Genomic DNA, 326062 nt, shown 5'->3' with positions numbered 1-326062 from the left:
CTTTATGACCCTGGATGAAGCTTATGAGGCACTAGACCAATACATGGACTTTTACAACAACCGAAAAATTCACGGTAACTTAAGAAAAATGTCTCCAGCGAAGTTCTCAATATGGGTGAGGACACTGGAAGACACCTCTGCCTTTCATAGAGCGGTGTAATACGGCAGAATAAGGAGCAGTCCTGTGAATTCATAAACATTGTAGGGTAGGACTCCGAAATAAGGGGGCCTAGCCGAATCTGCAGGAGTTTTCGACGAAACCGGCTCGTTTCTCTAAAATCGCTGGAAATGCCTGCAGATTTGCATCTTTTTTCGCATCCCCTCGGGAATCAGCCTAAAATACCTGCAGATTTGCATCTTTTAAAGTTGGAAGGGTTGGAAAGTGTACCAGGCACCTTGATCGCCGTGGATCCCATACGATTTGGATGTCTGACGGGGCACCAGTCCGCTGTTCAGCGGATTCAGATGTTCCGCGGAACTACATCAGGGAGCCGACGGTGAACAAGAAGATCAACAGGAGCAAGGAACCGCCCGAGAAAGAGACGCCGAGAATGGCGAACAACTTTTTCCGGTTTTTGATCGCCAGGCCGATGACGCCCAAAATAAGCGCGGCGAGATGAAATACGGCCGAAACCATCATCAATAGAACGCCGAGCAAAGCCCCCATCTGATTCATCATGCTTTCGGCGATAACTTCAATCGGCTGATCCGCGATGCTGACGACGGCAACGGTAACGAGGGCCAGAGACACAATGTATCCGATGATGGCAAGCAGCACTAATATGAAGGAAGCGATCCCTGGGCCGGAGTGCTTGAGGGGAGACATAGCGTCAGGAGCATCCGGCAGGTCCGGGTAAGGTGTAAAACCATTGAATTGATGGGGTTCTTGATTTTCCATGAAATCGATCTCCTTTGAAAACAGGTTATCCTTCTCCCATTTAATGTTTCACAGTTTCCCGGAAAAATCAATATTCGCGTCCCGGTTCGGCCGATGATCGCTCAAGTTTAAAGCTGACCTTCGAGCTGGAAACCCGCCGTGGTCTGGAGTATGATAAGAGGAATGGCAGCTAATTAGCATTCAAATCGGATAGTAAGGAGGGGAAAGCATGCAGCGGAATTTTGCGGGGATCGGGGCAGTCCTGATGCTGCTGGCCGTAGCGCTGGGGGCGTTCGGAGCCCATGTTCTGGAACCGCATATCGGAGAAAAATCGATCGGAACCTATGAAACCGGTGTCCATTACCATATGATTCACGGCCTGGGGATCCTGCTGGCTTCGGTGGCGGCCGGTTTCGGCGGGGAGGCCCGGCGGCTCGTATGGGCGAACCGCCTGTTCCTGACCGGGATCGTGTTGTTCTCGGGAAGCCTGTACCTGATGGCGGTTACGGGCTGGCGCTGGCTCGGTCCGATCACGCCTTTGGGCGGCGTTTCCTTTATCGCCGGCTGGCTGATGTTCGCCCTGGCCGTGACGGGGAGAAGCCGCTCTTAGGCGGTGGAACCGAGGCGGCCAGGGATACAGAAAAACGGCTGGAATGTCTTCCTTAGGAAGCTTCCAGCCGTTGGTTTATGAGCCGAGGGGCTTGTTTATTTTTCACTGAACTCGATAATCTCGTTAAGATTGAAGGTATATACCTGTTTTTCGTCCACATGATAGACATTGATCGTTGACGTTTCCGCAAGAAAATTCAGAATTCGGCAGGGGATGCTGATGCGTTCCCCGTTCCGGTTGACGAGCAGGCGGACGAGGCGGTTATCGGCGATGTGCCGTTTAATCCACTGTTGAAACTCCTCGCTGCCGGCGAACTGCTCGAATGGACTGGTCGTTTTTTTGGGTTCCGGCGCCTTTTTTTCCGATTCCGCATTTGTAAGCCGTTTATAGGATTTGGAGATAATGGACTTTTTTTTCTCGGTCAGCAAGGATTCGATTATTTCACCCAGCTCGATCCCCGAATTGATTTTGTAATCGATAATGTCTTCCCCTTGGTTCAGCACCTGCAGCAATGACTGCAGCGCCTTGGCGTTGGTCTCGTTCCTTATCAGAATTTCCACGTTAAAAAGATAGCCTAAGTCCTCTTTACTCTTGGTTTCGCTGTGCTTGTCCATATAGCCCCCAAAACTTCATTAAATATTGCTAGCACTAAACATCATAGCATTCCAGGGGGGACAAGGGTAGTCCCTAACCAGCATATTTTCACATGGAAATATTTTATATTTTATTTATCCGCAAAGAGCCTGGCCAAACTCTCGCGGTATGGGGCCCGAACGATGCCTTTTTCGGTGATGATCGCCGTCACCAGTTCGTTCGGCGTCACGTCGAACGACGGGTTGAACACCTTGATTCCTTCCGGCGCCGTTCTTTTTCCGAAGGCTTCCGTCACTTCGGTGTCCGGCCGCTCCTCGATCGGAATATCCTTCCCGCTCTCGGTGTCGAGGTCGATGGTGGATAGCGGCGAAGCGACATAGAAGGGAATGCCGTGGGCCTTGGCGAGCACGGCCAGGGAATACGTCCCGATTTTGTTGGCGACGTCCCCGTTGGCGGCGACGCGATCGGTGCCGACGATAACGGCTTCGACCCAGCCCTTCTGCATGACCATGCCGGCCATGTTGTCGCACAGGAGCGTGACGTCCACGCCGGCCTGCTGCAGTTCAAAAGCGGTGAGCCGGGCGCCCTGCAGGACCGGGCGGGTCTCGTCGGCGTATACCCGAAGCGTCATTCCCTGCTCGTGAGCCAGGTAGATCGGCGCGAGCGCGGTTCCGTATCTCGCCGTGGCAAGGCCGCCAGCGTTGCAATGCGTCAGCACGCCCATCCCGTCTTTGAGCAGAGGAAGCGCCGACTCGCCGATGCGGCGGCACACTTCTTCATCCTCCAGGTGAATCGACTTCGCCTCTTCCAGGAGGCCTTGCGTCAACGCCGCGAGGTTGTCCGCGTCCGGTCCGGCGGAAAGCGCCTCGGCGCGTTCTTTCATCCTGCCCAGCGCCCAGAACAGATTGACGGCGGTCGGACGCGACGTCGCCAAATGCGCGGCCGCCTGGTTGACCGCCGGCAGCCAGCCTGCGGGGGCGCCCGCGTAGCGGAGGGCGCCAAGGACGACGCCATAGGCGGCGGCGATGCCGATGGCGGGGGCGCCCCGCACCTTCATCCCGTGAATGGCGTCCCATACCTCCTCGGGCGTCGTCAGCTCAAGGAAGACGATCTCCCCCGGCAGCAGCCGCTGATCGAGGAGGAGCAGCTTGTTCTCCGCCCAGCGGAGACTCAGCAGCGGCCCGTCGGCGCTGGGGCCGGAGCCGGAAGCGGCAGGGTTTGGTTTCGGCGATGAGGTCATACGATCGCTCCTTCCGCTGCGGCGGCATGCTTGGCGATCGTCAACACGTCCTCGATCGATGCGGCCTGCCGCCCGTTCTTGATCAGCGCTTTTCCGAGGGTCAGCGCGGTGACTTTGGCTTGATGGCGAAGGGCATCATCCGCAATCGTATCGATGTCGGCCACATGCGACAACCCGACGATGCGGCGAATGACCTTGCAGCCGGCAAACCCGATCGAGTCTTGCAGCACTTTGCGGAGGTAATGCTCCCGATAAGCGGGCAGCCGGAATATCGGGTCTTCCCCATGCTCCTCCCAAAGCCGTTCGAAATGCCGCTCGAAATGCGCCCATACGTCCCGGATCGTATCCAGCAGCCAGGCGCGATGCTTGTCTTGCAACGCACGGTCGTTGTTCCAGCCCGGCTGGGCGGCGAAGTTCAAGAGCAGGTTGGCGATCACCGCGCCCAGGTCGAATCCGATCGGGCCGTAGTAAGCGAATTCGGGATCGATCACCTTGGTGGACGTTTCGGTCACAAAGATGCTTCCGGTATGCAAATCCCCGTGGATCAACGCTTCCCCGTGCGTCAGGAACTTTTCCCTTAACAGCGCAACCTCCAGATGCAGCTGCTCGTCCGTCCACAGCTTCTCCGCTTCCGCTTGGATATCCGCGGAAATGTCGTTATTTTCGGAATCCCGGTAAGGGTCGGAAAAGATGAGGTCCTCGGTAATTTTGCACAAATCCGGATTGGTGAAGGAAGCGGCCATTTCCTTTTTGCGCTGTTGGTTCATCCCGAGATCCGATGTAAAGAACAGCGTTGTGGCGATGAACCGCCCGATATGCTCGGCAAATCGGGGATAAGTGCGGCCTTCGATCAGGCCCCTCCGCATAATGACGTGATCGGACAGATCCTCCATGATCGTAACTGCCAGGTCGGAATCCCCACCGTACACGGCCGGTACGAGATCCGGGCACAGTTTGTGCTGAATGATCAGCGCTTCGCGTTCAATGCGGGCCCGGTCAAGGCTAAGCGGCCAGGATTCGCCAACGACTTTGGCGTAGGGCAGCGCTTGTTTGATGATCAGGCTTTTATTTTGAGCGGAGCTGCGGATTCTGAACACCAGGTTCAGGTTGCCGTCTCCGATTTCCTCGCATTCCAGTTCGGTTTCCGGTAAGAAAAAGTCCGGTACTTTGCGGGCGAACTCAATTGCATCTTCTACAGTTAACGGGGTATACGCCGCCAATAGAGACACCTCCATAATTAAGGGTTGGTTTGTTGTTGGATTTTATGTTGCAGTCCAGGAAAAAAAGACGAATGCATTCAATTAAAATTTTATTTTTAGTTAGTATATCGGAAAAGTAATTGATTTTGTATCCCTTTTTTTAGATATTCTTTAGATATTCTAATGAAGAGTTTCCTTTTGGCTGAACGAGGCGATCCGGGCGGGGAAATGACAGTCGCCGCGGACGTTCCCTCACATTGAAAACCTTCGTATTTCTTTTTCCAGGAACGGGGCATAATGAAGCCGGTACGATTCGTTTGTTTCGACCTTTACCGGTACGGGTAAATCAACAATGATCGGCGTTTAATACCTTATCGAAAGCGAGGGTTTATGATGGCTAAAACGGACTCGAAGACTTCCGGAAAAACGAAAAAATCCGGTTTGGAGCAGGTTCTTAACGAACAGGTTGCCAACCTGAATGTCCTTTATGTGAAAATCCACAATTATCACTGGTATGTGAAGGGGGACAACTTCTTCACCCTCCATGTTAAATTTGAGGAGCTATATAATGAAATCAGTGAAAAAATGGATGCGATCGCGGAACGGCTGTTGACGATCAAAGGCAGTCCGGCCGCGACGATGAAGGAGTACTTGGAGCTTGCCACCATCCAGGAGGCTACCGGGAAGGAAGATCCGAATACGATGGTGCAAAACCTGATCGAGGATTTCGCCACCCTGTCGGAATCGTTCCAGGAAGGGATCGAGCTGGCCGACAAGGAAGGCGATGAAGCAACCAGCGATCTGCTGACCGGATTCAAAGGCGAACTCGAAAAACATATGTGGATGCTCCGTTCCTACCTGGGCTAAACTAGGTTAGGCAACGGACATGCTTTGAAAGGGCTTTGGCCGATGGGGCCGGGCCCTTTTCTTATGGGAAGGGCTTAGTTTAGGGACCGGCATATGGGATATACCCTTGTACGTTGATTCAGGCAAAAAAGTAGGTTAGAATGTAATGAGAATCAGTGAGAATCATTAGGACACGCTAGTCTAATAATTATTATTTAGAATGATTCTAAATTGATAGTTGTTATGATATAATGACTTCAGTTCAGAAAAAGGTTGGAAATTAACGACTAATGGAGGGAGCAAAAAAAATGGCTACACATTTCGTTGTGGAAGGACTTAAAGCGACAATCGAAGGCAAGGAGATTCTGAAAGGGATCAATATTGAGATAAAGGGCGGGGAAATCCACGCGATCATGGGTCCGAACGGGACGGGGAAAAGTACGCTGGCTTCCGCGTTGATGGGGCATCCGAAGTATGAAGTTACGGACGGGAAGGTTACGCTGGACGGCGAAGACGTCCTTGACATGGAAGTTGACGAACGCGCCCGCGCCGGCTTGTTCCTGGCGATGCAGTATCCGAGCGAAATTGCCGGCGTAACGAATTCCGACTTCCTTCGCAGCGCGATCAATGCTCGCCGCGGCGAGGGCAATGAGGTATCGCTGATCAAATTTATCCGCCAAATGGAAGGCAAAATGAAGGAACTTGAAATGAATCCCGAGTTTGCCCACCGTTATCTGAACGAAGGTTTCTCCGGCGGGGAGAAAAAGCGGAACGAAATTCTGCAGATGATGCTGCTCGATCCGAAAATCGTCGTCCTTGACGAAATCGACTCCGGTCTCGACATCGACGCCTTGCGGATCGTAGCGAACGGCGTAAACTCGATGCGCAGCGAAGAGCGCGGTTTCTTGATCATTACGCACTATCAGCGTTTGCTTAACTATATTACACCGGATTACGTCCATGTCATGATGCAAGGCCGCATCGTCAAATCCGGCGGTCCGGAACTGGCGGAACGTTTGGAACGCGACGGTTACGACTGGGTTAAGGAAGAACTCGGCATTGTGGACGAAACCGTAGGACAAGAAGCCTAAGCGGAAGGAGGAGAACCCAAAGATGACAACTCAAACCGTTCTTCCGGTAGAACCGAATACACTGCAGAGCATTTCCGCGGGCAACGGGGAACCGGCTTGGTTGACCGAAAGCCGCGTGGGGGGCCTCCGGCTCGCCGCGGAGCTTGAACTGCCGAAGCTGGAGAAGACGAAGCTGGAACGCTGGGACCTGAGCCATTTCGGAGCTTTCCGTTCGGGCCAGCCGGCCCGGTCGCAGGAACTGCCTGCCCAAGTCGCATCCCTGGTCGATTTGAAAGAGGACAGCAACCTGCTTGTCCAACACAACAGCTCGGTCGTTTACACCCGGTTGTCCGCCGATTTGGCGGCGAAAGGCGTTATTTTTACCGATCTGGAAACCGCTGTGCGCGAACATGGCGATCTGGTTAAAACGTACCTGCATACGGCGGTGAAGCCGGAGGAGAACCGGCTGACCGCCTTGCATGCCGCGCTTTGGAACGGCGGGGTCTTCCTGTATGTTCCGAAAAATGTCGAAGTGGAAATTCCGCTGCAAAGCATCTTTCTGATCGACGACCCGTCGGCCTCTTTTGCTCCGCACGTATTGATTGTGGCCGAGAGCAACAGCCGCGTCACTTACGTCGATAACTACATTTCCGGTTCCTATGAAAGCAAGATCGTTCATAACGGAGCGGCGGAAGTCTTCGTCAAGGCCGGAGCGAAGGTTCAATTCGCTACGGTGCACCATCTCAACGAGCAAACGACGGATCTGATCCATCGCCGCGCCGTGATCGACAATGACGGCAGCATCGAGTGGATCGTCGGCGAAATGAATGCCGGAGATTCCGTGAGCGAAACGCTGTCGATTCTTAAAGGCAACGGCTCTCTGTCCGACGCGAAAGTGATCGCGGTCGGTTCCGGCTCCCAAAAGCTGAACTACACGACCAAAGCGATTCACTTCGGCAAGAGCTCGGATAGCCAAATGATCACGCGGGCCGTCATGCGCGAGCAGGCGACTGCGATTATTAACGGGATTACGAAAATTGAAAAGGGCGCAACGAAAGCGAACGGCGAGCAGACCGAAAAAGTGTTGATGCTGAGCCCGAAAGCGCGCGGGGACGCCAATCCGATTCTGTTGATCGACGAGGATGATGTCACGGCGGGTCACGCCGCGTCCGTCGGTCAAGTGAACCAGGAGCAAATTTACTATCTGATGTCCCGCGGGATTACCCGCGAGCAGGCTGAGCGTTTGATCATCTATGGTTTCCTCGCTCCGGTCGTTTCCGACATTCCGCTGGAGCAGCTGCAGGAACAATTGCAGGGCCTGGTGGAAAGGAAGTTAGGCCAATGAACGCGGAGCTGATCAAGGAGCAATTTCCGATTCTGAATCAGGAAATCAACGGCCATCCGCTCGTTTACCTCGACAGCGCGGCGACTTCCCAGAAGCCGCGGGTCGTGCTTGAGGCGCTCCAGCGATATTACGAATACGATAACGCCAACGTGCACCGCGGCGTTCATACGTTGGGCAGCCGGGCGACGGATGCCTATGAGGGAGCCCGGGAGAAGGTGGCCCGGTTTATCGGGGCGGCGCGGACCGAGGAGATTATTTTTACCCGCGGTACGACGACCGCGCTGAACCTGGTCGCCTCCTCCTACGGCCCATCGGCCGTAGGCGCCGGGGACGAAATCGTCATTACGCAAATGGAACACCACAGCAACCTGATTCCGTGGCAGCAGCTCGCGCTGAAAACCGGGGCGACGCTGAAATTCATTCCGCTCCAACCGGACGGCCATATCGCCATTGAGGATGTGGAGAAGACGGTGACCGACAAAACGAAAATCGTCGCCACCAACTACGTGTCCAACGTGCTCGGCGTGGTTAATCCGGTGAAGGAGATGGCGGAAATCGCCCATCGACACGGCGCGGTCATGGTCGTCGACGGGGCGCAAAGCACCCCGCACATGAAGGTGAATGTCCGGGATTTAGATTGCGATTTTTACGCCTTCTCCGGACATAAGATGTGCGCTCCGACCGGGATTGGGGTACTATATGGTAAGAAGCATCTGCTGGAATCGATGGAACCGATCGAGTTCGGCGGTGAAATGATCGACGATGTCGGCCTGTACGAGTCCACCTGGAAGGAGCTTCCGTGGAAATTCGAAGGCGGTACGCCGATCATCGCCGGAGCGGTGGGTCTGGCGGCAGCGATCGATTTCCTGGAAAGCATCGGGATGGATGAGATCCACCGGCATGAAACCCGGCTCGCGGCTTATGCCATCGAGCGGTTGTCGGAGATCGAGGGCGTTACGCTCTACGGACCGCGCCAACGTGAGGTCGGGCTGCTGACGTTCAATCTGCTTGATGTGCATCCCCATGATGTGGCTACCGTGCTGGACTCGCAGGGTATCGCGATCCGGGCGGGCCATCATTGCTGTCAGCCGCTGATGCGCTGGCTTGAGGCCAGTGCGACGGCAAGAGCGAGTCTGTACTTGTATAATACGGAGCAGGACATCGATCGTTTGGCGGAAGCTTTAATCCAAACAAAGGAGTACTTCGCGTAATGCAATTGGACGATTTATACCGCCGCGTTATTATGGATCATTATAAAAACCCGCGCAACCGCGGAAAGTTCGAAGATGGCGGCCTGACGGTCGACCTGAACAACCCGACCTGCGGAGACCGCATTTCGCTGCAACTGAAAGTGGAAGACGGCATCGTCAAGGACGCCCGTTTTACGGGAGAAGGCTGCTCGATCAGTATGTCTTCCGCCTCGATGATGACGGAGGCGGTCAAGGGGCGGACCTTTGAAGAAGCGATGGAACTCGCGGAGCGTTTTTCTTCCTTGATGAAGGGGGAGCCCGCGGAATTCGACGATTACGAGGATATCGAAGCCTTGTCCGGCGTCAATAAATTTCCCGCCCGCATCAAGTGTGCGACGCTGGCGTGGAACGCCCTGAAAAAAGGGATCAACGAAGGATCATAACTTAAGGAGGTAATGCAGCATGGCTAAGAAGGCGCCTGAGTTGGAAGAGTACAAATATGGCTTCCGGGATGAGCACAAGGCGGTTTTCCAGACGGGGAAAGGCTTGACCCGCGAAATCGTCACGGAAATTTCCCGTATTAAGGAAGAACCGGAATGGATGCTGAACTTCCGGCTGAAATCCCTGGAACAGTTCGAAAAGATGCCGCTCCCGCGTTGGGGCGGAGATTTGGATGAGCTGGATTTTAACGATATTCAATACTATGTTAGACCGTCGGAGAAGCAGGGGAAAACATGGGAAGAGGTTCCTGCCGAAATTAAGGAAACCTTCGACAAGCTGGGGATTCCCGAAGCCGAGCAGAAGTTTTTGGCTGGCGTATCCGCGCAGTATGAATCCGAAGTCGTTTATCACAGCATGCAGAAGGACCTTGAAGACCAGGGCGTTATCTTCATGGATACCGATACGGCTTTGAAGGAACATCCGGAAATTTTCCGCGAATATTTCGGTACGGTGATTCCGCCGGCGGACAACAAGTTTGCCGCCCTGAACAGCGCCGTATGGTCCGGCGGCAGCTTCATTTATGTGCCGAAGGGCGTAAAATGCGAAGTGCCGCTGCAGGCCTACTTCCGGATTAACTCGGAGAACATGGGACAGTTCGAGCGTACGCTGATCATCGCCGACGAGGACAGCTTCGTACACTACGTGGAAGGCTGCACGGCGCCGATCTACAGCACGAACTCCCTGCATAGCGCCGTGGTGGAAATCATCTGTAAGAAGAACGCGCGCGTCCGCTATACGACGATCCAAAACTGGGCACCGAACATCTACAACCTCGTTACCAAGCGTGCGGTTGCGGAAGAAAACGCGACGATGGAATGGGTTGACGGAAATATCGGCTCCAAGCTGACGATGAAATATCCGGCGGTTGTGCTGAAAGGCCGCGGAGCGAAAGGCAGCGTGCTGTCGATCGCGGTTGCGGGCAAAGGCCAGCATCAAGACGCCGGGGCGAAGATGATTCATCTGGCACCGGATACGACGTCGACGATCGTCTCCAAGTCGATCAGTAAGCATGGAGGCAAAGTGACCTACCGCGGCCTGGCTTCCTTCGGACGCCAAGCGGAAGGCGCGAAATCCAACATCAAGTGCGACACCTTGATTCTGGATAATGAATCGACATCCGATACGATTCCTTACAACGAGATTATGAACGACAACATTGTACTGGAGCACGAGGCTACCGTATCGAAGGTTTCCGAGGAACAGCTCTTCTACCTGATGAGCCGCGGGTTGTCCGAAGCCGAAGCGACGCAAATGATCGTTATGGGCTTTATCGAACCGTTCACCAAGGAGCTGCCGATGGAATACGCGGTGGAAATGAACCGCTTGATCAAGTTCGAGATGGAAGGCAGCATCGGGTAAAGTAAGTTTCAACCGATGAGGCCATATACGGAATCCGCAGAATTTTTCTGCGGATTCTTTTTTTGTTATGCTTTGTCCAAACCACTATTATTTTTTATCATATTCTAGTAGAAGAAAGGAGCTAGAGTTTGAACATGAAAGGGTGAGTCCTAAAATGAATATACCTCTTTTTATAGTAACGGGCTGCAGCGGTTCCGGAAAAACTACCATATCCCAAGAGCTGGGAAAACGGATGCATGATTTCACAGTGTTCGATATGGATTTGATTGTGAATCACGACGACTATCAGACAGCTTGTAACAATTGGATAAGAATAGCCTATCAGCTCGCCAAGTATGGCAGGAAAACTATTTTGTTCGGAAATGTTCCTTCACCATACAATATACAAATTTGTGACCGCATCCGCTATTTTAGCAACATAAAATATCTTCATCTTCACTGTAGTCTTGAAGCCCGGATGCAACGGCTGTTGGCTAGGGGAGGACCTTGGAACAAGCAAAATATATACCATTATCATCAGTTTGCCGAACGATTGCTTGTGCAAGCTCGAGAATCAAAACCACCCACTCCCGTTATCGATACATCGAAATTTTCGGTTGTAGATTCGATGAAAATGATATCAAGCTGGGCAAAATCAAACGAATAGTATCATCGGATTTGTCAGAGAGAACATCGGTTATTTCGGCAAAATTAAAACACGCGTCCGTTTGCGAGGGCGGGTTCGCAGACGGACACGTGTTTGCGTGTCTGGAAAATTATGTACTTTATTACTGGAACGGAATAATTCTAGTGACATGCTTGATTTCATCCAGCATCAGCCATACCGCTCCTTCGATCGTGCGGACCTGTACTTTCTCGGGATGAGAGGACCATTTGGGCAATCCGACGACCGAATCTCCGTTTTCCAATGTCAGGACGACCTGGTGTTCCAATGTAACTGCCATTTTTAACTCATGCATGATGTTCATTTCAGCCACCTTCCTGATCTCACTTCTATCTATATCGGATGAACGGGCTGTTTTTTTAATCATTTTATTGGGTTTGTCTCACATATAGACTTCCGAAATCGAAGTTTCTTTCTCTTTGGACAGGTCGACAAATCGGGTGTCGGTTTGGACGAGGGGCCGGAAGAAATCGGTCTGGTTCGTCATCACGATCGATCCCATCTCGCCGGAACTCAGCAGCACCCGCTTGCCGATGAAATTCGGAAGCAGGTGGCGGATCAGCGCCTGGGTCGGCTCGGGGCTCAGTTTTCCGAAACTGAGGCTGTTAAGCTCCCGCAATACGGTCAGGAATTCCTGTTTGCTTTGATAGACCCGGTTCGAGGTCATTGCACTATACACGTCGGCGACAGCGGCTATTTTGGCGTACGGATGAATCTCCGAACTGTGCAAGCCTTTCGGATATCCGCTGCCGTCCTCCCGCTCATGATGCTGCAAAGCGACGAGGGCCGACAATTCGTCTCCGGTCGATTTCAAAATAATGTCGTGGCCGTATGTCGTGTGGCGCTTGACTTCCTCAAATTCCTCCGGGGTCAATTTGCCGGGTTTATGTAGTATTTCTTGGGGAACGAGGCTTTTACCGATATCGATCAAGTACCCCGCCTTTCCCGCCGCAAAAGCTTCCTCTTTAGGATAGCCCAGCCAGGAAGCGATATAATAAGAAAGCATTCCCACCTGCAAGGAATGGTTATATGTATAATTGTCGCTGTCATTTAACAGCAAGAGCAGGGAAACCACGTCTTTTTGGGCGATCAGTTCATTCATCATCGGCGTAAGCAGCTGATTGATCTTCTCCTCGTCAAAGGTGCCATTGGACAACGCTTCCAAGAAAATCGACTCAAACCCGTCCACCGCTTCATCAAAGTAAGGCTGAACTTTAAGTACATGCTCCGGAATCTGCTGCCTCGCAGCCGCGGTCTGAGCTTTGGCGGTTTGGGGAGAAACGTCGACATAATCAATTCCATGCTGCATCAGTTTGACAATTGCGTCGTTGGTCAGCTCTTTATCCTTCTGAAGAACAAGAACACCAAAGTTGTTGAATACGTCGGCCTCTAGCCGGTCGCCGGGACTGAGATCCATAATATGTACTTTCAAGGACATTGACACCTCGTTAATCTGCATTTTTTCTTAATCATAGCAGGGAATAATTGGGTTGACAATGCTCTTGATAAGACAAAAGGCCTTGGAATTAGGAAAATGTTCCCGGAGCCGAAGGATCCCAGGGTCCCAATCCGTGGCCTTTCCATTCGCTGCCGTCTTCCCAGGCTTCCTTCTTCCAGATCGGAACGATCTGCTTAAGCCGCTCGATAGCGTAACGGCTGGCTTCGTAGCAGGCTGCGCGGTGCGGCGAAGAGACGGCGATGACTACGCTGGCTTCGGCGATGTCGACCCTCCCGATCCGGTGACTGATGGCGCAGCGGGTTCCGGGCCATTTCTCGCCGATTTCAGCGCCAATTTGCCGCAATTTGGCCAGGGCCATGGGAACGTAAGCTTCGTACTCCAGATGAATCGTTCGGCGCCCCTCCGTCATTTCGCGTGTTGTGCCGATAAATGTTAAGGTGGCTCCATGATTGGCGGTAATCACTTTATGGGAGATGCGATCGATGGATAGCGGGCTTTCGGTGATGGCGAACATCCCGTCTTCGGACTCGCTGCCGGTTCGTTCCTTCGGGTCTTCTCCCCCCGAGACGGGCGGAATCAGCGCCACTTCGTCATGTTCGGCGATGGGGCTGTCTCCGGCGGCGTATTCCTGGTTAACGGCGACAAAGGAAACGTCGATCAGGGAGGCGGCGGCAGGGTACGCTTCGGCCAGCAGCTGTTTCAGCCTTCCGGCGGTAAGCGCGGCTTCCTCGCAGGCAAACCGGAGGCTTGACGTTCCGATCCGGTCGGCCAGGCCCGCAAATAATGAAATTTGAAGCTCCATGTTACTTCACCTCGGAATGGATATTAAGCTCTTTTAATATATCATATAAGGAAGACAATACGTAAACGTAAGGTATATAATATTCTTTATAATTAAGTGTCAGTATTGCGTCAATTTTATGACAACAAGGAGGCCCAACATGCTGCCGGAGACGGACCAGGAAACGCTAACCGTGATATATACCAATGATTTGCATAGCCACTTCGGGGCGATGGGACGGATCGCCGGTATGATTGACGAGCAGCGCGGCATTCCCGATACTTCCTTGCTGTTGCTGGACATCGGGGATCATATGGATCGGGCCGCCCCCGAAACGGAAGGAACCTTGGGGCAGGCGAATGTGGATATCTTGAACCTGACCGGCTACGATGCGATCACGGTCGGGAACAATGAAGGTTTGACGTTCACCCCGGACCTGCTGGCACAGGCTTATGCGGGGCTGCTGTGCCCCGTGGTGTGCGGCAATCTGCGCGATCTCGCCACGGGAGAACTTCCAAAATGGGCGAAGGAGCATCTTGTTCTCCGCCGTGGGGGGTTCACTATAGGACTTGTGGGAGCTACCGCTTCTTACCCGGATTTTTACAAGCTGCTGGGCGTGGAGGCTCTGGACCCCCGCATTACGATTGCGGCGTCGGTAAAACGGCTGCGGCCTCAGGTCGACCTCGTTATCGTAATGTCCCATCTTGGTCTACCGATGGATAAAGAACTGGCGGAATCGATTTCCGGCATCGATCTGATTATCGGCGGTCATACCCATCATTTATTGGAGGAGCCGCTATGGGTCGGGAACACCGCGATTACGGCGGCGGGAAAATTCGGACAGTACCTGGGCCGAATCGTGTTCCGCAAAAGTTCCGCACCCGCAGGCAGACCGATGATGGTGGAGGGTCATTGTCTTCCGGTCCGGGAGGGGGCGGCCAATGAGCGTATCGAGAAGGCGATCTCCATTCACAAGCTGGGAGCCAAGCGGCGCTTGGACCGAACCGTCGCGGTCAATGATCGGCCGCTGCCGATCGGCTATACCGAAGAATCGCCGTTCGGCAACTTGCTGGCACAGGCGGTGCGAAGATACACCGGAGCGGACCTGGCCATCGTGAACAGCGGCCAATTGCTGATGGATCTCCCCGCGGGGGAAATCAGTGAAGGCATGCTGCATGAGCGCTGCCCTTCTCCGATCAATCCTTGCCGGATACGTTTGAAAGGAAAGGATATTTTGTACAGCTTGGAGCAATCGTTGCTGGATGAAACGGCGAACAAGGCGGTTTACGGATACGGCTTCCGGGGAAAGGTGCTCGGCGGCATCTGCGTGGACGGAATGGAGATTAGGTATGAGGCGGAAGCCGAGCCTTTTCATAAGATCATCGAAGCCCGTGTCCAAGGAATTCCGGTTGAGCCCGATAAAGACTATCTGGTCGGAACCCTGGATATGTTTACGTTCGGGATCGGGTATGAACGATTGAAGAACGGGACCGGGACCGAGTATATGCTTCCGGATTTTTTACGGGATCTGTTGAGGATGGAACTGCAGACGACGGGAGCGGTGGAAACCTGTTTTCTGCCAAGGTGGAAAAAAAGTGCGAATTAGACGCTGTAAGCATTTCCTATTACGGTAATCTATTCTATAATAAATAGAAGTTTTTTCATCACCCCTTGACTACTTAGAGAAACAGCAAACAATGAGAGACGGAAGTGGTTTTTTGTGCGCCTTATCCCAGTGAGCTCCTTACAGCCCGGAATGAAGCTCGGAAAAAAGATATACAACGAAGATGGAATTATTCTGCTGTCGGAGAATGCTGAGTTAAGCGAAGCGATTATCCGCCGTTTGCGGGCCCACGGATTGGATTATGTTTATGTGGCCGATGCGCGGACGGAGGATGTGGTCATTCAGGACCTGATTGAAGACGAGACCCGCCGGAAGGCGCTGCAGGAAATCCGCACCAGCTTTCGGAAGCTGACGGAGCCGACGATGAAAGGACTTATTTACCCTTATATGGGCAAGACTTTTACGGGCCTCGTGGAATCCATTATGGACGATCTGAGTTCCCGCGAAGATGCCATGATCATGATGATGAACATCAACAGCATGGATCACTATTTATACCGGCATTCGCTCAACGTATGCGTTTATACGCTTTTGCTCGGACAAATTTACGGGTACAGCAAGGAAGAATTGACGCTGCTCGGTTTGGGCGCGATGCTTCACGATATCGGTAAGACGAAGCTCCCGCTGGACCTGCTGAACAAACCGTCGCGGTTGACGGATGAGGAGTTCGAACAGATCAAGCTGCATCCGGTGATCGGTTTTCAAATGCTCAAGGATGAGCCGGGAATTCCGTTAAAATCGGCACACTGTGCATATCAGCACCATGAGCGGATCAACGGCACGGGTTATCCCCGCGGTTTGAAAGGGGAGAATATTTCCGAATTTGCCCGCTGGATTGCGATTACGGATGCCTATGACGCGATGACGACCCATCGGGTCTACCGTCCGGCCATGCTCCCCGATCAAGCGCTGGAAGTGCTGTACACGGGCTGCGGAGAATGGTACGAGAAGTCCAAGCTGGAATTGTTCCGCGACCATGTGGCCATCTATCCGCTTGGCATGACCGTGAAGTTAAGCACGGGAGAGCAGGGCGTGGTGGTTAAGATTCATAAGGAGATTCCGCACCGACCGGTGATCCGGGTTATTACGGATCCCTACGGCGCGGAGCTGAAATCGCCATACGATCTGGATTTGTTGAGTCAGTTGTCCATCGTCATTACCAAGGTGGACGGAATGGAGAACAAAACGGAGAAGACGGTCTGACGGCCGATTCCTTAGCAAGCCTATCACAGGAAGATTCTGCACCGGTTCGGGTGCATTTTCTTCTTTTTTAGGTTAATAAAAGAAATAAGGTGAGTAAATGTTGAATTTAGAGAACCATAATAGAAGCAGGCACTTGGAGATTACGCCAAGCAATGACCCGTGGGACCCGATCGTCTCGCTGAGGGAATACGGACGGCATGTGCTGACGAGCGTGGAAATGACGGTGACGAATCTGTGCAATATGCGCTGTGAGCACTGTGCCGTAGGCGACAGCCTGGTGATGAAAGAGCCGGACATGATTCCGCTAAAGGTGATGCTGGATGCCCTGGACCGGGTGGAGCACTTGCGCACGATCAGCATTACGGGCGGGGAGCCGACCTTCCGTAAACAAACCGTAGACGAGGTGATCGTTCCGCTGCTTCAGTATGCCAAGGCGAGAGGGATCCGCTCGCAGATCAACTCCAATCTTACGCTCGACTATGAGCGCTATGAGAAGCTCCTGCCTTACTTGGACGTGATGCATATTTCGTTCAACTACACGAGCGAGCGGGATTTTCACGAAGTGGGCTTTGCGCGCAGCGGGCATGCGGTGAATCCGGACGTCGCTTACCGCATGTATCATAAAATGATCGAGAACGCGGCAAGATTAAGCGAGGCGGGCATGTTTATTTCCGCCGAATCGATGATCAATTACCGGACCCATGCGAAGCTTCCGGAAATCCACCGGCTGATTCTGGAGATGGGCTGCCGCCGTCACGAGGTGCATCCGATGTACGCGGCCGATTTCGCCGAAGGCTTGCCGGTGCTGCCGCTTGCGGATATGCGCCGGGCGATTCACTCCCTGCTGGACGCGCGGGACCCCGAGGTGTGGATGCTGTTCGGGACGCTCCCGTTCTTCGCCTGCAACGGCAACGCGGAGGATGCCGAGCTGCTGCGGCGCCTGCGCCGGGAGCCGAACGTCACGGTGCGAAACGATCCGGACGGCCGCAACCGGGTGAACGTCAATATGTTCACGGGAGATGTGTACGTGACGGATTTCGCGGCTATTCCCGCGTTTGGAAACGTGATGGACACGGGGCTCGATGCGATTTTTGACGACTGGCTGAACAACCATCCTTTGAATCAAAAAGTAAACTGCCACTGCGATGCAGCGGGTTGCTGCGGGCCGAATTTGCTTGTCGCCGACATGTATTACAAAGACATCGATTTCAAATCCCGCAAAGCGATCACATTATAGAAAAGAGGGCAATTTACATGCACTACGCCATCATTGACGGACATACCGAGTTTCATTGGGGCAAGCTCATTATGAATCTCTTGATCGTTTTTATCCTGGTCTTCTTGAACGGTTTCTTCGTGGCGGCGGAGTTCTCGCTCGTCAAGGTGCGTCAATCCAGGTTGACGCAGCTGGTGAGCGAAGGGAACCGCCGCGCGGTCTACGCGTTGCGAGTCAACAAGAAGCTCGACGCTTATTTATCGGCGACCCAGCTCGGAATTACCCTGGCCTCGCTGGGACTCGGCTGGGTCGGGGAGCCGGCGGTGTCGGAGCTGTTGATCGAGCCTCTGATGCATCAAATGGGCGTGTCCGATCCGACTTTGATCTCTACCGTTTCGGTTGCGGTCGGCTTTGCCATCATCACCTTTTTACATATCGTCATCGGTGAGCTTGCGCCGAAGTCGCTGGCGATTCAAAAATCCGAAGCGGCTTCCCTGTGGCTGTCGGCTCCGCTGCTGTTTTTTTATAAGGTGTTTCTGCCGGTCATTTGGCTGTTGAATTCGGCGGCCAACGCGATGCTCCGGGCCATCGGCATCGAACCGGCGGGTGAGGGGGAAGCGGCCCACTCCGAGGAGGAGATCCGCATCCTGATGAACCAGAGCGCCAAGAGCGGGGTCATCGACAAAGATGAGATGAAGCTGATGGACAACATCTTCGATTTCTCCGACATGCTGGCCCGCGAAGTGATGCTGCCCCGCACGGACATGGACTGTCTGTACACGAACCTGACGTGGGAGGAAAATATGCGGATTGTTGCGGAAACGAAGCATTCCCGCTATCCGGTCGCGGTGGAGGACAAGGACCAGATTATCGGGTTCGTGCATATTACGGACCTGCTGCTTCCCGAGTCGGACAGCCCCCTGAAGCTGGAGGAGATGGTGCGTCCGATTCTGAACGTGCCCGAGTCGATGGAGGTCAGCCATGTTCTCCGGTTGATGCAGAAAAAACACTCCCAACTCACCCTGGTGGTGGACGAGTATGGCGGAACGGCCGGGCTGTTGACCGTCGAAGTGATTTTGGAGGAAATCGTCGGCGACCTGCATGACGAATTTGAAGATGAGCTGCCTGAGGTCGAAGTGCTGGCCGATGGCGTATACTCGGTCGACGGGCGCATGCTGCTGGAGGACGTCAACGATCTGGTCGGCATCGACATCGAAGACGACGAGGTGGACTCCGTCGGCGGCTGGCTGTTCAAAGAGCTGGACGGCATGCCGGTTAAAGGGAAGAAGAAGGTCGTCCGAAACGTCACCCTTGAGGTGGCGGAAGCGGGACGCCTGCGGATCACCCGGGTGAAGATTACGAAGGAAAAACCCGCAGACAAGGGACAGCAGGAGTTCGAACCGGGGGAGTAGAGGGAAGAGGCGTCAGATCTTGAAATGGACAAGATCTGGCGCTTTTTTGTACTTTGTTGATGGGGGAGGGGGATGAACGCGATTGTAGCTGCGATGATGATATTTTTTAAAAACCGACAAAATATGCTATTAGTCATTGGATTTATTCTCCGAGATAAATAAGAGGGGGTTAAACCCACCCGAGTTGCATTAAACAAATTAAACTCGAGCAATTTGGTCAGCGGCCAACTCCGTTTTGAGGTAGGGGAGGTGAATAAGGGTCTTTTAAGGCGCTATTTTGTCGAAATTGGCTCATTGGAACTGAATAGCGGCTGTTTAGGCTCTTATTTTTGGAAAAAAGCGGCCCAAACCCTGATTTGGGGTCTGCACAAGGTAAATAAGGCCCTTTTTGACCGCTATTATGCCCGTGGAGCCGAATCGGGCCAAAATAACGGCCCAAAAGGCCGTTATTCGGCGGGCAGCTAGAGAAACTGCGGCTATCAGACCCAGTTCGCAACGCCGCTGCTAAAATCGGCGAATAAGTCTCATAAAGGCTGGCAGCTATGTCAGGTTTAACGTAACGTTAGGGAGTTATCCGCTGCTTCAACTATGATTTGGAGTAAGGTACTCGGGTACATACGCAGGCTCAAGCCCATAGACATCAAAATCCGTGTTAAGCCCACGGTAACTAAGGTGGCAAGCACCCTTCCATCCCGCAAAAGATGCAAATCTGCAGGAATTTAGGCCGATCCAAGAGGGGATGGCGAAATACATGCGGATATGCAGGCATTCTATGTTAATCAGTGGATGAAGCAATCCGAATGTGGCCAACGTTGGATCTTACGGACAAGATCTGACGTTTTTTTTATGTCTTCCCGGGAAATCGGGTTCAGAAACTGGGCGAACGTCATATGTTAATGATGAGGATGCCGGGGCTAAGTTGTCCCGTGCAGATATGGAACCCCTTAGAAGGAGGAGTCAAGATTGAGTTTTCCGAATGAGCAATCTTTTGCCCCATTTATCGGCCCATGCGATCCATGCCCTCCCATAACATGCAAAACTTACAGCACCCCGCCGCATTTGTTTATTTGCTTTCAGCCGCCTAATTGGCCCCAGTTCACTCCGCAGGAAGCTTTGAGACATGGCACGTTGTGGCCCGCATTGTACAGTCCCTATGAATCCAGATGGGGAAAAGGACGGTGATGAAATGAGTTCCACATCCAAACCGCATTGCGATCCGGAGTACTACGCGTTATTAGAGAAGCTTCAGGCACTGGATTTCGTGCTTGTCGAGCTGAACCTTTATCTCGATACCCATCCGGACGATTTGGCTGCAATCCAGCAGTTCAACCAGTTAACCCAGGAGCGGACGCATTTGGCAAATCATTTTCAGCAACTTTACGGGCCGCTGCAAAATTTTGGCCGCTCCTTTTCCAAGTATCCGTGGGAATGGTCGCAGGCCCCGTGGCCATGGCAGGTATAAAAACCTGCCGCCTGCACTTAAAGAGCTAAAGGAGGTAACTACGAAGCAATGTGGATCTATGAGAAAAAGCTTCAATATCCGGTTCGGGTCGGCAAATGCGATATCCATATGGCGAAGCTGTTAATGGAGCAGTACGGCGGCGCGGACGGTGAATTGGCGGCCGCTTTGCGTTATATGAATCAGCGGTACACGATCCCGGATAAAGTGATCGGGGTCCTTAACGACATCGCCACCGAAGAACTGGCGCATCTCGAAATGATCGCTACCATGGTCTATAAATTGACTAAAGACGCCACCGTGGAGGAACTCAAGGCCGCCGGCCTGGACAGCCATTATGTGGCCCATGACCGGGCGCTCTTCTACGAGAACGCTTCGGGAGTTCCTTTTACAGCCGCCTACATCCAGGCCAAAGGCGATCCGATCGCCGATCTGTACGAGGATATCGCGGCCGAGGAAAAAGCGCGGGCTACATACCAGTGGCTGATCGACATGACCGACGACGTCGACCTGCAGGACGGCCTGAAGTTCCTGCGCGAGCGGGAAATCGTGCACAGCTTGCGGTTCCGCGAATCCGTGGAGATTTTGAAGGATGACCGGGATAAGAAGAAGATTTTTTAGATAGAAGCTTGGTTCAGAGTAGAGGAAGGGCAGTAAAGGACGTTCAGAGATGAGCGTTCTTTTTTTGTGGTTTGTGTATTAATAAAAGTAAACCAGGCTAGAGTGATTTCAATATTTTCTCAATTACACATAGATAGGACTTGTATTCAAGATAATTAAGGAGTTGCCTAATATTTACATTCCAATATATAGTATTATTGATAACTAATATAAGGAAGGAAAATAACGATGAACCGAAGAGTGGGATTAATTGGCGTTTTTTCTATAATATTAATTCTATCAAATTTTTGGAATAGTATGGCAAGTGCTTCTACTAGTAATGAATACGATTCAAATGGAAGGTTAACGCGCGTGACTTTAGATTCAGGCAGGTCCTACGAATATTTCTATGATGCAAATGGTAGTATTGTATCTCACAAAAGAAAAGCCGCTACATTTATAAAAAGTTATTCATTCGGATCTAAACAAGGTAGGGGGAATTGGTACTACCAAACATGGGATGGGACTAGGTATAAAGATATGACATGGGATACAACCGAAAGCAGATGGGAAGGAGCAAATACCTGGAGCTTGGTGACGAAGGAATGGCTGCACCCTGATGGAGAAGATACCGTGTTAAAATGGGTGGCCCCTTATACAGGATCAGTTCGTATAACAGGAAATGTGTCCAAACATCCGGTTAATCAGGATGGGGATGGTGTCCGGGCGAAGATATTGAAAAATAACCAACAAATATGGCCTAGCTCAGGATGGCAATTGATTCAAGGTAAAGACTCAGCAGGTATTAGTCATGATGTATGGTTAAATGTCAGCGCAGGAGATGAAATCTACTTTATCTTAAATCAAAATTTAAACATTGTATCTGACGCTACGAGATGGGATCCGACTATTGATTACAACCTAAATACGTTATCCTATGCTTTTGGTTCCCATCAAGGAATAGGCAATTGGTATTACCAAACATGGGACGGAACCAAATATAAGAACATGATATGGGATGCAACAGCAAGTAGATGGAGAGGGAACAATTTCTGGAGCTTAGTGACGAAGGAATGGCTACACCCGGAAGGAGAAGATACCGCCCTAAAATGGGTGGCACCTTATTCCGGAACAATTCATATTTCGGGAAATGTATCCAAACACCCACTTAACCTCGATGGAGACGGTGTCAAAGTAAAAATAATGAAGAATAATCAACAAATCTGGCCTGCTTCAGGATGGCAACTCATTCAAGGGGGAGACCCAGTAGGGGTTAATCACGATATATGGCTAAACGTGAGTGCGGAGGACACTATATATTTCATCTTAAATCAAAATTTGAATAATGGGTTTGACGCAACGAGATGGGATCCGACAATTGATTATTATCTCAGTAATTTTGCAGCTGCATTTGGTCCAAATCAAGGAACGGGCAATTGGTATTACCAAACATGGGACGGAACCAAATATAAGGATATGATATGGGATGCAACCACAGGCAGATGGAAAGGAGCTAATCCCTGGAGTTTGATATCGGAGGAATGGCTACACCCTGATGGAGAGGATACTGTGTTAAAATGGGAAGCTCCTTTTAGCGGAACGATCCATGTAACAGGAAATGTGTCTAAGCATCCAGTTAACCAGGATGGTGATGGTGTTCGAGTAAAGATAATGAAAAATAATCAACAAATCTGGCCTAGTTCAGGGTGGCAATTGATTGAAGGGAAAGACTCCGTGGGAGTTAAACATGACCTGTGGCTAGATGTGAACATGGGAGACACCATTTGTTTTGTTCTAAATCAAAATCTAAATATAGAGTACGATGCTACAAGGTGGAATCCGGTCATTGATTATAAGATCAAATAAACTTCATACTCGTGACATTAAGAATCCATTATATTTAAGTCTTTGGTCTTGTTAGAAGTAACTAATCTTGGAGGAAAAGATATGATGAAAGTTAAAGTGAAAAAACTGTCTTCGTTTATGTTAGTACTTTTCCTATCTTTTCTTAGTTGTTCTTTATTTGCATATAACGTAAATGCTAATGTCAAGACTAGTGCAACTGATATTGTTAATCTTGCAGATAATTTAGAGGCCACCATAATATCCGATACCATACCTGAAACTATGAGAAAAGGAACCGAATATCCGGTTACGATAACCGTTCGAAACGATAGTAACCAAACTTGGTCTGAATCCAATTTTATTCGATTGGGAGCCGTAGGCAATCCCGATCCATTCGCAAATGGGAGGCACTTTATAAAAATCGGGGAGAGTGTGAAACCTGGAGATTATTATGTATTTGAATTCAATATGAAGGCCCCATTAACCACGGGCGAGTACATATCAGATTGGAGAATGCTCAAGGAAAACGTGACATGGTTTGGGGCTGTATTGGAGAAGAAAATTAAGGTTGTTGAAATTTTACCGGCTCGGGGAGCGACTGTTATAAAAGATACAATCCCTGACTCAATGATAACAGGAAAATCATATACAGTGACAATTACGGTGAGAAATGATGGAGAAAGTGCTTGGTCGGAAAAAGAAATGTATCGACTCGGCGGAGTGGGGGATAGTGATCCGTTCGTAAATGCCAGACAGTACTTACCGCAGGAGCAAAATATTCAAACAGGACAAACCTGTAATTTTACCTTTACCATGACTGCACCCAATGCTTCAGGAATCTATACAAGTGATTGGCAAATGCTTCAGGAGGGGGTTACTTGGTTTGGACAAAAGTTAGTTAAGCAGATTACTGTAACCAGCCCATATTCGAAAACTTCTAGTTCCATTTATGATGCTTCCGGACGGTTAATCGTTGAGAAGATGAGTACGGGGCATCGGGTTGACTTTACATATGATGTAAACGGGAATGTATTGGAAAAATATCTGTCTGTAAATTTATTAAATAATTCGCGATTTGAGCATGGTCAGGAACATTGGAACTTCGGACCGAATATGAGTGTGGTTGCTGGGGACGATAAGCACCATTCGATCATCCAATTTCAATCAGCCGGTGGACTAAAAGCGACGACTGTAGATAGCGAGGAAATACTTGTAGAGGCCAACACCGCATACTCACTATCGGGATTGGTAAATAACAATTTATCAGCCGGTTCTTTTTATATTGATTGGATGGAGTTCGATGCTAATGGGAAGTTATTAGTTGATGGAGCGAGTGTACCAATTAAAGGTAGTAGTGGGCAATGGAACCAGGGAGTTATTACTTTCACAACAACATCAGAGACAGCGAGATTAATAGTTAGAGTCGTTGCCGATGGAAATCCTGTAGGTATTGGTTATGTAGACGATATTGAATTGGTGCAAGGGGTTAAGAATCCTGATTTTTTAAATCAGGGAGAGTTCTGGACAATTAGCCCCAATATGAAAGTTGTTCAAACGAGTGATTCCAAAAATAACAGTATTTATTTTAAAAGTGATGTGCCTATTACTAGTGGAGAAGCGACCTTCACGGACTTTATAGCTGTCGTACCTAATCAATCCTATGTTTTAAGCGGTTGGTTAAGAAGCAATCTATCGGCAGGGTCATTTTATATTGATTGGATGGAGTACGATGAGATGAATAATTTACTGGTCGATGGGCCAGGAGTCTCAATTACGAGAGAATTAAATGGCGTATGGTTCCAAGGAGCGACTCGTTTTGTAACCCAACCCAAAACTAAAAAAATCAGATTAAGAGTGGTAGCTGATAGTACAACGACCGGGGAAGGATACGCAAAAAGATTATGTTTGGAGCCTGCTTGGAACTAAAAAAATCTTTAATTAGCGAGGGACATTAGATATGAGTAAACAAAGAATGATTGCTTTATGTTCCATTGTAGCACTTATTTCTCAGATTTTATTCTATGGATTATCTTATGCTGAAGGTAGCAATGAAGATAAGAAAGGCAAATATTTTGACGGAACAAGTCAAATCAGTTTAGATAACTTACCCATTAATGCAACTGCAGGCAGCAAGACGACGGTAGAATTCTGGATGTATTGGGACGGAGGGAACTACGAGATGCCATTTAGTTGGCAATCTCAGTATGATCTGTTTTTAGCGGACGGATATTTTGGCTTTAATACTTTTGAAAGTAATGTGTTAGGTATTCCGTGGGATGAGTTAAAGCAGAAATGGGTGCATGTAGCAGCGGTTTTTTATAACGGAATACCCGATCCGGTAAATAATGAGCTTTACATAAACGGAGTCAAGCAAAATATTAGCCAAGCAATTGGCCAAGCAACAGTTGCAAAAACCGCTTCCTCATCGGCATATATATCAGGCTTTGCAGAGGAGGGCTATAAGTTCGAGGGGAAGATAGCTAATTTGAGAATCTGGAACAGGGCTTTAACCACTAAAGAAATTAAGGAAAATATGCAAAAAACTCTCCTTATAGGTGAGCAGAATGGATTAGTAGGGGCATGGGAACTCATTGACGAACCGCAAATTTTCAAAAGTTTTAATGGGACAAGCCAAATTAGTCTAGATAGCTTACCCATTAATGCAACTGCAGGCAGCAAGACGACGGTAGAATTCTGGATGTATTGGGACGGAGGGAACTACGAGATGCCATTTAGTTGGCAAACTCAATATGATCTGTTTTTAGCGGACGGATATTTTGGCTTCAATACTTTTGAAAGTAATGTGTTAGGTATTCCGTGGGATGAGTTAAAACAGAAATGGGTACATGTAGCAGCGGTTTTTTATAACGGAATACCCGATCCGGTAAATAATGAGCTTTACATAAACGGAGTCAAGCAAAATATTAGCCAAGCAATTGGCCAAGCAACAGTGGCAAAAACCGCTTCCTCATCGGCATATATATCAGGCTTTGCAGAGGAGGGCTATAAGTTCGAGGGGAAGATAGCTAATTTGAGAATCTGGAACAGGGCTTTAACCACTAAAGAAATTAAGGAAAATATGCAAAAAACTCTCCTTATAGGTGAGCAGAATGGATTAGTAGGGGCATGGGAACTCATTGACGAACCGCAAATTTTCAAAAGTTTTAATGGGACAAGCCAAATTAGTCTAGATAGCTTACCCATTAATGCAACTGCAGGCAGCAAGACGACGGTAGAATTCTGGATGTATTGGGACGGAGGGAACTACGAGATGCCATTTAGTTGGCAAACTCAATATGATCTGTTTTTAGCGGACGGATATTTTGGCTTCAATACTTTTGAAAGTAATGTGTTAGGTATTCCGTGGGATGAGTTAAAACAGAAATGGGTACATGTAGCAGCGGTTTTTTATAACGGAGTACCCGATCCGGTAAATAATGAGCTTTACATAAACGGAGTCAAGCAAAATATTAGTCAAGCAATTGGCCAAGCAACAGTGGCAAAAACTGCTTCCTCATCGGCATATATATCGGGCTTTGCAGAGGAAGGCTATAATTTCAGTGGGAAGATTTCACATCTCCGGATTTGGAATAGAGCCCTTTCGGGGGATGAGGTCCGGAGCTATATGTATCAGCCAATGTCTTTAAATCATGCAAGAGATTTAATTGGCGTTTGGAATTTGAACGACGATCCTTTAGAAAATGACGATCCTTTAGAAAATATTGTATATATCTACGATGCTTCAGGACGTATCAAATCTATTAAACTACCGTCTGGCCAAGAGTATCAGTATAGATATGATGCCAATGGCAATTTAATTGATATTGTTGGCCGATGAACACAAGCCGGGGTCCAGTCCAACTAATGCAGTTTAGTCAACGGATTTGAACCAAATTGTAGGGTACTGTGCAGGAAACAAGGATCTGAATTTCATTTAAGGGTTATAGACATTCATGCTGTGTACTGCAGCGCCACCAGATGATGTTTAAGTGGGAATTTTCAGAACAGATGCAACAACCCCATCTTAAATTAAACTATTATACAAAGGAGCCTTTTTCATCATGAAAAAATGGATCTCATTATTATTATCAGTTGTTTTGCTAGTAGATCTTGTATTTATGAATGGGGGCTATGTGTCAGCAGAAGAATCTGCTGCTTTGCCGGATTCGGTAGACTCCGACGTTTCTACGGTCACCTCCAGCGTCTATGATGAACTATTGGACAAGCTTTCCGATTCGCTTGATCCCGACGAAATTATCACCATCGCCACCGTTGTGGACCGCTTTGGCGTAGATCGCAATTGGGTTGCGTCTGAATTGGTGAAAGGCTATAAGCTGAGCGATATTTTTCAAGCTTTATTGTTCCAAGCGAAAGGGGGAGAATATCAAGCCTACCTCGACCGGTTGTATCCCAACATGAAACCCGATCCGCTCACTGCCTTCAATGAACAAAGCACGACGGACGCGGTCTACCGGGATACAGTAACGGATAGTGTCTACCCCGAGACGGTGACGGAGGATACCTATGGTTTGTTTAAAACCTTAGCCGCAGCGTCCAAATACGATGAACTCGCTTTACAGCGGGCGCCGTTAAAACTCGACCAAGCCCCTTACAGTGTCGGTTCCGTCAACGATAGTATTTCCACTGTAGACGGTTCACTCAGCATTCGAAACACCGATTTGTTCATCAAGGGAGCCAACGGGCTTGATTTTGCGCTGACCCGGGTGTATGACAGCTCTATGAGTAAAGACCGAATTTACGTGAGCAGCAGTGACAAAAATACCACTGGAGTCTCGACGGAAGAAAAACGCTTTAAGCTGGGCAAGGGCTGGATCTGGGACATCCCATATATGAAAACCGAATCGGGAATACAGTATGTCTATATCCCGGGAGTCGGCACCTATGCCTTGGATGGAGCCAAACTTGAAGGCTATCCCTGGCGCAGCCCCGAGGTAGGAAGAGTTGGCGCTAGAACAGCGGAAAAACTGGATGAGCTGTTTGGGGTCTCGGATGCGGCTTATCAGCTAGTGGATTACACCGGCGGAACAACGTGTTATTTTGATTCGAACGGCTATCCACTCCTGATTACGAACCGATTTGGAAATTATATTGAATTTTCATGGAACAGTGATGGACTTAGAAGGATCATGACCTATCCCGGGAGCGGACAATTAGGCAATTTTATTAGTTTGAGGTATTCTGCCGACAAAATCACGGCCACGTCCTATGATTCCACGACCGGTGAACAGCAAACCGTGCAGTATATCAAAGGCACGGTGGAAGCGAATAACCGAAATCAAGAGGTGCTAAAACAGGTCACCGATCCGGCAGGAAGGGTCACAACTTATAATTATAATATTCTGTCAGGAACTTTGTTCAACCTGATTCGCGGTTATGAAAATTACCAGGGGAACAATCAGCGAATTTATTGGGGATGGAATGACTGGGTACTGCTTACGTCGATAGAACACCCCACGAAAGCGATCACCCAGTATTCGCTGGATAGTGTTGTTTTGCGCCGGATGGGACAATACGCTGCGGAGTATGAGCCACGTTACGGAAATCGAGTAATTTCTTACAGCACGCAGACCGAAACGATATCCAAGAATATGAAGATTAGTTATACGGGAGACGTTGGGGAAACGTACGGTAAAAATATTACATTTTCGGTAGCTGTCAATGACGGACTGACCGAAACGGCCTATAGCTATAAAAAGGTCTTTATTGGAAACCGCGTGCCGGACACTCTGTATTTGAATACAGTAGATTCGCGTTCCCTGGACGGTACCTTGCGGAATGTGACCAGCTATACGTACGACGAAGCGAATCGCCGGGCCGTTCCCATAGCTACGTCACAACAAAATTACACGGGCTCCAGCGGTTCGTCCATAATAACGACAAGGACGCAGTATAACGAATGGGGGCAGGTGACCGCGACGACGGATGCCTTTGGGGTCACGAGCACATTTACGTATGCTTTAAAACCGGCGAATACCGTTTCCCAGTGGGTTCCCGAATCGGCTAGTGTGCCGGTCAGTGCGAGCAATACCTTAACGACAAGCTATACCTACGATCCGAATTCGGCTACCTTGACCCAAGCTACTATGGTGGATTCAAGCGGCAAGCTGTGGGGGCAGACCCATTATGGGTACGACACTTTTGGTAATCCGACCTCCATCCGGTTAAAAGGAGATTCAGCGGATACTGTTCTTACGCAGGAGTTTGGTTATCGTTCGATCTTGCCATCGAGTCAAACCGTGACGGTATCGGACGCTTCCGGGAGATCCGTTCCGATTACAGTACGGGCCGACTATAACCAACGGGGAGATATTACCCGTTACGTGGACGGTAACGGAAATGCGACCACAAGTCAATACGATGGTGTAGGCCGGATTATTCAGGAAACGTACGCGGATGGAAACAGCATTAAAGCTGCGTATGATGACACCCACAATAAAATTACGGTTACCCAGCCGAATGGCAGCCAGATCACGTATGAATACGACCCGTTTGGCAGACTGATTAAAGAAACGAACGCTCGGGGAAGCAGCACTTATCAATATGATGAATTCGACCGATTGGTCGCCAAAACGGATGCGGAAGGTCAAATCACGCGTTTTACCTATGATGCGTACGGCCGCGTACTAACTCAAAATGACGGAATGAGTACGACTACGAACATATACAATGATGCGGCCCGGGTTAAAACGACAATCGACGGGGAAGGCAACCAAATCCGCGAAACATACGATATCGCGGGCCGGGTGATGAGAACGGAGGAAATAAGAGCATCCGGCAGCGTAGTTTTGTCGAGCAACGAGTATGACAATTATGGGCATCTATTATCCACAACGGATGCGAACGGGAATAAGACAACGTATACGTACGACGCTTTGTCCCAATTAATCGCGGTGAAGGATGCGGAAGGAAAGACAACCAGCTATAGCTACAACATGGCTGGGGATATGATCAAGCTGACGTATGCCGATGGGAAGTCTGTGGTTAAAAGTTACGATGAAATCGGCCGTTTGTTAAAGCAAACGGACCCATTAGGACAAATCGAAACCTTTGCTTACGACCACAATGGAAATCTCATTAACTATGTGGATCGTAAGGGGCAGACCCATTCCTACCAGTACAACAACCGTAACTTTCTTATTACGGATCAGACACATGACGAAACGATAATTTATACGTACGATAGCATGGGGAACCGATTAAGCATGGAGGATGGGACAGGGAAAACAAGCTATACCTATGCCCCCACCGGAGAACTTGCGGATATCACTTATCCGGATGGTGCCAAGTTGACCATGGAGTACGATAGCCGGGGAATCCGGACCAGTCAGACCTTCACCTTGGGCGGATATAAGCTGACCACAAAAACCGCATACCAAGGAGCGGCTGCATTGCCGCAGCAGTTGCAAGTACTTAACAGTGGCGGAACGGAGATCTCGCGTTTATCCTACACGTACCGCAAGAATAACAGCTTAGCCCAAACCGCCACAAATACGGGATTGGCAAAAACGTATACGTATACGGGGCTGGATCTGACCGGGTTGCAAACAGCCTTTGGGGGAGCGACATTAAAGCAATACGGATACGGTTACGACAACAACCGAAATATCATCAGTCAAAATGATAATGGAACCAGCTATAGTTATACCTATGATGTGCTGAACCGGATCAAAACGTCCACACAGTTTAATGAAACGTACAGCTATGATTTAAGGGATAACCGAAGCAGCTTGACAAGTGATCGCGCACCGGAAATCCCGACTTCCGCTTCGTACCAGTACGATGCCAGAAACCGGTTGAAGAATGCGACGGTTGACGGAGTGAGCATCTCATACAGCTACAATGGCGACGGTCTGATGGTGGGCCGGACAAAAGATAACGAGACAACGAGATACTATTATGATGACCGCGGCTTGTTGGTTGCTGAAGGAAAGGTAAACAACGGAACGGTTTCCATAACATACGGTTATGTATTTGATGCGACCGGAAAACTGGTAGGCCGTCAGGCTGCCAATGAAACGGGACTGCAATATTATGTAACCAATGGACATGGGGATGTGATAGAGCTCCGAGACGCGTCGGGTAACATATTAAATAGCTACAGCTACGACATCTGGGGCAACCCATTAACGGTTCAGGAAACTGTACCGAATGCGCTGCGATATGCAGGAGAATATTGGGATGCGGACACGAAATTGCAGTACTTGCGAGCCCGGTGGTATGATCCGGCAACGGCCAGGTTTATTGGGGAGGATACGTATGAAGGGGAACAGACAAATCCACTGACATTAAATCTCTACACGTATGTTCACAATAATCCATTGATATATAAGGATCCTACAGGGCAGTATATTATGCCTATGGCTCCGACCCCATCATTAACCTGTGCTGTAGATATGGCAAATTGTAAGACGAATATTGACGCCCAGATTAAGGCAAGCGAAAAAGCCCTGGATATAGTATATCTGGATGATGCCAAAACCTTAATGAGTCAAGAAGCGAGTAGTGTTGAAAAGGGTTTTGTGGTCTTAGAATTCCTGCCTATATTCAAAGCGATAAAAGCAGCTAAAAAGTCAGAAAAGGTTATTGATTCAAGCAAAGATGTTATTAAGACGACAAAGCGGATTGGGTGTAACTGTTTTACTGCAGGTACTCAGGTTCTTACAGAAGAAGGGGAGAAACCTGTCCAGGAAATCGAGGTAGGTGACAAAGTATTAGCCAAAGACGATGTGACAGGCGAGTTAGCTTATAAGGAAGTTGAATGGCTCTTCCAACGTGATGTTGAAGAAACGTATAATATTACTGTTGGCGGCGAAGTTATAACTACAACGGATGAACATCCGTTCTGGATTGTCGGCAAAGGTTGGGTGCAATCGAAGAACTTAGTAGTGGGCGACGTTCTAACAACTTCGGATAGAAAAGAGTTAGCTATTGAGAAGATTGAAGTTAAGAAGGAACATAAGACCGTCTACAACTTTAAAGTAAAGGACTTCCATACGTATTTTGTCTCGAATCTTGGAATTTGGACGCATAATAGATGCTGGGATGTTGACCCGTCAGAGTTAACAATGTCAAAGACTGCTGAAAAACATTTTTACGAATTAACCAAAGACGGTAAATCATCCCGTCCATATGTGAATTCCAACGGAACTACATTATTATTGAAGGAGATTATGGATTCTAGAGACCCTATCAAAGACCCAGGTGGTTTAAAAAATGGTTGGAGATGGGATGTTGAAGGTACTTTTGGAGGTAAGACTGGAACATGGGAACTTGTAATAGATGTAGATAAAAATACCGTAGTCCATTTCTTATTTAATTCCAGGAAGAAAAAATGATGGAGGTGGTAGTTATCTTTCAATATACAGATAGAGTTAGCATTAATAATGGTAAAGTAATTTATAGAAAAGATGAAAACTCCTTTGATTTTGAACCAACGCTAAGTGCCGATTTTACTTTAATGGTTGGCTATCTTAATATTACTTTTAATTCTGAATCTAAACTAGCTCGGCAAGTGTGGGGATTAAATCCTCTAAACACATGGAATGAAGAGTTACTCATCTTACCATCGTTTAAGCAGGGGGGATTGTTATTGGTAGATGAGGTTGAAATCGAATCTGGTGAATGTGAAAGAATTGTTGAAGTAAACGAATGGAAGACTTTTTATGACAAGAATTCTGGATGGGTTTGTATTGGAAATCCACTACACGAAATGAATGATTTTGCTGTGGAGTTTGCTACAAATACTATTGCGTTGCTTAGCAATAGTAAGTTAAAGTCATTATGGTTAAAGCCTGTTTTTATCTAAGCAAATGACCTTGGGGTGGCAATCCTCAAGGTCATCCTTTTTCATTCTCTTAATCGAGTGCCATATGAATCGGGTGGTAAGCCTAAAAAGAACCACCTTTTAATTTCCTCGTAAAGGTGAAGCAAAACCTATTGATGCCATGAAAAAAGGCTTTGTTAATAGCAACCAAAAGGACAACGGAATAAAAAGGTTATAATATAATGGTGAGAATGTCGGTAACAACTATTACCAATATGAAATCAAAATTTAAGTTTGGTAATTCAAGGTTTCTGGGAACTTTGGCGAAAAGACGAGGCATACTATCTTTACTAAAATTAGTAAAGTCACATTAAAAGGAGAAACTTGACTATATTTGAAATAGTTCAATTGAAGGAAGCAATTGATAAATGGGAAGTTGAAAAAAACTAAGGAGCATTTTCTTGGTAAGTTTTAAAATTTATGAGGTTGAGCAGGAGGATGAGTTTCGCTCATATTTTGGGGAGCGAATGACCGGGTGCTCGCGGAGAATAAAGGCACGAATCAGACCCAGTATATTTAATTTACAATGATAGAAACCGCACTATAACTACAGTAGATGGGGAGAACAACCAGATTCGGAACACCTACGATGTTATGGGACGGCTGCTGTAGGTCTGGTGATGCTAGAGTATATTATCGTATGAACAATGGAGCTATGGAGATTCTAGCGAAGTCAGGCAAGGATAACCAACAAGAAGTAATAGATGTATTAAAGAAAATGTATGATTAATGGGGTGAACGATGTGGGTTATGAAATAGTTAATATTATATTTCCAACGGGATTAGACAAAGTTGTTGACATTACAAACGATAATATTGATGTCGATGTATATTTAAATGACGGGCATAGGTATTCGGTGGTGGTATCAACTCCAAAAAGTTACCTTACCCAAATGTCCGAAAACAACATTGACTATATTGAAGCAGGTCCTCCCGATATTATTGTTAAATGTTTGACGGAAGATAACATTCAAAGGGCAATAGAATCTTATTTACCGTTTAATGCATATTGGTTGAAGGTTTATACTCTTGCTGGAGATAGTGTAGGTGCATTTGACATTAAAGTAATGAATGAAATGATGAAATTAAAGAAGAAAAAAAGGGAAGAAATTTTCGATAAGGATGTTTAAAGTTAATGACCTTGAGGGTGGCAATCCTCAAGGTCTTCCTTTTTCCCCACCCGGTGGCGAATGAATTGGGCGGCTGAAATTAATTGAGTTTCTGATCTATTCTTTTCAATAACAATTCCCACAATTGAAGTCTAGAATCATTGGCGTACCTACTGGTACATTGATTTGCTATCCGGAATAGATACATTTTAAAAAAATATTAACATAGGTAAGCAAATAAGGGGTTAGTAAAAACGTAGCAAGATAGAGATGGATCTCTTTCCTGCTACTAAGGGGTGATCGGGTGAGTATTGGTTCGCAGGACTTGGATTTTTTACCATACTCATGTTTGCATATGGCATATTTAATGGGACACCGTGGGGAAAAGAAAGTATGAGGAAAGAAGCAGCAACATACTTGCAAGATAGGTACGGTGATGAGATGACAATCGAGTCGGTAGAGTATGATTTTGACAACTCATCATATTTCAAGTATAGGTACTACGCAGTAGCCCATTTGAAGAGAAATTCTCAGGTTCAATTTCAAGTAATTAAGTACAATGGGGAGCTAGCAGACACTTATTATGTTTCTTATTGGGAATATGAAGTGAAAAATGAGATTAGAAAGCATTTTCCCCAAATATCAAATGTGTCGTTTCAATTGAGGTCCAATCCTTTAAAAGATTCATCGAAAATTAGCGGAATATATCCCCCTAGTTATCATGAAATAAAGAAAGAAATCAAAGAAAATGAAATGCCTGAATTAAGACTTTGGTTTAGTGTAGATGATGGCCAACAAGATCAAACGATGAATACAATGTTTGAAGTCGTTTCGTTTCTCAAAGGGAAAGAATACAGATTATCAGCAATTCGTTTCGTACTAGATAATCAAATGGATAAGAAATCATATTATCTGAATGGTATGGATTTGGAAGAAGTTACTGATCTTAATTCATTGTCTAACAGACTGCGATAGTTTTTTAATCACCACATGCGAGTGTAACAACTTTCATGTGGTTTTTTTTGAGTCCCGCCACCATCCGCGCACCACGCACCGCATATATGACGAACGCGGCTTGTTGGTCGCTGAAGGAAGAATAAACAGCGGAGCGGTTTCCATAACCTACGGTTGTGTGTTTGATGCGATCGAAAAACTGGTGGGTCGCCAAGGTGCAAATGAATCGGGACTGCAATATTATGTAACCAATGGTCATGGGGATGTGACCGAGCTCCGGGATTCCTCAGGGAACTTGCTGAATAGTTACAGTTACGACATCTGGGGCAATCCATTAACGGTCCAGGAATCTATACCGAACCCCCTTAGATATTCAGGCGAGTACTGGGATTCCGACACGAAGTTGCAATACTTGCGAGCCCGGTGGTATGATCCGGCTACGGCACGGTTAATTGGGGAGGACGCATATGAAGGGGAGTACACAAATCCGCTGACATTGAATTTGTATACGTATGTGCTGAATAATCCGTTGATTTATCATGATCCATCCGGGCATGATGCAGTTGTACTAACGAACCCGGATTTAGCATTCGGATTGGGCCATACCTCAGCTTTAATAGAAAACTCAAATAGTCAATGGTACTATTTTTATTGGGGAGATAGGAATGTTCAAACTGTTCTTGTGGACGATGTAAATGCATTAAAATCGATAGACAAACTTAATGAGTGGGGACAAAATAAAGGTTTGGCGGGCTTCGGTAAAGTTGGGGATACAGGATATGCTTCGTCCACTTATATTATGGGGGATTTTAATGCAAGTGTTGATAAAGCTCTAAGCATTGCTAAAGACCACCCCTTTAATGGAAAGAACAAGGATTATGCACTTATTGGTTCAAGTTGCTTGGATATCACAACGCAGGTATTATCACTTGGAACTTTGTACAATGGTACAAGCGCGGCTAATTTTTTTGATGGGATATGGAGTGATGAAACGACCGGTGATCAAATTCCCAATAATGCTGCAAAAGAGATTAGAAGCGTATTTTATAATAATGCTTATACAGTGGAGGATTACAGAAACCAATTGCTACAGAAATATTCCAAATATGAAAATATGGGTTGGTTTAAGAGTAAAATTAATTTTGCCAATTTTAACATGTACAGAATCGACATATTGTTAGGCAGAAACCCAAAGTGAGGTGAACAGATATTTTAAGAAAAAGTATATTGTTGATGTTTGTCATAATAATTGCTTTAATAATCATTTTTCTAATAATGGGAAATCCAATAGAAAGAGTCGAATTCAAAAAAGAAGTTAAGAATTACTTGTCAGAAACATATAGCAACATGAATATGCGAATTGATTCGATTGATTATTCATTTAAGGAGGGGGATTTTTCGGCAACGGTTCTTTCCGATAAAGGGATTGTCTTTTTAGTGTATGAAAACAACATTAGGAAGCTTGATGATAATTACGTCTCTTCTGTTTGGATCAACGAGATACAAACTGCTGCGACAAAAAAAACAGAGGAAATTGTTGGATCAAAAGTAGATGTTGTTGTAGATATTTTTATAAATGGAAAAGAGATTGTTAAAAATGTTAAAAACATTCCAAGTTATTCAAATGTCGAGGGGAAAGTATCGTCAAGCGCAACGTTATCCGTTACAGCTGCATTTTCAGATAATAAAGCATATAGTCAGATTATGGATATAATAAGATGGATAAAAGAGAATAAGTACTATGCAGAAACCTATTTTGATTCAAGAGATGGAAGTATATCCATTAGGATACCACCTGCCGAACTAGACAAAATTGATAGCGAAGATGACATCAAGAAATTTATCATTCATTAAAGTGTGTAGCCACTTGCAAGTGTAACAACTCCATGTGGTTTCTTTTTAAGAGTCCCGACACCGCCGCGTACCATGCTCCGCACATAAGGCGGGCGGGAGATAACGAAGTCAAGCAAATTCGACAATTCATGTTTCTCCTAAGACTGAACCCAATAGTGTGACGGGGTGCGACAATCTAATCGAATCCATTAGGGATTTACCGTCATTATCTAGGCTTTCTTATTATTGATGAAATAATCCGATGTGACAAATTCAAGAATCGTCCTATGCTTCTGTATGTCTGGTATTATTCCTGCCTGTAAAGTGTCTAACCTACAAGGGAAGACAACTTGAAAGGAGACATCATTCATGAATCATCCCGTTAAAGAATGCATTCAGAAGTTAGGACTAACACATCGGGCATTCGTTGTCCTGAATGACATCTCATGGGAAAGGTTTCGTAGTTGCTTATATGGCTATACGAACTCCATCCCCCGCGCCATTCTGAATGTCATGGTACAGTACGGCTACGATGAACAAGAAGTACAGCCTCAATATCACTTATGGCGGAAGTGGATAACTAAACAAGAGCTTAGCGCCCCCGCCGTTGTGCGGGGGTTCTTTTTGCTGTTTCATTAGGAGGATGAAAAAATGGCGGGGTTGGGGGAGTTAAAGACATCACGATCTGAATCATCGACAAATTTATTCATGGTTCATTAATTACTGAATCCAGTTAATTGATTGTCTCTGTCTATTCTGTTGTTGTTTGGATGTCATCCTCTAAGCTTCTTCTCTTGATAAGCTATCCTCTATTGCTATCTTACTCATGTCTTTATTCCTGTTATCTATTCGTATCAGTGTCAGCGTTCATTTCAGTCTCTTCCCCCGCCCGCTCCGCAGGCGGGGAGCTCACCTGTGTGAAGGGAGGACAACAGAGCGTTCCCCCTCTTACGAGGGAGAACGTCTAGGCTTTGTGAAGTTGAGATATCTCGAGCCTACGAGACATCTGGCGCACCCGGTGTAGGTTTACTGCGCGGATAGCCCCGAAGCTCTCACTCTGTCAAGGTTCCCTGTCCTTTCGGACACTACGACGGAATCGAAGTAAGTCATCACGTCTTACTTTACCAAAGGCGAATCTTCCGCTTCTAACGCGACTTCGTTCATGTAACGAAAGGATTTACATGACCACATTCGGCTGATGAGCGCCGAGGCATTTTTTTACGTGTTCTTCTGCGCCCACGAGGATGGTTTTTTGCTTCCCTGCTAAGAATCCCCGAAACGATTAAAAATATATATTCGTTTTGCTCTTTGGCCCCTTTACATGCATTCCGTGATATGGTTCTGTATTCCCCACAGCAATCTGATTTCGCCGCTTTTTCGTAGAACAGAACGGTTTATCACCTAGGACGCATATGAATGGGAACAGACGAATCCACTGACATTGAACCTCTATACGTATGTTCACAATAATCCATTGATATATAAGGATCCTACAGGCCAGTATATTTTGCCTATAGCTCCGACCCCTTCTTTAACCTGTGCTGTAGACATGAAAAATTGTAAGACGAATATAGACGCACAGGTCAAGGCGAGTGAAAAGGCCTTGGATATAGTATATCTGGATGATGCCAAAACAATAATGAGTCAAGAAGCTAGTAGTGTCGAAAAGGTCTTGTAATCTTAGAATTCCTGCCTATTTTCAAAGCGATAAAAGCAGCAAAAAAGGTTATTGATTCAAGTAAGGATGTTATTAAGACGACAAAGCGGCTTGGGTGTAATTGTTTTACTGCAGGCACCAAGGTTTTTACAGACGAAGGGGAGAAGAATATCGAAGGCATTGAAGTCGGAGATATGGTTCTTTCTAAGAATGAAGATACTGGAGAGCAGGCTTACAAAGAGGTTACGGCAACGTTCAACCACGAAACGGATGAGATTTACAATATTCATGTGGGCGGTCAGACGATAGAATCGACCTTTAACCATCCGTTTTATGTAAAGGATAAAGGATGGACGTTTGTCAAAGACCTTAAGGTTGGAGACTTGCTTGTTCAGAGTGATGGGAATACACTCGAGATTGAGAGCATTGAGTTGGAACATGCAATACTTGCGAGCCCGGTGGTATGATCCGGCTACAGCCAGGTTTATTGGTGAGGATACGTATGAAGGGGATATATCTAATCCACTGAGTCAGAATTTGTATACGTATGTGGAGAATAACCCGATTCGCTATCTTGATCCAACTGGGCATTATAAAGCTTCAGATAGCTCAGAATTAAGAAAAATACTCCAGCCGTATACGGATGCTTGGAACAAAGCGAAGGCAGCAGGAAACAAAAAAGCCATGGTGGAAGCGGAAAGAGCAGCAGACGCGATAAGAGTATCCTATTATGTGTGTGGTAGTGATGGATATTGTGGGAGTAGAGCCGGTCTTCCGAAGGATGTTAAGTATCGTGCAGACTCTTGGGATATGTACCGGGAGAGTAAATATGGTAGTGCAAGAGAGCTGCCAATTACAGAGGATCCTATTGCCATTTTTATTTTTAGTGTGTTAACAGGTGGAAAGAATTTAGGATCTAAAGGGTCAGTTAAGGGGACGGGAGAAACTGCGCAGAATTCTGGTTCACTTAAAATGGATTTGCAATTGTTTGCAAAGGGCAAGTTTCCTACTGGCTCTGTCAGCGGTAAAGATGTGGTGAAATTCCTGAAAAAAGATGGTTTTTCAGAAGTGAGTCAAAAGGGTAGTCATGTAAAACTAAATGGTCCGAATGGGGAAGTGGTAATAGTTCCTGTACACGGAGGTAAAGATTTACCAATTGGAACTCTTAATAGTATAAGGAAACAAGAAGGCTATAAATAAAGGAGTGATTAGGTGGTACAAAAGGAGTATGAGTATTGGGCAATTTTCCATTTTGCTGATGATGGGATATCTGTTAGCTTTCCGGATTTACCTGGATGTATTTCATGCGGCTACTCTACAGAGGAAGCTATTCAAATGGCGAAAGAAGCGCTCATGTTGTATCTTGAGGATATGACAGAAGAGACTATCCCCAAACCAACTCAGATAAGCACATCGACACTAACACCTTCGGAAAAAGTATATTTAATAAAAGTGAAGTTATAAATTGTTCAATTAACCTTGATTGGCTACACGCCTTTCAATGTTTCTTTTTAGTGGGGGCTACCCAGTGCCGAATGAATCGGGCGGCCAATTGTTGGAACTCACATAGCCACTTGAAAACATTCTTCTTATTGCTCGCCGCGCTACTTCAACAATAGCAGCATATGCGCGGCGGCGATTTCACGAGGAGCGAGATTTATTTGTGCTTGACTACATCCTGAGCGTCTTTCTGGATTTAATAATACATAGCCAGTTCTCTAGGCGGATGGGTGGATTGATTCGTGGAACCTCCCCTTAATCCGCCATCTGCCGACGAATTGGGCGTAGAACGTCAAGAAAGCGTCTTAGTTGGGTGCTACTGTTCTGCCGTGATCGTTCGCCTGTTCTGCGGATAAAAATGGGGATTTGCCCGGTTTCTATCGCCTGTAACCACTCGGGTACCGGATTTTCGACATGCGATATGAATGAGAGCTATGGATGGATTTTATGGAAAACGTGACATACGGTCCTATGTGGGAAATACAGGGACCTCCCATAGGAGCATGCGAGAATCGTTACTCTGTCGGGTACTTTACCGTACAAAAGCACCCAAGAGACCATTGTTTTCTTTATCACGTTAGTGCTTTAAATAAAAGGGGGTACGATATTCAGAAGTGAAGCTGAATTCACACCTGAACATCTAGCTCTCCTCTGAAGACCGAAGGAAAGGAAAGGGACGGAGCGAAGCGGAGTCTTCCGAGCGAAGCGAGGAGGTCACAAGCAGGAACGAGCAGCTTGAATATTCGTGGGCATCCTATGCCCATAGAAGCCTGGGCTGTTTTTAAAATATGGAGGTTAAATTCAAATAGTGCAACAATTAAAAAATGTGGAGTTAGTGGATATTACTTTAACCAGTAGGCCTAAAATGCATAATTTTGATTCTTGGCGAGAGAATATCAGTCATTTTTCATATGAATTCATGCCAGGAAAAATTTATGCAATTGTCAGTCAACCAGGGGGAGGAGGATGGGCACTCTCTTACTTGCTTTCTGCTAAAGTTAGTAATTATACAGGTAGAATATTTATTAACCAAGAGATGGCACATTCGAAAGATCTCCTATCTTACGGTTGGTATATCGGGGAAGGTGTGCGTGCAAAAAATAATTTTGGTTTAGTGCGAAAATTGACGGTTCGAGAGCAATTAATATCTTGTGAGTCAAGCGCCTTTACAATTGAAAAGCTAGTTGACTTATTTGAACTGTCTCTATCTCGTTTAGATAGGGAATTGAAATACATTAGCAATGAACGCTGGAATGCTTCCGCAGCAATTGGTTTAGCGCATGGCAAACAGATTTATTGTTTTCCTTGGATGGATGATATGTGGAAAGAGGCTATTAAAGTAAGGCTTAGGCACTGTTCTGAAGTTTTAAAACAAAACAACTGCCTTGTAATCATCCCCACGCCAAGTTTGCAAATTGTTAAAGATTTTGTTGATGAGGTAATTTATTTAAAGAGTTGAGGTTGATTTTATTGCTTTATTAATCCACATGCGAGTGTGAACCACTCCATGTGGTTTCCTTTTAATTTATGATCCCTCAAATCCTGAGCTAATTAAAGGGGTATTTTCAGTAAAAATAAAATCTCCCGCTACATTAGAAAAAGAGAATGGTGTAAAGAGAGTAGAACGTGTTATTTTGAATTCACTTGTGGAAGTCAAATGTACAGCTAACAAGTAATTCGTATTTTCTTCCAACCTTAATTCTGAAATGAGTGATTGTGAATGAATTAACTGGATACTAAGCAAAAAAACACCCTGATGCAAGGTAGCGGATTAGCAACTGAGATAATAGCTAGTTCTGAAGATTATCGTGCTTTTATTAAAATAAAAGCCATCAATTCGTCAGGTTTTATTAATTCATCAGATATTGAAGATATAAAATTTTGGTTGAGAAAGTATGAGATAAGGAAAGAATTTATAGACAATGATTGGGATGTATCAGATGATGAACTAATCAATTCTGTCTATATCAATGACATTATTGGAATCCAACAACTAGAGCAAGTTCTTTCCAAGTATCTTAATAATTTTGCTCTTTTAGATGTAGAATGGAAATGCGATAACCCATTATAATTTATCTAGATCCTGAGGGCGGCAATCCTCAAGGTCTTTTCTACCCCCACCTAGTTCCGAATGAATCGGTCGGCTGATTGTTGGAGTTAAAATAGCCATATGGGGGCAAGCTGTCTTTTAATCGCCGTGATACCCGAATAATAGCAGCATATGTGCAGCGGCGCTTTCATAAGGAGCGGGGTTTATCTGTGCTTGACTACACCCTGAGCGTCTTTCTGGATTTAATAATATATTGCCAGTTCTCTCGGCGTACGGGTGCCAATTCATCGGTAAAATCCGGATGGAACTGTTTCGTTGGTGGAACCTAAAGTTCTGACAGACGAAGGGGAGAAGAATATCAAAGATATTGAAGTCGGAGATAAGGTTCTCGCTAAAGATGAAGAAACTGGCGAATTGGCGTACAAAGAAGTTATTGGGCTTTATCAGAATGATAGAGATGATATTATTAAATTACATGTAGGTAATCAGATTATTGAAACGACCAGTAATCATCCATTCTGGGTTGAAGGTAAGGGATGGGTACTGGCGGGTGCGCTCCAAGTCGGAGATAAGTTACAACAAAGTAATGGGAGCAATCTGACGATAGCTAAGAGTAAACTTGTGAATTTGGTCGAGAAAGTTAAGGTTTATAACTTAACTGTTGCTGATTACAGTACTTATTACGTAACCGATCTTGGTATATGGGTTCATAATACTGATTGTCTTAAGGGGTGGATTAAGCACGATCTGTATAATGATGTCAGAGATAAGTTTGGAAAAAAAGGTGCAGATAGATTCATTGCGGCAACGGATAAAGGAGTTGTTGGGGGCGCTAGGGAAAATGGAGTCAAATATGTTAATAGTTCCAACTACTTGGTGGATTCTCCTGAAGATGTGACGCTGTATTTTGGAGAGTACTGCTCTGAAAAGTTAAAGCTAGAACTAAAAAAGGTTTGTGTAGTTATAGATTGGAGAGAGACTGAATATTCTCACATTGTTGCCTTAGTCCCAATCGTTTACGATGGCAAAGAGATTGGAAGGTATGAGTTGTTTTTCAGGATGTCGGGGGAGATTTACGACGATTTGCTTGTAATTGATGGGCAGGAACAGTTGGTTTATTAGTGATTTTTAGACCTTGAGAGTGAATCCTCAAGGTCTTTCATCTACATCAAGAAGGAAGAGGCGCGCCTAATCAAAACCTAACTAAATTTCTAACAGCATGCAGATATTAATAAAACCTATTAAAGACTTGATGTTCTTCCGTCGTTTTGAGCTTAGATTTAACTAGAAAATCGTTCATCAAGCCCGTAAATAAATTTTATTACAGAAAGTAGTGGAAATTGAATAATTATTAGAAAAATGTAAGTAATGAGTTGAACGATAACATCTTGGTGCGGAAGAATTCGCCCATCTCGAAATGATCGCCACCATGATCTACGAGCTCACGAAGGACGCGACGGTGGAGGAACTGGACGCGGCGGGTATGGGCAATTACTATGTCAATCACGACAAAGCGCTGTATTACCAGAACGCCAGCGGCGTGCCTTGGACGGCGGCCTACATTCAGGCCAAAGGCGATCCGATCGCGGATCTGTACGAGGATATCGCGGCCGAAGAGAAGGCGCGGGCTACATACCAGTGGCTGATCGACATGACCGACGACGTCGACCTGCAGGACGGCCTGAAATTCCTGCGCGAGCGGGAGATCGTGCACAGCTTGCGGTTCCGCGAATCCGTGGAGATTTTGAAGGACGATCGGGATAAGAAGAAGATTTTTTAGATAGAAGCTTGTTCAGAGTAGAAGAGAGGCAGTAAAGAACGTTCAGGGATGAGCGTTCTTTTTTTGTGTACAGGGCTTTAAGGATATTTAATTAGATTATTAATTCTCAATTCTCAATTCCTTCCGCTTTCCTTATACTGAAAATATCAGAAATTTCCTCAATATTTATATTATGAATAACCTCCTCTGATTTAATTCTTAAAATATTCTTTTGAAAAGCCCAAGCTTTTCCTCTAATAACTTCACCATTATGCAAGAAGACAACAACATGTTGGTTTCCTTGCACATTCCATTCTATAAATTCCAGCAATACAGTCACCTTCTTATCATGGAATTTGAATAGGCCCCCCTTCTGTGGGGTAGTGATTACTCTTCAATTTTCACTTTACCAAACGAAGCGGTGTTTTTCTATTTTTGTCAAGCCAACCATCCAATTGACTTCAAAACTAAGCTACATATACTGTTTTGAGCTAATTTTGGCTCTGCGAAAGTTGAGTTAATAACCCAAGTACGGTACTAAAGTGAGAGTACATGCAGTTGCTGGGGAAGGTACTTCTTATATTATTCTTGTCCCTTTTTACCTAAAGTGCTAGAATGCTGTCTGTCATATGATGGTAAAATTTTAGGGTTTTATAGGGATAGGAGAGAGGAAGAAATGAAGAGACAACTGCTTTTTCCTGCGCTGGCATTGGTATTCTGCCTCGGCTTAACCGTTCCGGCAATGGCCAGCACAGGTACGGTGAACAGCCCGACCGCTGTGAGCGCAGGCAGTGATCATAGCGGCTTAATTGATGCGAACGGTTCCCTCTGGATGTGGGGACTTAACGAAGAAGGACAATTAGGAAATGGCGGCCGTGGTAACGCTAAAACAAAAGGGGATTTCACCTATCAAACCGTTCCGATAAAAGTGTTGAATAATGTAGTTTCTGTCAGTTCTGGCGGAAAAAACACTGCTGCGATTAAGACTGACGGCTCCCTCTGGATGTGGGGGGAGAACTACTACGGGCAATTGGGCAACGGCACCACAAAGAATTCCTTAGTTCCTGTTAAGGTGATGGATAATGTCGCTGCTGTTAGTCTTGGAGGAAGTTCTGTCACTTCTGGCTATACTGCCGCTATCAAAACAGATGGTTCCCTTTGGATGTGGGGAGCTAACGACTATGGGCAGCTGGGCAACGGCACCACAAAGGATTCCTTAGTCCCTGTTAAGGTGATGGACAATGTGGCTTCCGTTAGTCTCAGCGAATTCCGCCACGCTGCCGACATCAAGACTGACGGCACTCTGTGGATGTGGGGACGTAACGGACAAGGACAGTTGGGCAACGGCACCACAAAGGATTCCCTTGTCCCTGTTAAGGTGATGGACAATGTGACCGCCATTAGCCTAGGCGCATTGCACACTGCCGCCGTCAAGAATGATGGTTCCCTGTGGACATGGGGATTTAACGAAGGAGGACGTCTGGGCAACGGTCTCAAAGGCACTAAAAACATTATCGTCCCGGAAAAAGTAATGGATGGCGCAATGTCTGTCAGCTGTGGCGGCAGCCACACCGCCGTAGTCAAGGCGGATGGCTCACTATGGATGTTCGGAAATAATGACATGGGACAGCTGGGCATTGGCGACACAGGAAACGAGGAAGTGAATATTGGGCATGGAGACTTCTACGTGCAGACCGTCCCTGTCAAATTGATGGATCATATAGCCTTTGTCAGCAGCGGCAGCAACCATACCATTGTTGTTAAAACGGATGGCTCTGTCTGGTTGTTTGGCCGCAGCAGCAATGGCAACTTGGGAACCGTGAAAGGTAACGGTGTGGATATATATAACAATGCCATGCAAACCACCCCAGTAAAGCTTTCCAGCCTGAGGGCAAGGAATTAAACTTCCTACTGCTTTTTTGGTTCTTCGCTCTATTGGGTGGGCAGCGAGCATAATGTTAGGCAATTTTGAAGGATGACCGGGTTAAGAAGAAGATTTTTTGAGGTGAAGTGCGACAAGATGGCCCCGCAAGTAAACTGCGGGGCCATTTTTCTGCTTGGGGTTTTCAGATTTTTGAGATTCAACCCGTAGTGCTGCGATAGAAACGATCCGTATTTAATATAGCTCATCTGCTGACGGGGCTCATGCATCACTGCTCCGTCTGCGGAGTGACCGCTTGATGCAGGGCGATGTCCAACTCTTGCGTATATGCTTCGCGCTGTTCCGGGGTCCAGCCGAAGGCGGAGGCCATAAATTCGATCACAGGCTGCTTCCATTCGCGTACCCACCGGATGTTGAAGAACAGCGCGCCCGTACGGCGAATGAAGAAGTCCACCGGTTTGACGGTCATTTCTTCATCGATGGCATAGAGGAGCGGGACGAGCACTTCCGGCGGCAGTCCGCTTTGTTCCGCGCCTTCCCGCCGGCGCTCCGCCAGTTCGAAGATCCGGTCGACGTTGGAGCCGTACAGACGCGCCCAGTGTTCGGCAAGCGCGGCATCCAAACCGCGGCGAACGCCTTCCTCGCTTTTTTGCCGGACAAACTGCGGAAAAGCGTCGGAGCCGCCTACATGGCCGCCGGAGATCGGCAGGTGTTTCGTCTTCGCAGCCACGAACGCCAATCCTTCCTCCCGGCTTAATAGCCGCATGACCAGATCGACGATCGTTTCGGCCATTTTGCGGTAGCCGGTAAGCTTGCCGCCGGCGATCGTAATCAATCCGGACGGAGATTGCCAGATTTCATCCCGGCGGGAGATTTCGGAGGCGCTTTTCCCCTCCTCGTAAATGAGCGGCCGCACGCCGGCCCAACTGGATTCGATGTCCGCCTCGGCAAGCTGAACCGCCGGAAACATGTAGCGAATCGCCGCCATAATATAATCGCGGTCTTCCTTCGTCATGACAGGATGAATCGGATCGGCTTTGTAAAACGTATCCGTCGTGCCTACGTACGTCTTGCCGCCGCGCGGGATGGCGAAGACCATCCGCCCGTCCGGTGTATCGAAGTAAATGGCCTGCTTCAAGGGGAACTTCGACTGATCGATAACCAGATGAACCCCTTTGGACAATTGAAGGTGCTTCCCGGTCTTGGACCCGTCTTTGTCGCGAAGCTCATCGACCCAAGGCCCCGACGCGTTGATGACTTTCTTCGCCCGGAATTCGTACGCCGAGCCGTCCAATTGATCCACCACGCGAACGCCGGCAACCTTGTTGTTTTCATATAAAAAAGATTCGACCTTCATATAATTTATAGCCCTAGCGCCATAGCGAACGGCTTCTTTCATAACTTCAATCGTCAAACGGGCGTCGTCCGTCCGGTATTCCACATAATAACCGCCGCCCACGAGCCCCTCCTGTTTCAGCAGCGGCTCGCGGGCCAGCGTCTCCTGCCGCGGCAGCATCCGGCGCCGTTCGCTCCGCTTGACTCCGGCCAGGAAGTCGTAGACGCGCAGGCCGATGCCCGTGCTGAATTTGCCGAACGTGCCGCCGCGATACAGGGGCAGCAGCATCCATTCCGGCGTTGTCACATGGGGGCCGTTCTCATAAACGATAGCGCGTTCTTTGCCGACCTCGGACACCGTTTTGACATCAAACTGCTTCAAGTAGCGAAGGCCGCCATGCACCAGCTTGGTCGAGCGGCTGGAGGTGCCGGCGGCAAAATCCTGCATCTCGAACAGCGCCGTGTTCAGCCCCCTCGTCGCCGCATCCAAGGCGATGCCGGCCCCGGTAATCCCTCCGCCGATCACAATAAGATCCAGCGGTTGCTGCTTCATAGCTTCCACTATCGCTTTGCGGTTTGTCGCGGAAAATGTCACTGTCATTCCAATAACCTCCCTCGTCATAAAGACGGCGTAATAGTGCGGTTTCAACAACCTCTGACCGTAATGAACAAAAAAACCGCAATGACACCTCAGCCCAGGGCTAAAGTGTAATTGCGGTTTCAAGCTTCTCCAACCGAATTTAAATATTAACTTATTAATAGTACGTGTTCAAAAAGTTCAGGTTTTCAGGACCGAGAAGGTTGGATGAAGCCAGGGACCGAGTAGCGGAGCGTAGACAGATCTACGTGAGCAACGGAGGGCCCGGCTGAATTCAAGATTCGACGTCGAATCCACTTCACGAGCTCTGCTTCGTCCTGGAAAGATGACTTTTTGAACAACCTCTAAAAATTGTAGCATATTTCCGGCCTTATTTGAATACCATGGTCGCCTTAATCGCTTTGGCCCAGCCGGCGTACAATTCACCGCGCCGCGCTTCCGACATCGTCGGCGTAAAGACGCGGTCGATGCTCCACTGCGCCGCAATCTCATCCCGGCTCTCCCAATATCCGACGGCCAGGCCGGCCAGATAAGCGGCGCCGAGCGCTGTCGTCTCATAGACTTGCGGACATTCCACCGGTACGCCGAGCATATCGCTCTGAAACTGCATCAGGAAATTGTTCTGCACCGCTCCACCGTCCACGCGCAGTTTGGTAAGCTCTATTGAAGAGTCGGCCTCCATGGCGCTGAGCACGTCTTTGGACTGGTAAGCAAGCGATTCCAGGGTGGCGCGGATAAAATGCTCTTTGGAAGTGCCGCGCGTCAAGCCGAAGATGGCTCCTTTCACTTCGCTGTCCCAATAGGGAGTCCCCAGTCCGACGAACGCGGGAACGACATACACGCCGTCGGTCGTATCCACTTTGCTTGCGTACTGCTCGCTGTCCTTCGACTCCTTGAGCATGCGCAGGCCGTCGCGGAGCCATTGGATGGCGGAGCCCGCCACGAATACGCTGCCCTCGAGCGCATATTCCACTTTGCCGTCGATGCCCCAGGCGATCGTCGTCAGCAGGCCATGCGAAGATTGAACGGGCTGTTCGCCGGTGTTCATCAGCATGAAGCACCCGGTGCCGTAGGTGTTCTTGGCCATGCCTTCTTTGAAGCAAGCCTGCCCGAACAGAGCGGCCTGCTGGTCCCCTGCAGCGCCGGCAATCGGGATTTCCTCGCCAAAGAAATGATAATTGACCGTCTTGCCGTAAATTTCGGAAGAGGAGCGCACTTCGGGGAGCATCTGCTTCGGGATCGTCAACAGCTCCAGCAGTTCATCGTCCCATTTCAACTCATGAATGTTGTACATGAGCGTGCGCGAAGCGTTGCTGTAGTCGGTAACGTGCACTTCGCCTCCGGTCAGCTTCCAGATCAGCCACGTATCGATCGTGCCGAACAGCAGCTCGCCGTTCTCCGCTTTTTCCCGGGCACCCGGGACATGATCGAGAATCCATTTGACCTTCGTACCCGAAAAATAAGAGTCGATCAGCAGCCCTGTTTTGGAGCGGAACAGTTCGCCGTGGCCGGCGGCTTGCAATTCGTCGCAGATCGCTTTCGTCTGTCTGGATTGCCATACGATCGCATTGTAGACCGGGCGGCCGGATTCCTTATCCCATACGACCGCCGTCTCGCGTTGGTTCGTAATGCCGATGCCGGCGATTTGGCTCGGCTTCACGCCGGACTCGATCAGGCAAGTCGCGATGACGGCGAGCACCGTTCCCCAGATTTCCAGAGCATTATGCTCTACCCAACCCGGTTCGGGAAAAATTTGCGTGAACTCTTTCTGCGCGACGTGGACGATTTGGCCCGCTTTGTTGAATAAAATGGCTCTCGAGCTCGTTGTGCCTTGATCCAGCGACAAAATGTATTTTTCCATGTCAATTTCCCCCATATTATAGAATTAAGTATGATCAATCATATGATGGCGCTTACAAGGATACGCTGTGTTTGACGCTTTTGCCGGAGAAAATAAGCGCGATACCGAAGATGATGACCGCTATACCCGCCACGACCCAAATGGCCGGGTCCGATTGGCCCAGGAATACATTCTTGTAAAATAGCGCCCCCAGCGACCCGCCCAGCAGCGGCCCTACGACCGGGATCCAGGCGTACCTCCAATTGGAGCCGCCTTTGCCCACGATCGGCAGCAGCGCATGCGCGATTCTCGGTCCCAAGTCGCGCGCCGGATTGATCGCATATCCGGTCGTTCCGCCTAGCGACAAGCCGATGCTGACGATCAGAAAGCCGACGATCAGCGGGTTTAGCCCATCCGTAAACTTGTTGGCGCCGATGGCCAAAATCCCGAGCACCAGAATGAACGTCCCGATCATTTCGCTCATCAAGTTGGAGAAAGGATGGAACACGGCCGGACCAGTGGCGAATACACCCAACTTGGTGGCCGGATCTTCCGTCGCCTTCCAATGCGGCAAATAATGCAGGTACACGATGACGGCCCCGAGAATGGCCCCGAGCATTTGCGCCGCGATGTACGAGGGGACGTCGGCCCAGGGGAAATTCCCAATCAGCGCCAGCCCCAGGGTCAGCGCCGGGTTGAGATGGGCGCCGCTGATCGAACCTACCGCATAGGCCCCCATCGCGACCGCCAGCCCCCAACCCAAAGTAATGACGATCCAGCCTGAATTCGCCGCAAAAGATTTTTTTAGCGATACGCCTGCACATACGCCTCCGCCCAGTGCAATCAGTATCATGGTTCCAATCAACTCTCCCCAAAACGCTGACATGAAAACCCCTCCCCATGATTATCCATGTTCGGAGAACACAAAAAGACCTACATCAAGTATGCGCCCAAACCACCCATGCTGGGGTGGGGCACCTTCCATGTAGATCTCCAAGTCTCCATAACATTATTAACTTGAATCAAATTTTATTTAAATTTGTAAACGTTGTCAATCACTTTTTTTCAAATTCTCGCCACAAATTCTTGTTCGAGGTGGTCACCGCTTCGGCGCCCGCTTGCAGAGCCAGTTCTACATCATTTCTTGAAGAGATGAATCCACCCGCCAAAATCGGCAGGTTCGTTCGGTCTTTCACCTTGCGGATCACGCTCGGCATGCCGCCGGGCAAAACTTCGATGACATCCGGCTGCGTGCTCTCCAGCAGTTTGCAGCTTTTCTCCAAGGCGCTGTTGTCAATCAAAAAGATGCGCTGCACGGCGACGACGCCTTTTTGCTTTGCCTTTTGAATGACGCTGGACTTGGTGGACAATATCCCGTACGGCCGATACTCCTGGCAAAGATACTCGGTCGCGTATCCGTCGCTCTGCAGGCCTTGAATCAGATCCATGTGCAAAAACAGCTTTTTGTTCGCTTGATGCACCATGCTGCAGGCGTGCTTGAGCTGGGCGATATGGACATCGAGCAGCACGAGATACTCATACGAGGAGGCCACGGCCTTCTCCAAATCTTTCATCTGCCGCGACGCAGGCAATATTCGCTGTTCATAGAAATTCATATCTCAGGCCCCTTTGGTCAGACGTGTACATTCCATGATAAGTGTGATTTTAATCCTAGGCAAGCACATGGAGCGATTTTAAAATCGCCCGTTCCGAATCCGAGTAAATCCGAATGCCGATATTGAACGCGCTTCCGAGAACTGCAACATTTCCGATCGAATCGCTTCGAGGCAAGCGATGGAAGGATAATAGCGGCCTTTTGGGCAGCTATTTCGGCCTAATCCGGCTCCGAAGGCAAAATAGCGGTCAAAAAAGGCCCTATTTCTCTGGCATGAGCTCAGAAATCTGGTTTTTGCCCGATTTTCTCTAAAATAAGGCCCCAAATGACCTCTATTTCGCACCGAAGAGCCAAATTCGACAAAATAGCGCCTAAAATGGCCCTTATTTACCCGTCTGGCTCAAAGGGAGGCTGTTACAGCCGCTAGTCCCCTCAGGTTAATGCAACGATCGTGGGTTTTGCCCGCTTTTCCCTAAAATAAGGGCTTCTATATCCGAACAAATCTGTCACAGAATTTTCCAAAAAACCGACTTTCATCTGTTTCACCTTCCAATATTTGTGTTATTGGAGAAGTATGTCTTGTGCGTGGGACATATTTTAGTTTCTTTAATTCCTGGAGGGTGAGTATATAATTTCCTCCAAGGTCAAACCTTTTCATATGTTGGAACAAGGAAGGAGGATTTGGAATGGAACACCCATCTATTCCGCAGCCGAAAACGAAAGGTATTCTTGGAAATCTCCCCGATATCGATTCAGAACGGCCGGTGCAGTCCTTCATGAAGCTCGCCAAGGAATACGGCCCCATCTTCCGCCTGGATCTTCCGGGAGGTCAGCAAACCATCATCTCGGGGCATCGTTATGTCGAGGAGGCCTGTGACCAGTCCAAGTTTGACAAAAACGTGTGGAGTCCGCTGCAGAGGGTAAGAGCGTTCGCGGGAGACGGATTGTTTACGAGCTGGACGTATGAACCGAACTGGAAAAAAGCGCACCATATTCTGCTGCCCAGCTTCAGTCAGAGAGCCATGCAGGGATACCATGGAATGATGGTGGACATTGCGCTTCAGCTTACGCAGAAATGGGCCCGGCTAAATCCGGGGGAGTCCGTCAATGTCCCGGATGATATGACCCGGCTAACGCTGGACACGATCGGTTTATGCGGTTTCAATTACCGCTTTAACAGCTTTTACCGGGAGCACCCGCACCCTTTCGTGCTTAGTATGACAAGAGCTTTGGATGAGGCGATGAACCAGGGGCAGCGGCTGGGTATTCAGAACAAACTCATGCTGGTGACCAAACGTCAGTTTAATCATGACATTCAGTCGATGTTCTCGACGGTGGACCAAATTATCGCCGAGCGGCGTGCCGGCAAAACCGAAGGCAAGGACGATTTGCTTGCGCACATGCTGACCAGCAAAGATCCCGAAACGGGCGAGGCGCTGGATGACGAGAATATTCGCTACCAGATCATCACCTTCCTCATAGCGGGTCACGAGACGACCAGCGGTTTGCTGTCCTTCGCTTTTTATTTCCTGCTTAAACATCCGGACAAGTTGAAAAAAGCCCAGGAGGAAGTGGATCGCATCCTGACGGATCCCGTGCCGAGCTATAAACAGGTCAGGGATTTGAAGTACATTCGCATGATTTTGAATGAAAGCCTGCGATTATGGCCGACCGCTCCGGCTTTCTCTTTATACGCGAAAGAAGACACCCTCCTCGGCGGCAAGTATCCGATCCGCCAAAACGAAGCGGTAACGGTTCTGATTCCGATCCTTCACCGGGACAAGGAAGTCTGGGGGGAGGAAGTCGAAGAATTCCGGCCCGAGCGCTTCGAAGACGAAGCCAAGATCCCGCATCACGCGTTCAAGCCTTTCGGGAACGGGCAGCGGGCCTGCATCGGCCAGCAGTTCGCCCTGCACGAAGCGACGTTGGTGCTTGGCATGCTGCTGAAGCATTTTGAACCGGTGGATCATACCCAATACAAGCTGAAGGTAAAAGAAACACTGACGCTCAAGCCGGATCAGTTTACGATGCAGGTCAAAATCAGACGACAGCCGATGATCGGGATCGCGAATCCCGAGGAAACCGCTGCGGAGAGCAGCCGGGAGTCGGCGTTTATTCAGCCCGATTCGGATCTGAAAGGACACGATACGCCGCTTCTGGTGCTGTACGGCTCCAACTTGGGCACCGCCGAGGGGATCGCGCGGGAGCTGGCGGATAACGGCAGACTGCTGGGATTCAGAAGCGAGGCCGCAAGTATGGATTCCTTCGTGGGCAAGCTTCCCGCGGACGGGGCCGTTCTCATCGTCAGCGCCTCTTACAACGGGAACCCGCCCGATAACGGCAGACAATTTGTGGAGTGGTTATCCGGAGAAGAGGCCGGCAAATTGAAGGGAGTCCGGTATGCCGTTTTCGGCTGCGGGGACCATAACTGGGCCAGCACGTACCAAAAAGTCCCCGTCTTTATCGACGAGCGTCTCCGGGAGCTGGGCGCCGAGCGCTTGCTAGAGCGGGGAGAAGGGGACGCCAGCGGTGACTTCGAGCTTCAATATGAAGCTTGGAGGGATAAGCTATGGGCCGGGATCATGGACGCTTTCGGGCTGAAGTACAAGGGAATCGAGAAACAGGAAAGCACGCTCTCGCTTCGTTTCGTCAGCGGTATGGTCGGTACGCCGCTAGCCGAGACCTATGACGCTTTTCATGCGGAAATTGTGGAAAACCGGGAGCTGCAGAGTCCGGAAAGCGACAGAAGCACCCGTCATATTGAGATAGCCCTCCCCGAAGGGGCGGAATATCGGGAAGGCGACCATCTCGGCGTGCTGCCGCGGAATCCCCGCTCTTTGATCGAACGGGTGATCCGGCGGTTTCAATTGCGACCGGACGACCACTTGCTTCTGGAAGGCGGCGGACGCAGCGCGGCTCATCTGCCGCTCGGCAAGCCGGTCGGTCTGATGGAACTGCTCGGAAACAGCGTCGAGCTGCAGGAGACGGCCAGCCGGGCCCAACTGCGGGAAATGGCGGCATTTACGACCTGTCCTCCTCACAAAAAAGAACTGGAAGCGATGCTTGAGGAAGGAACCTATCAGAACGAGATTATGAAAAAGCGGGTGACGATGCTGGAGCTGCTCGAACGCTACCCGGCTTGCGAAATGCCGTTCGATCGTTTCCTTGAACTGCTGCCGCCATTAAAGCCGAGGTATTACTCCATATCAAGCTCGCCCAAAAAGTCGCGGAACCGGGTCAGCATCACGGTCGCGGTCGTTGCCGGTCCGGCGCGAAGCGGACACGGGGAATACCGCGGGATCGCTTCGAACTATTTGCGGGAGCTTGGGAAAGGAGAGGCGGTGGCCGTATTTATCAGACGGCCAGGCTCGGGATTCGAGTTGCCGGAACATTCCGAAACGGCGATGATCATGATCGGTCCGGGCACCGGGTTGGCCCCGTTCCGCGGGTTTCTTCAGGCGCGCGCGGCGCAGCGTGAGGAAGGCAGAACGCTCGGGGAAGCTCATTTGTATTTTGGCTGCAGAAGGCCCAATGAGGATTTTCTCTACAAAGAGGAGCTGGAAGCCTTCGAGGCGGAGGGCATCGTCAAGCTGCATACCGCTTTCTCACGGGTGGACGAGTCATGCAAGGTGTATGTTCAAGATAGGCTGAAGGAGGACAAAGAGCGTTTAATCGGCCTGCTGGATCAAGGGGCTCGCCTATATGTATGCGGCGACGGTACGCGGATGGCGCCCGATGTGGAGGCTACCCTCCGGGACGCTTATCAAGAAGTCCATCAATGTGATGAAGCGACGGCGGTCCGTTGGCTAGACGGCTTGCTGAGTACCGGCCAATATGCCAAGGACGTGTGGACCGGCATTTAAAGTACGGCATGCCACCGCCTACGTGCTTTCAACAGTATTGGAAGTGGAATAAACGTGAGAAGGACGCAACCCAAGCGAAGGCACGGGGGCGTCCTTTTTATTTGAGGCTTTAGCCAGTTGAGCTCGCGAAGCGTGCGAAACAACAAACCACCTGATGGGGTCGTTATCATAGGAATGTTCAAGCTACGATGTATAACGAAAGGAAAAGGTTGCCTAATGGCTAATCGAAGTGATATGTCACATCCAAAGAGGCGCCTAGTGTGCTTCCGAGCTTCGAAGCATCAAACTCCAAAAAGATGCAAATCTGCAGGTATTTAAGCCGATTCCCGAGGGAATGCGAAAAAAGATGCAAATCTGCAGGCATTTCCAGCGATTTTAGAAAAACGAGCCGGCTTCGTCGAAAATTCCTGCAGATTTGCAGGTATTTAGAAATTTTGAGTTTAAACAGGAAAAAAGCATGCAGATATGCAGGAATTTTATGTTATCAAGGTTGTTTGACGGGGGACTAGTAGTGAAAGCTAGCGCCTTTAGATGCGAGCCGGTAATTAAGGCTTATAGCCTTTGAGCAAACCACCCGTTCACACGGGTGGTTTTGTTTGGAATCAACTGGAAGGATAATACAATTCGTTCGTTGAATAAGAATTACGATACCTAAATTAGAGGAGGGGAAATATGCAAACAGTGATTCCTGCATTTCGTATAACGGACTATGAAAAAAGTAAGGCCTTCTACGTGGAGGGAATGGGTTTTCAAATCGACTGGGAACATCGGTATGAACCACATTTTCCCGTTTTTGTTCAGATCTCCAGGGATGAAATGACCATTTATTTGACGGAACATACCGGAGACTGCCAAGTTGGTGGATTAATTCATTTTTTTGTTCCGGATGTGGATAGCTGGTACGAGGAATTAAAGAGCAAAAAGGATATCCGCATCACTGAGCCACCAAATGAGAATCTGGAAGGGCTTCGCATGATGAAAGTCGTGGATCCGGATGGCAATCAATTACGTATTTGCACCCTTGTTTAAAAGAAACGAGGCGTAAACTGATAAAGTACCAACCACCAACCTGTCGATAAGACAGGTTTTTTTGCATATTCGGATGATTTACGGAGATTATCCCAGATAGTACCCGATGGGGTACTATCATCTGTCCCCTGGCCTTGCTATGATTACGTTGTGCACGGGATCTTCAATTCAGCGGGAGGTGAAAAGGATTTTAAAAAGGTTGCAGCCGCTCTTGGCACAGCCGTTCGCATTACGGAAGGTCCCAGGTGCCGGGTGGATCAACGTATCTTTTTATCATGAAAAATAGGGGAGTTAAGATGGCTGAAATACATGGCTTGGAAATCGAATTCGATCAGAACGGAGAACAGCAAACCATTTGGCCGACGCTAATCAAGGGCAACGCGGAATTAATTCTTATCGATTGCGGTTATCCCGGGTTTTTGCCTCGCTTGGAAGCTGCTGCGGCAAGATCGGGGTTCAGCCTGGATGCGATAACCAAATTACTGTTGACACATCATGATATGGACCATATGGGTTCCGCCGCGGCGCTGAAACGGACATATCCGCGCGTGGAGATTATGGCGTACGGGCCGGAAATCCCTTATATAACCGGAGGCCGGAAAGCGTTACGGATCGAGCAGGCGGAAGCTTCTTTGTCTCAAATCCCCGCGGAGGAGAAACAAGCGGTCGAACAGTTTATCGGCTTCTTGAAAACGATCGAGCCGGTTGAAGTGACCCGGCCGTTGCTTGAAGGAGAGCTTCTGCCTTGGTGCGGAGGGATCGAGGTTGTTCCGACACCGGGGCATACCGCCGGGCATATCTCCTTCTACTTACCGGCCAGCCAAACGCTGATCGCCGGAGACGCGGTCGCCATAACCGAAGACGGGAAACTCGGCTTAGCCAACCCGCAGTATGCGGAGGATTTGGAGGAAGCGGTCAAGTCCATTCACAGATTGCTGAACTACCGTATTTCGCAACTGATTTGTTATCATGGCGGAATCTATCAAGGCGATGCGGAAGCCGCGCTTCGGCAGTTGTTGCGGGAGTATGATTAATCAAAAAGAGAGATGAAAGAAGCCCGGCGAAAAAGCCGGGCTAATCTCATTTATTGCGATGGGAGGTATCAAGTTGACTTTTTATTCTACATTTTGTAGAATTTAATTTATAAACTACAAGTTGTAGAAAATACGCGGTTGATCACAAAGGAGCGTTGTTATGAAATCCGTGCAAAAGATGTCGGAGGCGGAGTCAGAGGTCATGCGTGTGGTTTGGGCGGCGGGCGGACCGGTAACCTCCCAGGTTATCCTTGCCGAACTGAACAAACGGAAGGACTGGAAGCCGACCACGGTTTTGACTTTTTTGACCCGTTTGACCGAAAAAGGGCTGCTGCGGACGGAGAAGCGGAAGAAGGTCAACTACTATACTCCCGTGTTTTCCGAGGACGAGTACAAACATCTGGAAACGAGAGCCTTTCTGGAAACAGTTCACGAAGGTTCGGTCAAAAATTTACTCGCGGCCCTATATGACGCCGATGACATCAGCCCCGAGGAGATAGAAGAATTGAAAAAATGGTTTTCCGAAAGGTAGGGGGAGCGAGTGGGAACGATGTTGGCGATCACGGTGGTCGTCCTATCGATAACGGGAACGATCTTGTTTGGCGCGCTATGGCTTGCGAAGCCGCTCACATACAAATTATTCGACGCCCAGTGGCATTACCGTACACATAAGATCGTACTGCTGTTTTTGCTTCTGCCGATCGGAGTTATCGGCGGATTGATGTATATGCGCCCTCATGAATTAAACGGGCTGACCGAGGCTGACCCGATGCTGCAGCAAACAACCGTATACCTTGCGGATCAGGGAGCGGCAATCGGCCGGATCTGGACAAATTCACCGGGTTACACAAACATTTGGATGAATTGGGGAGTTTCGACGGAGTTGCAAGCTTTGCTGCCCCAAATCGGGTTTTGGCTGCCGTTCGTTTGGCTGGCGGGATTGGGGGTTACGGGCTTTCGATCATTGTCGGCCTATTTCCGGTTCCGCGCCAGACTTCGGCGTACCAATCTTCCCGTGGAAGGGGAAGCCCTGGAATTGTTCGCCTCCATTAAACGGGAAATGGGGATTCAAGGTAGCGTCTCGCTTCAATCGAATGATGCCGTGCGCACGCCCATGCTGATCGGACTGAGGCAGGCGACTCTGGTATTACCGGAAATCGAGCTGAAAGAACGGGAATTGCGGCTCATTTTTCGCCACGAACTAATCCATTACAAACGGAAGGATCTACACTTGAAGGTGCTGGCTCTGCTGGCTTGTTCGATCCATTGGTTTAACCCCGCGGTCTATCGTTGGCGTAAAGACCTCGACCGCTACATGGAAATGTCCTGCGACCAGCAGGTTGTTGCCGGAATTCCCGAGCAGGAAAGACGTTTCTACGGCGAAACCATTCTGAATGTGCTCGAACGCTCGACAACCCCCAGGGCGGCCGGGATATTTACCGGCTTTAGCGAAAACGCCGCTTGGATTAGAGACAGGCTGGTGCATATTTTGAAGGCAACGAAAAGAAGCAGACGTTCGGCTATTTTATCCGGAATATCCGCAGTTGTTGTTGCATTGGCCGGAGTCGGGGTCGCTACGGTGGTGGATGCCAAGGTAGAACCGGCGTCTGCCATGTTATCTCCCCAGAACATGAAGTCCACCTCGGTTGCATCGGTTTCTGCGGTGACTTTTTCCACGACCGACGTTGACATCAGTTACGAGGCTCAGACCGGCAGCGAATCCTCGCTAACGGAGGACGAACGGAAAGAGGAGCGGCATTTCGTTAAACTCGACCGTCAAATAAACGAGCTAACCGATGCCGACATCTATGACATTTATAAACAAGAGGCGATTCCATACTCGGATCCGATCGATTTTCAATTGGCGGATGGTACGATTACATTCCCTGGAGTGGACAAAATTCCGCTGAGCAGCCGTTGCGGGAGCGAGAAAAGTTCTTACGCAGCCAAAGTATATGCCTCCAGTAAGGTATTGGATTATGCGAACTACGCTCAACTGGAGACTCAACTATCGCGTATTGATGCTTGGGTGATCGAGTCTTTGAACAACCACGTCAGCGACCCGGAGGCCATTCGGGCCGAGATCGTTCAAACTTTGGCGGACCGCTTGAAATTGCCCGCTGATCTGATAACGGTGGAATTGAATGTACTTTAAGGGGGGACCGGGGATGCTTCGACGAAAAATGCGGTTGGGCATAGGTTTTATCGCCCTATGTTTGCTTATTGCAGGGTGTTACCCTACGTCCGGGCAAACAACACGGCATCGTTTCCTAAAAGTGATGTATTTTGGGGAGAGGAGCTTTTATGAAGATTACGGGGATTTGTTTTTAAGCAGGTACGGGGATGTCGATGTGGAAGTCGCTGTTTTGGATTCAAGCACGATAGACCCGGCGAAGGAGTATAGTGTGGCATTGCGTGAATTCATTCAACGCGAGAATCCGGATGTATTCTATTTATCCTCTAGTGAATACGAACGTTTTGTGCAGGAAGGTCTGCTGTCAAGCCTCGAACCGTTCATCAAGTCCGATCAATACGAGCTTTCCGGCATGCAGGGGCCGATTGTCGACTTTTTGAGGGAACTGGGAGTGGGACAACTCTACGGACTTAGTCCAACCTTTTACGTCCCGGCACTATACTATAATGCGGATTTGTTCAAACAGTATGGCGTTCGTCCTCCACAGGATAACATGACCTGGCGGGAAATCCTACAATTGGCTGCCAGGTTCCCTGCGGACGGACAAGGAGAGCGGCGCATCTACGGTCTGAGCGTTCCTTTCGTGCAATCGGCGGGTTCCCTGGCCGACAGAATTGCCGGAACGCAAGGATTGTCCGCGGTAAACCCGAAAACGATGCAGGTGACCTTGAATACGGATTCGTGGAGAGATGTTTGGGACATGGCGGTAAGCGCGGTTCAATCCGGTACCGTTTATTTGCCGGAAACCCCGTTTTACGGCGGCTCGCTGCAGGACTATCTGGACAATGATTTATTCTTGCAAGGGCGGGTAGCGATGAAGCTGGACGATGCGGGTTTGCTGGAAACTCTGGAGAGTCTGACTAAGACGATGCCGAAGTACAAAACCTTTTCATTCGATACCGTCACGGGGCCTGTCGATCCCGCAGATCGGTCCGCTTCACGCGACGTCGAGGTCGGTCAAATCTTCGCCATTCGCTCAGGCACCCCCAACCTGGAGGCTGCATGGGATTTTATCAAGTATGTAAACAGCGATGACTACGCCTCCATCAAAGCGCGAGTCATCCACAGCAGCTTGTTGACGCGGACGAGTCATTATAACGATAGCCGGTTGGAGGCTTTTAACAAATTGCGACCGTTATCGGTCGATTACGGCCGCGAGGCCAAACTTCCGGATTCGTTTGCAGACAAATTCAAGACGCTGACAAGCGATGAACTGGATAAGGTTGTGCGGAAAGAAAAGACTTTGAAAGAGGCGATGGAGTTTGTATCCACATCGGGCCAGTCGCTGTTGGAGCAAGCGATGAAGACAGAGATGTTAGAAACACCTTAATATGAACGTTCTTTCTTATCCGCCATTAGAATGATAAAATTTAGGATATAGGCATGCCGGTCGGAAAGTATAAAAGGGTAAGGGGCGGATCAGGGTGAGGAAAGGAATTGGGTCGCTGTTTAAATATATCGTTTTAGGTGGACTGGGTTTGTTAGCCTTATTTTATTTAGGGATGACGCTTTCGGCGATATTGCTGGCCATCTTTGAGTTTAAGCATAGTTGATTTTTTGTTGCCACTACCGGACGTTTCCTCCCTTTAATGTCATATTCCCCCATGCCGTTTTGCATTGGATCAAATAATTGGCGGTCTCGTCATGATTCGCAAACGGAGAGTTGAGGAAGCCACCTTTCATCCGAAAGGTGGCTTCCTCAATTTGGTTTTCGCTTATTTGTAAGCCGGCAGCCAGTCCCCGTGCGCTTCGATCAGGTCGTCGCACAAGGCGACGATGTCGTCGATCGACAGCTCGGCGGCCGTGTGCGGATCCAGCATGGCGGCGTGGTAGATGTGCTCCTTCTTGCCGGTCATCGCCGCTTCGATCGTCAGAAGCTGGGTGTTGATATTCGTCCGGTTCAACGCGGCGAGCTGCGGCGGCAGAGCGCCCACATAAGTCGGTGTCACCCCGGAGGCGTCGACCAGGCAGGGAACTTCGACGCAGGCCTCCGCCGGCAAATTGGTGATCAGGCCGGTATTCATGACATTGCCGCCGATTTTGTAAGGTTTATTGGTCTCCATCGCTTCCAGAATATATGACGCGTATTCCAGGCTCCGGGTATGTTCGATTCGCTCGCTGGCGAACAGCTTCTCCCGCATTTTTGCCCAGCCTTCAATCTGGTTGATGCAGCGGCGCGGGTATTCGTCCAGCGGGATGTTGAAGCGCTCGATCAGTTCGGGGTACGAACGCTTGATGAAATACGGATGATATTCCGCGGAATGCTCGGACGATTCGGTCACATAGTAGCCGAAGCGGAACATGAGCTCATAACGGACCATATCGTCGTGGATCTCTTTCTGCTTCTCGGCCGCCCGTCGTTTGATTTCCGGATACAGATTCTCCCCGTTCCGCTTGACCTCCAGCAGCCAGGCCATATGATTGATGCCGGCGATCTTCGTCTCCACCCCGTTCGGATCCATGCCGAGAGTTTCGAACAAACGCGGCATGCACACCTGAACGCTGTGGCATAGCCCGACCGTTTTTACGCCGCCGTGTGTGTTCATCACATTCGTCAGCACCGCCATCGGATTCGTATAATTGAGGAACCAGGCATCGGGGCATACCTCATGAATATCCCTGGCAAAGTCAAGCATGACCGGGATCGTACGCAGGTTGCGGAAGATCCCGCCGATGCCCAGTGTGTCGCCAATCGTTTGACGCAGTCCGTATTTTTTCGGCACTTCAAAATCGGTGATCGTACAAGGGTCATACCCGCCGACCTGAATGGCGTTAATGACGTATTTGGCGCCGCGCAGCGCCGCTTTGCGGTCGCTGTAGGCCTTGACGGTGCAGCGGCTCCCCAGCGATGCCGTCATGCTGTTAAGCAGACGTTCCGAGTCGCTCAAGCGCTCGGCGTCAATATCGAACAGCGCGAGCTCGAACCCTTGCAGCGCTTCCGTCAGCATCACATCCCCCAGCACATTTTTGACGAATACCGTACTTCCCGCTCCTAAAAAAGTAATCTTCGACATCCACTCATCCCCTCCATCAGGATCAAAATATTAAGATAGCGCTATCATGTACCTTCACTATACGCCCGCCGTCCGCGAACAGAACATGGAGCGACGCCTTGAAAACATGTCATTATCCAACTTGAATTAGGGGAGGGGGCCGCCGGATCGGCATAGAGCATGGTATAATATTGCTTATTTAAATGCAGTGCGTATGGAGGGAGGCTTACGGTTTGGCGCGCATCGATATAACCTATTACCACTCGGATGTCCAGGAGCAGATGGATTTGAAGCTGCTGTTTTTTGGGAAAGAAGAGTGCCTGCCCGGACATTTTTGGGGCCCGGGTGTTCGGGATGCCTATATCATCCATTTCGTCCATAGCGGACGGGGGCTGTTCAGCATCGCGGACAAAACATATGACGTCCGGGCGGGCGAGGGGTTTTTGATTCCTCCTGGCACGATCGTGCACTACCAAGCTTCCGACACCGATCCCTGGACGTACTCCTGGTTCGGTTTCCGGGGCCTGCAAGCGAAAACGTATTTGGAGCGAGCTTGTTTGACGCCGCTTACCCCCGTGTTTACACCGCTCGCCGGAAGAGGCTTCGAGAGCTTCTACGACGAGCTGTTGTCCGTACGGCCGGAGCGCGGCGGCGATGCGCTCAGCCTCGGTATCCTCTATCGTTTGATGGCCGGGCTGATTTCTTGTTCCCCCATTGAAGCGGAGGAGAGAACTGCCGACGCCAAGGAGGTCTATGTGAGCCATGCGATCGAAATCATCAAGAGCAGCTACAGCCAGAAGATCAGCATGCTGGAGATCGCCCGATCCGTCGGGCTTGACCGGACGTACTTGTCCAGTCTGTTTAAAGCCCGGTTCGGCGTCTCCCTGCAGGGGTTCCTGCTGGAGTACCGCATGCGGCGGGCGGCCGAACTCCTTCGGCGCCCGGAGCTATCCGTCAGCGACATTTCACGTTCCGTCGGTTATAATGATCCGTTCCTTTTTTCCAAAATGTTTAAAAAGGTGAACGGCTGCTCGCCCAAGCACTTTCGGGAAGGGACGGAACGTAGGGGGGGCCATAGCCAATAGACCGGGTCGCTAAGCGGCCCGGGTCCGTAGTCGCGATATAAATGACGTCGGCTGGCAGTAAAAAGTTACATCTGTCGGGTGTTGACGGTTAGGACAATCGAGGTTATTATAGATACATTAAGTCCATAATATATGAAACACTTGATTATTAACCAGAAGGAGAGGATGAATGATGAAAATATATGATGTCGGGATTATCGGCGGCGGACCGGCAGGGCTTAGTGCAGCCCTTGTACTAGGAAGGGCGAGAAGAAGCGTGCTCCTTCTCGATGAAGGGAAGCCGAGAAACCGGGTGACTCGCGAAGCGCACGGGTTTTTGACGAGAGACGGAATCGCCCCGGCGGAATTTCGCCGGATCGCCGCGGAGCAGCTGGGCAGATATCCGTCGATCGAGCTGGTGGAGGAGCGAGCCGAGGGCGTGTCGGGAGATGATGGGAGATTTGAAATTACATCGGCCCAAGGGAATGTGTATCGCGTCAGAAAGCTGCTGTTTGCAACCGGAAAAAGGGATCTCCCGCTCGAGATCAGCGGCCTAAGCGAGATTTACGGCAAATCCGCGTTCGTCTGCCCCTTTTGCGATGGCTGGGAGCTTCGCGATAAACCGCTGGTTCTGATCGCTGCGGGTGAAAGAGCGCTGCACATGGCGAAGCTTCTTACGGGGTGGACCGATCAAACGATCCTCTGCTCAAACGGCCCCAGCGGATTGAACGCCACGGAACGCGATGAACTTGGGCGGCACAGAATCCCGTTATGGGAAGCCCCGATTCGGCAAATTGAGTCCGCCGGCGGTCAAGTGGAACGGGTGCTGTTGGAAGACGGAACAAGCGTTTCATGCGAGGGGATCTTTTTCGCGCCGAAGCTGGAGCCGGGGTCGGAGCTGCCAAGATCGATCGGATGCGAGATGACGGAAGCGGGGACAGTGATCGTTTCGGACGACTTCGGAAGGACCCGCGTGCCGGGCGTATTCAGTGCCGGAGACGCGGCGACGGAAATGCACCAGGCCATCCGGGCGGCTTCCATGGGTTCCGCCGCGGCGGCGGGCATCCATATGGAGCTGGTTAACGAGGCGTGGAACCGGTTGGCTTGACACCCTTGGGCTTCACGGATATTATAGGCACCATGAGTCCATATTTCGGGGTGAAGCGATATGAAATTTTCCAAGGCGACGAATTACGCCTTACACACGATGCTTGCGCTCGTGGCCGAAGATCCGGTCAAGCCCGTCGGAGTTCAGCAGCTGGCCGATGCCCAGAACGTTTCTCCGACGTATTTGTCGAAGATTTTGACCAAACTGGTGAAGGCGGGCATGATCGAGTCCGTGTCGGGAGCGAACGGGGGCTATCGACTGACGAGAAAGAAAGAGGAAATGACGTTCCTGGATGTGATACAGGCCATCGAAGGAACCGCTTCTCTCTTTGACTGCAACTTTGATCACGGTTCGGAATGCCTGATTCAACAGGTCATGGTGGAGGCGGAGGAGAAGATGGAGCAGCATCTGAGAGCCACCAAGATGGTAGACCTGGCAAAAAGGATGAAAAATTAGGCCAATAGGCGGTTCCTCGCTTGACGGGAAATTCGGATGAACTAATCCGGGTTTCCTTTTTTGTTTCGCGGGAATTACTGGAGCCGGAGCTTTGGACCTAGATGTAAATCCTTAGCAGAACTTGATATAAGAGGTGAAAAAAGTTCATCCTCCACAGCGTTCGCTCGATATTTCATACTGGAACAGACGAGAAACGCAAAGGGGGGAGTTTGAATCATGTCGCTGACATTGGAAGAAGTTCAAGCGAAGTCCGCGGCGCGGTTGGCCGGCCTGCATGAAGTCGTTAAGCTCGCGGCCGAGAAGCTGATCGAGCGCTGCTATCACCGCGGAGTATATATCCGGATTACCCAGGGGCTCCGAACCATGGCGGAGCAGGAAGCGCTGTATGCCCAGGGGAGAACCAAGCCGGGCGCGATCGTGACGAATGCCAAGCCGGGATACAGCTTTCATAACTTCGGAGTGGCGATCGATTTCGCTCTGCTGCTTCCGGACGGTAAGTCGGTCTCCTGGGATATGTCGATCGATGGGGATCGCGACAAAACGGCGGATTGGCACGAAGTCGTCGCTGAGGCAAAGGCGCTGGGTTTTGAATGGGGAGGCGATTGGCGCTCCTTCAAAGATTATCCGCACCTGGAAATGACCTTTGGACTGACTACGGCGCAATACCGTGCAGGGGGCAAACCGTCACAGGCGGCCGTGGAAGCGATGTTGAAGAAAATCAATGCCAAGGAGGGAGAAGAACCGATGACCGCGGAGGAAAAGAAGGAGTTTGAAGCGTTAAAATCGACGGTCCGGGAGCAGGCGGCGCTGATCCAAACGCTGACAGGCAGCAAGGATACGTTGAAGGAATGGCTGACCCAGGTGGATGGCCGGGTCAAAACGCTGGAAGGAAGTAATTGCATGGACGTGCCGGAGTGGGCAAAAGAGGCGGTTCAAGCGGCTCAGTCGGCCGGTTTGATCGATTCGCCGTCCGGGGGCAGTCTCAGTTTTTACCGCTTGCTTACGGTATTGCACCGCAGTAAATTAATCCGTGTGGAGGTATGATTGGAATGAGTAAATGGAAAAACTACGGACTCTGGGTGTCGTTGGTATCCGCGATCTTATTGGCGGTGCAAGCTGTCGGAGCGATTTTTAATTTCCAGCTTGCCCCCGAAAAATACGATCAGATTATGGCGGCCGTCAATTCCCTGCTCGGGGTTCTGGTAGTGTTGGGCATCGTGAGCAATCCGGAAGCCGGCAAAGGTTTCCTGGACAAGAAAAAAGCAGCCGACAAATAGGTGAAGCAGCCCCGGCCGATTCGGTCGGAGCTTTGACTTTTGCCTCAAGGAATCGGGGAAGTTGACAAAAAAATCACAATGTAAAATCATTAACATAACTCCGCAAGTAGTGCTACAATGGATGGAAGTAATACAGAGATAGGACAAAGGGGTAATCGATATGACAACCATACTTAAAACATTGACCATAGCCGGGAGCGATTCCAGCGGAGGGGCGGGAATCCAAGCGGATTTGAAGACCTTTGAGGAATACGGAACCTATGGTTTAAGCGCGTTGACCACCATCGTGACGATGGATCCTGACCGCGGCTGGCATCACAGCGTTTATCCGGTGGAGGCGTCTCTGGTTGCCGAGCAGTTGAAAACCGTGTTTGCCGGCGGCCCGGTTGCCGCGATGAAAACGGGGATGCTGGGCAGTGTGGCGATCATCGAAGTGGTCGAGGACACCATTAAGCGGCATGGACAACAGAACGTCGTCATCGATCCGGTCATGGTCTGCAAGGGGGAGGACGAAGTGCTGAACCCCGAGAGCGCCGACGCGATTCGCGACCTGCTGTTGCCGCTGGCAACCGTAACTACGCCGAACCTGTTCGAAGCGGGCGTGTTGTCCGGGATGGGACGTCTGACCTCGGTGGAGGAGATGAAGGAAGCGGCCAAGCGGATTCGGGAACGGGGCGCCCGGAATGTCGTCATTAAAGGCGGAAAGGCGCTCGAAGGCGAAAAAGCGCTCGACCTGTTCTATGACGGTACCGAATTTGTGATTCTCGAGAGCGATAAAATTGAGCCGGCTTACAACCACGGGGCGGGTTGTACGTTTGCCGCCGCGGTAACGGGCGGGCTGGCCTGCGGGATGACCGTCAAAGAAGCGGTGGAGAAAGCGAAGAAATTCGTGACGGCCGCCATACGTTCCGGTTACGCGTTTAACGAATTTGTGGGTCCCGTCTTCCATGCGGGATATCGCTTGAACGGCGAGAAATAAACGAGGGTTATCCGATTCAAGGTCTTGTTCTCCTTTGGGGGAGAGCAGGACCTTTTTTTATTTTACAGGATGCTGAAAATTCATGTAAGGAAATGAAAAGAGATAAAGTAAGCGCTTTATTCGGGTTTTTTGCGGCGAAGTTTCGTAAAATCAGTCACATGCAGGGTTTTACTTGCATCCGGGAAAGGAGTATATTCACTCATGGATTTCATAACATGATTCGCTGAATTTCCAGAAGAGGAAAACGGGGGAACCGATTTGCCGTTAACGTTCGGCCGGAAAAGCATCGACCGGACTAAGCGGCAGGGGGTGAATTCGCGAACGGCTTCAGCCGGACGTGAAGGGGTGATTCTCGCCACCCTAATCCGACAGCTAACCTCGTAAGCGTAGTCCGGGAGAGGATGATACTGTGACCGTGTACCTTAAACATGGACCGCAGGGGTTCTGACCTCTGTGGTTTTTTGCCGTGCGTAAGTATGCTTTTTTTCCGGAGAAAAAGGGTATTCTATCTTAAATCAACTATGAGGTGTTGCAGTTATGTTTATGTTGCTGAAAAGAGTGCTCATCGGCCAGCCGCTGAAATCTACGGCGCTCGGAGAACAAAAGCTCACCAAGACGAAAGCGCTGGCGATCCTTTCTTCGGATGCCTTGTCTTCCATCGCCTATGGTCCCGAACAAATCCTCATCGTGCTGATGACGATCGGAGCGGCGGCCTTCTGGTATTCCGTTCCCATTGCCGTCGGAATTCTCGTGCTGTTGACGGCGCTCGTCCTTTCCTACAGACAAGTGATTTTCGCTTATCCGCACGGTGGAGGAGCCTACGTGGTATCGAAGGAAAACCTTGGGGTCAATGCGGGACTGCTGGCGGGCGGAGCGCTTTTGGTCGATTATATTTTGACGGTAGCGGTCAGTATTTCGGCGGGAACGGACGCCATTACCTCGGCCTTTCCGTCGCTGCATCCTTATAATGTGCCGATCGCCTGTCTGCTGGTGATCCTGATTACCGTGCTCAACCTGCGCGGCCTTACCGAGTCGGCCTCCATTCTCGCCTACCCGGTATACCTGTTTGTCCTGATCATGTTCATTACGATCGGAGCGGGCCTGTACCGCATTATGAGCGGCCAGGTCCCGGCGGATCTGCATGCCCCGATCGGAACCCCTGTCGCGGGATTGACCTTGTTTTTGCTGTTGAAAGCTTTTGCGTCCGGGAGCTCCGCCTTGACCGGGGTGGAGGCGATTTCCAACGCGATTCCGAATTTCAAGAACCCCGCGCCGAAGAATGCGTCCAAAACCTTGGCGGCGATGGGCATTCTGCTGGCCTTGCTGTTTTCCGGCATCGTCTGTCTCGCTTATTACTACGGCATCGCGCCGAAAGGCGAGGAAACGGTCGTATCGCAAATTGCGTCGGCAACTTTCGGCAGGGGCGGGATGTACTTCGCGATTCAGGGAATTACCGCCATGATCCTCGTCCTGGCCGCAAATACGGGATATTCGGCGTTCCCGCTGCTGGCGGTCAATTTGGCGAAGGATAAATATATCGCCCGGATGTTTACCGTCCGCGGCGACCGCCTCGGTTACTCGAACGGAATTGTGTTCCTGGCCGCGGCTTCCATACTGCTGATCATTGTATTCAAAGGGCAGACGGAGCATTTGATTCCGTTATATGCGGTCGGGGTCTTTATCCCGTTTACGCTGGCGCAGACCGGGATGCTGGTGAAGTGGATTCGGGAGAAACCCGAAGGATGGAGAGTAAAGCTGACCATTAATGCCGTAGGCGCGCTGATTAGCTTTACGGTCATGATGATGTTTTTTATTACGAAGTTTCCGCAGGTTTGGCCCGCGCTTATCTTTTTACCTGCCATCGTCCTTGTGTTTCATAAAATTCATAAGCATTACGAGGCCGTCGGCGATCAGCTCCGCATCACCACTTGCGAGCCGGCGGCCCGCGTCCAAGGCAACGTGTTCGTCATCCCGGTCGCCGGAATCACGCATGTGGTGGAGAATACGCTGAACTACGCCAAGTCTTTAAAGCCGGACCAAATTATCGCGGTATACGTGGCCTTTGATAAGGAAACGGAGAAGCAGTTTGAAGAAAAATGGAAGCAGTGGCAGCCCGATATCCGCCTGGTGACCATCTATTCGCAGTACCGGAGCATCATTCAGCCGCTGACCAAATTTATCGACACGGTCGAGCATAAGGCCAAGGAGCTGAATTACGGGGTGACCGTGCTGATTCCGCAGTTTATTCCGAAGAAACGGTGGCACAACGCGCTTCACAATCAGTCGAGCCTGTTGATTCGCGCCTTCCTGCTGTATCGCCGGGATTTAATCGTCACCACCGTTCCGTACCACTTGAAAAAATAGCCCGATGGTTGTGAAGCCCTCCGCATTAAGCGGAGCCGGCTTCAACCGAGCATGCTTCGCACCAGTTCGTTCATGCCTTTCCAGGAATCTTTCAGCACGAAGTCCTGCTGGATTCCCGCGTTCCACGGCCTCGGGATCAGAATCGTCTGCTTTCCGGTGTCCCTTGCGGCAAGGATATTATGCGGCCCGTCATCGATGAGCAGATCAAAACCAAGCAGATATTTGCGCTTGGCCACGAAGAAGTTCTCGAACGGGATAAACGGCAGGTGCCTTTGCAGCCAGCGCCATTTCTCGGCAACCGAGGACGGCCGGGCGGCGGTGACGATAATGACGTCGTAGTCCGCGGTCATCCTGCGGATTTCTTCCACCGTGTATTCGTCAAAAATGTCCAGTTCTTCATACAGACCGGGCCGGCCGAAGAACAAATCGTCCGTGCAGGCGGGGTGCCAAATCCCGCTTAAATCGAAGCTGACGATCTGTTCCAGCGTCAGCGGCAGGTCGGGATACATCATATTATGGTAATGGATAGCTTTCGGTATGAGATGGCAGATCGTGTCGTCCATGTCGATGGCTATTATTTTTTTGCTCATGATACATCTAGTTCTCCCCGGCATTCAATGCGTTGAATTTATTCGTAATTGTAATGGACCCGGCGGGAAAGCGCAAACTTTACAAGGAATGGAGCTATGGCATATTATGGGGCTATACCAATACAGACAGGAAGGAATGTGGAGATGGAGAGGACCCAGGCCAGACTTAAGAAACCCCAAGCGATGATTTTCGATATGGACGGTACGCTTTTCAAGACCGAGACTTTACTCATTCCCGCGTATCACCAGTTGTTCGACCGGCTAAGGGAAGAGAAGCTGTATGAGGGGGACACGCCTCCCGATGAACTGATGCTGAGCTGTTTGGGCATGCTGTTGGAGGATATATGGAAGAAAGTGATTCCGGACTGCAATGAGGCCGTGCACCGGAGGGCGGACGAATTGCTCCTGGAGCTGGAGCTTTCGGGGTTGAAGGAGAACACCTCCGAGCTGTACCCCGAGGTGAAGGAGACGCTTGAGGCGCTCAAAGCGCGCGGAATCCGGTTGTTTGTGGCCAGCAACGGGCTGGAGCATTATGTGAAGGGGGTAGCCGAAGCGCACGGCATTACCTCGCTGTTTGAAGGGATTTACAGCGCGGGCGAGTATATGACCCCGTCCAAGGTCGACCTCGTGCGGCTTCTTCTGGACAATCACGGTGTGACAAGCGCCTGGATGGTCGGGGACCGTTCCTCGGATGTCGAGGCGGGCAAGGAGAACGGACAGACCGTGGTCGGCTGCGCTTATGCCGATTTCGGAGACAATGCCGAGCTGGCCGGTTCCGACGTATTGATCCGCTCTTTCGGCGAGCTGATTTCCCTCGTGGATCAAGCGGAAGACGTTTAGATATCCTGCAGTGAATTATTTATGGAGGTGTTTTACATGCGACAAGTCTATTCCAATCCGATCGACCGACAAACCGGAATTAATCGAAAACAAATAAAAACGGTAGGTGGCCGCATCTGCGGTAGGGATTGTGATTAGCGCAATAGCGAATAGCGAATATTACCTTTTAGGGACCTGAAATAGTGCGCCGCCTACCCGAAAGGCGGAATCCGTTTTGCATAACGTTCAAGCGGCAAAAATATTTTATTTGATGAACTTCATGACTGCCCTGGCAAGCAGTACGATATTTACGACTTACAGCATTTATTACGTTACTGAGCTTGGCCTGAACCCGTTGGAGCTTGTTCTGATCGGCACGGTGCTGGAGCTGACGGTATTGATCTTCGAAGGGATTACCGGCGTGGTTGCCGATACTTACAGCCGCAAGCTTTCGGTCATCATCGGCATGTTCATTTTGGGCGCGGGGTTTGCCTTTGAAGGCAGCATCGTTTGGCTGCAGGACTTCGGGCAGATGATCCCAATCGTCGTCTGGGTGTTGCTGGCCCAATTGGTGTCCGGCATCGGCCACACCTTCATCAGCGGCGCGGACAGCGCCTGGATCGTTGATGAGGTGGGCGAGGCCTCGGCCGGTTCCATTTTTATGCGCGCCAAACGGGTGGCGTTGACGGCGACTCTGGTGGGCATCGGCGTTAGCGTAGGCCTTTCGGTGCTGGCGCCGAATCTGCCGTATTTGGCGGGAGGCCTGATGTATGTGGCTCTCGGACTGCTCCTGATCCGCCATATGAAGGAGACGCGCTTTGTCCGGCCGCCGCGGAGCGAAAAGTCTTCTCATTTCAAGGAGATGCGCCGGACCTGGACAAGCGGGGCAAGGGTGATCGCGGGCAGTCCGCTGCTGCTGATCCTTGTGTTTGTAACGCTGTTTAGCGGCGCGGCTTCGGAAGGCTATGACCGATTATGGGAAATTCATCTGATTCGGGAAATCGGCTTTCCGGACCGGTCGTTTTCCATGGCCGTATGGTTTGGTCTGATTAGCGCGGCTTCCACCGTTTTGGGGATGCTGGCGGTAGGCTATACCGAGAAAAAGCTGAACATGAGCAATGAGCGGGCCGTGTCCGCGGCTATCTTTTTGCTCACTTTTATACGTATTGCCGGGATAGTTTCGCTTTTCCTGGCAACGGACTTCGTCTGGGCGCTGGCGTCCGTGCTGGCCGTAAGCGTAGTCGTTACCGTGAGCGAGCCGATTTATGCGACGTGGCTGAACATGAATCTGCGCAGCGACACCCGGGCTACCGTCCTGTCGATGGTCAGCCAGTCGGACGCGCTTGGCCAAACCACGGGCGGCCCCGCCGTCGGATGGATCGGAAACCGCTTCTCCGTCCGGGCCTCCCTGTTGGCGGCGGCGGTATTGCTGCTCCCGATACTGGGCGTGTTCGGACGGCTGCTGCGCAAGCGGTAAAGTAATGGAATATAGAGTTAAAAGGGACCGCCCCTCAGGTTACTATGTGACTTGAGGGGCGGTTTTTATGGGGATTATCTTTAAGAAAAAGCGAGCCAGCCCTGATTTCGGGATTCTCAAGCCGTCCGAAATTAGCGGCGTTTTGGGCTGTTATTTCGGCCAGATTCGCTTTTACGGGTAAAATAGCGGCTAAAAAAGGCCTTGTTTTTGCTCTGGTGCGAATCCAAAAATCAGGTTACGGCCCGCTTTTCTCCACTGGCGTTGCATTAAACCTGACATGGTGCTGCCGATCCGCAATCTCTCTTGCGCCCGTTATAATAGCGGCGTTTCGGGCCGCTATTTCGCCCAGATTTGCTTTTTCGGGAAGAATAGCGGCTAAAAAGGGCCCTATTTCTCTGGTACGAGCCCAAAAATCCGGTTTTTGCCCGACTTTCTCTAAAATAAGGCCCCAAAAGACCGCTATTTCACACCAAAGAGCCAAATTCGACAAAATAGCGCCCCAAAAGGCCCTTATCCACCGGCCAGAGTTCAAAGGGACACGATTACGGCCCCTCTGTCCTGTTTCTTTAATTTGTCCAGTGTATCTTTAATTTCAACCCTGTTTGCAAAGGCTTTCATAGGATAAATTGAGTATTGAACCAGTTGCGCCTATTGGCGGGGAGGTGGTGCCGCAGCGGCTAGACTCATTCCCTAAAGCAAGGGATCATCATGACGAACGAAGAGGAGGGTATTGATGAAAGTACGATCCAAGAAAAGAACGCTGCCCAAAGTAACGTCGATGGTATTGACGGCCGCGCTGCTGCTCACGGCGGTTCCGTTATCCGCTCAGGCGGGGGATACCTGGCCGTTTCAAGGCGAAAGCGCGCACGGAAAAAATCAGCCGAGCGTCCACGGGTACACCAGCGGACATATTCTCGAATGGAGCCCGGAACGGGATCCCGATGCCGCGCTGCTGAGGTCCCACGTGCCGCTGCAAAAGAGAATCGCCCCGCTGGCGGCCACGCAGGCCAATCCCGCATTGAATCCGGAGGTCCGGATGATGAACATAGCGGGCGATTACGGCAACGCGTTTATCGAGAATGCGCCCTATACGAACAAATTCGCTCAATATCATTTTAACTTCTGGCAATATATCGATTACTACTCTTACTGGCACGGGACGGCGACCGCCTACACCCCGCCGGAATATTACGACGAACTGGCCCAAAAAGACTGGCAGCAGAAATGGTTCGAATTCGGCATGCTGAACATCCCGAACCCGACTTATACCGATGCCGCCCATAAAAACGGCGTGCTCTCCCTGGCCGGGATTTTCTTCTCGAACAATGACCGCGGACAGCAAACCTACAAACAGATGCTCGTCAAAGATGAGAACGGAGAATTTCCGGTGGCGAAAAAACTGGTCGAGATGGCGCGCTATTTCGGTTATGACGGTTATTTCGTCAATCAGGAGGAACAGCGTCCCAACGTGGCGGTCCAGGATATTCCCGACTATATCGCATTTATGAAAGCGCTTCAGAAGGGCGGGCTTTACGTCCAATGGTATGATTCCTTGGATACGAGAAACGGGGCCAATACATTTGCCCGAACGTTTAACGACAACAATATTTCGTTCCTCTACGATAAAAATACCGGCGAGCAGGTCTCCCAATCCTTCTTCTTCGACTACGGCATGGGAGACAGCCAGATCGCCGCCGCCGCAACCTACTTGAACCAGGTCAATCAAGCGCACGGGACGGATTTCGATATGTACGAAGTCGGCTTCGCCGGGCTGGAGGCGGGCCGCGACCGGTTCAAAGACATCAACGGCAAAGCTTTGAAGGATAAGCTGGAAGACGGCCTTCCGCGTCTCAGCATCTCCACGTTGGGCGCGGATTTTGTTCATGCCGGGCTGGATGAGGATATGAATCAATCCTGGCCCGTCCGCCATCGGGCGGAGAACGACTACCAATGGATGACTCACCTGCGCGAGCGGCTCTGGTGGTCCGGACCGAACGCGGATCCGAAGAATACCGCGGTTTCTCCGGTAAATACGGTCTCCGACGTGTATGCGGACAACCGGTATTGGCCGGGGATCGCCTCGGTCATCGCCGAGCGTTCGGTTATAGGGGACACCCATTTTTACACCCGGTTCAATACGGGACACGGCCTGTCGTATTATGTGGACGGCAAAGTGTCCAACCCGGACGAATGGTCGAACATGAGCCTTCAGGATATCCCCGTGACCTGGCAGTGGTGGCAGGATACCGAAGGGAACCGGCTCACCGTGGATTTCGATTATGGCCCGGAATATAACGCCGGCGGCATGGATCGCTTCGATTATGAGCGGGTCGGCGCATACCAGGGCGGCAGCTCCCTGGTCGTGAGCGGGGAGTTGAACGCCGAGAACTTCCTGCGCCTGTACAAAACCGATTTGGACGTAAACGCGAAATCCAAGCTGTCCCTTGCGTTTAACAAAAGCTCCAAGAACGACAAGTCCACCATGCATATCGGTCTGGTCTTCGCGGACGCCCCGGACAAAGTCGTCAAAGTGGAAGTGCCGAAGAGCGGAAAGCGAACGAAGGGATGGGAGACGGCCGAGCTGGATTTGGGCGCTTACGCCGGTAAATCGATCGCCGCGTTCGGCCTGGTATTCGATCCCGGTCACAAGCGGATACCGGATTACCAGATGAACATCGGGGAGATCCGCATTTATGACGGCTCCGCCGTCAAGCCGGCCGCACCGACCGGGCTGGCCATACAGGCGGCCTACACCGACAGCGGGGAACTGGAGCTGAAGTGGAACCGCGACCCGGATTATACCAAGGTCAAGCAGTACAATGTCTACGTGAACGACGTATATGTAGGCGGGAAATACGATGAAGTATTCTATATCAAAAAACTCCCGGCCCGCTCCGGCAAGATTAAAGTAGCCGCCGTCGGAGCGGACGGCCTGGAAGGAAAGGCCGCGGAGCTGAAATTCGATTTGACCGCGTCCCCGTCGAATCTGCGGGTCGACTCCCGGGCCGACGGCACCTTCGCGGTCGATTGGGACCTACCGAACAAGGCCGCCGGCGACGTTACGGTCAGCGTGAAGTCCCTGAGCTGGATCACGACGGAACAGCCGGTGTCCGAGCGCTTGACCGTACCGGCCGGTTCGAAGACCGCGGTGTTCAAAAATATGCCGGTGAACGGCGACGATTATCTCGTAACGGTCGCCCTGGGGGACAAAACCCCGGTTGCGGTCAGCGGCCGGTTCATCGATACGGTATCGGAGCCTTATGCCGAGGCATGGTCATGGGAAGGAAACACCTTGAATCTGCCGATGCCGAATACCCGGGACTGGCGCTACATGTACGTGTACGAAGACGGAGCGCTCCGCTCCTTCCCGACGACATACAATGTCGGGGACAAAGACCGGATCATCCGCGGCCGGACGACGAAGGCCAGCCTTCGCTTTACTTCCGCGGCAAGTAACGTGTACGTGATCATGGAAGACTACGCCGGGAACAAATCGGCGCCGGTCTACTTGCGAGGCGAAGAAGAATAGAACGTTGAAGCCGCTCCTCCTCATGATGAGGAAGGGGCGGCTTCGCGTTTGTACATCCAAAGCGCGTACTCCAAAGGTTTAACGATCGCACGGCGATAGGCCTCGGCATCCCCCGTTTGGATGAACACCTCGCGCGCCGGCTTGGGGTTGACCTCCAGCAGGTAGACCCGGCCGCTGCGATCGATCGCCAGATCCAAGGCCAGCTCGCAGAGGGCTCCGATGTTTGATTCGAGGTAGGCGGCGACATCCAGACTCAGCTTTTCGGCCGCTTTCCGGATTTCGGATCGCTTCTCCTCACTGTTCGAGATGTGCCGGAGCAGGACGTTCATCGGCGCGGCCTTCCCTCCTCCGTGCAGGTTGGAGGTTACGCTGCGGTGCGGCCCGATGCGGCCGGCGCACCCGGTCACCTCCCATTGGCCTTGCCCGTTCTTCTGCACGAGCATCCGGTAATCGTGTACGCGGCCGTCCGGCAGTTTAATCTGTATGCCCTGCTGGGCAAGAAACCTGCCGCGGCCTTTCCAGTTCAGCAAAAAAGCGCCGAGCCGGGATTTGTGCATCTTTTGCGCGGGGATGATCTTCCGGTTTTGACGGCGGCCCTGAATGAGAAAGTGGTCGCCGCCAAGCCGCTCCACCCGCACGATTCCGCGGCCCCCGGTACCGTTGATGGGCTTGACGTAAACGGACGGATAGCTTCGGAGCAGCCGGAACACATCGCCGCCGTTTTGAAACAGCACCGTTTCGGGCAAGTGTTTGCGAAAGGAGGATTTGTGCGACAGGATCTGGTATATCGTCCACTTGTTGCGCAGCGGCCGGTTTAAATACTTCAAGCTTCCGTATTTGGCCCTGAATTTCAGCAGCTGCTCAAACCGCTTGCTCCGCTGAATCCGGCAACGGTCGAAGATCAAATGCGGAAATCCCCGCCATTTTCGCGACCATTTTTTTGAACTCGGATCGTAGACCATCGCATGGATCAATTTCTTTTTGTCATATACATCCATGGGGGTGAATACAAAAATATCAAGACCGAGCTTTTGACCTTCCGTAATCATTCTTTGGTAAATATGCCGTTCCTCCAACTGCTTCTTGTCGTTCAAATATAGAGTCAAAATGCCGAGGACGGGTTGCGCCACGGAACATCACCTTCTTTCTTCCAGGATAAGTTCGGACCGCCCGCCTGGAGCTTTGACCATGCCGCCGGCGGTGAGTCCGGCCCGGAAACACATTTGCAGGCCGGAAACGCTGCTTAAAGGGACGCGGCAGCTGAGTTTCCCTAGCACGGAAATTTGCCGGCCCAGCAGTTTCGATCCGAGTCCTCTTCCGCGATAGAGCGGATGAACAACGACCAGACTCAATCCGCGCCCATAATCGGTGACGCAGGAAAAGCCGGCCAGTCTCGGGCCGTCCTCGGCTTTGATTTTGGCGAGCAGAAGAAGGGAGCCGGGGGAATGCAAATGGCGGGGAGTCAGCTTCATCAGTTCCCGGACCGTATTCGCGGGCAGGGCGGTTCTTCCGTATTTTTGCGTAAAGGCGATCAATTCGGCTTGCTGGATTTCCCAGGGACTTCCCTCTTTCGGCCGCCAAGTCTCAATCAACATCGCGGTCACCTCTTTAACGGCTCCAAATCCTTGCCTTGCCGGTATAAATAATGACTGAACTGGAAAATGCGCTCCAGCGACTTTTTGCGGATATGGGGCTCGTCAAACTTCATCGGTTTGGCGTTGGCCTCAAAAAACCAGATCTTCCCCTCGTGGTCGATACCCAGATCCATCGACATTTCCCCGAGCGTATGCCCCGCGCCTTTCTCGATTTGCTTGGCGATCAGAAGCGCGTTCGACTTCAGGCGGCTCATGAGGTAGTTGGTCATCTCCTGACCGAACACCGACAGGAGCATTTTTTCGGGGTCTTCTACGCTGCCGCCCTGGGGCACATGCGTCGTGATTCTCCGGAAGCCGGCCAGTCGTGCCCCGACGCCGGTAACGGTCCAGACGCCCTTCCCTGTCTTCTGCACAAGCACCCGCAAATCGAAATGCCTGCCTTTGTACGAGACCAGCTCGATTCCTTCCTGAACGATATACCGGGTCTTTCCGGTTTCCGCTTTAATGCGTTTCCACAGCAGTTGGGGCTTCCCGGTTTTATACACGACGTTTCTGCGCTTTACCCCCTGGATCGTGAGCCGGTAAGGTTTCAGATCCTCCCTGTCGTATTGAAGCAGCATGATGCCTTTTCCGGCCTTCCCGCTTTCCGGCTTCAAATACAGACTGCCGTACTCTTCCAGCATCGGCAGGAGGCTGCCCGGGGTGCGCAGCCGTTTGGTGTTGGGAACGAGCGCACGTGTGGCCCGGTTTTTTTTCAGCCAATCGAACAGCGTCCATTTGTTGAAAAAGAACGGGTTAAACAAATGGATGCTGCCGTGTCGGAGACAGTCGTCGATTTTCCGGCGGACCGAAGGCCTGCGCTCATCCTCCCGCCGCGGTATCCGGTTGTAGATGACTTGAGGCAGCGGAAGCCACTGCCTTTTCCACTGCTTTTCTTCCGTATGATACAAATAACCCTGGACTTTTTTGGCGGTCAGCTTCAAGTCCTTGGTTGTCACGACATAGACCGGGAAATCCAGCTCTTTGCCGATTTTGACGATATCCCGAAAATTCGCCCGGTTTCCGCGGAATTGCGTCAGGTCGTCCTCGACCGTGAGGATGGCCACGACGGGCTTGGCTTCGCCTGCAAGCTGACTCATCCGTTTTCCCTCCTCCGGAACTTGCTCAAATACAGACAGTGCTCCAGGATGTGATCCACCGAAGCGCGTCCTTCCGCCCGCAGCGACGGGTGCTTAAAGATGGAGCGTCCCGGTTTGGCGTTCGCTTCGAACATCCAGATTTTCTCGTCGCGGTCGATCCCGATATCGAAGCCGATTTCCCCGATCAGATGCTGGTGGTGGCTCTCGATCGCCTCAGCCAGTGTGATGGCGACGCTCTTGGCACTCCTCAGCACCTCATCCGACCGGGGACCGAAGGTGCGGGCCAACGCCTGCTCGGGGGTTAACAGGGAACCGCCGTTTTTGAGGTGGGTGGTTACGCTGCCTTTCCCGGCTTTCTTGGCGCCGATGCCGACGACCGCCCATTGATTTTTCCCGTTCTTATGCATGTGGAAGCGAAAGTCGATCGGGCAGCCGTCGATTTCGATCAGCCGTATGCCCTGTTGGGCGACGTAGCCGCGCAAACTGCGGCCGTGCCGGGCCTGGAGGGTGCGCATCATGCTGGCGAAGGAACCGAAGCGGAGCAGCGCGTTTCTGCCGTTTTTCCGATATCTCGCGTAATAGCCGCTCCTCTGGATTTTGGACAGCCGATAAATCCCGTTGCCGAGACTCCCGCTGTTCGGTTTGTAGTAAATCAGGGAATGGCGATCCAGCAGGTCCTTGATCTGCTCGGGGCTCGGGCTCATGATCGACTCCGGCACATACCGTCCCACCAGGGGATCTTTTTCAAGCATGCGGTAAATATCGGATTTGTTAAAAAAGCTCCAGTTAAAGAACGGAATTCTGCGCCGGATAAATCGGTCGCGGAGCTGGGTGATCGCCGGCGTGGTTTCGGCCCGCCTGCTCGGGAGACGGTTGTACACGACATCCGGCAGGGGAACCTTCTTTCGGATGAAATGGCCGGATTCACCCAGAAAATATCCGTTGATCGTCTCGCTGTCCCACTGAATATCCCGTGGCGTAAAGGCAAAGATATAAGACAATTTGCTTCCCTGTCTCAGCAGTTGCTTGATGAACCCGGTCCGGGAACCGAAAGGGTTGGTGGCGGATGAAGTCGGACCGTCCGAAAGCACGCCGATCAGAGGCCCGATCTGAACTTCCCCGTCTTGCAGACTGCGCAGGAATATGCCGCCGGCTTGGGGGATTTTAATGCCTTTGCGGATGCCGGAGGCGAGATAAAGATGCTTCCCCGGTTTTTTGATCGGTTTGACGGTCGCGGGGATCCGCTCGCCGCCGAATCTGAGGTGAACCGACTTCTTCCCCGACAGCTTCAAGTTTTTCATCAAAGAGCCGGACACGTAGACGACCCTTTGGGGCTGCTGCGTGAAATGGACGTTGCAAAAAGTCAAACTCATGAATTTTTCCTCCTAACAAAGTCTTCCGTGCCTCATTCAAGGTTTGCTCAGCAGCAAATAACGGGCGTACAGAATCGGATTCTCCACCGACTTTCTGGCGCTCCTGCGGTCCCCGATTCGGAAGAAGGAGGAGCGGCCGGGCTTGGAGTTCACCTCCAGGACCCATATGCGGCCAACCTTTCGGTCGATGCCGAAATCGATCCCGAGTTCCGCCAGGCGGCCGAAATGCGACTCAAGCGCCGGAGGAATCCGCAGCGCCAGATCCCGGATCGAGGCGAGGGCGGCCTTGGCTCCCGGCATCCCCAGCTCCCGGATCAGGACCGGTAACGCCCGGTGAGCGGTGCCTCCGCCGTGCAGGTTCGAGGTGAGCGCGTTCCTTGCGCCGACCCGCGCAGCCGTACCGGTAATTTCCCAGGCTCCGGTATCGTTTTTCTGCACCAGTACCCGAATATCGAAAGGCTCCTTTTTGGCGGTGCTTAGTTCCAAAAAGGGCTGGATCAGAAAGGACCGGCCCGAAGTGAAGCGGTGAATCCAGTCGAGACCTTCTTCACTGTCGGAAAATTGCTTGTGGAGTATTCCATTTCGCGGGTCCCTTCCGGTAATTTTGAGGCCGCCGTGAAGTTCGGATCTCTTTACATGCAGCGTTCGCTTGCCGTGGGTTCCGTGCTCGGGCTTCAAAAAGGCTTCGCCGCCATGCTGGCGGAGCCAGACGGCCAAATGTTCCGGGCCTTCATAGCGGGCGGTTTCCGGCAGATGAGGTTCGAACTCCGGGAATTTCCGGAGCGCTTGATACACCTGCCATTTCCCGGTTAACCCCCGCGTCAGGTAAACGAAGGGATGCTGCTCCGATAATCGGGACAGCGCCTGCCTTTTGCGCTGCTGCTGCCTCCGGTCGTGGGTGAAGCACCGGTCGTAAATGACGTCCGGAGGCGGGAAAAGCTTGTGGTGCCATCCTCCGTTCTCATAACTGTAGCCGGGGACGGACTCGCTTCCCGGTCGGAGGAACGACGGGCAAAACACATAAACGGTCATCCCCCGGCTGGAGCCGATTTGACACAGTTTACGGCAGTATCCCGGTTCCGCGAAAGGAACGGGGGCCCGGCCTTCGGCGACCAAAATGCCGATAACGCCTTTGGTTCGTTTGCTGAACATCACTCTTCTTCCTCCTCAGAAGCCGGACAAATAACTGGCGTATTCTACCACCTGCTTGACGGAGGGACGGATCTTGCCGCCTCCGATCGGGGTGTTGTCGTTTTTGGATGGCTTCGAATTCACTTCAATCAACCAGATCCGCCCTGAGGTATCGAGAGCGAGATCAATGCCGAGTTCCCCGAAATGGGCGGGAATATGATGGTCGACGCCCTCCGCGATATCCAAAGCGGCTTTGCGCAGCCGGACCGGGACTTTGCTCTTTATTCCGGCAGGCAGCGCACTCCGGGCGACGGCTTCTTTGACCGTGCTTAACGAACCGCCCCGGGCCAGGTTGGAAACGAAGTGCTGGCTTCCGGCGGTGCGGGCCACGATGGAGGTGACATTCCATTTTCCCGTCTGGTTTTTCTGCACCAAGGCGCGAAAATCGACCGGCCTGCGATCCGTCTCGATCAAAGTCAGTCCCTGCTGGATCTGGTAGCGTGTCGTTTTCATCTTGCCGGCAAGGGAAGAGAACAGCTTGGCGAGGCTGGGATACACCTGCCGACGCGTTCCTCCGACCTGGGCGGTGAGCGTTTGATAAGATCCGCCGTCCAGTTTGGAGATCCGGATGATGCCCTTGCCGAGACTTCCCCTGATCGGCTTGAGAAAGACGACGGGATGTTTGGCGCACATCGTTTTTAGTGTAAGAAAGTTACGAAAGAGATGGGATTCCGGCAAATACCTGGAGAGCGAGGCGTCACGCTGCAGCGCGTCGAACACTTCGGTTTTGTCTAAGAATTTCTCATTGAAAAAATGACTGCCGTAGCGGGATTTTACTTCTTTCAAGAAATGCTGTACGCTAGGTTTGTTCTCAAGCTTTCGTGAAGTAAGGCGATTGTAGAATACATCCGCCGCAGGAACCTGGGCCTTTTTCCATCCGTCGCCGTATACCCAGGCCGATAGTCGGCTGGAATTGGAACCGATATGATTCGGTGTGAAAAAATAAACATACACCCCTTGACGCTGACAGGCGTTAACGAGCTCTTTGCAGAACAGGGTGATCGGTCCGAACGGCCGTTCCGCTGAATCCGGATAGTCCTTGCTGATCAGCACGCCGACCAGCGGTCCCAGCTGCAGAGTCGTGGAGTGGGACCGGTAGGTCAGCCGCAATGAAGAGCGCGGCATCAGGCCCATTTTGTCGGCCAGCTCCTGACTGATGCGCATTCCGTCATATTTGGCCAGCGGGACGACCCGAACGGACTGCCGGAAGGAACCGAAGACGATTTGCATCTGATGATGAACAGGGATTTTCCATTGTCTGACCAGTTGTTCCCCAAGAACAAGGTAATCGTTCTCCAGCAAATTCGGACTCATGATCTGGATTTTCAGTTTTTTGGAGGGCATGAAGCGGATCTCCTTCCAAGCTTAGGCTTCATATCTAGGATGTAAAATGGTCATCTGCATAAGCGCATGTAATGCATCATATGAGGACATAGAATCCTTGGTGATTAACCCAGGCAAGCGGTTGAAGGAGGTTTTTTGAGGTGGACGATTGGCTTTATGTGGTCGTCAGCGTGGCTGTCGCCGCCTTCGTCGGCGGGGTCACGAATCATTTTGCGATTAAAATGTTGTTTCATCCCCGAAACCCGGTTTATATCGGAAAATATCACGTTCCGTTCACGCCGGGTCTGATTCCCAAGCGAAGGGAAGATATAGCGGAGTCGCTGGGCAACGTGGTTGCGGAATACCTTGTGACGACCGAGGGCTTGCAGGAATTGATGCTCCGGCCGGCGTTCAAAAACCAGGCGGAGCAGTACCTGCTGTCGGCGCTTCACCGTCTAGCGGCGAATCCGAACACGCTGAAGGAAGCGGCGCTGAGCGTCTGGGAACCCGAACAGTGGGAAGCGCTCAAGGGCCGCTTGGCTGAAGCGGGGGGCGCGCTGGCCGAGCGGGGAGGCCGGTATCTTTGGGACCGTCTCGGCCTCGACGGACGGAAGCTGAGCGAAATCGTACCGGGGTGGACGGAGGACAACCGGGAGCGATGGAGCGCGGCTGCGGCGGACGCGGTGCTTCGGGCGGTGGAGGAGGAACTTCTTTCGGCCGAGGGCCAGCGGATGCTGTCCAAGATGGCGGCGAACATGGTCGATCGGGCGGGCGGTTTTCTCGGCACGATGGCGGCGATTTTCGTGGACGAGGATAAGTTGGTCCGCAAGCTGACGCCGACACTGGTCCAGGCGCTCCGGGGAGAAGAGGCCGGACGCAGGGTCGCTCTGGCCATTCGGGGAAGAATGGAGCAGCTTGGCGAGAAAACCGCCGCGGAGCTGCTGGAAATGCTGGCCGGACAGGATGCGGAAGGATGGCTGGCCGATCAGATCCAAAATCTGCCCTTCGAGAAGTGGCTCGCTTCCGCCGAACAGGTAAAAGTCGCTTCCCTGGTGGCCCCTTGGCTTTCCCGGGCCGAGGCGGCGCTGCCGTCCGTGACGGAGCGGCTGATATCCTGGGTTGTTAAAGGCATCCCCGCCGCGATGCGGGCGATCCAACTGCCGAAGCTCGTTCAGGAGCAGGTGCAGAAGTTTCCGGTGGAACGGCTGGAGGAGGTCATCCTAAGCGTGTCGGGCAAGGAGTTCCGGGCCATCACCTGGCTCGGGGTGCTGCTCGGGGGCATCATCGGCTTGTTTCAGTCGCTTTTGATGCTGTGGATGGGGTAACGCAAAAAACATTATTTTATTGGAGGATGAAACTGTGAATATTTACGATAAGGCGAATGAACTGGCCAAAGCATTAAAGGAGAGCCCGGAGGTGGCGGAGATTACCTCCGCCATGAAGCTGGTGGACGCCGATCCCGAGAGCAAGCGGATGCTGGACGATTTCCGCAACCGCCAGAACGAGCTGCAGCAGCAAATGATGACCGGTGAAATGCCGTCTCCCGAAGAGATGGAGAAGATGGAGAAGCTGTTCGAGGTGCTCAGCATGAACCTGAATATCCGGCGCCTGTTTGATGCGGAGCGGCGGCTCAGCGTCATTATCCAGGACGTCAACAAAATCATTACGGACAGCCTTCAGCATTTATACGGACCGCAAATGTAAAACTTGTCTCATATTTCTCCTTGGTCTTCATAGAATAGAAATATAGATTTGAAGACGAAGGAGCTGCGGTCATAAATGAAGACGGTGAAGAAGAAGAGTAAAATCAAGCATGTCGTGTATTTGATCCTGGCTTTGGCGATGCTCGTCTACGCTCTGCCCATGATTTCCTTTGAGCCGGGCGCGGGCTGGGTATCGGTATTCGGCGCGGTGTGGGCCGCCTTCGCGTTTCTCGTCATCGGCGCGCATCTGCATTTTATCCTCGGCGTAAATGAGGAGAAGCAGCGGGCGCTTGACGCGGTCCGCCGGGCGAAGCTGCGGGAATGGCAGAGCAAGTGGACGGAGGAAGGCAAGCAAGGCCATGGCATGTAAAGGAACATAAAAAAACTGTCGGAAAAGCCGGGGTTACGGCTTCATCCGACAGTTTTTTTGTTTCAGGCGGAGACGATCCTGTCCCTTTATTCGAGAATCATGCGGTCGTGGCTCTCCCCCGGGGGGACGATCGGGTACACGTTCTGCTCTTCCACGACGCGGAATTCCATCAGGACGGGACCGGGCAAATCCAGTCCCTGGCGAATGATTGCCTCCGCTTCGGACAAGCTGGAAGCGCGCAGGCCGGTAACGCCATAAGCCGCCGCGAACGCTACATAATCCGGGGAGGTAATTTGGACGGAAGAATAGCGGCGCTGGTGGAACAACTGCTGCCACTGCCGCACCATGCCGAGATAGCCGTTGTTCAGAATGGCGATTTTGATCGGCAGCCCGTAGTCCACCGCGGTCATCAGCTCCTGCAGATTCATTTGGAAGCTTCCGTCCCCGGTGACGCAGAGGACGGGCTCATGGCGTCCGGCGGCCTCCGCGCCGATGGCGGCGCCGATCGCGGCAGGCAGCCCGAAGCCCATCGTGCCGAGCCCTCCGGAGGTCAGGAACGACCGGGCCCGCTTGAACTTGTAGTGATGGGCCGTCCAGATTTGATGCTGGCCGACATCGGTGGCCACGATCGCTTCACCGTCCGTCAGCTTATTGAGCAGCGAGATCACCTCCTGGGGATTCAATGTCCCCGGTTTGGCGGTGAAGTGGGGCACGCTCCTCTGCCAGCCGGCCGCTTCCGCCGCCCAGGACCGAACGCCGCCGGGGGAGGAAGCGGCCAAGGCCGTTAGGCCCTCCAGCAGTTCGGACAAGTTTCCGTGCACTCCCAGGTGAACGGGGATATTTTTGCCCAGCTCGGCGTCATCGATGTCGACCTGAACCTTCCAGGAGTTCGGCGAGAACGCCTGGATCTTTCCCGACAGCCGGTCGTTGAAGCGAACGCCGAGGGCCAGCAGCAGGTCCGCCTGGTGGACGGCCCGGTTGGCCGCATACGTGCCGTGCATCCCCACCATGCCGAGATAGAGCGGATGGCCGGACGGAAAGGCGCCGATGCCCATCAGCGTGCTGACGACCGGGATGTCGGCGTGTTCCGCCAGCTGGCGGAGCGCTTCGGAAGCTCCCGAGGAGACCACGCCGCCGCCGGCAAGGATGACGGGACGCTCGGCGGAGGCGAGGCGATCCGCGATCAGGCTGATCGTTTCCCGCGAAACGGGGGGCACGGGCTCGTACCCGCGCAGAGTAACGTGGCGTAAAGGGGCTTGCTCCGTTTTGGCGTTCATGATGTTCTTCGGCAGGTCCACGAGCACGGGACCGGGCCGGCCGGAAGTCGCGATATGAAACGCCTCTTTGAGAATTCGGGGAAGCTGTTCCACCTCCATGACGACATAGTTATGCTTGGTCACGTCCATCGTCATGCCGAAGATATTCACTTCCTGGAAGCTGTCCCGTCCGATCAGATCGGTCGAAACCTGACCGGTCAGCACGACGAGCGGGACGGAGTCCATGAACGCGTTGGCGATGCCGGTTACGGCGTTCGTCGCTCCCGGGCCGCTGGTGACCAGCGCCACGCCGGGCCGTCCGGTGATCCGCGCGTAACCGTCCGCCGCATGAACGGCCGCTTGCTCGTGCCGGGTGAGAATGTGACGGATATCCGGACAATCGTACAGGGCGTCGTAAATCGGGATCACCGCTCCGCCGGGATAACCGAAGAGGGTGTCGACCCCTTCCTCGCGCAGGCAGCGGATAAGCAATTCGGCTCCGGTGACCGTTTTTGAAGCCTGGACAGGGTGATTCGCAGTATGGTTTGGCATTTGGTTCCCTCCCGTATTTTTGACCCATTCTAGCGGAAAGGAAGATAAGCCGGAGTGACTCCGGTCATAAAGCGGGTATATTTTTCGGATATGTGATTGATAAAAAAAGCTTGCACGTATCGATGACTCCGAGCGCGACACCCGGAGTAACGTTCTCTGCCATGGAACGGGGGAAGCAGGCGGGTTATCCCGCTGGGTGTTTAATCGCGACAGTTGAACGCGGACATCCATGATAATCATTTTCGCGGCACCCCGAGGTCCTGCCGGATGACGATGCAAGGGATCGATTATTTGCGGGAGCTGGATATTCCGAATCAAATCAATACGACCGGGTCCCGTTAAAAATTTGAAGATGATAGGGTTTCGGATACACGTCGCCAACATCCACAATTGTAGTTATGAGGTACCATCGTCGGAATCTGGATTATTAACGGGAAAAGTTCCTGTTATTGTACCGCTCTTGGCTCTTCGGTCGGATTTAGCTGGAAAAACTCCATCTATTTTGCGGCCCTATTGCCGATATACACCATTCCAGGCGAATTAGCGGGAGGTTTTCCAGCTAATTCGCCTCTGCAACCGTATACGTTCCAAATTAACGGGAAGAATTCCCTTTAATTCGAACCAAGAACCCTTTACACCGATGTGAAAATTTTCAAATCAATAGTTCAAGCTAATGTCTAATAGAATCGGCAGGGGCTCACCGCCCGTAAACCGCACATCACATTTTATGAATAGAGCGGGCTAAGCCCCAGGGGAAAACCGCTTGACACTATAACAGACAAGTGTAGAATATTAAAAGTAGACAAATGTAGAAAATGGAGGTTCGGCGATGAACTTGATGAAGAAACTTCCGGATGCCGAATTTGAAATCATGAAGGTGGTGTGGGCCAATAAACCGCCGATTACAACCGGGACGGTAATGGAGCAGTTGGGAAAGGAAAAGGCATGGAAGGCACAAACAATTATAACTTTGATGAACAGACTGGTGGAGCGCGGCTTTTTGCGGAGTGAGAAAAAGGGAAAAGAACGGACGTATTTTTCGCTGATAAGTAAGGATGAGTATTTAAAATTTGAAACCGATGACTTTATCCAGCGATTTCACGGAAATTCCTTCTCCAGTTTAATCGCTGCGTTGAACGATAGCAGGAAATTCAAGAAAAACGATCTCGATGAGCTTGAGAAATGGCTAAAGGAAAAGAGGGAGTGATTTGACGGATTTTTTATCTCTATTTATCCAATGCTCGATTTCCATGTCCTTAGTAACATTGGCGTATATGGCGATGCTTCCTTATTTGGCTAAAAGATACGCCGCAAAATGGTTATACCTCATTTGGTGGGTAGTCTCAATCGGCTGGTTGATCCCTCTCCGTCCGCATATTGCGATCCCTTTTGTTCCTGTCCATAACGGCTCGACTACCGCCCCGTTCTTGAGTGAGCACGGAGATATAAGAGCGACAACCGGCATGGTAACACGTATAGTGGGCGAAAACGACTATACGGCCGCCACTTCATTTCTGGAATGGCGGATCTTTGCGGGGATTTGGTTGATCGGTGTCTTACTGGTGTTGTCCTTCCAACTTTATCGTCATTTTAGATTTTTGAAGCTGACCAACCGTTGGAGCGAGCCAGTGGCCGAAAACAAGATCCTGGAAATCTTTGAAACTTTGACTTCGGAGTTAAATATAAAAACCAAGGTACGGGTAAAATTCTGCCGCGTTATCTCATCACCGATGTTAACCGGTTTAATTCGGCCGGTGATTCTGCTTCCCCGGGATATCATGGAGGAAGAGGAGTATCGGTATATTATGAAGCATGAACTGATCCATTTTAAACGGTTCGACCTTTGGCTTAGGTTGATGATGCTGGGAGTGAAATCCCTTCACTGGTTCAATCCCCTGGTGTATTTGATGGACCGAACGATTTCATTGTATGGCGAAATCTCTTGTGATGAGCGGGTTCTCCAAGGAGAGGGTTTTCATAAGCGAAAAAAATACGGCGAACTCTTAATAAAAGTGATCCGAAACGGATCAATAACCGGCACTTCCATATCCACCAATCTGTTTGGAGGGAAACGTAACATGCGAAAACGCATAGATTCGATAATGGCTATTCGGCAAAAAAAGAACGGTGTCGTGATCCTCGCCCTGATATTGACCGGATTGTTTTTGATATCTGCCGTCTGGAACTCCCCGGAAGCCAAGGCGGGAAATCGGCAGATTCCTTCCGCCAAGGCCGAGGCGCTTGAGGTGGTTGTGGAGAACTGTAATGTTCGAGTGCAGCTCGCTTCGGATCAAAAGCTATCCTTTGTCTCCGATGCGGAATTCATAGAGGTGGTACAAAACACCAAAAAGACGACGACTCAAATCACCATCCGGCCGAAACGAGGTCAATCCGCGACGGATGCTGCAGACATGGTCACTTTGCTTGTACCCGAGCAAAAATACAAAACGGTTACGGTCAAGGGTGACAAAGCCGGCATTTCTTTGCCGGCCTTGAACGCCGATCTTGATCTTACGATCATCGACGGAAGTTTGTCGGCCGTCCTGCCGAAGGGATTTGCCAACACCCTTAAAATGGCTGTAGAAAACGGGGCCGGAAGTCTTCATATCGATCAGGGAGCCAGTAACTACAAGCTCTCCATGGGCATTAAAGAAAGCGCACTAACCATTCCGGAGCAATTCCCCGGATACAAACATGGAGCGTCAAGTTTTACATACAAAAGCGGCAAGGGAAAGGCGCAGGTTCAAGTCGATCTCAGCGGCTCCGCCTTCTCGATCAGCGATAATTAAAAAAATCGGCCGGACCCTACCCACCACGATAGGCGCATAGAGGCCCGGCCGATTCCGATTCAAGCCCGTTTACGACTCGGGAGCCAAAGCGCTGGACAAGCGCGCCATACCGCTGAGTCCTTTCATTCCTCCGTACAGCGTGTAGAAGAAGGAGTCCGGAGCCTCCAGCGAAAAGGAGAGATACTGCTTCGGATCGATGCCGAGCATTTTTTCGAACAACTCCGCCGTGTCGTAGGCGTAAAAACAGAAGTAAGTGTATGCGAATTCCGGCATCTTCTCGGCGATCGTCACGATTTCGGCCGCGTAACGCTCCAAATCGCTTTCGGCCTCGGCGATCATGGCGAGCGCGTCTTCCAAGCCCACTTGGATGTTCAGGGTCTTTTCATCGATAATCTCAATCGTGGCCAACGGGATCACCTCCTTGGCTTCTTATTCCGTCTTTCCGATTTTCACCCGGAAAACATCCGGGCCTTGCTCCAGATAGTCCCAAGTAAAGCGTCCGGGATGCATCGCTTCAAACTGAAAACGCAGCGGCACGGGATCGTGATCGTTGACGAGCAGCATCGCTTCACCCGGCTCCAGGCCGTTGAAGGCGGCGAAGATCGTTTTATGTTTTAATTGCGGCGGATACTCCGTGGCGTTGACGGTTGTTTTGATGGTTTGGCTCATGGTTGGCCCTCCTGTTTATTTAAAATTGAAGCTTTGCACTCAGTATATCAACCGGCTCATGTGCAGTTGTGATACAAATCACAAAATAAAATCACAGGTATAATTTCTCCACAAGGCTTCGGTATTCCGACAAAGTCCAAGTGAGGCGCCTCACGAACGCTCCGCAAAAGTGCACCCTTTCAGGGAACGGATAATCAATGTAAACGAAGGTTATCGGATCTTTCGGTGGAGCTTGCTCACGGAATGTCCGCTTTTTTTTGCGTCCGGATCGTGTATAATGGATACAGAATAGTACAGATTGGGATTGGGGGTATAACAGTTGCAGGGGCATGAGGAAAGCGTAACCAAGCATGAGCAGCTGCTACAGCATATCGAGAGTCTCAAAATCGGAACCAAAATATCGGTGCGCAAACTGGCGAAAGGGATGGGAGTCAGCGAAGGAACCGCCTATCGTGCGGTTAAGGAAGCGGAGAATCTCGGGATCGTCATCACGAAGGAACGGATCGGAACCGTTCGCGTAGAGAAGAAGCCGCGGAATATTACCGACCAACTGACGTTCGGGGACGTGGTCGAAATCGTCGAAGGGCATGTGCTGGGCGGAGCCGACGGCCTGGACAAAAACCTTCATAAATATGTGATCGGCGCAATGAAGATCGACGCCATGGCCCGCTATATCGATGCGGGAAGCCTTTTGATCGTAGGGAACCGGGAGGACGCCCATTCGCTCGCACTGGAACAGGGCGCGGGCGTGCTGATTACCGGCGGTTTCGGAACGAGCCGGGAAGTCAAAACTTTGGCCGACCGCTTGTCGCTGCCGATCATCTCTTCGCGGCACGATACGTTTACGGTAGCCTCGATGATCAACCGGGCGATCTTCGACCGTCTCATCAAGAAGAAAATTATGCTCGTGGAAGATATCGTCGTGCGTAAGCCGAAGGTCAACATGCTGAAGGTGACCAGCAATATTTCCGACTTCGATCAATTGTCGATCGAAACCGGGGCGCAGCATTTTCCGGTGGTGGACGAATGGAACCGCGTCATCGGCATCGTCAGCCGCAAAGATGTGGAGGAACTCAGCGGGGACCAGAGCATAGAAAAATGCCTGACGCGCCATCCGATTACGGTCGGGCTGCAAACGTCGCTCGCTTCGGCGGCCCAAATCATGGTTTGGGAAGGGATCGACTTCCTGCCTGTCGTCGACCGCAACCGGAAGCTGATTTCTTCGGTAACGCGGAGGGAAGTGCTGCAGGCCATGCGCGATGCCCGGAATCAGCCGCAGCTTGGCGAAACGTTCGAGCATCTCATGTGGAACGGATTCGCGGAGGAAAGGGACGAGAACGGCCGGCTGTTTTTTCACGGGATGATTACGCCGCAAATGGCTACGGACCTCGGAACGATTTCCCATGGCGTGCTTACATCGCTGATGACCCAGGCGGGCCTGAACGCTGCGAAGGATGCGAGCGGGGCGGACTATGTGGTGGACAACCTGACGACGTATTTCGTCCGTCCGGTGCAGATCGAGAATCCGGTCGTCATCACGCCGGTTGTCCTGGAGATGAGCCGCCGGGCGTGCAAGCTGGAAATCGTCATGACCTATCAGGATTTCCTGGTGTCCAAGGCCGTCATGACGCTGCAGTCCATCGACCACGCTTAAGCGTGGTCATAACGCTGTCGTTATTCCGGGTTCCGGCGGGAGAAGATTCCGTGGTTGCGGATGCCGGCGAATATATTGAAGGCGCCGAGCACCATAAACAAGGCGCCGACGACAACGCGAACCGTCGAGCCGCTAAAGATAAGCATTTGAATCAGTGCAAGCATGATCAGCATGGTGCCCATACTGATATTCGATTTGGCCTGGGCGATCCCGCGGATCCGCGCATCAAGCGAACGCCGGGATTTAATGCTGAAAAAGATGGAGCAGACGCTGGAAACAATCAGGCAGGCGTATAGAATATAGGTTAAAGCTTCAATCATGGGAAGAAGTCACGGCTCCTTTTTAAATGATGGAATTGTGATATTTATCATTGTAGCATGATTCCTTAGCTTCGCACATAGGGCCTGATATCGACCCAGATCTGGAGTACGCCTTCGCTCACCAGCATCGTTTTCACCTGAATCGCGTATTCCTTGTCCCGCACGGCATAAATTTTCCGGTCCAGCAGCGTCCGGGCCATTTTGGCGTCGGAGTCGATTTCGAACATGCTACGGCCGCGCAGCACTTCCAATTCCTCATGCAATTGCTGAACGACCTCTTTGACGGCCAGCGCGTCCAAGGGCGGGTCGCGATCTTCGACCCGGACTTTTATTTCCTTGATCACGGTAGAGCGTTTATGGTACTTTTTCAGCGTTTTGTTGTCTTCCTCCGCCTGATAGAGTTGAATTTGCAAATCTTTATTCTCCAGCCAAAGTTTATTGAAGCTGGCCTGATAGACGATGTTGAACCCGATGCTGCCGGCGACCATGCCGAGAATAAAGACGGCGGCCAATTGCATAAACCGCTTAAAACCTTTTAGGGTTTCCCGCGCTTCGACTCTGCGTTCGCTCATCCCCGGCTGCCTCCGCACATCCACCTCACGAGTTCCGAGCCCATATGGGCCCCGAGAAACGCAAACAGCAAATATAAAATTTGCTTGATCGCCGGGGACAAATTCCCGTCGAAGAAATTGCTTTCGATGACCCGCATCGGGTCGATCGTACCGCCAACCGCGGCGGCGAGCGCCCATATCTTAATCCTTCCCGCGATATCCAGCATCGTCTGCGTCGGTGGCTGCATGGACACGATGGCCCCCAGTCCCCCGACCATAGCCCCCCCGACGACGATGCCGAACGCTACAAAAAAATCCATGACCGCCTTAGTCAGAAACGTACTCATCCGATAGGCCTCCCTCTTCGCAAATCCATCCGTTATTTCGCTTGTCCATTCCGGTTCTATATCATTCTATGGGCGCAATCAGGCAATCTATGATAAAATATTTAAAAAGGGAACAAATGTTTTGATTTAAGTCCTAGTCCACAAAATTTTGGTTCCATTGGAAAGGAAGGAAACGCATGGACAGCTTCGTTCATCTCCACGTACATAGTGAATACAGCCTCCTCGACGGCGCGGCCCGTCTGGAAGATCTGGTTGCCAAAGCGGCCGCTTTTGGCATGAAGGCGTTGGCGCTGACCGATCACGGCGTGATGTACGGCGCGGTTCCTTTTTATAAATTGTGCCGGTCGCACGGCATCAAGCCGATTATCGGCTGCGAGATGTATTTTACAGCGGGCTCCCGAAAGGAGCGGGGGAGCCGGAAGGACCAGCCGATCCACCACCTGATTTTGCTGGCCAAGAACGAGGTCGGGTACCGGAATCTGATGCGGCTTTGCTCGATCGGCCATCTGGAAGGCTTTCATTACAAGCCGCGGATCGATTGGGAGGTGCTGGAGCGCCACAAGGAAGGCCTGGTTTGTCTCAGCGCCTGCCTCGGCGGCGAGGTACCGCATCATCTGCTGCACGGGCGGCCGGAAGAGGCGAAGCGGGCCGCGCTTCGTTACCGCGACGCGTTCGGGGAAGACTTCTACCTGGAGCTTCAGGATCACGGCATGCCCGAACAGAAGAAGGTTAACCCGCTGCTCGTCGAACTGGCGCGCGAAACGGGAATCGGTCTGGTGGCCACGAACGACGTGCATTGTCTCGGGGAAGAAGACGCCGAGGTCCAGGATGTGCTGATCTGCATCGGAACGGGCAAGACGGTGGAGGACGAGGATCGCTTCAAGATCGGGACCAGCCAGCTATATATGAAGAGCGGACCGCAGATGGCCGCCTTGTTTCCCCATATTTCCGAAGCGTTGGACAATACGGCGAAGATCGCGGACAAATGCGAGCTGGAGCTTACGTTCGGGCGGCATATTTTACCCGAATTTCGGCCTGTACCGGAAGGGATGACGTCGGCGACTTACCTGGCTTCGCTGTGCGAGCGGGGGCTCGAAGAGCGGTATGGAGACCAGGAGATTTGGCGGGATGAAGCGGAGCGGGCGAAGCTCCGGGAGCGGCTTCATTACGAGCTTGAGGTCATCGGCAGCATGGGCTTCTCCGATTATTTCCTCATCGTGTGGGATTTTATCGCCTATGCGCACCGCCACGGTATCGCCGTCGGACCCGGGCGGGGTTCGTCGGCCGGAAGTTTGGTTGCTTATGTGCTGCGTATCACCAACGTCGATCCGATCAAATACCGGCTCCTGTTCGAACGTTTTCTCAACCCCGAGCGCGTGACGATGCCGGATATCGATATCGATTTCAGCGACGAGCGGCGCGACGAAGTGATCGCCTATGTGGCTGACAAATACGGCGCCGAGCATGTCGCGCAGATCATTACGTTCGGAACGATGGCGGCGCGTGCGGCCGTCCGCGATGTGGGCCGGGCGCTGAACGTGCCCTTCGGGGAGGTCGATAAGGTCGCCAAATTGATTCCCGGAAACTTGGGGATGACGATTGAACGGGCCATGAAGGAAAGCCCGGATTTGAAGCAGTTGTACGACACGCAGCCCCGGGTTCGCAAATTGCTGGATACGGCCCGGAAAGTGGAGGGTATGCCCCGGCACGCCTCCACCCATGCCGCCGGCGTGGTCATATCCCGCGATCCGCTGACGGATGCGGTACCGCTGCAGGCCGGCGGTGAAGGAACGGCTTTGACCCAGTATTCCATGGAGAATCTGGAATCCGTCGGCTTGCTGAAGATGGACTTTCTCGGCCTGCGCACGCTGTCCATTATCGAGCGATGCATGCGCTGGATCGGGGAGCAAACGGGCGATACGCCGGATTTCCGGCTGGTTCCCGACGACGATCCGCTTACTTATGAGATGCTCGGTAACGGCGAAACGACCGGCGTATTCCAGCTTGAATCGGCGGGGATGCGCCGGGTGCTCCGCGAGCTGAAACCGACGGTCTTCGAAGATATCATCTCGGTTTTGGCCTTGTATCGGCCGGGTCCGATGGAGTTTATTCCGAAGTTTATTTCGGGCAAACACGGGCAGACGGCGGTGGATTACCCGCACGGGGATCTGGAGCCGATCCTCAAGGATACGTACGGCATTATCGTGTATCAGGAGCAGATTATGCAGATCGCTTCCCGGATGGCCGGATTTTCACTGGGGGAAGCGGATTTGCTGCGGCGAGCCGTATCGAAGAAGAAGCGCGAGGTGCTGGACGAGCAGCGCGGCCACTTCGTGGCCGGAAGCAAGGCGCAGGGATACCGCGAGGAGGAGGCGAACGCGGTATACGATATGATCGTGCGCTTTGCGGATTACGGCTTCCCCCGGGCCCATGCGGCCGCTTACGGCGTACTCGCTTTTCAAACGGCCTATTTGAAAGCTCACTATCCCGTGCATTTTATGGCGGCCATGCTGACCGCCGTCATGGGAAGCCACCGCAAAGTGGCGGAATATATTGTCGAATGCCGGCGGATGGGGATTACCGTGCTGCCGCCGGACGTGAACGAAAGCGGGATTCTTTTCACACCACAGGCGGGAGCGCCGGGCGAAAGTGCGGACCGTGACGCTCACGGCGGGGATGGGGGCGCCGCGTCTTCCCTCGGCATTATCCGCTTTGGGCTGGCGGCGATCAAAAACGTCGGCACCCAAGCGATGGAGAGTATTTTGCAGGAGCGGAAAGAGCGGCCGTTCGACAGCTTGCTCGATTTTTGCCGCCGCGTCGATCTTCGGGTATGCAACAAGCGGGTGATCGAGTCCCTGATCCAGGGCGGCGCCTTCGACGCGCTGCCGGGCCACCGGGCCCAACTGCTCGCCATGTTGGACGAGACGGTGGAAGCGGCGCTGAAATGGCGCAAAGAACGGGAGGATCTGCAGATCCAGCTATTCGACTTCGAATTGACGCCGAATTGGGACATCGAGTATCCGGAGATTCCGAAGTTTACGGCGACCCAGCAACTGGAGCTGGAACGCGAGCTGCTCGGCCTGTACCTCTCAGGCCATCCGCTGGACGACTATGAGGATGTCCTTGAGGATGAAGGGACGGAACGCCTGATGGAGCTGGCCGATGCCGTCGATGGCCGTAAAATTGTGGCCGCCGGGATGGTCGTTTCCGTGAAGTCGATCACGACGAAACAAGGGAAGGCCATGGCGTTCATGGAGCTGGAGGACCAGATCGAACGCTGCGAGGTCGTGCTGTTCCCCGAGGTGTGGCGGCGGTGCTCCGGGCACGTCGCCAAAGGGGCTCTGCTGGCGCTTCGCGCCACCGTCCAGCAGCAGGACGAAGGCTTCAAGCTGCTGGCCGACGAGGTGGCGCCGCTCAGCGCGCAGAGCCTCGCGCAGTTGAAGCGCGGCCTCGCCCGGGGCGGACGCGCCGCGGCTGCGCCGTCGGGCCCGGGCCCAGCCGCGCCCGGCGCCCGCGGGCCCGCTGCGCCTGCGGGTGCGCCAGGCGCAGCGCGAGATCGGAAGACGCCGGCGCAGCAGCGCGTCTTCATCAAGATCACGGCGGCGGCGGAGAACGCCGGCCTGCTGGAGCAGCTGAAGGCGCTGCTCGTGAAGCATGCCGGTCCCGTGGAAACCGTGCTGTTCTACGAGAGCACCGGCAAGCTGCTCGCCTTGAACGAACGTTACGGCGTCAAGCCGTCTCCGGAGCTGCTCCGGCAATTGGAGGAGCTGATGGGGCCCGACACCGTCAAAGTCAAATAAACTGTAAAGCCGGGGGTTCATGTCATGAGTCCCCCCGGCTTTTTTTCATGAACATTTCAAGTTTGCCCCGCATACACATAGGAACACCAGATAGAAGTGTCCAATGAATTCGGGAGGGATCGGATTTGTCCTATGAGGTAGCGGAGGCTTGGCTTAAGCGCAGGGGAGTGACGCTGGAGGAAATCGCCGGAATCGTATACACGCTCCAGGCGCCGTATCATGCGGACCTGAAGGCGGAGGAATGTTTGGACAGCGTCAGAGCGGTGCTGAACAAGCGAGAGGTGCAGTATACCTTGTTCACCGGGATCGCGCTGGACGAACTCGCGGAGCGCAAGCTGCTGCCGGAGCCGCTTCAGGCCATACTCGAAGCGGATGAGCCGCTGTACGGGGTGGACGAGACGATGGCCCTCGGCATTACGAGCGTCTTCGGCATGATCGGTCTGACGAGCTTCGGTTATTTGGACAAGATGAAACCGGAAATTATCGGCAGACTCAACAATGAGGGGGGACGCATCCACGTGTTTCTGGATGATTTGGTGGCGGGTCTCGCCGCGGCCGCGTCCGCCCGGATCGCCCATAAGAGCAGCGGGGCCGCGGTTTACCCGGCGGAATAGGGCGTGATAAGGCGGAATAAAGAGTGATAAAGTGAGATAAAGTGAGATAAAGTGAGATAAAGTGAGATAAAGAGCGGTAAAGTGCGGTAAGTGCGGTAAAGCGTGATAAGACGTGATAAGCCGTCAGGCTGTGGTGCAATGCTCCAGCCCCGGCGGTCACTCCCGCCGCCGCCCGGAATAGCGGTCGTTTGGGGCGCTATATCGGTCCGATTTGGCTATGGAGGGAAAATAGCGGTCAAAAAAGGCCTTATTTCCCTGTTGAGGCGCCCGGAATCGGGATTTTGCCCGATTTCCCCAGAAATAAGGCCTCAAAAGACCGCTATTTCCTGCCCATGAGCCAAATTCGACAAAATAGCGCCTCAAAAGACCGTTATTTCCCCCTCCCGCCTAAAGGTGGGGGGAAACGCCCTTACGGCGGGCAGCTCCAGCGCCAGCCCCGGCGATCACTCCCGCCGCCCTTCGGAATAGCGGCCAGATTTAACGCTGCAGCCGAAGCGGCTTAATCCCCCGTTTTTTCTCCGGCACCAGGTTCCGTCCCTTTGTTGCGGGATTTTTCAAAATTATGTTATCATTACTCTATTATATGGGCTCGAGAAAAGATTGGGGGCTTAGAAGAGGACATGTGGACTGTTATGTACATTGCGCCCACCGCCAAAATGGCGGACATGATCAAGACGAAACTCACCGAAGAAGGCTTTCTTGTCCAAACACGTCCTGTTAATCTATCCAAACAGCAGTTTGAAATTTTAGTTCCTTCCGGCGAACTGGAAGAGGTTCAAGAGGTTCTTAATTCGATATTGCATCCCTGAGGGCAAGGAAATAGGCATGGGCTACTTACCGGCATTGTTTCCTTGTCTTGCTGTGATGCGGCCAATAAATTTAACGGCTGAAGAGGTGTAGTTGTGTTTAAAGACTTGTTTCAGAAAAAAAGGAAATACGCGACCATTCCTTCAGAACGTTTGGGGACCAGCCAAAGTCCGCAGTCGGGAGACCGGCCGAAGCGTGAAATACCTGAGGGTCTGATGAATAAGTGCAGCCGTTGCGGCAGCATCCAATACAGCAAAGAGCTTGAGAAGAATCTTAAAGTCTGCTCCTCCTGCGGGCACCATATGCGTTTGAACGCCTTGGAACGGATTCAAATGACGTTGGATGAGGGAAGCTTCCTTGAATACGATGCGGATTTGGTATCCGTCGATCCGCTTGATTTTCCGGGGTATGTGAACAAGCTGGAGCAGCAGAAGCTGAAATCCGGGCTTCGCGAGGCTGTTGTCACCGGAGAGGGGACGATTGGCGGATTTCCGGCGGTGGTGGCCGTGATGAGCTTTGATTTCTTCACGGGCAGTATGGGCTCCGTTGTTGGCGAGAAGATCACGAGAGCCATTGAAACGGCGACGGAGAAGCGTCTGCCGCTGATCATCTTCTCCACTTCGGGCGGCGCGCGGATGCAGGAGAGCATTTTAAGTCTGATGCAGATGGCCAAGACCAGCGCGGCGCTAGCCCGTCTGGACGAGCAGGGCGGCCTGTACATTTCGGTCATTACGGACCCGACAACGGGGGGCGTTTCGGCCAGCTTCGCCATGCTCGGCGATATCATTATCGCCGAACCCGGCGCGGTATTCGGTTTTGCCGGCCGGATCGTGATCGAGCAGACGATTCGCCAGAAGCTGCCGGATGATTTTCAGACGGCGGAGTTCAATTTGCAGCACGGTCAACTGGACATGGTCGTCCATCGCAAAGAGCTGCGGGCAACTTTGGCCCAGGTGCTGGATCTGCACAGCGTGAAGGGAGGAGTTAATCATGGCGGGTGAGCTGCCTTTTGAAGCCCCTCTCGTGAAGCTTCGCGAGAAAATCCGGGAGCTGGAGCAGTTCGGTCAGGAGAAGGGGATCGATTTCAACGAGGAAATCGCCCGGTTGGAAGAGCGGTACAAACAGCTGGAGGAGGAGATCTACAGCAGCATCTCCCCTTCGCAAAAGATGCATTTGGCGCGGCATCATCAACGTCCCACTTCCCTGGATTTGATCGAGCTTATTTTTGAGGATTTCATGGAACTCCATGGCGACCGCGTGTTTGGAGACGATTTGGCCGTTGTCGGCGGACTGGCGAAGCTGAACGGGACGCCGGTCACCGTGCTCGGACAGCAGCGGGGTAAGGATACCAAGGACAATATCGCCCGCTTCTTCGGCAGCGCGCATCCCGAGGGCTTCCGCAAGGCGCTTCGCCTGATGCGGCAAGCGGATAAATTCGGCCGTCCGATCGTTACGTTTATCGATACGAAGGGAGCTTACCCGGGGATTACGGCGGAGGAAAGAGGACAGTCGGAAGCGATCGCCCGGAATTTGCTGGAGATGGCCAAGCTCCGGGTTCCCGTCGTCTGCGTTGTCATCGGCGAGGGTGGCAGCGGCGGCGCGCTTGCGCTGGGCGTCGGAAACCGGGTTTTGATGCTGGAGAACGCGATCTATTCCGTTATTTCGCCGAATGGAGCGGCTTCGATTCTTTGGAAGGACGCCTCCAAAGCCGACCAGGCGGCGGAAGCGATGAAGATTACCGCCCAGGATTTGCTGGAGATGGACGTGATCGAGGAGATCGTACCGGAGCCCCGAGGCGGCGCTCACCGGGACTACCAGACTACGGCCATGGCGATCAAGGAGAGCGTGGTTCGGCATTTGGAAGAATTGTCGCTGATGAATCCGGACGAGCTCGTGGAAGACAGATACCGGAAATTCCGTAAAATCGGGGAATTTGCCGAGGGCGGAGCGAGCCGGACGCCGGAAATCGAAGCAGAGCCCATTATAGATTCCTCCCTAGTGGGTAATGACTAGATAGACTGTTACAATATGATAAACTTCCTATACAAAATGGGGAAAATGTAGTAAATTTAATTGTTGGAAATGATGCATAGAGAGAACTAAATAAACGGAGGAAACCCAAAATGCGCAAAACAAAAATCGTATGTACTATCGGTCCTTCCAGCGAATCGTTAGACAACACCAAGAAATTGATCATGGCCGGGATGAACGTCGCTCGCCTGAACTTCTCCCACGGAGATTTCGAGGAGCATGGCAACCGGATCAAAACGATCCGCCAAGCGAGCGAAGAGTTGGGGAAATCAATCGCCATACTGCTGGACACGAAAGGTCCTGAAATCCGCACCGGCAAATTGAAGGAAGAACCGATCGAGCTTGTGCAAGACGAGTTCATTACTTTGACCACCGAAGAAATCCTCGGTGACAAAGACCGCATCTCCATCACCTACAAAGAACTTCCTGGCGATGTGGAAGTCGGTTCGACCATTCTGATCGATGACGGTTTGATCGGTTTGACCGTAGTGGATATTCAAGGAACGGAAATCAAGTGTCGGATCGTCAACGGCGGTACCATCAAGAGCAAGAAGGGCGTTAACGTCCCGGGCGTGAACATTTCCCTGCCAGGCATCACCGAGAAAGACGCTAACGATATCATCTTCGGGATCGAACAAGGCATCGATTTCATTGCGGCTTCCTTCGTTCGTAAAGCCAGCGACGTTCTTGAAATCCGTCAATTGCTGGAGCGTCACAATGCAACGCACATCCAAATCATTTCTAAGATCGAAAACCAGCAAGGTGTGGACAACCTGGATGAGATTTTGGAAGTTTCCGACGGCCTGATGGTTGCCCGCGGGGACTTGGGTGTGGAAATTCCGGCGGAAGATGTGCCGTTGGTGCAAAAGCGCATGATCGAGAAATGTAACCGTGTCGGCAAACCGGTTATCACGGCAACGCAAATGCTGGATTCGATGCAGCGCAACCCTAGACCTACGCGTGCGGAAGCCAGCGACGTGGCCAATGCCATTTTCGACGGTACCGACGCGATCATGCTGTCCGGCGAAACGGCTGCCGGGAAATATCCGGTGGAATCCGTGTTGACGATGTCGCGTATTGCCGAGAAGGCGGAATCCGCGCTGGAATATCGCGAAATCTTCATCAAGCAAAGCAATGCCCAACAAACGACGGTAACCGAGGCGATTTCCCAAGCGGTAGCCAACTCCGCCCTGGATCTGAACGCCAAAGCGATCATCACTTCGACGGAAACGGGCTATACCGCTCGTATGGTCTCCAAATACCGTCCGAAAGCGCCGATTATCGCCGTGACCACGGAAGACCAAACGCTGCGCCGTCTTGCGCTGAACTGGGGCGTAACTCCGGTCAAAGGCCAATTGGCTTCTTCCACGGACGAAATGTTCGACAACGCGATGAAGGGCGGATTGGATTCCGGTCTTGTGAAGGAAGGCGATCTGGTTGTGATCACCGCGGGGATTCCGCTGGGACGCTCCGGTTCGACAAACCTGGTCAAAATCGGACAAATCCGCAAGTAATAGCTTTAGATACAGCAAGCCGCATATCGGAAGCAATGGTTTGCCCGTGCCAACGGGCTTTCCATTGCTTTTTTGCTAGATTAAGCCGGGCTTATAGTAGATTTGAACGAAAAAGGAGGGACCCGGGATGCATGTTAGCGAACTGGCGATCAAACCCAAATATTTTGAATTCGACATGATGGGCATTGTCTATCATGCGCACTATCTGGGCTGGTTTGAGGCGGGACGGACCGCGCTGATCGAGGAACTGGGACTGAACTATATTCATATGGAGCAGGCGGGATATATTTCGCCGGTTCATGAGATGAAGGTCGAGTACCGAAAAGGCATCCGTTACGGGGACGACGTATTGCTTCGCACCTGGATCCGTTCGAACGGCGGGGTCAAAACGGAGTATGCCTATGAGGTCCTTAACGGGGAAGGCGAACTCTGCGTCGTCGGATCCTCTACGCATTACGTGGTCCGCAGGGAGGATTTCAAGCCCGTTCAGTTCAAAAAAGTATTTCCGGATTGGTACGACGTATTCGAGCGGGCCAGTAAATTTTGATTCCGGCAGACCAAAACGTTACAATACTCTTTAGAGCTTTGCTATAATTCATGGAGTTACGCCGCAGGAAAAAGGAGTTATTGTATGCGCAAATGGATAGCGGGATTTGTCGTGATCGTTCCCCTGGTAGAATTTTGGGGTTATGTTTGGGTCGGGGAGCGGCTTGGCGTTGGAAAGACGATCTTTCTGACCTTGGCCACTTCGGTTATCGGCCTCCTAATGATGCAGTTTGAGGGCCGAAAACTGATGGCGGATGCCAAATCTCAAATGATTGGCAATCAGATTCCCGGCAAGATGATGATTGAGGGTCTCTGCGTATTCGGCGGCGGAATCCTGCTGCTGATTCCGGGTTTTGTTACCGATGCGATCGGGTTTACGATGGTATTTCCTTTAACGCGTCCCCTTTATCGTCTGCTATTGATGAAATGGATCGGCAAAAAAATCAAAGACGGAACGATTACCTTTTTCCGGCGTTGACTTTTTGACCTTTTTTCGCTATAACTAGTTTTAACCTATTTGAAATTTCATATGAAATATCTAGGAACGGGACAGTACGCTGCTGGAAACCATAATAGCGAGCCGGGAAGGTGGAAGCCGGTATGGGGAAGCTTAGCGGAAGCGGGCCCGGGAGATGGTTTGCCCAAAGCGTCGGGTTCGCCGAGCCGTAAGCAAACCCGGGTGTAGGCCGTTATCCTTCAGAGGGGTCGGGACTTTTGTCCCGGCACGCAGAGTGGTACCGCGGGAACTGTAAAGTCTCTCGTCTCTTCATGAGATGAGGGGCTTTTTTTATTTGGAGAAAAGAGGGGATTGAAATGGAACGGTTTAAAAAGATCATCGCCGAACAGCTCGCCGGCCTGTTGCATGAAGTGACGGAAGAGGAGATCGGGGGGCTGCTGGAAATTCCGCGCGATGCCGCGATGGGGGACTTGTCTTTTCCCTGCTTTACGTTAGCCAAACAGCGCAAAGCTTCCCCCGCGGGGATCGCCCGGGAGCTTGAGGAGGGGCTTCATGCCCGGGGAATCGCCGGTTCCGGCCTTATCAAAGTGTCGTCGCAAGCGGGTTACGTCAACTTTTCTTTGGATCACGCCGCAGTAGCCGAGGCGATATTGCCCGGAATTTTAGAAAGCGGGGAACGGTATGGAGCGGGGGAGGACGGCGAAGGGAAAACGGTCGTGATCGATTTTTCCTCCCCGAATATCGCCAAGCCTTTTCACGTGGGACATCTGCGATCCACCGTCATCGGAAGCTCGCTGTACCGGATATTTTCGCATCTGGGTTACCGTTGTGTCGGGATTAATCACCTGGGTGATTGGGGGACGCAGTTCGGGAAGCTGATCACGGCCTATCTCCGTTGGGGAAACGCCGCCCGCCTGGAGGAAGCGGCTATCGACGAACTGCTGGGGCTGTACGTGCGTTTTCATGAGGAGGCCGACAAAGATCCCGCTTTGGAGGATGAGGCCAGAGAGTGGTTCGTCAAAATGGAGCGGGGAGACGCGGAGGCTAAGAAGCTGTGGAAACGGTTCGTCGATGTAAGTCTGGCGGAATTCCAGAAGATCTACGATCGGCTCGGCGTGCGGTTTGATTTTGTGACCGGGGAGAGCTTTTACAATGAGTATATGGATGAGGTTGTGCGGGAACTGAGGGAAAAACGCCTGCTTGAGGAGGATGAGGGCGCTTGGCTTGTCCGCCTCGAGGAGTACGGCATGCCCCCGGCCTTGATTCTGAAAAAAGACGGCAGCTCCCTCTACCCTACCCGCGACATAGCGGCGGCGCTGTACCGGAAGCGGACCTTCGGTTTCCATAAAGCCTTGTATGTGACGGACTATTCGCAAAGCCTGCATTTTAGCCAATGGTTTAAGGTGATCGAACGGATGGGCTACGGGTGGGCGTCCGAACTTGTCCACGTTCCGTTTGGTCGGGTCAGCCTCGAGGGCGAGGCCCTGTCCACCCGGAGGGGGAAGGTCGTCCGGCTGGAAGAGGTGCTCGATCAGGCGGTTTCCAAAATCCGCGGAATTATCGAGGAGAAGAATCCCGAGCTGGAGAACAAGGACGAGGTGGCCAAGCAAGTCGGCGTGGGGGCCGTCATCTTTAATGATCTTAGGGGAAACCGGATCAAAGACATCGATTTTTCCTGGAAAGAGGCGCTGAGCTTTGAAGGAGAAACAGGGCCATACGTGCAATATACGTATGCCCGGGCCTGCAGCGTACTGCGCATGGGTACGGAGGTCGCGGATGTGCAGGAGGTCAACCTGAAACCGGGAACCGATTGGGATCCTCGGCAGTTGGACGGCGAGGCGGAGTTCAGGATGATCAAACAGCTTGCCTTGTTCCCGGAAGTGGTCCGGCAGGCGGCCGTCAAGCTGGAGCCTTCGCTGATTACGCGCTATTTGGTGGATACCGCCCAGGCTTTTAACCGTTTTTACCACGATTGCCCGATCTTGAAAGAAGAAGCGACGCTGCGCCTCGCTCGTCTTGCCCTCGTTCAAGGGGTTCGGTTCACGCTAAAGACCGGGCTGGGGCTGATCGGTCTCCAAGCGCCGGAACGGATGTAAGGCCGGCGTGAGAAAGAAAGGCCGCGATGCGTCATCGCAGCCTTCCGTTCACGATATAGTTGCGGAGATCGCGAAGCACGCCCGCGCGAATCATGGCGCCGACGACGACGAAGGAGACGGGGCCGATGATCAGCCCCAATACGCCGAACAGCTTCAGGCCGACGAACATGGCGATCAGCGTGGGAAGGGGATCGAGGCCGACGCTGCTCGCCAGCACTTTGGGCTCGATCAGCTGGCGCGCGACCAGAATGACGCCGTACAGGATCGACAGGCCGATCCCCAATCTGAGGTCCCCCGTCATATAGGCATAGACCAACCAGGGGATCATGACGGTTCCGACCCCGAGATACGGGAGCAGATCCACAAGGCCGATTAGCAGCGCATAGGTGAATGCGGAATCGACGCGAAGAATCAGCAGGCCGATCAGGACGATCACAGCCGTAATCGAGATCATGATGAACTGGGCGCGCAAATACCCGAACAGCGCTTTTTGCAAATCCCTCCAGACCTCTCCGGCGGTCTTGCGAAAGGCGGGAGGGATAAAGCCGGCGAGAAACCGGATATGGCGCTCCCAGTTTTTGCTGATAAAAAAAGCGGCCAGCAAGATGACGACCAAAATCAGCCCGAGATTGGGCAGCGAGGTCAACAGTTGAACGATCCCGCTTAGCAGTCCGCTGAGCAGGCGGGATATAGCCGAGCTGATCGTGCTTGTCGTGTTGTCGATGTTCTGATTGATCGTGTTTTCGTAATTGGGATTGTCGGCCACAAAGCGGTTGATTTCATTAATGATGTTTTGGATTCCTTCGCTTTGGCTCCATTCGACAAACCAATTCCGCCAGTTTTCGATATGCTGGTCCAATGATTCGGCCAGGCTGATCAGTTCCTTGACGAGCCGCGTGATGGCGGCGGACAGGACGACTCCGGCTCCCCCGAAATAAACGAGCAGCGCGGCGGTTACCGCGAGCCAGCGCGGCAGTTTGACGGCGTTCTGCAACCAGCGCACGAAGGGATTCATCGCATAGGCGATCAGCCAGGCGATCAGGAACGGATACATTAACGGCAGCACCCAATAAAAACCGCCGATCAGCAAAATGAGGACTAGGAGCACCCAGGTCCCGCGCAGCAGGCGTTTTCTCAACACATTATCCAAACGGCATTCCCCTTTTCGGACAGGTCCTAACTCTACCCTATTACTTAGCCTCTTTTTCTATGCCGGAAACAATTTATTCAGGAAGTTCATGAAGTCATCGAAAGAGAAAAGGTATAAAGTGATATTTATCATTGCAAAACGAAAGCGATTTCAAAAAAACATTTATCGTAGTGATAAAACAATTTGATATCCAGGATGGGGCTGTTCGGGTTCCCTTGCTTTCAAAAATCCAGTATGATGAATTTACAGGCTGAACCGAGTTACCGATGAACACGGTACCCGGCGTCATAGCCAGATATCTACTTCGTCCGGGCCTTGTTTTTGCCATGCTCTGAAAATTTTAAACTTTTAAATTGAAAATGTTTTCATTGGCTTGTTCGGCTCATATTTCGTTTTCAAAGGAGAGATGCACTATGACGGCTACCAAAGGACTGGAAGGGATTGTAGCAGCGACTTCATCCATAAGCTCGATTCACGACGGGGTTCTTGCCTATCGCGGCATTAATATCGATGACCTGGCGGAGCGGGCAACGTATGAAGAGACTGCTTATTTGCTTTGGTACGGCAAGCTGCCCACCAAAAATCAGTTGGCCAACCTGCAGAATCAACTAAGCGAATATGCGCCGGTTCCGGAAGCGGTTCTTGAGCAAATGAAGCTCTATCCGGCCAACGCGAATACGATGGCTGTGCTCCGCACCTCCGTTTCGGCCCTGGCTTTGTATGACGAGCAGGCGAATGACAACACCCGCGATTGCAATCAGATCAAAGCGATCAAACTGCAAGCTCAATTGCCTACGCTGATCGCCGCCTTTGCCCGGATTCGCGAAGGGAAAGAGCCGGTTGCTCCGCTGAAAGGCGTATCGCTGGCCCACAACTTCCTCTACATGCTGTCCGGCGAGGAGCCCGATCCGGTCGCCGTCCGTGCCTTGGATCAAGCGCTTGTTCTCCATGCGGATCATGAGCTGAACGCCTCGACCTTCTCCGCCCGGGTCACAATCGCCACGCTTTCGGATATTTACTCCGGCATTACATCCGCCATCGGCACCCTGAAGGGCCCGCTGCATGGGGGGGCCAATGAGGCGGTGATGCAGATGCTGAGCGAAATCGGCACCTTGGATCAAGTCGAGCCTTATATTCAAAGCAAGCTCGCCAACAAGGAGAAGATCATGGGCTTCGGACACCGGGTATACAAGAACGGGGATCCCCGCGCCAAACATCTGCAAAAAATGTCCCGTCAGCTGGGATTGATGAAAGGCGACACGACCCTTTACGACATTTCGGTCAAAGTGGAGGAACTCGTAACGAACCAAAAGGGGCTGAAACCGAATGTCGATTTTTATTCGGCCTCGGTTTATACGATGCTGGGCATTCCGAGAGATCTGTTCACACCGATTTTTGCGATCAGCCGCTTGTCCGGATGGACCGCGCATATTTTGGAGCAGCTTGACGACAACCGCATCATTCGTCCTCGCGCCGAATATACGGGAGCGACGAATCAGCAGTACATTCCGATCGATTTGAGATAAACGCTGGCCAACCCGGGAAACCGGGTTGCCATTGTGTTAAAATGAATAACACACGATTATAAGGAGGAAACCAAAACATGCTGCAATTGGAAAAGTTCAGCCTTCCGACCGAAGGTGAGAAAATCGTTATCGATAACGGTAAACTTCAGGTGCCGAATAACCCGATCATTCCTTTCATTGAAGGGGACGGTACCGGCCGCGACATTTGGAAAGCCTCCAAGCGGGTTCTGGACGCCGCGGTGGAGAAAGCTTACGGCGGCGCGAAAAAAATAGCCTGGTACGAAGTGTTCGCGGGGGAGAAGGCCTACAATACATACGGGGAGTGGCTGCCGGCGGATACGCTGACCGCGATTCGCGAATATATTGTGGCGATTAAAGGTCCGTTGACCACGCCGATCGGCGGCGGCATCCGTTCGCTGAACGTGGCGCTCCGCCAGGAGCTGGATCTGTACGTTTGTCTTCGTCCGGTCCGCTATTTCAATGGCGTTCCGTCACCGGTGAAACGTCCGGATCTCGTGGACATGGTTATTTTCCGCGAGAACACGGAGGATATTTACGCGGGCATCGAGTACAAAGAAGGCTCCGAAGAAGTGAAGAAAGTGCTTCAATTCCTGCAAAACGAAATGGGCGTGAAGAAAATCCGCTTCCCTGAAACCTCCGGCATCGGGATCAAGCCGGTTTCGGAAGAAGGGTCGAAGCGCCTGGTTCGCGCTGCGGTGGAATATGCGATCAAGCACGGCCGCAAGAGCGTTACGCTCGTGCACAAAGGCAATATCATGAAATTCACGGAAGGCGCCTTCAAAAACTGGGGTTATGAAGTGGCTGAAGCCGAATTCGGAGACAAGGTGTTCACTTGGGCCCAGTACGACCGGATCAAAGAAGAATCCGGAACCGAAGCGGCCAACCAGGCTCAGAAGGAAGCTCAGGACGCCGGCAAGATCATCATCAAGGACGCGATCGCGGATATCGCGCTTCAGCAAGTGTTGACGCGCCCGACGGACTTCGACGTGATCGCTACGCTGAACTTGAACGGCGACTATTTGTCCGACGCCTTGGCGGCTCAAGTCGGCGGAATCGGCATCGCGCCGGGAGCGAACATCAACTACGTTACAGGGCATGCGATTTTTGAAGCCACGCACGGCACGGCTCCGAAATATGCGGACCTTGACGTGGTGAATCCGGGCTCCGTCATTTTGTCCGGCGTAATGCTCCTCGAGCATTTGGGCTGGCAGGAAGCGGCCGACCTGATTTACAAAGGCCTGGAAACCTCGATCAACAACAAGACGGTTACCTACGACTTTGCCCGCCTGATGGAGGGTGCTAAGGAAGTGAAGTGTTCCGAGTTCGCGGATCAAGTCATTAATAACATGTAGGAGGTCTTGATCAACGTGGCGATTCGTCGTAAAAAGATTACGGTCGTCGGCGCCGGTTTTACCGGCGCGACTACCGCGCTGATGCTTGCGCAAAAAGAACTCGGTGACGTCGTTCTCCTCGATATCCCGCAGCTTGAGAATCCGACGAAGGGCAAAGCGCTCGACATGCTCGAAGCCGGCCCGGTTCAGGGATTCGACAGTAAGATCGTCGGCACGTCTTCTTACGAAGACGCCGCGGATTCCGACATCGTCATCATCACGGCCGGGATTGCCCGCAAGCCGGGGATGAGCCGCGACGATCTCGTGAATACGAACGCCGGGATCGTGCGCTCCGTTTGTGAAAACGTGAAAAAGCATTGCCCGAATTCCACGGTGATCGTCCTGAGCAACCCGGTGGACGCGATGACACATACGGCATACCGGGCGCTCGGGTTTCCGAAAAACCGCGTGATAGGTCAATCCGGCGTGCTTGACACCGCGCGGTACTGCACGTTTATCGCGCAGGAGCTGAACGTTTCGGTGGAAGACGTTCGCGGCTTCGTGCTCGGCGGCCACGGCGACGACATGGTGCCCCTCGTTCGTTATTCCAGCGTTGGAGGCATTCCGATCGAGACGCTGCTTCCACGGGAGCGCATCGAAGCGATCGTCCAACGTACGCGCGTGGGCGGCGGCGAGATTGTCGATCTGCTCGTCAACGGCAGCGCCTATTATGCGCCGGCGGCATCGCTCGTGCAAATGACGGAAGCGATACTGAAGGACAAAAAGCGGATTTTGCCGGTTATCGCTCTACTGGAGGGCGAGTATGGCTATGACGGTCTGTTCATGGGCGTACCGGTCATTTTGGGCGGAGGCGGCATCGAAAAAGTGTTTGACCTGGAGCTGACTCCCGACGAAAAGGCGGCGTTGGATAAATCCGCGGCCTCCGTGCGCAGCGTCATTTCGATGGTGCGAGGGTAAACGTGTCAGAAATGTGAATATCTGAAAATAAGGAATCCTCTCGAAACGGGAGGATTCCTTTCTTTTAATGGCAACTCTCGCTATAATAGATTGTAATAAATCTAATTGACAAAGGTGGTTGTGATATGTACGGAATCATGATGTTTCTCCACATCGTGGGTGCCTTGGCGCTGGGCTTCTACCTGGTGCTGCCGATCGTGTTCAGCAAAGTGCCCAAGCTGACGCCGGCCGCTCAGGAAGGTACCGTGTCCGCCATAAAGACTTTGAACACGTATGCGCAAATCGGCTTGGTCATTCAACTGTTGACCGGCGGATATTTGATTACCGGCGGCGGTGGCGGGTACACGAGGACCTGGATCATTGTTGTTATTGTGTTGTTCCTGGCCATCGGCGCGTTCAGCGGGATGCTGGGCAAGCCGCTCCGTCAGGCGATCGAAGGAATCCGCAACAATAAAGGCATTCAGGATGCCGGCAAGCTTCGGACCTTCAGTACGCTGCTTTGCCTCTGCGTGCTGCTGATTTCCTTCTTTATGGTGTACAGAAACATTATTTAACCCTTCTTATAAGAGTTTCCCTACATAAGGGCATGAAGAAACCATTCCAGAGCCGGGCGAAGCGGATCGCCACCCGGTAAGGAATGGTTTTTTTAACTAGCTCACGCTCGCAATGTCCTTGAACTCCTCCCCGGGGGAAATCGGGCGCGACAGCTCGTGGCAGCGAACGATTTTGTCGCCTGACCATTGGAACAAAGCGATCAGTTCCACCTGTCCGCGGGCCCCGTTGTTCTTCGTCACGTCCACTTCATATCGAACCACCGCCGTCTGCTCCTCCTCGTCAAACAGGATATCATGAAAAGGGGACACCCGGATCTGACGGGTGATTCTTTTCAGTTCGGCGATATGATCTCCGAATGCGTGCAGATCGGACGATACGCCGTCCGTAGTCTGCATATAGTTGCCGGCAAAGTAATCCGGAATCTTGTCGGTATTTAAATTCCCCACGATGTCCCGGTACATTCCCTCCAAAAATAATATTGCTTCCGATTTGTTCATTCTACTAACCTCCAAATTCAGGGATCGATTAGATCAAGTTGGACCATGCGGTGAGGAATCGGATAATCACGTCAAGTTCCTCGTTCGAGAAAGCTTTAAACAGTTTGATGTACTCCTCTTTCATACGCTCATGGATCCGGTCATGGGCTTCAGCCAGCGCATCGCCTTGTTCGGACAAGCGATAGTAAATTTCCTTCTGATTAGCGGCATGCCGAGAAGGAAGCAACAGCTGTTGCTCCACAAGCGGACGGACCGCTTTGGTTACCGCGGGTTTGGAAAGATGGAGCCGTTCGGCAAGCAAGGTGTTGTTTAATGCTTCGGGCTGTTTTTGGACCATAGAGAGAATGTGGAGCTGGGTGAGCGTCCACTTGACACCCGTGGGCGTTAATTCGGAAGCCAGCTTCTCGACCGCCGTGCTTCGCCGCTGCATCCGCTTTTCTCTTCTCATGATAAACTGCTGAACAGCTTCAAGGGCTTGATTGTGCTTATCGGTTTCCATAGGGTCGACCTCTTTCTATTTTTGTTAACCGGTTAACTATATTTTAGTTTACCAGTTAACAAAAACTTGTCAAGCACGAAAAAACGCGAGATGAAGAAAAACCCTCATCCCGCGTTTTCTATGTCTACTTATGCATATCATCCAGGTGGGCAAACATCAGCTTCAGGATGTCGAGCGCCAGTTGCTTTTCTTTCGGCGAACGCTCCATCATGATCTGCCTGACTTGATTCATAAATTGGTCATCGTTAATTTCGATGGAATCATGCAGCAAATAGTCGACGGTAACACCCAGTTGATTGGCCAGTTTAACGAGCGTTTCCAACGACAAACTGCGTTCGCCCCGCTCGATTTGCCCTATGTATGCGTCGGAAACCTCGATTTTCTCCGCGAGTTTTTCCTGGGTCAGATTCATTTTGTGGCGTTCCTGCCGAAGCCGTTTGCCTAGTGCGTCATAGTCCATATTACCCCTCCTGTATTTACCATAGTGAGATTGAGAGGCAAAGATAATAAACTGATAGTTTTGTTTCTGTTTACTGAAAGCATGAATTGGAGTATTATGGTACTTGGAATCGGATAAATCAAGTAGGTTATCCTGATTTTGGGTTTATTTATTATGCTGCTAAGGAGAATTTTTTATGTCTTCCCAACCTATGGTTTCTATCATTATGACGGTAAAAAACAACGGGATCGACCTGTTCATGGCCATGGAGTCTTTAAAGGTTTCGCAAACTTCCATCCCATACGAGTTGATCCTGGTCAATGAGGGATCGGTCGACGGATGCTGCGATTTTTTGATGAATTATCATTTTCCCCGGCCGTTTCGCCTGTTAAAAGGTCAAACCGGAGTCCCTTCGCGGAACTTGGGAGCGGCCCACGCCTTCGGAACTTATCTGATCTTTTGTACGCCGCGGTTGTATTTTGAAGATCATTGGATGGAAGCTCTGCTGGCCCCTATTTTGGAGGGGGAGGCGGAAGCGGTGTCTCCGCGGATGGAGATTCACGAATCCTCCCGTTTCGCCCCCGAGCTCCGCTACGATGGGGAGCTGCTTCGCAGTATGGAGCAATACCCTTGGAGAACCGAAGACGAAGCGCTAGCCTGGCTTTCTCCGGAATGCTTTGCGATTTCGCGGGAGAAATTTAAGGAGATCGGCGGAGTGGAGGAAGGATTCATCGGTAAAGGGCTGGAAACCTCCGAGCTTTCGCTGCGAACCTGGCTTTTGGGAGGTCGCTGCCGACTGGTCTCGGAAACGGCGCTTATGATCGTTTACAGGCAGAATTTCCCCATCGATGACCGTGCTCTACAATGGGGGAGCGATTTGCTCAGGCTCGCCGAGCTGCATTTCCGGGAGGACCGGATTACGGCCTGCCGGGATTTGGTGGCCCGCGTGTTCGGTGCGGAAGCTATGAAGCAGTCGGAGGAGATCGCCCGCACGGCCGCTTTTTCCAGAGATAAATATGAGACCCGGCGCCTTCGGGACGACTCCTGGTTTTTCGGCCATTTCGGGATCCCGGTTTAAGCGATTTCCTGTTTGGTCCCGTCCCTTCGGTGGTAAGTTAGTTCTGGATGCAACAATACCTTCACGTCGAGTTGTCTCTCACCGATTAAGGAGTTCGGCATAAGCTTCGGCGTGTAGGCCTATCCTAGAAAGGGAAACCAGGACTACTATTGACGGAAGGAGAATGAACCATGTCAGGAAACGGGCAATCCAAGCAAACGATGCCTCCGCAGCACCAGGATCAACAGCCGGGTATCGAATCGGACATGCATCCCCGCCCCGAGTATGAGGGGACTTATTTGGCGGCTGGCAAGCTGCGCGGCAAGGTGGCTCTCATTACCGGAGGAGACAGCGGGATCGGTCGCGCGGTAGCGCTCGCGTATGCGAAAGAGGGCGCCGATCTGGCCATCGTATATTTGAACGAACATGACGACGCCAACCACACAAAGGCGGAAATCGAGCGGGAAGGCCGCAAATGCGTGCTGATTCCGGGGGATGTGGGCGATGAGAACTTCGCCAAGCAGGCGGTCAAACAAACGGTCGACGCCCTCGGCGGTCTGGATATTCTGGTCAATAACGCCGCGGAACAGCATCCTCAGCAGCAAATCGAGGATATTACGACCGAGCAGTTGGAGCGGACGTTCCGGACGAATATTTTCTCGATGTTCCATTTTGTGAAAGCGGCGATGCCGCACTTGAAGAAAGGCAGTGCGATTATCAATACGGCATCGGTCACCGCATATAAAGGAAATCCGACGCTGATCGATTACTCTTCCACAAAAGGGGCGATCGTCAGCTTCACGCGCGCCCTTTCGATGAACATCGTCGGGAAGAAAGGAATTCGCGTCAACGCGGTCGCGCCGGGACCGATCTGGACGCCGCTTATTCCGTCGACCTTCGACGCCAAGCAGGTGTCCGAGTTCGGCGGCAATGTCCCGATGCAGCGTCCGGGCCAGCCGGAAGAATTGGCCGGGGCTTATGTGTACCTCGCCTCCGACGATTCTTCCTATATGAGTGGTCAAGTCCTGCATATCAACGGCGGCGAAATCGTCAACGGATAAAAGGATAATTGAATAAAATCCTGAAAATAGAGGCGTCCCTTCGTTCGTGACAAAGAACGAAGGGACGCCTTTTTTGAACTGTTTCCTCTCTCAGCTACTCCACCGGACGGGTGGCCTCATCGGACAGTTCGTCCAGGGTCATTTCAAAGCTCGGCGCAAACTCTCTTAAGAAATAGTCGATTTCCGGCAGGCGCATGTGCTCCAGCTTGGTAAGGAGCTGTTGTTTGGCCACCGCAAATTCGCGGTTACCGGCCGCCATCTCCCAGGCGCATTTCAAATAAGCGTCAAGGGTGTCGGCCGCCTTCACCATTTTCATCAGCTCGGCGTCCCCATCGGGGCCTGCATGAGTCGATGGCGATACTAAAGGTGCATATACGGTTTGCAGTGGAGGAGGCACCATGGAGAGCAGCCGTTCGGCGGCGATTCCCTCCATTTCACGGAAGCTTGCCAGGAGCTTGGGATTATGGTGCTTGACGGGCGTCGGGATATCCCCGGTAAACACCTCGGTGGCATCGTGAAACAAAGCGAGCGTGGCGGCCCGTTCGGCGTTCAATCGGCGCCCTGTCAGGCTGTTGCCGATTTCGCATAACAAATGGGCGAGCAGCGCGACATGAAAGGAATGCTCCGCGACGTTTTCGGCAGCGGTGCTCCGCATCAGACTCCAACGCTGAATGGAGCGGAGACGATACATATAAGCAGAAAAATGGTGGCTCATCCGTGAGAAACCTCTCTTTTTGATATGATGAATTTGAAGATATTTTCAACCTCGGGGAAAGTACTATGTTATTATAAAGCTATCGAGAAATACAGGACAAGAGAGGGGAAGATCGGATCATGCACCAGTTTGAAGAGAGCGTATATCAATTGATTGTGGAAACGTCAACAAACTTGCCCGGCGATGTCCGCAGGGCGGTGAACCGGGGGCGGGCCATGGAGAACCAGGCGACGCGTGCGGGACTCGCGCTGTCGACGATCACACGGAACATTCAAATGGCCGAGGAGCAAATTTCCCCGATCTGCCAGGATACCGGAATGCCGACGTTTATCGTCCATACCCCGGTGGGGACGAACCAGATCGAAATGAAGAAAGCGATCCGGGCGGCGATTCAGCGGGCGACGAAAGACGGCAAGCTGCGGCCGAATTCGGTGGACTCTTTGACGGGCGAGAACAGCGGCGACAACCTCGGCCCGGGGACGCCGGTGATTCATTTTGAACAGTGGGAGCAGGATTACATCGATCTCCGTCTGATTCTAAAAGGGGGCGGCTGCGAGAACAAGAATATCCAGTACAGCCTGCCTGCGGAGCTGGAGGGGCTTGGACGCGCCGGCCGCGATTTGGACGGCATCCGCAAATGCATCCTGCACGCGATTTATCAGGCGCAGGGACAAGGCTGCAGCGCGGGGTTTATCGGCGTCGGCATCGGCGGAGACCGGACAACCGGCTACGAGTTGGCCAAACAACAGTTATTCCGCGAGGTGGACGACGTCAACCCCGTTCCCGAGCTCGACCAACTGGAGCGATACATTATGGAAGCCGGGAACCAGCTCGGCATCGGCACGATGGGGTTTGGCGGCGAAGTTACGTTACTCGGCTGCAAAATCGGAGCCGCCAACCGGCTGCCGGCGAGCTTCTTCGTGTCGGTCGCCTATAACTGCTGGGCGTTCCGGCGTCAAGGCGTCAAGCTGAACCCGTCCACGGGAGAGATCCAGGGTTGGATTTATCCGTCGGGCAGCGAGGTCCAAGTCGGCGATTCCCTCGAAGAACCGGCCCGGGAGGCCGCGGCCACGACGCCCACCGCCGGTCAAACGGATGGCTCGAACGGTGCCTCCCAGCCCGGACAAGGCCGCGAAGTCGTTCTGCGTACGCCGATCTCCGAGGAACAAATCCGCGACCTTCGTGTCGGCGATGTCGTCATCATCCAGGGCGAGATGCACACGGGACGGGATGCGCTGCATAAATACCTGATGGACCATGATGCACCGGTCGACTTGAACGGGGCGGTCATTTATCACTGTGGCCCAGTCATGCTGAAGGACGGGGACGAGTGGCATGTCAAGGCCGCGGGGCCGACGACCAGCATCCGCGAGGAACCTTATCAAGGCGATATCATCAAGAAATTCGGCATCCGTGCGGTCATCGGCAAGGGGGGCATGGGGCCGAAAACGTTGGCTGCCCTTCAGGATCATGGGGCCGTCTATTTGAATGCCATCGGCGGAGCGGCGCAGTACTATGCGGAATGTATCAAAAAGGTCAACGGCGTCGATTTCATGGAGTTCGGCATTCCCGAGGCGATGTGGCATCTGGAGGTGGACGGCTTTGCGGCGATCGTGACGATGGATTCCCATGGCGACAGCCTGCATGCCGGTGTGGAGAAGGCTTCTCTGGAAAAGCTGTCTACTTTTAAAGAAACGGTGTTTAAATAAAGATGAAAACCTTTCGCACGAGGCTTACCTTGATTTTAATGAGCCTGGTCGGCGTCTCGATGTTGGCCGCCGGCCTGACGATGGCTCAGGTTTTTAAAGATTCCCACATCCGTGCGCTAGAGGAAAATATGGCACGGGAAATCAATTTGCTGGAGAGCACGTTCGCTTTCATTCCTCCCGATCGCCCGGATGCCGTCGATTATTACACGGACCGGGCGCGGGAGCTTGACCGGTTGACGGATTCCCGGGTGACGTTCGTCACCCTTGACGGAAAGGTCATCGGGGATTCGGAAATGCTTCCCGGGGAGATGGACAACCACGCCGAACGCCAGGAAATCCGGTCTGCCGCCGGAGAGGCCGTCGGCAGCGCAATCCGGTACAGCGAAACGATCGGCCAGGATATGCTGTATGTCGCGCACCGGGTCAAATCCGACCGGGGGTTTGAAGGCTATATCCGGCTCTCGATGAGCCTCGAAGCCGTAGGGAAAGAAATGACTAAAGGCTGGTATTTGATGGCGGGCGGGCTGCTTCTGTTGTTTATCGCGGCCGCCCTCGTCAGCTACCGCGTCGCGTCCGGGCTTACGAAGCCTCTGGAGCATATCACCCGGGTGGCGAACCGGATTTCGCGGCTCGATTACGACGCCCGGGTAAATTTGGACCGCAAGGATGAAATCGGCCAGCTGGGCCATGCGATCAACGGAATGGCCGACAGCCTGCAGCAGCAGCTTAAAGTAATCCACGATAACGAGGATCTGATGCAGAGCGTCCTCGCCAACATGACCGGCGGCATTCTTATGGTGGATACGTCCGGGAATATCGCGCTCATCAACCGCGAGGCGGAGCGGATTCTTCATTTGCGGAGCGACCAGGTTTTAGGGAAGTCGTATCAGGAGCTGAAACGGAATTACGAGTTCATGAAGTTTGTGGAAGAGGGGATCACCCGCAAGGAGTTTTTGCGGGAGGAGCGGAATTTGTATTCGCCCGAAGAACGGATCGTGCAGTTTGACGGTGTCCCCATGTTTGAGGATGACGGGAGCTATCGGGGGATGCTGTTCCTTCTCCAGGATGTTACCGATATCCGCCGGCTGGAGGTCATGCGCAGCGAATTCGTGGCCAATGTGTCCCATGAACTGAAGACGCCGATTGCCGCGGTGAAGGGATTCGCGGAGACCTTGCTGGCCGGAGGCGTGAAGGACGAGGATACGAAGCGCTCCTTCCTGCAGATCATCCTGGATGAAGGCGAACGGTTGAACCGCCTGATCGGCGATATTTTGGAATTGTCGAAGATCGAATCGAAACGGGTACCGCTGGAATATGCTCCGGTACATCTGAAGGAGCTGTTTGACAGCATTTTTGAAATGCTTGATCCGGCGGCCCGCAAGAAATCGATCGTGCTGCTCCAAGGGGTTCCCGAGCATTTGTTTATTGAAGGGGACGAGGATCGGCTCCGGCAAATTTTTATGAACCTGTTGTCCAACGCGATCAGCTATACGCTGGAGGGCGGTCGGGTTAAAGTGGAGGCGGAGGTGCTCGGCGACGGGGACGAAGCGGAAAAAGTTCGAATTACGGTAACGGATACGGGGATCGGCATTCCGAAAAAAGATCTGCCCCGGATCTTCGAACGTTTCTACCGGGTGGATAAGGCGCGTTCCCGCAGTTCCGGCGGTACGGGGCTCGGGCTTTCCATCGTCAAGCACTTGACGGAGCTGCACCGGGGCACGATTCGGGTCGAGAGCAAAGTCGGTGAAGGGTCCTCCTTCATCGTCGAGCTGCCGTTTATGCAGTATCATGATGCAGAAAGTTAAACTTGCTTTTTCCGTATTTTTATATTTTTACACCCCGTTAACATATCCATGTTATGCTTGGCTTGTTTAAGGGCTTGAAATGGGATCGATCTGCAACTACTGGAGAAAATGGGGGTTACTATGACGCAGCGATTGTTGGTAATAGAAGATGAGCCGACGCTTTCGAGACTGCTGTCTTACAATTTGACCAGCGAGGGGTACGAAGTCGTGGTGGCCGAACATGGTCAAACCGGTTTCGATACGGCGATGCAGCAGGATTTTGACCTCATCTTGCTGGATCTGATGCTTCCCGGAATGAACGGGTTTGAGATCATGTCCAAGCTGCGTGGAGAGGGCATCAAGACGCCGATTATTATTTTAACGGCCAAAAATGCGGAGCAAGAGGTAGTTGAAGGACTGAAATCGGGGGCCGACGACTATATTACCAAACCGTTCGGCGTGGCCGAATTGTTAGCTCGGGTGGCTGCCGTGCTTCGCCGTTCCAACGGGCAGGAAGAACGCGAGCCGGCGGCGGCGGCGTCCGATGAGGCACAGATTTCTCTCGGGGCGCTGACGGTGTATCCGGAGAAATACGAGGTAACGCTGAATGGGGAACAGATCACGTTAAGGCCGAAGGAATTTGAGGTGCTCCTTTACCTCGCCCGGAAGCCCGGGGTTGTCATGACGCGCGACGACCTGATGAATGCGGTGTGGGGATTCGACTATATCGGCGGCCAGCGGACGGTGGATGTCCATGTCAGCTCGCTGCGCAAAAAGCTGGAACTCGACCCGGGTTCGGTTCATATCGATTCGATCCGCGGGGTTGGCTATAAACTTGTCGTGAACAAGAAGAAATCGGTCCATCATTGATTTTTCGATGATGGACTTTTGTTATGTTATAGCAAAAACACCTGATGGGCTCGTTATCATAGGAGTGTTCAAGCTGCTATGTATAACGAAAGGAAAGGTGGCTTAATGGCTAATCGAAGTCATATGTCACATCCAAAGAGGCGCCTAGTGTGCTTGCTTCCAAGCTTCCAACTCCAAAAAGATGCAGATCTGCAGGTATTTAGGGTCGATCCCCGAGGGGATGCGAAAAAAGATGCAAATCTGCAGGTATTTCCAGCGATTTTAGAGAAACGGGCCGGTTTCGTCGAAAATTCCTGCAGAATTGCAGGAATTTTGAAATTTTTGGCCCCGAACAAGAAAAAAACATGCAGATATGCAGGAATTCTATGTTATCAAGGTTGTCTGACGGGGGTCATGATTCTGAAATTCCGAACTTCTGAAATTTTTACAAAACAATGAATATTAGTCTATTTTACATAGGTCTATCGTCCTGTGAATATTCCCGTAACAATATTGCACTATCATTTCTGACATACCCCTGTTGGATATAGGGACAAGGAGTGGTAGGAGATGAGCAATCAGGCAGTTCTGGAACTACAGCGGGAAACCGGCACAGCGACGAGGGAATATTGCCGGCGCGTTCCGGTGATCGGACCGCGGGAATTATGCCGGGAGGTGCTGCAGATGTTTCAAAAGCAGGCCGAAATCCCGTGCATCGTCATTTCCGACGAACATCATTCCCCGGTCGGATTAATTATTCGGGATACGTTTTATCGCCATCTGGCCGGCCGCTTCGCCGCTGACCTGTTTTATGAACGGCCCGCCTTGGAATTTTCCGAGCGTTCCCCGCTGCGCTGCGAGCTGTCCGTCCCGGCGCACGAATTGCTGGATGCGGCGCTTGGCCGTAAGGGCCATCATTTTTACGATTGTCTGATCATAACGGAGCGGGGAAGGTTCTTCGGCATTATGACCGTCCAGGACCTTATGATGCTGTCGCGGAATTTGCAGCGGGAGGCGGAAGAAGCGAGGAGGATCGTCGTATCACAGAGCGCAAACCGCGTGCTGGAGATCGAAATGGCGGCGGGACAGGCGTCCGAAGCCGCCAAGCGCAGCCTCAAGGAGTCCGAGCGGATGACGGAGCTGGCGAACGCGGGAAAGCTGGAGCTGGAAGAGGTGAAGGCGATGTTTGCCCGCGTCGCCGAGTTGACGCGCTCGCAGGAAAGCCAGGTGACCGAGCTGGCCGCCCGTGCGGGGGAAATCTCGCAAATCGCGGCCCGGATTCGCGAGCTCGCGGACCAGAGCGGGATGCTGGCGATGAACGCGACGATCGAAGCCGCGCATGCGGGGGAGCATGGACGCGGATTCGCGGTCGTGGCGAACGAGGTCCGCAAGCTGGCCTTTCAAACCAAGAAGCTGTCGGGCGAAATCGGCGCGACGTTGGAGCTGGTGGGGAGCCTGGTGGGGCAAACCGCGGACACCGCCGTTTCGACGACCAGAGAGATGGAAGAAAGCCAGGGGCGGGTGAACAAGGCGGAGCTTACGTTTTCCCAACTCGTCGAGTCGGCCCGCCAGACCGAGAAGCGGGGAAAAGAAGTCGCCCATTCCGCCGAAACCGCGGTGCGGACGACCGGGCTAGTCAGAGAAGAATTAGCGAAGCTCGTCGAGGCTGATGAAGCGTGAATTTTAACACAGCGTTTACAAATGAGCTTATCCCCTTTTACATATATGAGGTAAAATCGACATGTACCCATTTACCTAAGCATCAGCACGGGCTCGCCAAGCGTGAGGTCCGTGCTTCGTATTGAGAATACATTTCTACAGAGTGGGAGAAATGACATGACCTCGATTATTCATATTGAAAAACTGAACCTTTACTATGATCAGTTCCACGCTTTAAAAGAAGTATCTCTCGACATTCCGGAGAAGGCGATCACCGCTTTTATCGGTCCTTCCGGTTGCGGAAAATCGACGCTGCTTCGGACGTTAAACCGGATGAATGATATGATTCCGGCCACGAGAATCGAAGGCTCCGTGAAAATCGCAGGGACGGAAATCTACGGAGAGGATGTCCAGGTGGAGACACTTCGGAAGCAGGTAGGGATGGTGTTTCAGCAGCCGAATCCTTTTCCGAAATCGATCTATGATAATGTGGCTTACGGGCCAAGACTACATGGGATGAAAAATAAAGCCCAGCTTGACGAGATCGTCGAGCAGAGTTTGCGCCAGGCGGTTTTGTGGGATGAAGTGAAGGACTTCCTGAAACGCTCCGCACTTAGTCTATCCGGCGGCCAGCAGCAGAGGCTTTGTATTGCCCGGGCAATAGCCGTCCAGCCGCAAATATTGCTGATGGACGAAGCGACATCGGCCTTGGATCCGATTTCGACGCTCAAGATCGAAGAACTGGTGCAGGAATTAAAATCCAGGTATACCATCGTAATGGTGACGCATAACATGCATCAGGCAGCGCGGATTTCCGACCGTACGGTCTTCTTCCTCAACGGGGAGATCGTGGAGGCCGACGATACGCGCACACTCTTTTCCACCCCGCGGGATTCCCGTACTGAAGACTATATTTCCGGCCGTTTCGGTTAACAGAAGGAGGCAACCCGAGATGATACAAAGAAAAGAATTCGACCAGAACCTGGAGGACCTGAGACAACTGCTCAGAAAGATGGGCGAGCACGTGGAACACGCCCTTAGCGAGGCCATCTCGGCGCTTAAGGCGCTGGATACAGATCTGTCCAAAAAAATCGTGGAGCGCGATGTGATTCTTAACGAAATGGAAGAACAGGTGATGGACCTCGGCTCCCGTCTTATCGTCACCCAGCAGCCGGTAGCGAAGGATTTGCGCCGGATTATCGTCGCTTTTAAAATTTCCAGCGACCTGGAACGGATGGGGGATCTGGCGATCGATATCGCCAAGGTTACGATCCGTCTGGAAGGCCAAACCCTGATCAAACCGCTGGTGGACATTCCGAAGATGGCCGAACTGGTTATCGCGATGGTGCGGGAATCGCTGCAATCCTATCTCGACGAAAACACCGACCTGGCTTACAAGATGGCGAAGGACGACGATGAAGTCGATCATTTATACAGCCAAATCATCCGGGACCTGTATTCCCATATGACGGAGCATCCCGACACGCTGCAGCAAGCGATGCTGTTGACATTGGTAGGCCGTTATATCGAGCGGATTGCCGACCATGCCACCAATATCGGGGAGAGTACCGTATATCTGGTTACGGGTCACCGGCCGGACTTAAATCAATAAATGATTTCAAGAGCAGTGCAAGTAAAGGGAGTTTCTCCGGCTATTGTCGGAGGCTCCTTTTTTTGCTTTTGCTTTTTTATATAAGGGGCGCATGTGTTAGAATAGGTAGAGGATTAAGCTGAAGGACGAGGTGTCATATGGAAAAATTGATGCTAATTGACGGCAACAGCATTATTTATCGCGCTTTTTTTGCGATGCCGCCGCTGACCAATTCCAGCGGATTGCACACGAACGCCGTTTATGGATTTACGAATATGCTGCTGCGTATCATCCAGGAGGAAAAGCCGACCCATATCCTGGTTGCTTTTGACGCGGGCAAAGAGACATTTCGTCATGAAGGCTATCAGGAATATAAAGGAGGCCGGGAAAAGACGCCTTCCGAGCTGTCGGAACAATTTCCGCTGATGCGGGAATTGCTGGAGAGCTTCGGGATTTCCTGGTTTGAGCTGCCCGGCTACGAGGCGGACGATATCATCGGCACGATCAGCAAGCAAGGGGAAGAATCGGGCCGTGAGGTGCTGGTTGTGACCGGGGATAAAGATATGCTGCAGGTCGTCAGCGATAAAGTTACGGTGGCGCTGACGCGGAAAGGGATCAGTGAGGTGGAACCTTACGGTCCGAAGGAGATCGAAGAGAAGTACGGGTTGACCCCGCAGCAGATCATCGACTTGAAAGGGTTGATGGGCGATGCTTCGGACAACATTCCGGGGGTTCCCGGCATCGGGGAGAAAACGGCGCTGAAGCTGCTGCATCAATTCGGCTCCGTAGAGGAAGTTTTGTCCCGTACGGATGAGCTGAAGGGGAAGATGAAGGAAAATTTGGTCAACCATGCCGAGGATGCAAGAATGAGCAAACGGTTGGCGACGATTTTCCGCGAGGTCCCGGTCGAACGGACTTGGGACGATATGGTATTTAACGGGCTCCGGGAGGAGACGGCGGTGCCGATGCTGCGCAAGCTGGAGTTCAAATCGCTGCTGGAACGGCTGGATTTGGGCGGTGACACCGCCGGGGCGGGAGCTTCTGCGGAACCGGAGCAAGAGGTCAACGTCACGATCGTGGATGCCGGAAACTTACCGGAACTGGTGGAGGCACTGCCCGGGATCGAAGCCATGCATGTGGAATCCGCCGGCGAGAATCCGCATCATTCCACTGTTATGGGCATGGTGCTATCGACGGCGGACCGTCAATTCTACATTTCCCCCGAGTTTTTGAAGAGCGGGGAGGCGGAGCCCGTTCTTGCCTGGTTGTCCGATCCAACCATTAAAAAACGCGGGTATGATCTTCATCGCACTGATCTGGCCCTTCACTGGCAGGATATCCCGTTCGCCGGGGCGGATTTCGATATCCAGCTCGCCGCGTACTTGCTGGATCCGACGGAAGGCGATCAGACGCTGAGCGCCTTGGCCGCCAAATACGGACTGTCCTTCCTCGCTTCGGATGAGGAGGTATACGGCAAGGGAGCCAAGTTCAAAGTCCCGGATGAGGAAACGCTCAGCCGCCATCTGGCCCGCAAATGCGGGGCGATTGCGAAGATCGTTCCGATCCAGCAGGCCGAGCTTGAGAAGAACGAGATGAACCGGCTTTTCTATGAGCTGGAGATGCCGTTATCCCGGATCTTGGCGGATATGGAGAAGCAGGGGGTTGCGGTCAACCGGGATGCCCTGATCGAGCTCGGCAAAGAGTTCGAGGCTCAGATCAACAAGCTTGTCTCCCAAATTTACGAGATCGCCGGTCAGGAATTCAACCTGAACTCCCCTAAACAATTGGGCGAAATCCTGTTCGATAAACTTGGTCTTCCCGTGATCAAGAAGACGAAAACGGGGTATTCCACCGATGCGGAAGTGCTGGAGAAGCTGGCTCCTTATCATGAGATCGTTCAGTATATTTTGGAGTACCGCCAGTTGGCCAAGCTGCAGTCGACCTACGTTGAAGGACTGCTGAAGGAAATTAACGTCAAGACCGGAAAAGTGCACACCTATTTCCGCCAGACGGTAGCGGCCACGGGCCGGCTGAGCAGCCAGTTCCCGAACCTGCAGAACATCCCGATCCGCCTTGAAGAAGGTCGAAAAATCCGCAAGGTTTTCGTACCGTCGGAAGAAGGCTGGCTGATTCTGGGGGCCGACTATTCGCAAATCGAGCTTCGCGTGCTTGCGCATATATCGGACGATCCGGGCCTGAAGGAAGCGTTTCTGCACGACATGGACATCCATACGAAGACCGCGATGGACGTCTTCGGCGTGCCCGCCGATCAGGTGGATGCCAATATGCGCCGTTCCGCCAAGGCGGTAAACTTCGGTATCGTCTACGGGATCAGCGATTACGGGCTTTCGCAGAACTTGAACATCACGCGGAAGGAAGCGGCTCGTTTTATCGACCAGTATTTCGACGCTTTCGAGGGCGTTCGGCGCTACATGGACAACATCGTCCGCGACGCGAAGCGGGACGGCTATGTTAAAACGCTGTTGGAACGCAGGCGTTATCTTCCGGAGATTAACGCGTCCAATTTCAACCTGCGTTCCTTCGCCGAGAGAACGGCGATGAATACGCCGATTCAAGGCACCGCCGCCGACATCATCAAGCTGGCCATGGTGCTGATGGACGAGGCGCTTCGAAGCCGCGGGCTGCGCAGCCGCATGCTGCTGCAGGTGCATGACGAACTTGTCTTTGAAGTTCCGCCGGAGGAACTCGACATCATGACCAAGCTGGTTCCGGAAACGATGGAGAAAGCGCTGGACCTGTCCGTGCCTTTGAAGGCCGAGGTCAGCAGCGGTACGAACTGGTACGAGGCCAAGTAATTTTGCTGGGACGGGAATTCGGCGCTACGGCCATTCCCGGGAAGCTGTACTATAACATCGAGGTGAAATGACAATGCCGGAATTACCGGAAGTGGAGACGGTCCGAAGAACGCTGACCGGACTCATTGTCGGCAAAACCATCCAATCCGTCCGTGTGCTGCTGCCGCGGATTATCCAGCGCCCGGACGATATCCGGCGCTTTGAGCTGGAGCTGGCGGGGCACCGCATCCTGGATGTGGGCCGCCGGGGGAAATTTTTACGGATCATTATGGACGGGCTGGTGCTGGTCTCCCATCTGAGGATGGAAGGCCGGTACGGCCTTTATGACGGCGGCGATCCGCTGGAAAAGCATACGCACGTCATATTTCATTTTACGGACGGCACGGAATTGCGTTATAAAGATGTACGCCAATTTGGGACGATGCATCTTTTTTTGCCGGGCGAGGAATTTAGCCACAAGCCGTTGGCCAAACTGGGTTTGGAACCGTTGGACGAAGCTTTTACCGAAGAGGCGTTCCGGAAGGCGATTTCGAGACGGACTACGAAGATTAAGCCGGCTCTGCTGAACCAGGAATACGTGGTCGGGCTGGGGAATATTTATGTGGATGAAGCCCTATTTCGCGCGGGCATTCACCCGGAGCGCCCGGCCAACCGGCTCGGCGACGCCGAACTGACCCGTTTGTACGAGGCGATATTGGACACGCTAACGGAAGCGGTAGAGGCCGGCGGTTCATCGATCAAATCTTATGTGAACGGGCAGGGCGAAATGGGCATGTTCCAGCATTCGCTGCGGATCTACGGCCGGCAGGGAGAGCCTTGCGTAAACTGCGGACAAGCCGTGGAGAAGACGGTTGTCGGAGGGCGCGGCACCCACTTTTGCCCGCACTGCCAGCCGCCGTACACGGAAGAATCGGTCGTCGGAAAGGGAAGCGTTCAAGCAAAGCCGAAGGGGAGAACTAAAGCGGCAGCGCAAGCGAAAGGTTCCGCTTCGGCTCGGGCTCATACCGGAAATGGAGTGAGAGGATGAATATCGGATTAACCGGAGGCATCGCAACCGGAAAAAGCACCGTATCGCAAATGTTGGTTGGGCGCGGTGCGGCATTGATTGATGCCGATGTCATCGCCAGAGAGATCATGGAACCCGGCCATCCCGTGTTGGCTGAGGTGGTGAAGAGATTCGGAAGAGAGATTCTGCTTCCGGACGGGCGCCTTGACCGCAAGAAGCTCGGTGCGATCGTTTTTTCCGATTCCAGGAAGCGCAAGACGCTGGAAGCGATCACGCACCCGGCTATTCGCGCCGAGATGAAGGAACGGATGGCGGCAATCGAAGCGGCGGAGCCGCGAAGGCTGGTTGTGGCGGATATTCCGCTTCTTTTTGAGTCGGGTCTGGAAGGGTTGTATGAAGAGATCATGGTCGTCTACGTGCCGCGGCCGATTCAATTGGAGCGTTTGGTGCTCCGGGATCGGCTGACTTTGGAGCAAGCGGAGGCCAGGCTTCAAGCCCAGATGGATATCGAGGTAAAAAGGGAGAGGGCGGATGTGTTGATCGATAACAGTCGTGGCATGGAAGAGACGAAACGTCAAGTTGACGCCTTTTGGCGGAATAAGGGACTGGCATGAGTTGGCTTCGTAAAAAAAGAGTGCTGCTTTTGTTGCTTTTGGGCTTTATCCTGATCTTATTCTTCAACTCGGCATGGCTGTCGTTTTTTTATCCTATCCCTTATAAAGAGGAAATTCGCCATCATGCTCGCAGCAACGGTCTGGACCCGCTGATGGTGGCCGCGATCATCAAAGTGGAAACGAATTATAAGCCGGGCTCGGAATCCAAAAAAGGGGCGCTCGGCATCATGCAAATCATGCCGGATACGGCGAAATGGGTCATCCAGAAGGCCAAGCTGGAGGATGTCCCGCTGGATCGGGTAAAAGAGGAAACGGAGACCAATATCCGTATCGGAACCTGGTATCTGAAATCGCTCTCCGACCAGTTTGACGGAAATATGATTGCGGTTATCGCGGCATACAATGCGGGGCCCACCAACGTGAAGAACTGGCTTCGCAGCGGACGGTGGGACGGGCGGCTGGAGAGCGCGAAGGATATTCCTTTCGGCGAAACGCGGCATTATGTACAGCGGGTTTCCCATTACTATAAACAGTATTCAAGTATATATGAGAATTTCTGATGCAAAAAGAAGCATGGGCAGCTAACAGGCTGCCCACCCTTCCTGTCGATCGGTTACTATTATCTGAATTGACCTGCCAGCGTTTGCTCGGCCAGGGTCACCAAACGTTTAGTGATGAAACCACCGATCGAACCGTTCTCATAAGAAGTCAGGTTACCAGCATATCCGTCTTGTGGGAAAGAGATGCCAAGCTCTTGAGCGACTTCATATTTCATTTGTTCCAGCGCTCCGGAAGCTTGTCTAACCACCAGGTCATTCGAAGAATTGTTGTTTTGGGCCATGATGTTCACCTCCTTGTGGTTGGTAACAGTATTATGCTCGGGAGTCGGCCGCTTCATTACCTATTTTTAAAGTTATTTATTGGAATTAAGAAAAAAAGCCGATTCATAGTTCAATTTAGACGGATATAGAGTTAGGTCGGGTAGGAAAGGAGGGAGATTCTTTGAAGTGTCCCTATTGTGATTATTTAGGCACGAAAGTGCTGGATTCCAGACCGGCGAACGAGAACCGTTCCATTCGCCGCAGACGTGAATGCGAAAAGTGCAGCCGCCGTTTCACGACCTTCGAAATGGTTGAAGAAATGCCGCTGATCGTGATTAAGAAGGACGGCAGTCGGGAAGAATTCAGCAGGGAGAAGCTGCTGCGCGGTTTGATTCGCGCTTGTGAGAAAAGACCGGTTTCCGTGGAGCAATTGGAGTCCATTGTATCCGAAGCGGAGCGGTCTCTTCGGCAATCGGCAAATGCGGAAGTGGAAAGTCGCCAGATCGGCGAACTGGTTATGGAACAACTGTATCCGGTCGATGAGGTCGCTTACGTTCGGTTCGCGTCGGTTTATCGACAATTCAAGGATATCAATATGTTTATGAAAGAACTTAAGGGTCTTTTATCGAAAACGACCGGAGAAGACCAATGACTATCGGGTATATTCTTTACAAGGAGTGAGGAATGGATGAAGGCGAATCGGCTTATCGGACCGGCTTGCGGCTTTCTGGGAGGCACGACTTTCGGCAGCGGCCTCGCTTTTTTGCTGGGATGGATGTCTTATCCCGTCATCGCCTCCGTTTCCTTTTTCGGTTTGTCCGGAGCGGTTCTGGGAGCCCTAGCTGTAAAGATTGTACGAAAACAGGCGGACTAAAACTTCAGTTCGCGCATATAACATGGATAAACGTTTGTCCGGAGATTTTTCTGGGCAGGCGTTTTTTTTATTGTTTATTTTTTACACTGCGTTAACAAAACGAATACATGGCTTTGATGTTTGCTACTTATAATCAAGTTGTACAAACAAATGAGGGGGAAACTTGAACAATGAAAAAGAGCTTGATCTTGGTAATGACTTTGGTTTTAAGTTTCGCCTTGGCTGCTTGCGGTCAAGGGAACAAGACGAATAATGCAGGCGGCGGAACTAACGCAGGAACAACGAATTCCGCAACCGGAGATACAGGCGCTGCTGGCGGCGGCGAAACGAGTACTTCCGAGCTTTCCGGTTCGATTCTGGCTGTTGGCTCCTCGGCGCTTCAACCGTTGGTGGACCAAGCCTCCAAGAAATTCATGGAGAAAAATCCGAAAGTTTCGATTCAAGTTCAAGGCGGTGGCAGCGGAACCGGTTTGACCCAAGTATCCGGCGGTCAAGCGGACATCGGCAACTCCGATGTATTCGCTGAAGAGAAACTGGACGCAGCGGCTGCAAAAGAACTGGTTGACCATCAAGTAGCTGTCGTGGGTATGGCGGCTGTGGTAAATCCGGAAGTGACTGTCGATAGTCTGACGAAAGATCAATTGGTCCAAATCTTTACCGGTAAAGTCACCAACTGGAAAGACGTAGGCGGTCCGGATCAAAAGATCCAAATCGTCAACAGACCGTCCAGCTCCGGTACGCGCGCTACGTTTGAAAAATATGCGCTCGGCACGAAAACCGAAGACCTTCCAGGCGCCATTCAAGAGGATTCCTCGGGTACGGTTCATAAGCTTGTAAGCGAAACGCCTGGCGCGATCGGTTACCTGGCTCTTTCTTACCTGGACGATAAAGTGAAAACTTTGAAATATGACGGCGTAGAAGCAACGGAAGAAAATGTAGCCAACGGCACTTATCCGGTATGGGCATACGAGCACATGTACACGAAAGGCGAGCCGAATGAAGTGGCAAAGGCGTTCCTTGACTACATGGTATCCGATGAAGTGCAAAACGCGGATGTCGTAGAGCTTGGTTACATTCCGGCCAGCAAAATGCAGGTGAAGCGCGATCTGGATGGTAACATCACGAAATAATAGATCGACATCATCATACGGCAAGACAAGAGGCGGAGTATTCTGCCTCTTTCTGTGCTTTCAAAAAGGAGAGGTCTCATGGCTCGGTCCAGAGAAAATCGCAAAATAAAACAGCACATTATGGAAGAGTGGACTGGTAAAGTTTTTACCTCCTTGTGTATTGTGCTTCTCGTTGTGACTATTTTTTCGCTAGTCTATTTTGTCGCCACCAAAGGCTTTAGCTCCTTCATCAAGGATGGCATCTCCATTGGAGAAATCTTTGGAGGGACCCAATGGAAGCCGGAGGGAGAACCGCCTTTTTACGGGGCGCTTCCGTTTATCATAGGTTCCTTCAGTACGTCGATTATGGCCGCGATTATCGCCGCCCCGCTTAGTATATGCGCGGCCTTGTTCATGGTGGAGATCATGCCGAAGATCGGGCGGAAATATTTGCAGCCGGCCATCGAGCTGCTGGCGGGGATTCCTTCCGTAGTTTACGGGTTTGTGGGTCTTAGCGTCATCGTTCCGTTTTACCGGGATATTTTCCCGGGGCAAGGTTTGGGGATCGCCGCGGGGGCGACCGTGTTATCCATCATGATTCTGCCTACGATGACATCGATCGCAACCGACGCGCTCGCGGCTCTGCCTCCGGGCCTGAAGGAAGGCTCTTATGCGCTTGGAGCGACCCGTTGGCAGACGCTGGCGCGGATCGTCATCCCGACGACCCTCCCGTCCTTGATGACCGGGGTCGTGCTGGGTATGGCCCGCGCCTTCGGCGAAGCGCTCGCCGTTCAGATGGTCATCGGGAATGCGCCGCATATTCCGCGGTCCTTGTTCGAGTCCGCTTCCACGCTGACCAGCGCCATTACGCTGAGCATGGGGAATACCGTCATGGGTTCGCCGCAAAACAACGTATTGTGGACGCTAGCGCTTATCCTGATGTTGATGACCTTCGTTTTCGTCTTTATTGTTCGCTGTCTTGAAAGGAGAGCAAACCGATGAACGCAAAAACCGCAGATAAAGTCGCAACAGCCGTCATTATATTTTTCGCCGGCGTCATTTTGCTGATTATGGCCGGTTTGCTCGGTTTTATTCTGGTCCGGGGAATCGGACATATCAGCTTCGACTTCCTGACGTCTCCACCGGAAACGATCAAGGAAGGCGGAGGGATCGGACCTCAGCTGTTTAACTCGCTCTTCCTGCTCGTTCTCACGATGATCATTACGATTCCGCTCGGACTCGGAGCGGGAATCTATATGAGCGAGTATGCGAAGCCCGGTAAGATTACCGATTTTATCCGTCTTATCGTGGAAGTGCTGTCTTCATTCCCGTCTATCGTAGTGGGCTTGTTCGGCCTGCTTGTGTTCGTTAACGTGTTCGGCTTCGGCTTTTCCTTGTTTTCGGGTGCCCTGGCTTTAACCGTATTTAACCTGCCTCTGATGGTCCGGATTACGGAACAGGGGATGGCCAGCGTTCCGCAGGCCCAAAAGGAAGCCAGCCTGGCTTTAGGCTTATCCAAATGGAAAACGATCAAATCGATTATGCTTCCCATCGCTATGCCGATCATTCTGACCGGTACGATCCTTGCCGCGGGCCGCGTTTTCGGTGAAGCCGCCGCCCTGCTGTTCACCGCGGGGATGAGCAGCCCGAGACTCGATTTTAGCGATTGGAATCCGCTGAGTCCGATGTCGCCGCTTAATCCGTTCCGTCCGGCCGAAACGCTGGCCGTCCACATCTGGAAGATCAATTCCGAGGGACTTGCGCCGGATGCGCCGGAAATCGCCGCAGGCGCTTCGGCCGTCCTGATTATTACGGTTTTGCTGTTCAACCTGCTGGCCCGGTGGATCGGACGCATGCTGCACAAGAAATTTACGGCAACGAAATAGGAGGACTCCCATGCAAAATATAGAACTGTCCACCAAAGATTTGAGCGTATTCTATGGGGAAAAGCAGGCGGTTAAGGAAATTTCCCTCGATTTCGCTTCCCGTCAAGTTACGGCGCTGATCGGTCCGTCCGGCTGCGGGAAGTCCACTTTTTTGCGCAGTCTGAACCGGATGAACGATTTAATCGACGGGGCTCAGATTACCGGGGAGATCTGGATCGGGAATGAGAACATCAATGATCCGAAGACCGATGTGGTATTGCTGCGCCAGAAAATCGGCATGGTCTGGCAAAGACCGAATCCGTTCCATAAGTCCATATACGAAAATATTGCCTTCGGGCCAAGGTATCATGGCATCCGGGATAAAAAGAAGCTGGATGAAATTGTGGAAGAGGCGTTGACCAAGGCGGCCCTTTGGAATGAGACGAAAGACCGGCTGCACCGTTCAGCCCTCTCGCTATCGGGGGGACAGCAGCAACGGCTGTGCATCGCCCGGTCGATCGCGGTAAATCCAAGCATCATATTGATGGATGAGCCGGCTTCGGCACTCGATCCGGTGTCCAGTGCAAAAATCGAGGAACTGATCGCCGAGCTAAAGCGTGAATATTGCATTATCATCGTCACGCACAACATGCATCAAGCCGCGCGCGTATCGGAAAAAACGGCCTTTTTCCTCATGGGCGAACTGGTCGAATTCGATGATACGAGCAAAATTTTCACCAATCCGTCGGATAAACGGACCGATGACTATATATCCGGCAGATTTGGATAAAATCATTCCGAATACCGAACCGAAGAATCCGGCTGGCCCAAGGGGCCGGTCGGATTTTCCTTTTTCTTGTCATTTAAACAAGTGATTGGCACGATCTGGAGGATCGAGTAAAATAAGAGGATATGGCGCCTTTACGGGTTATCACGGTTCGGAGGATCGGGAATGGATATCGACATACTGATTTTGGCTCAGCTGATGCAAGGGCCGAAGCATGGTTATGAAATCAAAAAAAATATCCTGGCTGTACTGAACAGCCAGAGAATGATCAACAACAACTCGCTGTATCCGAAGCTAAAGCGGTTTGAGGAACGGGAAATGGTGAGTAAAACGATGGAGGAACAGGAAAAGAGGCCGAATCGCCATGTCTATGCCATCACGGAGACGGGACGTCGGTTTTTTTTAGAAACCATTCATCATTTTTCGTCGGATTTGATCGAAGCGGATGAGGAGTGGAACCTTCGGTTGGCCTATTATCATTTTTTGGACAAGCCGACGCGTATGCGACTTCTCGTCTTCAGACGACAAGCGTTGGCCGCAAAGCGGCTGCGTCTGGAGAAGCTGGGGCGAGCGGACCGCGACGCGGATCAGCCCATGTTCTCCCGTGAATTGTCGCGTTACCTCCAGGAAATGATGGTGAAGGAAGAAGAGATCATCGTTCGGCTGCAAACCGAGTTGGACCCGCTGTAAAATACCGGACCCGGGACGGGGAAGCAACGCGACCGGAGGCTATTTTGGATTTGCCTTTTTACGATCATACTGATAATATACTTTTTCGGGCAGTGCAGTCTGGCTGAACCGGTTAACTGGAAAGAGGAGACAAGATATATATGCAATTGCTCGAGTGGATAGAGGGGATGTTCCGGGAGTTTGGCTACTTTGTGCTCTTGCTCGGTCTTCCCGTTGATTTCATCGCACTGCCGCTGCCCCCGGGGCAAACGACATTAACCTACACCGGCTACTTGTCGTATAAAGGAGTGCTTGGCTTTCTGCCGTCGATTCTCTCAGGTTTTGCGGGTTCGGCGATAGGAATTACGATTACCTACCTGATCGGGCATCATGTGGGTGCTCCGCTGGTGGAGCGATACGGCAAATGGATTATGCTGAAGCCGGCCTATTTGGAGAAAACGCGTAAAATTTATGATAAATACGGCAACAAAATGTTGCTGATCAGCTTTTTTGTTCCGGGCGTCCGGCAATTTTTCGGTTACTTTGTCGGTATCATCCGGGTGCCGTTTCGAACTTTTGCGCTATATGCTTACCCAGGCGCGCTCCTGTGGGTGTGCGTTTTTGTCGGGATCGGTTATATATTCGGCGAGCAGTGGCAGCAGGTCATCGTGCTGGTGGAGAAATATCTCGTTTATTTCTTCGGAGGCTTGGGCGTTTTATTGGCGGGAATCTTATATATGAAATGGCGGAAGTGGAGAAAATGGAAGCTCAAACAGGTCAAAACTCCATAACGCGAGTGCCGGATCATCGGCAGGATACATAAAAAACGCCGAGATTCGGCGTTTTTTGCTTAACTTTTCTCTTTTCCTTCATCCTTGGTTTCCTCACGAACTTTAACCAGTGACAAAAAGGCGAAAAGATCTCCCAGCACGGTAAGGCCCGCGCCAATGAGGGCCAAATCGTCCGCTGTCACCTCCGTGTTGGTGATTGTATTGTTGCCGCCGCTCGAGTTCTTTTTATTTTTGCTCCTGATCGCCATTTTTCCTCTGTTGGGCAAACGAACCACCTGCTTTAAATCGTCTTTACCTCAGCATATGCCGCGATGTCGTGAAGGGGGTAGGCGCTCTCGAAGGTTGGACTTTCGCCCTTGCCGGCAGTAAGGAGCAATTTGGGCTGGATTCTATGCGGATGCCGTGGCTTTGGGGCGCTTAGCTTAATATGATACCGTATACTGAGATAAGGGAGGGAAAGTCATGTCGGGATATTGCGAAAACGGAAATAACGGCGGATACGTCGGCGGAATTTGGACTTCTACAGGTGTTATTCTGGTACTGTTCATCCTGCTGGTTATCGTATCCAAAGCTTTCGTATAAGACCCCCTTTACGCCGAGAAAGGGCCTTGCTGTCGCAAGGTCCTTTCTCGTGATTTTACTTCTTCGCTGTCCTGGTCTATGATAAAAATAAGAAGAATTTTACAGGTATTATGTGGATTGTAAGGAGGATTTGCGTGCCAAGTTTAGTGTTGGAAGGTGGGACCCTTCGTCCGATTTTTAGCTCCGGCATCATGGATGCACTGCTGGACGAGGGGATCATGTTTCCTTATTGCATCGGCGTTTCGGCGGGGATCAGCAACGGAATTTCCTATATTTCCAAGCAAAAGCGGAGAAACCTGGAGATTATGGAGAATTACCGAAATGACCCCCGATACATAGGGTACCGGAATTTTTTCAAAAGCCGTAGTTTGTTCGGTTTGGATTTCATTTTTCAGGAGATTCCTTCCCGGCTGGTTCCCTTCGATACGGAAACTTACCGGTCTTATACGGGGAAGGTGCTTGTCGGCGTGACCAATGCGCATACGGGGCTGCCCGAATACATGGACGGCCTTGAAGCCGATGAACAGTGGACGCTGCTGCGCGCGACCTGCGCCATTCCCTTTGTTTTTCCGGCGATCGAGTTAAATGGCCAGAAATATTATGACGGAGGACTTGCGGATCCTATCCCGGTCCGTAAAGCGATCGCCGACGGGAATGAGAAGCATCTTATTGTTCTGACCCAGCCGAAGGGGTATGAGAAAAAGCTGAGCAAGCGTACCGTACGGGCGGCTCGGCTGCTCCGCCGCAGATTTCCCAAACTGGAGGAGGTTCTGCTCACCAGGCATAAGCATTATAATGAAACCGTCGCGTTGTGCGAGCAACTGGAACGGGAAGGTCAGGCGATTCTTCTCCGGCCGGAGGTTCCCCTCGACAGCTTCGAGAAGGATATTGGCAAACTGCGCGAAACCTGCCGGCAAGGGTACGAGCTGGCGATGAAGCGAATGGATGAAATCCGGCGTTTATTTTAGCATGAGGCGATCCGAACATGAAAGCTCCGAATCCGATTCGGAGTTTTTTTGCGGGATCAAACCACGGAATAGGCGGAGATTATAAAAAACTACAATTTCTGTCATTAATCACGGAAACTTGGGTTTTATTCACACAAATTTCAAAATTAAGGTTATAATGGGGCAAGTTAGACAAACCTGGCAAGTCACTTCTCAGATCGTTTTCGGTCTTTGCGTATATAGATCTCGAAAGAGATGTATATAAATCGGGTTCGGGAAGGAAGTGAGGCGGCCTTACGTACACTGGAGTAACAGGAAAGAACGGCAGGATGGAAACGGACAACTTCAAAATCAAAGGAGGCATAGGTGATGGCAGCTATTCGTCTATCGAGATTTTTTACGATGAAAGCGGTTACTTCTTTGGGGGTTATGTTGTTTGCTGTTTTTTGTACAGTCCTGTTATCGGAAAAAGCTTCCGCCCACGGTTACGTTGATTCTCCCGGAAGTCGGGCGATATTGTGCAAGAATGGCCAGAATACCGACTGCGGCGCGATTATTTATGAACCGCAAAGTCTGGAAGCGCCGAAGGGATTTCCGGCGGCCGGGCCGGCGGACGGGAAAATTGCCAGCGCCGGCGGCATATTTCCTAAGCTGGATGAACAGTCCGCCACCCGGTGGAGCAAAGTCAATATTTCCTCCGGTCCCAATACGTTCACTTGGAAATTGACAGTTCCGCATGCGACAAGCAGTTGGAAATATTATATTACGAAACCCGGATGGAATCCGAATGCCCCGTTGTCGCGGAATTCTTTCGATCTGACTCCGTTTTGTTCCGTGGATTACGGCGGCGCTCGTCCGCCTTATACCTATACCGATACTTGCAATGTACCGGAAAGAACCGGCTATCATGTGATTTTGGCGGTTTGGGAGATCGCGGATACAGCCAATGCTTTTTATAACGTCATCGACGTGAATTTCGGAGGGACAAACCCGGGAGACACCCAAGCCCCGAGTGCCCCGGGCTCCTTGACTGCCGGTGGAGTGACTTCCACCACGGTCACCCTGTCCTGGAACGCCTCCACGGACAACGTGGGCGTCACGGGATACCGGATTTACCGGGGAGGAAATTTGGTCGCGTCGGTCTCGGGCACGACTTTGAACCACACCGTCACCGGTTTGTCGGCGGATACGGCTTATACCTTCACTGTGAAGGCGGTGGACGCGGCCGGGAACGAATCGGCGGCGAGCAACGCGGTGAACGTGAGAACGGGTCAAGTTGTCAACGATACACAAGCACCCACGGCCCCGGGGAATCTTCATGTAATGGGAACGCCGACTTCTTCCAGCATCCCGCTGATGTGGAATCCTTCCACCGATAATGTCGGTGTAACCGGCTACCGCATTTATCGGGGGGGCACGCTGGTCGAAACCGTAAGCGGCACGACCACTTCGTATACCGTTACGGGACTAAGCGCGAATACGAGCTACAGTTTTACGGTTAAAGCGGTGGACGCGGCCGGGAACGAATCGGCGGCGAGCAACGCGGTAACCGCGAAAACATCCGAAGCGCCTTCCGTACCGGAATGGTCGCCGAACGTCGCCTATGCCGCCGGGACGTTGGTAACCTATAACGGTATCGTTTACGAATGCCGGCAGGCTCATACCTCGTTGCAAGGCTGGGAGCCACCGGCAACGCCGGCGCTGTGGCGGGTGCAGTAAGAGCTCATCGATGATGTGAGGTAAGAGAAATAATTTCATAAGTTGGATCAAAAAATCACTGACCGAAACTGTCAGTGATTTTTTTGTATACTCGTACCGTAAAGAAAATAAATACGCGATGGAGGAATACAAATGTTCTGGAGAATAGAAGCTTTTATCCAAGAATGGGATGAAGAAAGGAAAATAACGGAGAAAGTAATGGCGGCTCTTACGGACGATTCTTTGCACAAACAGGTGATTCCGGGCCGCAGGACATTGGGGGATATCGCCTGGCACCTCACGCTTTCACCGCATTACATGACCGGCTGCGGATTGAGCTTTGACGGGCCGGAGGGAGGAGCGGAAGTTCCCGAATCGGCGGATTTTATTGCGGAACAATACGGAAAAGTAAGCTTAGCTCTGCAGAACGCGGCTCAAACCCAATGGGATGACGACCGGCTACAAGAAGTACAGGAGATTATGGGACAACCTTACCGTAACGGGGAAATGCTGCGGTTTACTCTCATGCACCAAGCCCATCATAGAGGGCAGATGACGGTGCTGATGCGACAGGCCGGATTGAGAGTTCCTGAAGTCTATGGGCAAACCTACGAATCCTGGATCGAAGCCGGGATGGAACCGCTGAAATAAAAAAGGTACAATGGAGAAAATTCGGGGGACCTTCCCTCAAGGAATTGAGGTACCGCTGCATGTCCAAAGCCGATCAGATGTTATCGATTCTCTGGCTTCTCCGTTCGGGCCGGAAAATGACAGCTCAAGAAATCAGCGACAGGCTGGAGATCCATGTCCGTACTGTTTACCGCTGCATTGATTCGTTGTGCGCCAGCGGCGCGCCGATTATTGCCGAGCCGGGTCCGGGAGGCGGCTACAAATTGCTGGGTCGCTTTATGGATTCCCCGCTTATGTTTGACAGGGATGAACAAAAGGCCCTGATTCATGCCGCCACTTTCGCCAGGGAAGCGGGTTACCCTTATACGCAGGCTCTGGAACGGGCGGTGGGCAAACTGAAGCTGTATACCAATGAAGAGCAGCTTAGCGAAATGAAGCGGTCTGATCAAGGCTTGTCGGTCATTCAGACTCCACTGGATGAACGGGAAAGAAATCTTGTGGCGCAGCTGGAACGAGCCTCGGCGGAAGGCAGAACGCTTGAAATGACGTACGCCAAGGGCAGTGGAGCCTCTACTTTTCGAGCGTTCGATCCCTATGAAATCGTGCATTGGAAGGGCTGTTGGTATACGGTAGGGTACTGTCGCCTTCGCGGGAGTATCCGCAGCTTTCGGGTAGACCGAATTACCGACCTGACAACTACGGAGCAGTATTTTCAGCGTCCGGAGCATTTCTCGGCCAAATCGCATCTGTTTGCCGGTCTCCTTCCCGGCTCCCTCGAGAGCGAATCGTTGGTGATCCTCCGGGTTTCCGGGAAAGAGCAGGTCCTGAACGAACTGTGCCGGCATTGGTTATTCGGCCACGCGCTGGTCGAACGGGATCAAGAAGAGGCGGTATTTCGGCTGGGCAAAGAATCGTTGGTTTCCTACGTACCACACTTCCTTCTCCCATACGGAAGGGCCCTGCGCATTCTGGAGCCCGACTGGTTCATCGAAAGACTGATCGAGGTAAGCCTGAACATTGCGGAACACTACCGTGCCGCGAGCGGGCTGCCAAAAACATTACATCAGCCGTGAATTAGGCTGGCAGGAAGCGGGACGGCGTTCCTGCATACGTAACAGCGAGCTGATGCATAGCTCTGGTACAAGCGATATACAGTAAACTTTGATCCATCTCGTTCCGGTAATTGTTATGAGTGGCAAAGGGGACGAGAACGGAATCGAACTCCAAACCCTTTGCCAAATGTGCGGTAGTTACGACGATACCTTCGTGGTAGTGCTGGCTGTTGAAGTCTAGCCTATTGGCGGGAATATCGCGGTTTTGCAGATAACGGTAGACACGATCGACTTGAGCCGACGACTTACAGATGATCCCCAATGAGCGGTACTTTGAACGAAGAAAATTGTCGGTATGCTGATGAATCCGGTCCATTTCTTCGGAATCTCCATCGCATGGCTCTATATGAGGTTCCTCGCCGTGCCGTTTTACGGGAATGAGGTCCGGGTTGTTTTTGATCGTCCGGGCAAATTCGGTGATTTCCAAGGTGGAACGGTAGCTCTGATTCAATTGGACGGTATCGGCGGCCGGGAGCATGGACTTGATTTTTTCCAGCGAAGTCGAGGAGTACGGATTCACGGATTGCCCGGCATCGCCAAGAATCGTTTTCTTACAGGTAAATAAAATCGAGAGCACCGCGTACTGAACCGGCGTATAATCCTGCATTTCGTCCACGACCAAATGCTTCACGAATTCATAAGGCGTTAAGCCTTCATAATAATGTTTTAAATAAATCAGCGGAAATACGTCGCTGTATTCGATCGTTTTGGGGCGCAGGGGTTTGAAGAGTTCGGGCTTTCCCATGTAGGCGTAAAACGCCTTGTATAAGGTTAGAAGATTGGGATGCCGATACATTTTTTGAATGGCGGAGCGGATACTCCGGGCTGCCGACGCGGAAGGTTTTTCACCGTCCGGCCCCTTGAGTTCTGCGATAATCAGGTCGGCGACCTTCCCCAATCTTGCTTTCACCGGCATTCTGCGCAGATCATAGAAGCGCGTGCGGATCAGTTCCTTGGGAATAAAGAAGGATTGTATTTGCAGATCGGCAGCAACCAAGTCGTTAAGATCTGAAAACTCGATAAACTCGTCCAGTTCCGCGACGAATTCGACTCTGGATTTATAGGCGATGCGCTCTTTGACTTGCGGATCATCCCGCTGAATCAAGTCCACAACCTGCTCGTCGAAGGTTTGGAAGCGGCAATAGCGGTCCAACTCGGCGGAGGCGAGTTCCTGGACTCCGGTCTCGAGCATATTTTCCTCTCCGAGTTCAGGCAGAACATTGGAGATGTAATCGGAGAACACCTTGTTGGGAGACAGAATCAAAATGTTGCGGGAAGTCAGCACGCCTTTCTGTTTATATAGGAGGAAGGCGATCCGGTGGAGGGCCACCGAAGTTTTTCCGGAGCCGGCCACGCCTTGAATGATCAGCTCGTGTGAGGTTTCGTTCCGGATGACGGCATTCTGTTCCTTTTGAATCGTCGCGACGATATTTTTCATTTTTTCATCCGATGTGGCGCTAAGTTCTTTTTGCAGGACATCGTCATGGATATTCATCGAACTTTCGATCATATATTCCATACTTCCGTTCCGGATCTTGTACTGTCTTTTCAAGGCGATCAGACCTTCGACTTTACCGTCCGGCGCCTCGAAGTAAGCGGGGCCGCGCTCAAAATCATAAAAAAGCGTGGCTACCGGCGAACGCCAGTCGTAAATCAGATTGGTTTGATCCTCTTCTTCGGAAAACGCGTGAATTCCAATATAAAAGGGTTCGTCGTCTTCTTCGCCGTTCAATTTAAAATCCACCCTCCCGAAGTAAGGGGACTCCAGCAGCTTGCCCAGCTTTCTCAGCTTGTCCTTGGCCTTCTCTCCCGCATCGATCCGGAGGCCGATATCCATCCGGTTTGCCGCTCTTTCGGCCGGATCGAGTTGACCGATGTTGGACCATACATATTTTTTGGCATCAATGATCTCTTTGTAGGATACGGATACTTGTTGACTTATCTCCTCCACAGCCTGCCGGAGCTTGTTTGTTATTTCCTTCAGAAACATGCTTTCTTGCGTTTCGGTTCGGTTGATCATACCGTTGCCTCCTCTTGTCGGAATACCCCTAAGTATAGAAGCAACGCCAAAAAAGTATAGACTTATACTTTCCTTTGTAATATTATATTTTGTACGTGGCTCCAAAAATACCTATACAAAATAACGGTTGGTCCAAGGTTTTGCCTTGTTCCAACCGTTTTTGTTGTTTCCTTTATTTTACGTTGAGTACTTCGACAACAGGATCGGTCTCTTGCTCATAATCCACGCCGTCCACTTCAAAGCCGAACAATTGGAAAAATTCCCGGCGGAATCCCTCCAGATCGGAGAGCCGGTAAATATTTTCCGAATCCAGTTCATCCCACAGCTTCGCCACTTCGGCTTGCACATCGTCTCGCATTTCCCAGTCGTCGATCCGAATTCGACCTTCCGCGTCTACCGGGGTTTCACCGCTCACGTATAGTCGGTCGGCAAACAAACGGTACATCTGCTCGATGGTTCCCTCATGAATGCCTTTTTCCTTCATGGTCTTATAAAGCGCGGACATATAAAGCGGGACAACCGGAATCGCGGAGCTGGATTGGGTGACCAGCGCCTTGCTGACCGTAACGTAAGCCCGGCCTCCGCCTTTCGAGAGGCGGTCCGAAAGGTCTCTGGCCGTCTGTTCCAGATGATCCTTGGCCCGGCCGATCGTTCCTTCCCGGTAGATCGGCTGCGTGATGTTGGAGCCGATATAGGAGTAAGCGACCGTCACGGCATGTTCCGCCAACGCACCGGCTTGTTCCAGGGCATCGATCCACAGCTTCCAGTCATCACCGCCCATGACGGTTACCGTATCGGCGATTTCCTGTTCGCTGGCCGGCTCAAGCGTAACGGTGCTGACTTCGCCGGTATGAAAGTTCACGGTTTTGTTGGTATAAGAACGACCGATCGGTTTCAGCACGGAAGTATGTGTCTCACCGGTTTCGGGATGAGTCCGGCGGGCTGTCGCCACACTATAAACGACCAGGTCGACCTGCCCCAGTTCGCTGCGGATCAGGTCGGCCGTTTTCCGTTTGGTTTCCGCGGAAAAGGCGTCTCCGGTCACGCTGAAGGACTTCAGTCCGGCTTCGACGGCGGCTTTCTCAAAAGCGGCCGAATTGTACCAGCCGGCGGAAGCGGTTCTTGTGGCGCTGGCCGCGCTCGGACGGTAAACTCCAACGGTATTGGCTCCCGCTCCGAAGGCGGCGACGATGCGGGAAGCAAGCCCGTACCCGGTGGATGCGCCAATGACAAGCACATTTTTGGGACCGTGAATCGCCGGGTGTTTCTTTACATAGTCAATTTGCTGCTCTACCTGGCGAGCGCATCCTTCCGGATGGGCCGTAGTGCAAATAAAGCCGCGGGTTCTAGGTTTAATGATCATAGAATCGGTTCGTTCCTTTCTTCAAAAACTAAACTATAGCCTATTTTAAATTTGATTGATCTTCACTATTGTACCTGTAATTTTGAATTTGCAAAAGTTTGGTCACAAAGTACGACTAGATTGAACGAAATTGAATGATTATGAAATATTTTGGTTGTTTTTTAATGATTTTATGGTACTATAGGAGCAGATGGAGGTTTTGATTATGCTGACAGAAGAGAGATACGGAGTAATTTTACAGCGCTTACAAGAACGTGGCGTCGTGAGGCTCCAAGAGTTAACCGAGCTGTTGGGTGCCTCGGAATCTACCGTCAGGCGGGATCTTGTCGATCTTGAGGAACGAAAACTGTTAAAGCGCATTCACGGAGGAGCCGCCCTGCCGGGGCAAAAAAACCTCGAACCGGGAATGGAAGAGAAAACACTCAAAAACGTTCAAGAAAAGCAAGTCATTGCTCGCTTGGCCGCCAAGCAGCTTAATGACGGAGAATGCATTTATCTGGATGCAGGTACTACGACATTAACCATGATCCCCTACATTGAAGCGCGGGATATTACCGTTGTCACCAACGGACTGTCCCATGTCGAGGCGCTGGTAGCCAAAAATATACGGAGCTATCTGCTCGGCGGGATGATGAAGATGCATACCAAAGCCGTAATAGGCAGCATCGCGCTCCAGAACATGGACAATTTCAGGTTTGACAAATGTTTTTTGGGAGCGAATGGGGTGGACCCCAAGATGGGATATACTACTCCTGACCCGGAAGAAGCGCTGATCAAGAGGCGGGCCCACGAGTTATCCGGCAGCAGCTATGTCCTTGCCGATTCCAGTAAATTCGGTGAAATCACATTCGCCAAACTGTTCGATCTGGAGGAAGCCGTATTAATCACTGAAGCGGTGCCTCAGCCTTGGAAAGATCCGATCGGGCGAAAAACTAAAATAATCGAGGGATAACATATGATTTATACTGTGACATTAAACCCTTCTATTGATTATGTGGTAGAGGTTCAAGATTTAAAGCTGGGAACTTTGAACCGGATGGAAAGAGATCTGAAGCTTCCCGGCGGGAAAGGGATTAACGTATCCCGGATATTGAGCAGACTCGGCGCGGAGAATACCGCACTCGGGTTTCTTGGCGGCTTTACGGGCAGTTTTATCGAACAATTTTTGAATAAAGAGTCCGTACGTACCGATTTTGTGCAAATTTCGGGAGATACCCGAATTAACATCAAACTGAAGCATGGTGAGGAAACGGAAATCAACGGCCTGGGACCCAAGATCGGACCGGATGAATCCGCCGCGCTGCTGCACAAGCTTTCGACGCTGAACGGCGAAGATATCGTCGTCTTGTCGGGGAGCGTTCCCCCTTCGCTCGGTGCCGGTTTTTATGAACGGCTGATTGCGGTCTGCGAGCAAACCGGAGCCCGGTTTGTCATCGATACGACCGGGGAGGCTCTGCTTAGAGCGCTGGAACATCGTCCTTTGCTGATTAAGCCCAATCATCATGAATTGGCGGAATTGTTCGGAGTGACTTTGGAATCGAAGGAAGATATCATCACTTACGGTCGGAAACTGCTCGAGAAAGGAGCGCAGCACGTGCTGATCTCCATGGCTGGAGAAGGGGCCTTCCTGATCGCCGGAGACAAGGTCTATCACGCGAACGTTCCGTCCGGAACCGTCCGGAATTCGGTAGGTGCCGGGGATTCCATGATCGCCGGGTTTGTGGGGACGCTGGCCCAAGGCGGAGATCTGCTGGAAGCGTTTCGTACCGGAGTCGCTTCGGGGAGCGCCACGGCGTTCTCCGACGATTTGGCGACGGGAGAGAAGATCGAGCAACTGAAAGGCCAGGTCGCAATTTCGCAGTGGTCGTAAGCAGTGGTCGTAAGATCGTGATCTTATTGGGAAGACATTAAACAGGAGAGTGAGCAAAATGAGAATTACGGACCTGATGATCAAAGAAGCGATGATCATGGACCTGGCGGCGACCACGAAGGAAGCGGCCATCGATGAGCTGATCGCCAGCTTGGCCAAGAACGGACGGATCAACGATCCGGTGGAATTCAAACAAGCGATCCTGAAGCGTGAAGGCGAGTCCAGCACAGGGATCGGCGGCGGCATTGCCATGCCCCATGCCAAGACGAAAGCGGTCAACCAACCGACCGTCGTGTTTGCGAAAAGCGCTAAAGGTGTGGATTTCGAAGCCTTGGACGGCGAGCCGGCATACTTGTTCTTCATGATCGCCGCCCCGGAAGGAGCCGGAAGCACCCATCTGCGCACGCTGGCCGCGCTCTCGCGGCTGCTGATCGACAGCGATTTTATCGATAAGCTGAAAGAAACAAAAACGCCGGAAGAAGTCGCGGCTTTGTTCGATGCCAAGCAGGCGAACGAGGAGGAAGCGAAGAAGCCGGCGGAGGCGCAGGCAACAGCCCAGGCGCCTAAGAATGCCGCCGCTGACGCGCCAGCGGACGAGGAAGCGTTTGTGATCGCGGTAACCGCATGCCCGACGGGAATCGCCCATACGTTTATGGCCGAGGATGCCCTGAAGAAGAAAGCCAAGGAGATGGGCGTCAGCATCCGGGTCGAAACGAACGGCTCCGAGGGAGCGGGCAATGTGCTGACCCCGGATGAAATCCGCCGGGCGAAAGGCGTGATTATCGCCGCGGACAAGAACGTCGAGATGGCCCGTTTTGACGGGAAGCCGGTGCTGCAGCGTCCGGTCAGTGACGGAATCCGCAAGCCCGAGGAACTGATCCGGAAGGCGCTGAACGGCGACGCGCCGATTTATCGCAGCGCGGGCGGCGGAGCCGTAACGGAGAAAGGCGAGAAGACCGGAATCGGCAGCGGCATCTATAAGAACCTGATGAACGGGATATCCCACATGCTGCCGTTTGTCGTCGGCGGCGGGATCCTGCTCGCCATCTCCTTTCTGATCGAACAAGTGGCCGGCGAGAGCAGTCCGCTGTTTCAACTGCTGCAGACGATCGGCGGGGGGAACGGTGCGTTCCATTTCCTGATTCCGATTCTCGCCGGATTCATCGCTATGAGTATCGGTGACCGCCCCGCTCTGATGCCGGGGATGGTCGGCGGGTTGATGGCCGTCAACTCGAACGCGGGCTTCCTTGGCGGTCTTGCGGCCGGTTTCCTGGCGGGCTATGTCGTCATTTTGCTGCGCAAAGTGTTTGCGGGCTTGCCGAAAACTTTGGAAGGCTTGAAGCCGATTCTGCTTTATCCGATATTCGGCCTGTTGATCGCCGGGACGGTGATGTTCTATGTGGTTGATCCGATTTTCAGCTGGATGAATGAAGGCTTGATCAATGTATTGAACAATCTGGGCACGGGGAACATGGTGATCCTTGGTATCATCCTCGGCGGCATGATGTCGATCGACATGGGCGGTCCGTTCAATAAGGCGGCGTATGCCTTCGCCATCGGGGTGTTTACCTCCAGCGGCAATACGAATGGAGCAATGATGGCCGCCGTAATGGCGGGCGGGATGGTACCGCCGCTGGCGATCGCGTTGGCCACGACGTTCTTTAAACGTAAATTTACGGAGCAAGAACGCAAATCGGGCCTTACCAACTACATTCTGGGCCTATCCTTTATTACCGAGGGAGCCATTCCGTTCGCCGCTTCCGATCCGCTGCGTGTCCTGACATCCTGTATTCTGGGCTCCGCGGTGGCGGGCGGATTGACTCAACTATGGAAAATCAACGTGCCTGCGCCGCACGGCGGGATCTTTGTAGCCGCGCTGGCCAACCACGCCTTGCTGTTTATGCTCGCGGTAGTCATCGGAGCCGTTGTTTCGGGTTTTGTGCTCGGCGTTTGGAAGAAAAATGCGGAGCCACAAGGCTAAACGGATTCAATATTGTACGAAAAGGGATGTCCCCGGCGCCACATATTTGGCGGGGACATCCCTTTTTTAATCCGCCTTGGAATTCTTGAAAGACCAATGCTAACTAACTTTTTTTGTTTTTATAGTTGACAACTATTCTGCCCCATGGTATATTATATTTCGTTCGCTAATGATATGGGGCGTTAGTTCAGTGGGAGAACGCTTCGCTGGCAGCGAAGAGGTCAGGGGTTCGACCCCCCTACGCTCCACCATATATCGCGGACTCTTAGCTCAGTTGGTAGAGCAGTTGACTCTTAATCAATTGGTCCAGGGTTCGAGTCCCTGAGAGTCCATCCTTTATTGAGAAATACCCCCTCGTTTCCGAGGGGGTATTTCTTTTTTGCACAGAGTGAAACGTTCAATCGTCGAAAGTGACGGCCGTAATCCGGGATACGGGAACCGTGATCCTTTGTCCGGTTTCATCCTGCAATTCGAGCGAATGGTACTGGACGGACACCAAGGTCCCCCGAATCAAGGAGGAGTCGATTTGAAGGGTCAAGGTTTTACCCAACGCGGCCCTCAGCTTCTCGCGGGTATCCGGGTCCGGAAACCTGCTTTCTTCCAAGCGCTTTTCCATCCGGTCGAGCCGGTCGGACAACAACTCCAGCCTGGCTTGAAGGATGCGAATACGCCGGCGCATCGGAGAATACAGTAAAAATCGCAGCAGACTCATGGCATTTCACCTCACTTTCCGGTAGGGATGTCGGCTCCCCGGGAATCTATGATTTCCCCCGGGAGTTACTATAGAATATGTTTGATAGTTTGATAGGGTATGGACCGAAAGCGCGGTTGTACAGGATTGGGGTTTTGTGGTTCAATGAGGGAAAAGAGGTCTACGTATGATTTCCATGAGGGGGAACTCAGAAATGAACCGCTCCACAGTTGCACCGATCCAGCCGGATCATATCTCGCTGCCGGTACATTTTCCGCTGACGATCTCCAGCTCCACCGGGGTAACGCCTTCGTTTCAGCGGCTTCATTGGCACAGGGCACTTGAAATCAACTGGATCGCCGGCGGAAGCGGTATTTATTTGATCAACGGTCAAGAATTTCAATTCGAACGGGGCGATCTCTTTCTGATTGACTCCCACGATTTGCATCGGGCTTTTGAGGGCAAGAATCTGGAAATGGTGATCGTCATGTTCGATCCGACGCTCTTAGCCCCCGAACAGAGGTATGATCCGGATATTATGCAGCCGTTTCGGCAAACGGGAGTGTGCTTCTCCAATCATATATCGCATACCCATCCCGCGAGCCCGACGCTCCGCGGTTATATCGAAACCATGATGCTGGAGTATAGCAGCGCTTCCCCCTCCCATGCTTCGGTCATCCGCGGGCATTTGCTGCTGTTTCTGGCCGAGGTGAACCGGAAGTGTCGCTTGAATCCCGGAGATTCGCGGCGCACGAAGGCCAAGCACCTGGACCAGATCCGCCAGGTGATCCGGATGATGGACGCCGAGCTGGCCCGGCCCTGGACGCTGAAAGAGTTGGCGGAGCTCGTCCATTTAAGCCCTTCGCGATTCAGCGCCTTGTTCAGTCAAATGGCGGGAACGTCGCCGATGAACTATCTGGTTCAACTGCGGCTGGATTACGCCGTAAGCCTTTTGGAACAGGGAGACCTCAGCATCCTGGAGATTGCGGAAGCCAGCGGGTTCCGCAATCTGTCGAACTTTAACCGCTTGTTTCTGCATCATATCGGGATGCCGCCGAGCACCTTGAAAAAACGGCTGTTAGGTGAAGAAAAACAGTAAGATTGTATCAGAAAACAGGACTATTGCAGAGGAAATACGATAGTCCTGTTTTGTATGCTGGAGGAGAAGGAGAGATGCGTATGGGGTATTTTTTGGGCGTGGATGCCGGCGGGAGCAAAACGTTCTGCCTGATTGTGGACGATAAGGGAAATGTACTCGGGCGGGGAATAGCCGGCAACGGAAACCATCAGATTCATGCGTCGGAAGCGGAGCAAAATATCGCCTCAGCTTGTTTGCAAGCTTTAGCGGAGTCGAAACTCTCCCCCTCGGCGGTCGATCACGCTTTCTTTGGTCTTGCCGGAGCGGATCGTGAACCGGATTTTCGGGTGCTGCGGCCCATGATCGCAAGGCTCGGGTTCCCCCGCTGGTCGATCGCCTGCGATACGATGATCGCCATGCGGGCGGGAACGGACCGGCCCTTCGGAGCGGTGGTCATCTGCGGAACCGGATTTAACGCGGCCGCCCGGAACCGGGCGGGGGAAGAACTGCAATACGGCGGTTTTGGCTATTTGTTCGGCGACGGCCAAGCGTCCGGAAGGGACTTGGCCAATTTCGCTTTTCGCTCGGCGATCCGGGCTTGGGACGGACGGGGCAAACCGACGCTGCTTCAAGATCTCGTGCTACGGGCGACCGGGTTTCCCGGCGTACCGGAGATGAGGGACGCCGCTTTGGACAACGGCTACGTCCCGCCCTTACATTTGGCGCAACTAGTGTTTGAGGCGGCCGCTCAAGGGGATGAGGTTGCTTCGGCACACCTCACCGAACAAGGACATGAATTGGGCAACGCGGCGTCTGTATTGATCCGCAGGCTCGGAATGGAGAACGAAACGTTTGATGTCGTGCTCGGGGGCAGCGTTTTGGCCAAAAGCACCACCAGCCTCATGCAGGACGCCCTGGCGGAAACCGTGCGTCTGACCGCGCCTCGGACCCGGGTTACGCGGATTACGATGGAACCGGTCGCCGGCGCCGTACTGAGCGCCATGGATCGGGCGGGTTTCGTAGCCGGTCCCGAGATGCTAAAACAGCTTGAGAAAATAACTTTTGCCGATAAAAAGGGAGTGGTGAATCAATGAAGGAACAAAACCGGAAGCACGTGAAAATCGCGGTGATCGGAGGCGGATCGTCGTATACCCCCGAACTGGTGGAAGGACTGATCCAAGGGTACGATGAAATGCCGGTATCGGAGCTTTGGCTGGTGGATATCGAACAGGGGAAGCACAAGCTGGAAATCGTGGGGAATCTCGCTAAGCGGATGGTGAAAAAGTCGGGACTTCCCATCGAAGTCCATTTGACTTTGGACCGCAGAGCCGCGATTCAGGGAGCGGACTTCGTCACCACGCAAATGCGCGTGGGTCTGCTGGAAGCCCGAAAGCTGGATGAGCATATCCCCCTGCGGCACGGTGTAATCGGGCAGGAAACGACCGGTCCCGGAGGGATGTTCAAGGCGCTGCGGACGATTCCGGTCATTCTTGAGATTTGCCGGGATATCGAAGAGCTGGCTCCCCAAGCCTGGATGCTGAATTTCACCAATCCGGCGGGGATGGTGACGGAAGCGGTAACGAAATACTCCCGCGTAAAAACCGTCGGACTGTGCAACTCACCGATCAACTTCAAGAAGTTTCTTGCCGAGGCGTTCGGTACGCCGGAAAGCCGGGTATTGCCCGAATTTGTCGGAATAAACCATCTGCATTGGGTGACCTCCGCGCTGGTCGACGGGAAAGAGGTGCTGCCGGAGCTTCTTAGAGGGAAGAAGGAGTACTCGGCGAGAAACGTTCCCACCCTCGGATGGGACCCGCAGTTTCTGCAGTCGCTCTCCGCGATCCCGACCTACTATTTGAAGTATTATTACATGACGACTGAAATGCTGAACGAACAAATCGCCTCCTTGGAAAAAGACGGGACCCGGGCCGAGGTCGTCAGCCGGGTGGAGAAAGAGCTGTTTGAATTGTATGCCGACGAATCGCTGGAGGAGAAACCGAAGCAATTGGAACAGCGCGGCGGAGCTTATTACTCCGAAGCGGCCGTCCATTTAATGCAGTCGCTCTATACGGGACGGAACGACATTCAAACCTTGAATGTACCCAACGGCGGGATTTATGATTTCCTTCCGGAGGACGCCAGCATCGAAATCAATTGCGTCGTCACCGCCGGCGGCCCGATTCCGCTGGCTCCCCGGCATGTGCCGCAGCATATCAAGGGACTGCTTCACGCGGTAAAGACGTACGAAAGCCTGGCGATCGACGCCGCGGTCAGCGGGGATCGCGGACTCGCGCTGCAGGCGATGGTTCATCATCCGTTGGTCCCGTCGGTTTCGACGGCAAAGCTGCTGCTGGATGAAATGCTGGAAGCGCATCGCAGTTATTTGCCGAACTTTTATGTTTAAAAGGCAGCCCGGTACCCTTTGACGACCGAGTAGGTAAAATAAAGGCCATTTACGCCGCTATTTTGTCGAAATCGTCCCTTCGGTGAGAAATAGCGGTCTTTTGCGGCCTTATTTTAGGGAAAAGCGGGCCGAAACCTGATTTTTGGACCCGCACCAGAGAAATAAGGTCCTTTTTGGCCGTTATTTTTCTCGAAAACGAAAATTGGGTCGAAATAACGGCCTAAAACGCCGCTATTGCCGTGGGCGACCGGGGAAATGGCAGGCTCTTGGTCGCCGGATTCAGCCCGCTACGCCGAAGTAAGAATCTAACATAGACAGTACCAGAGCGGAGAATGCTCATTTTCTCCTACTGTGATGGCTGATGAAGCATTAATGCCCATAAACGCCCGGTGCCCGAGAGAAGGCGCCGGGCTGTTTTGGCGCTGCGCTTTATGTTATATTTTGTTTAGTGAGCAAGGACATGCACGGTTCTCAAGACAGCCGTGACGACGACCGAGGGAGAGTGGGCAAGTGATCAAGCATATCGTATTGTTTAAACTGAAAGATTCGTCTCCGGCAAGTATCGAAACGACCGCCGGGGTGCTTCGCGGACTCGAAGGCAAGGTGGAGCAGCTTCGCGACCTGGAGGTAGGGATCGATGTGGTGAAATCGCCCCGATCCTATGACATTGCTTTGGTAGCCACCTTCGATTCGCTGGAGGATTTGGAAGGTTATCAGGTTCATCCCGAGCATCAAAAAGTGATCGAACATATGACGCAGGTCCGGGAAAGCCAGGTTGCGGTGGATTTCGAATTTTAAAGCGGCGCGCCTGACGGCCCAAAAGGAGGAAGCCCCTTGTATTATGTGAACCGGGAACAAATCGAACGCAGGCTGAACGTGCTTCCCGAGCTGGAGCAAGTTTTTGCGGCGGCCAGCTCCGCCGAGGACAATCCGCTTCTTCTTCGGTATGCGGAGGAACGGGCGCTTCATTTGGCAATCGAGATCGTAACCGATGTAGGAAGCTATCTGATTGACGGATTTATTATGCGTGATGCCAGCAGCTATGAGGACATTATAGATATAATGCGCGATGAAAAAGTGATCGGTCAGCATCTGTTCGAGTTGTTAACCGAACTGGTGCGATTGCGCAAACCGCTCGTGCAGGAGTATTTCGAATGGGACCGGAGCGCCGGACAGGCGCTTGCCCGGAAACTCCCGCCAGCCATGGAGGAATTCGCGGGAAATGTCCGCTCCTATCTGGACAAGGAGAACATTCCGTCCTAGAGAGGCGAACCGATTTTTTCTCCCGCGCAGTGGCAGGACGAACCCCTCCCGCTTATAATGAACTATCGATATAGGCATTCGCCCGGTTAGGGTAAGGCCGGATAAGGAGAGATGTAACGTGAGTAAAAACGCGAAGGGTTGGATTTGGGGAGCCGCGATCGGCGCGGTCGTCGGCTCGGTAACGGCATTGTTGTTCGCTCCGAAGCCGGGACGGGAACTGCGCAAGGATATCGCCGACGGAGCGCGTCAGGTTGGGGAGAAGACGCAGCAGGTGGCCGAGAAAGTCGGCGAGCAAAGCGCCGAACTGGCCAGCCGTGTGAAGGAAACGGCCGGCGGCCTCGTAAGCGAATTCCAGGCTTGGCGCGCCGCCAAGGAGAAGGAAACCTTGGAAGAGAAGGAAGTACGCGTATTGTCCATCGAAGAAAACGAGGCGCCGGAGGAGACGGCGTTGATCGGTGTGGCCGAGGAAAAGGAACAGGCCGATAGTGAAGTCTCTCGCGATCAGAACGCTGCCGTAGGCGAGACGGAACAGAATTCATAATACCGGCCGGACCGCCGGTCAGGATGAAGACCCGAAAGGGTCTTTTTTCCGTCCTCCGGATAATAATGGAAGCCTCCTGCTCAGTTGTCCCTCCGCATAAATTGAGTTAAGATTTAGGTACGCTTTATGACCCGAATACATAAAGTAGAAAGAGAAACGAAATTAAAATAACTAGTCTAAAGGAAGCGGTATGTTCGTGCAGCAGCAAGCCATCGCAATACTGGACTCCGGTGTGGGAGGCCTTACCGTCGTTAAGGAAGTCATGAGACAGCTTCCCCGGGAGAAAATCATTTATTTCGGGGATACCGCGCGAGCTCCCTACGGCCCCCGATCCTCCGAAGAGGTTCGCCTCTTTACGGAACAAATCGTTCGATTCCTGGTTCAATTCGATCCGAAAATGATCGTTATCGCGTGCAATACCGCTACAGCCGCGGCTCTGGACTATATCCAATCCAAGGTCGCCGTCCCCGTGCTCGGCGTGATCCATCCGGGAGCCCGCGCGGCCATTAGCGCCACGAAGACCGGAAAGATCGGCGTGATCGGGACGATCGGCACGATCCGCAGCGGGGCCTATACCGCGGCGCTAAAGGAGCTGAATCCGGCGATAGAAATCGTCAGCGAAGCTTGTCCTACGCTCGTTCCCTTGGTGGAGCAGGGGCGTTATGAAATGCCGGAGGCCCTGCAGGTAGTGGAAGAGGCACTCCGTGAAATTCGGCAGTATCCAATCGATTGTTTAATCCTCGGTTGCACTCATTATCCTTTTCTGACTAAAACGATGACCCGGGTGATGGGCCCTGCGGTGAAACTGATCAGCTCCGCGGATGAAACCGCCCGGGAGATCAGCACGGTGCTTCATCAAAAGGGAAGGCTCGCGAGAGGCAGCGAAATCCCTGTGCACCAATTTTTTTGCAGCGGTGACCCGGAGCTGTTCCGGAGCATTGCGCTGCAGTGGCTCGGCAGACAGATTGAGCTCACTCCGATTGTCTGGCAGGTATCCAACCCGTCCTGATAACCGCAGAACCTTTGGACTTGGTGCCAAAGGTTTTTTGCTGTTCTCCCCTCGCAAAAATACGCCTGTGACGCAAAATCGTGGTTAATTATATGCATAGCAAGCATTTCCTGCCCGTATTTTGTGTAAAGTAAAATAGAGGTTAAGGGAAATCATATATTATGTGAAAAAGGAGCAACTTTATGCAACTCATTGCCATGATTACGATGCTGATCGACCACATCGGGCTGCTGTTTTTTCCTGGCGAGGTGATCTGGAGGGTGATCGGCCGAATCGCTTTTCCCCTTTACGCTTACGCGCTGGTCCAAGGATACGCGCACACCTCCAATTTCAAAAGATATGCCACCCGTTTGCTGCTGATTGCCGTGATTTCCCAAATTCCGTACCAGCTCGTGCTGAACGATGCGGGGCTGAATGTCGTGGTCACTCTGCTGGTGGCCATCCTGGTGCTGAAAATTCTGGATCACACCCGGCCCGGAGTCCTTTCGGTGCTGATCATTTCGGGTTTCGCCGTCTTTATGGAGGTTTTGCCGTTTGATTATGGGGCATATGGACTGCTTCTCGTGCTTATATTCAAATATGCGCAATCCACCGGGATGCTGCTGATGCATTTGTTGTTGAATTGCGTTTATTTATTCTCCTACGGGTGGACCATCCAGATGATCAGCATTCTGCCTACCTTGGTGATCGCCTATGGTCCGGGCTTATGGAAACATTTGGAGTCCATGCGGGTGCCCGCTTGGGTCTGGAGGTCGTTTTATCCGGCGCATCTGTTCGTTCTTACCCTTGTCGTTTACGTCGTAAGACTGGGCGCGGGGGAATGAATTTTAGGCGGGAAAGGATGGGGATGGAGTGAATTTCGATCGGAAGGCCGGGCATGTTCGACCGCTGGTAACGGTAAAGAATTTTAACGGGTATCGGAATGCCGATTATGTAAAACAAGTGCGGGAACTGACGCGGCGATATCCCGGCATCCGGGCCAGACCCATCGGGCAGAGCGTGCTTGGCGAACCGCTGCTTGCCCTGGTGTTGGGAGCGGGCCCGGAAGCCATCCATATGAACGCGGCCGTGCATGCCAACGAGTGGATCACGGCCCCGCTGCTGCTCCGGTTTGTGGAGCGGTTGGCGGAAGCCCGGGAGGCCGGGGAGGCGTGCGGCCTGGATGCCGTCACCCTCTGGACGGTCCCCATGGTCAACCCGGACGGCGCCGACCTGGCGCAGGACGGCATTCCGCCCGGCTGCGCGCGGGCGGAGGAGCTCGCCGCGTGGAACGGCGGCAGCGGCGATTTTCGCCGCTGGAAGGCCAATATCCGCGGCGTCGATTTGAACGACCAGTTCCCGGCCGGCTGGGAACTGGAGCGGGAGCGCCGGGGCGTGAGCGGCCCGGCGCCGCAGGATTACGGCGGTCCGCATCCGCTCAGCGAGCCGGAGGCGGCCGCCCTGGTCCGGCTGACCCGCGAAATGCGGTTCAGCCGGGTGCTCTCCTTGCACACGCAGGGCAAGGAGATTTACTGGAACTACCGCGAGCGGGAGCCGCGGGAGGCGGAGGCGTTCGCGGCCCGGCTTGCCGCGGCCGGCGGATACCGGGCCGTAAAGCTTACGGGAAGCGATGCGGGCTACAAGGACTGGTTCATCGACGAGTTCCGCCGCCCCGGGTTTACCGTGGAGGTAGGGGAAGGCGTGAACCCCCTGCCTTTGGAGGACTTCGAGGAGATGTATAAAGAACTGGAACCGATTCTGGCCGAGTTTATCCGCGGATAACGCGGCTTTTTTTTGAATATATAAATGTATATTTGAACGTATATAGAAAAAATGGGTATCTTATCTTATAACGGTATAGAGAGGGGGAGTTCCATGAAATGGTCAAAAATCTGGTCGCTCCGCCGTTGGGGGCATGTGTTCCGCCGGCTTCCCGGGCTAATGCGGTCTCCCCGCGTTCCATTGACGGACAAGCTGCTGATGGCGGTCCCGGCGGTATTGTATTGGGTTCTGCCTGACGTCCTGCCGTTTATACCGATCGACGATATCGCGGTGACGATGCTGCTGATGAATTGGTTTGTGGACCGGGCGGAGCGCAAGGATAGTCAGCCCCCGAGGGAAATCGACAAGGACAGGTTGATACGATGAGCGTGAAAAATACCCCGTGGACAAGAGAACCGCAGGAGCTTTTGTGCACCTGCGGTTTTTGGATTGTGTCGTCGTGTCAATGAAGAGGATATCAAGATGCCGTCAATGGGCTCGAACCATATCCTTTCGCCGATAAACACCGTATATAAGCCCGATGGCTCCCAGTTGCGCCATCAGCCCGCTTCCTCCATAGCTGATCAGAGGGAAGGACACGGCGGAAATCGGGAGAAGCCCCAACGACATGCCGATGCTCCATACGAATTGAACGGAGAAGAAAGCTCCGAGACCGGCGATGAGCATTTTCCCGTACGGATCCCGAACGGACTTGGCCGCATTGACCAGTTGGGTGACAAACAGCAGGACGATCATCAAAACAAGGATGCCGAAAACCCAGCCCAGGCTGTAAATCAGATAGGTGAACACGTTGTCGGAATGAATTTGGGGCAGCACTTCCATGGACGAGCCGAATCCATGCCCCCGCCATCCCGCCGAGCGAACAGCCTCTTCAATTTGGAGGTAAAGGTACCCCGAGCCCTCCGCATCCTCCCAGGGGCGCAAAAAAGCGCTCAGCCGCTCCTGACCGTAACCGCTGAGCAGTAACGGCAATACAAAAATCGACGCGACCATGGAAAGGTAAGTCAGGACCCAACGCCAGCCGTATCGGGAAAAGCACAGCATCAGAGCGAAGGCGACGGCATAGAGGATCAGGCTCGGGAAGGACGGAATCACCGCGAACAGCAGCAACGGGAGGATTCCAAGAACAACAAGCTGCCCTAAAGCGGTCCGGCGCTTTTCGTACTTCCGGGAGAGAGCACCCGCCGCCGCAATGAGAAACAAATAAGGACAGATCGCGGTGGGGTTAACCCCACCGAGGATAAAAACGCGCAAGCCGTTTACGTTCGGGCTCACATAGTTGGTGATCCATATAAGAACAACCGCCAGCCCGTATAACATCCATGAATAATTGTTCAGAATCCCGTAATGGACACGGCTAAGAATGAACAAAACGGCCAATCCGATCCCTATAAAGACCGCCTGCTTGCCGAAAAAATCGATGTCGTACCAAAGTCCTTCTCCGGCTTGATAACTGAGCCGCACGGCGTACATAGCCAGCAAAGCGATCGTCAGCAGCAGAGCCAGGGAGAGCAGCATCATCCACGGCACGCGCGGCCGGTGCACCCTGTTCAACCCTTCGGCGACCGAATCCGTATTCCCCATCTGAGCCATGGCCTGCCGCGCGGCGGCCTCGTCATCCAAACCCTCGGCCCGCTTGGCTTCCCATAGCTCGTCCAAATGGCCGGCGATCTCCTCTCTTATTTCTTGGCGCAGTTCGCGCGCTTTGACCTGCCTGGATACCCGGTTCACATATTCTTGTAATAGCGGATGCAAGTTTTTCATGCAGGTCCCTCCCCGAGTACCCGATCCACAGCCCCCCGGAACAGCTGCCATTCGCGCTTCTTCTCCTGAAGCTGGCGCCTGCCGCTGTCCGTGATCCGGTAGTACTTGCGCTTTCGACCTTCGGCTTCCTCCCAATAGGCTTCCAACCAGCGCTCCGTCTCCATGCCATGAAGAATCGGATAAAGCGTTCCTTCCTTCAAAGCAAAGGTCCCGTCCGACATCTGTTCAAGCTCTTTGATCAACTGGTAACCGTATAAATCCCGCTTGTCCAGCAGTGTCAAAATCAGCATGCCGGTGCTTCCCTTGAGCAGTTCCTTATTAACTTTCAAGCAGACACCACCTTTCCAAATTCATACAGCCATTATACATAGATTTAGTATGCATAGCAATCCTATGTATCGGAACATTAGGATCATCCCTATTAGTTCTTAACCCGGACGAAACGGAAATATCCGGAAGCCTGGCCTTGCTTGTTTCACGGCATTTCTTTACAATAGGTATGCTGGAATGTCACTTAGGATAGGAGAGATCATATGAACGTCAAAATTACCCGCAATGCGGCAAAGGTAATAAAGAAGGAACTGGAAAAGGAAGAGAACCAGGGGCTGGCCCTGAAAGTGTTCATCACTCATTCGCACGGCGATCACGCCCACTATGGCTTGGACCTGGTGAAGCCCGGCGACAAGGATCAAATCATCAAGACAGACAAGGAAATCGATGTGATCGTGGAAGGCACCGATCCGTTGCTGGACGGCGTCAAAGTCGATTACTTGTATTTTCCCCAGGAGGGCTTCGTTATCACCAACCCTTCCAAAGGCAACCACGGAGATCATTAATTATTCGGTTCAGTTCAGTTCGGTGAAACCGTTAAGCTCGGCACTTAAAAATTCCCAAAATGGGACGATTCTCGCGCTCGAGATTCCCATTTTGGGAATTTTTTTTGTCTACGGTGGATTGTGCACCGATCGGGTTCGTGAAATGCTTTAGGGGAATGGAAAATCGGCAAGGATCGTGCTATAATGAACAATCGTATATTAGTACAGTAGATAAAAAGAAGGGAAGCATCATGGCTAACGATATTCGGATTTGCGATAAATGTAATCATATTCGTATGAAGACGATGGTACCGAAATTGCAAAAGCTCGCACCGGACGCCGACATCAAAATCGGCTGCAAATCGTATTGCGGCCCTTGCGGCAAAAGAGCGTTCGTATATATTAACGGCCGTTACGTGAGCGCGCCGACGGAGGATGAAGTGCTGGCCAAGGCCGCCCCGTTTGTGAAAAAACCGAAACTTTAGAAGACGGCTGGTTGGGGCTGCCGGGAAATTGAACCGGAAAACGCGGCCAATGGATTGCCGCCGGGGTCTATGCCCCGGCGTTTTTTTTTGTATTTCGCTTGACATGTTCATGACTTCATTTTAAAATCTAACTAGTTAGTTTATTTTAGTGGAGAAGATGATGATGACCGAAAGAAAGAAGAGGACTTACGATGCCGCCCGCACTAAAGCGATCATTCTTGATGCGGCGGAAGAGCTGTTTGCGGAACATGGCTACTCCGCTACGCGAATCGATGCGATCGCTGATGCGGCGGGCTATAACAAAAGTCTTATCTATCAGTATTTTAAAGATAAGTTGGGACTTTATACGGAGGTGGTCAAGCGGGCGGACCTGTTCGGAAACAAAATGTCGGAAGAGCGGGTTGGGGACCTGCTTAAGGATGAGACAACCGCTTCGGACCCGGACAAGTTCCGACAGCTGCTTGAACAGGTGATTGACTTTTCCTATCAGCTATTGACGGATCATCCCCGTTATTTGAAAATATTCGCCTGGGAAGCCGCTGAGAACTGGAAGACGTGGAAGCAAATCGCCTACAATCCGGATGATGATTTTCCCCGGTTGTATGAATTGACCTTGGCGGCGAAGAAGAATGGAATAATCAGACGGGACATGGAACCGATGATGGTGCCGATGATTCTGATGAATACGGTAATCCCGTTCCTCCAATCTTTCCGGAGATTTAGCGAGATTTTTCCGGATGACCGTATGCCGCCGATGACGCAGGAACAGTTTAGAGAACAGATCGCAAAATTCGTTATTTACGGCGTAATGGAGCCAAGTATCCTGTAGCTTAGGGAGCTTGGCCATATTTTCGCTTTAAATATAAATAACTAGTTAGATTAAATTGGAGGACGGATGTTATGAGATTTCAGCAAAAGGTCGTTATTGTCACCGGAGGAGCCGGCGGGATCGGCGCCGCGGCAGCCCGATTGTTCGCGGGGGAAGGAGCCAAGGTGGCTATTGCCGATTTATCCGAGGAAGGACAGATGCTGGCGGATGAATTAACAAAAAGCGGACTTGTCGCAAGTTTTATAAAAACGGACGTGACCCAAGAGGGTGAGGTCGAGCGGATGGTGGAGAAAACCGTCGAACGTTACGGCAAGCTGGATATTCTGTTCGCCAACGCCGGTGTCGGGGCCGATGGCCCGACGGACCAGTTAAGCCTTGAGGATTGGAAGCTTGCCGTTGATATAAACCTGACCGGTGTGTTTCTTTGCAACAAATACGCGATCAAGCAAATGCTGAGCCAGGGGAACGGCGGCGCGATCGTCAATTGCGGCTCGGTCCACAGCCATGTCGGGAAAGCGAGAGTCAGTGCATATGCGGCCGCCAAAGGCGGGGTCAAAATGCTGACCCAATCTACGGCGGTAGCTTACGCGGCCAGAAATATCCGCGTAAACGCCGTATGTCCGGGATATGTCGATACGCCGATGATCAACCGCTTGGGCGAGGAGGTCAAGAACTACCTCATAGGTTTGCACCCCGCAGGCCGATTGGGTACGGCTGAGGAGATCGCTAAAGCGGTTCTGTTTCTGGCCAGTGACGACGCTTCATTCATCACAGGAACCAGCCTGATGGTGGATGGGGGATATACGGCGGTATGACGAGCATGCGGATTTTTTATTTTTCGGGAACGGGCAACTCGCTGTTTATCGCCCAGGAGCTGCACAAATCGTTTCCCGAGGCTACCGTTGTACCGATCATCCAAGTAACGGACTATTCCATTAAAGCCGATGTCGTGGGTTTCGTTTTTCCGGTTCACGCGTTTACGATGCCGGCGCCGGTTAAATATTTTTTGGAGAAAATAAATCTGGAGCAGCCCTCCTATCTTTTTGCCATAGCCACGCGGGGAGGCTCTCCCTGCCATGTGTTTCGGGATATGGATCGTCTGCTTCAAAAAAAAGAAAGGGCGCTGAACGCTCACTGGTTTATCGATATGCCCAACAATTTTTGCCATATCGCGGATACGCCCGATCAGGCGCTCATAGAAAGATTGTGCGCGGAAGCGCGGGTCAAGCTGGAACCGATAGCGGCAGCCATCGGAAACAGGGAAGAAGTGCACGCGACGAACTCGGAAAAGTCGTTTTGGAGAAAAAAGCTGCTTTTTCCGGCTTTGTCGGTGGTCTTGCGCAAAACGGATTATCTGCATACGGACAAAAAATTTTATGCCGACGACCGTTGTATCGGATGCGGCCTGTGTACGAAAGTGTGCTTGTCCGGGAAAATTGAGCAGCAGGAGGGCAGGCCGATTTGGAAAGAAGAGACGGAATGTTATTTTTGCTTCGCCTGCATCAATTATTGTCCGCGTCAAGCTATCCAAATCCGGAAAACCAAATCGATGACCAAAGGCAGGTACCGTCATCCGCTATACACGGCACATGATATAGCCCGGCAGAAGGGCGGAACGGAGAGAAGACGAAGCGGCTGCGCGGAAAGCGGAGAAGTTTAAGGTGAGCCAAGGCCGACCAGGTTTCAAGCGAAACCCGGCCGGCCTTTTGCCACGTTACAGATGGTTTTCCTGAGCTGCCGTATTCTACAACTGAGGAATCAAATCTTCCGTAATCAGTCTGTCCGAAATTTGCAGCTGTTTCTTGGCGCGCTCGTACGGAACCCGGCACGGTTCGATCCCGGTTTCGGTTCGGGCAGCGAGATCATAGCAGGCGCCGTTCTCGAACAGATTGTCCGGGGACGGAATATAATACAGTTTCCCGTCGGTAAAGGCACCGGACCGGAGAACGACAAAAGGGGTCCCGGACGCGAACAGGTTGTTGCCCATCATATAGTACCCGTCCGTGGGGACGCCCAGCAGATGCAAAAGCGAAGGTGCCATATCAAGCTGGCCCGACGGCCTGCTGTCCACGCCGGCTGCTTTGCCGCCGGGCAGATGCACGAGCAGGGGGACCTGATTCATGATTTGATGCATATCAAGCTCGGTCAGCGGCCTTCCCAAAAAGCGCTCGTAGTCTTTTTTATCCGGAATGGAATTATCATGATCGCCGTACACATACAGGATCGTATTGTCCCAAATCCCCTTCTCCTTCATCCCCTCGATCAACTGGCCCAGGGCTGCATCGGCGTAATGTATCGATTCGAGATAATTGCCGAAGATCGTATCTTTGAACTCCCCGGTATCCAGTTCTCTGACCGAGGCGGGAAGGGAGTACGGATGATGGCTGGAGAGCGTGATCAAAAAAGAATAAAAAGGCTGCGATTCCTTGCTCATCAGCTCCAGCGATTGGCGGAAAAACGATTTGTCCCCTAGCGACCAGCCTAGCGGCTCGTCCATGGTGAAGTCCTTTTTGCTGTAAAAATGGTCATACCCCATCGCTTTATACATGTTGTTACGGTTCCAGAAACTGCCCTCGTAAGCATGGAAAACGGCGGTTTCGTATCCGCGTTCTCCCAGAATTTGCGGCAGGACGTCATAGCGGTGATCGGGATACCGCACGAAGACCGAGCCGGTGGGAAGCGGGTGAAGGGAACTTTGGGAGGAGAAATCGGCATCCGAAGTCCGTCCCTGTCCTGTCTGATGATAATAATTGCTGAAATACAGGCTTTCCTTCATCAGTTTATTGAAATTTGGCGTGATCTCCCACCCGTCGATTTCGCGGCCGATCATGAAGTTCATGAAGGCTTCCACCTGCACGACGAGAACGTTACTGCCCCGGTAGGCGCCGAAACTCTCGTTGGTTTCATTGCGGGCCTCCGCTTGCTTCGCGAACCAGTCCCGCATCTCGTTCTTTTCCTGCTCCGTCATCCTTGTTTCACCGCCCATATGCTCCTTTGCATACCGGTAGATGTCGTAGCCGTGAAAACCGAGCAGCCCGGTCACATTGTACAGCGAAATATTCCACCAGCCGCCTTCAAAAAGCCCCGTGGCCCATGTTTTCGTATAATGGCGGATCGGACCGAACGTGAGCACGAAGCCCAAGGCAAAGACGGCGAGTCCCCCTACAAAACGGGAGATCGGCTGGGTGCGGTCTTTCGCGCGATTTTTGAAGCCGGCGGTGGTTCCCGATTTTTTTTCCAGGCGTCGATATCCCGGCATAACGCGCATAACCAAAACGAAGACCAGCCATAATAGCCAGTCGGCCGCAAGCCAGAGATCGGAGAGATGCAGGAGGGAGCGGATGCTCTCTCCCAATTCCCCCACTTGGCCCGCTTGAAACAGGACGGGCACGGTGATGAAGTCCGCAAAATAGCGGTAATAGACCAGGTCCGCGAAAATCAGCACGGTCAGCAGCACGTTCAAGACCGCCAGAGCGATCGTCCGGCCCCGGCGCGGGAGCCATAGCGTCCAGAAGGAAGCCAGCATCAGCGAACCGATCGCGATGAGATGGTCGAGCTTGTTCATATCTATATTCTGGGCGTGGAGGTTGGCGTGCAACAGTTTAAGTTTCAACAATAGGACGACGATGAACAGGACGTACCCCGAATGACGCTTCAGTTTTAAAAAGACGGCCATCAATTAGACGCCCCTTTCCGAAAAAATGGAGAAACCCTCCACCCGAAGCTTAATGCCGCGGGGGAAGGGGTCCGAGATACTGCAGGTATTGGCATTCAATCCGTCCGTTGAACAATTTGCGCCGTTTGTCGGCTTTGCGCTGAAAATCATGCTCGAACTGTTTGGTCGGCGTCAGTGCGAAGAAAGACCAGGTCGGCAGCTCGGCGTATACGCGGCCCAGCTGGCCGATCAACCGGCGTACTTCTTTCTCTTCCCCGATCCGTTCGCCGTACGGGGGATTGGTGATCATCACGCCGTACTCTCCCTCCGGCTGGATTTGGACAGCCGGCAGAGTCTTGAAGGCGATCTCCTTGGCCAGACCCGCGCTCTTGGCCGCGGCCTGGGCGATCTCGATCGCCTTCGGATCGATGTCGCTCCCCGCGATATTCAGCGGAATATCGTCCTTCACGGCATCGATCGCTTCCTCGCGCGCCTCCTGCCACAGCGGCTCCGGCAGAACCGGCCAGGCCTCGGAGTTAAAGGTGCGCCGCAGGCCCGGCGCGATATTCCAGCCGATCATCGCGGCTTCGATCGGCAGTGTGCCCGATCCGCAGCACGGATCGTAAAACGGCCGCGACGGGTTCTGATGCCAGCGGCTGAGCAGGATCATCGCGGCGGCCATCGTTTCCTTGAGCGGCGCTTCCGTAGCCACTTTGCGGTAACCGCGCTTGTGCAGCGCCGGGCCGGTCGTGTCGAGCGTCAGCAGGGCCTTGTCGTTCAGCAGATTGATCTCGATGACGTAACGCGGTCCATTTTCCTGGAACCAGTCGTTGCGGTAGGTCTCCTTCAACTTCTCGACGACGGCTTTTTTGACGATCCCCTGGCAGGCGGGCACGCTGCTGAGCTGGGATTTGTGCGATCGGCCTTCGACGGGAAACTCGCCGTGAACCGGAATCCAGTCCTGCCAGGGCAGCGCCTTTGTGCCTTCAAACAATTCGTCGAAGGTGAGCGCGGTGAATTCGCCCATCTTGATCAGAACCCGATCGGAGGTGCGGAGCCACAAGTTGCAGCGGCAAATATCGTACAGGTCCCCTTTAAACGTAACCCGGCCGTTTTCCACGACCATCTCCTCATAACCCAAATCTTTAAGCTCGCGCGCTACGACGGCTTCAAGCCCCATCGGCGCGGTGGCGATCAACTCCAATTGTCCTTGTCCCGGCATTTCTGTTTATCAACTCCATGTTCATTGGTTTGGCAACTCGATCGGCAAGTTTAGCAAGATGATTTCTCCATCTACCCAAGCTTAGCCGCTGATTAACGGGAAAATCTCCCGGTAATTTTCCTCTCGATGGCCCTTGGATCGGATTTTGCTGGAAAAGTTCCATCTATTTCACGTCCTGATCACCGTTCTTGACAAATTCAGGCGATTTAGCTGGAGCTTTTCCCGCTAATTGTCTCCGCAGCCGCATATATCCCAAAATAACGGGAACTATTCCCGCTATTTGCACCAGCGCTGGATTAACCTGAGGGGTCCATGGCTGTACCCGCCTCCCTTTGAAGCCGGGCGGGTGGATAAGAGTCGTTTGCGGCGGTATTTTGTCGAATTTGGCTCTTTGATGTGAAATAGCGGTCTTTGGGGCCTCACGTCGCCCGATTCTCTTGTGGTTCCCGTGTAAAAACCATACAATTCAGTATAGGACAATGTCTATGAAGATACAAACCGAAAATCGCGAACGGACAAGGAAAAAGGAGTGTGCGGGAATGATAACCCCTGAACAATACAGTGAGGATTTATATCGGGAGGACGAGGTTCTCAGGAAGGTGACCGAGTCGATTATAGAGAGCGGGATGAACGACGTGTCGATTGCGCCGGGGTACGGGCGGCTGTTAACCCTGCTTGCGACCGTCTCCAAAGCCCGCTCCATTCTGGAGATCGGCGCGCTCGGCGGGTACAGCGGAATCTGCCTGGCCCGCGGGCTCGCGGAGGGAGGCCGCCTTCTGTCCCTGGAGCTCAAGGAGGCCAACGCCGCTCTGGCCAGACGGAATCTGGAGGCCGCCGGTTTTGGCGGGCTTGCGGAGTATATGGTGGGTCCGGCTCTGGACAGCCTGGAGCGGTTGGCGGAGCGGGGAGAGCAGTTCGATCTGTTTCTGATCGATGCCGATAAGGAAAACTACCCCGTCTACCTGGAATATGCCATCCGGCTGGCGAAGCCCGGGGCGCTTATCGCCGGCGACAACACCCTGCTCCGCGGACGAACGCTGAACCCGGACAAAAACGGCCCATCGGTTCAGGCCATCCGCAAGTTCAACGAAATGATCGCCACCGACGAGCGTCTGCTCAGCACGATGCTGCCGGCTTACGACGGTCTGGCCCTTGCGATCGTGAAGTAGCCGCCTTCGCGAAGAGCGGAGCAGGCGCAAAAAGCCCGCCCGGTAATTTAAGTATATCGGGCGGGCTTTCCATGTCCGTCGCGTCTATTTGAACGCGGCGTGTTTCGGATGAGCGTAGAGCTTCCAGCGAACCCAGGCGGTATTGACCAGCAGCAGGATACCGGAGACGATAAAGAGGCCTTCGATGCCGATGAAGCCGGAGAGAAAGCCTCCGATCAGCGAGCCGAGCATGTTGCCGAGGGCCAGCGTACTGCTGTTGAAACCGAACGCGCGGCTCTCCATTCCGTCCGGCGTGTAGAAGCGGATGAGCGCGTTGACGCTGGGCAGCAGGCCGCCCATGAAGACACCCATCAGGAACCGCACGAGGATAAGCTGCCAGACGGATTGCACGAACGCCTGCGGAATCAAGGTGATGGAGGCTCCGATCAGGCAGAAGGTCAAAATCCGGTGCGCCCCGACCTTGTCGCTGACGCGGCCGAGGATCGGGGAGGTGATCATGTTGGAGATCCCCGTGACGGCGCTGACGAAACCGGCCCAGAACGCCACATCCGTGGGGACGCCGTGAAGCTTCTCCACGTAGATCGGCAGCAGGGACATCGGGCTCAGCATCGCGAACTGCAGCAGGAAGGTCACGGCGAAGAGCGCCGTGAGCTGCGGCGTTTTGTTCAATTCGACAAAGCCTTGCAGCACCGAGATTTGCGGGGTATGCGCCGCCTCTTCGCGGTCGAAGTTTTCCCGCACGAACAGCCAGGCCAGGACGGAGGCCAAGAACAGCAGGGTCCCGGTGATGTAAAAGATCGGGCGAAAGCCGACCCATTCCGCCAAAAGTCCCCCGATCAGCGGGCCGAGAATGGTTCCGGCCACGTTTCCGGACTGGATCGTCCCCATGGCGAAGCCCATCCGTTCTTTGGGCGCGGTGCCCGATACGAGCGAGACGGCGGCCGGGTTGAACCCGGAGATCGTCCCGTTCAACAAGCGAAGCGCCAGCAAATGCCAAGGCGCCGTGGCAAAGCCCATGAGGGATATAACGATCGCCATTCCGAAGCCCGAGCGCAGCAACATGATTTTTCGTCCATATTTATCGGCAAGCTTGCCCCACAACGGCTGAAAAATAAAAGATGTAGCAAAGTTGGCGGCAAAGATCATCCCGGCCCAAATGCCGATCTCGTGCTCGCCCTGAACGTTTAGGTTTCTGGCCAGATACAGCGATAAAAACGGGGTGATCATCGTCATTCCCGCGTTGACCAGAAATGAGCCGAACCAAAGCACAATGACATTGACTTTCCATGATTTCAAAGTGCTTTCACTTCCTTTCCGAATAACAGGCATTTTAAACAATTCTTATAAGTATATCACAATTCGACGGGCCGCCCGGGCCGCTCTGTCATACGATTGTCATGGGACAAACCGGTGTGACAGTTGTTACTTACTTTTAAAAAGGGCATAATATATATTAGAGATTTAAGATTGGAGGCTATACTCGTGGCTTATAACGATCGGTTTATCCGCGCCTGCCGGAAGCAGGAGGTAGACCGTCTTCCGGTTTGGTACATGCGTCAGGCGGGAAGATACGATCCGGAATACCGGAAGATTAAAGAGAAATACAGTCTGCTCGAAATTTGCCGGCAGCCCGAGCTTGCGGCGGAAATTACGATGATGCCGGTGCGCAAGCTGGGCGTGGATGCGGCTATTTTGTATTCCGATATCATGAATCCGGTTGCTTCAATCGGCATCGATTTTGATATCGTTAAGAATATCGGACCCGTCATCGACAATCCGATTCGAACGCGCGAAGATATCGAACGCCTGAAACCGATCGACGTGGAAGGGGACCTGTCCCACATTCTGGAGACGATCAAGCTGTTGGACAAGGAGCTGGAGGTGCCCCTAATCACGTTTGCCGGCGCGCCCTTCACGATTGCCAGCTATTTGATCGAAGGTCGTCCGTCAAAAAGTTACATACGCACGAAAAGCCTCATGTACGGGGAACCCGAGCTTTGGGATAAGCTGATGGCCAAGCTTGGCGATATGGTCATCACCTACTTGCGAGCGCATGTGAACAGCGGCGGCAAAGCGTTCCAGCTGTTCGACAGTTGGGTCGGAGCGCTGGCGCCGAAGGATTTTGAACGTTACGTCCTGCCTACGATTACCCGTATTTTTGCCGAACTTGACGATTTGGATGTACCGAAAATCTATTTTCCCGGCGTTAGCTCCGGTGAACTGCTGCCTACCTTGACGAAACTGCAGGCGGATGTGATCGGACTTGACTGGCGGGTATCGATTTCCGAAGGGCGCCGGCGTCTGGAAGGGAAGTTTGCCGTACAGGGCAATCTCGATCCGTACATCCTAACCGCCCCTATGGATACCATTAAACAGTACGCCAAGGAATTGATCGATCAGGGGACGGAAGCCCCCGGGTATATTTTTAACTTGGGGCACGGCTTGTTCCCCGAGGCCTCGCTCGAGAAGCTTCGCGAGTTAACCGATTATGTACACGAATATTCGGCGGAAGTGATCGCACGTCGGGCTCATGTCCATTGATTTGAAACGGTATCATCACATGAACTTATAGAGGTGAACAATCGTGACAACAACCAAAATCGGCGTACTCGTCATGTCTTACGGCACGCCGCAAAGCCTGGACCAGGTTGAATCGTACTACACGCATATCCGGCGGGGGCATCCGCCTACGGCCGAGCAGCTCAAAGAACTGAAAGACCGTTACGAAGCTATTGTCGGCGGGGTTTTTCCGCTGCGGGCCAATACGGACCATCAAGTGGCCTCGCTGCAGGAGACGTTGAACCGGCTCAATCCTCACAAGGATAAACAATTCGTTTGCTATCAAGGCTTAAAGCATGCGTCGCCGTTTATCGAGGACGGGGTTGAGGCGATGGCGAAGGACGGAATTACGGAAGCGATTGGGATTGTTCTGGCCCCGCATTACTCCGTCATGAGTGTCGGCGGTTATATCAAGCGGGCGGAAGCGAAGGCCGGGGAAGCCGGAATCGCCATGAAATTCGTACGCGACTATCACCTGCATCCAAAACTGATCGAAGCGTTGGCGAAGCGGGTATCGGCGAAGCTGGATCAGTTCGAGGAAGCCGGAGCGGTCCGGGATCAAGTGAGAGTGCTCTTTAGCGCGCACAGTCTGCCGGAACGCATTCTCGCAATGGGCGATCCTTATCAGGATCAGCTTTTGGCCACTTCCAAAGCCGTTGCCGATCAAGCGGGCGTGACCTCCTGGCAGTTTACCTGGCAGAGCGCCGGCCGAACGGCCGAACCGTGGCTGGGGCCGGATATTCTCGATACGCTGCGCACGCTGAGCCTGGAGCAAATCGAGGACGTTCTGGTCGCGCCGGTCGGTTTTGTCTCGGATCATCTGGAGGTGCTGTATGACCTCGATATCGAGGCGAAAGCGATCGCCAAAGAGCTGGATATGCGGCTGGAGCGCATCGACTCGCTGAACAGCGACCCGCTGTATATGGAGACGCTGAGCGATGTTATTTTCCAGGCATATGCCAATAACTAAGCGCTAGCGCCACCTGACACGGGGCCGTCTATATAAGTCTTTTCGCCTGGACGCAGCGGGTTGAATCCGGGCCCGCAATTACCGCTAGCCGTTTCGCGGAAATAGCGGTCTTATGGGCCGGTATTTCTGCCCGATTCGCTTTTGCGGGTAAAATAGCGGCGTAAATGGCCCTAATTCACCTCCCGGGCTGTCAAAGGGTAACGGGTGAGCTGCACCGAAAATGATAATCTGTTAGCTTGGAAATGCAGAAGTCATAATTTTGCTCCGAACAGGGCCCTTCGCTTATAAAATAGGCGAGGGGTTCTATTTATTTCCGGTTAGCTGATATAATAAAATCAATCATGCTCAATGATGTAAGGCTAGTATGGGGGAAAAGGAGTAGAACATGTATCCACCACGTTCCGAGAAACACAAAAAGAAGAAGTCGGAAAAACAGCGGAGGCAGATCCGCTTTTGGATGGGGGTCAATGTATCCCTGATTTTAATTATCGCCGTATTGGGGCTGTACTTCGTTCTCGGCGAACGAGAGATGAACGGCACTTCGGGGGAGGATTCGGGTCAGGCGGCGGGCGCGCCGGCGGGAGAACAAATCCCGGGGAATGACGAGGCAAGCCGGACCGATGACGAGCCTTCAAACGGGGAACCGGCTTCGCCCGAAGAAGACCGCAACCCGGAAACTGCCGCGAACGATGAGCCTTCAAAAGATCCGGCCAAGGTGGACGAACCGCAAACGGTAGGTGAAGATGAGGCAGGTTCCGAAGCGGATCGCGAACGGGAGGTCGACTCCGGAGAGCGTCTGCTGATTCATTTTGCGGGGGATACGATCTTTTCGAGCAAAGTCGCTGAGAAGCTGGAAAAGGAAGGCTACGATTACCCTTACCGGTATGTCAGGGACTTGTTTCAGAACGACGATCTCAGCGTCGTGAATCTGGAAACGCCCGTGACGGATGGGGGGACGGCGGCCGAGAACAAGACGTTTGTGTTTAAGTCATCGCCCAAGGCGCTTCCCGAGCTGGCAAAGGCCGGGGTGGAGGCGGTCAATCTGGCGAACAACCACACCCTGGATCAAGGGGTGGAAGGACTTTTGGATACGATAGCGCATTTGAAGGAGAGCAAACTGCACTTTGTCGGAGCGGGTAAGAACAGTACGGAAGCCTATGCCCCGGTATACATCGAGCGTAAAGGCATCGTGATCGCGCTGTGCGGCTTTACCCGCGTCATCCCCGAGAGCCACTGGGCGGCGGGCAAAGGACCGGGGGTCGCGGCGGCGTACGATGCTTCGCAGGCCGTTAAAGCGATCCAAAGCGCCCGGAAGAAGGCGGATTTGGTGCTTGTCTCCGTTCACTGGGGCAAAGAGCGCACCACCAAGCTGGAAGAGCACCAAACTTCGCTGGCCCATCAATTTATCGATGCCGGCGCCGATTTGGTGATCGGCGGTCATCCGCATGTGCTGCAGGGGCTGGAAAATTATAAAGGAAAATGGATCGCTTACAGTACGGGGAATTTTATTTTCACGAAATCCAAGGATCCGAAAACCTGGGAGACCGCTGTGTTTGCCGCGGAATGCAGCCGCAGCGGGAATTGCGACTTGAAGCTGATCCCTTACAAAACCGAGCTCGGCCAACCCGTGCCAATGACGGAGGAGGAGGGAGCCAAGCTGTTGAAAGAGGTGGAGAGCTTCTCGCCGGGGGTCTCGATCGGGGCTTCGGGCAAGGTAAGTTTGGCGAACGGCTCCGAATAAGCACACAGGAGGGAGCGTGAAAGGATGTCCAACCCATGCGTAGCTCACCGGGGATTTTCCAGCATTGCGCCGGAGAACACGCTGGCCGCGATTTCGCTGGCGATGGAGCAGCCTTTTGTACATTGGGTGGAAGTGGATGTTCAACTGTCCAAAGACGGCGTTCCCTTGCTGATACACGATTTCACATTGAACCGGACGACCAACGGCCGGGGACCGGTGAAGGACAAAACCTGGGCCGAGCTGCAGACGCTCGATGCGGGACGCTGGAAGTCCAAAGCATACGCGGGGGAAAAACTCGTCAGCCTGGATCAGTTTCTTGATAAAATACAGGGACGGTTACGGGCCAATATTGAAATAAAAACGCAAGGCAATCTGTACCCGGGGATCGAGGAGAAGGTTATCGGCGCGATCAAAAAGCGGCGGATGGAGCAGGAGGTCGTTCTCACCTCCTTTGAACCTCGAATTTTGGCCAAGGTCAAGGAAATCGGGCGGGGGATTCGGACGGGTCTGATCATCGACGGGTATCCCAAAGATTTATTGCTGCGTCTGCAGCTGCTGGAATGCTCCTTTCTTTCCATCGGTTATCGTCATCTGACCGCGGAGCTTGCCGGAAAAGCGGCAAAGCGGGGAATCGAGGTCATGGCCTGGACCCTGGATGACGCCCGCCGGATGCGCAAGGTGGCGGACATGCACAAGGATATCCTCCTCTGCACCAATCGCCCCGATATATGGCGGAAAGCGATCGGCGACCGGGAGGAACAGGAGAAGACCTGAGCACAGTAGGTCTAACTTATAAAGACAAATCGGGAGGCGTTAAGGGATGAACAAAATGATATCGAACGTGTACTGTGTCGGCCGAAACTACCGGCTTCATGCCGAAGAGCTCGGCAATGAGGTGCCGGCGGAGCCGATGATCTTTTTGAAGCCGTCGCACGCGGTCGTTTCGATGAACGGTACGGGGATTTCGCTACCGGAAAACCGCGGTGAAATTCACTACGAAACCGAACTCGTTCTACGGATCGGCCGTTCTTATGAGCCGGGCATGACCGTGGACGAGCTTGTCGATGTGATGGCCTTCGGCATCGACTTTACGCTGCGGGATGTACAGAGCGAATTAAAGAAGAAAGGTCATCCCTGGACGGCGGCCAAAGGCTTCAAAAACGCCGCTCCCCTAACGCCTTATCTCGCTTTTCCGGGGACGGTGCAGGTTGCCGAGAACGATTTTACCTTGCGCAAAAACGGGGAAGTCGTTCAGCGGGGAAACGTTCGGAATATGATCTTTTCTCTGCAGCAGATTGTGGATTATATCGCGGACCGGTACGGTCTGGATGAGGGGGATCTGATTTTCACGGGCACGCCGGAAGGGGTAGGGCCGGTGGTTCAGGGGGATCGCCTTGAAATCTCATACGGACCGGATTTGTTGGGCAGCTGTGAAATCGTATCCGGTCCGCAGGCCAAACAATGACGGACTGGATCGTAGGGGCGCTCTGCGCCCTTTTGGTTTCCGGGGCGGCCTATCGTAAACAATCGCTGTCCCTTTCGGGAATGATCGCGGCCGCGGTGATGGGCACCGTGTATTATGCGGCTGGGAATTTGTTCTGGTTCGGTTTGCTGCTGATCTTTTTTATAACTTCCACGGCATTCTCCAAATTTCGCGGCGACCGGAAACGGGAGTTGGAGAAATCCTATGCCAAAACCGGACGCAGGGATGCCGGTCAGGTGTTTGCCAACGGCGGGATCGGGATGCTGGCCTGCATCGGTAACGCGCTTTGGCCGAATCCGGTCTGGGCCTGGTTCTTCGTAGGCTCGATGGCCGCGGTAACCGCCGATACGTGGGCGACGGAGTGGGGCGGACTAAGCAAAACCCCGCCGCGGTCGGTGCTGACCTGGAAGCCGCTTCCCGCCGGGACCTCCGGCGGCGTATCGCGGCTGGGCAGCTTCGCCGCGCTGGTCGGGGCGCTGCTGATCGGCGCGGCCGCTCAGGTTTTGCTGGATTTGACGGCGGGCGGGAGCGGGTCGAACGGGACGGCCGCCTATTTTGCGTCTTTATGGCGCTGGACCGTGATCGGCGGCGTAGCCGGTTTTACCGGCGCCTTTGCCGACTCCCTGCTGGGGGCGACCCTGCAGCGGATGCAGCGCTGCCCGAAATGCGGCAAGAGCGTGGAAGTGGACACGCATTGCGGCACCGCTACTTTGCCGCTGCGGGGCTTGCGCTGGATGAACAACGATGCCGTGAACATACTCAGCGCCCTGGCTGCAGGTTTTATCGCCTGGGGGCTTGGCGTCATGCTGACTTAGAAAGTGGGAATAACGATGAATATTTTGACTGCGGAACAACTCGGAAAAAGCTATGGCGAGAAAATCCTGTTTCAGGACGTTTCCTTTGGCATGGATGAACATGATAAAATCGGCGTCATCGGCGTAAACGGAACCGGAAAATCCACGTTTCTGCGCGTCATCGCCGGCCTGGAACCGGCGGACGAAGGAAAGGTGTCGGTGAACCGGGATACCCGAATCACCTTCCTGGCCCAGAATCCGGAGTTCGATCCGGAGATCTCCGTCTTGCGCGCCGTCTTTCAACACGGCGGTCCGGAACTGCTGGCCGTCTCTTCCTACATGGAAGCGATCGAGGAATTGGAGCTGCATCCGGAAGATACCGCGCTGCAGTCCAAAGTCTCGAAGCTGAGCCAGGAGATGGACCGGCTGGGGGCTTGGAGCCTGGAGAGCGAGGCCAAGAGCGTGTTGTCCAGGCTCGGCATCACCGAGTTCGGGAGAAAGATCGGCGAGCTCTCGGGTGGTCAGCGGAAACGGGTGGCTTTGGCCTCCGCGCTGATTGTCCCTTCGGAACTGCTCATTATGGACGAGCCGACCAACCATATCGACAACGCCTCGGTGGCCTGGCTGGAAGCCTATTTGCAGAAACGCCGCGGCGCCCTGCTGCTGATTACGCACGACCGGTATTTTCTGGATCGCGTGTGCAATGTGATGCTGGAGCTGGACCAAGGGCGATTGTTCCGTTACGAGGCGAATTACAGCCGCTTTCTGGAGCTGAAAAGCGAGCGCGAAGAACGGGAAGCGGCGTCGGAGCAAAAGCGCCAAAACCTGCTGCGCAATGAGCTCGCGTGGATCCGGCGCGGCGCCAAGGCCCGTTCGACGAAGCAGAAGGCCAGAATCGAACGGTTTGAGAAGCTGCAGAACATGAAAGTGGAGCACAAAAGCGAGGCGCTGGATATCTCGGTGGCTTCGGCCCGTTTGGGCCGCAAAATCGTGGAAATCTCCGGGCTGCGCAAGTCGGCGGGGGAACGTCTGTTGATCGGCGAGCTTACCTACACAGCCGTCCCCGGTGACCGGGTCGGCATCATCGGACCGAACGGCAGCGGCAAATCGACGCTGCTGAACATGATCGCCGGTCGCGTGAAACCGGATGCCGGCGAGATTGAGCTGGGGCAGACCGTCAAGCTGGGGTATTTTACCCAGGAGCATCAAGAGATGGACGGGAAGCAAAGGGTCATTGAGTATATTAAGGAAGCGGCGGAGGTCGTCGAAACGGCAGACGGGACCAGAATTACGGCCGCCCAAATGCTGGAGCGGTTTCTGTTTCCACCGGCGATGCAGTGGACGCCGATCAGCAAGCTGTCCGGCGGGGAGAAGCGCAGGCTGTACCTGCTCCGCGTGCTGATGGGAGCGCCGAACGTGCTTCTGCTGGACGAGCCCACCAACGATCTGGACATCCAGACCCTTACTGTTCTGGAGGCTTATCTGGATGAGTTTCCGGGCGCCGTCTTCGTAGTATCCCATGACCGTTATTTTTTGGACCGGACGGTGGACAAAATTTTTGCGTTTGAAGGCGGCGGCCGGGTAGCCATCCACGCCGGCGACTATAGCGAATACGAGGAGCGCACGCAAGGCGGTCTGTCCGGGGCAGCCGCCGATCCGGCGGCGAAGCCGGGAACGGAGACCGGGGCTGGACGCAAGGTCGCCGGGAAGCGGGAAGAAACTTCGGCCGTCCCGGCGGGCAGCGGGGCTGGGGCTGGAGGAAGCGGTAAGGATCCTGCCCGCGGGGAGAAGCTGAAGTTCAGTTACAACGAACAGCGGGAATACGAGACGATCGATGAAAAGGTGGAAGCCGCCGAACAGCGGCTGGCCGCGTTGACCGAAGCGATGGCGGAAGCGGCCAGCGATGCCGTGAGACTACAGGAGCTGATGCGTGAACAGCAGGAGGCGGAGGCCGAGCTGGAGGGGCTGATGGACCGCTGGGCCTACCTGAACGAGCTGGCCGAAAAGATCGAGCAGCAGCGGAACGGGTAGTCTTGCCTTCCCACATCTGGAAAACAATGCTACAATGAACTGAAGATATTCAATTCCTTGAAATGGTGGTGAGGGGATGGATATGTTCGGGGGATTCGACGGGCCCAACCGGCCTCATATGAATGCGGTGGATGAAGATGTGGCCAAAAGCAGATTCAAGGAAAAAGAGCAGCGCCTGCATCGGTACGGTCCACCCGGGTTCGTACGCGAGTCCGTTAATTTGCTGATCGCGGTCGGCGTTTTGGTGATCGTGTTTTATTTGATCAAATGGTTAGCTTGATCGTCATAAAAAGACGGTCTCCGAACGCAGTCTTTGGAAAGAAGACTGCGGGACGGAGACCGTTTTTGTTTGGGGCTTTAGCCAGTGGAGCTCGCGAAACGTGCGAAACATAAAACTGCTATGCGGGTGGTGTAGTGATGCTTATAGCAAAAACCACCTGATGGGGTCGTTATCATAGGAGTGTCCAAGCTACAATGTATAACGAAAGGAGAAGGTGGCTTAATGGCTAATCGAAGTGATATGTCGCTACAAAGAGGCGCCTAGTGTGCTTGCTTCCAAGCTTCCAACTCCAAAAAGATGCGAATCTGCAGGAATTTCTAGCGAATTTAGAGAAACGAGCCGGTTTCGTCAAAAATTCCTGCAGATTTGCAGGTATTTTGAAATTTTGGGCCCCAAACAAGAAAAAACATGCACATATGCAGGAATTCTAAGTTATCAAGGTTGTCTGAAGGGGACTAGTAATAATCGCACCCCTTCAGGGATAGGCAAAAGCGGCAACGGCAAAGTAGCTTGAACGTAGTAAAAGCTGCAGCGTCCTTTAGACGCGAGTCGGTAAATAAAGGCTTATAGCCTTAGAGCAAACCACCCGTCAAACGGGTGGTTATAATGTGCCGGAATAATTGCGCCGGGTCAAGCGGCTTACGCCTTCAAAGCCTGACGGGCAACCAACGTGGATTACTTGATCGCAATAATTTGCCGCAAGTCCCGGGAATCGCCATGCAGCTTCGTTTCCGCCGCATTCATTTGCGCGGATCCATCCCCGTCGAGGAAGATGCCTTCTTTTGCGATGTCGGGGGCGATTTCCTCCTTCACCGCTTCCCGGAAAGCCGCGGCGGTGCAGCGGTCCGGGGTGACGATCAGCCACAGCGTCCCGGTCGCGTCAAAGACGAAGCCCGAGCGGAGGCGATTCTCGTCCGGGTTGGGCAAATGTTCCCGCTGTACGGTCGCCTCCCAGCCGGATTCGTCTCCGAGCCCCATGCTGACCCCGCCTTGGGCAAAATACCGGCCCCGGTCCTTTACCCGGATTTCGCCGGCCGAGGAGACGACCTGGACCGAGAAGGTGCCGGCGACCTCGTCCCAGACGAGCGTGCCGCGGGGATACTTCTCGTTAAACCAGCCGGAGCCGTACGCGCCGGCGGCGCCGCTGACCGGCTTGTCGCCGTTCACGGCGATCGACAAGACGGCTTCCCGATAAAAGAAGCCGCCATTGATGCCGTACACACGGTAGCCGCTCAGCGGACGGTCGGCAGCCCGAAGTTCGACACGCCCCGGCGACACCGCCATCGCATGAAGCGTGACGCCGTTGTCCGCCCGCGACTCCTGATAAACGTAGGGGTGCGGGAGAATGAACCGGCTGCCCCAATACTGCATCAGCAGAACCGCCAGAAACAGCAGGGCGGCCGAAGCGGACGCCGTGGCCCACCGCTTCCGGTCAGCCGGCCACATAGGCGGCAAGCAGTTTCGCCGTATTTATGATCGCCTGCTTATGCGTTCTTTCCATTGCGTGCGAGGCGTGAACGCCGGGGCCGATCAGCGCGGCCCGGATATTGTGACCCCCGCGCAGGGCGGCGGAGGCATCCGATCCGTAAAAAGGATAAATATCGACCGCATGGGGGATGTTCAGCTCCTTGGCCAGCCGGATCAGCTTCCCGGTCATGTCATAGTCGTAGGGGCCGGAGGAGTCTTTGGCGCAAATGGAGACATCGGTCTCCTTGCAGCTGAGGTTGTCGCCCATGGCGCCCATGTCGACGGCGATCATCTCGTTGACGCCGCCAGGGATCCAGGAGGCGCCGTGCCCGACTTCCTCATAATTGGAAATGAGGAACACCAAGTCATGGCGGGGCGTCCAGCCCTCCCGTACGCTCGATTCCAGCAGTCCGAACAGAGCGGCGACGCTCGCTTTATCGTCCAGGTGGCGCGATTTCACGTATCCGCTTGGGGTAATCACCGACCGGGCGTCGAAGGAGATGAAATCTCCCACCGAAATCCCCAGCTTCAAAACATCCTCTTTGGATTCGACAAGCTCGTCGATCCGGACTTCCATGTTCTTCTCTTCCCGTTTGAAATCCCGGGCATCGGCGTATACGTGCACGGACGGGTGGGAAGTCAGGATCGTTCCCGTATAGACTTTTCCCTCGCGGGTATGAATTTGGCAGTATTCGTTCTCGATCCCCGCCATCATAAAACCGCCGACGGAAGTGATCGCCAGCGTTCCGTTGGCGTTGACGGCGCGGACCATGGCCCCCAGCGTGTCGACGTGGGCGCTTAGTGCGACGGTCCGGGAGGAATCTTCGCCCTTTAGGCTCAGCAGAGCTCCGCCTTTTTCGTTTTGCGAGAAGGGAATGCCCAGTTTTTCCGCCTCCGAGCGGATCAATTTCATAATGTCATGAGTAAATCCGCTGGGACTCGGGGTATCGAGCAGCCGTTTCAGCAGGTCCAAAATATAAGACTCGTTCAGTTGAATATGCATGTGGAAACCTCCCTGGTTTATTGAGCTTCATCCGCTTTCGGGGATGGCGGGTCTTCCTGATTTTCGGCAGGGACCGCGGGCTCAGGAAAAACATAACCCGTAGCCTCCTGGATATGTACGAGCTTGGCGTTCAGGATTTTTATTTCCTTTTGCATACGGTAGCCGCGATAAATTCCGAATGCTCCGACGATGATGCCGCCGAGCAGTGTGGAACCCAGGATCAGCAAAATCAAAGGCAGGCTGAACGAACCGAACAGCAGGTTGACCGGCACGGGGTCGACATTGATTACGGCAAAGACGGCGGTAATCAGCGCAAACACCATACCCAAGATCAAAGACCATTGAATTTTCATGAGGATGCACCTCCTTCTACTAGACAGTATAAAATCCCTTGCCCGCAAGGAGCAAGGGATTCACTGGGAATTGCGCGTCTTATTTTGTCAATTTCTCCATCTGTTCGATAATGTCCTCAAATACGCTCATCGCCTCTCGGATCGGCTCCGGCGAGGACATATCCACGCCCGCCTTGCGGAGAATGTTGATCGAGTAGTCGCTGCCGCCGCTCTTCAGGAAGCCGAGATAGCGATCGACCGCCGGCTGTCCCTCCTCGAGAATTTGCTTCGAGAAGCTGGTCGCCGCGGAGAAGCCGGTCGCGTATTTGTACACGTAAAAGCTCGTGTAAAAATGCGGGATCCGGGCCCATTCCATTTCGATGTCCCGATCCACGTTCATCTCCGGCCCGTGATATTTCACGTTGAGATCGTAATAAATCGACGAAAGCTCCTGCGGCGTCAAGGATTCGCCGGCCTCGGCCCGCTCGTGCACGATCTTCTCGAATTCGGCGAACATCGTTTGACGGAACACGGTCGTCCGGAACTGGTCCGCATAGTAAGTGAGCAGGTACATTTTTTGCTTCGGATCGGTCGCCCGCTTCAACAGATAATCCATCAACAGCGCTTCATTCGTGGTCGAGGCCACCTCCGCCAGGAAGATGGTGTATTGGGCATCCCGGTACTTCAGGGCTTCATCGGAAAAATACGAATGCAGCGCATGCCCCATCTCGTGAGCGAGGGTGAACATGCTGTTGAGGTTGTCTTTATGATTCAGCAACACATACGGATGCGTGCCGTATGCCCCCCAGCTGTAAGCGCCGGTCCGTTTGCCTTCGTTCTCGTAGACGTCGATCCAGCGCTGGTTAAAGCCCTCGCGCAGCACGTTCAAGTAGTTCTCGCCGAGCGGCTCCAGCCCTTCCTCCACCATTTTTTTGGCTTCTTCATAGGAAATATCCCATTTGTATTCTTCCACCAGCGGAGCAAACAGGTCATACATATGAAGCTCGTCGACCCCCAGCAGCTTCTTGCGCAGCTTCATGTAGCGGTGAAGCAGCGGAAGGCTTTCATGGATCGTATCGATCAAGTTGGTATAAACTTCCTTCGGAATATTGTCGCCGTAAAGGAACATTTCCAGAACGGAAGGATATTTCCGCACCTTGGCGTAAAACATGTTCTTGTTCACGTTGGCGCTCAATGTAGCCGCGATCGTGTTCTTTTGCTTGCCGTAAGTTTCGTAGACCGCTTTGAAAGCCCGGCGCCGGACGTCACGGTTAGGATTCTCCAAAAATTGAATATAGCTGCCGTGGGTCAGTTCCACTTCTTTCCCGTTTTCATCTTCAATCTTCGGAAATTTCATGTCCGCGTTGTTGATCATTCCGAAAATATGCTGCGGCGCTTGCGACAAATTGCCGACCTGGGCGAGCAGGGCTTCCTCTGTCTTACTGAGGACATGGGCTTTTTCCCGTTTGATTTCCTGCAGGGTGAATTTATAGTCGGCCAGATCCGGGTTTTCGATCAGCGCGTCCAACTCGTTCTCCGGCAGCGACAAAATTTCCGGAGTAATAAAGGATAAGGCTTCGCTGACTTCCACGTTCAATTTTTTGGCTTTCTGCGTCAGCGCCTGGTATGTAGGGTTTGTGGTGTCCTGGTCGTGGTTCAGGTGAGCGTAAACATAAAGGCGTTCCAGACTTTCGGAAATTTCATCCTCCAGAGCGAACACGGCCTTAATCTTCTCCGGGCCGTTCAGCTTGCCCTCGTAGTCGGCAACTTTTTTCTTAAGCTCTTTCAGCGCTTCGTAAGACTGGTCCCAAGCCTTCTGGTCGGGAAACATATCTTCCAGTTTCCATGTGTTCTCCGCTTTCACTTGGGAACGTTTCGGTAAGGTGCTCATTGGAATCCTCCTTTGTTTTGGGTAAGCTGCTGCGGCGTTTGCCGTCATATGCGGTCGGGCTGCGGTACCGGGCAGGACCGCGGCCGTCAGGCTGACGGCCAGCAGGAGGGAGAGAAGGCGGTGCTTTTTCATAATCGATTGGGAACCTCCCTGAATCTAGAGACATTTCCCTATTATGCCCTCCGCCGGCCACCGTTATTTATATTTATGTACCCATGGTGTATAAACTGTAGATCATCAAAATAAACGCTACCGCGACCATAATGACCGCGGTCAAGGCGAAACCGCGCCGAAGCCGGGGAGGGACGTTGTTTCTGCTCAAAATCAGCACGACGCCCAAAGCAAAAGCGCAAACTATAAAAATAAAAAGATTGGAATTGTCCATGCATTGACTCCATTCACAACATATTCGGGGACCCGTACGGCATTAAACCTGTTTAAAGGCGTTCATGATGTCATGCCATTCTTCTTCCCGCCCCGCGTAGTCCTCTTTGGGAAAACGGTTCTGCGCCCATTGCATTAGCGCGGGACGGCTTAGAAACGTATGGGATTCCTCGCCCCACTGGTCCGAGATTTCCCGGAGGATGATGTATTTTCCCTGGACTTCCACGGTCATCATATTCCATTTGTCTTTTTTATATATTTCGTGTTTTTTGATCATCGTAACGACTCCGTTCTTTGGCGGTTAGACTGCTTATGTTATGGAAATATTTTTATGTAAAATGATACCTCACGCCTTAAAGGAAAGCAAATGATTACGTTCTCCGGATGAAATTAAAACGATGCGGAACTTCACCGAAAATGTCACGTTGCAATGTGCTGGGGCATAGAGTATAATATGGGTATTCGTCAATGATGACGATTATTTTTAGGAGGTTGTTCATTTGAAAGGTACAGTTAAATGGTTTAACGCAGAAAAAGGCTATGGCTTTATCCAAGTTGAAGGCGGCGAGGACGTATTCGTTCATTTCTCCGCTATTCAAGGAGAAGGTTTCAAAACTTTAGAAGAAGGCCAAGCGGTTGAGTTCGAAATCACCGACGGTAACCGTGGTCCTCAAGCTGCTAACGTAATCAAATTATAAGACCAATTCCGGTCTGCCGGATCACTTATAAAGTTTGGTTCTAAGCACGATAATGAAAGGCACAGCTCTAAATGGGCTGTGTCTTTTTTTGGTATAATCTGAAAAAATACATAACGTCTCAATAATTGGTGACAGGCTGCTGTCACCGATCTTTTGTTAAGCTGGTAACGTACCGGGAGGGGAACACGATTTATGAAACGGATGGACCGGATGATGGCGATTATGATGGCGCTGCAGCAGCGGGCCGAGACGGCCCAGTCTCTTGCCGATAAGCTGGAAGTGTCCAAGCGGACGGTACTGCGGGACATGCAGGCATTGTCGGAAATGGGGGTGCCGCTGTATGCCGTTTCCGGCCCGGGCGGCGGCTATCGGCTGATGGAAGGCTACCGTCTGGCGCCGCTGCAGTTAACCTCGGACGAGGCGCTGACCTTGCTGATGGCGCTGGACGGAATGGCCAAGTACAGCGATGGTCCGTTCCGGCAGGCGCGCTGGACTGCGGCCGACAAAATCCGTTCGGCGCTGCCGGAAGGGACGCTGGGCGAAGTCACCACGTGGCTCGCGCATATCGGGCTGGAGGTGCCGGACCGCCGGAGCAGAACGCCGCATTTGGACGCCCTGTTCCGCCACGCGGCCGAAGGGAACTGGGTCCGGGCGGTCTACCGGTCCCAGCGCTACCGGCGGGAACTCCACCTTCGCCCGATCCGCGTCTACGCGGCTTACGGCTTCTGGTACTGCGTGGCCGAATCGCCGCTGCACGGGGAACAGCGCACGTTTCGCGTGGACCGGTTCGAGGCGGTCGGCAGGGCGGAGCCACCGGAGGGCGCGGTGATGAAGGGGGCGGCCGGCGCGCCGGAGATCCCCGCCGCAGTGGCTTCGGCGGATGGGGGACCGGATTCCTGCGGGCTGTACGCCTCCGCTGCCGCGGGTCTGCCGCCCGACTCGGCCCCGATTCCCGTCGCCGCCCGGCTGACCTACCGCGGGGCGCTGCTCGCGGAGCAGGACCCCGATATCGGGCATCTTGTCAAGCAGACGGGCGACGAGGTCTGGGAGCTGGCATTTGCATGTCCGGCCACGGAATGGGATTGGGCGATTTCGTTTTTTTACGGTATGGGGCTGGATGTCGAGGTCCTGGAGCCTCCGGCGTTGCGCACCGCCCTGCGTGAACGGGCTCAGGCCGTTGCGGCCAGGTATGTTTAAGAAGGCCCGCGGCCCTCAATTTGAACGATGGAGGCTTGGTTACTATGAACGGATTACGTAAAGAGATTTTGGAACGCGGCCGGGAGTTTGTTTACGGTCATGCGCGCTTGCTGGATCGGATGCGATATGCTTACGCATTCGAAGACGGCACCAAGCAGCGGGTGCTCGATGCTTTGCGTCCTTACCGGAACGGGGACGGTGGGTTCGGGAACGGACTGGAACCGGATATGCGCTGTCCGGACAGTCAACCGGTGACGACCGAAACCGCCTTGATGGTTATCCGGGAAGTCGACGGCTGGGACAGCGAGCTAATGGACGGCGTGCTGAAGTATTTGAAAGAGCTGACGTTGGGAGGCGGAGGATTTCCAAGGGCGACGACGGCCGTCAACGCCTATCCGCACGCCCCTTGGTGGACGACGGAGCAGGGCGGCGTCCCTTCCTTGAATCCGACCGGCAGCATCCTCGGGATGCTGCTTGAACAGCAAGTACGGACGGATTTTAAGGAAGAAGCCTGGTTTAAGGAGAACGTCTCGTTCGTGTGGCGCTGTCTCGAAGAACAACTTCCCGGTGATTTTCACGATGCGGCGCAATGGATGTCGTTCTTGGAACATGTCCCTGAAACCGACCGGGAGCGAGCGGCGAAATACCGGGCCCGGTTGGATGAATGGCTCACGGGACCGCAAGGCATCGAAAAAGATCCGCACGCCCAGGGCTACGTCCATAAGGTGCTCGACTATGCGCCGGCCCCAGGTTCCTACGCTTCCCGCCTGATATCCCCAGAGGAGCTTACGATTCATCTGGATTGGCTGATCGGTGAGCAACAAGCGGACGGCGGATGGAACATCAGTTTCCCGGCGGTCAGTCCGGCCGGAGAGCTGGAGTGGCGCGGCTGGATTACGGTGCAAAACTTGAGGACGCTTAAAGCGTACGGTGTGGTTTAGCTCAGCCGCCGGGCTTTGCTGCCGGACAATAAGTGTACAAGCGAAGGTATGACTGATGCGATGTGGTCTGGTGTGATGTGGCCTGTGTAATCTGACCGGTGTGATCTGACTGGCGCGATAGAGGCCTTTTGTCCTGTTGCGGGCCCCATAAATCAGGGATTGTCCTGGGACAACCTGGATAACATAAAATTCCTGCATATATGCATGCTTTTTTCTCGTTTGGAGCAAAAAAATTCAAAATTCCTGCGATTCTGCAGGAATTTTCGACGAAACCGGCTCGTTTCTCTAATCTCACCGGAAATACCTGCAGATTTGCATCTTTTTTCGCATCCCGGCGCGAATCGGCTAAAATACCTGCAGATTTGCATCTTTTTGAAGTTGGAAGTGTGGAAATGCTGGAAATGCTGGAAGTGCTGGAAGTGTAGGAAGTGTACGAAGTGTACGAAGTGCGCCAGGTGCCTTGATCGCTTTGGGCTAAATGGGGCGCTAGCGCCGCAACGCCGCGAACCCTGCGAACCCTGCAGCCGTGCCGAATTCATAGACGAAAGAGCACTAAATAGGCTTACTTTCCTACTCGGAGAGTAAGCCTATTGGCCTTTCTTATAAGCCGTTACCGGATCTCCTCTCCGGCTTTTGCGTTCGCCGCAGGGGACACATCCGCTCCAGTTGCACGCAGCCGCGGGCCCCTGTGCAAGTATCGGCTGGCGAAGCCGACGCCGGCCAGGAGGGCGAAGCCCATGGCGACGAGGTAGAAGTCGTGCCGCCCGAACCGTTCGAAGAGGATGCCGCCGAACGTACCGCTCAGCAGCCCGGAGGCGCTCGACCAAGCGATGGTAAACAGCGCCATCCCCGTCGCGCGGTAATGATCCGGGATCAGCCGGGTCAACATCCGGATCGAGGTGACGTAGAACACGCCGAAGGACAGGCTGTGCATCAGTTGAATGGCGATGATCGCCCCGGCCGAGTCCGCCGCGCTGACCAAAAAGAAACGGGCGGCAAAGATCAGGCTGGCGAAAACGAGCAGCGGAAGTTCCTTGATTTTTTCACCGTACAGGCTGAGCAAAATGAAGATCGGAATCTCAGATAAGGAAGAGGCGAGCTGCGACCAGCCGATCAATTTTTCGCTGGCGCCGAGCTGATTCAATGTCACCGTCAGGAACGCATCGTTCATCCGTACGGCGATCGCCAGGGAAAACACGCAGCCGAAAAACCAAAGCAGCTCCTTCTGCTTCAAAATGCCCCAGATGCCCGACATATCCATTTTTGCGACCGGACTGTCCTGATCCTTGATGAAACATGTGATGAACAGCGCGATTGCGGCGATACCGATGGCCACCCACATCGTTCGGGAGGATCCGATCATCGACAGGACATAGCCGATAAACAGGGCGAAAAAGGCGTATCCGATCGAGCCGAAGATCCGTACGGTCAGAAAATGTTTGTTATGCCGTTTGGCCGCGTTGATGGCGATCGTATCGGACAGCGGGAAAGCCGGGTAATAGAAAAAGTAATACATCGTAATGACCGCTATGATGACGGAAAATTGAGTCGACACCGACAGAAGCGCGCTCATGATAATCTGTCCGATGAGCAGGAGGATCATAATTTTTTTGATCGTCCGGTATTTGTCGCTGGCAACGCTCCAGAACAGATTCGCTATCAGCGAAATCATCGGGCCCAGGGCGTAAAGCAGTCCGATTTGACTATTGGAGAATCCGAGCTTGGCATAGAACAAAGGGAAATAAGACGCAACAAGCACGCTCGTGCCGAATATGGTAAATGAAAAAGCCCGAAGCCATGGAAGCTCCGGCCGCGAGGTCGGGGAGGAATTCATTGTTCGCTAAAGCTCCGTTTCGTCGTTTATGAGCTGCACGCTCAGAGAATATTGGCTAGTTAAGGCCTAGTATAGCACAGACGCGCAAAAAAGAGTCTAGTATCCTTGCAGGTTCTGTGTATAATATGAGGCATATGCGGAAGGCGAAATTTGTATGCTCCGGAGGGATGAAGGATGCACGGTTCCTGCTTTATCTATGACGAACGCCTCGGGATTCATGTCCCTTCGCTGGACCGGCCGTTTGAAGAGTACAGACCCGCGGAGCGGCTGGCCATGATTGAATTTTGGGAGGACACCCGCGGGCGGATCCCGGATAAAGTGAAAAAACTGGAACGCGAAATCGAACGCAAGCTGGCGCAAATGAACGAGGAGAGTGATTTTCAGGCCAGCTGCAGGCTGAATGGGGAAATTGCGGAACTGGCCAGCATCATCAACGATTTGCATATTTGGTACCGGACGACGCAGGAGGAGCCCGCGATTTCCGGCAAAAGTCACTTGTGATTTTGTTTATTTGTGCAAAAAGTTGGATCATATTATAATATAGAATGATTTTTATCATGCATTACTTGATGATGTAGTGGAGGCAGGCCATTGATAGAACTGGAGCAAAGCCGAAATCAGTTTCCGAAAGAACCGATCCGGTTGATGAGCCGTGTCTATAAGTTCATTCTTCCCGGAGTGCGGAACGAACTGGATGGCTGGAGACAGGAAGCGGGTGCGATTCCCGATCCTGAGCTGAGAAGACAAGCGCTTGCCAGCATCGCGACGAAGGAATTCCATTGTCAGGGCGGTTCGGTGTATGCCGCGGCGAATTTGGCTCAGCGCGACGTATTGATTCCCTTAATCGTGGCGTTTCAAACGATTAGCGACTACCTTGACAATTTGTGCGACCGGAGCACGTCCATGGACGAACATGACTTTCGCCTGCTTCATCAAAGCATGCTTGATGCGGTGAACCCTTGCGCGCAGGTACGGGATTACTACGCGCTGCGCGAGGAGAGCGACGATGGAGGCTATCTTCTGCATCTAGTACAGACTTGCCGGTCGAATATTCTGAAGCTTCCCGGATATCCGGCGGCGAAGCCTTACATCGTGGATCTGGTACAATTGTATACCGATCTTCAGGTGTACAAGCATATCGCTCCGAACCGCCGGGAGCAAGCGTTGGTCCGTTGGTGGGAACAGCACAAGCATCGGACTCCTCATTTGCGCTGGAACGAGTTCGCTGCGGCGACAGGCTCCACGCTCGGGGTGTTTATGCTGTTTTTGGCAGCCAGCAACCCCGATCTGGATAACGACAGCGCGGAGATCATTCAACGCTCCTATTTCCCTCATGTTTGCGGATTACATATCATGCTCGATTATTTGATTGACCAAGCGGAGGATGAGGTAGGCGGAGATTTGAACTTTTGCAGCTATTATGAGAACAAAGAAACGATGCTGAAACGGATCGCGCTTATTGTGGAGGGAGCCCGTCGGGACATTAAGCGGCTTCCGGCCTCTTCTTTTCATCGGATGATCATCGAGGGATTGCTGGCGCTTTATTTATCGGATCCGAAGGTAAGCGAGCAGCGCGAAATCCGGGACGTGTCCAGGCAATTGATGCGAAGGAGCCCGCTGATGCGGTTGTTTTTCTTTGCCAACAGCCTTTGGATACGCAAACAGCATCTTTAATAACAATTAGGAGGAAAATTCATGTCAGCAGTTAAAAAAATCGCAGTCCTCACCAGTGGAGGAGATTCCCAAGGCATGAACGCGGCGGTGCGCGCCGTAGTTCGCAGCGGCCTGTTTTACGGCCTGGAGGTGTTCGGCATCCAGCGCGGTTATCAAGGGCTGTTAAACAATGATATCTTCTCCATGGATATCCGCAGTGTCGGCGATATTATCCAGCGTGGGGGCACGATTCTGCAATCGGCCCGCTGCCTGGAGTTCAAGACGCCGGAAGGTCAGCAGAAGGGCGCGCAAATTTTGCGGGACCGCGGCATCGACGGCCTGGTCGTGATCGGCGGGGACGGATCCTACCAAGGCGCCGAGAAGCTGAGCAAGCTGGGTATCAAGACAATGGGCTTGCCGGGGACGATCGATAACGATATTTCGTTTACGGACTACACGATCGGTTTCGACACGGCTGTCGGCATTGTGGTGGATGCGGTGAATAAGCTGCGGGACACGATGTCCTCCCATGAGCGCGCTTCGGTCGTTGAGGTCATGGGTCGTCATTCCGGAGATATCGCCCTCCACGCCGGGCTTGCGGCGGGAGCGGAAACAATCCTGATTCCGGAAGTGCCGTTCGATCTGAATGAAGTGGCGGACCGCATGAAACAGAACTTCGACAACGGCAAGAGACACAGTATCGTGATCGTGGCCGAAGGTGTCGGAACGGGCGAAGAGGTCGTTCAGGCGATCAAGAAACGCCAACCTACCGTAGAACCTCGGGCGACGGTACTCGGGCATATCCAGCGCGGCGGATCGCCGACGCCGTTCGACCGCAACCTGGCCAGCCGCTTGGGCGATTTTGCCGTACGCAGCCTGATTGCCGGAGAATCGAACAAGGCTTGCGGCATGATCGGCGGCGAAATGGTGCTGACGGATATCGAGCAGGTGGTTTCCACCAAGAAGGAGTTCAACATGGAACTGTATGAACTGGCTTCGCGGCTTTCCCAGTAAGCTTGACGGCATCTTAAACGATCGATTATAAAAAAGACCGGTTTCCTCCTGTCAGTTGAATGACGTGGGAAGCCGGTCTTTTTTTGGGGGGGGGGGTAGATATAAGATCCCACCGTCGGAGTCTACACCGTTAACGGGAAAAATTCCCGTTAATATACCGCTCTTGGCCCCTTGATCGGATTTAGCTGGAAAAGCTCCATTTATTTCGCGGCCCTATTGCCGATATACGCAATTTCAGACGAATTAGCGGGAGGTTTTCCAGCTAATTCGCCTCTGCGGCCGCATACGCGCCGAATTAACGGGAACAATTCCCTCTAATTCGAACCAAACTCTTAATAGCAGGTCAAGAGTGTGAAGAGAACCTTTTACACCGCTTGGCTTCAAGAAAGTTTAAGCGCTCAATCGAAGTTCCATTCGCTTTTGGATGACGAACAACCGCCGCAAGAGCAGGATGGCCGCCACGCCCAGCCCTGAAATCAGGCCGATCCAGTAGCCGTAAGGACCGAGGTTCGTGAAGTTGGCCAGCCCGTAGCCGAGAGGCAGGCCGATCACCCAGAATGCCAGCAGCGTAATCCAAAAGCCCGGATTGACGTCCTTGTAACCGCGGAGTACCCCTTGCACCGGCGTGGCGATCGCATCGGAGATTTGAAAGAAAATGGCGTAGACCAAGAAATGCGAAATCAGGGCGATGACTTCCGGATCGCTGGAGTACAAGCCGGCGACGCCTTCGCGGAACACCATCAGAATGACGGCGGTCAGCAAAGACAGCCCCGCGGCCGTGAAGATGCCCAGCGCGCCGTATTGCTTGGCGTCTTTGGGCCGCTTGGCACCGGTCTCGAAGCTAACGAGGATCGTCAGGGCCAAGCAGATGCTGAGCGGGATCATATAAAGCGTCGAAGCGAAATTGTTGGCGGCCTGATGCGCCGCGATCGTCAGGGTGTCGAACCGGCTCATCAACAGCGTTACGGCGGCGAAGACGGCCGTTTCAAAGAAGATGGCAAAGCCGATCGGCACGCCGATCTTCATCAGTTCTTTCCATTTCGCCAACGAAACGGCATGGAATTTGCGAAAAACGCCGTAACCCGCGAACGGCTGCATTTTATGCACGATCCCCAGGGCTAGCAAGAAAATACACCAATACGTAAAGGCGGTGGCGATGCCGGAACCGATACCTCCAAGGCGGGGAAAACCGAACTTGCCGAAAATCAGCACGTATCCCGCGCCGACGTTCAACGGGAGGGACACGAGGGTGATCAGCATCGATACCCGGGTTTGGCCCAGGGAGTCGATAAAGGAGCGGATGACGATGTAGCCGAATAAAGGCAGGATCCCCGTCGACAGGGCCACGAGAAAATAGAAGGCGACATGATGGACTTTGGGCTCGAGCTGCATCCCGTTCAGGATCGGGGAGACCAGCAAACCGCCGGCAATCAGCACGGCCAGACTGACCGCGACCGCCAGCCACAGAGCCTGCAGCACATGGTATCCGACTTTGCTCTGCTGCCCGCCCCCGACCAACTGGGAGACGATCGGTGTAATCCCCATCAGAATGCCGCTGAGCCCGGTTTGGACCGGGATCCAGATGCTTGAGCCGATGGCGGCCCCCGCCAGATCGGCCGGGCTGGCGTGGCCCGACATCGTTGTGTCGAAGAAAGTCATGAGCGACATCGTTACCTGGGTCACCAGAATAGGCAATAGGATGGTTAGAAACTGTATGTATTTTTGTTTTAGATTCCGGGTTTCTTTCATAAGGCACGGCTCCATTTCATTGAATCAGGACCCAGGCAATTTCCCCGGGTCCTGCAGGTTGGTTATGTTTCGTTCCATTTACGAATTAATAGGATAATTGAATCAGTCCGGTTCAATTTTAATTCTAGAACTCGACGCCTTCGGTATAGCGGTTGGAGGCGTTCCACAGCAGATATTCATCGATGTTCATCTCGTTCAACGCGCGGATCTGCTCCTGTACTTCATGTTTTCCGTACTTGGTGTAATGGCCTTTTCCCAGCCAGCTGGCCGTGAAATCCTGGATCCAAGGACGGATAACGGGCTGTTCTTCGCCAAGAGCCGCCAGCTTCTTCTGCGTATCCGCAATCGCTCCTTTGATCGTTTGGTAAGGCGCCTTATCGGGGTCCTTGGCGTTAAACCAGCCGGTTGTATAATGGCTCGGATAAATCATCGGGCAGATGATATCGACCTGGTCGGAAATTTTCACAAAGTCCTGACCGATCCCCTCGGCGGCAGGGACGGAGGCGGCATACCCGAAAATATCGACAGAAACTTTGATGCCGAGCGGCTCCAGTTGTTCGCGGGCGTATTTCACGAAAGCCGCAACCGTATCGATCCGGCTCAGTTCGTTTTTCGTATATTTCAGAGTATCGGCTCGCTTCTCAAAACCCTCCGGAAAACGGACATAGTCGAATTGAATTTCCTTGAAACCGTGCTTGGCCGCTTCTTTGGCAACCTCTATATTATAGTCCCAAACTTCCTTGCTATACGGGTTGACGAATCCGTCTCCGTTGCCGTTGGTCCAAACGCTGCCATCGCTCTTGCGGAACGATAGCTCCGGTTTGTTCTTGGCCAGGATCGTATCCTTGAACACCACGACGCGGGCGATCGGATAAATTTCATGTTTGTTCAGCCGCTCCATCAACCCGTCAATATCCCGGATAAAGGGTTGCGGTTTGCCCAGTTTCTGCAAGGTCGGATTGTCGGTTTTATATGTAATATATCCGGCATCGTCCTTGATATCGATCACCATCGCGTTCAGCTCCGTGCTGTCCAGCAGGTTGATCAGTTTGTTCAGCCGCTCTCCTCCGGCGCTATAGGCCGTCACATAAATCCCTTTCACCTTCGGCGCATCCACCCGACCCGGGACGACCACCTCGGTCGGGGGCAGTGGATTATCCCGTCGGCCTTGGGTCAGATTTGCGGCGAAAGTCTGATAGGAGGACTGCAGGATGGTATGTATTTGACCTTTCCCGGCCTCTTCCGCAGGAGGACTTCCGCTATGAGTCCCCAGGGCCAAAAGCAAAAGTGTCCAGATGATATTCATAATCTACTCTCCCTTGTATACACTCGTTTCTGATTATATCCGATGGGGGGCGAACAGAAAGAACAGCTTTGTCATCATTTTTCGCGCTCCGTATTCCCTTGATTTATAACGCAAAATCCCGTCTATTAAACTTCTATTCTATGATTTCGTCATAAAAGAGGGCGCGTAAACAAAAGCAAGACCGCTTTCTCCCGTCCTTATGACGGAAAAAACGGCCTTGGGAGTAAACTCTTTATTTCAATGAAGATATGCGCTGTTTTGGTGCTCGCAAATGCTCAACTGGATAATTTCCATGGCATCTTCCGGTTCCAAGATAGTCAGACCATCGCGCAGGATGATCATGGAGTTCAGTTCCTTTTGATTTAAAAAAGGCAGCATATCCGGGAACCACTTCATGACGATTTGTTCCAGTTTTACCGTTTCTGCTTCCACATCCATCACCCTTTCCCCCAAGAATCATTCTTTGCCGGAATCATTCCTAAATCGGAAAAGCCTAAAGCCTGTGAAATAAGGTAAATCGGACACCGTATGGAGTTGACGAAGGAACCGCTTGTTACTATTATAACACATTACGGTGTAAATGGAACGGCGGGAACATAGGGGAAAACTTACCTTCTGCGGAAAGATCCCATGACGCCGACGGTTTCGACGATATTTACGAACGCTCCGGGATCGGTCCTTTTGATGATTTCCCGGAGTTCGGCCAATTCGTACCGGGTCGTAACGGTCATGAGCATATCTTTTTCCTTATGGGAAAAAGCTCCTTCCGTTTTGATTTTGGTCACCCCGCGAGGCCGGCAAAGGAGTTGTTCGAGCAGTTCTTCGGTCTTGTCCGTAATGATAAACAGCGTCACTTTCGTATGGTTGATGTAAATGAAATCCAGCACTTTACCGGCAAGGTAAATGGAAACCATAGAGGCCAACGCCAAATTCCAGTTGCCTTCCAGGTAGCCCATCGCCAAAATCACCGCGGCGTTCAAACCGACCAGAATGCTGCCCACCGGGAAGTCGCGGAAGCGGGTCACGATGGAGCCCAGGATATCAAATCCCCCCGAGGAGCCGCCGACGCGGAAGGAGATGCCGCTGCCGATTCCGACCAGCACCCCGCCGAAAACGGCGGAAAGCAAGACGTCGGAAGCTAGCGGTTTTTCGGGGAGAAGCTCCATCAACCAGGTCACCCCCGCGACGGAGAGCATGCTTAAGCCGACGAATTTTTTGCCGAGCAAAAACCACCCCGCGATCAGGATCGGGATGTTATAGGCCAAATACATGACACTGATGCTTAGCGGAGAGAAATATCCGGTCAACATGGCCAGGCCCGAGACTCCCCCGCTCAGCAAATGATGCGGAACAAGGAACAGATTGAAGCCGGAGGCGATAAACGCGGCCCCGATCAAAATGACCACCGAGTTCCTGATTTTCTTGAACACAAAATTTCACCTCGCGTTAATCTGGAAGTATACCAACCTGCTTGCTGGTATTCTTGTTTCGTTTTGTGCTATAATGTTTGAGATGTTCTTGAGTAGGGATCCTTTTCCATTTTAAACGGTGAATACCGTCCTCTGATTTCTTCGTTCCAATCCACTATGTAAATTTTTTGGAGAGATTGGATAGTCTATAAACGTTTGAATGCTACTTAAGAATACAGTCAAGAATGTGGAATGTCCACTATATAGAAGGAGTATGAAAAATTTGAACACATTTGCAGATTTCGGCTTAGAGCCTAAAGTGTTACAAGCGATTACGGAACTCGGTTTTGAGGAAGCCACCCCGATTCAGAGCAAATCCATTCCGATTGCCTTGACCGGCCGCGACCTGATCGGACAAGCACAAACCGGTACGGGGAAGACTGCGGCTTTCGGTCTGCCGCTGATCAACAAAATCCCAAAGGAAGAAGAGCGTATCGTGGCTCTCATTATGACACCGACGCGTGAGCTCGCTATTCAGGTAGCCGAGGAGATCGGCAAGCTGGCCCGTTTCAAAGGCACGCGTTCCCTTCCTATTTACGGCGGCCAAGACATCGTACGCCAAATTCGCGCATTGAAGAAGAAACCCCAAATCATTATCGGTACGCCGGGCCGACTGCTCGACCACATCAACCGGAAGACGATCAAACTTGACGACGTTCAGACCGTCGTCCTGGACGAAGCGGATGAAATGCTGGACATGGGCTTCATGGACGATATTCAATCCATTCTGAAGCTGGTTCCCGAAGAACGTCAGACGATGCTATTTTCCGCTACAATGCCTTCGAATATCCAGAAGCTGGCGCAGCAGTTCCTGAAAAATCCGGAGCATGTGTCCGTTATTCCTAAGCAAGTCAGCGCTCCGCTGATCGACCAGGCCTATATCGAAGTCCATGAGCGGCAGAAATTCGACGCCCTGACCCGCTTGCTCGATATGGAATCTCCCGAACTGGCGATCGTCTTCGGACGTACGAAACGCCGGGTCGACGAGCTCTCGGAAGCTTTGCAGAAGCGCGGCTACTCCGCGGACGGACTGCATGGCGACTTGTCGCAAAATCAGCGCGATAACGTGATGCGCAAATTCCGCGACGGCAGCATCGACGTGCTTGTTGCGACGGACGTGGCGGCGCGCGGTCTCGACGTATCCGGCGTCACCCATGTCGTCAACTTCGACCTGCCTCAGGATCCGGAGAGCTATGTTCACCGGATCGGCCGTACGGGCCGTGCCGGTAAGGAAGGGGCGGCATGGTCGTTCGTCACTCCGCGTGAGATTGATCATCTGCACTTTATCGAGCGCATTACCCGCCACAAAATCGCCCGCAAACCGCTGCCAAGCATCGCGGAGGCGATTGAGGGCAAACAGCGGATTACGGCGGAGCGCATTCTCGAGCTGGTTGAAGCGGGCGAACTGAACGAGTACAAAGGCATCGCTATCCAACTGCTTGAACAATACGACTCGGTGAATCTGTTGGCGGCCGCCTTCAAATTGATTACCGGGGACAAGAACGACAGAGCGAATATTGAGCTTACGCCGGAGGAACCGATCCGCGTAAAACGCCGGAATCCGGACATCCGTTCCAGCGGGCGCAAGCCTTCGGGGTACGGCAACCGGGGCGGTGGTGGCGGCGGTTACCGCCGGGATAACCGCGACGGCGGCGGCCGCGGCGGCTATGGCAACAAGGGCGGTTACAGCAAGGACGGCAACCGGGATTCCTACCGTTCCTCCGACCGCAAACCGCGCTCATCCAACTCTAGCGGTGACCGCAAACCGTACAAACGCGAGGATAACTCCTCGTTTGACCAATAATTCGCTTCCGCAAGGAACGAAAAGGGAAAGAGGACGAATATGCATATTCGTCCTCTTTTTTGCTTTCTTTCCAGAAAAGGTGAATATTCACGTGAGATCAGATCAGAAACGAACGGCTCACGATGACAAGCAAAATGAACAGGACCAGAATCGTTCCCGTCGAAGTCCAGATACCACCGTATCCTCCGCCTACTTGGGACATGAAATAACCTCCTTAATAAATATTAGATGTTTGAAATTTCTTTATATGGTATGGCGAGGTGCCCCGGCGGGTTTAGACGGCGGCCCAAGGCGAGTAAAATAGGCGCTGGATAGTCATTGTAAAAACATGCTATAGTAGTATATAGACAAATTCACTACTTTCGGAGGGAGAACTTTACTTGGAATACAAAGGGTTAATGGGCGGTTTTTATAAAATTACGGAATGGATTATGCGGGTCTCCGGCAGCAATCTGCTGTGGGTGCTTTGTTCCTCACCTTTCCTTTTTGTTTTGATGACCAAGTTTTTGTATATGCAAAATCCGGAAGCTCCGCCGGAGAATGCCACCTTATATCTTATGGCTATTTTGGCACCGTTTACAATTTTTCCGGCAACCGCAGCGCTGTTCACCGTCGTGCGTAAATGGGTCATGGGGGAATCCGATTTAAGCATTATCAAATTGTATTTCCGCGGCTACAAAGAGAATTATAAGCAGAGCATGGTTGGCGGCTTATTTTATACGCTTTTATTCGTAATCATGTACGTCGATTATTATTTTTATATGACCCAACTAAACAACATGCAACTGCTCGGCATGATCATGATGATCTTCCTCGTGCTGCTTTCGATATCGCTGTTCAATTTCTTTTCCCTGGTGGCGCATTATCATCTGAAGGTGACCTTGCTGATCAAAAACGCGATTCTGCTGACGATCATTCGTCCATTCCGCGCACTTTCCACTTTGATTTGCGTGGTGGTGTTGGCTTTCCTGACGCTGCGCTTTATGTGGCTGGTTTTCATTGGCTTTGCTACCCTGACCGCACTGGTCGCTTTCTACAACTTCTTTATCGCGTATAACAAGATCCAGGAGAAGGTGGAGAAAATGCGGGAGGCCGAGGAGAGGGACGCCGCCACGGAAGCCGAAGCTTCGGTTTCGGAGCTGTCGGAAGGCGAAGCGAAGGAGAAGGATTGATCCGTATTCATGGCTTAAATGGTTGAGGGGGAATTTTCCTTAATCGCTAAGTTTACATTTCCTTAACGAAGTTTTATAATAGGTTTACGTCCTGCGATGTGCGTTTCGGTTCTATGTTGTTTTGAACCAATGACAAAGTCTCGGGAGACTTACATTGCGTCATGGCTGAAAGGCCCTATCCATGTTGATGAGGGGACTTCAAAAATGCCGCTGCGGTCACCCACCTGCGAATGCAGGTTCGAGACAATGTAACCGGACGGCATAGGCGGGTCTCTTTTTTATAGAACTGGATGAATGAAGTGCCTGGAACTCCTGGGATGGGAGCTTCGAGGCGCTTTTTTTTGTGGAGTGAGCCATCGGGAAGGGCCCTCTCTTTTGTTTGTTCGTCAACAATGTTAGAATATACATAGATGAAATCGTATTCTTGTTGTGTCAGTAGGATAAAGGAGGAAGAGCGGCTTGTCATTCAAGAGAACGTTAGTCGGTATTTTCCGCAGCCAAGAGGGAACGAGCGACCGTGCGAAAATGCCTGAATTGAAAACAAGATATTATCAATTATCCAGGGATAGAATGTGGGAGGAGGTTTCCTCCACGTTGAAGAAAATCCCCGGTTACAAAGTGCTGCACGAGGTGCCTTCGGTCGGAGAAATCACACTGGAGAAACGCACGAGCCTGGGAAGAGTTATGGATATTACGGTCTCGATCGTATCCACCGGTCCGATGCGTACGGCGGTAGACATTTATTCGGCCACCCGCGGATCGTTCGGCGATCTAGGGGCGAATTACCGGAACATTCTGCATTTATACTCGATGCTGGATAAGAAACTGTCGTCCTACAAAGTGACGTCCTAGCCCGGAAGGAAAAGAAGCGAGCAGGGAGGGCTTCCCTCTTTGCTCGCTTCTTTATGCAAACCGATATGAATCGACTAATTGTTTACATCCATTAGCCCAGCAATTCTTTGACCGCGGCCACCGGCTTTTCGTAGTCAGGATGCTCGGACATTTCTTTCAGCACTTCGACATAGCGGATTTTATTCTCCTTGTCCACCACGAAGACGGCGCGCTGATCCAGGGCGAATTCCTTAATCAGAACCCCGTAGGCTTTGCCGAACGAATTGTCTTTGTAGTCGGACAAAGTAACGACGCGATCCACACCGGCAGCTCCGCACCAGCGTGCTTGAGCGAATGGAAGATCGCAGCTGACGGTCAGAATAACGACGTCATCGCCAAGGCCGGCGGCTTCCTCGTTGAAACGGCGGGTTTGCGCGTCGCAAACGCCTGTATCCAGGGAGGGGACGACACTGATGAGTTTAATCTTGCCGGCAAAGTCCTGAAGAGTGGCTTCTTCAAGCAGGTTTTTATTCAGCCGGAAGTCCGGAGCGGTGTCGCCGACTTTAAGTTCCGGGCCCACCAAGGTGAGGGGATTGCCTTTAAATGTTGCCACGCTTGTGCGTTCTTGTGTCATTTCTTTCTCCTCCTAAACATGAGATAATGGGTTCAGTCTTCATTATAGTCGTTTTAATTTGGGATTGTCCAATATTTAGGAATTCATGATTGTGCAAAGGAAGGTTCCGATGATATTTATTCGTTATGAAAACTGGAAAAGCTATCTCCGCTATTATCCGGTAACCAGCTTGATCCTAGCGGCAAATGTGATTATGTTTCTCGTCCTTACATTCAATGGTGGATCGGGCGACGCTTTGACTCAGCTGAAATACGGCGCTCTCACGAATGTGGAGCCCTTCGCCAGCGAGTGGTGGCGGCTTTTCTCATCCATGTTTCTTCATCACGATCTGACGCACCTGATCTCCAACTGTTTTGCCATATTGGTGTTTGCCCCGCCGCTGGAGCGCCTGCTTGGACATTGGAGATACGCCCTGCTTTATTTGGCCAGTGGCCTTGTGGGGAATCTGATCAGCTTGGAGATTTACCGACAATCGATGGAGAATCATTTGTCCGTGGGTGCCTCCGGGGCGATTTACGGGGTGTACGGCGCGTTTTTGTATATTGCCCTGTTGCAGAGACATCTGATGGATACAAGCTCGCGGCAAACGTTGTACAGCCTTCTGATCATCGGGGTGGTCTTCTCCCTAATGGTTCCTCAGGTCAACTGGATGGCGCACTTTGGCGGCTTGATTGGCGGGTTCTTCCTCTACGGTCTTATTATTCGGGTGTTAAAACGACGTTGAACCCGCAGGATCGTCCATGGTACATTAGAGGTAAATCACCACTTTCTCTAGAAATTCGTCGATGCATGGATTGTAAGCCCTTTTATGCTGATCAGCCCTTATGCGGATTTTATGAACAGATGCGAAATGGAGCGATAGATTCGTGGAATTAAGACAACTGCAATACTTTCTAAAAGTGGCGAGAAAAGAGCATGTCACCCAGGCGGCGGAGGAACTGCACGTCGCCCAGTCTGCGGTGAGCCGGCAAATCCACCAGTTGGAACAGGAACTCGGCGTAAACCTATTTATGCAAAAGGGCAGAAATCTGCAGCTTACGGCGGTCGGCCAGCTCTTTTGCAGCCGGGTGGAGAGCATTTTGAAAGATCTGGACCGTGCGGTGAATGAAGTTCATGAGTTTCTGGACCCCGAACAGGGGGAGATTCGGCTCGGCTTTCCGAACAGTCTGGGCATTCATATTATTCCCAGCGTCGTCGCCGAGTTTCGCAAGCTCTACCCGAACGTCAAGTTCCGGTTTAGACAGGGGACTTATCCAACGTTGATCCGGGACGTCGTATCCGGAGAAGTTGATTTGGCGTTCATTTCGCCTTTTCCTGAGAATCACGATCAAGTTGTCGGCAACGTCGTGCTGACCGAGGATTTGGTGGCGATCATGCCGCCGAGCCATCCGCTCGCCGGAGAGCAAAGCATCAAGCTGAGTCAACTGAAAGACGACAAATTCATTCTTTTCAGCAAAGGCTATTCCTTACGGCCTATCGTTTGGCAAGCGTGCCAGGAAGCTGGGTTTACGCCGAAAATCGCTTTTGAAGGCGAAGAAACGGATACGATCCGCGGACTGGTCGCCGCGGGAATGGGGGTAAGTCTGCTGCCGGAGATGGCGCTGTTTCAGAGCTTTATGCTCCAGCCCAGCCGTGTGCGGATTTCGGAGCCCAAGGTGACCCGAACGATCGGACTGATCCATCGTGCGGATGAGAAACTGCCACTCGTGGCACAATCTTTTCGGGTTTTTCTGCTGGAGTATTTCGGCCTGCAGGTTGATACGCCGCCGAGTCAATGACGAGGCGGTTTTTTTTGATTGGGGACAAGATCGAAGGAAATTAAAAAAGCGCAGGAGCCTGGGAAACCAGGACTCCTGCGCTTTTTTTCTCGTAAAGATTCATTATTCCCGGTTGCCGACAAACAGCAGGATGTACCGGAGCAGCTCGAGCAAGGACAGCAGGGCGGCGGCAACATAAGTCAAGGCGGCCGAATTTAGGACCTTGGCTACGCCTTGTTCTTCGTTAGGCGAAATAAAGCCTTGCTGCAGCATGATTTTGCGTGCCCGGTTACTGGCGTTAAATTCTACCGGCAGCGTAACCAACTGAAACAGAACCGCTGCGGAGAAGAAGATAATCCCTAGCCCGATCAAATTGAACATGCCGAACAAAAAGCCGGCGAGCAGCAAAAACGGCGCTATGCCCGAAGCGAAATTGACGACGGGAAACATTCTGTGCCGCAGGACGAGCATGGGGTAGGATTCCTTGTGCTGTATGGCGTGCCCCACCTCGTGGCAGGCCACGGCCACGGCCGAGATGGAGTTCTCGTAATAAACCGGTTCCGACAACCGAACGACCCGGTGAATCGGATCGTAATGGTCGGTCAGCGAGCCCCGAACAGGTTCGATCGGAACATCGTACAATCCGTTGGCATCCAGCATGCGACGGGCGGCGTCATGACCTGTCAATCCGTACATATTCGGTACTTTTGCCCATCTTTTAAAGGTACCGGATACCCGGAACTGTGCCCATAAGGTCAAGCCGAACGCCAATAAAATGGGTATAAGCATTACGTCAGAGTACATTTGTCATTCCTCCAAAAAAGTCATAGAAGCTAGGGATGTCTAAGGAAAAAGTGCTCTAACTGAAGGGCCCGTTGTTAAGAATAATACGCAGCGCCTCGATGCATGCCAGGCTTTGCGGCATCAGATGGGAGAAAGCCTTCTTCGCTTGGCCCGGTTTCAGACTGGAAATCAGCGGTTCAAGCTCTTTAACCTCCCGCTCCAACTGCTGCATGTGCATCTCAAGCGAACTTAGCCTTTCGGTAACCAGTTCTTCGCTCGAAACTCTACTCCATTGCTGGAGCTTCTCACGGATTTCCTCCAGGGAGTACTTTTCCTGCTTCATCTGAATAATACGTTCCAAGCGTGACAAGGTTTCAGAGCTGTATAATCTGTAGTTCTTTTGCGTCCGTTTTTCGGGAGCAATCAAGCCGAGTTTGGTGTAGTAGTCGATGGTGCGTTCGCTGATCCCCGCGGCTTTCGCCAATTCCCCGATCCGGTAAAGCTTTACGACTCCAATAGGATCACCTCTCTTCATCAATATATCCATAAAGGAGCAGATACGGCGAAAGGAACCTGCCATATCTTTCTTACTAAAATATGATACTCCACAATGAAGTATACAGTCAAACGTTATACTTTATATTTTTCAGTTACTTAATTACAATATAGTCGATTGTTTTACACTTTATGTTAGGTTATTTGCACTTTTGCTGTTTTTTTCAAAAAAGGTATTGTCATGTATATATTTTTCGTCTTATAATCACCTTAACATTTTGATTTGTGTTAGGAAATATGACATTAGGGAGTGGGTCTCAATGAAAAAGAAATGGCTGTTTGGACTGTTAGGGGCGGTAGCGGCATTCGCTTTTCCGGTATCCGCATTTGCGGCCGAAGGGGAATTGACCGCACCGGTTCTGGAAATCGGCTTAAAATCCTTGTTTGTCTTCCTGGCCGCGATGTTGGTGTTCTTTATGCAAGCCGGCTTTGCTTTATTGGAAGCGGGGTCGGTCCGGATGAAAAACGCGGGTCATGTCGCAGGGAAGACCGTTCTGACGCTGGGTATTACCGTGATCGTCTGGTGGGCTTTCGGCTTCGGCTTCGCTTTTGGCGACGGCAACAGCTTTTTGGGGACGACCGGATTTTTCTACGGAGGCCAAGACGCCATCGGATCGTTCTCCGTATTCTCTGAAGTAGGTGTTCCGCTGGATCTGATGTTCTTGTTCCAAATGGCCTTTGCGGCCGTATCCCTGGCGATTGCCTGCGGAGGCATGGCTGAGCGCGCCAAGCTGAGCGTATATATCGTGTTCGGCGTGTTGTTCCTGACGATTATGTATCCGATTGTGGCTCACTGGGTATGGGGCGGCGGCTGGCTGGGTTCTCTGGGCATGCAGGATTACGCCGGTTCGACGGTAGTGCATTTGACCGGTGCGACCGCGGCGCTCGCGGCGACCATTCTATTGAAACCGCGCTTGGGCAAATACAGCAAAGACGGCAAACCTAACAGCATTCCGGGCCACAACCAAGTGTTAACCGTGCTCGGCGTCATCATTCTTTGGATCGGCTGGTTTGGTTTTAACCCCGGCAGCGCATTGACTCCGCTGGGTGACGGATTCTTCGGTTATGTCCTGATGACGACGAATCTGGCGGCTGCGGCCGGTGCGGTAGCGGCGCTGTTGATCTCCTGGGCCGTGATGGGCAAATCCGATATTCCGAGCATGCTGAACGGCGTTCTGGCGGCGCTGGTGGCCATTACGGGTTCCTGTGCTTTCGTCGACGCTTGGGCTTCCATCGTCATCGGCGCGGTAGCCGGCGTGCTGACTTTCTTCACCGCCAGATGGTTTGAACGGGCCGGCATCGACGATCCGATCTACGCATTCTCGGTTCACGGAATTGCGGGGGTATGGGGAGCGATCTCCACAGGCTTGTTCGCTACACCGGAATTGGCGGAAACGACGGGTGTGGGGAAGGCCGGTTTGTTCTACGGCGGAGGTTTCGGGCAGCTTGGTGTTCAGCTTCTCGGGGTTGTCGGAACATTTGCCTTCGTACTCGTGTTGTCCTTCCTCCTGCTCGGCGGTATGAAAATGCTGATGGGGCTGCGCGTCACGGAAGAAGAGGAAATGATGGGGCTGGACATCAGCGAACACGGTACCTACGGGTATCCGGAGCAAATGAATCTGTTGAATCAAGGCGGCTTGGCGTCCGATTCCGGCGCAACGCCGGTTGCCGACAAACCAAGAATCGTGAAGAGCGATCCAGCCCTGTAAGAAATGACACCATATATAAGTAAACAAACTTATATAGTTTAATCATCCGGGTAGAAAGGAAGTCGGGCCTATGAGCTTCGAAGCGGCCATGAAAGAGGTGAACCTCCAATCGATCCGGGCGGCTTCCGATCCGGAGGGATTGAGATCGGCAAGACTGGAGGAACAGACACGTCTGTACGAAGGTTTTGCGACCACGAACATCGGAGTTTGGAACCGGCTGGTCGGGGAACTGCATGATGCCGTGATGTCCCGTGCGGCAGAGATATGCGAGCGGCAGTTAATGAAGGAGGGCTTCGGCCCTCCTCCCGCTCCATATGCCTTTATCGCCTTCGGCAGCGCAGGCCGGAACGAGCAGACGCTTTGGAGCGATCAGGATAACGGACTCGTGATAGGGGAAAACGGGGATCCGGCGGCAAAAGATTATTTCGCTATCTTTGGCCCCCGGCTTTCTCATATTTTGGAGAAGTCCGGATATCCGCCTTGCCCGGGAAATGTCATGGTCTCCAACCCGCTTTGGAGAAAGACCGTTAAAGAATGGGGCAGGCAGCTGGAAAACTGGAGAAGCGAGCTTGGCTGGGAACAGGTGAGATACTTGATGATTGCGGCGGACATGCGTCACATCGCCGGGGACGGCTCGTTATCCGCAGCGTTCCGCCGGGTGATGCACGATGTTTTTGAACGGAAGTCATCGCCGGAACAGGACCTTGGGGCGGCCGTTCTCCGCAATACCGTACGCCATAAGGCGGCATTGAATGTACTCGGACAAGTGATCACGGAGCAGAACGGGGAACATGCGGGTGATTTTGACGTGAAGTACGGACTTTATTTACCTATTGTAAACGCGATCCGCTACCTTGCGGTGGTGTATGGCGTCAGCGGGTCCTCCACCCTGGAGCGGTTGAACCAGCTAAATCAGCTGGAGGCCGTTCCATTCAGGTGGCTGGAATTAAGCCAGAAGGCGTTTTATACCGCGCTGCGATTTCGATCTCTCGCTTCGTATAAAGAGGAAGGCGGCGTTCTGTCGGGGACGGGATTCTTGCCCGGGGAATGGCTGCGCAAGAAGGAGATTCGAAGTGAGCTACGGGAGGCTTTGGGCACCGTAAAGCTGATGTACCGCACCCTGCAACGGCAGCAGCGATACGCAGAAAGGAAATGGCTATGAAGGAACCGATGAAGGGAAACGGCGGATTTTGGGATGCGCTCAAAGGCGGGGGGATCTCTCCTCGGATCGCCTCCATGCTGGGGGCGCCGAGCGCGCAGCAAATCGCGTTTGTGCGTTCACTGACCAAGGGGCAGCGCCGGCCGGAGACGCTTCACGTTCCGCTAAGTCAACTGAAAACGGCGGTATTTGATTTGGAAACGACGGGCTTCCATTATCATTACGGTGATGAGATTTTGTCCTTCGGGGCGGTGAAGATGAACGGCGAGGAAATGACGGGCGAAGTGTATTATTCCCTTTGTAAGCCGGCTTGCTCCGTACCGGAACGCATTGTCGAGCTGACGGGTATTACCCAGGAAATGGCCCAGAATGCACCTGCTCTGTTGCAGGCCTTGCGAGAATTCATGGCCTTTGTCGACGACCGCGTACTGATCGCGCACGGAAGCGCGCATGACAAAGCGTTTTTGGACGTGGCCTTGTGGAAGACGACCAAAGCGCATCTGGGGCACCGGGTCCTGGATACGATGATGATCGCTCAGAAACTGGCTCCCGATCGGAAGGTCTCGTCGCTTGACGACTGGCTCCGCGTCTACGAAATTCCGATTTTGCAGCGGCATCACGCGCTGGAGGACGCCAAAATGACCTCCTCTCTCTGGCAGGCGATGATCGGCCAATTAAGAGAACGGGGTGTGATCACATTGGGGGACCTTTATCATTTTCTTAGCAAAACGTAATCATTATTTTGCTCAGATCGTACTTTAAACGTTCGGTCTCCTCAATGAAATAGGCATTCAATAAGAAGTCGTCCGGATCATCGGGCGGCTTTTTTGCTTGGGCCGCGGCCTTGCCGTCTCCGAAGGAGACCGGTGAGCCGATCATATAAAGTGGAAAAAGGGAGCCGAATCGCGGCAGATCTTCCAGATCCGTCGCGGAGGGCTCGGGCAGTGTGGTGGGATGCGAATGATAAATCCCGATGAAGTTCGGGGTGAAGCAGCACTTTACCCACTCCTCGGGTTTTAGCAGGAAGGCATGATCCGGATTTTCCGCCGCATTGGTGAGTGGCCTGTAGTTCTCGACCACAATCAGCTCGGGGTTACGCGCGCCGAACAAGGCGCCGCAGGCCTCGCGAGGTAAACGGTCATAGGTGTCCGCGGCGATTTCATCGCGCACGGACATGGGCAGGAGGATCGTCGGGGTTTGATAGGGTTTTCGATCGGCAAGACGCGTCATAGCGGCGATTTTCCTCCTTGAGAAGATCCTGCTGGCACATGTTTGTAACATTTTGCGTAAACGGGGTACAATAGAACAAATAAAGTAAATTTCAAGCGTATCATACCATAACATAAAGGAAGTTGCGCACATGAGAAAGAACGGTTGGATCTGGGCGGGATTGCTGTTGCTGCTGTTGACCTACGCGGTTTATGATAACCAGGGGAACGGATGGTTGTCCTTTCTGGGGAACGGAAAATCGCAGGAGGCCAAAGAGGCGGGGGCAGCCGGGAAAAACCAGGCGATCGACGCCATGGTGGCGGCCAACGTCCCGAAGCCGGGGACGAAAGCTCCCGAGTTTGCTCTCGTTGGATTGGATGGGAAAAGCTACCGGGTTGGCGGTAAAAGGGATAAGCCGCTGTTACTTAACTTTTGGGCTTCCTGGTGCGACCCTTGCAAAGAGGAAGCTCCGGACCTGGTCAAGCTGGCGGAGAAATACGGCGATACCTTGGACGTATTGGCGGTTAATGTCACCTTTTACGATAAGCTTGATGAAGCCAAGACCTTCGTGAAAGATTACGGATATACATTTCCCGTATTGCTGGATGAGAAGGAAGAGGTTTACCGGAAATACAATGGCGTCGCTTTTCCGACGAACGTGCTGATCGATCCGGATGGGAAGATCCGAGATGTTGTCGTCGGGACTCTTCCCCCAGAGGAACTGGAGGCCAAAATCCGCAAGCTTGTGGAGAAGTAGCCGACAGCCCGATTCATCCAAATGAACCAACTTAAAAAACGTCAGAACTTCTCTTCCCAAGACGGGAAGAAAAACTCTGACGTTTTTTTGCGGGATTTTCCCCGCTTTAGTGATTCACCAAACCGCGTCCGGCCGATGGAATTTCGGTGTAATCCTCCCGCTTGGTCTGGCCGATCAGCGCGTAGCGCAAACTGTCGACGAGGGCTTCCCAACTGGCCTCGATGACATTGCCGGATACGCCGACCGTGCTCCAGGAGTTCTCGTAATTCCGGGATTCGATCAGAACCCGGACCTTGGAAGCGGTGGCGTCCTTGTCGTCGAGCACTCTTACCTTATAGTCGGATAAGTGTATTTCCTGCAGGGCAGGGTAATAAGTGATAAGCGCCTTGCGGAGGGCGTTATCGAGCGCGTTGACCGGTCCGTTCCCCTCGGCGGCGGTATAGATGCTGTTTCCGTCGATGTTCAGTTTAACGAAAGCTTCCGAAATAACCGGTTTGCCCGCGGATTTCTCGACCAGCATCTTGAACGATTCAAAGACGAAGAGCTCCTTAAGATCGCCGTTGGCCTGTCTCAGCAGCAGCTCCAGCGAAGCGTCGGCCCCTTCGAATTGATAGCCTTGATGCTCCAGATCTTTGATCTTGGCGATGACTTCCCGCGTATTCTCGTTCTCGGGATCGAAGGCGATGCCCATTTCCTGCGCCTTGGAGAGGACGTTGCTCTGTCCGGCCAGTTCGGAGACGAGGACGCGCTGGCGGTTGCCCACCGTTTCGGGAGCGACATGCTCGTAAGTGCGGGAATCCCGCAAAATCGCCGAAACATGGATGCCGCCCTTGTGGGCGAAGGCCGCCGTCCCGACATAAGGCTGGTTGACCGGCATGTAAACATTGGCGATTTCGCTGATGTAACGCGCCGTATTGGTCAATTGCTTCAATTGGTCCTCCTCGAGTACCTGGTAGCCGAGCTTGAGCTGGAGGTTGGGAATGATGGAGCACAGATTGGCGTTGCCGCAGCGCTCGCCGTAACCGTTCATCGTTCCCTGGATTTGTTCCGCGCCGGCCCGTACCGCGCTAAGCGAATTGGCCACCGCCAGCTCGCAATCGTTATGGGTGTGAATGCCCAAGCGGGAGTTTGTCACGCGTCCTGCCAGCACGCTGACGATGTCATGCACTTCATGCGGCATCGTTCCGCCGTTCGTGTCGCACATGACGAGCCAATCGGCCCCGGCTGCTTCCGCCTTGGCCATGACGGAAAGGGCGTATTCGGGGTTGTTCTTGTAGCCGTCAAAGAAATGCTCGGCGTCGAAAATAACCTCAAGACCCTGGCGCTTCAAATAAGCGATGGAGTCGTAGATCATCGCCAAGTTCTCTTCCAGCGTGGTTTGTAGCGCCGTGTGGACGTGGAAGTCCCACGATTTGCCGACGAGCGTGGCGGCCTGAACTCCAGATTCGATCATCCGCTTCAGATTCGCGTCATGCTCGGCCAGGCTGTCTTTTCGCCGGGTGCTTCCGAAAGCCGTGATCTTTGCCTGAAGCTTCAGTTCCTGTACGCGCTTGAAAAACTCGATGTCCTTGTTGTTGCTGCCGGGGATGCCCCCTTCAATATAATGGACACCCAGCTGATCCAGCTTCTTGGCAATCTTCAACTTATCGTCGGCCGATAGACTAATGCCCTCGCCTTGGGTACCGTCCCGCAGGGTGGTGTCGAAGATAGATAAAGCCTTTGACATGTTGGATGTTCCTCCTTAATGGATGTCCTCTGGAATACAAGCTCCGATTTTAATTTCTTATTATAGCATTTGTCTTTTTGAAATGTAACACGGATTTTAGGAATTTGCATTCGGCGCTTGTTGACCTGCCTTCGGGCAAAGGGGTATGCTGGAATCAGGAAAGTATGAATGAGGGGACGGTATTGGACGTGACTGGCAATATCGATAACGATAAATACTATCCCGCCCGCGGCAGAGTTGTGCTGCATATCGATATGAACGCTTTTTATTGTTCGGTGCATGAGGCGGAAGAGCCGGAGAAATACCGGAATCGGCCAACGGCGGTGGCGGGGAGCGTAGAGCTTCGCAAAGGCATCATCGTCACCTGCTCTTACGCGGCCCGTAAACGGGGAATCTCCACGGGGATGACCGTGGCCCAAGGGCTGAAGAAATGTCCGGAGCTGATTCTGATCAAACCGGACTTTCATCTGTACCGCAAATATTCCCGGGCGTTTATGGATATCGCGTACGAATACACTCCGCTGCTTCAGGCCGTTTCGATCGACGAATGTTACCTGGATATCACCGGGTCGAAACAGTTCGGCACCCCGCTTGACATTGCTCATGAAATCCAGGCCAGAGTGGCGGATGAACTGGGGTTGCCTTGCTCGATCGGGATCGCGCCGAACAAACTGCTGGCCAAGATGGCTTCCGATATGAAAAAGCCGAGGGGGATTACCGTTCTGCGCATCCGCGACGTGCCGGCGCTGCTCTGGGACAAGCCGTGCGGCGAGCTGTTCGGGATCGGCCGGAAGACCGCCGAGAAGCTGAAGCGGCTCAGGATTTATACGATCGGCCAACTGGCGGCCGCCGACGAAAGGCTTCTGAACGAGAAATTCGGCGTGGCGGGAAGCTGGATGAAGCGGGCCGCGAACGGGATCGACGATTCTCCGGTACGGGAAGAGCGCGACAAGAACAAATCGATCGGGCATACGACGACGCTGCCCCGGGATGTGACGCAGACGGAAGAAGTGCAGCGCGTGCTGCTGAATTTAGCGGATCAGGTAACCCGGCGGCTGCGGCGACAAAACCTGGTGGCCCAAACGGTCCAGATTACGATCCGTACGCCCGACATGAAGACGATAACCCGCTCGCAAAGCCTGGACACCGTCATCGAGCGGGCCGAAGATGTCTACAGGGAAGCGTGCGAGTTGTACCGTCGTCACTGGAATGAAGGGAGGCCGATCCGGCTGCTCGGCATCACGCTGCAGAACCTGGTCGCCAAAGAAGAATCCGCCGTACAGCTCGATTTGTTCAATTACGAGCAGCAGCCCAAAAAGGAATCCTTGACGAAGACGATGGACCTGCTTCGCGACAAATTCGGCGAAAACGCCGTTCTTACGGCCGGCATGCTGACCGACGATCCTTCGGCGTTGATCCGCAATCACAAAATTCGCGGCACTTCATTGCAGACGGATTTTCTCAGAGAGCCGAAGGAACCGTGAGCCGAAGGATCGATCCGTAGAAATCATCTGTTTTTGCGATGGGATTATTCGGAAAGAGAATTGAAATTGCTTTCTATTTATATTATATTGAACTTGGTGACAAACTAAGAACCGGACTTGTACCGTTTATTCAGGAGGCAGATAAAATGGCTAAATATACTTGGGTTGAGAAAGACACATGCATCGCCTGCGGCGCATGCGGCGCAACAGCACCGGATATTTACGATTACGACGACGAAGGCTTGGCCGAAGTTATTTATAACAGTGACGCCAACCGCGGTGTCACCGAAATTCCGGAGGACCTCTACGATGACCTTCAGGACGCCTGTGACGGCTGCCCGACCGATTCCATCAAGATTGCGGATGAACCTTTCAACAAAGAAGGTTAATCCGGCTCCATATTGAACACGGTAAGACATCTCCTGTGCCATTCGCAGGGGATGTCTTTTGTATTTATAGGCAAAAAGTCGCGATTTTCGGCTGACCTCGGGATGGCGCTTAGCAACCCGGCCGGCTCTGCCGATAAAGAATAAAGAGAAATGTCAATTTTGTCCATGTGGAGGATTTCGATGAGCAACTCGGCTTACCTCAAGAAATACGTGGAGAATCATCCCAAAAACAAAATGGCCTGGTACTTGCTCGGCAAAGAGTATGAGGCGACGGGTCAGGAAGGCAAGGCCCATTACTGTTACATCCAGGCCGGAAGCGTATACGAGGCCTTTGAAGCAAGTAAAGTTCCGGCCGATCTATGGAAGGAATATCAGGAGAACCTGCTGCGGGAGTCGATGCGCAAGGAGAAGCAGGCGACGCTATGGCGCAAAATCGGAGTCGCGCTGATGCTGCTGCTGTTTTTATGGATGCCGTCGGCCCAGGCGCCGGGGAGCTCGTCGGCCGCTCAGTCGGGCATAGAGGAGGGCAACCTCGAGGACCAGGATCTCACCGCGGAGCTGCCGGAGCGGGGCCATTCGCCGGGCTCATCCGGGAAGAGCGGCGGAGAAGCGGGAGAAGCCGGTGAAGGCGGGGGCTATACGGCCAAGCCGTACTTCGGCGATCCGAAGCGCAAGCATACCGCTATGGCCGAAATGTTAACGGACGATGCTCCCGCGGCCGGCCGGGAAACCGCGGTGCTCGGGATGGTCCAGTCCGGCCGGTGGTCCCTGTGGTCCAAGGAGATGCCCGTCGTTTACGGGGTTGTCCGCCAAGCCCAGGCCGGAAGAACGACGCTTCAATCCTATGACGCCAAAACTTGCGAGTGCACGCCGCCGGAAGCTTCCGGACTCCGGAAAGGCGCTTTGCCCTGGATCGAGCGCCAGGAATCGCTGGCCGCGCTTTCTTCCGCCATTCGGCACTATAAGGAGGAGGAAGGCCGCTGGCCGGAAAGTTTGCAGTCCCTGACAGGTTCATTTCCGAATAACTGGCTCGCGGGAAGCGATCCGGTGATGGAAAAGGCGTTCCAACCGCTGCTGGCGAGCCTGAAGAAGGAAGCGGGAGCGGGGACGGAAACGGCGAAGGGCCAGAACGAGGAGGGTTCGGCAGGGGACAAGATGGGGACTTTGTCCGGTACGGAACCTTACTTTGCCAAACCTTTGGAGGTGATCGTGGACACCGCGAATCATCGTTTGGCGGTAGTCAGCGGGGACGTCATCCTCCGCAACTATAAAGTGGGTTTGGGCGGCGAGAGAACACCCGAAGGCGTGTTCCGGATCACCGATAAAGTGGTGAACCCGAACGGGCGGGATAACGGTGAATTCGGGAGCCGGGGGATGCAGCTTTCGGAAACGAACTATGCGATCCATGGCACAAACGAGCCCGACAGCATCGGCAAGAATGAATCTTTGGGGTGCGTGCGGATGACCAAGCAGGACGTGGAGGAACTGTTCGACCTGGTTCCGAAGGGAACGAAGGTGACGATCGGAAAGGGGATTCTTCCGAAGCCGGAGTCGGTGCCCGAGGAGCGCTTTAAGCTGGGCAGCCGCCAGGATCAGACCAATCCCCAGCGTACTTACCATTGGCTGAACTAGTGCCTCATCAGCTATCGTAATAGGGGACTCTTCGCCGAAGCGTAGCGGGTTCAATTCAGCATGCTCCCGCCGCAAATTCCCTAGGCCCCCGCTGTCGCTGCCATAGCGGCGTTCCGGGCCGTTACTTGGCCCGATTCGCTTTCGCGGGGAAAATAGCGGCCTAAAAGGCACTAGCGTTGCCATAAACTCGAGCAAATTTGTCAACGCCAACTCCGTTTTGAGGTAGGGCAGGTGAATAACGGCCTTTTAAGGCGCTATTTTGTCGAATTTGGCCCTTCAATGTGAAATAGCGGTCATTTGGGGCCTTATTTTATAGAAAGTTGGGCCCAAACCGGATTTTTGAGCTCGCACCAGAGAAATAGGGCCTTTTTTAGCCGCTATTCTTCCCGAAAAAGCGAATCTGGGCGAAATAGCGGCCCAAAAGGCCGTTATTCGGCGGTCGGCAAGAGAACCTGCGGGTACCTAACTCAGTTGCCTAAATGGGCACTAGCCGGGGGAACTAGGGACTAAACCTGCGTCAGAATGATCACGGCCGTGACGACGATAATCAGAGCGGCGATCACCGAGCTGGCCCAGATCAGCGCTTTTTTGTTGACCTCGTCCTTCTTTTGCTGGAGAGTCGGCGGTCTGCGTTTGGTCGACATCGTTATGATTCTCCTTCCGTGGTATGGATTAATTTATTTATATTGTAAGTGTTTTCACAAGAAATTTCCATATTCCGCTCAGCGATTTCCGCGGCCGATAAACTTTCCTTTTGCGCCGGAAACCGCTAAACTGGATATGGAGTTTTTTCTTTGTCAACCTAAGTGATCGGAGTGAGGATTACCTGTGTTATATCGGCGTTTGGGGAAACCCGTATTTTTTAAATTGGATCCGGAAAGAGCCCATCATCTGGTGATAGACGGTTTACATACAGCGGCAAAAATTCCGGGAATGATTCCGGCGATGCGGGGATTGTACGGGATTTCCGAGGCGCGCGAGTTGTCCTCGAATTTGTTCGGCGTTCATTTTCCTTCGCCCGTCGGGCTTGCCGCCGGGTTGGACAAAAATGCCGACGCGGTGGACGGTTTCTCCGCGATCGGCTTCGGTTTTATGGAAGTGGGCACGGTGACGCCGAAACCCCAGCCGGGGAACAAGCAGCCCCGATTGTTCCGGCTGCCTCCGGAGGGAGCGCTGATCAACCGGATGGGCTTCAATAACCGGGGAGCGGAACAGATGGCCGAGCGGCTGGCGGCGCTGAAGCGAAGGCCGATTCCGATCGCGGTCAACATCGGGAAGAACAAGGCGACTCCGAATGAAGAGGCGCATCTCGATTACAAGAAATGCATTTCGGTGTTATATCGGTATGCCGACTTTTTCGTGGTGAATATCAGTTCGCCGAATACGCCGGACCTGCGCAACCTGCAGCATGGGAACGAGCTGGCGCAGCTGCTCGGGGCCGTCCGGGAAGAGATGGCCGCCCAAGCGAACATTCATGGGACCGAAAAAGCGGTGCTGGTTAAGATCGCTCCGGATGTCAGTTCCGACGAATTGGATTATATGATTGAAACGATCCTAAAAAGCGGGGTATCCGGCGTGATCGCCACGAATACCACGGTGTCCCGGGAAGGCCTGACCCATACTCACGCCAAGGAAACCGGTGGCCTAAGCGGCAAACCGCTACGTCAACGTTCGACCGAAATCGTTTCGCACATTTATCGTCAAACCGGAGGACGCCTGCCGATTATCGGATCAGGCGGCATATTCAGCGCGGCCGACGCTTACGAGAAAATCAGGGCCGGCGCGAGTCTGGTTGAAATATATACCGCGTTAATTTACGAAGGGCCCGAAATTAACCGCAAGCTGCACCGCGGTTTGAGGGAACTGCTGAAACGGGACGGATTTGCCCATATTACCGAAGCGATCGGGGCGGATCACCGGTAAAAGCGGTAAGAAGACAGGAGGCACACGCATGGACAGTAGGGATTGGGGAACTTTTTTGCTTCCTTACGAACAAACGGTTGAGGAATTAAAGGTCAAATTCAAGACGATGCGGTCCGAGCTGAAGAAACGCGAAGAATACGCCCCGATTGAATTCGTGACCGGACGGGTGAAGAAAATTTCCAGCATCCTCGACAAAGCCAAGAGGCTGAACGTTTCGATGGATGATCTGGAGACCGGCATCGAGGACATCGCGGGCATCCGCATCATGTGCCAATTCGTCGAGGATATCCGCCGGGTGGCGGAATATATCCGGATGCGTAAAGATCTTAAAGTGCTGTACGAAAAGGATTATATTACGAATTACAAGGAGAGCGGGTACCGTAGCTTCCATATGATCGTCGAATACCCGGTTCAAACGGCGCTCGGCCAAAAAATCGTGCTTGCCGAGATTCAGATTCGCACGCTGGCCATGAATTTCTGGGCTACGATCGAGCACTCCCTGAACTATAAATACAAAGAGAGCCTGCCCGATGAAATGAGAAAACGATTGAAGAAGGCGGCCGAGGCCGCGAATGTGCTGGATAACGAGATGTCCAGCATCCGTCAGGAAATTCTGATCGCGCAGAAGAGCTTTGAAGACGAATCGAACATCGTCTCTCTCCTGCTATCGGCGATCCATCAGCTGTATTTTTACCACCTGGTGTCCGAAGCGATCGAAGCCCAGGAACGGTTTAACCGGCTGTGGGAAGCGCGGGATATGGAAGGGATTAAAGATTTGCTGGCCGAGGTCAAAGCGCTGATCAAAGCCTCCAAAAAGGTGGAGGAGCCCGGGGATGAGTTATGATCCGCTCTACCTCGCGTATCTGGTGTACTTCAACCGGGATCGCGATTACTTCGAATGCCATGAAGTATTGGAGGAGCTATGGCTGAAGATGGACCGGGAGCCGTTATACAAGGGCTTGCTCCAGGTGGCGGTCGGCCTGTACCATTTTCGCAACGGCAACGTGACGGGCGGACGGAAAATGCTCCGCTCCGCCGCGGAACGGCTGAAGGATTACCCCGAGAACAGCCTCGGCATCGACTTGGGGCGACTGCGCAGCGAAGCGGCCGAGTACGCGAAACGTTTGGAGGCGTACGAGACGGAGCCTTTCTCATACTACGACCTTGATATCGACATTCAAGATCCGCATCTCTCTCTGGAAGTGAACCGGACGGCTTCCGAGCTTCGGCCCAATGTGCCTCAACGCCGCGGACCCCAGAGAGGAGCCAAACACGAGGCAAGGGAGCATAACAAGAATCGGGATTCCCGTCACGGTTCGGACAGTTAAAGCGAAATGCAGCCTTTCAGGCTGCATTTTGTCTATGTTGTGTTACAATAAGCTTGCCGAAACGGACACAGCTAAAGAAACGGAAGGTAAAATATGGCGGTACAGTTACCCGTTGCTTTTTTACAACGAATGGAAGCCTTTTTGGGCGATCAATACGATGATTTTCTCGCATCTTACGATAACCCGCGCTACGCGGGGATACGGGTCAATACCTTGAAGATCGGCGTTCGGGAGTTCAGCGAGATTTCTCCCTTCGAGCTTCGCCCGATCCCCTGGTGCGACAGCGGCTTTTATGTGGACGAGAGTCTGCGGCCCGGCAAACACCCGTATTATCATGCGGGTCTTTATTACATCCAGGAGCCGAGCGCGATGGCGCCGGCGGAAGTGTTGGACATCCGGCCGGGAGACCGGGTCCTCGATCTGTGCGCCGCACCGGGCGGGAAATCGACGCAAATCGCGGCCAAGCTGAACGGGCAGGGGATCTTGGTGACGAATGATATCAGTGCGGAACGGACGAAGGCGCTGGCCAAAAATATGGAGCTCTACGGCGTCCGGAACGCCATCGTGCTGAACGAGACGCCGGAGCGGATCGCCCGGGCGTTTCCCGGCTATTTCAATAAAATTCTGATCGATGCTCCATGCTCGGGAGAAGGCATGTTCCGCAAGGACGAGGATATGGCCAGGCAGTGGGAACGGCATTCCATCGCCAAGTGCACGGTCATGCAGCGGGATATTTTGCGCACGGCCGCCTCGCTGCTGGCTCCCGGAGGCAGGATCGTCTATTCGACCTGCACGTTCGCGCCCGAAGAGAACGAAGCGCAGATCGCCGCGTTTTTGGAACAAAACCCGGCGTTCGGACTGATACCCCTCCCCGAGGGCAGGGGGTTCTCACCGGGGCGCCCCGACTGGCTGGCCATGCTGGCGGAGAAAGCACAGGCTTTGCCGGAGGAGGACTCCGTATCCCCGTCGGCCCTGGAGGGGCCTGAGGCGGACGCTACCTCCCGCTGCGGAAGACTGTGGCCTCACCTCATCGAAGGCGAGGGGCATTTTCTCGCCGTCTTGCAGCACAAAGGCGAAACGAGGCCGGTGAGTGAGGAGCCGGCGGGCTTGTCCGCGGAAGGGCGGAGCTCGGGGAATAGCCCCGTATCCCGACAGCGGCGGGGACGGAACGAGCCGGTGCGGCATCCGGGTAAAAAGGCCCCGAACGAGCGGGAACTGGCGGATAGCTGGCGCGCCTTTGCGTCGGAACATCTGGCCGCAATTCCGGATGGTGAGGCGCTGTTGTTCGGAGGCCATGTGTATATTTCCCCGGTAGCGAAGGAGCGGTTGGACGGGTTGAAAACCGTGCGTCCGGGCTGGTATGTCGGGACGGTGAAGAACGGCAGATTTCAACCGGGACATCCGCTGGCCGCCGCGCTGAAAGCCGACGAAGCCCTGCGGGTCCTGGATTTATCGCTTGCGGATGGGGAAGCGATCCGTTATTTGAAAGGAGAAACCCTGGAAATCGCGGAATCACGGATACGCCGGCCCGCGAAGATCGGCGCGAAAGGCTTCGTGCTGGTGACGGTAGACGGGTTTTCCCTGGGCTTTGGAAAGTGGCTGGACGGCCTGTTGAAAAACGAATACCCTGCAGGCTGGAGGTGGACTTAAACGGTGGGCGAAGGAAAAAAAACGCAGCGAATCGATAAAATATTGGGCAATTTGGGCTACGGGTCCCGTTCGGACCTGAAAAAAATGGCGAAGCAGGGCCGCATTACTTTAAACGGCTCGGTGGTCAAGGATAGCGGGATGCAGTGCCATCCCGACCTCGACGTCCTGGAAGTGGACGGAGAACGCGTCGTTTATCGGGAGTTTGTGTATATCATGCTTCATAAACCGCCCGGGGTTATTTCGGCGACGGAAGACGTTCGGGAAAAAACGGTGCTGGATCTCCTGCCGGGGGAATTCCGCGTCTTCTCGCCGTTTCCGGTAGGCAGGCTCGACAAGGACACGGAGGGCCTGCTCCTGTTGACCAACGACGGGCAGTTGGCCCATGATCTGTTATCGCCCCGGAAGCATGTGCCGAAAACTTACCACGCCGATTGCGTTGGTCTGATCGGCGACCGGGAAGCCGCACGCTTTGCCGAGGGCGTGGAGCTGGACGACGGTTATGTAACGCTGCCGGCCCAAATGGAGGTATTGGAGCGGGGCAGCTATGGAGACGGAAGTCCCCGTACAACAATCGCTCTTACGATTTCGGAGGGAAAGTTCCATCAGGTGAAACGAATGCTTGAGTCGGTGGGCTCCAAAGTCACGTATTTAAAAAGGGTCTCCATGGGCCCGCTTGCACTAGACGAAGCGCTGCCCAAAGGGGCTTTCCGCGAGCTTTCGGCCGAAGAACTGGAAGCGCTGCGGTCCTATAAAAATAAACCGGTGGAGTAACCGCCGTCTGAAAAGGAGAGTCATGGAGATGGAGAAGAAATACAAACTGATCGCTCTGGATGTGGACGGAACGCTGTTGAACGATGATCATGAGCTTACGGCCGGTACGGCGGAAACGATCCGCCGGATTGCCGCGCAGGGAACGGAATTCGTGCTGTGCACCGGACGCGCGCCGGTCAATTCGATTCCTTTTATGCGGGAAATGGGACTGGGCGGCTATGTAATTACGCATAACGGAGCGGCCACCGTTGATGTGCAGACCGAAGAAATCGTACACGAATTCGCGCTTGATGCGAAGGGGCTGGACAGATATATGGACTACTGCCGGGAGCATAACGTTCATTATGACATCAATACCACCTTCGTCCTGTATGTGCCGGGAGCGTCTCAGCTCAGCAAGGAAGCGCTCGATATGTACCATCTGTTTATGATGGAGCCGCAGGACTTGCCGGATTGGGCGAGTTTCAAGGAACCGATCGTAAAAATGACCGTCACCGCCAAAAAGGATGAACTGGACCGCATTCAATCCGACTGGAACGGTTGGACGCAGGAATTCAATGTTTTGCGGAGCGGCGATTTTTTCATCGACATTATGCACAAGGAAGCCTCCAAGGGGGCCGCATTAAAGAAGCTCGCCGAGAAACGCGGCTTTCAGCCGGAAGAAGTGATGGCGATCGGCAACTATTATAATGATCTGACCATGCTGACCTATGCCGGGCTCGGGATCGCGATGGACAATTCGCCGTTGGAAGTCAAAGCGGCGGCAAACGCGGTGACGGCGTCGAATAATGAAGAGGGCGTGAAGCAGGCTCTGGAAAAGTATTGCCTCGGTCAGTCCGTCAGATAAGCGGAGCGTTCGGGTGCTTAAATGTTGACAGTATGCGAACAACGCAAAGGAAAAGGCGCGGGCAACCAGGGGCATCCCCTGAAGGCCCGCGCTTTTTTAGTTCAAGAGGAAGTATGCGTTTCGCAGCCTCGCGCTCGAGTTACAGGACCCATGCGCGGGATACGATAACGAGCAAGATGAAAAGCACCAGGATAACGCCTGTCGAAGTGAAGCCGCCGCCATAAATTTCACCCATGGTTATTCCTCCCTTATTTACTGATCTCATCCCCCGCGGTTAGCGGGATATCGTATTGTATGCCCGCGGAGGCAAACGGTATGGACCGGGGCCTTTCTTTCGAAGAAATGGGATAGTGCCGTAACATATCGCTGATTCGAAACGTCTTAAAGAAGTGTAAAATTTCATTATGATATGAACTACGGGAGGTTTTTAGGAATGATTCGAAAGTTTAAATTATCTGTTGTCGCCGCCCATGCCGCACTCGCCGCAGTAATGGCCTTGTCGGTACCTGCATCCGGATCGGCGGCCGCGGCCAAATCCAATGCCCAATCCAGCGGGATTCAGATTACGATGAACGGAGCAGAGTTTAAACCGAATGAGGCGCCCTTCGTGAAGAACGGTACCGTCTTCCTGCCTTTGCGGGACATGGGCGAACTGCTCGGCAGCGTCGTCTTCTGGAACGGATCCGCGAAAACCGTGACGATGACCTACCCCGAACTTACGGTACAGCTAAACTACGGGACACAGAAGGCGACGGTTAACGGGAAAACCAAAGCCTTGACGGACTCCCCGAGAATTGTGAAGGGGCGGATTTATGTACCGCTGCGCTTCCTGTCGGAAACGACCGGGGCGGATGTGAAATGGAACGCATCAAAGCGGACGGTGAGCATCAAACACAGCCAGGCTTTTGTAAAAGGGACCGGAGTGGACAGCATGTTTTGGCTAAACCGGAATACCGGCGACCTTTATATCGCCCACCCTTATGAACAAAAACCGGTTCGAGCCGGAAAAGTTGAGGGCAAATTCGAGGAATTTGTGTCCATACACTCGTACATTGCCGGCTCGGGAGACATGGTGGTGACCATTTTGGATAACTATGGCGAACCTCATGTCCATTATGCCGCGTACGGAGTCCTTGTCCACGGCAACAAAATCGTCGCCCAGAAGAAGGCGAAATACTTCCAGCGTTATGAAGAGAACGCGGTGGCTTATATGGTCCGCGATCCGCAAAGCAACAAATCCGAGGAACGCCTCCTGCTGACCGACGGCAAGACGCTGTCCGTATACGACACGCAAGGGAAAGAGATCGAGAAATACGATCTGCCCGCATTGGGAGGCAAGGATGAAACGTATGCCGTGCTGGGAGCGGGCGAGGATTACCTCGTTGTCCGTCCGAATCAGACGGGTCTGCTGACGCTGATCAATTTGGACGATAAGACGACCGTTAATCTGCCGGAGAAACTGCTGAAAGGCGAAGATTTGGAGTACGCGCTGAACAACGATGTCCCTTACCACGGAGATCTGCTGAAGTATCTGGGCGAGGAATCTGCCGGCGGACTTCTGGTCTTCGGCTATGAAAGTCCGTTTGATAATGAAGGAGTCAAGACATACACCTATAACCGGAAAACCGGGGAAGTCGCGCCTGCGGCGAAGTAAGTGATAACCGGGAATCGATGAAAAAGAGGACGCAAGCCCATTTGGAGGGCCTTGCGTCCTCTTCGCTTTATTACGGCTGCGGCTTAGCCGGGTTGGCGCAACCCTTTGGGCAGGTGGTTCTTGAGCTGCCCGCCGCTCGCTTTGCCCCAGCCGAGCGGGAAGCTGTCCCCGCCGCAGGCGACGGTGACGAGGCACCAGCCGCGGAGATGATCCTGCACGGGCAGCGTGTCCCCGTGCAGGAATGCCGCCGCCGACGGGGCATCCGCGTCCAGCGTCACGACGCGGGCCGCATCGCCGGCGGCCGCGGCCATGGCCAGCGCATGGGCCGGCTCGAACCGGCCCTTGCGGGCTTCGCCCAGCTGGAGGCCGGCCCGCGGGATTTTCAGCCCGGACAGCATGCCGGGCGTGAGGGCGAGCCCTTCGCTGCGCGGCAGCAAATACAGCGCCTCCCCGAACAGGACCGGCTCGCCGTCCACCCGGAGGCCCGGCAGCGCTTCGGCCGCAAAGTCGCGGAACGCCTGCCAGGCCGCCGCCGTTTCCCGGACGGCCGCGGCGTCTTTACCCGCGCGGCCGCGGTCTTTCCCTTTCCGCTTGCTGCCGGAGACGGCTTGTCCGGGGCCGTCCGAGCCCGCTGCGCCGGAAAGCTCGCGCTCCAGCAAGGCGACGTAGTGGCCTTCTCCCTCCTGAACGTGCGGCCAGATTCGCTTCTCGGCCACAAGTTTAAGGAAGGGGAAGGACTCGAGCAGCCGGGCGATCGTCTCTTCGTTCTCCCGGCGATTGAACGTGCAGGTGGAGTAGGCGAGACGCCCTCCGGGCTTCAGCATGGCGACGGCATCCTGCAGAATGTCCCACTGCCGGGCGGCGCACAGTTCCACCGCTTCCGGCGACCATTCCTGGATCGCGTCGGGATCTTTGCGGAACATGCCTTCTCCGGAGCAGGGGGCGTCCAGCATGATCCGGTCGAACGCCAGCGGAAAGCGCGCGGACAGCTCCGGGGGAGCGGCTTGGGTGACGATGGTGTTGCGGATGCCCATTCTCTCGACGTTCTCGGCCAGAATCCGCGCGCGTTGCGGGTGGATTTCATTGCTGATCAAGAGGCCTTCGCCGCGCATTTTCGCCGCGATCTGCGTCGTTTTGCCGCCGGGGGCGGCGGCCAGATCCAGCACGGTCTCCCCGGGCCGGGGATCCAGCAGCTCCACGGCCGACATGGCCGAGGGTTCCTGAATATAATATAATCCGGCGGCATGATATGCCTGTTTGCCCGGGCGGGTCCGCTCTTCGTAGTAAAAGCCCGTCTCGCACCAGGGAACAGGCCGCAAGGCGAACAGGGCGGCGAGTTTGTCGGCCGCGGCCGTGCTGAGGCCGACCTTCAGCGTATTGAGGCGAAGCCCGTAGCTGCGCGGGGCGGCATAGCTTCGTAAAAAAGCCTCCCCTTCGGCCGTACCGAGCATGGTAAAGACGGCATTCCGAAACTCGCCGGGCAGGGCTGATAATGTCATGTTCTTTTTGTACTCCTTCCAAATAGGTTTCTCCGCCGGTATCCCCCTGTTGTCTGTTGAGGCGTCGTCGGCTCACCCGTTAGCTAATCTAATTTGTGTTGAGTTGTGCCGCGAGTCGAGCGGGTAAGTTTCAAAAAGATGCAAATCTGCAGCAATTTTTGCCGGCCCAATACGCCCGGGTTTGAAAAGATGCAAAAGTGCAGGAATTTCGAACTTATCCGGGCAATGAGCGCTGTCTTGCTCAAAAAGCTTGCAGATTTGCAGGAATTTTGATTTTTTGGCTCACTGCACGATAAAAGCCTGCAGAATTGCAGGAATTTTTACCATATCAGTTGGAGGCAGTGCCGCCTAACGGAACTAGCCGCGCCGGGACATATTTTCCTAGAGCAGTTTATCACATTGTTTTTTATTCTCAAAAGGGGAATGGATGTTCCGTCCGGCCTATGGCATAATTGAAGTAGCAAGCGGTTCATCCGCGACTAGAAAGAGAAGAGCAAAGGAGAACCCTTATGAGATTGCTGCAGGCCTTATTCTTTCCTCCGGAACAGCCCGGAGGCGTATCCTCTATGATTCCCTATTTGCAGGACCGGTTTAATCCCCCCCATTGGGAAATGGAGCTGTTTTCCTTACCGAAACGGATCCGCGGCAAGGGCAGCGAACCGGTGAAGTTTCATACCTTTGACTGGCATGAATTCGAGGAAAGCCCGATCGTGCAAAAATATGTGCAGACCTACAAGGACTATCTATGGTGGACGAAACTGCGGTTGCAGCGGCCGTTCGACCTGATCCATGCCCATCATCCGATCGTCGGAATGGCGATGAAAGAGGTTTTTCCGGAAACCCCGGTGATTCAAAGCATTCACTCCAGTTATGAGCGGGAATTGATTCTGAACGGCCGGATTCAGCCGGACGGCTTGGAACACCGCTTTTTGACATCCCTTTATAGGGAACTGGAGCATCGGACCGATCTGATGCTTACCGTATCCCGGTCATTTCGCGACTATTTAAGTCCTTACGTCAATCATCCCGAGAAGATCGGGGTCATACCCAACGGCTTTGACGAGAAAAGGTTCAAGCCGGTCCCGCACGAGAATGAGGTGGCCCAACTGGTCACCGTCTGCCGGCTCGTCCCGGCCAAAGGGCTCGATACGCTGCTTGAGGCGTGCGCCGAGCTGAAGAACCGCGGATTGCCCTACGTCCTTCACATCATCGGCGACGGGCCGATCCGCAAGGAACTGGAGGAATTGGCGCAGCGGCTGGGGATCTATAACGAGACGATTTTTTACGGATATACCCTGCATCCCGAGGAGTTTATGCCTTTCTTCGATATTTTCGTACTGCCTTCGCGGGCGGAGGCGTTCGGCTCGGTGTTCGCCGAGGCTGCGCTCTGCTCGCTGGCCCTCGTCGGCTCGGACGTAGGGGGGATCGCCGAGCAGATCGAGAACGGGTCGAACGGACTGCTCGTACCGCCCGAGGAGCCGATCCTGCTGGCGGACGCCCTCGAGAAAGTGATCGGCGATCCGGACTACCGCTACCAATTGGCCCGTTCGGGATCGGAGTATGCGAAGAACCATTATTCCCTGAACCGGGTCGTCCATGAACTGAAAAAAGTGTATCTGCAATTTCAACCGATGAAAGAGTGAGCCTCATGCCTGCGTTTCGATTCATTCACGCCGCCGATCTGCACCTGGACACCCCGTTTGCGGGCATGTCCGGGCTGCCGGACCGGCTTCGGCGCCACCTTCAAGAGTCCACCTTCGCCGCGCTCGGCGATCTGGTGGACCTTGCCATATCAAGTGAAGTCGACTTTGTCGTCGTCAGCGGGGATGTGTACGACGCATCCGAATCTTCGCTCAGAGCCCAGCTAAGGCTTCAGGAAGCCTGGAACACGCTGGCCTGTGCCAACATTCCGGTTTACGTCATCCACGGAAATCACGATCCCTTAAGCAGCAGTCGGCTGCGCTTATCCTTGCCGCGCAATGTCACGGTCTTCGGCGGAAGCCGGCCGGAATCCGCGACGGCGGTACGCCGCACGGACGGACAGCCCGTTGCGGTCGTCAGCGGCATCTCCTACCCGACGGCGGCGGTTACGGAGAACACCGCCCTGTTGTTCCGGCGCGACCGGGCTTCGCCGCTGTATCACATCGCGCTGCTTCATGCCAATGTGGACGGGCAGGAGGGGCATGACGCCTATTCACCCTGCTCGCTCAAGGACCTGCGCGCGTCGGGTTACGATTACTGGGCGCTCGGGCATATTCATAAACGCCAAATTTTAAGCGAATCGCCTTGGGTCGTTTACCCGGGCAACCTGCAGGGACGCAGCCTGAAAGAGACTGGACCGAAAGGCTGCTACCTTGTCGAAGTGGACGATAACGGAGAGACGAGTCTCCATTTCCGGGAGCTGGATCATGTCCGATGGGCCGAGCTATCGATCCCGATTGGGGAGCTGGCCACGGAAGAGGCCTGGAAAGAGCGGGTGGAGGAACGACTGGAGGAAGTTCGTATAGACTTGTCGGGCAAAACCGGAGTCGTCCGTTTCACGTTTACCGGACGGGGCCCGCTGCACGCCTTGCTCCAAAACGGAAGGGGGGGCCACGATCTGCTGGCGGAACTGCAGCGGCGGGAGACGGGGCGTTTGGACGCCGACGCTTCGCTGCCGCTTCATTCCGTGGTTTGGCCGGTCGGCTTCAAAGCCAAAACCGGGCCGGACATCGACCGGGGTCGGCTGGCGGAGGAGGACAGCTTCCTCGGGGAACTGCTCCGGCTGACGGATCGGGCCTTGTCCAGCGGCGATCTCCGGGACGAACTGGTCGACACCGCGCTGACTCCGCTGATGGATAACCGCCATCTCCGCGAACTTTTGAAATCGCTCGGCCCGGGGGAGCATCGGGAGCTGATCGAACAGGCCGGGGCTCTGGCGGCGTCGTTCCTGCTGGAGGAAGACATGCGGGGAGGGTCTGATTAATGCGGCTGGAGAAACTGCAGATTCAAGGCTTTGGCCGACTGGAGCACAAAGAAATCGAGTTCAAAGGGCCGGTAACGGTACTGTACGGTCCTAATGAGGCGGGCAAAAGCACCCTGCTCGGTTTTGTCCGCGCCATGCTGTTCGGCATTCCGTCGCGGACCTATGGCGCGATGCGTTATGAACCGCTACGCGGCGGAGCGCACGGCGGTAGGCTGACCCTCCGGGACAGCGAGGGGAGCTTGTGGACGATCGAGCGCTATGCGCGTTCCCGGGAAGGGGCCTCCCCGGTGGGAGGGCGCGGCGATCAACTGCGCATCACCCGCACGGGCCCGGGCGGCGAACTCCGCGAGCCGGCGCAGGAAGAGCTGGAGCGGGAGCTGCTTGGCGGCATGTCCAAGGAGATGTTCCGCCAGCTGTTCGCCATCTCGCTGAGCGAACTGCAGGAGGTTTCCGCGCTGCAGTCCGAAGAGATGAGCCGCTTTCTGTTTCATGCGGGCATCGGCGGAGGCGCCGCCGTTTTGCGCGGGGAGAAGAAACTTGCCCAGGAGATGGACAAGCTGTACCGCCCGCGGGGCCGGAATCAGGAGATGGCGGGGATCATCCAGTCCATCGAACAACTGGAGCGGCGAGCCGCCGCGGCAAAAGCGCTGCTTCCCCGGTACCGCGAGGTGTTGAAGGAGCTGGAAGAGGTCGGTGCAGAACTGGATGCGGGGGAAGCGGAACTGGAGCGGCGAGCCGCCGAAGCGCTGCGGTTGGAAAAGGCCGCGGCTACCCGCGCCGACTGGCTCCGGCGGGAAGCGCTCCGGGCGGAGCTGGCCGAGCTCCCGGAACGCGCGACCTTCCCGGAGCAAGGGCTATCCCGCTGGGAACGGCTCCAGGAGGAGAGGGCGCGGCTGGAGCTGGAAGCCGCGGAGCTCCTGCGAAAGCGCGCCGTTTTGCAAGGCGAGCTGGAAGCGGTCCAGCCGGATCTCGCGCTGCTGGAACAGGAAGCCGGTATCCGCTCGCTGGCGGGCCGGCTGGAGCGGTATGAGAGCGGCATCCGGGAAGCGGCGGAACTGCGGTCGGAAGCGGAGCAGCTCCGAAACCGGCTGGAGCATGCTTTGCGCAGCATCCATCCGGATTGGACGGCGGACGATTTGCGCGCCTTCGGGGGGACCGTCGGGGAGAAGGAAGCGGTCCGGCGGTTTACCGCCAGGTTCCAGGAGTACGATAAAACGGTGGATTTGCTGCACCATGAACGGATGAAGCTGGAGCGGGAAGCCTCGTCGCTGGAGGCTGTCCATGCCGGTGCGCTGGATCAGCTTCAGGCCAGTGCGGGGGCAGGGCGGCGGCAGTTCGGCGATGTGGTGCCGAAGGACGGGAATGAAGTTCGCCGGCTTTGGAGCGAAATTCAAGGACTGCTGGACCGTTGGAGAGCTTCGGCCTCGACCGTTCAGGAGATGCTCCGCACGGCCGAGGCCGAAGCGGCGGCGAAAGCCCATGTCCGCGGCTTCCAGCAACGGCTGCTTGGCGTATCGGCGGTCTTGACCGTGCTTCTGCCGGTCTTGTTGTGGCTGGTGGCGCATTCGGGATGGAGCGCCCTGCTCGGCGGCGCGGTGCTGCTCGTCATCGACGCTTACCTGCTGCTGGCCCTCCGCGAACCCGGCGGCCGGAAACCCCGGCAGCGGCGGCGCGGAGGCCGCATGCTTTCAGAGCCGGCGGCTTCGCCCGAGGAGTTGCGGCTGCGGGAGATCTTGCCGCGGCTGATTGCCTCCCCGCTGACCGCGGCGGGAACCCAGGGCGTGGCGGCCAGTTTGGCCGAACCGGCGCGCTGGGACGAGGAAGAAAGGGCGCTGCGCCGGCTGATGGAGCAGTGGCAGCTGTGGGATCAGCGCCATACGGCACTGGAAGCGGCCGCGGCGGACGCCCGCAGGAAGACGGCCGGGAAGCTGGACGAACTGGCCGGATTACAGCGGGAGCTGGCGCGGAAAGAGACCGAATTCGCCGGCCTGGCCCGCGAATGGGAGGATTGGCTGCGGGAACGCCGGCTGCCCGGCGATTTGTCCCCGGAAGCGGCGATGGATGTGTTCCGGCTGGCCGAGCAAGGCAGGGAGTGGTTATCCCGCCTGGAAGCTTTGTCTGCCAAGCTTGCAGCAAGCAAGCTGGAGGCGGACGCCTTTGAGCGGGAGGGCCGCGCCTTGTTCGGCGAGCTTCCCGAAGCGGAATCCGCCGGGCCGGGGGCCATGGCCGCCTTCGTTCGCCGGGCGATGGCGGAATTGGATATCCAGCTGGAGCTTCAGGCGAAGCAACAGCGCCTGACCGACAGGCTGGCCCCGATCGAGGAGGAGCTGGACAGACGGAAAGACCGGCTGGAAGCGATCGCCGCCGCCGAGCGTCACTTGATTGACGAAAGCGGGGCGGCGAACGGCGAGATGTATTTGCGCTTCGGCGCCGAGGCCGACAAAAGGGAGAAGCTGATGGCGGAACTCAGGCAGGCCGAGCTTGTTTTGTTCGGAACGATGGGGGAAGCGGAGCGCCGGCGGCTTGAAGAACTGCAGCGGGATTATGAAGAGGGAATGCTGCTCAGGATGTCGGAGGAAGCCGGAAAGCGGCTCCATGAAGCGAAACAGCACAGGCAGCTTCTTATAGAACGGCGAGGCCGTCTGCTTCAAGAGAAAGAGACGCTGGAACAGCGGGGGCTGGAAGATGACGTGAATCAGCAACTGGCGGAGCGGCAAGCCGCATTAGGGGAAGCTTTTGACCGATATGCGGTCTTGGCGGTGTGCCAGGAGCTGATCGCGCGGGTGCGCAACATTTATGAGGAGGAGCGGCAGCCCGTGGTGCTCCGGAAAGCCTCGCGTTATTTTGAAAAGATGACGGGGGGCGCGTACAGCCGCATTCTCGTCAAAATGGGCAGCCAGGAATTAATGGCCGAGCATCGGGACGCCGGGCCGGTCTCCAGCTCCTATTTGAGCCGGGGAACGGCGGAACAGCTATTTCTGGCGATGCGGCTTGCGCTGTCGGAGGCCGTTTCAGGCCGGGAAAGCTTGCCGCTGCTTCTCGACGATCTGTTCGTCAACTTCGACGCGGGGCGATTGTCCGGGGTTCTGTCCGTCCTCAAGGAGGTTTCCGCCAGCAGGCAGTTGGTGCTTATGACCTGCCATGCCCATGTGGCGGACGGCGTCCGCAGCCAACTGGGGGATGTCCAGTTCGTGGACCTGGTTTAAATCAGCGCTGGCGGTAAAGCGCGAGCATGACGGCCCACAGCAGGCTGAACATCCCGAACGCCGGGTAGAGGATGGACAGCAGGGTGCTGAAGCCGAACTGGCTTGTCAGATAACAGATCAGCAAAATGCAGGCCGAGATCAGCCGGGGCGACAGCTGCAGCCGCTGTTTGAGCTGGAGCGTTACACCGTAGACGTCGGCGACAAAGGTGCTGAAAATTTCCATGAAGATCAGCACAAGATAAATGAGCTGGATGGTGGTCCCCATTTGTTGGGCGATGCTGCCCATGGGGATTTCGAATTGCGAGATCCCCGGCATGTTGGCCGACAGGGCAAAATGTCCGGCCATAAGCATGAAGCCGACACCTGTCCCGCCGAGCAATCCGCCCCAAATAATGACGCGGCGATTCTCCGTCCGGCTGCCGATCGGGACGAGAACGGCCTGGGCCATGGATAGATTGAAGGCGGTGTACATCAAGGGGGAGGCCCAGGTCGCCAGCAATCCGTGGTCGGTGCCAAGCGTCAGAAACCGGGCGGCTCCCGGCGATCCCGCCGTATTAAAAATGATCGCCAAGGACAGCGTAATCATCATGGGGACGACCAGGGAGTTCAGTTTCATCACCCCGTCGATGCCTTTGCCCAGCAGGATGTACGTAAGGGTGAGGGTGATCCACAACCCGATTTGGTAGTTTATCCCGAAATGCTCCTGGAAGACCGAACCGGCTCCGGCCAGCATCACGCTGTTGACCCCGATCAGAACGATCATGGTGAACAGGCTCAAGATCTGGCCGAAGCGATTTCCGAACAGTTTCCGGTTCAGGTCTTCGTAAGATTCTGCGCGAATGCTGCGGGCTAGGAGCATCATTTTGGTCCCCAGCCAGACAAACAAGACCGAGGCGAGCAGGATCGTCAGCGCGCCCCATTTGCCGTACTGGGTGAAGAACTGCAGGATTTCCCGGCCGGTCGCAAAGCCGGCACCGACGACCGTGCCGATATAGGTGAAAGCGATTTGCAAAACTTTGACGGCATTTTTCATGGTTTTCCCCCCGGCCGATGTGCTATATATAGTACAAGGTATGTTGTCCGAGGACGGGACATGACTCAAACCCTAAATGGATCAAGTTCGGGAGGAATAGGAATGGAGAAATTAAAACAACGAATCGTGGAGCAGGGCGTGGTGGTGTCCGATCAGGTACTGAAGCTGGATGCGCTGCTGAATCATCAGGTCGACCCGCAGTTGACGATGGAGATGGGCCGGGAATTTGCCGCGCGTTTCCGGGACGCGGGCGTTACCCGAGTGGTCACGGTCGAATCCTCGGGCATTGCGATCGCTTTTGCCACGGCGTATGAATTGGGGGTTCCCCTGCTGTTCGCGCGCCGTAAGAAGACGCTGCTCGCCGAGCCCGATATGTTGTGCGAACGTGTCCCTTCCTTTACGAAAGGGATCGTGACGGATATTTTGATCTCCCGGGAACTGATTTCACCGGACGATCGGGTTTTGTTTATCGACGATATCATCGCGAACGGGGATGCGGCCAGAGGGCTGGTCAAAATCATCGAGCGGTCGGGCGCGGAGTTGGTCGGCGCCGGGATTGTGGTGGAGAAATGCTTCCAACCGGGAGCCAAAGCGCTGCGGGAACAAGGCATCCGTCTGGAATCCCTGGTACGAATCGCCTCGCTGGAAGGCGGCCAAGTTATTTTTGCCGACGCCTAAAGATTCCTTAGAAATTAATTCGTTCCAATTTTGCAACAGTTCTTTGCAGGCCTCTTTTTTTTCGTTATAATGGGGATTACTAGGGAGAGGAGGCTTATAAAATGGGGAATGAACCTGTAGTGAACGCGGAATTCTTTATTTCTAAATTGTCCGATGCCAAGGTTACTTTCGAACGTGCCCTGGATTGCAAACATACGGAGTTTGACGACCTTTATCCCTATATGCTTGAGCATCCCCAGTTCTTCTGGTATAAGCGCTATGTCGCTTGGTCACAACTGCTGACGATCGCTGAGCTATGCGAGGAGCTAGGTATTGACTGGAGGGCGGAATTCAGCCCGCAGCAGGTCGGATATGTGAAGCAGCGTGTCATGTCGGCGAAGGTGCTTGATTTCTGGTTCGAGAAGAACGACAGCAAGGAGCATGCCCAACGCTAAGATGGAAATGGGAGGGTGGCTCGCCCATCCGATGGTTGATCATAGTTTAGTTGTATCATGGGCGTTGGCGTAAAGCTGCGGTCATGGTGTGTTAAGAGGCTCCGTGGATTGCCGCGGAGTCTTTTTTTATTTATGATGGATAGTGATATTCTATATCAGAAAGACGGTGATTGCGATGATTTCCGATGAAGAACTGAACGCGTTTCGTTTGTCGGGTGAGAAGGTTCGGGTGGTACGCGACGCGCTCCCCGAGAACGACATCCGGGGGATTGTCGTAGCCTGGGACGATACCCACGTGCTGATCCGCAGGCCCAACCGGAATGTGGTCAAGCTCGACCGGCGCTATAGCATCTCTCCGGCCAAAGAGCCGCGGATTTCCCCGGAGTTCTAAGCATATTTGTCGGCGGGGCGGGACATGGTAGTAAGGTAGTCAGGATAACGACAAGTCAAATCCCTGAGAAAGGATGCCTGAATAGCCATGTCACTCGTCAGTGAGAAAATAAGAGCATATAAAGATCAGATCCACACCTACGGAGCCGCCGTTCCCGGGGCGACCGAGGCATATCATGCGTTTACGGGGGAGTGCTTCGAGGACGGCAAGCTGGACGCCAAAACCAAGCAGCTGATCGCGTTGGGGATCGCCTTGTCCACGAATAATGAAATTTGCACGTTCTATCATACCGAGGAAGCCAGATCCAAGGGAGCGACGGAGGAAGAACTCTTGGAAACGGTGGCGGTCGCTTCCGCCGCATTGGCGGGGAATGCCTTGTCCCAAGGCGTGATTCGCGTACAAGAGGCTCTCGGCCAAACGCCGATGCACTAAGGATCGTATTCATTAAACAAGCGACCCCGATGTTTCTACAGGAAACATAGGGGTCTTCATTTATTCGGGAGAAGCTAGATCATGGTCGGCTCGGACAGCGGCGTCTCGGGGAAACTTGTGCTGCCGGACCCCAAATAGGCGCGGATGCGGGAGGATATTTCGCTGCGGAGGACGGGCCAGAGCATCTTTATCGCTCCCCCGTAACCTCGGCAGAGATATTCGGCTTCGATCCCATGCTCATCCTGGGTCAGGCGCAGGAACTTGATCCGGCGTTTCTGAAATTCCGCCATAATCTCGTGCTGTACCAAAGAAGCGCGCCGTTCGGCGCCGCGAATAATCCCCGTATAGAGCTCCGGGCTCTTCAAAACGCCGCTTTCCTCCAAAATTCGGGCATCCCGATCCAGAATCCGGCGGATGAAACGCAGCAGAACTACGCTTCGAATCAATGCCAATTCATCTTCCGTAATTCCGGGTACAGCCATTTTGAGCAACCCCCTTATCCAAGATGGGAACTTACGTTCTTATTTTAGCCAAAATACCGTCGAATTAAAAGAGGAAATAAAAGTGTTGACTATGTCTATAGTTTTATGCTATTATAAATCTTGTCGCTGCGGAAATTGATTTTCTGTAAGTTAGACACTAAGCGGTCGTGGCGGAATTGGCAGACGCGCACGGTTCAGGTCCGTGTGGGCTAACCCCCCGTGGAGGTTCGAGTCCTCTCGACCGCATCCTAATATTAATGAAAGAGCTCCTGAATTGTCCATATGGATGATTCAGGAGCTTTTTGCATGTCCGGGGGTAAATTAAAGGGAATTGTTCCTGTTAATTTGAAGCCTAAACGGCTGGGGAGGCACTAGCGTTGCATTTACCCGAAGGATCTAATGGCCGTAATCGCCTCCCTTTGAGCCGGACGGGGAAATAAGGGCTATTTGAGGCGCTATTTTGTCGAAATCGTCCCTTCGGTGAGAAATAGCGGTCATTTGGGGCCCTATTTTAGGGAAAAACGGGCCGAAACCTGATTTTTGGACCCGCATCAGTGAAATAAGGCCCTTTTTGGCCGCTATTTTTCCCGAAAACGCAAATCGGGTCGAAATAACGGCCCAAAACGCCGCTATTATGACAGGCGGCAAGAAAGATTGCGGATAGGCAGCAACATGTTAGTTATAATGCACTTTTCCAGTTAAATCCCACCATGAGGCCAAGAGCGGTGCATTAACGGTATTTTTTCCCGTTAGTATGCAGGCTTCGACGGTAGCGTTTTTTATTTACAATGGGAGTGGAAGAAACGGGCCGAAAAGAAGGAAGTAGTTTAAAATACTCCACTGCAAGAGTTTAATTTTGTCCAGTGAAGCGGATGGAATTTTCTAATACTATGAAAGCGTAAACAATCGCGTTAGAATTAATTTTACACCTGATGGATTTGCCTAATATTATTATGAAACCCGGGGAGGTCATGATGGAGAAGCTGTTATACGGTGTCGCTTATTATGACGAATATATGCCTTATGATCGACTGGATAAGGATATCCGCATGATGAAAGAGGCGGGGATTAACGTGGTGCGGATCGCCGAATCGACTTGGAGCACGCACGAACCGCAAAACGGAGTATTCGATTTCACCTCGGTAGATCGGGTTCTTGATGCGATGCATCGGGCCGGAATTCATGTCATTGTCGGAACGCCTACTTACGCCGTACCGACCTGGATGGTCAAGGAGCACCCGGACGTGCTGGCCACGACGGCAAACGGACCCGGTAAATACGGGGCACGGCAGATTATGGACATCACGAATCCGACCTATTTGTTTTATGCGGAGCGCATCATCCGGAAACTGATCTCCCGGGTTAGCGGACATCCGGCGGTGATCGGGTACCAAACCGATAATGAAACAAAGCACTATCATACCGCGGGCCCTAATGTCCAACTGCTGTTTGTTAAATACGCTAGGGACAAATTCAAAACGCTAGAGGAATTGAACAAGGCGTTCGGGCTGGACTATTGGAGCAACCGGATCAACAGCTGGGAGGACTTCCCGTCCATCATCGGGACGATCAATGGCAGCTTGGGTGCGGAGTTTGCCAAATTCCAACGGAAGCTGGTCGCCGATTTCCTGAGCTGGCAAGTATCCATTGTTAATGAGTATAAGCGGGCGGATCAGTTTGTCACGCAAAATTTCGATTTTGAGTGGCGGGGGTATTCCTACGGCATTCAGCCGGATGTGGACCATTTCGAGGCTTCCCGTCCTTTCGATATCACGGGGGTGGACATTTACCATCCGTCGCAGGACGATCTGACCGGGATTGAAATTTCCTTCGGCGGAGATGTGGCGCGATCGACCAAAGGAACGAATTATTTGGTGCTCGAGACGGAAGCGCAGGCCTTTCCCCATTGGACACCGTATCCGGGGCAGTTAAGATTGCAGGCGTTCAGCCATCTGGCTTCGGGAGCCAATATGGTTTCCTACTGGCACTGGCATTCCATCCACAATTCTTTCGAAACCTATTGGAAAGGCTTGCTCAGCCATGACTTCGAACCCAACCCGGTTTATGAGGAAGCCCGAACGATCGGCCGGGATTTTGCGCGTTTGTCTTCGCATTTGGTGAACCTTCAAAAAGAGAATAAAGCAGCCATTCTGGTCAGCAACGACTCGTTAACGGCGATGGAGTGGTTCAAATTTAATTTTTCCAGCACGAAAAAATACAATGATGTCGTTCGGATGATGTATGATGAGCTGTACCGGATGAACATCGGCTGTGATTTCGTGTCTCCCGCGACCACGAATTTTGAACGGTATGATCTGCTCATCGTTCCAGCGCTTTATACGGCTTCAGATGAACTTTTGGAGCGGTTAAACCGGTTTGTAGTTGACGGTGGGCATATCGTTTATACTTTTAAGAGCGGCTTTACGGATCAAAACGTCAAGGTCCGTTCCGAACGGCAACCGGGCATCATTGGCAAGGCTTGCGGCATTTCGTACAGCATGTTCGTCGAGCCGAAAAGGGTGACGTTAAAAGACGATCCGTTCCAGGTCGGTGAAGACCAAAATCAGGTGCATACTTGGATGGAACTGCTCACTCCGTCGACGGCGGAGGTGCTCGCCTATTATGATCATCCGCATTGGGGGAAATATGCCGCGGTCACGCAAAACGGGTACGGCCAAGGGCAGGCTGTATATATCGGCTGTATGACAAGCGAGGCCGTGATGGGCAAAATCCTGGAGCATGCCGTGAAGAAGGCCGGTTTATGGGGACTGGATCAAGAGATCCGCTTCCCGCTGATCACGAAATCCGGGGTTAACGGGCTGGGCAAAACGGTCCGATATTATTTTAACTATGCTGAAATGCCGGCTTCGTTAGACTATCGTCATCGTGAGGGAATTGAGCTGCTTTCGGGCCGACCGGTAAGCTCGGGACAAACCCTCAAGCTTGAGCCATGGGGCTTTACCATTATCGAAGAACAATAAGCCATAGAAGTTTTGTATTGAAATAGACGCCTCCCGCATACGCGAGGCGTTTTCTACTATATATGCGGCATCACAGGGGGGGAAGCGAATGTTTGGCAGGCTGCGGCAGAGGGTCGTCGACCCGTTCAAAACGAGCATCCGCAACAAATTGATTTTGACGATGATATTGATCGCGATCGTGCCCGTCGTCGTCGTCACCGCGCTGGCAGCGGAGAACAGCAGCGCTTCGATGGAGAAGCAAGTGATAGGGACCAATCTCTCCAATATGAAATGGACGGGGATTTATTTGAGTGATCAGTTTTCCAGACTAAACAACATGGTCTATTCGCTCCAGATCAGTCCGGGGTTGGCCAATTATCTGAACCGGCCCGAAGCGGAAACCCCGGCCAGCCAATTTGCCGCTCAGCAGAATGTTTTTAATTCGCTGAATAGCGTGTATTACAGCGGAGGAAATCACCTGGTCGGCGTCGTTATGTACCTGCATGAAACCGGGACGCTGTTCACGATCAATTCGATGCAAAACGAAGTGGAAGAGATCAGCGGCATACCGCGCGTTTACCGGGATTTGCTGCGGGAGAACAAAGATTTTATCGTGGAGACGGATTCGGCGGACCCCGGCAAATTTCGCTTGATTCGCAGCATCAACCGCTTCGAAAACCAGGAAAAGCTGGGCTACATCTCCCTGGAGGTGCTCTGGTCCTATTTCGATCAAACGATCCGTTTGCTTGGCGAAGGAAAGGAGCAGTCCGTGTTCGTTACGGATATGAACGGCCGCATTCTATACGGCGACGGCGAAATCTCCCCGGATGTGGCGGCGGAGCTGCAAGCTTCCAAGGGTGCCGGGCCGGGCCAATTCAGAACGGACCGGGAATTTGTTTTTTACAATACGCTGGATCCCGTTGACCTTAGATTGGTGAAAATAATCCCGGTCGCCACGATCAACGAAAGCGCCCGGGCGACGATGAACTATGGTTTGATCGTCGGGATGATCTCCACGATGATATCCGCTTTATTTGCTTTTTATTTTGCCTGGAAAACGACCAAGCCGATCATCGGTTTGGCCCGGGCGATGCGGAAGCTCGATTTGACCAAGGAGCAGACGATTCCCCGGAGCAAGCGCAGGGATGAAATCGGGCTCCTGGAAACCAATTTCGCCACCATGGCGCAGCGGATCAGAGACCACATTAATACCGAGTACCGGATTCGCCTGGAAAAGAAAACGGCGGAACTTAAAGCGCTGCAATCGCAAATCAACCCGCATTTTTTGCAAAATACGCTGCAGTTGATCGGCGGAATGATCTTTTCGCAAAAACCGGCGGAGAGCTACGGTATCATCCGTTCGCTTAGCGAAATGTTCCGTTATATTGTGCGGGATCCGGATGCGCTTGCGACGCTTCGGGCGGAGCTTGAACATCTGAATCATTATATGAATATCCAGCAGCAGCGCTTCGGCAAACGGCTCCATTACGAGCTAAACATAGATGGAGATGTGCTGGACTGCCGGATTCCGAAACTGACGCTGCAGCCGATCGTCGAAAATGCGTTTGTTCACGGGCTGGATCATAAGACCGGAGAGTGGCGGCTTGAGGTGACGATCCGCGTCGAGTCGGAGGGGATACGGCTGATGGTCCGGGACAATGGGGCAGGGATGGAAAATGCGCAGCTCCAGCGGTTGCGAACCCAACTGAACCGGGATCTGGAGCAGGTATGGGCCAAGGGGACGAGCATCGGGCTGATCAATGTGGCTTCCCGAATCCAGATGTATTTTGGCGCGGAATACAAAATGAGCCTTGACAGCGTATGGGGCAAAGGCACGAGTGTCACGCTGCATCTTCCCGAGCAAAAGGAGGGCTAAAGCATGTTCAAAGTATTAATAGTGGATGACGAAGAGTGGAATCGGGACATTATCAAAAATTTGGGCCGATGGGACGAACACAGCATGGAAGTCGTGGGGGAGGCGGAGGACGGTTTGGAAGCGATGCGGATGATCGAACGGCTTAACCCTGAGCTTATCATTACCGATATGCGCATGCCGGGTTCCGACGGAGTGGAACTGATGCGGAAGATGAGCGACCGTTTTCCCGACAAGCAGGTCATTGTGGTAAGCGGGTACGATGATTTCCACTACGCCAGGCAGGCGATTCGCTACAAAGCGGTCGACTACTTGCTGAAGCCGATCGATCCGCAGGAACTGAACGTGGTGTTGGCCAGATGCTGCGTGTCTCTGCGGAAGCGCAAGGAGCGACAGGGAATCGATCTGGAGCTGTCTTCGCGATGGGCCGCTTACGAAAAGCGGTTGGGGTCTTACTTTAATGACCTGAATGGCGAGGGACTCCGGAAAGTATGCCGTGAACTGCAGTCCGATCCGGAGCTTAAAGCCGCCTTGAAGCCGGAAACGATCCGCTATCTGGTAAAAGATACTTTACTGTACTTGAGGGAGCTCTGCGCGGCGAACGCGCTGGCCGGCGAATCGGACCGCCCGGCTGAACCTACGGAAATGCCAAACTCCTTCCAGGAAGGGGTCCGCTTGATATCCGAGTGCTATGTGAACGCCCTGGAAGAACTGATCAAACAGCGGAAATATAAAAATAAGCTGCATTTGGGGGAAGTCAAATCGTATCTCGATCATCATTACGCGGAACCGATCGGTTTGGAGCAGCTCGCCAAGCTGTTTTTCGTCAGCAAAGAGTATTTGAGCAAAGCGTTTAAGCAGGAATACGGCTTAACGGTTACGGACTATGTCGTGGATTTAAGAATGAAGAAGGCGATGGAATGGCTGAAATCGGACGAAGAAGTCGCCATCAAGAGGGTAGCCGAAATGATCGGGTATGAGGATGTATCCTATTTTCACAGGGTGTTTAAGAAGCACTACGGAATTTCCCCGGGAGAGGCGAGAAAAGGTTCACAAGGTTTAAAAATATCCAATCGAAAAGTCTAATCCCGTCCAATGAAGCGCTTTCATTCATGGATTAGAATGAAACCGTAAACAAAACATCAACATTCCAGGGGGGGCATCTTATATGAAAATTTGGAAGGGTCTAGCAGGAACCGCGCTATTCGTCTCTTTGCTTGCCGGCTGCGGAGCGGGCGGCGGAAACCATGCGGCGAACAACGAATCGGCAGGGGGCGAAAGCTCCGGCGGGAAAAGCGTCAACTTGAAAATGTTTATCGCTCAGCCTCGTCTGAAAGAACATTACGATAAGTACATCGATGCTTTCGTGGCCAAAGAAAAAGCGGAGAAAAATATCGATGTGTCGGTTCAATTGGAAATGCCGCCGGCGGACACCGCCCCGCAAATTTTAAAAACGAGACTGGCTTCCAACGACGCACCCGACGTATTCGCTATCCATGCGGTCAACGAAATCCCTCCATTTTATAAAGCCGGGTATCTGGAGGATTTGTCGGATCAACCGTTCGTCGGCAAGCTGCTGGACAGCGTGAAGCCTTCGGTCATGACCGAAGACGGAAAAATTGTTGCGGTTCCGCTCGAGACACTGTCTTGGGGTTATTTGTACAACAAGCAGATTTTTGAGGAGCAGGGACTGACGCCCCCTACGACGTTGACGGAGATGAAGACGGTCGTTGAAAAGCTGAAACAAAACAACATCACCCCGTTTATTTTGTCCGACAAAGAGGCCTGGATTCCGCAGTTGTTCCTGCCGCTTTCCATAGGTCAATTGGTCAATACGGAAAATCCGGATTTTATCGAGCGGATGAACCAGGATCAAGGTTCCTTCACCGAAATGAAAGGAATGTTCGATATCATCGATTTGGTTTACGCGAACGGTACCAAAAACGGCCTTGAGGTAGGCGGCGACGACGGTGCGGCGATGTTTGCGCAGGGGAAGGCGGCGATGTGGGTACAGGGCCCCTGGTACGCGGAGACGATTCTGAAATCCAATCCCGACCTCCGTTTTGGCGTAGCTGCTTTGCCGATCAACGATAATCCCGACGCTACGATGATCAACTTGAGTACGTCCACCTCCCTGGCCGTGTCCAAGACGAGCAAGAACAAGGAAGTGGCCCTTGATTTCGTAAACTACGTGCTGGACGACAAGGATTCCAGCGCATTCTTCCAGGCGCTGAAGTTTAATCCGGTCGCCACCGTACACGACTACAGCAGTTATCCTTGGGTGGACGATGCGATGGTTTATGTGAAAGAGGGCAAGTCCTATCAAGATCTACGGATTCCGCAAGCGGTAAAAGATGAATCCGGCAAAGCGCTGCAATCCTATATCGCGGGGCAAATTTCACAGGACGATGTGCTCTTGGCGCTCGACAAAGCGTGGAAATCGTATAACAAGGTCAACAAGTAACGCGGCTGCCTGTGAGGAAGGAACGAGAAGTTCCTTCCTTCTCAATTCATAGACAAACGGAGGGGGAGGAAGAACATGCCGTCGTCCAGGATGTTCAAGAAGTATATCTCTTTGCTGGCTTTTACGGCCCCGGCACTCGTTATTTACACCATCTTTCTGCTCATACCGACATTCGGCGGAATGTATTACACGTTTACGGACTGGAACGGTCTGAACCAGAATTACAGCTTCATCGGTTTTGCCAATATCGTCGAAGCGCTCGCGGAGGACCCGGATTTCATTAATGCGTTATTATTTACGCTGAAATATGTCGCATTCATGGTTGTATTGCAAAATGTAATCGCTTTACTCCTGGCCGTACTCATCGAGACGCGAACCCGGAGCAAAGGATTTTTCCGCACGATCTTTTTTATGCCGAATATGATCAGCCTAATTATCAGTTCCTTTATGTGGACCTTTGTATTTTCGCAAGTGATCCCGCAGCTCGCCGAAAAAGCGGCGATCACCTTCCTTGACCAAGCCTGGCTGGGCAATCCGAAATTTTCTTTTTACTCCATCCTGATCGTGTCGCTGTGGAACGGGGTCGGGTACATGATGATTATTTATTTGGCGGCCCTGCAAGGCGTGCCTCAAAGCTTGAAGGAAGCGGCCGTTATCGATGGGGCCAATTCGTTCCAAACGTTAAGAAGTGTAACCCTGCCGATGATTACGCATGCCGTGACCATTTGCTTCTTCCTGACGCTGAACGGCGCTTTCAAAGTGTTTGATGTTGTTTACGGACTGACCGGCGGCGGGCCGGGACGAAGCACGCAGGTCATTACGATGAACATCTACGAAGAGGCGTTCTCCAATAACTTCCGCTACGGATACGCCAGCGCGAAATCGCTCATTCTGTTTGCCATTGTACTGATTGTCACCCTGATTCAGATGAACGTCATGAAGAAAAAAGAGGTGGAAGCATGAGCATGAAGAGAATCCATTCTCTCTTGATCGGGTTGATCTTGTCCGTGGGCGCCCTGTTCACCTGTTTTCCCATTTATATGGCGGTCGTCAACTCGTTTAAGACGCAAGCGGAAATGTTCGAATCGTTCGTCGCTCTGCCGACGAAGCTGCATTTTGAGAACTACTCGCAAGCGTTTGAAAAAATCAATCTCCTGAACAGCTCTTGGAACTCGGTGATTGTCTCCGTGATCGGCATCGGGGGAATCGTCTTCTGCTCCGCTTTGGCGGGTTATAAGTTGTCTCGGACTCGAGGGAAATTAAGCAACTTTATTTTTCTGCTGTTCGTAGCCTCGATGCTCGTGCCGTTTCATTCGATTATGATTCCGCTCACCCGGATGGCCAAAACTTTGCAGGTGCAGGGCAGTACTTACGGACTGGCGCTGATCTATATCGGACTTGGCGTCAATATGGCGATTTTTCTGTATCATGGTTTCGTCAAGTCGATCCCGCGGGAGCTGGAAGAGTCCGGACAAATCGACGGCTGCAACGAATTTCAGACCTTTTTCCGGATCATTTTGCCGCTGCTGTTGCCCATCACCGTCACGATCGCGATCCTCGACTTTCTGTGGATCTGGAACGACTTCCTGCTGCCGCTGATGATGCTGACGGACGTAGACAATTATACGTTGATTCTGTCCACCAACATGTTGTTCGGGGAGTATAACAAGGAGTGGTCGCTGATTCTGGCTTCGCTGGTGCTCACGGCGATTCCGGTGGTGATGATTTACGCGTTTTTCCAAAAGTTCATTATGGAAGGAATTGCCGAAGGGGCCGTGAAGGGCTAGGCATAAGCATTAATTGAATAAGGAGGGGAGGATATTCATGTTAAAACCGAGTCGTTGGATATCTAGCACTAGGGAGCGGCAATGGGAAGAGAAAGGTCTGCCTAATTTATTGACAAACGGGGGAACCGCGGATTTGACGCTGACGGATGCCGTTTATCAAAACGTGGAAGGGTTTGGGGGATGTTTTAATGAGCTCGGGTTTGTGGCGTTAAGCCAACTTCCCGAGGAGCAGCGAACAAGGGTATTGTTCGATTTGTTTCATCCGGACGGGGAACAGAAATTCAGCATTTGCCGGCTTCCGATCGGAGCCAGCGACTACGCCCTGGAGTGGTACAGCCACAATGAAACGGATGGAGACTATGCGATGAAGCATTTCTCCATTGAACGGGACAGGAAATACTTGATTCCCTATATTAAGGAAGCCCTGGCGCTGAATCCCGAACTCAAGCTGTTCGCTTCGCCTTGGAGCCCGCCGACCTGGATGAAGTACCCGAAAGCCTATAACTACGGAACACTACGTTGGGAGCATGAAAATCTGGAAGCCTACGCCCTATATTTCGTAAAGTTCGTGCAGGCGTACAAGGAAGAGGGGATCACGGTTCACCAGATCCACGTCCAGAACGAAGTAGTGGCCGATCAGAAGTTTCCGTCCTGCGTTTGGACAGGCGAGCAACTTCGCGAATTTATCCGCGATTATTTGGGACCGGCCTTTGAACGGCATGGACTCGATACGGAAATCTGGCTGGGCACGATCAATGCGCCGGAACCGTGGGACGAATGGCTGAAGAAGAAAGTCACCGACCACGACGCTTACGCACATACGGTGTTAAGCGATCCTGAAGCTTATAAATACATTAAGGGCATAGGCTATCAATGGGCCGGAAAATGGGCGATCCAGCGCACTGTGCTGAGTTACCCGGAGCTGCGGTACATGCAAACCGAGAACGAATGCGGCGACGGCACGAACACTTGGGAATATGCCCAATACGTATTTAATTTGTTCCAGCACTATTTCACAAACCGGGTGAACGCGTACATTTATTGGAACATGGTACTTGAGCCGAAGGGACGAAGCACGTGGGGGTGGGAGCAGAACTCGATGATTACGGTCGATAAAGAGCAGCAAAGGGCGATTTTAAATCCCGAGTATTACGTGATGAAACACTTCTCGCATTTCGTGACGCCGGGCTCAAAGCGGATCGGTCAGCAAGGGCACTGGTTCGGTAACGCGGTCAGCTATGTCACGCCAAGCGGCGAGCGCGTCGTGGTGCTGGCCAATCCGTTCAAGGAGACAAGAACCGTGCGGATTTCGGACGAAACGGAAATATACGGCTTCGAACTGGAGCCCGAGTCTTTTAACACGATGTTATTTGATAGGCAGATCAATGAATGAGGCAACCTGAGTCTAAAGGCGCAACGATGTGTTTATTAGCCTGGCGGAAATAGTTTGAGGCGAAGCTTTAAAAAGACCAGCAAAACATCTTATTGTGAAAAAATATTGGATATGGAAGCGTCGGAACGAGATTCCGGCGTTTTTTCTTTCCTCAAAATCTTTAAAAGTTCATGCAAACCAACCAAGATATGCCCAGTAATCCTTTCCTTCTCCTTACCCGCTACCTGTCCTTTTCATGGCCGTTAGCCGCACTCGGGTTTTGCTACATTAGTAGTGCGGGAACTATAGGAAACCGGCTCCTTTGAATCCCAATTGAAACATACCACCCGGGTACCTAATAGACTTTGCGCAAAGGAGATGGAATTTCCGGATTTCTTAAACGGCCATAATGCAAACAAGCCAAAATCAACAGGCAAGAAACAAGGAGGAACAATGATGAACAACGAATTTGAAAACAAAACCGCACAGGCAACGGCCATGACGACCACCTGCTATGTCATCGATCCGGCGCAGTGGGGCATCAAAACCAATGGCACCGATGCGGTAAAAACGACGGAAGGACTGAACAAGGCGATCGCCCATGCGAAAAGCGCCGGGTATAATGAAGCCTTTATTCCAAAAGGGACATATATGATTCAAGGCGTAGGGACCCTCTTTCCAAACACTCCGGAAAAAGGCGGCGGCATCGTGGTTCCGTCCCACATGAAGCTTACCCTGGATCATGAGGCGGAGCTGAAGGTAGAGCCTAACGCTGCGAGAGGTTACTCTTGTATTTATCTGCGTAAAGTGGAAAACGTCACGATTTCGGGCGGCATCATCACCGGCGATCTGGACCAGCATGATTTCAGCAAACTTCCGGATTCGACGCAGGAATATGGCTTCGGGATTTATGTCCACGGTGGCAAAAGAGTTACGATCGAAAATATGAAAATCCGCAAATGCACCGGCGATTGCGTCTTCCTTGGCTCGGTGGGCCTCATGGGCGTAGATCCCGACTATGACGAACCAAAATTAGTAACCGTCCGCAATTGCTCGCTGGACGGAGCGCGCCGGAACAACATTTCGATCACAGCCGGCGAAGGGGTCTTCGTCGAGAACAATGAAATTACGAACGCGGGGACCGTCAAGGGTACCAAACCTATGGCCGGTATCGATATCGAAGGATACGGCGAAGGCGACATCGATTACGAGAAGCCGCGCAAAGTCGTCATTCGCGGCAATCTGTTCCGCGGAAACCTAGAAGCGTCCGTGCTCAATTTCAGCGGCTACGAAGTCGTGATTGAGGGGAATCATTCGGACAGTACGCTTTCTTACAGCAACGGTACGGATACGATTATTTCCAACAACGTGCTGGTACGGACGGATAAAACGAAAGTAGCCATTTTGGGAGATAGAGTATCGAACGGATTTGACGGCAACAACGTGACGATTACCGGGAACACCATCAAAGGCTTCAGCAGCGGCATCGACGCCCGCGGCAAAGACGTGGTCGTGACGGGAAATGCCGTCTCCCATCTCGGCGAAGGAACGGGCATCGGCGTATATAGAGCGGAAAATGTGCTGATCGCGGACAATATCGTGCACCGCGGAGCGGGCGTGCCTTACAAGGTCGACGAGAGCAATGACGTACAATTCCTGAACAACAAGGCCCTCCATTCGGAACGCTTCGGCCTCGAACTGGACAAGTCCACCAATGTCGTGCTGCGGGGCAATTCGTTTGGCCAGTGCAAAGGCGGCATATCCATCAAAAACTGGGGGGGAAAAGAGACATCCGTTTTCGCGGAAGGCAACTATATCGACTGTTCCAGCTACACAGGAAAACAAGCCCATTATGCGATCAGCTTCGACAAAAACAGCCATGTTACGCTCAAAGGGAACTATTTACTTGGCTCCCGATCCGTCGCCATTTACGGAGAGAGCAGCGCCGGCAAAACCGTTAAAATCACCGAAAACGAAATTTCCGACACCGCGAGCACTTCGGCGATTCAAATCAAGGGGGGGCAACGCGCCGAGATTATCGGCAACCGCATCACCTTCAAAAGAACGGATAATACCGGGTACGGCATTTCATTAACTGATGACGCCGAAGATGCGATCATCGCTCAGAACACGATTTATTCCAATACCGATAAATCGATTTCCAACGCGATCGTAACCGAAAAGGCGAAACGAACCAAGGTTCTAAACAACTTGCTGATCAAAGGCAGCATGTTCCTCAATAAAGATACGGACACCAATATCGGCAACACGATGGTATAAAGCTACTTTGGTAAAACAGCCAAAACCCTATCCTTCAAGTCAAGAGGGATAGGGTTTTCCGGTTATCCTCGGTCTCGCTTTGCGCCAAGTCCGTACGTTAGAGGATGCGGGAAAGCTTGCGATAAGCGCGCGGTGAAATTCCTTTGTTTGCGCTGAATAAACGGCTGAAATAATGAATATCGGAATATCCAACATGAGCTCCCACTTCTTCAATCGTCCAGTCCGTATCCCGCAGCATCCTGCATGCTTCGCAAAAATGTGCGGAACAAACCTCTGGTGTCGCCGCTGGAATGCGCGGTTTTTTTTGACGCCGCGGCCATATCTGCGCTTTTGGACGGGTTTTGAGTACCTGAAAGAAGCGATTGAGGAAAAGCGCTTTGGCCAGGCGACGGCCGGATATTTCCACCGCGGCTCGAGAGCGCCGAAAGATTGGTTTCTCATGGAGCGGTTAAGCGGTGCGGCTCTGCTGGATATGCATCTTTTGTCGCGGCATTCCCGCTTTCGTCCTTATCTTCGAAACTGCCGTTTGAAAATAAATCCTCTCATTTTTTTCGATTGTCCGGGCAGCCTCCGATCTGTCTCCCGGAAACATTACTGCGCTATTCCTTCACCGACCCGATCAATAAGCCTTTAATATTCGTTTCAAACGTCCGCTAACGCTGCTGCTTGGAATTGCACTCGTGACGACCGCACTTGCGGCCTGCTCAAATTCGCAGAACGAGGGCGGTTCTTCCGAGGGAAACACTGGACCTGCATCTACACCAGAGGAATTACTCTCGATGTAGGAGGCATTGAGGAAAAATTGGCCCGAAGCCAACAAGGACGTATACATTCGAGTACTGAAGGAAGAGACCCCGGCTTACCTGCACACGGCGTACGATACGTACCCGTTTACCGTGTTCCAAGATTTGATCTATGTGGATCAACAAGGGAACGTGAGGCCGTGGATCGAGACAGATGAATTTAAAAAAGACGCTCAGTTTTTTCGGGAAGCCTATACCCGTAAGTTAATTAATCCGGATATTCTCACCGTCCCGAAGGAGCTGGAATCGAAGGAAGAATCGAACGGCAGATTCCTTTATACATCGTTATTTTATAGGTGAATAATCAAATGAGTCGCATGTAAAGGTTAAATGCTACTACAACATAACGACAACCGGCTGAGAATAATGTTGACGCTTTCAAAATCCTGATATATAATTCAATTAATCGAATACACCCATTAGACATGTGACTGGTAAAGCAGGCAGGATCTAAAATGACAAATCTTTTATTTGTCGTTTTAGGTCCTTTTTTATTTGGTAAAAAGGCCTGCCCCTTTCGCAAATTTGCAGAAGGAAGGAGCATTGGACATGGATTACAAACAGACCGCCGCAGAAGTTCTGAAATATGTGGGCGGAAAGGAAAACATTGCCCATTTTGAACACTGCTCGACAAGATTGCGCTTTTCCTTGATCGACAACAGTAAAGCCGATGTCAAACGGCTCGAAAGCATTCCCGGCGTGATCGCCGTAAACATGACCGGCCAGTGCCAGGTCGTCATCGGGAATGAAGTGGTTGAAGTTTATGATGCGGTCAATCGTTTGCTGGGCTCGGCGAACCCGAACTCGGAATCCGCTGCTGATGCGGCGTCCGAGGCTAAACCGAAAGAAAAGAGAAAACTCGGCAGCGTTATTTTGGATTTTATCGTCGGTGTGTTTCAGCCGCTGATTCCGGCGATTGCCGGGGCCGGGATGTTAAAGTCGCTGTTGCTGCTGCTCGGGTTAATGAATGTTTTGGACCCGGACGGCCACACTTATAAAATCTTGGTGCAAATTGGCGACGCGGCTTTGTACTTTCTCCCGTTACTAGTGGCCGTTACCACCGCCAACAAACTGAAAGTAAATACTTTAGTGGCCCTGGCTTCCGTCGGCGCTTTGCTGCTGCCGAACATGACGGCCATGCTAGGGGAAGGCGCCCAGTTGTTCGGCCTCCAGATCAAAGCCATCGCCTATGCCTATCAGGTCTTCCCGGCGATTCTGACGGTTTTGCTTTATGCCCAAATGGAAAAATGGTTTACGCGAATATCGCCGAAGGTGATCCGGATCTTTTTTGTCCCGATGATGTCGCTGCTCATTACCGTTCCAGTTTCGTTACTCGTTTTGGGTCCGCTCGGTTATACGCTCGGCGAAGGTTTCTCAGCTATCATCTTAACCTTGTTCGATAAGGTGGGGTGGATTGCCGTCGCGCTCTTGGCCGCCGTACTGCCGCTGATGGTGTCCGTCGGCATGCACAAAGCGCTCATTCCTTACGCTCTTTCCGCGATCGGAAGCACCGGCAAGGAATTGCTCTATATGCCCGCTTCGCTGGCCCACAATATCGCCGAAAGCGGTGCCTGCTTCGCCGTTGCGGTGCGGACCAAAGATAAGGCGCTAAGAGCCACGGCGATTTCCGCCGGGATATCCGCCTTGTTCGGCATCACCGAACCGGCCTTGTACGGGGTCACGCTGCAAAATAAAAAAGTGCTCGGCAGCGTCATGATCAGTTCGCTAATCGGCGGGGCGTTTACCGGCATCGTCGGCTTGCAGGCTTATGTGCTGGTCGGACCGGGATTAGCCAGTTTATCCATGTTTATCTCGGAAGATTTGCCGCGGAATATCATCAATGCCGTCATCGCGCTCGTTATTTCCTTTGCGGTTGCCTTCGTTTCGGCCTTTATTCTCGGCAAGGACCATAAGGCCAAAGCGGAAGAGCGTCAATTGGTTAACCAGCTTACCACGGCAAAAGAGTTCAAAAGCCCGGTGATCGGGGAACGGATTCCTTTGTCCGAAGTAAAGGATGAGGTTTTTTCCAGCAAAGCGATGGGCGAGGGGATTGCCGTCATTCCCACCAAAGGCGAATTATACGCGCCCGTGGACGGCAAAATTGAAGTCATTTACAGCAGAAATCATGCGATGGCGATGCGTACGACGAACGGTATCGAGCTGTTGTTCCATGTAGGAATCGATACTGTTAGGTTGCGGGGCAAATATTTTGAGCCTCAAGTGCAGGTCGGGGATGAAGTGAAAGCCGGCGATTTATTGCTGAAGTTCGATCTTGAAAAAATTATTGAAGAAGGCTACGATCCGGTAACCATCGCCATCGTGACCAATAAGGACAAATACGCGGTCGAGGTTGCGGATTTAAAACAGGTGAACCGCCAGGATACTTTGATGGTTGTAACCGCTTTAGAAAATTAAACCAAGGGAGAGAATAGACATGAACAAAGGATTTCCGGAGAACTTTTTATGGGGCGGCGCTATTGCCGCCAATCAGGCGGAAGGCGCTTGGAACGTGGATGGGAAAGGTCCGTCCGTAGCAGACATAGCCATGTATAGACCGCATTTAAATGTTGAGGATTACGAAGCGCACCATGTTGTTACCACCGAAATGATCGAACGGGCGATGCAAGATCCGGACGTCCAGAAATATCCCAAACGCAGAGGGATCGATTTTTATCATCGGTATAAGGAGGATTTGGCCCTGTTTGCCGAAATGGGCTTCAAGGCGCTGCGCGTCTCCATTGCCTGGAGCCGGATTTTTCCGACCGGGGAAGAGAACGAGCCTAATGAATTGGGGCTGAAGTTTTACGACGGCTTGTTCACGGAAATGAGACGGCTTGGCATCGAACCGATCGTCACGCTGTCCCACTATGAAATGCCGCTTGCTTTAAGCGTCAAATACAATGGCTGGGCAGAAAGAAAGGTCATCGATTATTTTGTGAAATTCAGCAATGTCTGCTTCTCGCGTTATAAGGACCTGGTGAAATACTGGCTGACGTTCAACGAAATCGACAGCATCATCCGCCATCCTTTCACAACCGCGGGCATTGTCCCAGATCGTTGTCCGGAGGGCAAGGTGGAAGAGGTTATTTATCAGGCGCTTCATCACCAGTTTGTTGCCTCGGCCTTGGTGACGGCGGATTGCCACCGCATCATTCCGGGCAGCCAGGTAGGCTGCATGCTGACGATGCTGACGACCTATCCGAATACATGCCACCCCAAAGATGTGGAGATTACGCTGATGAAGAATCTGCACACTTATTTTTACGCGGATGTGCAGGTATTTGGAGAATACCCGCCACTGATCGAAACCATGCTCGAGCAGAAAAATATTAAGCTGCAAATGGAACCGGGAGATAGGGAGATTTTACGGAAGCACACGGTCGATTTTGTTTCTTTCAGCTACTATATGTCGTTAACCGAGTCCGCCAAAGAGGGGCTGGAGCGAACGTCGGGCAACACGATCACAGGCGTGAAAAATCCTTATTTGCCCGTAACGGATTGGGGATGGCAGATCGACCCGGTGGGCCTGAAAATTTCCTTAATTGAGTTATACGACCGCTATAAAAAACCGCTGCTCATTGTGGAAAACGGCATGGGCGCCGTGGACCAGGTGGAAAGCGACGGCTCGATCCACGATGACTACCGGATCAATTATTTTAGGGAACACTTTAAACAAATGAAGGAAGCGGTGGAAGCCGGCGTTGACCTGTTTGGTTACACAAGCTGGGGACCGATTGATATCATCAGCGCTTCCACGTCCCAGATGTCCAAAAGATACGGCTTTATTTATGTCGATCAGGATGACGAAGGGAACGGCACGTTGCAGCGTAGCCGGAAGGATTCTTTTTACTGGTACAAAAAAGTGATTGAAAGCAATGGCGAGGATTTGGATTAATTCCCTATCTTTCGATAAGGAAGGTGACCCGTGATGATCAAAATCAAAAAAGTGTTGAATTCCAGCGTAGTTTTGGTGGAGGATGAGCAGAACAAGGAGTACATTCTGTTTGGCAAAGGCATCGGCTACGGCCAAAAAGCGGGCAATACCGTCGAGGAGCACCAAGCCGACCAAATTTTCATGCCCATCGAAAATGTCAAAGTCAAAGAGTATCTTGGCGTATTGGATACTATACCTCCGGTATACGTGGAACTGACCGGGCAGATTGTGGCTTACGCGGAAAAGAAGCTGCAAACCAAGCTCAACACGGGGATCTATTTTACCCTTATGGACCATTTGCATTTTGCGGTTGAACGGTATCACAAAAAAATCGCGATTGCCAACAAAGTGTTTTGGGAGATTAAAAATTACTATGCCGAGGAATTTGAAATCGGACGCTTCTCTTTAGAGCTGATCAAAGAAAAGCTGCACATCGACATGCCCAAAGAGGAAGCGGCCAACATCGCTTTTCACTTGATCAATGCCCAAAGCGGGGAGAAGGAATCCAAGGACGGCATGAAGATGGCCAAGATGATCGGCAGCATCGTCAACCTGGTGAGATATTCGATGAATATTGATATGGATATCGAAAACGTTCATTACACCCGTTTTGTAACCCATGTGAAGTTTTTTGTGGAGCGGTTTTATACGGATAAGATGCTGGAGAATACGGACAACACCCTGTTTGAGCAAATTGCCAGTCTGTATCCGCAGGCGATGGACGGGGCGTTCAAGATCAAAGAGTATATAAACCAGGTGTACGGGAAGACCATTCCAAACGAGGAGCTCACCTATCTGGCGGTGCATATTCACAGGCTGATCTCCCATAACCAGTTGGCTTAGATTAGACGGAGGTTCTTCCATATTGAAAGTGAACCACATTATGATTTCGTTCATTGGATGTTTTATTATGGGGTTAGGCGTAAACGCAGGATATGTTCCCGTTCACTTATTCAGTACAGGATTCCCGGGGATCGGGATTCTCACGCTCTATACTCTAAATTGGAGCCCGGGTATCGTCGTGTTTGCGCTTAATATTCCTTTGCTATTGCTGGCCTGGAAGCGGATTGGCCGTTCTTTCGTGATCCAGACCGTGATTGTGGCCGGGGCTTTGTCCATCTTCCTTGACCTGCTCGATCCCATTCGAAATTGGGTTCACCCTCCGCTATGGTTAGGCAATGTGATCGGCGGGGCATGCTTAGGGTTCGGGTCGGGCATCGTTTTTAGCCAAGGGCTGACCAGCGGTGGGGTTGGACTGTTAGGACGGTTAATTCAACTTCATTCTCCTAATCTTAAGATGGGGACGATTCATATTGCATTTGACTTTGTTGTGCTTATACTTGGAGCCATGATCATGGATATCAAAACGGCATTTTTCACATTCCTGGCATCCCTCATTATGGGACGGACGATGGACTTCACCAAATCGCTGCCCCATCTCATTGCAAGATTCCACCCAAGGTGACCAGTAATTCGGCATTTATATAGTACAAAAAAAGGATTTAAGACGTCAGGGGTATCCCCAAAAAGTAAGCCTGCAACCGGAAGAAGCAGTCAGCTATATGCTGGCTGCTTTTGCTTTGGGCTTTAACCAGTTGAGCTCTATCATAGGAGTGTTCAAGCTACTATGTATAACGAAAGGAAGAGGTGGCTTAATGACTAATCGAAGTGATATGTCACATACAAAGAGGCGCCCAGTGTGCTTCCAAGCTTCCAACTCCAAAAAGATGCAAATCTGCAGGTATTTAGGCCGATCCCCGAGGGGATGCGAAAAAAGATGCAAATCTGCAAGAATTTCTAGCGATTTTAGAGAAACGAGCCGGTTTCGTCAAAAATTCCTGCAGATTTGCAGGAATTTTGAAATTTTTGGCTCCAAACAAGAAAAAACATGCACATATGCAGGAATTCTATGTTATCTGGCAACGGCATAGTAGCTTGAACGCAGTGAAAGCTAGCGCCTTTAGACGCGAGCCGGTAATAAAGGCTTATAGCCTTCGAGCAAACCACCCGTTTGACGGCTGGTTATGATTTGTTGAATTGAACCTCTGCCTTGAAATCCGGATAAATTCACATAACTGCAGTTCATAAGATCTTTACGACGGATGATAAGTCGGTGTTAAATAGATTTATCCGAAATCTTATGAATACGTAAATTATAGAAATTTACAATAAAAGGAGGTCTTTAAAAGTGCTTGAGACTGATCTGACGCGTACGCTTAAAATTCGCTACCCGATTTTTCAAGCGCCGATGGCCGGCGGTGTTTCGACACCCGAACTGGTGGCGGCTGTTTCAAATGCCGGCGGGCTGGGTAACCTGGGGGGCGGCTACTTAACGCCGGAGCAGCTCCGTAGCGAGATCCAAGAAATCAAGCAGCGAACGGACCAGCCTTTCGGAGTAAATTTGTTTGTCCCTGAGCCATCAGAAGAATCGGAAGAAGCAATTTGCCGGATGACGGATTATCTGAATAAATACCGCATCGAACTTGACACCGCTCAAAATCCATCGATCATGAAGTTTTCAGAATCATTTGAGGAGCAGGTACAGGTAATTTTGGAGGAACGTGTACCCGTATTTAGTTTCACTTTTGGCATACCCTCTCAAGACGTGATTCAAACCATGAAACAGCATGGCATATTCGTCATTGGAACGGCAACAACTGTTGCTGAAGCCAAGCAATTGGAAGCAGCCGGTGCAGATGCCATTGTGGCTCAGGGGAGCGAAGCGGGCGGGCATAGGGGGACCTTCATGAAAGACCCTTCCCATGCTTTGATCGGCACGATGGCTATTGTTCCTCAGATCGTTGACTATGTGTCGATCCCGGTCATCGCAGCGGGGGGAATCATGGATGGGCGCGGACTTGCAGCAAGTCTTATTTTAGGAGCTTTAGCCGTACAGATGGGCACGGCGTTTCTAGCCTGCCCCGAGAGCGGCGCTCACGAAACGTATAAACAGAAAATCCTCTCGACAAACGAGGACTTCACTGAAATTACGCGTGCATACACCGGAAAAGCTTCAAGAGGCATTCAAACCAAATTTATGATTGACATGCGTCAGTACCCGGGCACCATCCCGGCTTACCCTATTCAAAACGCGCTGACCCGGGACATTCGTCAGGCGGCTGCAAAAGCGAACAACCCCGAGTACATGTCGCTTTGGGCGGGCCAGGGGCTTCGGTTAGCAGGCGCCCAACCTGCTGCTTCCATTATCAAACAAACCATTGATCAAGCCAGTGCTCTTGTCCGAAATTTCCATTTATCAGAATTGTTTTAAATAAATGAAAAAGTGATTTAGACGACCGATAAGTTAAGTTGATTGAACGAATGAACGAGCCCTTGAATTTCCTTCCATGGAAGTTCAAGGGCTTTTTGCATCTGGAAATATGCGTGGCATAGCGGTTTGGTAGAGTTTTCCTAAAAAATTGTTGTAGTAATTCCGAGTAAACTGATGTAAAATGACAGAAATATATTTTCCGGAGCTGGCTTAGTTCACAGAAGTCTAGAAAGGGTTGGACATCATGATTACTTTATCCAATATTCAAGTTACCTTTGAAAATGGGTCACAATCGGTTACAGCCGTCCAGGATGTCAGTCTGCAGGTTGACGCGGGAGACGTATACGGCATTGTCGGCTACAGTGGGGCGGGGAAGAGCACGCTGGTCCGTGTGATTAATCTGCTGCAGCGGCCTTCGGCGGGGAGTGTAGTAGTCAATGGGCAGGATTTGCTGGCCTTGCAGCCCAAGGAGCTGCGCTTGGCCAGAAAGCGGATCGGAATGATCTTTCAGCATTTTCACTTGATGAACTCGAGAACAATCTATGACAATGTGGATTTTCCCTTGAAGAGTTCCAAGCTCTCCAAGCGCGAAAGGGACCTGAAGGTTAAACAATTGCTGGAGCTGGTAGGCTTGTCGGATAAACTGGATGCTTATCCTTCGCAATTGTCGGGCGGTCAGAAGCAAAGGGTGGCTATAGCCAGAGCGCTGGCGAATGATCCGGAAATATTGCTGTGCGATGAAGCGACCAGTGCCCTGGATCCGAAGACGACGCTATCCATACTGGAATTGCTGAAGAAATTGAATCGAACGCTGGGGCTGACGATTGTCATTATTACGCATGAAATGCAGGTTGTGAAAGAGATCTGTAATAAGGTTGCCGTTATGGAAGCCGGGCGGATTGTCGAGCAGGGCGATATCGTCTCGATCTTTAGCCGTCCGCAAAATACGTTGACCCGTGATTTCATCAATACGGCTACGCATATCGAGCAGACGCTGGACAAGCTTACGTCGCATCCTTCACTCCTTCATCTGAAGGATAACGATATGCTGTGCAAGATCTCCTATATCGGCGACAGTACCAGTGAACCGGTTATTTCTGAGCTGACTTCCCGTTACCGAGTGAAGACGAATATTTTATTCGCGAATGTGGAGATTTTACAGCAGACCCCGATCGGCAATCTGATCGTAGTGATGTCCGGCACTCCCGGTGATCTGGAGGGAGCTTTGCGATACTTGCAGTCGGCTCGGGTAGACGTTGAAGTTATCAATTCCCGACTTTTTCAGAATCGAAAGGTGGGTGACCCGGCATGAGTGATTTTTTTACAAGATATTTTCCTAACATCTGGGATTTAAGGGAGGACATCCTGCTAAGCACCTACGAGACGATTTATATGGTGGTCGTTACCTCGTTATTTTCCGTGTTATTCGGGATCTTGTTTGGCGTCACCCTCGTTGTGGTGGATAAGGGAGGCATTCTGGAGAACAGGCTGGTCTATAGTGTGTTGGAGAAATTCATTAACCTGTTCCGATCCATTCCATTCATCATTCTTATCGCTGTTGTCGTGCCGCTTACCCGACTTATTACAGGCACATCGATCGGTATGAATGCGGCGATCGTGCCCCTTGTCATCGGCATCGTTCCTTTCTATGCCCGGCAGATTCAAAATGCGCTGGTGGAAGTCGATTCCGGGATCATTGAAGCGGCTCAGTCTATGGGGTCGGGACCGATTGAGATTATTTTCCGCGTATATCTGAAAGAAGGCTTGTCTGCGATTATCCGGGCTTCCTCGGTGACGATCATTAACCTGATCGGACTGACCACCATGGCTGGGGCCATCGGCTCGGGGGGCCTGGGCAGCCTGGCTATCAATAAGGGGTACAACCGGTTCCAGACGGATATCACGCTTGTGGCTACGATTCTGATCTTGATTCTCGTGTTCGTGTGCCAATTTATCGGGGATTATTTCACCAAGAAGACGACGCATTGACATCGGGGTATGACTACGGTTTGTGCAGTATACCGTCTCCAGCCTCTGGGCGGCGGGTACTGGTTAAACATACAACACTACAAAAAGGACTGAAGAACAATGGCAAAAGTAGAAAGTTTTCAATTGGACCACACGATCGTAAAGGCTCCTTACGTCAGAGCGGCAGGGCTTGAGCATGATGAAAAGGGCAGCACTGTGCAAAAATATGATCTTCGCTTCCTGCAGCCGAATAAAGACGCGATTCCGACGGCGGCACTTCATACTCTTGAGCATCTGCTCGCTACCTATATGAGAGACGAGATTCAAGGCATCATCGATATTTCTCCGATGGGATGCAGAACCGGATATTATCTGATTCTCTGGAATGAGCACGATCCCGAAGAGATCGCGTCCGCACTGGAAAGAACGCTGAAGCGGGTGCTGGAAACAACCGAGGTTCCGGCTGTCTCCGCTTTGGAATGCGGCAATTACAAGGATCATTCCCTGTTCTCTGCTCAGGAATACGCGAAGATCGTCTTGCAAGCCGGAATTAGCAGAGATCCATTTGAAAGAGTATTGTAGTAGCTATGATTACTTTGGATTTATCGCAACAAACAGCGGTTGTAACCGGGGGCAATTCAGGCATCGGACAAGGCATCGTACAAATTCTACTGCAGAGTGGGGCCAGGGTCGTCTCAGCCGATCTCGCTCATGAAGGGGATTTTAAAGAAGTTAACGGGCGGTTGTTCGAATCCAGACTGGATTTGTCCCGATCGGAGGATATCTATCGCTGGTCAAATATAGTGTTGGAACAGACGGGAGTGCCGGACATCGTCGTGAATTGCGCTGGCATTTCCACGATGGATTACGTGATTGACAGCAAGCTGGAGGATTGGGAGAAGGTATTCTCCATTAATTCTACGGGGTTATACCTGGTATCGAAAATATTTGCGAAAGCGATGGTCGATGCCGGAAAGCCGGGCAGAATTATCCAAATGGCTTCGCAGGCCGGCAAGAACGGCTATCGGGCGATGGGCGGCTATTGCGCATCGAAGCATGCGGTGCTTGGACTGACCAAGGTGATGGCGATTGAACTGGCACGGCATAACATACTCGTCAATGCGATATGTCCGGGTATTGTGGAGACGCCGATGAAGCATCGGGAGCGCGTCGAAGGCGGATTAATCCGCGGCATGACGGCCGAGGAGATCTATGCGGAGGACTGCTCCCAAATTCCGCTGGGCAGAACGGCCGAGGTCAGGGATGTGGCCAACGTCGCTCTGTTTTTGGCCAGTCCGTTATCTTCGTATATGACAGGCCAAGCCATCAATGTAACCGGCGGTATGACCATGCATTAAGAGAAAAACGGCATCCAGATCAAAAGGGGAGAGGATCATATGAGTAATAAAGGTAAACTATGGGGCGGAATAGCACTCGGATTGGTATTGATACTGGCGACCGCGGGCTGCGGCGGCAAGTCTTCGGGTGACGGCCAGAAGATTGTCATCGGTTCGCAGGGCTCCGATGCTCAGATTTGGAAGCATATCGCGCAATCACAGGCGGCCAAGGATGCCAAGCTTAATATTGAAGTCAAGGAGATCAATGGCGGCGTGGAGTTGAATAACGCTACCAAGGAAGGCGAGGTCGATGTGAATGCTTTCCAATCCTGGGCTTATCTCTTCAACTATAATAAAGAAAGCAATGCCAATCTGGTAGCAACGGCGACCACCTATCTGGAGCCGATGGGCATCTACTCGCAGAAGATCAAGGATATTAAGGAGGTTCCGGACGGCGCCCTCGTCGCCCTGGCGGACAACCCGGCCAATACGGCCAGAGGCTTAAGCCTGCTGCAGACTGCCGGTCTGATCAAACTGAAGGATGATTTTAATTTGGGGACGGGTACGGTTAACGATATTGTCGATAATCCTAAAAATCTGAAGTTCAAGTTGATCGACGATACGACCGGCCCGCGGGTGATTCAGGACGTCGATCTGGTACTGATCGGCAACACGATCGCTATGGAAGGCGGATTAAATGTCCTGAAGGACTCTTTGTTCCATGAGGAAGTCTCCGTAGATACGAAGAATAGCATCAATGTGCTGGCGACCACTTCCGAGAAGCAGAATGATCCTGGCATTTTAAAATTAGGTGAGTTGTATCACAACGAGGATACGCAAAAATATATCGAGCAGGAGTTCGGCGGCACCAAGGTGCCCGTAGATAAGCCGATCTCTTATCTGCAAGAATAGAGAGGCTCCATGCGAATTGCTATAATTACGGCGATGGAGGAGGAGATGGCTCCTTTTCGCAATCAGGCGCAAATTACGGCCAGGACCCAAGTAGGCAAGGTTATCATTGAGGAGGCTGTGTACCGAGGCCAACCCGTCATCCTTGTAGAAAGCGGCATCGGCAAGGTCAACGCAGCCGTCGCAACCACGCTGTTGATCGAACGGCATCAGCCGGATCTGATCCTGAATTCCGGATCGGCCGGCGCATTTGGCGCAGGATTGAGCGTAGGTAATGTCGTTGTGGCAACGCAGTACATTTATGGGGATGTCGATGCTACTTGCTTCGGGTATGAACCCGGACAGGTTCCGCAAATGCCGGCCAGATACGATTTGGATGCAGCTTTGCTGGATCGGGCGAGGAGAGTAGCGGCAGCGGCAGAACTCCCCTATTCTCTTGATTTCGGGTTAGTATTGACCCTGGACTCATTCATGAGTGAACCGGAGCGGGTAGAAAGGGTCAAATCAACCTTCCCCGCCGTCAAGGTATCGGATATGGAAGGGCTGGGCATCGTGCAGGCCGCTGCGCAATATGGAATACCGGTATTGGCCGTAAAAGCGGTATCTGATATCGCCGGACATGGCGGTGTAACGGCTGACAGCTTCGACGATAATTTGGACGCCGTTGCCGTTCATGCCGCACACTTTACGGACCTGCTGGTTAGCAGCTTCATTGGTGAAAAAGCAACGCCCTCTTACACCGGCTTTTCCTGAACCTTCATAACCTGGTTTTGAGCGAACCCCGTCCTCACAAGAAGACGGGGTTCGCTAGGTTTAAACTTTAAATGTGCCATCAAGGATAAGTGCGAAATATTCTATATTCCTTGTTAAGAAGTTTTTGTTCTCAAAGGAGGTATTCTGGAACTTGCTGTTCATATCTTCCAAGAACGCGGCCATACTCGAGGTGTCCGCGCCTGCAAATCGATTGTCGATTTTCGTGTTGTTCAATACCGCATTCACATTGTCGCTTTCAGCGCGGTAGCTGCTCGACCATTGCGGGTTTTTCGCCAGCTTTTGGTTAAATTCCAGCAGAATTTTCGCAAAGCCCTCGCCGCTGCCGCCATTCGCCGCGTCTTTGAGAATCTCGGCGATTTTATTGGCGGATTCCGGATCATATTTTTTCATCAAAGAGTCGATATTGACATAATCATCGGGTGCGCCTTCAGGTTTGCGGGGGAGATCGATATAGCTCGCTTCACCGGTATCGGGATCGACCTTTCTCGTTTTGGCATACGCCGCGATCTTATCCATGGTGGCTAGAAATTCAGCCGCTTCGCTCTCTGTCATATAGTTGTCGGCAATAAATTTCGCCTGGGCCAGCCCGCTCTCAAGCAACGCCGCCCGTTCGCTTTCATCCGAAACCGAGCCGTCCGGAACAAAGTTGGAGCTGATTAAGTAATTTACGGCTTCTTCCACTTCAGGCGATTTTCCGCTGAGCAATCGCTCTAAGGAAGAATCCATTTCGGCGGTAAAAAACGGTCTTATCGAATGGTGCTTTACCGCGCCGACAGGCAACTCACGATCCGTAATCCCTTCGGCCAACCGTCTGGCCGCCTCGCTGATTTCCACGCTGTCGTATCCCGGAAGGGCCGGACCCGACTCCATTTTCACTTGATTGTTACCCCGATTTTGAATGTCGATTCTTGGCAGCGATGAGATAACATTACTTTCGATTTTCATGTTATACCTCCTCGTACAACTCCATAAAAAAATACGTGACCATATAAATGTTATCGGCATATTCTTCCATATTTTTAACTTAAATGCCTCAATATGAACTTTTCTTAGGTTCATGCGTCTATAAAAGTATCATAGACGTTTGGAGTGGTCTTTTGTGAATTTTAAAATATGCGTCATCAGTGCCGCTTGCTTGTTGTTGACTGCGGCATGCGGGAATGATGCGGATCCCGGCCAAGCTTCCGGAGCAAAGTACAGATCGGCGTCTCCGCAACTATCTACTACGGCAAATGCTTCGCCAATCTCAGCGGACGCCGGTGAAGGCGGAGTGCAGCCGCTATGGCAAAAACACGATGGCTCCGGGAAAGTCCAAGTTCTGGAGGACGGATTGAAGCTGCCCGGCGGGAAAGACGAATAGAAGAACTATGAAAGGGGATGGCTATGGCTCGCGTTCTATTTATTAACGGAGGTTCCGAGGGTCACATCAATCCGACTCTTGGAGTGGTGCAAGAACTTGTCCGCCGCGGCGAAGAGGTGGTGTACTTCGTTGCCGAATCCTATCGCGATCGTGTGGAGCGGGCGGGCGCACAAGTGATAACGTTCGACGTCAGGAAGTTTCTGGAAGCGTTCCTTGCGGGAGGAAGAACGCCTTGGGCGCGAGTGGGCGGGCTGTTACGCACCGCCGATATCGTCATTCCCAACGTCCTGGAGCAAACCGAAGGTGGGCGGTTCGATTACCTCATCCATGACTCGATGTTCGGCTGCGGGCGTTTGCTTGCGCAAATTCTCGGCTTGCCGGCGATCAACTCATGCACGAGTTTTGTCATGGGACAAAGCGGCTTTGACCGTTTGCAGGAGAGCCTGTCGCGCCATTTTCCGACAGCTGTGAATGAACAAGCCGAGCGGGAATTCCGGCAACTGGTCAGTGAGGTGCAAGCAAAATACCGTGTGCAAGTAAACGCCGCCTATGAAGTTTTTTGCAATCCTGCGCCAATGACCATCGTCTACACGACGAGGCGCTTCCAACCCGAGGGGGCAGGCTTCGACGAGACGTATAAGTTTGTGGGGCCGTCTGTCGTGCCGCGTTCCAACGATTCATTTGCGTTCCCGTATGTGGACACGGAACACCTGATTTATATATCGCTCGGCACGGTTTTCAACCAGGCGGCGGATTTTTACAAACTTTGTTTTGCGGCGTTCGCCGATACAAAGTACACCGTTATTTTATCCGTCGGCAGCCGAACCCGAATTGAGGAATTGGGGGACATTCCGGCGAATTTTACCGTGGCGGGCTACGTACCGCAGCTTGAGGTGCTGCAGCGCGCTAAATTGTTCATCACTCATGGCGGCATGAACAGCACCAGCGAAGGCCTGTACTATGGCGTGCCGCTGATCGTGTTGCCCCAAAGCGCCGACCAGCCTGTCATAGCCCGGCGTGTGGCCGAACTCGGCGCAGGTATCCAGTTAAAACAAGAGGGCCTAACCGCGGGGGAACTCCGAGAGGCCGCGGAACGGGTGCTGGGCGATCCGTCCATCCGTATGGCATGCGGGGAAATCGGCGATTCCTTCCGGGACGCGGGCGGCTATCGGCAAGCTGTCGAAGAGATCTTTGCGTATAAACGAAGCCTTGGCATAACTGAATGATCAAGGGGAGATAGGTACGGCAAGACGATTTCACGGGAAGGACGCTGCCCAAGCGAAAAGGGGAGCGTCCTTTTTCTAATATCAATAGCGTTTACTTAAAGGCTCAGTCCCACGGGAAGACTCTTCAAGGACTGGCCCGTGGCCGAAGCGGTCAAATGATCGTTAAGATTTAAACCGTCTACCTTACGGATATCGGCGAACCGTTTCACAAACGAGGCCAAGGCCATATTCGCTTCCAATCGGGCAAGCGGGGCGCCCAGACAGAAATGGGGACCGGCCCCGAAGGTCAAATGCTGTTGATTGCCGGGACGATGGATATCGAATGCGTCCGCTCGGGCGAAATGCGACTCGTCCCGATTGGCGGCGCCGATCCAGGCTACAACGACTTGCCCCGCTTTCATTTCGGGACCGAAAACGTCGGTATCCCGGGCCACCTTCCGATCGATCGTCGCCCCAAAGCGAAAGCGAAGTACTTCCTCAACCAGCTTGGGGACCAAAGTCAAATCGGCCCTCAGCTCTTGATAAACGCCCGGTTGATCGAACAGCATGCAATAGAACATGTTGGAGATTAGCGTGGTCGTCGTTTCGTTGCCCGCTCCAAGCAGGCCGATGGCCGACATAACCACCTCTTCATCCGTCAGCTGTTCCCCCTCCAGTTCGGCCTTGGTCAGGTCGGAGATGATGTCGTCCGCCGGGTGCTTCCGTTTCTCCAGGACGATAGGATACAAATACTCGGCGAACTCCTTCATCGCCAGGCCTTTTTGCTCTTCGATGTCGTCATAAGCTTCCAAATTATAAGGGAGGAAAAGAATGTCCGACCACGCTTTGATCCGGTCGCGATCCCGGGAAGGGACCCCGAGCAGATCCGCAATGACGGTAACCGGCAATGGAATCGCCAGCTTTTGCACAATATCGACGACTGGAGCTCTCTCCATGTCCGTGATCAGTTCATCGACGATTTCCTGGATGCGGGGCTCCCAATCTTTGAGGCTGCGAGGAGTAAATGCTTGGGCGAGAAGAGCGCGCCGTTTGCGATGCTCCGGCGGATCGACAAGGTTGACATTGCTCCGGCTATCCATTTGGCGGGGAACCGGAATCAGACTTCGTTCTTTTTTGTTGGAGAACAGTTCGTGGTCGAACAGCACGCGTTTAACATGGTCGTACGAAAACACATTCCAAACATCCTGCTCGGCATCGTAATAAACGGGGGTATTTTCTCTCATATCCTTGTACCAGGAAAACGGTTCCCATTGCTCTTGTTTTGTCGCGAGTTTGGAAATTTCGTCCAGTATGATCACTTGGCGGCTAGCATTCATCAGATTCCCTCCCATATTTAATTGAATTTGAATTTCTAAAAGGAACGTCTCGGAACCGAACCCCCCCTTTGCTGAACAGTGTGGCGACGATTGTGCATGTTCATTTCATATGTTAAAATAACCTATGTTAATTTAACATATGAAAATATTATAACATAAAATACAAATACTAGAAAATTTATATCATTTTTTCACTAGACTATAGCACGAAGGTGATTTAGATGTATGCGGATATCTTGATATTGGGGCAGCTTTTGACAGGGCCCAAGCACGGCTATGAAATCAAAAAGAACGTGCAAGAGGCGCTCGGGGAATCGTTCGAGATCAATAACAATTTGCTGTATCCCGCATTGCGGCGTTTTCAGGAAATGGGAGCGATGACGAAAGAGGTCGAGAAAGCGGACGGTAAGCCTGACCGGCACGTCTATCTGCTAACGGAGACGGGAGAAGAGATATTCGACGAACTCGTCCGGGATTTTCCGAGGAAAGCGGCGGCCAACCAGATGGAGTTTCTGGTTCGCGTCGCCTTGTTCGACCGCCTGGAGCCCGAGTTGCGGCTCGATATTTTACGCAAACGGCTGAGCGTGTTGGAAGAGGAGATGGAGCGAAACCGCCGATTCGATCTGCTCCATTCTCAAAATGGATTCACGGCGGAGGTCATTCGTTTCAAAAAAGCGCAAACCGAACACGAATTGGCCTGGGTGAAGCAATGGATTCTTGAATTCCAGGCGCCGGCCACGCTTTCAAATTCCGATACCGATCGCTTCGTATAGACTTTCTTGCAGCTTTTACGCAAAGGATATTTCTTCATGGTCATACCATTCCCCCTCCTTTGATCCCTATTCTCAAAAGTTACAAGTTGGATACAAGTTCTCTATCATTTTGGAAAAAAATATTCTATACTTTTTCAGTACATGGGCATTTTGCGGTTATGCAGAATGCTCACTAGATTAATATACTGAAAGTAGGTTTATTTTCATGAAGCCAAGGTATCATCTATGCAGACTTATTGTTACTACCGTAATGATCTTTTTACTAGTCAGTTCAGCCGGAACGGGTTATTCGGCAGCCGCGGGATCTAAGCCGGACTCCTCATCGGGAAACAAAGCTAATAAAATGGTGGCCTTAACCTTCGATGACGGGCCGGATAAAACATATACAGGGAAAGTGCTTGATATTTTGCGAGATAAAAAGGTAAAGGGTACATTTTTCGTAGTAGGAAATCGGGTGAAACAGTATCCCGACGTGATGAAACGCATTGTAAAAGAAGGGCATGCTCTAGGAAATCATTCGTGGAGACATACGGAACTAACCAAGCTTGGCAAAGAGAAGGTTCGCCAGGAGATTGTAAAGACGGATAAAGCGATTCGGGAAACTACCGGCTCCGCTCCGACCATGATGCGTCCTCCTTATGGGGCGACATCGGGACGGGTGAGGGGAGAAATTCAGGCATTGGGACATGCCGAGGCTCTATGGACGGTCGATACCCGGGACTGGGCGGCGGGCAGCTCTGTTGCCAGCATTCTCAAAACGGTGAAGTCCAGCTCCGGCAACAAGATCACCGTGCTGATGCATTCCGGGGGAGGAAAACGGGACAAGACGGTCAAGGCACTTCCTCAAATTATTGATTACTACCGGTCTCAAGGCTACACTTTTGTTACGATGGCGGAATTGAACGGTTTGGCTGACAATCTGGACGGATCGACACCCGCAGCCGCCCCCGATACGGCAAAGCAGACCGCTCCTTCAAAAGACGTTCCTTCAAAGGCCGCAAATTCACCGGCTGCGCAGAATAAGGACAAGGAGACGGCGGCTAACGCCGATGGCTCCAACAATAGAAACAGCGGTACCGAAGAGCGTAATATCCATTTGATATACGATGGAACGGAAGTCGAATTTTCGGATGCGAAACCACATGTCGATGAAAATAGCCGGATTCTGGTGCCCGTAAGATTCATGGCGGAATCCTTGGGCTTTGGCGTCAAATGGGAGGGAAGCGGGGACCAGAAACATTTGATTCTGTGGAAGGACAATACACATGTCGATTTGAAGATTGGCGACAAAGTGGCTGTAGTCAATGAAGCGCAGATACAGATGGATACCAGCGTAATTATCATAAAGGAAAAAACGTATGTCCCTTTAAGATTTGTGAGTGAACTTGCCGGAATGGATATGACGTGGAACTCCGCAGACAGTACCGTTACCCTTTCTTCCAAGAAACCGGCAGAAGAAATCATTGACGAGAAGCCGGCAGACGAAAATAACGAGAAGCCTGAAAACGATAACGGCGATGAAAGGACCGTTGGCGATACATACATCTTGTCCGCTCCAAGAGCTACGGTCCAGCAGGCTAAAGCATGGGCAAGTGCTAAAGGGGCAACGGAAGTGTTTATTAACCTGGCGGACATTGTATGGGAGGAAGCTTTGAAAGCGGGAGTCGATCCGACGGTCGTGTACTGTCAGGCCGCAAAGGAGACGGGCTTTGGGAAATTCGGAGGCATCTTGGATGAAACGTTTAACAATCCGGCCGGTTTAAAAAACCAGACAGGCGGCTCCGACACGGATCATACGGCGCATCAGCGCTTTTTCAGCTGGGAGGAAGGGGTTCAGGCGCAGGTTGATCATCTGGCATTGTATGCGGGGGCGCCGGGTTATCCGAAATTGGATACACCTGACCCAAGGCATTTTCCCGCTTTGCAGGGAAAGGCGGTTACGGTGGAGGCTTTGGGCGGATCGTGGGCGAGCGTTCCCACTTATGGCGTCGAAATTGTAAAAATGATGCTGGAGTTGGCCCAGACAAACGGTTAGGTCGCGTTTCATCACCATAAACAAGCAACAAGCTCTTGAAACTGTCCATGCGACAGTTCAGGAGCTTGTTTCGTTTCTTAAGCAACAAACAACGTAACGACCGATAACACGATAGAGGTGATTAGCATGGCGATGAGCGGCCTAAGAGCCTTTGCCCGAAGGTCGCGCAGACTTACATTCAATCCAAGCCCGACCATGGCGGATGAGAGGATAAAGGTCGTCAGATTGGAGACTCCGTCCATGACCCCTTGGGACACAGGAATGGAATGGCCTAAACAGTAACTGCCAAATAGACTCATCAGAATAAATCCGAGAAGGAACCAAGGAAATTCAATTCGCGTACCGCTACTGTTTCCGGAGTTTTTCCGGTTCATCCAAAAGATCAATATGAAGCATAAGGGAATCAGCAGCAGAACTCGGCCTAATTTGGCCAGAAGAGCAATCGCCAGGGCATCCTGTCCCGCAGGGGCCCCCGCCAGGGCGACATGCGCAATTTCATGAAGGCTGATTCCGCTCCAAATCCCATAATGGATGGCTGAAATCGGCAAAAACGGCCGAAGAATGGTATAAGCGACTGAAAAAACGGTTCCTACCAGCGCTATAATGCCAACTCCAATGGCGGTGTCCTCATCATTCGCTTTCAATATCGGGGATACGGAGGCGATAGCCGCAGCGCCGCAGACACCGGTTCCTACCCCGAGAAGCAAAGTTAATGATGGCTCCGCTTTAAGAACTTTCCCCAGCCAAACGGTTGTCAAAATCGCAAATCCGATGACTCCCATATCACGAACAAGCAGGGGAAGACCCTGGTGTAGAACAGTATCTATGTTTAATTTCAAACCGTATAAGATAATCGCAAAACGCAACAAACGCTTGGCTGAAAATTGAATCCCTGACCGTAATGCCTCCGGGTAACCGAAAAATTGCCGGTAAATCACCGCGATAACGATCGCACAGGCTAGCGGGCCAACATGATCGAACCCGGGAACCCGTGAGAAAGCGAACCCCATTGCGGCAATCACAACGGTGAAGGCAATACCTGAACAGAACAAGCCCGCGGAAGCTTTCTTTTTCGGCGAGGGGAATTTCTCCTTCTTTAACATACTTGCACGTTGGACTTCCATATTATCACCCCAAATTATTTTCACAACCCCAGTGTACCTCCGTCATATTCATAAGAAAAATAACGATATATAATAGGGATGATAAGTGAATTTATATGAATTAGCATCGTACGGATGGATTGCATCTCATTAAAAACCAAAATGGGCGGAAGGGTTTAAAATGGATCAATATTTAGAAGTGTTTATCAAGGTCGTGGAAAAACAAAATTTTACGAAAGCCGCAGAGGAACTGCATATGACGCAGCCCGCCGTCAGCCAACACATTAGAACATTGGAACGGTTGGTAGGGACCAGGTTGTTGGAGCGGAACAATAAACACGTGCGAATGAATAAAGCCGGGGAGATTGTGTATCACCATGCCAAAGAGATCCTGGCACTCTATACAAGAATGCAGGACTTAGTGGATGATTTGGCGGGCAGTGCCAGCGGTCCGATTGCGATTGGCGCAAGCTATACATTCGGTGAATATATTTTGCCGCATATTATCGCCAAGCTGAAAAAAGAGTACCCCTTGATCAAGCCATCCATCATTATTCACAACACGAAAGAAATCATCGACTTGGTGAACTCCTATCAATTGGATATCGGGATTGTCGAGGGCTATTTCAACGATCCTCAATTACATTCGGAAGTCGTTTCGGAGGATCAGATGGTCATTGTTGCTTCACCGTCGCACCCTTTATTAAAAAAGAACGGCGATTTGCCCCTTTCCGCCTTGGCGGACGAAACCTGGATTCTTCGGGAAGAAGGCTCCGGAACCAGACAGGCGGCAGATCATTTCTTTGAAATGCACCCATTTACACCGAAAGCGATCATGGAATTCGGAAGTACCCAGGTGATCAAGGAATCGGTGGAGGCCGGATTGGGGATCAGTCTGCTGTCAAAGTGGACTATTGTAAAAGAGCTGACGAACGGTTACATCGGAATGATCAGAGTCGAGGGGCTTCCGTTCAAGCGGGAGTTTACCATCGTGACGAGGTCGGTCTACCAGACCAAAGCGCTGAATACGTTTATTGAAACGCTTAAGGAGTATTTGAATCCTGGACTTATCAAGGAGTCTGGTAAGGAGTGAGCCGATAATCGCGTGATAGGGTTATCGGCTTTATGTCTGTACGGCTAACTCTTTGACATGCGTTTATCGGCAACCTCTCGGTTATGTCACTAGTTGCTGGTCTTCTTGATCAAATTCACGCCATCGTATGCCAGACTTTCTATACTTGCAGCCTTCTGCAGTATGTAATGATCAAAGAAGTTCTTCGTATAGTCTGTAACAAGATTTCGCATCTCCATAGCATCCCGTTCGCCTCTGAGTTCCTCATTAACACTGGTAAACACGATATCGCAGTAATCTAAATGCCCAACACGATCAACGGAGAAATAATAGGTTTCCATGCTATTGTTAGCGCCAATTATCGCATTCATGTTATAGTTCGGTTCACAAAACAGCAGCAAGAAGGGTTTCTTAAGGTCGCTGCCCTGAAGGCCGAACGCACCGCTATCCAAGCCAATCCCGCAGGCGAACCGGTCGTCGTCCCGGCAAACCAGCGCCGTCGTAGGTCCTCCATAAGAATGTCCGACAATGCCCATGCCGATGTCAAGCAACAATCTGCCCTTAAAGATGGAATTCAGCTCTCCAGAGTCCAGTTTGTAAAGAGAATCGGCGACATACCTTATATCTTCTGCCTGTAATTCGCTATACTTTGTTAACTTGGCAAGTACCGGCAGTGTAAGCACGTTACGGCACATCTCAATGGCAGTTTCATCGTCAGGCCGCATCTCCATCTTACCAGCCAACGTCACCATCTCCGGATCTTCAGAAAACGCCATAATGACATCCGAAAAATCCTTTGATACATTAAACAGGCGCCCATCTTTACGCTTATACATCGTGCTATTCTGATGGCCGATGCTTACCACAACATATCCCGTGCTTGCCAAGTCTGTACAGATCACGGTACCCCATTCTGGAGAACCGCCCCCGCCGCAAACATAGAATAACACCGGATAGCGCTTTTCCTTCCCGGAGAGAGCAAGGTCGTCGTAACACTGGGTCTTGATATCTATAGAGTAAGCATCCTTCAACCCAGTGAGAAGTGGCTGCTCATCAAGCATTTCGTAGACTTCAGGAAACATGTACGTTGATGTAGTCTTACCTTCGCTACTGTCGGACGGATAGTACACAAACGCCGTCAGTTCTCTTTTTGAGTGATCTGATGCCGTGTACTCAAAATCCATCTGGGTTCGACCGACAGTATAGCCGCCAATTGGTTCTGGAAATGCGTCATAAGTTTTCATTTTCTTGTACCCCCTTAATTAATAAAAGTGGCGAATGTGAAATACATATATTTCTACTCCTTGGCTTTCTTGAGTTCGCTAACCATTTCAGAATATTTATGATCTTCAAGCAGCCCATGGCTCATAAAGTCAGTAAAGTACTTGCTAATCTTATGTTGCAGCTTAGAGTCCTTAATATCGAATTCCCTAAAAAACATGACTAAATTAAACTGCATTGACTCAAACATAAAAGAGATCAGGTCGTCGTCAATATCAGGCCGGAGATATCCATCAACCCTCATTCGGCGTAAAATGTCCTTGATTAAGGGGAATGACTCGCCCTTTAGCACATTCAGATATACTTTAAGCAAAATGTCTTCAGGAATGTATAAAAGTGTTTCAGTGAGTTTGATTTCCAACTCATTCAGCGGCTCGGTCACAATGCCATTAACGTTACCAAATAGGCCGGTAAAGAAAAACTGGAGAAGGGAATCTTCATTACTGTTATTAAAATACGCAGCTCTTTTCTGGGTCACATTACGTATTAAGAGACAATAAAGATCATCTTTATCTTCAAAATACCGATAAAATGTTCCGGGGTGCATGGACAAACGATCCAAAACCATCTTCATAGTTATATCCTCGTAAAGATGATCAACAAAAAGATGCATAGCTCTATTAGATATTTCCTCGCGCCTTGCTTCATTTAAACGAAAGAAAGTATTTGTCGGCATAGAATACTCCTTACCGTGAAGTGTGAACCTATTCACACTATAACGATAATAAATTCATACGTCAAGTGGTATTGAAATGTTAATATGAAATGTGCAAATGAAACAATAAACCCTGAAAATAACTTTACAAAATAGATGAATTTTAAGCGTGATAATGTGAAAATACATCTATATTAATGGAAAATGTTGTGATATCATGTGATTTATTACTGGTGGTTTCTCTTGTTGTGGTGCATTTGAACCTTTTTCACCGTGCAAATGTATAGTTGACTTAGTGAAAATATGTATTCGGAGTTGATTCTACATGTACCATCTATTAGTTGAAATATAACGTTACGACCGGCCTATACGAGCTCCGCCTTCTTCAAAGTTCACATCGACGACTTTAAAGAAGAGGAGAGGAATGGGTTGAACAAACGAAAATTGCCTTTATGGCGTTTGCTGCTGGAACGGGGCTTTTTTGAGGAGCGGAAGGAAGCGGCCAGTTGGGTCATGTCAAATAAGGTGTTGATTAACGGCACTCCTGCGGTCTATGAAGGAGAGCAAGTTAGAGAAGATGTTGAGATAGCCATTAAAGGGTATGAACAGAAATATGTCGGAAAAGGCGGCCTTAAGCTTGAAGGCGCATTGGAGTATTTTCAAATCAATGTTTCCGGCAAAATCGCGTTGGATACGGGAGCCTCAACGGGTGGATTTACCGATTGTTTATTGCAGCACGGCGTGGCGAAAGTGTATGCGATCGACGCTGGGTATGGTCAATTGGCGGGGAAGTTAAGGCTTGACCCCCGAGTCGTTAACATGGAGAAGACAAATATTGGTTCCGTTGCGAAGCTGCATTTAAAGCCCGAGCCAGAATTCGCCACACTGGATCTTTCTTATTTGTCTTTGAAACAGGCGATTCCGCTTGTTGTTCGACTGCTGCAGCCGTCCGGGGAAATACTATGTTTGGTAAAACCTTTGTTTGAGGTTGCGGACCCGCAAATCCGCAGATCGGGAAGAATAGACGATCCGGGTATATATCAACAAATTCTCATGGATCTCGTTAGTTTTACAGAAAATATCGGGCTCCGCGTTTTGGGTATTACGCACAGTCCGGTTACGGGGAATAAAGGGACAAAAGAGTTTTTTCTGTGGCTCGGTCAGAGCGGGGCTTCTGTAAGAAGAGATATCCGAAACGATATCGATACTGCCGTCAGCGAGGCCGCCAAACTAAAGGCTTATAGTAAATAAGAGCATTTGCGTATGGAACGGTAATATCACAGATCATTCAACTAAAAGTACGCTAAGTCTCTACATATTGGAGACTTAGCGTATTTTCTTAGAGAAAAATGGGAGGCAAAATGCTTAAATCCAAAGATTATACGACATTGGATTTTCTAATTGTACCTTTAAGAATAATCCCGTTGCAAACGATCTATTCCATTCTAATAACCATTCTAAATTCACTGATACCCGCCTATCAAACCCTGGTTGTAGCTAATTTCATCAATACGGCGACGGATATTTTTAAGGGGAAGGTTGCTTATTCATCTATTTATATGCCTATCTTTTTAATAATGAGCTATGTCATATTTACAAATCTAATTCCTTCTGTCACACAAATTATAGATACTTCGGCTCAAAACAAGCTAAATGCAATTTTAAAAAAAGAGATCGCCCTAAAGCAAGCTCGTTTGGAATATAAGCATATTGAAAACCATGATACACAGGAATTAATAAACAGGGTGTGCTCAGATCCGATAAAGAATTTTATGGCGGGATTAAATAACTGGTTTAGGGGAGCAACGCTTTTAATTAGCTCATTTTCACTGCTTATCATTGTTATGTCATCTACTTTTATTAGCGGCATCGTCATCATTATTATAAGTGTGCCTTTGTTTTATATTGCGATGAGAACGGGCAAAAAAAATTATGAAATGGGCATGGAAGCCAAAAAGATTCAAAGGAAATATAATTATTTATCAAGCATTTTAATTAATCGCGACTTTGCCGAGGAACGCAAGTTATTTGCCTACAGTACGCCTCTTCGTGACAAGTTCGATCAGCTTTACGACGAGTCAAGTAAGATCGAAAATAAAATCGAAATTAAAAGCTATATACATATGAAAAGCGGCTCTATGGTCACATTGTTCATCGTAATTGTTATTGTGGCCTTGCTTTTGCCTTCGCTTCATCGCGGGGAAATTTCTCTAGGCATCTTTATAGCTCTCGTCAACGCCATTTATGGTTTGGTTCAGAATATGTCGTGGCAGTTGTCCAGCACTATGTATGATTATGCACGGTTAAAAGAATATTTAAAAGAATTTTCAAGCTTTACTAGGCTTAGCGAAAAAAAAGATGCTTGTGTGTTACCGGCCGATATGGACTCTTTTGCGTTTGAATCCTTGGAATTCAGAAACGTCAGCTTTAAATACCCGGGGACGGAACACTACATATTAAAACACTGCTCATTTATATTGAGTCACCATAAAAATTATTGTTTTGTGGGAGTAAATGGGGCGGGAAAGACGACCATCACTAAATTGCTAACAGGGATGTATGACGAATTTGAAGGGGAAATTTTGATAAACGGGAAAAGCATACGGGACTTTTCCTTCGCAGAGATCAAAGGATTGATCTCCGTTGTGTACCAGGACTATGCCAAATATCCATTGACCTTAAAGGACAATATTTTCCTTGGAAATCTTACGAAGACGGATGAGAAGAGACTAGAAACCATCGTTTCGGAAATGGGACTGAAAGATGTTGTAAACGGTTTGGAATTCGGGATCGACACCTACCTTGGCAAGATAAAAGAAAACAGCAAGGATTTATCGGGTGGGCAGTGGCAGCGACTGGCTATATCCAGGCTGCTGTATTCAAACTCTAAAATAAATATTTTGGATGAACCCACAGCCTCGCTTGATCCGTTAGCCGAAAGCCAGGTTTACGAACTGTTTAGTCATGTGAATAAAGACAGATTTACAATATTTATAACCCACAGATTGGGCGCCGCCAAAATGGCGGATGAAATATTGGTTGTCGACGAGGGGCACATTGCGGAGCGAGGTTCTCATGAACAATTGATGTCTTTGAAAAACGGTAAATACAGTAAGATGTTTGCGAGCCAGAAATCTTGGTATGAACCGAAAACGAAGTCGGTGTTTTTGGAAGGTGAAGGTTAAAAGTATGGGAAAAATGAAGAGTAAAGGCTTTTTAATCAACAGCCTTAAGGGCATAAAAATCATGTTTGAAGCGAATCCTTCCATGTTTTTGTTGCATGTTTTCTTTACAACCGTTCACGGTGCGTCATGGGCTCTGCAAGTAGTATTCATGCAAAAGTTTTTTGACGCGGCTCAAAATTTCGTTGCGGAGAAAATCGATTTGGGCACCGTTATTTTGTATTTAATGGGTATGGGATTGCCGTATGCACTATGTCAACTAATGAACGGGGTGGATAATTGCCATGCACTCATTCTCAATAAAAGCGTTGGAAAACGAACGAACGGACTCATTCATCAAAGTATAGATAGATTAAATGTGGTTGAATTTGAGGACACTCATCGTCTGGACTTTATCAATAAAGCTATAACAGGAAGCCAAAACTTGGTTTGGGTATGTTTAACTCTTTTGGACTTGGTATTTTTCTATACGATTTATTTTAGTTTTATGGGGTGGTATCTGTTCACTCTAAAACCTATTCTAGGTCTAAGTATTGTGATCGTCTTCATCCCCTGTGTTCTTTCTAAGTTTGCGCAAATCCTCTCGTTTAAAAAATTGGAGGAACAATCGGCTCCGATCCGAAGAGAGTATGAGAAATATGAAAGATGCATGACAGACAAGGAGTTCTTTAAAGAGACGAGACTGCTTGGGGCAACGGATTTCTTTACCAATTTGTACACCTCTTCTCTCAAAAAGTTAAATCGGCTTGTTTTTATAGCTCAGCTTAAAAAAAATCTGCTAAATCTGATTTTGGATATTGTAACTGTCATAGGTTACGGCATGATCATCTATATGCTTTTTATATTTGTCATGAATCAAGAAATTTCCGTTGGGGCGTTTGCGGCCGTACTGGCCTCGATTTACAGACTTTATAGTTTTATGAGCGAACTAGTTTCCGAAAGGATCGGTTGGGCATCCGAAAATGTGGGAACTGTTGAAAACTTCTTGGACTTCGTCAATGAGAGGAATGAACCTGAAAAAAGGATGCCAAGGCCTCAAAAAGTTGATATTAAATTGAGTAATGTAAGTTTCAGCTATCCAATCACTGACAAGGAGGCCTTGGATAATATCAGTTTAACGATACCCAGCGGCCAGACTTTGGCGATCGTCGGTGAAAACGGCAGCGGCAAGACAACATTATGCAGAGTAATTATGGGGTTATATGAGGCGTCTAAAGGAGAAGTTACTTATGGAGACATGCCTGTTGAAAATTTGAGTTATGATCATACGTCCGCTGTGTTTCAAAAATATTGCAAATATAATATGACCGTGCGGGAAAATTTGATCATAAGTCAGATGGACAAGCCTACAGACGAAGCGATGCTCATGGATATTTGCGATAAATCGGGGGTGATTATGAAAGACGAAAGCTATAGGGGCGGTTTAAACACGATGCTCGGGCGCAATTTTGACGGGACAGAGATATCCGGCGGTCAATGGCAACGGATCGCTATTGCACGCGGATTATTCAGGGATAGTGATTTGATGATTTTGGATGAACCCACGTCAGCTATTGACCCTTTGGAGGAAACACGGCTTTATAACGATTTTGCGAAAATCTGCCAAGACAAAACCGCAATCATCGTGACTCACAGGTTGGGTTCGGTTCGGATCGCCGATAGAATTATCGTATTAAAGGACGGCAGGATTGTACAGGACGGCAAGCACAGTGAACTTATTAGTAGGGATGGCGAATATAAAAAAATGTTTGAATCCCAGAGAAAGTGGTATATGGTTGAGTAATTGCAGGCGCTTGGCGTGTTGAGCGGCAAAGTAAACGGGCGTTTCAAACCGAAAGGCTACGATGATTCCATTCATCGTAGCCTTTTCTTTGTGCCTACCGCATAATAGAATGATTGGCTGTTACGCGCCCAGGAACATTTTCATATCGTCCTCGACGTTCGTAATCCCGCCGATGCCGAATTTCTCAACCAGGATGTTGGCCACGTTCGGCGAAAGGAACGCGGGGAGCGTCGGACCCAGGTGGATGTTTTTGACGCCGAGGTAGAGCAGGGCGAGCAGGACGATCACCGCTTTTTGCTCGTACCAGGCGATATTGTACGAAATCGGCAGCTCGTTGATATCCTCAAGGCCCAAAATCTCCTTCAGTTTCAGAGCGATGACGGCCAGGGAATAGGAGTCGTTGCATTGTCCGGCGTCCAGAACGCGGGGAATCCCGCCGATTTCACCCAAATCGAGCTTGTTGTATTTATACTTCGCGCACCCGGCGGTCAAAATGACCGTATCTCCGGGAAGTTCCCGGGCGAATTCCGTGTAGTAATTGCGCGACTTCATCCGTCCGTCGCAGCCGGCCATGACGAAAAAGCGCCGGATTGCGCCGGTCTTCACGGCATTCACGACCTGATCGCCGATCCCGGTCACGGTATGATGGGCAAAGCCGCCGACGATTTCGCCGTTCTCCAGCTCGGTTGGCGGGCTGCACCGCTTGGCGTGGGCGATGATTTCCGAGAAATCCTTCGGCTGCCCTTCCGGGCCTTCCGGAATATGCCGTACGCCGGGATATCCGGTGTTGCCGGTCGTATAGATCCGGTCGATGTAGCTGGATTTTGGCGGGACGATACAGTTGGTGGTCATCAGAATCGGCCCGTTGAACGCGGCGAATTCCGTCGTTTGCTGCCACCAGGCGTTCCCGTAATTGCCGACGAAATGCTCGTATTTCTTGAAGGCCGGATAGTAATGGGCCGGCAGCATTTCACTGTGCGTGTACACATCGACCCCGGTACCTTCGGTTTGCCGCAGCAATTCCTCCAAGTCTTTCAAGTCATGCCCGCTGATGAGGATGCCCGGCCGGTTGCGAACGCCGATATTCACCCGGGTTACTTCCGGATGCCCATAGGTTCCGGTATTGGCCCGATCGAGCAAGGACATGGCTTCCACGCCGAATTTGCCCGTCTCCATGACCAAAGCGACGAGATCGTCCGCGCTTAAGGAATCGTCCAGAGTGGCGGCGAGGGCCTGGCGCATAAACAAATCGATGTTCGCATCGGCATGGTTCAGGTGAAGTGCATGATACGTATAAGCGGCCATACCTTTAAGGCCGTATGTCAGCAGTTCGCGCAAAGAGCGGATGTCCGGATCGGTTGTGGCGAGGACGCCGACTTGCTTAGCCTTGGCGTCAAACGAGGCTTCGTCGTCAGCCAGCCAAACCGCGGCATCGGGAAGCACAGCGCCGTCGCCGGAGTGCCGTTCGTCCCAGTGGCTTCGGACGTCGGCCCGCAGCGCGAGCGCTTCCCGGATTTTGGCGATGAACACGTCGCGGTCAAAATTGGCGTTCGTAATCGTAGCAAATAACGAGTCCATGATAAAGACGGACACCTGCCGCTCCAACGCATCGGGGAGATGTGGCCCGATCGAAAGAAACGATATGCCTTTCAATACATAGATCAGCAAATCCTGCAGGTTGGCGACATCATGCGGTTTCCCGCAGACGCCTTTAATCGTGCAGCCGGTTCCTCCGGCCGACTCCTGACACTGAAAACAAAACATGGATGGCTGCTGGGTGCCAACAGGGGATGCGGATGTGGTCATCTTAAAACAACCTCCTATGGAAAAATATAGTGGAAGCATATACCTGACATCCAGAAGCATAACGCCAGCGGCAAGACGGCCAGGTGATTTCAATCACTTTTTTTACGAGGGCGTAGCGGGGAGAGAACAATTTTCTCCAAGATGACAAAATATTTTTTTCGCTAATATAACATTTTGATGTAGTGGTCCATCTAATCTTACAGAGGGCCCTCAAAAGGAGATGAAATTCGTGCAGCAAGATATGGAACTGGAAGTCAAGCGAGCGCAGCGGGGAGATCGTGAGGCGTTTATCCGGCTGTTCCGGAGGCTGGAACCCGAACTGTACAGCTTGGCGAAGTCCATTGTGGGACGTGATGAAGACTGTGCGGATGCGTTTCAGGAAACGACGCTCAAGGCGTATAAATCAATGTCGACATTGCGAAAGCCAAAATATTTTAAAACCTGGGTTATCCGCATTTTAATCAACGAGTGTAACCAGTTGTTGCGGATGCGCAAAAGAACCGTCGTTATGGCGGAGTTGCCGGAGATTGCTGAAACGGATCGCTCGGCGCCTTATTACGAAGACAGCCGCAGGCTCGATCTTCGGGAAGCTGTGGAAAATCTGGATGAATCTCTGCGGATCGTTATCCATTTATTTTATTATCAGGATTTGCCGATCAAACAGATCGCCAGTGTGCTGGATATTTCCGACGGAGCCGTAAGGGCGCGCCTGCACAGAGCCCGGGGCATATTGGCCGATGAAGTAAAGCAAATTCGGAAGGGGGAGCTGGCTTATGAAAGTATGTGATGTTGAAAAAGAACTGCGGGAAATCGGCAAAGAACCGCTGCCCGAGGTTCCCGAAATCGTCCGCCGCCGGCAGGATGAAGTCTATGCCTCCTTGGCCGACCTTCCGATGCAGGACAGAAGCGGCCGAACCCCGGGGTTCCGCAAGACCCGCAGGATTGCCTTGGTTGCGGCCTCAGCCGCCGCGATCATTCTGGTCGGCGGCCTGGGCGGCGCCATGGTCTCGCCGGCGATGGCGGAATCGATGAAGAATATTCCGCTGATCGGCAGTATTTTCAAGCTGGCCGGCGATCTGGGGCTGCGGACGGCAGACGAAAGAGGACTTGCGGCTAAACTCGATGCCAGCGTGACCCATGAGGGAGTCACGCTCCGCATTCCGCAATTGGTCTATGACGGAACCCGGTTATCTTTGGCCGTAACGCGCGAAGGCGGAGGGTTCGCCGCCGGGATTCGTGACGCCAAATTTACCGGGAACGGGAAGCCGGAGATTTATCCCGAGGGTGCGATTAATTCGGTTGACGTATATATCGATGGGGAATCGATTTATGACTTTGGGGGCGGAAGAAAACTCCACTGGGGGGGGGAGAAGACTCCCGACCGGAATTCAGCCATCTACGAACTGACCGCTTTTCCGACATTGGACGAAATCCCCATTTTACCGGACGAGTTTCAGTTGAATATCGAATTCCGGCTGGAGGGCATTTCCGAGCCCTTTGCTTTTGAACTTCCCATTCGTAAAAATGCGGATACGCTGGCGCTATCTCCCCTGGATACAAGGGAGTGGAAAGGAAACAAGGTTACGATTGAACAAATCCAGTTCACCCCGATCACAACCAAAGTAAGGCTGAGCGTCCTATCCAGTGATAAAGCGGCCAGGCTTTTAAGACATCATCTGATCTTTGAGGTTTGGGACGATCAAGGCAGGGAACTCGATCATGTGAGCGGCGTGGGGGTATTCAAGGGCGAAAACGAAATGATCAGCGAATTTTTGTTCGACCGATTTACCGATGTGCCGGCATCGGTAACAATTAAAGCGTTCCTGCCTGAGATGGAGATCCCGGGGGCGGTTTCGGGAAGATTCAAACTCGATTCTGACGGCGAAATTATCAAAAATTATATAAAAGAACTGGAAATCACTATCCCGGTGGATCGGACCGGATTGGAAAAATTATATGATCTTCAAAATTAAAAAATCTGGAGGGCTTAAAAAATGAAAAAAGGATATAAAGTGATGACGACAGCCGCGTTGGCGGGAATGATTCTTGGCGGAGCGGGATGGGTGACGGCAGCAACGGACGCCCAAGCGGCGGCCGGAAAGGCTTCCGTAGCTTACAGCGCCGCGGAGCAGAAGGCGGGAAAAACGGCTGAGGTAACGCAGAACGGGATTACGCTTGGGGTAAGCGAGGCGCTGTATGACGGGAATTACCTCAAAATTTCGGTGAAGCGCAGCGGTCAGGGACTAATCGGCGGTATCACCGACTCCAAATTTGATGAAAAGAGCCAGGAATATATCCGTGAGAAGGGGGCAATCAAAGCTATTCAGATCTTTATTGACGGCAAAGACATCTATACGATCGGTGGAGAATCTCTCGGCAAAAGACCGAGCCTGGGTTGGCGGCCAGGACCTACGCCAGACGCTGCTATCGTTGAATTAAGCGATCCTTCCTGGCTCGGCGGTCAACAATATGCCTTCCCGGACAAGTTCAAATTGACCGCCAAGATCACCCTGGAAGGCGTGGAGAAACCGTACACTTTTGAGCTGGCGATGCAAAAAAGCACGGGATCCCCGATAGTCCTGAAGCCGAATTTAACGAAAACATCGGGCAAGCTGACTTATAACCTTAGCAAATTGAATCTGACTTCGACCTCTACCCGTGTTCTGTTGATTCAGAAAGGCTATGAAAAGGGCAAGCCTTCCGACATCATGTTTGAATTTGTGGATGATCAAGGGCGTAAGCTGGAAACTCTTTCGGGAATGGGCACCGATGAGAACAACAAAGACGGCGATATGTACGAAGATTATGTGCTGAGTGCTCTGGAGAAAGACGCGAAGTCGATTACGATAAAGGCCTACAAACCTGAATTTATGGAACCGGGCGCAACAAGCGGACTCTTTAAACTGGACGAAAACGGCGAGATCGTGAAACAAGAGGTAAAAGAACTGGAAATGACGGTAAAGGTGAAGTAGTTGAGTTGAAATTACGTGAATCGGAGGATTTTAAGTTGAAGAAGGTTTATAAGGTGATGAACACCGCCGCACTAGCCGGGATGCTTCTTGGTGGAGCGGGATGGGTGACGGCAGCAACGGACATCCATGCTTCGGCGGCCGGAAAGGCTTCCGCAGCTTACAGCGCCGCGGCGCAGAAGGCGGGAAAAGCGGCGGAACTTACGCAGAACGGCATTACACTCGGTGTGAGCGAGGCGTTCTATGACGGAAATTACATTAAAATTTCCCTGAAGCGCAGCGGCAAAAATTTGGTCGGCGGCATCACCGACTCCAAATTTGACGAAAAGACCCAGGATACGCTTTGGGAGAAGGGCGCAATCAAAGATACCCAGATCCTTATTGATGGCAAAGATTTTTTTAAACTGGGTGGAGACAGAATGAGCAAAAGACCGGCCATGTTTGGTGGTAAAGGAGAGACACCGGATCAGGCTGTCCTTCAAGTGTCCGACCCCTCCTGGCTTGGCGGACAACAGTATACCTTCCCGAACAAGTTCAAACTGACGGCGAAGATCACCCTGGAAGGTGTGGATAAGCCTTATACTTTTGACCTCTCGATGCAAAAAAGCGCGGCTAAACCGATTGTCTTGAAGCCGAATGTAAGTAAAAAATTGGGCGGTCGTACCGTCGTCCTGAACCAAATAAACGCAACCTCCACTTCAACCCGAATTCAGTTGATCGAGAAAGGCTTTGAAAAGGGCAAGCCTTCCGAATTCATGTATAAATTTGTGGATGATCAAGGCAACCGGTTGGATGAACTTTCGCGCTTTGGTACCGACGAGAACAACAAAGCCGGCGATATGTACTACAATTGTCTGCTCGGCCCGTTGGGAAAAAACGTGAAGTCAATTACATTAAAGGCTTACAAACCCGAATATATGGAACCCGGAGCGACAACCGGAGCGTTTAAACTGGACGAAAACGGCGAGATCGTGAAACAAGAGGTAAAAGAACTGGAAATGACGGTAAAGGTGAAGTAGTTGAATTGAAATTACGTGAATCGGAGGATTTTAAGATGAAGAAGGTTTATAAGGTGATGACCACCGCCGCACTAGCCGGGATGCTTCTTGGTGGAGCGGGATGGGTGACGGCAGCAACGGACGTCCATGCTTCGGCGGCCGGAAAGGCTTCCGCAGCTTACAGCGCCGCGGCGCAGAAGGCGGGAAAAGCGGCGGAGCTTACGCAGAACGGCATTACACTCGGTGTGAGCGAGGCGTTCTATGACGGAAATTATATTAAAATTTCCCTGAAACGCAGCGGCAAAAATTTGGTCGGCGGTATCACCGACTCCAAATTTGACGAAAAGACCCAGGATACGCTTTGGGAGAAGGGCGCAATCAAAGATATCCGGATCTTCATTGACGGAAAAGACATTTATGAACTGGGGGGCGGCACGATGAGCAAAAGACCGACCTTTAGGAAGATTAAGGGAAATACGCCGGATCAGGCTGTCCTTCAAATGTCCGACCCCTCCTGGCTTGGCGGACAACAGTATACCTTCCCGAACAAGTTCAAACTGACGGCGAAGATCACCCTGGAAGGTGTGGATAAGCCTTATACTTTTGACCTCTCGATGCAAAAAAGCACGGCTAAACCGATTGTCTTGAAGCCGAATGTAAGTAAAAAATTGGGCAGTCGTACCGTTGTTCTGAGCCAATTAAACGCAACCTCCACCTCAACCCGAATTCAGTTGATCGAGAAAGGCTTTGAAAAGGGCAAGCCTTCCGATTTCATGTATGAATTTGTGGATGATCAAGGCAACCGGTTGGATGATCTTTCGAGCTTTGGTACCGACGAGAACAACAAAGCCGGCGATATGTACTACAATTGCCTGCTCGGCCCGTTGGGAAAAAACGTGAAGTCGATTACGATGAAGGCCTTCAAACCCGAATACGCGGAGCCGGGCGCAACAAGCGGAGCGTTTAAACTGGACGAAAACGGCGAGATCGTGAAACAAGAGATAAAAGAACTGGAAATGACGGTAAAGGTGAGATAACCTCATCACTCATTCCCGAATTCCATTTAAGGGGCTGATATGTATTACTTGACATTCTTCATACGCTATGATATTTCTGTTATAAATTGAAGGCAATGTAACCCAAGGGTTCATCCTCGTATTTCATGCGAGGGTGGGCCCTTTCTATTTTGTCAATGAAAGGGAGGTTGCTTGGTGCACATGAAAAGACGGGAACTGCTGCTGAACCGGCTGGAGGAAATCGGAAACTCGCTGGAAGGGAAGGACGGCGCCTTGCTGCTGCTGGGCTTGGGGTCGGTCGGGTCGGAGTTGGGAAGGTTGGACGAATATTCGGACCTGGATTTTTTTGTGATCGTGGAGCCTGGCCGTAAAGCCCGATTTTTGAACAACCTGGATTGGCTGGAGGACGTTTATCCTTTGGCTTATTCGTTCATGAACACGGTGGACGGCCACAAGATCATGTTCCGGGACGGCATTTATGGGGAGTACGCGGTATTTGAGGCGAGGGAGCTGGATAACATTCCGTATCGGGGCGGAAGAATCGTCTGGAAACATCCGCGAAAGGAGGAAGTTGAAGTTCCCCTTGCGAATGACAGGCTGATCCCCGATTCAAGACAGGAGGAGCTTGCTTACGCGATCAATGAAGCTTTAACCAATCTGTATGTCGGCCTCTGCCGGTTTGCCAGGGGCGAAAAATTGTCCGCGCTCCGGTTTGTGCAGGGAAGCGCGATCGGTTCGATCTTATCCGTATTACATCTGATTGAAAAAGAAAACGATCATTTCCCGGATCCTTTCGGGAACGAACGCAGACTTGAACAAAGGTTTCCGCGTTTTGCCACCCTTTTAGGCGGGATGCTGCTCGGTTATGAGCACGTCCCGGAATCGGCGCTGGCGATATTGAACTTTTTGGAGAGTGTTTACCCCGTAAACGAAAGGCTTAGCGAGGAGATACGGAAATTGGCGACGCCTGAGGAATGCAGGGATAATAAAATTAAAAATAATATGTATTGACTCTTTTTAAGAAGACATGATATTATAAATTTCGTTGCTGCGCTTCCTGCACAACGAAAAAACGCGGTCGTGGCGGAATTGGCAGACGCGCACGGTTCAGGTCCGTGTGGGCTAACCCCCGTGGAGGTTCGAGTCCTCTCGACCGCATCATACACCGCCTTGTAAACTCCAGAGATGATCTGGAGTTTTTTTAATAGCTTTGACCGGGAAGGACGGAGTCGGATGATGAAGGATATGAGCGTTGAAGCATTGGGTATGGAGAAGCTTGGGGAGTTTTTGGACTATTGCAGAAAGCACCGGAAGGACGTGGATGATTCGTTTTTATATGAAGAGGATTTGCGGGACTTTGCCATTCATGAAGACCATCCTACTTATATTGCGCTGAATTCGGCAGGGGACCTCGTTGGAGCGGCCTCGCTCATCAAGGATGCTTATCACCGCAAGGGGCGCCGGGGAAGGTTCCGGATATTTCATACCGAAGCGGAGGACCTAACGCTATACGAGCAACTATTGAAGTCGATTGTGCGGCACGGGGAAGGGCTCGACCAGCTGTTTATTTTTGTGCCGACCCTGCAAGTGAGAGCGATGGAGCTGTTGGAGAGATTGGATTTCAAGCTGGAGCGGTATGCCTTTATTTTGGCTCATCACGATTTGGAAAAGCCTACTTTCCGGGTGCCTGACGGATATCGGCTGGAAGCTTTTCGAGCCGGGCGGGATGAGGAGGCATGGGCGGAGGTCCGCAATGCGGCTTTCGCCAAGCTAAAAGGGAATGAAATGCCGGTCACTCCGGAAATGGTGGCGCAAATGGCTGCGGAAGACGATAACCTGAAGGGCGGAATGCTGATGCTGTACCATGGGGAACGTGCCGTAGGCATCGTTCGCGGGGCGGATGACGAGTTTGAGGGGGCGCCGACCATGAACATCGGGCCGCTTGGACTTCTTCCCGAATACCAAGGAAAAGGGCTCGGAAGAGTGCTGCTGAGAGCCGCCATGGCGTTTGCGGTTGAGCGCGGTTATTCTCAAGCGATGCTATGCGTGAATGCCGAGAACGAACGGGCCAAAAATCTGTATTTGCAGGAAGGGTTCCGGCAGGTCGAAGCGGCGGCCAACTTTCGGTACGATATCGTCAAATCATTAATGGCCGATTAATTTGCTTGTTGACTCTCTTGCGGATGCATGATATTATAAATTTCGTTGCTGCGAATTCAGCACAACGAAAACGCGGTCGTGGCGGAATTGGCAGACGCGCACGGTTCAGGTCCGTGTGGGCTAACCCCCCGTGGAGGTTCGAGTCCTCTCGACCGCATCCGATAAGAATGAAAGAGCCCCTGAATTGTCCTTGCGGATAATTCAGGGGCTTTTTGCATATTGGGAATCTGTAAGTGCTGCTCATCACTTGAACTGAAGAAATCTGCGGACATCCATTAGCATGGATCTCGCTCATTTTTTGTTACCTTTGACGGGTAAGCCCGTAGAGGCTTAAGGTTGTCCCAATTGGTAAGAATCGTGCCGACAATAATCGTGACACCTCCCGCCACGGATACCCAATTGACGCTTTCACCATAGAACAGCGCGCCGATGGTAAGCGCGATCAGCGGAGAAACGTATAGCCAGGTGGACGGAAATACGGGATTCGTCTTGGCCACCAGCCAGTAAAACAAGCTATGTCCAATCATCGAACCGAACACAATCAAATAAAGCAGCGACCCCAGCGCTGCCGGGCGTAGCATATTGCCGATTTCCACCTGCTCAGTCAAAGCGGACAGGAGCAGCAGCAGCGCCCCGCCGTAGATCATCTGAGCCGAATTAAGCGCAATTGGCGACACTTCCGAAAGAAGCTCAGTGACCCACTTCGAGTAAAGCGTACCCGCAGAATAGAACACTTCGCCGAGCAACACGACCAGGCAGCCGATGACCCACCACTTCCCGGTAGATACTGTTATACTAGGCAGCACCAGCAAAGCGACCCCGGCCAATCCGACCAAGACCCCGATCACGGACAGCGGGCCCCCTTTCTGCTTCAACAGCACCGCCTGCAGAACGAGGATGATCAGCGGCCCCGTCGCTGATAGAACGGCGGCGATACCTGAAGAAATGTACTGCTCGCCCCAATACAAGCAAGCGAAGGTACCGAAGGTCAGACCGATCCCCGAAAGCAGCATCTCCTTACGGAGAAATAGAGTGAAGCTGGCTTTTTTTCGCAGAACCATCAACAGATACAACACCAGACCGGCAACGAGAAACCGGGTCCCTGCCGAGAAGAACGGCGGCGCAGCGGCATCCATCCCCACCTTGATAGCCAGAAAAGTAGTCCCGAACACGAGACACACGACGATATAATTGAAAATGATCACGCTGTTTTCTCCCCTTTCGCTGTTAAAACCTATCATACACGGCCGGGAATAGAACAGACGACGTATATTAGAACAGATTGCTGTATCTATAGAAGTTGGGATAAAATGTGCTGTAGAGCAAGGAAAAATGCGGTGCACGCGGTGCAGTCGTATGAAGAAGGAGGAAAAATAGATGAGCAAAGCACTGCGTCCGCGAGATAGCACCGGGCTGTTGTTTCGGCGGGTCTACGATTACATCATTGACCGGATTGAACGGGAAGAATGGAAAGCTCATGACAAGTTGCCTTCAGTAAGGTTACTTGCCAAGGAATTTCATATCCATCGGCTGACTGTTCTGCGGGCTTATCAGATGCTGAAGCAGAACGGGATTGTATACGCTCGCGAGAAATCCGGCTATTATGTCAGCGGCAATCCATTTGGCGGCGATACGGGGTCCAACGACCGGACCAACACGCGGTTAAGTGTGCCCGCATATTTGAGAAATCATTTGGGAGATATTCACCGGGTTTCGTCCGCTTACAACTTTTCCCAGGCACTGATTGATCCGACGCTGCTGCCCAATTTGTTCTTGTCGGAATACGTGAAGCAGGTGTTCGACAGTTATCCTAAGTTGCTAGGCACGTATTCGTCCGTTCAAGGGGATGAGGAATTGCGCGAATTGTTAAGCCGGTACTTTCTACGGAAACATCGCTTTCTGGCCACCTCCGACGAGATCATGATCACGACGGGTGCCCAACAGGCGATTGATTTGCTCTCCCGCGTTTATCTGCGCCCGATGGACTGGATCTTGGTGGAGCGTCCGACTTACAGCGCAGCCCTCGATATTTTTCGCCAGCAGGGAGCACGCTTTTTGCCTGTGGACATCCACCCAGACGGCTACGATCTGGAGCAGGTGGAAACACTGATGATTCGCCATAAGCCGCGGTTATTCTATATGAACCCTACCTTTCACAATCCGACCGGGTACACAGTTCCGACGGTGCAGCGCAAGCAATTGGTCGAACTGGCCGAACAGAACGGCTGCCTCATCGTCGAGGACGATGCCTTCCACGACATTTATTTTGACGCGCCCCCGCCCCCGCCCCTGTTCTCCTTCGACACGGAGGGCTGGGTCGTGTATCTGCGCAGCTTCAGCAAATACGTGGCCCCCGGCCTGCGCATCTGCGCCGCGGTTGCCCGGCCCTCGGTGATGGAGCCGCTCGTTACCGCCAAATCGTTGGCCGACAATGGGACGCCGCTGGTCAATCAGAAATTGTTCCTGCACTGTTTCGAATCCGCGCGGCTGCAACAGCACTTGGAGAAACTACGCACCGCGCTGTTAATCCGCCGCGACACGATGGAGCGGGCGCTGGCCGAAACCGGCTGGAGCTGGGGCAGCCCGCAAGGCGGCCTCAACCTGTGGCTGCGGCTGCCCGCTGAGCTGTCGGTGGACGCTTTGCTGGCGGAATGCTTCCGTCATTCGGTCAGCTTCGTGCCGGGAATCATCTGCGATCCCCTGCGCAAGTTGGAATCCCGAATCAGGCTCAGCTATTCTTTCGCAAACGAGGAGCAAATCCGTATCGGGATCGGGAAACTCGCGGCACTGGCCAGGTCTGTCCGCGAGTTCGAGCGATAACGGCAGCCGATGCGGACCTGTTTACAGCTGAAAGCGAGATAATCCTCAAAATAAGTTTGCTCTGAGCCGATAGGGCCCGGGGCAAATCTTTTTTTGTTCAAAATGGTAATATATTAAATTAATATAGTAGATTGAATTATATGTAAATATAAGGTAATCTATAACTGGAATATTTAAACAATCTAGAATCAAGCTGCCGGGGGATGACAGAAACGATATTCGGTAAAGGTGGGATGCGCAAAAACGATAATTGGCTTATTTTTTGTACCCGAAAATGATCGAGACTCCAGGAGATAGCCCAATAACTATAAGGGAGGTTGTTTAATGGGGAAGCGAAAAAATCGGTTTAAAAAACTAGCCGTGCTGGCGATTGCGTTTATGATCGCCGGAACCTCGTATTCCGGCTTCGCGTCGCCAGTGCGGGCGGCGGCCGGCGAACTTACGGCCAGTGAACCTTACGTGTGGAAGCAGGTGAAGACCGGAGGGGGCGGCGGCTTTATACCGGGCATCGTATTCAACGCCAGCGAACCCAACCTCATCTATGCTCGTACGGACATCGGGGGCGCCTACCGCTGGGATCAGAACACCGGCGCTTGGAAGCAACTGCTTGCCTGGGTAGGTATGGACGATTGGAGCAAAAGCGGCGTCGACGCGCTCGCTACGGATCCGGTTGATCCGGATCGGCTGTATCTCGCAGTCGGCACGTATACGAACAGTTGGGATCCGCATAACGGGCGCATTCTGCGCTCCGCCGACCGCGGTGAGACCTGGGAGGAGACGGAGCTGCCGTTCAAGGTCGGCGGCAATATGCCGGGCCGGTCGATGGGCGAACGGCTGGCGGTTGATCCGAACCGGAACAGCATCCTTTACTTCGGCGCCCGCAGCGGTAACGGTTTGTGGAGAAGCAGCGACTATGGAGCGACCTGGAGCAAAGTAAACGCCTTTCCGAATCCCGGCACATATGTAGAGAATCCAGACAATGAATACCAAAGCGATATCGTCGGGATCGCCTGGATTACTTTTGATCCATCCGCCGGTTCGCCCGGCCAGCCCACACGTACGATTTATGTCGGCGTTGCGGACAAAAATGAAAGCGTTTACCGATCGACGGATGAAGGGGTGACCTGGGAAGCGGTGCCGGGGCAGCCGACCGGGTATTTGCCGCATCACGGCGTACTTGCTTCCGATGGCTATCTGTATATTTCATACAGCAACGGCGCCGGGCCGTACGACGGAACAAAGGGCGAGGTGTGGAAGCTGAATACCTCCACCGGGGTATGGACGAATATCAGCCCCGTTCCGAGCGGCAGTGAAGACAATTATTACGGATACGGCGGGCTGGCCGTCGATGCCAGGAAGCCCGGAACCGTTATGGTGGCTACGTTGAACTCCTGGTGGCCCGACGCGATTATTTTCCGCAGCACCGACGGCGGAGTGACCTGGAGCCGTATCTGGGATTGGAACGGTTATCCGGGCCGTGCTTTGCGTTACAACCACGACATTTCCGCCGCGCCTTGGCTCGATTTCGAGAATCAGCCGTCACCGCCGGAAATCAGCCCGAAGCTCGGCTGGATGATTGGCGATTTGGAAATCGATCCGTTTAATTCCGACCGTATGATGTACGGAACGGGGGCGACCATTTACGGGACAACCAATTTAACGGACTGGGATCAAGGCGGTAAAATCGATTTAGAAGTGATGGCCGAGGGAATTGAAGAGACGTCGGTGACGGCCCTGATCAGCCCGCCATCGGGCGCTCATCTGCTCAGTGGAATGTTGGACGTGACCGGCTTCCGCCATGACGATCTGGATCAAGCGCCGGCAAAAATGTTCACAAATCCCGGCGGGACGGCGGATATGGATTACGCCGAGCTCGATCCCGGCTTCATCGTCCGCGTCGCTTCGGTCAATCGCGCGGATGCCCCGAACGCCAAGGCGATCGGCTATTCCCGCGACGGCGGCGCGAACTGGTATGCCGGTAATAGCGAGCCGCCGGGGACTTCCGGCGGGGGCGAGATCGCCTTGTCCGCCCGCGGCGACAATCTCGTCTGGAGCACCTCCGATAGGGGTGTGTACTACTCCAACAACAGCGGTAACTCCTGGTCCGCCAGCCGCGGCGTTCCCGCCGGAGCGCTGGTCGCTTCGGACCGGGCTGATTCCGGCCTGTTTTACGCGCTCTCCGGCGGCAACTTTTACGTCAGCCGCGACGGTGGCGCCAGCTTTACGCAGACCAACGCGGTAGGACTGCCCGACTCCGGTGATCTTGACCTGAAGGCGATGCCCGGACGTGCAGGAGAAGTCTGGATCGCCGGGGGGCGCGCTGACGGTGGGTCAAACGGTCTGTGGCATTCCAGCGACGGCGGCGCCTCCTTCACGAAGCTGGCGAATGTAGAGGAGGCGAGCACTATCGGATTTGGCAAGGCCGCTCCGGGACGGGACATCATGGCGCTTTATACGAGCGGCAAAATCGGGGGCGTGCGGGGCTTTTTCCGGTCCGATGACGGCGGGGCCAACTGGGTACGGATCAACGACGAACGGCACCAGTATGCTTCCGCCAATACGGCCATTTCCGGCGATCCGCGCATCTTTGGCCGGGTATATATAGGTACCAACGGATATGGGGTCGTATACGGCGATACGGCCCGGCCGCCGGGAGAACCGGAGGAACCGGAACAGCCGGGACAAAACTCCGCGATTTCGCCAACTTCGGCCGTTTTTGACCGAAAACCGGACAATCAGGCGGACATATCCGTCGCTTTGACGCTGAACGGCAATACGTTGTCGGGTATCTACAACGGCTCCGTCCCGCTTAGGGAAGGGATGGATTACCTCGTATCCGGGTCTGAGGTGACGATACTCCGCGAATTTTTGGCCGCTCAGCCTAAGGGAGTTACGCGTCTCGGTTTCCGCTTCAGCTCGGGAGCCGATGCGCAGATGAACGTCACGATCACGGACACGGCGACAACGACGGGCAGCCTGCGGATCGAGGCTTTTAACGGCACGCTGCAGCCTGCGGCTAACACCTTGAATCCCCGAGTCAAATTGAGCAATACCGGAACGGAAGCTCTACCGCTTAAGGATGTCACATTGCGGTATTACTTTACGGTTGACGGGGAGCAACCGCAGAATTTCTTCTGCGACTGGAGCCAGGTCGGCAGCGCCAACGTGACCGGCCGCTTCGTACGCTTGCCTGCGGCGTTGGCCGGTGCCGATCATTACGCGGAGATCGGATTTACGGAAACGGCCGGAACGCTGTCACCGGGACAGAGCGTCGATTTGCAGATCCGCATTTCCAAAGCGGATTGGAGCAATTACAGCCAGAGCGACGACTATTCCTTTGACGCTGTGGCCACGGCTTACGCCGAAACGCTGAAAATCACCGGATACGTAGGCGGAGAACTGCAATGGGGCATCGAGCCTTAAGAGAGGTGCGTGTCACTGGAATGGAATGGGTATGGGGGACCTCCATACCCATTTCTTTCTTTCACTCTCATGTGAAGGAAAAATAGGTTTGATCTACCTCCCGGATAATCCCCCGAGGATTTTTTGCTTGATTACGTTGCTCTGTTATGTGCAAGTTTTAAAATAGGGGATTAGAAGAACCATCCTTTGTTGCACGCCAGAGAGTGTATTTTTGTCTTTTGAGAACAAATCAGAGAACTGTTCGACAAGATTAAACAGGAATCGATCCCTCAAACAAGGAATAGGATAGAATGTCAGTCTATACGCAGGACAATCCCAAATGAAGGAGGCAGAGATGGAGATGAACCAAACCGTTGTTTTGGACCATTTGACTTATCTTTTGAAAGAAAAATTATCGGACACCCTTATAGGAATTTATTTGCACGGATCTATGGCCATGGAATGCTTTAATCCTGCTCAAAGCGATATAGATGTATTGGTAATTACAAGAGAAAAACAACCCATCGGTATCTACAAAGAAATTGCAAGAAATTTAATCAGGATCGAAGATGAGATGAATTTAAAAAAGGGATTTGAATTAAGCGTAGTCTTGGAAACATACGCTGCTAACTTTGTCTATCCAACCCCTTTCGAATTTCATTATTCCTCATTTCATAGAGAGAAGTACAGAACGGATGAGGGTTATTTTTGCGGGGGATGGGAAGATCCGGATTTGGCTGCTCACTTCGTCATCACTTATCACCGTGGAATTGTCCTGTTTGGTCAACAAATAAAAGACGTAATAAAGCCTATAGATAAGAGCTATTATATCCAATCCATTAAATCTGATATTGAGGATGCGCTGGAGGGGATTATTCACAACCCTGTTTATTACGTTTTAAATCTATCTAGAGTTCTATACTATGTAAGAGATTCGGTCATTTCTTCAAAAAAAGAGGCAGGAGAATGGGCGCTGGACTTCGTACCGTCCGAGTATAAAAATGTAATCGCTCAATGCCTTGCAACTTACAATAACAATGAAGTGGAAAAATTAAGATTTGATGAGAGAACGTTATTGAATTACGCAACGTATATGTTGAATGAAATAGAAGAATTGACAATATAACCATAGTGCATTATACTCCAGACCCTTTAGGTGAAGGAGCAGTGGTTGGATGGAGGAGATTCTCATGAAGTTGTTTATTCATACGGATCCAATCAGGTTTGAAGTGGGATACGAATGGGGTTATGGTCCGTGCAGTGAAATCGTTGATATGATTTTTTCCTTTTGGGGGAAGAACCAGGAATTGTTGTTCGCTTACCGTGAGTTGGACAGAGACAAAGATGAGCACAAAGATGAGATCTCAGAAGACCTTATTGAGGCCTTCCATGCAGATATTTTATATGACGAAGATGGAAAAATGGAAAAAAAGATCTATGAAATTTTAGTGAGCAGTTCTTACGTAACTGACCCTAAGATAACTATGGAGCAATTGCTCACGAAGTTTAGAACGGCAGACTTAAAAAATGTGGATTCTTCTACAAAACAACAAATCAAAGAGGCTCTCTATAAATCGTACACCATATATGAGTTGATGGATGAACCATCTGAGACACAATCTTTTATTAATGAAAGGATCAAGAGCGAGAACTCCCTTTGGCTTTCCCATTACAATAAACCAGATCATTTAAAACGTATTCTTTGGTATAAATTGTCTTCAAGGGAGGAGGTAGTAAAAGCCATTGAAATAAACTTTTGGTTCAGTTGTATGCTAGTGGACCAGGGAGCACCACTCGAAGAGTACAATTATTTTCTTACATATACGGAAGAACACGGTGACATTGGTGAGCACGATGGCATGGTGCTCTATATTAAAACAAAGAAACTAATTGAATTCATGGATTTAGTTGTACCTAAGTTAGAAAGTACGTTTGGAAAAATCGATATTATTATTTAGTTATGATGGAGTCAGACAAGCTGTCGTTTCCTGATATACATAATAAATTCTATCTGGAGGACATTATAGACATAGGATACGAAGTACACATAAGAAGAAACGATGAATAAGAAGAATGCAGGGCGATGTGAGTAAGTGTTTGGAGAGCTAGAAATAGTGAGATTGCTTATAGAACATGGTGCGGATAAAGCAATTAGAAATAAGGAAGGATCAACAGCGATTGAAATAGCTAAAGCTAAAGACTATAACGACATCGTAGATTTTCTTCGATAAACAGAGCGATTCTGAATCATTTAAGAAAACAGTTGCTTCGGGGCAAATTATAATGAGTGTTAATCGTTCCCGTGGAGGTTCGAGTCCTCTCGGGCCGCCTTATTTTGCAAAGATGGTTCGTAGCTGCCTAGGCGGTTACGAGCTTTTTTATGCGGCATGTGGGTTTAAACTACAGCAAACTATTTAAATTTGTAAATATACAAAATGCAGTAATAGGTGTAAAATGACATTACTTGAGACGATCGGACGGGCATATGGCCTATTTTCAATATGTTTTGTGAATAAAAGCGCAAAGTGGCGGAAGACGTCTTAAGTAAAGTAGGCACATTGCCATACTAATTCTACATAGAACACATAGGGGAGAGAGACAACTATGAAGTTTGGAGCAACAAGAAAAATGATGATGCTGTTGGCGCTGGTGCTTGTTGTCAGCATAGTGGGCATGGCGTGCGGCAGCAAGACGGAAAATGCCAACACAGGCGGCGCGGGCAACGCACCGGCGGTGAAGGAGGCAGCGGGCAACACACCGGCGGAACTGCCGGAGCTGTCGCTGGGCCTTTTGCCTTCGATTGACGCCATTCCGTTCATTATTGCCCATGAGCAGGGCTTCGATCAGAAGCGCGGGGTGAACCTGAACATTCAGACGTTCAAAAGCGCCAAAGACCGCGATGTAGCTTTTCAAGCAGGAAAAGTTGACGGGCTGAGCGCCGATCTGGTCGCCATTTCGATTTACAATGAAGCAGGACTGAACGTAAAAATCACCAGCACGACCTTCGGGGAATTCGATCTGCTGACCGGCAATAACGAGATTCAGGACGTGAAGGATCTGAAGGGGAAAACCGTGATCCTGTCCAAAAACACCTCCACACAGTACACTGTTGCCATGATGCTGAAGCAGGCCGGTCTGACGGAGAAGGATGTCCATGTAACGGAAGTGCCGCAAATTCCCACCCGGCTGGAGCTGCTGAAAAATAACAAAGCGGACGCGGCGGTTTTACCGGAGCCGTTCGTCACGATGGGAAAAGCGTCAGGCCTGCGCGTGCTTAGCTCCACGAAGCAGGCCCAGGTGAACCCGTTCGTGCTGGCCTTCCCGCAAAGCGCGATTGATGCCAAGCCGGAAGCGATCCGCGCCATGTACGCGGCCTATGACGATGCGGTGGCGTACATGCAATCCCATGACCAGAAGGATTACATCGATCTGGTGATCAAGGAGGTCGGCTACCCGGAAACCTTGAAGGACCAAATTGAGGTGCCGGCTTATATCCCGGCCAACCAGGTCGATGTCAAAGAGGTCGAGGCGGCGTTTGCCTGGGCCCGCGAACAGGGACTGCTGACCAAAAACATCACCCCCGAAGAAGTGATTTCCGATGTCCAGTTCAAAAAATAGCGGACTGCGCGTAAAGGAACTTGAGGTTGCATACAAGAGCGGGGAACTGGCGCTCGGGAGAGTGGATTTCACCCTGCCGGAGCATGGAATTTACACCATTCTTGGGCCATCCGGGAGCGGAAAATCCACGCTGCTTCGCGCCGTGTCCGGCCTCCTTCCGGAATACCGGGGTGAGCTAATGTTCAATGGACAGCCCCTGCGCGGACAGGACGTTCTGATTGGGCTGGTGCCGCAAAATTACGGTCTCTTGCCCTGGAAGACGGTGAAGGCTAACATCAGGGTGGCGATGAAGATCGCTAATCCTAAGGAGCAGGACAGGCGGGCCCGGGAGGAGCAAATTGACCGCTGGCTGACTGCGATGGGCATTCCGGAGCTGGGGGAGCGTTATCCGCTGTCCCTGAGCGGGGGGCAGCAGCAGCGGGTCGCGATTGCGCGGGCGTTTGCGATTGCGCCGTCTATTCTTTTGCTGGACGAGCCATTCTCCGCGCTGGATGTTATGACGCGGGAAGCGCTGCAGCAGTTGTTTCTGGAGCATTGGCGGGCGAACCCGACCACAGCGCTGTTCGTGACGCATGATGTGGACGAAGCCATTCTGCTCGGACAGAAGGTCATCGTGCTCCCGTCAAACAAGAGCGAGGCGCCGGAGATGATTGACAATGAGGCGGTATTTGGGTTGGAGCATGCGGAGAAGCGGGCCAGTGACGCCTTTTTTGCCCAGATGAAGAGAATCAGAAAGGTAATGCAGGAGAAATGGTGAATAAACGGCGGCTCAACCATATGATTAGATTATTGCTGGTGTTCTTGGGGATGAACGCGCTCTGGTACGCGGCGTATTTGCTGGTGGATCATCCGATACTGCCTAGTCCGCTCGAGGTCTATCAGGCGATGGGACAACTCGGCGGAAGGGACATACTGCTGAATGTCGGGTACAGCCTGATGCGGATTTTTGCCGGAGTCCTGCTGGCGCTGGTCGTCGGCCTGATGATCGGGCTTCTGATGGGGCGTTCGGCACGCTGGAACAAGCTGTTGGACCCGGTAGTTTATTTGACTTATCCTGTGCCCAAGATCGCCTTGCTCCCGGTGGCGATGCTGTTCTTCGGGCTCGGCGAGACTTCAAAGATTCTTATGATTATGCTGATCCTGCTATTTCAGATAATCATTTCCGTACGGGACGGGGTAAAAGCCATTCCGGCGAGTACCTATGATGTCCTGACAAGCATTGGCGCAGGGGCTGGTCAGAAATTTTGGCATGTCACCTTGCCCGGGGCCTTGTCCGTCATCCTCAGCACCATCCGCATCTCGCTGGGCACGGCCATTTCGGTCCTGTTTTTTACGGAGATCTACGGCACCGAGCATGGTATGGGCTTCTTCATTATGGACGCCTGGCTCAGGCTGGATTATCCGCAAATGTACGCCGGGATTCTGCTGTTCAGTCTGGTCGGCTTCGTCCTGTTTCTGCTGGTGGACCTGCTGGACTACCGATTCATGAAGTGGCGGAAGTAGGGAGGGGCGAAATTTTGCCGTTTGGATATGAGATATTTAAGGATAAGACCGCTCCATCCAGCGGGGGGAGACCTGCGCTAACCTATCGTTACAATTATGATTTCAGCCTGGCGCTCGTGATTTACATGAAGGAGAAACAATTATAAATATACAGTCCCACCGTCGGAGTCCACATCATTAACGGGAAAATCTCCCGTTAATGTGCTACTCTAGGGCTCTTGGACCGGATTTAGCTGGAAAAGTTCCATCTATTTCGCGGCCCCATGGCCGAAATACACAAATTCAGACGAATTAGCAGGAGGTTTTCCAGCTAATTCGCCTCTGCAGCCGCATACGTACCAAATTAACGGGAAGAAGTCCTTTTAATTTGAACCAAACCATGAGTTGGAGGCCAAGCGTGTGAAAGGAACCCTTTTACACCCCCGTGGCTCCTGCAAACGTTGCCTGCTGCTGCAATATCATAGCTCAAGTAGCGCTGATGTATAAACCCGGTTATCTTCCAAATCGTTGTCACCCCTTGGACAGCGTCAGGATGGCCGGTATTTTTGTACGTGATCCCCCATGCAAGCGCATAATTATAGGTCTAGTGCTTTATCCGTCTGGCGGCCTGGCGGGGAAAGGGTCCTTTCGATAAGCACTTTTATCGTCCTTCCTCTGTATACAAGGAGAATTGGCGATACAAGTCGAATCTAGAAGAATATCCTGCAGGATTTTTAAAAGGCTTCGGCGGGATTTTTATATTGCTTGCCTATAGAGGACGGAGGATACATTGAGGAAAATCATGATTGTAGAAGACGACGAGACGATTTCGTTCGGCTTGACCGTCGCGCTCCGCAAGAATGGCTTCCTGCCATTGGCTTGCGCGACTTTGGCGGAGGGGAGGGCGATGTTTGGCGAGAACGACGATCTCGCGCTTGTTCTGCTGGACTGGAATTTGCCGGACGGGACCGGGTATGGATTCTGCCGTGAGGTCAAAGCGGTCCGGGACGTGCCGCTGATCTTTCTGACAGTGAGGGACGATGAACAGGACATCGTTCACGGGCTCGACTCGGGGGCGGACGATTATATCGTCAAGCCGTTCCAGTTGTCGGTATTGCTATCCAGAATCAACGCGGTGCTGAGGCGGACGAAAGATGTCGGTCAAACCGTCATGCGCTGCGGAGAGATTATGCTGGATAAGCAGAAGGCGGCGGTATGGGTTGCGGAGCGGGAGTTGTTACTGACCGCGGGAGAGTACCGGTTGCTAACCATCCTGCTGGAAAACAAAAATCAGACCCTGACGCGGCCGCAGTTGTTGGATAGGCTATGGGACGCCGAGGGGAATTTTGTCAACGACAATACGCTTACCGTGACCATGAAGCGGCTGCGCGAGAAACTGAATTATCCCGCCTGCCTCAAAACGATTCGCGGCATCGGTTACCGAATGGAGGAGCTCTCGTGATGACCAAGCGTTCCTTTCTGCAGGGTCTGACGATATTGGCCGCCTGCCTCCTGCTCGGGACGGTATTAGGACTGCTGGCCGATCGGGTCCTCGCCCGGCAGGAATACCGGACGATCGCGCAAATGCTGGGCGCTGCACAGCAAATAAACCCGCAAGCCGAGGACGGGATGATGCAGGCGCTGAAGGCGGCGTCCCCCACGGACTTTGCCGCGGGAGACCGAATCCTTCGCCAATACGGCTACGGCCCCGCCGTTTTCCATCAGCGGCATGCTTTAACTCTGGTCGGGATCGGTACAGGAATCTTGCTGATTCCGGGAGTGGGGCTACTCATATGGCTGCTGTTCCTTTCAAAAAGGCAACAAGGGCGTATTCGCGGATTAACTACATATCTGGAACAGGTTAATCTCGGCCGGGAAATGCTGCTGGTGCGGCAGGAGGATGGATTCTCCCGGCTGGAGGATGAATTGTACAAGACGGTTACGGAACTCCGGCAAACCCGGGAGAAGGCCTTGCGGGAACGGCAGGCCCTGGCCGAAAATTTGGCGGACATCTCGCACCAGCTCAAAACCCCCATGACCTCCATGTCGTTAATGACACAGCTTCTGGCGGATTCGTGCGAGGGGGAAGAGGCGGACTACGTGGATAATCTGAGCCGGCAGCTTCGGCGTCTGGAAATGCTCGTTGCCTCGTTGCTGAAGCTGTCGCGGTTGGACGCGGGCACCTTGGAATTCAAGCGGGAGCCGGTGGATGTATATGCTATGCTGCTCCGTGCCGTTGAACCGCTGGAAGAGGCGCTTCGTTTAAAGCAATTGCGGCTCGATATTTTAGGCGAATCCGGATCGAGCTTTAAGGGAGATTCTATATGGACGGCGGAAGCCTTCCTGAATCTGATCAAGAACTGCAGCGAGCATACGCCGGCGGGAGGAACGGTTACTCTCCGGTATTCACAAAACCCGCTTTATACGGAAATCGTCGTGGAGGACAACGGCGAAGGCTTTCGTATGGAGGAGTTGCCGCACCTGTTTGACCGCTTCTATAAAGGAAAAAATGCGGCTAAAGACAGTGCGGGCATCGGCCTCGCCATTTCACGCTCCATCATCGCCAACCAGAACGGAAGCATCCGGGCCGAAAACGCGCCTCACGGCGGCGCCCGGTTTACGGTGAAGTTCTACGCCTGACTCCAAGTGCCGGGGAAAGGCTTTTTTTTATCTCCACTGTCACTGAAATGTCATTTAAGGCTGATACGATGAAGGCTGTAAAGGAGGCCATGTCCATGCAGTTATTAACGTGTGACAATGTAACTAAAATTTACGGTTCGGGCGAGGCGAAAGTTACAGCGCTGGATCAGATCAATCTTTCGGTGAACAAAGGCGAATTCGTTGCCATCGTGGGCGCGTCGGGGTCGGGAAAATCAACGCTTCTTCATTTGCTGGGAGGCGTAGACCGCCCGAGCGGCGGGAAGATATGGATTGAAGACACCGACATTTCAACGCTGAGCGAGGAGAAACTGGCGGTATTCCGCCGCCGTAAGGTGGGGCTGATTTATCAGTTTTATAATCTCATCCCTACGCTGGATGTGCGCAAAAATATATTGCTGCCCCTGCTCCTGGACGGCAGAAAACCGGATGAAGCACGCTTTTCCGAAATCGTCACAACGCTTGGTCTGGCGGATCGGCTAAACCACCTGCCCAGCCAGTTGTCCGGAGGGCAGCAACAGCGCGTCGCTATCGGCCGTGCTTTGATATATCGGCCGGCTCTGTTGCTGGCGGACGAACCGACGGGGAACCTGGACCGGAAAAACTCCGAGGAGACCGTCGAACTGCTCAAACTATCCCACAGCCGCTATCGGCAGACGGTTCTGTTGATCACCCATGATGAGAAAATCGCGCTTGAAGCCGATCGCATTATCACGATCGAAGACGGAAAAATCGTCTCCGATGAGGTGATGAAACGATGAATATCCTTGCCGAGTACACCCTGGATTATGTGCGCCGCAACAAAAAAAGCAGTGTTGCTATCCTGATTGCGATTTTCATCGCTACAACGCTGCTGTCCGCGCTCTGTGGTTTTCTGCATACGATGTATAAGGACGAAATCCGTCTGACGATTCATAAAGAAGGCAACTGGCATGCCGAACTGTTTGATGACACCCCCGGCGATAAGTTGAAATATGTGACGGGTCACCCCAATGTGGAGCAGGTTATGATCAAAGGCGCATGGGAAGTTGCACAAATTGAGGATCCGCGCAGACCGTACCTGGTTATGCGCAGGCTTACCTCAAGCTACTGGAGCGATATGTCTGAGCGTCAACATATCCTGGAGGGCCGCATTCCGCATCATCCCGGGGAATTAGCCCTCTCCAAACAGTACTTTGAGCATCATCCCGACATAAAGGTAGGGGATACGATTCGCTTCCCGGTAGGCAGCCGGGTACTGAACGGCGAAACACTGGAATCCCGATCCATCTACAAAAAAGGAGAACGCTTTGTCCCCAAGGCGGAGCGGAGCTATACCGTGGTCGGGAAACTGGATATCACCACCAGTTCCACCACCCCTGCCTATCTTGCTTACGGTTATCTGGATGAGGCGTCGATAACTCCGGAAGACAAGCTTACCATCTATATGCGCTTTAACAATCCCGGTACGGCGTATGAGGATATTGTCGCGATCGCCCGCTCCATAGGCTATAAGCCTGATGAATACGGCGATTACATGGTGAAAATGAACAGCAGTTTGTTAGCCCATTATTTTGTGTTCCCTTCCGGGCACGGAAGCCAATTTCAAATTTGGCAATTCTCATGGCCGCTGATGTTTGCGGCTATGGCACTTCTGGTCACCGGCCTGTTCGTCGTGATTATCAGCAACGCCTTTGCCATCTCGGCAAATGCGCGGCTTCGGCAGCTCGGAATGCTGCAGAGCATCGGCGCTTCGCCGAGACAAATCCGGCGTTCGGTCATTCTTGAATCGCTGATCTTATCGGTCGTTTCGATTCCATTGGGTTTGTTCTTCGGTTGGCTTCTGGACTATGGCTTGTTTGCTTATATCAGCTCGCAAGAGAAGCTGCGGGAAATTCAAGACATCCGGCTTGCCTTTGGCCTGCCAGCCGCGCTTCCGTCCGTACTGCTGGCTCTGCTGACCGTATGGCTATCGGCGTTCATCCCCGCCCGAAAAATCAGCAAAATGTCACCGATCGACGCGATTCGTCAGGGAGGTGAAATACGGGTCAAGAAATTGCGGAAGCCTTGGCTTAGCGGCAAACTCTTCGGGATTGAAGGAGAACTCGCGAAAAATACCTTGCGTGCCAGAAAAAAATCGTACCGTACCGCGGTCATCTCCCTCACTTTGTCCTTTTGCTTGCTGAGCGGATTTTTGCATATGTTTTCAATCCTTGAGGTAGCCAATACCCTTTTTAGAGAAGATAGCCTTCATGAATCCGAGGAAAATATCGGGCTGCAAATTTTGGACGGAAATATGATGGACCCGCAAATGGAAGAGCAGATACGGTCCGTCCCCGGGGTGAAAAGCGCGCTGTTTGTAAGTCATGTTCCTGCGGCAATGTGGGTAAAGGAGGATCGGCAAAGCGACGCGCTTGCCGGAATAGGCGGTTTTTCAAGGATTGCCGACAGCGGTCGATACTCGTTGTATGAGGAAAACGGACGCTACCGTTTGCAGACGATTTTGGTTGCCCTGGATGATCAAAGTTTTGCCGAGTACAGTCGGCGGATCGGCGCGGACGCCCGCTTGTTTTACGATAAAGACGTGCCGCGTACCATCGTCGTCAACCAGGTTCGGGACGATTTGCGCAGCAACCGGCGCGAGACTGTTCGAATTCCGTTTCTGAAGCTTCATCCAGGTGAACGGTTGAATTTGGAGGAGAAGGTCTATTCGGAAGACAAGGGCAGTTATACTTTCACTACCGAAGTTGGTTACTTGACGGATGAAATGCCGCCCCTCGGAGAGAGATACGACAATTTCGAGCTGGTGCAGATCATGCCGCGCAGCGTTTACCTTGGCATCGTCAGTCAAATGGTGGAGGACCGAGCTATGCGTGCGCGATATGTTTCCATTCCGGTTGTGGCGGAATCCGCAGATAGGATTGAAGGCGTCACGGCCGAGTTGAAAAATGTGTGCGATAAATGGTATGGGTCGGGAGATTACGAAATTCGGAATATCATTGAGATAAAGGAATCGGGCGACAAAGGCCGGCAGATGATGAAGTTCATTATCGTGTGCGTATCGGGCTTTCTTGCGTTGATCGGGATAGCCAATGTATTTTCCACTGTTTCCGGAAATTTGCAGCAGCGGCAGAAGGAGTTTGCCGTGCTGCGATCCGTAGGAATATCACCCCGGGGAATCGGGCGATTGCTGCTGCTCGAAGCCCTGTTGTTCGGTTTAATCCCCATACTATTTAGCATTCCGGTCGCCGTTCTTATCATTTGGTCTTTCCTCAAGATCAATATGGTAAAGTTAAGCGAATACCTTCCTCATATGCCCTTGACGGCGTTAATCTTGTTCGCCGCGCTGATTATGGCTTCCATTACGCTCGCTTACATCTTGGGCGGCCGGAGATTGAAACAGAGGACGATTGTTGACGTTCTCAAGGATGAAACGGTATAAGCTTAGAAAGTATGTTTGGAAGAATTAATATTAACTCCTGAAAATGAAAGAGAATCGCAAAAAAGAGGAACGCTTGTACGTGTTTTCGTTATAGGATAAAATGGAAATACAATTGAATCTTGGGTGGGCATGGTCTCCCTTCGAAGGGAGGTGAGCCATGGAGGTTAAAGATGCGATTCTCATCATGATTGCTTTTGGTACATTTATTTTTGCACTTTTAACATACATCGGGAATAACAACAAGAGAAAGTAAAAAACCCACCCTAAGGTTGCACGCCGAAGGTGGGTTTTGCCTTTTGAATACTCAGAGGGGAATCCCCATCCAAGCCAATTGTCGAGGCCAAGTGTTCGCAGCACTTGGTCTTGTTACATAAATAATACCATAGAGAGAACTGATCGACAAGATTAAGGACAGAGTAGAAACATTATAATACTGCGGGTGATCGGCATGCCCTTTTAAAATACAGGCGCCAGAACAGGGCACAAACCTTCCTCCGAAGGTCCAAGCCCTACGATCCGGCCAACTACCGCTTCTGGTTCACGCTTCCTTTCACTTGGCCCACTTGGACTTCCCCACTGCCGGATTGCTTGACGGTGACATCGCCGTCGACCTGGTCGATGTCGAGTTTGCCGTCCCCCACGTCGATGATCGCGGAGCCGCCGATCCGTTCCGCGGTTATCGCGCCGTTCACATTGGTGACATATAGGTCGGACGCCGCGTTTTGTACATCGATGTCACCGTCGCGGTTATGGATATTGATCTCTTCTCCAATGTTCTTAATATCGATCTTTCCGTTGACATTATCAATCTTTACGGCGGATGCAAGATTGGAGATGTGGATCGAGCCGTCTTGATGCGATAGGATCTCAACCGATAGAGCGGCCGGAATAGTTACTTTCAGACTGACGCTCCCCTTCCCGCTGGCTAAAAACTGCCCCTTGAAAAAAGCGTTCAAGTACGCTCCCCCATCACGTTCTTCCAGCCTTAACTGAAGTTTGTCCGGGTCGATATTTCCGGAGTGGCTGATTTCGGCGGAAACCTGAATCGTTTCGCTCCGGGCATCCCCAATAACTTCTATATCGCCGTTTCGGTGGTCGATGACCAGCGATTTCAGCGAGGCGGCGTTCAACTGCAATTCTTTGCTTTCGGTCTTCGTTCCCGCCTCCGATTGACAGGCGGACAGCAGCAACAAAGCGACGATTAGGAGCGAATAGTGAATATATTTCATAATAACCTCCAAATTAAAGATTGATTTGGGCCAATTTCGTGTTTAAACCACATCACGCTTGACAAAAGCTGGGTAAGAGACCAGGTGCATGATAAGAAGATGAAGCAGAATAAACACGGCCGAAAACCCGAAGGACATGCCTGTGACGGAGGGATCGCCGAGAACATATTGGGTGAGATTCGTGTGCGAAAAAACGAAATATTTGGTCCATCCCCAGCCGTTCATCACGGTTGCAATAACAAATCCCGCCACGGCCACAAACAGGGAGATGACGATGGAGAAGGTTGAGCTCTTGAACGCCGCGGAAATCATAAACGCTAGAGTAACCGTCAGCAGAAGAAACGGAATTTGCAGCAAGTAGGCTTCGAATAGGGCCTGAATAATCGTTGTTTGTTCCACAACGCCGTTCTGAACGTAGAGGTAAGAACTACCCAATCCCTGAAAACCTAGAACCACGCCTCCAAGGACTACGGAAATCACCGCTCCGATCGACAGCAGGGCAAGCCCGAAAAGAAGGCAAGCCATGTACTTGGAAATATAAATTTTGGTCCTGCTCGCGGATCGCGTCAGCAATAGCTTGATGGTACCGCCGATGAATTCGGCGGCCACAATTTCCCCGGCAATAATGACGGAAATGAACGAAACGGCGACCATCAGATTTCCCGCCTGGTCTACGGCAAAACTCCAGGTGTTTGTTGAAGGGGGCAGGTCCGTATCCAGATGATACTGGTTGAGCAGGATGCTTTTTTGAGCCTGCTTGAGTTCAACGGGTAAAGCGTCCGGCTCGTTCATTTCAAGCTTGAGAAAGGCGATTTCCTGTTCCAATTGATTGCGCCAATCCTCCCCGACAACGGAACTGCCGGAAGATTTCAGATTTACAAATTGAATCAGGGTGAACAAAACGACGATGCCGATTAAAATCCAGTTGCGCTTTCTTTTGTAAATCTTCATATTTTCATTGCGAATCAGGTTGATCATCTGGCCTTGTCTCCTTCCGTCATTTCCAGAAACGTATCCTCCAAAGAGGGTTTGAGCGTATGGACGCCATAAATTTGGATACCGGCCGCCATCAGTTTTTGGGTCAGCTCGGGTATTTTGGTTTTTGCGATTCGCAGGACGATATGATCGTTGTCTCTTAAAATCTCCAGACCCGCGGTCAAGGTTTGAAGAAGTTGAACAGCCGCCTCGGGCCGGTCCACTTCAAATCGGACTTGAAGTTCGTCCGTTTGCGCCATTGCGGACAAGTCGCGGATGCCGATTAATTTGCCCTGCTGCAGAACCGCCACGCGGTCGCACATCATCTCCATCTCCGACATCAGGTGGCTGGATATCATAATGCCTACTTCTTCCTGACGGGCCAAATGGATCAGATGCGCCCTAAGTTCGCGGATGCCCGCCGGATCCAGACCGTTTGTAGGTTCATCCAGCAGGAGCAGGGAGGGCTTGTGGATAAGAGCGATTCCAAGGCCAAGGCGCTGACGCATGCCGAGCGAATAAGTCCCCACTTTGTCATGAATGCTGTGTTCCAAGCCAACCAGAGCGATGATCTCTTTGATTCGTTGTTCGGTTACGCCTTGGCTCATTCTCGCAAAATGAACCAGGTTGTCATATCCCGATAAATACTTGTAAAGATCGGGATTTTCAACAATCACCCCGATGCTGTTCATCGCCTTCGCATGATCGGTTTTCGTATCGACGCCATTAATGATGATCCTTCCCGCGGTCCTGCTCATCAGGCCGACGATCATACGAATCGTTGTGGTTTTGCCGGCGCCGTTCGGTCCCAGCAGCCCGAGAATCTCCCCTTTGTTCAAAGTTAAGGTGAGGCCATCAACGATCGTTTTCCTGCCGATTTTTTTGCTGAGCTGATCGATTTGCAATACGGTCACTTCTGCACACTCCTTTTGTTTTCGCGTATGGAATAGGCTATAATTCAATGTTAGTCGCGTAATATGATGTCATCCTACCGAACAGACTGTCATATTAACCAGTTACAAACTGTCACTACCTTTCGTGACAATGCGAAAAGCGCTACAGGGAAAGGTTTATTCGACCATGACAGGGGAATGTATGTATGTTGGAACGTTTTAAAACCGGCGGGAAATGGTCATGGCCGGATTGGGTCATGCTGTGCATTCACGGCGTTTGGGTCACCGCGGTTTTGATCTTTATGTATCAAGATCAGCCGGATTTTCCGTTGGGATTCGTGTTGCCCGTACTCCTGGCCAGTCATTTAATACCGTTCATTCTGGTTCATTACAAATTCCCGCATTATCTTGCGGCCGCGCTGATCCTGGCCGGAGGAACTTCGATCCTGTTGGCTTACAACTTCGGTTTGCTTCGATTGTTTCTCCCTGTCCTTCTTATGTTGGGGTTTTATACCCGCGGAAGAGGGCACGCTTTGGCATTACCGTTAGCTGTGGGCATCTTTGTGATAAGTGCGACGGCACCCGGCAGTCCGCTTGCGTTACAGCGCCCCTTTTGGGGGCAGAGCGTAGCGGACGCGCTGGTGCTTTACGGCGTCGGTTTTGCCCTGCAAAAGGGAGCGGCCGCCATTAACAACATCAGCAACAAGCTTGCCGTTGTGAAAGAGCAGTACACGATCCTGGAGCAGTATTCGTCCCAGATCGAAAAGATGACGCTGCTGGAGGAACGCTACCGTTTGGCCCGGGAACTGCACGATACGATCGGGCATAGCTATACTTCTTTAATCCTGGGCATGGAAGCGCTGCGGCCCCAAATCGGTTCGCCGGAAGGGGAGGAGAAGCTTGGCGCATTGCTGAGCTTGGCCAGAAACGGGCTGGATGAGATCAGGCGCCAAGTCCATCGCATGGACCCTGTGGAGGAATCGGTTCCGCTGGATCAGGCGCTGATGCAAATGATTGAAGAATTCAAAACAAGTACGGGGATTCGCGTGTTTTTTCGGACGATGGGACAGCCTTACCCGGTCATGAAGCAAGCCAAGCTCGTGCTGTACCGCTGCCTTCAGGAATCTTTGACCAATGCCAGCCGGCACGGACGAGCCAGCCGGATTGAAGTAACGCTTCAATACGATGCGGCTTCGCTCATGCTGCAAATCCAGGACAACGGCGCGGGAAGCTCGAAGCTGCAATATGGTTTCGGCTTGAACGCGATGCGGGATCGCCTGTCCGCCCTGCAAGGAAATCTGTATATTCACTCCCATGAAGAACAAGGAACCCTCGTCACCTGCGCCATACCTAACCGGGCCCATGAGGGGACCGAGCGCATCCGGGTGCTTATCGTAGACGACCAGCTGCTGGTGCTCGAAAGTCTGAGGCTGCTGCTTGGCGAAGAAAAGGATATGCAGGTGCGTGTGGCCGGTGACGGGCGGCAGGCGATGGAGGCCTGCGAGCGGGAGTTGCCGGATCTCATTTTGATGGACATCCACATGCCTGAAATGGACGGCCTTCAAGCCACCAGGCTGGTGAAGGAAAAATGGCCGGAGGTCCGCGTCATCATGATGACCACGTTGGATGAGGTCGATGTTGCGGCAGAGTCGCTGCGCCTGGGGGCGGAGGGGTACCTGTTGAAGTCGGTGCATCCGAAGGAACTCGCGGCGACGATCAGACTCGTGTATAGCGGGGGCACGATGATCTCGCCGCATGTCGCGCAGCAGCTTTTTCAGCAGCCGGACAACAACGTGGCCAATCCTTACGGCTTAACCGAGAGGGAGCGGGATATTCTTCAGTGCCTGACGGAAGGGCTCCGGAACAAGGCGATTGCCGAGAGGCTGCATCTGTCGGAAGGGACGGTCCGCAATTATATTTCATCGATTTATCTCAAGCTGCAAGTGAACGACCGCGATGCGGCTGTCGCGAAAGCCAAAGAGGAACAGCTCGGTGTAAAAAGCTCCTGAGATGCGGGATTCCGCTTCTTGGGGGCTTTTTTTATTGCGGAAAATCCCGTACCCGTCCCTCCCAATACTTGAACGTTGAAGCCACGACAGTTAAAAGGACGCCATTGCTTGCCGAAGTGCTGGGTAACATTTCCGCTCAGTCCCGTTTCATGCTATCTTAAAGGGATGATTATATTCAAATTCTGGAGAATCCTGGAGCGTAACTATGAACTATGACTGCTTAATTGTGGATGACGAGCGTGAACTTGCGGAGACGACATGCGAATATTTCAATATGTTTGAGGTGAAAACGGCTTGTGTGACCAGCGCGGAGGCATGCGAACAGTTCCTTCGGGAGCATGACACCTCGCTGATTCTTCTCGATATCAATCTTGGCGGGAGTTCGGGGTTTGAGCTGTGCAAAAAACTGCGGCGGACGATGGATCTCCCGATTCTATTTATCAGCGCCCGCAGCAGTGATGACGATGTGCTGATCGCCCTAAATATCGGAGGAGACGATTATATCCAAAAGCCGTATACACTAAGCGTTCTGCTGGCCAAGGTCAAAACCGTGCTCCGGCGTTACGGCAAACAACATCCCGCGGCGGACGTGCTGGAATTCGGGCGGGTGCGGATCGATTTGGCTCTTTCCCGTGTTCGGGTAAACGGCGAGGAAGTCAAATTCAAAACACTGGAGTACCGTCTGCTCTGCTATTTGGCACAGCATAAAAACCGGGTGGTGCCCAAAGAGGAACTGTTCGCCAAAGTATGGGGCGACTCGATTACCGGTGACGGAACTCTAAACGTGCATATCCGTCACTTACGCGAAAAGATCGAGGATGATCCCAACCGTCCCCAATATATCAAAACGGTGTGGGGTACGGGATATGTGCTGGAGGACGGCAAGCGATGAGAATAAAGAGGATGCTCCTGACGCTGCTTGCGGTATGGATCCTCGGTTTCACGTTAGCGCTCCGGGTGATTGAAACGGACGTCGACCCCCGGTTTGATACGGTGATGGCGAACCGGTTGTTAAAGACGGTGGAAAGCCGCTGGAACGAGATTGAGGCAGGCGATTACAGCGGCATCCCGCAGCAATTTGTCGTGCTTGACTCACTCGGGAATGTGCGCTACCGGACGACCGGCGGGCTGCCCGAAACCGTGAACGATGCCGTCAGGAACAGGGATGCGGTGCTCGATGTGGTGGTTTCGGGGCAGCCTGCGGGAAAACTGATCATCCACGATGATTACGGGCAAACCATTCAGCGCAGCAAACGGCATTTGGCGTCGGTGGCTCTGACCACATTTAGCGTTTTAATAGCAATGTGCGCGCTCTATGTCCTGTTTTTAAACCGTTCTCTATTCCGGCCGTTCCGAAAGCTGCAAAAATTCGCCCTGCATGTGGCCCGCGGAAATCTGGATTACCCGCTTGAAATGGAAAAAAACAATCCATTCGGCGCTTTCACAGAAAGCTTTGACATGATGCGTGAGGAGCTGGCGGCGGCGCGGAAGAGCGAATATGAGGCCAACCGCAGCAAGAAGGAGCTTGTCGCCAGCTTGAGCCATGACATCAAGACGCCGGTCTCCTCCATCAAGGCGATCAGCGAATTGATGCTGGTGCGCGCAAACGATGAGAAGACGGTCAGCCAGCTAGGCATGATTCATGCCAAGGCCGAGCAAATCAATCGGCTGGTTACCGATATGTTCCATGCGACCCTGGAGGAATTGCAGGAGCTGAAGGTGAATGTGACCGAGGAGTACAGCTCGATCCTGCAAGAAATGATCGGGAACGTAAATTACGATGACCGGATTGAATGCGGACCTATTCCGGAATGCCTTATGTTGGTGGATCCCCTGCGTTTGCAGCAAGTTCTCGACAACGTTCTGAGCAACTCCTACAAATACGCGGGAACCAGGATTAAAATCAATGCATATATTCATCGGGACAGGCTGCAGGTCGAGATAATGGATTACGGAAAAGGAGTTAGCCCGGAGGAACTGCCGTTACTGTTTAACAAGTTTTACCGCGGTCACAACATCGAAAGCCAGACCGGGGCCGGGCTGGGGCTGTTTATTTCCCGATATTTGATGCGGAGCATGCAAGGCGATATCGAGTGTCATAACCGTACCGACGGTTTTACCGTCACCTTGAGCATCAAATTGGCCTGACCTATTTAAGGAATGGTTAAGGATTAGACAAAGATTAACTAAGAATTAATCTTGTAGGATAGTAATGTAGCGGACAGCCGAGGGTGCAATTCGTCGACAAGGGAATGATCGTTTCGTGCCAAATAAGATATTGAGAACGGAGAAACTATGCAAAACCTTCTCCACGGGCGGAAATCAGCAGCATGTGCTCAAAAATCTGGACCTCGATATACTGGAGGGAGACTTTACGGTGATTATGGGCAGCTCCGGCTCCGGCAAATCGACATTGCTCTATGCGCTTTCCGGCATGGACAAACCAACTTTGGGCGAGATTTATTTTGATGGGAAAAATATTACGCGGTACACCGAAGACCAGCTTGCCGTTTTTCGCCGAACTCACTGCGGATTCGTGTTTCAGCAAACGCACCTGCTGGATCACATGAGCTTGATGGATAATGTGCTGGCGAGCGGACTGCTGGTGAACAGAAACAGGCGGGCGCTTACGACCAAAGCGGAGCAGCTTTTAACCCAAGTCGGATTACCCGCCTCTTCCTGGGGCAAATTTCCGTCCCAGTTATCCGGCGGAGAAGCCCAGCGGGCCGGTATGGTCCGCGCCTGTATAAACAACCCGTTAGTCTTGTTCGCGGACGAGCCTACAGGCGCCCTTAATTCCGCGTCCGGCGACATTGTGTTGGATGTGATGACGAGGATGAACCGAGACGGGCAGAGTATCGTGATGGTCACGCATGATCTGAAAACGGCTTTAAGGGGCAGCCGTATCCTGTATTTGCGCGACGGCACCATTTACGGTGACTTGACATTGGGGGCGTTCCAGGACGGACAAGACGAGGGACGGCGGGAGAGACTCAACGAATTTTTGGCCGAAATGGGGTGGTAAGTTGAACGTATTGAATCCGGCCTCTTACCATTACAAAAAGTCAAAAAGCACTGCCGCTTTCCTGTTTATTCTGATCATGATCGCCGGACTTTTGATGAACCTAGGTCTGTCCTCGCTCACCGACATGGACGGTTTTTATGCGGATAAGGTGCGGGAGCTGCACGACCCGCACGTGAGCATTACGATGAACAGCGCGAGCTACAAGGCGGCTTACCGGGATTTTTTGTCATCTTATCCGGGGGTACAAGAGGTGGAGACGGAGCGCGTAATCTTGCTGTCCTCGGCTACGATTCCTTTCTATAAATATGACTTGGGTTATGGTATTCGTACCATGGTGCTTGATGCGGATGCCGCCCGGAATATCGCTCCGGTGAAGCTGATTGAGGCGGCTTCCATCGCGTATGAGGACGGGATATATGTTCCGTATAGCCTCAAAGTGAGAGGCGGTTACGAACTGGGGGATCGCTTCCCCGTTACTTATCGGAATAAGCAGTATAGCTATCGCGTGGCCGGATTTTTTGAGTCGACTTTAATGGGGACTCCCAAGCTGGATATGCTGAAGTTATATTTGCCGCAAGCCGGCTACCTTCAGCTGTCCAAGGATGCGGGACCCGCAGCCCAAGGAACGCTAATGTCCGCCATCTTAACGGACAGCGAGCAATCGGGCACGCTCTTAATGGATTACTACAGAGCGTTTCCTCAGTCCAACGAGACCGTGATTCCCAGTTTTTGGGCTGCGGATACGCATATGGCCGAGGATGGCGGGGCATTCATCGTTTACTTTGTCAGCCTGATTCTGGTCGTCTTTGCGGCGGTTATTGTGTTGGTGTCACTTCTTGTGATCAAGTTCCGCGTAACGGACCGTATCGAAACGGGGATGGTCGATATCGGCGTTCTGAAAGCGATGGGCTACACTCGTCTCCAGATTGTATTCATGTATGTCGTGCCGTTTATATGGCTTGCATTCGCGGCAAGCGTCGCTGGTGTGGCCGTCTCCTGCGCGGTTATGCCCCTATACGGGAACATGGTCTCTGCATTGGCGGGACTGGTATGGAACGGAAGCGCGCATGCGGTCTTTACGCTGGCCTGCGTCGGGATGGTGAATTTCCTGGTCTTTGCGGTGGCGTACCTTTCGGCTGCGCCCATTTGTCGGCTTCATCCCGTCGAAGCCTTGCGGGGCGGAATTAAGTCCCATAATTTCAAGCGCAATTATCTCCCGCTGAGCCGTACCCGAGGCGGCGTTCATTGGTTGCTCGCCTGCAAAACGACGTTAGCCGCCGGACGCCAAAATTTGCTTCTTGGATGTATTATGGCCGCGGTCACATTCGCTTCCGTTTTCTCGGTGATTCTGTATTACAACACGGCCATGGACAAAACAGCTCTGTTCCGCATGCTCAGTTCGGAAACGCCCGATGTCGGTATCCAGGTCCAGTCCGGCACGGATAGTTTACAATTACTTGCAGCGCTCCGGCAGATGACAGGGGTGGACAAAGCTATTTTAATGAAGTCGATTCCAACAGTGATTCAAGATCAGAACGTAAGTACGGAAATTATAGATCAATTCGAATATCTGGACAACAAAACGGTCTATGAAGGACGCTATCCGCTATATGACAATGAGATAGCCGTCACCGGCAAGTTGGCGGGGCTGCTCGGCAAAACGATCGGGGACTCCATCAAGGTGGAAGCCGTTAACGGTTCCTATGTATATTTGATCACGGGGTTGAATCAGTCATTCAGTGCGGAAGGAAAGGGAGCTTCATTGACCCTGGCGGGCCTGAATCATCTGATCCCCGGGCACAAGGGGATGTCCATCAATGTATACTTGCAGGGGGACAGTAAAACGGCTTTTATGCAAGAGGTCCAGGCGGAGTACGGGAGTCTGATCCGTTCCTTAACGGATGTGAACGAAACCAAGGAAAGCGGGACACAAGTATATGGTTCGGCCTTGTTGGCCGTGATGACAGTCATTCTATCCATATCGGTACTGGTGGTCGTATTAATTCTGTTTCTTGTGATCAAGACATCCATTCTGAAGCGGAGAAGAGATGTGGGAATCCTCAAAGTGGCGGGCTACACTTCATTTCAACTGACAGCCCAGTTGACGCTAAGTATCATTCCCGTAACGATTGCCGGTGTTGTGGCGGGCGGCGCTCTGGGCGCCCTGTATACCAACGCCATTTTGGAACTCCTGCTTGCGGATGCAGGAATTTCCAAAGTCCGTTTCATCGTCCCGATGCCGTATATTGCCATGTTATGCACGGTCATCGTAGCCTTTTCCTGTCTGGTTTCGCTGTTTGTGGCGCGCAGAATCAAAGGGGTTACCCCCTATGTGTTAATAACGGAGTAGCAGGATGGCAGCTTATTTCTTGAAGATACAGATGTATCGCACGGCAATGATGAGTCATATTGTGCCTGGAATCAATAAGCTGCGGAAATCCGGAGGACGAGCAAAAATTAACTATAGTTATTAAATACCCTCTATATCTGCAATGAAACAATATGAAATCCTCTCTCGGAAGGAGAACAACAAAATGAGCACGGGAATGCGGAAGCCGTTGTTTGCGCTTATGATAAGCATACTTCTTTTTATCGTTTTTTTGGTTCCGGCCTCTGCGGCGGATACCACCCCAACCGGGGAAACCCCTTCGGGGATTCCTTACAACCGGCTGGAGCGGGAGATCGACGCCTATGTAAACTCATATATCGGCAAATCAACACCTGGCGCCGCGGTTGTGGTCACCAAGGGCGACCGGATTATTTTCTCCAAAGGGTACGGTTATGCCGATTTGGAGCGCGGGACAGCCGTTGATCCCGCCGCTACCGTGTTTGCCTACGGCTCCATCAACAAAACGTTCGTCTGGACGTCTGTGATGCAGTTGGTGGAAGCGGGCAAGATGCGGCTGGACCAAGATATCCGGGCGTATTTTCCTAAAGAGGTCGCGGAGAAGCTGCGTTACGACAAGCCGATCACGATGCTGGACATTATGAGCCATACGGCCGGTTATGAGCAGCATCCGCTCAGTACATTTACGCGGTCGGCGGAGAGCTTGAACTCGCTGGAAGAGACGTTGTTGTCTAACCAGCCGGAACAAATCTATGAACCCGGCCAAGTGATCGCTTACTCCAACTTTGCCACGGCCTTGGCCGGCCTGGCGGTGGAGAAGGTGAGCGGGGAATCTTTCTCCGACTATGAAATGAACCATATTCTGAAGCCTCTGGGTATGAACCGCACATCCGGCCATCCTACCTTGGCGGATCATCCGGATTTGCGGGAGGCGGAAGCCGCAGGTTACGCGGTGAAGCAGGAAGGTGGCTTCGAAGCGAGAGCGCACTATTATGTCCCCTTGTATCCTGCGGGAGTCATGGAAGGTACGGCGGAGGATCTGGCCCGCTTCGCCATGGCGCTGTACGCCGCGGATAGCCCGCTCTTCACCCGGCCGGATACGGCGCGGACAATGCTTTCCCGGAGTTATACGCCGAACGAGGAGATTCTCTCCAATGCGCACGGATTCTGGGAATACCGGGCAGAGCCGCATGTCGTCGGGCACAGCGGGAATGTGAAGGGGTTTTCCGGCAACTTTGCGGTCGTTCCCGAGGAGCAGCTTGGCATCGTTGTTTTGACGAACACCGAGATCGAGCAGAAGCTTACCTCAGGCATTATCAATTTGCTGGTGCAGGACAAGGCGAGGGTAACTGAGGAACCGGTCCCGGCGGCCGATTTGTCACCGTCCGGCGAGTTGGCCGGATACTACGTGCAATCGGGCGGTACTTACTCCACCTATCACGAGGTTACCAATTATCTGGGGTTGATCAAGGTGGAAGCGAAAGGGGAGCATGATCTTGTCTTGAGCGTGATGGGCATGTCCGGTGAGCTTAAACAAACAAGTCCGAATGTATACAAGTTCGCCAAGTCCGACAATCCGAGATTTGAAAGATTGGCCCCCGTGCTGTATGCGGAAATTTCGGACGGAGAAGTAGTTAGGTTAAGCAAAGGAATTGCCACGGATATATTGCCGCTCAAGGGAAGCCGCTCGCTTCCCGCGCTGATCAGCTATTTGGTATGGGCTCTCACGACTGTCGTATTTTTTCTGCTGGCCCCATTCGTGTTGTCGATCCGATGGTTTCAGCGTAAAAGAAAAGGCGCTTCTTCCGCATCGGAAAGCTCGGCAGGCAGTCGCTTGCTGGCGGCCGCAGTTCTGTGCGGGGCACTTCTCGTAGTCAACATTCTCTACCTGCTGGTGAACGCCATGATCAACGAAAACGTGACGGTAAGCCAGATGAATTTTGGCGTTGCCTTAAATTGGGTGCTGACCTTGCTTGCCGCAGGACTGCATGTGTTCTCCCTGGTCAAGAGCAGAAGAATACCGCAATCCAAATGGCAGAAAGCAGGGCGGGCGGTCACAGGAGTGCTGTTCGCCGGATTTGCCCTGCTGCTGGCCGATTGGCACTTCTTCCACTTCCTCCCGTAAGGCGTTGCAGACAATGCGTAGTGGCTTCTCAAGAAAGTGACTTTTTATTAGGAAGAAGGTCGCCAGACGATGCGGTTTATTTTTATAAACAAGTCCAATCAATTGCGCGCGGGATGGGAAGTCTTGCTTGCGGTAGCGGCTATGTTTGTGTTGAAGAGAATCTGTATGCTCGGTCTGTCGCTATGGACGGATTCCGAAGACGGATGGGTGGGCCTATTTAATGGGCTTGGCTTGTATATCCTGTTTGTTGTCGGGTTTGTCGTCAAAGTTATTCGTAACAAGCCGCTCGCTTCGATTGGCCTCGTCCGTCCGGACGGCAAAAGGCTATTAACCGGCTTTTTAAGCGGAGCATCGCTGCTGATCGCCGTCATAGCGATTATGCTGCTGCTGGATATCGCCAAATTACAAGGAGATGGGATGCATCCGCATTGGGGACGGATTGATCCCGTTGATTTGTACGTCGTTTCCATCCTGGCGGGAATTTCCGAAGAGGTTCTCTGCAGGGGGTACATTCAGCAGCTTCTCTCCAGCCGCTTGTCTCCCTTCTGGGCCATGATAATCATATCAGCCGGATTCTCGCTCGGGCATATGATAAACGGCGGCTTCACCTGGATCAGTGCGCTGAACATCGCGCTCGTGTCGCTGGTTTTCTCGGGTGTGACGTTCTTGACGGGGAATCTTTACTTCGCCGTCGCCTTTCACACCGCCTGGAATTTGTTCCAGGGTTATGTATTCGGCGTTCCGGTCAGCGGACATCCGGTTGAAGGAATCTACAGTATGGAATTGCAAGGTGCAAACTGGCTGAGCGGGGGCAGCTTCGGCCTGGAAGGAAGCGCAATAACAACGCTGGCGCTTGGGCTGGTCTGCGCGGCGATGTGGATAGCAAGCCGCAAGAAGACTAGCTGTCGCAAAGAGACTGTCGATGATTCCCGGCACCATAGTCCATTGCGATGACTCCCTATAGCTGGAGTTTTCAGGGATAAGGCAATGAGTTCGTTGGAGCAACATGCCCCTGAAGAATAACGGGAAAACTTCCCGTTATTTCGGGCTATGTTGACAGTAACTCGCAATTAGCTGGAAAACCTCCAGCTAATCTTAGGCACTCCCGCTAATTCCCCCTTTTTGAGCGGAATTAGCGGGAGTATTTCCAGTTAAAGGGTGACGTTTGCGCCAAACAAGCAAAATTAACGGGAGAAACTCCCGTTAATTGGATTTTTGCCACCGCTCCTTCCCAAAGCTTTACGCGATCCATGATTTCCTTCGGAACATGTACTTACCCAATAAGAAATAGAAGACAAAGCTGATGCCGACCATCGCGTACAAGCTCCATTCCTGAACTCGCGGCGAGAAAGGGGTGCCCTGCGGCATCATGGTATAGAAAGGCAGAACAAACGGAAACCACATGCCGAGCGAAGACGGGAGGCCGGAGAACACAATGTTCAGCAGGACGCAGACGACATTGATGCTGAAGGCAATGCCGAAGTTTTTAAACCGGCTGGAAAACCATAACTGGATTGCGGCTAACGGCAGGATGCCGAACCAGCCCAACACGGCGCTGCTCACCACGAACAGCCAATCGACCCGGCCTTCAACGCCGGCAACCATGCCGCTGCCGATCTCCGCCGCGATAAACAGTACCTGTATGATCGCCAGCATGCAGAGCAACACGGCGTACTTGGCCGAATAGATGCTGGAGCGGGAGTAAGGTGTGGCAAGCAACTGCTTCCATCCCCCCGATCTATGCTCGTACAAGCAGATCAGACCCGCGATGGTACCGGATAACAGCGGAAAGAAAAACGCCGTATGCAGGTTTATGATATACATCAGGTAATTCGGCCAACTCGGCTCGTAAACTGCGGAAAGCATGCCCCAATTGCTGCTAGCCAACGATACATCCGCAATCAGGGCGATGAGAATAAGGACGGCGATCAGCCTCCATTGAATTTTCATGAATTCCGCGGTAAGTAGTTTGTTCATCTCTATTTTCCTCCTACCATTCTTTCCTGTTAAAATGCCAACATCCCGCGGCCAGTAAAACGACTCCGACGGCTAGGCCGGCAAGTACCCACCGCCCGTGTCCGGGAAGGAGAGGGGTGGACAGTGCGGGATACGTCCACGGCATGTAATGGAGAACGGGAAACGTCGAACGCGCCAAAAACAAACTGGCCATGGAACCGGCCGCTCCCGCTCCTATTGCAATCGATTGGTTGGCAAACACGGTGGATAACCAGGTTTGAATGGAGATAAACGCTAAAACGGCGCAAAAACAATAGAGCGGCTGTTTGACGATGATTTCGAGCGGTGCCGGTTCATGAAACAACAGCTTCCAGAGCACGATCGTGCCCGCGATAATCAGCGATACTTCAATGAACAGCAGCAGGCAAGCGACGATCCATTTGCTTAAGTAAATTTTTGGCTTCGCTACAGGGATCGTGCAGATCCGGTTCCAGACTTTCGTTTCATGCTCCGTAGACGCCATGACGCTGGTGAGCAAGGTGACACTAAGCATAAGGGTAAAAGAAAGAAAAAAGTACATCACGGACATCGTGGCGTAAGCACCGCCGGGCGTTTCCCGAAAATTCATATACCAGAACGCGCTAATCACCCCTAATAGCAAAACCGCCGCGGCGATCGGCAGTACGAGGCAGAACGTTCTCAATTTCATCCATTCCGCGCGAAGCAGCCTGATCATAAGCTTCTCCCCATGCCGGTCATGCCGAGGAAGATTTGCTCCAGTGACCGATCCCCGCCTAGCTCCTTTAGGGAGGACAGGGTGCCCTGATAAATGAGTTTTCCTTCATTTATGATTCCCACATGATCCGCGACCTGTTCAATTTCATACAATAGATGGCTCGACACCAATACAGTCATGCCGTACATGTTTGGCATAGCGGTGATCAAACCGCGGATTTCCTGTATGCCCGAAGGATCCAGGCCGTTGGTCGGCTCATCAAGAATCAATAGTTTGGGGCGATGGAGGATCGCCATCGCAATGGCGAGTCTTTGTTTCATGCCCAGCGAGTATTTTCGGACCGCTTTGTCGGCTTGATCCGTTAAACGGACCGATTCCAGCGTTTCCGCAATGCGCGACTCCGAAGCTCCCAACAAGGTGGCTGCGATTTTCATATTTTGATATCCCGACAAATGTCCGTAATAGGACGGCGATTCAACCAGCGATCCGATCTGCCTCAGAATTTCAATCCGCGCTTCCGGGAAGGGCTTGCCAAAAATCGTGATGGTGCCGCCGTCGGGCTTGATCAGTCCGAGCAGCATTTTGAGGGTGGTCGATTTCCCGGCTCCATTAGGTCCCAAAAACCCGTAAACCGAGCCTTCGGGGATTTGTAAATCAACCCGGTTCACGGATAGATGTTCGCCAAATTGTTTGCATAAAGCGTCTGTTTCGAGGATATACCGTGCCATTCTCTTTGTTCACCTCTGTTCATATTCTTTCCACAGAGTAAGTGAACAAAGTAAACGTCAGGTAAACGAATTTACCTGACGGCATCAAGCGGAAGCAGGATCGTGACGGTCGTTCCCCGGTTCGGACGGCTGTGAACCTGCAGTTCTCCCCGGTGTTCCTCGATCAAGTCTTTCACGACGAACAAGCCGATTCCCTCGTCTTTATCCTGGAGATCGCCCGGTTGGCGGTGGTCGAAACGTTGAACGACCTCGGAAGGCATGCCTACGCCATTGTCGGTTATAATGATCTGGATGTTCTGATCCGTCGTTCTTACCTGGACGGTGATACTCGTTTCGGGCGGGTTGTGCAATACGGCATTCATCAAAATATTTTGAACCGCTCTTTTGAGTAGCTTGGAATCAAAATAGTACGGCAATGCGGAGACCTGGGATTCAAAGCTGAACTGACAGGCAGCGGATTTGGGATTGTTGGCCGCGTCGAGCGTCAGCTCCCTCAAGAAACGGACAAGATCGCTTCTTGCCTTCAGCACCCGAGGTTTCCCATGCTTGAACTGAAACGTTCGAATCAATCCCTCTATTTCTTGCACTTTCTGCGATAACAACCGGAAAATGCGCTCCTTCTCCTCCTTGGCCAATTCAATTTGCGGGCTAACCATCACATCGAGATATCCTTTGATGTAAGAGAGGGGGGTCTTAATGTCATGGGATACGCCCGAAATCCATTGTTCCCTTAATTCGTTGGCCTGCTCAAGTTCCTGGCGGTTGTGGTCCAGCGTGGCCGTCAATTCCTGAAGACGAACAATCATATCCTTGAAAGGGATATAGATCAGTTTAATTTTGTCTTTTTTCCTCCAAAGAAAAGAATACCGCTCGCCATAAAAACGGGAGTCGTACTTCCCTTCGGAGAGCCCTTTCATCCAGCCGACCACAGCGAGGGAAGGCTTGCCGATCAACCAACCGGCCGTATACATATAGAAGCCTATAATTGATAAAAAGACCAAGATATGATAAACCTTGATATCCAGAAGTTGAAGGGCCGGGAAATATTGCATCAGAAAGATTAACACAACGGTAACGGCCACAAACCCGACGGAGATGACTAATACGGAAGCCATTAAAAATACAAGGGACAGCAGCATGGAGCGTCGAACAATCGTCATTGAACATTCCTCGCTTTTTTCACCAATTTATAGCCCAGTCCTTTCATATTGACGAGAAACTGCGGTTGTCCGGGATCGGGCTCAATTTTCTTCCGGATTCTTGAAATATGGATCACCACCGTTTTTTCATCGCCCTCCTGATAAGGCCTCCACACTTTTTCATATAATTCGCTCACCGTAAAAATAAAATTGGGATGCTCGCAAAAGAAAGCAAGCAATAAGAATTCCATCGGCGCACATGAGACTTCCCGCCCTTGAACGATTAATTGCCCGCTTTGTTTGTTCAGTTGAAAGTGCCCAAAATCGTAAACCGCTTTGGACAGCGTTTGGAGCTTGGCCATTCTGCGCAAATGAACCTGCACTCTCGCCGCCACTTCGGTCGGGTTAAACGGCTTGGTGATGTAGTCGTCCGCCCCCAGTTCAAAACCTGTAATCTTGTGGATATCCTGATTTTTCGCGGTCAAAAACAGCACGGGGGCTTCGGTGATCGTTCTGATTTGTCGGCAAACGTCAAATCCATCCCCGTCCGGGAGCATGACATCCAGGACGATCAGGGACACGTCATGGCGCGTAATGAGCTCTAACGCTTCATGGGCGGTTGTTGCGGTCAGCAGATTAGGGATCCCGAATTTCCGCAACGTAAACGTCAACAGGTCCAACAAGCCCTGTTCGTCATCAACCAGCAAGACAGTTCCGTTTTCCATTTGACTCACTCCACTTGAGAAATTCCTGCATCTACCATCATACCAGTTCCATGAACTTTTTTAATTGTCTTTTTCCGCGCTCCTCTTTATAGTTAATTTATCGAATAAACAAAGTTTCGGCGGCCCGGGTGGGAGCCAAGAGGAGAGAGATAATACGGTGATTTACGGATTTTTGCTGCTGCTCGCGGGAAACGCCATTTTGATCGTATCCTGGATCATTGTGGGCATTTCCAACAGTTTGGCTTGAACAGAAGTCTATAGGAAACACCATAATAAGCTCGTAAATTCGCCTAAGGCGGTTTACGGGCTTTTTGTTTACGGAGTATAGGTAGGACGGCAGTAAAATGATTTATGTTGACGATAACGGGGCGGATGGATATAATTTACACGATAAATAATCGTAATTATTACGATTTACTAACAGTGGTACAAATTTATGTACTTGAGGAGGAAAAAACAATTTGAAGAGGAGAATAGCTGTTCTGTTAGCCGGATTACTAGTATCCGTAACATTGCTGGCCGGATGCGCCGGCGGAAATGGAGGCAAGGCGAAATCGGCCGCCGGTCCGCAAAACGAGCTGATTTACGCCACGGCTAAGGATATCAACGATATGAATCCGCACTTGTATCCGGGCTCCATGCCGGCACAGGGGATGGTGTATGAATCGTTGGTCGAAAACACAAAAGAGGGCATTAAACCGCTGCTGGCGGAATCCTGGGATATTTCCCCGGACGGGAAAGTGTACACGTTTCACTTAAGGAAGGGCGTGACTTTTCATGACGGGGAGCCGTTTAACGCGGAGGCGGTAAAAATGAATATCGATGCGGTGCAAAGAAACTCGAGCAAGCATTCCTGGATTAAGCTGTCGACCCAAATTGCAAGCACGAAGGCGATCGATGAGCACACGTTCGAATTGGTGCTGTCCGAGCCGTATTACCCGGCATTGGTCGAGCTGTCGATGACCCGTCCTTACGTCTTTATCTCGCCCAAAAATTTCATCAACGGAGAGACCAAGGACGGCGTAACCGGCTACAGCGGTACAGGCCCTTACAAGCTCACCGAGCATAAGACCGAGCAATATGCCGTCTTCGAAGCCAATGAGAATTATTGGGGCGGCGCGCCCAAGTTGCAGAAGATTATTTCGAAGGTGCTGCCGGCCGGGGAAACGACGCTTTTGGCTTTGCGGAAAGGCGAGGTGAACTTTACATTTACGGACGACCGCGGCGCCGACAGTATCGATGTGGAAGCGATGAATCAGCTGCAAGCGTCGGGGGAGTATCAAGTCATCCGAAGCGAGCCGATGAATACGAAAATGATCGTAGCGAACAGCGGCAATACGGACAGCCCGGTGCACGAACTAGCGGTACGCGAGGCTATCTGGTATTCGATCGACAGAGAAACGATCAGCCAACAGATCTTTAGCGGCACCGAATCGGTTGCGGATACGCTGTTTTCCAAGAACGTGAACTACGCCGATGTCGAGTTGAAGCAGCGCGGTTATGACCTGGAAAAGGCCGAACGGCTGTTGGACGAAGCCGGCTGGATTCGGGAATCGGAGGGCGGAATTCGAACGAAGAACGGAAGCGCCCTTGCGATGAAACTTTATTATGACGTCAATGCCTCCACCCAGAAAAGCCAGGGCGAGTTGATTCAAAATACATTGAAGAATATCGGTGTGCAACTCGATCTTGTCGGGGAGGAATCCTCTTCCATCGCGAACAGAAGATCGACGGGAGATTATGATTTGCTGTTCAATCAAACCTGGGGACTCGCTTACGATCCGCAAAGCACGGTGTCAGCCTTCACCTCCGAAGCCTCGTATTATCATACAACGAGCGGAATCGCCCAAAAGGATGAGCTTTACCAAAAAATAGACCAAGTCATGGTGTCGACGGACGAGGAAACGCGCAAATCGCTGTATGCCGACATTCTGACGATCGTCCATGATGAAGCGGTCTTTATCCCGATTACAAACGGCAGCATTACCGTCGTTGGTCCGGTCAATTTGCAAGGCGTTTCATTTAAACAGACGCAGTTTGAGCTGCCGTTTGAACAAATGTATTTCGAAACGAAGTAGGCGGGGAGCGGGCTATGGTTACCTATATCGTCAAACGAATCCTGCTATCGGTCCCTCTGCTTTTGGTCATCTCCTTTTTAACGTTTGGCTTAAACCATCTCTCGCCTTTGGATCCCGTGGAGGTCGTACTGCACGCGCAGGGGGTGCCGAAAATCACGGAGGAGCTGATCGCCGAGACGAAGGCGTCCCTCGGTTTGGACCGGCCCTTCGTGGTTCGTTATTTCGATTGGCTCGCGGCCTGTCTTCAACTGGACTTCGGCAACTCTTACGTGACGGGCAAGCCGGTATGGTCTTTACTGGGTCCGGCCTTTCTCAACACGTTGAAGTTGACGTTGGTCTCGGTGATCGCCATCATCGTGTCCTCGATCGTACTGGGCGTACTCTGCGCGGTGCGAGAAGGAAAAGCGCTGGATAAATCGGTGCGGGGAATCTCGTTCTTTCTGACCTCGATGCCTTCCTATTGGCTGGCGGCGCTGATGATCTGGTATTTCTCCGTGAAGCTGGACTTGCTGCCGACCAGCGGCATGGACTCGGCGCAAAGTTATATTTTGCCGGTAGCCGTGCTGGTCATCAGTTACGCGGGCATTTATTTTCGGATCGTCAGAAGTTCCATGCTGAGCAATTTGAATGAAGATTACGTGCTTTACGCCCGAGCCTGCGGGTTGCCGGAAGGAAAGATCACGGCCCGCATTTTAAGAAACTCCATGCAGGTCGCCGTTTCGGTCTTTTGCATGGCGGTTCCGATCATTCTGGGCAGTACGGTCGTCGTGGAGAACGTGTTTGCTTGGCCGGGTTTGGGGACCTTGACCGTGAATTCCATCCTGAGCCGGGATTTTCCGATGATCCAGGCGTACGTCCTGGTCTTGGCGGTGGCTTTCGTGCTGTTCAACACGCTGTCGGATCTGATCAACGCGGCGTTAAACCCGAAGTTAAGGAGGGAGCCCTAATTGAATCTTTACAAAAATATAAGGAACGACAAACTGGCCGCCCTGTCTTTTTCGGTTATTCTCGTTATCGTGGCTGCCGGGCTGTTTGCTCCTCTCTTTGCGCCGCATGATCCGAACGAAGTCCAGATGGAGCTTCGCTACGCCTCACCGTCTTGGGGGTATCTGCTGGGGAACGATCATCTGGGGCGGTGCATTCTCTCCAGACTGATTTACGGCATTCGACCCAGCGTCCTCTGGGTGTTCGTCGCTTTAGTCATCTCGGTCGTTTTGGGAGGGGGCCTCGGCCTGATCGCCGGCTACTTCCGGGGCAAAACCGATGCCGTGATCATGAGAATCTGCGATGTGATGCTTTCGTTCCCGGGATATGTGATGTCCCTGGCGGTCATCGGCATTTTGGGGGCGGGGCTTACCAATATATTGATCGCGTTTGTACTGATGAAATGGGCCTGGTTTGCCCGCGTCATCCGGACCTCGGTCCTGCAATATGCCGAGTCCGACTATATTAAATTCTCCAAAGCTTTAGGCTTCGGCAACTTTAGAATTATCGTGAAGCAGCTTCTCCCCGTCTCGCTGCCGGATATAGCAGTGACTTCCAGCAGCGCTTTCGGCGCGATGATTTTGCAAATCTCGGGCTTTTCCTTCCTCGGCCTAGGGATCGAGGCGCCGCACGCCGAGTGGGGGATGATGCTGAATGAAGCCAGAGAGGTGATGTTTACGAGGCCGGAGCTCATGCTCGCGCCGGGCTTGGCGATCGTCGTGATCGTCACGGCGGTAAACTTTTTGTCCGATGGCCTCCAGGTTGCCTTGGATCCTAAACTGATCGTGTCCAAACCGAAGCTTCAAAGGCAGGAAATCCCCTCCGCGATCGAGCGGAAAGGAGAAGAGGTGGCTTAATGCGCAAGAATATTTTGGAGGTATCGCATTTGCGAGTTTGGGATGAAGCAACCGGCAACGTCCTGGTTCGAGACAGTTCATTTCAAGTCAGACCAGGCAGCTGCCTTTCCATCGTTGGGGAGAGCGGAAGCGGCAAGTCCGTCACATGCCGGGCCGTGATGCGTTTGAATAAGTCCGGGATACGCCAGTCCGGCGATATTAGGTTTGAAGGGGTGGAGCTGGGCCGGCTGTCCGAAAAAGAAATGCGAAACATCCGGGGAAAGCAAATCTGCATGATTTTGCAGCACGGGATGAGAGCTTTCGACCCTTCACGCCCCATTGGCGTACATGTGGCGGAGACGCTGGCCCGGCATTACGGCTGGAGCAAAAGCGAGATCACCGCCAAAGCCAAAAGCGCCATGGAAAGCGTCCGGTTAAAGGACCCGATCGGGGTGTTGCATAAATACCCGCATCAATTGTCCGGCGGCATGCTGCAGCGAATCATGATCGCTTTGGCGCTTATGCTGGAGCCCGACCTGATTATCGCCGATGAACCGACGACCGCCTTGGATACGGTCTCGCAATTCGAGGTCGTGGAGCAATTGATGGCTCTGCGGGAGAGAATCGGCTGCGCGATGTTGTTTGTCTCCCATGATTTGGGCGTGGTCGGTAAGCTGGCTGACGACATCCTCGTCATGAAGGAGGGGGAGATCGTGGACCGAGGAGCGGCCGAAGTTCTGTTCTCCAATGCCCGACACGCTTATACCCGGGAGTTGGTCTCCGCGAAGCGGGTGTTGCACGAGCATTTCACGAAAGTGATGGGAGGCGTTGACCTTGCTAATCGTTGAAGGCGTGGGGAAATCCTACAAAAAATCGGGAATATTCTCCAGAGAGCGTACGAGAGTGCTTGAGGATATCAGCTTTGAATGTAAGGCCGGCGAATGCCTTGGCATTATTGGAGAGAGCGGAAGCGGCAAATCCACGCTGGGTCGGCTGCTGCTGGGAATCGAGAAGCCCGATCGAGGCACCGTCTCGTTTGAAGGGAGAAGCATTACGGAGCGCAGAGCGAGACGGGGCGGCGTGAGTGCCGTCTTCCAGGACTATACCTCTTCGCTCCATCCTTTTTATACCGTGGAACAGGCTTTACTGGAGCCCCTGAAATTGACGGACATGAAACTAAAGGATATGAGGAAGAAGGTGGACCTTCTCCTGACACAAGTTGGGCTGGACGCTGCTTACCGAAAGAAATACCCTCATGAATTATCGGGAGGAGAAGCCCAGCGGGTGTGTATTGCACGGGCCGTATCCACGGAGCCCAGGTGGATTTTACTGGATGAGGCGGTAAGTTCGCTGGATGGCTCCGTTCAACTCCAGGTGTTGGAACTGCTGAAAAATTTACGGGAAATTTACGGGATGAGCTATATTTTCATCACCCATGATATCCAGGCAGCCGCCTACATTTGCGATCGGCTCATTCTAATACGAAGCGGGCGGATCGATGAGATCGTACCGATTGAACGATTAAAAGACGTGCAGTCGGCCTATGCCAGGGATTTATTGCGGATGATGATCACATAAGCCATAACAAAATATCGAGTCATTCACGAGCATGGAGGGATCGAAAATTGAAAGGAGCGCTTTCCTGGCCGTTTTTGCGATTATATCTATTAACCCTGTTATATTTCAGCGCCAATTCCATATTGAATGTGATCATCCCGCTAAAAGGGGAGTCGCTCGGTGCAAGCAACACGGCGATTGGCGTGATTATGGGGGCTTATTTATTTACGACGATGTTATTCAGGCCTTGGGCGGGTCAGGTGATTCAAAAGCACGGGGCGATCAAGATACTGCGTCTCATTCTGATCCTGAATGGGGTCGCTTTATTGCTTTATGCATTAACCGGGCTTGGGGGATATTTCGCAGCCCGCATACTGCAAGGCGTCTGCACGGCCTTCTTCTCCATGGCACTGCAGTTGGGCATCATCGATGCGCTGCCGGACAAGGATCGTTCCCAGGGGATCTCCATGTATTCCTTGTGCGCTTCCTTGCCAGGGGTCATCGGTCCTTTGCTGGCATTAGGGATATGGCAGGGCGGATCGCCGGGGGTGTTTGCGACTGTGATGCTTGCCATTGCGGTATTGACGGGGATTGTAGGGTTCGGTGCCAAAATGGAGCCGAGTGAAGAGGGGGAGCAACCGGAGCAGACAAGCCAGGGGAGCGCCATGTTTCAATCCTTCGGGCAACTGGTCAAGAACGCGCATTTATTCAAATGCAGTGTTCTGATGCTGGCGGCTTCCGTTGTGTTTGGAGCGGTGACGACCTTCATCCCGCTGTACGCCGGACAAATTCCGGGCGGAAATGCCGCTGTCTTTTTGATGCTGCAAGCCGGAACAATCGTCTTGGCCCGCTTCACCTTGCGCAAGAAAATTCCTTCGGACGGCCAATGGCACGCTTCCTTTGTGATGGGAGTCATGCTGACGCTCGCCGTAGCCGCTCTGAGCGTAAGCATTTCCGCGGCAGGCGGGGCTGTCTTTTTCTATTCGGGCGCGGTATTGATGGGATTGGCTCAGGCGATGCTGTATCCCAAGTTGACGACATACTTGTCCTTTGTGCTGCCACCGGCCCATCGCAATGTGCTGATGGGGTTGTTCATTGCCATGGCCGATCTCGGCGTCTCGCTGGGGGGCGTCTTGATGGGGCCTGTCTCCGACCTGTCTTCCTATTCCATGATGTATATGATCTGCTCGGCCGTAGGCGTGTTATTGATCCTGTTCGCCTATGGTCCGCGAAAAGAAGAACGCGGTTCCGGGAAATGACCTCCCGGAACCGCGCTTTTAAGTTTACTTCAATAAGCTGCGGACCGTTTCAACCACCAGTTCGGGCTGGTCATGGATAACCATGTGACCGCTCTTCTCCGCAACAATGAGCCGGCTGTCCGTGGAAAGCTCCAGCATCTTGCGCTGGCCGGCCTGCCAGATCGCCTCCAGCTTCCTTCCGGCCTCTTCCGAAATACCCGCTTGAGCATAGTTCTGCGGCAGTCCCCGGGCGATCACCCGTACCGGCAAGTCTCCCAGGCGCTGGCCACGGAGAGCCTCCTCCGTCGTCCAAGCCAAATTCCCTTCCGCTTCTTTCGCCTCAAAAAAGCTATCCTTGGCGATCACGTTAAGGAAACGATCCCGATCTTCTTTGGGGACTTGGCCTTCCAACAATGCATCTTTAAATAAACGCAGCAGACCCGAGTGCTTGATCAGCTTGAGCGTCGAAGCCTGCGGATTGCCCGCAAATCCTTCTTGTTTCAATATATCCGCGGTATCGCGGGCGTCGTCCTCCGGTCTCGCGTCGATGAGAACGAGTCCGGTGACTTCGTCCCGGTAGGTTTCGGCGAAGAGCCGCGCATACATGCCTCCGAGCGAATGGCCGACCAGCAGGTAAGGCCCGTGGATGCCTTCGTTATCCAACGCGGTATGAAGTTCGCGAACGATATTCTCGCCGGTGCGTTCCGTGGCGGCCGGTTCGCTCCAGGCGTAGCCCGCGCGGTCGTAAGTGACGACGGTGGCTTCCTTGGCCAGCTCGTCCGGGATTTGCCGCCAGGACAGGCTGGTTTCGCCGCTTCCGGCTTCGAGCAGGATCGTGGGGGAACCGGTGCCTGCTTTGACGATATGCAGCTTATAGCCGCCGGCGTCCACCAGCTTCCCAGGAGGGGGGAAGTTCTTGGCGGCCTGTTTCGACGCGATGGCTTCGTAAGCGAAGCCGGAGCCGATGGCCAGGCCGATCAGGGCCACGACGATCAGCAGAGACCATTTGATTTTACGCCATCGGGATGGCTTTTTGTCATTCTTTGTCATTTTGTTCATGTTGGTTTTCCTCTCCAGCCTTGTCTATTTTATTTAGTACATTGTACTACGAAAATCATTTTAGCACGTTGTACCAAAAAAGAAAAGCAGGTATAATGAAGCCATGCCAAAAATTGTGGATCACGACAAACAAAAACGTCTCGTCGCCGAGGCGGCCTTAAACGTCATTCGGGAATCGGGGCTGGAGCGGGCTACCGTGCGGAGAATCGCGGAAGAAGCGGGGCTGTCCGTCGGTTCCATGCGTCATTATTTTGCCAGTCAGGAAGAGCTATTCGCCTTCTGTATGAACCTGTTTGTGGAACGGGTGGAGAAGCGCTTGGCCGAATTCGAGCTTCATGGGCCGCTTTTGCATGACTTGAAACGGATGCTTCTGCAGTTTTTACCCGTGGATGAAGAGAGAACGCTGGAAATGGAGGTGTGGTTTTCTTTTAGCGCAAAGACATTAGTCTACCCCGAGTTAAAAAGATTAAGTCTCAGCGTGCAGGACGGATTGCTCACAGCGTCGCGCTTCGCCCTCCATGAACTTGTGGCGAGCGGGATGGCCAGGAGCGGTCTTGACGTGGAGCTGGAGGCGGAGAAACTGTACGCACTGGTCGACGGACTTGCTGTGCACCGGCTGATGCAGCCCGAGAGATTGGACGTGGACCGGATTGAGAGCATCATCGAGCAGCATCTCCGGTCCCTGTGCGTTTCCGCCGATTGAACAAGGCGCAATGCATATATTTCCAGACGTCTGTCATACTAGAGAAGATCGCGGCAAATTCCTATGACATGACAGATCGAGGTGAAATCATGCGCAACAACAAGTTGGGAAAGGCCAAACGGTCGGCGCTGCTCGTTTTTTTGCTGGTGGCGGGACTTGGCGGCGGACCGTTGTCAGGCACCTGGGTGTCTGCCGGAGAGTTGGGGGCTGAACCGGTTCCGAAGGGGGCCCAAAAGGACATCCAAAAGGATGCGCAAACGGAAGCGAACGAGCGTCCCCAAAGGCTTGCGGTCATTATCGACGATTTCGGGAATAAGATGGGCGGCACGGAGGAAATGCTGCGGTTGCCCGTAAAACTGACGGTAGCGGTGATGCCGTTTTTGCCGACGACGCGGGAGGATGCGACTCGCGCACATGAGATGGGGCACGATGTGCTGGTTCATCTGCCGATGGAGCCTAAACGGGGAAGGCCGGAATGGCTGGGACCCGGAGCGATCCTTTCCGGAATGAGCGATGAGGAGGTTCGGCTCAAAGTGGAGCAGGCGATTGAGAATGTCCCTTTCGCTAAAGGGATCAACAATCATATGGGCTCCAAAATCACCGGGGATCAGAGAATTATGAGCGTCATCCTGGACGTCTGCCGCGAACGGGGGCTATTCTTTGTCGACAGCCGGACAAATTACCGCTCTGTCGCGGGCGAACTCAGCCAGAATAAAGGGCTGCCGAATTTGGAGAACGATATTTTTCTGGACGACGTGCACAGTACCCGTCACATTTCCGGACAGTTGAAGAAAGCGGAAGAACTGCTTGAAAAAAAGAGGGCGTGCATCGCCATCGGCCATGTCGGGGTCGGCGGGAAGCTGACGGCTCAAACGATCAAACAGCATATCCCGAGACTTCAGGCCAGAGGAGTGAAGTTTATCGGGATATCGGAGCTGGCTCACGAACAAGTCAGCCCCGGATCAGGTCCGGGGCATCCTTTTACATTACCGTAAAATATTCGGCGATTCCCGCATAAATCGATTCGGCCAATCTTTGTTGACCGCGCTGGCTGGTAAGCATGGCGCGGTCTTCGGCGTTGCTGATAAACCCCGTTTCCACGATGACCGCCGGAGCTTCGATATGCTTGAGTAAATAGAAAGGCTTGCCGAGTTCGGGAAGCCTGGAAGCGGGCAGGTCATACAGATCCTCCAGCGCGTGCTGCAGGCATACCGCCAGCATGGCGCTCCGTCCGTCCTCCTGGTGCAGGACGAGCGGGCCGCGCCTGGCCTCGTTTCTGGCCCAGTTGACATGCAGGCTGACCACGATCGCGGCCGGGAGCTGATCGCTTAAGCCTTTCCGCTGGGCCAAATCCCGTATATGCCGGGAACGGCTGTTGAGCCAACGGTTCTCGTCGCTGAGGGCGTAGTCGCCGGTCCGGTTCAGGATCGCCCGGTATCCGTGGCTGCGGAGGACCATGTATAGTCTGCGGCCGAGCGCCAGATTGATGTCTTTTTCCAGTACATTGCCGTAAGTGGTGCCGCCGTCAATGCCCCCATGTCCGACATCGATCAGAATCACGGGTACCGGGAAGGCGTGACGGAGGTCGGTGTTTTCCTTTTCGGTTGACGGTCCGGCTATGGCTATGGAACCGCACATATTGAGGGCCATGATGATTCCGGTGAGCAGAAGCCCGATTTTTTTTAGCAGCATATTCTCACCCTTCGCATAAGTATGAAACTTCTTCAAGCCTTTCTTCTATCTGCGTTTAGCTTGATCCCAACTTCCCCAAAACATGCATGACCGAGCGGTTTATGCGGCACCCTTGTTTAGAGGCTGGCGGTACGGTGCACAATAGGGATAGATATCACGCCCGGGAGGGAATATGATGGCTAAAGGCGACGAATTGGTGAAATATATTACCGAGCGGTTTGTCGACTATGTGGAGACACCGAGGGACGTACGGAGGGAACGGGCCCGGGAGAGGGAACCGTGGGCCAACCGGTGGTTCGGGATGATCCCGTTTTCGATCTCGCTATGGATGGAACGGATGCCGTGGAAACGAAGCAAAAAAGAAAAGCAGCGGTAGAGTGGACTCTACCGCTGCTTTTTTTACATCGTTAGGAAGCCGGGTTAATCGGGCATCACCAGAAAGCCGCCGGACGCGAGCAAGGCGTCCAGGGCGATCCACCGAGGGGAATCGTCGGTTCCCGATAAAACATAAACCGATGCGCTGCCGGAAGAAGGAGGGGAAAGATTCCAGATTTGATAGCCGTAAACGGGCAGCGGAACGGAATAAGTACGATTGGAACCGGTGGCGGCGAATACGAAACGGCTTTGTCGGGAGAAGGCCTGTTCCAGGTTGCCTGCGTTAAGCTGAACCTGGTCTTTCCCGGTAATCCACAGCAGATTGTCGTAAGGATCGAAAGGATCGGCCCGCCGGATCGTTTCTTCCGGCGTCCAGCCCCGTTTCGCGCTTCCGACCGCCGAGGCGGGGGGAACGTACCCGGCCGACTGCTTTGTCCAGCTTTCCCTGCTTTCGGGCAGCAGTTCTCCGGTCAGGGCATCCACAAACCGGACCGTCTCCGATTTGCCGGCTGCGGAGGAAATCATCCAGGCCGCCAGGACCGGCCCGCCGTAGACGGGAGTGACCGCGGCAGCCGATGAGCCCGCTTGGGACAATCCGAGGCCGGAAAGACCGTCCTCCAGAATGCCGCTTCCGTATATCGAGTTCATGCCTTGCCCGTATTCGATCAATTTGTATTCGCCTTCCGGCGTGGCGCTGATAATCATATACCCGAGACGCTTAACCGCTCCCTTTGGCCCCTTGGTCAATGTGACCAGCCAGCTGTGGGTCCCCGGCCCGAGCGGCTCGATCACCAGCGCGGCCCCGGCCCAAGCGGTAAACGGCTCGGTTCCAGCCAGCCGGGCGGAAGCCTCTTCGGCGAATTTGCGCAGCTGGGCGGGAGCGGAATGGGCGGAACGGCTTTTCTCGGAAGCCGCGTTTGCCGCCGGTTGAAATCCGGGAAGCAGCCCGCTGCTTCCGGTGAAAACCAGGGTAAGACAGATCAGAACCAGGAGGAAACGGTTACGATTTTCATTATTTTGCGAGAGCATGCCAACGGATCACCCGCTATTCCTTTAAAATGCGGAACGCCGCGTTTCGCGTCCCTGCTGCTTCTATCTCCGATGCTTGTCCCATTGTACATGGGCCGGCTTAAAAAGGTTGCTGCAATCTGTCGCGCGGCGGATGCGCGCACAGCTTCTATTTTTGCTTGATTTTAGCGAGGGAGGTCAATGTCTGACTATCCCGGCGAACGCAGATGAAAGATGCCGCTGCCGATCGCCGAAACGACAATTCTCGGCTCGTACTGCCAGCGGATTTCTCCCCGCCGGGCCTCGTATTGTTCCGCGGCGGCCTTTTTGCGCTCTTCATCGGGATCCGCCAGCAGGTCTTTGTAGTAAGCATCGATGAGCGTGAGTTCCTCGCCCAACCTCTCCCGGGCTTCGTCCGCCCATGCGCTGTCGCAGCGGCTCAGCCTCTCGCCGATCCGGCTCTCGAGCGCCTTTAACCCTTGCTCCAGCGTCAGGTGGCTGGGCATCACATGCATATTTTCGGGAACGCGGGGAGCGAAGGCTTTCCCGGCCAGCCGGGCGGTGAACGGGTCGGCGATCTGCCCCGTCCGCAAAGACACCCCGATAAAATGCAGCTCCTCCCGCTTCATGTCGCAGCAGAACTCGAGCTTGAAGCGGACCCCCAGCCAGGGCTCGTAGGCGGCGGAGACCAACGTTTCCCGCTGAAGAGGGCCGGGGTCCTCGAACAGGTAAACGCTGCGCCCGCCTTGCTTGGCCGCGGCAAAAATCTGTTTGAGGCGGGGGCTGCCGAAATGCAGCTCTTCCCGCTGAACGCGGTTCGGTCCGAGAATCGGCAGCGGTCGGACGGCGCCGAAGTGGCGGGACATCAGGGGATCCTCCTGG

Annotated in this window: 298 protein-coding genes, 5 tRNA genes, 1 other RNA gene, 5 pseudogenes, 1 riboswitch and 1 other annotated feature (1 of these 311 only partly in view); of the genes and pseudogenes, 226 read left to right on the top strand and 83 right to left on the bottom strand. The window is 52.3% G+C overall.

All coding sequences use genetic code 11. The features are described 5' to 3' along the window. The first annotated feature begins 4 nt into the window (after nt 1-4). Nucleotides 5-160, top strand: coding sequence for an IS3 family transposase (locus LBW89_RS27840; protein ID WP_225038313.1), 156 nt, complete (start codon nt 5-7; stop codon nt 158-160). Nucleotides 161-478: 318 nt separating this feature from the next. Here the strand turns inward: LBW89_RS27840 and LBW89_RS01945 are convergent, their stop codons facing one another. Then, nucleotides 479-898: a hypothetical protein gene (locus tag LBW89_RS01945; RefSeq protein WP_148450582.1), complete on the bottom strand. Its 420-nt coding sequence runs from the start codon at nt 896-898 to the stop codon at nt 479-481. 208 nt (nt 899-1106) lie between these two features. Between LBW89_RS01945 and LBW89_RS01940 the strand changes: the two genes are divergently transcribed. Next, on the top strand, nt 1107-1487 hold the full coding sequence (locus LBW89_RS01940; protein ID WP_225038300.1) for a DUF423 domain-containing protein: 381 nt from the start codon (nt 1107-1109) through the stop codon (nt 1485-1487). A 95-nt stretch (nt 1488-1582) separates the two neighbouring features. On the opposite strand, the gene LBW89_RS01935 is transcribed toward LBW89_RS01940, so the two are convergent. The 3 genes from LBW89_RS01935 to mtnK all read right to left on the bottom strand — a co-directional run bounded on the left by LBW89_RS01935 (nt 1583) and on the right by mtnK (nt 4541). After that, nucleotides 1583-2101 (bottom strand): hypothetical protein, encoded by a 519-nt coding sequence (locus LBW89_RS01935; protein WP_148450580.1) that lies wholly within the window; start codon nt 2099-2101, stop codon nt 1583-1585. 110 nt (nt 2102-2211) lie between these two features. After that, nucleotides 2212-3321, bottom strand: coding sequence for an S-methyl-5-thioribose-1-phosphate isomerase (mtnA, locus tag LBW89_RS01930; protein WP_148450579.1), 1110 nt, complete (start codon nt 3319-3321; stop codon nt 2212-2214). Next, a complete protein-coding gene (gene mtnK, locus LBW89_RS01925; protein ID WP_148450578.1) occupies nt 3318-4541 on the bottom strand; it encodes an S-methyl-5-thioribose kinase in 1224 nt (407 codons plus the stop codon). Before mtnK ends, mtnA begins: the two co-directional genes overlap by 4 nt. Before the next feature lie 372 nt (nt 4542-4913). Here mtnK and LBW89_RS01920 point away from each other — a divergent pair, with 372 nt between their 5' ends. From LBW89_RS01920 to LBW89_RS01890, 7 genes are all read left to right on the top strand, one after another. After that, complete coding sequence (locus LBW89_RS01920) at nt 4914-5387, top strand: Dps family protein (RefSeq protein WP_148450577.1); 474 nt, start codon at nt 4914-4916, stop codon at nt 5385-5387. A 287-nt stretch (nt 5388-5674) separates the two neighbouring features. Next, nucleotides 5675-6457, top strand: coding sequence for a Fe-S cluster assembly ATPase SufC (gene sufC, locus LBW89_RS01915; protein WP_148450576.1), 783 nt, complete (start codon nt 5675-5677; stop codon nt 6455-6457). Between the two features lie 22 nt (nt 6458-6479). Beyond that, on the top strand, nt 6480-7781 hold the full coding sequence (gene sufD / locus LBW89_RS01910; RefSeq protein ID WP_148450575.1) for a Fe-S cluster assembly protein SufD: 1302 nt from the start codon (nt 6480-6482) through the stop codon (nt 7779-7781). Next, nucleotides 7778-8992 (top strand): cysteine desulfurase, encoded by a 1215-nt coding sequence (locus LBW89_RS01905; RefSeq protein WP_148450574.1) that lies wholly within the window; start codon nt 7778-7780, stop codon nt 8990-8992. The genes sufD and LBW89_RS01905 overlap by 4 nt, the downstream gene beginning before the upstream one ends. After that, complete coding sequence (gene sufU / locus LBW89_RS01900; RefSeq protein WP_148450573.1) at nt 8992-9414, top strand: Fe-S cluster assembly sulfur transfer protein SufU; 423 nt, start codon at nt 8992-8994, stop codon at nt 9412-9414. Before LBW89_RS01905 ends, sufU begins: the two co-directional genes overlap by 1 nt. A 19-nt stretch (nt 9415-9433) precedes the next feature. Next, nucleotides 9434-10831: a Fe-S cluster assembly protein SufB gene (sufB, locus tag LBW89_RS01895; protein ID WP_148450572.1), complete on the top strand. Its 1398-nt coding sequence runs from the start codon at nt 9434-9436 to the stop codon at nt 10829-10831. Between the two features lie 154 nt (nt 10832-10985). Beyond that, nucleotides 10986-11477, top strand: a complete 492-nt coding sequence (locus tag LBW89_RS01890) for an AAA family ATPase (RefSeq protein WP_225038299.1) — start codon at nt 10986-10988, stop codon at nt 11475-11477. Nucleotides 11478-11598: 121 nt separating this feature from the next. On the opposite strand, the gene LBW89_RS01885 is transcribed toward LBW89_RS01890, so the two are convergent. The 3 genes from LBW89_RS01885 to moaD all read right to left on the bottom strand — a co-directional run bounded on the left by LBW89_RS01885 (nt 11599) and on the right by moaD (nt 13756). Next, on the bottom strand, nt 11599-11799 hold the full coding sequence (locus LBW89_RS01885; protein WP_225038298.1) for a hypothetical protein: 201 nt from the start codon (nt 11797-11799) through the stop codon (nt 11599-11601). 78 nt (nt 11800-11877) lie between these two features. Continuing rightward, nucleotides 11878-12927, bottom strand: coding sequence for an HD-GYP domain-containing protein (locus LBW89_RS01880; protein ID WP_225038297.1), 1050 nt, complete (start codon nt 12925-12927; stop codon nt 11878-11880). A gap of 94 nt (nt 12928-13021) precedes the next feature. After that, the gene (gene moaD, locus LBW89_RS01875; protein WP_225038296.1) at nt 13022-13756 is read right to left on the bottom strand and encodes a molybdopterin converting factor subunit 1; all 735 of its coding nucleotides are present in this window, start codon (nt 13754-13756) and stop codon (nt 13022-13024) included. A 142-nt stretch (nt 13757-13898) separates the two neighbouring features. Between moaD and LBW89_RS01870 the strand changes: the two genes are divergently transcribed. The 25 genes and pseudogenes from LBW89_RS01870 to LBW89_RS01755 all read left to right on the top strand — a co-directional run. Beyond that, on the top strand, nt 13899-15341 hold the full coding sequence (locus tag LBW89_RS01870; RefSeq protein ID WP_412066981.1) for a bifunctional metallophosphatase/5'-nucleotidase: 1443 nt from the start codon (nt 13899-13901) through the stop codon (nt 15339-15341). Nucleotides 15342-15455: 114 nt separating this feature from the next. Beyond that, the gene (locus LBW89_RS01865; RefSeq protein WP_213507539.1) at nt 15456-16562 is read left to right on the top strand and encodes an HD-GYP domain-containing protein; all 1107 of its coding nucleotides are present in this window, start codon (nt 15456-15458) and stop codon (nt 16560-16562) included. Nucleotides 16563-16659: 97 nt separating this feature from the next. Continuing rightward, nucleotides 16660-17799, top strand: a complete 1140-nt coding sequence (gene yfkAB, locus LBW89_RS01860; protein ID WP_148450566.1) for a radical SAM/CxCxxxxC motif protein YfkAB — start codon at nt 16660-16662, stop codon at nt 17797-17799. A 17-nt stretch (nt 17800-17816) separates the two neighbouring features. Next, entirely contained in the window at nt 17817-19190 is a 1374-nt protein-coding gene (locus tag LBW89_RS01855; protein ID WP_263638978.1) for a hemolysin family protein, read from the top strand. 249 nt (nt 19191-19439) lie between these two features. Then, nucleotides 19440-19655, top strand: coding sequence for a hypothetical protein (locus LBW89_RS01850; RefSeq protein ID WP_225038294.1), 216 nt, complete (start codon nt 19440-19442; stop codon nt 19653-19655). 498 nt (nt 19656-20153) lie between these two features. Then, nucleotides 20154-20372 carry a spore coat associated protein CotJA gene (locus LBW89_RS01845; protein ID WP_148450563.1) on the top strand — a complete coding sequence of 73 codons (219 nt, stop codon included), beginning with the start codon at nt 20154-20156 and terminating at the stop codon, nt 20370-20372. A gap of 4 nt (nt 20373-20376) precedes the next feature. Next, a complete protein-coding gene (locus tag LBW89_RS01840) occupies nt 20377-20652 on the top strand; it encodes a spore coat protein CotJB (protein ID WP_148450562.1) in 276 nt (91 codons plus the stop codon). Between the two features lie 48 nt (nt 20653-20700). Then, nucleotides 20701-21270, top strand: coding sequence for a manganese catalase family protein (locus tag LBW89_RS01835; RefSeq protein WP_148450561.1), 570 nt, complete (start codon nt 20701-20703; stop codon nt 21268-21270). Nucleotides 21271-21498: 228 nt separating this feature from the next. After that, nucleotides 21499-23115 (top strand): RHS repeat domain-containing protein, encoded by a 1617-nt coding sequence (locus tag LBW89_RS01830; RefSeq protein WP_225038293.1) that lies wholly within the window; start codon nt 21499-21501, stop codon nt 23113-23115. 81 nt (nt 23116-23196) lie between these two features. After that, entirely contained in the window at nt 23197-25020 is a 1824-nt protein-coding gene (locus LBW89_RS01825) for an NBR1-Ig-like domain-containing protein (protein WP_225038292.1), read from the top strand. A gap of 31 nt (nt 25021-25051) precedes the next feature. After that, nucleotides 25052-26932: a LamG-like jellyroll fold domain-containing protein gene (locus tag LBW89_RS01820; RefSeq protein WP_225038291.1), complete on the top strand. Its 1881-nt coding sequence runs from the start codon at nt 25052-25054 to the stop codon at nt 26930-26932. 223 nt (nt 26933-27155) lie between these two features. After that, nucleotides 27156-32450, top strand: a complete 5295-nt coding sequence (locus tag LBW89_RS01815; RefSeq protein WP_225038290.1) for a polymorphic toxin-type HINT domain-containing protein — start codon at nt 27156-27158, stop codon at nt 32448-32450. Further along, a complete protein-coding gene (locus tag LBW89_RS01810) occupies nt 32447-32920 on the top strand; it encodes a hypothetical protein (RefSeq protein ID WP_225038289.1) in 474 nt (157 codons plus the stop codon). Before LBW89_RS01815 ends, LBW89_RS01810 begins: the two co-directional genes overlap by 4 nt. 761 nt (nt 32921-33681) lie before the next feature. After that, nucleotides 33682-34068, top strand: a complete 387-nt coding sequence (locus LBW89_RS01805) for a hypothetical protein (RefSeq protein ID WP_225038288.1) — start codon at nt 33682-33684, stop codon at nt 34066-34068. A gap of 372 nt (nt 34069-34440) precedes the next feature. Continuing rightward, entirely contained in the window at nt 34441-35022 is a 582-nt protein-coding gene (locus tag LBW89_RS01800) for a hypothetical protein (protein WP_225038287.1), read from the top strand. 100 nt (nt 35023-35122) lie between these two features. Continuing rightward, nucleotides 35123-36199: an RHS repeat-associated core domain-containing protein gene (locus LBW89_RS01795; RefSeq protein WP_225038286.1), complete on the top strand. Its 1077-nt coding sequence runs from the start codon at nt 35123-35125 to the stop codon at nt 36197-36199. 32 nt (nt 36200-36231) lie between these two features. Beyond that, a complete protein-coding gene (locus LBW89_RS01790) occupies nt 36232-36855 on the top strand; it encodes a hypothetical protein (RefSeq protein ID WP_225038285.1) in 624 nt (207 codons plus the stop codon). A 1384-nt stretch (nt 36856-38239) separates the two neighbouring features. Further along, nucleotides 38240-38958 (top strand): annotated as a pseudogene (locus LBW89_RS27835) (polymorphic toxin-type HINT domain-containing protein); the annotation flags it as partial. Beyond that, nucleotides 38930-39082: pseudogene (locus LBW89_RS27830) on the top strand (RHS repeat-associated core domain-containing protein); the annotation flags it as partial. The pseudogenes LBW89_RS27835 and LBW89_RS27830, both read left to right, overlap by 29 nt. 93 nt (nt 39083-39175) lie before the next feature. Beyond that, nucleotides 39176-39691 carry a type II toxin-antitoxin system HicA family toxin gene (locus tag LBW89_RS01780; protein ID WP_412066980.1) on the top strand — a complete coding sequence of 172 codons (516 nt, stop codon included), beginning with the start codon at nt 39176-39178 and terminating at the stop codon, nt 39689-39691. A 12-nt stretch (nt 39692-39703) separates the two neighbouring features. Continuing rightward, nucleotides 39704-39955 carry a type II toxin-antitoxin system HicB family antitoxin gene (locus LBW89_RS01775; protein ID WP_225038283.1) on the top strand — a complete coding sequence of 84 codons (252 nt, stop codon included), beginning with the start codon at nt 39704-39706 and terminating at the stop codon, nt 39953-39955. 844 nt (nt 39956-40799) lie between these two features. Further along, complete coding sequence (locus LBW89_RS01770; RefSeq protein ID WP_225038282.1) at nt 40800-41450, top strand: hypothetical protein; 651 nt, start codon at nt 40800-40802, stop codon at nt 41448-41450. Nucleotides 41451-41747: 297 nt separating this feature from the next. Beyond that, nucleotides 41748-42062 (top strand): hypothetical protein, encoded by a 315-nt coding sequence (locus tag LBW89_RS01765; RefSeq protein WP_225038281.1) that lies wholly within the window; start codon nt 41748-41750, stop codon nt 42060-42062. Nucleotides 42063-42359: 297 nt separating this feature from the next. Then, on the top strand, nt 42360-43163 hold the full coding sequence (locus LBW89_RS01760; RefSeq protein ID WP_225038311.1) for a polymorphic toxin-type HINT domain-containing protein: 804 nt from the start codon (nt 42360-42362) through the stop codon (nt 43161-43163). A gap of 265 nt (nt 43164-43428) precedes the next feature. Continuing rightward, nucleotides 43429-43821, top strand: a pseudogene (locus tag LBW89_RS01755) (manganese catalase family protein); the annotation flags it as partial. A 106-nt stretch (nt 43822-43927) separates the two neighbouring features. On the opposite strand, the gene LBW89_RS01750 reads toward LBW89_RS01755, so the two are convergent. Further along, nucleotides 43928-44131, bottom strand: a complete 204-nt coding sequence (locus tag LBW89_RS01750; RefSeq protein WP_225038280.1) for a hypothetical protein — start codon at nt 44129-44131, stop codon at nt 43928-43930. A gap of 345 nt (nt 44132-44476) precedes the next feature. Here LBW89_RS01750 and LBW89_RS01745 point away from each other — a divergent pair, with 345 nt between their 5' ends. Next, nucleotides 44477-45703: an RCC1 domain-containing protein gene (locus LBW89_RS01745; RefSeq protein WP_225038279.1), complete on the top strand. Its 1227-nt coding sequence runs from the start codon at nt 44477-44479 to the stop codon at nt 45701-45703. A 247-nt stretch (nt 45704-45950) separates the two neighbouring features. On the opposite strand, the gene LBW89_RS01740 is transcribed toward LBW89_RS01745, so the two are convergent. The 4 genes from LBW89_RS01740 to LBW89_RS01725 form a co-directional block, all read right to left on the bottom strand. Continuing rightward, a complete protein-coding gene (locus tag LBW89_RS01740) occupies nt 45951-47612 on the bottom strand; it encodes a glycerol-3-phosphate dehydrogenase/oxidase (RefSeq protein ID WP_225038310.1) in 1662 nt (553 codons plus the stop codon). Between the two features lie 373 nt (nt 47613-47985). Beyond that, complete coding sequence (gene glpK, locus LBW89_RS01735; RefSeq protein ID WP_225038278.1) at nt 47986-49476, bottom strand: glycerol kinase GlpK; 1491 nt, start codon at nt 49474-49476, stop codon at nt 47986-47988. A gap of 52 nt (nt 49477-49528) precedes the next feature. Then, nucleotides 49529-50341 carry an MIP/aquaporin family protein gene (locus tag LBW89_RS01730; RefSeq protein ID WP_225038277.1) on the bottom strand — a complete coding sequence of 271 codons (813 nt, stop codon included), beginning with the start codon at nt 50339-50341 and terminating at the stop codon, nt 49529-49531. 169 nt (nt 50342-50510) lie between these two features. Then, nucleotides 50511-51071, bottom strand: coding sequence for a glycerol-3-phosphate responsive antiterminator (locus tag LBW89_RS01725; RefSeq protein ID WP_213507569.1), 561 nt, complete (start codon nt 51069-51071; stop codon nt 50511-50513). Between the two features lie 685 nt (nt 51072-51756). Here LBW89_RS01725 and LBW89_RS01720 point away from each other — a divergent pair. The 6 genes from LBW89_RS01720 (at nt 51757) to LBW89_RS01695 (ending at nt 60520) form a co-directional block, all read left to right on the top strand. Continuing rightward, nucleotides 51757-54933, top strand: coding sequence for a bifunctional cytochrome P450/NADPH--P450 reductase (locus LBW89_RS01720; protein ID WP_225038276.1), 3177 nt, complete (start codon nt 51757-51759; stop codon nt 54931-54933). Between the two features lie 672 nt (nt 54934-55605). Further along, a complete protein-coding gene (locus LBW89_RS01715) occupies nt 55606-55962 on the top strand; it encodes a glyoxalase superfamily protein (RefSeq protein WP_148450554.1) in 357 nt (118 codons plus the stop codon). A 296-nt stretch (nt 55963-56258) separates the two neighbouring features. Beyond that, complete coding sequence (locus LBW89_RS01710; RefSeq protein WP_148450553.1) at nt 56259-56996, top strand: MBL fold metallo-hydrolase; 738 nt, start codon at nt 56259-56261, stop codon at nt 56994-56996. Nucleotides 56997-57156: 160 nt separating this feature from the next. Beyond that, on the top strand, nt 57157-57528 hold the full coding sequence (locus tag LBW89_RS01705; protein WP_148450552.1) for a BlaI/MecI/CopY family transcriptional regulator: 372 nt from the start codon (nt 57157-57159) through the stop codon (nt 57526-57528). 18 nt (nt 57529-57546) lie between these two features. Continuing rightward, entirely contained in the window at nt 57547-59151 is a 1605-nt protein-coding gene (locus LBW89_RS01700) for a M56 family metallopeptidase (protein ID WP_225038309.1), read from the top strand. Nucleotides 59152-59164: 13 nt separating this feature from the next. Then, nucleotides 59165-60520 carry an ABC transporter substrate-binding protein gene (locus LBW89_RS01695; protein ID WP_170287026.1) on the top strand — a complete coding sequence of 452 codons (1356 nt, stop codon included), beginning with the start codon at nt 59165-59167 and terminating at the stop codon, nt 60518-60520. A gap of 385 nt (nt 60521-60905) precedes the next feature. Here the strand turns inward: LBW89_RS01695 and LBW89_RS01690 are convergent, their stop codons facing one another. Continuing rightward, nucleotides 60906-62204 (bottom strand): alpha-glucosidase/alpha-galactosidase, encoded by a 1299-nt coding sequence (locus LBW89_RS01690; protein ID WP_148450549.1) that lies wholly within the window; start codon nt 62202-62204, stop codon nt 60906-60908. Between the two features lie 212 nt (nt 62205-62416). On the opposite strand from LBW89_RS01690, the gene LBW89_RS01685 reads away from it, so the two are divergent. The 7 genes from LBW89_RS01685 to LBW89_RS01655 all read left to right on the top strand — a co-directional run bounded on the left by LBW89_RS01685 (nt 62417) and on the right by LBW89_RS01655 (nt 69431). Beyond that, entirely contained in the window at nt 62417-63268 is an 852-nt protein-coding gene (locus LBW89_RS01685) for an AraC family transcriptional regulator (RefSeq protein ID WP_225038275.1), read from the top strand. A gap of 169 nt (nt 63269-63437) precedes the next feature. Then, on the top strand, nt 63438-64355 hold the full coding sequence (locus LBW89_RS01680) for an NAD(P)/FAD-dependent oxidoreductase (protein WP_148450547.1): 918 nt from the start codon (nt 63438-63440) through the stop codon (nt 64353-64355). 60 nt (nt 64356-64415) lie between these two features. Further along, nucleotides 64416-64811 (top strand): Rrf2 family transcriptional regulator, encoded by a 396-nt coding sequence (locus LBW89_RS01675; protein ID WP_148450546.1) that lies wholly within the window; start codon nt 64416-64418, stop codon nt 64809-64811. Between the two features lie 216 nt (nt 64812-65027). Further along, entirely contained in the window at nt 65028-65855 is an 828-nt protein-coding gene (locus LBW89_RS01670; RefSeq protein ID WP_148450545.1) for a M15 family metallopeptidase, read from the top strand. Nucleotides 65856-65860: 5 nt separating this feature from the next. Continuing rightward, nucleotides 65861-66088, top strand: a complete 228-nt coding sequence (locus LBW89_RS01665) for a phage holin (protein ID WP_225038274.1) — start codon at nt 65861-65863, stop codon at nt 66086-66088. A gap of 160 nt (nt 66089-66248) precedes the next feature. Then, nucleotides 66249-67067 (top strand): bifunctional hydroxymethylpyrimidine kinase/phosphomethylpyrimidine kinase, encoded by an 819-nt coding sequence (thiD, locus tag LBW89_RS01660; RefSeq protein ID WP_148450544.1) that lies wholly within the window; start codon nt 66249-66251, stop codon nt 67065-67067. 211 nt (nt 67068-67278) lie between these two features. Beyond that, nucleotides 67279-67470, top strand: a riboswitch (cyclic di-AMP (ydaO/yuaA leader). A 134-nt stretch (nt 67471-67604) separates the two neighbouring features. After that, entirely contained in the window at nt 67605-69431 is a 1827-nt protein-coding gene (locus LBW89_RS01655; protein ID WP_148450543.1) for an APC family permease, read from the top strand. Nucleotides 69432-69472: 41 nt separating this feature from the next. Here LBW89_RS01655 and LBW89_RS01650 read toward each other — a convergent pair whose 3' ends face one another. Beyond that, on the bottom strand, nt 69473-70021 hold the full coding sequence (locus tag LBW89_RS01650) for a 5' nucleotidase, NT5C type (RefSeq protein WP_225038273.1): 549 nt from the start codon (nt 70019-70021) through the stop codon (nt 69473-69475). 144 nt (nt 70022-70165) lie between these two features. On the opposite strand from LBW89_RS01650, the gene LBW89_RS01645 reads away from it, so the two are divergent. The 3 genes from LBW89_RS01645 to LBW89_RS01635 all read left to right on the top strand — a co-directional run bounded on the left by LBW89_RS01645 (nt 70166) and on the right by LBW89_RS01635 (nt 75846). Next, on the top strand, nt 70166-70861 hold the full coding sequence (locus LBW89_RS01645) for an HAD family hydrolase (protein WP_213507592.1): 696 nt from the start codon (nt 70166-70168) through the stop codon (nt 70859-70861). A gap of 214 nt (nt 70862-71075) precedes the next feature. After that, entirely contained in the window at nt 71076-72317 is a 1242-nt protein-coding gene (locus LBW89_RS01640; protein WP_318249336.1) for an MFS transporter, read from the top strand. Between the two features lie 733 nt (nt 72318-73050). Beyond that, on the top strand, nt 73051-75846 hold the full coding sequence (locus LBW89_RS01635; RefSeq protein ID WP_225038272.1) for an endo-beta-N-acetylglucosaminidase: 2796 nt from the start codon (nt 73051-73053) through the stop codon (nt 75844-75846). Nucleotides 75847-75866: 20 nt separating this feature from the next. Here the strand turns inward: LBW89_RS01635 and LBW89_RS01630 are convergent, their stop codons facing one another. The 6 genes from LBW89_RS01630 to LBW89_RS01605 are packed head-to-tail and all read right to left on the bottom strand — an operon-like array spanning nt 75867 to nt 82488. Next, nucleotides 75867-76976, bottom strand: coding sequence for a YheC/YheD family protein (locus LBW89_RS01630; RefSeq protein WP_148450540.1), 1110 nt, complete (start codon nt 76974-76976; stop codon nt 75867-75869). A gap of 6 nt (nt 76977-76982) precedes the next feature. Further along, entirely contained in the window at nt 76983-77441 is a 459-nt protein-coding gene (locus tag LBW89_RS01625) for a GNAT family N-acetyltransferase (RefSeq protein ID WP_211373259.1), read from the bottom strand. Nucleotides 77442-77446: 5 nt separating this feature from the next. After that, the gene (locus tag LBW89_RS01620; RefSeq protein WP_148450539.1) at nt 77447-78580 is read right to left on the bottom strand and encodes a YheC/YheD family protein; all 1134 of its coding nucleotides are present in this window, start codon (nt 78578-78580) and stop codon (nt 77447-77449) included. Beyond that, nucleotides 78577-79953 carry a YheC/YheD family protein gene (locus LBW89_RS01615; RefSeq protein WP_148450538.1) on the bottom strand — a complete coding sequence of 459 codons (1377 nt, stop codon included), beginning with the start codon at nt 79951-79953 and terminating at the stop codon, nt 78577-78579. The genes LBW89_RS01620 and LBW89_RS01615 overlap by 4 nt, the downstream gene beginning before the upstream one ends. A 36-nt stretch (nt 79954-79989) precedes the next feature. Then, the gene (locus LBW89_RS01610; RefSeq protein ID WP_148450537.1) at nt 79990-81105 is read right to left on the bottom strand and encodes a YheC/YheD family protein; all 1116 of its coding nucleotides are present in this window, start codon (nt 81103-81105) and stop codon (nt 79990-79992) included. A 15-nt stretch (nt 81106-81120) separates the two neighbouring features. Further along, nucleotides 81121-82488, bottom strand: a complete 1368-nt coding sequence (locus tag LBW89_RS01605) for a YheC/YheD family protein (RefSeq protein WP_148450536.1) — start codon at nt 82486-82488, stop codon at nt 81121-81123. Between the two features lie 140 nt (nt 82489-82628). Between LBW89_RS01605 and LBW89_RS01600 the strand changes: the two genes are divergently transcribed. The 3 genes from LBW89_RS01600 (at nt 82629) to LBW89_RS01590 (ending at nt 84540) form a co-directional block, all read left to right on the top strand. Beyond that, entirely contained in the window at nt 82629-83792 is a 1164-nt protein-coding gene (locus LBW89_RS01600) for a DUF445 family protein (RefSeq protein WP_148450535.1), read from the top strand. A 34-nt stretch (nt 83793-83826) separates the two neighbouring features. After that, nucleotides 83827-84171 carry a YlbF family regulator gene (locus LBW89_RS01595; RefSeq protein WP_148450534.1) on the top strand — a complete coding sequence of 115 codons (345 nt, stop codon included), beginning with the start codon at nt 83827-83829 and terminating at the stop codon, nt 84169-84171. A 75-nt stretch (nt 84172-84246) separates the two neighbouring features. Continuing rightward, nucleotides 84247-84540, top strand: a complete 294-nt coding sequence (locus LBW89_RS01590; RefSeq protein ID WP_148450533.1) for a hypothetical protein — start codon at nt 84247-84249, stop codon at nt 84538-84540. Nucleotides 84541-84626: 86 nt separating this feature from the next. Here LBW89_RS01590 and ilvB read toward each other — a convergent pair whose 3' ends face one another. Beyond that, nucleotides 84627-86348, bottom strand: coding sequence for a biosynthetic-type acetolactate synthase large subunit (gene ilvB / locus LBW89_RS01585; RefSeq protein ID WP_148450532.1), 1722 nt, complete (start codon nt 86346-86348; stop codon nt 84627-84629). 89 nt (nt 86349-86437) lie between these two features. Here ilvB and LBW89_RS27825 point away from each other — a divergent pair. The 3 genes and pseudogenes from LBW89_RS27825 to LBW89_RS01575 form a co-directional block, all read left to right on the top strand. Next, nucleotides 86438-86687, top strand: a pseudogene (locus LBW89_RS27825) (radical SAM/SPASM domain-containing protein); the annotation flags it as partial. A gap of 490 nt (nt 86688-87177) precedes the next feature. Beyond that, the gene (locus tag LBW89_RS01580; RefSeq protein WP_148450531.1) at nt 87178-87555 is read left to right on the top strand and encodes a BlaI/MecI/CopY family transcriptional regulator; all 378 of its coding nucleotides are present in this window, start codon (nt 87178-87180) and stop codon (nt 87553-87555) included. Between the two features lies 1 nt (nt 87556). Then, nucleotides 87557-89137 carry a M56 family metallopeptidase gene (locus LBW89_RS01575; RefSeq protein ID WP_148450530.1) on the top strand — a complete coding sequence of 527 codons (1581 nt, stop codon included), beginning with the start codon at nt 87557-87559 and terminating at the stop codon, nt 89135-89137. A 69-nt stretch (nt 89138-89206) separates the two neighbouring features. Here LBW89_RS01575 and LBW89_RS01570 read toward each other — a convergent pair whose 3' ends face one another. After that, complete coding sequence (locus LBW89_RS01570) at nt 89207-89545, bottom strand: hypothetical protein (RefSeq protein WP_148450529.1); 339 nt, start codon at nt 89543-89545, stop codon at nt 89207-89209. Between the two features lie 21 nt (nt 89546-89566). Continuing rightward, nucleotides 89567-89806, bottom strand: a complete 240-nt coding sequence (locus LBW89_RS01565; RefSeq protein ID WP_148450528.1) for a DUF2249 domain-containing protein — start codon at nt 89804-89806, stop codon at nt 89567-89569. 319 nt (nt 89807-90125) lie between these two features. On the opposite strand from LBW89_RS01565, the gene LBW89_RS01560 reads away from it, so the two are divergent. Beyond that, nucleotides 90126-91460: a DRTGG domain-containing protein gene (locus LBW89_RS01560; protein WP_148450527.1), complete on the top strand. Its 1335-nt coding sequence runs from the start codon at nt 90126-90128 to the stop codon at nt 91458-91460. A 20-nt stretch (nt 91461-91480) separates the two neighbouring features. Here LBW89_RS01560 and LBW89_RS01555 read toward each other — a convergent pair whose 3' ends face one another. The 3 genes from LBW89_RS01555 to LBW89_RS01545 all read right to left on the bottom strand — a co-directional run bounded on the left by LBW89_RS01555 (nt 91481) and on the right by LBW89_RS01545 (nt 92678). Next, nucleotides 91481-91780, bottom strand: coding sequence for a YtpI family protein (locus LBW89_RS01555; RefSeq protein ID WP_148450526.1), 300 nt, complete (start codon nt 91778-91780; stop codon nt 91481-91483). A gap of 65 nt (nt 91781-91845) precedes the next feature. Further along, nucleotides 91846-92352, bottom strand: coding sequence for a hypothetical protein (locus tag LBW89_RS01550; RefSeq protein WP_148450525.1), 507 nt, complete (start codon nt 92350-92352; stop codon nt 91846-91848). Then, nucleotides 92349-92678, bottom strand: coding sequence for a YtrH family sporulation protein (locus LBW89_RS01545; RefSeq protein WP_148450524.1), 330 nt, complete (start codon nt 92676-92678; stop codon nt 92349-92351). Before LBW89_RS01545 ends, LBW89_RS01550 begins: the two co-directional genes overlap by 4 nt. 176 nt (nt 92679-92854) lie before the next feature. Between LBW89_RS01545 and LBW89_RS01540 the strand changes: the two genes are divergently transcribed. From LBW89_RS01540 to argS, 9 genes are all read left to right on the top strand, one after another. Further along, on the top strand, nt 92855-96478 hold the full coding sequence (locus LBW89_RS01540; protein WP_148450523.1) for a DNA polymerase III subunit alpha: 3624 nt from the start codon (nt 92855-92857) through the stop codon (nt 96476-96478). 125 nt (nt 96479-96603) lie between these two features. After that, complete coding sequence (locus LBW89_RS01535) at nt 96604-97092, top strand: phosphatidylglycerophosphatase A (RefSeq protein ID WP_148450522.1); 489 nt, start codon at nt 96604-96606, stop codon at nt 97090-97092. Nucleotides 97093-97712: 620 nt separating this feature from the next. Next, nucleotides 97713-97901: a glutamate decarboxylase gene (locus LBW89_RS01530; protein WP_148450521.1), complete on the top strand. Its 189-nt coding sequence runs from the start codon at nt 97713-97715 to the stop codon at nt 97899-97901. A 93-nt stretch (nt 97902-97994) separates the two neighbouring features. Continuing rightward, nucleotides 97995-98900, top strand: a complete 906-nt coding sequence (accD, locus tag LBW89_RS01525; RefSeq protein WP_148450520.1) for an acetyl-CoA carboxylase, carboxyltransferase subunit beta — start codon at nt 97995-97997, stop codon at nt 98898-98900. Beyond that, nucleotides 98890-99912 (top strand): acetyl-CoA carboxylase carboxyltransferase subunit alpha, encoded by a 1023-nt coding sequence (locus LBW89_RS01520; RefSeq protein WP_148450519.1) that lies wholly within the window; start codon nt 98890-98892, stop codon nt 99910-99912. The genes accD and LBW89_RS01520 overlap by 11 nt, the downstream gene beginning before the upstream one ends. A gap of 110 nt (nt 99913-100022) precedes the next feature. Beyond that, entirely contained in the window at nt 100023-101444 is a 1422-nt protein-coding gene (gene pyk, locus LBW89_RS01515) for a pyruvate kinase (protein ID WP_148450518.1), read from the top strand. 127 nt (nt 101445-101571) lie between these two features. Continuing rightward, on the top strand, nt 101572-101991 hold the full coding sequence (locus LBW89_RS01510) for an acyl-CoA thioesterase (protein WP_148450517.1): 420 nt from the start codon (nt 101572-101574) through the stop codon (nt 101989-101991). Nucleotides 101992-102075: 84 nt separating this feature from the next. After that, nucleotides 102076-102468 (top strand): FxsA family protein, encoded by a 393-nt coding sequence (locus LBW89_RS01505; RefSeq protein ID WP_148450516.1) that lies wholly within the window; start codon nt 102076-102078, stop codon nt 102466-102468. A gap of 53 nt (nt 102469-102521) precedes the next feature. Further along, nucleotides 102522-102759, top strand: a binding site (T-box leader). A 44-nt stretch (nt 102760-102803) separates the two neighbouring features. Beyond that, complete coding sequence (gene argS, locus LBW89_RS01500; RefSeq protein ID WP_148450515.1) at nt 102804-104543, top strand: arginine--tRNA ligase; 1740 nt, start codon at nt 102804-102806, stop codon at nt 104541-104543. Between the two features lie 31 nt (nt 104544-104574). On the opposite strand, the gene ytvI is transcribed toward argS, so the two are convergent. Continuing rightward, nucleotides 104575-105693 (bottom strand): sporulation integral membrane protein YtvI, encoded by a 1119-nt coding sequence (gene ytvI / locus LBW89_RS01495; RefSeq protein WP_148450514.1) that lies wholly within the window; start codon nt 105691-105693, stop codon nt 104575-104577. Between the two features lie 413 nt (nt 105694-106106). Between ytvI and citZ the strand changes: the two genes are divergently transcribed. The 4 genes from citZ (at nt 106107) to LBW89_RS01475 (ending at nt 110103) form a co-directional block, all read left to right on the top strand. Further along, complete coding sequence (gene citZ, locus LBW89_RS01490; RefSeq protein WP_148450513.1) at nt 106107-107219, top strand: citrate synthase; 1113 nt, start codon at nt 106107-106109, stop codon at nt 107217-107219. Nucleotides 107220-107296: 77 nt separating this feature from the next. Next, nucleotides 107297-108592, top strand: coding sequence for an NADP-dependent isocitrate dehydrogenase (gene icd / locus LBW89_RS01485; protein WP_148450512.1), 1296 nt, complete (start codon nt 107297-107299; stop codon nt 108590-108592). Nucleotides 108593-108607: 15 nt separating this feature from the next. Then, nucleotides 108608-109549, top strand: a complete 942-nt coding sequence (mdh, locus tag LBW89_RS01480) for a malate dehydrogenase (protein ID WP_148450511.1) — start codon at nt 108608-108610, stop codon at nt 109547-109549. Nucleotides 109550-109674: 125 nt separating this feature from the next. Beyond that, nucleotides 109675-110103 (top strand): hypothetical protein, encoded by a 429-nt coding sequence (locus LBW89_RS01475; RefSeq protein WP_148450510.1) that lies wholly within the window; start codon nt 109675-109677, stop codon nt 110101-110103. 96 nt (nt 110104-110199) lie between these two features. Here LBW89_RS01475 and LBW89_RS01470 read toward each other — a convergent pair whose 3' ends face one another. The 3 genes from LBW89_RS01470 to LBW89_RS01460 form a co-directional block, all read right to left on the bottom strand. Continuing rightward, on the bottom strand, nt 110200-110601 hold the full coding sequence (locus LBW89_RS01470; RefSeq protein WP_148450509.1) for a nuclear transport factor 2 family protein: 402 nt from the start codon (nt 110599-110601) through the stop codon (nt 110200-110202). A 28-nt stretch (nt 110602-110629) separates the two neighbouring features. Next, nucleotides 110630-111100, bottom strand: coding sequence for a MarR family winged helix-turn-helix transcriptional regulator (locus tag LBW89_RS01465; protein ID WP_148450508.1), 471 nt, complete (start codon nt 111098-111100; stop codon nt 110630-110632). Between the two features lie 124 nt (nt 111101-111224). Further along, nucleotides 111225-111560, bottom strand: a complete 336-nt coding sequence (locus tag LBW89_RS01460) for a helix-turn-helix domain-containing protein (RefSeq protein ID WP_148450507.1) — start codon at nt 111558-111560, stop codon at nt 111225-111227. Between the two features lie 175 nt (nt 111561-111735). On the opposite strand from LBW89_RS01460, the gene LBW89_RS01455 reads away from it, so the two are divergent. Both LBW89_RS01455 and LBW89_RS01450 read left to right on the top strand, forming a co-directional pair. Then, nucleotides 111736-112617, top strand: a complete 882-nt coding sequence (locus tag LBW89_RS01455; RefSeq protein ID WP_148450506.1) for a glycosyltransferase family 2 protein — start codon at nt 111736-111738, stop codon at nt 112615-112617. Nucleotides 112618-112787: 170 nt separating this feature from the next. Beyond that, nucleotides 112788-113657, top strand: a complete 870-nt coding sequence (locus LBW89_RS01450) for an SDR family oxidoreductase (RefSeq protein WP_148450505.1) — start codon at nt 112788-112790, stop codon at nt 113655-113657. 94 nt (nt 113658-113751) lie between these two features. Here the strand turns inward: LBW89_RS01450 and yfbR are convergent, their stop codons facing one another. Then, nucleotides 113752-114372 carry a 5'-deoxynucleotidase gene (yfbR, locus tag LBW89_RS01445; RefSeq protein ID WP_148450504.1) on the bottom strand — a complete coding sequence of 207 codons (621 nt, stop codon included), beginning with the start codon at nt 114370-114372 and terminating at the stop codon, nt 113752-113754. Between the two features lie 119 nt (nt 114373-114491). Here yfbR and LBW89_RS01440 point away from each other — a divergent pair, with 119 nt between their 5' ends. From LBW89_RS01440 to LBW89_RS01395, 10 genes are all read left to right on the top strand, one after another. After that, nucleotides 114492-116081 carry a fumarate hydratase gene (locus LBW89_RS01440; RefSeq protein WP_148450503.1) on the top strand — a complete coding sequence of 530 codons (1590 nt, stop codon included), beginning with the start codon at nt 114492-114494 and terminating at the stop codon, nt 116079-116081. Between the two features lie 2 nt (nt 116082-116083). Further along, nucleotides 116084-117886 (top strand): two-component system histidine kinase PnpS, encoded by a 1803-nt coding sequence (pnpS, locus tag LBW89_RS01435; RefSeq protein ID WP_148450502.1) that lies wholly within the window; start codon nt 116084-116086, stop codon nt 117884-117886. A 120-nt stretch (nt 117887-118006) separates the two neighbouring features. Then, nucleotides 118007-118735, top strand: a complete 729-nt coding sequence (locus LBW89_RS01430; protein WP_148450501.1) for a response regulator transcription factor — start codon at nt 118007-118009, stop codon at nt 118733-118735. A 549-nt stretch (nt 118736-119284) separates the two neighbouring features. Further along, entirely contained in the window at nt 119285-120394 is a 1110-nt protein-coding gene (locus LBW89_RS01425; protein WP_148450500.1) for a methyl-accepting chemotaxis protein, read from the top strand. Between the two features lie 156 nt (nt 120395-120550). Next, nucleotides 120551-121306 carry a phosphate ABC transporter ATP-binding protein PstB gene (pstB, locus tag LBW89_RS01420; protein WP_148450499.1) on the top strand — a complete coding sequence of 252 codons (756 nt, stop codon included), beginning with the start codon at nt 120551-120553 and terminating at the stop codon, nt 121304-121306. Nucleotides 121307-121325: 19 nt separating this feature from the next. Then, nucleotides 121326-121985, top strand: coding sequence for a phosphate signaling complex protein PhoU (phoU, locus tag LBW89_RS01415; RefSeq protein ID WP_148450498.1), 660 nt, complete (start codon nt 121326-121328; stop codon nt 121983-121985). Nucleotides 121986-122122: 137 nt separating this feature from the next. Beyond that, nucleotides 122123-124780, top strand: a complete 2658-nt coding sequence (polA, locus tag LBW89_RS01410) for a DNA polymerase I (protein ID WP_148450497.1) — start codon at nt 122123-122125, stop codon at nt 124778-124780. 73 nt (nt 124781-124853) lie between these two features. After that, nucleotides 124854-125807 carry a DNA-formamidopyrimidine glycosylase gene (gene mutM / locus LBW89_RS01405; RefSeq protein WP_148450496.1) on the top strand — a complete coding sequence of 318 codons (954 nt, stop codon included), beginning with the start codon at nt 124854-124856 and terminating at the stop codon, nt 125805-125807. Continuing rightward, a complete protein-coding gene (gene coaE, locus LBW89_RS01400; protein ID WP_148450495.1) occupies nt 125804-126400 on the top strand; it encodes a dephospho-CoA kinase in 597 nt (198 codons plus the stop codon). The genes mutM and coaE overlap by 4 nt, the downstream gene beginning before the upstream one ends. Then, on the top strand, nt 126397-126960 hold the full coding sequence (locus tag LBW89_RS01395) for a lytic transglycosylase domain-containing protein (RefSeq protein WP_148450494.1): 564 nt from the start codon (nt 126397-126399) through the stop codon (nt 126958-126960). Before coaE ends, LBW89_RS01395 begins: the two co-directional genes overlap by 4 nt. 59 nt (nt 126961-127019) lie before the next feature. On the opposite strand, the gene LBW89_RS01390 is transcribed toward LBW89_RS01395, so the two are convergent. After that, nucleotides 127020-127241: an alpha/beta-type small acid-soluble spore protein gene (locus tag LBW89_RS01390; RefSeq protein WP_148450493.1), complete on the bottom strand. Its 222-nt coding sequence runs from the start codon at nt 127239-127241 to the stop codon at nt 127020-127022. A 161-nt stretch (nt 127242-127402) separates the two neighbouring features. Here LBW89_RS01390 and nrdR point away from each other — a divergent pair, with 161 nt between their 5' ends. From nrdR to LBW89_RS01350, 8 genes are all read left to right on the top strand, one after another. Next, nucleotides 127403-127873: a transcriptional regulator NrdR gene (gene nrdR, locus LBW89_RS01385; protein WP_148450492.1), complete on the top strand. Its 471-nt coding sequence runs from the start codon at nt 127403-127405 to the stop codon at nt 127871-127873. A 36-nt stretch (nt 127874-127909) separates the two neighbouring features. Next, nucleotides 127910-128095, top strand: coding sequence for a hypothetical protein (locus LBW89_RS01380; protein WP_148450491.1), 186 nt, complete (start codon nt 127910-127912; stop codon nt 128093-128095). Between the two features lie 170 nt (nt 128096-128265). After that, nucleotides 128266-129225, top strand: coding sequence for a phosphate ABC transporter substrate-binding protein (locus LBW89_RS01375; protein WP_148450490.1), 960 nt, complete (start codon nt 128266-128268; stop codon nt 129223-129225). Between the two features lie 78 nt (nt 129226-129303). Further along, the gene (pstC, locus tag LBW89_RS01370; RefSeq protein ID WP_148450489.1) at nt 129304-130206 is read left to right on the top strand and encodes a phosphate ABC transporter permease subunit PstC; all 903 of its coding nucleotides are present in this window, start codon (nt 129304-129306) and stop codon (nt 130204-130206) included. After that, the gene (gene pstA / locus LBW89_RS01365; protein ID WP_148450488.1) at nt 130203-131090 is read left to right on the top strand and encodes a phosphate ABC transporter permease PstA; all 888 of its coding nucleotides are present in this window, start codon (nt 130203-130205) and stop codon (nt 131088-131090) included. Before pstC ends, pstA begins: the two co-directional genes overlap by 4 nt. Before the next feature lie 10 nt (nt 131091-131100). Next, a complete protein-coding gene (pstB, locus tag LBW89_RS01360) occupies nt 131101-131859 on the top strand; it encodes a phosphate ABC transporter ATP-binding protein PstB (RefSeq protein WP_148450487.1) in 759 nt (252 codons plus the stop codon). A gap of 162 nt (nt 131860-132021) precedes the next feature. Continuing rightward, the gene (locus LBW89_RS01355) at nt 132022-132546 is read left to right on the top strand and encodes a PadR family transcriptional regulator (protein WP_148450486.1); all 525 of its coding nucleotides are present in this window, start codon (nt 132022-132024) and stop codon (nt 132544-132546) included. Between the two features lie 140 nt (nt 132547-132686). Next, entirely contained in the window at nt 132687-133316 is a 630-nt protein-coding gene (locus tag LBW89_RS01350; RefSeq protein WP_148450485.1) for a DedA family protein, read from the top strand. A 59-nt stretch (nt 133317-133375) separates the two neighbouring features. Here LBW89_RS01350 and LBW89_RS01345 read toward each other — a convergent pair whose 3' ends face one another. Then, the gene (locus LBW89_RS01345) at nt 133376-133582 is read right to left on the bottom strand and encodes a hypothetical protein (protein WP_148450484.1); all 207 of its coding nucleotides are present in this window, start codon (nt 133580-133582) and stop codon (nt 133376-133378) included. Nucleotides 133583-133778: 196 nt separating this feature from the next. On the opposite strand from LBW89_RS01345, the gene LBW89_RS01340 reads away from it, so the two are divergent. The 5 genes from LBW89_RS01340 to LBW89_RS01320 all read left to right on the top strand — a co-directional run bounded on the left by LBW89_RS01340 (nt 133779) and on the right by LBW89_RS01320 (nt 138246). Further along, nucleotides 133779-133898, top strand: coding sequence for a YjcZ family sporulation protein (locus LBW89_RS01340; RefSeq protein ID WP_211373258.1), 120 nt, complete (start codon nt 133779-133781; stop codon nt 133896-133898). Between the two features lie 134 nt (nt 133899-134032). Continuing rightward, nucleotides 134033-134866: a patatin family protein gene (locus tag LBW89_RS01335; RefSeq protein WP_148450483.1), complete on the top strand. Its 834-nt coding sequence runs from the start codon at nt 134033-134035 to the stop codon at nt 134864-134866. A 348-nt stretch (nt 134867-135214) separates the two neighbouring features. After that, entirely contained in the window at nt 135215-136564 is a 1350-nt protein-coding gene (locus tag LBW89_RS01330; RefSeq protein ID WP_148450482.1) for a lytic polysaccharide monooxygenase, read from the top strand. 132 nt (nt 136565-136696) lie between these two features. Further along, complete coding sequence (locus LBW89_RS01325; RefSeq protein ID WP_148450481.1) at nt 136697-137194, top strand: DinB family protein; 498 nt, start codon at nt 136697-136699, stop codon at nt 137192-137194. A gap of 59 nt (nt 137195-137253) precedes the next feature. After that, nucleotides 137254-138246, top strand: coding sequence for a helix-turn-helix transcriptional regulator (locus tag LBW89_RS01320; protein WP_225038271.1), 993 nt, complete (start codon nt 137254-137256; stop codon nt 138244-138246). A gap of 1 nt (nt 138247) precedes the next feature. On the opposite strand, the gene LBW89_RS01315 is transcribed toward LBW89_RS01320, so the two are convergent. Continuing rightward, nucleotides 138248-140305: a HelD family protein gene (locus tag LBW89_RS01315; RefSeq protein WP_225038270.1), complete on the bottom strand. Its 2058-nt coding sequence runs from the start codon at nt 140303-140305 to the stop codon at nt 138248-138250. A 172-nt stretch (nt 140306-140477) separates the two neighbouring features. Then, nucleotides 140478-141668, bottom strand: coding sequence for an enoyl-ACP reductase FabV (fabV, locus tag LBW89_RS01310; RefSeq protein ID WP_225038269.1), 1191 nt, complete (start codon nt 141666-141668; stop codon nt 140478-140480). A 205-nt stretch (nt 141669-141873) separates the two neighbouring features. Here fabV and LBW89_RS01305 point away from each other — a divergent pair, with 205 nt between their 5' ends. The 5 genes from LBW89_RS01305 (at nt 141874) to LBW89_RS01285 (ending at nt 145851) form a co-directional block, all read left to right on the top strand. Beyond that, a complete protein-coding gene (locus LBW89_RS01305; RefSeq protein WP_148450477.1) occupies nt 141874-142620 on the top strand; it encodes a DeoR/GlpR family DNA-binding transcription regulator in 747 nt (248 codons plus the stop codon). 3 nt (nt 142621-142623) lie between these two features. After that, nucleotides 142624-143538 (top strand): 1-phosphofructokinase, encoded by a 915-nt coding sequence (gene pfkB, locus LBW89_RS01300; protein WP_148450476.1) that lies wholly within the window; start codon nt 142624-142626, stop codon nt 143536-143538. Nucleotides 143539-143596: 58 nt separating this feature from the next. Next, nucleotides 143597-145519, top strand: coding sequence for a fructose-specific PTS transporter subunit EIIC (locus LBW89_RS01295; protein WP_148450475.1), 1923 nt, complete (start codon nt 143597-143599; stop codon nt 145517-145519). Between the two features lie 176 nt (nt 145520-145695). After that, nucleotides 145696-145770 (top strand) — tRNA-Ala (locus LBW89_RS01290). A gap of 8 nt (nt 145771-145778) precedes the next feature. Further along, nucleotides 145779-145851 (top strand) — tRNA-Lys (locus LBW89_RS01285). Between the two features lie 65 nt (nt 145852-145916). Here LBW89_RS01285 and LBW89_RS01280 read toward each other — a convergent pair. Continuing rightward, complete coding sequence (locus LBW89_RS01280; protein ID WP_148450474.1) at nt 145917-146231, bottom strand: hypothetical protein; 315 nt, start codon at nt 146229-146231, stop codon at nt 145917-145919. A 193-nt stretch (nt 146232-146424) separates the two neighbouring features. Here LBW89_RS01280 and LBW89_RS01275 point away from each other — a divergent pair, with 193 nt between their 5' ends. The 10 genes from LBW89_RS01275 (at nt 146425) to LBW89_RS01230 (ending at nt 154632) form a co-directional block, all read left to right on the top strand. After that, the gene (locus LBW89_RS01275; RefSeq protein WP_225038268.1) at nt 146425-147309 is read left to right on the top strand and encodes an AraC family transcriptional regulator; all 885 of its coding nucleotides are present in this window, start codon (nt 146425-146427) and stop codon (nt 147307-147309) included. A gap of 80 nt (nt 147310-147389) precedes the next feature. Then, a complete protein-coding gene (locus LBW89_RS01270) occupies nt 147390-148382 on the top strand; it encodes an N-acetylglucosamine kinase (protein ID WP_225038267.1) in 993 nt (330 codons plus the stop codon). Then, nucleotides 148379-149692, top strand: a complete 1314-nt coding sequence (locus tag LBW89_RS01265; protein ID WP_225038266.1) for a 6-phospho-beta-glucosidase — start codon at nt 148379-148381, stop codon at nt 149690-149692. The genes LBW89_RS01270 and LBW89_RS01265 overlap by 4 nt, the downstream gene beginning before the upstream one ends. A gap of 510 nt (nt 149693-150202) precedes the next feature. Further along, nucleotides 150203-150490, top strand: coding sequence for a Dabb family protein (locus tag LBW89_RS01260; RefSeq protein ID WP_225038265.1), 288 nt, complete (start codon nt 150203-150205; stop codon nt 150488-150490). A gap of 36 nt (nt 150491-150526) precedes the next feature. Then, nucleotides 150527-150955: a DUF86 domain-containing protein gene (locus tag LBW89_RS01255; RefSeq protein WP_225038264.1), complete on the top strand. Its 429-nt coding sequence runs from the start codon at nt 150527-150529 to the stop codon at nt 150953-150955. Between the two features lie 118 nt (nt 150956-151073). Continuing rightward, on the top strand, nt 151074-151496 hold the full coding sequence (locus LBW89_RS01250; protein ID WP_148450468.1) for a YtxH domain-containing protein: 423 nt from the start codon (nt 151074-151076) through the stop codon (nt 151494-151496). 190 nt (nt 151497-151686) lie between these two features. Continuing rightward, nucleotides 151687-152505, top strand: coding sequence for a glutamate racemase (racE, locus tag LBW89_RS01245; protein ID WP_148450467.1), 819 nt, complete (start codon nt 151687-151689; stop codon nt 152503-152505). Between the two features lie 182 nt (nt 152506-152687). After that, nucleotides 152688-153329, top strand: a complete 642-nt coding sequence (locus LBW89_RS01240; RefSeq protein ID WP_225038263.1) for a TraX family protein — start codon at nt 152688-152690, stop codon at nt 153327-153329. A 28-nt stretch (nt 153330-153357) separates the two neighbouring features. After that, entirely contained in the window at nt 153358-154266 is a 909-nt protein-coding gene (locus tag LBW89_RS01235) for a M14 family metallocarboxypeptidase (RefSeq protein WP_225038262.1), read from the top strand. Nucleotides 154267-154359: 93 nt separating this feature from the next. Then, nucleotides 154360-154632 carry a hypothetical protein gene (locus tag LBW89_RS01230; protein ID WP_213505202.1) on the top strand — a complete coding sequence of 91 codons (273 nt, stop codon included), beginning with the start codon at nt 154360-154362 and terminating at the stop codon, nt 154630-154632. 102 nt (nt 154633-154734) lie between these two features. On the opposite strand, the gene LBW89_RS01225 is transcribed toward LBW89_RS01230, so the two are convergent. Together LBW89_RS01225 and LBW89_RS01220 are read right to left on the bottom strand one after the other, a co-directional pair. Further along, entirely contained in the window at nt 154735-156030 is a 1296-nt protein-coding gene (locus LBW89_RS01225; RefSeq protein WP_225038261.1) for an FtsW/RodA/SpoVE family cell cycle protein, read from the bottom strand. Continuing rightward, nucleotides 156027-156359 (bottom strand): PadR family transcriptional regulator, encoded by a 333-nt coding sequence (locus tag LBW89_RS01220; RefSeq protein ID WP_225038260.1) that lies wholly within the window; start codon nt 156357-156359, stop codon nt 156027-156029. Before LBW89_RS01220 ends, LBW89_RS01225 begins: the two co-directional genes overlap by 4 nt. Nucleotides 156360-156563: 204 nt before the next feature. Here LBW89_RS01220 and LBW89_RS01215 point away from each other — a divergent pair, with 204 nt between their 5' ends. The 5 genes from LBW89_RS01215 to LBW89_RS01195 all read left to right on the top strand — a co-directional run bounded on the left by LBW89_RS01215 (nt 156564) and on the right by LBW89_RS01195 (nt 159819). Next, nucleotides 156564-156866 carry an iron-sulfur cluster assembly accessory protein gene (locus tag LBW89_RS01215; protein ID WP_148450463.1) on the top strand — a complete coding sequence of 101 codons (303 nt, stop codon included), beginning with the start codon at nt 156564-156566 and terminating at the stop codon, nt 156864-156866. A gap of 230 nt (nt 156867-157096) precedes the next feature. Further along, nucleotides 157097-157330 carry a DUF1450 domain-containing protein gene (locus LBW89_RS01210; RefSeq protein WP_213505199.1) on the top strand — a complete coding sequence of 78 codons (234 nt, stop codon included), beginning with the start codon at nt 157097-157099 and terminating at the stop codon, nt 157328-157330. Between the two features lie 163 nt (nt 157331-157493). Then, entirely contained in the window at nt 157494-158159 is a 666-nt protein-coding gene (locus LBW89_RS01205) for a TetR/AcrR family transcriptional regulator (protein ID WP_170287023.1), read from the top strand. Between the two features lie 71 nt (nt 158160-158230). Then, nucleotides 158231-158974 carry an SDR family NAD(P)-dependent oxidoreductase gene (locus tag LBW89_RS01200; protein WP_225038259.1) on the top strand — a complete coding sequence of 248 codons (744 nt, stop codon included), beginning with the start codon at nt 158231-158233 and terminating at the stop codon, nt 158972-158974. Next, nucleotides 158971-159819 (top strand): EFR1 family ferrodoxin, encoded by an 849-nt coding sequence (locus LBW89_RS01195; protein ID WP_225038258.1) that lies wholly within the window; start codon nt 158971-158973, stop codon nt 159817-159819. The genes LBW89_RS01200 and LBW89_RS01195 overlap by 4 nt, the downstream gene beginning before the upstream one ends. An 84-nt stretch (nt 159820-159903) precedes the next feature. On the opposite strand, the gene LBW89_RS01190 is transcribed toward LBW89_RS01195, so the two are convergent. Together LBW89_RS01190 and LBW89_RS01185 are read right to left on the bottom strand one after the other, a co-directional pair. Then, a complete protein-coding gene (locus tag LBW89_RS01190) occupies nt 159904-161835 on the bottom strand; it encodes an LTA synthase family protein (protein WP_225038257.1) in 1932 nt (643 codons plus the stop codon). 49 nt (nt 161836-161884) lie between these two features. After that, nucleotides 161885-163036, bottom strand: a complete 1152-nt coding sequence (locus LBW89_RS01185) for a THUMP domain-containing class I SAM-dependent RNA methyltransferase (protein ID WP_148450457.1) — start codon at nt 163034-163036, stop codon at nt 161885-161887. Nucleotides 163037-163575: 539 nt separating this feature from the next. Here LBW89_RS01185 and LBW89_RS01180 point away from each other — a divergent pair. Next, a complete protein-coding gene (locus LBW89_RS01180; protein WP_225038256.1) occupies nt 163576-164205 on the top strand; it encodes an O-methyltransferase in 630 nt (209 codons plus the stop codon). A gap of 84 nt (nt 164206-164289) precedes the next feature. On the opposite strand, the gene LBW89_RS01175 is transcribed toward LBW89_RS01180, so the two are convergent. Further along, nucleotides 164290-165534, bottom strand: a complete 1245-nt coding sequence (locus LBW89_RS01175; RefSeq protein WP_211373257.1) for an MFS transporter — start codon at nt 165532-165534, stop codon at nt 164290-164292. Between the two features lie 153 nt (nt 165535-165687). On the opposite strand from LBW89_RS01175, the gene hemE reads away from it, so the two are divergent. The 8 genes from hemE to LBW89_RS01135 all read left to right on the top strand — a co-directional run bounded on the left by hemE (nt 165688) and on the right by LBW89_RS01135 (nt 174063). Beyond that, nucleotides 165688-166746: a uroporphyrinogen decarboxylase gene (gene hemE, locus LBW89_RS01170; RefSeq protein WP_148450454.1), complete on the top strand. Its 1059-nt coding sequence runs from the start codon at nt 165688-165690 to the stop codon at nt 166744-166746. A 43-nt stretch (nt 166747-166789) separates the two neighbouring features. Continuing rightward, complete coding sequence (gene hemH / locus LBW89_RS01165) at nt 166790-167734, top strand: ferrochelatase (protein ID WP_148450453.1); 945 nt, start codon at nt 166790-166792, stop codon at nt 167732-167734. Nucleotides 167735-168119: 385 nt separating this feature from the next. Next, on the top strand, nt 168120-169475 hold the full coding sequence (locus LBW89_RS01160; RefSeq protein ID WP_148450452.1) for a CapA family protein: 1356 nt from the start codon (nt 168120-168122) through the stop codon (nt 169473-169475). Nucleotides 169476-169499: 24 nt separating this feature from the next. After that, nucleotides 169500-170249 (top strand): glycerophosphodiester phosphodiesterase, encoded by a 750-nt coding sequence (locus LBW89_RS01155; RefSeq protein ID WP_148450451.1) that lies wholly within the window; start codon nt 169500-169502, stop codon nt 170247-170249. A 46-nt stretch (nt 170250-170295) separates the two neighbouring features. Next, complete coding sequence (locus tag LBW89_RS01150) at nt 170296-170940, top strand: fumarylacetoacetate hydrolase family protein (RefSeq protein ID WP_148450450.1); 645 nt, start codon at nt 170296-170298, stop codon at nt 170938-170940. Further along, a complete protein-coding gene (locus LBW89_RS01145; RefSeq protein ID WP_148450449.1) occupies nt 170937-171773 on the top strand; it encodes a DUF92 domain-containing protein in 837 nt (278 codons plus the stop codon). Before LBW89_RS01150 ends, LBW89_RS01145 begins: the two co-directional genes overlap by 4 nt. A 15-nt stretch (nt 171774-171788) precedes the next feature. Continuing rightward, the gene (locus tag LBW89_RS01140) at nt 171789-173783 is read left to right on the top strand and encodes an ABC-F family ATP-binding cassette domain-containing protein (RefSeq protein ID WP_148450448.1); all 1995 of its coding nucleotides are present in this window, start codon (nt 171789-171791) and stop codon (nt 173781-173783) included. A 76-nt stretch (nt 173784-173859) separates the two neighbouring features. Next, on the top strand, nt 173860-174063 hold the full coding sequence (locus tag LBW89_RS01135) for a hypothetical protein (RefSeq protein ID WP_148450447.1): 204 nt from the start codon (nt 173860-173862) through the stop codon (nt 174061-174063). Nucleotides 174064-174738: 675 nt separating this feature from the next. Here the strand turns inward: LBW89_RS01135 and LBW89_RS01130 are convergent. From LBW89_RS01130 to LBW89_RS01105, 6 genes are all read right to left on the bottom strand, one after another. Beyond that, nucleotides 174739-175509 carry a hypothetical protein gene (locus LBW89_RS01130; RefSeq protein WP_148451178.1) on the bottom strand — a complete coding sequence of 257 codons (771 nt, stop codon included), beginning with the start codon at nt 175507-175509 and terminating at the stop codon, nt 174739-174741. Further along, nucleotides 175496-176533, bottom strand: a complete 1038-nt coding sequence (locus tag LBW89_RS01125) for a M42 family metallopeptidase (protein WP_148450446.1) — start codon at nt 176531-176533, stop codon at nt 175496-175498. Before LBW89_RS01125 ends, LBW89_RS01130 begins: the two co-directional genes overlap by 14 nt. A gap of 17 nt (nt 176534-176550) precedes the next feature. Then, nucleotides 176551-176886 carry a lipopolysaccharide assembly LapA domain-containing protein gene (locus tag LBW89_RS01120; RefSeq protein ID WP_148450445.1) on the bottom strand — a complete coding sequence of 112 codons (336 nt, stop codon included), beginning with the start codon at nt 176884-176886 and terminating at the stop codon, nt 176551-176553. 79 nt (nt 176887-176965) lie between these two features. Then, entirely contained in the window at nt 176966-178756 is a 1791-nt protein-coding gene (gene pepF, locus LBW89_RS01115; protein WP_148451177.1) for an oligoendopeptidase F, read from the bottom strand. Nucleotides 178757-178961: 205 nt separating this feature from the next. Then, nucleotides 178962-179141: a hypothetical protein gene (locus tag LBW89_RS01110; RefSeq protein WP_148450444.1), complete on the bottom strand. Its 180-nt coding sequence runs from the start codon at nt 179139-179141 to the stop codon at nt 178962-178964. Nucleotides 179142-179183: 42 nt separating this feature from the next. Beyond that, entirely contained in the window at nt 179184-179417 is a 234-nt protein-coding gene (locus tag LBW89_RS01105) for a hypothetical protein (RefSeq protein ID WP_148450443.1), read from the bottom strand. 223 nt (nt 179418-179640) lie between these two features. Here LBW89_RS01105 and LBW89_RS01100 point away from each other — a divergent pair, with 223 nt between their 5' ends. From LBW89_RS01100 to LBW89_RS01090, 3 genes are all read left to right on the top strand, one after another. Beyond that, nucleotides 179641-179838 (top strand): cold shock domain-containing protein, encoded by a 198-nt coding sequence (locus LBW89_RS01100; protein WP_009222768.1) that lies wholly within the window; start codon nt 179641-179643, stop codon nt 179836-179838. A gap of 192 nt (nt 179839-180030) precedes the next feature. Then, the gene (locus tag LBW89_RS01095; protein WP_148450442.1) at nt 180031-181035 is read left to right on the top strand and encodes a helix-turn-helix transcriptional regulator; all 1005 of its coding nucleotides are present in this window, start codon (nt 180031-180033) and stop codon (nt 181033-181035) included. A 44-nt stretch (nt 181036-181079) separates the two neighbouring features. Continuing rightward, entirely contained in the window at nt 181080-181976 is an 897-nt protein-coding gene (locus tag LBW89_RS01090; protein ID WP_148450441.1) for a hypothetical protein, read from the top strand. A gap of 610 nt (nt 181977-182586) precedes the next feature. Here the strand turns inward: LBW89_RS01090 and LBW89_RS01085 are convergent. Next, a complete protein-coding gene (locus LBW89_RS01085) occupies nt 182587-183810 on the bottom strand; it encodes an MFS transporter (RefSeq protein ID WP_148450440.1) in 1224 nt (407 codons plus the stop codon). 174 nt (nt 183811-183984) lie between these two features. On the opposite strand from LBW89_RS01085, the gene LBW89_RS01080 reads away from it, so the two are divergent. The 3 genes from LBW89_RS01080 to pfkA all read left to right on the top strand — a co-directional run bounded on the left by LBW89_RS01080 (nt 183985) and on the right by pfkA (nt 186477). Next, a complete protein-coding gene (locus tag LBW89_RS01080) occupies nt 183985-184311 on the top strand; it encodes a hypothetical protein (protein ID WP_213505181.1) in 327 nt (108 codons plus the stop codon). A 90-nt stretch (nt 184312-184401) separates the two neighbouring features. After that, a complete protein-coding gene (locus LBW89_RS01075) occupies nt 184402-185484 on the top strand; it encodes a tetraprenyl-beta-curcumene synthase family protein (RefSeq protein ID WP_148450438.1) in 1083 nt (360 codons plus the stop codon). Between the two features lie 21 nt (nt 185485-185505). Next, the gene (pfkA, locus tag LBW89_RS01070) at nt 185506-186477 is read left to right on the top strand and encodes a 6-phosphofructokinase (protein WP_148450437.1); all 972 of its coding nucleotides are present in this window, start codon (nt 185506-185508) and stop codon (nt 186475-186477) included. 390 nt (nt 186478-186867) lie between these two features. On the opposite strand, the gene LBW89_RS01065 is transcribed toward pfkA, so the two are convergent. The 4 genes from LBW89_RS01065 to LBW89_RS01050 form a co-directional block, all read right to left on the bottom strand. Continuing rightward, nucleotides 186868-188226, bottom strand: coding sequence for an MATE family efflux transporter (locus tag LBW89_RS01065; protein ID WP_148450436.1), 1359 nt, complete (start codon nt 188224-188226; stop codon nt 186868-186870). Nucleotides 188227-188350: 124 nt separating this feature from the next. Continuing rightward, the gene (locus tag LBW89_RS01060; RefSeq protein WP_225038255.1) at nt 188351-189532 is read right to left on the bottom strand and encodes a putative glycoside hydrolase; all 1182 of its coding nucleotides are present in this window, start codon (nt 189530-189532) and stop codon (nt 188351-188353) included. Between the two features lie 237 nt (nt 189533-189769). Beyond that, on the bottom strand, nt 189770-189970 hold the full coding sequence (locus LBW89_RS01055) for a hypothetical protein (protein ID WP_211373256.1): 201 nt from the start codon (nt 189968-189970) through the stop codon (nt 189770-189772). A gap of 170 nt (nt 189971-190140) precedes the next feature. Then, entirely contained in the window at nt 190141-190962 is an 822-nt protein-coding gene (locus tag LBW89_RS01050; protein ID WP_148450434.1) for a YitT family protein, read from the bottom strand. A 262-nt stretch (nt 190963-191224) separates the two neighbouring features. On the opposite strand from LBW89_RS01050, the gene LBW89_RS01045 reads away from it, so the two are divergent. Further along, entirely contained in the window at nt 191225-192805 is a 1581-nt protein-coding gene (locus tag LBW89_RS01045) for a DEAD/DEAH box helicase (protein WP_211373255.1), read from the top strand. Between the two features lie 97 nt (nt 192806-192902). Here LBW89_RS01045 and LBW89_RS01040 read toward each other — a convergent pair whose 3' ends face one another. Beyond that, complete coding sequence (locus LBW89_RS01040) at nt 192903-193007, bottom strand: sporulation protein YjcZ (RefSeq protein ID WP_148450432.1); 105 nt, start codon at nt 193005-193007, stop codon at nt 192903-192905. A gap of 178 nt (nt 193008-193185) precedes the next feature. On the opposite strand from LBW89_RS01040, the gene LBW89_RS01035 reads away from it, so the two are divergent. From LBW89_RS01035 to LBW89_RS01025, 3 genes are all read left to right on the top strand, one after another. After that, complete coding sequence (locus LBW89_RS01035) at nt 193186-193977, top strand: YesL family protein (protein WP_148450431.1); 792 nt, start codon at nt 193186-193188, stop codon at nt 193975-193977. Between the two features lie 85 nt (nt 193978-194062). Continuing rightward, a non-coding RNA gene (ssrS, locus tag LBW89_RS01030) (6S RNA) lies at nt 194063-194253 on the top strand. Between the two features lie 183 nt (nt 194254-194436). After that, nucleotides 194437-194829 carry a DUF1499 domain-containing protein gene (locus LBW89_RS01025; protein WP_148450430.1) on the top strand — a complete coding sequence of 131 codons (393 nt, stop codon included), beginning with the start codon at nt 194437-194439 and terminating at the stop codon, nt 194827-194829. 91 nt (nt 194830-194920) lie between these two features. On the opposite strand, the gene tpx is transcribed toward LBW89_RS01025, so the two are convergent. Then, entirely contained in the window at nt 194921-195442 is a 522-nt protein-coding gene (tpx, locus tag LBW89_RS01020) for a thiol peroxidase (RefSeq protein WP_148450429.1), read from the bottom strand. 109 nt (nt 195443-195551) lie between these two features. On the opposite strand from tpx, the gene LBW89_RS01015 reads away from it, so the two are divergent. Next, on the top strand, nt 195552-196166 hold the full coding sequence (locus LBW89_RS01015) for a rhomboid family intramembrane serine protease (RefSeq protein ID WP_148450428.1): 615 nt from the start codon (nt 195552-195554) through the stop codon (nt 196164-196166). A gap of 142 nt (nt 196167-196308) precedes the next feature. Continuing rightward, nucleotides 196309-197220 (top strand): LysR family transcriptional regulator, encoded by a 912-nt coding sequence (locus LBW89_RS01010; protein ID WP_148450427.1) that lies wholly within the window; start codon nt 196309-196311, stop codon nt 197218-197220. A gap of 102 nt (nt 197221-197322) precedes the next feature. Here LBW89_RS01010 and LBW89_RS01005 read toward each other — a convergent pair whose 3' ends face one another. Together LBW89_RS01005 and LBW89_RS01000 are read right to left on the bottom strand one after the other, a co-directional pair. After that, complete coding sequence (locus LBW89_RS01005; RefSeq protein WP_148450425.1) at nt 197323-198003, bottom strand: zinc metallopeptidase; 681 nt, start codon at nt 198001-198003, stop codon at nt 197323-197325. 55 nt (nt 198004-198058) lie between these two features. Then, nucleotides 198059-198517: a MerR family transcriptional regulator gene (locus LBW89_RS01000; RefSeq protein ID WP_225038254.1), complete on the bottom strand. Its 459-nt coding sequence runs from the start codon at nt 198515-198517 to the stop codon at nt 198059-198061. Between the two features lie 280 nt (nt 198518-198797). On the opposite strand from LBW89_RS01000, the gene LBW89_RS00995 reads away from it, so the two are divergent. The 3 genes from LBW89_RS00995 to LBW89_RS00985 all read left to right on the top strand — a co-directional run bounded on the left by LBW89_RS00995 (nt 198798) and on the right by LBW89_RS00985 (nt 202139). Beyond that, entirely contained in the window at nt 198798-200246 is a 1449-nt protein-coding gene (locus tag LBW89_RS00995; RefSeq protein ID WP_225038253.1) for an ammonium transporter, read from the top strand. A gap of 70 nt (nt 200247-200316) precedes the next feature. Next, nucleotides 200317-201408: a DUF294 nucleotidyltransferase-like domain-containing protein gene (locus tag LBW89_RS00990; protein ID WP_225038252.1), complete on the top strand. Its 1092-nt coding sequence runs from the start codon at nt 200317-200319 to the stop codon at nt 201406-201408. Continuing rightward, entirely contained in the window at nt 201405-202139 is a 735-nt protein-coding gene (locus tag LBW89_RS00985; RefSeq protein ID WP_148450421.1) for an exonuclease domain-containing protein, read from the top strand. Before LBW89_RS00990 ends, LBW89_RS00985 begins: the two co-directional genes overlap by 4 nt. Here LBW89_RS00985 and LBW89_RS00980 read toward each other — a convergent pair. Next, nucleotides 202126-202635, bottom strand: coding sequence for a Mov34/MPN/PAD-1 family protein (locus LBW89_RS00980; protein WP_225038251.1), 510 nt, complete (start codon nt 202633-202635; stop codon nt 202126-202128). The two genes, LBW89_RS00985 and LBW89_RS00980, sit on opposite strands and share 14 nt — an antisense overlap. 130 nt (nt 202636-202765) lie before the next feature. On the opposite strand from LBW89_RS00980, the gene LBW89_RS00975 reads away from it, so the two are divergent. Then, nucleotides 202766-203371: a TlpA family protein disulfide reductase gene (locus tag LBW89_RS00975; RefSeq protein WP_225038250.1), complete on the top strand. Its 606-nt coding sequence runs from the start codon at nt 202766-202768 to the stop codon at nt 203369-203371. 106 nt (nt 203372-203477) lie between these two features. On the opposite strand, the gene cimA is transcribed toward LBW89_RS00975, so the two are convergent. Further along, nucleotides 203478-205097: a citramalate synthase gene (cimA, locus tag LBW89_RS00970; protein WP_148450419.1), complete on the bottom strand. Its 1620-nt coding sequence runs from the start codon at nt 205095-205097 to the stop codon at nt 203478-203480. A gap of 164 nt (nt 205098-205261) precedes the next feature. Between cimA and LBW89_RS00965 the strand changes: the two genes are divergently transcribed. The 3 genes from LBW89_RS00965 to LBW89_RS00955 all read left to right on the top strand — a co-directional run bounded on the left by LBW89_RS00965 (nt 205262) and on the right by LBW89_RS00955 (nt 208602). Next, the gene (locus LBW89_RS00965) at nt 205262-206581 is read left to right on the top strand and encodes a DNA polymerase IV (RefSeq protein ID WP_225038249.1); all 1320 of its coding nucleotides are present in this window, start codon (nt 205262-205264) and stop codon (nt 206579-206581) included. A gap of 146 nt (nt 206582-206727) precedes the next feature. After that, nucleotides 206728-206970: a ferredoxin gene (locus tag LBW89_RS00960; protein WP_148450417.1), complete on the top strand. Its 243-nt coding sequence runs from the start codon at nt 206728-206730 to the stop codon at nt 206968-206970. Between the two features lie 180 nt (nt 206971-207150). Then, complete coding sequence (locus LBW89_RS00955) at nt 207151-208602, top strand: L,D-transpeptidase family protein (protein ID WP_225038248.1); 1452 nt, start codon at nt 207151-207153, stop codon at nt 208600-208602. Between the two features lie 506 nt (nt 208603-209108). On the opposite strand, the gene LBW89_RS00950 is transcribed toward LBW89_RS00955, so the two are convergent. Continuing rightward, entirely contained in the window at nt 209109-209246 is a 138-nt protein-coding gene (locus LBW89_RS00950) for a hypothetical protein (RefSeq protein ID WP_213505163.1), read from the bottom strand. Between the two features lie 184 nt (nt 209247-209430). Here LBW89_RS00950 and LBW89_RS00945 point away from each other — a divergent pair, with 184 nt between their 5' ends. The 6 genes from LBW89_RS00945 to LBW89_RS00920 all read left to right on the top strand — a co-directional run bounded on the left by LBW89_RS00945 (nt 209431) and on the right by LBW89_RS00920 (nt 215121). Then, nucleotides 209431-210525, top strand: a complete 1095-nt coding sequence (locus LBW89_RS00945) for a quinone-dependent dihydroorotate dehydrogenase (RefSeq protein WP_225038247.1) — start codon at nt 209431-209433, stop codon at nt 210523-210525. A gap of 28 nt (nt 210526-210553) precedes the next feature. Next, the gene (locus LBW89_RS00940) at nt 210554-211369 is read left to right on the top strand and encodes a GTP pyrophosphokinase family protein (protein ID WP_148450414.1); all 816 of its coding nucleotides are present in this window, start codon (nt 210554-210556) and stop codon (nt 211367-211369) included. Further along, complete coding sequence (locus LBW89_RS00935; RefSeq protein ID WP_225038246.1) at nt 211359-211853, top strand: DUF309 domain-containing protein; 495 nt, start codon at nt 211359-211361, stop codon at nt 211851-211853. The genes LBW89_RS00940 and LBW89_RS00935 overlap by 11 nt, the downstream gene beginning before the upstream one ends. A gap of 93 nt (nt 211854-211946) precedes the next feature. Further along, nucleotides 211947-213503, top strand: a complete 1557-nt coding sequence (locus LBW89_RS00930; protein WP_225038245.1) for an RsmF rRNA methyltransferase first C-terminal domain-containing protein — start codon at nt 211947-211949, stop codon at nt 213501-213503. Nucleotides 213504-213506: 3 nt separating this feature from the next. After that, the gene (locus LBW89_RS00925) at nt 213507-214274 is read left to right on the top strand and encodes a pseudouridine synthase (RefSeq protein ID WP_225038244.1); all 768 of its coding nucleotides are present in this window, start codon (nt 213507-213509) and stop codon (nt 214272-214274) included. A 22-nt stretch (nt 214275-214296) separates the two neighbouring features. Continuing rightward, on the top strand, nt 214297-215121 hold the full coding sequence (locus LBW89_RS00920; protein WP_148450410.1) for a Cof-type HAD-IIB family hydrolase: 825 nt from the start codon (nt 214297-214299) through the stop codon (nt 215119-215121). Between the two features lie 139 nt (nt 215122-215260). On the opposite strand, the gene LBW89_RS00915 is transcribed toward LBW89_RS00920, so the two are convergent. Next, nucleotides 215261-215356 carry a YjcZ family sporulation protein gene (locus LBW89_RS00915; protein ID WP_211373254.1) on the bottom strand — a complete coding sequence of 32 codons (96 nt, stop codon included), beginning with the start codon at nt 215354-215356 and terminating at the stop codon, nt 215261-215263. Between the two features lie 198 nt (nt 215357-215554). On the opposite strand from LBW89_RS00915, the gene LBW89_RS00910 reads away from it, so the two are divergent. Then, nucleotides 215555-216775 carry a copper amine oxidase N-terminal domain-containing protein gene (locus LBW89_RS00910; RefSeq protein ID WP_225038243.1) on the top strand — a complete coding sequence of 407 codons (1221 nt, stop codon included), beginning with the start codon at nt 215555-215557 and terminating at the stop codon, nt 216773-216775. 83 nt (nt 216776-216858) lie between these two features. Here the strand turns inward: LBW89_RS00910 and LBW89_RS00905 are convergent, their stop codons facing one another. Then, a complete protein-coding gene (locus LBW89_RS00905; RefSeq protein ID WP_225038242.1) occupies nt 216859-218274 on the bottom strand; it encodes an RsmB/NOP family class I SAM-dependent RNA methyltransferase in 1416 nt (471 codons plus the stop codon). Between the two features lie 509 nt (nt 218275-218783). Here LBW89_RS00905 and LBW89_RS00900 point away from each other — a divergent pair. The 3 genes from LBW89_RS00900 to LBW89_RS00890 are packed head-to-tail and all read left to right on the top strand — an operon-like array spanning nt 218784 to nt 224445. Continuing rightward, a complete protein-coding gene (locus LBW89_RS00900) occupies nt 218784-219917 on the top strand; it encodes a glycosyltransferase family 4 protein (RefSeq protein WP_225038241.1) in 1134 nt (377 codons plus the stop codon). A gap of 5 nt (nt 219918-219922) precedes the next feature. Beyond that, nucleotides 219923-221239: a metallophosphoesterase family protein gene (locus LBW89_RS00895; protein ID WP_225038240.1), complete on the top strand. Its 1317-nt coding sequence runs from the start codon at nt 219923-219925 to the stop codon at nt 221237-221239. Next, a complete protein-coding gene (locus LBW89_RS00890) occupies nt 221239-224445 on the top strand; it encodes an AAA family ATPase (RefSeq protein ID WP_225038239.1) in 3207 nt (1068 codons plus the stop codon). The genes LBW89_RS00895 and LBW89_RS00890 overlap by 1 nt, the downstream gene beginning before the upstream one ends. A gap of 1 nt (nt 224446) precedes the next feature. Here LBW89_RS00890 and LBW89_RS00885 read toward each other — a convergent pair whose 3' ends face one another. Continuing rightward, nucleotides 224447-225478, bottom strand: a complete 1032-nt coding sequence (locus LBW89_RS00885) for a hypothetical protein (RefSeq protein ID WP_225038238.1) — start codon at nt 225476-225478, stop codon at nt 224447-224449. 102 nt (nt 225479-225580) lie between these two features. Between LBW89_RS00885 and LBW89_RS00880 the strand changes: the two genes are divergently transcribed. The 4 genes from LBW89_RS00880 (at nt 225581) to LBW89_RS00865 (ending at nt 227413) form a co-directional block, all read left to right on the top strand. Continuing rightward, on the top strand, nt 225581-226156 hold the full coding sequence (locus LBW89_RS00880; protein ID WP_148450403.1) for a xanthine phosphoribosyltransferase: 576 nt from the start codon (nt 225581-225583) through the stop codon (nt 226154-226156). Nucleotides 226157-226257: 101 nt separating this feature from the next. Beyond that, nucleotides 226258-226590, top strand: coding sequence for a hypothetical protein (locus LBW89_RS00875; protein ID WP_148450402.1), 333 nt, complete (start codon nt 226258-226260; stop codon nt 226588-226590). A gap of 175 nt (nt 226591-226765) precedes the next feature. Further along, a complete protein-coding gene (locus LBW89_RS00870) occupies nt 226766-226981 on the top strand; it encodes a hypothetical protein (protein WP_148450400.1) in 216 nt (71 codons plus the stop codon). A gap of 87 nt (nt 226982-227068) precedes the next feature. Next, nucleotides 227069-227413, top strand: coding sequence for a carboxymuconolactone decarboxylase family protein (locus LBW89_RS00865; protein ID WP_148450399.1), 345 nt, complete (start codon nt 227069-227071; stop codon nt 227411-227413). 74 nt (nt 227414-227487) lie between these two features. On the opposite strand, the gene LBW89_RS00860 is transcribed toward LBW89_RS00865, so the two are convergent. Then, on the bottom strand, nt 227488-227895 hold the full coding sequence (locus LBW89_RS00860) for a hypothetical protein (protein WP_225038237.1): 408 nt from the start codon (nt 227893-227895) through the stop codon (nt 227488-227490). 161 nt (nt 227896-228056) lie between these two features. On the opposite strand from LBW89_RS00860, the gene LBW89_RS00855 reads away from it, so the two are divergent. The 9 genes from LBW89_RS00855 to LBW89_RS00815 all read left to right on the top strand — a co-directional run bounded on the left by LBW89_RS00855 (nt 228057) and on the right by LBW89_RS00815 (nt 240631). Next, nucleotides 228057-228141: transfer RNA gene (locus LBW89_RS00855), tRNA-Leu, on the top strand. Nucleotides 228142-228869: 728 nt separating this feature from the next. Further along, nucleotides 228870-230876 (top strand): beta-galactosidase, encoded by a 2007-nt coding sequence (locus LBW89_RS00850; RefSeq protein WP_225038307.1) that lies wholly within the window; start codon nt 228870-228872, stop codon nt 230874-230876. Between the two features lie 88 nt (nt 230877-230964). Next, on the top strand, nt 230965-232731 hold the full coding sequence (locus LBW89_RS00845; protein ID WP_225038236.1) for a sensor histidine kinase: 1767 nt from the start codon (nt 230965-230967) through the stop codon (nt 232729-232731). Nucleotides 232732-232734: 3 nt separating this feature from the next. Next, nucleotides 232735-233814: a response regulator transcription factor gene (locus LBW89_RS00840; protein ID WP_225038235.1), complete on the top strand. Its 1080-nt coding sequence runs from the start codon at nt 232735-232737 to the stop codon at nt 233812-233814. Between the two features lie 82 nt (nt 233815-233896). After that, on the top strand, nt 233897-235192 hold the full coding sequence (locus LBW89_RS00835) for an ABC transporter substrate-binding protein (RefSeq protein WP_225038234.1): 1296 nt from the start codon (nt 233897-233899) through the stop codon (nt 235190-235192). A 75-nt stretch (nt 235193-235267) separates the two neighbouring features. Continuing rightward, a complete protein-coding gene (locus LBW89_RS00830; protein WP_148450328.1) occupies nt 235268-236155 on the top strand; it encodes a carbohydrate ABC transporter permease in 888 nt (295 codons plus the stop codon). After that, nucleotides 236152-236979: a carbohydrate ABC transporter permease gene (locus LBW89_RS00825; protein WP_225038233.1), complete on the top strand. Its 828-nt coding sequence runs from the start codon at nt 236152-236154 to the stop codon at nt 236977-236979. The genes LBW89_RS00830 and LBW89_RS00825 overlap by 4 nt, the downstream gene beginning before the upstream one ends. 37 nt (nt 236980-237016) lie before the next feature. Next, on the top strand, nt 237017-238372 hold the full coding sequence (locus LBW89_RS00820) for a glycoside hydrolase family 30 protein (RefSeq protein WP_225038232.1): 1356 nt from the start codon (nt 237017-237019) through the stop codon (nt 238370-238372). 435 nt (nt 238373-238807) lie between these two features. Then, entirely contained in the window at nt 238808-240631 is a 1824-nt protein-coding gene (locus tag LBW89_RS00815; protein WP_225038231.1) for a right-handed parallel beta-helix repeat-containing protein, read from the top strand. A 97-nt stretch (nt 240632-240728) separates the two neighbouring features. On the opposite strand, the gene LBW89_RS00810 is transcribed toward LBW89_RS00815, so the two are convergent. Further along, nucleotides 240729-241037 (bottom strand): AraC family transcriptional regulator, encoded by a 309-nt coding sequence (locus LBW89_RS00810; RefSeq protein ID WP_225038230.1) that lies wholly within the window; start codon nt 241035-241037, stop codon nt 240729-240731. Nucleotides 241038-241422: 385 nt separating this feature from the next. On the opposite strand from LBW89_RS00810, the gene LBW89_RS00805 reads away from it, so the two are divergent. The 12 genes from LBW89_RS00805 (at nt 241423) to LBW89_RS00750 (ending at nt 253606) form a co-directional block, all read left to right on the top strand. Then, entirely contained in the window at nt 241423-241734 is a 312-nt protein-coding gene (locus LBW89_RS00805) for a hypothetical protein (protein WP_225038229.1), read from the top strand. A 249-nt stretch (nt 241735-241983) separates the two neighbouring features. Next, the gene (locus LBW89_RS00800; protein ID WP_225038228.1) at nt 241984-243849 is read left to right on the top strand and encodes a beta-glucoside-specific PTS transporter subunit IIABC; all 1866 of its coding nucleotides are present in this window, start codon (nt 241984-241986) and stop codon (nt 243847-243849) included. A gap of 19 nt (nt 243850-243868) precedes the next feature. Further along, entirely contained in the window at nt 243869-245329 is a 1461-nt protein-coding gene (locus LBW89_RS00795) for a glycoside hydrolase family 1 protein (RefSeq protein WP_225038227.1), read from the top strand. A 33-nt stretch (nt 245330-245362) separates the two neighbouring features. Continuing rightward, nucleotides 245363-246211, top strand: coding sequence for a PRD domain-containing protein (locus LBW89_RS00790; protein WP_225038226.1), 849 nt, complete (start codon nt 245363-245365; stop codon nt 246209-246211). Nucleotides 246212-246239: 28 nt separating this feature from the next. Beyond that, a complete protein-coding gene (locus tag LBW89_RS00785; RefSeq protein WP_225038306.1) occupies nt 246240-246833 on the top strand; it encodes a YitT family protein in 594 nt (197 codons plus the stop codon). A 723-nt stretch (nt 246834-247556) separates the two neighbouring features. After that, a complete protein-coding gene (locus LBW89_RS00780; RefSeq protein ID WP_225038225.1) occupies nt 247557-248639 on the top strand; it encodes an NAD(P)H-dependent flavin oxidoreductase in 1083 nt (360 codons plus the stop codon). 244 nt (nt 248640-248883) lie between these two features. Continuing rightward, on the top strand, nt 248884-249951 hold the full coding sequence (locus LBW89_RS00775) for a methionine ABC transporter ATP-binding protein (protein ID WP_225038224.1): 1068 nt from the start codon (nt 248884-248886) through the stop codon (nt 249949-249951). Beyond that, complete coding sequence (locus tag LBW89_RS00770; RefSeq protein WP_213505130.1) at nt 249948-250628, top strand: methionine ABC transporter permease; 681 nt, start codon at nt 249948-249950, stop codon at nt 250626-250628. The genes LBW89_RS00775 and LBW89_RS00770 overlap by 4 nt, the downstream gene beginning before the upstream one ends. A gap of 99 nt (nt 250629-250727) precedes the next feature. Further along, on the top strand, nt 250728-251189 hold the full coding sequence (locus LBW89_RS00765; protein WP_124331543.1) for an S-ribosylhomocysteine lyase: 462 nt from the start codon (nt 250728-250730) through the stop codon (nt 251187-251189). Nucleotides 251190-251194: 5 nt separating this feature from the next. Next, nucleotides 251195-251965, top strand: coding sequence for an SDR family NAD(P)-dependent oxidoreductase (locus LBW89_RS00760; RefSeq protein ID WP_225038223.1), 771 nt, complete (start codon nt 251195-251197; stop codon nt 251963-251965). A gap of 39 nt (nt 251966-252004) precedes the next feature. Continuing rightward, entirely contained in the window at nt 252005-252856 is an 852-nt protein-coding gene (locus LBW89_RS00755) for a MetQ/NlpA family ABC transporter substrate-binding protein (RefSeq protein ID WP_225038222.1), read from the top strand. Between the two features lie 9 nt (nt 252857-252865). Beyond that, nucleotides 252866-253606, top strand: coding sequence for a 5'-methylthioadenosine/adenosylhomocysteine nucleosidase (locus LBW89_RS00750; RefSeq protein WP_225038221.1), 741 nt, complete (start codon nt 252866-252868; stop codon nt 253604-253606). 60 nt (nt 253607-253666) lie between these two features. Here LBW89_RS00750 and LBW89_RS00745 read toward each other — a convergent pair whose 3' ends face one another. After that, nucleotides 253667-254572 carry a hypothetical protein gene (locus LBW89_RS00745; protein ID WP_225038220.1) on the bottom strand — a complete coding sequence of 302 codons (906 nt, stop codon included), beginning with the start codon at nt 254570-254572 and terminating at the stop codon, nt 253667-253669. A gap of 154 nt (nt 254573-254726) precedes the next feature. Here LBW89_RS00745 and LBW89_RS00740 point away from each other — a divergent pair, with 154 nt between their 5' ends. Continuing rightward, nucleotides 254727-254987: a hypothetical protein gene (locus LBW89_RS00740; RefSeq protein ID WP_225038219.1), complete on the top strand. Its 261-nt coding sequence runs from the start codon at nt 254727-254729 to the stop codon at nt 254985-254987. A 23-nt stretch (nt 254988-255010) separates the two neighbouring features. Continuing rightward, nucleotides 255011-256213, top strand: a complete 1203-nt coding sequence (locus LBW89_RS00735) for a macrolide family glycosyltransferase (RefSeq protein WP_225038218.1) — start codon at nt 255011-255013, stop codon at nt 256211-256213. 95 nt (nt 256214-256308) lie between these two features. Here LBW89_RS00735 and LBW89_RS00730 read toward each other — a convergent pair whose 3' ends face one another. Then, nucleotides 256309-257529, bottom strand: a complete 1221-nt coding sequence (locus LBW89_RS00730) for a cytochrome P450 (RefSeq protein ID WP_225038217.1) — start codon at nt 257527-257529, stop codon at nt 256309-256311. Nucleotides 257530-257750: 221 nt separating this feature from the next. On the opposite strand from LBW89_RS00730, the gene LBW89_RS00725 reads away from it, so the two are divergent. Together LBW89_RS00725 and LBW89_RS00720 are read left to right on the top strand one after the other, a co-directional pair. After that, nucleotides 257751-258302 (top strand): PadR family transcriptional regulator, encoded by a 552-nt coding sequence (locus LBW89_RS00725; RefSeq protein ID WP_225038216.1) that lies wholly within the window; start codon nt 257751-257753, stop codon nt 258300-258302. Between the two features lie 205 nt (nt 258303-258507). Then, nucleotides 258508-260337 carry a polysaccharide deacetylase family protein gene (locus LBW89_RS00720; protein WP_318249333.1) on the top strand — a complete coding sequence of 610 codons (1830 nt, stop codon included), beginning with the start codon at nt 258508-258510 and terminating at the stop codon, nt 260335-260337. 77 nt (nt 260338-260414) lie between these two features. Here the strand turns inward: LBW89_RS00720 and LBW89_RS00715 are convergent, their stop codons facing one another. Then, nucleotides 260415-261440, bottom strand: coding sequence for a YeiH family protein (locus tag LBW89_RS00715; protein ID WP_225038304.1), 1026 nt, complete (start codon nt 261438-261440; stop codon nt 260415-260417). A 181-nt stretch (nt 261441-261621) separates the two neighbouring features. Between LBW89_RS00715 and LBW89_RS00710 the strand changes: the two genes are divergently transcribed. Further along, the gene (locus LBW89_RS00710; protein ID WP_225038215.1) at nt 261622-262533 is read left to right on the top strand and encodes a LysR family transcriptional regulator; all 912 of its coding nucleotides are present in this window, start codon (nt 261622-261624) and stop codon (nt 262531-262533) included. 89 nt (nt 262534-262622) lie between these two features. On the opposite strand, the gene LBW89_RS00705 is transcribed toward LBW89_RS00710, so the two are convergent. Then, nucleotides 262623-263756 carry a choline esterase gene (locus LBW89_RS00705; RefSeq protein ID WP_225038214.1) on the bottom strand — a complete coding sequence of 378 codons (1134 nt, stop codon included), beginning with the start codon at nt 263754-263756 and terminating at the stop codon, nt 262623-262625. Nucleotides 263757-263809: 53 nt separating this feature from the next. Beyond that, complete coding sequence (locus tag LBW89_RS00700; protein WP_225038213.1) at nt 263810-264469, bottom strand: TetR/AcrR family transcriptional regulator; 660 nt, start codon at nt 264467-264469, stop codon at nt 263810-263812. Nucleotides 264470-264877: 408 nt separating this feature from the next. Here LBW89_RS00700 and LBW89_RS00695 point away from each other — a divergent pair, with 408 nt between their 5' ends. From LBW89_RS00695 to LBW89_RS00685, 3 genes are all read left to right on the top strand, one after another. After that, nucleotides 264878-265699 (top strand): TlyA family RNA methyltransferase, encoded by an 822-nt coding sequence (locus tag LBW89_RS00695; RefSeq protein ID WP_225038212.1) that lies wholly within the window; start codon nt 264878-264880, stop codon nt 265697-265699. A gap of 110 nt (nt 265700-265809) precedes the next feature. After that, nucleotides 265810-267633 carry an ABC transporter ATP-binding protein gene (locus LBW89_RS00690; protein WP_225038211.1) on the top strand — a complete coding sequence of 608 codons (1824 nt, stop codon included), beginning with the start codon at nt 265810-265812 and terminating at the stop codon, nt 267631-267633. Between the two features lie 4 nt (nt 267634-267637). After that, a complete protein-coding gene (locus LBW89_RS00685) occupies nt 267638-269413 on the top strand; it encodes an ABC transporter ATP-binding protein (protein ID WP_225038210.1) in 1776 nt (591 codons plus the stop codon). 120 nt (nt 269414-269533) lie between these two features. Here LBW89_RS00685 and hcp read toward each other — a convergent pair whose 3' ends face one another. Beyond that, nucleotides 269534-271219 (bottom strand): hydroxylamine reductase, encoded by a 1686-nt coding sequence (gene hcp, locus LBW89_RS00680; RefSeq protein ID WP_225038209.1) that lies wholly within the window; start codon nt 271217-271219, stop codon nt 269534-269536. A gap of 229 nt (nt 271220-271448) precedes the next feature. On the opposite strand from hcp, the gene LBW89_RS00675 reads away from it, so the two are divergent. From LBW89_RS00675 to LBW89_RS00635, 9 genes are all read left to right on the top strand, one after another. Next, nucleotides 271449-272006 carry a sigma-70 family RNA polymerase sigma factor gene (locus LBW89_RS00675; RefSeq protein ID WP_225038208.1) on the top strand — a complete coding sequence of 186 codons (558 nt, stop codon included), beginning with the start codon at nt 271449-271451 and terminating at the stop codon, nt 272004-272006. Next, nucleotides 271993-273192: a DUF4179 domain-containing protein gene (locus tag LBW89_RS00670; protein WP_225038207.1), complete on the top strand. Its 1200-nt coding sequence runs from the start codon at nt 271993-271995 to the stop codon at nt 273190-273192. The genes LBW89_RS00675 and LBW89_RS00670 overlap by 14 nt, the downstream gene beginning before the upstream one ends. Nucleotides 273193-273213: 21 nt before the next feature. Further along, nucleotides 273214-274191, top strand: a complete 978-nt coding sequence (locus tag LBW89_RS00665) for a DUF5643 domain-containing protein (protein ID WP_225038206.1) — start codon at nt 273214-273216, stop codon at nt 274189-274191. Nucleotides 274192-274226: 35 nt separating this feature from the next. Then, nucleotides 274227-275207 carry a DUF5643 domain-containing protein gene (locus LBW89_RS00660; RefSeq protein ID WP_225038205.1) on the top strand — a complete coding sequence of 327 codons (981 nt, stop codon included), beginning with the start codon at nt 274227-274229 and terminating at the stop codon, nt 275205-275207. Between the two features lie 35 nt (nt 275208-275242). Then, nucleotides 275243-276223, top strand: coding sequence for a DUF5643 domain-containing protein (locus tag LBW89_RS00655; protein WP_148450294.1), 981 nt, complete (start codon nt 275243-275245; stop codon nt 276221-276223). Nucleotides 276224-276403: 180 nt separating this feature from the next. Further along, the gene (locus LBW89_RS00650) at nt 276404-277213 is read left to right on the top strand and encodes a hypothetical protein (protein WP_225038303.1); all 810 of its coding nucleotides are present in this window, start codon (nt 276404-276406) and stop codon (nt 277211-277213) included. A gap of 63 nt (nt 277214-277276) precedes the next feature. Continuing rightward, nucleotides 277277-277360, top strand: a tRNA-Leu gene (locus LBW89_RS00645). Between the two features lie 75 nt (nt 277361-277435). Continuing rightward, the gene (locus LBW89_RS00640) at nt 277436-278362 is read left to right on the top strand and encodes a GNAT family N-acetyltransferase (protein WP_225038204.1); all 927 of its coding nucleotides are present in this window, start codon (nt 277436-277438) and stop codon (nt 278360-278362) included. A 72-nt stretch (nt 278363-278434) separates the two neighbouring features. Then, nucleotides 278435-278519, top strand: a tRNA-Leu gene (locus LBW89_RS00635). Nucleotides 278520-278637: 118 nt separating this feature from the next. Here LBW89_RS00635 and LBW89_RS00630 read toward each other — a convergent pair. Next, complete coding sequence (locus LBW89_RS00630) at nt 278638-279567, bottom strand: DMT family transporter (RefSeq protein WP_225038203.1); 930 nt, start codon at nt 279565-279567, stop codon at nt 278638-278640. A 172-nt stretch (nt 279568-279739) separates the two neighbouring features. Here LBW89_RS00630 and LBW89_RS00625 point away from each other — a divergent pair, with 172 nt between their 5' ends. The 14 genes and pseudogenes from LBW89_RS00625 to LBW89_RS00570 all read left to right on the top strand — a co-directional run bounded on the left by LBW89_RS00625 (nt 279740) and on the right by LBW89_RS00570 (nt 296016). Then, nucleotides 279740-281182 carry a PLP-dependent aminotransferase family protein gene (locus LBW89_RS00625; protein WP_225038202.1) on the top strand — a complete coding sequence of 481 codons (1443 nt, stop codon included), beginning with the start codon at nt 279740-279742 and terminating at the stop codon, nt 281180-281182. 324 nt (nt 281183-281506) lie between these two features. Continuing rightward, the gene (locus LBW89_RS00620; RefSeq protein WP_225038201.1) at nt 281507-284605 is read left to right on the top strand and encodes a X2-like carbohydrate binding domain-containing protein; all 3099 of its coding nucleotides are present in this window, start codon (nt 281507-281509) and stop codon (nt 284603-284605) included. Between the two features lie 334 nt (nt 284606-284939). Continuing rightward, on the top strand, nt 284940-285710 hold the full coding sequence (locus tag LBW89_RS00615) for an aminoglycoside adenylyltransferase domain-containing protein (protein ID WP_225038200.1): 771 nt from the start codon (nt 284940-284942) through the stop codon (nt 285708-285710). Between the two features lie 64 nt (nt 285711-285774). Beyond that, nucleotides 285775-286542, top strand: a complete 768-nt coding sequence (locus LBW89_RS00610; RefSeq protein WP_225038199.1) for a hypothetical protein — start codon at nt 285775-285777, stop codon at nt 286540-286542. Between the two features lie 135 nt (nt 286543-286677). Next, nucleotides 286678-286815, top strand: coding sequence for a hypothetical protein (locus LBW89_RS27820; RefSeq protein ID WP_412066977.1), 138 nt, complete (start codon nt 286678-286680; stop codon nt 286813-286815). A 373-nt stretch (nt 286816-287188) separates the two neighbouring features. Next, nucleotides 287189-288202 carry an ABC transporter substrate-binding protein gene (locus LBW89_RS00605; protein ID WP_225038198.1) on the top strand — a complete coding sequence of 338 codons (1014 nt, stop codon included), beginning with the start codon at nt 287189-287191 and terminating at the stop codon, nt 288200-288202. After that, a complete protein-coding gene (locus tag LBW89_RS00600; RefSeq protein WP_225038197.1) occupies nt 288183-288959 on the top strand; it encodes an ABC transporter ATP-binding protein in 777 nt (258 codons plus the stop codon). The genes LBW89_RS00605 and LBW89_RS00600 overlap by 20 nt, the downstream gene beginning before the upstream one ends. A 20-nt stretch (nt 288960-288979) precedes the next feature. Then, nucleotides 288980-289705 carry an ABC transporter permease gene (locus tag LBW89_RS00595; RefSeq protein WP_225038196.1) on the top strand — a complete coding sequence of 242 codons (726 nt, stop codon included), beginning with the start codon at nt 288980-288982 and terminating at the stop codon, nt 289703-289705. A gap of 29 nt (nt 289706-289734) precedes the next feature. After that, nucleotides 289735-289845: pseudogene (locus tag LBW89_RS27405) on the top strand (ROK family protein); the annotation flags it as partial. Between the two features lie 641 nt (nt 289846-290486). Then, nucleotides 290487-291146, top strand: coding sequence for a response regulator transcription factor (locus tag LBW89_RS00590; protein WP_225038195.1), 660 nt, complete (start codon nt 290487-290489; stop codon nt 291144-291146). Then, nucleotides 291146-292324 (top strand): sensor histidine kinase, encoded by a 1179-nt coding sequence (locus LBW89_RS00585; RefSeq protein ID WP_225038194.1) that lies wholly within the window; start codon nt 291146-291148, stop codon nt 292322-292324. Before LBW89_RS00590 ends, LBW89_RS00585 begins: the two co-directional genes overlap by 1 nt. Before the next feature lie 95 nt (nt 292325-292419). Then, the gene (locus LBW89_RS00580; protein ID WP_148450271.1) at nt 292420-293103 is read left to right on the top strand and encodes an ABC transporter ATP-binding protein; all 684 of its coding nucleotides are present in this window, start codon (nt 292420-292422) and stop codon (nt 293101-293103) included. Continuing rightward, nucleotides 293100-295763 carry an ABC transporter permease gene (locus LBW89_RS00575; RefSeq protein ID WP_225038193.1) on the top strand — a complete coding sequence of 888 codons (2664 nt, stop codon included), beginning with the start codon at nt 293100-293102 and terminating at the stop codon, nt 295761-295763. The genes LBW89_RS00580 and LBW89_RS00575 overlap by 4 nt, the downstream gene beginning before the upstream one ends. Nucleotides 295764-295920: 157 nt before the next feature. Beyond that, nucleotides 295921-296016, top strand: coding sequence for a putative holin-like toxin (locus LBW89_RS00570; protein ID WP_225038192.1), 96 nt, complete (start codon nt 295921-295923; stop codon nt 296014-296016). A 271-nt stretch (nt 296017-296287) separates the two neighbouring features. Here the strand turns inward: LBW89_RS00570 and LBW89_RS00565 are convergent, their stop codons facing one another. The 3 genes from LBW89_RS00565 to LBW89_RS00555 are packed head-to-tail and all read right to left on the bottom strand — an operon-like array spanning nt 296288 to nt 298881. After that, on the bottom strand, nt 296288-296992 hold the full coding sequence (locus LBW89_RS00565; protein WP_225038191.1) for a DUF4097 domain-containing protein: 705 nt from the start codon (nt 296990-296992) through the stop codon (nt 296288-296290). A 42-nt stretch (nt 296993-297034) separates the two neighbouring features. Continuing rightward, entirely contained in the window at nt 297035-297970 is a 936-nt protein-coding gene (locus tag LBW89_RS00560) for an ABC transporter permease (protein ID WP_225038190.1), read from the bottom strand. Continuing rightward, nucleotides 297967-298881 carry an ABC transporter ATP-binding protein gene (locus LBW89_RS00555; protein WP_225038189.1) on the bottom strand — a complete coding sequence of 305 codons (915 nt, stop codon included), beginning with the start codon at nt 298879-298881 and terminating at the stop codon, nt 297967-297969. Before LBW89_RS00555 ends, LBW89_RS00560 begins: the two co-directional genes overlap by 4 nt. A 185-nt stretch (nt 298882-299066) precedes the next feature. On the opposite strand from LBW89_RS00555, the gene LBW89_RS00550 reads away from it, so the two are divergent. From LBW89_RS00550 to LBW89_RS00520, 7 genes are all read left to right on the top strand, one after another. Further along, the gene (locus tag LBW89_RS00550) at nt 299067-300869 is read left to right on the top strand and encodes a hybrid sensor histidine kinase/response regulator transcription factor (RefSeq protein ID WP_225038188.1); all 1803 of its coding nucleotides are present in this window, start codon (nt 299067-299069) and stop codon (nt 300867-300869) included. 205 nt (nt 300870-301074) lie between these two features. Then, on the top strand, nt 301075-301761 hold the full coding sequence (locus LBW89_RS00545; protein WP_225038187.1) for a response regulator transcription factor: 687 nt from the start codon (nt 301075-301077) through the stop codon (nt 301759-301761). Next, entirely contained in the window at nt 301758-303017 is a 1260-nt protein-coding gene (locus tag LBW89_RS00540) for a sensor histidine kinase (protein ID WP_225038186.1), read from the top strand. Before LBW89_RS00545 ends, LBW89_RS00540 begins: the two co-directional genes overlap by 4 nt. Nucleotides 303018-303132: 115 nt before the next feature. After that, on the top strand, nt 303133-303894 hold the full coding sequence (locus tag LBW89_RS00535; protein WP_225038185.1) for an ABC transporter ATP-binding protein: 762 nt from the start codon (nt 303133-303135) through the stop codon (nt 303892-303894). Between the two features lies 1 nt (nt 303895). After that, nucleotides 303896-306244: an ABC transporter permease gene (locus LBW89_RS00530; protein ID WP_225038184.1), complete on the top strand. Its 2349-nt coding sequence runs from the start codon at nt 303896-303898 to the stop codon at nt 306242-306244. 184 nt (nt 306245-306428) lie between these two features. Continuing rightward, nucleotides 306429-308366 carry a serine hydrolase domain-containing protein gene (locus LBW89_RS00525; protein WP_225038183.1) on the top strand — a complete coding sequence of 646 codons (1938 nt, stop codon included), beginning with the start codon at nt 306429-306431 and terminating at the stop codon, nt 308364-308366. Between the two features lie 69 nt (nt 308367-308435). Then, on the top strand, nt 308436-309320 hold the full coding sequence (locus LBW89_RS00520; protein WP_225038182.1) for a CPBP family intramembrane glutamic endopeptidase: 885 nt from the start codon (nt 308436-308438) through the stop codon (nt 309318-309320). Nucleotides 309321-309605: 285 nt separating this feature from the next. On the opposite strand, the gene LBW89_RS00515 is transcribed toward LBW89_RS00520, so the two are convergent. The 5 genes from LBW89_RS00515 to LBW89_RS00495 form a co-directional block, all read right to left on the bottom strand. Continuing rightward, nucleotides 309606-310343: an ABC transporter permease gene (locus LBW89_RS00515; protein ID WP_225038181.1), complete on the bottom strand. Its 738-nt coding sequence runs from the start codon at nt 310341-310343 to the stop codon at nt 309606-309608. A gap of 13 nt (nt 310344-310356) precedes the next feature. Next, nucleotides 310357-311058: an ABC transporter permease gene (locus LBW89_RS00510; RefSeq protein WP_225038180.1), complete on the bottom strand. Its 702-nt coding sequence runs from the start codon at nt 311056-311058 to the stop codon at nt 310357-310359. Next, nucleotides 311055-311786: an ABC transporter ATP-binding protein gene (locus LBW89_RS00505; protein ID WP_225038179.1), complete on the bottom strand. Its 732-nt coding sequence runs from the start codon at nt 311784-311786 to the stop codon at nt 311055-311057. Before LBW89_RS00505 ends, LBW89_RS00510 begins: the two co-directional genes overlap by 4 nt. 71 nt (nt 311787-311857) lie before the next feature. Continuing rightward, complete coding sequence (locus LBW89_RS00500; RefSeq protein ID WP_225038178.1) at nt 311858-312946, bottom strand: sensor histidine kinase; 1089 nt, start codon at nt 312944-312946, stop codon at nt 311858-311860. After that, nucleotides 312943-313650, bottom strand: coding sequence for a response regulator transcription factor (locus LBW89_RS00495; protein WP_225038177.1), 708 nt, complete (start codon nt 313648-313650; stop codon nt 312943-312945). Before LBW89_RS00495 ends, LBW89_RS00500 begins: the two co-directional genes overlap by 4 nt. Nucleotides 313651-314111: 461 nt before the next feature. On the opposite strand from LBW89_RS00495, the gene cntA reads away from it, so the two are divergent. From cntA to cntE, 6 genes are read left to right on the top strand one after another with little or no spacing between them, the layout of a single operon-like run. Next, nucleotides 314112-315728 carry a staphylopine-dependent metal ABC transporter substrate-binding lipoprotein gene (cntA, locus tag LBW89_RS00490; protein WP_225038176.1) on the top strand — a complete coding sequence of 539 codons (1617 nt, stop codon included), beginning with the start codon at nt 314112-314114 and terminating at the stop codon, nt 315726-315728. Nucleotides 315729-315742: 14 nt separating this feature from the next. Continuing rightward, nucleotides 315743-316675, top strand: coding sequence for a nickel/cobalt ABC transporter permease (opp1B, locus tag LBW89_RS00485; protein ID WP_225038175.1), 933 nt, complete (start codon nt 315743-315745; stop codon nt 316673-316675). Continuing rightward, complete coding sequence (gene cntC / locus LBW89_RS00480) at nt 316676-317569, top strand: staphylopine uptake ABC transporter permease subunit CntC (protein ID WP_225038174.1); 894 nt, start codon at nt 316676-316678, stop codon at nt 317567-317569. Then, nucleotides 317569-318396, top strand: coding sequence for a staphylopine uptake ABC transporter ATP-binding protein CntD (gene cntD, locus LBW89_RS00475; protein ID WP_225038173.1), 828 nt, complete (start codon nt 317569-317571; stop codon nt 318394-318396). Before cntC ends, cntD begins: the two co-directional genes overlap by 1 nt. Further along, nucleotides 318383-319126: an ABC transporter ATP-binding protein gene (locus LBW89_RS00470; protein WP_225038172.1), complete on the top strand. Its 744-nt coding sequence runs from the start codon at nt 318383-318385 to the stop codon at nt 319124-319126. Before cntD ends, LBW89_RS00470 begins: the two co-directional genes overlap by 14 nt. 47 nt (nt 319127-319173) lie before the next feature. Beyond that, entirely contained in the window at nt 319174-320364 is a 1191-nt protein-coding gene (cntE, locus tag LBW89_RS00465) for a staphylopine family metallophore export MFS transporter CntE (RefSeq protein WP_225038171.1), read from the top strand. Between the two features lie 24 nt (nt 320365-320388). On the opposite strand, the gene LBW89_RS00460 is transcribed toward cntE, so the two are convergent. After that, on the bottom strand, nt 320389-321402 hold the full coding sequence (locus tag LBW89_RS00460) for an alpha/beta fold hydrolase (RefSeq protein WP_148450243.1): 1014 nt from the start codon (nt 321400-321402) through the stop codon (nt 320389-320391). Between the two features lie 103 nt (nt 321403-321505). Between LBW89_RS00460 and LBW89_RS00455 the strand changes: the two genes are divergently transcribed. Continuing rightward, nucleotides 321506-322105, top strand: coding sequence for a TetR/AcrR family transcriptional regulator (locus LBW89_RS00455; protein WP_148450242.1), 600 nt, complete (start codon nt 321506-321508; stop codon nt 322103-322105). Nucleotides 322106-322194: 89 nt separating this feature from the next. Continuing rightward, nucleotides 322195-323100 (top strand): divergent polysaccharide deacetylase family protein, encoded by a 906-nt coding sequence (locus LBW89_RS00450; protein ID WP_225038170.1) that lies wholly within the window; start codon nt 322195-322197, stop codon nt 323098-323100. Here the strand turns inward: LBW89_RS00450 and LBW89_RS00445 are convergent. Then, nucleotides 323087-323797, bottom strand: a complete 711-nt coding sequence (locus LBW89_RS00445) for an N-acetylmuramoyl-L-alanine amidase family protein (protein WP_412066976.1) — start codon at nt 323795-323797, stop codon at nt 323087-323089. The genes LBW89_RS00450 and LBW89_RS00445 overlap by 14 nt on opposite strands. Nucleotides 323798-323969: 172 nt before the next feature. Between LBW89_RS00445 and LBW89_RS00440 the strand changes: the two genes are divergently transcribed. Further along, the gene (locus LBW89_RS00440; protein ID WP_412066975.1) at nt 323970-324173 is read left to right on the top strand and encodes a YqzE family protein; all 204 of its coding nucleotides are present in this window, start codon (nt 323970-323972) and stop codon (nt 324171-324173) included. A 44-nt stretch (nt 324174-324217) separates the two neighbouring features. On the opposite strand, the gene LBW89_RS00435 is transcribed toward LBW89_RS00440, so the two are convergent. Next, nucleotides 324218-325201, bottom strand: coding sequence for a hypothetical protein (locus LBW89_RS00435; protein WP_225038169.1), 984 nt, complete (start codon nt 325199-325201; stop codon nt 324218-324220). Between the two features lie 188 nt (nt 325202-325389). Further along, a protein-coding gene (locus LBW89_RS00430; protein WP_225038168.1) for a YqhG family protein crosses the window boundary here: on the bottom strand, nt 325390-326062 show its 3' portion. The gene runs 260 nt beyond the window's last position; 673 of the gene's 933 nt are visible here — the last part of the coding sequence; the start codon falls outside the window, past its right edge; it ends in the stop codon at nt 325390-325392.

The sequence above is a fragment of the Paenibacillus sp. alder61 genome (genome assembly GCF_020179875.1).
Taxonomy (GTDB): domain Bacteria; phylum Bacillota; class Bacilli; order Paenibacillales; family Paenibacillaceae; genus Fontibacillus; species Fontibacillus faecis.
The sequence above is the reverse complement of the archived record's forward strand: the minus strand, read 5'-3'. Positions and strand labels throughout refer to the sequence as shown.

What these genes read in the sequence shown, in the direction of transcription:
- LBW89_RS00550 (WP_225038188.1), top strand. Translation starts at nt 299,067, where the DNA reads ATGTTGGAACGTTTTAAAACCGGCGGGAAATGGTCATGGCCGGATTGG.
- LBW89_RS01240 (WP_225038263.1), top strand. Translation starts at nt 152,688, where the DNA reads ATGCAACTCATTGCCATGATTACGATGCTGATCGACCACATCGGGCTG.
- LBW89_RS01055 (WP_211373256.1), bottom strand. Translation starts at nt 189,970, where the DNA reads ATGGATGTGGAAGCAGAAACGGTAAAACTGGAACAAATCGTCATGAAG.
- mutM (WP_148450496.1), top strand. Translation starts at nt 124,854, where the DNA reads ATGCCGGAATTACCGGAAGTGGAGACGGTCCGAAGAACGCTGACCGGA.
- fabV (WP_225038269.1), bottom strand. Translation starts at nt 141,668, where the DNA reads ATGATCATTAAACCTAGAACCCGCGGCTTTATTTGCACTACGGCCCAT.
- LBW89_RS00595 (WP_225038196.1), top strand. Translation starts at nt 288,980, where the DNA reads ATGATTAGATTATTGCTGGTGTTCTTGGGGATGAACGCGCTCTGGTAC.
- hcp (WP_225038209.1), bottom strand. Translation starts at nt 271,219, where the DNA reads ATGACCACATCCGCATCCCCTGTTGGCACCCAGCAGCCATCCATGTTT.
- LBW89_RS01225 (WP_225038261.1), bottom strand. Translation starts at nt 156,030, where the DNA reads ATGAAAAACTTGCATCCGCTATTACAAGAATATGTGAACCGGGTATCC.
- LBW89_RS01210 (WP_213505199.1), top strand. Translation starts at nt 157,097, where the DNA reads ATGGCTAACGATATTCGGATTTGCGATAAATGTAATCATATTCGTATG.
- LBW89_RS00975 (WP_225038250.1), top strand. Translation starts at nt 202,766, where the DNA reads ATGAGAAAGAACGGTTGGATCTGGGCGGGATTGCTGTTGCTGCTGTTG.
- LBW89_RS00615 (WP_225038200.1), top strand. Translation starts at nt 284,940, where the DNA reads ATGGAGATGAACCAAACCGTTGTTTTGGACCATTTGACTTATCTTTTG.
- LBW89_RS00825 (WP_225038233.1), top strand. Translation starts at nt 236,152, where the DNA reads ATGAGCATGAAGAGAATCCATTCTCTCTTGATCGGGTTGATCTTGTCC.
- pstB (WP_148450499.1), top strand. Translation starts at nt 120,551, where the DNA reads ATGACCTCGATTATTCATATTGAAAAACTGAACCTTTACTATGATCAG.
- LBW89_RS00655 (WP_148450294.1), top strand. Translation starts at nt 275,243, where the DNA reads ATGAAGAAGGTTTATAAGGTGATGACCACCGCCGCACTAGCCGGGATG.
- LBW89_RS01810 (WP_225038289.1), top strand. Translation starts at nt 32,447, where the DNA reads ATGATGGAGGTGGTAGTTATCTTTCAATATACAGATAGAGTTAGCATT.
- glpK (WP_225038278.1), bottom strand. Translation starts at nt 49,476, where the DNA reads ATGGAAAAATACATTTTGTCGCTGGATCAAGGCACAACGAGCTCGAGA.
- LBW89_RS00575 (WP_225038193.1), top strand. Translation starts at nt 293,100, where the DNA reads ATGAATATCCTTGCCGAGTACACCCTGGATTATGTGCGCCGCAACAAA.
- LBW89_RS00770 (WP_213505130.1), top strand. Translation starts at nt 249,948, where the DNA reads ATGAGTGATTTTTTTACAAGATATTTTCCTAACATCTGGGATTTAAGG.
- LBW89_RS01270 (WP_225038267.1), top strand. Translation starts at nt 147,390, where the DNA reads ATGGGGTATTTTTTGGGCGTGGATGCCGGCGGGAGCAAAACGTTCTGC.
- LBW89_RS00775 (WP_225038224.1), top strand. Translation starts at nt 248,884, where the DNA reads ATGATTACTTTATCCAATATTCAAGTTACCTTTGAAAATGGGTCACAA.
- LBW89_RS00830 (WP_148450328.1), top strand. Translation starts at nt 235,268, where the DNA reads ATGCCGTCGTCCAGGATGTTCAAGAAGTATATCTCTTTGCTGGCTTTT.
- LBW89_RS01320 (WP_225038271.1), top strand. Translation starts at nt 137,254, where the DNA reads ATGTCCAAAGCCGATCAGATGTTATCGATTCTCTGGCTTCTCCGTTCG.
- LBW89_RS01060 (WP_225038255.1), bottom strand. Translation starts at nt 189,532, where the DNA reads ATGAATATCATCTGGACACTTTTGCTTTTGGCCCTGGGGACTCATAGC.
- sufU (WP_148450573.1), top strand. Translation starts at nt 8,992, where the DNA reads ATGCAATTGGACGATTTATACCGCCGCGTTATTATGGATCATTATAAA.
- LBW89_RS01705 (WP_148450552.1), top strand. Translation starts at nt 57,157, where the DNA reads ATGAAATCCGTGCAAAAGATGTCGGAGGCGGAGTCAGAGGTCATGCGT.
- LBW89_RS01885 (WP_225038298.1), bottom strand. Translation starts at nt 11,799, where the DNA reads ATGAACATCATGCATGAGTTAAAAATGGCAGTTACATTGGAACACCAG.
- LBW89_RS01455 (WP_148450506.1), top strand. Translation starts at nt 111,736, where the DNA reads ATGTCTTCCCAACCTATGGTTTCTATCATTATGACGGTAAAAAACAAC.
- LBW89_RS01610 (WP_148450537.1), bottom strand. Translation starts at nt 81,105, where the DNA reads ATGTTCAGCAAACGAACCAAAGGCGTTATCGGCATTTTGGTCGCCGAA.
- LBW89_RS00860 (WP_225038237.1), bottom strand. Translation starts at nt 227,895, where the DNA reads ATGGCTGTACCCGGAATTACGGAAGATGAATTGGCATTGATTCGAAGC.
- LBW89_RS00570 (WP_225038192.1), top strand. Translation starts at nt 295,921, where the DNA reads ATGGAGGTTAAAGATGCGATTCTCATCATGATTGCTTTTGGTACATTT.
- LBW89_RS01635 (WP_225038272.1), top strand. Translation starts at nt 73,051, where the DNA reads ATGAAAGTACGATCCAAGAAAAGAACGCTGCCCAAAGTAACGTCGATG.
- LBW89_RS00845 (WP_225038236.1), top strand. Translation starts at nt 230,965, where the DNA reads ATGTTTGGCAGGCTGCGGCAGAGGGTCGTCGACCCGTTCAAAACGAGC.
- LBW89_RS01940 (WP_225038300.1), top strand. Translation starts at nt 1,107, where the DNA reads ATGCAGCGGAATTTTGCGGGGATCGGGGCAGTCCTGATGCTGCTGGCC.
- LBW89_RS01625 (WP_211373259.1), bottom strand. Translation starts at nt 77,441, where the DNA reads ATGTTGATTGAGACTTGGCGGCCGAAAGAGGGAAGTCCCTGGGAAATC.
- LBW89_RS01375 (WP_148450490.1), top strand. Translation starts at nt 128,266, where the DNA reads ATGAAAAAGAGCTTGATCTTGGTAATGACTTTGGTTTTAAGTTTCGCC.
- LBW89_RS00745 (WP_225038220.1), bottom strand. Translation starts at nt 254,572, where the DNA reads ATGAAAATCGAAAGTAATGTTATCTCATCGCTGCCAAGAATCGACATT.
- LBW89_RS00750 (WP_225038221.1), top strand. Translation starts at nt 252,866, where the DNA reads ATGCGAATTGCTATAATTACGGCGATGGAGGAGGAGATGGCTCCTTTT.
- cimA (WP_148450419.1), bottom strand. Translation starts at nt 205,097, where the DNA reads ATGTCAAAGGCTTTATCTATCTTCGACACCACCCTGCGGGACGGTACC.
- LBW89_RS00520 (WP_225038182.1), top strand. Translation starts at nt 308,436, where the DNA reads ATGCGGTTTATTTTTATAAACAAGTCCAATCAATTGCGCGCGGGATGG.
- LBW89_RS00705 (WP_225038214.1), bottom strand. Translation starts at nt 263,756, where the DNA reads ATGAAAACTTATGACGCATTTCCAGAACCAATTGGCGGCTATACTGTC.
- LBW89_RS00850 (WP_225038307.1), top strand. Translation starts at nt 228,870, where the DNA reads ATGGAGAAGCTGTTATACGGTGTCGCTTATTATGACGAATATATGCCT.
- LBW89_RS01215 (WP_148450463.1), top strand. Translation starts at nt 156,564, where the DNA reads ATGAACGTCAAAATTACCCGCAATGCGGCAAAGGTAATAAAGAAGGAA.
- LBW89_RS01765 (WP_225038281.1), top strand. Translation starts at nt 41,748, where the DNA reads ATGCAAGGTAGCGGATTAGCAACTGAGATAATAGCTAGTTCTGAAGAT.
- LBW89_RS00835 (WP_225038234.1), top strand. Translation starts at nt 233,897, where the DNA reads ATGAAAATTTGGAAGGGTCTAGCAGGAACCGCGCTATTCGTCTCTTTG.
- LBW89_RS00495 (WP_225038177.1), bottom strand. Translation starts at nt 313,650, where the DNA reads ATGGAAAACGGAACTGTCTTGCTGGTTGATGACGAACAGGGCTTGTTG.
- LBW89_RS00885 (WP_225038238.1), bottom strand. Translation starts at nt 225,478, where the DNA reads ATGAAAAATGCCGTCAAAGTTTTGCAAATCGCTTTCACCTATATCGGC.
- LBW89_RS01460 (WP_148450507.1), bottom strand. Translation starts at nt 111,560, where the DNA reads ATGGACTATGACGCACTAGGCAAACGGCTTCGGCAGGAACGCCACAAA.
- LBW89_RS00640 (WP_225038204.1), top strand. Translation starts at nt 277,436, where the DNA reads ATGATGAAGGATATGAGCGTTGAAGCATTGGGTATGGAGAAGCTTGGG.
- LBW89_RS01680 (WP_148450547.1), top strand. Translation starts at nt 63,438, where the DNA reads ATGATGAAAATATATGATGTCGGGATTATCGGCGGCGGACCGGCAGGG.
- LBW89_RS00700 (WP_225038213.1), bottom strand. Translation starts at nt 264,469, where the DNA reads ATGCCGACAAATACTTTCTTTCGTTTAAATGAAGCAAGGCGCGAGGAA.
- moaD (WP_225038296.1), bottom strand. Translation starts at nt 13,756, where the DNA reads ATGGAGCTTCAAATTTCATTATTTGCGGGCCTGGCCGACCGGATCGGA.
- LBW89_RS01120 (WP_148450445.1), bottom strand. Translation starts at nt 176,886, where the DNA reads ATGAAAATTCAATGGTCTTTGATCTTGGGTATGGTGTTTGCGCTGATT.
- LBW89_RS00865 (WP_148450399.1), top strand. Translation starts at nt 227,069, where the DNA reads ATGTCACTCGTCAGTGAGAAAATAAGAGCATATAAAGATCAGATCCAC.
- LBW89_RS00930 (WP_225038245.1), top strand. Translation starts at nt 211,947, where the DNA reads ATGGCGGTACAGTTACCCGTTGCTTTTTTACAACGAATGGAAGCCTTT.
- LBW89_RS01090 (WP_148450441.1), top strand. Translation starts at nt 181,080, where the DNA reads ATGAACGGATTACGTAAAGAGATTTTGGAACGCGGCCGGGAGTTTGTT.
- LBW89_RS00525 (WP_225038183.1), top strand. Translation starts at nt 306,429, where the DNA reads ATGAGCACGGGAATGCGGAAGCCGTTGTTTGCGCTTATGATAAGCATA.
- LBW89_RS01720 (WP_225038276.1), top strand. Translation starts at nt 51,757, where the DNA reads ATGGAACACCCATCTATTCCGCAGCCGAAAACGAAAGGTATTCTTGGA.
- LBW89_RS00755 (WP_225038222.1), top strand. Translation starts at nt 252,005, where the DNA reads ATGAGTAATAAAGGTAAACTATGGGGCGGAATAGCACTCGGATTGGTA.
- LBW89_RS01620 (WP_148450539.1), bottom strand. Translation starts at nt 78,580, where the DNA reads ATGAGTCAGCTTGCAGGCGAAGCCAAGCCCGTCGTGGCCATCCTCACG.
- LBW89_RS01205 (WP_170287023.1), top strand. Translation starts at nt 157,494, where the DNA reads ATGACCGAAAGAAAGAAGAGGACTTACGATGCCGCCCGCACTAAAGCG.
- LBW89_RS01540 (WP_148450523.1), top strand. Translation starts at nt 92,855, where the DNA reads ATGGACAGCTTCGTTCATCTCCACGTACATAGTGAATACAGCCTCCTC.
- LBW89_RS01015 (WP_148450428.1), top strand. Translation starts at nt 195,552, where the DNA reads ATGATATTTATTCGTTATGAAAACTGGAAAAGCTATCTCCGCTATTAT.
- LBW89_RS00580 (WP_148450271.1), top strand. Translation starts at nt 292,420, where the DNA reads ATGCAGTTATTAACGTGTGACAATGTAACTAAAATTTACGGTTCGGGC.
- LBW89_RS00920 (WP_148450410.1), top strand. Translation starts at nt 214,297, where the DNA reads ATGGAGATGGAGAAGAAATACAAACTGATCGCTCTGGATGTGGACGGA.
- LBW89_RS00625 (WP_225038202.1), top strand. Translation starts at nt 279,740, where the DNA reads ATGAGCAAAGCACTGCGTCCGCGAGATAGCACCGGGCTGTTGTTTCGG.
- LBW89_RS00505 (WP_225038179.1), bottom strand. Translation starts at nt 311,786, where the DNA reads ATGGCACGGTATATCCTCGAAACAGACGCTTTATGCAAACAATTTGGC.
- LBW89_RS01590 (WP_148450533.1), top strand. Translation starts at nt 84,247, where the DNA reads ATGAAGACGGTGAAGAAGAAGAGTAAAATCAAGCATGTCGTGTATTTG.
- LBW89_RS01150 (WP_148450450.1), top strand. Translation starts at nt 170,296, where the DNA reads ATGAACAAAATGATATCGAACGTGTACTGTGTCGGCCGAAACTACCGG.
- LBW89_RS01505 (WP_148450516.1), top strand. Translation starts at nt 102,076, where the DNA reads ATGCGCAAATGGATAGCGGGATTTGTCGTGATCGTTCCCCTGGTAGAA.
- LBW89_RS00890 (WP_225038239.1), top strand. Translation starts at nt 221,239, where the DNA reads ATGCGGCTGGAGAAACTGCAGATTCAAGGCTTTGGCCGACTGGAGCAC.
- yfkAB (WP_148450566.1), top strand. Translation starts at nt 16,660, where the DNA reads ATGTTGAATTTAGAGAACCATAATAGAAGCAGGCACTTGGAGATTACG.
- LBW89_RS00445 (WP_412066976.1), bottom strand. Translation starts at nt 323,797, where the DNA reads ATGCTGCTAAAAAAAATCGGGCTTCTGCTCACCGGAATCATCATGGCC.
- LBW89_RS00965 (WP_225038249.1), top strand. Translation starts at nt 205,262, where the DNA reads ATGAATGAGGGGACGGTATTGGACGTGACTGGCAATATCGATAACGAT.
- LBW89_RS01580 (WP_148450531.1), top strand. Translation starts at nt 87,178, where the DNA reads ATGAACTTGATGAAGAAACTTCCGGATGCCGAATTTGAAATCATGAAG.
- LBW89_RS01305 (WP_148450477.1), top strand. Translation starts at nt 141,874, where the DNA reads ATGCTGACAGAAGAGAGATACGGAGTAATTTTACAGCGCTTACAAGAA.
- LBW89_RS00710 (WP_225038215.1), top strand. Translation starts at nt 261,622, where the DNA reads ATGGATCAATATTTAGAAGTGTTTATCAAGGTCGTGGAAAAACAAAAT.
- LBW89_RS00500 (WP_225038178.1), bottom strand. Translation starts at nt 312,946, where the DNA reads ATGACGATTGTTCGACGCTCCATGCTGCTGTCCCTTGTATTTTTAATG.
- LBW89_RS00820 (WP_225038232.1), top strand. Translation starts at nt 237,017, where the DNA reads ATGTTAAAACCGAGTCGTTGGATATCTAGCACTAGGGAGCGGCAATGG.
- LBW89_RS00690 (WP_225038211.1), top strand. Translation starts at nt 265,810, where the DNA reads ATGCTTAAATCCAAAGATTATACGACATTGGATTTTCTAATTGTACCT.
- LBW89_RS00840 (WP_225038235.1), top strand. Translation starts at nt 232,735, where the DNA reads ATGTTCAAAGTATTAATAGTGGATGACGAAGAGTGGAATCGGGACATT.
- LBW89_RS01065 (WP_148450436.1), bottom strand. Translation starts at nt 188,226, where the DNA reads ATGAAAGAAACCCGGAATCTAAAACAAAAATACATACAGTTTCTAACC.
- LBW89_RS01110 (WP_148450444.1), bottom strand. Translation starts at nt 179,141, where the DNA reads ATGGACAATTCCAATCTTTTTATTTTTATAGTTTGCGCTTTTGCTTTG.
- LBW89_RS01815 (WP_225038290.1), top strand. Translation starts at nt 27,156, where the DNA reads ATGAAAAAATGGATCTCATTATTATTATCAGTTGTTTTGCTAGTAGAT.
- pstA (WP_148450488.1), top strand. Translation starts at nt 130,203, where the DNA reads ATGAACGCAAAAACCGCAGATAAAGTCGCAACAGCCGTCATTATATTT.
- LBW89_RS01475 (WP_148450510.1), top strand. Translation starts at nt 109,675, where the DNA reads ATGTACGGAATCATGATGTTTCTCCACATCGTGGGTGCCTTGGCGCTG.
- LBW89_RS01350 (WP_148450485.1), top strand. Translation starts at nt 132,687, where the DNA reads ATGCAATTGCTCGAGTGGATAGAGGGGATGTTCCGGGAGTTTGGCTAC.
- LBW89_RS01605 (WP_148450536.1), bottom strand. Translation starts at nt 82,488, where the DNA reads ATGCCCTCCAAAAAACTGAAAATCCAGATCATGAGTCCGAATTTGCTG.
- LBW89_RS01545 (WP_148450524.1), bottom strand. Translation starts at nt 92,678, where the DNA reads ATGAGTACGTTTCTGACTAAGGCGGTCATGGATTTTTTTGTAGCGTTC.
- LBW89_RS01675 (WP_148450546.1), top strand. Translation starts at nt 64,416, where the DNA reads ATGAAATTTTCCAAGGCGACGAATTACGCCTTACACACGATGCTTGCG.
- LBW89_RS01380 (WP_148450491.1), top strand. Translation starts at nt 127,910, where the DNA reads ATGAAGGCGAATCGGCTTATCGGACCGGCTTGCGGCTTTCTGGGAGGC.
- LBW89_RS01550 (WP_148450525.1), bottom strand. Translation starts at nt 92,352, where the DNA reads ATGAGCGAACGCAGAGTCGAAGCGCGGGAAACCCTAAAAGGTTTTAAG.
- LBW89_RS00720 (WP_318249333.1), top strand. Translation starts at nt 258,508, where the DNA reads ATGAAGCCAAGGTATCATCTATGCAGACTTATTGTTACTACCGTAATG.
- LBW89_RS01725 (WP_213507569.1), bottom strand. Translation starts at nt 51,071, where the DNA reads ATGAATTTCTATGAACAGCGAATATTGCCTGCGTCGCGGCAGATGAAA.
- LBW89_RS01555 (WP_148450526.1), bottom strand. Translation starts at nt 91,780, where the DNA reads ATGATTGAAGCTTTAACCTATATTCTATACGCCTGCCTGATTGTTTCC.
- LBW89_RS01710 (WP_148450553.1), top strand. Translation starts at nt 56,259, where the DNA reads ATGGCTGAAATACATGGCTTGGAAATCGAATTCGATCAGAACGGAGAA.
- icd (WP_148450512.1), top strand. Translation starts at nt 107,297, where the DNA reads ATGCTGCAATTGGAAAAGTTCAGCCTTCCGACCGAAGGTGAGAAAATC.
- LBW89_RS01730 (WP_225038277.1), bottom strand. Translation starts at nt 50,341, where the DNA reads ATGTCAGCGTTTTGGGGAGAGTTGATTGGAACCATGATACTGATTGCA.
- LBW89_RS00600 (WP_225038197.1), top strand. Translation starts at nt 288,183, where the DNA reads ATGTCCAGTTCAAAAAATAGCGGACTGCGCGTAAAGGAACTTGAGGTT.
- LBW89_RS01670 (WP_148450545.1), top strand. Translation starts at nt 65,028, where the DNA reads ATGTCGCTGACATTGGAAGAAGTTCAAGCGAAGTCCGCGGCGCGGTTG.
- LBW89_RS00765 (WP_124331543.1), top strand. Translation starts at nt 250,728, where the DNA reads ATGGCAAAAGTAGAAAGTTTTCAATTGGACCACACGATCGTAAAGGCT.
- LBW89_RS01135 (WP_148450447.1), top strand. Translation starts at nt 173,860, where the DNA reads ATGGATATGTTCGGGGGATTCGACGGGCCCAACCGGCCTCATATGAAT.
- LBW89_RS01390 (WP_148450493.1), bottom strand. Translation starts at nt 127,241, where the DNA reads ATGGCCCAAAACAACAATTCTTCGAATGACCTGGTGGTTAGACAAGCT.
- LBW89_RS01085 (WP_148450440.1), bottom strand. Translation starts at nt 183,810, where the DNA reads ATGAATTCCTCCCCGACCTCGCGGCCGGAGCTTCCATGGCTTCGGGCT.
- LBW89_RS01690 (WP_148450549.1), bottom strand. Translation starts at nt 62,204, where the DNA reads ATGTCGAAGATTACTTTTTTAGGAGCGGGAAGTACGGTATTCGTCAAA.
- LBW89_RS00670 (WP_225038207.1), top strand. Translation starts at nt 271,993, where the DNA reads ATGAAAGTATGTGATGTTGAAAAAGAACTGCGGGAAATCGGCAAAGAA.
- LBW89_RS00760 (WP_225038223.1), top strand. Translation starts at nt 251,195, where the DNA reads ATGATTACTTTGGATTTATCGCAACAAACAGCGGTTGTAACCGGGGGC.
- LBW89_RS01295 (WP_148450475.1), top strand. Translation starts at nt 143,597, where the DNA reads ATGAGAATTACGGACCTGATGATCAAAGAAGCGATGATCATGGACCTG.
- LBW89_RS00560 (WP_225038190.1), bottom strand. Translation starts at nt 297,970, where the DNA reads ATGATCAACCTGATTCGCAATGAAAATATGAAGATTTACAAAAGAAAG.
- LBW89_RS00955 (WP_225038248.1), top strand. Translation starts at nt 207,151, where the DNA reads ATGAGCAACTCGGCTTACCTCAAGAAATACGTGGAGAATCATCCCAAA.
- LBW89_RS01695 (WP_170287026.1), top strand. Translation starts at nt 59,165, where the DNA reads ATGCTTCGACGAAAAATGCGGTTGGGCATAGGTTTTATCGCCCTATGT.
- LBW89_RS01520 (WP_148450519.1), top strand. Translation starts at nt 98,890, where the DNA reads ATGGCGGGTGAGCTGCCTTTTGAAGCCCCTCTCGTGAAGCTTCGCGAG.
- LBW89_RS01665 (WP_225038274.1), top strand. Translation starts at nt 65,861, where the DNA reads ATGAGTAAATGGAAAAACTACGGACTCTGGGTGTCGTTGGTATCCGCG.
- LBW89_RS00540 (WP_225038186.1), top strand. Translation starts at nt 301,758, where the DNA reads ATGAGAATAAAGAGGATGCTCCTGACGCTGCTTGCGGTATGGATCCTC.
- LBW89_RS00665 (WP_225038206.1), top strand. Translation starts at nt 273,214, where the DNA reads ATGAAAAAAGGATATAAAGTGATGACGACAGCCGCGTTGGCGGGAATG.
- LBW89_RS01315 (WP_225038270.1), bottom strand. Translation starts at nt 140,305, where the DNA reads ATGATCAACCGAACCGAAACGCAAGAAAGCATGTTTCTGAAGGAAATA.
- LBW89_RS01125 (WP_148450446.1), bottom strand. Translation starts at nt 176,533, where the DNA reads ATGCATATTCAACTGAACGAGTCTTATATTTTGGACCTGCTGAAACGG.
- LBW89_RS00950 (WP_213505163.1), bottom strand. Translation starts at nt 209,246, where the DNA reads ATGTCGACCAAACGCAGACCGCCGACTCTCCAGCAAAAGAAGGACGAG.
- ilvB (WP_148450532.1), bottom strand. Translation starts at nt 86,348, where the DNA reads ATGCCAAACCATACTGCGAATCACCCTGTCCAGGCTTCAAAAACGGTC.
- LBW89_RS00995 (WP_225038253.1), top strand. Translation starts at nt 198,798, where the DNA reads ATGAAAAAGAAATGGCTGTTTGGACTGTTAGGGGCGGTAGCGGCATTC.
- LBW89_RS01825 (WP_225038292.1), top strand. Translation starts at nt 23,197, where the DNA reads ATGATGAAAGTTAAAGTGAAAAAACTGTCTTCGTTTATGTTAGTACTT.
- LBW89_RS00915 (WP_211373254.1), bottom strand. Translation starts at nt 215,356, where the DNA reads ATGGGTGAAATTTATGGCGGCGGCTTCACTTCGACAGGCGTTATCCTG.
- pyk (WP_148450518.1), top strand. Translation starts at nt 100,023, where the DNA reads ATGCGCAAAACAAAAATCGTATGTACTATCGGTCCTTCCAGCGAATCG.
- LBW89_RS01890 (WP_225038299.1), top strand. Translation starts at nt 10,986, where the DNA reads ATGAATATACCTCTTTTTATAGTAACGGGCTGCAGCGGTTCCGGAAAA.
- opp1B (WP_225038175.1), top strand. Translation starts at nt 315,743, where the DNA reads ATGGTTACCTATATCGTCAAACGAATCCTGCTATCGGTCCCTCTGCTT.
- LBW89_RS00795 (WP_225038227.1), top strand. Translation starts at nt 243,869, where the DNA reads ATGAACAAAGGATTTCCGGAGAACTTTTTATGGGGCGGCGCTATTGCC.
- LBW89_RS01160 (WP_148450452.1), top strand. Translation starts at nt 168,120, where the DNA reads ATGTATCCACCACGTTCCGAGAAACACAAAAAGAAGAAGTCGGAAAAA.
- LBW89_RS01355 (WP_148450486.1), top strand. Translation starts at nt 132,022, where the DNA reads ATGGATATCGACATACTGATTTTGGCTCAGCTGATGCAAGGGCCGAAG.
- LBW89_RS01130 (WP_148451178.1), bottom strand. Translation starts at nt 175,509, where the DNA reads ATGTGGCCGGCTGACCGGAAGCGGTGGGCCACGGCGTCCGCTTCGGCC.
- LBW89_RS00545 (WP_225038187.1), top strand. Translation starts at nt 301,075, where the DNA reads ATGAACTATGACTGCTTAATTGTGGATGACGAGCGTGAACTTGCGGAG.
- LBW89_RS00900 (WP_225038241.1), top strand. Translation starts at nt 218,784, where the DNA reads ATGAGATTGCTGCAGGCCTTATTCTTTCCTCCGGAACAGCCCGGAGGC.
- LBW89_RS00435 (WP_225038169.1), bottom strand. Translation starts at nt 325,201, where the DNA reads ATGCTCTCGCAAAATAATGAAAATCGTAACCGTTTCCTCCTGGTTCTG.
- LBW89_RS01510 (WP_148450517.1), top strand. Translation starts at nt 101,572, where the DNA reads ATGCATGTTAGCGAACTGGCGATCAAACCCAAATATTTTGAATTCGAC.
- LBW89_RS01280 (WP_148450474.1), bottom strand. Translation starts at nt 146,231, where the DNA reads ATGAGTCTGCTGCGATTTTTACTGTATTCTCCGATGCGCCGGCGTATT.
- LBW89_RS00450 (WP_225038170.1), top strand. Translation starts at nt 322,195, where the DNA reads ATGCGCAACAACAAGTTGGGAAAGGCCAAACGGTCGGCGCTGCTCGTT.
- cntD (WP_225038173.1), top strand. Translation starts at nt 317,569, where the DNA reads ATGCGCAAGAATATTTTGGAGGTATCGCATTTGCGAGTTTGGGATGAA.
- LBW89_RS01330 (WP_148450482.1), top strand. Translation starts at nt 135,215, where the DNA reads ATGGCAGCTATTCGTCTATCGAGATTTTTTACGATGAAAGCGGTTACT.
- sufD (WP_148450575.1), top strand. Translation starts at nt 6,480, where the DNA reads ATGACAACTCAAACCGTTCTTCCGGTAGAACCGAATACACTGCAGAGC.
- LBW89_RS01645 (WP_213507592.1), top strand. Translation starts at nt 70,166, where the DNA reads ATGGAGAGGACCCAGGCCAGACTTAAGAAACCCCAAGCGATGATTTTC.
- pnpS (WP_148450502.1), top strand. Translation starts at nt 116,084, where the DNA reads ATGAAAACCTTTCGCACGAGGCTTACCTTGATTTTAATGAGCCTGGTC.
- LBW89_RS00880 (WP_148450403.1), top strand. Translation starts at nt 225,581, where the DNA reads ATGGAGAAATTAAAACAACGAATCGTGGAGCAGGGCGTGGTGGTGTCC.
- LBW89_RS01530 (WP_148450521.1), top strand. Translation starts at nt 97,713, where the DNA reads ATGTGGACTGTTATGTACATTGCGCCCACCGCCAAAATGGCGGACATG.
- pfkB (WP_148450476.1), top strand. Translation starts at nt 142,624, where the DNA reads ATGATTTATACTGTGACATTAAACCCTTCTATTGATTATGTGGTAGAG.
- LBW89_RS00960 (WP_148450417.1), top strand. Translation starts at nt 206,728, where the DNA reads ATGGCTAAATATACTTGGGTTGAGAAAGACACATGCATCGCCTGCGGC.
- LBW89_RS01155 (WP_148450451.1), top strand. Translation starts at nt 169,500, where the DNA reads ATGTCCAACCCATGCGTAGCTCACCGGGGATTTTCCAGCATTGCGCCG.
- LBW89_RS01185 (WP_148450457.1), bottom strand. Translation starts at nt 163,036, where the DNA reads ATGCCGGGACAAGGACAATTGGAGTTGATCGCCACCGCGCCGATGGGG.
- LBW89_RS01145 (WP_148450449.1), top strand. Translation starts at nt 170,937, where the DNA reads ATGACGGACTGGATCGTAGGGGCGCTCTGCGCCCTTTTGGTTTCCGGG.
- LBW89_RS01470 (WP_148450509.1), bottom strand. Translation starts at nt 110,601, where the DNA reads ATGAACAAATCGGAAGCAATATTATTTTTGGAGGGAATGTACCGGGAC.
- LBW89_RS01650 (WP_225038273.1), bottom strand. Translation starts at nt 70,021, where the DNA reads ATGAGCAAAAAAATAATAGCCATCGACATGGACGACACGATCTGCCAT.
- LBW89_RS00510 (WP_225038180.1), bottom strand. Translation starts at nt 311,058, where the DNA reads ATGATCAGGCTGCTTCGCGCGGAATGGATGAAATTGAGAACGTTCTGC.
- LBW89_RS01840 (WP_148450562.1), top strand. Translation starts at nt 20,377, where the DNA reads ATGAGTTCCACATCCAAACCGCATTGCGATCCGGAGTACTACGCGTTA.
- LBW89_RS01430 (WP_148450501.1), top strand. Translation starts at nt 118,007, where the DNA reads ATGACGCAGCGATTGTTGGTAATAGAAGATGAGCCGACGCTTTCGAGA.
- LBW89_RS00910 (WP_225038243.1), top strand. Translation starts at nt 215,555, where the DNA reads ATGATTCGAAAGTTTAAATTATCTGTTGTCGCCGCCCATGCCGCACTC.
- LBW89_RS01425 (WP_148450500.1), top strand. Translation starts at nt 119,285, where the DNA reads ATGAGCAATCAGGCAGTTCTGGAACTACAGCGGGAAACCGGCACAGCG.
- LBW89_RS00940 (WP_148450414.1), top strand. Translation starts at nt 210,554, where the DNA reads ATGGACAGTAGGGATTGGGGAACTTTTTTGCTTCCTTACGAACAAACG.
- LBW89_RS00980 (WP_225038251.1), bottom strand. Translation starts at nt 202,635, where the DNA reads ATGACGCGTCTTGCCGATCGAAAACCCTATCAAACCCCGACGATCCTC.
- LBW89_RS27840 (WP_225038313.1), top strand. Translation starts at nt 5, where the DNA reads ATGACCCTGGATGAAGCTTATGAGGCACTAGACCAATACATGGACTTT.
- LBW89_RS00800 (WP_225038228.1), top strand. Translation starts at nt 241,984, where the DNA reads ATGGATTACAAACAGACCGCCGCAGAAGTTCTGAAATATGTGGGCGGA.
- mtnA (WP_148450579.1), bottom strand. Translation starts at nt 3,321, where the DNA reads ATGACCTCATCGCCGAAACCAAACCCTGCCGCTTCCGGCTCCGGCCCC.
- LBW89_RS01745 (WP_225038279.1), top strand. Translation starts at nt 44,477, where the DNA reads ATGAAGAGACAACTGCTTTTTCCTGCGCTGGCATTGGTATTCTGCCTC.
- LBW89_RS00460 (WP_148450243.1), bottom strand. Translation starts at nt 321,402, where the DNA reads ATGAACAAAATGACAAAGAATGACAAAAAGCCATCCCGATGGCGTAAA.
- sufC (WP_148450576.1), top strand. Translation starts at nt 5,675, where the DNA reads ATGGCTACACATTTCGTTGTGGAAGGACTTAAAGCGACAATCGAAGGC.
- LBW89_RS01715 (WP_148450554.1), top strand. Translation starts at nt 55,606, where the DNA reads ATGCAAACAGTGATTCCTGCATTTCGTATAACGGACTATGAAAAAAGT.
- LBW89_RS01080 (WP_213505181.1), top strand. Translation starts at nt 183,985, where the DNA reads ATGCACGGTTCCTGCTTTATCTATGACGAACGCCTCGGGATTCATGTC.
- LBW89_RS01800 (WP_225038287.1), top strand. Translation starts at nt 34,441, where the DNA reads ATGAGGAAAGAAGCAGCAACATACTTGCAAGATAGGTACGGTGATGAG.
- LBW89_RS00870 (WP_148450400.1), top strand. Translation starts at nt 226,766, where the DNA reads ATGATTTCCGATGAAGAACTGAACGCGTTTCGTTTGTCGGGTGAGAAG.
- LBW89_RS01180 (WP_225038256.1), top strand. Translation starts at nt 163,576, where the DNA reads ATGATAACCCCTGAACAATACAGTGAGGATTTATATCGGGAGGACGAG.
- LBW89_RS00515 (WP_225038181.1), bottom strand. Translation starts at nt 310,343, where the DNA reads ATGAACAAACTACTTACCGCGGAATTCATGAAAATTCAATGGAGGCTG.
- LBW89_RS01830 (WP_225038293.1), top strand. Translation starts at nt 21,499, where the DNA reads ATGAACCGAAGAGTGGGATTAATTGGCGTTTTTTCTATAATATTAATT.
- LBW89_RS01655 (WP_148450543.1), top strand. Translation starts at nt 67,605, where the DNA reads ATGTTTATGTTGCTGAAAAGAGTGCTCATCGGCCAGCCGCTGAAATCT.
- LBW89_RS01175 (WP_211373257.1), bottom strand. Translation starts at nt 165,534, where the DNA reads ATGCCTGTTATTCGGAAAGGAAGTGAAAGCACTTTGAAATCATGGAAA.
- argS (WP_148450515.1), top strand. Translation starts at nt 102,804, where the DNA reads ATGGAACGGTTTAAAAAGATCATCGCCGAACAGCTCGCCGGCCTGTTG.
- citZ (WP_148450513.1), top strand. Translation starts at nt 106,107, where the DNA reads ATGACGGCTACCAAAGGACTGGAAGGGATTGTAGCAGCGACTTCATCC.
- LBW89_RS01935 (WP_148450580.1), bottom strand. Translation starts at nt 2,101, where the DNA reads ATGGACAAGCACAGCGAAACCAAGAGTAAAGAGGACTTAGGCTATCTT.
- LBW89_RS01200 (WP_225038259.1), top strand. Translation starts at nt 158,231, where the DNA reads ATGAGATTTCAGCAAAAGGTCGTTATTGTCACCGGAGGAGCCGGCGGG.
- LBW89_RS01905 (WP_148450574.1), top strand. Translation starts at nt 7,778, where the DNA reads ATGAACGCGGAGCTGATCAAGGAGCAATTTCCGATTCTGAATCAGGAA.
- LBW89_RS01615 (WP_148450538.1), bottom strand. Translation starts at nt 79,953, where the DNA reads ATGAGTTTGACTTTTTGCAACGTCCATTTCACGCAGCAGCCCCAAAGG.
- LBW89_RS01820 (WP_225038291.1), top strand. Translation starts at nt 25,052, where the DNA reads ATGAGTAAACAAAGAATGATTGCTTTATGTTCCATTGTAGCACTTATT.
- LBW89_RS01095 (WP_148450442.1), top strand. Translation starts at nt 180,031, where the DNA reads ATGAAACGGATGGACCGGATGATGGCGATTATGATGGCGCTGCAGCAG.
- LBW89_RS00715 (WP_225038304.1), bottom strand. Translation starts at nt 261,440, where the DNA reads ATGTTAAAGAAGGAGAAATTCCCCTCGCCGAAAAAGAAAGCTTCCGCG.
- LBW89_RS00790 (WP_225038226.1), top strand. Translation starts at nt 245,363, where the DNA reads ATGATCAAAATCAAAAAAGTGTTGAATTCCAGCGTAGTTTTGGTGGAG.
- polA (WP_148450497.1), top strand. Translation starts at nt 122,123, where the DNA reads ATGGAAAAATTGATGCTAATTGACGGCAACAGCATTATTTATCGCGCT.
- LBW89_RS00895 (WP_225038240.1), top strand. Translation starts at nt 219,923, where the DNA reads ATGCCTGCGTTTCGATTCATTCACGCCGCCGATCTGCACCTGGACACC.
- coaE (WP_148450495.1), top strand. Translation starts at nt 125,804, where the DNA reads ATGAATATCGGATTAACCGGAGGCATCGCAACCGGAAAAAGCACCGTA.
- LBW89_RS01780 (WP_412066980.1), top strand. Translation starts at nt 39,176, where the DNA reads ATGGTGGAAGCGGAAAGAGCAGCAGACGCGATAAGAGTATCCTATTAT.
- LBW89_RS00590 (WP_225038195.1), top strand. Translation starts at nt 290,487, where the DNA reads ATGATTGTAGAAGACGACGAGACGATTTCGTTCGGCTTGACCGTCGCG.
- LBW89_RS01265 (WP_225038266.1), top strand. Translation starts at nt 148,379, where the DNA reads ATGAAGGAACAAAACCGGAAGCACGTGAAAATCGCGGTGATCGGAGGC.
- LBW89_RS01440 (WP_148450503.1), top strand. Translation starts at nt 114,492, where the DNA reads ATGCACCAGTTTGAAGAGAGCGTATATCAATTGATTGTGGAAACGTCA.
- LBW89_RS00605 (WP_225038198.1), top strand. Translation starts at nt 287,189, where the DNA reads ATGAAGTTTGGAGCAACAAGAAAAATGATGATGCTGTTGGCGCTGGTG.
- LBW89_RS01395 (WP_148450494.1), top strand. Translation starts at nt 126,397, where the DNA reads ATGAGTTGGCTTCGTAAAAAAAGAGTGCTGCTTTTGTTGCTTTTGGGC.
- LBW89_RS00875 (WP_148450402.1), top strand. Translation starts at nt 226,258, where the DNA reads ATGGGGAATGAACCTGTAGTGAACGCGGAATTCTTTATTTCTAAATTG.
- LBW89_RS01000 (WP_225038254.1), bottom strand. Translation starts at nt 198,517, where the DNA reads ATGAAGAGAGGTGATCCTATTGGAGTCGTAAAGCTTTACCGGATCGGG.
- LBW89_RS01465 (WP_148450508.1), bottom strand. Translation starts at nt 111,100, where the DNA reads ATGGAAACCGATAAGCACAATCAAGCCCTTGAAGCTGTTCAGCAGTTT.
- pstC (WP_148450489.1), top strand. Translation starts at nt 129,304, where the DNA reads ATGGCTCGGTCCAGAGAAAATCGCAAAATAAAACAGCACATTATGGAA.
- LBW89_RS01835 (WP_148450561.1), top strand. Translation starts at nt 20,701, where the DNA reads ATGTGGATCTATGAGAAAAAGCTTCAATATCCGGTTCGGGTCGGCAAA.
- LBW89_RS01230 (WP_213505202.1), top strand. Translation starts at nt 154,360, where the DNA reads ATGAAATGGTCAAAAATCTGGTCGCTCCGCCGTTGGGGGCATGTGTTC.
- thiD (WP_148450544.1), top strand. Translation starts at nt 66,249, where the DNA reads ATGACAACCATACTTAAAACATTGACCATAGCCGGGAGCGATTCCAGC.
- LBW89_RS01450 (WP_148450505.1), top strand. Translation starts at nt 112,788, where the DNA reads ATGTCAGGAAACGGGCAATCCAAGCAAACGATGCCTCCGCAGCACCAG.
- LBW89_RS00985 (WP_148450421.1), top strand. Translation starts at nt 201,405, where the DNA reads ATGAAGGAACCGATGAAGGGAAACGGCGGATTTTGGGATGCGCTCAAA.
- phoU (WP_148450498.1), top strand. Translation starts at nt 121,326, where the DNA reads ATGATACAAAGAAAAGAATTCGACCAGAACCTGGAGGACCTGAGACAA.
- sufB (WP_148450572.1), top strand. Translation starts at nt 9,434, where the DNA reads ATGGCTAAGAAGGCGCCTGAGTTGGAAGAGTACAAATATGGCTTCCGG.
- LBW89_RS01005 (WP_148450425.1), bottom strand. Translation starts at nt 198,003, where the DNA reads ATGTACTCTGACGTAATGCTTATACCCATTTTATTGGCGTTCGGCTTG.
- LBW89_RS00440 (WP_412066975.1), top strand. Translation starts at nt 323,970, where the DNA reads ATGATGGCTAAAGGCGACGAATTGGTGAAATATATTACCGAGCGGTTT.
- LBW89_RS00685 (WP_225038210.1), top strand. Translation starts at nt 267,638, where the DNA reads ATGGGAAAAATGAAGAGTAAAGGCTTTTTAATCAACAGCCTTAAGGGC.
- LBW89_RS00905 (WP_225038242.1), bottom strand. Translation starts at nt 218,274, where the DNA reads ATGACATTATCAGCCCTGCCCGGCGAGTTTCGGAATGCCGTCTTTACC.
- LBW89_RS01325 (WP_148450481.1), top strand. Translation starts at nt 136,697, where the DNA reads ATGTTCTGGAGAATAGAAGCTTTTATCCAAGAATGGGATGAAGAAAGG.
- LBW89_RS01565 (WP_148450528.1), bottom strand. Translation starts at nt 89,806, where the DNA reads ATGAGCCAAACCATCAAAACAACCGTCAACGCCACGGAGTATCCGCCG.
- LBW89_RS00650 (WP_225038303.1), top strand. Translation starts at nt 276,404, where the DNA reads ATGAAAAGACGGGAACTGCTGCTGAACCGGCTGGAGGAAATCGGAAAC.
- yfbR (WP_148450504.1), bottom strand. Translation starts at nt 114,372, where the DNA reads ATGAGCCACCATTTTTCTGCTTATATGTATCGTCTCCGCTCCATTCAG.
- LBW89_RS00730 (WP_225038217.1), bottom strand. Translation starts at nt 257,529, where the DNA reads ATGAATGCTAGCCGCCAAGTGATCATACTGGACGAAATTTCCAAACTC.
- LBW89_RS01945 (WP_148450582.1), bottom strand. Translation starts at nt 898, where the DNA reads ATGGAAAATCAAGAACCCCATCAATTCAATGGTTTTACACCTTACCCG.
- LBW89_RS00610 (WP_225038199.1), top strand. Translation starts at nt 285,775, where the DNA reads ATGAAGTTGTTTATTCATACGGATCCAATCAGGTTTGAAGTGGGATAC.
- racE (WP_148450467.1), top strand. Translation starts at nt 151,687, where the DNA reads ATGTTCGTGCAGCAGCAAGCCATCGCAATACTGGACTCCGGTGTGGGA.
- LBW89_RS01340 (WP_211373258.1), top strand. Translation starts at nt 133,779, where the DNA reads ATGTCGGGATATTGCGAAAACGGAAATAACGGCGGATACGTCGGCGGA.
- LBW89_RS01275 (WP_225038268.1), top strand. Translation starts at nt 146,425, where the DNA reads ATGAACCGCTCCACAGTTGCACCGATCCAGCCGGATCATATCTCGCTG.
- LBW89_RS01140 (WP_148450448.1), top strand. Translation starts at nt 171,789, where the DNA reads ATGAATATTTTGACTGCGGAACAACTCGGAAAAAGCTATGGCGAGAAA.
- LBW89_RS01195 (WP_225038258.1), top strand. Translation starts at nt 158,971, where the DNA reads ATGACGAGCATGCGGATTTTTTATTTTTCGGGAACGGGCAACTCGCTG.
- tpx (WP_148450429.1), bottom strand. Translation starts at nt 195,442, where the DNA reads ATGACACAAGAACGCACAAGCGTGGCAACATTTAAAGGCAATCCCCTC.
- pepF (WP_148451177.1), bottom strand. Translation starts at nt 178,756, where the DNA reads ATGAGCACCTTACCGAAACGTTCCCAAGTGAAAGCGGAGAACACATGG.
- LBW89_RS01190 (WP_225038257.1), bottom strand. Translation starts at nt 161,835, where the DNA reads ATGGCCGTCTTTTTAAAACTGAAGCGTCATTCGGGGTACGTCCTGTTC.
- pfkA (WP_148450437.1), top strand. Translation starts at nt 185,506, where the DNA reads ATGTCAGCAGTTAAAAAAATCGCAGTCCTCACCAGTGGAGGAGATTCC.
- LBW89_RS00585 (WP_225038194.1), top strand. Translation starts at nt 291,146, where the DNA reads ATGACCAAGCGTTCCTTTCTGCAGGGTCTGACGATATTGGCCGCCTGC.
- pstB (WP_148450487.1), top strand. Translation starts at nt 131,101, where the DNA reads ATGCAAAATATAGAACTGTCCACCAAAGATTTGAGCGTATTCTATGGG.
- LBW89_RS01920 (WP_148450577.1), top strand. Translation starts at nt 4,914, where the DNA reads ATGGCTAAAACGGACTCGAAGACTTCCGGAAAAACGAAAAAATCCGGT.
- LBW89_RS00735 (WP_225038218.1), top strand. Translation starts at nt 255,011, where the DNA reads ATGGCTCGCGTTCTATTTATTAACGGAGGTTCCGAGGGTCACATCAAT.
- LBW89_RS00815 (WP_225038231.1), top strand. Translation starts at nt 238,808, where the DNA reads ATGAACAACGAATTTGAAAACAAAACCGCACAGGCAACGGCCATGACG.
- LBW89_RS00935 (WP_225038246.1), top strand. Translation starts at nt 211,359, where the DNA reads ATGAGTTATGATCCGCTCTACCTCGCGTATCTGGTGTACTTCAACCGG.
- LBW89_RS01105 (WP_148450443.1), bottom strand. Translation starts at nt 179,417, where the DNA reads ATGATCAAAAAACACGAAATATATAAAAAAGACAAATGGAATATGATG.
- LBW89_RS00565 (WP_225038191.1), bottom strand. Translation starts at nt 296,992, where the DNA reads ATGAAATATATTCACTATTCGCTCCTAATCGTCGCTTTGTTGCTGCTG.
- LBW89_RS00620 (WP_225038201.1), top strand. Translation starts at nt 281,507, where the DNA reads ATGGGGAAGCGAAAAAATCGGTTTAAAAAACTAGCCGTGCTGGCGATT.
- LBW89_RS00990 (WP_225038252.1), top strand. Translation starts at nt 200,317, where the DNA reads ATGAGCTTCGAAGCGGCCATGAAAGAGGTGAACCTCCAATCGATCCGG.
- LBW89_RS01700 (WP_225038309.1), top strand. Translation starts at nt 57,547, where the DNA reads ATGTTGGCGATCACGGTGGTCGTCCTATCGATAACGGGAACGATCTTG.
- LBW89_RS00455 (WP_148450242.1), top strand. Translation starts at nt 321,506, where the DNA reads ATGCCAAAAATTGTGGATCACGACAAACAAAAACGTCTCGTCGCCGAG.
- LBW89_RS00725 (WP_225038216.1), top strand. Translation starts at nt 257,751, where the DNA reads ATGTATGCGGATATCTTGATATTGGGGCAGCTTTTGACAGGGCCCAAG.
- LBW89_RS01855 (WP_263638978.1), top strand. Translation starts at nt 17,817, where the DNA reads ATGCACTACGCCATCATTGACGGACATACCGAGTTTCATTGGGGCAAG.
- LBW89_RS01040 (WP_148450432.1), bottom strand. Translation starts at nt 193,007, where the DNA reads ATGTCCCAAGTAGGCGGAGGATACGGTGGTATCTGGACTTCGACGGGA.